This is a genomic window from Neisseria sicca (assembly GCF_014054945.1).
Taxonomy (GTDB): Bacteria; Pseudomonadota; Gammaproteobacteria; order Burkholderiales; family Neisseriaceae; genus Neisseria; species Neisseria sicca.
This window is the reverse complement of sequence record NZ_CP059566.1, coordinates 573,107-1,034,479: the sequence shown is the minus strand read 5'-3', so window position 1 is coordinate 1,034,479 and position 461,373 is coordinate 573,107. Positions and strand designations below refer to the sequence as shown.

425 protein-coding genes, 4 tRNA genes, 1 other RNA gene, 16 pseudogenes and 1 CRISPR repeat array (2 of these 447 only partly in view) are annotated in these 461,373 nt (G+C 49.1%); of the genes and pseudogenes, 216 read left to right on the top strand and 230 right to left on the bottom strand.

The window, feature by feature from the left end; genetic code table 11:
- The 31 genes and pseudogenes from H3L95_RS05060 to tagF all read right to left on the bottom strand — a co-directional run.
- On the bottom strand, positions 1-154 hold the beginning of the coding sequence (locus H3L95_RS05060; RefSeq protein ID WP_003761267.1) for a hypothetical protein. Its footprint begins 170 nt before the window's first position; only the first 154 of its 324 coding nucleotides appear in the window; its start codon is at positions 152-154; the stop codon falls past the left edge of the window.
- Between the two features lie 169 nt (positions 155-323).
- Entirely contained in the window at positions 324-815 is a 492-nt protein-coding gene (locus tag H3L95_RS05055) for a tetratricopeptide repeat protein (RefSeq protein WP_182096224.1), read from the bottom strand.
- 258 nt (positions 816-1,073) lie between these two features.
- Positions 1,074-1,211, bottom strand: a complete 138-nt coding sequence (locus tag H3L95_RS13815; RefSeq protein WP_259345832.1) for a hypothetical protein — start codon at positions 1,209-1,211, stop codon at positions 1,074-1,076.
- Positions 1,212-1,294: 83 nt separating this feature from the next.
- The gene (locus H3L95_RS05045) at positions 1,295-1,690 is read right to left on the bottom strand and encodes a hypothetical protein (protein WP_003761258.1); all 396 of its coding nucleotides are present in this window, start codon (positions 1,688-1,690) and stop codon (positions 1,295-1,297) included.
- Positions 1,691-3,156: 1,466 nt separating this feature from the next.
- A pseudogene (locus tag H3L95_RS14305) lies at positions 3,157-3,314 on the bottom strand (IS481 family transposase); the annotation flags it as partial.
- A 91-nt stretch (positions 3,315-3,405) separates the two neighbouring features.
- Positions 3,406-3,936, bottom strand: coding sequence for a hypothetical protein (locus tag H3L95_RS05040; protein WP_003761253.1), 531 nt, complete (start codon positions 3,934-3,936; stop codon positions 3,406-3,408).
- A 126-nt stretch (positions 3,937-4,062) separates the two neighbouring features.
- Positions 4,063-4,461, bottom strand: coding sequence for a hypothetical protein (locus H3L95_RS05035; protein ID WP_003761250.1), 399 nt, complete (start codon positions 4,459-4,461; stop codon positions 4,063-4,065).
- A 206-nt stretch (positions 4,462-4,667) separates the two neighbouring features.
- Positions 4,668-5,084 (bottom strand): hypothetical protein, encoded by a 417-nt coding sequence (locus H3L95_RS05030; protein WP_003761248.1) that lies wholly within the window; start codon positions 5,082-5,084, stop codon positions 4,668-4,670.
- 360 nt (positions 5,085-5,444) lie between these two features.
- Positions 5,445-5,819, bottom strand: a complete 375-nt coding sequence (locus tag H3L95_RS05025; RefSeq protein WP_003761246.1) for a hypothetical protein — start codon at positions 5,817-5,819, stop codon at positions 5,445-5,447.
- Between the two features lie 114 nt (positions 5,820-5,933).
- Positions 5,934-6,725, bottom strand: coding sequence for an RHS repeat domain-containing protein (locus H3L95_RS05020; RefSeq protein WP_445641291.1), 792 nt, complete (start codon positions 6,723-6,725; stop codon positions 5,934-5,936).
- A 376-nt stretch (positions 6,726-7,101) separates the two neighbouring features.
- Entirely contained in the window at positions 7,102-7,632 is a 531-nt protein-coding gene (locus H3L95_RS05015; protein ID WP_040669028.1) for a hypothetical protein, read from the bottom strand.
- A 390-nt stretch (positions 7,633-8,022) separates the two neighbouring features.
- Positions 8,023-8,322 (bottom strand): DUF6968 family protein, encoded by a 300-nt coding sequence (locus H3L95_RS05010; RefSeq protein ID WP_003761235.1) that lies wholly within the window; start codon positions 8,320-8,322, stop codon positions 8,023-8,025.
- 315 nt (positions 8,323-8,637) lie between these two features.
- Positions 8,638-9,972, bottom strand: a pseudogene (locus H3L95_RS14045) (RHS repeat domain-containing protein); the annotation flags it as partial.
- A gap of 1,260 nt (positions 9,973-11,232) precedes the next feature.
- Positions 11,233-12,000: pseudogene (locus H3L95_RS14195) on the bottom strand (RHS repeat domain-containing protein); the annotation flags it as partial.
- A gap of 372 nt (positions 12,001-12,372) precedes the next feature.
- The gene (locus tag H3L95_RS13805; RefSeq protein ID WP_182096223.1) at positions 12,373-16,467 is read right to left on the bottom strand and encodes an RHS repeat-associated core domain-containing protein; all 4,095 of its coding nucleotides are present in this window, start codon (positions 16,465-16,467) and stop codon (positions 12,373-12,375) included.
- 83 nt (positions 16,468-16,550) lie between these two features.
- The gene (locus H3L95_RS04975) at positions 16,551-17,687 is read right to left on the bottom strand and encodes a DUF2169 family type VI secretion system accessory protein (protein ID WP_182096222.1); all 1,137 of its coding nucleotides are present in this window, start codon (positions 17,685-17,687) and stop codon (positions 16,551-16,553) included.
- 12 nt (positions 17,688-17,699) lie between these two features.
- Complete coding sequence (locus H3L95_RS04970; protein ID WP_003761753.1) at positions 17,700-20,042, bottom strand: type VI secretion system Vgr family protein; 2,343 nt, start codon at positions 20,040-20,042, stop codon at positions 17,700-17,702.
- 72 nt (positions 20,043-20,114) lie between these two features.
- Positions 20,115-23,672 (bottom strand): type VI secretion system membrane subunit TssM, encoded by a 3,558-nt coding sequence (gene tssM / locus H3L95_RS04965; protein WP_003761751.1) that lies wholly within the window; start codon positions 23,670-23,672, stop codon positions 20,115-20,117.
- Between the two features lie 31 nt (positions 23,673-23,703).
- Positions 23,704-24,969 carry a type VI secretion system protein TssL, long form gene (gene tssL / locus H3L95_RS04960; protein WP_003761748.1) on the bottom strand — a complete coding sequence of 422 codons (1,266 nt, stop codon included), beginning with the start codon at positions 24,967-24,969 and terminating at the stop codon, positions 23,704-23,706.
- A 24-nt stretch (positions 24,970-24,993) separates the two neighbouring features.
- On the bottom strand, positions 24,994-26,337 hold the full coding sequence (gene tssK, locus H3L95_RS04955; protein ID WP_003761746.1) for a type VI secretion system baseplate subunit TssK: 1,344 nt from the start codon (positions 26,335-26,337) through the stop codon (positions 24,994-24,996).
- A 26-nt stretch (positions 26,338-26,363) separates the two neighbouring features.
- Positions 26,364-26,990 carry a type VI secretion system lipoprotein TssJ gene (tssJ, locus tag H3L95_RS04950; RefSeq protein ID WP_003761742.1) on the bottom strand — a complete coding sequence of 209 codons (627 nt, stop codon included), beginning with the start codon at positions 26,988-26,990 and terminating at the stop codon, positions 26,364-26,366.
- A 144-nt stretch (positions 26,991-27,134) separates the two neighbouring features.
- Positions 27,135-29,786 (bottom strand): type VI secretion system ATPase TssH, encoded by a 2,652-nt coding sequence (gene tssH / locus H3L95_RS04945; RefSeq protein ID WP_003761740.1) that lies wholly within the window; start codon positions 29,784-29,786, stop codon positions 27,135-27,137.
- A gap of 89 nt (positions 29,787-29,875) precedes the next feature.
- Positions 29,876-30,916: a type VI secretion system baseplate subunit TssG gene (gene tssG, locus H3L95_RS04940; RefSeq protein WP_003761738.1), complete on the bottom strand. Its 1,041-nt coding sequence runs from the start codon at positions 30,914-30,916 to the stop codon at positions 29,876-29,878.
- Complete coding sequence (locus H3L95_RS04935; RefSeq protein ID WP_003761736.1) at positions 30,913-32,889, bottom strand: type VI secretion system baseplate subunit TssF; 1,977 nt, start codon at positions 32,887-32,889, stop codon at positions 30,913-30,915. Before H3L95_RS04935 ends, tssG begins: the two co-directional genes overlap by 4 nt.
- Positions 32,886-33,398 carry a type VI secretion system baseplate subunit TssE gene (gene tssE / locus H3L95_RS04930; RefSeq protein ID WP_003761733.1) on the bottom strand — a complete coding sequence of 171 codons (513 nt, stop codon included), beginning with the start codon at positions 33,396-33,398 and terminating at the stop codon, positions 32,886-32,888. The genes H3L95_RS04935 and tssE overlap by 4 nt, the downstream gene beginning before the upstream one ends.
- A 33-nt stretch (positions 33,399-33,431) precedes the next feature.
- Positions 33,432-34,247 (bottom strand): type VI secretion system accessory protein TagJ, encoded by an 816-nt coding sequence (locus tag H3L95_RS04925; RefSeq protein WP_003761732.1) that lies wholly within the window; start codon positions 34,245-34,247, stop codon positions 33,432-33,434.
- 159 nt (positions 34,248-34,406) lie between these two features.
- Positions 34,407-34,889, bottom strand: a complete 483-nt coding sequence (locus H3L95_RS04920; protein ID WP_003761730.1) for an Hcp family type VI secretion system effector — start codon at positions 34,887-34,889, stop codon at positions 34,407-34,409.
- A gap of 88 nt (positions 34,890-34,977) precedes the next feature.
- Positions 34,978-36,477 (bottom strand): type VI secretion system contractile sheath large subunit, encoded by a 1,500-nt coding sequence (gene tssC / locus H3L95_RS04915; protein WP_003761727.1) that lies wholly within the window; start codon positions 36,475-36,477, stop codon positions 34,978-34,980.
- A 33-nt stretch (positions 36,478-36,510) separates the two neighbouring features.
- Positions 36,511-37,029, bottom strand: a complete 519-nt coding sequence (tssB, locus tag H3L95_RS04910; protein ID WP_003761725.1) for a type VI secretion system contractile sheath small subunit — start codon at positions 37,027-37,029, stop codon at positions 36,511-36,513.
- A gap of 68 nt (positions 37,030-37,097) precedes the next feature.
- A complete protein-coding gene (gene tssA, locus H3L95_RS04905) occupies positions 37,098-38,165 on the bottom strand; it encodes a type VI secretion system protein TssA (RefSeq protein ID WP_003761723.1) in 1,068 nt (355 codons plus the stop codon).
- A gap of 7 nt (positions 38,166-38,172) precedes the next feature.
- Positions 38,173-38,721 carry a type VI secretion system-associated protein TagF gene (gene tagF / locus H3L95_RS04900; protein ID WP_003761721.1) on the bottom strand — a complete coding sequence of 183 codons (549 nt, stop codon included), beginning with the start codon at positions 38,719-38,721 and terminating at the stop codon, positions 38,173-38,175.
- Positions 38,722-39,259: 538 nt separating this feature from the next.
- Here tagF and H3L95_RS04895 point away from each other — a divergent pair.
- From H3L95_RS04895 to H3L95_RS04870, 6 genes and pseudogenes are all read left to right on the top strand, one after another.
- Positions 39,260-43,495: an RHS repeat-associated core domain-containing protein gene (locus tag H3L95_RS04895; RefSeq protein ID WP_182096221.1), complete on the top strand. Its 4,236-nt coding sequence runs from the start codon at positions 39,260-39,262 to the stop codon at positions 43,493-43,495.
- Positions 43,492-44,058 (top strand): hypothetical protein, encoded by a 567-nt coding sequence (locus tag H3L95_RS04890; protein WP_003762387.1) that lies wholly within the window; start codon positions 43,492-43,494, stop codon positions 44,056-44,058. Before H3L95_RS04895 ends, H3L95_RS04890 begins: the two co-directional genes overlap by 4 nt.
- Positions 44,059-44,352: 294 nt before the next feature.
- Positions 44,353-47,157 (top strand): annotated as a pseudogene (locus tag H3L95_RS04885) (RHS repeat-associated core domain-containing protein); the annotation flags it as partial.
- Complete coding sequence (locus H3L95_RS04880; protein WP_510370978.1) at positions 47,070-47,414, top strand: hypothetical protein; 345 nt, start codon at positions 47,070-47,072, stop codon at positions 47,412-47,414. The pseudogene H3L95_RS04885 and the gene H3L95_RS04880, both read left to right, overlap by 88 nt.
- Positions 47,415-47,427: 13 nt before the next feature.
- Positions 47,428-47,925: a hypothetical protein gene (locus H3L95_RS04875; protein WP_003761204.1), complete on the top strand. Its 498-nt coding sequence runs from the start codon at positions 47,428-47,430 to the stop codon at positions 47,923-47,925.
- Positions 47,926-48,145: 220 nt separating this feature from the next.
- Positions 48,146-48,379 (top strand): type IV secretion protein Rhs, encoded by a 234-nt coding sequence (locus H3L95_RS04870; RefSeq protein ID WP_003761201.1) that lies wholly within the window; start codon positions 48,146-48,148, stop codon positions 48,377-48,379.
- An 89-nt stretch (positions 48,380-48,468) separates the two neighbouring features.
- Here the strand turns inward: H3L95_RS04870 and H3L95_RS04865 are convergent, their stop codons facing one another.
- Positions 48,469-48,828: an REP-associated tyrosine transposase gene (locus H3L95_RS04865; RefSeq protein WP_094105991.1), complete on the bottom strand. Its 360-nt coding sequence runs from the start codon at positions 48,826-48,828 to the stop codon at positions 48,469-48,471.
- A 22-nt stretch (positions 48,829-48,850) separates the two neighbouring features.
- Here H3L95_RS04865 and H3L95_RS04860 point away from each other — a divergent pair, with 22 nt between their 5' ends.
- Positions 48,851-49,147: a hypothetical protein gene (locus H3L95_RS04860; protein ID WP_094105990.1), complete on the top strand. Its 297-nt coding sequence runs from the start codon at positions 48,851-48,853 to the stop codon at positions 49,145-49,147.
- Positions 49,148-49,276: 129 nt separating this feature from the next.
- Here the strand turns inward: H3L95_RS04860 and H3L95_RS04855 are convergent, their stop codons facing one another.
- Together H3L95_RS04855 and uvrA are read right to left on the bottom strand one after the other, a co-directional pair.
- The gene (locus H3L95_RS04855) at positions 49,277-50,902 is read right to left on the bottom strand and encodes an RNA-directed DNA polymerase (RefSeq protein WP_003761195.1); all 1,626 of its coding nucleotides are present in this window, start codon (positions 50,900-50,902) and stop codon (positions 49,277-49,279) included.
- Between the two features lie 21 nt (positions 50,903-50,923).
- Entirely contained in the window at positions 50,924-53,803 is a 2,880-nt protein-coding gene (gene uvrA / locus H3L95_RS04850; protein ID WP_003761193.1) for an excinuclease ABC subunit UvrA, read from the bottom strand.
- 447 nt (positions 53,804-54,250) lie between these two features.
- Here uvrA and nrdG point away from each other — a divergent pair, with 447 nt between their 5' ends.
- Both nrdG and nrdD read left to right on the top strand, forming a co-directional pair.
- Positions 54,251-54,787 (top strand): anaerobic ribonucleoside-triphosphate reductase activating protein, encoded by a 537-nt coding sequence (nrdG, locus tag H3L95_RS04845; protein WP_003761192.1) that lies wholly within the window; start codon positions 54,251-54,253, stop codon positions 54,785-54,787.
- A gap of 34 nt (positions 54,788-54,821) precedes the next feature.
- Entirely contained in the window at positions 54,822-56,603 is a 1,782-nt protein-coding gene (gene nrdD / locus H3L95_RS04840; protein WP_003761190.1) for an anaerobic ribonucleoside-triphosphate reductase, read from the top strand.
- Positions 56,604-56,810: 207 nt separating this feature from the next.
- Here the strand turns inward: nrdD and H3L95_RS04835 are convergent, their stop codons facing one another.
- Entirely contained in the window at positions 56,811-57,140 is a 330-nt protein-coding gene (locus tag H3L95_RS04835) for an NGK_0946 family protein (protein ID WP_003761187.1), read from the bottom strand.
- Positions 57,141-57,198: 58 nt separating this feature from the next.
- Positions 57,199-57,444, bottom strand: a complete 246-nt coding sequence (locus H3L95_RS04830) for a hypothetical protein (RefSeq protein WP_003761186.1) — start codon at positions 57,442-57,444, stop codon at positions 57,199-57,201.
- Positions 57,445-57,958: 514 nt separating this feature from the next.
- Between H3L95_RS04830 and glgB the strand changes: the two genes are divergently transcribed.
- The 5 genes from glgB to H3L95_RS04800 all read left to right on the top strand — a co-directional run bounded on the left by glgB (position 57,959) and on the right by H3L95_RS04800 (position 69,750).
- Positions 57,959-62,269, top strand: coding sequence for a 1,4-alpha-glucan branching protein GlgB (glgB, locus tag H3L95_RS04825; protein WP_003761180.1), 4,311 nt, complete (start codon positions 57,959-57,961; stop codon positions 62,267-62,269).
- 709 nt (positions 62,270-62,978) lie between these two features.
- Positions 62,979-63,650, top strand: a complete 672-nt coding sequence (locus tag H3L95_RS04820; RefSeq protein WP_003761174.1) for a TetR/AcrR family transcriptional regulator — start codon at positions 62,979-62,981, stop codon at positions 63,648-63,650.
- Between the two features lie 20 nt (positions 63,651-63,670).
- Positions 63,671-64,726 (top strand): HlyD family secretion protein, encoded by a 1,056-nt coding sequence (locus H3L95_RS04815; RefSeq protein WP_003761172.1) that lies wholly within the window; start codon positions 63,671-63,673, stop codon positions 64,724-64,726.
- Positions 64,727-65,059: 333 nt separating this feature from the next.
- Complete coding sequence (gene glgX, locus H3L95_RS04805) at positions 65,060-67,060, top strand: glycogen debranching protein GlgX (RefSeq protein ID WP_003761167.1); 2,001 nt, start codon at positions 65,060-65,062, stop codon at positions 67,058-67,060.
- A gap of 203 nt (positions 67,061-67,263) precedes the next feature.
- On the top strand, positions 67,264-69,750 hold the full coding sequence (locus tag H3L95_RS04800) for a glycogen/starch/alpha-glucan phosphorylase (protein ID WP_003761165.1): 2,487 nt from the start codon (positions 67,264-67,266) through the stop codon (positions 69,748-69,750).
- A 165-nt stretch (positions 69,751-69,915) separates the two neighbouring features.
- Here H3L95_RS04800 and greA read toward each other — a convergent pair whose 3' ends face one another.
- Positions 69,916-70,392: a transcription elongation factor GreA gene (gene greA, locus H3L95_RS04795; RefSeq protein WP_003742680.1), complete on the bottom strand. Its 477-nt coding sequence runs from the start codon at positions 70,390-70,392 to the stop codon at positions 69,916-69,918.
- Between the two features lie 198 nt (positions 70,393-70,590).
- Positions 70,591-73,743, bottom strand: coding sequence for a DNA translocase FtsK (locus tag H3L95_RS04790; RefSeq protein WP_003761161.1), 3,153 nt, complete (start codon positions 73,741-73,743; stop codon positions 70,591-70,593).
- A 138-nt stretch (positions 73,744-73,881) separates the two neighbouring features.
- On the opposite strand from H3L95_RS04790, the gene H3L95_RS04785 reads away from it, so the two are divergent.
- From H3L95_RS04785 to H3L95_RS04760, 5 genes are all read left to right on the top strand, one after another.
- Positions 73,882-74,562 (top strand): energy-coupling factor ABC transporter permease, encoded by a 681-nt coding sequence (locus H3L95_RS04785; protein ID WP_003761160.1) that lies wholly within the window; start codon positions 73,882-73,884, stop codon positions 74,560-74,562.
- Entirely contained in the window at positions 74,556-75,074 is a 519-nt protein-coding gene (locus H3L95_RS04780) for a hypothetical protein (protein WP_003761158.1), read from the top strand. Before H3L95_RS04785 ends, H3L95_RS04780 begins: the two co-directional genes overlap by 7 nt.
- Before the next feature lie 57 nt (positions 75,075-75,131).
- Entirely contained in the window at positions 75,132-75,479 is a 348-nt protein-coding gene (locus H3L95_RS04775) for a hypothetical protein (protein ID WP_003761156.1), read from the top strand.
- Positions 75,480-75,733: 254 nt separating this feature from the next.
- Positions 75,734-77,275 (top strand): L-lactate MFS transporter, encoded by a 1,542-nt coding sequence (locus tag H3L95_RS04770; protein WP_003761153.1) that lies wholly within the window; start codon positions 75,734-75,736, stop codon positions 77,273-77,275.
- A 438-nt stretch (positions 77,276-77,713) separates the two neighbouring features.
- Positions 77,714-77,914 carry a hypothetical protein gene (locus H3L95_RS04760; RefSeq protein ID WP_003765401.1) on the top strand — a complete coding sequence of 67 codons (201 nt, stop codon included), beginning with the start codon at positions 77,714-77,716 and terminating at the stop codon, positions 77,912-77,914.
- Between the two features lie 131 nt (positions 77,915-78,045).
- Here the strand turns inward: H3L95_RS04760 and cah are convergent, their stop codons facing one another.
- The 3 genes from cah to dinB all read right to left on the bottom strand — a co-directional run bounded on the left by cah (position 78,046) and on the right by dinB (position 81,040).
- Positions 78,046-78,804: a carbonic anhydrase gene (gene cah, locus H3L95_RS04755; RefSeq protein ID WP_003761145.1), complete on the bottom strand. Its 759-nt coding sequence runs from the start codon at positions 78,802-78,804 to the stop codon at positions 78,046-78,048.
- 316 nt (positions 78,805-79,120) lie between these two features.
- On the bottom strand, positions 79,121-79,852 hold the full coding sequence (locus H3L95_RS04750) for a phosphoadenylyl-sulfate reductase (protein WP_003761143.1): 732 nt from the start codon (positions 79,850-79,852) through the stop codon (positions 79,121-79,123).
- 129 nt (positions 79,853-79,981) lie between these two features.
- Positions 79,982-81,040 (bottom strand): DNA polymerase IV, encoded by a 1,059-nt coding sequence (gene dinB, locus H3L95_RS04745; RefSeq protein ID WP_003761139.1) that lies wholly within the window; start codon positions 81,038-81,040, stop codon positions 79,982-79,984.
- A 139-nt stretch (positions 81,041-81,179) separates the two neighbouring features.
- Here dinB and H3L95_RS04740 point away from each other — a divergent pair, with 139 nt between their 5' ends.
- Together H3L95_RS04740 and H3L95_RS04735 are read left to right on the top strand one after the other, a co-directional pair.
- On the top strand, positions 81,180-81,530 hold the full coding sequence (locus H3L95_RS04740) for a helix-turn-helix domain-containing protein (protein WP_003756443.1): 351 nt from the start codon (positions 81,180-81,182) through the stop codon (positions 81,528-81,530).
- Positions 81,434-82,330: an IS3 family transposase gene (locus tag H3L95_RS04735; RefSeq protein WP_040667995.1), complete on the top strand. Its 897-nt coding sequence runs from the start codon at positions 81,434-81,436 to the stop codon at positions 82,328-82,330. The genes H3L95_RS04740 and H3L95_RS04735 overlap by 97 nt, the downstream gene beginning before the upstream one ends.
- A 105-nt stretch (positions 82,331-82,435) precedes the next feature.
- On the opposite strand, the gene H3L95_RS04730 is transcribed toward H3L95_RS04735, so the two are convergent.
- On the bottom strand, positions 82,436-82,930 hold the full coding sequence (locus tag H3L95_RS04730; protein WP_003756439.1) for a hypothetical protein: 495 nt from the start codon (positions 82,928-82,930) through the stop codon (positions 82,436-82,438).
- Positions 82,931-83,143: 213 nt separating this feature from the next.
- On the opposite strand from H3L95_RS04730, the gene H3L95_RS04725 reads away from it, so the two are divergent.
- The 4 genes from H3L95_RS04725 to ubiT all read left to right on the top strand — a co-directional run bounded on the left by H3L95_RS04725 (position 83,144) and on the right by ubiT (position 86,256).
- Positions 83,144-83,548: a hypothetical protein gene (locus H3L95_RS04725; RefSeq protein ID WP_003756435.1), complete on the top strand. Its 405-nt coding sequence runs from the start codon at positions 83,144-83,146 to the stop codon at positions 83,546-83,548.
- Positions 83,549-83,891: 343 nt separating this feature from the next.
- On the top strand, positions 83,892-84,899 hold the full coding sequence (ubiU, locus tag H3L95_RS04720) for a ubiquinone anaerobic biosynthesis protein UbiU (protein ID WP_003756433.1): 1,008 nt from the start codon (positions 83,892-83,894) through the stop codon (positions 84,897-84,899).
- 12 nt (positions 84,900-84,911) lie between these two features.
- On the top strand, positions 84,912-85,829 hold the full coding sequence (locus H3L95_RS04715) for a U32 family peptidase (RefSeq protein ID WP_003756430.1): 918 nt from the start codon (positions 84,912-84,914) through the stop codon (positions 85,827-85,829).
- On the top strand, positions 85,816-86,256 hold the full coding sequence (gene ubiT / locus H3L95_RS04710; protein ID WP_003756427.1) for a ubiquinone anaerobic biosynthesis accessory factor UbiT: 441 nt from the start codon (positions 85,816-85,818) through the stop codon (positions 86,254-86,256). The genes H3L95_RS04715 and ubiT overlap by 14 nt, the downstream gene beginning before the upstream one ends.
- Positions 86,257-86,578: 322 nt before the next feature.
- Here the strand turns inward: ubiT and H3L95_RS04705 are convergent, their stop codons facing one another.
- The 7 genes from H3L95_RS04705 to H3L95_RS04675 form a co-directional block, all read right to left on the bottom strand.
- On the bottom strand, positions 86,579-88,030 hold the full coding sequence (locus H3L95_RS04705; protein ID WP_003756422.1) for an alanine/glycine:cation symporter family protein: 1,452 nt from the start codon (positions 88,028-88,030) through the stop codon (positions 86,579-86,581).
- Between the two features lie 104 nt (positions 88,031-88,134).
- Positions 88,135-89,604, bottom strand: a complete 1,470-nt coding sequence (locus H3L95_RS04700; RefSeq protein WP_003756420.1) for an aldehyde dehydrogenase — start codon at positions 89,602-89,604, stop codon at positions 88,135-88,137.
- A gap of 12 nt (positions 89,605-89,616) precedes the next feature.
- The gene (dapA, locus tag H3L95_RS04695) at positions 89,617-90,480 is read right to left on the bottom strand and encodes a 4-hydroxy-tetrahydrodipicolinate synthase (protein WP_040667988.1); all 864 of its coding nucleotides are present in this window, start codon (positions 90,478-90,480) and stop codon (positions 89,617-89,619) included.
- A gap of 85 nt (positions 90,481-90,565) precedes the next feature.
- Positions 90,566-91,819, bottom strand: coding sequence for an NAD(P)/FAD-dependent oxidoreductase (locus H3L95_RS04690; protein ID WP_003756416.1), 1,254 nt, complete (start codon positions 91,817-91,819; stop codon positions 90,566-90,568).
- Positions 91,816-92,781, bottom strand: coding sequence for a proline racemase family protein (locus H3L95_RS04685; RefSeq protein ID WP_003756414.1), 966 nt, complete (start codon positions 92,779-92,781; stop codon positions 91,816-91,818). Before H3L95_RS04685 ends, H3L95_RS04690 begins: the two co-directional genes overlap by 4 nt.
- 170 nt (positions 92,782-92,951) lie before the next feature.
- Positions 92,952-93,635 carry an AraC family transcriptional regulator gene (locus H3L95_RS04680; RefSeq protein ID WP_003756412.1) on the bottom strand — a complete coding sequence of 228 codons (684 nt, stop codon included), beginning with the start codon at positions 93,633-93,635 and terminating at the stop codon, positions 92,952-92,954.
- Between the two features lie 374 nt (positions 93,636-94,009).
- On the bottom strand, positions 94,010-95,722 hold the full coding sequence (locus H3L95_RS04675) for a proline--tRNA ligase (RefSeq protein WP_003756408.1): 1,713 nt from the start codon (positions 95,720-95,722) through the stop codon (positions 94,010-94,012).
- A 449-nt stretch (positions 95,723-96,171) separates the two neighbouring features.
- On the opposite strand from H3L95_RS04675, the gene fghA (H3L95_RS04670) reads away from it, so the two are divergent.
- A complete protein-coding gene (gene fghA, locus H3L95_RS04670; protein WP_003756403.1) occupies positions 96,172-97,020 on the top strand; it encodes an S-formylglutathione hydrolase in 849 nt (282 codons plus the stop codon).
- Positions 97,021-97,103: 83 nt separating this feature from the next.
- On the opposite strand, the gene H3L95_RS04665 is transcribed toward fghA (H3L95_RS04670), so the two are convergent.
- From H3L95_RS04665 to H3L95_RS13800, 10 genes are all read right to left on the bottom strand, one after another.
- On the bottom strand, positions 97,104-97,940 hold the full coding sequence (locus H3L95_RS04665; RefSeq protein WP_003756398.1) for a DUF4198 domain-containing protein: 837 nt from the start codon (positions 97,938-97,940) through the stop codon (positions 97,104-97,106).
- 219 nt (positions 97,941-98,159) lie between these two features.
- Positions 98,160-98,711 (bottom strand): hypothetical protein, encoded by a 552-nt coding sequence (locus tag H3L95_RS04660; protein WP_009312874.1) that lies wholly within the window; start codon positions 98,709-98,711, stop codon positions 98,160-98,162.
- Positions 98,712-98,927: 216 nt separating this feature from the next.
- Positions 98,928-99,770 (bottom strand): 3-deoxy-8-phosphooctulonate synthase, encoded by an 843-nt coding sequence (gene kdsA, locus H3L95_RS04655; protein WP_003756394.1) that lies wholly within the window; start codon positions 99,768-99,770, stop codon positions 98,928-98,930.
- Positions 99,771-99,857: 87 nt separating this feature from the next.
- Entirely contained in the window at positions 99,858-100,241 is a 384-nt protein-coding gene (gene panD, locus H3L95_RS04650) for an aspartate 1-decarboxylase (protein ID WP_003767516.1), read from the bottom strand.
- A 132-nt stretch (positions 100,242-100,373) separates the two neighbouring features.
- The gene (gene cutA, locus H3L95_RS04645; RefSeq protein ID WP_003756391.1) at positions 100,374-100,694 is read right to left on the bottom strand and encodes a divalent-cation tolerance protein CutA; all 321 of its coding nucleotides are present in this window, start codon (positions 100,692-100,694) and stop codon (positions 100,374-100,376) included.
- 10 nt (positions 100,695-100,704) lie between these two features.
- Positions 100,705-101,004, bottom strand: coding sequence for a TonB family protein (locus H3L95_RS04640; RefSeq protein WP_003756389.1), 300 nt, complete (start codon positions 101,002-101,004; stop codon positions 100,705-100,707).
- 9 nt (positions 101,005-101,013) lie between these two features.
- Positions 101,014-101,661: a hypothetical protein gene (locus tag H3L95_RS04635; RefSeq protein WP_003756387.1), complete on the bottom strand. Its 648-nt coding sequence runs from the start codon at positions 101,659-101,661 to the stop codon at positions 101,014-101,016.
- 79 nt (positions 101,662-101,740) lie between these two features.
- Positions 101,741-102,409, bottom strand: a complete 669-nt coding sequence (locus H3L95_RS04630) for a histidinol-phosphatase (RefSeq protein WP_003756384.1) — start codon at positions 102,407-102,409, stop codon at positions 101,741-101,743.
- Complete coding sequence (gene hda, locus H3L95_RS04625; protein ID WP_003756382.1) at positions 102,406-103,074, bottom strand: DnaA regulatory inactivator Hda; 669 nt, start codon at positions 103,072-103,074, stop codon at positions 102,406-102,408. The genes H3L95_RS04630 and hda overlap by 4 nt, the downstream gene beginning before the upstream one ends.
- A complete protein-coding gene (locus tag H3L95_RS13800) occupies positions 103,071-103,196 on the bottom strand; it encodes a hypothetical protein (protein ID WP_259345830.1) in 126 nt (41 codons plus the stop codon). Before H3L95_RS13800 ends, hda begins: the two co-directional genes overlap by 4 nt.
- 56 nt (positions 103,197-103,252) lie before the next feature.
- On the opposite strand from H3L95_RS13800, the gene H3L95_RS04620 reads away from it, so the two are divergent.
- Positions 103,253-103,891, top strand: coding sequence for a DedA family protein (locus H3L95_RS04620; protein ID WP_003756379.1), 639 nt, complete (start codon positions 103,253-103,255; stop codon positions 103,889-103,891).
- A 56-nt stretch (positions 103,892-103,947) separates the two neighbouring features.
- Positions 103,948-104,079: pseudogene (locus tag H3L95_RS14300) on the top strand (IS5/IS1182 family transposase); the annotation flags it as partial.
- Here H3L95_RS14300 and H3L95_RS04610 read toward each other — a convergent pair.
- Positions 104,071-104,490 (bottom strand): YidB family protein, encoded by a 420-nt coding sequence (locus H3L95_RS04610; RefSeq protein WP_003756377.1) that lies wholly within the window; start codon positions 104,488-104,490, stop codon positions 104,071-104,073. The pseudogene H3L95_RS14300 and the gene H3L95_RS04610 overlap by 9 nt on opposite strands.
- A 495-nt stretch (positions 104,491-104,985) precedes the next feature.
- Here H3L95_RS04610 and H3L95_RS04605 point away from each other — a divergent pair, with 495 nt between their 5' ends.
- From H3L95_RS04605 to H3L95_RS04590, 4 genes are all read left to right on the top strand, one after another.
- Complete coding sequence (locus H3L95_RS04605) at positions 104,986-107,166, top strand: TonB-dependent siderophore receptor (protein ID WP_182096219.1); 2,181 nt, start codon at positions 104,986-104,988, stop codon at positions 107,164-107,166.
- Positions 107,167-107,585: 419 nt separating this feature from the next.
- Positions 107,586-107,861 carry a hypothetical protein gene (locus H3L95_RS04600; protein WP_003756365.1) on the top strand — a complete coding sequence of 92 codons (276 nt, stop codon included), beginning with the start codon at positions 107,586-107,588 and terminating at the stop codon, positions 107,859-107,861.
- Positions 107,854-109,359, top strand: coding sequence for a PepSY-associated TM helix domain-containing protein (locus tag H3L95_RS04595; RefSeq protein WP_003756363.1), 1,506 nt, complete (start codon positions 107,854-107,856; stop codon positions 109,357-109,359). Before H3L95_RS04600 ends, H3L95_RS04595 begins: the two co-directional genes overlap by 8 nt.
- A gap of 2 nt (positions 109,360-109,361) precedes the next feature.
- On the top strand, positions 109,362-109,640 hold the full coding sequence (locus tag H3L95_RS04590; RefSeq protein WP_241429702.1) for a DUF3325 family protein: 279 nt from the start codon (positions 109,362-109,364) through the stop codon (positions 109,638-109,640).
- A gap of 416 nt (positions 109,641-110,056) precedes the next feature.
- Here the strand turns inward: H3L95_RS04590 and H3L95_RS04585 are convergent, their stop codons facing one another.
- Complete coding sequence (locus H3L95_RS04585) at positions 110,057-111,214, bottom strand: sugar transporter (protein ID WP_003756355.1); 1,158 nt, start codon at positions 111,212-111,214, stop codon at positions 110,057-110,059.
- Positions 111,215-111,349: 135 nt separating this feature from the next.
- On the opposite strand from H3L95_RS04585, the gene H3L95_RS04580 reads away from it, so the two are divergent.
- From H3L95_RS04580 to H3L95_RS04565, 4 genes are all read left to right on the top strand, one after another.
- Positions 111,350-111,727, top strand: a complete 378-nt coding sequence (locus H3L95_RS04580) for a hypothetical protein (protein ID WP_003756353.1) — start codon at positions 111,350-111,352, stop codon at positions 111,725-111,727.
- A 132-nt stretch (positions 111,728-111,859) separates the two neighbouring features.
- Entirely contained in the window at positions 111,860-113,110 is a 1,251-nt protein-coding gene (gene glyA / locus H3L95_RS04575) for a serine hydroxymethyltransferase (RefSeq protein WP_003756352.1), read from the top strand.
- A gap of 198 nt (positions 113,111-113,308) precedes the next feature.
- Positions 113,309-114,523, top strand: a complete 1,215-nt coding sequence (locus tag H3L95_RS04570; RefSeq protein WP_003756346.1) for a pyridoxal phosphate-dependent aminotransferase — start codon at positions 113,309-113,311, stop codon at positions 114,521-114,523.
- 14 nt (positions 114,524-114,537) lie between these two features.
- Positions 114,538-115,218: an SIR2 family NAD-dependent protein deacylase gene (locus H3L95_RS04565; protein ID WP_003756345.1), complete on the top strand. Its 681-nt coding sequence runs from the start codon at positions 114,538-114,540 to the stop codon at positions 115,216-115,218.
- A gap of 409 nt (positions 115,219-115,627) precedes the next feature.
- Here H3L95_RS04565 and H3L95_RS04560 read toward each other — a convergent pair whose 3' ends face one another.
- From H3L95_RS04560 to H3L95_RS04550, 3 genes are all read right to left on the bottom strand, one after another.
- Positions 115,628-115,774, bottom strand: coding sequence for a hypothetical protein (locus H3L95_RS04560; RefSeq protein WP_003767024.1), 147 nt, complete (start codon positions 115,772-115,774; stop codon positions 115,628-115,630).
- A 191-nt stretch (positions 115,775-115,965) separates the two neighbouring features.
- Positions 115,966-116,820, bottom strand: a complete 855-nt coding sequence (lgt, locus tag H3L95_RS04555) for a prolipoprotein diacylglyceryl transferase (RefSeq protein WP_003756340.1) — start codon at positions 116,818-116,820, stop codon at positions 115,966-115,968.
- A 110-nt stretch (positions 116,821-116,930) separates the two neighbouring features.
- The gene (locus tag H3L95_RS04550; RefSeq protein WP_003756336.1) at positions 116,931-118,061 is read right to left on the bottom strand and encodes a M14 family metallopeptidase; all 1,131 of its coding nucleotides are present in this window, start codon (positions 118,059-118,061) and stop codon (positions 116,931-116,933) included.
- Between the two features lie 92 nt (positions 118,062-118,153).
- On the opposite strand from H3L95_RS04550, the gene H3L95_RS04545 reads away from it, so the two are divergent.
- On the top strand, positions 118,154-118,318 hold the full coding sequence (locus H3L95_RS04545) for a hypothetical protein (protein WP_003756334.1): 165 nt from the start codon (positions 118,154-118,156) through the stop codon (positions 118,316-118,318).
- A 51-nt stretch (positions 118,319-118,369) separates the two neighbouring features.
- Positions 118,370-119,260 carry an acetylglutamate kinase gene (gene argB, locus H3L95_RS04540; RefSeq protein WP_003756333.1) on the top strand — a complete coding sequence of 297 codons (891 nt, stop codon included), beginning with the start codon at positions 118,370-118,372 and terminating at the stop codon, positions 119,258-119,260.
- 165 nt (positions 119,261-119,425) lie between these two features.
- Here argB and H3L95_RS04535 read toward each other — a convergent pair whose 3' ends face one another.
- From H3L95_RS04535 to H3L95_RS04520, 4 genes are all read right to left on the bottom strand, one after another.
- The gene (locus H3L95_RS04535) at positions 119,426-120,400 is read right to left on the bottom strand and encodes a class 1 fructose-bisphosphatase (protein ID WP_003756331.1); all 975 of its coding nucleotides are present in this window, start codon (positions 120,398-120,400) and stop codon (positions 119,426-119,428) included.
- Between the two features lie 69 nt (positions 120,401-120,469).
- Positions 120,470-120,841: a hypothetical protein gene (locus tag H3L95_RS04530; RefSeq protein ID WP_128887890.1), complete on the bottom strand. Its 372-nt coding sequence runs from the start codon at positions 120,839-120,841 to the stop codon at positions 120,470-120,472.
- A gap of 101 nt (positions 120,842-120,942) precedes the next feature.
- Complete coding sequence (locus H3L95_RS04525; RefSeq protein WP_003756325.1) at positions 120,943-121,788, bottom strand: 23S rRNA (adenine(2030)-N(6))-methyltransferase RlmJ; 846 nt, start codon at positions 121,786-121,788, stop codon at positions 120,943-120,945.
- Between the two features lie 121 nt (positions 121,789-121,909).
- On the bottom strand, positions 121,910-122,869 hold the full coding sequence (locus H3L95_RS04520) for a helix-turn-helix domain-containing protein (protein WP_003756323.1): 960 nt from the start codon (positions 122,867-122,869) through the stop codon (positions 121,910-121,912).
- Positions 122,870-122,998: 129 nt separating this feature from the next.
- Here H3L95_RS04520 and H3L95_RS04515 point away from each other — a divergent pair, with 129 nt between their 5' ends.
- From H3L95_RS04515 to H3L95_RS04505, 3 genes are all read left to right on the top strand, one after another.
- A complete protein-coding gene (locus H3L95_RS04515) occupies positions 122,999-123,334 on the top strand; it encodes a carboxymuconolactone decarboxylase family protein (protein ID WP_003756322.1) in 336 nt (111 codons plus the stop codon).
- 125 nt (positions 123,335-123,459) lie between these two features.
- Entirely contained in the window at positions 123,460-123,825 is a 366-nt protein-coding gene (locus H3L95_RS04510; protein WP_182096218.1) for a rhodanese-like domain-containing protein, read from the top strand.
- Between the two features lie 54 nt (positions 123,826-123,879).
- Entirely contained in the window at positions 123,880-124,374 is a 495-nt protein-coding gene (locus H3L95_RS04505) for a DUF302 domain-containing protein (RefSeq protein ID WP_003756319.1), read from the top strand.
- A 298-nt stretch (positions 124,375-124,672) separates the two neighbouring features.
- On the opposite strand, the gene H3L95_RS04500 is transcribed toward H3L95_RS04505, so the two are convergent.
- The 11 genes from H3L95_RS04500 to gatC all read right to left on the bottom strand — a co-directional run bounded on the left by H3L95_RS04500 (position 124,673) and on the right by gatC (position 134,051).
- Positions 124,673-125,680 carry a 2Fe-2S iron-sulfur cluster-binding protein gene (locus tag H3L95_RS04500; protein ID WP_003756317.1) on the bottom strand — a complete coding sequence of 336 codons (1,008 nt, stop codon included), beginning with the start codon at positions 125,678-125,680 and terminating at the stop codon, positions 124,673-124,675.
- Positions 125,681-125,763: 83 nt separating this feature from the next.
- Complete coding sequence (locus tag H3L95_RS04495; protein WP_003756315.1) at positions 125,764-126,393, bottom strand: hypothetical protein; 630 nt, start codon at positions 126,391-126,393, stop codon at positions 125,764-125,766.
- Between the two features lie 509 nt (positions 126,394-126,902).
- The gene (locus tag H3L95_RS04485) at positions 126,903-127,472 is read right to left on the bottom strand and encodes a DJ-1/PfpI family protein (RefSeq protein WP_003756310.1); all 570 of its coding nucleotides are present in this window, start codon (positions 127,470-127,472) and stop codon (positions 126,903-126,905) included.
- 82 nt (positions 127,473-127,554) lie between these two features.
- Positions 127,555-128,985 (bottom strand): Asp-tRNA(Asn)/Glu-tRNA(Gln) amidotransferase subunit GatB, encoded by a 1,431-nt coding sequence (gatB, locus tag H3L95_RS04480; RefSeq protein WP_003756307.1) that lies wholly within the window; start codon positions 128,983-128,985, stop codon positions 127,555-127,557.
- 100 nt (positions 128,986-129,085) lie between these two features.
- On the bottom strand, positions 129,086-129,958 hold the full coding sequence (locus H3L95_RS04475; protein WP_003756306.1) for a VirK/YbjX family protein: 873 nt from the start codon (positions 129,956-129,958) through the stop codon (positions 129,086-129,088).
- Complete coding sequence (locus tag H3L95_RS13635) at positions 129,958-130,089, bottom strand: hypothetical protein (RefSeq protein ID WP_003756304.1); 132 nt, start codon at positions 130,087-130,089, stop codon at positions 129,958-129,960. Before H3L95_RS13635 ends, H3L95_RS04475 begins: the two co-directional genes overlap by 1 nt.
- 38 nt (positions 130,090-130,127) lie before the next feature.
- The gene (locus H3L95_RS04470) at positions 130,128-130,580 is read right to left on the bottom strand and encodes a hypothetical protein (protein WP_003756303.1); all 453 of its coding nucleotides are present in this window, start codon (positions 130,578-130,580) and stop codon (positions 130,128-130,130) included.
- 251 nt (positions 130,581-130,831) lie between these two features.
- Positions 130,832-131,686, bottom strand: a complete 855-nt coding sequence (locus H3L95_RS04465) for a hypothetical protein (RefSeq protein ID WP_182096217.1) — start codon at positions 131,684-131,686, stop codon at positions 130,832-130,834.
- A 78-nt stretch (positions 131,687-131,764) separates the two neighbouring features.
- The gene (locus tag H3L95_RS04460; protein WP_003756295.1) at positions 131,765-132,037 is read right to left on the bottom strand and encodes a hypothetical protein; all 273 of its coding nucleotides are present in this window, start codon (positions 132,035-132,037) and stop codon (positions 131,765-131,767) included.
- Positions 132,038-132,141: 104 nt separating this feature from the next.
- On the bottom strand, positions 132,142-133,590 hold the full coding sequence (gene gatA / locus H3L95_RS04455) for an Asp-tRNA(Asn)/Glu-tRNA(Gln) amidotransferase subunit GatA (protein WP_003756293.1): 1,449 nt from the start codon (positions 133,588-133,590) through the stop codon (positions 132,142-132,144).
- A gap of 170 nt (positions 133,591-133,760) precedes the next feature.
- Positions 133,761-134,051, bottom strand: coding sequence for an Asp-tRNA(Asn)/Glu-tRNA(Gln) amidotransferase subunit GatC (gene gatC / locus H3L95_RS04450; protein WP_003741352.1), 291 nt, complete (start codon positions 134,049-134,051; stop codon positions 133,761-133,763).
- Positions 134,052-134,277: 226 nt separating this feature from the next.
- Between gatC and H3L95_RS04445 the strand changes: the two genes are divergently transcribed.
- Genes H3L95_RS04445 through H3L95_RS04420 form a run of 6 tightly spaced genes read left to right on the top strand, consistent with a single transcriptional unit; the run spans position 134,278 to position 140,550 of the window.
- Positions 134,278-135,315 (top strand): rod shape-determining protein, encoded by a 1,038-nt coding sequence (locus H3L95_RS04445; protein ID WP_009312924.1) that lies wholly within the window; start codon positions 134,278-134,280, stop codon positions 135,313-135,315.
- 11 nt (positions 135,316-135,326) lie between these two features.
- Positions 135,327-136,166, top strand: coding sequence for a rod shape-determining protein MreC (mreC, locus tag H3L95_RS04440; RefSeq protein ID WP_003756288.1), 840 nt, complete (start codon positions 135,327-135,329; stop codon positions 136,164-136,166).
- Positions 136,167-136,173: 7 nt separating this feature from the next.
- Positions 136,174-136,677: a rod shape-determining protein MreD gene (mreD, locus tag H3L95_RS04435; protein ID WP_003756286.1), complete on the top strand. Its 504-nt coding sequence runs from the start codon at positions 136,174-136,176 to the stop codon at positions 136,675-136,677.
- Between the two features lie 27 nt (positions 136,678-136,704).
- Positions 136,705-138,726: a penicillin-binding protein 2 gene (gene mrdA, locus H3L95_RS04430; RefSeq protein WP_040668040.1), complete on the top strand. Its 2,022-nt coding sequence runs from the start codon at positions 136,705-136,707 to the stop codon at positions 138,724-138,726.
- The gene (gene rodA, locus H3L95_RS04425; RefSeq protein ID WP_003756282.1) at positions 138,719-139,882 is read left to right on the top strand and encodes a rod shape-determining protein RodA; all 1,164 of its coding nucleotides are present in this window, start codon (positions 138,719-138,721) and stop codon (positions 139,880-139,882) included. The genes mrdA and rodA overlap by 8 nt, the downstream gene beginning before the upstream one ends.
- An 11-nt stretch (positions 139,883-139,893) precedes the next feature.
- Positions 139,894-140,550, top strand: a complete 657-nt coding sequence (locus tag H3L95_RS04420) for a MarC family protein (protein ID WP_003756281.1) — start codon at positions 139,894-139,896, stop codon at positions 140,548-140,550.
- A 193-nt stretch (positions 140,551-140,743) separates the two neighbouring features.
- On the opposite strand, the gene H3L95_RS04415 is transcribed toward H3L95_RS04420, so the two are convergent.
- A complete protein-coding gene (locus tag H3L95_RS04415) occupies positions 140,744-141,193 on the bottom strand; it encodes a hypothetical protein (protein WP_003756279.1) in 450 nt (149 codons plus the stop codon).
- A gap of 481 nt (positions 141,194-141,674) precedes the next feature.
- Here H3L95_RS04415 and bioB point away from each other — a divergent pair, with 481 nt between their 5' ends.
- Entirely contained in the window at positions 141,675-142,727 is a 1,053-nt protein-coding gene (gene bioB, locus H3L95_RS04410) for a biotin synthase BioB (RefSeq protein WP_040667979.1), read from the top strand.
- Positions 142,728-143,047: 320 nt separating this feature from the next.
- On the opposite strand, the gene H3L95_RS04405 is transcribed toward bioB, so the two are convergent.
- The 9 genes from H3L95_RS04405 to H3L95_RS04365 form a co-directional block, all read right to left on the bottom strand.
- The gene (locus H3L95_RS04405) at positions 143,048-144,055 is read right to left on the bottom strand and encodes an IS5 family transposase (RefSeq protein ID WP_003756271.1); all 1,008 of its coding nucleotides are present in this window, start codon (positions 144,053-144,055) and stop codon (positions 143,048-143,050) included.
- A 219-nt stretch (positions 144,056-144,274) separates the two neighbouring features.
- Positions 144,275-145,729 carry a LutB/LldF family L-lactate oxidation iron-sulfur protein gene (locus H3L95_RS04400; protein WP_003756269.1) on the bottom strand — a complete coding sequence of 485 codons (1,455 nt, stop codon included), beginning with the start codon at positions 145,727-145,729 and terminating at the stop codon, positions 144,275-144,277.
- Positions 145,726-146,427 (bottom strand): LutC/YkgG family protein, encoded by a 702-nt coding sequence (locus H3L95_RS04395; RefSeq protein ID WP_003756267.1) that lies wholly within the window; start codon positions 146,425-146,427, stop codon positions 145,726-145,728. The genes H3L95_RS04400 and H3L95_RS04395 overlap by 4 nt, the downstream gene beginning before the upstream one ends.
- Positions 146,424-147,203 carry a (Fe-S)-binding protein gene (locus tag H3L95_RS04390; protein WP_003756265.1) on the bottom strand — a complete coding sequence of 260 codons (780 nt, stop codon included), beginning with the start codon at positions 147,201-147,203 and terminating at the stop codon, positions 146,424-146,426. The genes H3L95_RS04395 and H3L95_RS04390 overlap by 4 nt, the downstream gene beginning before the upstream one ends.
- A gap of 296 nt (positions 147,204-147,499) precedes the next feature.
- Positions 147,500-147,886, bottom strand: coding sequence for a VanZ family protein (locus H3L95_RS04385; RefSeq protein ID WP_003756262.1), 387 nt, complete (start codon positions 147,884-147,886; stop codon positions 147,500-147,502).
- The gene (locus tag H3L95_RS04380) at positions 147,883-148,089 is read right to left on the bottom strand and encodes a hypothetical protein (RefSeq protein WP_003756259.1); all 207 of its coding nucleotides are present in this window, start codon (positions 148,087-148,089) and stop codon (positions 147,883-147,885) included. The genes H3L95_RS04385 and H3L95_RS04380 overlap by 4 nt, the downstream gene beginning before the upstream one ends.
- A gap of 53 nt (positions 148,090-148,142) precedes the next feature.
- On the bottom strand, positions 148,143-148,721 hold the full coding sequence (gene pth / locus H3L95_RS04375; protein ID WP_003756257.1) for an aminoacyl-tRNA hydrolase: 579 nt from the start codon (positions 148,719-148,721) through the stop codon (positions 148,143-148,145).
- A gap of 84 nt (positions 148,722-148,805) precedes the next feature.
- Positions 148,806-149,081: an RnfH family protein gene (locus tag H3L95_RS04370; RefSeq protein WP_003756256.1), complete on the bottom strand. Its 276-nt coding sequence runs from the start codon at positions 149,079-149,081 to the stop codon at positions 148,806-148,808.
- Positions 149,074-149,505 (bottom strand): type II toxin-antitoxin system RatA family toxin, encoded by a 432-nt coding sequence (locus H3L95_RS04365; protein ID WP_003756250.1) that lies wholly within the window; start codon positions 149,503-149,505, stop codon positions 149,074-149,076. Before H3L95_RS04365 ends, H3L95_RS04370 begins: the two co-directional genes overlap by 8 nt.
- Positions 149,506-149,664: 159 nt before the next feature.
- Between H3L95_RS04365 and ssrA the strand changes: the two genes are divergently transcribed.
- Positions 149,665-150,027, top strand: a transfer-messenger RNA (tmRNA) gene (ssrA, locus tag H3L95_RS04360).
- A gap of 190 nt (positions 150,028-150,217) precedes the next feature.
- On the opposite strand, the pseudogene H3L95_RS14185 reads toward ssrA, so the two are convergent.
- From H3L95_RS14185 to H3L95_RS04335, 4 genes and pseudogenes are all read right to left on the bottom strand, one after another.
- Positions 150,218-151,150: pseudogene (locus H3L95_RS14185) on the bottom strand (tyrosine-type recombinase/integrase); the annotation flags it as partial.
- 32 nt (positions 151,151-151,182) lie between these two features.
- Positions 151,183-151,371: an excisionase family protein gene (gene xisR, locus H3L95_RS04345; RefSeq protein WP_003743139.1), complete on the bottom strand. Its 189-nt coding sequence runs from the start codon at positions 151,369-151,371 to the stop codon at positions 151,183-151,185.
- A 1,259-nt stretch (positions 151,372-152,630) separates the two neighbouring features.
- Positions 152,631-153,638 (bottom strand): IS5 family transposase, encoded by a 1,008-nt coding sequence (locus H3L95_RS04340; RefSeq protein WP_182096216.1) that lies wholly within the window; start codon positions 153,636-153,638, stop codon positions 152,631-152,633.
- Between the two features lie 198 nt (positions 153,639-153,836).
- A complete protein-coding gene (locus H3L95_RS04335) occupies positions 153,837-154,244 on the bottom strand; it encodes a hypothetical protein (RefSeq protein WP_003762306.1) in 408 nt (135 codons plus the stop codon).
- Between the two features lie 266 nt (positions 154,245-154,510).
- On the opposite strand from H3L95_RS04335, the gene cmr1 reads away from it, so the two are divergent.
- Genes cmr1 through H3L95_RS04305 form a run of 6 tightly spaced genes read left to right on the top strand, consistent with a single transcriptional unit; the run spans position 154,511 to position 161,249 of the window.
- Entirely contained in the window at positions 154,511-155,764 is a 1,254-nt protein-coding gene (gene cmr1 / locus H3L95_RS04330; RefSeq protein WP_182096215.1) for a type III-B CRISPR module RAMP protein Cmr1, read from the top strand.
- 17 nt (positions 155,765-155,781) lie between these two features.
- The gene (gene cas10 / locus H3L95_RS04325; RefSeq protein ID WP_040669270.1) at positions 155,782-157,638 is read left to right on the top strand and encodes a type III-B CRISPR-associated protein Cas10/Cmr2; all 1,857 of its coding nucleotides are present in this window, start codon (positions 155,782-155,784) and stop codon (positions 157,636-157,638) included.
- Complete coding sequence (locus tag H3L95_RS04320; RefSeq protein WP_003762299.1) at positions 157,635-158,798, top strand: type III-B CRISPR module-associated protein Cmr3; 1,164 nt, start codon at positions 157,635-157,637, stop codon at positions 158,796-158,798. The genes cas10 and H3L95_RS04320 overlap by 4 nt, the downstream gene beginning before the upstream one ends.
- A 51-nt stretch (positions 158,799-158,849) precedes the next feature.
- Entirely contained in the window at positions 158,850-159,755 is a 906-nt protein-coding gene (gene cmr4 / locus H3L95_RS04315; protein WP_003762296.1) for a type III-B CRISPR module RAMP protein Cmr4, read from the top strand.
- A 1-nt stretch (position 159,756) separates the two neighbouring features.
- Positions 159,757-160,131, top strand: coding sequence for a type III-B CRISPR module-associated protein Cmr5 (gene cmr5, locus H3L95_RS04310; protein WP_003762295.1), 375 nt, complete (start codon positions 159,757-159,759; stop codon positions 160,129-160,131).
- On the top strand, positions 160,128-161,249 hold the full coding sequence (locus H3L95_RS04305) for an RAMP superfamily CRISPR-associated protein (protein ID WP_003762293.1): 1,122 nt from the start codon (positions 160,128-160,130) through the stop codon (positions 161,247-161,249). The genes cmr5 and H3L95_RS04305 overlap by 4 nt, the downstream gene beginning before the upstream one ends.
- 524 nt (positions 161,250-161,773) lie before the next feature.
- On the opposite strand, the gene H3L95_RS04300 is transcribed toward H3L95_RS04305, so the two are convergent.
- The 3 genes from H3L95_RS04300 to H3L95_RS04290 all read right to left on the bottom strand — a co-directional run bounded on the left by H3L95_RS04300 (position 161,774) and on the right by H3L95_RS04290 (position 163,208).
- Positions 161,774-162,055 (bottom strand): hypothetical protein, encoded by a 282-nt coding sequence (locus H3L95_RS04300; RefSeq protein ID WP_003762290.1) that lies wholly within the window; start codon positions 162,053-162,055, stop codon positions 161,774-161,776.
- A 3-nt stretch (positions 162,056-162,058) separates the two neighbouring features.
- Positions 162,059-162,280 (bottom strand): hypothetical protein, encoded by a 222-nt coding sequence (locus H3L95_RS04295; protein ID WP_182096214.1) that lies wholly within the window; start codon positions 162,278-162,280, stop codon positions 162,059-162,061.
- A gap of 694 nt (positions 162,281-162,974) precedes the next feature.
- On the bottom strand, positions 162,975-163,208 hold the full coding sequence (locus H3L95_RS04290) for a hypothetical protein (RefSeq protein ID WP_003762283.1): 234 nt from the start codon (positions 163,206-163,208) through the stop codon (positions 162,975-162,977).
- Between H3L95_RS04290 and cas6 the strand changes: the two genes are divergently transcribed.
- Positions 163,207-164,142, top strand: coding sequence for a CRISPR system precrRNA processing endoribonuclease RAMP protein Cas6 (cas6, locus tag H3L95_RS04285; protein WP_003762285.1), 936 nt, complete (start codon positions 163,207-163,209; stop codon positions 164,140-164,142). The two genes, H3L95_RS04290 and cas6, sit on opposite strands and share 2 nt — an antisense overlap.
- A gap of 94 nt (positions 164,143-164,236) precedes the next feature.
- Here the strand turns inward: cas6 and H3L95_RS13795 are convergent, their stop codons facing one another.
- The 5 genes from H3L95_RS13795 to csx16 all read right to left on the bottom strand — a co-directional run bounded on the left by H3L95_RS13795 (position 164,237) and on the right by csx16 (position 170,607).
- A complete protein-coding gene (locus H3L95_RS13795) occupies positions 164,237-164,368 on the bottom strand; it encodes a hypothetical protein (protein WP_259345829.1) in 132 nt (43 codons plus the stop codon).
- A 705-nt stretch (positions 164,369-165,073) separates the two neighbouring features.
- Entirely contained in the window at positions 165,074-166,339 is a 1,266-nt protein-coding gene (locus H3L95_RS04280; protein ID WP_003756232.1) for a PDDEXK family nuclease, read from the bottom strand.
- 67 nt (positions 166,340-166,406) lie between these two features.
- Complete coding sequence (locus H3L95_RS04275) at positions 166,407-169,037, bottom strand: tetratricopeptide repeat protein (protein WP_241429700.1); 2,631 nt, start codon at positions 169,035-169,037, stop codon at positions 166,407-166,409.
- Positions 169,038-169,094: 57 nt separating this feature from the next.
- Positions 169,095-170,384, bottom strand: a complete 1,290-nt coding sequence (gene csm6 / locus H3L95_RS04270) for a CRISPR-associated ring nuclease Csm6 (protein ID WP_241429701.1) — start codon at positions 170,382-170,384, stop codon at positions 169,095-169,097.
- The gene (csx16, locus tag H3L95_RS04265) at positions 170,308-170,607 is read right to left on the bottom strand and encodes a CRISPR-associated protein Csx16 (RefSeq protein ID WP_003756238.1); all 300 of its coding nucleotides are present in this window, start codon (positions 170,605-170,607) and stop codon (positions 170,308-170,310) included. Before csx16 ends, csm6 begins: the two co-directional genes overlap by 77 nt.
- A 122-nt stretch (positions 170,608-170,729) precedes the next feature.
- Here csx16 and H3L95_RS04260 point away from each other — a divergent pair, with 122 nt between their 5' ends.
- Entirely contained in the window at positions 170,730-171,737 is a 1,008-nt protein-coding gene (locus H3L95_RS04260; RefSeq protein ID WP_182096213.1) for an IS5 family transposase, read from the top strand.
- A 243-nt stretch (positions 171,738-171,980) separates the two neighbouring features.
- On the opposite strand, the gene H3L95_RS04255 is transcribed toward H3L95_RS04260, so the two are convergent.
- Together H3L95_RS04255 and H3L95_RS04250 are read right to left on the bottom strand one after the other, a co-directional pair.
- A complete protein-coding gene (locus tag H3L95_RS04255; protein WP_040667824.1) occupies positions 171,981-173,669 on the bottom strand; it encodes a cation acetate symporter in 1,689 nt (562 codons plus the stop codon).
- A 110-nt stretch (positions 173,670-173,779) separates the two neighbouring features.
- A complete protein-coding gene (locus H3L95_RS04250; RefSeq protein ID WP_003755165.1) occupies positions 173,780-174,142 on the bottom strand; it encodes a DUF485 domain-containing protein in 363 nt (120 codons plus the stop codon).
- A gap of 356 nt (positions 174,143-174,498) precedes the next feature.
- Here H3L95_RS04250 and H3L95_RS04245 point away from each other — a divergent pair, with 356 nt between their 5' ends.
- Positions 174,499-175,395, top strand: coding sequence for a LysR family transcriptional regulator (locus H3L95_RS04245; protein WP_003755169.1), 897 nt, complete (start codon positions 174,499-174,501; stop codon positions 175,393-175,395).
- Positions 175,396-175,434: 39 nt separating this feature from the next.
- Here H3L95_RS04245 and H3L95_RS04240 read toward each other — a convergent pair whose 3' ends face one another.
- Positions 175,435-176,142, bottom strand: coding sequence for a 7-cyano-7-deazaguanine/7-aminomethyl-7-deazaguanine transporter (locus H3L95_RS04240; protein WP_003755171.1), 708 nt, complete (start codon positions 176,140-176,142; stop codon positions 175,435-175,437).
- 48 nt (positions 176,143-176,190) lie between these two features.
- Between H3L95_RS04240 and H3L95_RS04235 the strand changes: the two are divergent.
- Positions 176,191-176,604: pseudogene (locus H3L95_RS04235) on the top strand (EamA family transporter); the annotation flags it as partial.
- 147 nt (positions 176,605-176,751) lie between these two features.
- Here the strand turns inward: H3L95_RS04235 and H3L95_RS04230 are convergent.
- Positions 176,752-176,907: pseudogene (locus tag H3L95_RS04230) on the bottom strand (IS5/IS1182 family transposase); the annotation flags it as partial.
- 1,577 nt (positions 176,908-178,484) lie between these two features.
- On the opposite strand from H3L95_RS04230, the gene H3L95_RS04225 reads away from it, so the two are divergent.
- From H3L95_RS04225 to H3L95_RS04215, 3 genes are all read left to right on the top strand, one after another.
- Entirely contained in the window at positions 178,485-179,714 is a 1,230-nt protein-coding gene (locus H3L95_RS04225) for an ATP-binding protein (protein ID WP_003755178.1), read from the top strand.
- A 33-nt stretch (positions 179,715-179,747) separates the two neighbouring features.
- On the top strand, positions 179,748-180,596 hold the full coding sequence (locus H3L95_RS04220) for a hypothetical protein (protein ID WP_003755181.1): 849 nt from the start codon (positions 179,748-179,750) through the stop codon (positions 180,594-180,596).
- A gap of 113 nt (positions 180,597-180,709) precedes the next feature.
- The gene (locus H3L95_RS04215; RefSeq protein ID WP_003756627.1) at positions 180,710-181,369 is read left to right on the top strand and encodes a phosphoesterase; all 660 of its coding nucleotides are present in this window, start codon (positions 180,710-180,712) and stop codon (positions 181,367-181,369) included.
- 209 nt (positions 181,370-181,578) lie between these two features.
- Here H3L95_RS04215 and H3L95_RS04210 read toward each other — a convergent pair whose 3' ends face one another.
- The 5 genes from H3L95_RS04210 to H3L95_RS04200 all read right to left on the bottom strand — a co-directional run bounded on the left by H3L95_RS04210 (position 181,579) and on the right by H3L95_RS04200 (position 187,464).
- Complete coding sequence (locus H3L95_RS04210; RefSeq protein ID WP_003756626.1) at positions 181,579-184,281, bottom strand: DUF6531 domain-containing protein; 2,703 nt, start codon at positions 184,279-184,281, stop codon at positions 181,579-181,581.
- An 82-nt stretch (positions 184,282-184,363) separates the two neighbouring features.
- The gene (locus H3L95_RS04205) at positions 184,364-185,032 is read right to left on the bottom strand and encodes a DUF2169 domain-containing protein (protein ID WP_259345828.1); all 669 of its coding nucleotides are present in this window, start codon (positions 185,030-185,032) and stop codon (positions 184,364-184,366) included.
- The gene (locus tag H3L95_RS13790) at positions 184,953-185,129 is read right to left on the bottom strand and encodes a DUF2169 domain-containing protein (RefSeq protein WP_259345839.1); all 177 of its coding nucleotides are present in this window, start codon (positions 185,127-185,129) and stop codon (positions 184,953-184,955) included. The genes H3L95_RS04205 and H3L95_RS13790 overlap by 80 nt, the downstream gene beginning before the upstream one ends.
- Positions 185,062-185,376: a hypothetical protein gene (locus H3L95_RS13785; RefSeq protein WP_003761755.1), complete on the bottom strand. Its 315-nt coding sequence runs from the start codon at positions 185,374-185,376 to the stop codon at positions 185,062-185,064. Before H3L95_RS13785 ends, H3L95_RS13790 begins: the two co-directional genes overlap by 68 nt.
- Before the next feature lie 12 nt (positions 185,377-185,388).
- Positions 185,389-187,464 carry a type VI secretion system Vgr family protein gene (locus H3L95_RS04200; RefSeq protein WP_259345827.1) on the bottom strand — a complete coding sequence of 692 codons (2,076 nt, stop codon included), beginning with the start codon at positions 187,462-187,464 and terminating at the stop codon, positions 185,389-185,391.
- A gap of 17 nt (positions 187,465-187,481) precedes the next feature.
- On the opposite strand from H3L95_RS04200, the gene H3L95_RS04195 reads away from it, so the two are divergent.
- The 4 genes from H3L95_RS04195 (at position 187,482) to H3L95_RS13775 (ending at position 189,394) form a co-directional block, all read left to right on the top strand.
- The gene (locus H3L95_RS04195) at positions 187,482-187,856 is read left to right on the top strand and encodes an HNH endonuclease (protein ID WP_197067774.1); all 375 of its coding nucleotides are present in this window, start codon (positions 187,482-187,484) and stop codon (positions 187,854-187,856) included.
- Positions 187,857-187,879: 23 nt separating this feature from the next.
- On the top strand, positions 187,880-188,248 hold the full coding sequence (locus H3L95_RS04190) for a DUF7716 domain-containing protein (RefSeq protein ID WP_003762094.1): 369 nt from the start codon (positions 187,880-187,882) through the stop codon (positions 188,246-188,248).
- Positions 188,249-188,597: 349 nt separating this feature from the next.
- Entirely contained in the window at positions 188,598-188,849 is a 252-nt protein-coding gene (locus H3L95_RS13780) for a type IV secretion protein Rhs (RefSeq protein WP_241429777.1), read from the top strand.
- Positions 188,765-189,394: an RHS repeat protein gene (locus tag H3L95_RS13775; RefSeq protein WP_003762090.1), complete on the top strand. Its 630-nt coding sequence runs from the start codon at positions 188,765-188,767 to the stop codon at positions 189,392-189,394. The genes H3L95_RS13780 and H3L95_RS13775 overlap by 85 nt, the downstream gene beginning before the upstream one ends.
- Here the strand turns inward: H3L95_RS13775 and H3L95_RS13770 are convergent.
- The 5 genes from H3L95_RS13770 to H3L95_RS04165 all read right to left on the bottom strand — a co-directional run bounded on the left by H3L95_RS13770 (position 189,373) and on the right by H3L95_RS04165 (position 192,719).
- Positions 189,373-189,525, bottom strand: coding sequence for a hypothetical protein (locus H3L95_RS13770; protein WP_003762087.1), 153 nt, complete (start codon positions 189,523-189,525; stop codon positions 189,373-189,375). The genes H3L95_RS13775 and H3L95_RS13770 overlap by 22 nt on opposite strands.
- 315 nt (positions 189,526-189,840) lie before the next feature.
- On the bottom strand, positions 189,841-191,751 hold the full coding sequence (locus H3L95_RS04180) for an ATP-binding cassette domain-containing protein (RefSeq protein WP_003762083.1): 1,911 nt from the start codon (positions 191,749-191,751) through the stop codon (positions 189,841-189,843).
- A 159-nt stretch (positions 191,752-191,910) separates the two neighbouring features.
- A complete protein-coding gene (locus H3L95_RS04175; RefSeq protein ID WP_003762049.1) occupies positions 191,911-192,261 on the bottom strand; it encodes a helix-turn-helix domain-containing protein in 351 nt (116 codons plus the stop codon).
- A 51-nt stretch (positions 192,262-192,312) separates the two neighbouring features.
- Positions 192,313-192,528, bottom strand: a complete 216-nt coding sequence (locus H3L95_RS04170; protein ID WP_003762080.1) for a hypothetical protein — start codon at positions 192,526-192,528, stop codon at positions 192,313-192,315.
- Entirely contained in the window at positions 192,528-192,719 is a 192-nt protein-coding gene (locus H3L95_RS04165) for a hypothetical protein (protein ID WP_003762077.1), read from the bottom strand. The genes H3L95_RS04170 and H3L95_RS04165 overlap by 1 nt, the downstream gene beginning before the upstream one ends.
- Positions 192,720-192,874: 155 nt before the next feature.
- On the opposite strand from H3L95_RS04165, the gene H3L95_RS04160 reads away from it, so the two are divergent.
- The 9 genes from H3L95_RS04160 (at position 192,875) to H3L95_RS04120 (ending at position 199,002) form a co-directional block, all read left to right on the top strand.
- On the top strand, positions 192,875-193,087 hold the full coding sequence (locus H3L95_RS04160; protein ID WP_003762075.1) for a hypothetical protein: 213 nt from the start codon (positions 192,875-192,877) through the stop codon (positions 193,085-193,087).
- A 51-nt stretch (positions 193,088-193,138) separates the two neighbouring features.
- A complete protein-coding gene (locus H3L95_RS04155; protein WP_003762073.1) occupies positions 193,139-194,332 on the top strand; it encodes a replication initiation factor domain-containing protein in 1,194 nt (397 codons plus the stop codon).
- Between the two features lie 40 nt (positions 194,333-194,372).
- Entirely contained in the window at positions 194,373-194,591 is a 219-nt protein-coding gene (locus tag H3L95_RS04150) for a hypothetical protein (protein ID WP_182096212.1), read from the top strand.
- Positions 194,592-194,613: 22 nt separating this feature from the next.
- Positions 194,614-194,931 (top strand): hypothetical protein, encoded by a 318-nt coding sequence (locus H3L95_RS04145; protein ID WP_003762070.1) that lies wholly within the window; start codon positions 194,614-194,616, stop codon positions 194,929-194,931.
- 61 nt (positions 194,932-194,992) lie between these two features.
- Positions 194,993-195,208, top strand: a complete 216-nt coding sequence (locus H3L95_RS04140; RefSeq protein WP_003762068.1) for a major capsid protein — start codon at positions 194,993-194,995, stop codon at positions 195,206-195,208.
- A 15-nt stretch (positions 195,209-195,223) separates the two neighbouring features.
- A complete protein-coding gene (locus tag H3L95_RS04135; RefSeq protein WP_003762066.1) occupies positions 195,224-195,526 on the top strand; it encodes a hypothetical protein in 303 nt (100 codons plus the stop codon).
- 63 nt (positions 195,527-195,589) lie between these two features.
- Positions 195,590-197,470: a virulence factor TspB C-terminal domain-related protein gene (locus H3L95_RS14035; RefSeq protein WP_182096211.1), complete on the top strand. Its 1,881-nt coding sequence runs from the start codon at positions 195,590-195,592 to the stop codon at positions 197,468-197,470.
- 2 nt (positions 197,471-197,472) lie between these two features.
- Positions 197,473-197,805 carry a DUF2523 family protein gene (locus H3L95_RS04125; protein WP_003762059.1) on the top strand — a complete coding sequence of 111 codons (333 nt, stop codon included), beginning with the start codon at positions 197,473-197,475 and terminating at the stop codon, positions 197,803-197,805.
- Positions 197,806-197,814: 9 nt separating this feature from the next.
- The gene (locus H3L95_RS04120) at positions 197,815-199,002 is read left to right on the top strand and encodes a zonular occludens toxin domain-containing protein (protein WP_003762058.1); all 1,188 of its coding nucleotides are present in this window, start codon (positions 197,815-197,817) and stop codon (positions 199,000-199,002) included.
- Positions 199,003-199,109: 107 nt separating this feature from the next.
- Here the strand turns inward: H3L95_RS04120 and H3L95_RS04115 are convergent, their stop codons facing one another.
- From H3L95_RS04115 to H3L95_RS04095, 5 genes are all read right to left on the bottom strand, one after another.
- Entirely contained in the window at positions 199,110-199,355 is a 246-nt protein-coding gene (locus H3L95_RS04115; protein ID WP_003762056.1) for a hypothetical protein, read from the bottom strand.
- Position 199,356: 1 nt separating this feature from the next.
- Positions 199,357-199,515, bottom strand: a complete 159-nt coding sequence (locus H3L95_RS04110) for a hypothetical protein (protein ID WP_164907894.1) — start codon at positions 199,513-199,515, stop codon at positions 199,357-199,359.
- Positions 199,516-199,862: 347 nt separating this feature from the next.
- Positions 199,863-200,213: a helix-turn-helix domain-containing protein gene (locus H3L95_RS04105; protein WP_003762049.1), complete on the bottom strand. Its 351-nt coding sequence runs from the start codon at positions 200,211-200,213 to the stop codon at positions 199,863-199,865.
- A 51-nt stretch (positions 200,214-200,264) separates the two neighbouring features.
- A complete protein-coding gene (locus tag H3L95_RS04100; protein WP_003762080.1) occupies positions 200,265-200,480 on the bottom strand; it encodes a hypothetical protein in 216 nt (71 codons plus the stop codon).
- Positions 200,480-200,671 carry a hypothetical protein gene (locus H3L95_RS04095; RefSeq protein WP_003762077.1) on the bottom strand — a complete coding sequence of 64 codons (192 nt, stop codon included), beginning with the start codon at positions 200,669-200,671 and terminating at the stop codon, positions 200,480-200,482. The genes H3L95_RS04100 and H3L95_RS04095 overlap by 1 nt, the downstream gene beginning before the upstream one ends.
- A gap of 155 nt (positions 200,672-200,826) precedes the next feature.
- Between H3L95_RS04095 and H3L95_RS04090 the strand changes: the two genes are divergently transcribed.
- The 9 genes from H3L95_RS04090 to H3L95_RS04050 all read left to right on the top strand — a co-directional run bounded on the left by H3L95_RS04090 (position 200,827) and on the right by H3L95_RS04050 (position 206,954).
- Complete coding sequence (locus tag H3L95_RS04090; RefSeq protein WP_003762075.1) at positions 200,827-201,039, top strand: hypothetical protein; 213 nt, start codon at positions 200,827-200,829, stop codon at positions 201,037-201,039.
- A 51-nt stretch (positions 201,040-201,090) separates the two neighbouring features.
- Complete coding sequence (locus H3L95_RS04085) at positions 201,091-202,284, top strand: replication initiation factor domain-containing protein (RefSeq protein WP_003762073.1); 1,194 nt, start codon at positions 201,091-201,093, stop codon at positions 202,282-202,284.
- A 40-nt stretch (positions 202,285-202,324) separates the two neighbouring features.
- Positions 202,325-202,543: a hypothetical protein gene (locus H3L95_RS04080; RefSeq protein WP_182096212.1), complete on the top strand. Its 219-nt coding sequence runs from the start codon at positions 202,325-202,327 to the stop codon at positions 202,541-202,543.
- 22 nt (positions 202,544-202,565) lie between these two features.
- Positions 202,566-202,883, top strand: a complete 318-nt coding sequence (locus tag H3L95_RS04075; protein WP_003762070.1) for a hypothetical protein — start codon at positions 202,566-202,568, stop codon at positions 202,881-202,883.
- A gap of 61 nt (positions 202,884-202,944) precedes the next feature.
- Positions 202,945-203,160, top strand: a complete 216-nt coding sequence (locus tag H3L95_RS04070) for a major capsid protein (protein WP_003762068.1) — start codon at positions 202,945-202,947, stop codon at positions 203,158-203,160.
- 15 nt (positions 203,161-203,175) lie between these two features.
- Entirely contained in the window at positions 203,176-203,478 is a 303-nt protein-coding gene (locus tag H3L95_RS04065; protein ID WP_003762066.1) for a hypothetical protein, read from the top strand.
- Positions 203,479-203,541: 63 nt separating this feature from the next.
- On the top strand, positions 203,542-205,422 hold the full coding sequence (locus H3L95_RS14030) for a virulence factor TspB C-terminal domain-related protein (RefSeq protein ID WP_182096211.1): 1,881 nt from the start codon (positions 203,542-203,544) through the stop codon (positions 205,420-205,422).
- Positions 205,423-205,424: 2 nt separating this feature from the next.
- Complete coding sequence (locus H3L95_RS04055) at positions 205,425-205,757, top strand: DUF2523 family protein (protein WP_003762059.1); 333 nt, start codon at positions 205,425-205,427, stop codon at positions 205,755-205,757.
- Between the two features lie 9 nt (positions 205,758-205,766).
- Positions 205,767-206,954 (top strand): zonular occludens toxin domain-containing protein, encoded by a 1,188-nt coding sequence (locus H3L95_RS04050; RefSeq protein ID WP_003762058.1) that lies wholly within the window; start codon positions 205,767-205,769, stop codon positions 206,952-206,954.
- A 107-nt stretch (positions 206,955-207,061) separates the two neighbouring features.
- Here the strand turns inward: H3L95_RS04050 and H3L95_RS04045 are convergent, their stop codons facing one another.
- From H3L95_RS04045 to rep, 7 genes are all read right to left on the bottom strand, one after another.
- The gene (locus H3L95_RS04045) at positions 207,062-207,307 is read right to left on the bottom strand and encodes a hypothetical protein (RefSeq protein ID WP_003762056.1); all 246 of its coding nucleotides are present in this window, start codon (positions 207,305-207,307) and stop codon (positions 207,062-207,064) included.
- A 1-nt stretch (position 207,308) separates the two neighbouring features.
- Positions 207,309-207,467, bottom strand: coding sequence for a hypothetical protein (locus tag H3L95_RS04040; RefSeq protein ID WP_164907894.1), 159 nt, complete (start codon positions 207,465-207,467; stop codon positions 207,309-207,311).
- A 418-nt stretch (positions 207,468-207,885) separates the two neighbouring features.
- Entirely contained in the window at positions 207,886-208,200 is a 315-nt protein-coding gene (locus H3L95_RS04035) for a hypothetical protein (protein WP_003759160.1), read from the bottom strand.
- Positions 208,201-208,250: 50 nt separating this feature from the next.
- Positions 208,251-208,820 (bottom strand): RNA 2'-phosphotransferase, encoded by a 570-nt coding sequence (locus tag H3L95_RS04030; protein ID WP_003759162.1) that lies wholly within the window; start codon positions 208,818-208,820, stop codon positions 208,251-208,253.
- 61 nt (positions 208,821-208,881) lie between these two features.
- The gene (trpE, locus tag H3L95_RS04025) at positions 208,882-210,357 is read right to left on the bottom strand and encodes an anthranilate synthase component I (protein ID WP_003759164.1); all 1,476 of its coding nucleotides are present in this window, start codon (positions 210,355-210,357) and stop codon (positions 208,882-208,884) included.
- Between the two features lie 162 nt (positions 210,358-210,519).
- Positions 210,520-210,933: a hypothetical protein gene (locus H3L95_RS04020; protein ID WP_003759169.1), complete on the bottom strand. Its 414-nt coding sequence runs from the start codon at positions 210,931-210,933 to the stop codon at positions 210,520-210,522.
- A 413-nt stretch (positions 210,934-211,346) separates the two neighbouring features.
- Positions 211,347-211,673: direct repeats of the CRISPR family, unit length 37 nt; unit sequence GTCTTAATCCCCGATTCGTGGGGCAAGTCTTCCGACG.
- Positions 211,674-212,001: 328 nt separating this feature from the next.
- Positions 212,002-214,002: a DNA helicase Rep gene (gene rep, locus H3L95_RS04015; protein ID WP_003759174.1), complete on the bottom strand. Its 2,001-nt coding sequence runs from the start codon at positions 214,000-214,002 to the stop codon at positions 212,002-212,004.
- A 175-nt stretch (positions 214,003-214,177) separates the two neighbouring features.
- Between rep and cysT the strand changes: the two genes are divergently transcribed.
- The 3 genes from cysT to H3L95_RS04000 all read left to right on the top strand — a co-directional run bounded on the left by cysT (position 214,178) and on the right by H3L95_RS04000 (position 217,213).
- Complete coding sequence (gene cysT, locus H3L95_RS04010; RefSeq protein ID WP_003759178.1) at positions 214,178-215,014, top strand: sulfate ABC transporter permease subunit CysT; 837 nt, start codon at positions 214,178-214,180, stop codon at positions 215,012-215,014.
- Positions 215,015-215,282: 268 nt separating this feature from the next.
- Complete coding sequence (cysW, locus tag H3L95_RS04005) at positions 215,283-216,143, top strand: sulfate ABC transporter permease subunit CysW (RefSeq protein WP_003743550.1); 861 nt, start codon at positions 215,283-215,285, stop codon at positions 216,141-216,143.
- Positions 216,140-217,213: a sulfate/molybdate ABC transporter ATP-binding protein gene (locus H3L95_RS04000; protein WP_003759183.1), complete on the top strand. Its 1,074-nt coding sequence runs from the start codon at positions 216,140-216,142 to the stop codon at positions 217,211-217,213. Before cysW ends, H3L95_RS04000 begins: the two co-directional genes overlap by 4 nt.
- Positions 217,214-217,281: 68 nt before the next feature.
- Here H3L95_RS04000 and H3L95_RS03995 read toward each other — a convergent pair whose 3' ends face one another.
- From H3L95_RS03995 to H3L95_RS03970, 6 genes are all read right to left on the bottom strand, one after another.
- Entirely contained in the window at positions 217,282-218,400 is a 1,119-nt protein-coding gene (locus tag H3L95_RS03995) for a hypothetical protein (protein WP_003759185.1), read from the bottom strand.
- A 244-nt stretch (positions 218,401-218,644) separates the two neighbouring features.
- On the bottom strand, positions 218,645-220,402 hold the full coding sequence (recD, locus tag H3L95_RS03990; RefSeq protein ID WP_003759187.1) for an exodeoxyribonuclease V subunit alpha: 1,758 nt from the start codon (positions 220,400-220,402) through the stop codon (positions 218,645-218,647).
- 68 nt (positions 220,403-220,470) lie between these two features.
- A complete protein-coding gene (locus H3L95_RS03985; RefSeq protein WP_003759190.1) occupies positions 220,471-220,764 on the bottom strand; it encodes a chaperone modulator CbpM in 294 nt (97 codons plus the stop codon).
- Between the two features lie 11 nt (positions 220,765-220,775).
- A complete protein-coding gene (locus H3L95_RS03980) occupies positions 220,776-221,720 on the bottom strand; it encodes a DnaJ C-terminal domain-containing protein (RefSeq protein WP_003759191.1) in 945 nt (314 codons plus the stop codon).
- Positions 221,721-222,044: 324 nt separating this feature from the next.
- Positions 222,045-222,620, bottom strand: coding sequence for a hypothetical protein (locus H3L95_RS03975; RefSeq protein WP_003759193.1), 576 nt, complete (start codon positions 222,618-222,620; stop codon positions 222,045-222,047).
- Positions 222,621-222,963: 343 nt separating this feature from the next.
- Positions 222,964-224,178: a uracil-xanthine permease family protein gene (locus tag H3L95_RS03970; RefSeq protein ID WP_003759194.1), complete on the bottom strand. Its 1,215-nt coding sequence runs from the start codon at positions 224,176-224,178 to the stop codon at positions 222,964-222,966.
- Positions 224,179-224,514: 336 nt separating this feature from the next.
- Here H3L95_RS03970 and cmk point away from each other — a divergent pair, with 336 nt between their 5' ends.
- From cmk to ispG, 9 genes are all read left to right on the top strand, one after another.
- On the top strand, positions 224,515-225,174 hold the full coding sequence (gene cmk / locus H3L95_RS03965; RefSeq protein WP_003759198.1) for a (d)CMP kinase: 660 nt from the start codon (positions 224,515-224,517) through the stop codon (positions 225,172-225,174).
- A gap of 155 nt (positions 225,175-225,329) precedes the next feature.
- Positions 225,330-227,015, top strand: a complete 1,686-nt coding sequence (gene rpsA / locus H3L95_RS03960; RefSeq protein WP_003759201.1) for a 30S ribosomal protein S1 — start codon at positions 225,330-225,332, stop codon at positions 227,013-227,015.
- Positions 227,016-227,025: 10 nt separating this feature from the next.
- Positions 227,026-227,340, top strand: coding sequence for an integration host factor subunit beta (locus tag H3L95_RS03955; protein WP_003744632.1), 315 nt, complete (start codon positions 227,026-227,028; stop codon positions 227,338-227,340).
- 354 nt (positions 227,341-227,694) lie between these two features.
- Entirely contained in the window at positions 227,695-228,831 is a 1,137-nt protein-coding gene (gene zapE, locus H3L95_RS03945) for a cell division protein ZapE (protein WP_003759206.1), read from the top strand.
- Between the two features lie 118 nt (positions 228,832-228,949).
- Positions 228,950-229,375 (top strand): nucleoside-diphosphate kinase, encoded by a 426-nt coding sequence (ndk, locus tag H3L95_RS03940; protein WP_003759208.1) that lies wholly within the window; start codon positions 228,950-228,952, stop codon positions 229,373-229,375.
- Positions 229,376-229,635: 260 nt separating this feature from the next.
- Entirely contained in the window at positions 229,636-230,730 is a 1,095-nt protein-coding gene (gene rlmN, locus H3L95_RS03935; RefSeq protein WP_003759212.1) for a dual-specificity RNA methyltransferase RlmN, read from the top strand.
- Positions 230,731-230,732: 2 nt separating this feature from the next.
- The gene (pilW, locus tag H3L95_RS03930) at positions 230,733-231,488 is read left to right on the top strand and encodes a type IV pilus biogenesis/stability protein PilW (protein WP_003759214.1); all 756 of its coding nucleotides are present in this window, start codon (positions 230,733-230,735) and stop codon (positions 231,486-231,488) included.
- A gap of 4 nt (positions 231,489-231,492) precedes the next feature.
- Positions 231,493-232,365: a helix-turn-helix domain-containing protein gene (locus H3L95_RS03925; RefSeq protein ID WP_003759215.1), complete on the top strand. Its 873-nt coding sequence runs from the start codon at positions 231,493-231,495 to the stop codon at positions 232,363-232,365.
- Positions 232,366-232,367: 2 nt separating this feature from the next.
- Positions 232,368-233,633 carry a flavodoxin-dependent (E)-4-hydroxy-3-methylbut-2-enyl-diphosphate synthase gene (gene ispG, locus H3L95_RS03920; protein ID WP_003759216.1) on the top strand — a complete coding sequence of 422 codons (1,266 nt, stop codon included), beginning with the start codon at positions 232,368-232,370 and terminating at the stop codon, positions 233,631-233,633.
- Between the two features lie 93 nt (positions 233,634-233,726).
- Here ispG and H3L95_RS14180 read toward each other — a convergent pair whose 3' ends face one another.
- The 3 genes from H3L95_RS14180 to H3L95_RS03905 form a co-directional block, all read right to left on the bottom strand.
- Positions 233,727-233,840: an IS3 family transposase gene (locus H3L95_RS14180; protein WP_374968199.1), complete on the bottom strand. Its 114-nt coding sequence runs from the start codon at positions 233,838-233,840 to the stop codon at positions 233,727-233,729.
- Positions 233,841-234,033: 193 nt separating this feature from the next.
- On the bottom strand, positions 234,034-234,930 hold the full coding sequence (locus H3L95_RS03910) for an IS3 family transposase (protein WP_040668650.1): 897 nt from the start codon (positions 234,928-234,930) through the stop codon (positions 234,034-234,036).
- Complete coding sequence (locus H3L95_RS03905; RefSeq protein WP_003756620.1) at positions 234,834-235,184, bottom strand: helix-turn-helix domain-containing protein; 351 nt, start codon at positions 235,182-235,184, stop codon at positions 234,834-234,836. Before H3L95_RS03905 ends, H3L95_RS03910 begins: the two co-directional genes overlap by 97 nt.
- A 212-nt stretch (positions 235,185-235,396) precedes the next feature.
- Here H3L95_RS03905 and H3L95_RS03900 point away from each other — a divergent pair.
- Both H3L95_RS03900 and H3L95_RS03895 read left to right on the top strand, forming a co-directional pair.
- Positions 235,397-236,404: pseudogene (locus H3L95_RS03900) on the top strand (IS5 family transposase).
- Between the two features lie 294 nt (positions 236,405-236,698).
- The gene (locus H3L95_RS03895; RefSeq protein WP_003755220.1) at positions 236,699-237,004 is read left to right on the top strand and encodes a hypothetical protein; all 306 of its coding nucleotides are present in this window, start codon (positions 236,699-236,701) and stop codon (positions 237,002-237,004) included.
- A 150-nt stretch (positions 237,005-237,154) separates the two neighbouring features.
- On the opposite strand, the gene H3L95_RS03890 is transcribed toward H3L95_RS03895, so the two are convergent.
- Positions 237,155-238,002 (bottom strand): IS630 family transposase gene (locus H3L95_RS03890; RefSeq protein ID WP_182096210.1). Its coding sequence is split into 2 segments (ribosomal slippage): positions 237,155-237,687 and positions 237,687-238,002, totalling 849 coding nucleotides; the frame shifts between segments, so codons are not numbered across the junction.
- 172 nt (positions 238,003-238,174) lie between these two features.
- Positions 238,175-240,748: an ATP-dependent chaperone ClpB gene (gene clpB / locus H3L95_RS03885; RefSeq protein WP_182096209.1), complete on the bottom strand. Its 2,574-nt coding sequence runs from the start codon at positions 240,746-240,748 to the stop codon at positions 238,175-238,177.
- A gap of 249 nt (positions 240,749-240,997) precedes the next feature.
- Between clpB and H3L95_RS03880 the strand changes: the two are divergent.
- Positions 240,998-241,129: pseudogene (locus H3L95_RS03880) on the top strand (IS5/IS1182 family transposase); the annotation flags it as partial.
- Positions 241,130-241,184: 55 nt separating this feature from the next.
- On the opposite strand, the gene radC reads toward H3L95_RS03880, so the two are convergent.
- Positions 241,185-241,865, bottom strand: a complete 681-nt coding sequence (radC, locus tag H3L95_RS03875; RefSeq protein WP_003759908.1) for a RadC family protein — start codon at positions 241,863-241,865, stop codon at positions 241,185-241,187.
- A gap of 539 nt (positions 241,866-242,404) precedes the next feature.
- Between radC and H3L95_RS03870 the strand changes: the two genes are divergently transcribed.
- The 4 genes from H3L95_RS03870 (at position 242,405) to H3L95_RS03855 (ending at position 246,979) form a co-directional block, all read left to right on the top strand.
- A complete protein-coding gene (locus H3L95_RS03870) occupies positions 242,405-243,529 on the top strand; it encodes an ABC transporter ATP-binding protein (RefSeq protein ID WP_009312960.1) in 1,125 nt (374 codons plus the stop codon).
- Between the two features lie 15 nt (positions 243,530-243,544).
- Positions 243,545-244,510: an ABC transporter permease subunit gene (locus H3L95_RS03865; protein WP_003759903.1), complete on the top strand. Its 966-nt coding sequence runs from the start codon at positions 243,545-243,547 to the stop codon at positions 244,508-244,510.
- Positions 244,510-245,397 carry an ABC transporter permease subunit gene (locus tag H3L95_RS03860; protein WP_003759901.1) on the top strand — a complete coding sequence of 296 codons (888 nt, stop codon included), beginning with the start codon at positions 244,510-244,512 and terminating at the stop codon, positions 245,395-245,397. The genes H3L95_RS03865 and H3L95_RS03860 overlap by 1 nt, the downstream gene beginning before the upstream one ends.
- A gap of 286 nt (positions 245,398-245,683) precedes the next feature.
- Positions 245,684-246,979: an NAD(P)/FAD-dependent oxidoreductase gene (locus H3L95_RS03855; RefSeq protein ID WP_182096208.1), complete on the top strand. Its 1,296-nt coding sequence runs from the start codon at positions 245,684-245,686 to the stop codon at positions 246,977-246,979.
- Positions 246,980-247,155: 176 nt separating this feature from the next.
- Here the strand turns inward: H3L95_RS03855 and H3L95_RS03850 are convergent, their stop codons facing one another.
- The 3 genes from H3L95_RS03850 to metX form a co-directional block, all read right to left on the bottom strand.
- Positions 247,156-247,992 carry an NMB0938 family lipoprotein gene (locus tag H3L95_RS03850; protein ID WP_374968197.1) on the bottom strand — a complete coding sequence of 279 codons (837 nt, stop codon included), beginning with the start codon at positions 247,990-247,992 and terminating at the stop codon, positions 247,156-247,158.
- 116 nt (positions 247,993-248,108) lie between these two features.
- The gene (gene metW, locus H3L95_RS03845) at positions 248,109-248,690 is read right to left on the bottom strand and encodes a methionine biosynthesis protein MetW (protein WP_003743445.1); all 582 of its coding nucleotides are present in this window, start codon (positions 248,688-248,690) and stop codon (positions 248,109-248,111) included.
- The gene (gene metX, locus H3L95_RS03840; protein WP_003759892.1) at positions 248,687-249,826 is read right to left on the bottom strand and encodes a homoserine O-succinyltransferase MetX; all 1,140 of its coding nucleotides are present in this window, start codon (positions 249,824-249,826) and stop codon (positions 248,687-248,689) included. Before metX ends, metW begins: the two co-directional genes overlap by 4 nt.
- A 158-nt stretch (positions 249,827-249,984) precedes the next feature.
- Here metX and H3L95_RS03835 point away from each other — a divergent pair, with 158 nt between their 5' ends.
- Positions 249,985-250,185: a protein MIGRI gene (locus H3L95_RS03835; RefSeq protein ID WP_003675061.1), complete on the top strand. Its 201-nt coding sequence runs from the start codon at positions 249,985-249,987 to the stop codon at positions 250,183-250,185.
- A gap of 120 nt (positions 250,186-250,305) precedes the next feature.
- Here the strand turns inward: H3L95_RS03835 and prfH are convergent, their stop codons facing one another.
- Positions 250,306-250,950, bottom strand: coding sequence for a peptide chain release factor H (gene prfH / locus H3L95_RS03830; RefSeq protein ID WP_040668810.1), 645 nt, complete (start codon positions 250,948-250,950; stop codon positions 250,306-250,308).
- A 2-nt stretch (positions 250,951-250,952) separates the two neighbouring features.
- Complete coding sequence (locus tag H3L95_RS03825) at positions 250,953-252,092, bottom strand: RNA ligase RtcB family protein (RefSeq protein ID WP_003759885.1); 1,140 nt, start codon at positions 252,090-252,092, stop codon at positions 250,953-250,955.
- Between the two features lie 765 nt (positions 252,093-252,857).
- Between H3L95_RS03825 and H3L95_RS03820 the strand changes: the two genes are divergently transcribed.
- Positions 252,858-253,664, top strand: a complete 807-nt coding sequence (locus tag H3L95_RS03820; protein ID WP_003759878.1) for a tetratricopeptide repeat protein — start codon at positions 252,858-252,860, stop codon at positions 253,662-253,664.
- A gap of 45 nt (positions 253,665-253,709) precedes the next feature.
- Here the strand turns inward: H3L95_RS03820 and H3L95_RS03815 are convergent, their stop codons facing one another.
- Positions 253,710-254,213, bottom strand: coding sequence for a MarR family winged helix-turn-helix transcriptional regulator (locus tag H3L95_RS03815; protein WP_003759877.1), 504 nt, complete (start codon positions 254,211-254,213; stop codon positions 253,710-253,712).
- A 104-nt stretch (positions 254,214-254,317) separates the two neighbouring features.
- On the opposite strand from H3L95_RS03815, the gene H3L95_RS13750 reads away from it, so the two are divergent.
- Positions 254,318-254,500 (top strand): nitroreductase family protein, encoded by a 183-nt coding sequence (locus H3L95_RS13750; RefSeq protein ID WP_003759875.1) that lies wholly within the window; start codon positions 254,318-254,320, stop codon positions 254,498-254,500.
- Entirely contained in the window at positions 254,490-254,834 is a 345-nt protein-coding gene (locus tag H3L95_RS13745) for a nitroreductase family protein (RefSeq protein ID WP_003759872.1), read from the top strand. The genes H3L95_RS13750 and H3L95_RS13745 overlap by 11 nt, the downstream gene beginning before the upstream one ends.
- A gap of 270 nt (positions 254,835-255,104) precedes the next feature.
- Here H3L95_RS13745 and H3L95_RS03805 read toward each other — a convergent pair whose 3' ends face one another.
- A complete protein-coding gene (locus H3L95_RS03805; protein WP_182096158.1) occupies positions 255,105-256,112 on the bottom strand; it encodes an IS5 family transposase in 1,008 nt (335 codons plus the stop codon).
- Here H3L95_RS03805 and H3L95_RS13740 point away from each other — a divergent pair.
- The 3 genes from H3L95_RS13740 (at position 256,065) to H3L95_RS03790 (ending at position 259,251) form a co-directional block, all read left to right on the top strand.
- Positions 256,065-256,289, top strand: a complete 225-nt coding sequence (locus H3L95_RS13740) for a nitroreductase family protein (RefSeq protein ID WP_003760612.1) — start codon at positions 256,065-256,067, stop codon at positions 256,287-256,289. The genes H3L95_RS03805 and H3L95_RS13740 overlap by 48 nt on opposite strands.
- A 144-nt stretch (positions 256,290-256,433) precedes the next feature.
- Entirely contained in the window at positions 256,434-257,309 is an 876-nt protein-coding gene (locus H3L95_RS03795) for an SIR2 family protein (protein ID WP_003760616.1), read from the top strand.
- Positions 257,302-259,251: a hypothetical protein gene (locus tag H3L95_RS03790; RefSeq protein WP_128887950.1), complete on the top strand. Its 1,950-nt coding sequence runs from the start codon at positions 257,302-257,304 to the stop codon at positions 259,249-259,251. Before H3L95_RS03795 ends, H3L95_RS03790 begins: the two co-directional genes overlap by 8 nt.
- Positions 259,252-259,342: 91 nt before the next feature.
- Here H3L95_RS03790 and H3L95_RS03785 read toward each other — a convergent pair whose 3' ends face one another.
- Both H3L95_RS03785 and H3L95_RS03780 read right to left on the bottom strand, forming a co-directional pair.
- Positions 259,343-260,332, bottom strand: coding sequence for an MFS transporter (locus tag H3L95_RS03785; RefSeq protein ID WP_259345836.1), 990 nt, complete (start codon positions 260,330-260,332; stop codon positions 259,343-259,345).
- 258 nt (positions 260,333-260,590) lie between these two features.
- On the bottom strand, positions 260,591-261,466 hold the full coding sequence (locus tag H3L95_RS03780; RefSeq protein WP_040668927.1) for a LysR family transcriptional regulator: 876 nt from the start codon (positions 261,464-261,466) through the stop codon (positions 260,591-260,593).
- A gap of 210 nt (positions 261,467-261,676) precedes the next feature.
- On the opposite strand from H3L95_RS03780, the gene H3L95_RS03775 reads away from it, so the two are divergent.
- Entirely contained in the window at positions 261,677-262,522 is an 846-nt protein-coding gene (locus H3L95_RS03775; RefSeq protein WP_003760627.1) for an EamA family transporter, read from the top strand.
- A gap of 70 nt (positions 262,523-262,592) precedes the next feature.
- On the opposite strand, the gene hpnC is transcribed toward H3L95_RS03775, so the two are convergent.
- A complete protein-coding gene (gene hpnC, locus H3L95_RS03770) occupies positions 262,593-263,408 on the bottom strand; it encodes a squalene synthase HpnC (protein WP_040668930.1) in 816 nt (271 codons plus the stop codon).
- 392 nt (positions 263,409-263,800) lie between these two features.
- Between hpnC and H3L95_RS03765 the strand changes: the two genes are divergently transcribed.
- The 9 genes from H3L95_RS03765 to H3L95_RS03725 all read left to right on the top strand — a co-directional run bounded on the left by H3L95_RS03765 (position 263,801) and on the right by H3L95_RS03725 (position 270,801).
- Positions 263,801-264,061, top strand: coding sequence for a hypothetical protein (locus tag H3L95_RS03765; protein WP_003760631.1), 261 nt, complete (start codon positions 263,801-263,803; stop codon positions 264,059-264,061).
- A gap of 130 nt (positions 264,062-264,191) precedes the next feature.
- On the top strand, positions 264,192-264,710 hold the full coding sequence (locus H3L95_RS03760) for a GbsR/MarR family transcriptional regulator (protein WP_003760633.1): 519 nt from the start codon (positions 264,192-264,194) through the stop codon (positions 264,708-264,710).
- 63 nt (positions 264,711-264,773) lie between these two features.
- Complete coding sequence (locus H3L95_RS03755; protein WP_003760637.1) at positions 264,774-265,133, top strand: hypothetical protein; 360 nt, start codon at positions 264,774-264,776, stop codon at positions 265,131-265,133.
- Between the two features lie 91 nt (positions 265,134-265,224).
- A complete protein-coding gene (locus tag H3L95_RS03750) occupies positions 265,225-265,614 on the top strand; it encodes a DoxX-like family protein (protein ID WP_040668932.1) in 390 nt (129 codons plus the stop codon).
- Positions 265,611-266,093 (top strand): DUF2269 family protein, encoded by a 483-nt coding sequence (locus H3L95_RS03745; RefSeq protein WP_003760641.1) that lies wholly within the window; start codon positions 265,611-265,613, stop codon positions 266,091-266,093. Before H3L95_RS03750 ends, H3L95_RS03745 begins: the two co-directional genes overlap by 4 nt.
- A gap of 40 nt (positions 266,094-266,133) precedes the next feature.
- Positions 266,134-266,973, top strand: coding sequence for an NAD-dependent epimerase/dehydratase family protein (locus tag H3L95_RS03740; protein WP_003760644.1), 840 nt, complete (start codon positions 266,134-266,136; stop codon positions 266,971-266,973).
- Between the two features lie 195 nt (positions 266,974-267,168).
- Positions 267,169-267,900, top strand: coding sequence for a DUF6973 domain-containing protein (locus H3L95_RS03735; RefSeq protein WP_003760647.1), 732 nt, complete (start codon positions 267,169-267,171; stop codon positions 267,898-267,900).
- A gap of 151 nt (positions 267,901-268,051) precedes the next feature.
- Entirely contained in the window at positions 268,052-269,053 is a 1,002-nt protein-coding gene (gene hemB / locus H3L95_RS03730) for a porphobilinogen synthase (RefSeq protein WP_040668933.1), read from the top strand.
- Between the two features lie 335 nt (positions 269,054-269,388).
- Positions 269,389-270,801: a tetratricopeptide repeat protein gene (locus tag H3L95_RS03725; protein WP_003760652.1), complete on the top strand. Its 1,413-nt coding sequence runs from the start codon at positions 269,389-269,391 to the stop codon at positions 270,799-270,801.
- 210 nt (positions 270,802-271,011) lie between these two features.
- Here the strand turns inward: H3L95_RS03725 and H3L95_RS03720 are convergent, their stop codons facing one another.
- Positions 271,012-273,234: a TonB-dependent receptor gene (locus H3L95_RS03720; RefSeq protein WP_040668934.1), complete on the bottom strand. Its 2,223-nt coding sequence runs from the start codon at positions 273,232-273,234 to the stop codon at positions 271,012-271,014.
- A gap of 250 nt (positions 273,235-273,484) precedes the next feature.
- Here H3L95_RS03720 and H3L95_RS03715 point away from each other — a divergent pair, with 250 nt between their 5' ends.
- From H3L95_RS03715 to H3L95_RS03670, 10 genes and pseudogenes are all read left to right on the top strand, one after another.
- On the top strand, positions 273,485-275,254 hold the full coding sequence (locus H3L95_RS03715; RefSeq protein WP_003760659.1) for an ABC transporter ATP-binding protein/permease: 1,770 nt from the start codon (positions 273,485-273,487) through the stop codon (positions 275,252-275,254).
- 130 nt (positions 275,255-275,384) lie between these two features.
- Positions 275,385-276,695, top strand: a complete 1,311-nt coding sequence (locus H3L95_RS03710; protein WP_003760661.1) for a DUF2130 domain-containing protein — start codon at positions 275,385-275,387, stop codon at positions 276,693-276,695.
- 454 nt (positions 276,696-277,149) lie between these two features.
- Complete coding sequence (locus H3L95_RS03705) at positions 277,150-277,695, top strand: hypothetical protein (protein WP_241429744.1); 546 nt, start codon at positions 277,150-277,152, stop codon at positions 277,693-277,695.
- A gap of 125 nt (positions 277,696-277,820) precedes the next feature.
- Positions 277,821-278,045, top strand: a complete 225-nt coding sequence (locus H3L95_RS03700; protein WP_003760669.1) for a hypothetical protein — start codon at positions 277,821-277,823, stop codon at positions 278,043-278,045.
- Positions 278,046-278,138: 93 nt separating this feature from the next.
- Positions 278,139-278,255 (top strand): annotated as a pseudogene (locus H3L95_RS03695) (IS5/IS1182 family transposase); the annotation flags it as partial.
- A 460-nt stretch (positions 278,256-278,715) separates the two neighbouring features.
- Positions 278,716-279,885: an NAD(P)H-dependent flavin oxidoreductase gene (locus H3L95_RS03690; RefSeq protein WP_003760677.1), complete on the top strand. Its 1,170-nt coding sequence runs from the start codon at positions 278,716-278,718 to the stop codon at positions 279,883-279,885.
- A 278-nt stretch (positions 279,886-280,163) separates the two neighbouring features.
- A complete protein-coding gene (gene dapC, locus H3L95_RS03685) occupies positions 280,164-281,351 on the top strand; it encodes a succinyldiaminopimelate transaminase (protein ID WP_003760682.1) in 1,188 nt (395 codons plus the stop codon).
- 177 nt (positions 281,352-281,528) lie between these two features.
- Complete coding sequence (gene yaaA, locus H3L95_RS03680; RefSeq protein WP_003760683.1) at positions 281,529-282,308, top strand: peroxide stress protein YaaA; 780 nt, start codon at positions 281,529-281,531, stop codon at positions 282,306-282,308.
- An 80-nt stretch (positions 282,309-282,388) separates the two neighbouring features.
- Positions 282,389-282,479, top strand: a tRNA-Ser gene (locus H3L95_RS03675).
- Between the two features lie 81 nt (positions 282,480-282,560).
- Positions 282,561-282,650: transfer RNA gene (locus H3L95_RS03670), tRNA-Ser, on the top strand.
- A gap of 362 nt (positions 282,651-283,012) precedes the next feature.
- Here H3L95_RS03670 and lolD read toward each other — a convergent pair.
- Together lolD and H3L95_RS03660 are read right to left on the bottom strand one after the other, a co-directional pair.
- Positions 283,013-283,693, bottom strand: coding sequence for a lipoprotein-releasing ABC transporter ATP-binding protein LolD (gene lolD, locus H3L95_RS03665; protein WP_003760685.1), 681 nt, complete (start codon positions 283,691-283,693; stop codon positions 283,013-283,015).
- Complete coding sequence (locus H3L95_RS03660) at positions 283,686-284,936, bottom strand: lipoprotein-releasing ABC transporter permease subunit (protein WP_182096207.1); 1,251 nt, start codon at positions 284,934-284,936, stop codon at positions 283,686-283,688. The genes lolD and H3L95_RS03660 overlap by 8 nt, the downstream gene beginning before the upstream one ends.
- A 224-nt stretch (positions 284,937-285,160) precedes the next feature.
- Between H3L95_RS03660 and H3L95_RS03655 the strand changes: the two genes are divergently transcribed.
- Positions 285,161-285,448 (top strand): hypothetical protein, encoded by a 288-nt coding sequence (locus H3L95_RS03655; protein WP_003760695.1) that lies wholly within the window; start codon positions 285,161-285,163, stop codon positions 285,446-285,448.
- Positions 285,449-285,504: 56 nt separating this feature from the next.
- On the opposite strand, the gene recR is transcribed toward H3L95_RS03655, so the two are convergent.
- From recR to H3L95_RS03640, 3 genes are all read right to left on the bottom strand, one after another.
- Positions 285,505-286,110, bottom strand: a complete 606-nt coding sequence (recR, locus tag H3L95_RS03650) for a recombination mediator RecR (protein WP_003760697.1) — start codon at positions 286,108-286,110, stop codon at positions 285,505-285,507.
- Between the two features lie 349 nt (positions 286,111-286,459).
- Positions 286,460-288,310: a SurA N-terminal domain-containing protein gene (locus tag H3L95_RS03645; protein WP_003760701.1), complete on the bottom strand. Its 1,851-nt coding sequence runs from the start codon at positions 288,308-288,310 to the stop codon at positions 286,460-286,462.
- 125 nt (positions 288,311-288,435) lie between these two features.
- A complete protein-coding gene (locus H3L95_RS03640; RefSeq protein ID WP_003760703.1) occupies positions 288,436-288,786 on the bottom strand; it encodes an ArsC family reductase in 351 nt (116 codons plus the stop codon).
- 196 nt (positions 288,787-288,982) lie between these two features.
- Between H3L95_RS03640 and ygfZ the strand changes: the two genes are divergently transcribed.
- A complete protein-coding gene (ygfZ, locus tag H3L95_RS03635; RefSeq protein ID WP_003760705.1) occupies positions 288,983-289,837 on the top strand; it encodes a CAF17-like 4Fe-4S cluster assembly/insertion protein YgfZ in 855 nt (284 codons plus the stop codon).
- Between the two features lie 124 nt (positions 289,838-289,961).
- On the opposite strand, the gene H3L95_RS03630 is transcribed toward ygfZ, so the two are convergent.
- The 3 genes and pseudogenes from H3L95_RS03630 to yddG all read right to left on the bottom strand — a co-directional run bounded on the left by H3L95_RS03630 (position 289,962) and on the right by yddG (position 293,455).
- The gene (locus tag H3L95_RS03630; RefSeq protein WP_003760712.1) at positions 289,962-291,305 is read right to left on the bottom strand and encodes an aldehyde dehydrogenase family protein; all 1,344 of its coding nucleotides are present in this window, start codon (positions 291,303-291,305) and stop codon (positions 289,962-289,964) included.
- A 198-nt stretch (positions 291,306-291,503) separates the two neighbouring features.
- Positions 291,504-292,349, bottom strand: coding sequence for an RTX iron-regulated FrpC family protein (locus tag H3L95_RS03625; protein ID WP_241429745.1), 846 nt, complete (start codon positions 292,347-292,349; stop codon positions 291,504-291,506).
- A 181-nt stretch (positions 292,350-292,530) separates the two neighbouring features.
- A pseudogene (gene yddG, locus H3L95_RS03620) lies at positions 292,531-293,455 on the bottom strand (aromatic amino acid DMT transporter YddG).
- A gap of 292 nt (positions 293,456-293,747) precedes the next feature.
- Between yddG and H3L95_RS03615 the strand changes: the two are divergent.
- From H3L95_RS03615 to hemW, 21 genes and pseudogenes are all read left to right on the top strand, one after another.
- Positions 293,748-295,523 carry an assimilatory sulfite reductase (NADPH) flavoprotein subunit gene (locus H3L95_RS03615; RefSeq protein WP_003762374.1) on the top strand — a complete coding sequence of 592 codons (1,776 nt, stop codon included), beginning with the start codon at positions 293,748-293,750 and terminating at the stop codon, positions 295,521-295,523.
- 294 nt (positions 295,524-295,817) lie between these two features.
- Positions 295,818-296,627 (top strand): hypothetical protein, encoded by an 810-nt coding sequence (locus tag H3L95_RS03610; RefSeq protein ID WP_259345826.1) that lies wholly within the window; start codon positions 295,818-295,820, stop codon positions 296,625-296,627.
- 174 nt (positions 296,628-296,801) lie between these two features.
- Complete coding sequence (gene nadE / locus H3L95_RS03605) at positions 296,802-297,593, top strand: NAD(+) synthase (protein WP_040669277.1); 792 nt, start codon at positions 296,802-296,804, stop codon at positions 297,591-297,593.
- A 156-nt stretch (positions 297,594-297,749) separates the two neighbouring features.
- A complete protein-coding gene (locus tag H3L95_RS03600) occupies positions 297,750-299,759 on the top strand; it encodes a site-specific recombinase (RefSeq protein ID WP_182096206.1) in 2,010 nt (669 codons plus the stop codon).
- Positions 299,760-299,814: 55 nt separating this feature from the next.
- Entirely contained in the window at positions 299,815-301,446 is a 1,632-nt protein-coding gene (gene mnmC1 / locus H3L95_RS03595) for an FAD-dependent 5-carboxymethylaminomethyl-2-thiouridine(34) oxidoreductase MnmC1 (protein ID WP_182096205.1), read from the top strand.
- A 157-nt stretch (positions 301,447-301,603) separates the two neighbouring features.
- Positions 301,604-302,983 carry a multidrug efflux MATE transporter NorM gene (norM, locus tag H3L95_RS03590; RefSeq protein ID WP_003756994.1) on the top strand — a complete coding sequence of 460 codons (1,380 nt, stop codon included), beginning with the start codon at positions 301,604-301,606 and terminating at the stop codon, positions 302,981-302,983.
- A 63-nt stretch (positions 302,984-303,046) separates the two neighbouring features.
- Entirely contained in the window at positions 303,047-303,820 is a 774-nt protein-coding gene (locus tag H3L95_RS03585; RefSeq protein WP_003756991.1) for an LEM-3-like GIY-YIG domain-containing protein, read from the top strand.
- Between the two features lie 46 nt (positions 303,821-303,866).
- The gene (murB, locus tag H3L95_RS03580; protein ID WP_003756989.1) at positions 303,867-304,907 is read left to right on the top strand and encodes a UDP-N-acetylmuramate dehydrogenase; all 1,041 of its coding nucleotides are present in this window, start codon (positions 303,867-303,869) and stop codon (positions 304,905-304,907) included.
- Between the two features lie 11 nt (positions 304,908-304,918).
- Positions 304,919-305,569, top strand: a complete 651-nt coding sequence (locus H3L95_RS03575) for a TetR/AcrR family transcriptional regulator (protein ID WP_003751497.1) — start codon at positions 304,919-304,921, stop codon at positions 305,567-305,569.
- Positions 305,570-305,616: 47 nt separating this feature from the next.
- Entirely contained in the window at positions 305,617-306,426 is an 810-nt protein-coding gene (locus H3L95_RS03570; RefSeq protein WP_003756988.1) for an SDR family oxidoreductase, read from the top strand.
- A gap of 110 nt (positions 306,427-306,536) precedes the next feature.
- A complete protein-coding gene (locus tag H3L95_RS03565; RefSeq protein WP_003756986.1) occupies positions 306,537-307,109 on the top strand; it encodes a ubiquinone biosynthesis accessory factor UbiJ in 573 nt (190 codons plus the stop codon).
- A gap of 20 nt (positions 307,110-307,129) precedes the next feature.
- The gene (locus tag H3L95_RS03560) at positions 307,130-308,020 is read left to right on the top strand and encodes an NAD(+) kinase (RefSeq protein ID WP_003756985.1); all 891 of its coding nucleotides are present in this window, start codon (positions 307,130-307,132) and stop codon (positions 308,018-308,020) included.
- A gap of 156 nt (positions 308,021-308,176) precedes the next feature.
- Positions 308,177-308,407 carry an NGO_0222 family membrane protein gene (locus H3L95_RS03555; protein ID WP_019270290.1) on the top strand — a complete coding sequence of 77 codons (231 nt, stop codon included), beginning with the start codon at positions 308,177-308,179 and terminating at the stop codon, positions 308,405-308,407.
- Between the two features lie 154 nt (positions 308,408-308,561).
- Positions 308,562-309,182: a DUF1269 domain-containing protein gene (locus tag H3L95_RS03550; protein WP_003741838.1), complete on the top strand. Its 621-nt coding sequence runs from the start codon at positions 308,562-308,564 to the stop codon at positions 309,180-309,182.
- 130 nt (positions 309,183-309,312) lie between these two features.
- Positions 309,313-309,526 (top strand): annotated as a pseudogene (locus H3L95_RS03545) (HI_0552 family protein); the annotation flags it as partial.
- A gap of 139 nt (positions 309,527-309,665) precedes the next feature.
- Positions 309,666-309,896 carry an NGO_0222 family membrane protein gene (locus H3L95_RS03540; RefSeq protein ID WP_003741840.1) on the top strand — a complete coding sequence of 77 codons (231 nt, stop codon included), beginning with the start codon at positions 309,666-309,668 and terminating at the stop codon, positions 309,894-309,896.
- A gap of 9 nt (positions 309,897-309,905) precedes the next feature.
- Positions 309,906-310,499 (top strand): RdgB/HAM1 family non-canonical purine NTP pyrophosphatase, encoded by a 594-nt coding sequence (gene rdgB / locus H3L95_RS03535; RefSeq protein WP_003756980.1) that lies wholly within the window; start codon positions 309,906-309,908, stop codon positions 310,497-310,499.
- A 266-nt stretch (positions 310,500-310,765) separates the two neighbouring features.
- On the top strand, positions 310,766-314,077 hold the full coding sequence (locus tag H3L95_RS03530; RefSeq protein WP_003756978.1) for a TonB-dependent receptor domain-containing protein: 3,312 nt from the start codon (positions 310,766-310,768) through the stop codon (positions 314,075-314,077).
- 247 nt (positions 314,078-314,324) lie between these two features.
- Positions 314,325-314,834, top strand: a complete 510-nt coding sequence (locus H3L95_RS03525; RefSeq protein ID WP_003756975.1) for a hypothetical protein — start codon at positions 314,325-314,327, stop codon at positions 314,832-314,834.
- Between the two features lie 78 nt (positions 314,835-314,912).
- Complete coding sequence (locus H3L95_RS03520; RefSeq protein WP_241429708.1) at positions 314,913-315,680, top strand: DUF6630 family protein; 768 nt, start codon at positions 314,913-314,915, stop codon at positions 315,678-315,680.
- Positions 315,681-315,905: 225 nt separating this feature from the next.
- A complete protein-coding gene (gene hemW / locus H3L95_RS03515) occupies positions 315,906-317,081 on the top strand; it encodes a radical SAM family heme chaperone HemW (RefSeq protein WP_003756969.1) in 1,176 nt (391 codons plus the stop codon).
- Positions 317,082-317,132: 51 nt separating this feature from the next.
- Here hemW and H3L95_RS03510 read toward each other — a convergent pair whose 3' ends face one another.
- Entirely contained in the window at positions 317,133-317,339 is a 207-nt protein-coding gene (locus H3L95_RS03510) for a hypothetical protein (RefSeq protein WP_003756968.1), read from the bottom strand.
- A 306-nt stretch (positions 317,340-317,645) separates the two neighbouring features.
- Here H3L95_RS03510 and H3L95_RS03505 point away from each other — a divergent pair, with 306 nt between their 5' ends.
- The 8 genes from H3L95_RS03505 to H3L95_RS03470 all read left to right on the top strand — a co-directional run bounded on the left by H3L95_RS03505 (position 317,646) and on the right by H3L95_RS03470 (position 326,464).
- The gene (locus H3L95_RS03505; protein WP_003756965.1) at positions 317,646-319,001 is read left to right on the top strand and encodes a tetratricopeptide repeat protein; all 1,356 of its coding nucleotides are present in this window, start codon (positions 317,646-317,648) and stop codon (positions 318,999-319,001) included.
- A 182-nt stretch (positions 319,002-319,183) separates the two neighbouring features.
- The gene (locus H3L95_RS03500; RefSeq protein WP_003756963.1) at positions 319,184-319,573 is read left to right on the top strand and encodes a RidA family protein; all 390 of its coding nucleotides are present in this window, start codon (positions 319,184-319,186) and stop codon (positions 319,571-319,573) included.
- 80 nt (positions 319,574-319,653) lie between these two features.
- Entirely contained in the window at positions 319,654-320,484 is an 831-nt protein-coding gene (locus H3L95_RS03495; protein WP_003756961.1) for a symmetrical bis(5'-nucleosyl)-tetraphosphatase, read from the top strand.
- A gap of 123 nt (positions 320,485-320,607) precedes the next feature.
- Positions 320,608-321,426: a YwqG family protein gene (locus H3L95_RS03490; RefSeq protein WP_003756959.1), complete on the top strand. Its 819-nt coding sequence runs from the start codon at positions 320,608-320,610 to the stop codon at positions 321,424-321,426.
- Between the two features lie 280 nt (positions 321,427-321,706).
- Positions 321,707-323,566 (top strand): dihydroxy-acid dehydratase, encoded by a 1,860-nt coding sequence (gene ilvD / locus H3L95_RS03485; RefSeq protein ID WP_009173430.1) that lies wholly within the window; start codon positions 321,707-321,709, stop codon positions 323,564-323,566.
- 184 nt (positions 323,567-323,750) lie between these two features.
- Positions 323,751-324,527, top strand: coding sequence for a hypothetical protein (locus H3L95_RS03480; RefSeq protein WP_003756953.1), 777 nt, complete (start codon positions 323,751-323,753; stop codon positions 324,525-324,527).
- A gap of 101 nt (positions 324,528-324,628) precedes the next feature.
- Entirely contained in the window at positions 324,629-325,531 is a 903-nt protein-coding gene (locus tag H3L95_RS03475) for a DUF4299 family protein (RefSeq protein WP_003756951.1), read from the top strand.
- A gap of 39 nt (positions 325,532-325,570) precedes the next feature.
- Positions 325,571-326,464, top strand: a complete 894-nt coding sequence (locus H3L95_RS03470; RefSeq protein WP_003756948.1) for a hypothetical protein — start codon at positions 325,571-325,573, stop codon at positions 326,462-326,464.
- A gap of 115 nt (positions 326,465-326,579) precedes the next feature.
- Here H3L95_RS03470 and H3L95_RS03465 read toward each other — a convergent pair whose 3' ends face one another.
- Positions 326,580-327,059 (bottom strand): FKBP-type peptidyl-prolyl cis-trans isomerase, encoded by a 480-nt coding sequence (locus tag H3L95_RS03465; RefSeq protein ID WP_003756947.1) that lies wholly within the window; start codon positions 327,057-327,059, stop codon positions 326,580-326,582.
- A gap of 566 nt (positions 327,060-327,625) precedes the next feature.
- Here H3L95_RS03465 and H3L95_RS03460 point away from each other — a divergent pair.
- Positions 327,626-327,928 carry a hypothetical protein gene (locus H3L95_RS03460; protein ID WP_049224223.1) on the top strand — a complete coding sequence of 101 codons (303 nt, stop codon included), beginning with the start codon at positions 327,626-327,628 and terminating at the stop codon, positions 327,926-327,928.
- Positions 327,929-328,062: 134 nt separating this feature from the next.
- Positions 328,063-329,430 carry an FAD-binding oxidoreductase gene (locus H3L95_RS03455; protein WP_003756943.1) on the top strand — a complete coding sequence of 456 codons (1,368 nt, stop codon included), beginning with the start codon at positions 328,063-328,065 and terminating at the stop codon, positions 329,428-329,430.
- A gap of 283 nt (positions 329,431-329,713) precedes the next feature.
- Here H3L95_RS03455 and H3L95_RS03450 read toward each other — a convergent pair whose 3' ends face one another.
- The 4 genes from H3L95_RS03450 to H3L95_RS03435 form a co-directional block, all read right to left on the bottom strand.
- Positions 329,714-330,331: a Smr/MutS family protein gene (locus H3L95_RS03450; RefSeq protein ID WP_182096246.1), complete on the bottom strand. Its 618-nt coding sequence runs from the start codon at positions 330,329-330,331 to the stop codon at positions 329,714-329,716.
- Positions 330,332-330,414: 83 nt separating this feature from the next.
- Positions 330,415-330,897 (bottom strand): GNAT family N-acetyltransferase, encoded by a 483-nt coding sequence (locus H3L95_RS03445; RefSeq protein ID WP_003756935.1) that lies wholly within the window; start codon positions 330,895-330,897, stop codon positions 330,415-330,417.
- A 106-nt stretch (positions 330,898-331,003) separates the two neighbouring features.
- Positions 331,004-332,140, bottom strand: coding sequence for a 5-(carboxyamino)imidazole ribonucleotide synthase (locus tag H3L95_RS03440; protein ID WP_040668122.1), 1,137 nt, complete (start codon positions 332,138-332,140; stop codon positions 331,004-331,006).
- 403 nt (positions 332,141-332,543) lie between these two features.
- Positions 332,544-333,479 (bottom strand): dihydroorotate oxidase, encoded by a 936-nt coding sequence (locus H3L95_RS03435; RefSeq protein WP_003756931.1) that lies wholly within the window; start codon positions 333,477-333,479, stop codon positions 332,544-332,546.
- 337 nt (positions 333,480-333,816) lie between these two features.
- On the opposite strand from H3L95_RS03435, the gene crcB reads away from it, so the two are divergent.
- Positions 333,817-334,179: a fluoride efflux transporter CrcB gene (crcB, locus tag H3L95_RS03430; RefSeq protein WP_003756927.1), complete on the top strand. Its 363-nt coding sequence runs from the start codon at positions 333,817-333,819 to the stop codon at positions 334,177-334,179.
- Positions 334,180-334,210: 31 nt separating this feature from the next.
- Here the strand turns inward: crcB and H3L95_RS03425 are convergent, their stop codons facing one another.
- Positions 334,211-334,837, bottom strand: coding sequence for an NAD(P)H-hydrate epimerase (locus tag H3L95_RS03425; protein ID WP_164907880.1), 627 nt, complete (start codon positions 334,835-334,837; stop codon positions 334,211-334,213).
- Positions 334,838-335,155: 318 nt separating this feature from the next.
- On the opposite strand from H3L95_RS03425, the gene H3L95_RS03420 reads away from it, so the two are divergent.
- The 3 genes from H3L95_RS03420 to H3L95_RS03410 all read left to right on the top strand — a co-directional run bounded on the left by H3L95_RS03420 (position 335,156) and on the right by H3L95_RS03410 (position 337,587).
- Positions 335,156-335,422: a FeoA family protein gene (locus tag H3L95_RS03420; RefSeq protein ID WP_003756921.1), complete on the top strand. Its 267-nt coding sequence runs from the start codon at positions 335,156-335,158 to the stop codon at positions 335,420-335,422.
- A 171-nt stretch (positions 335,423-335,593) separates the two neighbouring features.
- A complete protein-coding gene (gene feoB / locus H3L95_RS03415) occupies positions 335,594-337,462 on the top strand; it encodes a ferrous iron transporter B (protein ID WP_003756920.1) in 1,869 nt (622 codons plus the stop codon).
- Positions 337,459-337,587 (top strand): FeoB-associated Cys-rich membrane protein, encoded by a 129-nt coding sequence (locus tag H3L95_RS03410; protein ID WP_003756918.1) that lies wholly within the window; start codon positions 337,459-337,461, stop codon positions 337,585-337,587. The genes feoB and H3L95_RS03410 overlap by 4 nt, the downstream gene beginning before the upstream one ends.
- Positions 337,588-337,857: 270 nt before the next feature.
- Here H3L95_RS03410 and mpl read toward each other — a convergent pair whose 3' ends face one another.
- Positions 337,858-339,234, bottom strand: a complete 1,377-nt coding sequence (mpl, locus tag H3L95_RS03405) for a UDP-N-acetylmuramate:L-alanyl-gamma-D-glutamyl-meso-diaminopimelate ligase (protein ID WP_040668095.1) — start codon at positions 339,232-339,234, stop codon at positions 337,858-337,860.
- Between the two features lie 134 nt (positions 339,235-339,368).
- Between mpl and H3L95_RS03400 the strand changes: the two genes are divergently transcribed.
- Positions 339,369-340,091, top strand: coding sequence for an O-methyltransferase (locus tag H3L95_RS03400; protein ID WP_003756913.1), 723 nt, complete (start codon positions 339,369-339,371; stop codon positions 340,089-340,091).
- A gap of 59 nt (positions 340,092-340,150) precedes the next feature.
- On the opposite strand, the gene H3L95_RS03395 is transcribed toward H3L95_RS03400, so the two are convergent.
- On the bottom strand, positions 340,151-340,612 hold the full coding sequence (locus H3L95_RS03395) for a DUF4124 domain-containing protein (RefSeq protein ID WP_040668092.1): 462 nt from the start codon (positions 340,610-340,612) through the stop codon (positions 340,151-340,153).
- A gap of 22 nt (positions 340,613-340,634) precedes the next feature.
- Positions 340,635-340,829 carry a hypothetical protein gene (locus H3L95_RS03390; protein WP_003742028.1) on the bottom strand — a complete coding sequence of 65 codons (195 nt, stop codon included), beginning with the start codon at positions 340,827-340,829 and terminating at the stop codon, positions 340,635-340,637.
- Between the two features lie 98 nt (positions 340,830-340,927).
- Here H3L95_RS03390 and H3L95_RS03385 point away from each other — a divergent pair, with 98 nt between their 5' ends.
- From H3L95_RS03385 to H3L95_RS03375, 3 genes are all read left to right on the top strand, one after another.
- The gene (locus tag H3L95_RS03385) at positions 340,928-342,556 is read left to right on the top strand and encodes an ABC-F family ATPase (RefSeq protein WP_003768011.1); all 1,629 of its coding nucleotides are present in this window, start codon (positions 340,928-340,930) and stop codon (positions 342,554-342,556) included.
- A gap of 6 nt (positions 342,557-342,562) precedes the next feature.
- Complete coding sequence (locus tag H3L95_RS03380; RefSeq protein WP_003756905.1) at positions 342,563-342,811, top strand: hypothetical protein; 249 nt, start codon at positions 342,563-342,565, stop codon at positions 342,809-342,811.
- 685 nt (positions 342,812-343,496) lie between these two features.
- Entirely contained in the window at positions 343,497-343,874 is a 378-nt protein-coding gene (locus H3L95_RS03375; RefSeq protein WP_003756902.1) for a DUF5339 family protein, read from the top strand.
- A 273-nt stretch (positions 343,875-344,147) separates the two neighbouring features.
- Here the strand turns inward: H3L95_RS03375 and H3L95_RS03370 are convergent, their stop codons facing one another.
- The 3 genes from H3L95_RS03370 to alaS all read right to left on the bottom strand — a co-directional run bounded on the left by H3L95_RS03370 (position 344,148) and on the right by alaS (position 349,319).
- Positions 344,148-344,969, bottom strand: coding sequence for a CPBP family intramembrane glutamic endopeptidase (locus H3L95_RS03370; RefSeq protein WP_003756900.1), 822 nt, complete (start codon positions 344,967-344,969; stop codon positions 344,148-344,150).
- A gap of 254 nt (positions 344,970-345,223) precedes the next feature.
- Positions 345,224-346,606, bottom strand: coding sequence for an SIR2 family protein (locus H3L95_RS03365; RefSeq protein WP_003756897.1), 1,383 nt, complete (start codon positions 346,604-346,606; stop codon positions 345,224-345,226).
- A gap of 88 nt (positions 346,607-346,694) precedes the next feature.
- Positions 346,695-349,319: an alanine--tRNA ligase gene (gene alaS, locus H3L95_RS03360; protein ID WP_003756894.1), complete on the bottom strand. Its 2,625-nt coding sequence runs from the start codon at positions 349,317-349,319 to the stop codon at positions 346,695-346,697.
- Positions 349,320-349,547: 228 nt separating this feature from the next.
- Here alaS and H3L95_RS03355 point away from each other — a divergent pair, with 228 nt between their 5' ends.
- Both H3L95_RS03355 and H3L95_RS03350 read left to right on the top strand, forming a co-directional pair.
- Positions 349,548-350,678: a polyamine ABC transporter substrate-binding protein gene (locus H3L95_RS03355; protein ID WP_128887899.1), complete on the top strand. Its 1,131-nt coding sequence runs from the start codon at positions 349,548-349,550 to the stop codon at positions 350,676-350,678.
- Between the two features lie 528 nt (positions 350,679-351,206).
- Complete coding sequence (locus H3L95_RS03350) at positions 351,207-352,088, top strand: YicC/YloC family endoribonuclease (RefSeq protein WP_003756887.1); 882 nt, start codon at positions 351,207-351,209, stop codon at positions 352,086-352,088.
- Positions 352,089-352,163: 75 nt separating this feature from the next.
- On the opposite strand, the gene rpiA is transcribed toward H3L95_RS03350, so the two are convergent.
- The 4 genes from rpiA to dnaQ form a co-directional block, all read right to left on the bottom strand.
- Positions 352,164-352,835 carry a ribose-5-phosphate isomerase RpiA gene (gene rpiA / locus H3L95_RS03345; protein ID WP_003756885.1) on the bottom strand — a complete coding sequence of 224 codons (672 nt, stop codon included), beginning with the start codon at positions 352,833-352,835 and terminating at the stop codon, positions 352,164-352,166.
- Between the two features lie 70 nt (positions 352,836-352,905).
- Positions 352,906-353,385, bottom strand: coding sequence for a 2-C-methyl-D-erythritol 2,4-cyclodiphosphate synthase (ispF, locus tag H3L95_RS03340; RefSeq protein ID WP_003756883.1), 480 nt, complete (start codon positions 353,383-353,385; stop codon positions 352,906-352,908).
- Between the two features lie 43 nt (positions 353,386-353,428).
- Positions 353,429-354,115 carry a 2-C-methyl-D-erythritol 4-phosphate cytidylyltransferase gene (gene ispD / locus H3L95_RS03335; protein ID WP_003756880.1) on the bottom strand — a complete coding sequence of 229 codons (687 nt, stop codon included), beginning with the start codon at positions 354,113-354,115 and terminating at the stop codon, positions 353,429-353,431.
- The gene (dnaQ, locus tag H3L95_RS03330; protein ID WP_040668088.1) at positions 354,112-354,834 is read right to left on the bottom strand and encodes a DNA polymerase III subunit epsilon; all 723 of its coding nucleotides are present in this window, start codon (positions 354,832-354,834) and stop codon (positions 354,112-354,114) included. The genes ispD and dnaQ overlap by 4 nt, the downstream gene beginning before the upstream one ends.
- A gap of 381 nt (positions 354,835-355,215) precedes the next feature.
- Between dnaQ and H3L95_RS03325 the strand changes: the two genes are divergently transcribed.
- Complete coding sequence (locus tag H3L95_RS03325) at positions 355,216-355,698, top strand: NGO0322 family iron-responsive protein (RefSeq protein WP_009311747.1); 483 nt, start codon at positions 355,216-355,218, stop codon at positions 355,696-355,698.
- Positions 355,699-355,863: 165 nt separating this feature from the next.
- On the opposite strand, the gene H3L95_RS03320 is transcribed toward H3L95_RS03325, so the two are convergent.
- Positions 355,864-357,471 carry a YdgA family protein gene (locus H3L95_RS03320; protein WP_003756871.1) on the bottom strand — a complete coding sequence of 536 codons (1,608 nt, stop codon included), beginning with the start codon at positions 357,469-357,471 and terminating at the stop codon, positions 355,864-355,866.
- Positions 357,472-357,629: 158 nt separating this feature from the next.
- On the opposite strand from H3L95_RS03320, the gene uvrC reads away from it, so the two are divergent.
- Complete coding sequence (gene uvrC / locus H3L95_RS03315) at positions 357,630-359,465, top strand: excinuclease ABC subunit UvrC (RefSeq protein ID WP_040668081.1); 1,836 nt, start codon at positions 357,630-357,632, stop codon at positions 359,463-359,465.
- Between the two features lie 74 nt (positions 359,466-359,539).
- On the opposite strand, the gene H3L95_RS03310 is transcribed toward uvrC, so the two are convergent.
- The 4 genes from H3L95_RS03310 to nrdA form a co-directional block, all read right to left on the bottom strand.
- Complete coding sequence (locus H3L95_RS03310) at positions 359,540-359,965, bottom strand: hypothetical protein (protein WP_049224762.1); 426 nt, start codon at positions 359,963-359,965, stop codon at positions 359,540-359,542.
- A 75-nt stretch (positions 359,966-360,040) separates the two neighbouring features.
- A complete protein-coding gene (yfaE, locus tag H3L95_RS03305; RefSeq protein ID WP_003756861.1) occupies positions 360,041-360,343 on the bottom strand; it encodes a class I ribonucleotide reductase maintenance protein YfaE in 303 nt (100 codons plus the stop codon).
- Positions 360,344-360,462: 119 nt separating this feature from the next.
- Entirely contained in the window at positions 360,463-361,596 is a 1,134-nt protein-coding gene (gene nrdB / locus H3L95_RS03300) for a class Ia ribonucleoside-diphosphate reductase subunit beta (RefSeq protein WP_003756859.1), read from the bottom strand.
- A gap of 312 nt (positions 361,597-361,908) precedes the next feature.
- Complete coding sequence (gene nrdA, locus H3L95_RS03295) at positions 361,909-364,188, bottom strand: class 1a ribonucleoside-diphosphate reductase subunit alpha (protein WP_003756856.1); 2,280 nt, start codon at positions 364,186-364,188, stop codon at positions 361,909-361,911.
- A gap of 488 nt (positions 364,189-364,676) precedes the next feature.
- Here nrdA and H3L95_RS03290 point away from each other — a divergent pair, with 488 nt between their 5' ends.
- Entirely contained in the window at positions 364,677-365,006 is a 330-nt protein-coding gene (locus tag H3L95_RS03290) for a hypothetical protein (protein ID WP_040668078.1), read from the top strand.
- 401 nt (positions 365,007-365,407) lie between these two features.
- Here the strand turns inward: H3L95_RS03290 and H3L95_RS03285 are convergent, their stop codons facing one another.
- The 4 genes from H3L95_RS03285 to H3L95_RS03270 form a co-directional block, all read right to left on the bottom strand.
- Complete coding sequence (locus tag H3L95_RS03285) at positions 365,408-366,634, bottom strand: HlyD family type I secretion periplasmic adaptor subunit (protein WP_003756845.1); 1,227 nt, start codon at positions 366,632-366,634, stop codon at positions 365,408-365,410.
- Positions 366,635-366,726: 92 nt separating this feature from the next.
- Positions 366,727-368,910 carry a type I secretion system permease/ATPase gene (locus H3L95_RS03280; protein WP_003756844.1) on the bottom strand — a complete coding sequence of 728 codons (2,184 nt, stop codon included), beginning with the start codon at positions 368,908-368,910 and terminating at the stop codon, positions 366,727-366,729.
- Between the two features lie 39 nt (positions 368,911-368,949).
- Positions 368,950-370,251, bottom strand: a complete 1,302-nt coding sequence (locus H3L95_RS03275; protein ID WP_003756840.1) for a TolC family protein — start codon at positions 370,249-370,251, stop codon at positions 368,950-368,952.
- A 198-nt stretch (positions 370,252-370,449) separates the two neighbouring features.
- A complete protein-coding gene (locus H3L95_RS03270; protein WP_003756839.1) occupies positions 370,450-371,235 on the bottom strand; it encodes an inositol monophosphatase family protein in 786 nt (261 codons plus the stop codon).
- 183 nt (positions 371,236-371,418) lie between these two features.
- Here H3L95_RS03270 and H3L95_RS03265 point away from each other — a divergent pair, with 183 nt between their 5' ends.
- Positions 371,419-372,234, top strand: a complete 816-nt coding sequence (locus tag H3L95_RS03265; RefSeq protein ID WP_003756835.1) for an RNA methyltransferase — start codon at positions 371,419-371,421, stop codon at positions 372,232-372,234.
- Positions 372,235-372,315: 81 nt separating this feature from the next.
- Positions 372,316-372,378: pseudogene (locus H3L95_RS14175) on the top strand (transposase); the annotation flags it as partial.
- Between the two features lie 140 nt (positions 372,379-372,518).
- On the opposite strand, the gene thrB reads toward H3L95_RS14175, so the two are convergent.
- The 4 genes from thrB to lon all read right to left on the bottom strand — a co-directional run bounded on the left by thrB (position 372,519) and on the right by lon (position 377,317).
- Positions 372,519-373,436: a homoserine kinase gene (thrB, locus tag H3L95_RS03260; protein WP_003756832.1), complete on the bottom strand. Its 918-nt coding sequence runs from the start codon at positions 373,434-373,436 to the stop codon at positions 372,519-372,521.
- A 151-nt stretch (positions 373,437-373,587) separates the two neighbouring features.
- Complete coding sequence (locus tag H3L95_RS03255) at positions 373,588-374,121, bottom strand: inorganic diphosphatase (protein ID WP_003756829.1); 534 nt, start codon at positions 374,119-374,121, stop codon at positions 373,588-373,590.
- A 279-nt stretch (positions 374,122-374,400) separates the two neighbouring features.
- Complete coding sequence (locus H3L95_RS03250) at positions 374,401-374,670, bottom strand: HU family DNA-binding protein (protein ID WP_003677477.1); 270 nt, start codon at positions 374,668-374,670, stop codon at positions 374,401-374,403.
- A 184-nt stretch (positions 374,671-374,854) separates the two neighbouring features.
- On the bottom strand, positions 374,855-377,317 hold the full coding sequence (lon, locus tag H3L95_RS03245) for an endopeptidase La (RefSeq protein WP_003756828.1): 2,463 nt from the start codon (positions 377,315-377,317) through the stop codon (positions 374,855-374,857).
- 200 nt (positions 377,318-377,517) lie between these two features.
- Between lon and H3L95_RS03240 the strand changes: the two genes are divergently transcribed.
- From H3L95_RS03240 to lipA, 3 genes are read left to right on the top strand one after another with little or no spacing between them, the layout of a single operon-like run.
- A complete protein-coding gene (locus H3L95_RS03240) occupies positions 377,518-377,784 on the top strand; it encodes an HP0495 family protein (RefSeq protein WP_003756826.1) in 267 nt (88 codons plus the stop codon).
- Position 377,785: 1 nt separating this feature from the next.
- Positions 377,786-378,403 carry a lipoyl(octanoyl) transferase LipB gene (gene lipB / locus H3L95_RS03235; RefSeq protein ID WP_003756820.1) on the top strand — a complete coding sequence of 206 codons (618 nt, stop codon included), beginning with the start codon at positions 377,786-377,788 and terminating at the stop codon, positions 378,401-378,403.
- Positions 378,403-379,389, top strand: coding sequence for a lipoyl synthase (gene lipA, locus H3L95_RS03230; RefSeq protein ID WP_003756818.1), 987 nt, complete (start codon positions 378,403-378,405; stop codon positions 379,387-379,389). Before lipB ends, lipA begins: the two co-directional genes overlap by 1 nt.
- Positions 379,390-379,447: 58 nt before the next feature.
- Here lipA and H3L95_RS03225 read toward each other — a convergent pair whose 3' ends face one another.
- Both H3L95_RS03225 and ung read right to left on the bottom strand, forming a co-directional pair.
- The gene (locus H3L95_RS03225; protein ID WP_003756816.1) at positions 379,448-379,945 is read right to left on the bottom strand and encodes a YbhB/YbcL family Raf kinase inhibitor-like protein; all 498 of its coding nucleotides are present in this window, start codon (positions 379,943-379,945) and stop codon (positions 379,448-379,450) included.
- A 107-nt stretch (positions 379,946-380,052) separates the two neighbouring features.
- Positions 380,053-380,712 carry a uracil-DNA glycosylase gene (gene ung / locus H3L95_RS03220; protein ID WP_003756815.1) on the bottom strand — a complete coding sequence of 220 codons (660 nt, stop codon included), beginning with the start codon at positions 380,710-380,712 and terminating at the stop codon, positions 380,053-380,055.
- A gap of 285 nt (positions 380,713-380,997) precedes the next feature.
- On the opposite strand from ung, the gene H3L95_RS03210 reads away from it, so the two are divergent.
- From H3L95_RS03210 to ruvB, 7 genes and pseudogenes are all read left to right on the top strand, one after another.
- Complete coding sequence (locus tag H3L95_RS03210) at positions 380,998-381,405, top strand: NfeD family protein (protein WP_003756811.1); 408 nt, start codon at positions 380,998-381,000, stop codon at positions 381,403-381,405.
- Between the two features lie 102 nt (positions 381,406-381,507).
- Entirely contained in the window at positions 381,508-382,467 is a 960-nt protein-coding gene (locus H3L95_RS03205; RefSeq protein WP_003756809.1) for an SPFH domain-containing protein, read from the top strand.
- Between the two features lie 131 nt (positions 382,468-382,598).
- Positions 382,599-382,721, top strand: a pseudogene (locus H3L95_RS03200) (IS5/IS1182 family transposase); the annotation flags it as partial.
- Positions 382,722-382,764: 43 nt separating this feature from the next.
- Positions 382,765-384,000 carry a multifunctional CCA addition/repair protein gene (locus H3L95_RS03195; protein WP_040668116.1) on the top strand — a complete coding sequence of 412 codons (1,236 nt, stop codon included), beginning with the start codon at positions 382,765-382,767 and terminating at the stop codon, positions 383,998-384,000.
- A 10-nt stretch (positions 384,001-384,010) separates the two neighbouring features.
- Positions 384,011-384,649, top strand: coding sequence for a hypothetical protein (locus H3L95_RS03190; protein ID WP_003756804.1), 639 nt, complete (start codon positions 384,011-384,013; stop codon positions 384,647-384,649).
- Positions 384,650-384,712: 63 nt separating this feature from the next.
- Positions 384,713-385,021 carry a hypothetical protein gene (locus H3L95_RS03185; protein WP_003756802.1) on the top strand — a complete coding sequence of 103 codons (309 nt, stop codon included), beginning with the start codon at positions 384,713-384,715 and terminating at the stop codon, positions 385,019-385,021.
- Between the two features lie 71 nt (positions 385,022-385,092).
- Complete coding sequence (ruvB, locus tag H3L95_RS03180) at positions 385,093-386,124, top strand: Holliday junction branch migration DNA helicase RuvB (RefSeq protein WP_003756801.1); 1,032 nt, start codon at positions 385,093-385,095, stop codon at positions 386,122-386,124.
- 318 nt (positions 386,125-386,442) lie between these two features.
- Here ruvB and rpe read toward each other — a convergent pair whose 3' ends face one another.
- Complete coding sequence (rpe, locus tag H3L95_RS03175) at positions 386,443-387,126, bottom strand: ribulose-phosphate 3-epimerase (protein WP_003756799.1); 684 nt, start codon at positions 387,124-387,126, stop codon at positions 386,443-386,445.
- A gap of 255 nt (positions 387,127-387,381) precedes the next feature.
- Between rpe and H3L95_RS03170 the strand changes: the two genes are divergently transcribed.
- Entirely contained in the window at positions 387,382-387,810 is a 429-nt protein-coding gene (locus H3L95_RS03170) for a Spy/CpxP family protein refolding chaperone (RefSeq protein ID WP_003756797.1), read from the top strand.
- 179 nt (positions 387,811-387,989) lie between these two features.
- Here H3L95_RS03170 and H3L95_RS03165 read toward each other — a convergent pair whose 3' ends face one another.
- The 9 genes from H3L95_RS03165 to hpnD form a co-directional block, all read right to left on the bottom strand.
- Complete coding sequence (locus H3L95_RS03165) at positions 387,990-388,856, bottom strand: ATP-binding protein (protein ID WP_182096204.1); 867 nt, start codon at positions 388,854-388,856, stop codon at positions 387,990-387,992.
- An 8-nt stretch (positions 388,857-388,864) separates the two neighbouring features.
- The gene (locus tag H3L95_RS03160; protein ID WP_003756790.1) at positions 388,865-389,494 is read right to left on the bottom strand and encodes a riboflavin synthase; all 630 of its coding nucleotides are present in this window, start codon (positions 389,492-389,494) and stop codon (positions 388,865-388,867) included.
- A gap of 19 nt (positions 389,495-389,513) precedes the next feature.
- Positions 389,514-390,221 carry a tRNA (guanosine(46)-N7)-methyltransferase TrmB gene (gene trmB, locus H3L95_RS03155; protein ID WP_003756788.1) on the bottom strand — a complete coding sequence of 236 codons (708 nt, stop codon included), beginning with the start codon at positions 390,219-390,221 and terminating at the stop codon, positions 389,514-389,516.
- 341 nt (positions 390,222-390,562) lie between these two features.
- On the bottom strand, positions 390,563-392,350 hold the full coding sequence (gene lpdA / locus H3L95_RS03150; RefSeq protein WP_003756785.1) for a dihydrolipoyl dehydrogenase: 1,788 nt from the start codon (positions 392,348-392,350) through the stop codon (positions 390,563-390,565).
- Between the two features lie 87 nt (positions 392,351-392,437).
- Positions 392,438-394,051, bottom strand: a complete 1,614-nt coding sequence (gene aceF / locus H3L95_RS03145; protein ID WP_182096203.1) for a dihydrolipoyllysine-residue acetyltransferase — start codon at positions 394,049-394,051, stop codon at positions 392,438-392,440.
- A gap of 240 nt (positions 394,052-394,291) precedes the next feature.
- Positions 394,292-396,955, bottom strand: coding sequence for a pyruvate dehydrogenase (acetyl-transferring), homodimeric type (aceE, locus tag H3L95_RS03140; RefSeq protein WP_003756777.1), 2,664 nt, complete (start codon positions 396,953-396,955; stop codon positions 394,292-394,294).
- 432 nt (positions 396,956-397,387) lie between these two features.
- Positions 397,388-398,569 carry an aspartate aminotransferase family protein gene (locus tag H3L95_RS03135; RefSeq protein WP_003756774.1) on the bottom strand — a complete coding sequence of 394 codons (1,182 nt, stop codon included), beginning with the start codon at positions 398,567-398,569 and terminating at the stop codon, positions 397,388-397,390.
- Positions 398,570-399,042: 473 nt separating this feature from the next.
- Positions 399,043-400,386: a hydroxysqualene dehydroxylase HpnE gene (hpnE, locus tag H3L95_RS03130; RefSeq protein ID WP_003756768.1), complete on the bottom strand. Its 1,344-nt coding sequence runs from the start codon at positions 400,384-400,386 to the stop codon at positions 399,043-399,045.
- Positions 400,383-401,231, bottom strand: a complete 849-nt coding sequence (gene hpnD / locus H3L95_RS03125) for a presqualene diphosphate synthase HpnD (RefSeq protein WP_003756766.1) — start codon at positions 401,229-401,231, stop codon at positions 400,383-400,385. Before hpnD ends, hpnE begins: the two co-directional genes overlap by 4 nt.
- Positions 401,232-401,410: 179 nt before the next feature.
- On the opposite strand from hpnD, the gene H3L95_RS03120 reads away from it, so the two are divergent.
- Entirely contained in the window at positions 401,411-402,271 is an 861-nt protein-coding gene (locus tag H3L95_RS03120; RefSeq protein WP_003756765.1) for a tetratricopeptide repeat protein, read from the top strand.
- A 143-nt stretch (positions 402,272-402,414) separates the two neighbouring features.
- On the opposite strand, the gene H3L95_RS03115 is transcribed toward H3L95_RS03120, so the two are convergent.
- Entirely contained in the window at positions 402,415-402,852 is a 438-nt protein-coding gene (locus H3L95_RS03115; RefSeq protein ID WP_003756761.1) for a DUF4124 domain-containing protein, read from the bottom strand.
- Between the two features lie 196 nt (positions 402,853-403,048).
- On the opposite strand from H3L95_RS03115, the gene guaB reads away from it, so the two are divergent.
- Entirely contained in the window at positions 403,049-404,512 is a 1,464-nt protein-coding gene (gene guaB, locus H3L95_RS03110) for an IMP dehydrogenase (protein ID WP_003756759.1), read from the top strand.
- Positions 404,513-404,580: 68 nt separating this feature from the next.
- On the opposite strand, the gene H3L95_RS03105 is transcribed toward guaB, so the two are convergent.
- Positions 404,581-405,573, bottom strand: a complete 993-nt coding sequence (locus tag H3L95_RS03105; RefSeq protein WP_003756757.1) for a WG repeat-containing protein — start codon at positions 405,571-405,573, stop codon at positions 404,581-404,583.
- A gap of 261 nt (positions 405,574-405,834) precedes the next feature.
- Positions 405,835-406,170, bottom strand: coding sequence for an RNA polymerase subunit sigma (locus H3L95_RS03100; RefSeq protein ID WP_070774344.1), 336 nt, complete (start codon positions 406,168-406,170; stop codon positions 405,835-405,837).
- 502 nt (positions 406,171-406,672) lie between these two features.
- On the opposite strand from H3L95_RS03100, the gene eno reads away from it, so the two are divergent.
- The 3 genes from eno to ttcA all read left to right on the top strand — a co-directional run bounded on the left by eno (position 406,673) and on the right by ttcA (position 409,603).
- The gene (gene eno / locus H3L95_RS03095) at positions 406,673-407,959 is read left to right on the top strand and encodes a phosphopyruvate hydratase (protein ID WP_003756747.1); all 1,287 of its coding nucleotides are present in this window, start codon (positions 406,673-406,675) and stop codon (positions 407,957-407,959) included.
- 16 nt (positions 407,960-407,975) lie between these two features.
- The gene (ftsB, locus tag H3L95_RS03090) at positions 407,976-408,254 is read left to right on the top strand and encodes a cell division protein FtsB (protein ID WP_003743241.1); all 279 of its coding nucleotides are present in this window, start codon (positions 407,976-407,978) and stop codon (positions 408,252-408,254) included.
- 389 nt (positions 408,255-408,643) lie between these two features.
- On the top strand, positions 408,644-409,603 hold the full coding sequence (gene ttcA, locus H3L95_RS03085) for a tRNA 2-thiocytidine(32) synthetase TtcA (protein WP_003756745.1): 960 nt from the start codon (positions 408,644-408,646) through the stop codon (positions 409,601-409,603).
- 500 nt (positions 409,604-410,103) lie between these two features.
- Here the strand turns inward: ttcA and fghA (H3L95_RS03080) are convergent, their stop codons facing one another.
- Together fghA (H3L95_RS03080) and H3L95_RS03075 are read right to left on the bottom strand one after the other, a co-directional pair.
- Positions 410,104-410,931: an S-formylglutathione hydrolase gene (fghA, locus tag H3L95_RS03080; protein ID WP_003756743.1), complete on the bottom strand. Its 828-nt coding sequence runs from the start codon at positions 410,929-410,931 to the stop codon at positions 410,104-410,106.
- 8 nt (positions 410,932-410,939) lie between these two features.
- Positions 410,940-412,076 (bottom strand): S-(hydroxymethyl)glutathione dehydrogenase/class III alcohol dehydrogenase, encoded by a 1,137-nt coding sequence (locus H3L95_RS03075; RefSeq protein ID WP_003756741.1) that lies wholly within the window; start codon positions 412,074-412,076, stop codon positions 410,940-410,942.
- A 333-nt stretch (positions 412,077-412,409) separates the two neighbouring features.
- Here H3L95_RS03075 and H3L95_RS03070 point away from each other — a divergent pair, with 333 nt between their 5' ends.
- On the top strand, positions 412,410-414,422 hold the full coding sequence (locus H3L95_RS03070; protein WP_182096202.1) for a calcium-binding protein: 2,013 nt from the start codon (positions 412,410-412,412) through the stop codon (positions 414,420-414,422).
- Between the two features lie 594 nt (positions 414,423-415,016).
- Here the strand turns inward: H3L95_RS03070 and H3L95_RS03065 are convergent.
- The 6 genes from H3L95_RS03065 to dnaB all read right to left on the bottom strand — a co-directional run bounded on the left by H3L95_RS03065 (position 415,017) and on the right by dnaB (position 420,090).
- Positions 415,017-415,508 carry a PilX family type IV pilin gene (locus tag H3L95_RS03065; RefSeq protein ID WP_003756733.1) on the bottom strand — a complete coding sequence of 164 codons (492 nt, stop codon included), beginning with the start codon at positions 415,506-415,508 and terminating at the stop codon, positions 415,017-415,019.
- Positions 415,509-415,520: 12 nt separating this feature from the next.
- Complete coding sequence (locus H3L95_RS03060; RefSeq protein WP_003756730.1) at positions 415,521-416,135, bottom strand: pilus assembly PilX family protein; 615 nt, start codon at positions 416,133-416,135, stop codon at positions 415,521-415,523.
- Positions 416,114-417,091 (bottom strand): PilW family protein, encoded by a 978-nt coding sequence (locus H3L95_RS03055; RefSeq protein ID WP_003756728.1) that lies wholly within the window; start codon positions 417,089-417,091, stop codon positions 416,114-416,116. Before H3L95_RS03055 ends, H3L95_RS03060 begins: the two co-directional genes overlap by 22 nt.
- Entirely contained in the window at positions 417,091-417,819 is a 729-nt protein-coding gene (gene pilV, locus H3L95_RS03050) for a type IV pilus modification protein PilV (RefSeq protein WP_052296540.1), read from the bottom strand. Before pilV ends, H3L95_RS03055 begins: the two co-directional genes overlap by 1 nt.
- Before the next feature lie 11 nt (positions 417,820-417,830).
- Positions 417,831-418,526, bottom strand: a complete 696-nt coding sequence (locus H3L95_RS03045; RefSeq protein ID WP_003756725.1) for a pilus assembly FimT family protein — start codon at positions 418,524-418,526, stop codon at positions 417,831-417,833.
- A 157-nt stretch (positions 418,527-418,683) separates the two neighbouring features.
- On the bottom strand, positions 418,684-420,090 hold the full coding sequence (gene dnaB, locus H3L95_RS03040; protein WP_003764236.1) for a replicative DNA helicase: 1,407 nt from the start codon (positions 420,088-420,090) through the stop codon (positions 418,684-418,686).
- 176 nt (positions 420,091-420,266) lie between these two features.
- Between dnaB and uvrB the strand changes: the two genes are divergently transcribed.
- The 3 genes from uvrB (at position 420,267) to H3L95_RS03025 (ending at position 424,424) form a co-directional block, all read left to right on the top strand.
- Positions 420,267-422,294: an excinuclease ABC subunit UvrB gene (uvrB, locus tag H3L95_RS03035; protein WP_003756720.1), complete on the top strand. Its 2,028-nt coding sequence runs from the start codon at positions 420,267-420,269 to the stop codon at positions 422,292-422,294.
- Between the two features lie 27 nt (positions 422,295-422,321).
- Entirely contained in the window at positions 422,322-423,329 is a 1,008-nt protein-coding gene (locus tag H3L95_RS03030) for a putative phage abortive infection protein (RefSeq protein WP_003756717.1), read from the top strand.
- A 657-nt stretch (positions 423,330-423,986) separates the two neighbouring features.
- The gene (locus H3L95_RS03025; protein WP_003756715.1) at positions 423,987-424,424 is read left to right on the top strand and encodes a hypothetical protein; all 438 of its coding nucleotides are present in this window, start codon (positions 423,987-423,989) and stop codon (positions 424,422-424,424) included.
- A 190-nt stretch (positions 424,425-424,614) separates the two neighbouring features.
- Here the strand turns inward: H3L95_RS03025 and H3L95_RS03020 are convergent, their stop codons facing one another.
- The 5 genes from H3L95_RS03020 to H3L95_RS03000 form a co-directional block, all read right to left on the bottom strand.
- Positions 424,615-424,983 carry a hypothetical protein gene (locus H3L95_RS03020; RefSeq protein WP_003756713.1) on the bottom strand — a complete coding sequence of 123 codons (369 nt, stop codon included), beginning with the start codon at positions 424,981-424,983 and terminating at the stop codon, positions 424,615-424,617.
- Positions 424,984-425,335: 352 nt separating this feature from the next.
- On the bottom strand, positions 425,336-425,827 hold the full coding sequence (locus H3L95_RS03015; protein ID WP_003756712.1) for a DUF1841 family protein: 492 nt from the start codon (positions 425,825-425,827) through the stop codon (positions 425,336-425,338).
- Between the two features lie 146 nt (positions 425,828-425,973).
- A complete protein-coding gene (locus H3L95_RS03010) occupies positions 425,974-426,750 on the bottom strand; it encodes a ferredoxin--NADP reductase (protein WP_003756710.1) in 777 nt (258 codons plus the stop codon).
- A gap of 208 nt (positions 426,751-426,958) precedes the next feature.
- Complete coding sequence (thrC, locus tag H3L95_RS03005) at positions 426,959-428,371, bottom strand: threonine synthase (RefSeq protein ID WP_003756709.1); 1,413 nt, start codon at positions 428,369-428,371, stop codon at positions 426,959-426,961.
- A 143-nt stretch (positions 428,372-428,514) separates the two neighbouring features.
- Positions 428,515-428,892, bottom strand: coding sequence for a hypothetical protein (locus tag H3L95_RS03000; protein ID WP_080614307.1), 378 nt, complete (start codon positions 428,890-428,892; stop codon positions 428,515-428,517).
- A gap of 157 nt (positions 428,893-429,049) precedes the next feature.
- On the opposite strand from H3L95_RS03000, the gene H3L95_RS13730 reads away from it, so the two are divergent.
- From H3L95_RS13730 to aroA, 5 genes are all read left to right on the top strand, one after another.
- A complete protein-coding gene (locus tag H3L95_RS13730) occupies positions 429,050-430,450 on the top strand; it encodes a hypothetical protein (protein WP_240593946.1) in 1,401 nt (466 codons plus the stop codon).
- A 64-nt stretch (positions 430,451-430,514) separates the two neighbouring features.
- On the top strand, positions 430,515-431,828 hold the full coding sequence (locus H3L95_RS02990) for a replication-associated recombination protein A (protein ID WP_003756699.1): 1,314 nt from the start codon (positions 430,515-430,517) through the stop codon (positions 431,826-431,828).
- Positions 431,829-431,996: 168 nt separating this feature from the next.
- A complete protein-coding gene (locus H3L95_RS02985; protein ID WP_040668071.1) occupies positions 431,997-432,212 on the top strand; it encodes a hypothetical protein in 216 nt (71 codons plus the stop codon).
- Positions 432,213-432,283: 71 nt separating this feature from the next.
- The gene (locus H3L95_RS02980) at positions 432,284-432,610 is read left to right on the top strand and encodes a low molecular weight protein tyrosine phosphatase family protein (protein ID WP_003756693.1); all 327 of its coding nucleotides are present in this window, start codon (positions 432,284-432,286) and stop codon (positions 432,608-432,610) included.
- A gap of 412 nt (positions 432,611-433,022) precedes the next feature.
- Complete coding sequence (aroA, locus tag H3L95_RS02975) at positions 433,023-434,321, top strand: 3-phosphoshikimate 1-carboxyvinyltransferase (protein WP_040668065.1); 1,299 nt, start codon at positions 433,023-433,025, stop codon at positions 434,319-434,321.
- Positions 434,322-434,406: 85 nt separating this feature from the next.
- Here the strand turns inward: aroA and H3L95_RS02970 are convergent, their stop codons facing one another.
- From H3L95_RS02970 to H3L95_RS02960, 3 genes are all read right to left on the bottom strand, one after another.
- A complete protein-coding gene (locus tag H3L95_RS02970) occupies positions 434,407-435,687 on the bottom strand; it encodes a malic enzyme-like NAD(P)-binding protein (protein ID WP_003756682.1) in 1,281 nt (426 codons plus the stop codon).
- A 221-nt stretch (positions 435,688-435,908) separates the two neighbouring features.
- Entirely contained in the window at positions 435,909-436,535 is a 627-nt protein-coding gene (gene tmk, locus H3L95_RS02965) for a dTMP kinase (protein WP_003756680.1), read from the bottom strand.
- 206 nt (positions 436,536-436,741) lie between these two features.
- A complete protein-coding gene (locus H3L95_RS02960; RefSeq protein WP_003756678.1) occupies positions 436,742-437,065 on the bottom strand; it encodes a hypothetical protein in 324 nt (107 codons plus the stop codon).
- A 509-nt stretch (positions 437,066-437,574) separates the two neighbouring features.
- On the opposite strand from H3L95_RS02960, the gene H3L95_RS02955 reads away from it, so the two are divergent.
- The 3 genes from H3L95_RS02955 to H3L95_RS02945 are packed head-to-tail and all read left to right on the top strand — an operon-like array spanning position 437,575 to position 439,104.
- Positions 437,575-438,306, top strand: coding sequence for a hypothetical protein (locus H3L95_RS02955; RefSeq protein WP_040668061.1), 732 nt, complete (start codon positions 437,575-437,577; stop codon positions 438,304-438,306).
- A 22-nt stretch (positions 438,307-438,328) separates the two neighbouring features.
- Positions 438,329-438,574, top strand: a complete 246-nt coding sequence (locus H3L95_RS02950; RefSeq protein WP_040668059.1) for a hypothetical protein — start codon at positions 438,329-438,331, stop codon at positions 438,572-438,574.
- A 56-nt stretch (positions 438,575-438,630) separates the two neighbouring features.
- Positions 438,631-439,104 carry a hypothetical protein gene (locus H3L95_RS02945; protein ID WP_003756669.1) on the top strand — a complete coding sequence of 158 codons (474 nt, stop codon included), beginning with the start codon at positions 438,631-438,633 and terminating at the stop codon, positions 439,102-439,104.
- Between the two features lie 347 nt (positions 439,105-439,451).
- Here H3L95_RS02945 and H3L95_RS02940 read toward each other — a convergent pair whose 3' ends face one another.
- The 7 genes from H3L95_RS02940 to ppx all read right to left on the bottom strand — a co-directional run bounded on the left by H3L95_RS02940 (position 439,452) and on the right by ppx (position 446,125).
- Positions 439,452-441,437: a slipin family protein gene (locus tag H3L95_RS02940; protein ID WP_003756666.1), complete on the bottom strand. Its 1,986-nt coding sequence runs from the start codon at positions 441,435-441,437 to the stop codon at positions 439,452-439,454.
- A gap of 238 nt (positions 441,438-441,675) precedes the next feature.
- Positions 441,676-441,861, bottom strand: a complete 186-nt coding sequence (locus H3L95_RS02935; protein WP_040668056.1) for a hypothetical protein — start codon at positions 441,859-441,861, stop codon at positions 441,676-441,678.
- 44 nt (positions 441,862-441,905) lie between these two features.
- Positions 441,906-441,981: transfer RNA gene (locus tag H3L95_RS02930), tRNA-Met, on the bottom strand.
- A gap of 5 nt (positions 441,982-441,986) precedes the next feature.
- Positions 441,987-442,056 (bottom strand) — tRNA-Glu (locus H3L95_RS02925).
- 431 nt (positions 442,057-442,487) lie between these two features.
- Entirely contained in the window at positions 442,488-443,360 is an 873-nt protein-coding gene (locus H3L95_RS02920) for a metallophosphoesterase family protein (protein WP_003756659.1), read from the bottom strand.
- A gap of 77 nt (positions 443,361-443,437) precedes the next feature.
- Positions 443,438-444,285, bottom strand: a protein-coding gene (locus tag H3L95_RS02915) for an IS630 family transposase (protein WP_128887897.1) whose coding sequence is annotated in 2 segments (ribosomal slippage) — positions 443,438-443,970 and positions 443,970-444,285 — 849 coding nt in all. Because the reading frame shifts where the segments join, the coding sequence is not laid out codon by codon here.
- 331 nt (positions 444,286-444,616) lie between these two features.
- A complete protein-coding gene (gene ppx / locus H3L95_RS02910) occupies positions 444,617-446,125 on the bottom strand; it encodes an exopolyphosphatase (protein ID WP_003756652.1) in 1,509 nt (502 codons plus the stop codon).
- A 280-nt stretch (positions 446,126-446,405) separates the two neighbouring features.
- Between ppx and H3L95_RS02905 the strand changes: the two genes are divergently transcribed.
- From H3L95_RS02905 to H3L95_RS02865, 9 genes are all read left to right on the top strand, one after another.
- The gene (locus tag H3L95_RS02905) at positions 446,406-447,035 is read left to right on the top strand and encodes a lytic transglycosylase domain-containing protein (RefSeq protein ID WP_003756649.1); all 630 of its coding nucleotides are present in this window, start codon (positions 446,406-446,408) and stop codon (positions 447,033-447,035) included.
- Between the two features lie 128 nt (positions 447,036-447,163).
- Positions 447,164-448,546, top strand: coding sequence for an MFS transporter (locus H3L95_RS02900; protein WP_003756647.1), 1,383 nt, complete (start codon positions 447,164-447,166; stop codon positions 448,544-448,546).
- Between the two features lie 3 nt (positions 448,547-448,549).
- Entirely contained in the window at positions 448,550-449,065 is a 516-nt protein-coding gene (locus tag H3L95_RS02895; protein WP_040668050.1) for a single-stranded DNA-binding protein, read from the top strand.
- 149 nt (positions 449,066-449,214) lie between these two features.
- The gene (locus tag H3L95_RS02890) at positions 449,215-450,492 is read left to right on the top strand and encodes a site-specific integrase (protein ID WP_003756643.1); all 1,278 of its coding nucleotides are present in this window, start codon (positions 449,215-449,217) and stop codon (positions 450,490-450,492) included.
- Entirely contained in the window at positions 450,482-452,002 is a 1,521-nt protein-coding gene (locus H3L95_RS02885; RefSeq protein WP_182096201.1) for a site-specific integrase, read from the top strand. Before H3L95_RS02890 ends, H3L95_RS02885 begins: the two co-directional genes overlap by 11 nt.
- Positions 452,003-452,004: 2 nt before the next feature.
- Positions 452,005-454,047: an integrase gene (locus tag H3L95_RS02880; protein ID WP_070495264.1), complete on the top strand. Its 2,043-nt coding sequence runs from the start codon at positions 452,005-452,007 to the stop codon at positions 454,045-454,047.
- Position 454,048: 1 nt separating this feature from the next.
- Complete coding sequence (locus H3L95_RS02875) at positions 454,049-454,459, top strand: hypothetical protein (protein ID WP_003756631.1); 411 nt, start codon at positions 454,049-454,051, stop codon at positions 454,457-454,459.
- A gap of 552 nt (positions 454,460-455,011) precedes the next feature.
- A complete protein-coding gene (locus H3L95_RS02870; protein WP_182096245.1) occupies positions 455,012-455,794 on the top strand; it encodes a hypothetical protein in 783 nt (260 codons plus the stop codon).
- 113 nt (positions 455,795-455,907) lie between these two features.
- The gene (locus H3L95_RS02865) at positions 455,908-456,567 is read left to right on the top strand and encodes a phosphoesterase (RefSeq protein ID WP_040667825.1); all 660 of its coding nucleotides are present in this window, start codon (positions 455,908-455,910) and stop codon (positions 456,565-456,567) included.
- A gap of 214 nt (positions 456,568-456,781) precedes the next feature.
- Here the strand turns inward: H3L95_RS02865 and H3L95_RS02860 are convergent, their stop codons facing one another.
- Both H3L95_RS02860 and H3L95_RS02855 read right to left on the bottom strand, forming a co-directional pair.
- The gene (locus H3L95_RS02860) at positions 456,782-457,588 is read right to left on the bottom strand and encodes an IS481 family transposase (protein WP_003755186.1); all 807 of its coding nucleotides are present in this window, start codon (positions 457,586-457,588) and stop codon (positions 456,782-456,784) included.
- A 72-nt stretch (positions 457,589-457,660) separates the two neighbouring features.
- A pseudogene (locus H3L95_RS02855) lies at positions 457,661-458,470 on the bottom strand (IS5 family transposase); the annotation flags it as partial.
- Positions 458,471-458,592: 122 nt separating this feature from the next.
- Between H3L95_RS02855 and H3L95_RS02850 the strand changes: the two are divergent.
- The gene (locus tag H3L95_RS02850) at positions 458,593-458,817 is read left to right on the top strand and encodes a hypothetical protein (RefSeq protein WP_033002664.1); all 225 of its coding nucleotides are present in this window, start codon (positions 458,593-458,595) and stop codon (positions 458,815-458,817) included.
- A 71-nt stretch (positions 458,818-458,888) separates the two neighbouring features.
- Here the strand turns inward: H3L95_RS02850 and H3L95_RS02845 are convergent, their stop codons facing one another.
- Complete coding sequence (locus tag H3L95_RS02845) at positions 458,889-460,583, bottom strand: monovalent cation:proton antiporter-2 (CPA2) family protein (RefSeq protein WP_241429690.1); 1,695 nt, start codon at positions 460,581-460,583, stop codon at positions 458,889-458,891.
- 199 nt (positions 460,584-460,782) lie between these two features.
- Positions 460,783-461,373: the 3' portion of a TIGR03571 family LLM class oxidoreductase gene (locus tag H3L95_RS02840; RefSeq protein ID WP_003755193.1), read on the bottom strand. 375 nt of this gene lie beyond the right edge of the window; 591 of the gene's 966 nt are visible here — the last part of the coding sequence; the start codon falls outside the window, past its right edge; it ends in the stop codon at positions 460,783-460,785.

The following is a 461,373-nucleotide window of genomic DNA, read 5'->3' as shown; positions in this document are numbered from 1 at the left end:
CTTCCAGAGTATGAATTTCTTCATCCGAAATCCAATAAGTACTACCCGTTGATATGGAGTCAGCTATTTTTTCATTTCTTTTCGGATATTGTTTACATGATAGTATAGAAATTGATAACACCAATAAAATTAAGAAATTTTTAAATATTTCCATGGTCAGCACCTTTCACATTGGTCTTTTTTATTTGAGGAATGAAACCATTCATAATGCATTTATATTTAAGGTCTCCTTTAACTTGTAATCTTAATTTGGAAAAGGGTCGTCCGAAATTAATTTCAGACGACCTTACTGTATGGTTTGATCTTTATATGGTTTACTAAGTTTATGTGCTTTCTAGATTTTTCAATAATTGACCAGCTTCTTCCTTAGAGATTTCAGTAATATAATCGCTCTTGATAGCAAACTTAAGTAATTCTATTATCTTATGATAATCCCTCTTGTTTTCCCTATTAATTAAGAATTTTGCATAATCAAGAGCTGCATCTCCATCATTTAATTCTAATATTGCTTTATTCCACCAAAATTTAGCCTGCCTTATATTACCTAAACCGGCATAAAGTGATGCAATATTAGAACATACCCCACCACTTTTCCCTTCATATTGCCAACTTTTTCTATACCATTTAAGCGCCAAAAGTGGATTTTTTTCAATCCCATATCCAAGATCATATAAAACTGCTAAATTATTATAACAATTAGCATCTTTTTCCAAAGCTCCTTTCTTCAAAAAATAAAAAGCTCTCTGATAATCTTCATTTTCAAGAAAATAACTAGCTTGTAAAAAATTATCAGTATGATAAGCGTCATTACACATAGAACCCATCCTTAACATTTTATTTTTAGGGGCAGCATTATAAGAAAGAGCCCATTATCGCGTTCGATGTCAGCGATGACCTCGTTGTCACTGTTCATCGCACCAATTGGTTTTGGGCAGGCCGTTTCAGGCGTTCTCTTCTTTGAACAGCACCTTCCATTGGTGTTGGGCGATGAGTCAGCCGTTTTCGTTGTAGTCGAATCAGGTGATGCTTTGGCTGTTGGCTGGCGGCTTGGACGATTATGCCTTCAAGTCGTATCAGTAAACGGTTTCCTGGACTTTGTCGCCGCCGTCGCGGGCGAGGGTGTGGATTAAGCGTTCCAATATATCGCGTTTGAATTCGGTAATCCTAGTGAGGTTTGAGCTTCGAGGTCGTCTGAAAAGCAGAAAACGCATCTGCGCGTACAGCACTCATTCTACGTCGGGATTGGGGACATACGGACCACTAATTACCCTATATTTATATTTTTCATTATTTATTAATATACTGTAACTGATTCGACTTTGTTATTTTCAAACCAAAATATCGCTCTAATATCATCACAATCTACACTATCATATTTATCTAAAACTAAAGAATCATAACCAAAAATTTTTTTTATTTCTTCAATATCCTTGCCAATTAAATTTATATCTTTGTAAAAAAGATTATTCTTTAGTTCCATTCCTGCAAATTGGCCATTTTTTTCAAAGTAAATTAATGAGTTAATTCCATTTTCTTCAAAAATAAAAGAGTCATAAATATCTTCATTTTCTGAAAAAATATTTGCATTTAACTCATCTAATATCTTCTTATAATCAGGATAAATTTTATCAAAATGCAGTTCATTAATTTTAATTGTAGGGATCCAATTCCATTTTTTTGTTTTCATCATCTTCTATTATCTTTCATGTGATATAATTCACCTGTTTCATTTATTTTCTTTGGGTGTTTTAAAAATTTTCTTGAATTTGCAGATAAAATTATATAAAATAAATATATTTATAAAAAGGCTAATTGATCCGTAAGTAAAGTGTATTATTCTTCGATAAAAGATATTATCAACAGTAGGATTCAGGTTTAGTCCAAAATAAGTAATAATATCTTCTTCAATAATGGACCATGGAAGCGTTATGGTAATATTAATTAATTCTAAAATCCAAGGATTTATTATGAATAATATTATATATATAAATAAATATAATAAAAAATATTTAAAGATTTTCATAAAATTACCAGTTTGTAGGTGTTTTTTAATGGTTTTATTAGTAGATAGTGGATTTTGGCAAGTTCAGGTCCCAACGCTTTATAGAAAAATCAGGATGAAGAATTAGGATCATGTTGGATATTTTTAGATGTATTCATAAGAGTGTCATCGCACCTTACCATACAGTTATATTTTTCTAATTCTGAATATGAGAATTGTTCCCTACATTTAGCATAGCAAATATCATGTTGTCTACAATCTATATCCAATACTTCCATTGGTTCGACATAATATCCATTATTTTCTCGAAGTTTACAGTATTTTTCTTCCATCTTTGTCCAGTCTGGTCCACATCAATTCCCATAATATCTAAACCAATCTAATGTATCTATCTATTTCGTAGTATCCGGTACAAAAGCATAAAAATTAATATCTCAAAATAACCCAATCGGATACTGACCCCAAGCCGGTCTGCATCAGGTTCGTAATACCTGAAGAAGCTGTAATATAGCCCTGATTCACGGTCGGCATACTGGTTTTGCAGGCGGAAGGGTTGATAAGTGATATCCGTTACCTTTGCTGCCTTGCTCAGGGGGGGGATAATTCAACCTAAAGAATCAAGTTCGTAGTGGCTGACGAGTTTAGCTTGAATACGATAGATTTAGCGATGCAGTTTATCTCGTTCGGTGTCGGTGATAACGGGTGATTTGATTGTTTTCGTTGTAGTTGAAGTAGGAGGCGGCATGGGGAAAGGTCGTCAGGCAATTTATTTCAGACGACCTTGGTGCTTATTGGGTCTCGACCCAATTTACGGCCACTATTAGGTTATAAAGAAGATTCTAAATATAAATAAGCACGCTATTATATCTAAAAACAAGCAAATTATAACGAATAATAATAATTGAATAGTTTGACTTTTTACTATCAATGATGCTAAGTATTTTGATAAAAAAATAATACTTAAACTTAAAAAGGAATAGAATAAAATCTCTACTATTCCTAAAATATAATTGCTTATATTTCCATTACAAATGTTTAGAATGAAGCTAATAAGTCCTTTCAGTTCTCTGGTTAAGTACAAAATAAATAATAGGTTTAAAAATGATGAGATAAATAATTTCAACATATTATTTTATAAGGAAACACAACGTTGTTTACACAACAGGTTGAGAAAAATAAGCCTGTAAGACCTCAAAAGGTGCAAACTCTTCTGTAGCTTTACCGTATTATAAAAATTCATAAAGCGGCACAACTCCTTTTTCCAATGTTCCGAATCTCTAAAGGGAAATTTATCATGCCAAATTTCCATCAAGATGAGAGCACTCGATCTAACCTATAGCTTAAATCAATATTTGCAACTTTTGAGATTAACTCAAGCGACAATATCTACGCTTACTTGGTGGTTACCCATCCTTGCGAATATTACCGTAATTGCTTAATAAGATATTTATAAACTCCTCTCCAAACTCTCTTGTTAATACCTTTTCCATAGCCTTAAATCTTTCAATGTCTACAAACCAATCTCGATCCATCATATGGAATAATCTTATAGATTCTTTCTTTGAGCTTCGAAATGCAAAAACGCCCCAATTAATAGGTATATCCTGAACCGCAACCCAATTTAAATCAGTATCTGCCATAATAACTCCACCGTCACCATAATCATTCGTACAGCTTATTATTCTTTGTATATTTTTTAGTGAATTATCATGTTCAAGAATCCAGTTTTCCAACATAATATTAAAATCACAATCTAAAACATTAACTTGCTTATTAAAGCCACCTAAATCTAACAAGTCAGAAAATTCCCCAAGAAACTTTAAATCCATTCCAAGCACAAAATCAAAGAACAAAAAAGTATCATAATTTGGTATTAAAAAATTGTTGGGTAAAGAAAAATTCTGCCCAATAAAAATATCATTTATTTTTTTCATAAATATTTCCTCTTGTGGGATAGGGTCGTCTGAAAGATGAATTTGGATTTTTTCAGACGACCTTTCTGGATTGTTAGGTATTGACCAAACCTAAGCGTTTCAATACATATGTTACAAAATATGGCATCAATCATTATCATAATAATAAACACTTATTGGTAGGCTAACTTTATATTTTGTTAACTCTGCCAATAATTCATTATTGAAAATTTCGAAATTACATTGATCTGAATAGAAAGCTTCAATAAAAATTCTAAAATCATCAGCATTATTTAATCTTAATAATTGATAATTTTTTCTAAAAAAATCTACGAATTCCTGTTCATATTCACTGTCACAATATTCTTTTGAAAATTCATTTTTGTGGTTTAACTCCAGACATCCATAATCATTTATTTTACCAATGTCATCTTTTTCTCCAGTATCAAAATAGCTAGTAACTTTAAGAGAAGTATCAAGTTTATTAACTATTTTACTAGGATTAAAATTATTACCAAAAATCGTAATTGTAAATCTTAAATTCATAAAAATACTCCTTGCTATTTTGTAAATTTAAATTTAATTCGCTGTCTTACCCCCATTGTGGAAAACCATTGCTGATGGCTGTTCGACTTTCCCATCGACATCTCTTCCGATATTTTTTGGATGAAAATTATAAGGAGAGGTCATCTAAAAATTAATTTCAGACGACCTTGATGTGTTTTGTCGGGGCTTGACATAATCTGCGCAGGCTAATCATCTTCTATATATGGACTTGCTATAATAGTAACAATCCTGCTATTTTTCTCCCAAACTTGCAACCCTATTGTTTCAAATTCATAAACAAATTGTGGTATGCCATCATCTTCAAAATCCAATTCATCTATTTTACCTATAAAATTACTCTCAGTAATTATTTTAAATTGCTCAATAGTTAATCCAATTAAATTAGTGTCTTTATAAAATAGTTCTTTATAGCAAAATATAGAATCAATTTTATTTTCTCTCACAGTAATAAAAAAACTACTATCTTGAGATTCATACTCACATACTCCAAATTCATCCGGTGAGCTATATTTAAAAAATTGTAGGATAGAAATATATTTATCAACATTTTCTCCAAACTTAAATGGACCTACAGATTTAAACGGGGATAGGTTTAATTTCATCGTTTTGCTCCTCTACTATGTTCTACACCTTTTGCTTTTTGTTCCGCAGTTTTCTTAATATTACTTATTTTTTTCTCTCAACTAAGCTTATCTCTTCTAGGCATTCTAGGTTTAATCTGCTCTTGTAATTCCTTAATCCGTTTTTCAGCTGCTTTAAATGATCTACACCATCTCCATGTTTCTCATTTTTAGAACTATCAGAATTTCTAGAACCTTTTTTCTGTTTCCTATTATCTTGCTACGCTTTATATTTTTTACACTTTATAAATAATTTGGAGTAAGAAACCGCGTATGAGCCTTGGGACACGCAGCCTACATATGGGCTACGGTTTACTAGGGGTTTAATTCACTTAAGGTTTGTTATTCATACCAAATACCATTTCCATCACTTCCATAGTCAGGATTGAGAAGCAAGAAATTAACAATATCCGATATTAGTAATGGAGAGGATAAGTCATCATATTTTTTTATTATATGTGTTGCTTTTCCATTGGAATAATCACAAATAACTCCTCCCTTTTTTACGATGTTAGTCATTACATCCTTTAATATTTCAATAATCTCGCAATTTGATAATTCAGGAAAATCATCTTGTATTCCGGCCTTGGTTCTCCATAGCCAAACTTCATCATCTAATATTTCGTTACTCCTTTTATCAATATAATCGTTTAAATCGCGGTATCCTTTAGCTTTTAACTTTTTATCAATATATATATGTTCTCTAGTATTATGCATAATAAAAATCTCCTAATGTTATATCATTTTTGATGGATTTTAAAATCTCGTGGAAGCCCTTTGACATTGAAATCCAGTGTTTCACCATGTCTTGACGAGTGCCTAATACCAAATTTATCTCCATTTGGTAATCCTGCCCAGTTTGTCGTACTCGAACTTGGTCGTGCCCGTCCGCTGGTCGGTGCTGTGGGTCAGGTTGCCGGTACGGTCGTAGCCGTAGCTGCGTTTGACGGCGGTTTGGCCATAGCCCGCCGCTACTTTGGTTTTGCCTTTACCGCCTTCCGTCAAATCATTGAGGGTGGCGATTTGCCTTTTCAGACGACCTAGGGGATCGAGTTCGTAGCGGCTGGCGAGCTTACCCTGTGTGCGGAAGATTTCGCGGTGCAGCTGATCGCGTTCGATGTCGGTGATGACTTCGTCGTCGAGGCTGATTTGGTGCAGGTGGCCGCTGCCGTAATACAGGCAGTTGATCTGTCTGCCGTCGGGCAGGACGGTGGCGGTACGGTTGCCGTTGAAGTCGTAGTGGTAGCGGACGGTTTCGGTAACGGGCAGGTACAGTATATCGTACTGCGCATCGCGCCAGTCGGTTTCGGGCAGGCCGTTTCGAGCGTTCTCTTCTTTGCTCGGCACCTTCCATTGGTGCTGGGCGATGAGTTGGCCGTTTTCGTTGTAATCGAAGCAGGTGATGCTGTGGCGGTTGGCGGCGCGGACGAGGTTGCCGTCCAAGTCGTATTGGTAAGCGGTTTCCTGAACTCGGTCGCCGCCGTCGCGGGCGAGGGTATGGATCAGTCGTCCCAATATATCGCGTTTGAACTCGGTAATCCGCAGCGGGGTTTGACTGTCGAGGTCGTCTGAAAGCGGGGATGCGTCTTTTTTGGGGACGGGCTGTCCGCCCAGTTGCGCCATCAGTTTGGCGGCAAGGGAGGCGTCGTCGCCGAATTCGCGCTGCTCGACCAGTTCGTTGCCGGCGTTGTAGCGGTAGCCGGTCAGTTTATGGTCGAAGCCGCTTTCGGCAATCAGGCGGTCGAGGACGTCGTAGGCAAAGCGGTAGCGCGCACCGTTTTCATTGGTGAGGCCGACTAAGCGGCGGGCTTTGTCGTAGTGGTAGCCGAAGGTATGGCCCAAGGCATTGGTGCGTTGGGTCGGCAGACCGTCTTGGCCGTATTCGTAGGCGCTTTGGGCTAAGATTGTTAAAGAATAAATGGTTCAGACGACCTCGAAAAAGGATTGAGGTCGTCTGAAAGGCAGAAACTGCGTACCAGATACAAGCAGCCTACGCAGGCTACGGCTTGCTACGAATATTACCGTAATTGCTTAATAAGACATTTATAAACTCCTCTCCAAACTCTCTTATTAATGATTTATCCATAGCCTTAAATCTTTCAATGTCTACGAACCAATCTCGATCCATCATATGGAATAACCTTATAGATTCTTTTTTTGAACTTTGAAATGCAAAAACACCCCAATTAATAGGTATATCTTGAACCGCAACCCAATTTAAATCAGTATCTGCCATAATAATCCCATTGTCATCATTAATGTCCACATAACCTATTATTCTTTTTATATATTTTAATAAATTATCATGCTTAAGAGTCCAGTTCTCTACAATAATATTAAAATCATAATCAAAAACATTAACTTGCTTATTAAAGCCACCTAAATCTAACAAGTCAGAAAAATATTCAAGAAACTCTGACTCCATTCCAAGCCCAAAATCAAAGAACAAAAAAGTATCATAATTTGGTATTAAAAAATTGTTAGGTAAACACAAATTCCGTCCAATAAAAATATTATTTATTTTTTTCATAAACATTTCCTTTGTAACTAATTTTAATTCGCTGTCTTAATCCATTGCGGAAAACCATTGCTGATGACCGACCACTTTCCATCCATACCTCTTCATGTATTTTGGGGATAAGAATTGTAGGCAAGGTCGTCTGAAAATTGATTTCAGACGACCTTGCTGAGACCTTTGCAATAACATAGGTTACTAAAATTTTATGCTCAATCTCATTTTCAAAATTCAAAACCTTTCTGATTTTTCCTGCTTTTTGCTCAATATTAGGAAGGTTTTAGTCAATTGAAATTTTTTGGCGCATTTTTATGCGTCAAATTTCGTTAACAGACTATTTTTGCAAAGGTCTCTTGCTGTTTTTGTTGGGTCTAGACCTAACCTACGCTTACTGAACGACGACGACTAGTTTAAATTGTCAAGTAAAGGAAACCCAAGATTTTTATCTCCATTCCAAGATAAATTTTCTTTTTTCCAATAATCAGAGTGAGACAGAATAACACCAAGTTTAATCATTGCTAAATAAATGGCTTGTAACATATCTTCACCAATTACTCTACCCTCATCTAAATAATCATACTTGCTTATTTTGTATCGACAAATATATGCTTTGTATTCGTCAGAAAAAAAAGGTTGATATATGGTAATTTCGACAGACTCCCCATTTTCTGTATGTAATTTTCTGTATCCTATGATTCCATGCATAATTTCATCCTTTTATTGTGTCGCAAATGTTCCGCCTATGGCGCTTAATGCACATACTCCCTCACCTCCTAAAACACAAAAAGCAACTACTCCTGTTCCAATTAAAATTGGAACAATATATTCATTCCAATGACTTTCTTTATATGTGGCTAATGGAGGCATAGGTCTATTTGATATACAAGCCCCGTAACGTTCTTGAACACTTGCCCAGCATCTACTTCTTCGGGCTTTATCCTTTTCAGGTATTTGTCTACACGTTGCCTCATCTATTTCAGCTTGCTTATCGCATTCAGCCCGTTTTGCATCTGAACATTTTGGTAATAGTCCCCAAGTATCAGTCCATTTTAGAGTATTAGGTGCAAACTGGTACGAATTGCTTCCGCCCCACAACCCAATCGGATCCTGATTCACAAACCGCCCCGCATCAGACTCATAATACCTGAAGAAGTTGTAATGTAGTCCCGTCTCGGGGTCAGCGTACTGGTTTTGCAGGCGGAAGGGTTGGTATGCACTATCCGTTACCTTGATTTCCTCTTTCAGACGACCCCAGCCGGTGTAGTTGCCGAACCATAAGAGGTTGCCGTCTTTATCGGTCATCTCACGCGGGATACCGATTTGGTCGCAGTGGAAGTAGCGGGTTTGTTGGCAGTTTTCGCCGTCTGCGGTTGTCCAATCGCGGACTTGCGCCAGCGGCTCGTAGGAATCCGGGGCTGTGTAGATATAGGTATATCTGCCGTCCGAGTGGATTTCCTGCAGCAGATGGCTGCCGTCCCAAACGAAGCGGGTTTCCTCTTCGAGGCTACCTGAAACTTATTCGTTTTTCAGACGACCTTTGCCTATCCTTCTGCCCAAGGCGTCGTAGGTGTAGGACCAAGTTTCTTTCGTGCCGTCTTTTTTGAAGATTTCGGCTTTAACCAGTTGGTCGTGCAGGTCGTAGAAATAGTTCTGCACCTCGCCATCGGCGAGTTCGCGGTGGATCAGGTTGCCGAGCTCGTCGTAGTAATAGGTCGTGCCGTTGTAGGTTTTCAGGCGGTTGTCGGTGATGACTTCGTCGTCGAGGCTGATTTGGTGCAGGTGGCCGCTGCCGTAATACAGGTAGTTGATCTGTCTGCCGTCGGGCAGGACGGTGGCGGTGCGGTTGCCGTTGAAGTCGTAGTGGTAGCGGACGGTTTCGGTAACGGGCAGGTACAGCATGTCGTACTGCGCATCGCGCCAGTCGGTTTCGGGCAAGCCGTTTCGGGCGTTCTCTTCTTTGGACGGCACCTTCCATTGGTGTTGGGCGATGAGTCGGCCGTTTTCGTTGTAGTCGAAGCAGGTGATGCTGTGGCGGTTGGCGGCGCGGACGAGGTTGCCGTCCAAGTCGTATTGGTAAGCGGTTTCCTGAACCTTGTCGTTGTCGCGGGCGAGGGTGTGGATTAAGCGTCCCAATATATCGCGTTTGAACTCGGTAATCCGCAGCGGGGTTTGACTGTCGAGGTCGTCTGAAAGCGGGGATGCGTCTTTTTTGGGGACGGGCTGTCCGCCCAGTTGCGCCATCAGTTTGGCGGCAAGGGAGGCGTCGTCGCCGAATTCGCGCTGCTCGACCAGTTCGTTGCCGGCGTTGTAGCGGTAGCCGGTCAGTTTATGGTCGAAGCCGCTTTCGGCAATCAGGCGGTCGAGGACGTCGTAGGCAAAACGGTAGCGCGCACCGTTTTCATTGGTGAGGCCGACTAAGCGGCGGGCTTTGTCATAATGGTAGCCGAAGGTATGGCCCAAGGCATTGGTGCGTCGGGTCGGCAGGCCGTCTTGGCCGTATTCGTAGGCGGTTTTGGCTTAGATTGTTAAAGAAAAAATATTTCAGACGACCTCGAAAAAGGCTCGAGGTCGTCTGAAAAGCAGAAACAGCATGATTACCGTACCCAAGCTACGGCGGAATTTGAGGTTTCATGCGGGCTACGACTTGTTGTTGGGTCTCGACCCAACCGACTACTGTTTGATTCAAAGAGGTTCAGTTATTTTTTAGCTTTAATCACGCGTGCTATGGTTTGCTTTCTTTTTTTAAGGGTCCTACCCAACCTATGGCTACTATTTTTTATAGTATTTTGAAAAAATAAAAATATCCAAGTACATAATGCCACCATAAGAATTAAATTAAATAATGAATACATTATTCTACCTAATCCAAATGAAGGAAAATACATATCTCTCTTCCAGCCACAATTCCCATTGAATAAGCAATCATATAAATCATATAAATCCCAAATTAATACACAAAATACACAAAGCAAATCTTTATTTTTAAGAAAGAAATTATACATATGAGAATTACCTATTTTGCATATTCAAACTATAGTCGGTTAAAATAAAAATGAGACAAGGCGGCGAGCCGCAAGGCGTACAGGTAGTACGTCAAGGCGAGCCAACGCCGTATCATTGCGATTTTAATCCACTATAAATTTAAATCAGGACAAGGCGACGAGCTGCAGACAGTACAGATATTACGGCAAGACGAGGCAACGCTGTACTGGTTTAAATTTGATTCACTATATTCTCAACAATTTTACTTTTAATTTTTTCAGTTATAAATCCTTTGGTTTCCTGCCATAACACACTTCTTAAATTAGCTTTAGCCTTTGTAACTCGCTTCGCTCTTGTCCGTTTTGCTGTACGAGAAATTTTTTTCATCTCACACTTCCAAAGTTTTGCACGTTTAAGTCCTTTATATGCGGCGTTAACTTTTTTTGCGGGGTTAATAAGTCCAGGTATTTCACCTAGCCAATCGCCTGTCTTATAAGCAGTTGATTCTGTGACTCCGCCGCTTATACCAAGTAATTGTCGAGCTTTTTTAGTAATTCCCATTGAAATGTTGTCTCCAAACCCAGCAGCACCATCAACAAGCCATTGTGGCAAGGGATCGCCAAAACTCCATAAACCAAAAATATCTACCCAATTTTGCGCATTAGGAGCAAACTTGTATAAATTTTCTCCACCTTCCAACCCAATTGGATCCTGATTCACAAACCGCCCCGCATCAGGCTCATAATACCTGAAGAAGTTGTAATGCAGCCCCGTCTCACGGTCGGCATACTGGTTTTGCAGGCGGAAGGGTTGGTATGCGCTATCCGTTACCTTGGTTTCCTCTTTCAGACGACCCCAGCCGGTGTAATTGCCGAACCATAAGAGGTTGCCGTCTTTATCGGTCATTTCTCTCGGGATGCCGATTTGGTCGCAGTGGAAGTAGTGGATTTGTTGTCGGCTTTCGCCGTCTTCGGTTGCCCAATCGCGGACTTGTGCTAAAGGCTCGTAGGAATCTTGATCGGCGTAGATATAGGTATATCTGCCGTCCGGGTGGATTTCTTGCAGTAAATGGCTGCCGTCCCAAACGAAACGGGTTTGGTTTTCGAGGTCGTTCCCGCTTAAATCATGCGGGAATGACGTTTCTGAAACTTCCTGACTGGTTTTCAGACGACTTTTGCCTATCCTTCTGCCTAGGGCGTCGTAGGTGTAGGACCAAGTCTCTTTCGTGCCGTCTTTTTTGAAGATTTCGGCTTTAACCAGTTGGTCGTGCAGGTCGTAGAAATAGTTCTGCATTTCGCCGTCGGCGAGTTCGCGGTGGATCAGGTTGCCGAGGTCATCGTAGTAATAGGTCGTGCCGTTGTAGGTTTTCAGGCGGTTGTCGGTGACGGCGGAGCGGGCATCTGGCAGGTAAAGGTCACTTATAGGGAAAGATCGTCTGAAGATTGATTTCAGACGATCTTGCGGTTTTATTGGATCTCGAGCCAACCTACAGTTAATAAAATCAGATGAATGTATCAGAACACTTATGTAGTTTATATTTTCCCCAATGAAAATTACTAATATCGTCTTCTGAAGCATTCACTATCTTTGACTTAATAGAATATTCCATAAATTTTTTTCTTTGTTGAGTTAAGTCATCCTCATTTTCCCAGCAACTCATACATTCATCGCAACAGAGAAATAATTTATTAGAGTCAATATTTTTTTTTATAATTAATCTACCCTGCCCATCGCATATGGGGCATTCTCTAAACCAAAAATAATCAGTGTTTATCATGATGGGTATCCTGTAATAATTTTATTGGTGCCTTTCATTACAATAATTTTGACTTTTGTAAGAATTGCTCCTGTATCTCTGTCATAGCCGATTGGCTGATTCATTTCTACGTTATATGTATCTGTATCGTTATCTGAACTGTCAGGACAACGATTCTTTTTCATTCTTTTTTTCCATGCCTTATTAACTGTTGGAACAGGTTTTTGTTTGAAGATACTTTGTTTGGGCTTGTTGGGATTAACCGAACCATGATTATCTATAACATGAGCTTGTCTGTCTCCAACTCCCTTCCAGTTCCAATTAAGACCACCAGATTGAGAAGATTTCACTAGCCCAAGAGGATCAATCCACTCTGTGATATTCGATGCAAATTGATAGGGGTTCGCCCCGCCCAACAACCCAATTGGGTCCTGATTCACAAACCGTCCAGCATCAGGCTCATAATACCTGAAGAAGTTGTAATGCAACCCCGTTTCACGGTCGGCGTACTGGTTTTGCAGGCGGAACGGTTGGTAGGCGCTATCCGTTACTCGGGTTTCCTCTTTCAGACGACCCCAGCCGGTGTAGTTGCCGAACCATAAAAGATTGCCGTCTTTATCGGTCATCTCACGCGGGATGCCGATTTGGTCGCAGTGGAAGTAGTGGGTTTGTTGTCGGTTTTCGCCGTCTTCGGTTGTCCAGTCGCGGACTTGGGCTAAAGGCTCGTAGGAATCCGGGTCGGTGTAGATATAGGTATACCTGCCGTCCGGGTGGATTTCCTGCAGCAGATGGCTGCCGTCCCAAACGAAGCGGGTGTGGTTTTCGAGGCTACCTGAAACTTCTTCATTTTTCAGACGACCTTTGCCTATCCTTCTGCCCAAGGCGTCGTAGGTGTAGAACCAAGTTTCTTTTGTACCGTCTTTTTTGAAGATTTCGGCCTTAACCAGTTGGTCGTGCAGATCGTAGAAATAGTTCTGCACTTCACCGTCGGCGAGTTCCCGATGGATGAGGTTGCCGAGGTCGTCGTAGTAATAGGTCGTGCCGTTGTAGGTTTTCAGGCGGTTGTCGGGGATGGCATTGAGGCCATCTGAAAGGATATTGTGCGCGGGGTCGAAGGCGAATAGTTCGCTGCCGGCTTTGGTGATTCGACCGAGTTTGTCGTACTCGAAATGCGTCGTTCCCGTCCGCTGGTCGGTGCTGTGGGTCAGGTTGCCGGTACGGTCGTAGCCGTAGCTGCGTTTGACGGCGGTTTGGCCATAACCCGCCGCTACTTTGGTTTTGCCTTTTCCGCCTTCCGTCAAATCATTGAGGGTGGCGATTTGCCTTTTCAGACGACCTAAAGGGTCGAGTTCGTAACGGCTGGCGAGTTTACCCTGTGTGCGGTAGATTTCGCGGTGCAGTTTGTCGCGTTCGATATCGGTGATGACTTCGTCGTCGAGGCTGATTTGGTGCAGGTGGCCGCTGCCGTAGTACAGGTAGTTGATCTGTCTGCCGTCGGGCAGGACGGTGGCGGTGCGGTTGCCGTTGAAGTCGTAGTGGTAGCGGACGGTTTCGGTAACGGGCAGGTACAGCATATCGTACTGCGCATCGCGCCAGTCGGTGTCGGGCAATCCGTTTCGGGCGTTCTCTTCTTTGCTCGGCACCTTCCATTGGTGCTGGGCGATGAGTTGGCCGTTTTCGTTGTAGTCGAAGCAGGTGATGCTGTGGCAGTTGGCGGCGCGGACGAGGTTACCGTCCAAGTCGTATTGGTAAGCGGTTTCCTGAACCTTGTCGTTATCGCGGGCGAGGGTGTGGATTAGGCGTCCCAATATATCGCGTTTGAACTCGGTAATCCGCAGCGGGGTTTGGCTGTCGAGGTCGTCTGAAAGCGGGGCGGCGTCTTTTTTGGGGACGGGCTGTCCGCACAGTTGCGCCATCAGTTTGGCGGCGAGGGAGGCGTCGTCGCCGAATTCGCGTTGCTCGACCAGCTCGTTGCCGGCGTTGTAGCGGTAGCCGGTCAGCTTATGGTCGAAACCGCTTTCGGCAATCAGACGGTCGAGGACGTCGTAGGCAAAGCGGTAGCGCGCACCGTTTTCATTGGTGAGGCCGACCAGGCGGCGGGCTTTGTCGTAATGGTAGCCGAAGGTATGGCCCAGCGCATTGGTGCGTCGGGTCGGCAGACCGTCTTGGCCGTATTCGTAGGAAGTGGTATGGCCTTCGCCGTCGGTATGGGTTTTCAGACGACCTGCGGTATCGTAGCCGAAGGTTTCTTTGCTGCCGTCGGGATAGAGGGCGAGGGTGAGGTTTTGGTCGGCGTCGTAGTGGTATTCGGTGTGCTGTCCCAGCGCATCGGTAATGCGCGCCAACTGTCCTTCGGGGGTGTAGGCCAGACGGGTTTCGTAACCGGAGCAGTCGGTAATGAGGTCGGGCTGGCGGTTTTCATTATAGTGATAGGCGGTACTGCTGCCGTTCGGATCGGTTACCGACAGCAACAGGCCGTTGTCGTCGTATTCGAAACGGGTGGTATGCTTCAGCGGGTCGGTATGGGTCAGCAGGTTGCCCGCTTCGTCGTAGGTATAGCCGTCATAACGGCCTTCCGCATCGCTTTTGCGGATCAGGCGGTAGCAGTCGTCATAGTCGAAATGCAGGATGGCGCCGTCGGGGCGGACGATGGCCTCTACCTGCCCTTCGTTGCTGTACTGATAACGGGTAACGCGCCCCATCGCATCGGTGTGGCTGAGCAGACGGCCCAAACCGTCGCGTTCCATCAATACGGTGCTGCCGTCGGCAAATACCCGTTTGGTCAACTCGTTGTTGTAATCGTAATGATATTGCTCGGTACGGCCCAACACGTCGGTTACCTCGGTATAACCGTCGTGATAGGTAAAGCGCCATTCCTCGCCCAAAGACGTCCAGTTGCGCAACACCTTGCCGGTCGGGGTGTAATGGTCGTATTCGTATTCCGATACCAATCCGGCCGCATCCGTGTGCGACACCATTAGGTTGTTTTTATAGCCGAAGCTGCGTTTGACGTTGCCGTCGCGGCCGATGACGCGCAGCAGGTCGCCGCTGCCGTTGTATTCGTAGCGGACCAGCGGACTGCCGACCCGGACCGTTTCGCCGAAGGCGGGCAAACCCTCCAGCAGCGACACCGACAGCAGCCGCATTTTGGGCGACTGTTCATCCGCCACATTGCCGAAGTTCAGCGAGAACACCCGGCCGTTGCCGTCGATGACGTATTGCGGCAGACCGGTCAGCGGATGATAGACGAAACGCTGATGGTTGCCGTTGGCGTCTTCCACCGCCACCAGCGGGAAGAGGGTGGAATCTTCGTCCGAACCGTCTTCCGCCACCACCAAAGGCGCAAAACGCAGCGCTATCGAACCGTCCAGCGACGCAATGACATAATGCCCGTCCGGATTTTTACTGAACCAGATCTGTTCGCTCTCGAACAATACCGGTTCCTCATCGTCTTCATCGACTTCCGGCAGCGGGAACAGACGGCCCTGATCGTCGATATAGGCCAATCCCGCCGCATCGCGGATAATGCGTTGGCAGCCGGGCACGCTCCAGCCCTCGCCGAGCCAGCCGGTACCGTCTTGGTCGGAATAATAGCTGCGGCTCCAGACCAGCGGCAGGATGCCCTCAAAGGCAAAATCGGTTTCACCCTCCAAAAACTTCAGCCCGTGTATCGGATTGACCGGGCGGCCGGCACCTGCGGCAGCTTTGCAGGAAATACAGGGTTTGGGCGGCAGTTTCTTCTTGAACTTGTTGTTCATGTGGAACATATCGCCGGCGCGTATGATGTGGCGCTTACGGATTTTAACCGAAGAGGAGTGCATCATCGGCCAGGCGGGTTTGGTGGCGGTACGGGAAAGTATGCCCTTGCGGCCCGGAAGGGCGGGTTCGTCACCGGTAGTGCGGTTGGTTTTACTGGCCTTGAAGACGAAGGCGGGCTTGCGGTTGAGGCGGACGTCTTTGGCGACGGTTTTGGCGCCGCCCAGGTCGGCGAAGAGCGGGAAAGGGATGGGCGGTGTGACAGGAGGAGCAGGAGGGGGCGCCCAACAGAAATCGGGGAGGGTACAGATTACATAGAAGTCGCTGTCTTTACGGGCGATTTTATTGAATGCCATGGCGGCTTGCTCCTGTTGGGGGATGGGGTCGTCTGAAAGCTGGATGAATGAGGACTTAGGGTTTCAGACGACCTATGTGTGGTTTATACGTGTGCTGCCAAAGATGGCGGAATTGGGATAAATTCATCCTGCGAATCCCGGCAAGCTTGGGCGGCCGCGATTTGATCTGCCCGTTCGTGTCGGGCGATGAATCTGAGCTGGCATGCCGCAATTTCCAGTTCCTCCGGAAAAGATGTGCGGTAGCTGCAATCTATGCGGCGTTGTTCTACATCGACGAGGATGGTGTCCAATACCATATCTTTGCACAATGACGAGTTGGTTGCCGTATGGGCGTGGACGAACACGGTTTCTACCGGCAAATCAACGGTAAATCGTTGGTTGGGGGCTTGGAAGGAATGCACCATACCGGTAAAAGTCAGTTCGTAAATATGGTTGGGTTTCAGATGGGGAAGCTGCAGCGAGGGATGGGCGCCGTTCCAATAAGCCATAGAAAAATCTTCAGGCAGTAGCGGGGCACGGTTGGCTATCCATTGCGCATCGGCAGTGCCGGTATGTTTGGCTCGCAGTGCGAAATAACGGGGCATAAAGCCGAAGCCTTCGGGCGCGGCCTTATAGGACGGATCTCGCACGGGGTGTGCGGGGTCGTAGATTTGATGCGCTTTCAGTGTCCGCTTGAACCCGTTTTTTTTGAGTTCGGCCTTCGGATAGTAGCCGATACCGATGGCGTTTTGTTGATAGCCTGTGTGGTCATCTTCGACTGCGCTGCCGCCAAAGGCAAACTCATAGCGGATAGGCAGGGAAAGGATAGGGTCGGGTTCGCTCAAAGACCATCCTGCCGCCTCCCGCACCCAGTAACGTTCCCCGGTAAGCGCCAGGCTTTTTTGGTAATCGCCGATTCTTACGGATACGGTGAATTGCCGAGAGGGGACATCGTCGGGTGCATAGGCGGTGGCATTGACAACCAAGTCGGTTTTGGGTTTGTAGAGGCTGAAGTCGCTTTCAAACTGAGTCGAGGTTTGCGAAGGATCGCCGTAATAGGTATCGGCAAACGTGAGCGGCGTTTGCTTACGGGCAAACGCAAGCTCCGTTTTTCCTGTTTCCGGGTCAATTTCAAACTCGTAGCTGACTTTGGCGACGACTACATCATAAGCCCGATCTGTTTGGTCGATGTTTTTAAACTGCTGCGTATGAAAGCAGGTAAAGTTCTGCAACTCAAACATGGCATATCTTCTCTAGTTGATATCGACTTTTTTGCCGTCGATGTCCACTACTTTGGTGCCGACGATCTTGATCGTTTTGCTGACGATGCTGATTTTGTTTTTATCAATCAAAATCATGGAACTACCGACTTGTATGGTAATTTTCTTGCCTGCGGACAGGGTGATGTTTCGACCTGCGTTGAGGCCGATGTTCATACCGGCGTTGAGCCCCATCACTAAGCCGACGCTATGCATTTCTGCACCGACGACATTGGTCATCCAGCCTGCACCGACGTTCAGCATATAGCCGGCACCGATGTTGGTCATCTGTCCGATGCCGACATTGTTCATGCCGTTCAGGCTGACGGTTTCCTGTTTGTTGCCGCCGATACTGCTGACTTCGTTGGCAACAACGGTCTTGTTGCGGTTGGCACCGACGGTCAGTGCTTGGTTTTTGCCGACAGCAACGTTCTGATCTTGTCCGACAGTCAACGCTTGACTCTGACCTATGCCTACTTTTTCGTTCAAGCCAACAGAACGGCTGCGGTTTTTACCCACATTGACGCTTTGGTCTTTACCTACGCTGGTACTTTGGTTGTCACCCACACTAATGCTTTGGTTTTGGGTAATGCTGGAGGTCTCGTTTTGACCCACCGATTTTGTGCGGTTTTGGGTAATCGAAGCCGTTTCGTTTTTTTGGACGGTTTTCGCCCGATCGCCTACTACCGTAACCGTTTCGTTGTTACCGATAGTGGTGGTGCGGTCGTTGTTGACGTTACGGGTTTCGTTATTTTTAACCAGCGAGGTCAGGTCTTTTTGCGCTTGGAAATTGACCATCTCGGAACCGGCAGTATCGTTGAACATCAATTCGTTGAAGTTGGACAATGGCGAATTGAAACTCTTGCTTTTGATACCGGACTGCTTGGCCGCGGCAGGAAAGCCCCATGGCGGCGACATTGCGCTGTTGTACAGACGACCCAATACAATCGGTCGGTCGGCATCGCCGTTGATGAAGTCAACCAGCACTTCTTCACCGATACGCGGTGTGTTGATAGAGCCGTATCCTGCTCCGGCAGAACCTTGCGTTACCCGAACCCAGTTGGAGCTGTTTTCATCCATTTTGCCGTAGCGGTCCCAATGGAATTGGACTTTAATATCGCCATACTCGTTGGTATAAACCTCTTCTCCGGCAGGACCTGTTACCGTAGCCGCCTGTGTACCCAATACTTTGGGTTTCGGCGTTTTAAGGGGAGGGCGGTATGGGTAGGATTTGGGTAATACGCGGAACGAAATTCTGAATTTGCCGATACGGTCGCCGGTAGTATAGCCGGCTTCTTCAAAATCATAATCTGCTTTCAGAATGGTGTATTCGGTATTGGATGACGAGTGCGGGTGCTTACTCAGGATAAACGTATAACCCGGAGCCACCGTCAATGCAGTACCCGAACCGGTAATGATCTTGGTTTGGCTTTTCAGATCTTCACTGCGCACCTGACTGTAATTTTGTGCTTCGGATACATCGCTAAAGCCGGTATAAAAATCATAATGTTCCATAGGAACAGAACTGAAATCGTGAACCGAATCAGAAGATTTCATTGGGACTTTGGCGTTTTTATAGTTGTATTCTTGAGTCACGAACTGACTGGATTTCAAGGCATCACGTTCCTCCCAAACATCGATATAGGCGATGTTGGGTGCGCCGGGCGCAGTATTTTTGGAATGGTAAGGAATGTTGGGAGAAGGGATGGCTTCTAGAGTACCGACATCATCAGCGATAACCAGCTCGTGCGAACCGTTGCTGTGGGTAAAATAATAGTAGATGCCTTCCTGTTCAAACAGGCGGTTTAGGAAATTAAAACTGTTTTCCTGATATTGGACACAAAATCCTCTGGTACGATAGCCTTTTTGGCATTTTACCTGGAAGGGGAAGCCGAACGGCGACAAGACTTCATTGGCAATATCCAGAACGGACTTGTCGACAAATACCCTGCTGTCCGTATTTTGGGTGAGATACCACATAAACGGACGGGCTGTACAGGTGTAGGCATGATAGTCTTCTTCGTCTTCATCTTCGCCGATATAGCCGAAGTCAGTCACCAAACCGTTCAAATAGCGCGGACTGCCTGCTTCTGTGTCAATTTCCAATGTTATAGGCTGACCGATAATATCCTTGCCTTGTAAATTGGAATCTTTGGAAACCAAAGTAATATTAAATTCAAAAAGGTTGGAAACAAATTCTGTTCCAAGCATTTTTTTGAATAAAAGTTGTGATCCCAAAGGTGTATGAGCAACGACTGTTCTATTCATTTCGGGAAATTCCTTGTTGACATTAAAAACCAATTTCGCTTGAGTGTCGGTTTTTCTATTTTCAATCATGCATAGGGTTGCGGCAGAAGCATGTTGGAATGAGTGGTTTCAGACGACCTGCTTACATTCTCATTATGACCATCAAACGCACTGAAAATTCCTTAATTTGTTTAAATTAAAGGGATTGAAGGCTGTGGAAGTAGTAAATTCAAGTACAACGTTTTTGCCTTGGATGTTGTATTCGACAACGGTAGTGTTTCCTGTCTGGCGAATGATTTTCCCTTTTTCAATCAGGCGGAATATTGACCATGGTCCGGTTGAACTGATACCCGCACTATTGATTTGAGGAGAGGAAATATCTATTTTTGCCAAGGCGTTTTCTTCTTTTGAAGGCCAAGTAAAGGTTGCAGGATTGACTGGACCGTGACTGTATACATAGCTTTTCCCTGCATAAGAAACATTCACACTTTCCAAGCTGGAGTCAAGAATCAAGACTTTGACTGTAAAGTCAAAAGTGGGTGTTTCCGAGCCTTTGTCAAAATATCCTTGTCGGATTGCCGCTATGTCGTTCAGCCTGGAAAAACGGTCTTTAAATGCGCTGTTTTTAGCAGTCAAGGTTTCCAGTTTTTCTGAACGTGCCAATACGGCGGCTTCACCTGATAAATTGGTAAACTTGCTGTACATGCCGTTTGGACCAAATATGTTGGTGAAGCTTTCTAAGGCAACATTGTTTTCAGAACCTCTGTCAAAAGGGTAACCCTGTTCGTGTATTTCTTGGCAACTGTTTGTTACGGTTGCCAACTGTTTTTCCAAGGTGGACATGAGCTTTTCATCAACAATTTTGTCGGTGTTTTTCAAAATAATCTCAGAAAAGCTGTCTAACATTGGGCGGAAGGGCATAGGAAGACGGTTTACTTCAGCTTTGTATTTCACAAACGGATCATCAGGAGGCAAATCTACCCCTTTTTCGACTGCGACATTAACGGCAACCAAATAAACGTACAAATCATTAATGGCTTCAGTAACGCTGTTAATAGCCGGAGGTTGATCATTTGTGGTTTCAGTTAAACTATGGAAATCCGCAAAAGCATCATCAACAGGAGTGGCCAGTTTTAAAGCAGACAATTCATTTTTTACATTAGCCTCTCCTTCAGCATCTAGGAGCTTTGACAGTCCTGCTCTATTTAACCAGTCGGCAATTTTACTGTCTGCTTTATCCGTTATCTTTTTATCAATGGTAAGCGTCGTATTGTCGCTGATACCTTTGATAATATTGACTAAAGGAGAATTTTTCTCTGATAAAAGCTTGGCAATCTGAATACTTTCTCGAGATGACTTGGGCGTAACCAATGACAAATCAGACAAATAGTTATTCCATGCCTTGATGTAATTGCCGAAATAAAGCTTTTGAGCATCTGAAAGAACAGAAGCTTTGCTTTGGCTTTGTGATGCATAACTACCCAATACCCAGTTGTCTTCATTAAAAAACTGTTCTGCCGACTTGACCATAGTAGGCAAGACTTTGGTAATGTAAGCCTCTTTGGTATAAATGAAGTTAATCGGTTCTTTTAAAGCTCCGCCGGTTTTGCGACGAAACAATAAGTGGCTTTGTACGCCGCCCATGCTTGAAAAAGAAACAGGTGTGATTCCTTCTTTGCCTGAGAGAGCAACTGTGTTGATGGTATCTTCCAGTACCATAGTGGCAATATCTCTTTGTGCAATTTCCTGCCTGCGGCGTTCTACCAATTCTTCATCATAGGGTACGCTGGGAGTAATGCTTTGTTTGGAAAGTATTTGGTTTAAAGCTTTCTCAAGAGATTTTTTCTGTTGCTCACTCATGCCTGAAGATTCTGCTTTAGACAAATTAGTCATCAGCCAGTTTTGCATAAAAGCGGCATCAAAATGCTCTTTGTCGTACATCATTAGATAAGCTTTTAAAGCATTGTAACCATTGATGCCGTCTGAGCCGCTGGTTGTACGCAGAAGTTCATCTAATTTGAAACTGATTAACGGCATCACATTGTCTTGAAGGATTCTTCGGTAGGCAGATTCCCCAACGTCTTCCATTTGCCCGCCTTGATAAAGGCCCATACGATAGCTGAGGGGAGGAGAAGACAGATCGGGAATCTCTCTACTGCTGGTTGTATCTTTGACATGTTCTGCAAATGTTACTGCTTTAAGCAGGTCGGGAGCTTCAGTGTATTTCTTCGCCTCTTGACCCAGTTTGGTTGCTTTATCGCCAACCTGCTCAAGATATGAGCGATTATTCGAATAACTGTTCAGCATCATGGCTAAGCAGGCAGCGACTATGGTGACAATAGCTCCAATGCCTAACCAATAGAGCATTTGTTTTTTGACAAACCAAGATTTATTTTCTCCCGCCAGGTTTGCTTCACTAAGGATGACATCAGAGAACAGTCTGTGCAGGAAAAAGCTTCGCTCGTTATTTTGAGTTTTGGTTCGATCCGAATCCAAGTATTTTTTCGATAATTGGAAATCGTTTTGCAAGCCATCCAAGATGGGATTGAAATGTTGTCCCGTTTGGGTGCCACTTGAGAAATAAACACCTCTCCACGAGATAGGTTGCTCAAATTTTGAAGATTTAGATAATTCTTTAAATAGAGAAAGTACCGCCTGATTAAGACGTTCAAATTCTTCAGGGAAAGCAAAAGCCGCTGCTTTATCTTCAGAAGATTCCAATTGATGGATGGTGCCCAACATAGAAGAGCGCAGTTTATCAACAACTTCCGATAAAGCATTGGAAGCAGTGGCAATTGGAGTTTCCATCCCTTCTGTATCAGAAAGAGAAATACCCAAATATTGGTTTCTTTGTTCTTCCGTCAGATGATTGAAGAATTTGTCAAAACCATGCAGCAAATCCAGTTTGGTTATCATAAGATAAACAGGGAAATGTATACCTAATTTGGTATGCATTTCGTGGATTCTTTTGCGAAGTTCTGCAGAAATTTCGGTAATATTGGTTTTACCGCCTAAAAGGTCGTCCACGCCTACGGTAACTACTACACCGTTGATAGGTTGTTTGGGGCGGTAGCGCTTCAGCAGGGATACAAATTCCTCCCAGTCGCTGGAGTCTTTATTGCTGTGGTTGTCATGTAAAGACAATCTGCCTGCAGTATCGAGAAGTACGATTTCATCGGATAAAAACCAATCACAATCGCGTGTCCCTGCCAAGCCGCTTACAGATGTTCCTAAAGTGCTTTCTAGAGGGAAATTGAGACCAGAGCGTTTTAATGCTGTTGTTTTACCAGAACCGGCAGCACCTAAAACAACGTACCACGGCATTTGATAAAGATATTGCCCCTCTTCCAATCTTGCCAATAAACTATTTTTAGATCTGGAAAATTTTGCGTTTTTCAGTACTTTATCCATTTCGGCAAACTGACGGCTCATTGAGCTGACATCGCTTGCATTTTTTAAAATGGGTTCTTGTGCTGCACGAATTTCCTTCAGTAAGGCAGCGTTTCGACGTGATTCACGATATTGGCGAAATATGGCTTTAGCCAACCAAATGCCGATAATGGCTGCACACACGGCAAGGCGAATAGTCTTGTTTGCTAAAGGACGGATTTCACCTATGGAAATCAGTGGGCCGATAAACCATACCAATATAATCAGACCGGCGATACCCAGCATTACCCATAAAGAACGGGAGCCTAGAAAATAAAGAATTTTTTTCATATTTGTTTTTCCGTATCAATCCAATTTCAGATTATTGATGTGTACTTACATCACTGCTTGGCTGAGTAGTGGAAGTATTGGTTTTTACTTCTACTTCACTACCCAGTTTGGGGCCGGTTCCAGTTGTGAATAGGGTAATTTCAACCCTTCGGTTTTTGGCTCTATTTTCCAAAGTATCATTTGGAGCAACAGGATCGGTCGAACCACGTCCCTCTGAACGAATACGAACTCCGCCATTTTTGATGTAATTCAATAAAATTTCTTTTACTGCATCTGCACGAGCTTGAGAGAGATGCCAGTTAGATGGGAAGTTCAAGCTCTGAATGGGCTGATTGTCAGTATATCCCGTCACTACGATTTGCCCTTCTACGCTATCCAAAGCTTGGCTGACTCTTGCCAAAACAGGGTAATATTGGTCTTGAATTTGTGCAGAACCAGACTCAAAGAGACCGTCACCCAAAATAGTGACTGTACTTCTATCTTGAAAGTCTTCTACAGAGACTAGCTTTCTAGCAATTTCATTTTCCAATAAAGGACGTAGTCGGACAGTACTTTGTGTTTCTTGCTGTTTAGCCGTAACAGAAGGGAGTTTGAGATTGTTAACTTTTGTACTGGCAACATCAAAGTCATCACCTAAAGACCATTGCATTGCAAAATAGCCCACCCCCAAGACGACTGCCCCTAAAACACCTACAACCCATAAAGGAATAGAAAGCCTTTGTTTTCGTTGGATAGTATTTGTGATTATTGGATTGTGTTTGAAAAGATCGGCAGTTTGATCCGGTCGTTTACTATGAATTAAGGCGAGCAAATCTCTTTTAATTTTGTCGATTTCGAGTTCGCCGCTATTTAACACTTGATATTTGCCTTTGTAGCCAAACTGCAAACACAAGTACATAAACTCTAATAAATCAATATTCTTATCCGGATCCTGTTTCAAATTTTGAATAATCTCAAAAAAACGTTCCCCGCCCCATGTTTCGTCATAAAAAGATACCAACAGACTGTTTTTTGACCAGGTTTCATCTGCCCAGCCTGCACGAACAGCCAATTCATCTACGAATGTACATAGACAGTATTTTGCAGCTTGGATAGCGTCGTATCTTGCTCCATTTTTTTCAGCATTTTCTTCAAAATTATTGATTAAGAGAGAAAATTTGTTGATCAAACTGTCCGTAGACAATTGACTGGTAGTCTGCTGCATCGCATTGACTAAGATAAAAACCGGTTTGGCCGCCTCAATCAATGGGTTATAAATATTTGCGGTGCTGTGAGCAGCATTATTCTGGTTATCCATAATGAAATTCCAAATTGAACCAAATTAACTTAAAGACTTGATTGCCCAAAATTCAACATCTAAATTCGGAAAATTACCGGCTAAATGGAAGGCCATGCCTGATGAAGTATCAAACATGTCCCACAGCTCGTGCTTTTTGTCCAATTCAAAATAGACATAACCGCTGTGGTATGGCAATTCTCGGGGTGCTACAGACAAAGCATGAACCCTGATTCCAGGCAGATGGTAAGCAACCAATTCTTTTACTTTCTCCACAGTACCTATTTTTACTACGCTCGGAATTTTTTGGCGCAATGCTTCGTTCGGCATATCGGCTTTGATAGCAAGGACAAATGAGGCTTTATCCAATAGGCTTTGATCTGGTGTTTGAGCAACGCGAGTGGCTTCATCACGCATATCCAGCGGAATCCTAATCGCACGTTGTTCAAGAACGATGGATAATGATTTACGCAGATTGAAAAATAATTTGCCAAAGCATGAGGCTAGGTCATTATGCTCATAGACAGGGATATCGCCTACTTTGCGAGAAGGCAGGAAGGTCATTAAATCAGCACATAGTTTGGATAAATTAATGAATAATTGTTCAGGGTGCGTTTGTCGTGCCCCTTCATTTTCATGATGCAAATATGCCAAATAACGATTAATGGTTTGAAGCATCATGAAATCCATAACTTCAACAGAGCCGCCAGTATTAGGATCGTTCACTGCATTGGCCAGACTATTGCTTTTTTGCATCAATAAACCATAAATTTCTGAAATATAAGCTTTCAGGTGTGGTTGTTTTTGGCTTCCGAGGCAAGGCGGGATATATGATTCATCTAAAATAATTTCAAAGTCTGCAGAGCTGGATCGGATAAGCGCAATGGGCAGGGCAGTTTGTCCACTGGTTAAGTCATTTTCTAAAACCAACATCGGATTAAGATCTGCCAGTGTTACTTGGCGACCATCTAATTCAGTATTTGTAGTGTCTGCTAGAGTTTTATTAAAGGCTTTGTAGCGACATGAGTCTGAAGAATCCTGATCTGGGAAATAAATTTCATTATTTACAGAAGAAGGCAGGGTAACGGCAAGGCAGATTTTGGTGTCTTTAATATTTGCAGGGACTTTTAAACTCAAATTTTCAAGCTGTTTTTGAGAGAATAAAAATACAGAACCATCAGGAAAAACACCTTCTGCTTCATTAATACCGATTACCCCCCGTTTGAGGCCGTCTGAATTTAATACCAGCGAAGAGAATCCCCAAAAATGACCCTCTTGAGAAACGGCTAATTGGCGTAGACCGGATTCAAGGTAACGTTCAAATTGTTGGAAATGTTGAGGGGTAATAAAGATACCCTCCGACCAAACTACTTTTGCTTCTATTGCCATGCCTTTTATCCTTAATCTTTTAGTTATTATTTTTCTTCACGGAAAACGCCTTTACTAAGGTCATTGCCGTATTTACGAGTTTTTCCATTTTCTTTAATTTTTTTATCGTCAGGGTGTCGTTCTTTATATTCTTTCAACAAGTCCTTCATTTCTGACTTTGATAACTGGGTTAATTTATTTTTGCCGACATTTACATAGAAATAATGTTTGCCAAACTGATACCATTTTTTCTTCTGCTTCAATAATACCAATTGCCATTGACTGTTATCCAAATCTCGATAACTTGCGACTACACCCAGATATTTCAGGTGGGAATCCATTTTAATCGGCAATATGGTAACTGTATCAGGATGCAGCATGAATTGGTTTTGCTGGATTAACTTCTCACCTAAATTTTCTTTGGCGTTGTTGGTAAGTTCAAAATAGTTTGATTTTTTGAACTCCCCGTCAGAAGACAACTGATATAAATCCAATCTGATGGGAGAAGGTTGGCCAACTATATTAGGATTCGCATCAGGGGAAACTATGATTTGTACATCAATTTTTTCTCCGCTCTCATCAGATTCTTTAGGCGGTTTATGGTCGGAAGCACATGAGCTTACCATTAAGGATATCATTAAGAATGATATATATTTTATTAGTTGTTTATGCATCTTAAATTGCCTTCAAGTCCATCAGTATTGATTACGTTTGACAACAAATACTTCAATCAGTCATGCAATATATGACTACTGGAGAAATAAATAGGTTCGTTATAATTAATTAGAAAGACTAAATTTTTTTAATATTTTCTAAAATTATAAAGTATTTTTCTTGCGAGGTTTATATTTATATTGATAAGTAAAGTCATGGTTACTTGCATCAATATTTACACTTAAGACTTGTTTGCCTTGAGTTGCACAAGTAAGCAGTTCACGACTGATTTGCGGTAAAACTGTATTGGTCAGAATCGCATCAATCATGCGGCCACCTGACTCAACTTCTGTGCAGCGCGAAGTAATCAGCTTGAGCACTTCTGGCGTGTAGTGAAGGTCAATACAGTGGTTATCTTTAATTCGGTCTACGATACGACCTAATTGCAATTCCACAATTTTTGAGAGCATATCGTCGGATAACGGATAGTAGGGAATTACCTGCATGCGGCCTAGTAGTGCGGCAGGGAAAGTTTTCAACATGGGGGCACGCAAGGCTTTGGTTAAACCTTCCGGAGTAGGCAGCATTTCAGGGTCATCACACATATCCATAATCAAATCCGTACCTACATTAGTAGTTAGGATAATGATGGTATTTTTGAAATCGATATAACGGCCTTCACCATCTTCCATCCAGCCTTTGTCGAATACTTGGAAAAAGATTTCATGCACGTCTGGATGTGCTTTCTCCACTTCATCAAGCAAGATGACGCTATAAGGTTTGCGTCGAACGGCTTCGGTCAGTACACCGCCTTCACCATAACCGACATAGCCCGGAGGCGCGCCTTTTAGGGTGGATACGGTATGAGCTTCCTGATATTCGCTCATATTGATGGTAATTACGTTTTGTTCACCGCCGTACAATGTATCGGCCAGAGCCAATGCTGTTTCGGTTTTACCCACGCCTGAAGGGCCTGCCAACATGAAAACACCGATAGGTTTGTTGGGGTTATCCAGATTCGCGCGTGATGTTTGGATACGACGGGCGATTGCATCCAAGCCGTGACGTTGGCCAATGATGCGTTTGTTTAAAGTATCGGCAAGTTGCAAGACCGCTTCAACTTCGTCTTTCATCATTTTACCGACGGGAATACCTGTCCAGTCAGCTACAACGTCAGCAACGGTACGGCTATCCACTAAAGGCATAACCAGCGGTTGGATACCTTGCAGTTTTTTCAGTTTGTTAACCAACTCTTTTTGGCGGGTATGCAGCTGCTTGGTTTCTTTCTCAGCCGTTCCTTCTTCCGCTTGCATGATTTGTTCACGTACTTCTAACAGCTCAGTAACCAAGTCTGCTTCAGATTTCCATCTGTCTTCTAATTTTTTCAGACGACCTTCGACTTCAGTTAATTCTTTGCCAATATTGGTTATCCGTGTTTCAGAATCGAAACTGAGTTTTTTCTCACGTTCCAAATTTGCTTGTTCAAGTTTTAATGCCTCGGATTTCTTCCGCAAAAATTCAATACTGCCGGGAACAGCATGCTGGCTGACAGCAACACGCGCGCAAGCGGTATCAATCAAACCGACAGCTTTATCAGGAAGTTGGCGTGCAGGTATGTAGCGGTGGGAAAGTTTTACGGCTGCCTGAATTGCTTCATCAAGAATAATCACGTTATGGTGTTTTTCCAAAGAAGCGTTTAATGCTCTAAGCATATTGATGGCTTTGTTTTCGTCGGGCTCATCCACTTGCACCACTTGGAAACGGCGGGTCAGGGCAGGGTCTTTCTCAAAGTATTTTTTGTATTCTGCCCATGTTGTCGCGCCAATGGTACGGAGTTTGCCTCGGGCGAGCGCAGGTTTGAGCAGGTTGGCTGCATCGCCCGTACCGGCTGCCCCGCCTGCACCAATCAAGGTATGGATTTCGTCGATAAAGAGCACAATTGGGGTCGGACTGGATTCCACTTCGTCCATAACCGCTCTAAGGCGTGATTCAAATTCTCCGCTGACGCTGGCCCCGGCTTTGAGCAAACCGATATCCAGCAGGATTAATTGAACGTCTTTCAATCCGGGCGGAACATCTCCGGCCGCCAGACGCAATGCCAATGCTTCGACGACGGCTGTCTTACCGACACCGGCCTCACCTGTCAGAATCGGATTGTTTTGACGGCGGCGCATCAGGATGTCAATCATTTGTCTGATTTCGGTATCGCGACCTGTCAGGGGATCTATTTCGCCATTTTTGGCTTTTTCAGTGAGATTGCTGCCATATTTGGCCAAGGCACTTTCTTTGTGGGTAGCGTTAGGCTCCGAAGATAAGGCATTTTGGGTAACTTCAAGATTTTCTTCAGAGTTTGCAGTAATCGCGATAATATTGTTCGCCAATGTTTCAGGTTTGATTTTGAGGAACTCGGATGAAATATTGGCCAAAATGCTCTGCAAAGTCTTATTTTCAAGCATGGTGTAGAAAATATGAGCAGTACGGATTTTGTCGGTACCGAATTTGAGCGAGCTGTATGTCCAAGTTTGCTCGACAAGGGTTTGGATATGTTCGGAAAAATCGATAACGGCAGTAGAACCGGCAGGAAGTTTTTCAACCGCTGTCAATACATCTTTTCGGACTCTGGATTCGTCTAAATTAAAACTGTTGATCAGGCAGAAGATATCGGTTTTCTCGGTTTGCAGCAGTGAATGAAGCCAGTGAACCAACTCAACGTAGCTGTTTTCACGAAGACGGCAGAAGGTGTAGGCATTTTCCAGAGTTTTATACAAGGTGGTATTCAACTTGCCAAATAATACGCTGCGGCTGATGTTTGACATGATGTGTCCTTAATTAAGTTATTCCAAGTATGTCTAAAAATAGTTTGAAAGAAGCTTTTCTCACCAAAGGGGTCGTCTGAAAAAGCTGTTTAATGGTTGCTGACGATCAAATCTTCGGCATCACGGGAAACATTCCCCAGCCAAGTTGTTAAGCCGAGTTGTGTTTGTCCGCCTAAGTCCATGAGCGGTACTTCTTTTTGCATTAAAACAGGCTGTATATCCCATTCATATTCATCTGCGGCAAACAGCCTTACCCACTCCCGTAGGCGGGCGGTATTGATACCGTCTTTGAAGAATGATCGGTAAGCGGGTAGGGTAAGCGGACCGATGATAATGCGGAATTTGCTTTGAACATTGTAAAGCTTGTCGCCCAGCAGCAGGCCATCTCCCAGCGTATAGTTACCCATGATGCCGATTTGCGTTTTTTCTTCCGCAACCTCAACCCAATACCCAACATTGGTTTGAATGGTAACGGGGACTTTGAAATAACGGTTGAGTAATTGCTGAAGATTGGCTGCCGAACGACTTTGCTTCATCAGTAGGCCGGCAAAATAACGCTTGGCAAATTCGTGGATTAAGCCTTTGTTATGTATGGCCGGTGTATCCAGCCCATTAAAGCTGGCGATATATTTCCCAAAACGGTCTTCAGCATTTTTATCTAAAGAAATGATGCTCTGAGCGTTGGCCCATGCCCGATAGAACAAGACAGCCAGACGGTGTTGCAACATATTGGCAAAACCGGTCCATGTCCGGTCGCCGTGTTGGTGTTGACGCTCATAGGCATATTCGGTCAAATGCAGGGGCAGGGGGCCGGATGGGCCAAACAAACCGAATCCATTAATGGAAATTTCCACATAACGTGGCGATAAGGCAACCGATTGGACGTTGCGGGGAGCAAAAATAAGCGATGGCTCTTGGCGAATCCTTATTTTTTCCATTTTCGGGCTGACGGCCTTACCCAATAATTTCCTGCCGGTGACAAATTTGACAGACTCAAGCTGGCGCAAGAGTGAAAAATAATCGTATTTATAGGGCTGAGAGGCAACTTTGTTTAAAAAGCCCGTCAGTTTTTCATCCCATGTATCGTCCAATGCGTCGCCAAAATCTGTTTGAGCGTTAACCGGACTCATACGATTACCCTCTCTCCAACAGCATTCGGCCAAGTAGCCATATGTCCTTGTTGGAGCGTGTCAATTTGAAGCTGTATGAATGAGTTAATCGACACCAAACGTTGGAAGTAATGGTTCAAAACTGAGCCAAACAGGAAGGGATGGATACCGCCCAATTGCGCTTCATCCAGCGTAACCGTGATTTTGATGCCTCGAACAGGTGCTGCAACTCCGTAATGACGGACTACCTTGTTCACAATGGAGGTCTCAATGCGTGTGATCGACTCAATCTGTTTTTTCAGCAAATCATTTTCAGAAGAAACAAACACCATTAAAAGCTCTTTTAAGGTGACGGGTGCATCTTCTTGGTCGATGTTTAACAATGACAGATAGTTTAAACTTAATTGGTTTAAAAACGACCAAAGTGTCCGATCCTCACTCACAGCCGCTTGAGGACGTGTCAATTTAGAAATCAGCTTAATAGAGTTAACCGGCAGGAAACCCTCAATCAGGAAATCGGACTCTCCGTCACGCGGCATCATCAGCGGTAAATCCCTACTGGTACACCAGGCATCTACGGAAAGATGCTGTATGCCGGAATTGAAAGCGTAATCCCGATTGTCGGCCAGAGACAAAAACACTTCGCTGCCCAAGTAGGAAGAACGGAAGCCATTTTTGACAGAATTTTCCGATGGGACTCTGTCTGCACGCCGTGCTGAAAAATAAGCATGCTGAGTTTGGGCTTCGGGGAAGAGCCCCATATCCGGCGCTTTGTACATCGGTGAAAATGCAACGGTTTGACGGTTGTTGGTGTCAAAACCTTTTACTTGTTCGATGGCGTAGATTTCATAATTTAAAGGTTGTGTACGGTCGATGATGACGTGGTGTTCCTGGTCTTGGATGTTTACAGGGAAGCGGGAGCTTTTTTTTCTGAAAAGGTTTACCACAGGCACCGCATTGACGGAAAAATCCTCTACACCGATCAATTCTGTCAATTCAGGTATTTTGTTGCTGAATAAAAATGAAAGGCTGAAATAACGTTTGCGATAGGTAATGATTTTTTTATTGACACCCTTATCGTTTACGATTTCTTCCAAATGTTCGGGTACTTTGGGCAAATGTCCGTCATTCTCAGCCTGATGGACAGCCTGTTTGATATCTTTTTGAGCGACAAACAGGAATTTTTCCGGCAGGCGCGCGTATTCCTGCATAATCCGGAATGCGCTGACGGATTTGTCCAAATTAAACGATAAGGCTTCATCTTCCCGAAATCCCCGATGTTCCGGTTTGGAGGACAACGGGTAATACCATTGTTTGGGGTTCTCATAACTGTGGCAAACGACGCCCACGCATTCGGAGGCCAGTAAAAACAGCAGTGCAGATGACTTAGAAAGTTCCGTACCTAAAAACACAGACAATTCATCCGGCAACATTTCCGAACATGCGCCAGGTACGCTGAGTGAGAAGTCCAAACGCAAGGCAGATTGCACTTTTTTCCCGGCAGATGCCTTGAGCGCGGGAAGCGTACTTGGTAAATAGCCGAGCGAATCGGTATATTTGGCTTTTTCTATGCGTAAAGGTAGGATTTCAGTGGTTTTGGTTACGGAAAACGGGCAACTTACTTTGAATTCGTCGATGGGTAATGAGCGCAATACTCTGCCACGTTCCAGTAGATTGATCACGTCGGCGTTGTATTGACCGGTAGGTTCCAAATTGACAATAGCTGCTGCCGGTTGCTGATTGATGAAGTCTGGGTAAACGACTTCCAAGATTCTTTGTACGAAACGGGGATATTCCGCATCCAGCTTGAGTTGGGTGCGGGCAGTGAGAAAGCTTACACCTTCCAATAGCCTTTCGACATAAGGGTCGGGGATGTCGGTTGTATCCAGTGCCAATCGGGAGGCGATTTTGGGATATTGCTGTGCAAATTCCCTGCCCATTTCCTTCAGGAAGGTCAGTTCTTTATTGTAGTAAGACAATAATTTGTTATTCAAGACCTATTTCCCCCATCTAACAAGTCAAACAACCCGGTCTCAACATCCATACTGGTTCGTAGCAGGAACTCTTTGGGATAAGGATTGAGTTTCAGGTAACCTTTGACTTCAATAATAAGTTTGTTGTGTAAAGCATCGTCATCATCGTCTACGGTATTCACGATAACTTGCAGGGTTTTGCTTTCAAGGCGTGGTTCGAAATCGATGATGGCTTGTTTGATGTTTTGTTCTACATCTTGCCATTCTATGTCGGAGAAATTCACTCCCGACAGGGGTGGAATGCCGTAATTGAGTGTGGACGAGCGCACGTTAACAGGCAGATCTTTCTCCATGGTTTCCGCTTGCATGTTGCAGGTATTCAGCAGGTAAAGAATATCGCGCAGCACTGCCTGCCGATATTGGTCAAGATTGATGACCTGATCGGGGCGTGCCTCTTTTTTTTTGCGCGGCTCTTCATCTGTCAGTCTGTCAAACAAAGAAGGCAGCAGTTGGTTTCTGAATTGCGACATGATTGATTGCGGTAGTCGGAGGATGGATAAGGTTTAACGCTGTTGTCCGAATTTAATATTGCGAATATCCAAGAGACCAAAATCATGGCTGTCGGTATACAGGTTTTTTTGACCCATGCCTGTAAAGAGCTGTTCGGCTACTTCTATCCAGTTTGTTTGCGAGCAGTTCATCAACATATCCGACCATTCGGTTTCTGCATCCGGCAAAACAGCATAGCGGGCAGGACTGGTACATTGGATACATTCGCCGTCGGTAAATTTGATTTCAGACGACCTCCAGATGATGTCGAGCAACGAGCTTGGTGCTTTGAAAGCTATACTTTCAATAGAGTCCCAAGTTTGCCAATAGTAGTGGCCTTGATAGAAGAATTCATAAACAAAAGCAGTACGTACGTCGCCGTCCATAATCCAGTTGCTGTCGGTTTCGGCAACTGATTTATCTGCCAGAAGATAAGTGATGTGCGCTGGTGTACCGTCGATACAGTCGGATAAGGCTTCGTAGTCGGCAGTGAGGGCAGAGTTTTTTTTCTCTGCAACATGAGCAACTAAAGAGAGTTGTTTTTGAAGAATATCGAGTTTGCTTGCGTGCTGTTCCAGAGTTTTGGGTTTTTGCTGTGTTTCCAAGACTGCTTGACGACGCATTTCGGCAGAAATGTTTTCAATAAGGTAGAGCATCAGAGGCTTTTGAGTATCGGGAAACAGTTTTTGGTATTGCCCGATTTGCTTTAAAGCCTGTTCCCATTTGGCACTCAGACAGAGGTATTGAATCAATGCCAAACGATGTTCCTGATTGTCAGGATTTGAACGTACAAGCTCAATCATGTCCGTTAATTTAGTCTTCAAATCCATCCCAGCAACTCCTTATTTATTTGTATAAAGTGTGTAATAGTTGAAACCCGATTAACTTTTCAGGAGGACGGAGGTCGTCTGAAAAGTAAATTTATTGTAATAAAGCCTGACTTAAAACGCCTTTTAAGCCAGGCTTCTGCAGTTAAATGCGCATAGTGGTTATGCGGATTTGTTTTCTTTGATGTTGAAGGCCATTTGAACTTCAGCGCCTTTAGAACCTTTATCGGTTTGTTCCCAATATTGGTTTTTCACTTTGGCAGCTTGGAATGAATAACGCATTTTCAGTGCATCGTTGTCTTGTACACCGATGAATTTCACGCCGGTTACCAAGACATCTTCCAAAGTAGTGCGCGAATATTCGATCTGTTCGCCACCGGCTTTGCATACAGAAATTTCTACTTTGCTCAAGTGTTGACCGGTAGCACAGTTTTTCAGAATGGTCGGAGCGGCTTTGTCAATAGCGGCAACTACGGTCAAGTCATTGAAATTGACTTTACCGGCACCACCGCCACCACCGCTGGTCATCGAACCGGGTTGCTCGGCACCCCAGTCAAAACTTTCGATGTTGGTCCAGTCTTTGTGGTTGGAATCTTTTGATTCGCCGTTAACACCTTCAACTTTCATGAACATATCAATAGCCATGTTTTTACTCTCCTTGTTAAAAGGTTAAAAAAATTAAGGGATTTAACAACAGGGCATGAGCATGCCCACCTAAATAAACCAAACCCGACTATTCCTGTTTAGCCGAAGGCAGTTTGGAAACCAAGCGCAATGAAACGGTAAGGCCTTCGAGTTGGTAGTGCGGACGCAGGAAGAATTTGGAAGTGTAATATCCGGGATTGTCTTCAACTTCTTCCACAACCACTTCAGCAGCGGCCAACGGTTTACGGGCTTTTGTTTCTTGAGTGGAGTTAATCGGGTCTCCATCTACATAATTCATAATCCATTCGTTTAGCCAACGTTCCATGTCTTCACGCTCGCGGAACGAACCGACTTTGTCGCGTACGATACATTTCAGATAGTGCGCGAAACGACAGCACGCAAACAGGTAAGGCAGACGCGCAGACAAGCGGGCGTTGGCGGTAGCATCCGGATCATAATATTCAGACGGTTTATGCAGTGATTGAGCACCAATAAACGCGGCCAAGTCGGTATTTTTACGGTGAATCAACGGCATAAATCCCAATGCTGCCAATTCGGCCTCGCGGCGGTCGCTGATGGCGATTTCGGTTGGACATTTCATATCCACGCCGCCGTCATCCGTCGGAAATGTGTGGCAGGGAAGGTTTTCAACGATACCGCCGGATTCCACGCCACGGATTGAGGTACACCAACCATAATATTTGAATGAACGGTTAATATTTACCGCCATTGCATAAGCCGCATTGGCCCATGTGTATTTGTTGTGATCCGCGCCTTCAGTTTCTTCTTCAAAGTCAAACTCATCGACAGGATTCGTTGTGGCACCGTAAGGCAGACGGGATAAGAAACGTGGCAGAGCCAAACCGATATAACGCGAATCTTCGGAATCACGCAGGCTGCGCCATGGGGCATATTCGGCATTTTGGAAAATTTTGCTCAAATCACGAGGATTGGCCAACTCTTGCCAAGATTCCATCTGCATCAGTTTGGGGGATGCGCCGGCGATGAACGGACAGTGTGCAGCGGCGGCAATTTTTTCAAGACTATTGAGCATTTCCACATCGGGTGCAGAGTGATCAAAATAGTAGTCGCCAATCAAACAGCCGAAAGGCTCGCCACCAAACTGGCCGTATTCTTCTTCATAAATACGTTTGAATAGGGGGCTTTGATCCCAAGCGGTGCCTTTGAAGCGTTTTAAGTTGCGGGCAACTTCTTTTTTGGAGATAGGCAATACTTTGATTTTCAACAAAGTATCGGTTTCGGTATTGGTAACCAAATGATGTAGGCCGCGCCATTCGCCTTCCAGCTTTTGGAAATCTTCATGATGCAGAATCAAATTGATCTGTTCGGAAAGTTTTCTGTCGATCTCTGCAATAATCGCTTCTATGGTTTGATAAGTGTCGTCTGAAATAGTAATGGCGTTTTGCAAAGCTTGCTGTGCCAGTGTCGCTACGGCATTATTGACAGCACTTTTGGCTTCTTCAGTTTTGGGTTTGAATTCTTTTTGCAGCAGCTGTTCAAATTCATTTGCAGCAAACACACTTTTCGCGCCGCTGTCCCCTTGGATGTCTAATTGCTTTTCAGTCATGATTCACGCTCACTTTATTGATTTCATCTGAAATTACTGCTCGTCTTTGGTTGTTGCTTTAGGTGCGGCTGCAAGGCTTTTCAGCAGCTCACTGTCTCCCAAGACTTTTCCGATTAATTCTTCAGCACCGCTCTTACCATCCATATATGAAAGCAGGTTGGCAAGCTCTGTACGCGCTTGTAGGAGTTCGTTTAAAGGACCTACTTTTTTGGCTATTGCTGCCGGAGAGAAATCATCCATGCTTTCCAATTCAAGCTCTACATTCAAGTTGCCTTCCCCGGTAAGCGTGTTTTTGACATTAAATGCGACACGCGGTTTGAGGGCTTTCATGCGTTCATCGAAATTATCTACATCAATTTCCAAAAATTTACGTTCGGCCAATTCAGGTAGCGGCTCTACGGGTTTACCGACCAAATCTGCCATCACACCCATAACGAATGGAAGCTCAATTTTTTTCTCAGAACCGTAAAGTTCTACATCGTACTCAATCTGTACGCGAGGCGCCCGGTTGCGGGCAATAAATTTTTGTCCGGATGATTTGTTTCGTGACATATTCAATGACCTTTAAATGATAAAAGTTGTTTATTTAAACGAACTTTAAATATTGCGGATAGACTAGCTTATTCGCTGGAAGTTCCCGTTTCTTCGTCCTGCTTCCCGATCAAAACTTCCAGATTGGCAATGCTTTCAGGACTGATATCTTTCATGATGTCGTAGAAGTTCATATTCATTTGCCGCTGTACCCTGCGGATAAATAACGGGGCAGGGTGGCTGGGTTCCAGCGTTTCAAAGTAAATGCAGATTTTTTCCAAAGCCAAATCGACATCAGCCCGATTTTTGATATTCAGACGACGCCATGCATCCGCTTCTTGAAGGGTCGATTGCTCTTGAGCAACGGTTGAAACGGGCGTTTCAGCGGGTTGTTCTGTTTGTTCAGCCTGTTGCAGCTGCGGGGTATTCCCATCGTTGTAATTGATGGCTTTGTGGATCAGGGTAAGCGGTTTTTGAATCACTTCAAAATTGAGTGAGTGTTCGTCTTGCAGCTGGGTCGAGAAAGTGTTTTGAATATCTTTCAGATGGTCTAATGCTTGGATTAAGGCAATCAATTCCGGTTTGCCGGTATCGGCACTTACCCTGATATCGAGCATCAAACGTTCTTTGCCGCCCGGATAGCTTTGCGGGTCATTACCTTGCAAGACAGAAACTGCTTCTTTAACGGTAATAGGCTGTTGGGTCAGTCCGTTTACTAATAATTTGGCTGAAAATACTTCTTTGGCGATGCCGTCATGCGTAGTGAATGCACTTAGCGCATTGATTCGATAAAACGGATCGGGTTCGCCGTCTTCATCTTCGAGCTTGGGATATAGGGATTTCCAATACAAATCCACATTGGTTTTGATGGCTTCACAACCGGCGCAAAAGCCAACCAGGCCATGTTTTGCAGTGAGCGCCTGTGTGTAATAGGACAAAACATGAAGGTCTTTCGATTCAGCCAGCAATTGATTGCACAGCTTCTCTACTGTTGCCCAATCAGGCTCTTCAGCAGGGATGATGGTGTCGCCATATTGCCTTTCCGGTTTCCCTTCGGCAGCGCTTTGAAGCTCTAAAAAGCGGCTGTCGTATTCAATATTTACCCCTTCGGGGGTGTCAGCGGAAATAGGTTCTGCCCATAAGGGAAATGTATTCATCTATTTATCATCCAAATATTTTATTGAATAGAGAGCAGGTGGGTTCTCCGTCTCTTTCTATATGATAACCGCTTTCGCACTCCAGCCAAAAGCTGCCAAGGTTATCTGATTTAGATAAAAAATTAAGGAAAGACTCGGGTAACGGATAGTCAGACTTATAAAGTGTACCTAAACAATCTGTTATAATACATTTACCATTTATTAATGTTTGGTTAAAAAAATCTATGTTTTGAGAGAAAAAATTAATAGATTTTAACTGTTCTGGAAGGGGATAAGGTTTTTGGAACAGTACAAAAGGATATTGTCGACCTGTTTGGTCTGAACTGAGTGCCGTTAGCCCAATATAGGTAATGCTATCAGGCAGTTTAATGCAAAACAGCCAAATCCGCGATACAGAAAGCGTCTTTCGGGTAAACGGAATGAGTTTGTCTTGGTTGTTGCAACGATCAAACCATCCATCCCAAAAGTTTTTATCATTAGTTTGGAGATTTTCAGAAACAATAAAATCACGAGACTGATTTAGTTTTCCGAAAAAGTAGATTTCGCTTTGCTGCATAAATAACAATCACATAATGTAAAATTAACAAATGATAAAGTTACTTAAGGTATCGATTATGCTTTGGTTATGAGTTATGTCCGCCATAGCCACTGTATATATACTTTACCATAATTTCGGTTTATGTATTAATATATTTTTTTCCTTATTAAAAGAATAACTAAAGTAATATTTTTATGATAAAGAAGTATTTGTGGAACATTTTTTATTATTTTAGTGTCTTACTTTACAATTTATTTGCAGTTTGTTGTTTGTTATAATCTTCGCGTTGTGTCATGCTATTTTCAAAATATAGTGGATTAAATTTAAACCAGTACGGCGTTGCCTTAGCTCAAAGAGAACGATTCTCTAAGGTGCTGAAGCACCAAGTGAATCGGTTCCGTACTATCTGTACTGTCTGCGGCTTCGTCGCCTTGTCCTGATTTAAATTTAATCCACTATATATTCAAAAGCGATTTTGATTCAAACTTGTAAATCTGTAAGCAACTTAGGTTTTCCATTTCAATATCAATAGAATCTCGACGGAGGGAGTAAACCCATGGCCTCTTTCGGTAATACTTTCGGTATTCTCATCCCCAAACCTGAAGCACCAGCCATGGTGTCTCAAGGCTCTGCCAATCCACCTGAGCCGCTGACCAATGCAGCCGGCCCGGTTGATGTGATAGAGATGGTTGCCGATGTTGCTTCCACTGCCCTTTCCATAGTTGCGCCTGATTCTGCTGCAGCCGATGCAGTGGATGCTATATCCGAACTGGTTTCCCTTGCGTCCATGATACCCGGTCAGCCTGGCCCCAAACCGCCTTCCCGTAAAATGGTCAGTGGTTTTAGCGGCGGCATGGGTATGGGCTTCGATGGTGGGGTGGTTACCTCGGGTCATGGCCACTGTATTCCTTGTAAGGTAGCTGCTGCTATCGGTAACCCCGTAAATGCAGTGCTCGGTATCAAAGTCCTATTTGACGATACCGAGACCGACTTTGCCTTTGATTCCCCGCTTCCCCTTGTTTGGCAGCGCAGCTACTATTCCGACCAAATAGGCAACGGCTGGCTGGGACAAGGTTGGTCGCTGCCGTTCTCCATGCGTCTTGTTCGGACTGCCGATGGTTTCCTTTATATTGATGAGCAGGGCAGGGAAATTTCGTTGCCGGATATCAGCGACGAAGCGGACGAGCCTTATTCCGCGGCCGACGAAGATGAAGACGATTTATATGAAGAAGAGGCTGCACCAAGACCTGCTTCCGCCGAAGAAGATCCCTACGGTCTGGATGACGCCTATTTCGATCCTTACGAACAAATCTTCTTTTCACAGATTTCAGACGACCTCTACCAAATCGCCTCCCCCGACGGCGGCGCACGGCTGCTGTTTGCCGAAGTCGATTCCGGCTGCGGCATTTACCAACTGGTCGCCCAACTCGACCGCAACGGCCGCCATATCCGCCTCTGCTACGACGACAACGGACTGCCGCACAGCATTTACGACGGCAGCGGCCGACACTTCCAACCCGTATTCTCCTCCATCCAACTGAACGACAACGATCCCGACTTCGACCCGGCTGGAGAGCGGGACGTCTTCGTTTCCGAAGACGAACGTTTCTACGTCAACCGCCTCACCTCCGTTACCTTCAACGGCAAGGAACTGGTGCGCTACGACTACGACGGCTACGGCGATTTGACCGCCGTTTACGGACGCGGCGGCAAAAAACTGCGCGGTTTCGCCTACCGCAACCACATCATGGTCGAACACAACCAGCCCGACGGACTGGTGTCCCGCTACGAATACGACCGTTACGACACCGACGGCAAAGTGCTCAAAAGCAGCAACAACCTCGGCGAAGAATGGACGTTTGACTACCGCAAAGACCATACCGTCGTTACCGACGCATTGGGGCGGACAGAAGTGTACGGTTTCGACGAAAACCGCGAACTTATCTACCGCATCGATGCCGACGGACAACGCAGCGACAGCGAACGCGACAGCTACGGCCGCATTACCGTAGAACGCGACCCCCTCGGACGCGAAACCCGCTATCTCTACGATACCGAAGGCAACGTCATCGCCATCACCGCGCCGGACGGCAGCAGCACCCAAATCGACTACCACGAAACCCTCAATCTGCCGGTTGCCGTCAACGATCCCGCAGGCAGGATTACCGCCTACGATTACGACGGACGCGGCAACCTCATCAGCATCACCGATCCCGCCGGTTACACCACAAGCTACGGCTACAACGCCAGATGGCTGCCCGAAACCATTACCGACGCCTTAGGTAAAACCCGACGCCTACACTACGACACCCTCGACCAACTCGTCAGCTTTACCGACTGTACCGGCGAAACCACCCGCTTCGGTTACACCGAATACGGCGATCTCGAAACCGTTACCGATGCGCTGGGCCATACCACCCGCCACCATTACGACGCAGCGGGCAACCCCGTCCGTACCGACTACCCCGACGGCAGTCACGAAACCTTCGAATACGACCGCCTTAACCGGCTGACCGCCCACATCGACGGACTCGGTGCCAAAACCGCCTACGAACTCGCAGTGGACGGACTGCCGCTCAAACGCACCAACGCGCTGGGCCATACCTTCGCCTACGCCTACGACAAAGCCCGCCGTCTGACCGTCCTCACCAACGAAAACGGCGAAACCTACCGTCTCGATTACGACCAAACCGACAACTTGATCCAAGAAACCGGCTGGGACGGCAAAATCACCGCCTACGGCTATGATGCCGCCGGACAACTGGTCCAACAGACCGAATACGGCCAAAGCAATAATGAAGGTCGTCTGAAAGAGCGTACCGAAACTTGGCACATCCACCGGTTCAAACGCAACATCCTCGGCCAACTGATCGAAAAACAAAGCCGCAAAGTCTCCGGCCGCAACGGACAAAGCAAAGACGAAGGCATCAGCCGCACCCGATTCGAATACGACCCGATTACCGGCAACCTGACCAAAGCCCGCAACCAACACAGCAGCGTCGAACTCGCCTACGACGAACTCGACCGACTCATCGGCGAAACCACCGTCCACAACGGCCAAAGCGCCACCGTAGGCTACCAATACGACCCGTTGGGCAACCGCATCCGCACCATCCTGCCCGACGGCCGCCATATCGATTACCTGTACTACGGCAGCGGACACCTGCACCAAATCAGCCTCGACGGTGAAGTCATCACCGACATCGAACGCGACAAACTGCACCGCGAAATCCAAAGGACCCAGGGCAGCATCAGCAGCCTGTACGACTACGACCCCATGGGTCGTCTGAAAAGCCAGCGTACCGTCTGGAGCGGCACGCAAACACCCCGCAGCAAACAAAACCCGCTGGCCGGCGGCGCCGTCAACCGCCGCTACGCCTACGACAAAGCCGGCAACCTGATTCAAAGCGCCGACCAAAGAAGCGGCGTCCTCCATTACGTTTACGACAAAATCGGACGCATTCAAGAAGCCCGCAACAGCCAAAGCGGCCGCAGCGAAACCTTCGCCTTCGACCCCGCCCACAACATCCTCGACATCCCAACATCTACTCCCTCTCCCGTGGGAGAGGGCAAAACGACCGCTCCGATTTCAGACGACCCCAAAACTCAAGGTCGTCTGAAATCACCTGCCCACCCTAACCCGGTCAGCGGCAACCGCCTCAAAGAATACAACGGCATCGAATACACCTACGATGCATTGGGCAACCTGATCTACCGCCAGCTACCTAATGGTGAAAACCAATATTACCAATACGATTTAGAAAACCAGCTCGTCCGCGCCGAAATCAAAAAGCCCGCCGGCAATACCGAGATTTGGACATACGCCTACGACCCGTTCGGCAGACGGCTTTCCAAAGAACGCCAAGACAAACTCGCCTGGACGAGTACCGAACCGAAACGCACCCACTTCGTCTGGGACGGAACACGATTGCTTCAGGAGTACACCTACAAAGGCAGCTATACCTATATCTACACCGACCAAGACAGCTACGAACCGCTGGCGCAAGTCTTTGACAACGCCAAAGACGGCAAACAATACCTCAGCTATTTCCATACCGACCAAATCGGCATCCCGCGCGAGATGACCGATATCCACGGCAATCTGTTGTGGTACGGCGAATACACCGCCTGGGGTCGTCTGAAAAAAGATGAGCGGGTCTACAAGAACGCGCATCAGCCGTTCAGATTGCAAAACCAATACTTTGATGAAGAAACCGGACTGCATTACAACCTGATGCGCTATTACGAGCCCGAGGCCGGGCGGTTTGTGAATCAGGACCCGATTGGGTTGACAGGTGGTAGTAACCTGTATCAGTTTTCGTTAAACTCATTAACTTGGATTGACCCATTAGGATTAAAAGTTAAAATGGGTAAGCACGACCGTCTTCGTAAGATTCGAGATGGGAAACAATCACATCATCTTAATCAAGATAATGCCTTTGGTTCTATTATTCCACGTGGAGATGCAGCGGCCATAAAATTATTAGGAAATGCCCTACGCGACATTGGTTCAGACCATTATCAAATCCATTACGTGATGGAAAGGTTTTGGGATCAATTCCGTAAAACAGGAGTTAAGCGTAAAAGTGGCAAAAAATATTTAGCCGGTATTACTCGGCCAACTGTAGGGCAATACAACAAAATGTTAAAAAATGCATTAGCTGCCACTTCTCTTTCTCCTAAAGAACAATGCAAAGCATTGTCTTCTGCTAAGCGAAGTCAAGCTAAACATGGTATAAAAGAAGATGATTTAGTCCCCAATATTCCTCGTACATTAGGTCAAAAAAAATGAATAAAGAAACAATAACTTCTATTCTTAACGAATTTCAAGGTAACCTTTATTTTGATAATTGGTTAAGGAAAGTAGGAGATTTTCCAGAAGAGCAAAGAAAACAACCTTATCCATTTTCTTGTAAAAAAATAGTAACCTTAAAAGATGCAAAAAAATGGATTGCTAATGATGAGTTATGGGAAGGAGTACAAAGGGCTTCTAATAACTATTTATTCAACTTATTTCAAAATGCAACTGGTAAAGGGACTATGGTAAATGAATTTGGGCAATATATCGCAAAATTTTTTCATTCACATGAATCTATTCTAAAAGAAAAAATAAAAGAAAGTAAATTGAAAACAGATGATACATATATTGCATTATATAGTATTACGTTGGGAGCTTTTTTAGAATATTCAATTAATAAGGTGGATGAAAATATAAAAGTTGACTTAAATTTGAATCTTCTTAAAATCATTAATGATGGATATATGCCTTGTGGTTGGAGTTTTAAATCTGAAGACATAATCGATTTCAGTGAGAGGCCTTTTGATTATTCAGCAGGATATTTATACATCTATTGAGTATTTCCCATAATAATTTAACTCCGAACTTCTTAAACAAGCTGTAGTTTGTATGAAATTTCTATTTTGATGCAGCAAGCCATAGCCTGCACAAAACCTTCAGTCTTGACGTAGGGTACGTGCGGTACGTACGCACGCGGTTTCTGTTTTTCAGACGACCTCACTATCTTCTTTGAGGTCGTCTGAACCATTTGTTTTTTAACAATCTCATTGGCAGTTAACATAGAGGTCGTCTGAAAACCAACTTTCAGACGACCTCTAACAAATTGCTACGACTACGACGGCTACGGCGATTTGACCGCCGTTTACGGACGCGGCGGCAAAAAACTGCGCGGTTTCGCCTACCGCAACCACATCATGGTCGAACACAACCAGCCCGACGGACTGGTGTCCCGCTACGAATACGACCGTTACGACACCGACGGCAAAGTGCTCAAAAGCAGCAACAACCTCGGCGAAGAATGGACGTTTGACTACCGCAAAGACCATACCGTCGTTACCGACGCATTGGGGCGGACAGAAGTGTACGGTTTCGACGAAAACCGCGAACTTATCTACCGCATCGATGCCGACGGACAACGCAGCGACAGCGAACGCGACAGCTACGGCCGCATTACCGTAGAACGCGACCCCCTCGGACGCGAAACCCGCTATCTCTACGATACCGAAGGCAACGTCATCGCCATCACCGCGCCGGACGGCAGCAGCACCCAAATCGACTACCACGAAACCCTCAATCTGCCGGTTGCCGTCAACGATCCCGCAGGCAGGATTACCGCCTACGATTACGACGGACGCGGCAACCTCATCAGCATCACCGATCCCGCCGGTTACACCACAAGCTACGGCTACAACGCCAGATGGCTGCCCGAAACCATTACCGACGCCTTAGGTAAAACCCGACGCCTACACTACGACACCCTCGACCAACTCGTCAGCTTTACCGACTGTACCGGCGAAACCACCCGCTTCGGTTACACCGAATACGGCGATCTCGAAACCGTTACCGATGCGCTGGGCCATACCACCCGCCACCATTACGACGCAGCGGGCAACCCCGTCCGTACCGACTACCCCGACGGCAGTCACGAAACCTTCGAATACGACCGCCTTAACCGGCTGACCGCCCACATCGACGGACTCGGTGCCAAAACCGCCTACGAACTCGCAGTGGACGGACTGCCGCTCAAACGCACCAACGCGCTGGGCCATACCTTCGCCTACGCCTACGACAAAGCCCGCCGTCTGACCGTCCTCACCAACGAAAACGGCGAAACCTACCGTCTCGATTACGACCAAACCGACAACTTGATCCAAGAAACCGGCTGGGACGGCAAAATCACCGCCTACGGCTATGATGCCGCCGGACAACTGGTCCAACAGACCGAATACGGCCAAAGCAATAATGAAGGTCGTCTGAAAGAGCGTACCGAAACTTGGCACATCCACCGGTTCAAACGCAACATCCTCGGCCAACTGATCGAAAAACAAAGCCGCAAAGTCTCCGGCCGCAACGGACAAAGCAAAGACGAAGGCATCAGCCGCACCCGATTCGAATACGACCCGATTACCGGCAACCTGACCAAAGCCCGCAACCAACACAGCAGCGTCGAACTCGCCTACGACGAACTCGACCGACTCATCGGCGAAACCACCGTCCACAACGGCCAAAGCGCCACCGTAGGCTACCAATACGACCCGTTGGGCAACCGCATCCGCACCATCCTGCCCGACGGCCGCCATATCGATTACCTGTACTACGGCAGCGGACACCTGCACCAAATCAGCCTCGACGGTGAAGTCATCACCGACATCGAACGCGACAAACTGCACCGCGAAATCCAAAGGACCCAGGGCAGCATCAGCAGCCTGTACGACTACGACCCCATGGGTCGTCTGAAAAGCCAGCGTACCGTCTGGAGCGGCACGCAAACACCCCGCAGCAAACAAAACCCGCTGGCCGGCGGCGCCGTCAACCGCCGCTACGCCTACGACAAAGCCGGCAACCTGATTCAAAGCGCCGACCAAAGAAGCGGCGTCCTCCATTACGTTTACGACAAAATCGGACGCATTCAAGAAGCCCGCAACAGCCAAAGCGGCCGCAGCGAAACCTTCGCCTTCGACCCCGCCCACAACATCCTCGACATCCCAACATCTACTCCCTCTCCCGTGGGAGAGGGCAAAACGACCGCTCCGATTTCAGACGACCCCAAAACTCAAGGTCGTCTGAAATCACCTGCCCACCCTAACCCGGTCAGCGGCAACCGCCTCAAAGAATACAACGGCATCGAATACACCTACGATGCATTGGGCAACCTGATCTACCGCCAGCTACCTAATGGTGAAAACCAATATTACCAATACGATTTAGAAAACCAGCTCGTCCGCGCCGAAATCAAAAAGCCCGCCGGCAATACCGAGATTTGGACATACGCCTACGACCCGTTCGGCAGACGGCTTTCCAAAGAACGCCAAGACAAACTCGCCTGGACGAGTACCGAACCGAAACGCACCCACTTCGTCTGGGACGGAACACGATTGCTTCAGGAGTACACCTACAAAGGCAGCTATACCTATATCTACACCGACCAAGACAGCTACGAACCGCTGGCGCAAGTCTTTGACAACGCCAAAGACGGCAAACAATACCTCAGCTATTTCCATACCGACCAAATCGGCATCCCGCGCGAGATGACCGATATCCACGGCAATCTGTTGTGGTACGGCGAATACACCGCCTGGGGTCGTCTGAAAAAAGATGAGCGGGTCTACAAGAACGCGCATCAGCCGTTCAGATTGCAAAACCAATACTTTGATGAAGAAACCGGACTGCATTACAACCTGATGCGCTATTACGAGCCCGAGGCCGGGCGGTTTGTGAATCAAGATCCGATTGGGTTGCTGGGTGGGGAGAATCTTTATTGGTTTGCGCCAAACAGCCAGATATGGATTGATCCATTAGGGTGGGTATATGTAGTTTATCGTACAATGTCAAAAAGACATTTTAAAAAATTAAAAATACAGATCGTCTTAAAGCTACGGGAGAAACATTCATTTCTACTAAGCATGCATATTCATCTAAATATCGTGGTGTTTTAATTAGATTTGAAATGCAGGATGATTTTATAGATAAATTATCAAAAATTGGGGTGAGAGATACATCGAAAGTTACTAAAAAGAAATGTCCAGATATGCCTGTTATATCTGATGCTTCAGGCGATTGGACTAAATCATCAGCCTACTTCAAAGGAGAGAAAGGAGTACTTAATATTGGTTTAAGGAAAGGAAAAGGATTGGATATTTTCAATCAAAATATTGTTTCATTTAAACAAGTAGGTAAAAATGTAAAGAGATAAGGAAAAGTACTATATGATTTTTGAAAAAATTGACACCCTAGTGGACTCGTTTCTTGCAGGAGGCTCCAGTGTGCAAGAAATTCAATATACTATTGATCAATATGTTCACGATAAAGATATTGATGTTCCAAAATTTTTTCGTAATTATATAAATGATGGTATCGAGCATAAGAATGGAGATAGAGTTGAATTCTCTCTAATTATTTCGGATATATTCAAGCAAGATAAGATTTTATTGGATATATATGAAAAATTATTATTTGAAACTTGGCATGATAGACATGAAGATATTGTTGATGTTATTAGCCAACATGGGAATGCTTCATCAATACCAAGTTTAATAAAATGTCTTGATATGAATTTGGATTGTATGAAATATAATAATTCTTATTCTTTTCATAAAAAAATTATACATGCAATACAAAATTTAGATGGTAAAAACTATAAAAATCACTTGAAATTAATCTTTCAAAAGTTATCTCCCAAGCTTAGAGCAGAACTTAAGAAGTAAGTAAACCGCGGCATCCATGAAATCATCTAATTTCGATGAAGGATACGTTTGTAACGAAAGCACGCGATTTCTGTTTTTCAGACGACCTCAATATTTTATTAAGGTCGTCTGAATCATTTGTTCTTTAACAATCTCATTGGCAGTTAACATAGAGGTCGTCTGAAAACCAACTTTCAGACGACCTCTAACAAATTGCTACGACTACAACGGCTACGGCGATTTGACCGCCGTTTACGGACGCGACGGCAAAAAACTGCGCGGTTTCGCCTACCGCAACCACATCATGGTCGAACACAACCAGCCTGACGGACTGGTATCCCGCTACGAATACGACCGTTACGACACCGACGGCAAAGTGCTCAAGAGCAGCAACAACCTCGGCGAAGAATGGACGTTCGACTACCGCAAAGACCATACCGTCGTTACCGACGCATTGGGGCGGACGGAAGTGTAGGGTTTCGACGAAAACCGGGAATTTAGATGATGTAAATATAGATCGTGAAAGCGTATCTTGTAATTTAAGTGCTGGTAGTAGTGGATATGTTAAAGAACGTCCCGAACATAACGGTGAAACGACGAAAATGCCCAATCGCGAACATTGCCGCACAACCCATGTTTGACGGGATTGAAATGGATATAGTCTGTGCAACGCTGCAAATCGATTTCGTCGCGCACGGTGTGTTCGTAAAAACGCCGTTGCCAAATACCGCGTTCGTGCCGCCGCTGTTTGCTGGCGGACAGGTTTTCGGCATGAGGGAAATGTGCAGAGAATTTGGTTTTAATCAGCCGCCAGCGTAGGGAATAATCTGCATCGTCAAGCGGTAGCGTCCAAATGGCGTGAATATGGTTCGGCAGTACGCATACGGCGACGGTTTCAAAGGGATATTGTTTTTGCACATCCATATAGGCTGTACGCGAAGCCGATATGTTCGACAAGCAGGCGCGATTTCGGGTCGGCGAGTTTGACGGTGAAAAAGAATGTGCCGCCGGCAATGAAGTTTCTGCGATAACGCGCCATAGGATTTTTGTTTTTGGTTTGAGCGTTGGAGAAGGAATGGCTTGTTGTTTAAGGTTTTTAACTTCGTTGAAGCTGATGTTTTCAGACGACATTGGAGGCCGTCTGAAAACATCAGCTTCAACGAAGTTAAAAGTTGAAACGGCAAACTGTCAATCAAGCAACCGCGTGCGTGCGTACCGCACACACCCTACGCGTTGGTTTTGAAGTTTCGTGTGATTCATCGGTAGGGTGTATGGCTAAACCATGAACGCAGTCGGTCGGATATACAGGCTACGGCTTGCTAAACCCAACAAAACGGGGAAATTTTACGGTTTTGTTGGGTCTAGACCCAACCTATGCTTGCTGCGGTTGCGGCATTGTTTGAAAATCAGCAAATCCATTTTCAATAAAAGAAATGTTATTTTGCTTCATTTCTCTCCAATCCGAGCCATTAGGAAATTTTTCATGTGTAAATATTTCATATATAAACAACCAAAATTTATCCATGCCATCACCTTTATCATACAGTTTATCTGCAAGTTTTTTATATTTTTTCATTTTACTATCAGTTATTTTTCTACACGCACGTTTATCATGCAAGAAAGACAATAAAATAACTATGCAATCATTACTTTTTTCTGCGTAATCATAAAGATTTTCTGATAAGGAAAAACCATAACGAATAGAAAAATATATAGAATAGCTTACAAGCTCATTTAGGTTTCTATTGATTCCGTATTCATAGATACTATTAGATATTTTCTTAATTTCATCAGTGGAAATTTTGTAAATATCAAATAACTGTTTTTCCAGTAGTTGAACTAGGTATGGATAGATTAAAACAAGATGATGAATTATATCAACATAATATTTTAGTGCAGATTTAGAAATTTTTTTCTTAGATAGAATTTTCATTGCATAGTTCATAATAGCTGCATTGTCATGGTTATCAGCCATTAGCTCTATTGTTGCATCTATAAATTGCTGAATAGATATGAAGTTAATGAATTTATGAGTTTTAATTAGTGATAATTTTCTAATCCAATGCGCACTAACTGCTAATGGTAAGTTATCTATTTTAGTTTTTTTGTGATTTAAACTAAGTCCAAACTCCTTTAATTCACTAGATAAGTCAATTAGAAATTGTTCGGATTTTTCAAATGTTTCAGCATAGCATGTATAATCATCAATATTTCTAATATATTGATAGCCTAAGCTCCTCATTTTTTCATCTACAACAACCAATATTATCTCAGAAAGCAAATTAGAAGCATGGCAACCAATTAGAATTCCATGTGTCTCTCCATTATTTATATTCATGGTATATTTATCAATGTCATTATGCCAATATCCGTTTCGTTCTTTTTTAGCAATATCCTTACCTACTAATGCCCATGATAGTGCATGAGTATAAATACTGCCAAAACAATTAGATATATCAGCATTTACAACAAATCTTTTCCCTATCAGTATCTTGGGAATAGGACTATCATCTTCCTCATGGTTTTTAAATGACATCTCAAAAAGTTCTTTTTTATCAAATGACTCTATTTTTCTTGGAGTGGATTTGTGATACTCACCCATTTCAAAAATAATTCTTTTCCCTATTATTTTTCTAATATGAATACGGCTAATTTTAAAATTTTCATACTCGGTATTAGCTTTAAAATGGGCTTTTAATTTATCCCAATTATCTGCTAAACATTTACATAAATTAAAATAAGAAATAGGATTAGGTATGGCAAGCCCTCTTGGAATATTAATATTTCTAATGCTCTCATACGCAATAAAATCAGTAACAAAATCTTGTTTTTGAAATTTGCTATTTCCCCCATGTTGATTATTTTGGGCAAAATTAAAAAAATTTTCTGCTGTTAAAAATGGTGGTATTTTGTCGGCAAATAAACCATAACCAGCCAATCCCTCTAGTAATTCATCATTACTAATTCTATCCATTTGGTCAATATAAGAAAAAGACATAGTATTTCCTTTATTATGTTCCTATGAGTTTTTTAAAACTAGTTTCAAATATCTTCCAGTATAACTTCCTCTCATTTTCACAACCTCCTCCGGCGTCCCCTCTGCCACAATCCTCCCCCCACCATCGCCGCCTTCCGGCCCTAAGTCGACAATCCAATCCGCAGTTTTAATCACATCCAGATTATGCTCGATAATCACTATTGAGTTGCCTTTGCCTTTCAGACGACCTATGACCTCCAGCAGCAGGGCGATGTCGGCGAAGTGCAGGCCGGTGGTGGGTTCGTCTAGGATGTAGAGCGTTCTGCCGGTGTCGCGTTTGGATAGCTCCAAGGCAAGTTTGACGCGCTGGGCTTCGCCGCCGGAGAGGGTGGTGGCGGACTGGCCGAGGCGGATGTAGCCGAGGCCTACGTCCATGAGGGTTTGCAGTTTGCGCGATACGGTGGGGACGGCGTCGAAAAATTCGCGGGCTTCTTCGACGGTCATGTCGAGGACTTGGCTGATGTTTTTGCCTTTATATTGGATTTCGAGGGTTTCGCGGTTGTAGCGTTTGCCGTGGCAGACTTCGCAGGGGACGTACACGTCGGGCAGGAAGTGCATTTCGACTTTAATCACGCCGTCGCCTTGGCAGGCTTCGCAGCGGCCGCCTTTGACGTTGAAGGAGAATCTGCCGACGTTGTAGCCGCGTTCGCGCGAGAGGGGGACGCCGGCGAAGAGTTCGCGGATGGGGGTGAACAGGCCGGTGTAGGTGGCGGGGTTGGAGCGCGGGGTGCGGCCGATGGGGGATTGGTCGACGTTGATGACTTTGTCGAGGTGTTCGAGGCCGTGGATGTCGTCGTATGGGGCGGGCTCTTCTTGGGCGCGGTTGAGTTCGCGGGCGGTGATTTTGGCGAGGGTGTCGTTAATCAGGGTGGACTTGCCGCTGCCGGATACGCCGGTGATGCAGGTAATCAAACCGAGCGGCAGTTCGAGGGTGACGTTTTTGAGGTTGTTGCCGCGCGCGCCTTTGAGGACGAGCATTCTGTCGGGATTGACGGGCGTGCGTTCAGACGGCACGGCAATGGTTTTTTTGCCGCTGAGGTATTGTCCGGTAACGGATTTTTCGCATTTGGCGACGTTTTCGGGCGTATCGGCAATCAGTACGTTGCCGCCGTGTTCGCCCGCGCCTGGGCCCATATCGACGACGAAATCGGCTTCGCGGATGGCGTCTTCGTCGTGTTCGACCACAATCACGCTGTTGCCCAAATCGCGCAGGCGTTTGAGAGTGGCGAGCAGGCGGTCGTTGTCGCGTTGGTGCAGGCCGATGGAGGGTTCGTCCAACACATACATCACGCCGGTCAGGCCGCTGCCGATTTGGCTGGCGAGGCGGATGCGCTGGGCTTCGCCGCCGGAGAGGGTTTCGGCGGAGCGGCTTAAATTCAGGTAATCCAGCCCGACGTTAATCAGGAAGCCGAGGCGCTCGGTGATTTCTTTGAGGATTTTTTCGGCGATTTGTTTTTTGTTGCCGTCCAAATCCAGCGTTTCGAAAAATTGGTGGGTTTTGGTCAGCGGCCAAGCGGAGACTTCGTGTAAAGGTTCGCCACTGACGTAAACGTAGCGGGCTTCTTTGCGCAAACGTGCGCCGCCGCAGCTTGGGCAGGCGCGGTGGTTTTGGTATTCGCGCAGTTTTTCTCGCACGGTTTCGCTGTCGGTTTCGCGGTAGCGGCGTTCGAGATTGGGGATGATGCCTTCGAAGGCGTGGCTGCGGTTGAAGGTGGTGCCGCGTTCGGATAGGTATGTGAAATCAATGACTTCCTTGCCCGAGCCGTGTAATACGACTTTTTTGACTTTTTCAGGTAGCGTTTCCCAAGCAGCCTGCACATCGAAATCATAATGCCGCGCCAGCGACTGAATCATTTGGAAATAGAACTGGTTGCGCTTGTCCCAGCCGTCAATCGCCCCCGTTGCCAGCGACAATTCGGGATGCGCGACCACTTTTTCGGGGTCGAAGAAATTGGTGTTGCCCAAGCCGTCGCAAGTCGGGCAGGAACCCATCGGGTTGTTGAACGAAAAGAGGCGCGGCTCTAGTTCGGGCAGGCTGTACGAACACACGGGGCAGGCGAAACGCGCGGAAAACCAATGCTCTTCGCCGCTGTCCATCTCCATCGCCAGCGCGCGCTCGTTGCCGTGACGCAGCGCGGTTTCAAAACTTTCCGCCAGCCGCTGCTTGATGTCCGCCTTCACTTTCACGCGGTCGATGACCACGTCGATATTGTGCTTGATGTTTTTTTCCAGCTTCGGCACTTCGTCAAGCTGATAGACTTCGCCGTCCACGCGCACCCGCGCAAAACCCTGCGCCTGCAAATCGGCAAAGAAATCGACAAACTCGCCCTTACGCTCGCGCACCGCCGGCGCCAGAATCATCACGCGCGTGTCTTCCGGCAGCTTCAACACGGCATCGACCATCTGCGATACGGTCTGGCTCGACAGCGGCAGCTTGTGTTCGGGGCAATACGGCGTGCCGACGCGGGCGTACAAAAGACGCAGGTAATCATGGATTTCCGTTACCGTGCCGACGGTGGAACGCGGGTTGTGGCTGGTGGATTTCTGCTCGATGGAAATCGCGGGCGACAGACCTTCGATCAAATCGACGTCGGGTTTGTCCATCATCTGCAAAAACTGCCGCGCATAGGCGGACAGGCTCTCGACATAGCGCCGCTGCCCTTCGGCATATAGCGTGTCAAACGCCAGCGACGACTTGCCGCTGCCCGACAGTCCCGTGACTACCACCAGCTTGTGGCGCGGAATGTCCAAATCGACGTTTTTCAAATTATGCGTGCGCGCGCCGCGGATGCGGATAGTGTCGTTGTCGCGGGCTTCTGAGTGGGGAGTTTTACTGTCGTTTTGATGATGGTGGTTGCACATGGTCGGACTGTCTTAAGCGGCTAAAATAAAACGGCTATTGTAACACTTTTCGCTTGGGTTTCAGATTGCGGGAGGTCGTCTGAAAAGCTGGTAAGGGTATTTTCAGACGACCTTTGGTCATTGGAGGGAATGGATTGTTAATGGCTTTTGTTATTACGGAGTTTGCTTATCGTTTTGGGGTTTCGCTATCCGGGCAAGGCTGTACTGTAAGAAAAGGAGGTAAATTTTAATAAAAGCGTGATGGCGTAACAGCCATATTGGGAAATGCGAAGCATATTTCCCGAGTACGGCTTTTTTATATTTAAACTGCTTTTTGATTTGGATTTTTAATATAGTGAATTATTAAAAACTATCATATCGGTTTATTGCATTGTTAAATAAAAATACCATATCTTGTGTTCTTATGATTTAATTCGCACCATATATTGTATTTATGAGTAGCAAGTCATGGCGGCATTGAAATTCACAATCGAGCAAATCGTATGGCAGGAAGTGCCGGGCGAAGTGTCGCTGGCGTTTCTGTTTTCAGGCTGCCCGCTGCGCTGCAAGAGCTGCCACAGTGCCGATGCGTGGAAAGAAGGTATCGGCACGGAATTGACCGAGGATTATTTGAGAGGCCGTCTGAAACGCTATCGCGGGCTGATTAGCTGCGTGTTGTTTATGGGCGGGGAATGGCAGCCGGAAGCCTTGCAGAAAATGTTGGGCATCGTGACGCAGGCGGGTTTGAAAGCCTGTTTGTACACCGGTTTGGAGCGTGAGGAGCTGGAGGCGGTTTCAGACGGCATCCTGCCTTATCTGACGTATCTGAAAACCGGCCGCTGGCAGATGGAGCTGGGCGGCTTGGACAGCCCGACAACCAATCAGAAGTTTATCGATTTGCGCACGGGCGAGGTGTTGAACCGCTTGTTTATCCAAGACAAACCCGCGCCCAAAATCATCCCGATTACAACCCAGCCGCAGGCGGCCGCTTTTCAGACGGCCTGAGGCTTTTTATCCAACCCACACAGGAGGACTTAACATGATTCGGCTGCATCCCGAACAGTTAAACGGCAAACTGCAATTCATGCACGACTACATCAGTGCGCAAAACGCGGCGGACGGCTCGAAAATGGACGCCAATGCCAACGTTACCCAGAAAAACATCGCCACGATGGAAGCGGAAATCATGAAAGACTTTTTCGTGCAGATTAACCGCGCCCAAGTGTCGCGCAAAATCGCCGAAATTTTCGACCAATCCGTTGCCGACGAATACATCCGCCAGATTGAGGCACACGAGATTTATGTGCACGACGAAACCAGCCTCAAGCCTTATTGCGTGTCGGTTACGCTGTATCCTTTCCTACTCGACGGGTTAAGTAAACTCGGCGGCGAATCCAAGGCGCCGCAACATTTGGCATCATTTTGCGGTTCGTTTATCAACCTGGTGTTTGCCATCAGCGCGCAGTTTGCCGGCGCGGTGGCGACGGTGGAATTTCTGACTTATTTCGACTACTTCGCCCGCAAAGACTACGGCGACAACTATTTGGAAACCCACGGCAAAGAAATCGCCAACCATATGCAGCAGGTGGTGTACAGCATCAACCAGCCCGCCGCCGCACGCGGCTATCAGAGCGTGTTTTGGAATATTTCCGTTTACGATCAATATTATTTCGACGCGATGTTCGGCGATTTCGTCTTCCCCGATTTCAGCAAACCGGTGTGGGCGAGCGTGGCGAAGCTGCAAAACTTCTTCCTCAAATGGTTCAATCAGGAACGCACCAAAGCCGTTTTGACTTTCCCCGTCGTGACCGCTGCGATGCTGACTGATGGCGGCAAATGCAAAGACACCGTGTTCGCCGACGCAATGGCGAAAGAGTTGGCGGAGGGCAATTCCTTCTTCGTCTATCTTTCCGACAATCCCGACTCGTTGGCTTCCTGCTGCCGCCTGCGTAACGCCATCGAAGACCGCACTTTCAGCTATACCCTCGGCGCAGGCGGCGTGGCGACTGGTTCCATTAACGTCATCACCATCAATATGAACCGGCTGGAGCAAGACGGGCGCGACCTTGCCGCCGAAGTCGCCAAAATCCACAAATACCAATACGCCTACCGCAAACTGATGGAAGAATACCAAGCCGCCGGAATGCTGCCCGTTTACGATGCAGGCTTCATCACGCTGGACAAACAGTTCCTCACCATCGGCATCAACGGCATGGCGGAAGCCGCCGAATCGCAAGGCATCAAAGTCGGCTACAACGACGACTACATCAACTTCGTCCAAGGCCGTCTGAAAACCATATTTGAAGCCAACCAAGCCGCCAGCAAACACTACGGCGTGAAGTTCAACACCGAGTTTGTCCCCGCCGAAAACCTCGGCGTGAAAAACGCCAAATGGGACAAAGCCGACGGCTACCAAGTCAGCCGCGAATGCTACAACTCCTATTTCTACGTCGTCGAAGACGAAGAAATCAACGCGCTCGACAAATTCCTGCTGCACGGCAAAGAACTGGTGGACTGGCTCGACGGCGGCTCCGCGCTGCACCTGAATCTCGACGAAGCCCTGCCCGAATCCGGCTACCGCTCGCTCTTGGACATTGCCGCACAAACCGGCTGCAACTACTTCTGCGTGAACGTGCGCATTACCATCTGCAACGAATGCGGCCACATCGATAAACGCACCTTGCACGCCTGTTCCGCCTGCGGCAGCCACGACATCGACTACGGCACCCGCGTCATCGGCTACTTGAAACGCGTATCCGCATTCAGTAGCGGTCGTCGCAAAGAACACGCACTACGGCATTACCACCGCAAAGCGGCTTGATGGTATTGAATAGATAAAGGTCGTCTGAAAACCGGTTTTGGGTTTTCAGACGACCTTTTGGGTTTTGTTTATGACTTTATCTTTATAAAGGATGAATGAGTTTTAAATTGCGGTATTTAGAAAGTTTAAACTCAATTAGCCTTTGAAGCCGAGAATAAGAAAAACGACCGATACGCTGTACCGGTCGTTTTTACGAATCCTGCTGAATTAGAACCAAGCTTTGATCAAAGCGGCAGTACCTGCGATACCGCCAATCAAGCCGACTGCATTGGCTGCGGTACCCATTGCGCCGTTGACTTGGTCACGTTTGTCTTGACGTTTTTCGCGTTCCAGTGCCAACTCTTCTGAAACATTGGTACGTTGACGGCGGTGTTGTTCCAGCTCGGCACGGGAGAGTTGTGCAGATTCGCGGTTGCGGCCAGCTTTGATGGCTGCGGAATCGCTACCGATAGCCAAATCGCCTACGGAGCCTCCGGGGGCAGAGCAACCGGTGATAACGAAAGAAGTCAGGAGCAGGGCTGCGATTTTATTTTTCATGATGTTACCTGTTTGAAATATAAGTATTAGGAATCCAATAATCCGTAAGGACCGGTGATCAGTGAAGGATGTAGATGCGGTTGTTGCGGTTGGCGCGGTTGATAGCGTCGGCTTCATCCATCATTTCTTGACGGCGCTCGCGGCGGCGCTCTGCACGTTCTGCGCGTTCGTCAGCTTGAACGCGGCGGGAGTCGGCACGCATGGTAGCTTCTTGTTCATAGGATGGTGAGTAGTGCATATGGCCGTAAGTACAGCCGGTAAGCGCACCAATCAGGGCAGTCAGTAAAATAGCTTGTTTTAACATAGGTAATAATCTCAGATGAAAAGAAGGGCTGGTGAAAAATTTTCTGTATATTATTTTAATCTTATGGAATTTACAAGTTAAAACTTCTGTCGTAATTCAAAAAAGTATGTTAACGAATGTTTTGGAATTTATTTCATATATGAAAGAAACAAATCAAATCGTTTTTTGCAATGAACTGTATGACAATATTGGATTTTATGGAAGTTCCTCGATAAATTATTACTTGGAAAACTTATTTAAATCTTACGAAAAACGAATTTCAGAGATTAAATGAGAAATACTTAGGTTTGCTGCTGAAACAATGAAAAAGATGGCTGCTATTTAGAATATTATGATAATAGAAATTTTCCCGCCGATTTGTCAGCATGTCTTTAGAGTCATCAATCAAAATTTTGGGATAAGTCAAACTAAGCAGGAAAATCTTGGTCTGAACGGTTGTTTTCTCTGAATTATTAGGAACGCGCAATCTTATTTATATTAAGATTCGGTTTATTGTAAACAGGCGAATTGTGTCATGAGCGAACATTTGGAAGAGCAGGCTGCGGGCTTGGGTATTGATTTGGGTTTTCACGACATCGGTGGAATTTATCATGCGACCAAGCCCGAGGTTTTGGAAGGGATTATTAAGGCTTTGCAGCAGGACGGTTTTTCAGACGACCTTTATGCGGATACTTTGGTCGCGCATGAAAATGGTCGGGAATCTTTACAACTGCCTGCTGAGTTTCATAGCGCAGCTGAAGTTTGCTTGGAAGACGAAGCGGGCGGACGGCAGGTTTTGCCATTGAACCATGGCGAAGACGGCGCGCTTTGGGTGGCGCTGCCGGCTTTGGCTTGCGGCTATTACACTTTGTCTGCGGAAGCGGAAGGCGGCGTCCGCAAGGTGCGGCTGGTGGTTGCGCCGCAGTCGGTTTATCAGCCGAAAACGCTGGAACACGGTTTGCGCATGAACGGACTGACAACGCATCTGTACAGCCTGCGTTCGCAACGGAACTGGGGCATCGGGGATTTTACCGATTTGCTGGATTTGATGGCGTTTGCGGCGGATAAGCAACTGGATTTCGTCGGCATCAATCCGCTGCATGCGCTTTTCAGTGCCAAGCCTGCTTTTGCCAGCCCGTACAGCCCGTCTTCGCGCGAATGGCTCAATCCGATTTATCTGGATGTGGAAAAGGTCGGCGCGTTTACTTACAACGAAAAGCTGAAAAACTGGCTCAAGCAGCCGAATATCTGCCAGCGCATTGCGGCGTTGCGGATTACGGAAACCGTCGCTTATACGGCGGTTTGGGCGTTCAAGCGCGATGCTTTGCAGAGGGCGTTTGACGCGTTTGAAAACGACGGATGCGAAGCCGCCGAACAAGAGCGGGCGGCATTTGACGCCTTTGTCGAAGAACGCGGCTGGGCTTTGGAAGGCTTCGGTTTGTTTGAGGCGTTGGATCAGTATTACAACCGCTCCGGTGAAGTGGGTTGGCTGTCTTGGCCGGCGGAGTTTCATGATCCGCATGGTGAGGCAGTTCAAAGATTTGCACAGGGCCATCGCCGCGAAATCCGTTTTTATATGTGGCTGCAATGGCTTTGCGCGGAGCAGTTGCGCGAAGTGAACGAGGCGGCTGCGGCGCGCAGCGTGAAGCTGGGGATTTACGGCGATTTGGCGGTCGGCGTAGCACGCGGCAGCGCGGACACTTGGCTTAACCGCGCCGATTACTGCATGGATATGGCGGTCGGCGCGCCGCCCGATCCGTTCAGCCCGACGGGGCAAAACTGGGATTTGCCGCCGCTCAATCCGATGATGTTGAAGCACACGGGTTATGAGAAGTTCGTCCGCCTTTTGCGTGAAAATATGCGGCTTTACGGCATCTTGCGCATCGATCATGTGATGGCTTTGTGCCGTCTGTGGTGGGTTGCGGGCAAGACGGCGGACTTTGGCGCGTATGTGCATTACGACGCGGATGTGATGTTTGCCATCCTGGCTTTGGAAAGCCGGCGGAATCGATGCGTGGTCATCGGCGAGGATTTGGGAACGGTACCCGACCAAGCGCGTTATTTGCTGAACCGCTATCAGGTGTTTTCTTATAAGGTCGTGTATTTCAGCAAAGGCTGGCACGGCTTTGAGTTGCCCGAAGAATATCCCGAACAGGCGATTACGGTGGTCAGTACGCACGATGTCGCGCCCTTGGCGGGCTATTGGACGGGCAAGGATTTGGATTTGATGTTCCGCTTGGGTACGATTCCCGATGCGGAAACTTTTCAGACGACCTTAGAAGCGCGCGAACACGATAAGGCGGATTTGTTCGATAAGTTGAAACACGCAGGCTGCCTGCCTGCCGACGCCGAGATGTCGTCTGAAATTGACGAAACGCTGTTAACCGCCTTGCACCGGTATGCCGCCATGAGCCGCAGCAAACTGTATGCGGTGCAGCTGGAAAACCTGCTGGGCATGAGCGACAACCTGAATGTGCCGGGCGTTTCCGAGGGTTATCCCAACTGGGCGCGCAAAATGCCCGCTGCGCTTGAAGATTTTCCCCACAACCGCCTGATGGGCGGCCAACTTGCCATGATTGGAGAGGTACGCATGAAGAAAAACAGCCGGATGAAGCCTTATCACGAGCTTGACCAAGTCGAACGCGACACGGTCGAAAGCCTGTTTCTTGCCACCCACAGCGATTTGTTCGCCTATTTGGGACGACACCGCCTTGCCGAAGGCGACGAGGTCGTGCGGACCCTGATTCCGAACGCTTGGGGCGTGGATATTGTCAACCGTGAAACTGGCGAACTGATTACGTCGTCTGAAAAAGTCGATGAACACGGATTCTTTGTTGCCGTGTTGCCCGAAGGCGCGCCCAATTATGCGTTGAACGTCCGTTATGCCGAAGATGCCGAGCCTGTTCGCGAAGAAGACCCTTACCGCTTCGGCTCTGCCTTAAAAGATATGGATTCTTGGTTGCTGGCGGAAGGCAAACACCTGCGTCCTTATGAAGCCTTGGGCGCGCATTTTGCCGAAGTGGACGGCGTGAAAGGCGTGAGCTTTGCCGTATGGGCGCCGAACGCGCAGCGCGTTTCTGTCATCGGCGAATTCAACCACTGGGACGGCCGCCGCCACGTCATGCGTTTCCACCGCGACAACGGCATTTGGGACATCTTCATCCCCGCCGTCAAACTCAACGCCCTCTACAAATTTGAAATCCGCGATGCCAACGGCAATGTACGGCAAAAAACCGACCCGTATGCCTTCGGCGCGGAGTTGCGTCCGAATACCGCGTCTGTCGTGCGCGGTTTGCCGGAAAAAGTCGAAACACCCGACTTCCGCGCCCGCGCCAACGCCATTGACGCGCCTATCAGCATTTATGAGGTGCATTTGGGTTCATGGAAACGCAATCCCGAAAACAACTTCTGGCTGACTTACGAACAGCTCGCCAAAGAATTGGTCGCATACGTCAAAGACATGGGCTTCACCCATATCGAATTCCTGCCCGTTTCCGAATACCCGTTTGACGGCTCGTGGGGCTATCAGGCGACCGGATTGTATGCGCCGACCAGCCGTTTCGGTTCGCCCGACGAATTGCGCGCCCTGATTAAAGCCGCCCACGACGAAGGCATCGGCGTCATCCTCGACTGGGTGGTCGGACACTTCCCGACCGACGACCACGGGCTTGCCAAGTTTGACGGCACCGCGCTGTACGAACACGCCGACCCGCGCGAAGGCTACCACCAAGACTGGAACACCCTGATTTACAACTTCGGCAGGAACGAAGTCAAAAACTTCCTGCAAGGCAATGCCCTGTATTGGATAGAGCGTTTCGGTTTCGACGGTATCCGCGTGGACGCCGTCGCCTCCATGATTTACCGCAACTATTCGCGCAAAGACGGCGAATGGATACCCAACCAATACGGCGGCCATGAAAACCTCGAGGCCATTGCCTTCCTGCGCGATACCAACACCATGCTGAAAGAAGTCGTCCCCTCCGCCACCGAAATCGCCGAAGAATCGACCTCGTTCGCCAACGTAACCCGTCAAGAAGGCTTGAACTTCAGCTACAAATGGAACATGGGCTGGATGAACGACACCTTGCGCTACATGATGGAAGACCCCATCAACCGCAAATACCACCACAACAAAATGACCTTCGGCATGATGTACCAATACAGCGAAAACTTCGTCCTGCCGCTCTCGCACGACGAAGTCGTACACGGCAAACGCTCGCTGCTCGGACGGATGCCCGGCGACTGCTGGCAGCAATTCGCCAACCTGCGCGCCTACTACGGCTTCATGTACGGCTTCCCCGGCAAAAAACTCCTGTTTATGGGCAACGAGTTCGCGCAAGGCAGAGAGTGGAACTACAACGAAGGACTGGATTGGTTCCTGCTCGACCAAGAAGGCGGCTGGCACAAAGGCGTACAAAACTTCGTGCGCGATTTGAACCGCGTCTATAAAGACACCGCGCCGCTTTACCAGCTCGACCAATGGCCGGAAGGCTTCGAATGGCTGGTTGCCGACGACGGCAACAATTCCGTCTTCGTCTTCGAACGCCGCAACCGCGAAGGCAACCGCGTCATCGTCATCAGCAACTTCACGCCCGTCGTCCACGACAGCTACCGCTTCGGCGTGAACGAAGCCGGCGAATACCGCGAAATCCTCAATTCAGACGACCCCGGCTACAACGGCAGCGGCGTATCCGCCGGACAAATCCTGCAGACCGAAGAAATCTGGTCGCACGGCAGACCCAACTCGCTCGCCGTCAAAGTACCGCCGCTGGCAACGGTTTACCTCTACAAAGCCGCCGAACCCAGGGCAACGGAGGCAGCCGAGCAGGCAGAAGGCGAAGCGTAAGCTTGAACTGAACTTGTTTTTGAACGCAGAAAGACAGCTTCAAACCAACCGCTTTGTCTGTTTCAGACGACCTTTTGAGATGAAGGGGTCGTCTGAAATTTTTTTGGGGGAACGAATAAGGTTTCATCCTGATATAGTGGATTAAATTTAAATCAGGACAAGGCGACGAAGCTGCAGACAGTACAGATAGTACGGAACCGATTCACTTGGTGCTTCAGCACCTTAGAGAATCGTTCTCTTTGAGCTAAGGCGAGGCAACGCCGTATTGGTTTAAATTTAATCCACTATATTTTCATTTATGTTTGCTCAGCCGTTGTTACTCGGGCAAGAATGGCGGCAAACCGTCAGGCTTGCAGTTCAACGATGCAGGGTTTTAAGGGTATTGGTTTATGTTAGTGCCTCCTTCAAATCGTCTGAAACCGTTTTTTCAGACGACCCATATCCTCTTAAAACAAATTTAACTATCGGATTTTAATGATGATTGGAAGATGGCTTGCATTGAAGGCGGGGGCGGTTTGTTATATAGTGAAATAAAAAAACAGACCGGATGACGGAATCGGGGCGTTTTGCGTGCTTGATAAAATAACGGTTGGTTGGCATTTGTATCGGCTCGGCTTGGGATGAGACGTTGGTTTGCGACGGCAGCGTCCGCAGGCGGTCTGATATTTCAGAAGATTTTTGTTTCATTTGAGTCTTGGATATTTGTCCTATGACAACAATACAGGCAGATGAGGTGAAGATAATGAACGGTGTAACCAGTGCGCAATTTATTTCCGCAGGCATTCATTTTTATCCCAGATGCGGCTACAAGCAGCTGTCCGAGCAGGCGATCGCGGAGCATTTGAATTCGAATTTGGAAACGTTCAACAGGATGTTTGCCGATAAAGACGAATTTGTGAAGGCGATGTTGATTGAGTACAGCAATCGGGCTTTGGGGCGGGTGTCGTTCGATTTTGCCCAAAACATCGAAGATACGGAGCGGCTGTATCAGATTGTCTGGCGGCTGGCGGTGACGATACGCGAGCATTTGGCTTGGATACACAGGATGCTGCTGGACAGCGAAGAAGGCGTGGATTTGATTACCAAAGCGTTGAAAAAGCAGCATAAGATGCTTGCCTGCGGGATGATTCAGCATATTAAGGCGTGCAACGGCAGGGAGAATGTGCCGGAATTGGCTCTGTTTAATCAGTTTGAGTTTCTCAACGGTGCGGTCATCTCGCCGATGATTATGAACACGCGTTACCGTATGTTGGGGATACTGACCGATGAGATGAACGGGCGGCATGAGGATTTGCTGACCGATTCGTCCATCCACCAAAGGATAGATTGGGCGTTTGCCGCGCTGTTTCCGCATTACCGCTCTAAGGCGCGTCCGTTTTGACGATTAAGGTGTAACGCAACATGAAAAAAGCTGTTATTGCTTCTCTTGCCGTCGCGCTGGCTGCGGGCGGCGTGTGGTATGTCCTTCAAAACCAAAAAGAAACCCTACCGGCATGGATTGCGCAATCCAACGGGCGGTTGGAACTGAACCGCATCGATGTCGCCAGCCTGTATCCGGGGCGGGTGAAGGCGGTATTGGTGGAAGAGGGCGCAGATGTGAAAGAGGGCGATATTCTGGCGGAACTGTCGTCTGAAACCAGCAACAGCCGTTTGGAAGAAGCGCGGGCGGCGGAATTGCGGCAAGAAGAGGCGGTCGGTCGCGCCAAAGCTGCCGAAGCGCAGATGAAACAGACGGTTGCGCGCGCGCAGGCGAATGTGGACGCGAACAGGCAGCAGCTTCGTGTGGCGAAAATGGAGCTGGACAATGCGCGCAAATTGCTTGCCGACCAGCTGGTGTCTCAGTCGGAAGTCACCAAACGTCAGGCGGATTATGAGCGCGCTGTTGCGGCGATCAAAGCAGCCGAAGCTGCGCGGGACGAAGCGCGGGCGACGGTAGCGCAAAGTGCCGCCGCGCAAGCGGAAGCGCGCGCCGGTGTGGAACAGGCGAGGGCGGCAGTCAAAGCGGCCACGTCTGCCAACGATGATATGAATATCCGCGCGCCGATAGCGGGCAGGGTGGAATACACCATCGCGGAAGCGGGCAACGTGGTCGCGGCGGGTTCGAAGGTGGTCAGCCTGCTGGATCCTGCCGATGTTTCGATGAATATTTTTCTGCCGACCGACAGCATGAGTCGTCTGAAAGTCAATGATGATGCGCGTATCCGTTTGGACGGCATTGACGCGGTGTTCCCCGCCAAAATCAAATTTATCGCGACGGACGCGCAGTTTACGCCCAAGTCGGTGGAAACGGTCGATGAACGCGCGAAGCTGATGTTTAAAGTGAAATTGCAAGTGCCGCGCGAAACGGCGGTGAAATACAACCGCCTGCTGAAAGGCGGGCTGACGGGCAATGGTTTTGTAAAAACCGACGCTAAGGCGGCTTGGCCTGCCGAGTTGGCGGTGAGGTTGCCGAATTAATAGCGCTCAAATTCGGACGGCCTCAAGTTAAAACAAAGGGTTATGGCTAGAAGAGGTCGTCTGAAAACGGGATTTTGCTTTTCAGACGACCTCTTTCCATTCAAGCATCACCACTATATAGTGGATTAAATTTAAATCAGGACAAGGCGACGAAGCCGCAGACAGTACAGATAGTACGGAACCGATTCACTTGGTGCTTCAGCACCTTAGAGAATCGTTCTCTTTGAGCTAAGGCGAGGCAACGCCGTACTGGTTTAAAGTTAATCCACTATAAAAAGAACATCTATCCGGAAGCGCAGCCCGAAGCGTCTCCATCAAATCAGGACAAACAAAATGAAAACCAAAACATGGCGCATTGAAGAAGGTGCGCCTTATCCGATGGGCGTGTCGCTGACTGAGGAAGGGGCGAATTTTGCGCTGTTTTCCATCCATGCCGAAAAAGTCGAGCTGTGCCTCTTTGACAAGGGAAAGGAAACCCGGTTGGAAATGCCTTCGCGGCGCGGGTCGGTGTTTTACGGCTTTGTGCCGGAGGTCGGGGCAGGGCAGCAGTATGGTTTTCGTGTTTACGGACGTGCTGATGCGCCGGGCGGCTCGTGTTTCAACCCGAATAAATTGTTGATTGACCCATATTCCAAAAAAATCGACGGCAAACCAAGTTACAAGGATGATGAGGAAATGGCGTGGTTCCGTCCGGAAGACGGGCGGGACAATGCGGCGGTGGCACCCAAAAGCGTGGTAGTGGGCGACGATGATTTTGATTGGGGCGACGACCGCCGTCCGAACCATCCGTGGGGCAGGACGATAGTGTATGAAGCCCATGTGAAGGGATTTACCAAGCAGTTCCCCGATTTGGAACACGCGGGAACGTATCAAGCGCTGACCGATCCGCGCGTGGTTGATTATTTGAAAACTTTGGGCGTTACCGCCGTCGAGCTGCTGCCGGTACACCAGCATTTGGACGAATACCACCTGCAAAAAATGGGCTTGAGCAATTATTGGGGCTACAACACTTATTCCCATTTTGCCATCGAGCCGTCTTATGCCGCCGATGCCGAATGCGCAGCGGAAGAGTTGAAGCAGGCGGTCAAAGCCTTGCATCAAGCAGGTTTGGAAGTGATTTTGGATGTTGTGTACAACCATACCGCCGAGCAGGACGAAAAAGGCCCGATGCTTTGCCAGCGCGGCATAGACAATGCTTTGTGGTATTGGTTGAAGCCCGACGGCAGCTATGAAAACTGGTCGGGTTGCGGCAATACGTTGAACATCGTCCGCCGCGACGTAACCCGCTGGGCGGCGGACAGCCTGCGTTATTGGGCGGAAACATTTCATGTGGACGGTTTCCGTTTCGACTTGGGAACGGTATTGGGGCGGGAACCCGATTTTCAGGCTTACGGACGTTTTTTTCAGGTGGTGTACCAAGACCCCGTGTTGGCACGCTGCAAACTGATTGTCGAGGCGTGGGACATCGGCGAAGGCGGCTATCACTTGGGCAATTTCCCGCAGCCTTTTGCCGAGTGGAACGGACGTTTCCGCGACGATATGCGCGCGTTTTGGGTGTGGGAAAGCGGCAATTTGGGCGCGTTTGCCGAACGTCTGGCGGGGTCGTCTGATATTTTCAACCACAGCGGCCGTCATCCTTCCGCCAGCATCAATTTCATCACCGCACACGATGGTTTTACGCTGCGCGATTTGGTCAGCTACAACGAAAAACACAACCATGCCAACGGCGAAGACAACCGCGACGGGCATAACGAAAACATCAGCTACAACCACGGTATTGAAGGCGAAACCCAAGATGCGGCGATTTTGGAAGACCGTTCCTACACCGTCAAAGCTTTGCTTGCCTCGCTGTTCCTTGCCAACGGCACACCCATGCTGCTGGCGGGTGACGAGTTCGGCAACAGCCAACAGGGGAACAACAACAGCTATTGTCAGGACAACCCGATTACTTGGCTGGATTGGCAGCAGGCGGACGAAGCGTTGCAAGGCTATACGCGCGATTTAATCCGCCTGCGTCAAGAAATCAAATTATTGGGCGATGATGTCTGGTGGAAACAAGAGCGCGTCCGCTGGCTCAATATTCAAGGCGAACCGATGAGCGAGCTTTGTTGGCACAATCGCGGCGCAAAAGCCATGCAGATCGTTTTGGACGATGAATGGCTGCTGTTGATCAATGCCAAGCGTAGTCAACAAATATTTAACCTGCCTCAAGGAAGTTGGCAGATTTCTTGCGTACCATCCGAGAAGTTTAATTACAATGCAGACGGCAAGCTGACAGTCGAACATATGGGTATTTGGATTTTACAGCGTAAGAATACATCGCCGAATATATGACATATGTCATTAATAGGGTGTTTTTAAAAGAAACCCTATTATTTACACTGCCTCAGTTATAATGTCGAAGATGAGTAATAAATTTACCTGATTGACTTTGCTTGACGGAACATAAAGGCATTTGGTTTTTCAGACGACCTCAGACCGCCAAAAGATACAAATTCCCCGCTTCATCATCCCATCCCCAACAGAGAAAGGCTATCATGGCTAAGAAAAAACAACCCATTTCAGGTTTTGATTACGTCATGCCGAAACCGGATGCCGAAACCATCCGCAAGTCCATCGTCTATAAATTGATTTTCATTTTGGGCGTTGATCCGAAAGAGGCGACCGAACACCAATGGCTCAACGCCGCCATGCTCGCCGCGCGCGACCTGATCGCCGAAGACTTCCTGCAAACCCGCCGCGCCCACATCGACAACGGCAAACGCATGGTTTACTACCTTTCCATGGAATTCTTGTTGGGACGCGCCTTCGTCAACGCGTTGATTAACGAAGGCGTGTATGCCGAATTTGAAGAGGCGTTCAAACAACTGGGCAAAGAGTTCGCCGACATTTGCGAACAAGAACAAGATCCCGGTTTGGGCAACGGCGGTTTGGGCCGCTTGGCCGCCTGCTTCCTCGACTCGCTCGCCACCTTGCGCATTCCCGCCATGGGCTACGGCATCCGCTATCAATACGGTATGTTCAAACAAGAAATCGTGGACGGCCAGCAGGTCGAAAAACCCGATTTGTGGCTCGACCAAGATTTGGCATGGCAAATCGGCCGCCCGAACAAACAATACGCCGTCAGTTTCGGCGGACAGGTCATCAATATGGGTGACAAAAAAGAATGGCATCCGAGCGAAGAAATTTCCGCGATGGCATACGATGAAATCATCCCCGGCTACGGCGGCGACGTCGCCAACCCGTTGCGCCTGTGGACGGCTCACGCCGGTAACCGCTTCGATTTGGCAGACTTCAACCGCGGCGATTACGCTTCCGCCGTCCGCGCGCAAAACAGCGATGAAAACATCTCGCGCGTCCTCTATCCGAATGACTCCACCGACAGCGGCCGCGAACTGCGCCTGAAACAGGAATATTTCCTGGTTTCCGCATCCGTACAAGACATCGTGGCGCGCCACAAATGCCGTTTCCCCAGCATCAAAAACCTTGCCGATAAAGCCGCCATCCACCTGAACGATACCCACCCCGTGCTGGCGATTCCCGAGCTGATGCGCATCCTGATTGACGAAGAAGGCATTGCATGGACCGAAGCATGGAATATGTGTTGTAAGATTTTCTCTTACACCAACCACACCCTGATGAGCGAAGCCTTGGAAACTTGGCCGGTCGATTTGATGGGGCGCCTGCTGCCACGCCATTTGGACATCATCTTTGAAATCAACGCCTACTTCTTGAACGCCCTGCGCGCCATCGGCAACTTCGACGACGACTTCGTCCGCCGCGTATCCATCATCGATGAGAACAACGGCCGCCGCGTCCGCATGGCATGGCTGGCGGTCATCGGTTCACACAAAGTCAACGGCGTGGCGAAAATCCACTCCGACCTGATGACTACTTCCATCTTCGCCGACTTTGCCAAAGTGTTCCCCGAACGCTTCACCAACGTGACCAACGGCGTAACCCCGCGTCGCTGGATCAACATCGCCAACCCCGAGCTGACCCGTTTCCTCGACAAACACTTGGGCGAACAAGACTGGCGCCTGCATTTGGACAATCTGACCAAGCTCAACGAAAAAGTTGACGATGCAAGCGTGCAGGCAGAATTCGGCGCAGTGAAAAAAGCCGCCAAAGAACGCCTCGCCAAATACATCGAAACCGAATTGGGCATCAAGGTCAACACAGACGCGCTGTTTGACATTCAAATCAAACGCATCCACGAATACAAACGCCAAGCGTTGAACGTGATGCACATCGTCGACCGCTACAACAAAATTTTGGAAAACCCGGATTTCGACTGGCAGCCGCGCGTCTTCATCTTTGCCGGTAAAGCCGCATCCGCCTACTACATGGCGAAAAAAATCATCCGCCTGATTAATGACGTAGCGAAAACCATCAACAACGACGAACGCATCCGCGACCTGATTAAAGTCGTCTATATCCCGAATTACAGCGTCAGCCTCGCCCAAATCATCATCCCCGCCGCCGATTTGCACGAACAAATCTCATTGGCAGGCACAGAGGCATCCGGCACCAGCAACATGAAGTTCGCCCTCAACGGCGCGCTCTGCATGGGTACGCTGGACGGCGCGAACGTCGAAATTCTGGAAAAAGTCGGCGCGGACAACTGCTTTATCTTCGGCAACACCGTTGAACAAGTGGAAGAACTCCGCCGCAACGGCTACGACCCGCTGGGCTACATCGAACGCGATCACGACCTGCGCCGCGTCGTCAACCAAATCAGCAGCGGCACGTTCTCCCCCGAAGAGCCGAACCGCTACAATGACGTCCTGCAACCTTACGGCGATTTCTATCAACTGATGGCGGATTTCCGCAGCTACATCGACACGCAATACAAAGCGGACGAACACTACCGCAATGTTGCCGCATGGCGAAAATCCGCGTTGATCAACATCGCCAATATGGGCTTCTTCTCGTCCGACCGATCCATCGCCGACTACTGCCGCGATATTTGGTACATCAAGCCGCTGACTTTGAAAGAGCTGCCTAAGCACCAATTAGTTTGATATGAATGAAGCAGTAAACGAAACAGCCGATACGGGAAAGTATCGGCTGTTTTTGCTTGTATGGCTTAGTTCAAGGAGAATACTGTAAGAAGGGTCGTCTGAAAACCATTTTTCTTGGTTTTCAGACGATCTCTGTTCTCTTTATATCAAGGCAATTCGGGGCAATCAGATATATTGAACCGAAATAATGTCGTATTCGCGTACGCCGCCGGGGGCTTGTACTTCGGCGACATCGCCTTCCTCTTTGCCGATTAGGGCGCGGGCAATGGGGGAGCCGACGTAGATTTTGCCTTCTTTGATGTCTGCTTCGTCTTCGCCGACGATTTGATAGGTAACGTGTTCTTCGGTTTCCAAATCTTCCAGCGTTACGGTCGTACCGAAGACGATTTTGCCTTCTGCGTGGATTTCAGCGGGATTGATGATGTGCGCCATGGACAATTTGTGTTCCAACTCGGAAATACGTCCTTCGATAAAGCCTTGTTTTTCTTTGGCGGCCTCGTATTCGGCGTTTTCGGACAAGTCGCCGTGCGAACGGGCTTCGGCGATGGCTTCGATGATTTCGGGACGGGCGACGCTTTTGAGGCGTTGCAATTCTTGTTTAAGCAGTTCTGCGCCGCGTACGGTCAATGGAATTTTTTGCATGGTTTGTCGTCTCCGCAAAAGCGTTTGGACTGCTTTTGCCTAGTAAAAAATGCGGTAAATATAATCCGCAAAATGAAAATAAAAATACAAGCCGCCTAAATCTCGGCGGCTTGTCTGTGTAAGAATGAATGGCGGTATTGTACCAAAATCAGGGGAAACTGCAACGGCAATCGGCTTTTTCCCTGCTCTGGTGTGGCTTTAGTCCAAATGTTCGCTGCTTTGCGCCAAAACGGTACGGTTGCCGTTGGTTTCGGCAGGCGAAACGATGCCGTCTGCTTCCATTTGGTCAATCAGGCGGGCGGCGCGGTTGTAGCCGATCCGTAATTGGCGTTGGATGCCCGAGATGCTGGCTTTGCGCGTTTTCAGAACGACAGAGACGGCTTCGTCATACATCGGATCAACTTCGCTGTCGCTGCTGCGGCTGATACCCGGCAGATCGTCGGTTGTGCCGCTCATCAGAATATCGTCAATGTAATCAGGCTCGCCGAATTGTTTCAGATATTCGACTACGCGGTGTACTTCGTCGTCTGAAGCGAATGCGCCGTGGACACGTTGCGGATAACCTATACCGGGCGGCAGGAACAGCATATCGCCTTGTCCGAGCAGGTTTTCTGCGCCCATTTGGTCGAGAATTGTACGGCTGTCGATTTTGCTGGACACTTGGAAAGCGATGCGTGTCGGGATGTTGGCTTTAATCAGACCTGTGATGACATCGACGCTGGGGCGTTGCGTGGCAAGGATCAAATGGATGCCTGCCGCGCGGGCTTTTTGGGCAAGGCGGGCAATCAGTTCTTCGATTTTCTTGCCTGCGGTCATCATCAGGTCGGCAAATTCGTCAACCACGACGACGATAAACGGCAGTTTTTCCAAAGGTTCGGGATTGTCGGGCGTCAGGCTGAACGGGTTGGCGATTTTCATACCTTGTGCCGCGGCTTCCATGATTTTTTGGTTGAAGCCCGCAAGGTTGCGCACGCCTACATGGCTCATCAGACGATAGCGTTTTTCCATTTCGTTGACGCACCAGTTGAGCGCGTTGGCCGCCAGTTTCATATCGGTAACGACAGGCGCGAGCAGGTGCGGAATGCCTTCGTAAATGCTCAATTCCAGCATTTTCGGGTCAATCATAATCATGCGCACGTCTTCAGGCGTCGCCTTGAAAAGCATGGACAGGATCATGGCATTAACGCCGACCGATTTACCCGAACCGGTCGTACCGGCAACCAGCAAATGCGGTGCTTTGCCCAAGTCGGTAACGACGGGCTGACCGGTAATGTCCTGACCGAGCGCGAGCGTCAGCTTGGATTTGGATTCGGCAAACGCGGGCGAATTGAAGATTTCGCTCAGGCGTATCATTTGCCGTTTCGGGTTCGGCAGCTCCAAGCCCATGCAGGTTTTGCCGGGTATGGTTTCGACGACGCGGATAGAGGCAACACCGAGCGAACGGGCAAGGTCTTTTTCGAGGTTTATGACCGAATTGCCGCGCACGCCGACATCAGGTTCGATTTCGTAACGCGTAATCACCGGACCGGAATAGGAATCCACGACTTTGACTTTGACCTTAAATTCCGCCAGCTTTTCTTCGATAGTGATGCTGTTGTTTAACAATTCTTCTTCGGTCTGCGTGGCGGCAGGGTCGAATTGGGGCGGTAGGAGCAAGTCTGTGGTTGGCAGTGGGTACTTCAGGTCGTCTGAAAAATTGTGAAACGCCCCGGTCTCTTCTTCTGAATCTGCATCAGCATCATCGGCAGCATAACCCGTCGCAAGATCGGCATGATGTATCGGCTGATGATGTTCAAAAGCAGAAATTTCCGCATCTTCCGTATGGGCGGATTCGGTTTCAGCATTTCTCTGTACATTTCCGCCTGCGACTTCATCCTCCGTTTCGGATTCACTGATTAAGTAATCATGAATCGAGCGGACAGGATTGTCGCTGACATGCGCATTGACTTCAGAATGGAAAGCAGGGATTTCCCAAGCGGGGCGCGCTACCGGAGGATCGACGATTTCCGGCGCAACAGGTGGCGGCGTAAAGCTCGGCGGCGTCGGGATATCGATTGGCGTCGGGGTAACGGTCGGTACTTCGGGCGGCTCGACTACGGTTGCGGTAGGGGCGGGCTGTCTTGAAATATAGACTGCTTTTTCTTTTGGCGGAGCGACAGGTTCGGTGCGAAGCGTTTTAGGCGGGAAGAGCGGTTTGCGTGTGACGGAACGCTCAACCGTTTGCTCAGGTCGCAGATCAGCTTCTTCCGACAATTTCACCTGCGCGGCAGCAGATTGCTGCTTGCGCGCCAGTTTTTCCGCCGCCGCTTCAGCGTGGCGGACCGTCCGTCTGCGGCTTGCAGGAATCAGGTTTGCCAAAATTTCGTCGTTTTGAATGATTTGCGGCTGGAAATCGCGCACAGGCGCAACAGCGGCGGCAAGGCGCTGGCGTGCTGCCGTACTTCGAGCCAATGTGTTCCGAATGTCCGTCACATCAATCTCTGCACGGCTATCCAGATTGTCAACGACAGGCAAAATGGCTTCGCGCTCGGCTGTGCGCAATGCGGTTTGCACGGTTTCGATATGCGGAGCACTGGCTTTGGGGATTTGGATGCCATTGACGCCCGCCATGACGCGCTCGCGGGTCCGGCGCAGTACGGGATCGTTGAAATCGATAATCTGCAAACCTTTCATCGGTGTTACCGATGCGCGGATGAGTTGGATTTCCCCGTCATCGTTATTCCGGTCGCCTGCAGGATGGTGGTTGACGGTCTGCTGCTCTTCCCATTCCTGTAACGCCGCTTCATTGAGCGAACGGGTTGCCTCTTCCAAAGTGATTTCTTCAAAGCCTTCGTCTTTAACGATACGGGGAATATATTCAGGCTCTTCGGTTTCGACAAAAGGAACGATATACGGCGTATCTTTCCTTTCGGCTGCGTGTTGTTGAGGCGGCTCGGCTTGGGGGACTTGTTCTGCCGACGGATTTTCAGACGACCTTTCAATATCGGCATCTTGATGATATTCGTGTTTTGCTTCTTGGCTTTCGAAGAAATCCGCTATGTCTTCCATACTGGTTTCAGATTCTTCGTTTTCAGTGTTTGCCGGTTGCTCGGATAATTGCTCTTGCTGCGGAGTGTAACGCGCCGCCATCAAGCGCAGGCGTGCGATGGTTTTTCCGTATGCCGCTTTGGCATCTTCTGAAAATTGATGTGGAGAATCAGCATCCTGACCGTTAGGAATATATTTGCCCTCTTGCATGCCGCGCTCTAAGCGCGCCAATTCGTGCTGCCACTCACGTTCTTGTTTTCTGTGCAGCCAAAATACGCCGCAAATGGCACACAATAAAATGATAATCAGCACTGTCCAAAACATTCGCTGTTTCCCTTGAAATAAACGGCAAAGGTCGTTATTTTAGCGTGTTTCAGCACTAAACAAAACAAGTCCGCAGCGAATTTCGTCTGCGGGGTATAATGCAGGTCGTCTGAATATTTACCCTCGGTCTGGTTTCGTATGAATTTTCAAGCCGCATGGTTTTCCAGTTCGATTTTAATCGCCGCTTGGCTGCTGTTGTCCATTCTGCTTCTCGCTTGCGCGCGTCCGGCATGGCGATCCATGCAGAAGCACCATTCTGCCTTCATCCTCTCCGCCCTGATACTGACGACCGCATGGTGCCTGAATGCAATGACTGACGAAGGGCAGCTCGCGCAAATGAGCTACCACCTGCTTGCCATGAATTTGGTTGCCTTAATGATTGGCGCACCCGCCGCATTATGGCTGGGTTCGGCTTTGTTTCTTCCTTATCTTTTATTGTTCAACGGCGGCGACGGATACGCCTATCCCGTCAACGCCCTCGCCTTGCTCTTACCGCCGCTTATCATCAATCAGCTCTCTTGCCGCTTGGTCAACCGTCTTCCCGCGAATATTTTTATCTTCATTTTTGTCAACGGCTTCATTGCGTCCGCCGTAGGCATGATGCTGACCGGACTGGTACTGGTCAGCGTTTTGGATATCAGCCATGCCTTCCCAGCCTCCGTACTTTGGACCACCGCCTTTCCTATTTTCATCCTGATCGCCTGGGCGGAAGCCTTTCTCAGCGGCATCACTACCGCCATTTTTATCGCACTGAGACCGCAATGGATTAATACTTTTGACGACAACCGATATTTGAAATCCAGCAATAAAATTTGGTAAACGGTAAAGGGTCGGTAGTACATGAGGAATTGATATTTCAAGTTATAGACCGCAATGAGGTCATGATGATGGATATAACATCTTTCTTAAAAACGGGTAGATTTAAAGGTTTATTTGTTGGTATGTCGTATAGTGACTTTCACAAACATAAACGGTTTAAAAAGCTGACTAAATGGTTATACGAAGACAGTAACGTAGAAGGTGGTTTTTCCATTTTTTGGAAAGGATTGGAGGTTGGGGTTACGGATGATATCGTTTATTCATTGTCAATAGACCCTTGTTTTAAAGGCGTTACCATTGCAAAGAAATATAAAATTAATAGAAAATTAACTATTGAGAAATTTATAAAATATTTGTTTCTTGCTGATATTGGATGGCAGTTTGTATCTAGAGACGAGTGGGAACATGAGTGTGAAATAAAAACCGAAGGTGGCGTTTCTATTGTCTTTTCATTTGATTTGAGTGGGGTAAAAATTTCTAAATTTTCTATTTCATGGGAAGACGGAATATAAGGCTATACGCCAAAATTGCCCTCTATTTAAAATTAAAAAACAAACAGTGAGTAAGTTATGGAAACCTTTTTTAATTATGTTATATCTCTAGCAGTGTCATCATCCAGTTTGCCTTATATTTCAAACTATTATTACGACTCGCAATATGAATGGTTAAAAATATCCATATCTAAAAACAATACTACAAAAGTGTGCGGAAATATCGATATAAGCAAAACCAATCTGCAATATAAACTGCTTTGCGGAAAAGAAAATGGAAAGGGGCTGATTCCATTGGATAAAATAAAATTTCATTACGAAAAGAGCATCTTTTCTGCACAAAGTATCACAAGTGGAAAAGTGCTTTTTTCAGTTTCCTGCACGCAAGAACAATGTAGAGATATAGAAAAATATATTGAGAAGTAATAAGGTTTGAATACATTTTCAAACTCTTTAGGTCGTCTGAAAACCAATTTTCAGACGACCTTTTATCTGAGATACGGATATCATCAAACCATCTTCAAATATCGTCGTTTATGAATGATTTTTCTCTTTCTTACTCAAAAAACTCATGTTAAGCGGAGTAAAGCCCAAGCGGAAGCGTGGTACAATATTGTCAACAATTTAAGGCGTTTTCCTCGCGGAGAACGCTGTTTTTCATTAGACATCAAGAGGCTTTTATGAAATTTTTAGACCGTGAGGCGACGATTGCCAAGCCGGGTTTCAACCGTTGGCTGGTGCCGCCTGCCGCTTTGGCGGTGCATCTTGCCATCGGGCAGATTTATGCGTATTCCGTGTTTAACGCGCCGCTGACCAAGCTTATCGGCATTACCGGATCGGCAGCCGGAGATTGGAAGCTGACGACTGTGGGCTGGATTTTCAGTATCGCGCTGGCTATGTTGGGCGCGTCTGCCGCTTTGTTCGGCACTTGGATGGAGCGTGTCGGCCCGCGCAAGGCGATGTTTGTCGCGGCATGCTGTTTCAGCTTGGGCTTTTTTGTGTCGGCACTCGGCGTCAGCACGCATAATCTGTTTCTCCTCTATTTGGGCAACGGCGTGATCGGCGGCATCGGCTTGGGGTTAGGCTATATCGGCCCTGTGTCCACTTTGATGAAGTGGTTTCCCGACAAACCGGGCATGGCGACGGGTTTGGCGATTATGGGGTTCGGCGGCGGTGCGATGCTTGCTTCGCCGTTGTCCGTATCGTTGATGAATGCGTTTTCAGACGACGTTTCGGTCGGTGTCGCGCCGACTTTTGTCGTGTTGGGGCTGTTTTACCTTGTGTTGATGATGTTCGGCGCATTCACCATCCGCGTGCCGGCGGAGGGTTGGAAGCCTGAAGGCTATGTCGCGCCTAAAACTAAAAACAAGTTGGTCAGCAGTAATCATGTCAATGTTTCCCAAGCGATGAAAACGCCGCAATTTTGGCTGTTGTTTTGGGTGTTGTGCCTGAATGTCACTGCCGGTATCGGCGTTTTAGGGCAGGCTTCGGTCATGATTCAGGAGTTGTTTTCAGAGGCTTCGGTCGGCAAACAAGCGGCAGTCAGCACGGGTGCGGCGGCAGGTTTCGTCAGTCTTTTGAGTCTGTTCAATATGGGCGGGCGGTTTTTGTGGTCCAGCGTTTCCGACAGAATCGGACGTAAAAATACCTACACCATCTTTTTCGTACTCGGTTCGCTGCTGTATTTTGCCGTTCCATCCATTGGCGAGAGTGGAAACAAGGCTTTGTTTATTATTGGATTCTGCGTCATCATTTCCATGTATGGCGGCGGTTTTGCCGCGATTCCGGCTTATTTGAAAGACTTGTTCGGCACTTATCAGGTCGGCGCGATTCACGGACGTATTTTGCTGGCGTGGTCAACTGCTGCCGTGATCGGTCCGGTCTTGGTGAACTACATCCGCCAAAGCCAAATCGACAGCGGTGTTCCCGCCGCGCAGGCATACGGCGTTACCATGTATATCATGGCGGGATTGTTGATTGTCGGATTGCTGTGCAACCTTGCCGTCAGATCGGTTCATGAAAAACACCATGAAACCGACATCAAAACAGCGGCGCACAGCGGCAATCCCGATGACGAAACCGCCGTTTCTGATGCCTACTTGTTGCAGGAAAAAGTTGCGGCAGGCGGTTTTTCGGTTTGGTGGCGTTGGACGTTGGTCGGCGTCCCGCTGGCTTACGGCGTGGTGATGGTGTTCGTCAAGGCATTGGATTTGTTCCGTTAGGCTTTCGGATGCCGACGTTAGGTCGTCTGAAATGCAGATATGGATTTTCAGACGACCTTTGAGCGGAAAGACCGGCTTTTGTTTGTATAGTGGATTAACTTTAAACCAGTACGGCGTTGCCTCGCCTTAGCTCAAAGAGAACGATTCTCTAAGGTGCTGAAGCACCAAGTGAATCGGTTCCGTACTATCTGTACTGTCTGCGGCTTCGTCGCCTTGTCCTGATTTAAATTTAATCCACTATATAACCGTCTGATTGGTAAAAGCATTAGTGTGCAATGCCGATTGAGATAAGGTTTGCACGAAGTATGGAGGGGCAAATCGGCAATTTATACCGGACCGGATTTGTGATACATTTTTGCCTTCACAAACCGCAGCAAGCTGCCGGTCAAACGGGAAATCTGTCTTCTTCCCGTTTGTTGACCCATGATAGGAAAAGAAATGTTTTGGTATATCGTAGGATTTTTTGCTTTCGTAGTTGCCGTCCTTGCGCTTTGGGTAAATGCCAGCGCATTTGGTATGCAGGAGGACGGCACGCCGCAATCGGAATATGAAAAACGCTTGGGTTTGGGGGCAAAATTGAAGGATAAGGAAACTGCTATGAAAGAACGCGAAGCGGCAAGGTTTCATCCTGATGATTGATGCTGCATTGCGATTCTTCCTTCGGATATACGCCGGACTCGGTGTTCTGAAACCTTAGATCATCATGTAAAAAGGTCGTCTGAAACCTAAATTTGGTTTTCAGACGACCTTTTCGTTTACGGCTTTACCGTTTATTCGATGACAACGCGCGCGTTAAGCGGCTGGACGGGGCGGCTGTTGTGCGAGCCGATGGCGCGGGTGAATTTTTCTGCCTGCGCCTGGTCGATGTGGTCGTAGGTTTTCAATACCAGCCACGATACGCCTTCGCTGCACGGCGGCGTGGTCAGCGAACCGGCAAAGCGGTAGTAATTCAGCCGTTTCGGCAGCAGGGTGGCGGCGTCGAAGGCTTTGTCGAGATTTACCTTTCCTTCTTTCATCGGCATCACGTTCCATATAGGTGCAAGGCGGTCGTTGGTTTTGCCAGGTTCGTACAATACTGCCAATACCAAAGGCTGGCGGTTTTCGTCTAAGTGGACGAAGTGGGCTTCCATCGGGAAGGTGCGGCCTTTGATTTGGTTTTCACTGGGGACGTGAAAATGGAATTGTTTCAGGGTGTAGGTGCGGCTGTTCACGGTCAGGGTGTTGCCGCCTTCGGGATAGTTGACTTGGATGGTGTGGCCGTTGTTTTCCACGTCAACCGCGCTCGGTTTGTAATTGACTTTGATGGCGGGCAGTCTGCCTGAGACGGTTTCGGTAATGTTGACGGGGGATTGGTTTTTGCCTGTGGAACACAAACGGAACTCTTCAGACAGGCTGCCCCAGCTTTCGGGGGAATCGTGTCCGGTGTAGCCCCAATGGGTGTGGTTTCCGTGTGCGGCGGCGGAGAATGCTGCGAAGGTGGACAGCAGGAAAACAGTCAGGCGAGGCAGCGTGAGGTTCAAGCAGGGCATTGCAATATCCTTTCTGTAAGGAGGAGGGAAAAAAGCATTGCGGTGCGTATGTAGATTATTGTTATTTTTTATTTAACCATAGCCATATTAAATCATTAGGTCAAGCCTTCTTGGGTTAATTCTGTTAAGGCTATGAAGTTAAGGCGAATTCATTTTTTAAAAAACGATATTGTCGTTTTGAAAATTGATAATAATTTGAAATAGAAAATGCCTATTTTTCATCCCTTAAAAATTTAAGGAAAGCCGACTTATGAAAAAGGTCGTCTGAAAACCTGAATTTGGGTTTCAGACGACCTTTTGCCTTGCCTGACAAGGGTTATTTGTGCAGCCCGCATTCTTTGCTGTCTTTGCTTTCCCACCACCAGCGTCCGGCGCGGATGTCTTCGTCTGCTTTGACGGGGCGGGTGCAGGGTTCGCAGCCTATGCTCGGGTAGCCTTGGAAATACAGGGCATTGAGCGGGACGTCGTAGGCTTGCGCGTATGCCCAGACGTCGTTTTCTTCCCAGTCGAAAATGGGGTTGAACTTGGCGATGTTGCGGCTGTGGTCGGTTTCTTCAAAATCCAATTCGCTGCGGGTTGCCGATTGGCTGCGGCGTTGTCCGGTCAGCCAGGCGGGGGCGTTTTTCAGGGCGCGGTTGAGCGGCTCGATTTTGCGGATGTGGCAGCAACGGCGGCGCAGCTCGACGCTGTCGTACATGGCGGTTGCGCCGAATTCCTGCTCAAACTGTCGCGCGCTTTTGGGGTCGGGGTGGAAAACTTCCAGCTCGGTTTGGTAGCGGACGTTGACGGCGGTAATCAGGGCGGCGGTTTCGGGATTGAGCTTGCCTGTGTCGAGGGTGATGATGCGCAGGGGGAGTTTCAGGCGGCAGATGGCGTCGGTAATGATCATGTCTTCGACGGCAAGGCTGGAGGCGAAAACGGCTTTCGGATAGCGGCGGGCGATGTGTTTGAGACGGGTTTCGAGCGTGGCGGTCAACTCGGGCAGCCGGCGCCGTTCGGCTTCGCCTGTCGTCGGGATGCGCCAAAGCTGGGGACGGAAGAGGGACATGGTTGGCTTGTTCCTTGGTTTTTGTTTTCAGACGACCCCTCTTGCAGTAAAGGGGTCGTCTGAAAGTTTGTACGGAACATTATTGTCGGGCGGTCTCGCGCGAAGGGGAAAGAATGCTTTTCTATTTCTTTATAACCAAAGCGATTGCTGCTGGTCTTTCGGCACGAGGTGGTTCACGCCTATGCCGATCAGGCGGAAAGCGTCTTCGCGCTGGGGCGGCACGCGCTGCATCAGGGTTTGCGCGGCGCAAAGCAGGGCGTCGGTGTCGGGCAGGACGGAAGAGTAGGTCAGGGAGCGGGTGATGATGCGGAAATCATGGGTTTTCAGCTTGAGGGTTACGCCTTTGGCTTCGACGTTTTTGCGTGCGATTTGCCTCCACAGGTCTTCGGCAAGGTGGGGCAAGTGTCCTGCCGCCTGTTCGAGCGACAGGTCTTCGGGCAGGGTGATTTCGGTGGAGATTTGGAGGCGTTCGCGTTCGGCTTTGACGGGGCGTTCGTCCGTACCGCGCGCCAAATCATAGAGGCGGTAGCCGTAGCGTCCGAAATGGTTTAAGAGTTCGCCGCGCTCGAAACGGCGCAAATCGCCTGCCGTCTGCATACCCAGCGACTGCATTTTTTTCAGCGTGACCTTGCCCACGCCGGGGATTTTGCCCAAGGGCAGGGTTTCCAAAAAAGCCATGACTTTGTGCGGCGGCAGGACGAATTGCCCGTTCGGCTTGCGCCAGTCCGACGCGATTTTCGCTAGAAATTTGTTCGGCGCAATGCCTGCGGAGGCAGTCAGACCGGTTTCCGCAAAAATGGCGGCGCGGATTTCTTTGGCAACTTCGCTGGCGTAAGGGATATTTTTGAAATTATGGGTAACGTCAAGATAGGCTTCGTCTAGCGACAAGGGTTCGATTAAATCAGTATAGCGCCTGAATACGGCATGAATCTGCGCGGAAACCTGACGGTACAAATCGAAATGCGGCGGCACATACACCGCTTGCGGACACAGCCTTTTCGCCGTCGCCACCGACATCGCGGAATGCAGCCCGAACTGCCGCGCCTCATACGATGCGGCGCAAATCACCGAACGCGCGCCCTCCCATGCGACGACCACGGGCAGCCCTTTCAAATGCGGCTGCTCGCGCAGTTCTACCGATGCGTAGAACGCGTCCATGTCGATATGGATGATTTTGCGCTGGGACATTGAAGACGGTCAGGAAGGAAAAAGAGACGGGTATTTTAGCGGAAAACGATAGGGGAAGGTCGTCTGAAAACTGTTTTCCAGTTTGAACTGCACCCCAAAAGTTGGACATCCCCTCCAACTCACAAGGTGCAGTTTTTTTATGAGCAAATATACATTACACTTCAAATACCAAGCCGTACTCCACTACCTGCATATACGCAGCCAACAGCGTACCGCAGACCACTACGGCATTTCCCGAACCCACCTGAGACGATGGATACGCGCCTATCAAGAAGGCGGTATCGGCGCACTCGAACATCCCCAATCCAAAACCATGCCCCAACACCGCAAAAACCCCTTCATCGCAGATAAACCCGACCAAGAAAAAACACAGGCAGAGCTTATCGAAGAGTTGTGCTATATGCGCGCAGAGGTCGCCTACCTAAAGGAGTTAAAAGCCCTCAGCCAAAAGCAGACCGAAAAGGACAAAGCCAAACCGTCCAAGCACTGAGGGCGCAACACCCGCTCAAATACCTGCTGCACATCGCAAACCTGCCCAAAAGCAGCTTTTACTACCACCATCAAAACCGGCCTGACCCCGACACAGCTGACAAAGCCCTCCTTGTCGAAACCTACCGGCGGCATAAAGGACGCTACGGACAAAGGCGCATTGCCGCAGCATTGGGTTGGAACCGCAAAAAAGCGGCGCGGTTGATGAAGCAGTTGGAACTGAAAGCCCTCATACGGGCGAAAAAAGCCTACCGCCATCCCGCCATGGGCGAAATATCGGAACACCTCCTCAAACGCCGGTTCAAAGCCCGAAAGCCCAACGAAAAATGGCTGACCGACGTTACCGAACTCAAAGGGAAGGACGGCAAACTGTACCTCTCGCCAATCTTGGACTTGTTCAACCGCGAGATCGTCGCCTACGCCATGAGCCGCAGAGCCGACAGCGAAATGGTGAAGGAAATGCTCGAAAAAGCCGCACCCCGTCTGACTGCTAAAGGAACGATGCTTCATTCGGACCAAGGTGTGCTGTACCGTACGGCGGGGTATAGGGAATTGCTTGCGGAGCATTCCATGGTTCAAAGCATGTCGCGAAAGGCGAACTGTTGGGACAATGCGCCGATGGAAAGCTTCTTTGCGGTGTTAAAGACGGAGTGTTTCTATAACGCAGGTGAATTGACGGTAGATGAATTGATGAAGCAGATAGATGACTATATGGATTACTACAACCGGGAGCGTTGCAGTTTGAAATTGAAAAAGCTGAGTCCTGTCGCATACAGAACCCAGCTTGCACAGAGCGCCTGAATAGGCTTTTATGAGTGTCCAAGATTTGGGGGCCAGTTCAGTTTTCAGACGACCTTTTATCAGAGAAAGCAAACAGACTTCGCAGATTTGCCCGATGGCTTGAACCTACGCCGTTTCATGCGCCCATTGGGGCAGGGTGGTTTTTTGTTTGCAAAAGGCGAACAAACGCTGCCCATTGCACTTTTCAAACATCAGCTCTACGCCGCTTTGCAAACGCAAAATCAGGGCGGAAGGCGTATCGATTTTGATGAAGTCGATATGGTGTTGCACAAGTTTGGCAATGGCGGAATACAAATCAAGCTTGTCCGCGTGCCTGAAAAACCAAGGATTTAAGCTCAACCACCGCCCACCGTTCAGCGAGGTGCCGGGTTGGAAGTCCGCCCGGATTTGAGTCAGGCGGTCGTCTGAAAAATGCAATTCGATATCGCCGTATAGCCAAATGTTCCACCCCTTTTTTACCAAAAGCCCTTTGGGTACGCATTCGGGCGCAGGGAACATTTGCAGGATCATCTCCGCCGTCTGTCCGATCTCCAGATAATCAAATCGGCCTGTGGTCAAAAAGTCGTACATATCGACGGAAATCGGGAAATGGTAGCGCATGGTCGTTTCAGACGAGGTGTGAAATATGGGCTATCTTAGTTCAAAATATAAATGCAATCAATTCTTATTTTTATTTATTTGCTCATTAAAAGAAATTTGTCGGCAAGGCTGATCACTCAAGACAATATTAAGATATTGATAATGAGTTTTCCAATACGCAAATTTGCCATATGATTATCCGCGTTCCATCATCATTTATTCAGTTTATCAGCTATGGCATACATTTTTATATTTTTAGTCGGATGCTTCATTTTCATCCTGATTGCCCGCAGAGTACGGCCAGCGCCTGAAATCATTTGGGAAAACGAACCGCTCATCTGCATCAGTCTCGGTAATTTATTGGATAACGAACGGATTTATTTTGGCAAAAACGAGATTTTCATTTGTGAAGGCAGTGAAATCAAAGCACGTCATCCTCTTCAAGATTTGATTTATTTGAGTAGGACGATGATGGCCCTTTTCGGTACTCATGTTTGGCGGCTGGAGTTTAGAGCGGATGGAAGTCAAGTTGCTTATCATTTTTATCCCAAAGCCGGAGGATTCGCTATTTTTTATAAACAACTGGTTCAAAATCATCCGCGTACCATTATGGACTGTTGGAGTGAATGGAGGAGATAGGCAGTTTGGGGCTGCGAATGAATAATTTTAGCCCTAGGTGCGATTATTCGCGTTGAGTACATAAAAGGTCGTCTGAAACAGGTTTCAGACGACCTTTTATTGTAAAAATCTATAAATTTAATAGATAATAACTAATCTCATATTATCAAGCTAGAAAATCTAACCCGCTGATTAACTTGATATTTAACATAGTTAAATTATGTTAACTAAAACATACGCTATCCAAACCTGATTTCACAATTGATTTAAATCATAATATCTTGTGTCCAAATCTCTAAAATACCCGAAATCATACTAGATATTGATTTTCGAATAACAAGCTACAAGAGTCGAGGAACGCAAAATGCTGAAAATCCCTGAGTTGGTTTGTCCCGCCGGTAATCTGCCCGCTTTGAAGACGGCGGTGGACAATGGCGCGGACACGGTGTATATGGGGCTGAAAGATGCGACAAATGCGCGCAATTTTCCGGGGCTGAATTTCGATATGAAATCGGCGCAGGAAGGGGTAGCTTACGCCCATGCGCGCGGCCGCAATGTGTTGATGGCAATCAATACTTTTGCCCAGGCGGGGCAAATCGAGCGGTGGCATCGGGCTGTCGATACGGCGGTGCAGCTGGGGGCGGACGCGATAATCGTCGCCGACCCTGCGATTATGGCTTATGCCGCCGAGCGTCATCCTGATTTGAGGCTGCACATGTCGGTGCAGGGTTCGGCGACCAATTATGAAGCCATCAATATGATGAAGGAGCTGTTTGGCATCCGCCGCGCCGTGCTACCGCGCGTTTTGACGGTCGATCAGGTCAAGCATGTGATTGACAATACGGATGTGGAAATCGAAGTGTTCGGCTTCGGCAGTTTGTGCGTGATGGTGGAAGGGCGCTGCATTTTGTCGAGCTATGCGACGGGCGAATCGCCGAATATGCAGGGCGTGTGTTCGCCTGCCAAAGCCGTACGCTGGGAGCAGTTGCCCGACCGCATGAATGTGCGGCTGAACCAAGTGTTAATCGACCAATACAAACCGAACGAACCGGCAGGCTATCCGACCTTGTGCAAAGGCCGTTTCGAGGTAAACGACGAAACCTATTACGCGCTGGAAGAGCCGACCAGCCTGAACGTTTTGGAAATGCTGCCCGAACTCATCAAAATCGGTGTTTCCGCCATCAAAATCGAAGGCCGCCAGCGCAGCCCGATGTACACGGCGCAAGTAACCAAATCGCTGCGTCAGGCCTTGGATGCGGCCGCCGCCAATCCGGAACATTTCAAAGTCAATCCGCTATGGAACAATGCTTTGAGTAAGGTTTCGGAAGGGCATCAGACGACCTTGGGCGCATACAGCCGTCCGTGGAAATAAGGGGGAGGGAAAATGAATCCGATGAAACTATCGCTGGGGCCGGTTTTGTTTTTCTGGCAGAAGGAAGCCCTGCTGGAATTTTACGCCGCCATGCTGGATGCGCCGGTGGATACCATTTATTTGGGCGAAGTGGTGTGTTCGCGCCGCCAGAAAATGCGTTTTGCCGACTGGGTCAGTCTGGCGGAAGATTTGGCGGAAAGCGGCAAGGAAATTATTTTGTCGTCGCAGGTGCTGCTGGAAAGCGAATCCGATTTGAAACGCCTGCGCAAAATCATGGGGCAGGACAAATTCAAAGTCGAAGCTAACGACATGGGCGCGGTCAAACTGGCGCGCGAACACGGCATTCCCTTTGTCGCCGGCGCCAGCCTGAACATTTACAACGAAAGCACGCTGGCGCTGTTTCAAAAACTGGGCGCATACCGCTGGATTGCGCCGTCCGAGTTGAGCCGCGACAAAGTTGCCGAAATCATCAAGGCTTCAGACGACATCGAAACGGAATTGTTTGCTTGGGGCAAAATGCCGCTTGCCTACTCATCGCGCTGCTTTACCGCGCGGCATTACAACCTGAACAAAGACGGCTGCGAATTCCGCTGCTTGGATTACGAACAAGGCATGGACATGAATACCCGCGAGGGCAAACCGTTTTTAACCATCAACGGCATCCAAACCATGTCTTACGGCTGCCAAAACCTGCTGCCGCACCATGAGGATTTGCGGCAAATCGGCGTGAACATGCTGCGCCTGTCGCCGCAAATGCACGGCATGGCGGAAATCGTCCGTATCCACCGCGATGTATTGGACGGCAAAACCGCCCTGGCGGACGCGCTGCCCGAATTGGAAAGACTGACCACCGGCACGCTGGTGGACGGCTATTGGCACGGCCGGCCGGGTATCGAAGCCGTGAAGGAGGAATATTATGGCGTTGCCTGAAATCGTATTGCCCGCATGGGCGGGAAAAATCGGCGGCAAACTGCCGGGCAGGCCGCCGCGCTTCGCTTTGGTTTTTGCCCTCAACACCATGCTTAAACGCGGATTGCTGCCCGCCGACATGAGCCTGTTTGACGGCCGCACTTTTGAAATTGACGTATTGGACGCAGGCATCAAGGTGCGTTTCACCGCCAATGCCGAAAAATTTATTGATGCAGATTTTTTCGGCACGCCCGATTTGCGCCTTGCCGCCAACGGCATCGACTTTATGCGCATGATGATGCGCGAGGAAGACCCCGATACTTTGTTTTTCAACCGCAAACTGCAAATCGAAGGCGATACCGAACTGGGGCTGATTACCAAAAATCTGCTCGACAGCGTGGACTGGCCGTTCGGCGATTGGTTTTTGAAACGGCAGTTGTCCGATTGAACGCAGAGTTCACACATTTGGATTTGAAGTGCAAAGATTTTCCAAGCAGGAAGTCTAGTGCACATTAGTGGGATCAGGAATCGAATGAAAATACTAATGAGCCGCTTTGACAGTATTTTTTGAAAGGGAAGGATTTCAGGCAAATTTAGACATGTCCTGGTACACCATATGCAGTAGTGCCGAACAACACACCTACATAACTGTTGTGTTATTCGGCACCAAATGAGGTACTTATTAAACGGGTTTGCTCAATTAAATCAGATGTTGCACTTAAAACCTAGATCCTCCAACTACTTTGCTCATCTATCGTAACGGAGCAAACTTAGCGCCTATCATGTTGTTGCATATGTTCTATCCAGAATTCGGCATTCTCAATCCCGGCTACACGCGGGTCGAACGCCGGATCAAGGCCGGCTTTTTTCTGGCGGTCGTAATCATGCAGCGCACGTAAGGCGGGTTTACTGAGAAATACGATAGCAATCAGGTTGAGATAACACATGCTGCCGAAGCCTATATCACCCAAGCCCCACATCAGGCTGGCGGACTGTACGCTGCCGGTAAACACCACCGCTAAAAACACCAACCGCAGAATCATACTGAGTATCGGGTATTTCAGCTTTTGGTCGAGATAGAGCAGCGCAGTTTCGGCGATGTAGTAATAAGCCAGCAGGCAGGTAAAGGCAAAGAAGAAGATGCCTACCGCCACAAATGCGCCACCGAAATTACCGAACACAGTACCCAATGCAGCCTGCGTGTAAGCAGAGCCGGCTTCCACGCCGGGAATATTTTCCACAAGCGGCGTTTTCATGCCGACCGGATGTACGTTATACATACCGGTAATCAGAATCATGATAGCGGTGGAGGTGCAGACAATCACGGTATCGATATACACCGAAAAGCCTTGCACCAAACCTTGTTTCACAGGATGGCTTACTTCAGCGGCAGCCGAGCTGAACGTTGCTTCGCCTGCCCCGGCTACGTTTGAGAACACGGCGCGACGCACCCCCCAGGAAATCGCGCTACCGACAATTCCGCCGAATACCGCGTCCGTACCGAATGCGCTACCGATGATCAGGCTTAAGGTTTCGGGGATTTTAGATGCGTGGTTTATCAACACAATCAGCATCAAGCCTACATAACCTAACGCCATTAGGGGGATAATGCGGTCAGCAGCACGGGCGATGCGTTTGGTGCCGCCGAAAATCAGAAACGCCAATATCATGGAAACTGCAGCACCGGTGCTCCATGCAGGCAGTGCGAAGGCGTTCTCAAACGATGTAGCAATGGTATTGGCCTGAATGCCCGGCACTAACACGCCGTAGCTCAGGAAAATCACTACGGCTACCAGCACTGCAAAGGCTTTCATCTTTAAGCCGCGCTCGATGTAATAAGGAGAGCCGCCGCGGTATTCCGTACCGACTTTGGTTTTATAAATCTGCGCCAAAGTGGATTCTACAAACGCGCTGGCACCACCCAACAGAGCCATCACAATCATCCAAAATACAGAGCCCGGACCGCCTGCGGCAATAGCGGTCGCTACGCCGGCGATGTTGCCGACACCAATGCGTCCCGACAGCGACATGCAGAATGCCTGAAACGAAGAAATACCCGCACCGGACTCCTGCTTTTCATTCAGTAGGCGGATCATTTCAGGCAAATAGCGGAACTGCACTCCTCTAGTAATAACGGTGAAATATAAACCAACGGCCAAAGCCAGATAAACCAGGCCGTTTCCCCAGATATAGTCCACCAGTGTACTGACTATCTTTTCCATCTCTTCTCCTTTGTGTCTTTGTGTAGTTATTAGAAGTCGTCTGGAAAAAGGTTTGTGTTTGTTACAAGCCTGTCGGTTTCAGACGACCTGAGCTTTATTTTGTGTTATTCCAGAAACCAAATGGTTTTTGTTTGCGTATATTGCTCAAACGCTTCCACACCTTTGTCGCGTCCACCGAAACCGGATTGTTTGTAACCGCCGAACGGCGTGGCGATGCTGCCTTCTGAAAAGCCGTTTACCGATACCGTACCTGCCTGAATTTTGCGGGCAACACGGTGGGCGCGGCTTACATTGGATGTGTAGAACGAAGCGGCCAGTCCGTAATCCGATTGGTTTGCCAAACGGACTGCTTCTTCTTCGCTACTGAATGTGGTTACCGCCAGCACCGGGCCGAATATTTCTTCCTTAAACACTGTCATGTCCGCAGTTACACCGTCGATAATCGCCGGATCGAAATACCAGCCTTCGCCGGTTTGACCGCCGGTGATCAGTTTGCCGCCCTCTTTCAGCGCGGTATCGAAATAACGGCACACCTTATCAAAATGAGCTTCTTCCACCATCGGACCGAGGTTGGTTTCAGGCAGGCGTGGATCGCCGACTTTCCAGCCCTGTTTGAGGTCGTCTGAAAGTTTGGCCAACAAGGTATCTTTGATGCTTGCATCTACAATCAGGCGCGAACCGCAGCTGCAGTTTTCGCCCATATTCCAAAACGCGGCGGCTAAAATCGACGGTACCGCTTTGTCTATATCCGCATCTGCAAACACGATTTGCGGGCTTTTACCGCCACATTCCAAGACGATTTCTTTCAGGTTGCTTTGCGCCGAATATTCCAAGAAATAGCGGCCGACTTCGGTAGAGCCGGTAAAGGCCACCATGTCCACATCTTGATGCATGCCCAAAGCTTTGCCGACCGTTTCGCCCAAGCCGCACACCAGTGTCAGCGCTGCTTCGGGCACGCCCGCTTCATGTGCCAGCTGCACCATGCGGTAGGCGCTCAGCGAAGTCAGTTCGGCAGGTTTCACAATCACCGAATTGCCCGCCGCCAAAGCAGGTGCCACTTTCCATGCAAACATCTGCGCGGGGAAGTTCCACGGCAACACTACGCCGACCACGCCGACCGGCTCATGCATAATCAAACCCAGCGCGTCGTTGCCGGTGGGGGCGACGCGGCCAAAGGCTTTATCTACATATTCTGCGTAGAAATAAAAGGTCTCAATGGTGGCGGGCATATCGGTGTTGATACACTCGCTGATGGGCTTGCCCGCGTCGATACAGTCCAACGCTGCCAGCTCTTCGGCGTGTTCTTCAATCAACTGCGCCCAACGCAGCAGTACGGCACGTTTTTCAGATGGGCTTTTGCCTGCCCAAAGGTCGTCTGAAAACGCAGAACGCGCGGCGCGTACGGCGGCATCTATATCCTGTTCGCTCCCGTCGGCGATGTAGCCGATGAGGGAATTATCGATGGGTGTACGGTTTTCCAGCTTTTTGCCTGAATCGGCATGGTTAGGAATTAAATGTCTTGCCCACAGGCTGCCTGCTTTGGCGGCCTCGAAGATTTGTTCAACGGTTTTCATACTGCGGCTCCTTTATTTCAACAATGCCGTAAATTCAGCGGCTTCCTGCGCGGTCAGGTTATGCAGCGGCAAGCGCACTTTGCCGGCGGGCTTGGTGCCGTTTAAGCAACCGATTTTGGCTTTTTGGTTGTAGTCGCCCGACTCCATCGAATGCAGGGCGGGATAGAGGTCAGTCAGAATCTGGCGTGCTTTGTCCCAATCTTGGGCTTGGGCTGCGTTAAACAGGGCAACCTGCTCGCCGGGGAAAACGTTGGCCGCGCCGGCAATCCAGCTTTTCACCCCCCAGAAGAAGAAATCCAAAGGTTGGTCGTCGCAGCCGCACACGACTTGGAAATTGTCGAATTTCGCCTGGATCATACGCAACGCGTTAGAGAAATTACCGGTGCTTTCTTTGATACCGACGATGTTGGGATGTTTCGACAAATGCGCCACAGTTTCAAATTCGAGTTCTACGCCGATACGCGCGGGAAAGTTGTAGAGAATAATCGGCAAGTCGGTTTTAGATGCCACATATTCAAAATGTTCGATGATGCCTTGTTGCGATGGCAGGCTGTATGGCGGTGCCGACAGCATCAGACCGTCGTAGCCTAATTCTTTAGCGCGGATGGCGCGTTGCGCAGCCACTTCGCTCGACATATCGCTGACACCGGCAATCAGCGTACAGCGGCCGGCAGCGGCCTTTACGATGGTGTTCAATACGGTTTCGCGCTCGGCTTCCGACAAAGCGTAATACTCGCCTGTGGTACCGCAGGCTACAATGCCGCGCACGCCTTTGGCAATAAACGCGTCCACCAACTCGGCAAGCAATGCGGTGTCTGCTTGATTGTCGGCGGTAAACGGGGTAACGATAGGAACCAAAATACCTTCGATATTCATATGTTTCTCCTCTTGAGATGAATAGTGAATCATTTTTAAAAACTACATCCGTCAATATTCGGACTTGATCCGAATATGACACGCCCTAGCTGGCGAAACGGTTAAAACGGTAAGGACTTAAATCGATTGCAGGCTGTTCGCCGAAATACAGGGCTTTCACCAGTTTTGCGGTCAACGGCGCTTGAGTCAGTCCCAAATGCTGGTGCCCGAACGCCAGCAAAATGTTTTCTTTGCGGTCGATTACAGGCAAAGAATCAGCAACCGAAGGACGGAACCCCATCCACGACACGGCGTCTTGCCGGTTCAGACGACCTTTGAACATAGGTTCTGCCAAGCGGAAGAGCTGCTCCGCCCGTTCCATATTCGGCGGCGCATCCAGCCCGGCAAACTCCACTGTACCGGCCAGGCGCAAGCCTGCGTTCATGGGCGTCATGATGAATTTACGCTCGAAGCTGCTCACAGGCACGTTCAAAATATTTTGGCTCTGAGGCAGCATCAGGTGGTAACCGCGTTCCGTATCAAGCGGAATGTCGCTGCCGCACAGCTTTTTCAGCCACGGCTTGGAAAACGCACCGGCAGCAATCACCACATGTTTGGCTTCAAACGCCTTACTACCGCCTATGATGCGGAACAGGTCGTCTGAAAATAATTGGATATCGGAAACGTCGGTATGTTCACTGATCGTACCTCCCGCCTGTATGAAAGCGTGCTGTAAATCAGCCGCCATACCTGCCAAATCGACCACATGACCGGTATGAGGGTAAAACAGCGCACCGCGTTGCGTATCGGCCAGCGCAGGTTCGCGTTCATGCAGACCGGCATAGTCAAGCCATTCGTTGACCACACCTAATTCATTCAACACCCTGCCGTGTTTCTGTAACGCTGATTGCCCGTTTTCGGTTTCGCACACCAACAGCGAACCGTCGATACGGATATGTTGTTCCACTCTCCATTCTTGTGCAAACTTCCTCCATGCAGCCAAAGCAAGACTGTTTAGTGCCATCAGGGCGCGGTGGCTGTGCTGGAAGCGTTTGGGCGTAAGGTTGTACAGCAGGCTGAACAGCCACGGCGTGATTTTAGGCAGGTATTTCCAGTCCAGCCGCAACGGTCCAAGCGGGTCGAGCAGCATTTTCGGCAGTTGCTTGAGCACGTCCGGCGATGCAATCGGAAACACCTGCTCGGTGGCGATATGTCCGGCATTGCCATAAGATGCGCCTCCGCATACAGTGTCCCGCTCTAACAACAGTACGCTTTCGCCGCAACGCTGCAATTCCAGCGCGATGCTCAATCCGACGATGCCGCCGCCAACCACGGCTGCAGAAAAAATTTGGCTGCTCATGATGTTTCAATTCCGTAGCGGAACGGATCATCCGCGTTTACAAAAATTTCCGATGCCGCATGAATATGTGCCTCTCCCTTGATGGTGGGGATTATCAGACCTTCCGAATGAAGGTCGTCTGAAAGTGTTTCATAAGAAGCAGCAAAGCGGCTGCCAATTATGCTTTCCTGCACCCACTCTTTTTCAGATGGCCACACGCCGTCTGCAGCCAAACAGGCCATCTTCGCGCTGGTGCCCGTGCCACAAGGCGAGCGGTCGTAAGCTTTGCCGGGACAGAGCACAAAGCTGCGGCTGTCTGCATTATCGGTTTTCCCGAACAGCTCGATGTGGTCTATTTCCTGCCCATCTTTGCCGGTAATGCCCTGCGCATTCAGCGCGGTGCGGATGCGCCATGAAATATCAGTCAATTGCTCCAGATTGTCGGGCGCGATGGTGCAGCCGTGGTCATTCACCAAGAAAAACCAGTTACCGCCCCAAGCAATATCGCCGGTGATGCTGCCAATGCCCTCAACGTCAAGCGACACATCTTTACGGTAGCGGTAAGACGGCACGTTGCGCACGCTGACCGAGCCGTCTTCATGCAGCGTACAGCGCACATCGCCCACCGGCGTTTCGATGGTATGCGTGCCGATATCAATGCGTTTGAGGTGTTGCAGCGTTTTAATCAAACCGATGGTGCCGTGGCCGCACATACCCAAATAACCGCTGTTGTTAAAGAAAATTACACCGGCGCTAGAGGCGGGGGATTTCGGCTTGCACAACAACGCCCCTACCAAAACCTCCGAACCACGCGGCTCCAAAATCAGCGCACGACGCAAATGGTCGAAACGTTTGGCAAAATCTGCGCACTGCTCTTGCGGGCTGTTGCCGGAAAGCTCGGGAAATCCGTCATACACTACACGGGTCGGCTCACCGCCGGTATGGGAGTCAATCACGGAAAAAGTATATTCGGTATGCGGCATAGCAAAATCCTATCGCTAAAAAACTTCCGTTAACCTTACAAAATCGCTGCTGCTGCCGTCTTGATGAATTTCCCGTTTTTTATGCGGAAATGTGCACACTCAGACACACTTAAAACAAAAAATGCCTGTCTGAAAACTATTTTCAGACAGGCATTTCCGTACGGTTACTGTTATCTTGATTTCTTAAATTCAGATGGTACCAATCCTACCAATGCCTTAAACTGACGCGTAAATGCACTGTGATCTGAATAGCCGCAGCGGGCAGAAATTTCCGTTACCGACAAGCCTGTTTCCAACATCGCCATGGCTGCTTCGATGCGTATTTTTTGAATATATTGCGAAGGTGTGATGTGGAAAATCTTTTTGAAATAACGCTCGATTTGGGCGGTGGAAAGACGTGAAACGGCTTCCAAGTCTTTCATTTTTATGTTTTGGTCGAAGTGGCCGGCAATGTATTTTTCAATCAGCGCGACTTTTTTATTCAGCTCAGGGCGGTTGCTGTCATTGGTTTCCACATCCACAGACACACCAAGCATGGCAATAATTTCACCCAAAGGATTGCGCACCGGCATTTTATGCGTGATACACCAGCCCAGTTCTCCCGAAGCATAAGTATGCAGCTCCAGCTTATTGTTGATGATTTTGCCGTCGTTCAAAACTTCCCTGTCCTGCTGTGTATAACGTTGTCCCCATTCCGACTGAAACAGGTCTTCCGATGTTTTCCCAATCAAAGCCGCCATATCTGACAATTGTAAGCGGTGCAACAGCGTATCGTTGGCATAGACATACTCCGCCCGCATGTTTTTTACAAAAAACACCGTACTGGGCAATACCTGCAAGACAGGTGCAAACATGTTCAGACTGCGGATAAGGTCATTCACATTTTCCGGACAAACTGAAAGAGGAAAAGGGCTGGAAGGCATGGTTGTTGGTATCCGTGAAAGTTACGATAATAAAATATCTCGAATCATTGCAGCTATACATCTAAATACACTTTGAACATACGCGAAGCCAAAGTTGCCGTCCAGCTTGAATTTTCAGATTCATTAGTAGCGCCGCCCATCTTTTTCATAAAAATAGCAGAGGTGGTAAAAACATACTTGACTAAATAATCATGTGTTTTCCTGATTTTTACTGCTGATTTTGATTTCAAAATAAAGAAGGTCGTCTGAAACCTGTTTCCAGTTTCAGACGACCTTCTTTTATCTGCATTCGTTTTAATCCGTCATTAGTCTTTCAATGCAGCCAATACTTTGCCGGCGATTTCATTCAGGCTTACGGTTTGCGCCTGATTGTCGCGGCGTTCGGCGTATTCGACATTGCCTTCTTTCAAGGCGCGGTCGCCGATGACGATGCGGTGCGGGATGCCCAGAAGCTCGGAATCGTTGAGCAATACGCCTGCGCGTTCGTCGCGGTCGTCGAGGAGGACGTCTGCGCCTGCCGCCAACAGTTCGGCGTAGATTTTGTCGGCAGCGTCGCGCACGGCGTCTGATTTTTTGTAGTTCATCGGCACGATAACGACTTCAAACGGCGCCATTGCTTTTGTCCAGATGATGCCTTTTTCGTCGTTGTTCTGCTCGATGGCGGCGGCAACAACGCGGGTGATGCCGATACCGTAGCAGCCCATTTCCATGATTTGCGATTTGCCGTTGTTGTCGAGGAAGCTTACGTTCATGGCTTTGGTGTATTTGTCGCGCAACTGGAAGACGTGTCCGACTTCGATGCCGCGCGCCAGTTTCAGACGACCTTGTCCGTCAGGGCTTTCGTCGCCTTCGACGACGTTGCGCAAATCGACGAATTCAGGCTCGGCGGCGTCGCGGCCGAAGTTGAAACCGGTATAGTGGTAATCGTCTTCGTTCGCGCCGATAACCCAGTCCACGCCTTTTTCAGTGGCGAAATCGGCATAGACTTTGCCTGTGAAGCCGACGGGGCCGAGCGAGCCGCCGTTTGCACCGAACTGCGCACGGATGGCGGCAGGGTCTGCCATGGTCAGCGGCGATTTCACGCCTGCGAGTTTTTCGGCTTTGATGTCGTTGAACTCATGGTCGCCGCGCAACAGCAATAAGACGATTTCGCCTTCGTTTTCGCCTTCGACCACGATGGATTTCAGCGTTTTTTCAATCGGAATGCTGAGGAAATCAACCAATGAATCAATGGTTTTGACATTCGGCGTGTGTACTTTGGCCAGCTCTGCCTGAGCAGCCGCGCGTTCGCCTTTGAGCGGCAAGGTCGGTGCCAGCTCGATATTGGCGGCGTAATCGGAAGTGTCGCTGTACGCAATCACATCTTCGCCGCTTTCCGCCAACACTTGAAACTCGTGCGAACCGGTACCGCCGATGCTGCCGGTGTCGGCGGCAACGGGACGGAATTCCAAGCCCAGACGGGTGAAGATGCGGCAGTAAGCGTCATACATGGCATCATAGGTCGTCTGAAGCGAGGCGTAGTCGGCATGGAAAGAATAAGCGTCTTTCATGACGAACTCGCGCGCGCGCATCACGCCGAAGCGCGGACGCACTTCGTCGCGGAATTTGGTTTGGATGTGGTAAAAGTTTTTCGGCAGCTGTTTGTAGCTGTTGATTTCTTTGCGCACGATGTCGGCGATGACTTCCTCGCAGGTCGGGCCCATGCAGAAATCGCGGTCATGGCGGTCTTTCAGGCGCAGCAGTTCTTTACCGTAAAATTCCCAGCGGCCGGATTCCTGCCACAGCTCGGCAGGCTGCACCACCGGCATCAGCAACTCCACGCTGCCCGCGCGCGCCATTTCTTCGCGCACGACGTTTTCAACTTTGCGCAACACGCGCAGCCCCATCGGCATCCAAGTATAAAGGCCGGACGCGTTGGCTTTAATCAAACCGGCGCGAATCATCAGCTTGTGGCTGGCAAGCGCGGCTTCGGCAGGGGCTTCTTTCAGGGTGGAAATGAAAAATTGGCTGGCTTTCATGGTGTGTTTTTCTGTGTAAAAAAGTAAGCGCGTATTGTAACGCGAAAGGCAGGGGGATTGAAGTTTTTCCCCATAGGGCGACAGCCGATGCCTTGCTTGTTCGGTCAACTCATTTGACATTTATCGGGCGTGTCAATCACTTTTTATACACAATCCCGCATTGGCTTGTTTTGCTTATAAATTTTTCCCATAAAGGCTTTGAAATTTTTTATTTTTATAACCAATTGATTTTATTGTATTTTATTTGACTATTTTTTAAGCACTGAAAGGCTTGGGTTGTTCCAAAAGCAAAAATTCCGATTACCCAAAGCTTATCAACAAACTTATCCACAGAGTTTGTGTATAGATTGATGTCGTCTGAAACCATACCGTTCGATAGGTTTTTAAAAGCCCGTAACGAGGTCTTTCTGTTAAGATGATGCCTTCACTATTTTCACGTCATTCCATCTATGTCCGCACACGAATTACACCTGCTTTCCCGCGCCAAAATGTTCAACGGTCATCAAGAGCAATACCGCTGCTTTTCCGAAACCTGTCAAACCGATATGACTTTCGGCATCTACCTGCCGCCGCAGGTATTGAAAGGCTATCCCGCGCCGGTCTTGTATTTCTTGTCGGGATTGCACGGCGACGGCTCGGAACTGATACGCCAAACCGGCATCCAGCGTTTTGCCGCGCAATGGAACATCATCGTCGTTTTTCCCGACACTTCGCCGCGCGTCAGCCATATCAGCGACAGCACGGACGAGTTTATCGGGCAAGGCGCGGGATTTTACGTCGATGCGGCCGAACAGCCGTGGGCGGCGCATTATCAGATGTACAGCCATATCAGCCGCGAACTGCCCGACTGGGTGGAACGGCATTTCCCCGCCACCCAAGAACGCAGCATCGCAGGTTTCAGCATGGGCGGACACGGCGCGCTTTCCATCGCCCTGAAAAATCCGGGACGCTATGCCGCCGTTTCTGCGTTCGCCCCCTTGTGCCATCCGACCGCCAGCCGGGGCGGAAAGCAGGCGTTTGCCGCCTATCTGGGAGCGGAATCGGAGGCTTGGCAGGCTTACGACAGCACATCGCTTGTTCAGACGACCTCACGCAAGCTGCCGATACTCATCGATCAAGGCGGCGCCGACCCGCTGTTCCCCGACGAACTGCAACCCGAAGCCTTCGTCAATGCCGCCCGCGCCAACGGCTTCAACGTGCAATACAAAGTCCGCCCCGACTACGGACACGATTATTTCTTCATCGCCAGCTTTATCGACTCGCATATCGAGTTTCATGCTGAGGCATTGGGTTTGTAAATCCACTATAAATTTAATCCACTATATAAAGAAAGGTCGTCTGAAAACCTTTTCAGACGACCTTTTTGATCTTTCACACTCAATTAGTGTTGATGATGGTGTTCATGCCGTTCAGCCGCGCGTTTCGTTCCGACGGGCATAATCAGCGTTGCATACGACTTGTCCTCTTGGCAAACGCTTTTATCGGCATAATCCGCCTGATGGACGGCTTTGATTTTCCACAAACCTTCAATCAAAGGAATCACATTGACGACGCCGTCTTTATCCGTTTTCCCTGAGAAACCTTGCGGCTCGCGGTGGTCGTGTGTCGCCGCCAAGTCCATTTCCGCCAGCGTATCCGAGCTTGCCGTTACCGTCGCTTTTGCCAACGGTTTGCCTTTATAAAGCACTTTAACCGGCAACAGACCGCCTACCTTGACCTCATTCGGATTTTTCAGCGGCACCAGCTCCAATTCATGACCGACCGGACGGGTCAACACGCTTTCATCCACGCCTGCGCTGCCCACTTGCAAAAACGCTTTGCCGAACATCTGGGCCTGTTCGCAATAAGTCGCGCCGGGCAGGTCTTTCAAGGTTTTCTGTTTCCAGCCTTCGCTGTTTTGCGACCAGAACGTCGGTTTGTACACCGCGCCGACCCAATAAGAGCCGTCTTTCAGGCGGAATTTGGAAACATATTGGTAATTTTCGCCTTTATTCGTCAAATCGACCGTTTTTCCGGATTTGTCCGTCAATTGCAGCGGTTTGAAAATGTGCACGCGGTCGTCGGCGATTTTTTCGACATTCGGGAAATCATGGCTGTAACCCAAATCCGCTTTCAACGTACTGCCCGAATCCAAACGCACCGGAGCCGACACCCACAAATCATGCGCCTGCGCCGCCATGCTCAATCCCAATGCGCCAAGTATCCATAATTTTTTCATGTTTCTTCCTCAAATTTGATTGTTTACGGTTCAAAAGCCAACGGAAAGCCCGAAAAGCAAGGCAACCTTACTCTTTTTATTTCGAAATGTAAATATTATTGATGATTGTTTTTAGTTACAAAGAACTATAAATCTTTAAGGGGTAACAGAAAACAGAAAGGTCGTCTGAAAACCTTGAAATTAGGTTTTCAGACGACCTTTCTGTATTGGGAAGATGGATTATTGCGCTTCCAGTTTTTTCAGCAGATCAGGCATGGCTTCTTCGTTGTAGCGGTAATAGCGGACGCTGTCCGTACCTTCTTTATTGGTCATTTCCAATACGTTGGGTTTGCCTTCCAGCTTCAGCAGCAGCGGAACCTTGAATTTGACGGTTTTGCCGATTTCGTCAGGTTTTTGTTCGGGCGCGCCATCGTTGTGGCTGACGGTGTAGTTGGTTATGGTTTGACGGAATTCTTGTCTCCAACGGCTGAATTTCCATTTGAAGTCTTGGGTAATGGTGGTCGTATCGCCGGAATTTGCTTGGAAATGGATTAGGTCGCGGCCGGTACCGTCGGGGCGCATCAGGCTGGCGTTGAGCAGGGAGCCGTCAGCGTTTTTACTGGTGTTGCCCCACATGCCGAACAAGTCTTTGCGTTTGACTTTTTTGGCGGTAACGAGCTGGTTGGGTTCGGTAACGTGCAGACCCGGTACATAAGCCGTCTCCGCCACGGCGGCAGAAGTCAGGGTCAAGGTGAACGCGGCGGCGCCAAGTAGGGTTTTCCATGTTTTCATATTGTTTTCCTTATATGTAATGAGCAGTTGAAGAATCGGGCGCAGGCGGCGAATCCGTTTTTTGGGGTTTTCGCGTTTGCCCACAATGTTGATGGTTTGTGTATTTACTGTTTTATATCGAAAAATCGATTGAAATACAAAATCGCCTGACCGTCAGTTTACACAAGGTAAACCGACGATTCAATTTTCAGACGACCTTTCGTTTGCCATGCTGCGTTAACGGATGTCCATAGGCGCGAAGGATTTGACGGTTTCGTCCACGGCTTTGACGCGGGTCAGGAAGTCTTCCAACTGGGCGAGCGGCAGGGCGCTGGGGCCGTCGCATTTGGCTTGGTCGGGGTTGGGGTGGGATTCGAGGAAGAGGCCTGCGAGGCGGGTTGCCATGCCGGCGAGCGCCAAGTCCAGCACTTGCGCGCGCCGTCCGCCGGATGCGGCTGCACCGGATTCGCGGGTTTGCAGGGAGTGGGTGACGTCGAAGATGACGGGCAGGCCGCCGCAGGTTTGCTTCATGACGCCGAAGCCGAGCATATCGACGACGAGGTTGTCGTAGCCGAAGTTGGCACCGCGTTCGCACAGGATGATTTGTCCGTTGCCTGCTTCTTGGAATTTTTCGACGATGTTTTTCATCTGCGAGGGGCTGAGGAACTGGGGTTTTTTGATGTTGATGACGTTGCCGGTTTTTGCCATGGCGACGACGAGGTCGGTTTGGCGGGCGAGGAAGGCGGGCAGTTGGATGACATCGCAGACTTCGGCGACGGGGGCGCATTGGTAGGGTTCGTGGACGTCGGTGATGACGGGTACGTCAAACTCGCGTTTGACGGCTTGGAAGATTTTCATGCCTTCGTCCAAGCCGACGCCGCGGAAGGAGTGGATGGAGGAGCGGTTGGCTTTGTCGAAGGAGGCTTTGAAGACGTAGGGGATGCCGAGTTTGTCGGTCACTTTGACGTATTGTTCGCAGGCTTTGAGGGTGGAGTCTAGGTCTTCCAAGACGTTGATTCCGCCGAACAGGGTAAAGGGGAGGTCGTTGCCGACGTTGAGGTTGTTGATGCGGATGTTCATGATGATGGGGCTTTCTCGAAGGTCGTCTGAAAATGGCTGAAAGGTCGTCTGAAAGCGGATTTTTCGGTTTCAGACGACCTTTGTGTTTTATAGGACGGTGTGCGGCGGCTCGTAGGAGAGGATGTCGCGGATTTTGTTGTGTTCGTCCACGAGGACGACTTTGGGTTCGTGCGCGGCGATTTCGGGTTCGGACAGCATGACGTAGGACATGATGATGACGATGTCGCCTTTTTGGACGAGCCGTGCGGCGGCACCGTTGAGGCAGACGACGCCGCTGCCGCGTTCGCCGGGGATGGTGTAGGTTTCGAAGCGTTCGCCGTTGTTGTTGTTGACGATGGCGACTTTTTCATTGACGAGGATGCCTGCGGCGTCGAGCAGGTCTTGGTCTATGGTGATGCTGCCGACGTAGTTGAGGTCGGCTTCGGTAACGGTGGCGCGGTGTATCTTGCCGCCGAGCATGGTGCGGAACATGGGTTTCCTTTTGGTTTGGGATTGCGGATGCAGACGTAAGGCCGTCTGAAAATCAAAAGCCGTCATTATAGTGGACTTCCCTGTAAATTCATAATGATGCTTGAGCGTTTTTCAGACGACGCGGCTGTTTTATCAACCTAAACTCTGCTTCAGCCAGCGCAAATAGGGGGTGTATCCGCGCGAGACGTTTTGCATCAGGATTTGCGGGCATTCGTAGCTGTGGTTGGCGATGATGGTTTTTTGGATTTCGCGGTAGCAGTGGCGCGAGGTTTTGATGGTGATGCGGATTTCGTCGTCGCTGCAGATTTCGCCGTTCCAAAGGTATTGGCTGGTGATGGCTTCGTATTGCACGCAGGCGGCGAGTTGCTTTTCCAAAAGCAGGCTGCCGATTTTTTCGGCTTCTTCGCGGGTCGGGGCGGTGGTGGTAACGATGACGGGTTTGAACGCGGACATTTCAGACGACCTATTGGTTTTTAAACTCGATGGTTCCTTTATATTTCACCCAGTATCCGGCGGCTTTGTATTTGTCTTTTTTGGCGGTTGCCACGGCTGTTTCGTCGAGCCCTTCATATCCGCTGGATTCGAGGATGCTGACTTCTACGGCTTTGCCTTCGGGGGAAACCAAGATGGACAGTTTGACGGGTTTGATGGGTTGTGCGGGATTTTGGGATGCGGGGGCGTATTCTGCCGGGTTGACGGTTTGCGCGGTTGCGGGTAGGGCGAAGGCAAGCAGCAGGGCGGGGATGATGGAGCGGATGGACATAAATTTCTCTTATGTTTGTTGGGAAACATTACAAATGATGAAAAGAATCCCTAAAATTAACGAAAGGAAGAAAGCAACAGTTTGAAGAAAAACGAAAATCCCTTGATTATGCACTAGTTTCATTAACACTACATCGTAGTTTTTATTCTTTTCTAAACTTCGTAAAATAAGCCATTTTCCTAATTTGGGGAATAACTCTGTGAAATCTCCAATAATTTTATTAAAATCTAAATCAGTATAGATTTTAATATTTGACTGTGTTGCGTATTGCTGTACAGATTCCTCCTTGGCAGAATAATCTTGAAAAATCGGATTTAATTTTTCTTTTAAATATTGGGCAATATAAATTTGGCTTTTTATTATTGTCATCAGATACTTACTAATTAATCCACATATAATAGAGACTATGAGGCAAACATTGCACCAAAAGAAACCTCTTAATTGCATATATCCAATAATTTTATCGGCATTTAAGATTTCGAAAGAAAGAGTAACTCCTGATACAGTAAGTAACCATAGATTAAAACTCTCAAAATGTTCATAAGCTGCTTTAGCAGTTCCCTCAACCATAACTGCTAAAACTTGTGTTTTTACCACGTCTTGATTTATTTGATTCAGTTCATGTAGAGCATCATTTTGCTCATCGTTGTTTTCCATTTTCAGACGACCTTTGTTTTTCGTGGGTGAAGCCCACGTTACGGTATTGCATCCGTTTGGGCGGCGGGTGCGGTTTTGCTTATTTGAAATTCAATATCGGCCAACCTTTTGCTTTGGCTTCCTGTTCCAGCTCGGCATCGGGGTTGACGGCAACGGGTTCGTTGACGAGGCGCAGCAGCGGCAGGTCGTTTTTGGAGTCGCTGTAAAAATAGGTTTTGCCATAGCTTTCGAGCGTTTCGCCGCGTTCGGCAAGCCATTGGTTCAGGCGGGTGATTTTGCCTTCTTTGAGGCTGGGCGTGCCGATGTAGTTGCCGGTGTAGCGGCCGTCGGCACCGGTTTCGAGTTGGGTGCCGATGATGTTGGTAATGCCGAAAAGGTGGCAGATGGGGGTGATGATGAACTCGTTGGTCGAGGAAATCACGAGGGTTTCGTCGCCGGCCATTTGGTGGCTCTGCACCAGCATACGCTGCATGGGTGAGATGTGGGGCGTGATGAACTCCGCCATAAATTCGCGGTGAAATTCCGCCAGCTCTTCTTTGCTGTAACGGGCGAGCGGGGCGAGGTGGAATTTGAGGAAGGCGTCGATGTCGAGGCAGCCGTTTTGGTAGTCGCGGTAGAATTTTTCGTTTTGCGCTTCGGTTTCGGCAGCGTCAACCAGCCCTTTTTTGATGAGGTATTGCGGCCATGAATGGTCAGAATCGGTGTTGATGAGGGTGTTGTCAAGGTCGAAGATGGCGAGGTTTTTCATTGGGTTTCCTGTTGTTTCAGAAGCTGGCGCAGAAGCGGCAGGGTGATGCGTTTGCCCATGGTGACGGCGTAGTTGTCCAGCGTGTCGAGCATCTGCATCAGACTGTCCATGTCGCGCCGCCAGTGGTTGAGCAGGTATTCGAAGATTTCGGGGTCTATGGTCACTTGGCGCGCCGCCGCCATACTGACGAGCGCGTCGATTTTTTCTCGGTCGGTCAGGGGTTTGACTTCGTAAACGAGGCAGTACGCCATGCGGGTGCGCAAGTCTTCGCGGATGACGAGCTGTTGGGGGGTGTGTTCGGAGCTTAACAGCAGAAAGCCTTTGCCGCTGTTGCGGAAGCGGTTGAATACGGCAAACAGGAGGGCTTGTTCTTCGTTGCCCAGTTTTTCGATTTGGTCGATGGCGAGGTATTCGGCTTCAAAGGCGGCTTCGGTCAGGGGCGTGGCGGCAGCGTCGATATAGACGGCTTTTTTCCCTGCGTCGAGCGCTTGGGCGACCCATGCGCGCAGCAGGTGGCTTTTGCCCGCGCCTTCTTCGCCCCAGACGTAGATAAACGGGTCGTGTTTATGCTGTAACACATAGACCAGTTCGGCATTTTCCGTTCCGAGGAATTTGTCGAAACCGGGATAGCCGCGTTCGGCGAAGTCGAAAATAAGCTGGTTCACAAAGGCATACCGGATGGGTTGGAATCGGGTTTATTGTACGTTGTTTTGTCAGCGCGTATCAAGGCGCGGGGTCGTCTGAAAAAGGGGCGCGCGTCATGGGTTTCATATACAATGGCGGACATTTGGCAACGCGTCTGTTTTCAGACGACCTCTGTCTTTTTTATTTCAGGAAAATCTCGTGATTTCGACCCTTATTGATTTTATCCTCCACATCGACCAGCATTTGGTCGAGATTTCCGCGCAATACGGCGTATGGATTTACGCGGTGTTGTTTTTGATTATTTTCTGCGAAACCGGCTTGGTGGTTACGCCGTTTCTACCGGGTGATTCGCTGCTGTTTGCCGCGGGCGGGATTGCCGCGGTCGGCAGCATGAATATTCATGTTATGATTGCGCTGCTTTTGGCCGCCGCGATTTTGGGCGATGCCGCCAACTTCATGATCGGCAAGTTTTTCGGGCGCAAACTCTTTGCCAACCCCGATTCCAAAATCTTCCGCCAGTCCTATTTGGAGAAAACCCACGCGTTCTATGAAAAACACGGCGGTAAAACCATCATCATCGCCCGCTTCGTCCCGATTGTGCGGACGTTCGCCCCGTTTGTCGCAGGCATGGGCAGTATGCACTACGGCACCTTCATCCGCTACAACATCATCGGCGCGGTATTGTGGGTCTTGTCGTTTTCCTATGCCGGCTATTTCTTCGCCAATATTCCGGTTGTCAAAAACAATCTGGCGTTGGTGATGGTTGCGATTATCGTGATTTCCATCCTGCCGGGCGTGGTCGAAGTCATCCGCGCGAGAAGGGCGGCGAAGAAATAAGAGATAATTTGAACCATATAAAAAGGTCGTCTGAAAACGTTTTTCAGACGACCTTTTTGTATAGTGGATTAAATTTAAATCAGGACAAGGCGACGAAGCCGCAGACAGTACAGATAGTACGGCAAGGCGAGGCAACGTCGTACTGGTTTAAAGTTAATCCACTATATTTTTCGTACTGCTTATTTGGTGAAGTTCTTCAATATCGCCGAAGCAATATCGTCCAAACCGAATCCGTCCGCATCTTGCGCCGAACCGTTCGGCGTGGCTTTGTCCACCAGATTGGGCAGAATCTGCGCCAGCATATCGCCGGCTTGCTGGCTGTCGAGACCGAATTTTTGCGCCACTTGGCTGATGGCATCGCTGCCCAAAGCGTTTTGCAAATCGCTGCCGGATACGGGCAGGTTGCTTTGTTGGTTGGAAACCCAGCTATTTAATACATCGCCCAACCCGCCTTGTTGCAACTGATTAATCAGATTACCCACGCCGCCTTGTTGTTGTACCAAATTCATCGCCATGTCGGTCAGCGAGCTTTGTCCGTTTTCATCTTTGCCGCCCAAGGCTTGCGCCGCCGCGTTCAACAAACTGTCCATTAATGCCATAAAGCCTCCTTATGTGATGTGTGAGTGTGAAGTGTAAAGAAACCAGAGTGTAACAAAATTCCGACGCTTGTTTGCCAATTTAACCCAATTCAACAGCGAATTGACGAGCTGGTACAAAAGTAAAGGTCGTCTGAAATTTACAACCCATCATTTCCGTGTAAGTGGGAATCCGAAGGGCCCTTTGGGCTGCAGTAATTTTTCAGGGATTCCAGAAATCCAAAGTGTTGGATTCTCGTCTCAGCCTGTCTTCGCGTAGACTGGGGTGGAAATGACGGTATTCAATATCCCCTTTCCAAACTTTTACAAACCCTCTGTCATTTCTTTTTCCTATGCCTGTTCACCGCATCATAGCGTCCTGCCCGTTTCGCATTTTTCTACCCCGTCTTCCGCATAAAACAAAATGAAACAAAATTACCAGTTTTTATACAAAAATTATTATCAATCCTATCAATCTATTGTTCTATTGTTTGAACTTGAAAAGGAGAATTTGTAGCAATGAAGTTTTACCATTTGAGCGCGCCGCTGTTACTTATCCTGCCTGTCTGCACGCAGGCGGCGGACACATACGTTCCCGCCGATGCCGAACCGGCAGCAGTTACCCTTTCCACTGTTACCGTGCGCGGCAAGAGGCAGAAGTCGTTGAACAAGGGCTATACCGCTTCGGGCACTTACGCCGCGACGGGGATGCCGCTGACGCTGCGCGAGGTGCCGCAGAGCGTGAGCGTGGTAACCGACAAACAGATGAAGGACCAAGGCAAGCGCAGCGTTTACGACGCGCTCTCATGGGTCAACGGTATCAGCGGCAATCCGGCAAGTTCGCGCTATGCGGTAACCAACATGTATGCGCGCGGCGAGAAGGTCAACGATTACCAGATAGACGGCATGACCACCGAAATCGACGGCAACCAACTGCTGAACTCGGGCGCGTACGAGCGGGTGGAAGTCGTGCGCGGCACTTCCGCCTTGCAGGGCGGCGTGGGCGACCCGAGCGCGACGGTGAACCTGGTACGCAAGCGTCCGACCAAAGAGCGGCAGGCTGAAATTTCCGTCGGTATCGGCAGATGGCGGCGTTGGAATGCCGAGGCCGACGTTTCCGGACTGCTCAACCCAAGCGGCAGCCTGCGCGGTCGCGCCGTGGTCAACGCCGAGGGCGGGCGGCATTGGACCGAGGGTTCGCGCGACCGCTCCGACATGGTTTACGGCATTGCCGAATACGATTTCTCGCCGCAAACCACCGCCTACGCCGGCATCAACCACCAGCGCGCACGAGAAAAAGAATTTTACGGCGGGGACCTGCCCGTTTACGACAGCGCAGGTTACCCCACCCGCTTCGGCATCCGTGACAACAACAAAATCAAAGGCAGCAGCTATAGCGAACGCTCGACGGAACTCTTTACCGGACTGGAACACCGCTTTGAAAACAACTGGAAAGCCAAGCTGGAATACCGCTACAACCGTGAGAAAACCCTCAATCCCGGCATGGGTGACGCCCCATACAACTATCTCAGGCACGATGACAACTCAGCCGGAGCCAATTTTTATAAAATGGCCGACAATATCGTCAGCCATGCCTTCAGCTTCAAGCTCAACGGGCAATACGATTTATGGGGGCGCAAACACGAAGCCGTATTCGGCATCGGAGGCTACCGCACGCGGGACAAACGCGCCTGGGCAAACCAAGAAAGCAACTATTCCATAGACGACATCTACGATTTCATACGCCGCCGCGACTATCCCGCCATCGCTTCCGTCAACGACTGGAAATGGGAGGGAGACACCATCGCAACACGCCAAATCAGCGGCTATGCCGCCACCCGCCTGCACGCCACCGACAAACTCTCGCTGCTTTTGGGCGCCAACTACGCCCGCTACCATTACCAAGCCATACCGGTTGGCGGCAGCCCGAATACGGAAGCCAAAGAAGGCCGCTTCGCCCCCTACGCCGGCATCACCTACGACCTCACCGACAACCTCTCCGCCTACGCCTCCTACAGCCGCCTGTTTATGCCGCACGAAAACGGCGAAACAGACATCAACCGCCGCCCCATCGATCCGATTACCGGCCGCACCGTCGAGGCTGGACTGAAAGGCGAATGGCTCGAAGGCCGTCTGAACGCCTCGCTGTCGGTGTTCCAATCCAAACGGCGCAACGTCGCCGTCGAAGCGGGCAAACTTGACAACGACGACACCTACTACCGCGCAGCGAATACCAAAGCCCACGGCTGGGAAGCCGAAATCAGCGGCTCGCCCGCCGAAGGCTGGGACATCAGCGCGGGCGTGCAGTCGCACCTGACCCGCGAAGAAAACGGCAACCGGCCCAACAGCCAATACGACCCGCGCCACAGCTTCAAACTCTTCACCACCTACCGCCTGCCCAAAACCCGTTGGACCCTCGGCGGCGGCGTGCGCTGGCAGAGCAAGACCTTTGTGGACAAATACAGTGACCTCAGCAATATCGAGTTTGACGACGATGAAGCCAAAGAACGCGCCCGCGTCCTCTCCCGCCAAAAATCCTTCGCCGTGGTCGACCTGAACGCGCAGTACCAAGTTTCGAAAAACGCCGAACTGACGCTGAATTTCGACAACGTATTCGACAAACGCTACCGCATGGATACGGCGTACCACGACTACGGCCAGCCGAGGAGTTTGTCGGGGACGCTTAGGTATAAGTTTTGACGGGGTTTGGGGTTGCTGTAATTCTTGAAGGTCGTCTGAAACCTATAGTGGATTAACAAAAATCAGGACAAGGCGACGAAGCCGCAGACAGTACAGATAGTACGGAACCGATTCACTTGGTGCTTCAGCACCTTAGAGAATCGTTCTCTTTGAGCTAAGGCGAGGCAACGCCGTACTGGTTTAAAGTTAATCCACTATATAATCCGTCATTCCCGCGCAGGCGGAAATCTAGGAATCTTTGGGATTCGGCGATTTTTAGAGATTCCTGAAACTCCAAAGGTCTGGATTCCCGTTTTCACGGGAATGACGGTCGTGAGGTTGCCGTACTCTGCAAAGGCTGTCTGAAACCTGTCATTTCTAAAGGTCGTCTGAAAAACACCCAATCGAATAAAAGTAACAAATATCCCAAGGAAAACCATATGAGTCCCATCCTGCCACGCCCGCTGCACATCGCGGCGCGGATTGTGCTGGCTTCGGCCGGAAGCTACTGGGTATCCGCGCTGGCGGCGGGTACGGTTCCGCTTTATGCGGGCGGGTCGAACAATGCCGTTTACGGCGGCACCTTCCTAGGTATCACGCTGCTGCCGCTGGTATTTCTGTGGGCGTTGGCGGCGCGGCGGCTGCGAACGGTGTTTTGCGTGCTGTCGCTGTCGGTGTTGCTGCTTTCGGCGGCAGGGGGGCTGCCGCATGGCTAAGGAGGCGGGGCTGCGCAAGGTAATGGCAGAAATCCACACATGGACGGGACTGGTCTGTTCGTGGGTTTTGTTCGTAATATTCCTTGCGGGAAGTATTGCGTTTTTCCGTGCCGAACTGGATGTATGGATGCAGCCGGAGCTGCCGTTTTCAGACGGCCTGCCGGACGAACGGGTTTCGCTGGCGACCGCCCTGGACTATCTGCGCCGCCATGCGCCGAATGCGGCAGAATGGTCGGTTTCTCTGCCGACCGAACGTTCGCCGTACTTGGATTTGGGCTGGACGGAGCGCGGGGCCGAAGAGGCGTCCTATACCACCATCAGCCCTTATCCTAACGCGCCGCAGTCCAAACCGCGCGAAACGGCGGGGGCGGGTTATCTGGTTTCCATCCACAGCAACCTCGCGGCGGCGGAATACGGCGGTTACTGGCTGACGGCTGCGGCCGCGGTGGTCGCGCTGGCGGAGGTAATCAGCGGCGTGATTGTGCATAAAAAGATTCTGGCGGAGTTTTTCACTTTCCGCGCAGGCAAAAAGCTCAGAAGCTGGCTGGACGCGCACAACCTGCTGGGCGTACTGCCGCTGCCGTTTCATGTGATGATTGTTTACAGCGGCCTCTTGCTGACTTCGCATACGGTGATGACCTACAGCCAAACGGCGGCGGAGTTGTCGGGTGAAGAATTCGAGGCGAGCGCCGCCTATGTGCCGAGGCCGTCTGAAAACGCGGGAGAGCGGAGGGAGATGGCGGATTGGTATCCGACGGTGCAGAGGCTGCGCCCGAACGGGACGGACAAGGAAATCAACTTGACCATCACCGACCCCGACCGCAAAGAAGCGGTGTTGTCGGCAGATTATTTCGACAAAAGAAGCGTCGACTCGAACCCTGATTTGTCGGTGGCGGTACGTTTGCGCGACGGGGCGCAGGTGTACCGCAAAGATGCCTACGGCGGCTTCGAACAGGCCTACTCTTCGCTCTACAGCCTGCATACGGCGGGCTTTGCCGACTATCCGACGCTCTGGCTTTATTTCTTCAGCGGCATGGCGGGCTGCGGTATGATTGCGACGGGTGCGGTAATGTGGCCGATGAAGCGGCGCAACCGCAAACAGCCGCCCCTGCGCGGGATTGCGTGGGCGGAACGCATCAACATCGCCGTGTTCGCCGGTTTCCCGCTTGCCTGCGCCGCCTTTTTCTGCACCAACCGCCTGCTGCCCGCAGACTGGGACGGGCGCGAAATTTGGGAAGCGCAAAGCCTCTTTGCCGTCTGGGCCGCCGCTGTGGTTGCCGCCTTCTTCCCCTGCCCCGCGCATATCAAATGGCGCGGCCTGTTTTACGCCGCCGCCGCACTGTGCGCCCTGATCCCGCTCTTGGACATTTATGTCGGACGGCCTCTCTGGCTGTCGATTCAGTCGGGGGACACGCTCTATTGGACGGTGGAACTGTGTTTCCTGACATTTGCGGCAATATTCTTCCTCATCGCCCGCCGCATCGCAAAGGCGCAATGACCATGCTGTATTTCCTGATGTTTTCCCTCTGCTCCGGCGGCTTTTTCTGCCTCATGCTCTCGCAAACGCCCCACGCCAAAACCATGCTCGGACGACCCGTCCAACACCCCGCCCGCCTGCGCCTCGCCGGCGTAACCCTCCTCGCCGCCGCCCTTGTCTCCGCACTCGCTTCGCCCCATCCTGCTGCCGCCAGCACAAGCTGGTTCGGCTGCCTGAGCGCAGGCGCAGCCTTGTGCGCGGTTGCGGTTTATTTTCGGGGAAAGGGAGCCCGCAGGAAGTAAAATTTATCGGATTAAAATCAAAAGTCGTCTGAAACAAAACAACGTTTTCAGACGACCTTATTTATATAGTGGATCAAATTTAAATCAGGACAAGGCGACGAAGCCGCAGACAGTACAGATAGTACGGAACCGATTCACTTGGTGCTTCAGCGCCTTAGAGAATCGTTCTCTTTGAGCTAAGGCGAGGCAACGCCGTACTGGTTTAAAGTTAATCCACTATAATGTTTTGAATAAACGAAGGTAAAGAGCATGGATAAGGTTTCAGACGACCCAAAACGTCGTCTGAAAATCCAATCATCTAAAACAAACTTAGAAATTCATTCTCACGCCTACGCGGACGGAGCGTACCGGCAGCGGGGCGATGTATTTAAATAAAAAAGAAACGTTTTCAGACGACCTCTTTTTATACAACCCTCTTATTTCCGCATTTCAACCAACATCCGGCACACGCCCAATCCTGCCGCCGCTAAGATTGCGGCGGCAAAGCCGATGTTGGAAATGCCTGCCCACACGGTAACGTAATGTCCCAAAAGCGCGCCGCCGCCGATGCCGACGTTGTAGAGGCCTGAGTAAATCGAGTTGGCTACATCCGTCGCATCCGAGGCAAAGTCCAATACTTTGGAGACCATGCCGAGGCTCAAGACGACGATGGCGATACCCCAGACAAACACCAGCGCGTAAACGGCTATCGGGTAAGCGGCAAGGGGAAGCAGGCAGAGCGTTGAAGCCATGATGACGGATACCGAGGTCATCAGGAATGCGCGCTGGTGTTTGGCAAACCATTTGCCGAACAAATACGACGCGGCAAATCCCGCCAGCCCGTACAGGCTCAAGACGATGGTCACTTGTTCGGGCGCGAAGCCGCCGGCTTGCAGGACGAAGGGTTCGATATAGCTGTATGCCGTAAAGTGGGCGGTAATCAGGAGGACGGTCAGCGCGTAGAGCAGCATGAGGTTTTTGCGCTTGAGCAATCCGGGCAGGCTTTTGAGCGAACCTGTGTTTACGCTGGGCAGCAGCGGCAGGTTTTTCGCCAATATGCCCATGACCGCCGCCGCGCACAGTCCGATAAGCAAAAAGCTGAACTGCCAGCTTGAGTGTTGCCCGATAACGCGCCCCAGTGGGATGCCCGCCACCATCGCCATGACCGTCCCCGTACTGAGCAGCCCCAAAGCCTGATTGCCTTTACCCTGCGGCGCGACACGTACCGCCAGCGAGGCGGTAATCGACCAAAACACGGCGTGCGTCAGGGCGATGCCGATACGGCTGACGAGCAGGATTTCGAAACTTCGGGCGAAATAGGAAACGATGTGGCTGAGGGTAAAGAACGCGAAGAGGATGAGCAGCAGCTTTCGGCGTTCGATGTTTTTCGTTACCAGCATCAGCGGCAGCGACAATAGTGCGACAATCCACGCATACACGGTAATCATGATGCCAACCTCGGTTGGCGGCATATTGAAGGTTGCGCCGATGTCGCTCAATAGGGCAATCGGGATATATTCGGTGGTGTTGAAAATGAATGCGCCGACTGCCAGAGCGATGACGCTTAGCCATTGTTTGTTTGTGTTTGCTGACATTGGGGTTTCCCTTTTTATATTTGTCTTCAAAAATTTATCGATTTTGTAATTATACTACTTTCAGACGACCTTCCTACTGCGACGACACAAAATTCCGCCCTAGACGCTCCCGCATCATCGGCATACAATCTTTGCATGAACACCAAACGCCCCAAGCTTTCCCGTTTCGCCCACATTTACGGCATGAACGGGCAATTCGTCCTGTTGGAACAGCATTCCGAGTGGATGCCGGTCAACGATGCCGACTACGACAACGCGCCCGCATTGCCGGCGGGGTTTGTGTTTGCGGATGAAGCGTTCTATACGACCGACGGCAGCGTGCCGCCGCTTATCCTGCCCGACAACATCAAAATCTTCAACGAAGAAGCGCGCAAACTCGAACGCCGCAGGCTCGATACGCTGGCTTTGGAAGAGTTGGGCAAAAACCTCGCCGCCGCCCAAGCCGAGACCGACCTCGAAGCCCTGCTCGAAAAAATCGAATTTCATTTGAAACAAGACAATCTGTTCAAATAAAACTTTTCAGACGCCCCTCCAAGCAGCAAAGGGCGCGTCTGAAAGATAAAATCGTTGACAATCCAAACCGATTTGGTACATTGTTCAACACTTATCAATCCCCGTTTCCCAACCGACAAAGGAGTCGAGAAGATGTTTTCAAAAAGCGTCAACCTAGCCCAATATGATCCGGAGCTGGCAGCCGCCATCGCCCAAGAAGACCAACGCCAGCAAGACCACGTCGAACTGATTGCTTCCGAAAACTACGTCAGTTGCGCCGTGATGGAGGCACAAGGTTCGCAATTGACCAACAAATACGCCGAAGGCTACCCCGGCAAACGCTACTACGGCGGTTGCGAATACGTCGATATCGTCGAACAGCTGGCAATCGACCGCGTCAAAGAACTCTTCGGTGCGGAATACGCCAACGTCCAACCCCATTCCGGCTCCCAAGCCAACCAAGCCGTGTACGCCTCCGTCCTCAAACCCGGCGACACCATCCTCGGCATGAGCCTCGCACACGGCGGACACCTGACTCACGGCGCGAGCGTTAACATTTCCGGCAAACTCTACAATGCCATTACCTACGGTTTGGATGAAAACGAAGTCCTCGATTACGCCGAAGTCGAACGCCTCGCGCTCGAACACAAACCCAAAATGATCGTTGCCGGCGCATCTGCCTACGCCCTGCAAATCGACTGGGCGAAATTCCGCGAAATCGCCGACAAAGTCGGTGCCTACCTCTTTGTCGATATGGCGCACTACGCAGGTCTGATTGCCGGCGGCGAATACCCCAACCCCGTCCCATTCTGCGACTTTGTGACCACCACCACCCACAAAACCCTGCGCGGCCCGCGCGGCGGCGTGATTTTGTGCCGCGACAACACACATGAAAAAGCGTTGAACTCTTCCATCTTCCCAAGCCTGCAAGGCGGTCCGCTGATGCACGTCATTGCCGCCAAAGCCGTTGCGTTCAAAGAAGCCCTGCAACCCGAGTTCAAACAATACGCGAAACAGGTGAAAATCAATGCCGCAGCGATGGCGGAAGAATTGGTCAAACGCGGTTTGCGCATCGTTTCGGGCCGCACCGAAAGTCACGTTTTCCTCGTTGACCTGCAACCGATGAAAATCACCGGCAAAGCCGCCGAAGCCGCATTGGGTAAAGCAAACATCACCGTCAACAAAAACGCCATTCCGAATGACCCGGAAAAACCGTTCGTTACCTCCGGTATCCGCATCGGCTCCGCCGCCATGACCACGCGCGGCTTTAACGAAGCCGACGCCCGAGTCCTCGCCAACCTCGTTGCCGACGTTTTGGCAAACCCTGAAGACGAAGCGAATCTGGCAAACGTCCGCAAACAAATCACCGCGCTTTGCGACAAATACCCCGTTTACGGCGCGTAACCGGCTTGCCCGTTTAAGCATTTTGCAACACGGAAAGGTCGTCTGAAAATCCTGAAAAAGGGTTTTCAGACGACCTTATTTGTTTTTGACGCTTGATTCTTGCAGCGGCGGGCAAAAATCCCGCATTTGCCCCTTTCTTTCCGCCTGCAAACGGAGTACATTTACCCCCATTGTTAACAATTTTACGGAACACACATCATGGAGAAATTTCCCAAATCGTCCAAGCTGGACCATGTTTGCTACGACATCCGCGGCCCGGTACACAAAAAGGCCCTGCAACTCGAAGAAGAAGGTCATAAAATCCTCAAGCTCAATATCGGCAACCCTGCGCCGTTCGGCTTTGAAGCGCCCGATGAAATTTTGGTGGACGTGATCCGCAACCTGCCGACCGCGCAGGGCTATTGCGATTCCAAAGGGCTGTATTCCGCCCGTAAGGCCATCGTTCATTACTATCAAACCAAAGGTCTGCGCGACATTTCGGTCAACGACGTTTATATCGGCAACGGCGTGTCCGAGCTGATTACCATGTCCATGCAGGCGCTTTTGAACGACGGCGACGAAATCCTGATTCCCGCGCCCGACTATCCGCTGTGGACGGCTGCCGCCACTTTGGCGGGCGGTACGGTGCGCCATTATTTGTGTGACGAAGAAAACGACTGGTTTCCCAACCTTGCCGATATGGAAGCCAAAATCACGCCCAAAACCAAAGCCATCGTTGTCATCAATCCCAACAATCCTACCGGCGCGGTGTACAGCAAAGAAATCCTGCTCGAAATCGCCGAGTTGGCGCGCAAACACGGTCTGATTATCTTCGCCGACGAAATCTACGACAAAATCCTCTACGACGGCGCGGTTCACCACCACATCGCCGCACTCGCGCCCGACTTGCTGACCATTACCTTCAACGGACTCTCCAAAGCCTACCGCGTTGCCGGATTCCGTCAAGGCTGGATGGTGCTCAACGGTCCGAAAGAACATGCCAAAGGCTATATCGAAGGCCTCGATATGCTCGCCTCCATGCGCCTATGCGCCAACACGCCCATGCAACACGCCATCCAAACCGCTTTGGGCGGCTATCAAAGCATCAACGAATTCATCCTGCCCGGCGGCCGCCTGCTGGAGCAGCGCAATAAAGCGTGGGAACTTGTCAACCAAATTCCCGGCATATCCTGCGTCAAGCCGATGGGGGCACTTTATATGTTCCCGAAAATCGACACCGAAATGTACGGTATCCATGACGACATGAAATTCATCTACGACCTGCTCGTGCGCGAAAAAGTCTTGTTTGTCCAAGGAACAGGGTTCAACTGGATACGTCCCGACCATTTCCGCATCGTTACCCTGCCGTACACCCACCAAATCGAAGAAGCCATGAGCAAACTCGAGCGCTTCTTGCAGACTTACCGGCAATAAGGCAGGGCAACGGTATGAAAAAATGCGTTGTCCTGACCGGCGCGGGAATCAGCGCCGACAGCGGGTTGCTGACTTTCCGCGACGCGGGCGGTTTATGGGAAGGGCATAAGGTGACGGATGTCTGCACGCCCGAAGCCTTGGCGCGCAATCCTAAGCTTGTGATTGATTTTTATAACCAGCGCAGGCTTCAGGCAAATGCCGCCGAGCCGAACGCCGCGCATCTGGCGTTGGTCAAGCTGGCGCAATATTACGATGTGCACATCATCACGCAGAATGTGGACGCGCTGCACGAGAAGGCGGGCAGCAGCAAAGTATTGCACCTGCACGGCGAGCTGAACAAACTACGCAGCACCGTCGATGAAGACGAAATCATCGAATTTACTGGCGAACAGACTGACGATGTGCGCGACAGTCAAGGCAATCCGATGCGCCCGCATATCGTGTTTTTCGGCGAACAAGTACCGATGTTTGACGCGGCGGTCGGGGAAATGCGCGATGCGGATGTGGTCGTCATTGTCGGCACGTCGATGCAGGTTTATCCGGCGGCTTCACTGATTCATTACGCGCCGCCCGCTGCGGAACGCTATCTGGTCGATCCGAACCCGCAAGGCGTGGGCGCAGATGTCGAAGTGATTCCCAAACGCGCGGCGGAAGGCGTGCCGGCATTGGTCGAGTATTTGATTAGTCGGGCTTAAGACGGTTTGGAAAATGCGGAAACGTCGTCTGAAAACCGGCAATGCTTGTTTTCAGACGACGTTTTGTTTTTGCAATGGTTATTTTGTGACAAGACAGTTTCCGCGAACGGACTTCGTGTTGCGTTTGGGCAACTTGGTAGGGCAAAGAGCATATAGTGGATAAACTTTAAATCAGGACAAGGCGACGAAGCTGCAGACAGTGCAGATAGTACGGAACCGATTCACTTGGTGCTTCAGCACCTTAGAGAATCGTTCTCTTTGAGCTAAGGCGAGGCAACGCCGTACTGATTTGAAGTTAATCCACTATAGCGTCCATTTGGACAGAATCCGCTATGTCCCTCCACGATAAAAAGGTCGTCTGAAAACCATGTTTCAGGTTTTCAGACGACCTTTGTTTTTCAAAACGGAATCAACCGCCGCATGCGCCGCAGCAACCGCCTTCGCTGTGGCCGCCGCGTTTTTCTTCGTTGTTGACTACGGGCAGCTCGACTTCTTCAGACTGTTCTTTTTTGTCTTCGGGCAGGTCGTTGACTTTGATTTTGTTTTCTTCTGACATTTTGGGCTCTCTTTAAAAAAGATGGAAAGGTGTGCCACGATACTATCGGGCGGCGGATAAACCAAGTCGGATTTAAGATTTTTTGCGATGCGGTTTGATGAATCGCAAATTGTGCCGGTTTGGAATAGCTGACGTGATAACGGGACGCTGGTTATCGCGTCCCGTTTGGGTTTTCAGACGACCTTTGGGCATCAGTTCAGGCGGTTTTTCTTACCAAACCAGACGAAACCGATCGCGCCCAAAACAATCATCGGCACGCTCAACCATTGTCCCATCGACAAGCCCAAGGTGAGCAGGCCGAGATAGTCGTCGGGCTGGCGGGCGTATTCGGCGATGAAGCGGAAGAAGCCGTAGCCGCCGAGGAAGAGGGAGGCGACTTGTCCGGTCGGGCGCGGTTTTTTGGAGAAAATCCATACGACGATGAAGAGGCAGATGCCTTCAAGGGCGAATTGGTAGAGTTGCGAAGGGTGGCGCGGCAGGACGTGGTATTGCTGCATCCATTCCGCCCAAAGCGGGTTACGCACGGCGGCGTTGAGGTCTTCTGCGCGCGCTTGCGGGAAGCCCATTGCCCAAAAGGCGTTGATGTCGGTAATGCGGCCCCAGAGTTCGCCGTTGATGAAGTTGCCGATACGGCCGGAAGCCAAACCCAGCGGAACGAGCGGCGCGACAAAATCCATGGTTTTTAAGGTGCTGATTTTGTGTTGGCGGCTGAAGATCCACATGGCGATGACGACGCCCAAGAAGCCGCCGTGAAACGACATGCCGCCTTCCCAGACTTTGATCATGTCAAGCGGATGTTCGAGGTAGTATGAGAATTTGTAAAACAGGATATAGCCAAGTCGTCCGCCGAGTATGACGCCTATTGCCCCCCAACCTAGGAAGTCGTCGAGCATTTCTTTCGTAAAAGCGGTGTTGCCTTGCTTAATACGGCGGCGACCCAGCCATAGGAAAAGTATAAAGCCGACGATATAGCTGAGGGCATACCAGCGGATGGCGATAGGTCCGAAACTGATTAATGCGGGGTCGAACTGCGGATGTATCATCATGATGTGTGTTCCTTATGGGAAGGGCGGTTTATGTGTTTTTAGCCCGACAAAGGTCGTCTGAAAATGCCGATTGGGATTTTCAGACGACCTTTTGTGTGATGGGAAAAGAATTATCGTAAATCATCGACAACGTTCAAGACAGCCGACAACATGGCTTCGCCCAAACGCAGGGAGCGTTGGCCGTTCCAGCCGAAGTCATCGTCGGGCAGGTTGGCGTTGTCTTTAAACGGCATTTCGAGCGTATAGGCGAGGCAGTCGAAATGATTGCCCACCCAGTTGGTCGCGAGCGTCATGTTTGCCTGACCGGGCGCGTCTTTTTCATAGCCGTATTCGTCTTGGAAGTCGGGGCTGGCGGAGAGTAGGGCGGTTTTGAACTGCGTTTCCAGCGCGGCGATGCGCGGATTGTAGTTCGGCACGCCTTCCGTACCGGCGACAAAGACAAACGGCAATGCTTCGTCGCCGTGAATGTCTAGGAACAAATCCACGCCGGTTTCCAGCATTTTTTCGCGTACAAGGAAGACTTCCGGGCTTTTTTCCAAAGTCGGGCTTTCCCATTCGCGGTTGAGGTTTGCGCCAGCAGCATTGGTGCGCAGATTGCCCAATACCGAGCCGTCGGGGTTCATGTTCGGCACGATGTAGAACGTGGCGCGGTCGAGCAGGGTGCGCGCGGTCGGGTCTTGCGGATCGAGCAGGCGGCCGAGCAGGCCTTCGATAAACCATTCCGCCATCGTTTCGCCCGGGTGTTGGCGGGCGATAATCCAGATTTTCATGTCGCTTTCGACTTGGTTGCCGATGGTCAGCAGGTTGATGTCGCGGCCTTGTATGGTGCTGCCCAAGTCGTCGATGCGGCAAAGCCCGCTGCCTTGCGCGTCGCCCAAGAGGTTTAAATGCTGTTCGTGGGAATAAGGCTCGAAATAGGCGTAGTAAACGCTGTTAGACAAAGGCGTATGGTTGATGGTCAGCACGCCGTTTTCGTATTCTGTCGGGACGCGGAACCAATTTTGGCGGTCGTAAGAGGCGCACGCCTGATAATCTTCCCAGCCTTGCGGATAAGCCGAATCCGCCGCATTTTCAAAGTGCATCACGCAATTCTGATACGCCGCACCTTGCAGGCGGAAGTAAAACCATTGGGCAAAATCGGAAGCGTTGTCCGGACGCAGGGCGAGGCGGATATTGGCAGGGTCGGTCAGGTCTTTGACGACGACGGAGCCGGCATCAAATTGAGTGCTGATTTTAATCATGGGAAAGTCCTCGGTATATCGGGCGAACCGGATAACCGTTGTTTGAGAAAATGTGTGGGCGATACCGCATCCGTCGGCGACGGCAAACCGATATGCCCGAATCCGTTGATTCTACCATTCTGACGGGCGCGTCCTCAACCGATAAGGGGCGGGGAATGTTGTTTCAGACGACCTTTGACGTTAAGATAGGGCAGATTCACTTTAAATCAGGACAAGACGGCGAAGCTGCAAACAGTTGCGAAGCTGATTTTTACTGATTCAAAGGTAATCCGCTATAATGATTAAATTGTTAATAATGAGACACGATTATGAGCGAATCCCACCCCATTTCCGCAGCCGACAAAGCGCGCATTTTGGCCGAAGCCCTGCCGTATATCCGCCGTTTTTCCGGTTCTGTCATCGTCATCAAATACGGCGGTAACGCCATGACCGAGCCCGCTTTGAAAGAAGGTTTCGCCCGCGATGTCGTTTTGCTCAAACTGGTGGGCATCCACCCCGTCATCGTCCACGGCGGCGGCCCGCAAATTAATGAAATGTTGGAAAAAATCGGTAAAAAAGGCGAATTCGTGCAAGGCATGCGCGTGACCGACGGCGAAACGATGGACATCGTCGAAATGGTGTTGGGCGGCCATGTGAATAAAGAAATCGTCTCGCTGATTAATTTGCAAGGAGGACGCGCGGTCGGCGTCACCGGGCGCGATAACCACTTCATCAAAGCGAAAAAACTGCTGGTCGATACGCCCGAACAGGCAGGCGTGGACATCGGACAAGTCGGCACGGTCGAAAGCATAGACGTTCGCCTGATTGAAGGCTTGATCGAACGCGGCTGCATCCCCGTCGTCGCGCCCATCGGCGTCGGCGCAAAAGGCGAAGCGTTCAACATCAACGCGGATTTGGTCGCAGGCAAACTGGCGGAAGAGTTGAACGCGGAAAAACTGCTGATGATGACCAATATCGCCGGCGTGATGGACAAAGAAGGCAACCTGCTGACCAACCTCACGCCAAGCCGTATCGGCGAATTAATCGCAGACGGCACGCTCTACGGCGGTATGTTGCCCAAAATCAGTTCCGCCGTCGAAGCGGCAAGCAACGGCGTCAAAGCCACACACATCATTGACGGCCGCCTGCCCAACGCGCTTTTGCTGGAAATTTTCACCGATGCGGGCATAGGCTCGATGATTTTGGGCGAAAGGTCATAATGGCCCGTAGATGAGTCAAGGCTTGCCGAACAGCAGACCTTGTAAATGCCCGAATACTAAATACACAAAAGGTCGTCTGAAAACCTGTTTCAACGTTCATAGAGAATGCTGAAACGGATTTTCAGACGACCTTTTTATGGCAGGATAGCCTACAAACTCAACATCTTATTTTTGATGCAGCTTGCCGACATATTCGACTTCCTCGCGGCTGCCCATGACGACGGCTACGCGTTGGTGCAGACCCGTGGGAATAATGTCGAGCATGTTTTCCAAAGCATTGCTTGCAGCCGCGCCTGCCTGTTCCAAAATCAGGCTCATCGGGTTGGCTTCGTACATCAGGCGCAGCTTGCCGGGTTTGGACGGATCGCGTTTGTCTTGAGGATACATGAAGACGCCGCCGCGCATCAGGATGCGGTGGATTTCTGCGACCATGCTCGCCACCCAGCGCATATTGTAATTTTTACCGCGAACGCCCGTATCGCCTGCCAGCAGCTCGTTAATATATTGCTGCATAGGGGCTTGCCAGTGGCGGGTGTTGGACATATTGATGGCAAACTCTTTGGTCGATGCAGGAACTTGCGGGTTTTCTTTGGTTAGGACGAATTCGTTGTTTTCGTTGAGCGTGAACACGAAAACGCCGTGTTTCAAAGTGAACACCAATTGGGTTTGCGGGCCGTACAAAACATAACCTGCCGCCACTTGGTCACGGCCTTTTTGCAGGAAGGACTCGGTATTCAGACGACCTTCGGGCTTGGCGAGTACGGAAAAAATCGTACCGACGGAAATATTGACGTCGATATTGGACGAGCCGTCCAGAGGGTCGAACAGGACAAGATAGCCGCCGTTTTCGTTGGCTGCCACAAAAGTATCCTCTTCCTCGCTTGCCAAACCGGCGACATGGGCGTTGTTTTTCAAGACGTCAATCAGGATATCGTTGGCAATCACATCCAGCTTTTTCTGATCTTCGCCCTGAATATTGCCCGTACCCGCCATGCCCAACACGCCGGCGAGTGCGCCCAAGCGGACTTTGCCGCTGATGTCGGAGCAGGCGGCGACAATGGATTCGAGGACGCTGCCCAATTCGGCAGGAATGTTGTTTTGCTGTAAATGCTGCGGTAGGAATTGCGCTAATGTTTTCATATCGGACTCGGTTTCTGGCTATAAAAAAGAAAAGGTCGTCTGAAAAAGGTTTTCAGACGAGGTCGGTATTTATTTTTTGCTGGAAGGGGCGGAGGCGGCGCCTATCATTTCTTTGGCGCATTCGACCGCGCTTTGCTTGATTTTGGTTTTCAACTCGCCGCCGACTTCGCCGCCGATCAGTTTCGACATATCGTCGATGGATATCTGGTCTGCGGTTTTTTCCGAAGCGCACGAACAGATTTGCTGTACGGTATCAGACGGTATCGCGCTGCTTTTCGGCGCTTTTTCCACGCAGATGGCTGTCGCGCTGCTGATGAAATGGCCGCGCAATTCTTCGCCGAAGGTTTCTTGTACCGTATCTTGAACCGAACGTTCGCAGGAGCATAGAAAAAGCGTGCAAAGGGAAGCCAAAAGCAATGAAGCGGGATGTCTGATCGTCATGATTTGAAAGCGTGAAAACAATGTAGTGAATTGTAGTTTAAATCGGAAGCCCATGCCACAGGATTTCCCGCCGGTGTCTTGGTTCGACGGGATAATATCGATTATTTTATGCAACTGTTTAAGACGAAGCGCGCGCCGTTGTCTTGTGCCAGTATGTCGGTCAACGCGGGAAGGTTGCTTTTCAGCAGTTCCGGCAGCAGGTAGGGCGGGTTGATGATAAACATGCCGCTGCCGTGCATCCCGAATCCGTCCGGACGCGGGGTGTGGACGTGCAGCTCGGCGTGCAGGTAGCTGTCGGGCATCAGCTTTTGCAGTTGCTCGGGCAGCTTGCGGCTTTCTTCGCGGCTCAAACAGGGATACCAAACCATATAACAACCCTGCTCAAAGCGTTTGAGCGCGTCTTTTAAAGTTTGGACAACGCGCTGATAGTCTTGTTTTTCTTCATACGGAGGGTCTATCAGGACAACAGCGCGGCGCAGCGGCGGGGGCAACAGCGAAATCAGACCGCGAAAACCGTCTGCCTGCATTATTTGCCCGCGCCTGCCCAAACGTGCTTCTTCCATATTGTTTTTCAGATGTTGGAAATCGGCAGGGTGCAGCTCAAACAAACGCAGTTTGTCGCTGTCGCGCGTCAGGGCTTGGGCAAGCCACGGCGAACCGCAATAGAGTTGCTCTTGCGGGAGTATGGCATTCAGACGGGCGATGAAGGCGGACAGCTCGGGCGGCAGATGTTCCGCCTCTTGGAGCAACCGGATGCCTTGTTTGTATTCGCCGACTTTTTGCGCTTCGCTGCCGCTCAAGTCATATAAGCCTGCGCCGCTGTGGGTATCGATATACCAATAGGGCTTGTCTTTCTGATTGAAGTAATCAAGCGTTAGGAAAAGGATGAAATGCTTGATCATATCGGCATGGTTGCCGGCATGGAAGGCGTGGCGGTAGCTGAGCATAAGAGGTCGTCTGAAAAGGGAAAAATGGATTATATAGGCAAATAAACAGTGTATCCAAACAGGCTTTCCCGCAGTATCCCAATGGCTGAACGATAAATCAAAAGTTTATGACGCTTTTGACTTAGCCGTTTTCAGACGACCTTTCGGGTTCAAATGCCCTGGTATCATTATCTGCCGTTTCATTTTTCCGATATTGCCCCGGCGAAATCCCGTATTGTTTTTTAAACGCTTTGCCGAAGTGGGTTTCGGATTGGAAACCGACGTTCAGTGCGACGGATAAGACGGAATCGGCGGTTTGCCGCAGCAATACGGCGGCTTGGCGCAGGCGGATGAGGTTGACGAAGGCGTGAGGGCTGATGCCGGTTTGCTGTTTGAACAGGCGCATCAGTTGGGCGCGGGAAAGGTTGGCAAGCGCGGTCATTTTTTCGATGTTCCATTCGTCTTCGGGGCGGCTGACGACGGTTTGGATGAGTTGGCGCAGGCGTTTGTCGCGCAGGCCGTTGAGTATGCCACCCAAAGGCGCTTCTCCGCCTTGTTCGAGATGGGCGCGGACGATGAGGACGAGGAGGACGGAGGAGAGGGCATTGACGATGGCGCGCGAGCCGGAAAGCGTGTGCGCGCTTTCGTATTGCAACATGGAGATAAGGCATTGTAGCGAGGGATGGTCCATCTTGATGAGGACGGTTTCGGGCAGGTCGTGCATGATGTCGGCGTGTTCGTCGTATTCGAAGCGGGCGCAGAACAAATCGAGGCTTTTTTCGCCGCCGCTGCCTGAAGATTCGATGGTAAACGCGCCATCGTTGCTGATATGAATGGTATCGCCGCAGTTGTTGCAGTCCGCTTCGCTGCTGATGATGTGTTCCGCGCTGCGCGGGAAAAAGATAAGGTCGCCGGTTTGTAAGAGACGTGCTTCGGGTTCGCCTTCGATTTTGATGTAGCTTTCTCCGGCGACGACAAGGTGCGCGATGCCGTGCGCGCGCCTGCGTTCGTGCGGGGCGTACCATTTGTCGCGGAACAGGCATTGTATGTCCACACTGCCGGTGATTTGCGCCAGTTCGATGAGTTTGTCCAAAGTGTCCATAAGTGTTTTTTGCAAGTGAATGAGATGATTTGACGATTATGATAGTCAAATTATTGCAATAATGCCATTCATCGGATGTAAAAAAGTGCAACATCCTTCACTTGCAAACACATTAGAAAGGAAATCAAAATGTTTCAAAATTGGCCCGAACACACCGCACACGTTAAAAAATCATTCGGCGAGCTGGGTAAAAACCACCCGAAAATGCTGCAAGCCTACGGCGCGCTGGAACAAGCTGCCGCAGCCGAAGCCTTGGATGCGAAAACCCGCGAGCTGATTGCCCTCGCCGTCGCCATCACTACCCGTTGCGAAAGCTGCATCAGCGTACACGCCGCCGCAGCCGCCAAAGCGGGCGCGACTGAAAGCGAAATCGCCGGCGCGCTGGCAACCGCCATTTCCTTGAACGCAGGCGCAGCCTACACTTATGCCCTGCGTGCTTTGGAAGCGGTTGACGCGCAGCGTTGATTTTGTCTCAAAGGGTCGTCTGAAAAAACTCCCGTTTCAGACGACCCTTCTGTTGACGGAGCATTGCTTTTTGCCGCCGAACCGTTTAGATTGATGTTTTTGTTCAACCGTTTGGAGAAACAACCATGAAAAAATTGCTGACTGCCGCGCTGACTGCCGCCGCACTCGTCCTGCCTGCCGCCGTATCCTTTGCCGCGCCTGCCTCCAAAGCCGCTAGCGCGCAACCTGCCAAAGCAAAAGGCGTATGGATTGACGTACGTTCCGAAGAAGAATTCAAATCCGGCCACCTGCAAGGCGCGGTCAATATTCCGCACGACCAAATCGTCGAACGCATCAAAAGCGTCAGCCCCGACAAAAACGCGCCCGTCAACCTCTATTGCCGCAGCGGCCGCCGTGCCGAAGCCGCGCTTACCGAGTTGAAAAAAGCAGGCTACACCAACGTAACCAACCACGGCGGTTACGAAGACTTGGTGAAAAAAGGTTTGAAATAACCAGCAACAAGGTCGTCTGAAACGTTTCAGACGACCTTTTATCCAAGGAAAAATATGAAACCGATACGCACCTTCGCCGCAGCCGCCATCCTCGCCGCCCTGACCGCCTGCGCCTCACACGGCGGCGATGCCGCCCGACAACCCGATTCCCGACAAAGTTCAGCCATGAATCAAACCCATACCGCCATCAGCAAATACAGTTTCGACGATACCGTCCGCCGTTTGGAAACCGCCGTCAAAGAAAAAGGCATGACCGTGTTCGCCGTCATCGACCACCAAGCCGCCGCGCGTCAAAGCGGTTTGGACATGCAGCCCGCCAAAGTCATCGTCTTCGGTACGCCCAAAGCAGGCACGCCGCTGATGCAAAAAGACCCTGCCTTCGCCCTGCAACTGCCGTTGCGCGTCCTCGTTACCGAAACTGACGGCGCAGTCCAAGTCGTATTCAACGACACGCGCGCGCTGGTGTCGGGCAGCAAAATCGAGTTTGCCGAAGTGGAAAACACGCTCGCCAATGCTGAAAAGCTTATTCGCAAAACGGTAGCGGAATAAGGTTCGCCCAAATCCGAAGGTCGTCTGAAAACCTGAGTAATCCCACTAAATTCGTTTTCAGACGACCTTTTACAAAATAATGTGCCGAGGTCGTCTGAAAAATTGTTCGACGACATCGGCACATTATTTTTTAAGACAACTCATTTCCCAAGCCTTTTTCGGTTGCGGCAGGATTAGATTTGCGCGGATATAGTGGATTAACTTTAAACCAGTACGGCGTTGCCTCGCCTTGCCGTACTATCTGTACTGTCTGCGGCTTCGTCGCCTTGTCCTGATTTAAATTTAATCCACTATATTTCTACTGCGCAGGCGAAAACGCATCCGAATAGAAGGTTGTCTCAGGCAGGTTGCATTGTGCGGTCAACACGGATTTCGCGCTTTCGGTCATGGCGACGGAACCGCAGGCATAAACTTCGTAACCGCTCAAGTCGGGATAATCTTTTGCGGCGGCGGTTTGGACGTATCCTTTTTCGCCTTGCCAACCCTCAGCGGTTTTTGATAGGACGGGAGTGAAGCGGGCGTTTTTCAGACGACCTGTCAGTTCTTGAGCTTCTTCGAGTGCGTACAAATCATCTTGGTGACGCGCGCCCCAGTAGAAATGGACGGCGCGGCTGCTGTCTTGGCGGATAAGGTTGAGCAGGATGCTGCGGATGGGGGCATAGCCTGTACCGGTTGCCAAAAGGATGATGGGTTTGCCGCTGTCTTCTTGCAAGGTAAACGAACCGAGCGGGCCTTTGATGCGGACGATGCCTTTTTCTTTGACTTTGGGTTCGCTACCGAAAATCATTTCCGAGCAGACGCCGTTTTCGCGCCTGCGGATGTGCAGTTCCAAAATGCCTTCTTGGTCGGGCGAATTGGCGATAGAGTAGCTGCGGCTGACGTTGCCCGGCAGCAGTAAATCAATGTATTGCCCGGCGTAGAAAGCAAACGGCGGGGCTTTGGGCAGGGCAAGTTTCAGGAGGGCGACATCGTGTTTGAAAACCATGCTTTCAATACGGGCGGGCAGGGTGCGGACGGGTAGCGCATTGGCGTTGTAGCCGGGGATGTTGATGCTGATGTCGCTTTGCGCGGTGGTGCAGCACATCAAAATCTTGCCTTGGCTTTTTGCTGCTTCGGATAAAGCCTGTTCCGAGTGTTCGCCCATTTGAATATCGCCGCTCACCAGTTCGGCTTTGCATTGCCCGCAGGCACCACTTTTGCAGGAATGGGGCAGATTGAGGTTTTGACGGGCGGCAGCGGCTAAAACCGTTTCGCCGTCGTTGGCGGTAAAGGTGGTTTGGTCGGGTAGGGTAATGGTATGGGTCATGGTTTGGTGTGGTTTGAATAGATTAAGTTAAAAGGTCGTCTGAAAAATCAGCTTTCAGACGACCTCCGTTTTCGGAAGACAGTCTACAACGGATAACGGCAGCCGATATAGCCCTTATCTGAATCACCCCTCAGTACATCTGCTTTAAAGGCAGCAGCAAAGCCAAAATATTTCCATATCTTAGATTTTTTATTGGGATCTGTTATCGATTTTTCGACAGTAGGCACATCATAGCCCAATGTATCCAGTTTTTTAGGTGTCGTTTTGGATGTGATATTTTGTCCCTTTAGCTGTTGCGTCAGCTCTTGAAGGTTTTCCTGATATTTCTGACGGTATAGTGAATGCAATTTGGGATATCGTGTCCAATCAATTTCCAAATAGACAGCATTGTTGCGAATAGCGACATACTGCCCTTCTACTTCTTTTCCATCTAAGGGATTGGCAAGATGCACCTTAAACGGCAAGCGGTAACGGTAAGTAATATTATCGATTTCATTGACAAAACGTCCTACATTTTCTCCGACACGTTCATTTGGATCAAGATAACCAGTGAAATTTTCCGGAATCCAAAACGAAAAATCCAACGATGACACCTTGCAATGCAATACATCCTGCACTGCTTGAGGAGTAAAAGGCTGAGGCTGATTGTCGTGATTCTTTGAAAACGAAGAAGCCGTTGCCAGCAATAGCACTGCAGATAATATTATTTTCATCTTAATTTGTTATGGCTTGAAGGTCGTCTGAAAACCAAGCTTTAATAGAATTAAAACCTATACCTTGCTTTCAGCCGGTCTGGCAAGATTGACTTATAGTGGATTAACTTTAAATCAGGACAAGGCGACGAAGCCGCAGACAGTACAGATAGTACGGCAAGGCGAGGCAACGCCGTACTGGTTTAAAGTTAATCCACTATAAAACAGATAAATGATTTTCAGGTTCATCGGTTGCTGTTCTTTGTTCAGCGGTACACAGTCACCCGCATCATCCTCGTTCAATTCAGCCGCCCATGCTCTTCCAAACAAAGCCGCCTACAAAGCCATTATTTTGGCAGTTTTCATAAAGTTCTCTGAGAACAAAACTGCTGTTTGCTTGTCCGCATGTGGGCTTCCGTTGACAAAAAATGCAGGCTGATTTTGGGCAAGCAGAAGTTACCTCAGTGTGAATATTTATGACTTTGAGGTTTTAGGCTGCCTGAAAAAGACGCGTGCTAACCCTGCTTCAACTACTGCCACATTTCCCTGCATCGGGCGATAAGGTCTTCGGGAATATCACCCAAGGCAGACAAAATTTGGAGAGCAAAATCGACAAAAGCCGTGCCGTTGGCGGTAATAACGTTGCCGTCCCGCACGGCTTCGCGTTTGGTTTCCACATAAGCCTGCCGGTTAGTGTATTCGGGTAAATCGGCAATGGCAGCCAAGCTGTTGGCGGTGTGGCGGCAGTCGTTCAACAGACCGTTGGCGGCAAGAAAATAGGTACCTTCACAAATACCGCCCACAATCTTGCCCTGCTGCTTAAACGTGCGAACCAAGTCGGCAATTTTTAGGCGGTTTTCATCGGATAAATCGCGCCACGATTGGGTTGCGCCGTTTAGAATCAAAGCGGCGGTGTCGGGCGGCAGTTCGTCTAAGGTTAAATCGGGCTGAACGCGCAGATTACCCATGGATGTTTTCGGATTTCGGTCGGTGGAAACGTAGCGGACGGTATAGCCTGCAAATTGTTGTAAAACAGGAGTCAGCAAAGTGGATTCCCAGTCGGCAAACTGTTCCAAGATAATAACGACGACGGTTTTCATTGCATTTTCCTTTTCCGGTTTAAAAACGGTTTCAGGCTGCCTGAAAACCCTTTTATCGTTTTTCAGGCAGCCTGCACCTTGTTTACCCCAACTTCGCTTTAATCAGTTCCTGCACCTGCGCGGGATTGGCTTTGCCTTTGCTGGCCTTCATCACTTGTCCCACAATCGCATTCAGGGCTTTTTCGTTGCCGGATTTAAATTGTTCCACGGCTTTGGCGTTGTTTGCCAGCACTTCGTCCACCATGGCTTCAATCGCGCCGGTATCGGTCATTTGCTGCAAGCCGTGTTTTTCAATGATTTCGGTAATGGAAGCTTCGGGTTCCGCCCACATGGCTTCAAAGGCTTTTTTCGCCAATTTGCTGCTTAAAGTACCGTCGGCGATTTTGCCTACCAGCGCGGCGAGGCGCGGAGCGGTAATCGGGCTGTCGGCAAGTTCCATGCCTTCTTTGTTCAGCGTGGCGGCGAGTTCGCCGTTCATCCAGTTGGCAGTCAGCTTGCCTTGTCCGCTGGCTTTGGCGGCTTCTTCAAAATAGGCAGCCTGCACGCGGCTGGCGGTGAGCAGGCGCGCGTCGTAGTCGGACACGCCGCAGTCCGCCACGAAACGTACCGCCATTTCTTTCGGCAGCTCAGGCATTTCTGCTTTTGCTTTTTGCAACTGGTCGTCTGAAATGATGACGGGCAGCAAATCAGGGTCGGGGAAGTAACGGTAGTCGTGTGCATCTTCTTTCAAACGCATCACGCGGGTTTCGCCTTTTTCCGGGTCGAACAGCATAGTTGCCTGCTGTACTTTGCCGCCGTCTTCCAAAATCTCGATTTGCGCTTCCACTTCGTAATTAATCGCCTGCTCCAAGAAGCGGAAAGAATTGAGGTTTTTAATCTCGCGGCGCGTGCCGAATTCCGCTTGGCCTTTCGGGCGCACGGATACGTTGGCATCGACGCGGAACGAGCCTTCCGCCATATTGCCGTCGCAGATGTCTAGCCATGTTACCAAGCTGTGTAAGGCTTTGGCGTAGGCAACGGCTTCGGCGGCGGAGCGCATTTCGGGCTCGGATACCACTTCCAACAGCGGCGTGCCGGCACGGTTCAGGTCGATACCGGTCGCGCCGTTCAAGCCTTCATGCACGGATTTGCCCGCATCTTCTTCCATGTGCGCGCGGGTTACATTGATGGTTTTTACATCGTCGCCGACCACGATTTCCAGTTTGCCGTGTTCGACAATCGGTAAATCCAACTGGCTGATTTGATAGCCTTTGGGCAAGTCGGGGTAGAAGTAGTTTTTGCGGTCGAACACGTTTTTCTGGTTGATTTTCGCATCCAAAGCTAAGCCTAATTTGATGGCTTTTTCAACGACTTCGCGGTTCATTACCGGCAGCACGCCCGGCAGCGCGCATTCCACCACGCTGGCGTGCGCATTAGGTTCTGCACCGAACGCAGTCGATGCGCCGCTGAAGATTTTGGATTGGGTGTTGAGCTGGACGTGAATTTCCAAGCCGATTACTGTTTCCCAGGTCATAAGGGGTTCTTTCTTTTGATGTCGATAATATAAAGTGGTCAGCCGTTTTCAGACGATCTGTTTGTTTTTCAAATGGCAAAGGTCGTCTGAAAACGCAAAATCAAGTTTTCTGAAAGCAAGCCTGCATCTCAGCCGCCATGTTATCCAGCATTTGGTAACGTTTGCGGTACATCGAACGCTTTTTGCTTTCAATTTCCACCAAGTCTTTTCGCGGCGGGATTTGCGGCAGATGCCAGTAGCCGTCGTCGCCGAGCGTTGCGCCGTTCTCCTGCCAAAACAGGTCGTAATTCATTTTGACCCGTTTCTTCAGCCGCCAGCGCAGTTTGACCTGATGCTCTTGGGCAATGCCGACAACGCCGCCCAAATTGAGCGATGTCGAAAAATATTGCAGGGCGGTTACCATCAGCTGCTGCGGGCGCAGACCGTGGAGTTGTTTGGTTAGGCTGCGGACAAGGTCTTTAGCTTCTTCCCCTGCGGGGCCTTGGATAGAAGCGGCCAGCAATTTGCTGTCAACTAAGGCGAAGGTTGTCATGTAGAGACGTTTTCCTTCGTTGTCGCGTAAGGATAGCGACCACATTCCTTCATCCACGCAATTATCGTTTCGGTTCAGCCATAAAGTCAGGTCGTCTGAAAGATGCGCCAGAACGACATGGAATTTGCGCGTCGTCATATTGGCGAGCGTTTCTTGCCCGAACAGTTTTTCGGCTGTCAGCAGGTCTTCTTTCATGACTTGCAGCCTGCGCCGTCTGTTGAAGCGTTGGTCAACAAAGGCGTGTATCAACGGATAGGCATCTTGGGGCCGCCTTTGGAAAAAGGTACGGTGTGGCGCGGAGGCGTTGACAAAGTTTTCAAAATCTTTGACTTGTCGCCGTGTAAACAACCTGCGTAAGGAGAATTTCAAATGCTGGATTTGAAATTTCGGCGCATCCTTATATACGGTTTTGAAATCTGGAAAAACAAACTGCTCCGGCATTATACCTTTCCCTCTACGCAGGTATACACATCAGATTCCGTACCAAATTCGGTCGGGGCGTCGATGAAGATTTTGGATTGGGGGTTGAACTGGACATAAATTCTTAAGCCGATTACTGTTTCCCAAGGCATAGTTTAAGTTTCCTTAATACATAGAAACCTGCTTGTATTCAGGATGGCGATGATTGTTTAAAAAGCTTTTTACGCCAAATAGCCAGTAGCAATACATTCACAGCAGCCACAGCAGATACGAGGAACAGCCATTCGTAAGAATAAATAACATTAAATAATGTAACAAATGTTTGTTCCAGAGGATGCAACGTCAACTGTCCGTAATATGCCGCTTGATTGCGAGCCGGCATAATAAAACGGATGACTGTGTAACCAAGGTTGATAAACAAACTCAAAGGTAGGCAGATAATGCTATTGAGTAATAAATGTTTTCGCCAAAAATGCGGCGTTTTTGGACGTTTACGCCACAAAATGTACATAACAAGTACAGAAAGGATGAGCCAGTACAGCAGAAATAACGCAATGCTTGTAGATATTTCCAGCCCCGCTGTCTGCCATAAGCCCCATAAGAATTGCCAAAATTTTGGGGAAAAGTAATCGTAATATTCCATTATTTTAGTAATTTTGTTAGTTTCAGACTGCTGGAAAATTGCCGTCTAATTATGCCCAATTAAATAAGTTAAAAAAATCTTCTAATGAATTAGCAATAATGCGCTATGTCAGATAACCAGAATCCCAGTAAATCACGCGGTGTGTTTCTTCGATTTCTGTGAAGTTCATGCAAAACGGACAATCGCTGCAATCAACGCCGAATACGAGGATTTGCGAGAAATTGGTGATTATTATATTGAATTAATTGGATTTAAAAATATCGGTTGTCTTGTAGAACTGTAGCCTTGAATTGTAATTTATTTTTCTTAAATTCTGTAAAAATTCCAATTAAAATAAGCTTAATTTTTGGACCGTCTTCTGTTTTCTTAATATAAAACTGAAATACAGGAGAACCACTCATTCCTGTCGGAATAAAATTTTTTACACTTGGAGAGTATGCACTGTTAGATTCAACTTTATTATCTTTTTTATCTCCAAAAAAGTAAATAGTATTTAATTTTTGCTCATACTGAGCACCATGAAAGATAAGGTTTACTGCATTGAATACTGGTTCTTTATCTCTATTTTTATGAAATTGATTTTTATTTGATGGGAATCCAGAAATCATGAATGAGGAGGTTGGTTCTAACATTCCATCTTTATTCAAATCTGAAAAGTATACATAGGGGATGGCTGAGTTGTTTTTAACTTTATTTTTTGAAACTATTTCTTCATTAGTTGGTATAAAGATGGTATCACCATCTTTATCGATTTTCACCCTGGTGTAATTTGCATTTTCTTGTATTTTCAATATTTTTTTAAACTCAAAAATATTTTTATTTTCTAAAATTCCTGGAATATATACATAAAATGGATTATTTTTTTTTTCTATAATCTGTTTAAAGACATGATAAGCTGTCATTAAGTATAACTCTTCATCTAATACACATATAAATCCAGTTCCAATTGATTCAAATTGTGTATTCGAATTTGGCTTCATTTTAAAAAATGATACTAATGAGTTATTAGAAATAGATGCTAATAGATTTCCATAATTGCTATCAACAAAATCCTCAAAATAATTAAATATTGTAGGCAATCCATTTTTATAATTAATATCAATCATCTTATATCTCTTTTTGTTCCTGATAATGTTTAAATAATTACTTAAAGAATATTTAAAATAAAAGTGAAAATTTTGGTATTAAAAAGTACGAAGAATGTAACTATTTATAATATAAAATCTAATGGTTATTTTGATTATATTTTGTTGTTTTTTTATATATGTATTTCCAAATTTTTTGTAGTTAAGAAATCTTTTTGGTGTTCTCGGATTTTGTCTGAGTTGTAAAAAAATATGGGGGTTGGTGAATAACTCGTAGCCAAATTGGTCTTGCTCCTGTTTGAGTTTGCCATCCAGACCTTCATATTTTTTGAGTAGTTTGCCGTAGTTTTCTGGAATTTTGGGTTGGGACATTACTTCAGGCTACCTGAAAAAGATGATTCAAAACAATAATGCTACGAATTCCACTATTTACAGGTAGCCTTTTTCAGACGGCCTCAAAGGCTATCCTGTAAATCTCATGCTGGTGCTTTTATATGCCAATCGCTCGCCAGCTGTACTTGATGCGCTGCGCCAAGGATTTTGGCTTCGGAGAAGTGGTTGCCGATAAATTGCACGCCGATGGGCAGTCCGCTGCTGCTGAAACCTGCGGGCAAGGTCAGGGCGGGCAAACCTGCCAAATTTACAGCGATGGTGTAGATGTCGGAAAGGTACATCTGCACGGGATCGTGGATGTCGCTGCCGAGTTTGGGGGCGGCGGTGGGCGCAGTCGGGGCAAGGATGAAATCACATTGCGCGAAGGCCGTCTGAAAATCGTTGGCAACGAGGCGGCGCAGTTTTTGGGCTTTTAAGTAATAGGCATCGTAGTAGCCGTGCGACAACACATAAGTGCCAATCATGATGCGGCGTTTGACTTCGCTGCCGAAACCTTCGGCGCGGGTGTTGCTGTACATTTCTTCTAGGTCGCTGAATTGGGCGGCGCGGTGGCCGTAGCGTACGCCGTCGTAGCGGGAAAGATTGGTGCTGGCTTCGGCGGAAGCGAGAACGTAGTAAGCAGGGATGGATAGGGCAGTTTGCGGCAGGGAAACTTCAATGGTTTCCGCACCTTGTGCTTTTAAAAGGTTGATGACGCTTTGCAAAGCAGCCTGCACATCGGCATCCACGCCTTCGCCGAAATATTCTTTAGGCAGGCCGATTTTCATGCCTTTGAGCGGTTTGTCCAAATCGCGGGTGTAGTCTTCCTTGCTGCGTTCCAAACTGGTGGAATCGCGCTCGTCAAAGCCCGCCATTGCATTGAGCAAAATCGCGCAGTCTTCGGCGGTTTGTGCCATCGGACCAGCCTGGTCAAAACTGGAGGCGTAGGCGACCATGCCGAAGCGGGAAACGGTACCGTAGGTAGGTTTAATGCCTGTAATACCGCAGTGTGAAGCAGGCTGGCGGATGGATCCGCCGGTGTCTGAACCGAGCGCGGCAGGGGCAAGGCGTGCGGCAACGACGGCTGCGGAACCGCCGGACGAACCGCCTGGAACATGTTCGGGATTCCACGGATTTTTGGTTGCGCCGTAGAACGAGGTTTCATTGGTCGAGCCCATAGCGAACTCGTCCATATTGGTACGACCGAGCGTTACTATGCCTTCATTGAGCAGGTTTTGTACGACGGTGGCAGTGTAGGGCGAAACGAAATTGTCCAACATTTTGGAGCTGCACGCACTGCGCCAGCCTGTTTGGCAGAAAATGTCTTTGTAGGCGATGGGTACGCCGGTAAGCGCGGTGGCGTTGCCTTGAGCGATACGAGCATCGGCGGCACGGGCTTCGGCGAGGGTTTTGTCTTGGTCGAGAGTAATGTAACCGTTGATTGCCGGGTTCTGCGCATCAATGGCGGCGAGGTATTCGGTTGCCAGTTCGACGGCGGAGATTTGCTTGGATTGCAGCAGTTGGCTGGCTTGTTTGAGGGTGTATTGGGTCATTGCGCCATGATTCCTAATTTGAGACGGTTTCTGTTTTCAGGCAAATATTCGGAAAAGTGTTGCCGAAAACGTAGGCTGAACAGTGATTGAAATTTCGAAGGAAAAAAACGAGTTTCAGACGACCCAAGTTTAGATTTCATATTTCAATATAATGAGGTCGTCTGAAAAAATTATTCTTCAATTACCTGAGGCACGATATACAGGCGGTTGCGCACTTCCGGCGCGACGGCTTGATACTCGGCAGCATGGTCGGTTTCGGTAACTTTATCTTCGCGCAGGCGCAGGGCGGCTTCGTGGGGGTGTGCCATCGGCTCGATACCATCGGTATTCACGCTCTGCATCTTTTCGACCATGGCGAAAATGTCGTTCAATTCTGAGAGGGTTTTGCCTTTTTCTTCCTCGGTCAGCGAAAGGCGTGAGAGTTTGGCGATTTTTTCCACATCGGTTAAGCTTAAAGCCATAAAAAATCCTTGTCTGATAGCAAACGCCCCTTTATTGGGGTATCATTGCGTTCTTCTTCGATGAAACGAGGAATTATAACCGAAAACTACTCAAACGGCGTGTGATTTCGCCATGCGTTTCATACGGGGAGTGGGGAGGTCGTCTGAAAAGGCGTTGTTTCCATGTTTTTAATATTTTGAATAACAATTAAATAAAATCGGTGCTGGGCCGATATTCAGGTATTTTATGTTTCGTTTTTTATCCCGTTTTTTCTCAAACGATATCGCCATTGACTTGGGTACGGCGAACACGTTGATTTATGTGCGTGGTAAAGGCATTGTTTTGGACGAGCCGTCTGTGGTGGCGGTTCAATCGGGTACGGGCGGTAAAAGCAAGATTGTCGCCGTGGGTACGGAAGCCAAGAAAATGCAGGGGCGCGCGCCGCGCAATATTGAAATCGTCCGTCCTATGCGGGACGGGGTGATTGCTGATTTTACGATTGCCGAGCGTATGCTGGGTATGTTGATTAAAAAAGCAATACAAGGCAATTCGGTTGTGCCGCCGCGCGTAGTGATCTGCGTGCCTGGCGGGGCAACCCAAGTGGAACGCAAGGCAATTTTGGATTCTGCGTTTGCCGCAGGTGCATCTTCCGTACATTTGATTGAGGAGCCGATGGCGGCTGCTTTGGGTGCGGGTTTGCCGATTGAGGATACTGCCGGTTCGATGGTGGTGGATATCGGCGGCGGCACAACGGAAATCGGCATTTTGTCGTTGGGCGGTATGGCTTATTCCGCCTCCGTCCGTGCGGCAGGCGATGAGTTTGATAAGAGCATCGTGCATTATCTGCGCCGTCATCGCGGTGTGTTGATTGGTGAAGCAACGGCTGAAGAATTGAAGAAAACAATCGGTTCAGCCTCAGGTTTTGCAACCGAAACCGCCATGAGGATTAAAGGACGTGATTTGGCGGAAGGTACGCCCAAATCGATTGCCATTACTTCGGAAGAGGTGCGCGAGGCTTTGAGCGAAACGGTTAATCAGATTATCCGCGCCGTACGCCTTGCATTGGAACAGGCTCCGCCTGAGTTGGCTGGTGATATTGCCGACAGGGGTATTATGCTTACAGGCGGCGGCGCACTGTTGCACGGTATGGATACGGTTTTGGCGGATGCGACGGGGCTGCCTGTCGGCATTGCCGACCAGCCTTTGAACTGTGTGGCTTATGGTGCGGGCAAAGCATTGGATTATATCGGCAAATGGAATGCCGTCTTTGTGGATAACCCGTAAGGCAGGCTGAAATGGAACATTCTTCTTTACGGTTTGACGAGGCAAAGGGCCAAAAGCTGTTGCCTCGTTTTATTGCGTATCTTTTGCTGGGTGCCGGCATTATGGTGGCGGACGGCCGTTTCAACCTGATGCAGCCCGTGCGCACTGCGGCGGCAGAGATTCTTTATCCGGTGCAATGGCTGGCAAACCAGCCGGTCCGTCTCTATCAATATTTTTCCAACCAATCTCAATCACAAACCGAGCTGTTGGAACAAAACCGTCTCCTTTTGGAGGAAAACGGTCGTCTGAAAATCCAGCTTCAACGCGATAAGGTCAACCTGAGCGAATTGCAGGAGCTGAAAAAGCTATACGGCATGCAGCAAAAAGGCATCAGCAATGTCATCGGTGCTGAAGTATTGTCCAGTGGCAAAGACCCGCTGTCCGAGCGTTTGATTATCAATAAAGGCAGTGGCGAAGGGGTAGCGGCAGGCGATGCCGTTATCGACCAAAACGGCTTAATCGGGCGGATTACCTTAGTTCACGCAAACAGTGCGGAAGTCGAGCTGATGGCGGCTGCGCAAAGTATCGTCCCTGTTGCCGTTGAGCGTACGGGCGAACGCAATCTCGCCTACGGCAATGGCGTGGGTTTGGATTTGCGCTATTTCCCGACGGGTTCGGATTTAAAGCCGCAGGATGTTTTGATTACCTCCGGCTTGGACGGCATTTATCCGGCAGGCATTCCCGTAGCCCGCGTGGATAAAGTCGTCCGCGCTTCCGGTACGCCTTATTACGACACAGAACTGACCCCGTTTGCCGCCTTGCGCCGCAGCCGCTTTGTTTTGGTTCTGTCTTCTTCCCATTCTTCCCAATAAATCATTCATGAACGATTTTGACGATTCCTACCGTGCCATGCCCGTCGGCGTGATTGCGGCAAGTTTTGCCGTAACCATGCTTGTCGATTTCATGCCTTTTCCCTTTGATGTATTTTTTTGGCTGCCCGAACTGACTGCGCTGATGCTGCTTTATTGGTCTATGCATCATCCCCAACGCGTCGGCATGGGCATTGCGTTTTTGCTCGGCTTGATAGTCGATGCCGCAACGGCAGCAACTTTGGGGCTGCACGCATTGTCTTATACGGTCATGGTGTATTTCGTCTTGAACACGCGCCGTCAAATCATGCTCTACGGCCACATCATGCAGATAGGGGCGGTATTGGCAGCATTGTTCTGCCATCAGGCGGTTTTGGTGGCGGCGCGCCTGTTCCTCAACAACCAAATCATTACTTGGCAAAGTTTCATCGCGCCTTTGGCAGGCGCGCTGCTTTGGCCTTTCTTGAGCCAGTTGATGCTGGTGCTGACCAATTTTTATCGCGCCAACAGATAACGTGAAACCATGTCCATACTGAATACTATGAAACGTCGTCTGAAAAATGGCGGTAGCGGTAAAACACAGACTGCAAAGGCAGCGCAAGCCGATTCTTTATTGCGTCTGCTGGTGGCGTTTATCTTGATTGTGGTTTTGTTTGCCGCATTGGTGGCGCGGTTTGTCTATTTGCAAGTGTTCCGGCATGACGATTTTTCCGGGCAGGCATCCAGCAACCGCATCACATTAATTCCGACTCCGCCCGTCCGCGGCGAAATCGTAGATGTCAACGGCGTACCGTTGGCAAAAAACTATCCTGTATTTTCGTTGGAAGTCATCCCCAGCCGCATTGAGGGTAAGATGGAGGATGTTATCGAAGCCCTGCGGAAGTATGTCGATATTACGCCTACTGATTTGAAGCGTTTCCACAAATACCGCGAAAGCTACCGCAAATTTGAAAACATCCCGCTCAAGCTGCGCCTGACAGATGAAGAAGCGGCGAAATTGTCCGTGCATCTTAATGAATTTAAAGGTGTAGAAGTCAATTCGCGCACTTTCCGCGAGTATCCTTATGGCAAGCTGACTTCACACTTTTTAGGCTACATCGGCCGCATCAGCGACAAAGATCAGGAAATTTTGGAAGAAGAGGGCTTGACTGCACTCTATCGCGGCAGCACGCACATCGGCAAATCGGGGCTGGAAAAATATTACGAACCGCAGCTTCATGGCGCGCCCGGCTATCAAGAAGTGGAAAAAGACGCTTACGGCAATATTGTTCGCGTCTTGAAAAATGTGCCGTCGCGCATGGGGCAAACTTTGCGTTTGGGCATGGACATCCGCATGCAGCAAGAGGCAGATAAAATATTGGGAGACAGGCGCGGGGCGATTGTTGCCATCAATCCGCAAGACGGTACGGTATTGGCTTTTGTTTCCAAACCATCTTTCGATCCCAACCTCTTCATCGACGGTATCGACAGCGAAACTTGGAAAGCCTTGAATGATGACTGGAAAAAGCCGTTGGTCAACCGCGTAACGCAAGGTCTGTATCCGCCGGGCTCGACGTTTAAGCCGTTTATGGGCATGGCTTTGCTGGAAAGCGGTAAAATTACCCAAACGACGGTCGTTCCCGCGCCCGGCGCATGGAGCATTCCCGGCAGCCGCCACATTTTCCGAGATTCCGTACGCAGCGGACACGGCTCGGCGAATTTGAGCAAGGCGATACAGGTGTCGTCCGATACCTTTTTCTACCGCTTGGGCTACGAAATGGGCATAGACAAAGCGTCGCCGTATTTAGCGCAATTCGGTTTCGGCAAAAAAACCGGCATCGACCTGCCCAGCGAATATACGGGTGTTTTGCCCAGCCGCGAATGGAAGGCGAAACGCTTTGCCAAATCGTCCGATCCTACCACTAAAGAATGGCGCGCAGGCGAGATGGTCTCGGTCAGCATCGGGCAGGGTTACAACGCTTACACCCCGCTGCAAATGGCACACGCCACCGCTTCGCTCGCCAATAACGGCGTGGTTTATCAGCCGCATTTGGTGAAAGAATTGTTGGATTTCGACAAACGAAAAATCACGCGTATCAATCCCAATCCTGAATACAAAATCCCGTTCAAACAAGATAACTTCGAATACGTCAAACAGGCGATGGAGAAAGTCTTGAAACCGGGCGGTACGGCACACCGCATCGGCGGCGGTTTGGCTTACAGCATGGGCGGCAAAACGGGCACGGCACAGGTTGTGCAAATCAAGCAGGGCGGTCGTTACAACGCCGCAGCCTTGCGCGAGCAACACCGCGACCATGCGTGGTTTATCTCGTTCGCCCCCTTGGAAAAACCTGAAATCGCCATTGCCGTGATTCTGGAAAACGGCGGCTGGGGTGCCTACGCCGCACCGCTTGCCCGCAGCCTGACCGATTTTTATATGCTCAACGTCAAGCCGCAGCAGTTTTCAGACGACCCCGACGCAGGCGGAATGCCCGAACCGCAACAACACCGCACACAACCCCAACCGCCGACCATATTCCAAAAAGCCTACGGTCTGAAACAGGAGGAAGCAAATCATGAATGAAACGGTTGGAATGTGGGCGAAAATTAAGCGCACCGTATCTGCTCCGATAGACCCGTGGCTGTTTTTCCCCATGCTCGCCATCTACATCATGAGCCTGTTTTTGCTCTATTCGGCGGACGGGCAGGATTTCGGCCAGCTTGAACACAAAACCCTGCATACGGTTGTCGGCTTCGCCCTGCTATGGTTTGTCGCCTCGTTCAAGCCGCGTGATGCCGCAAAGGTTGCGCTGCCGATGTACCTGATTGGCGTGTTGCTGCTTGTCGCCGTCGAAGTCGCAGGCGTGACCGTCAATGGCTCTACACGCTGGTTGGAACTGGGGTTCACGCGCATCCAGCCGTCCGAAATCATGAAAATCGTCCTGCCCATGACCGTCGCTTGGTACTTCCAACGGCACGAAGGTCGTCTGAAATGGTTTCACTACATCATCGCCATGCTTTTAATCCTCATCCCCGTTGCGCTGATTTTGAAACAGCCCGACTTGGGTACGGCAGTTTTGATTATGGCATCGGGTATTTTCATCGTCTTTTTCGCAGGCCTGCCGTGGAAAGTCATCTTTGCCGCCATCATTGCCTTTGTTGCCGCATTGCCGCTTTTGTGGAACTACGGGATGCACGACTATCAGAAAACCCGCGTCCTGACGCTGTTTGACCCGACGCAGGACCCTTTGGGCGCAGGCTACCACATCATCCAATCCATGATTGCCATCGGTTCGGGCGGCGTTTGGGGGAAAGGCTGGCTCAACGGCACACAAACGCATTTGGATTACATTCCAGAGTCCACGACCGACTTCATTTTTGCCGTATATGGCGAAGAATTCGGTTTGATCGGCAACATCTTGCTGCTGTTGGTTTACCTCATTATCCTGACGCGCGGACTGCTGATTGCCGCCAAAGCCCAATCGCTTTACAGCCGCACGCTTGCTGGCGCATTGACCATGACCTTTTTCTGCTACGCCTTTGTGAATATGGGCATGGTGAGCGGCATTTTGCCCGTTGTCGGCGTCCCCCTGCCGTTGGTCAGCTACGGCGGCACTGCAACACTCTCCATCATGACCGTACTTGCGCTGCTGATGGGTATTTCCAGCGAACACAAAACCAAACGCCGCTACGAATTCAATGACAAAGCGGACGTAAACGTCTCTACAAAAAACCAATAAGGGAATAAAAAATGGAATTAGGTGTAGAAATCGGCAAACTTTTGGTTGCCTTCCTTGTACTGATCAACCCGTTCAGCGCGCTCTCGATTTACCTTGATTTGACGCAGGATCACAGCACCAAAGAAAAACGCCGCATCGCCCGCACCGCCGCGCTCGCCGTCTTTATCGTCATTGCCGTCTTCACCTTGACGGGCGGGATGTTGTTGAAAATATTGGGCATCAGCGTCGGCTCTTTCCAAGTCGGCGGCGGTATTTTGGTATTGCTTATCGCCATCTCCATGATGAACGGCAACGATAACCCCGCCAAACAAAATATCGGTGGCGACAAGGAAGAGGGCGTTGTACCACACATCCAGAAAAACGCCAAAGCCATCGCCGTCGTTCCCGTCGCTATTCCCATCACCATCGGTCCGGGCGGTATCTCTACCGTCATCATCTACGCCTCAGCCGCCAAAAATTACAGTGATATTGCTTTGATCCTTACCGCAGGCTTCCTCGTCAGCCTGATTTGCTACGCCATCCTCATCGTCGCCGGGCGAATCAGCAAAAAACTGGGCACGACAGGGTTGACCATCCTCAACCGCATCATGGGCATGATGCTTGCCGCCGTCTCCGTAGAAATCATCGTTGCAGGATTGAAATCCATTTTTCCGCAACTGGCAGGCTAGTTCATCGGTTTGTATAGAAGGCAAACTGTCTATCTTTCTCAAGGGAAAAGGTCGTCTGAAACAAGGTTTCAGACGACCTTTAGTATATTGCGCCAATATCTATCCAAAATACAATTGTCAAAGCTATGTCACTATTTATAGTGGATTAACTTTAAACCAGTACGGCGTTACCTCGCCTTGTCCTGATTTAAATTTAATCCACTATATTGAGGGATTTGCTTTCATACGACCTTGGCAACAGCAAAGAAGCAATCGCGCCTGCAATTGCCCCCATTATTCCAACTCCGGTGTACATTTGCCAATCCAATGTCGTTGAACGCTGATATATCAGCATCAATATCTTTTCAGATGCCGCAATCGTGATTACCACACCTGCCGCTGAAAGCAATGCAAACAACAGCGTTCCTACTACGCTGCGCCGCAAGCACAAACGTTTCGCGACAAGGGTGCATAGCAGCATGGCGGGTAGTGCATGGGAAGCGAAAATCAAAACACTGCCCGATATCTCTAAAACGGACGGATTTCCTTTATCTAAAACATACATGTAAAGCAATAATAAAAACAAGAGTGCTTGTACGCCAAATGCAACCAGCAGCATAGCGGCAGATTTCCAATATGCTTTAATTTTAGGCTGATTCATCATATTCCTTTTTTAATTTATAGTCATAGTGCAATGTGATTAATTTATCGATTCTAGTTTGAATCGGGGCGAGCGCCATGTATTCGGCGGGGTTGGCGAGTGCAATGTGATTAATTTATCGATTCTAGTTTGAATCTGCTTATTCGCCAATATCGCACATGGATAAATTTGTTCCGCTTATTGGAGGTCGTCTGAAAATTTGGTTTCCATCAATGGAAATAGGAAATTCAGTTTATTTCTTGAATGAGAAGCTAAAAAATTTTGCCCTGAGTTTTCAAAAGCGTTACACTCCATGCGGCATCGAGAGTAGGGTGGCAGTCTTATGATTTTATGGGCTGCCAAAATTGTTCAAGTATTTGAATGATTTCATCCTTTGAGGCAAATAATATCGATGTCAACTTATCTAACCACGCCGCTGCCGTCATTGCGCCGGCAGTCAGGCAGTCAGCGTCATTGCGCCGCTGTAAACACGAAAGAACACACTATGACCATCTCTCCCGTCGCCTTGCGCCGTAAGACCGAGCGCAAGCCGCATCCGACCGCGCGTTATTGGAAAAAATGCGATGTCGAAGCCCTGTTCGGGCTGCCTTTCCTTGACCTCGTTTACCAAGCTGCCGAAATCCACCGCCAGAATTTCAACCCGCGCGAAATCCAGCTTTCCACCCTGTTGTCCATCAAAACCGGCGGCTGCCCCGAAGACTGCGCCTACTGCCCGCAATCGGCGCACCACAACACCAATCTGGGCAAAGAGCAGATGATGGATGTGGATGAAATCGTCGAAAAAGCCAAAATCGCCAAATCGCGCGGCGCAAGCCGTTTCTGCATGGGCGCGGCATGGCGCGGCCCCAAACCCAAAGACGTGGAGACGGTTTCCGCAATCATCAAAGCCGTGAAGGGATTGGGCATGGAAACCTGCGGCACCTTTGGTATGCTCGAAGACGGTATGGCGGAAGACTTCAAAAAAGCAGGTTTGGACTACTACAACCACAACCTTGACACCGACCCCGAGCGCTACAACGACATCATCCATACCCGCAAACACGAAGATCGCATGGATACCTTAGGCAAAGTCCGCAATGCCGGTTTGAAAGTCTGCTGCGGTGGCATCGTCGGTATGAACGAGACCCGCGCCGAACGCGCCGGACTGATTGCCAGCCTCGCCAACCTCGACCCGCAGCCCGAAAGTGTGCCGATCAACCAGTTGGTCAAAGTGGAAGGTACGCCGCTGGCCGATGCCGAAGATTTGGACTGGACTGAGTTCGTCCGTACCATCGCCGTAGCGCGGATTACCATGCCGCACAGCTACGTCCGCCTGTCGGCAGGGCGCAGCAATATGCCCGAATCCATGCAAGCAATGTGTTTCATGGCGGGCGCGAACTCGATTTTCTACGGCGACAAGCTCTTAACCACCGAAAACCCCGACGAAGACGGCGACCGCCTGTTGATGGAAAAACTGGATTTGTATCCGCTGCGGTTTGAGCTGGAAGAAGAATACGAAGCGGCGCAGGAAACGCCCAAGATTAAAGTGGATTATTAATCGTTCTTGCCTAAATTTCCGATAAACAAGGTCGTCTGAAAACCGTGTTTACAAAGCCAATGCTTCAAACACGGTTTCAGACGACCTTTACCTTGAAAACCCTTTTTATAGTGGATTAATTTTAAATCAGGACAAGGTGAGGCAACGCCGTACTGGTTTAAAGTTAATCCACTGAGACCTTTGCAAAAAAGCCCTTCCTCCGACAACCGAAACCCCAACACAGGTTTTCGGCTGTTTTCGTTTCAAATATCCACTGATTCTACCCAAACACCCCCTTAATCCTCCCCGGACGCCCCATAATCAGGCATCCGGGCCGCCTTTTAGGCGGCAACAGGCACACTTAGCCTGTTGGCCGCTTTCAACAGGTTCAAACACATCGCCTTCAGATGGCTTTGCGCACTCACTTTGAGCAGACCAAAATAGGCTGCCCGGGCGTAGCGGAATTTACGGTGCAGCGTACCGAAGCTTTGTTCGACCACATAACGGGTCTTCGACAAATATCGGTTGCGTTTGGTTTGCGCTTCCGTCAGCGGACGGTTGCGGTGGGCTTTGCGCATAATGCCGTCTAACAACTGATGCTCTTTCAGATGTTGCCGGTTTTCCTTACTGTCGTAGCCTTTGTCGGCATAGACGGTCGTACCTTCGGCAATGCCTTCCAACAAAGGGAACAGATGGTTGCACTCATGGGTATTGGCGGGAGTGATGTGCAGTTTCTCGATATAGCCTTCCTCATCGGTACGGGTATGTTGTTTGTAACCGAGTTTGTAGAGGCCGTTTTTCTTTGTCCGGCGGGCATCTTTGTCCTTACTCGGTGCGGTTTGGCCGCTGACTTGTCCTTCTTCATCAACTTCTATGGCCTGACACTGTTTGCTGCCGGCAGTCTGAATAATGGTGGCGTCAATGACGGCGGCGGATGCCTTCTCTAATTTTAGGTTTTTTTCGGCCAGTTGTCGGTTAATCAGTTCCGGCAATTCGGACAGGGTGTCGTCTTGCGCCAGCCAGTTGCGGTAGCGGCATAAGGTGCTGTAATCGGGGATGCCCAGTTCGTCAAAACGGCAAAACAGGTTGAAATCGATGCGGGTGATGAGGCTGTGTTCGAGTTCGGGATCGGAGAGGCTGTGCCATTGTCCGAGCAGGACGGCTTTGAACATGGACAACAGGGGATAGGCGGGACGCCCTCGGTGGTCTCTAAGGTAACGGGTTCTTTGACGATTCAGGTATTGTTCGATCGGCTGCCAATCAATCACCTGATCCAACTTCAATAGTGGGAAGCGGTCGATGTGTTTGGCAATCATGGCTTGTGCGGTTTGCTGGAAGAAGGTGCTCATGAGAAATCCCCTAAATGTCTTGGTGGGAATTTAGGGGATTTTGGGGAATTTTGCAAAGGTCTCCCACTATATATATCCTAGATATGCCTATATTAAGCTATAAAAAACTGCACATTAGTAAGCTGGATTTGGTCTCCGGCTTACTAATGTGCAGTTTACGATTTTCAGGCGACCGTTGCTGTTTAGATGGCAAATATACGTCTTTATTGATTTTCAGCTTTACGCTTTTTCTTTTTGGCGCATTTTTTCCGCCATCATTTCATGCAGCGTTTTCTTGGCAGGTTTCATCGGAACGCGGTTGTCCGTCCAGCCCATTTGCTTGCTCGGCGTCAATGCACGGAATTTGGTGGCCGCCCAACCGAAGGCGCGGTAGGTTTTGCTGCCGCTGAAAATGCCGTTGAATGTACGCCATGCCATTTGTTCGCCGAAGGTATGCGATGCGCCTTGTCCGCGGATGGGATGCGGTACGACTTCGGTCGGTGAGCGTTGTGCCTCGACACGCAGGCGCTGCATTTGCTCGGTAATCGGGATGCGCACCGGACAAACTTCTACGCACGCGCCGCACATGGTACAGGCGGTTGGCAGGTCGCGGGTGGCATCCAAGCCCAATAGATGCGGAGAAATAATCTCGCCGATAGGGCCGGGATAGGTTGTGCCGTATGCCGCGCCACCGATACGGGTATAAACCGGACAATGGTTCATACACGCGCCACAACGGATACATTGCAAGGTACGGCGCATTTGGTCTTCGGCATAGGCTTGGCTGCGTCCATTGTCGAGCAGAACCAAGTGCATTTCCTGCGGACCGTCCAGCTCTTCGCTGCGGCGCGGACCGGTAATCATATTGAAATAGGTGGTAATGTTCTGACCGATGGCAGAACGTGGCAGCAGGCTGTACAAGGGAGGAATGTCGGACAATTTTGCCACAACTTTTTCAATACCGGTAATGGCGATATGCACGGGCGGTACGGTAGTGCTCAAGCGACCGTTGCCTTCGTTTTCAACCAGACACAGTGTGCCTGTTTCAGCAACAGCGAAGTTTACGCCGCTCAAGCCGACATCGGCAGTGCTGTAAATATCGCGCAGCGCTTTACGGGCGAAGCCGGTCAGTTGGTCTACGTCGTCTGTCAATGGTGTGCCAAGGTTTTGGTGGAAAAGTTCGCTAACCTGTTCTTTGGTTTTGTGAATGGCAGGCATCACGATATGGGTCGGTTTTTCGCCTGCCATTTGGACGATAAACTCGCCCAAGTCGCTTTCCACCGCTTTAATGCCTTTTGCTTCAAGATAATGGTTCAGCTCGATTTCTTCGCTGACCATAGATTTACCTTTGACCATCAGCTTGCCATTTTTGGCAGTAATGATGTCGTGGATAATTTCGCAGGCCTCGGCCGGAGTTTCCGCCCAGTGTACTTTCACGCCCAGCTTAGTCAGGTTTTCTTCCAACTGCTCCAGCAGGGCAGGCAATTTAGACAATGAGCGCTGACGGACGTGTTCGCACAAATCGCGCAGGCTTTGCAGCTCTTCTTCGTCGGTCAAAACGGCTTTGCGTTTGGTCATCAGCATATCCATCGCGGTACGCAGGCTTTTACGCAAAGGCTTGTCTTGAAGGGAAATTGCGGCGTTTTGTTTGAAAGTTTCCGGCTTCATGTGGAACTTGATGGTTTGCGTAGTCATGCGTTTTCCTCCAAATCAGCAGGGGAAATGTGGTCAGGCAGGATGGCGAGGATGACCAAATCACGCGGACCGTGCGCGCCATAAGCAAGCGTCAGTTGGATGTCTGCGGTTTTGGACGGGCCGGAAATCAGAAAAACATTAGTCGGCATACCGTTTTCCACCAGTTTTTCACCTTCGACAGCGTTGTGAAATTCGTTATACATTTTCGCCGTATCAAACAGGCAGAAATGCACGGGCGGAACAAGGCTCAACGTACGCGGCTCTTCGGGGCTGGAAAACAGCATCAGCGTACCGGTACGGGCGATGCCGCATTGCGAGCCGCTAAAGCCTGCATCGATGTTCGTGAAGAACTCGGTTTTCCAAGTATCGATTTCGCGTTCGAAAGCAATCGATTCGATATTGCTGTCCACCAGCGCGGCACGAGCGATTTGTCCGTGTTCGGTCGCCAACGGCAGCAGGATGTTTTTTAAACCTTTGCCTTCGGCTGCTTGACGGAATACTTGCGGCCAGCCGGTTTTGGTCACCCAATAAATTTCGGTTTTGACGGCGCGCATAGCGGCAGCCCAATGTTTCAGACGCTCAACTTCACTGTCCCAAGAAACACCCATTTCACGGTAATAATCAAAAACCGCAGGCTCTTCCATCGGCAATGCGTCGGCTTTTTTCAGTTTTGCCAAAATATTTTCGCGCGCGCTCATGCTTTGCCTCCGGTGCGTTCCAACAAGAAGGATGCGATGTGTTTCGGACGCGGCATATTCGGCTCGTCCTTAGCGATTTTGCCGCCGATGTTCATCATGCAGCCGCAGTCCGCGCTGATGATTTCGGTCGCACCGGTTTCTTTCAGCGCGGCAACTTTGTCGGTTACCATCGCGCCGGAAATATCGGCTTGTTTGACGGAGAATGTACCGCCGAAGCCGCAGCATTCGCTTTCATGGTCGTGAACGATACGTTCAACGTTTTCCATGCCGTCAATCAACTGCCAGCCTGAAATATGGACATTCATTTCGCGGCGGGCGGCGCAGGAAGTGTGGACGGCGACTTTGACCGGCTCGCCTTTGTCTTCAGGCTTGTAGCCGATGGCAAGCAAGAAATGAGTAAACTCAATGATGCGGCTGGCACAATCCACCGCTTTGGATTCGTATTCTGTATTTTTAAACAGGGTAGGCCAGTGATGTTTCATCATGCCGCCGCACGAGCCGGACGGTACGACGATCGGCCAGTTTTCAGGGAAAAGGTCGAGTTGCGCTTTGGCGACATCAAACGCCTCGGTCGGATGACCGGAAGAGTAGGCGGGTTGGCCGCAACAGCTTTGCGCCATCGGGTAATGAACCCGTATGCCTTGCTGCTCGATTAAAGTAATAGCATCCATACCTGCTTCGGGCATGAAAAGATCGAGGACGCAGGTGCCGAAGAAATAAACATCGGTCGGCTTGCTGTCGAATGTAGTGATTTTGGGTGGGGTGATTGCGCTCATTTTTTCGTTAACGGGAGTACCCGTTTTTCTTTGTATAAATAGACGGCTACTTTAAGTAATTGCATGTAGGCGGTCAAGTATAATTTTAAAAAATAATATTGGAAACGATTGATGAGTCGTCTGAAATACTGATTCCACAAATGTAAATAGTTATATGCGAATAAATATCATTATATTTAAAAGCTAACTCATTTATTAATGAATAAATGAATCAATCCATATGAATGCCCGGGTGTTCAACAAATACGATTGCACCCGGGTTTCAAATAGTTTTATAGAAAAATAGGGGAGGGTAGTTAATGGGACTGGGAAGAAGAAGGGTTTTTGGATGTATTAATTTTTGCTGCAACCCATAACGCGACACCTGAGCCCAACATATCCGCAATGCCGTCACCAATAGAGCCTTCGCGTGTTGTGGTAAACGTAGCTTGTGCCCATTCACTTCCAACAGCAAACAGAAGTGCGAATATCAACAAACCGAGATACGGAATTTTTGCTTTTTCGTGAATATAAGATTTTGCCAATAACCAAATCTGGGCAAAAAACAAAGCGAAGTGGGCTACTTTGTCGAAATTGGGAAACGGTGGCGGCGTATTGCCAGATTCCTTGAAAATCAAAGAATAGATACCGGCCACAAACCAAACGATAGCCAACAGGCTGAATTTATTGATGTAAAACTTCATTTTTGTTCCTCATCCAACCAAGTTTGGCAGATAGCTGCAAGGCGGATGAATTTGTTGCCGCGTCCGTTCAATATATCGCGCCATTGTTCAACTTCCTCTGTTGTCGGTGCATCATCTATACTGCATTCGTACAGCAGGAAATCAAGGGTTTCTTCCACTACGCCGACGGGTTCATTCTGGATTAATTCTAAAATCTGAGACATATAGGGGATTTTTCAAAAGAGGAGGGCGGATAATGGACGGATAAACTCAGAATTTATTTGCTATGCAGGAAACGTGTAACTTCTTCCCATTCGCCCGCCATTATTTTCGGTATGGCTTTTAATGATTTGGCAATTGCTTCATCAATTTGTTGGCGGTGTTCTGCACTTGGCTTGTTCAATACATAAGCGACAACGAGGTTACGGTCACCCGGATGATCTATACCCAAACGCAAACGGTAATAGTTAGGTGTACCAAGACGGGCTTGGATATCTTTCAAGCCGTTGTGTCCACCATTTCCGCCGCCAAGTTTAAATTTGATACGGCCGCAAGGAATGTCCAATTCGTCATGCACAACTAGTATCTCTTCGGGCTTGATTTTGTAAAACTGCGCGAGTGCGGCAACAGACTGGCCGGAACGATTCATAAAAGTCATGGGTTTAAGCAGCCACACATCGCCACCAGGCAGATTCGCCCGCGCCACCTCACCAAAAAATTTTTTCTCTTCTTTAAATGATACTTTCCACTGCCACGCAAGTTCGTCTAAGAACCAAAATCCTGCATTATGGCGGGTTTGTTCGTATTCGCCCCCGGGATTTCCCAGTCCGACGATCATTTTGATTTTATTCGACATAATTATTTCTCAATACCTCAGAAAATATGGCAATTTTCAATAAAAGGTCGTCTGAACATGGTTTCAGACGACCCTGGTTAACTTTCAATCCTGATTCTGTACACGTTTGCGGCGTGCCTCTTTAGGATCAATCAATAATGGGCGATAAATTTCAATCCGATCTTTATCGCGAAGAAGCGTCTCATCTTTAACTGATTTGCCAAAAATTCCCAGCGGAGCAGTTTGTAAGTCCAATTCAGAAAATATTTCATCCAGCCCGCTTTGGCATACCGCTTCACGCGCCGTGCAGCCATTTTGCACATTCATTTTTTTCAACACTTGCTTGCCGGGCAAACCGTAAACGACTTCAATCTCAAGCATAACGGCGATCCGCTTCTTTAACGAACGCATCAACCAATGCTCCGGACAAATGGCTGAAAACAGGCGAAATCATGGCAGATAAGACAGAGTTGGAAAATTCATATTCCAATTTAAATTCAACTTTGCACATATCGTCGCCCAAATCTAAGAATTTCCATGTTCCCCGCAAGATTTTAAAAGGTCCTTCCAACAAATCCATTCGGATTTCCTTACCGGGAATATTGTGATTGTGCGTAGCAAATGATTGGCGGACACGCATATAGTCCATAAAAAGACGCGCTTTCAACTCATTGTTTTTTCGTTCGATAACTTCAGTTTTACTGTACCAGGGCAAAAATTTCGGATAGTCTTCAACCTTATCGACCAACTCAAACATTTGCTCCGCGCTGTGCAAAACCAAGATATTCTTCTCAACCTTTTTCATGCTCAAACAGGCTCAAAATCGGAAAGCGGTATTATAAACGAATTCACTGTATTTTTCAGACGACCTCGAATCTCTGCAACCATCCCAATCCAACTCATCATCAAGGCAGTCCTGCTTGGCAAAGTATAACGATATGCGTATAATCGACCTTTCCCATCTGGGGGCGATCTTGGTTTCGACGGGGGTTGCAAAGCAGATGCGGGCATACCGGGGTCTCAGATTTCCCGTAAAACACTGAATCTAAATAGTCGCAAACGACGAAACTTACGCACTGGCCGCTTAAGGCCTGCCGTTGCAGCAGTTGGTCAATGGGCTGTGTAGCGCAAGCTACCGCAACGTCATTCTACATTGACTGGTTTTCCGTCGGGTTACTTGGCGGGAAATAAGATTTAAGGTAACTGGTTCCTAGAAGGCCTGTCGGTCGGCATGATAGGAACGAGATTTTAAATAGACACGACTAAGTATGTAGAACGCTTTGTAGAGGACTTCCGGACGGGGGTTCGATTCCCCCCGCCTCCACCAAGATATCCGATAAATATCCTATACTTATCTTCATTTCTGTGTTTTTTGGCACACTATTGGCACATTTCCCATCAAAAAGCTGCTCGATTTTAGACTTTTCACGCTGCTTGTCGGCCAAGTCAATCCAGCGGGAATAGTTTTCAAGTAGCATCTTCATGGTGCTGTGTCCCATCTGCCGGGCTACCCACATGGGGTTGGCTCCGGCCATGAGGTTGAGTGTGGCAAATGTATGGCGGGTGTTGTAGGGTTTCCTGTACCTTACCCCCGCTATTTTTATGGCGTGCTGCCACGGTCTCCAAGGTACTTTGTCGTTCTCAAACGGGCTGCCAGTTTTTGGATTGATGAAAACGTATCCGCTTGCTAGTCCTCCTGTTCTTTGCCATTGCCTGCGTAAGGCTTCCAAGGCGCGGCTATTGAGTTCGATGTCTCGGTAGCTGTGGGTTTTAGTACTTTTCAGCTTGCCAGCCACGGATGCGTTGTTTACGCGCACGCACTGCCTCTGGAAGTCGATGTCCTGCCAAGTGAGGGCGATGAGCTCGCTGGTACGCATACCGCTGAAAAAGGCCAGTTCGAAGTAATTGTGAAACACAGGTTTGTTTTTCAGGCAGTCTAGGATGGATTCGGCCTCTTCGAGTGTGAACGGGTCGGGCGGCTCTTTCTGCACTTTGGCGTTGGCTAGATGCTGGGCGGGGTTGTCTTTTATCCTACCGTCGCGGAGCGCAAGAACAAACGGCTGCCGAATAACGGTGGCGACGTTATTGCGAGTTTTTGCGCTACAGTCTAAGGTAGTCAGCAGCCCGGCTAGGGTACTGTACTGGATACGGTCTATCGGCATGTCGCCAATTTTAGGCAGGACGTGGCTGTTGAGCATGCCGCGATAGCGGGATAGTGTGGAGTGGGATAGCTGGTTAACGGTGGCTAGCCAGGCTTCGGCCATCTCACGGAAGGAGGGGCTGCGCTCCGTTTCTTCAGCCCGTTTGGAATCGGGGAAGAATTCGGCGTAGTCGAATACGCCGATGGCGATTCGGGTACATACTTCTTCCCAGAGTTTAGTAGCGTGCCGGATGTTAGCGGTGGTGGGCTTGAGCGGCAGGCTTTCCCAACATCGTTTACCTCGATACATGAACCATATTTTGATACTACGATCGCGGATAACTACACCGGTTGGTATTCGTTTCGTTGCCATTTTTCTACCTCTTTTACGTTGATTAAGATGTGGCGGTCGGGCGCACGGTAGTAGTGGAGTCCCTCTACCCAAACACCGGTGCTGATTTTGTCCCTTAAAGCCTTTTCTGTATAGCCTGACAATTCGGCGTAACGTTTCAACTGGATTTGGTTCAGCATATTCAATCCTCCATATGAGTAATTAGGACTTGCAGTAAGTGGTCGTAGTGCCGTAGCCAACCATGTGGCGGACATCAGGTAACCTGAGTCGTCTTTCTGTTTGCATTTTTTCTCCAAATTTAAAGTTCGCCTTTAAGCGGCTTAGTCAATCCATTGCCCACGGCAGATTGTGTTCCACACAGCGTCGTGGCGGGTGATTTACCGTTGGGATAAGCAACAGTGTCAGGTGCGCATCCATTGCCTATGTCGGTACCTGCTATATTAGCAGCAAAAAGCCCTAAAATTTTTTTCAGCCCATTCTCAAAGAAGGATGAATATTGGCAGACCATATGGCGGTTTGAAACGTAGAAAAGCCCTTGTTCACTGAGTGAATAACAGGTTACTTTGGATTGGCGTAGCTGGTTATCACTATAAAAAGTACGATGGTCACAAGTGTATTCATGTAATGGAACTAGGTTCTGTTAATGCTGAGTGCCGCATGGTTTTTAATATAAAGTAGAAATAATATTAAATATCAATGGATTGATATTTTTGAAATGGTTTCTACCTGAGTCCTTGGCAAAACTCACTAACCGGAGAACTTGGTCAGGCACACTTCCCCATCTGTTGAGCCTAATCAAGCACCGATTGAGCGGACAAGGTTCCGATATCCTGTGCGCCGATGTAGGTATCGCTAGCGTTATCCGGACCTGGTTTATCGGCGGCTGACAAAATCAGATCAGCGTATTAGTACAAATGGAATCCGTACAGCAGTCACTACCGGCAACTACTGTGATGCATGCCGGGTTAAAGGCACTTTAAGGCTTGCTCACAGCATATCCGCACTGATGCAGAAAGTCATACCGACGGGCAATGGGCAGATTGCCGAGACCAAGTCCGCAATCAAAAGGGGGATTGAGGCAGACAGCTTTGCTTGGCTGAAAGATGATTGCAAGAACCTGGTTCTTTCACTCAGTGAAAAGTGAAACCTAATAAAGCAGTGATGATGTATACCGACGACCGGCATCTATCTCCCCTAATGTCCGGAGGAGTACCTAGGTTCGTGGTCAATCGTTTCATTGTTGATACTGTTTTCGTTACCCGCAGTATTCGTTTTGATTCAATGATATAGAGATCTTTGCAAAATTCCTTCCTCCCCCGACAGCCGAAACCCCAAACACAGGTTTTCGGCTGTTTTCGTTTCAAATATCCACCGATTCTACCCAAACACCCCCTTAATCCTCCCCGGATACCCGATAATCAGGCATCCGGGCCGCCTTTTAGGCGGCAACAGGCACACTTAGCCTGTTAGCCGCTTTCAACAGGTTTAAACACATCGCCTTTAGATGGCTTTGCGCACTCACTTTGAGCAGACCAAAATAGGCTGCCCGGGCGTAGCGGAATTTACGGTGCAGCGTACCGAAGCTTTGTTCGACCACATAACGGGTCTTCGACAAATATCGGTTGCGTTTGGTTTGCACTTCCGTCAGCGGACGATTGCGGCAGGCTTTGCGCATAATGCCGTCTAACAACTGATGCTCTTTCAGATGTTGCCGGTTTTCCTTACTGTCGTAGCCTTTGTCGGCATAGACGGTCGTACCTTCGGCAATGCCTTCCAACAAAGGGGACAGATGGTTGCACTCATGGGTATTGGCAGGAGTGATGTGCAGTTTCTCGATATAGCCTTCCTCATCGGTACGGGTATGTTGTTTGTAACCGAGTTTGTAGAGGCCGTTTTTCTTTGTCCGGCGGGCATCGCTGTCTTTACTCGGTGTGGTTTGTCCGCTGACTTGTCCTTCTTCATCAACTTCTATGGCCTGACGCTGTTTGCTGCCGGCGGTCTGAATAATGGTGGCGTCAACGACGGCGGCGGATGCCTTCTCTACTTTTAGGTTTTTTTCGGCCAGTTGGCAGTTAATTAGTTTGAGCAATTCGGACAGGGTGTCGTCTTGCGCCAGCCAGTTGCGGTAGCGGCATAAGGTGCTGTAATCGGGGATGTTCAGTTCGTCAAAACGGCAAAACAGGTTGAAATCGATGCGGGTGATGAGGCTGTGTTCGAGTTCGGGATCGGAGAGGCTGTGCCATTGTCCGAGCAGGACGGCTTTGAACATGGACAACAGGGGATAGGCAGGACGCCCTCGGTGGTCTCTAAGGTAACGGGTTCTTTGACGATTCAGGTATTGTTCGATCGGCTGCCAATCAATCACCTGATCCAACTTCAATAGTGGGAAGCGGTCGATGTGTTTGGCGATCATGGCTTGTGCGGTTTGCTGGAAGAAGGTGCTCATGAGAAATCCCCTAAATGCCTTGGTGGGAATTTAGGGGATTTTGGGGAATTTTGCAAAGGTCTCTGGCTGTTTTCATGCAGCCATTAAAGAATTTCGGCTTTTTTGAAAAACTGATTGCAATGAATGGCATAAAAAATCGTAAGCAAAAATCCGTGCCTTCTGCGCAAATTCAGATATTACGCGTGTTAGGGTTCTTTTTCAGATTAAACCAATTAATTCACCCATAGGTTCGCATTCTATTGAATTTTCTAAATATCCAGGCTGCCAAATTTTTTCATAACAAAATACTATAAATTTAGGAAAATCAAGTAATTCTTCAAAGATACTTAACCAATTATAGATAAAATCATCCGTATCCAGTATCCAAGGTTGATGTGATGGCGAGTAGTAAATTACCACGTTCTTCCCTTGGCAAGCTTTAAATCTTTTAAAAGTATCATAATGAATTGATGCTGTCGTTATTTCTCCAAATAAGGAAATACGCAGCTTCTCGCCTTTAATCTTATCCCAATCTATGCTCGATCCAGTCCAAGGCAGTTGATTTAAAGCTGAATCGATTCTCTCAGCATCAGTAATAGATAAAAAGTTCTTAATTTTTAATGGCATAATCCAGTTGTTTTCGTGATGTGGCTGTGTGTCACTTTAAAATCAGGTTTTGATCGGATTCTATTAACGTAACGTTTAGTCTTAACTAAATCTGCGATTTACTAATATCGCCTATTACTATTAGAAGTCTATTATCAGTTATAGTAATTTTGTTCTCAAGTCTCATTTTTATGAGTTATGAATGCTAAACAAATTTGTGTATAATGCAAAATTTGATTAGTTTCGTTATAAAGTAACTTGCTGGTTAAATAACAAAGGATAAGAAAATGGCTTTATTAATACCCGATTTTGGGCCGATGGAAAAACTGCCTGAAAGCAAGGAGGCTTGGCAGGAAATTTACTGTGAGCTTGTGACGCCTATTTATGGCGGTGGTGTTCAGGCAGCCATGCCTGATGTCTTGATGCCCATTCGTGCTACAGCGATTCGTGGTCAGTTACGTTTTTGGTGGCGGCTGTTAGCTCAGCAAAAATGGAATTTGAAAGAAAAAAGTTTGCGTGAAGCGGAATTTCGTTTGTGGGGCGGTATCGGTGAAGAAGCTGCTGCGAGTTTGGTGTTTTTGCGTGTGCTTGATGTATTAAATGTTAAACAGATTTCTTATTTTCAAGGCAGCTTGGATTCGTCTCTACCTTCAGATAAAAAAGTACGTTCGAAGAGTAAGAGTAATGATTTAAAACCTTATGCTTATGTTTTGTTTCCGATGGATAGTGAGGAAAAACGTGAAAAAACGTTATTGATTAAAGAGGGTTTGACTTGGACCTTGCAATGGCGTTTGAGTGAAAAGGCAAACGAAACAGATAGGGAACAGGTTTTGGAAACTTTACGCTGGTGGGTAAATTTTGGAGGGATTGGTGCGCGTACCCGGCGCGGATGTGGTGCGTTTGTGGTTAAGGACAGTTCTAATCCTGTTTTCAAACAGCCTTTGAGTATTGATGAAGTAATGAAGGCAGGTTGCAAATTGGTGCTGCGCACAAGTACTAATCATGCTTTATTAGCTTGGAAAGAAGCAGTCCAACGATTACGCGATTTTCGGCAAGGTGTAGGTATTGGACGCAATCATCCCTCATCTGATACGACGAAACCTGCCGGTCGCAGCCGTTGGTCGGAACCTGATGAAATTCGCCGTATAACGCGAACACATTCTGATCGGCATAAACCGGAACATCCTGCCGGAGATTTATTTGCGCGCGGTGTATTCGGTATGCCGATTATTTTTCATTTTGTTGGTGGTGATGAGCCAGCAGATACAACGTTACAGCCTAAACGTAAGGAACGTATGGCCAGCCCTTTAATTATTCGCCCTGTTTGGGATGGCAAGGGAGGCTTTCAGGCTGCCGCATTGAGCCTGCCTTTGGATAAGGTTTTAAATGTTTCTGCCGAGTTATTAGAAAAAAAACAAAATAAGGTAACTGTACACTCAGTAACGCTGTGGGATGAAGGCAAGGCACAGAAGGTTAAGCCGTTAAGTGAAAACAGAGGTGGTAATCCAATTGATGCGTTTTTGAATTATTTTACGAAATAAAAAAGAGGAAAGCTGAAATGACTCAATACGTTTTAACCCTATCCATCGGTCCTGTACAGGGATTCATTGCTTCGGCACGGCGGAGTCGGGATTTATGGAGCGGTTCTTGGCTGTTGTCGGAAATGGCGAAGGCTGCTGCAAAGAGTTTGTTTGAAGCCGGAGCGCAGATGGTGTTTCCGTTTGTGGATGAGACGACCAAAGACCGTTTAGAGCCTTGTGACCGGATGGATAATAATTTTTCAGTCGGCAACAAAATTCAAGTGCAGGTTGAGGCGGCTGATGATGCCGCCGTGCGCGATTTGGTCGAACAGGCGAAAGCGGCGGCACAGTCACGGTTTGAAACCATAGCACGGCAGGCGCGGCAGGATTTGAACGCAGCTTTGCGCGATGAAATCTGGCAGATGCAACTTAATGATTATTTGGAAATCCAGGCTGCATGGGCGCGGATAACCGAAAAAGGTTATTCAGATGCAAGCCAACGTGCCGCATCGGCTTTGGCGGCACGTAAGGCAACACGCGATTTTACGCCGGCACATGCGGCTGATGCTTGGGACAATCGGTTTATGTTGCCTAAATCTTCACTGGATGGCGCACGTGAAACCGTATTGTTGGAAAAAGCAAACGGCGATGCCGACTTGTCTGATGTGGCAAGACGCAAGCTGGGTTTGAGTCGATCGGAGCAGTTGGATTGCGCAGGAATTGTGAAGCGTTTGGGCGGCAATAGCGAACAGTTTACGCCCGTTACCCGTGTAGCCGCAGATGCTTGGCTGCAAGGTTTGCCTGAAAATGAGTTAAGCAAACTTTGCGATGCTTACGAACCTTTAATTGCGCTGAATTTAGCGACTCGTGTAAAGGGCAATCAAGGCATTTACTCAGATTTTCCGTTTGATGGGCAGTTGCTGTACCGCAATCGGTTGGATGCTGCTTTGTCAGACAATAAAAACAGTGCGGATGCATCAGAAAAATTATCAAAGTTGAAAAATGTTTTAAAAACGATTTGGCACAAATATGGCGAACCATGCAGCTACTGGGCGATGTTGCTGGCAGACGGCGACCGCATGGGCGAGTTGCTGGATCGTGCGAAAACGATTGAAGAGCATCAAGCGATTACCGAAGTATTATCTACATTTGCCGAAAGTGTACCTGCGAAAATGCGCGATTTCCGGGCGCAATGCGTTTATGCGGGTGGCGATGATGTATTGGGCTTTGTCGCGCTGGATAAGGCGGTTGGTTGCGCGGATGCGTTGCGACAAGCATTTTCAGACAGCTTGAAAAAAGTGTCAGATGTTTTGAAAGCAGAAAAAACGCCCACATTGTCCGTCGGTTTGGCGATTTGCCACATCAGCACGCCGCTCGGCAATGTACGCCGTTTGGCAAAACACGCGGAGAAAGTGGCAAAAGGCGACAATTATCCTGCCGATCAACAGCGCAATGGATTGGGGATTACCTTGTCCGTGCGTTCAGGCTCGGACAGCGATTGGCGTGTGCAATGGAGTGATGAAGCAGGTTTGGCAGCATTTAAAAAATGGCAAAACCGGTATCAGAAGAAAGAAATCAGCAGCCGTATTGCCTACGACAGCCGCGATATCTTTATGCGCACGGATTTTCCGAAATCCGCCGATTTATCCTTCGAGCTGCACCAAAATATCCGCCAAGCCGAGTTTACCCGAATGCTCGATAGGGCGCGAAATATGTCGGGCGGTGAATTGAAAGACGATGTGAAGAAAGAGCTGAAAGCCCGACTGGATGCCTTGCAACGTCAGCTTGGCAGCGAACACACCGGCGCACTCAATATCTTCGCCACCGAGTTAATCATTGCCCGCTGGCTCGCAGCCAAAACACAAAACGATTTAGGACAGGAGGCGCAATCATGAACAGCTATTTTTTAGACGCACTTGCGCCGTTGGTGTTCCGCAGCGGCAAACCGTTTGGATCGCAGTCGGATACCGATGATATTCAATTTCCGCCACCCTCCGCGGCAGCAGGTTTGGTACGCACGCAAATCATGGGGCAGAGCGGCTGTGATTGGGACAGTAAAACCCAAGGCAATCGAGCCAAGTTGTCGGACGCACAAGTCGATGAATTACGCCAAATTGCCGTACAGGGCGCGTTTTTAGCGAAACAGGATATTTCAGACGACCTGAGAATCCTATTGCCCAAACCTGCCAACGCCCTGTATTTAAAAAACAAAGAGACAGATAAAACCGAGCTCGTCCGTCTCGCGCCGCAAGCCTTTGGCAGCGATACGGCAGCGGATTTCCCCCAAGCCGATTTATTGCCCGTACAAATCCAATCGTCCATCAAAGGCAAGCCTCAAAGTGGCGCAACGTATTGGGATTTGGCAGATCTGCTGGCTTGGCAAAACGGCGGGAAGTTGGTGTTTGAAGACATCAATAAACGCGGCGCACAATCGCTGCCGATTGAAACGCGTACCCATGTCGGCATAGACCGAAAAACACTTGCAGCCGAAGACGGGCGTTTGTTTCAAACAGCCGCTTACGATTTTGCCGAATCTGCGCGGAAGCATCATCAGGGCTGGGAAAGCCACCGCTATGGTTTCGTGATACGCACGGCAGCCGATTTGCAAGATAACAGCGTAGTGCGTTTTGGCGGAGAAGGAAGGCTGTCGCGGCTGAATAAAATTTCAGACGACGTATTCAAACAGCCCGAATACGCATATACAAACGGATTGATGCTCACCTTGCTGACGCCTGCCTTGTTTGACAAAGGCTGGCTGCCCGGCTGGTTGGACAGCCAAACCTTAACAGGCAAACTCCCGCATACCAACCTGCAAGTCAAACTCCGCGCCGCCGCCATAGACCGTTGGCTGCCCGTTTCAGGTTGGGATTTGCAGCAGCATGCACCAAAAGCCATGCGAAAAGCCGTTTCGGCAGGCGCAGTGTATTGGTTTGAAATACAAAGCGGCAACCCGGCCGAACTTACCCAAGCCCAATGGCAGGCATTCAGCGACAGCGAACAAGACCGACGCGACGGCTTCGGCATCGGATTGATCGGCCCGTGGCAGAGCATTTAATTTTCAGACGACCTGACAACCTATTTCACATTTAAAAACAAGGAAACCAAAATGAACACCCGAATTTTTCACCTACATGCCTTATCCGCCCTCCACGTCGGCACAGGTCAAGGCATCGGCGCAGTAGACTTGCCCATCGCCCGCAGCCGCGCCACCAATCTGCCGCTCGTCCCCGGCAGCGCGCTCAAAGGCGTATTGCGTGATGAAGCCAAAGAAAAATGGCATGTCAGCGAAGACGACATTCAAGCCCTGTTTGGCGCAGACAGCCAAGCCGATAAAGAAAATATTCATGCCGGTGCCGCCGCCTTTGGCGATGCACATCTATTGCTGCTTCCGATCCGCTCGTTTGCCGGAACAGTCGCCTTTGCCACTTGCCCCTTTATCCTGCAACGTTATGCACGCGATGTACGCGGGATACTGCCGGAAAGCCCCAAAGTACCCGCTTTAAAAGATAGCGCATCCGTACCGGAAAATACCGTGTTGCGCGTTTCAGGCAGCCAAATCGCGCTGGAAGATTTGGATATCGGCAGCGAAACCAGTACCGAAGCCAAACAATGGGCAGAACACATTGCCGCCGCCGTTTACCCCGAAAACACGGCAAACAGCGAAGCATGGCGCGAACAGCTCTGCCAACGCTTCATTATCCTGCCCGACAGCACATTCTCCTTCTTAGCCGATACCGCAACCGAAATCCGCATGCGCATCAGAATCGACCGCGAAACACGCATCGTCAAAGAAGGCGCGCTCTGGTCGGAAGAAAACCTGCCTGCCGAAAGCGTGTTGTACGGCATTTTAGCCATCGACAAATCGCGCCACAGCCGCAACGCCAAAAGCGCAGACGAACTCTCCGCATTGATTCCCGCAGGCGAGACCCAAATCCAAATCGGCGGCAAGCATACAGTCGGACGCGGCCTCTGTCGTCTCGTACTTTCAGACGACCTGACAAAAGGGGAATAACATGCCACACATCCGCTCGCAAAAATACGCCCAACGCGCATTAGGCTTGATTCAAAGAGTCAAAGAGAAAAACGAAAAAGTCAAAGAATACCGCACGCTTGCGCTGAATTTCCCCACCATGATCCTGCAATCCGGGCTTGCCCAAGCCATCGGCTTTTTACAAGCCAAAGGCAAAGAAGAGCACCTGCTCCTACTGGCGCACATTGCCGAATTGTTGGAAGAAAACGAAAACAGCCTGCACAAGAAAATCTTAGAAGCAGACTTACCGCATTACCAACTCCTCACGCGCCAAGCCATAGAAGCCGCCTCCAGCCTCAAACGCTACACCCAAGCCCTGCTGCCCAAACCCAAAGACGAACAAGGGGGACAATCATGACCATATCACTCATGCGGGAAAGCCTGAAAAAACTCATTTCAGACGACCTAAAAGATGCGCATGCCGGTTTGCTCATGCAGCGCGGCCTGACCAAATGGGACAAAGACGACAAACAAGCCAAAGCAGAGCTGATTCAAAAAATCGTCAAAATTCCCACTCCCAAAAAAGACAGCCTGTACGCACTTGCCTTCACACGCTGGGTGCGGGCCACTTCCGATACCGACCGCTTCGCCACACTTGCCGCCGGCATTTCAGGCAGGCTCTATACAGGCCTCAACAGCGCAGGCGCACTGGAAACAGGCATCAGCACCAGCCACACCTACGGCATGCCCCTCATCGCAGGCTCCTCCGTCAAAGGCATCGCCCGCAGCCATGCCGAAAGCCTTGGGCTGGATAAAGCCCACCTGACCGTATTGTTCGGCGACGACAGCGACTCAGGCAGCCTGAAATCAGGCGCACTCGTTTGGCACGACGCATGGTTCATCCCCGCCAACACCCCGCCCTTTGCCGCAGAAATCATCACCACCCACCACCAAGATTACTACAACGGCAAACAGCTCGAAGCCGACGAAATGGAATCCCCCATCCCCAATCAGCAAATCGCCACACAAGGCAGCTTCTATTTCGTCATCGAAAGCGCACCGGGCGCGCAGGCATGGGCGGCATACGCCCAAAACCTACTGTTTCAAGCCTTGCAGACACAAGGCGCAGGCAGCAAAACCGCATCCGGCTACGGCTATTTTACAGTTGCAGATGACGATGCCCTTGGGAAAATCAAGCACATCCAAGAAGAGCAGCAACAAGCCCTGGCCGCGCAACAAAAAGCCGCCGAGCTTGCCGCCATGCCAGCGCATCAACAGTTTATCCAAACATGGCAAGAACGAATGGAGGAGCAACCAAACAAGATCATAGGCAACCAAGCACACGACAAACTCTATCAAGAATGGAAGGCAGCCCTGCAAACCGCCGCAGAAAGCCCCGATTTCAACGCGGCAGAGAAAAAAGAAATTGCTGACGTGTTTGCCGTCAAAAAGATGATGGCAAAATACGCGAAATGGCTGACCGACAAGCGCGGCAAAGAGCTGAAACCCATCCTGGCGAAGCTGCGCGGCGAATAGATTTTCATCTTTATCGAAGCCCGAGCTTTTCAGACGACCTAAAGCCGCAAAACAGTTAAAAAGCGTTGTCCAATGCAAAGCAGACGGCTATAATCCGTATCACAAGTTTTCCGACGGATAGCGAAAAGTCTGTCTTTCGGCTGCTCTTTTCAGTTAAGGTTTTATTAAATAATGTCTTTGTTGGTTAAGGAAAAATGCTAACTTTTCTTAACTATATAGAAGATTGAAAATAATGAAATTTTTTGACTGAGTGCAGTCGGAAGACTTGCCCCACGCATCGGGGATTAAGACCTTCCTGTCTGTATCCAGAGCAAAAGTGATTTTGCGTCGGAAGACTTGCCCCACTAATCGGGGATTAAGACACCACCACCCAGCATTTTCATTTCGTTGACGATGAGTCGGAAGACTTGCCCCACGAATCGGGGATTAAGACTCGTCATTTTTGGTCGAGAACAAGCCCAGTTTAGTCGGAAGACTTGCCCCACTCATCGGGGATTAAGACAAACCCGCCAGCAGCGAACGGCTCAAGTCTTCGAGTCAGAAGACTTGCCCCACGCATCGGGGGTTTCAATCTTTTCAGACGACCTCAAGTCAGGGTCGTCTGAAAACGTAGGTCGGATTCTTGAATCCGACAAATATTCCGACGTTTCTACATAGCAAAACAGCCTTGATAGTGCATCAAGGCTGTTTTTGTTGGCGGAGGGTTTGTGTGAGTTCGGGGTCGTCTGAAAGGCGGCTTCGCGCTTACAGTTTGCCCACACCGCCCAAGATGATGCCTTCGGGCAAGGCGGGTTTGCCCAGGGCATGGATTATGCTGCTGTTGGGCAGGGGGTAGCGGCGTAAATTGCCCAGCCGCCGCAGAAAGCCCCGATTTCAGCGCAGAGCAGAAAGCCGAAATCGCCGTCGCGTTTACCGTCAAAAATATGGAGCAGGCGTATAAAAACTGGCTGACCGGCAAACGCCCCAAAGAGCTGAAACCCATCCTGGCGAAGCTGCGCGGCGAATAGATTTTCATCTTTATCGAAGCCCAAGCTTTTCAGACGACCTAAAGCCGCAAAGCGGTTAAAAAGCGTTGTCCAATGCAAAGCAGGCGGCTATAATCCGAAACACAAGTTTTCCGACGGATAGCGAAAAGTCTGTCTTTCGGCTGCTCTTTTCAGTTAAGGTTTTATTAAATAATGTCTTTATTGGTTAAGGAAAAATGCTAACCTTTCTTAACTATATAGAAGACTGAAAATAATGAAATTTTTTAACCGAGCGCAGTCGGAAGACTTGCCCCACGAATCGGGGATTAAGACAGATTTGAAATTGGATTAGAACCTTTAGATTCAGTCGGAAGACTTGCCCCACGTGTCGGGGATTAAGACATAGGAACTTCTTTGTAAGTGTCGGTTTCAGGGTGTCGGAAGACTTGCCCCACGAATCGGGGATTAAGACTGCGGCATCGGACTCATACTCACATAGCCGTTGTGTCGGAAGACTTGCCCCTCGCATCGGTCTTTCAATCTTTTCAGACGACCTCGAGCTTGGGTCGTCTGAAAATGTCTGAAGGGTTTGTTGATGACCGATAGCAAAACAGCCTTGATATTGCATCAAGGCTGTTTTTGTTTGCGGGCTGCTTTTTTATAGTGGATTAACTTTAAACCAGTACGGCGTTTATCTGTACTGTACTGTCTGCGGCTTCGTCGCCTTGTCCTGATTTAAAGTTAATCCACTATATTGTGTTCAACGGGGCGGCTGGCGGGCGCTGTTTGAGGTCGTCTGAAAACGGCGGGCTTCGGTGGGTTGGATTCGGATATCGGTCGGCTGCTGATGTTTCTTTGGTTCGCCGTTTGCCCATGCGCCGACCTCCGTCTGAAAGGCGGCTTTGCGCTTACAGTTTGCGGATACGCCGCATTTCGCATTTTCAGGTCGTCTGAAACGCCGTATCATGCCATTTTTTATTTGTCTGTCTGCCATGAATCCGCTTAATCTTCCTTCGGAATTGCCCATAGCCCGCTATCGTTTGCATTTCACGCTGACGCATGATTTGCAGCTTCCGCCCTATGCAGCTTCGACCTTGCGCGGGGTGTTCGGGCATGCGCTTTTGGCTGCCGCGTGTACCTGCGACACGCCTCAAACGCCGCATCTTCCCGATTGCCCCTACGCGCAGATTTTCGAGCCGGCGCCTTGTGCCGACTTGCCCAGCAGCGTCCGCCAAAGTCCGCCGCCGCCTTATCTGATCGAAACGCCGCTGATTGCACCCACGCATTTTCCGGCGGGGGCGGATTATGCGTTTGATTTGGTGTTGTTTGGCAGGGCGCGGCACAGCCTGCCTTTGATTGCCGCCGTCTTTACCCAAGCCTTTGCCAGAGGGCTGGGGGCAAACAATGCGGGCAAGGGCGAATTGAGCGGCATTGCGGTACAGCAGGCGGACGGCAGTTTTCTGACGATCAGCGAACGCGGCAGCCCGATCGCGCTGCACGACAACCATATCAGGCTGCCCGAACGCTACCCCACCCAAGCGTGTATCCAGCTGCTTACGCCTCTGCGTATCCAACAGAAAGGCAGGATTTTGCGCGAAACCGAGCTGACGCAGGCGGTTTTCCTGCGCCAGCTTATGCGCCGCTATCTGACGCTTGCCCATCTGAATTGGGGCAATCATGCCAACGCTGCCGAGCTGTCCGCCCAAATCGGCGGACAAGGTGTCCCGCCCCGGCTTTCATGGCACGAACACCGCCGTTTTTCCAACCGCCAAAAGCAGATTACGCCCCTTAGCGGCGCAATCGGTACATGGGAGCTGACCGGCCTTACGCCCGCCTTCTCGCAAATGCTGTATATCGGGCAATGGCTGCACTTGGGCAAAGAAACGGTATTCGGCAACGGGCAATACCGCATTATCCAAGCCGCTTGAACATACGCCCGACGCAAAAACAGCCTTGATGCAATATCAAGGCTGTTTTGCTATGTAGAAACGTCGGAATATTTGTCGGATTCAAGAATCCGACCTACGTTTTCTGTATATCGGGCAATGGCTGCACTTGGGCAAGGAAACCGTATTCGGCAACGGGCAATACCGCATTATCCAAGCCGCTTGAACACACGCCCGACGCAAAAACAGCCTTGATGGAACGAATCATCAAGGCTGTTTGATTTGTATCCCCGATACGTGGGGTAAGTCTTCCAACGTAAAGCAACAGTCACTATGGCTGATGTTGATCCGTCTTAATCCCCGATAAGTGGGGCAAGTCTTCCGACTACAACACACCTTCAAAAGAGCGCAGACAATGGTGTCTTAATCCCCGATTCGTGGGGCAAGTCTCCCGACAGCTCAAAGACCTCAAAAATAAGAACTACGATCTCGTCTTAATCCCCGATACGTGGGGCAAGTCTTCCGACATCGGCGACTTGTGGAAAGTCAACGAGGCTCAGTCTTAATCCCCGATACCTGGGGCAGGTCTTTCGACTAACTAATACTCAAATAGAGTTTTACCGTTGGCGGTCTTAATCCCCGATACGTGGGGCAAGTCTTCCAACCCTGTTGGCGACCACAATCACTGGGCAATGGAGTCTTAATCCCCGATACGTGGGGCAAGTCTTCCGACTGCGCTCGGTTAAAAAATTCCATTATTTTCAGTATTTTATATAGTTAAGAAAGTTTAGCATTTTTCCTTAACCAACAAAAACATTATTTAATAAAATCTTAACTGAAAAGAGCAGCCGAAAGACAGACTTTTTGCTATCCGTCGGAAAACTTGTGATACGGATTATAGCCGTCTGCTTTGCATTTCACAATGTTTTTTAACATTTTCAGACGACGTTTCCATGGTCAAGAGACTTCGATGTCAGCTTGTCAGGGCTTTCAGCGCTTCTTTATCGTGGGCAATGATGATTTGGATATTTTTGGCGGCGCAGTTGCGCTCGAATGCCGTCCATTTTTGTTTTTTACTTTCGTCTTTTTGGTGATCATTCTGGATTTTGGGCGACAAAATCAGGACGCGGCGCACTTTGCCCATGTTGAGGCTTTGGTCAATCACTTGCCTTAGCGGGTCTGCCAGCTTGCTTTTGGAGCTTAAATCGGATTTGAGTTCGCAAAAAATCAGTTGGTTTTTACGGAACAGCAAAATGTCGGTTTCGTTGCCCTGACTTTCTCCTCGTATCAGTTGCAAACCTGTCTCCAGTTCTTCGTCTTTCACGCCGTTTTCTTTAAACCATGTGTAAATGAGTTGTTCAAACCAGCCACCGCTTATCCATTTTCTCCAGTAGTTGAGCGTTTTTTTATTGTATTTGACGGGTAAGATCAGTCCTTTTTCGTCCAGGCGGATCTGACCTTGCAGGTCAATCAGGTTGATCAGCTTTTCAAGAAAGGGTTTGAGTTCGTCGGGTTGTGCAAGCCCGAACGCTTGCCATTCAAGCAGGATTTCTTTTTGGTCTTGGTGATCCTCTTGTGTCCATACGTTTTCCAATACGGGCATAACGGCGGGGAACAGGTTGCCGTTTTCAGGCTGCTGCATGCTTTGGGCGGCAAAACGCATTTGGGCAAGGGGCAGGCTGTCGGGATGTTTGGCAATGGGGTTGGGGCTGTGCTTTTTGATTTCGTCGGCGTAGAGTTTCAAGCTGTCGCGCAGGGAGAATCGGTCGGATAGGACGATTTCGCCCAGAAATGCCAAGTTGTCGGGATTGAGGCGGTCTATGTGGATTTGGTTGCTGTCGCGTTGGAAGGCTTGGTAGTGCAGCTCCTGCCATATGCCGGTTTGGGCGGCAAGCAGCTGGGACAGGATTTTTGTGCCGCCTGTGATGTTGAGTATGGCGTTGTTTGCAATGTGGTGTTCGGCGCAGTAGGCTTTGAAGACGGTATCCAGCCACATTTGGATTTCTTCGGTTCGTTCGCCGATGAGTTGGCTGTCGCTTTGAAAGCCGATTTCGTGGATTTTGCCGTTAAATTGTTCGCTTTGCTCGAGCGTGTTTTTGAAACGGGTGTGTGCGTTTTTACCGGCTATCCAGCCGGTGACGATGAGATGGACGTTTTGGGGCTGTAAATCGAGGCAGGCGCGGTATTCGGCGATGTTGTGTTCGGAAAGGATGATGAAGTAGTGTGGAATTGGGTGCATGATGCTCTCGCTTTGTTTGGTGGATTGGGGTCGTCTGAAAAGGTGTGTTGTGTCGGGGTGCGCTTTTTTATTTGAAGTTAAAAGGCAGGCAGGCTTTCAGCGCGGCAAGCAGTTTTTCGGGTTTTGCTTCGCTTTTCTGCAAGGTCTGTAAGGCTGCGTGCGGCGCTTGGGGGAACTCGGTTTTCAGACGAGCAGCTTCGGCGGCAATGGGGTCGGGGCTGGATTTGCTCAGTCCGAGCCGTTCTGCCAATACGGCAGTCGTCAGCGCAATCCATTGCAGGGTCAGGCCGTCTGCTTCTTCGTCTAGGGCATGGTTAAAGGCTTCGGCGGCAATGATGTCGTTGCCTGCAAAATGCGCCAACCAGCCGCGCCACAGGTGGATAAGCTGCCATGGGTGTCCTGCTTCGCTTTGCCAGTGGGCTTGATTGTACAAATAGGTTTTTTGCGCGGATGAGGTTTGCTGCGGATAGGCGGCAAGCAGGCGCAATAAGGCATGATGGGTAAAGCGGTCGTCCGGGCTGATTGAAAATTTGTTGGCGGCTTTGTCTAAGTCGTTTCCGAAAACAGATGTGGCGAGCGGCTGTATGTTTTCCCATGTTTCGCCTGCGTCCAGGGCGTTGTGCAGCCGGTATAGGCGGGTTTGACGGATGTCTTTTTGTGCTGCGGCAGGGTCGGATAGTTTTTCAAATGTTTCAAGTGCTTGGGTAAAAAATGATGCGGCAGTTTGGTGTTCTCCCGAGAAGGCGTGTATCTGTCCCATGCCTGATAGAAGCCTGCCGTATTGCTGCCGACCGACGGCGATTTCAGGCAGTTTGAGCGCGTGTTCCAAAATTTGTTTGGCGTAGTCGAATTCGTATATGTTGGTGGTGGCTACCGCCAGGCGGTTGTATACCTGCGCGACTTCGGGTGCGGCTTCGTATTTCAGTTGGTTGCCTAAATCAAGCAGGTTTTGTATGGCTTCCAGACGCATTCTGCCCTGATGGTTGTCAGCGGCAAGCCGGGCTGCTTGAAAACGCAGTTGTAATAGTGGCGGCAGTTTGTTTTCTGCCGGGGCGTAGGTTTGCAGCCAGCCTAAGATTTCATCTAGGGCTTGGGGGTGGTAGTCTTTTTCGTTTAGGCGATGGCGGACTGTCTGTAGGTAGTTTTGCCAGATTTCGGGCTGTGTTTGGCAGCGTTCGCCCAATTGCTGCATGGCTTCGCGTAAGAGGCTGTGTTCGGGTTCGCCGGAAAGGGCGCAGACTGCTTGAAACCAGTCGTGCGACGACAGGGCGGTTTTGCCGTCGAGTGCGGCATAAATGCGTTCTAAATCGCCGCTTTCCGGGGTAAGGAAACAATGTCCTTTAAATTTGGCTCTTATCAAACGTTGTTTGGCAGACGAACCGCCCCAGCAGTGCGCCAGTGCATCAACATGGGCGAGATAGGGGTGTTTGCCTTTGGGGGCGATTTCCAGTGACAGGTGCAGCTGGCTGAAACGGGCTTCGTCTATGCTTTGCAATTCGCTTAACAGCAGTTGTTTTAAAACCTGCAAGTCGGTGTCGGCATTAAAGCCGCCGCGTTGTTCGATAAATACGCGAACTTGCTTGCTGCCTTCGTTGGGTAACGGCAGCAGGCGTAAGACAAGCTGCAGTAAACGGTAAACACCGCTAAACCAGCGCGGGCGGTTGAATGAAAGCGGGTCTTTGGCAGTAATACCCAATACGCCTACTGACTGAGAGAGAATGTTGTTGATGACTTTGTCCAGCAGCTCGGGCTTTTCTTCAGCGGCGTGGAATGTTTCGGGCAGTTTGTCCAATTTGGCTCTGCCTTGCGGAATGGCAAGCGCGACATAGCGGCCTAAGCTGTAGTCGTCGATGGATAAATCCTCCGCCTGCTCAAATTCCATGCCTGTTTCGTCAATGACGATTTCCCAGTTGGAATGTGCTGGCAGGTGGCGCAGGCTGTTGGGATGATGTTGGGTAAATTGGGGTGGTCGTACCAGGCAGCCTTGTGTGGGCGTGAAGGATTTTCTCTTGTCTTTTTTCTCGTTGAGCTTGCCCAGTTTGATGGCTAAGTGTTTTTTGATGCGTTGGCTTAGTTCGGGACGGGCTTGCTGCTCATTAAACCAAGCGTTTAGAGCTGTTGAATCGCCTTTTCTGAATAAGATTTCTAATTCTTGCGTCAGCTGATGGGCGCATTCGCCCTGTTTCTTGTTTTTTTGAGCGGAGTTTGACAATTCAGTACCACGCTGTGCCGCAAGGTAAAGCAGTTCGTTTACTTTTTCTTGATAGTCTTTGTTGTCTAAGCCCCAGGCGGCGAATTTGAATATTTCAAACAATAGTGTGTTGTCTGTCATGTTACCAGGCGGATTACTGGACTGTTTGATTTGTATTTGTTGGGGAGGGGTTGTTACTGCCTGTTGTTCTTTTTTAGGCTGTTCGCGGGTAGATAACAGCTGATTGAAATCTACAGATTGCCGTGTTTGTCCGTCCAACCATTGCTGTCTGCCCTGTGAGATGAAAAAGCGGCTTTGGGAAAAACGCTGCCATGCCGCACTTAATAATGGAACGGGCGTCTCTGGCAAGCACAAAATGCAATCGGCTGCTTGGAAGCGGTTTAGGCGCTCTGATGTGTTTGCAAATTGAATGCCGTATCGTTGCCAATCGGGAATGGCGGAGGCCAGTTGCTCGGCAGTGCAGAGGGCAATGATGGTTTGGGACATGTAAGACTCCATGTAAAAGTGGAAATAGGGCTGGCAGCTTAAAAAAATGATTTTTTGTTACCCTACAATTTCAATTTTTTCGACCGGCATTTTTAAATAATATGTAGGCGTTGTTTTGCGCGTACCTGTGCTAAATACGCCGTATTGTTCTGCAACGTATTCTGAAAAGTTCTCCATTAAGATGAGACGGAGTTTGGAAGGTAGTTCGCGCAAACTTTGCAATGCGCTATTGCGCGCCTGCTCTGACAACTCTTGACGATTCGGAGCATTTTTGAGAGACGGTTCGTTGATTTGCATGATGTCCCAATAGCATGTTTGAAAATCATCCAGTTCGGGATATACGCCAAGCTGCCATTTGTTGTTTTTAATGTTGTCATAGCATGCTGCTTGGTTTATCAGCTTGATGCTTTTATTTTGCAAATGAAACCGCGCTAATGCGGCATAGGCAAAAAAGTAGCGTTTGTCGGCTATTTTAATGGGTTTGTCCTGCCCAAGTTGAATGGTGCAATTTTTGATATTTAAAATGATGCGGTCAGCTTTTAAATTGTTTTGTAGGAGTTGTACTGCTTCAGAGTAGCTCACATTATTCTGCGCCAAATTTGGCAAACCGTAACTCATGCGTACAAACGGAATTTCTGCCTGCATTACTTTGGCTTCACGCGTATTAATGGTTTCTGTGCAATTGGGGTCGTACGGCTTTTTGGAAATATAGTTGTCGTAATGGGTCGGATAGAAAAAAAGCGGGTTGTTTTCAAATCCTTCGGTAACCAGGACGTGCGACAGCTTATCCTGCGGACGACCAAACAAAGATAGTGCATAACCAATATAAAATCCCATGGATTTTCGTCCGCCTGCGATGGAAACGTGTAGCTCGGTCTTATCATCGGTGCATTGTTGGCGGATAAAATTCACAATCATATCCGCTGCCAAATTGTTTTCTTCAGGTGTGCGGATATCACTCAGTTTTTCACCGTCGGCATCGTGGATAACATGGATATTCCGTTCGCCGAACTGAATTTCAGGCAGATTGTAATCTTTGCAAAGGCGCGTGAAAAAGCCGTCTTCCCCAAGCAAATTACGAACGATATTGTTGTAGCCGGTTTGTGTGGTCAGTACAAAAATTTCATCAGGCAGCCAATTTTGCTGCGTATACAGGGCATAGACGGTTTCGGTCAAAATTTGCGGTGACATGCCTGTAACGGCGATTAAGATTTTGCGTTTTTGTCTCATTGCATTTTCTGGATCAATGTTTTTCAGGAAGCTTGAAGTTTTATTCGGAGATTTTTTTGACTTCAAACCGCTGTAAAGTTGCGCCTGCGGCAGACATGGCTGCGACAGTATGTTCATTGCCGCGTTCGGCAAATTGTTGGGGCAACATTAAAAAATAAAACTTGGCGCCACGACTGCACACTTCCGCAGCCAAGTGCAAAGGCAGTGTTCCTAAAACCACATCACCCGCTTGAATTCTTGTTGCGTCCAGGTGTGGGGTAAATTCATCTATCTGCCATTGAGGTTGCTGCTTTATCCATTCAATTGTGCCTAGATGTCGCGAGACGAAGTAGGTAGTCATGTATTCTCCTTTTGAGCAATATACTATTCTAATGCAGAGAATTTGAGGTTGGGTAGAGGGAGACCTTTGCAAAATTCCCCCAAATCCCCTAAATTCCCACCAAGACATTTAGGGGATTTCCCATGAGCACCTTCTTCCAACAAACCGCACAAGCCATGATTGCCAAACACATCGACCGCTTCCCGCTATTGAAGTTGGATCAGGTGATTGATTGGCAGCCGATCGAACAATACCTGAATCGTCAAAGAACCCGTTACCTTAGAGACCACCGAGGGCGTCCTGCCTATCCCCTGTTGTCCATGTTCAAAGCCGTCCTGCTCGGACAATGGCACAGCCTCTCCGATCCCGAACTCGAACACAGCCTCATCACCCGCATCGATTTCAACCTGTTTTGCCGTTTTGACGAACTGAACATCCCCGATTACAGCACCTTATGCCGCTACCGCAACTGGCTGGCGCAAGACGACACCCTGTCCGAATTGCTCAAACTAATTAACTGCCAACTGGCCGAAAAAAACCTAAAAGTAGAGAAGGCATCCGCCGCCGTCGTTGACGCCACCATTATTCAGACCGCCGGCAGCAAACAGCGTCAGGCCATAGAAGTTGATGAAGAAGGACAAGTCAGCGGACAAACCACACCGAGTAAAGACAGCGATGCCCGCCGGACAAAGAAAAACGGCCTCTACAAACTCGGTTACAAACAACATACCCGTACCGATGAGGAAGGCTATATCGAGAAACTGCACATCACTCCTGCCAATACCCATGAGTGCAACCATCTGTCCCCTTTGTTGGAAGGCATTGCCGAAGGTACGACCGTCTATGCCGACAAAGGCTACGACAGTAAGGAAAACCGGCAACATCTGAAAGAGCATCAGTTGTCAGACGGCATTATGCGCAAAGCCTGCCGCAATCGTCCGCTGACGGAAGTGCAAACCAAACGCAACCGATATTTGTCGAAGACCCGTTATGTGGTCGAACAAAGCTTCGGTACGCTGCACCGTAAATTCCGCTACGCCCGGGCAGCCTATTTTGGTCTGCTCAAAGTGAGTGCGCAAAGCCATCTGAAGGCGATGTGTTTAAACCTGTTGAAAGCGGCCAACAGGCTAAGTGTGCCTGTTGCCGCCTAAAAGGCGGCCCGGATGCCTTATGTATGAGGTATCCGGGGAGGATTAAGGGGGTATTTGGGTAAAATTAGGAGTGATTTGGGGCGAAAACAGCCGAAAACCTGTGTTTGGGTTTTGGCTGTTGGGGGAAAAGGAATTTTGCAAAGGTCTCTATATCATTAATACAGCCAAAAACCGACATAGGTCAAACAACAAGATGAAAAACCGATACAGGCCGTCTGAAAAAACAGCCTGCAAAAACGGAAATCAATGATCGCTTGCTTCGGCTGCGCCCATACCCGTCATCGAACGGACATACTGAGCGTTAAAACCCGCCTTGTCGCAGCCGGCCTGTTCCGATTTGTCGGCCAGCGACACCAGCCAGGCCACGATAAAGGCCAGCGGGATGGTAAACAGCGCGGGATTACCGTAGGGGAAGACGGGTTTGTCGTGATGCAGCACACTCACCCACACGGTCGGGCCCAGCAAAATCAGCACCAAGGCGCCGAGCAGCCCCGCGAAACCGCCCGCAATCGCCCCGCGCGTGGTCAGTCCCTTCCAAAACATACTGAGCATCAGCACGGGGAAATTGGCCGATGCCGCCAACGCGAAAGCCAACCCGACCATAAAGGCAACATTCTGATTCTCAAAGGCTGCCCCGAACAAAATAGCCACGATGCCCAAAGTCAGCGTGGCCGCCTTGGAAACCCGCATCTCCTCGTGCTGCGTGGCCTTACCTTTGCGGATGACTGAAGCATACAGATCATGGCTTACAGCCGATGCGCCCGAAAGCGTCAGCCCCGCCACCACCGCCAAAATTGTGGCAAAGGCGACGGCCGAAATGAAGCCCAGCAGCAAATCGCCACCCGTGGCTCCCGCCAAGTGCACCGCCGCCATATTTGTGCCGCCCACCATTTCGTACACGCTTTTGCCTTCTTTGACAACCTGCGTGAAAAACTGCAGGTTATCGCGGCTCAGGAAAATAATCGCGCCAAAGCCGATGATAATCGTCAGCAGGTAGAAATAACCGATAAGCCCCGTAGCCACCACCACCGACTTGCGTGCTTCTCGCGCATCAGGCACGGTGAAAAAGCGCATCAGAATGTGCGGCAGCCCGGCCGTGCCGAACATCAGTGCGAAACCGAGCGACAGCGCGTCCACCGGGTTTTTGACCAGCCCGCCGGGCGACATGATTGCCTCGCCCTTTTCATGCGCCGATACGGCTTGGCCGAACATGGTTTCCAGATTGAACCCCGCATGTTGCAACACAAAAAACGCCATCAGCGTCGCCCCGCCCAGCAGCAACACCGCCTTAATCATCTGAACCCATGTCGTTGCCAGCATCCCGCCGAACAGTACATAGGCCACCATCAGCACGCCCACCAGTATCACGGCGGAAAGGTAGCTCATGCCGAACAAAAGCTGAATCAGCTTGCCCGCACCCACCACCTGCGCGATTAAATAAAGAATCACCACCAAAAGCGAACCTGCGGCAGAAAACACCCTCACCGGCGTTTGTTTCAGGCGGTAGGCGGCCACATCCGAAAACGTGTACCGTCCCAGATTACGCAGCCGCTCAGCCACCAAAAACAGCACAACAGGCCAGCCGACCAAAAAGCCCGTGGAATAAATCAGCCCGTCGTAGCCGCTGGTAAACACCATTGCCGAAATGCCGAGAAAAGACGCGGCGGACATATAGTCGCCCGCAATCGCCAGCCCGTTCTGCGTGCCGGAAATCCCGCCGCCGCCCGTATAGAAATCCTTGGCCGAACGGTTTTGCCGTGCCGCCCACTTGGTAATCAGCAGCGTGCTGCCGACAAAGACGAAAAACATCACGATGGCCGTCCAATTGGTCGCCTGCCGCTGCACGTCGCCCGTCAGCGCGTCCGCATACGCCGCATTCGCAAATATCGGCGAAATGAAATATAATATTGTTTTTATGTATATTTTTTTCATCGGAATTTCCTTAATGGTTGAAACTGAGCCCTTTGGGGCAGTAGAATCTGGATTTTTTGTAACAACAGGCGTTATCCCTTTCCAATCGGACAGGTACATGAAGCTGTGCCTTATGCATGTTCCTGTACGTTAGTACAGGATGCCTCCCCCTGAACTTCACGTACCACCTCCCGCGTGGTTTTTTCGAAATAGCCGTTGGCCAACCACACATACGCCAGTGTAATAAGGAAGGAAAATACAATAACGGCGATGCCGGCGTAGATGCCCCAAGTGGTAACGCCTCCTTCGGAAACTTTGCGTCCCAAAAGGTCGGGGCGCGTGCCGATGATCCAGATGAAGGCCGTGTAAACGGAAAACATTACTGCCGAAAACGACCAGCCCAGCAACGACTTCTGCCGCGCCATTTTTTGGAATTTCGGATTATTCAGGATTTCAGCCGTTAATCTGGCCTCTTCCGTAGATGATTTGCCCATCGGTTTGCTCCTTATGTAGGGGTTATTTAATTGCGAAGCGGCAGCCCGCCGAGATATTAAATGTCCAAGCCGCACCCGATGCCAATCGCAAATTCTGATTAAGCCTATCCGGACTACCTATGGCTTGATTCAATTTAATGAATATAAAAGAAAAAATTTTAAAAACGATATTTTTGGCGCGGTAATTGCAAATTTGGATAAGGATTATGAAAAAGGTTGATACCTAATAAGGCCGAAGTAATTCGGTTTTTGAGTAGTTAATTGATTTTAAATAAGAAAATTCAAACAAATGCACAGATAAACATGGGCAAAACAGACAGAACGCTGCCCTCTATCTGTAGAAAAAAGAAGAATATATGGATATCAATCAATTGCGCGCCTTTATCACTGTGGCGCATACGCAAAATCTGACACAGGCCGCCGAAAGGCTGTTTTTGTCGCAACCGGCCGTTTCCGCCCAAATCAAGGCCATAGAAAGCGACGTCGGTACGCCGCTTTTCATCCGCACCAGCAACGGTATGCAGCTTACTCGCGCAGGCGAAGTGCTGCTGCCCGAAGCCGAAGCCCTGATGCAGCACAAGCACCGTTTGGAAAAGTTTGCCGAAACGCTGTCGGAACACTTCGTCTCCCATGCGCAGCTCGGCCTGATCCACCCCATAGCATCACACAAGGTAACCGAACTGACCCGCCTGATCCAACAGCGCAGTCCCGATGTGCAACTTCACATCCAATACGGTATGAGCGGCGAAATTTTGGAACGCCTGACCGCAAAGCGGCTGCACGGCGGTTTTTTCCTCGGCAACATAGAAGGACGCAGCCTGCAATGCCGTTTCCTGCAAAACATCGCCTACGCCTTGATTTGCCCGGATGGGGAAGAAGATAAGTTGCGGCGCGGTTTGCCCAAAAGCCTGAATGACTACACTTGGATAGAGATGTCCGGCATATCCGGCAGCCACAAAAACCTACAGCAGTTCTGGCACCGCCACAAGCTGTCGCCCAAAAAGCAGATCATCTGCGATTATCCTCAAACCATTATCGACTTGGTCGCCGATGGTGCGGGACTGGCCATGGTGCCCAAACATACCGCCAAAGCCGCCCGCACACAAGGCAAACCCGTCGCCCTGATAGACGAATTCGAACAAAGCCTGCCGCTGCATTTCGTTTATCTGGACGAATATGGCACCGACCACGCCCTATTGTTGCTGCTGGATTGTGTGTTGGAAGTTTGGCAGGCCGAAATCGGCAAAGCCTGACCAACCCCTTTATCCATCCCGTCAGAAACACCCGCCCCTTCACAAATGTTCTTCTGCAAGGGCGGCGGTCTGCCTTATGTCTTCCTCCGGCAATGTGGTTAGTCTGCCGGTTAGAATTTTCAACAATACCCCATAGGCGGGCAGGAAAAACAGGGTGCAAACAGCCAGTTTGAACAGATAATCAACAAAGGCGATATGCGGCCAATTGGCAGCCATAAATTTGTCGCCGCTGCCGGCAAAGGCTATGCCGAAAAAAAGTAAAGTGTCGATTGCATTGCCAGCAAACATTGATGAAAAAGGGGCAATCCACCACGATTTCAGGCGGCGCAGCCGGTTGAACACGAAAATATCCAATATCTGTCCGACCGCATAAGCCGAAAAACTGGCGACGGCGATACGGAACACAGACGGTATGAATACGGCCAAAGAGGCAAAACCGACCCATGTGCCGTTTTGGAACAAGACGGATAATGCGTAAGACAGCGCCAGAGCGGGAAACATGACGAAAAATACTATCCTCCGCGCCAGCCGCTGCCCGAAAATCCGAACGGTCAAATCGGTAGCCAAAAAGATAAACGGAAAGGTCAGCGCGCCCCAAGTGGAATGTACTTCAAATCCGTTGGGCAGGGTTACGGTGAAGGGGAATTGCACCAAATAATTGCTTGAGGCAATAATGAGCATATGGAACAATACCAGCCAAAACAGCGCATGCCGTTGCTGGGCATAAGAGAAGCCGTTGTCTTGCATAGGAATCCTTGATTTTTGTTTAAATATTTGAAATTAGAAGGCGGTAAAATGGAAAATACTTGGTTTTATTGGGCATTGGCTTCTGCTTTCTTTGCCGCTTTGACGGCTGTTTTTGCCAAAGCCGGCTTGCAGGACATCGATTCGGATTTTGCCACCTTTATCCGCACATTGGTTATTTTGGCTGCCTTGGCGGCATTTTTGAGTTATGCGGGCAAATGGCAGGGCGTGACCGATTTTTCCGCGCGCAATCGGACGTTCCTGATATTGTCGGGTTTGGCCACAGGCGCATCTTGGCTGGCTTATTTTAAGGCCTTGCAGATGGGCGAGGCCTCAAAGGTCGCACCTGTGGATAAATTCAGTATCGTGCTGGTGGCGTTATTCGCAGTGGTGTTGAAGGAATGGCCGTCTTCCCAGGAATGGCTGGGCATTGGGCTGATTGCCGCCGGCGTGCTGACTTTGGCCGAGACCTTTGCAAAAAAGCACTTCCCCCGACAGCTGAAACCCAAACACAGGTTTTCGGCTGTTTTCGCCCCAAATCACTCCTAATTTTACCCAAATACCCCCTTAATCCTCCCCGGATACCTCATAATAAGGCATCCGGACCGCCTTTTAGGCGGCAACAGGCACACTTAGCCTGTTGGCGGCTTTCAACAGGTTCAAACACATCACCTTCAGATGGCTTTGCGCACTCACTTTAATCAGACCAAAATAGGCTGCCCGGGCATAGCGGAATTTACGGTGCAACGTACCAAAGCTTTGTTCGATTGCTGTCATTTGAAGAGAAAAAGTAGCAAGGTAAACAAAACTTGGTAGCCGGTACAGAAAAATTCCAGCCATGGTTTGCCAGGCCGGTGTACTAGGGTTCGTGTTGGAAAAATTTTTACTCAAGTTTGGGCCACATTTATTTTTTTCACGAAGTGTTCTACTACGGTCTGCATAAAAATAAAAAGATGAAGGACTGGTCTGCAAAGAATTATTTATCATTGGAGGAAGAGACTCTGAAAAATATGAGCGATATATGAAGATTTCGGAAAAATTTTTCTTGGGAGGTAAAACTTTTATTGTTTTGCCTCCCGAATTTTTTGAAATTATAGATTTGGGAAAAGTGGAGCTATGATACGTCCTAGAGATTGCTTTTTTTGTTTAAAGCGCATACTTATATTTATATATACTATATAAGTACCTATTATAAGAATATATATATCATATATAGTATATATACATCGGTGATTTTGGAAATTTTGGCTGACTTTCCCCATAGGGTTTGACACGATGGTCATCGGATTGTCGAGACGGAATTCGGTAAGACGCCCGTCGGCATACTCCGAGTTCGGTCGTCAACCGAACGAGGGCGAAGCTGATTTTATGTTATCGGGTTCGGCTCGACAGCCTTCGGGTTGGTAGGTGGGTTGATGACAAAAAGGGAAATAGTCGAGTATGCCAATATGGAGATGTATGCAAACTGGCGGATGGAGCGTTAGTTATGTCTGCCGAAGCAATAAATTCATCCTACGCTGTACCAATGACCAATGGGGTTAACCAAACCAACCCAAGAGCAGATTCGCGAGATGTATCTGTCCACCCAATAATAAAAAGGCCACCCAATCAGGGTGGCTTGTTTATTGGCTGGCGATTTGGTTAATATTGGTTCCACCAATAATTATCAGGATTGTAGTTGGGATTCTAGGATACCGATGATGTTTTAGAAGGGCGGGGCTGAATATCTCTGGTTGAATGTAGATAGATTATGGAAAGGATGTTTGATGCCTTGCACCTCCTTCATGAGCGCATTGATATCACTACGGGTAGAACACAGTATCCGTTGCTGTTCTGTTGAGCGTACTTGAAGTAGGGAGGCCTGCGTACTGTGCTCCATGAGCTCACCCCCCTTAGTGCCATCTGAACCCCGTCAAAAACCCTCTGCAGCTGCGAAAGAGCATGTTCTGGTTTCAGCAGTGGTTCGGATGTGCCTTTGTCGGTCAGCTTGCCTAACTGGAAAGAGTGGTTCTTTTTTTAGTCGGGTTAGCGTATCTGTAAGCATCATCAGCTACTTCCTGTTATGCTCGCTGATCGCTTAATGCTGTTAACTCTTCACGCATCTTTTGTACCGCCGGAGAATCTACCGTGTTATCTAGCCCGGTCTCTATTGTTGATTACCTGCCTAACAGCCAGAATGAGCGGCGCATCACGCCCGAGGAATATGTACGCCAGTATAACAAGGAGTGTATATAGCGGCTGTTTCGCGGTGTGGCCTACGGCATCATTACCATACAAAATAAGACGTATTGCGCAAAAATACAGTTTAAATTAAGATTCTGTCTTAAGTTAAACTGGATTTTGTTATGTATTACCCACGTCACCTGCAATCCGTCCTGCAAAAGCTGTCCGCCCAATTTCCCGCCGTATTGCTGACTGGTGCGCGGCAGGTCGGTAAATCTACGCTGCTTCAGCACATTGCGCCCGAATACGGATACCTTACCTTAGACGATCCCTTGCTGCTCGACCAAGCCAAAAACGAGCCGCAACTGTTTTTATTGAACCACACGCCGCCGCTGATTGTGGACGAAGTCCAATATGCCCCCGAGCTGTTCCCCCTGCTGAAAATGGATATAGACCGGCGCAAGCAGAACGGCCTGTACCTGCTGTCCGGTTCTCAGGCTTTTGAGTTGATGCAAAATGTCAGCGAAAGTCTGGCCGGGCGCATTGCGGTATTGAAATTAAACGGATTGTCGTGGCGCGAAATGCGCGGCGATGATTTTCAGACGGCCTTTGTGCCGGACGAAGGCTATTTGGCTGACCGGAAACCGGTATTCAGTTTGCCCGAACACGAAAATATCTGGCAGATTATCCACCGCGGCGATATGCCGCGCTTATACGAGCAACCCGCAACCAACTGGCAGGTTTACTATGCCTCGTATGTCGCCACCTATATCGAACGCGACGTGCGCCAATTGGTCAATGTAGGCAGCAGCGGCGATTTCACTCGGTTCATGATTGCTATTGCCGCCCGCAGCGGGGATTTATTGAATTACAGCAGCGTGGCCCAGGAAATCGGTGTATCGGTGGATACCGTCAAGCGTTGGCTCACCGTGCTGCAAACATCGGGCATCGTCTATCTGCTGCAACCCTATGGCAACAACCACCTTAAACGCGCCATCAAAACCCCGAAAGTCTATATGCTGAACACCGGCCTGATGGCCTACCTGACCAAATGGCTGACGCCGGAAACCATTCAAAACGGAGCCAAGAGCGGGCAGTTTTTTGAAACTTTTGTCGTGGGCGAAATCATCAAATCCTTCCACAACCAAGGCCAAGAACCGCCGATTTATTTTTACCGCGACACCAATCAAAAAGAAATCGACCTACTGATCGAACACCAGCAGATGCTGTACCCCGTTGAAATCAAAGCCACCGCCAATCCCAATAAAAAAATGGCCGCCGCTTTCAACCTGCTGCGCAACACGCTGCCGGCAAACGAATTGGGCATCGCCCACGGCACGATCATCAACCAGTACCCGCAAAAAATCTGGTTGGCGGAGAATTTGGTTGCCGTGCCTGCGGCCTATGTTTGAGGCTACCTGAAACCGCCCTTCAAGGAATGAACCATGCCCAACACCCCCGCCAACCCCATCCCATCCGAACATTTCCACGACGGCGCCCTTATCTCCTGCAAGCTCACCGACTGGACCTTCACGCGCTACCACACGCCCGGTGAATCCGAGTATGCCGTGGTGTACGGCACGGTCGCCCAAGATGGGTCGAGGCACTTTGCCGCAGGCAGCCGAATCCGCACCTCGCCCGTTACCCGATGGGCGGCACCGCTGGTCCATACGCACAACTCGGTGTACTTCCTGCCGGAAGGTGCAGGCTGCTTTTGCGACCTGCCCGCAACCGTGCAGCCTGCCATAGACAGTTTGGGTATCGACCCTGCCGAAGCGGCCGTTATCCTGCAAAACGCCTTCATGCAGCCTGCACATGCCTTGCCTGAAACCGCCTGTTTCGGCGTTCCGGTGATGCGGCCGGTAGGGCAGAGAGATTTTCCGGTCGTCATGGAACATCACATCGCTGCATTACCGTTCTACCCGTTTTGGCGGGACAGCAGCATCGGTTCCGCCCAAAGCCTGATAGACGGACAAGCCGCCATTTTCTTGCACGATTGGAACGCATTCTGCCGCCTGTTTGTCCGTACCGGTAAACACCGCGGCCAAACCGGCCATACCAGTAAACAAGCTGCAAACGGCCAATATAGCTATTTTGGCCTGCCGATTGTGCATACACTAGGACAAGACAATGCCCCTGCCGTATCGGAAGCCGACATCGCCAAACTGCCGTTTTACGCCTATTGGCACACTGCCTGCGTTTCCGATATACATCCGTTAGCAGACGGCTCACATGCCGTGAACCTTGCCGATTGGGAAGCCTTCTGCCAACGGTTGGTATTGACCGGCAGATAGGCGGGCAAAAAAAGTGCAGGCTGCTTTTTATCGCCCCAACTCCGTTTCAGACGACCTCTAAAGCAGCCTGCACCTTATTTTTCATTGTCAGATGACCAGAAACCGAGTATCCCATGCCTCAAACCTATTTCACAGCCGACTGGCACTTCTCCCATCCCAACATCGCCCGATACTGCCCGCAATTTCGCCTGCAAAGCGATAACGCCGACGAGTTGAACGAATACCTGATCGACTGCTGGAACCGCGTCGTTACCCCGCAAGACACTGTGTACAACCTCGGCGATGTCTGCTTTGCCAAAAAGCCCGCACACATCGAAGCCGTGCTGCAACGGCTTAACGGGCAACACCATTTGATTTACGGCAACCACGACTACCTGATTCGGCAAAACGAAGCACATTTCCTCAACACGCGCAAAGCCGACGGCCATCCGTTGCTCTCGTCCGCCAGCCATTACCTGCGGCTCAAACTGCCCGAAATCGGCAATACCGCGATTTTGTGCCACTATCCCTTATACGAATGGGACGGCATCCACCACGGCCTATACCACCTCTACGGCCATCTGCACGACCGCATGGCCGCCGTCAAAGGGCGTGCCCTCAATGTCGGCTGGGATATGCACGGCCGTTTCCTGACCGCACAGGATATTGACAGCTTCCTGCGCGACCTCCCAGCCGTGCAGTATTTCGACGACAAGCAAAACGTTATCGTTGGTAACAGTACGGAAGATGCAGCTGCAAAAATTCGGGCGAGATTGGCGGCATTGAATGAATGAGCTTTTATTTTTAGAAATGAATTTTCAGGTAGCCTTGAATGGTGCAGGCTGCCTGAAAAACAGTCGGCAAAACAAAAGGACGGGTTTTCAATCCGTCCTTTTGCATCAGCAATACCGCCAAGTGTCCCGCATAAAATGAATGATCTCGTTTAGCGGCACGGGCGAAAGCGTAAACTGCTTGCCCCCTTCCTGCTGCTCCACTTCCAAAATCAACATACAGCCTTCCGACAACTTGCCCTGTCCATCAAATTCCAATTCCCGGATTTTGACCGACCGGGTGATGCCGTTATCCGCCAAGTTCTGCCCGTATGCCTCGCCCGTGTGCCCGTAAAAATGGTAGGTAAACGCCAGCTGGTCCAACACATCGGCAATCTCTTCCGCGCCGTAACCTCTTTGGCTGTCGGCAAAACGTTTCGGGTGTTCTCTTCTTTGCTCGGCACCTTCCATTGGTGCTGGGCGATGAGTTGGCCGTTTTCGTCGTAGTCGAAGCAGGTGATGCTGTGGCGGTTGGCGGCGCGGACGAGGTTGCCGTCCAAGTCGTATTGGTAAGCGGTTTCCTGAACTCGGTCGCCGCCGTCGCGGGCGAGGGTGTGGATTAGGCGTCCCAATATATCGCGTTTGAACTCGGTAATCCGCAGCGGGGTTTGGTTGTCGAGGTCGTCTGAAAGCGGGGCGGCGTCTTTTTTGGGGAGGGGCTGTCCGCCCAGCTGCGCCATCAGTTTGGCGGCGAGGGAGGCGTCGTCGCCGAATTCGCGCTGCTCGACCAGCTCGTTGCCGGCGTTGTAGCGGTAGCCGGTCAGCTTATGGTCGAAACCGCTTTCGGCAATCAGGCGGTCGAGGACGTCGTAGGCAAAGCGGTAGCGCGCACCGTTTTCATTGGTGAGGCCGACCAGGCGGCGGGCTTTGTCGTAATGGTAGCCGAAGGTATGGCCCAGCGCATTGGTGCGTCGGGTCGGCAGACCGTCTTGGCCGTATTCGTAGGAAGTGGTATGGCCTTCGCCGTCGGTATGGGTTTTCAGACGACCTGCGGTATCGTAGCCGAAGGTTTCTTTGCTGCCGTCGGGATAGAGGGCGAGGGTGAGGTTTTGGTCGGCGTCGTAGTGGTATTCGGTGTGCTGTCCCAGCGCATCGGTAATGCGCGCCAACTGTCCTTCGGGGGTGTAGGCCAGACGGGTTTCGTAACCGGAGCAGTCGGTAATGAGGTCGGGCTGGCGGTTTTCATTATAGTGATAGGCGGTACTGCTGCCGTTCGGATCGGTTACCGACAGCAACAGGCCGTTGTCGTCGTATTCGAAACGGGTGGTATGCTTCAGCGGGTCGGTATGGGTCAGCAGGTTGCCCGCTTCGTCGTAGGTATAGCCGTCATAACGGCCTTCCGCATCGCTTTTGCGGATCAGGCGGTAGCAGTCGTCATAGTCGAAATGCAGGATGGCGCCGTCGGGGCGGACGATGGCCTCTACCTGCCCTTCGTTGCTGTACTGATAACGGGTAACGCGCCCCATCGCATCGGTGTGGCTGAGCAGACGGCCCAAACCGTCGCGTTCCATCAATACGGTGCTGCCGTCGGCAAATACCCGTTTGGTCAACTCGTTGTTGTAATCGTAATGATATTGCTCGGTACGGCCCAACACGTCGGTTACCTCGGTATAACCGTCGTGATAGGTAAAGCGCCATTCCTCGCCCAAAGACGTCCAGTTGCGCAACACCTTGCCGGTCGGGGTGTAATGGTCGTATTCGTATTCCGATACCAATCCGGCCGCATCCGTGTGCGACACCATTAGGTTGTTTTTATAGCCGAAGCTGCGTTTGACGTTGCCGTCGCGGCCGATGACGCGCAGCAGGTCGCCGCTGCCGTTGTATTCGTAGCGGACCAGCGGACTGCCGACCCGGACCGTTTCGCCGAAGGCGGGCAAACCCTCCAGCAGCGACACCGACAGCAGCCGCATTTTGGGCGACTGTTCATCCGCCACATTGCCGAAGTTCAGCGAGAACACCCGGCCGTTGCCGTCGATGACGTATTGCGGCAGACCGGTCAGCGGATGATAGACGAAACGCTGATGGTTGCCGTTGGCGTCTTCCACCGCCACCAGCGGGAAGAGGGTGGAATCTTCGTCCGAACCGTCTTCCGCCACCACCAAAGGCGCAAAACGCAGCGCTATCGAACCGTCCAGCGACGCAATGACATAATGCCCGTCCGGATTTTTACTGAACCAGATCTGTTCGCTCTCGAACAATACCGGTTCCTCATCGTCTTCATCGACTTCCGGCAGCGGGAACAGACGGCCCTGATCGTCGATATAGGCCAATCCCGCCGCATCGCGGATAATGCGTTGGCAGCCGGGCACGCTCCAGCCCTCGCCGAGCCAGCCGGTACCGTCTTGGTCGGAATAATAGCTGCGGCTCCAGACCAGCGGCAGGATGCCCTCAAAGGCAAAATCGGTTTCACCCTCCAAAAACTTCAGCCCGTGTATCGGATTGACCGGGCGGCCGGCACCTGCGGCAGCTTTGCAGGAAATACAGGGTTTGGGCGGCAGTTTCTTCTTGAACTTGTTGTTCATGTGGAACATATCGCCGGCGCGTATGATGTGGCGCTTACGGATTTTAACCGAAGAGGAGTGCATCATCGGCCAGGCGGGTTTGGTGGCGGTACGGGAAAGTATGCCCTTGCGGCCCGGAAGGGCGGGTTCGTCACCGGTAGTGCGGTTGGTTTTACTGGCCTTGAAGACGAAGGCGGGCTTGCGGTTGAGGCGGACGTCTTTGGCGACGGTTTTGGCGCCGCCCAGGTCGGCGAAGAGCGGGAAAGGGATGGGCGGTGTGACAGGAGGAGCAGGAGGGGGCGCCCAACAGAAATCGGGGAGGGTACAGATTACATAGAAGTCGCTGTCTTTACGGGCGATTTTATTGAATGCCATGGCGGCTTGCTCCTGTTGGGGATGGGGTCGTCTGAAAGGGGGATGAATGAGGACTTAGGGTTTCAGACGACCTATGTGTGGTTTATACGTGTGCTGCCAAAGATGGCGGAATTGGGATAAATTCATCCTGCGAATCCCGGCAAGCTTGGGCGGCCGCGATTTGATCTGCCCGTTCGTGTCGGGCGATGAATCTGAGCTGGCATGCCGCAATTTCCAGTTCCTCCGGAAAAGATGTGCGGTAGCTGCAATCTATGCGGCGTTGTTCTACATCGACGAGGATGGTGTCCAATACCATATCTTTGCACAATGACGAGTTGGTTGCCGTATGGGCGTGGACGAACACGGTTTCTACCGGCAAATCAACGGTAAAGTGTTGGTTGGGTGCTTGGAAGGAATGCACCATGCCGGTAAAGGTCAGTTCGTAAATATGGTTGGGTTTCAGATGGGGAAGCTGCAGCGAGGGATGGGCGCCGTTCCAATAAGCCATAGAAAAATCTTCAGGCAGTAGTGGGGCACGGTTGGCTATCCATTGCGCATCGGCAGTGCCGGTATGTTTGGCTCGCAGTGCGAAATAACGGGGCATAAAGCCAAAGCCTTCGGGCGCGGCTTTATCGGACGGATCTCGCACGGGGTGTGCGGGGTCGTAGATTTGATGCGCTTTCAGCGTCCGCTTAAACCCGTTTTTTTTTGAGTTCGGCCTTTGGATAGTAGCCGATACCGATGGCGTTTTGTTGATAGCCTGTGTGGTCATCTTCGACTGCGCTGCCGCCAAAGGCAAACTCATAGCGGATAGGCAGGGAAAGGATAGGGTCGGGTTTGCTCAAAGACCATCCTGCCGCCTCCCGCACCCAGTAACGTTCCCCGGTAGTCGCTTTCAAACTGAGTTGAGGTTTGCGAGGGATCGCCGTAATAGGTATCGGCAAACGTGAGCGGCGTTTGCTTACGGGCAAACGCAAGCTCCGTTTTTCCTGTTTCCGGGTCAATTTCAAACTCGTAGCTGACTTTGGCGACGACTACATCATAAGCCCGATCTGTTTGGTCGATGTTTTTAAACTGCTGCGTATGAAAGCAGGTAAAGTTCTGCAACTCAAACATGGCGTATCTTCTCTAGTTGATATCGACTTTTTTGCCGTCGATGTCCACTACTTTGGTGCCGACGATCTTGATCGTTTTGCTGACGATGCTGATTTTGTTTTTATCAATCAAAATCATGGAACTACCGACTTGTATGGTAATTTTCTTGCCTGCGGACAGGGTGATGTTTCGACCTGCGTTGAGGCCGATGTTCATACCGGCGTTGAGCCCCATCACTAAGCCGACGCTATGCATTTCTGCACCGACGACATTGGTCATCCAGCCTGCACCGACGTTCAGCATATAGCCGGCACCGATGTTGGTCATCTGTCCGATGCCGACATTGTTCATGCCGTTCAGGCTGACGGTTTCCTGTTTGTTGCCGCCGATACTGCTGACTTCGTTGGCAACAACGGTCTTGTTGCGGTTGGCACCGACGGTCAGAGCTTGGTTTTTGCCGACAGCAACGTTCTGATCTTGTCCGACAGTCAACGCTTGACTCTGACCTATGCCTACTTTTTCGTTCAAGCCAACAGAACGGCTGCGGTTTTTACCCACATTGACGCTTTGGTCTTTACCTACGCTGGTACTTTGGTTGTCACCCACACTAATGCTTTGGTTTTGGGTAATGCTGGAGGTCTCGTTTTGACCCACCGATTTTGTGCGGTTTTGGGTAATCGAAGCCGTTTCGTTTTTTTGGACGGTTTTCGCCCGATCGCCTACTACCGTAACCGTTTCGTTGTTACCGATAGTGGTGGTGCGGTCGTTGTTGACGTTACGGGTTTCGTTATTTTTAACCAGCGAGGTCAGGTCTTTTTGCGCTTGGAAATTGACCATCTCGGAACCGGCAGTATCGTTGAACATCAATTCGTTGAAGTTGGACAATGGCGAATTGAAACTCTTGCTTTTGATACCGGACTGCTTGGCCGCGGCAGGAAAGCCCCATGGCGGCGACATTGCGCTGTTGTACAGACGACCCAATACAATCGGTCGGTCGGCATCGCCGTTGATGAAGTCAACCAGCACTTCTTCACCGATACGCGGTGTGTTGATAGAGCCGTATCCTGCTCCGGCAGAACCTTGCGTTACCCGAACCCAGTTGGAGCTGTTTTCATCCATTTTGCCGTAGCGGTCCCAATGGAATTGGACTTTAATATCGCCATACTCGTTGGTATAAACCTCTTCTCCGGCAGGACCTGTTACCGTAGCCGCCTGTGTACCCAATACTTTGGGTTTCGGCGTTTTAAGGGGAGGGCGGTATGGGTAGGATTTGGGTAATACGCGGAACGAAATTCTGAATTTGCCGATACGGTCGCCGGTAGTATAGCCGGCTTCTTCAAAATCATAATCTGCTTTCAGAATGGTGTATTCGGTATTGGATGACGAGTGCGGGTGCTTACTCAGGATAAACGTATAACCCGGAGCCACCGTCAATGCAGTACCCGAACCGGTAATGATCTTGGTTTGGCTTTTCAGATCTTCACTGCGCACCTGACTGTAATTTTGTGCTTCGGATACATCGCTAAAGCCGGTATAAAAATCATAATGTTCCATAGGAACAGAACTGAAATCGTGAACCGAATCAGAAGATTTCATTGGGACTTTGGCGTTTTTATAGTTGTATTCTTGAGTCACGAACTGACTGGATTTCAAGGCATCACGTTCCTCCCAAACATCGATATAGGCGATGTTGGGTGCGCCGGGCGCAGTATTTTTGGAATGGTAAGGAATGTTGGGAGAAGGGATGGCTTCTAGAGTACCGACATCATCAGCGATAACCAGCTCGTGCGAACCGTTGCTGTGGGTAAAATAATAGTAGATGCCTTCCTGTTCAAACAGGCGGTTTAGGAAATTAAAACTGTTTTCCTGATATTGGACACAAAATCCTCTGGTACGATAGCCTTTTTGGCATTTTACCTGGAAGGGGAAGCCGAACGGCGACAAGACTTCATTGGCAATATCCAGAACGGACTTGTCGACAAATACCCTGCTGTCCGTATTTTGGGTGAGATACCACATAAACGGACGGGCTGTACAGGTGTAGGCATGATAGTCTTCTTCGTCTTCATCTTCGCCGATATAGCCGAAGTCAGTCACCAAACCGTTCAAATAGCGCGGACTGCCTATTGGAAAAACGGTCTTTAAATGCGCTGTTTTTGGCCGTTAATGTTTCCAGTTTCTCTGAACGCGCCAATACGGCGGCCTCCCCTGACAAATTGGTAAACTTGCTGTATCGTTATCCTGAATTAAAAGAATGGATGAAATCTGGAGATATGAGTTCAAGTCCCAATTGGGGAAAAGGTAAAAATAAACAGGGATTAACGTGGCATCATCATGAGGATACAAAAAGGTTGGTACTGGTTGATTATAATGACCATAGAAGAAATCATGGTCTATATCACCCACAAAGAAAAGGCGGAAGAAGTATATGGGGAGGTGGTAGACCAGGTCGACGAGGAAAATTAAACGGTCGCACTGGTAAACCATTAGGTAAATGTTAATTTAATCATAGAAGGAACAAAAAATGAATTTAGATAAATTTTATAGAAGAAAAATTAGTATATCAGAAGTTATTGATTGTGCTAGATTATTCAATGATGATGATACTGATAAATTTGCCAAATTTCCATACATATATATTTCTTCTGATGAAGATGAGAGTATTCTTGATTTAGAGACGGTTTGTTATTTGGATAACGGCCCAAAAATAATGGATGGAAAAGAAGTTTTTCCTGATTTTGTAAACGAAAATGGATTAGATATTTTATGTAGTGGGAATGTGTTTATGGATGTTTACGATGACTTAGATGAACGGTATCCAAATTTTACAAAAGATCAATTTATTGATGCTCTAAATTATTACATGGATAATGATGATTACATTGAATTTTAAAATCTATATTTAGGTATTATTTTAGATTTCCTCTCTACGATTACGGATATATTAGTGTAAGGAAACTAGGAGACTTATCTACATTACAACTTGATACGTTACTACGAACCTCAAACTTGGCAGTTTGTTTAATCAGGAATCGATTGGGTTGTTGAGTAGAGATAACCTTTTTTCAGACGACTTCAATATTTTATTAAGGTCGTCTGAATCATTTGTTCTTTAACAATCTCATTAGCAGTTAACATAGAGGTCGTCTGAAAACCAACTTTCAGACGACCTCTACCAAATCGCCTCCCCCGACGGCGGCGCACGGCTGCTGTTTGCTGAAGTTGATTTTGGCTACGGCGATTTGACCGCCGTTTACGGACGTGACGGCAAAAAACTGCGCGGTTTCGCCTACCGCAACCACATCATGGTCGAACACAACCAGCCCGACGGACTGGTATCCCGCTACGAATACGACCGTTACGACACCGACGGCAAAGTGCTCAAGAGCAGCAACAACCTCGGCGAAGAATGGACGTTCGACTACCGCAAAGACCATACCGTCGTTACCAGCGCAGCGACAGCGAACGCGACAGCTACGGCCGCATTACCGTAGAACGCGATCCCCTCGGACGCGAAACCCGCTATCTCTACGATACCGAAGGCAACGTCATCGCCATCACCGCGCCGGACGGCAGCAGCACCCAAATCGACTACCACGAAACCCTCAATCTGCCGGTTGCCGTCAACGATCCCGCAGGCAGGATTACCGCCTACGATTACGACGGACGCGGCAACCTCATCAGCATCACCGACCCTGCCGGTTACACCGAATACGGCGATCTCGAAACCGTTACCGATGCGCTGGGCCATACCACCCGCCACCATTACGACGCAGCGGGCAACCCCGTCCGTACCGACTATCCCGACGGCAGTCACGAAACCTTCGAATACGACCGCCTCAACCGTCTGACCGCCCACATCGACGGACTCGGTACCAAAACCGCCTACGAACTCGCAGTGGACGGACTGCCGCTCAAACGCACCAACGCACTGGGCCATACCTTCGCCTACGCCTACGACAAAGCCCGCCGTCTGACCGTCCTCACCAACGAAAACGGCGAAACCTACCGTCTCGATTACAGCCAAACCGACACCTGATCCAAGAAACCGGCTGGGACGGCAAAATCACCGCCTACGGCTACGATGCCGCCGGACAACTGGTCCAACAGACCGAATACGGCCAAAGCAATAATGAAGGTCGTCTGAAAGAGCGTACCGAAACTTGGCACCGAGCGGTTTGTTTTTTTGTATTGGTTGGTTTGAGTATTAATGGGAATACCCTCGTTGGGTTTGGCACAAATTGTGGCACAAATGACCGCAGCCAGTAGTGTATGAACAGATAAAAAACGCCCTAAATCAAGGGCGTTTGTCTATACACATACTACTGGTTACGGGCTAGGTGGGTTCGATTCCCCCCGCCTCCACCAAGTCTAATTTTCAGTTTTATTTTATAACGTATAAAAGCCTTGAAATATAACAATTTCAAGGCTTTTTGTTATCTCATTGCTGATGTTTAAAGCAAATAGGAATCTACTATCGGCAAATCAAACTGCTTCACCGTTCTGCTTCGCCTCCAAAAGCTCCCAGCGTTCCAATTTTTCCAAAAGCAGCGTTTCGATTTCTTCGGCGCGGTTTTGCAATGCGCCGGCTTTCTCATAATCTTTGAAGATTTCAGGATCAGAAAGCTGCGCGTTGATTTCCGCCTGTTCGGTTTCCAAGGCGGCGATTTCGTCGGGCAGGGCGTCGAGTTCGCGTTGTTCTTTGTAGGAAAGTTTGACCGTGCGGTTGGCTTTGGGTTTGGCTTTTTCCGGTTCTGCGGTGGCTGTTTTGGGTGCGGGGGCCGTCTGAATTTTCTCTTCGCGTGATTTTGCGTCGATATAGTCCTGATAGCCGCCGATGTATTCTTTCAGACGGCCTTGTCCTTCGAAAACAATGCCTTGGGTAATTACATTGTCGAGGAACATACGGTCGTGCGAGACGAGGAATACCGTGCCTTGGTAATCGCGCAGCAGGTCTTCGAGCAGCTCTTGGGTGTCGATGTCTAGGTCGTTGGTCGGTTCGTCCAAGACCAGGATATTCGCGGGGCGGGTGAAGAGTTTTGCCAGCAGGAGGCGGTTGCGTTCGCCGCCGGAGAGCGATGAGACGGGGCTTTGCGCGCGAGCAGGGTGGAACAGGAAATCTTCCAGATAGCTCATGACGTGTTTTTTCTTGCCGCCGACTTCGACGTAATCGTTGCCTTGGCCGAGCGTGTAAAACACGGTGTCGTTTTCGTTCAGTGCGCTGCGAAACTGGTCGAAATAGGCGACTTCCTGCTTGCTGCCGATGCGGATTCTGCCGTAAGTCGGCTGCAATTCGCCCAAAATCAGCTTGAGAAAGGTGGTTTTGCCGATGCCGTTGGGGCCGATTAAGCCGATTTTGTCGCCGCGCTGCAAGATGGCGGAGAATTTGTCCATGATGACTTTGTCGCCATAGGCAAACGAGGCGTGTTCCAGCTCGGCGATGATTTTGCCGCTTTTCTCGCCACTGTCGAGTTTGAAGTTGACCTGTCCCTGCACGTTGCGGCGTTCGGCGCGCTGGCGGCGCAGTTCTTCCAAACGGCGCACGCGGCCTTCGTTGCGGGTGCGGCGCGCTTCGATGCCTTTGCGTATCCACGCTTCTTCTTGAGCATGAAATTTGTCGAAAAGGCGGTTGTGTTCCGCTTCAACCGCCAATTCCTGCGCTTTTTTCTCGCTGTATTTGGAGAACGAGCCGGGATAGGAGCGCAGAATGCCGCGGTCGAGTTCGACGATGCGCGTAGCAATGTTGTCCAGAAAACGGCGGTCGTGGGTAATCACGACCAGGCTGCCTTCAAACGCTTTCAGCAGGTTTTCCAGCCAGATAATCGCGTCAATGTCCAAATGGTTGGTCGGTTCGTCCAGCAGCAATACGTCGGGCTTCTGCACCCAAGCCTGCGCCAAGGCGACGCGCTTTTTCTGCCCGCCGGAGAGGTTGCTGATTTTTTCATTTTCCGGCAAACCAAGTTCGCCCAAAGTCTGCTTTACTGCCGCATCCAGCTTCCAGCCGTCCTTCGCTTCGATTTCAAGCTGCAATTCGTTGAGTTCTTTTAATAAAACGTCGTCTGAATTGTGTTCCAAATCATGGCTGACGCGGTGGTAACGGCCCAGCAGATCACGGATTTCGCCCAAGCCTTCGGCGACGGTGTCGAATACGGTGGCTTCCTTATCAAAAAACGATTCCTGCGGCACATAAACGATTTTGAGGTTGTTTTGAACGATAATCTGCCCGTCGTCGAGCTTTTGCACGCCGGCGAGGATTTTCAGAAACGAAGACTTACCCGCGCCGTTGCGGCCGATTAAGCCGATTTTTTCGCCGCTGTCGAGTTGGAAGGAAGTTTTGTCGAGCAGGGCGACATGGCCGACGGCAAAGGAAGCGTTTTCTACGGATAAGATGTTCATAAGGAAATAGGGAAAAATAAAATCAAGTCGTGTATTTTAACTGATTTTAAAAAGCTCTGTGATAGGTACGAAGAGAGATGGGTAGAACTGTAGAAAGAATGTTGGGAAACTTGAATCAATCCATATTATTTAACATAATATACATTATACGAATTGGGACTATCGTCCGCCTTTGTATGGCAAATTTCCTGCATTTTTAAAGTACCAATTAGATTTAGTCATTAGCCTGAAATGTTCTGATTTTATCCGCTCCCTGTCTCGCTCCCTGCATCTTCGGTATTCAAGTCCGGTAATGATTTCCATCGGGTCGCATCGCATGACTTCGGCGATGTCCAGTATCACGGCAAGAGGCAAACGCAGTCTGTCGCGTCTGTATTGAGATACTTCAGACGCTGAAACGTCCCATCTTTTTGCAAGCGCATAATCAGATCTGATGTGTAAGCGACCTTTTGCCAAGTCTAACCAGTCTTTTTGAGCAAACATAATAAAATCAAAGCCTTGTTTAATCATGTAATTTAAATACTACTATGATTAGACAAGGCTCGCTATTTGAGCATAGGCTCACTGTGTTTTTTCGTCAGTTTCAAGGTCAATGATTTCAAATTCTCCAAGTTCTCCAAGGTTTTTTCCCGTGAAGGCTTCGCACATTCTTGGATGAGAAGATATGATGTCTTCATAGCAATTATGTTCAGCTTGCATTCCGTATCCGTATCCAGCAATCCAGCTTATTAGTAAGCAAAGGGCGAAAATTAGGATTTTTAATGCCTTTTTGAACATTATTTGTCCTTTATATCTATTTCGCCGTCGTCGTTTATGAATGCCCTTTTTAAGGCTTCGTTTAGCAGCATATGCGCTAGCTCGCTGTCTCTGAGTGGCTCTCTTCCTAGTTGTATCAGTTTTTTATTTGCTGCTACAGCTAGCTGTCTGATTTTTTCTTCCTGATCGTCTTTGATTCTTAGTGCTTTCATTTTTCATATTCCTCAAATCTTTTATGCAATATAAAACAATGCTTTGTGTGTTAACAAGTAATTTGTTGTTGACTTAACGTGTTAACGCGTTAACATATTGGAAATTTGTTAACGCGTTAACGCGTTAATTTAACGTGTTGTAAAAAGGTCAAAACATGAAAAACCAACGTAGCGCAAAAGTAATACAGGAAAAGGCGGGCTGGCGGGTTGAGTGTCGTGAACATGATATTTTGCTCCATACGCTTTATTTTGATATCCGATCTGAAGTTTTAGCGTTGTCTCGCGCTGAAATGTGGGTGGCTGCGGGTGTAGCTCTGTCTGTTTCATATGGTGCGCCTAAGAAAGATTTGGGGTGTATCGATGAGTAATTTGGGGGCTTGGGATAATCCCCCCCCCTATCTAACAGGGGGGGTCGAGATTTGAAGACGACAGGAAAACAAACGGTCGAACCTTCGGAAACCGTTGTTTTAAATCAGGAATACGAAAGATACGAAACAGCCGTTATTGATTTTGACGGGAATTTGAAAGTCATACCGCTCCGTCGGGGGCTTGGAAACACTGCTTTCATCGATACCCTGAGCTTCACATTCAAGGAAAAATCGGTTGTCGGCTTCGCGCCTGAATTGCTTGCGATGGGTATTACCTCTCCGGTAACTGACTTAGATGTGATGAAAAACTGGTCTGAGATTGCTGAATGGATTTTTGGGTTTGGCATTAGCTCCCCTGCTCCCGTCGGCAAAGGTCGTTTTTATGATGAAAGATGGGAAATGTCGGTTGAAGGTGTTTTGTACGGTCAGGCATACATTGGCGGTCAGAATGGCACGATATTGATTGAATTGACTGGTAAGGGATGTACGGCTGCTAAGGATGGATGGGAACAGCGGTTATATCGTTTTTTGAACGGTCACGCATATAGTCCAAGAATCACGCGTTGCGACGTAGCAAAAGATTTTTATAGCGAAGAAATAAGCCCTGATACCGCATGGGCAGCTTATCAGAATGGCGAATTTGACAAGCGGGGTAAGCGTCCGCTGGTGACACAAATTGGATCTGATTGGCTGAATGGAACGGATAACGGCAAGACGCTCGGTGTTGGCTCTAAAAATTCTTCTTGCTATTGCCGAATTTATGATAAGGCAAAGGAACAGGGGGATACATCGGGGATGTTTTGGACGCGTTTTGAACTTCAGTTCATGGGAAAAAATTGTCTGATTCCGCTAGATATATTGCTTAATCCGGGTCAATTTTGGGGCGGTGCTTTTCCAATTTGTGAGCGTTTGCAGAATTTTGGTTCATCAAATCGTTATTTGTCGTCTGAAAAAAGAATGCAAGTGTCGATAGACAGGGTTCAGGAAGTTGCAGCAAACCAAGCTGGTCGCGCTGTGAATATGATGCTTCAGCTGGGTATGACGGCGGATGAAATTGTTGAGCGGTTAAGGCGTAAAGATGGTGCATTGCCTGAGCGTGTGAATCCTGCTTCTTATTCGGTTGAGTACGCATTGAGTGCAAGACGTCATTATATGCAGTTTATTCATGACGAATACGAAGGTTCTATCGAATTGGAGTTGATGGATGAATACGGAATGATTCTTCAGGGGTTTGATAATGATTAAAGGGGTCGAGTGCAATAGGAAGATTTATCCATGTGTTTTGGTGGATGATGAAAAGTATAGTTCTTATGCTTTAAGGCGTGTTTTGATTTGTTTATCAGTGAGCCAATTTGCTGAATTTAAAGGTGTATCTGACAAAGATAAAGATGAATTTGACTATATGGTTCATTTGGGAATTAAGCACGCACTTAATTTAAATTGTTTTGCATATCATTGTGATAAAGATGGTCGCTTGATGTGTATTTTTAGTCCAAAAGCCTAAGAAGGCAGGAAGGTAATTTGATATGAAAATGTTCGCAAAAGTACAAGGCTTAAAACGTTCTAAAGGTGTTATGAATGATACGGGTAAGGCATACGATTCTACGACGGTCTATGTCGAATTTCCGTTTGCCCGAAATAATCCCGACATGCGCGGCTCTGCTACTGAGCCGATGAAGTTTGGAACGTCGGAAAATTTTGAAAAATTTAATGGTATCCCGCTCCCTTTTGATGCGGAAATTGATATTGAAGTCGAAACAAACGGTAACCGTGTCCAAAACGTGATTGTCGATATTCAGCCGGTTCGTTCGGAAATTAAAGCTCCTGAAAAGGTACTTAAATAGTTTTTGGGCTGCCCGTTTGCCTTTGAAAACGGGGTTTTACTTACTAAAAAGGTGTTTTTCTATGAAAAATTTGAAACAAAAAATTGGCGTTGGTGCCGCTCTGGTGGGTCTGTCCGCTGCTGCTGCTGCTGACGGCATTGGCGATATCGGTACAACAATGGCAACGGAAATTGCTAAAGCTGTTCCTGTTGTAACCTCTGTAGGCATGGCTTTGCTGTCCGTCTATGTAGTGATGAAGGCTTTCCGCCTCGTTTCCAGCTTTATGGGCGGTAAATAATTAACGGGGTGCGGTATGGGGTATCGTGTAGGTTTACAGTGTTTCGAGAATATCGAAGTCGCTAACGACTTTGTTTTATCTCAAACCGCGCCCGTTATTAATGGTGAAGGGAAACTAATTTTTCCTCAAAAAATGGGAAAAGATTGGTTTATGAATGGGGAAAAGATAGTTCTTTCATTGCCTGAATGCTCTGTCGTTGATCAGATGTCGGGTGGTGCAAAAGTTGCTGTTCCCTTTATAACGATTTTTGTATTGATGTTTTGTTTTAAGTTGATTGCTAAATTTATATCAGGAATGGGGGTGCATGATGGTAGTTGATTTTCCTTTTCTGATGGGGTTTTTCGCGGTTTTATCGCTGATTTACTTGTTTAAGGGTTAATTATGAAAATGAATTTGTCGGCGGTCGTTTTATCAGCGGTCGCTTTTTTTGCGCCTGTTGCGGCGTATGCGGATGAAGTAACGGATTTAAAGCCGGGTGAAAGTGAAACAGGTTTTATAGATCCTATTTATGGCTTTGACCAAAGAACTGAGTTTTGGAATACCAAAGAGTTGGTTATTAGACATAAAGGCGTTTTGAAAAGATTGAACGTTACTAAATATTTTTGTGTACCTAAATGTTATTACAAAATCGAATATGTAGGAAATATTGAGCCTAAACAACAAATTAACTACTACGATATGAATCAGCTTTTAAGATCTAATTCATCTGGACAGAATGTCCCTGATTCTGAAGTCGAAAAAAAAGCGAAAGAAATGGGGGTCGAAAAGGAACGCTTAAAAAAGGCATTGGCCGATAAAAATGAAATGGCGCGTTTGATACGTGAAATTGAAGTAAAGCGCGCTGAACAGAAAAAAAAGGAAAAGGACGACCAAGAAAAACAAGGTAAAGGCGGTGGCGGTGGTTCGTCAGGCGGCGGTGGCGGTGGTTCGTCAGGCGGCGGTGGCGGTGGTTCGTCAGGCGGTGGCGGCGGTGGTTCGTCAGGCGGTGGCGGCGGTGGTTCGTCAGGCGGCGGCGGTGGTTCGTCAGGCGGTGGCGGCGGTTCGTCAGGCGGTGGCGGCGGTGGTTCGTCAGGCGGTGGCGGCGGTGGTTCGTCAGGCGGCGGCGGTGGTTCGTCAGGCGGTGGCGGCGGTTCGTCAGGCGGTAATGGTAGTGGTTCCAATGGTCATGGCTCTGGTTCGCCTTTGCCATCATCTCCTAAAGATGGTCCTACTGATTATTCCATGAGTTATTCTGTTTATATGCGTGAACATGGTTATGGATCTAAACGTGTTTATGTAGGTTCGGGTTATGCAGATGGAAGATGTTCAACAATTTCATCTATTGGATCTAAGGGTTTGTCTCAGATTACTGGTGGTTCATATAAGGATTTGACGAATACTGGGGGTTATTATGAATTTTTTTGTAGTTACTTAAATCCAAGTGACTCTAAGAAAACTAATTCTGAGTTGAATAATAGGGCTATTAAAGAGTCTAGGTGTTCTGAAAATTCTGTTAAACAGTTGTCAAATTCAAAGGGTAAATTTTCCGTTGTTTGTACCGAAAAGGCTAAAGATACAAATTTTGGCGGTGCGTCTGTTGGTTCTTTAGGTGGGAATTCATCAACATCATCGAATAGTTCCAATTCTTCAAGTTCATCCGGTTCGGGCGCGGGTGGTGGCGGATCAGTTGGGGGTGGCGCGTCAAGCAATAAAGGAAATGGAGCGGGTGCAACCGCCGGCGGGAATGGCGCAAACGACGGAGGTCGTGCGCCATCCGCGGGCGGTGGCACTGCGCAAAATTCATCTGATTCAAATTCGAATAAAACCGATTCGTCAAATTCCGGTCAGGGTAATTCTAAGATGGGTGGTTTGGAAGGTAATGGTAAGAAATCAGATTCTTCATCGGGTGAATCGAACGGTTCAAAAAAGGCTGATTCTGATGGAAATTCGGGTGGTAATGCTGATGGTAATGGGGATGGTTCAGGCGGTGAGCAATATGGGCTTCCTGATGTTCCTGATGTGCCTGATGGCGGTGGTGAACCTGATTGGAATGGAATTAAGTCAGATGGAAATTTTGGGACATTTTCACCCTCTTCTGCTTTTGCTATTGGCGGTCAGTGTCCTCAAGATATTTTGCTTGATTTTGGGCAGTTCGGTCGTCATTCATTCTCGTGGTCGCCTATATGTGAAGCTGCCCAAAGGTTGAGATATGTATTTATAACGCTCGCCTATTTTATGGCGGCAATGATGGTTTATAAGACGGTCAATTCAATGAGGGGTTAAAAATGCCAGCTCTTGCAGCTTTTTTAGGTGGTTTGTTTAGGGTGCTTTTTCAGTATTTGGGACGCCTGTTTTTGGCGTTTCTGCCAAGCCTGAAAAACCTATTTTTTCAGCTTCTTCTCGGGCTTGGTGTAACGCTCGTTTCATATGAAGGTCTTTCGATAGCTACTGAAGGCATCTTGAACTACGTCGCCGATAATTATTTCAGAATGCCCGCCGATTTGATTGGCTTGCTCGGATTGGCTGGCATACCTGAAGCCATGAATATTATTTTCGGCGGTTTCGCCTTTTCGTTTGGTATTTGGTCGTCTTACCGTGCTTTTAAATTTATAAAATAAGGATTAATCATGATTACTTTGATTACAGGTGTTCCGGGTTCGGGCAAAACTTTGTCTGTCGTTTCAGATTTGGCAAAAAAGGTCAAAAAAGAATGGGTGGGTCGTAAAATTTTCACGCATGGCATACCCGATCTGGTAATTCCTACTGAGAAAATTCCTGAAGGGCATACTATAAATGACATGAATGTTTGGCTTCAGTATCCTGAAAATAACGGCTCTGTCGTTATTATTGATGAAGCGCAAAATATTTTCCCGCCGCGTTCTTCGGGTTCTAAAACGCCTGAGCTTGTCGAATGGCTCCATGTTCATAGGCATTCGGGTGTAGATATTATTCTAATCACGCAAATGCCGGGTCGTATTGATAAGCAGGTTCGCGATTTGGTAGGCGCGCACTACCATATTCATAAAACGCCTTTGGGTGTGCGTATGCGTTATTTTTGGGACTATTGTGAAAACAGTCCAAAATCAGGCATGAAAAACGCCCGTCCTGAAGTCTATAAGTTCGATAAAAAAGCGTTCGGTCTTTATAAGTCTGCGGAGATACATACCAAAGTAAAAACGCCTAAGAGTCGTGTTTTATGGGTTATTCCGGTTGCCTTGATTGTATTTGGTTTCACTGCCTATATGGGTTATTCTCTTTTGTCGGGTTTGGGGTCGTCTGAAAAAGCTGATTCTGAAAATTCATCTGTATCGTCTGTTGTTGGCGTTTCGTCTGATGATTTGAAAAAAAGCGTGAAAGATAAATCTGCTATGGCAGGTCAGGAAATTGGCGGGCAGATAGCACCTAGTCAAAATAAAAATCTGACTGAAGAGATGTTAAAGCCTAAGATTGATGGTTTGGTTGAATCAAAGCCGTTGTATGATTCGATTAGACAGGTAAAGCAGCTTGAGTATCCTGTTGCGTGTATATCTGGGGGAAAATCGGGTTGCTCCTGTTATTCATCTCAAGGAACGATAATCAAAGAGATAGATAAAAAGACGTGTAATGACTATGCAAAAAACGGCATGCCGTTCAATCCATACAAGGAAAATAGTAGGGATGTTGTTCAAAATTCAAATGTTCACCCAATAAATGATGATTCCGGTCAGGTTGTCAGTCTTGGCGGCAAAAGTCCTCAAAATTTGATGTATGATGGCTATGCCGAAGCGGGTCAACAGTTTGCAGCGCGTGTCGGTGTGGTTGGTTCGAGTAATTGATTAAAATTGAATGGTGTATTTTTTCATTATTATCATCTTGTTAAATTTTGCCTGGCTAAATTTTCGTTAATATATAAGGTCGTCTGAAATTCAGACGACCTTTGTTTTTATCGAATTATGATTTTTTCGTATTGATCAGGATCTATAAATTGGCTTTCAAGTTCTATTAAATACGGATTTTCCCAATCACAGCAATCTGATTCGTCTTCGGCTTCGGGATTTATGTTTTCCCACCATATTGTGCAAGGTAGCCCGTTTACAGTTCCTTTTGCGACATATGCAATATCCTTCCAAGTTCCTGTTGCTGAGTTATTAAAATATGCTTGTTCATTTAAGATTAAATTAAGTTCCATTTTAAATTTCCTTTATTTTGGATTTTACCCATTTTGAAAAGTCCTGTATTTTTTCGGCTTTTTCCAATAGGTCTTTTTCTGTTTCGGTGTTGAAGGAAACGCGTTTTGCGATTCTCTTTGCTTCGTATTTCGTGTTTGCTTTTTTCTTTGGGTCTGGCATTTTGTCCTTCTTTTTGTGTTTTGATGTTGTTATTATATCGTAGCTACGATATAAGTCAATAAAAAAGATTATTTAATAATCAGTAACTTATAATTTTTAAGGAATTGAAATTTTGGGTGTCAAGGGGGAAGGTTTGTAAAGATTGGGCGCGCCTTTTGCCCAATCTTTATGAATACCCCCTTGATTCCCAAAAGTTCAAGAAACACGCTTGTGGTAGGTGGGCATGAAGGGTTTTTATTTCATGCCCGCCTGCCACGTGGCGAACGTCCCCGAAGGGTCGCCGAAGGCAATCTATGGGGTGTGTAATTTAATAAACTGGACAAAATAGTACATTATACGAATTGGGACTATCGTCCGCCTTTGTATGGCAAATTTCCTGCATTTTTAAAGTACCAATTAGATTTAGTCATTAGCCTGAAATGTTCTGATTTTATCCGCTCCCTGTCTCGCTCCCTGCATCTTCGGTATTCAAGTCCGGTAATGATTTCCATCGGGTCGCATCGCATGACTTCGGCGATGTCCAGTATCACGGCAAGAGGCAAACGCAGTCTGTCGCGTCTGTATTGAGATACTTCAGACGCTGAAACGTCCCATCTTTTTGCAAGCGCATAATCAGATCTGATGTGTAAGCGACCTTTTGCCAAGTCTAACCAGTCTTTTTGAGCAAACATAATAAAATCAAAGCCTTGTTTAATCATGTAATTTAAATACTACTATGATTAGACAAGGCTCGCTATTTGAGCATAGGCTCACTGTGTTTTTTCGTCAGTTTCAAGGTCAATGATTTCAAATTCTCCAAGTTCTCCAAGGTTTTTTCCCGTGAAGGCTTCGCACATTCTTGGATGAGAAGATATGATGTCTTCATAGCAATTATGTTCAGCTTGCATTCCGTATCCGTATCCAGCAATCCAGCTTATTAGTAAGCAAAGGGCGAAAATTAGGATTTTTAATGCCTTTTTGAACATTATTTGTCCTTTATATCTATTTCGCCGTCGTCGTTTATGAATGCCCTTTTTAAGGCTTCGTTTAGCAGCATATGCGCTAGCTCGCTGTCTCTGAGTGGCTCTCTTCCTAGTTGTATCAGTTTTTTATTTGCTGCTACAGCTAGCTGTCTGATTTTTTCTTCCTGATCGTCTTTGATTCTTAGTGCTTTCATTTTTCATATTCCTCAAATCTTTTATGCAATATAAAACAATGCTTTGTGTGTTAACAAGTAATTTGTTGTTGACTTAACGTGTTAACGCGTTAACATATTGGAAATTTGTTAACGCGTTAACGCGTTAATTTAACGTGTTGTAAAAAGGTCAAAACATGAAAAACCAACGTAGCGCAAAAGTAATACAGGAAAAGGCGGGCTGGCGGGTTGAGTGTCGTGAACATGATATTTTGCTCCATACGCTTTATTTTGATATCCGATCTGAAGTTTTAGCGTTGTCTCGCGCTGAAATGTGGGTGGCTGCGGGTGTAGCTCTGTCTGTTTCATATGGTGCGCCTAAGAAAGATTTGGGGTGTATCGATGAGTAATTTGGGGGCTTGGGATAATCCCCCCCCCTATCTAACAGGGGGGGTCGAGATTTGAAGACGACAGGAAAACAAACGGTCGAACCTTCGGAAACCGTTGTTTTAAATCAGGAATACGAAAGATACGAAACAGCCGTTATTGATTTTGACGGGAATTTGAAAGTCATACCGCTCCGTCGGGGGCTTGGAAACACTGCTTTCATCGATACCCTGAGCTTCACATTCAAGGAAAAATCGGTTGTCGGCTTCGCGCCTGAATTGCTTGCGATGGGTATTACCTCTCCGGTAACTGACTTAGATGTGATGAAAAACTGGTCTGAGATTGCTGAATGGATTTTTGGGTTTGGCATTAGCTCCCCTGCTCCCGTCGGCAAAGGTCGTTTTTATGATGAAAGATGGGAAATGTCGGTTGAAGGTGTTTTGTACGGTCAGGCATACATTGGCGGTCAGAATGGCACGATATTGATTGAATTGACTGGTAAGGGATGTACGGCTGCTAAGGATGGATGGGAACAGCGGTTATATCGTTTTTTGAACGGTCACGCATATAGTCCAAGAATCACGCGTTGCGACGTAGCAAAAGATTTTTATAGCGAAGAAATAAGCCCTGATACCGCATGGGCAGCTTATCAGAATGGCGAATTTGACAAGCGGGGTAAGCGTCCGCTGGTGACACAAATTGGATCTGATTGGCTGAATGGAACGGATAACGGCAAGACGCTCGGTGTTGGCTCTAAAAATTCTTCTTGCTATTGCCGAATTTATGATAAGGCAAAGGAACAGGGGGATACATCGGGGATGTTTTGGACGCGTTTTGAACTTCAGTTCATGGGAAAAAATTGTCTGATTCCGCTAGATATATTGCTTAATCCGGGTCAATTTTGGGGCGGTGCTTTTCCAATTTGTGAGCGTTTGCAGAATTTTGGTTCATCAAATCGTTATTTGTCGTCTGAAAAAAGAATGCAAGTGTCGATAGACAGGGTTCAGGAAGTTGCAGCAAACCAAGCTGGTCGCGCTGTGAATATGATGCTTCAGCTGGGTATGACGGCGGATGAAATTGTTGAGCGGTTAAGGCGTAAAGATGGTGCATTGCCTGAGCGTGTGAATCCTGCTTCTTATTCGGTTGAGTACGCATTGAGTGCAAGACGTCATTATATGCAGTTTATTCATGACGAATACGAAGGTTCTATCGAATTGGAGTTGATGGATGAATACGGAATGATTCTTCAGGGGTTTGATAATGATTAAAGGGGTCGAGTGCAATAGGAAGATTTATCCATGTGTTTTGGTGGATGATGAAAAGTATAGTTCTTATGCTTTAAGGCGTGTTTTGATTTGTTTATCAGTGAGCCAATTTGCTGAATTTAAAGGTGTATCTGACAAAGATAAAGATGAATTTGACTATATGGTTCATTTGGGAATTAAGCACGCACTTAATTTAAATTGTTTTGCATATCATTGTGATAAAGATGGTCGCTTGATGTGTATTTTTAGTCCAAAAGCCTAAGAAGGCAGGAAGGTAATTTGATATGAAAATGTTCGCAAAAGTACAAGGCTTAAAACGTTCTAAAGGTGTTATGAATGATACGGGTAAGGCATACGATTCTACGACGGTCTATGTCGAATTTCCGTTTGCCCGAAATAATCCCGACATGCGCGGCTCTGCTACTGAGCCGATGAAGTTTGGAACGTCGGAAAATTTTGAAAAATTTAATGGTATCCCGCTCCCTTTTGATGCGGAAATTGATATTGAAGTCGAAACAAACGGTAACCGTGTCCAAAACGTGATTGTCGATATTCAGCCGGTTCGTTCGGAAATTAAAGCTCCTGAAAAGGTACTTAAATAGTTTTTGGGCTGCCCGTTTGCCTTTGAAAACGGGGTTTTACTTACTAAAAAGGTGTTTTTCTATGAAAAATTTGAAACAAAAAATTGGCGTTGGTGCCGCTCTGGTGGGTCTGTCCGCTGCTGCTGCTGCTGACGGCATTGGCGATATCGGTACAACAATGGCAACGGAAATTGCTAAAGCTGTTCCTGTTGTAACCTCTGTAGGCATGGCTTTGCTGTCCGTCTATGTAGTGATGAAGGCTTTCCGCCTCGTTTCCAGCTTTATGGGCGGTAAATAATTAACGGGGTGCGGTATGGGGTATCGTGTAGGTTTACAGTGTTTCGAGAATATCGAAGTCGCTAACGACTTTGTTTTATCTCAAACCGCGCCCGTTATTAATGGTGAAGGGAAACTAATTTTTCCTCAAAAAATGGGAAAAGATTGGTTTATGAATGGGGAAAAGATAGTTCTTTCATTGCCTGAATGCTCTGTCGTTGATCAGATGTCGGGTGGTGCAAAAGTTGCTGTTCCCTTTATAACGATTTTTGTATTGATGTTTTGTTTTAAGTTGATTGCTAAATTTATATCAGGAATGGGGGTGCATGATGGTAGTTGATTTTCCTTTTCTGATGGGGTTTTTCGCGGTTTTATCGCTGATTTACTTGTTTAAGGGTTAATTATGAAAATGAATTTGTCGGCGGTCGTTTTATCAGCGGTCGCTTTTTTTGCGCCTGTTGCGGCGTATGCGGATGAAGTAACGGATTTAAAGCCGGGTGAAAGTGAAACAGGTTTTATAGATCCTATTTATGGCTTTGACCAAAGAACTGAGTTTTGGAATACCAAAGAGTTGGTTATTAGACATAAAGGCGTTTTGAAAAGATTGAACGTTACTAAATATTTTTGTGTACCTAAATGTTATTACAAAATCGAATATGTAGGAAATATTGAGCCTAAACAACAAATTAACTACTACGATATGAATCAGCTTTTAAGATCTAATTCATCTGGACAGAATGTCCCTGATTCTGAAGTCGAAAAAAAAGCGAAAGAAATGGGGGTCGAAAAGGAACGCTTAAAAAAGGCATTGGCCGATAAAAATGAAATGGCGCGTTTGATACGTGAAATTGAAGTAAAGCGCGCTGAACAGAAAAAAAAGGAAAAGGACGACCAAGAAAAACAAGGTAAAGGCGGTGGCGGTGGTTCGTCAGGCGGCGGTGGCGGTGGTTCGTCAGGCGGCGGTGGCGGTGGTTCGTCAGGCGGTGGCGGCGGTGGTTCGTCAGGCGGTGGCGGCGGTGGTTCGTCAGGCGGCGGCGGTGGTTCGTCAGGCGGTGGCGGCGGTTCGTCAGGCGGTGGCGGCGGTGGTTCGTCAGGCGGTGGCGGCGGTGGTTCGTCAGGCGGCGGCGGTGGTTCGTCAGGCGGTGGCGGCGGTTCGTCAGGCGGTAATGGTAGTGGTTCCAATGGTCATGGCTCTGGTTCGCCTTTGCCATCATCTCCTAAAGATGGTCCTACTGATTATTCCATGAGTTATTCTGTTTATATGCGTGAACATGGTTATGGATCTAAACGTGTTTATGTAGGTTCGGGTTATGCAGATGGAAGATGTTCAACAATTTCATCTATTGGATCTAAGGGTTTGTCTCAGATTACTGGTGGTTCATATAAGGATTTGACGAATACTGGGGGTTATTATGAATTTTTTTGTAGTTACTTAAATCCAAGTGACTCTAAGAAAACTAATTCTGAGTTGAATAATAGGGCTATTAAAGAGTCTAGGTGTTCTGAAAATTCTGTTAAACAGTTGTCAAATTCAAAGGGTAAATTTTCCGTTGTTTGTACCGAAAAGGCTAAAGATACAAATTTTGGCGGTGCGTCTGTTGGTTCTTTAGGTGGGAATTCATCAACATCATCGAATAGTTCCAATTCTTCAAGTTCATCCGGTTCGGGCGCGGGTGGTGGCGGATCAGTTGGGGGTGGCGCGTCAAGCAATAAAGGAAATGGAGCGGGTGCAACCGCCGGCGGGAATGGCGCAAACGACGGAGGTCGTGCGCCATCCGCGGGCGGTGGCACTGCGCAAAATTCATCTGATTCAAATTCGAATAAAACCGATTCGTCAAATTCCGGTCAGGGTAATTCTAAGATGGGTGGTTTGGAAGGTAATGGTAAGAAATCAGATTCTTCATCGGGTGAATCGAACGGTTCAAAAAAGGCTGATTCTGATGGAAATTCGGGTGGTAATGCTGATGGTAATGGGGATGGTTCAGGCGGTGAGCAATATGGGCTTCCTGATGTTCCTGATGTGCCTGATGGCGGTGGTGAACCTGATTGGAATGGAATTAAGTCAGATGGAAATTTTGGGACATTTTCACCCTCTTCTGCTTTTGCTATTGGCGGTCAGTGTCCTCAAGATATTTTGCTTGATTTTGGGCAGTTCGGTCGTCATTCATTCTCGTGGTCGCCTATATGTGAAGCTGCCCAAAGGTTGAGATATGTATTTATAACGCTCGCCTATTTTATGGCGGCAATGATGGTTTATAAGACGGTCAATTCAATGAGGGGTTAAAAATGCCAGCTCTTGCAGCTTTTTTAGGTGGTTTGTTTAGGGTGCTTTTTCAGTATTTGGGACGCCTGTTTTTGGCGTTTCTGCCAAGCCTGAAAAACCTATTTTTTCAGCTTCTTCTCGGGCTTGGTGTAACGCTCGTTTCATATGAAGGTCTTTCGATAGCTACTGAAGGCATCTTGAACTACGTCGCCGATAATTATTTCAGAATGCCCGCCGATTTGATTGGCTTGCTCGGATTGGCTGGCATACCTGAAGCCATGAATATTATTTTCGGCGGTTTCGCCTTTTCGTTTGGTATTTGGTCGTCTTACCGTGCTTTTAAATTTATAAAATAAGGATTAATCATGATTACTTTGATTACAGGTGTTCCGGGTTCGGGCAAAACTTTGTCTGTCGTTTCAGATTTGGCAAAAAAGGTCAAAAAAGAATGGGTGGGTCGTAAAATTTTCACGCATGGCATACCCGATCTGGTAATTCCTACTGAGAAAATTCCTGAAGGGCATACTATAAATGACATGAATGTTTGGCTTCAGTATCCTGAAAATAACGGCTCTGTCGTTATTATTGATGAAGCGCAAAATATTTTCCCGCCGCGTTCTTCGGGTTCTAAAACGCCTGAGCTTGTCGAATGGCTCCATGTTCATAGGCATTCGGGTGTAGATATTATTCTAATCACGCAAATGCCGGGTCGTATTGATAAGCAGGTTCGCGATTTGGTAGGCGCGCACTACCATATTCATAAAACGCCTTTGGGTGTGCGTATGCGTTATTTTTGGGACTATTGTGAAAACAGTCCAAAATCAGGCATGAAAAACGCCCGTCCTGAAGTCTATAAGTTCGATAAAAAAGCGTTCGGTCTTTATAAGTCTGCGGAGATACATACCAAAGTAAAAACGCCTAAGAGTCGTGTTTTATGGGTTATTCCGGTTGCCTTGATTGTATTTGGTTTCACTGCCTATATGGGTTATTCTCTTTTGTCGGGTTTGGGGTCGTCTGAAAAAGCTGATTCTGAAAATTCATCTGTATCGTCTGTTGTTGGCGTTTCGTCTGATGATTTGAAAAAAAGCGTGAAAGATAAATCTGCTATGGCAGGTCAGGAAATTGGCGGGCAGATAGCACCTAGTCAAAATAAAAATCTGACTGAAGAGATGTTAAAGCCTAAGATTGATGGTTTGGTTGAATCAAAGCCGTTGTATGATTCGATTAGACAGGTAAAGCAGCTTGAGTATCCTGTTGCGTGTATATCTGGGGGAAAATCGGGTTGCTCCTGTTATTCATCTCAAGGAACGATAATCAAAGAGATAGATAAAAAGACGTGTAATGACTATGCAAAAAACGGCATGCCGTTCAATCCATACAAGGAAAATAGTAGGGATGTTGTTCAAAATTCAAATGTTCACCCAATAAATGATGATTCCGGTCAGGTTGTCAGTCTTGGCGGCAAAAGTCCTCAAAATTTGATGTATGATGGCTATGCCGAAGCGGGTCAACAGTTTGCAGCGCGTGTCGGTGTGGTTGGTTCGAGTAATTGATTAAAATTGAATGGTGTATTTTTTCATTATTATCATCTTGTTAAATTTTGCCTGGCTAAATTTTCGTTAATATATAAGGTCGTCTGAAATTCAGACGACCTTTGTTTTTATCGAATTATGATTTTTTCGTATTGATCAGGATCTATAAATTGGCTTTCAAGTTCTATTAAATACGGATTTTCCCAATCACAGCAATCTGATTCGTCTTCGGCTTCGGGATTTATGTTTTCCCACCATATTGTGCAAGGTAGCCCGTTTACAGTTCCTTTTGCGACATATGCAATATCCTTCCAAGTTCCTGTTGCTGAGTTATTAAAATATGCTTGTTCATTTAAGATTAAATTAAGTTCCATTTTAAATTTCCTTTATTTTGGATTTTACCCATTTTGAAAAGTCCTGTATTTTTTCGGCTTTTTCCAATAGGTCTTTTTCTGTTTCGGTGTTGAAGGAAACGCGTTTTGCGATTCTCTTTGCTTCGTATTTCGTGTTTGCTTTTTTCTTTGGGTCTGGCATTTTGTCCTTCTTTTTGTGTTTTGATGTTGTTATTATATCGTAGCTACGATATAAGTCAATAAAAAAGATTATTTAATAATCAGTAACTTATAATTTTTAAGGAATTGAAATTTTGGGTGTCAAGGGGGAAGGTTTGTAAAGATTGGGCGCGCCTTTTGCCCAATCTTTATGAATACCCCCTTGATTCCCAAAAGTTCAAGAAACACGCTTGTGGTAGGTGGGCATGAAGGGTTTTTATTTCATGCCCGCCTGCCACGTGGCGAACGTCCCCGAAGGGTCGCCGAAGGCAATCTATGGGGTGTGTAATTTAATAAACTGGACAAAATAGTACATTATGCGAACTAATGTAACAGATAATAAGTTACTCACAAACAAAATCCGCCCCTTATTTTTATAGGCGGATTTTTCCAAATGTGAACTATTTAATTTTATGCATGCGTTTGTCTGTATAGACACACAGTACACCGCTATTGTTGTAGATGACTTGATGATTGGTATCGCAGAAAAATGCTGACAATTCGATAGGAACTTTTTCACTACCCCATGTTTGTGGTGAAAGGAATATAAGTTTGCCCGGCGTACATTTTTGAATTTCATCTTTATTGATTTTGCTCACCACACAAACATCACTTTGATCGATATTTGTATCAGAATTTGTATCCGACTTCATTTTGTCACAACCAACAACCAGTACAGTCAAAGCCGTCAAAATTAGAATCGAAGATTTTCTCATATCTATTTACTCCTCAATTATCTGGATTTATAAAAAAACTCAAACTAAATTCACAACTTGGCAATAAACTTCGCCGGAACGTTTTCAGTCAGCCAAACGCCGTTATCTGCGAGGTAAAACTGATGACCGTCAGCGAGCATGGCGGCGGTGTCGATGGTCAATACGACGGGTTTACCATGTCGGGAACCGACTTTGATTGCAGTTTCAATATCTGCCGAAAGATGGACGAAATGGCGTGAACCTGCATGCAATCCCTGACCAAATATCGACTGCACCGATTTTTCCGCTGTACCGTGATATAGGATATCAGGCGGTGTCGTTGCGCAATACTGGATTTCAACCTGTTTTGTGGAATGCCCTTGCGCGGCACGAATACGCTTACCATCTTCTGATACGGTAAATCGTTTTTTATCATTGTTTTCAACGATTTCCATTAAAGTGTCGTATGTCAATGTAATGCCGGTAAAGTTGTGCTTGGGGTGATTTGCTTGTGCCAGCAGGATATCAATATCCACCCAGCCGTTTTTGTCCAGAGTAATTCCGATTTGCTCGGGTCTGTGACGCAAGATCAGGCTAAGGAATTTGCTGACGGATTTTTGTTGTTTTTCATTTAATCTCATGGGTGTTTTTCTTTCTTTTAAGTATTTTCAGACGACCTTCTCTACAAAGGTCGTCTGAAATTTATTTATCCAGCCCTTCCTGCACCATCTGTGCAGCGCGTACCACTGCTCGGGCTTTGTTTTGCGTTTCCTGCCATTCGGAGGTCGGGTCGGAGTCGGCAACGATGCCTGCGCCGCTTTGGACGTATAGCGTGTTGTTTTTCACTACGGCGGTGCGGATGGCAATCGCCAAATCCATGTCGTTGTTAAAACCCCATACGCCGACGGCGCCGCCGTAGATGCCGCGTTTGCTCGGTTCGACTTCTTCGATGATTTCCATGGCGCGGACTTTGGGTGCGCCGGAGAGTGTGCCGGCGGGGAAAGTGGCGGCAAGGATGTCCATGTTGGTAACGCCCTCTTTCAGACGGCCTTCGACGTTGGAAACGATGTGCATCACATGGGAGTATTTTTCAATCACCATTTTGTCGGTTACTTTGACTTCGCCCGTTTTGCTAATGCGGCCGACGTCGTTGCGCCCTAAATCGATAAGCATGACGTGTTCGGCGATTTCTTTGGCGTCGCTTAATAAATCCTGCTCGTTGGCAAAGTCTTCGGCGGGGGTTTTGCCGCGCAGGCGCGTGCCGGCGATGGGGCGGACGATGACGTCGTCGCGTTCGCGGCGGACGAGGATTTCGGGCGAGGAACCGACGATGTGAAAATCGCCGAAATCGTAGTAAAAGAGATAAGGCGAAGGGTTGAGCGTGCGCAGGGCGCGGTAGAGGGCGAGCGGGCTGTCGGTGAATTCCATGCTCATGCGCTGGCTGGGGACGACCTGCATACAGTCGCCTGCGAAGATGTAGTCTTTGATTTTGTCGACGCAGGCTTTGAACGGCTCTTCGCCGAATTCGCTGACGGCTTCGGTGTGTTTGCTGCCGAGCGAGAGCGGGATGGCGCAGCTTTGGCGCAACTGGGTGCGGATGTCTTCGAGGCGTTCGCGGGCGCGTTCGTAGCCGTCTGGCTGCGCCGGATCGGCGTAAACGATGAGGTGGATTTTACCGCTCAAATTGTCAATAACCGCCAACTCTTGCGACAACATCAGCAAGATGTCGGGCGTGCCGAGCGGGTCGGCTTTGGCGGTGTTTTTCAGGCGGTGGGCGAAGTGTTCGAAATTGTAGATGGTTTCGTAACCGAAGTAGCCTACCAATCCGCCGGTAAAGCGTGGCAAGCTTGGGATTTCGGGCGTTTTGAAGCGGTTGTGGAAGGCTTCGATAAAGGGCAGCGGATTGCCGTCGTGTTGCTCGACGATTTCGCCGTTTTGGTAAACATCGACATGTTTGCCGCTGGCTTTGAGATAGTGGCTGCAAGGTAGGCCGATAAAGGAATAGCGGCCGAAACGTTCGCCGCCGACAACGGATTCGAGCAGGTAGGTATAGGGGCGGTTGGCGAGTTTGAGATAGAGGGAAAGCGGCGTATCCAAGTCGGCAAGGAGTTCTTGAACGAGCGGGATGCGGTTGTAGCCTTGGGCGGCTTGGGCTTGGTATTCTTGTTTGCTGATCATTTCTTTTCCGTTTGTCGGGTACTTTTCAGACGACCTTATCCGAGTAAAAACCGGTTGAATTATCCGAAAAGTATAGCAGTTTATCGATAGCGTTGACAGTATGCGGGTCGTCTGAAAAAGCAAAACGCCGTTTGCTATCAACGGCGTTTTAGGCTGGGGATATCAGGCGTTTGGCGTAGCGGTATGGCGTTTTTTAGCCTGCTTCCATTTGTATGTGTAGCCGAGTACGACCGGAATCAGCGACAGGATGAATTTGAAGGTCCAGCTTGCATACCATGGTCTGTTCAGGATAATCGCCTCCCCTCCGGAAGCGGGAACGACGATGTCTTTGATGGCGAACCAATCCAAATATGGCCACCAACACATCACCAAGCTGCCTAAAAACAGCGGCCAGATATTACGGCTCAAATTAATCTGCCACAGACGGAAGCATACGCCTGCCCATACCAGCGTCAGGCCGGTAATCAGGAAGATGGTGTAAGTATCGGCGCCGAGAAAGGCGGCGATGAAATAAGTCAGCACCACCCAAATGACGGCAAGGACAAGGACGATGATTTCTTCAGGACGTTTGAACATTTCAGCGCTTCTCCAAAGCAATGTCGCATCATACGGTTTAGGGCGGGCTGACGATTGGCGGCGCGGGAATCTTTAGGGATAACATATAAAACGTCGCTTCCGCACCGGTCAGCCTGCCTGAAAGTCTGTTCAGGCGATACTATACCCGAAACGAAATAGTTTGAATATGCTACTTATTGCTAGGACGGGCGTTTCAGACGACCCTCAAATCGTTGAAAAAGGTCGTCTGAAAACCGATATCCTGAGATGCCCTTAAAGCCATTTTCAGACGACCTCTTTAAGACCTTGAAAATACGCATGACGCAAAAACGGCCTTGATGGGATGAATCATCAAGGCCGTTTGAGTTTTATCCCCGACTAGTGGGGTAAGTCTTCCGACTTAGATGATGCGTGGGATATTGAAATCAGAAATAGTCTTAATCCCCGATTAGTGGGGCAAGTCTTCCGACCTCAATACTGTCCCTGATGCCCGTGTGTGGATCCTGTCTTAATCCCCGATTCGTGGGGCAAGTCTTCCGACGCAAAGTCTTTTGTCTTCCTGCAAATTTGGCTGGAGTCTTAATCCCCGATTCGTGGGGCAAGTCTTCCGACGATACATTCCAAGAGTAAAACTATTTAAAACAGAATGGGTTGGTCTTAATCCCCGATTAGTGGGGCAAGTCTTCCGACTGTTCAATGCTGCTAATCTGTGGCTTGAGGTTTTGTCTTAATCCCCGATTAGTGGGGCAAGTCTTCCGACTGCACTCGGTCAAAAAATTTCATTATTTTCAATCTTCTATACAGTTAAGAAAGGTTAGTATTTTTCCTTAACCAACAAAGACATTATTTAATAAAATCTTAACTGAAAAGAGCAGCCGAAAGACAGACTTTTCGCTATCCGTCGGAAAACTTGTAATGCGGATTATAGCCATGTATTTTACATTCGACAACGCTGCTTTTGAATTATTGAGGCTGACACAGATTTGTTGTCCTTTCAGGCTGACAGGAGGAATCCGGAACACTTCAAATTAAAGAAGAGTACCATGTGCAACCTATTTCAGACGACCTTTTGCTGGTCCATCTCTCGTTTCAGCCTTTCCCTTTCGCCGCCAACATATCCAGCATCCCCGCCAGATGGCTTCTGCCCTCTTCCTTGCTCACAATCGGCTCGCCGCCTTTGCGCCCTAAAATCTTGATGTCTTCCTGCGGCATTTCGTCTATGAAGCGGCTGGGTTCGGGGAACTGCCATGTGCCTTGTTTTTTGCGTTTGACGCAGTGGGTCAGCGTAAGCTGGCGTTTGGCGCGGGTGATGCCGACGTACATCAGGCGGCGTTCTTCTTCGACGTTGTCTTCTTCGATACTGTCGTTGTGCGGCAGGATGCCCTCTTCGCAGCCGACAAGGAAGACGTAGGGGTATTCCAAGCCTTTGGAGGCGTGCAGGGTCGAGAGTTTGACGGCATCGACTTCTTCTTCGCTTTTGCCTTCCAAGAGCGTCATTAGGGCAACGGTTTGGGCGAGTTCGATGATGTTTTTGCCGTCTTGCTCGCCTTTGCGCTCTAGCCAGCCGGTCAGGTCGCTGACGTTGCGCCATTTGATTTCGCCGGCTTTGCCTTCTTCGCTGGCAAGCAGGTGGTTTTCGTAGTCGATTTCTTTGAGCAGGCTGTTGATGAGTTCGCCCGCTTCGCTGGTTTCGGCTTTGGCGCGGTAGCTGCCGAACATATCCATAAAGGCTTGCAGGTGTTGGCGGTTGGTATTGTTCAACAGGGCGAGTGCTTCTTCGTTTTGCGCGGCTTCATACAGGCTGCATTCGTGTTCGTGCGCGTAGGTGTTTAGTTTACCCAGCGTTACATCGCCGATGCCGCGTTTGGGCGTGGTGACGGCGCGCAGGAAGGCGGGATCGTCGTTGGGGTTGGCAAGCAGGCGCAAATAGGACAAAACGTCTTTAATTTCGGCTTTGTCAAAAAAACTCTGCCCGCCGGAGAGTTGGTAGGGAACGCGCGCGCTGCGCAAGGCTTCTTCAAAAATCCGCGCCTGATGGTTGCCGCGGTATAACACGGCGAAATCGGCGTATTGGGTTTTGTCGCCGCCGACCAGCTTCTGCTTGACGATTTGGCTGACGACCCAGTCGGCTTCGTGTTGCTCGTTTTGGCAGGCAACGACTTTGACGATTTCGCCTTCGCCGAACTGCGACCAAAGTTTTTTGGTGAACAGCTTGGGGTTGTTTTCAATCACTTTGTTGGCGATTTTGAGAATCCGCGCGGTGGAACGGTAGTTTTGCTCCAATTTGATGACTTTCATCTGCGGATAGTCTTCCTGCATTTTGCGCAGGTTTTCCATGTTTGCGCCGCGCCAGGCGTAGATGGACTGGTCGTCGTCGCCGACGGCGGTAAACATGCCTTCCGCGCCGGTCAAGAGTTTCATCAGGGTGAATTGGCAGGTGTTGGTGTCCTGACATTCGTCAACCAACAGATAACGCAGCCGCCGCTGCCATTTGTTGCGTACTTCGCTGTTTTGCTGCAACAGCACGGCGGGCAGGCGGATTAAGTCGTCGAAGTCCACCGCCTGATAGCTTTGCAAGGTTTCCTGATAGCTCGCATACACGCGCGCGATTTGTTCTTCCCAAGCGTTGGAGGTCGTCTGAAGCATGTCTTCGGGCGTTTTCAAATCGTTTTTCCACAGGGAAATTTGATGCTGCGCTTTGAATAAGGCTTCTTTTCCTGTGCCGCCCAAAAGTTCGCCGATGATTTTCGCGCTGTCGGTGGAATCAAGGATGGAGAAGTTTTTTTTGTAACCGATATGGTTCGCCTCTTCGCGCAAAATCTTCATACCCAAAGAGTGGAACGTGCAAATCGTCAGCCCGCGCGTTTGCGACTTGGGCAGCATTTTGGCGACGCGCTCCTGCATTTCCGTGGCGGCTTTATTGGTAAAGGTAATCGCGGCGACGGTATGCGGCAGATAACCGACGTTGACAATCAAATGCTTGATTTTTTGCGTAATCACGCCGGTTTTGCCGCTGCCGGCGCCGGCAAGCACGAGCAGAGGCCCGCCGAGGTATTTGACGGCGGCTTGCTGTTGGGGGTTGAGTTTCATGGGGAATGCAGACGAACCAAAAAGAGGCGCAGATTATAACAGGTCGTCTGAAAGCCCCAAACGGCAATCCGGCATATATAACAAAATCATCTTTGCAACAAACAAACCATTCTTTCCTTTTTTCAGACGGCCTCAGTAAAGTAACACCTGCTTTCAATCATTCAAAATCCCGATTATGTTACTGCTCAAAACGCCCAGCGTACTGCCCGGCTTCAAAATCAGCCTCGGCCTGACCGTATTGTGCCTGTCGCTTCTGGTGGTTTTGCCGTTTGCGATGATGGCGGCGAAGGCGGCGGAAATCGGCTGGGGCGGCTTTTGGAACACGATTGCCGAGCCGAACGTGTTGGCGGCAGTGTGGCTGAGTTTGCGGATGTCGTTTTATGCGATGCTGACCAATGTCGTGTTCGGCACGCTGGTGGCGTGGGTGTTGGTGCGCTATGAATTTCCGCTCAAGGGGCTGGTGAACGCGCTGGTCGATTTGCCGTTTGCGCTGCCGACGGCGGTTACGGGCATCGCGTTGGCGACCCTGTATGCGCCCAACGGTTGGATAGGCCGTTTTTTTGAGCCTTTGGGCATCAAAATTGCGTTTACGCCCGTCGGCATTTGGATTGCGCTGGTTGTTGTCAGCCTGCCTTTTATCGTCCGCGCCGTGCAGCCGGTATTGGAGGAATTGTCGGGCGAATATGAGGAAGCGGCGGCAACTTTGGGGGCAAACCGCTTCACGACGTTCCGCCGCGTGCTGCTGCCGGAAATCACGCCGGCGCTCTTAACCGGCGCGGGCATGATGTTCGCGCGGGCAACGGGGGAATACGGCTCGGTGATTTTCATCGCGGGCAACATTCCGATGGTTTCCGAAATCCTGCCGCTGATTATTACGGGCAAGCTGGAACAGTTCGACGTACAGGGCGCGTCGGCGGTGGCGTTATTTATGCTGCTGGTTTCGTTTGTGATTCTGTTTGCGCTGAACGTGATGCAGTGGGCGTTGAGCAGGCGTTCGGGAGCGAAGGGTTGAGGGGTCGTCTGAAAACCTGAACTACGCTGTTGCCGTGCGGTGGATTCCCGCGCAGGCGGGAATCCACCGCACGGCAACAGAAAAACCAAAAATAAATAAGGCAGCTGAACTTTACCGATGGATTCCCGCCTGCGCGGGAATGACGGCAGCTAGACGTTTTTTATTCCCTTAATCAATAAAAGGTCGTCTGAAAACGAATCCGACCCACAAAAACAGTTTTTCAGACGACCTCCAAACATCTTAAAACCAACCAGAGAACACCACCGCCATGAAACCCTATTCCGCCAACCCGAACCTGACCGAACCGCGCTGGCTGCGCGTGCTGCTGACCGCCGTTGCGCTCGGGTTCCTGCTGCTGATGCTGGTCGTACCGCTTGTCGCCGTGTTTTACGAAGCGCTGAAAGGCGGTTGGGATTTGTACCTGCAATCCCTTACCGATCCCGAAGCGTGGGCGGCGATTAAGCTCACCCTGATTACCGCCGCGGTGGTCGTTCCCGTCAATGCCGTATTGGGCGTGGCGATGGCGTGGCTGCTGACCCGTTTCGACTTCCGCGGCAAGCAGTTGCTGACCACCCTGCTCGATTTGCCGTTTTCCGTATCACCCGTGGTGGCCGGTTTAATGTTCGTCTTATTGTTCGGCGCGCACACGGCATTGGGCGGCTGGCTGGAAGCGCAAGGCATACAGATTATCTTCGCCATCCCCGGCATTATTCTGGCGACACTGTTCGTTACCTTCCCCTTTGTCGCGCGCGAAATCATCCCACTGATGCAGGCGCAGGGCGACAGCGAAGAACAGGCCGCGCTGATACTCGGCGCCAGCGGCTGGCAGATGTTTTGGCGCGTTACCCTGCCCAACATCAAATGGGCGCTGCTCTACGGCATCATCCTCACCAACGCCCGCGCGATGGGCGAATTCGGTGCGGTCAGCGTAGTATCGGGACACATACGCGGCGAAACCAACACCATCCCGCTTTTGGTCGAAATCTTCTACAACGAATACAACTTCACCGGCGCATTCGCCCTCTCCGGCGTATTGGCACTTTTAGCACTGGCGACGCTGGCGGTGCAGAACATCATCACAAAATTACAAGACAAAAAACTCGCCGCCGCCGAAAGGAACGCAGCATGAGCATCACCATCCAAAACTTAAACAAACACTTCGGAGCGTTCCACGCGCTGAAAAACATCAACCTCAACGTCCCCACCGGCAAACTCGTTTCCCTGCTCGGCCCTTCCGGCTGCGGCAAAACCACGCTCCTGCGCATCATCGCCGGACTGGAAAACGCCGACGGCGGCAATATTCTCTTTGACGGGCAAGACGTAACCGCCAAGCATGTGCGCGAGCGCAAAGTCGGTTTCGTGTTCCAACACTACGCCCTCTTCCGCCACATGAACGTGTTTGACAACGTCGCCTTCGGTTTGACCGTATTGCCCAAGTCCGAACGCCCGTCCAAAGAACAAATCCGCACCAAAGTCGAAGAATTGCTCAAACTCGTGCAGCTCTCCCACCTCGCCAAATCCTATCCGCACCAGCTCTCCGGCGGCCAACGCCAACGCATCGCACTCGCCCGCGCCCTCGCCGTCGAACCCAAACTCCTGCTTCTAGACGAACCCTTCGGCGCGCTGGATGCCAAAGTACGCAAAGAATTGCGTACCTGGCTGCGCGACATCCATCACAACCTAGGCGTAACCAGCATTCTGGTCACGCACGACCAAGAAGAAGCCCTCGAAGTTTCCGACGAAATCGTCGTCATGAACCACGGCAAAATCGAACAAACCGGCAGCGCCGAAGCCATTTACCGCAAACCCGAAAACGCCTTCGTTACCGAATTTCTCGGCGAAACCGACGCATTTGAAGGACGCATCGAAAAAGGCATTTGGCATTACAACGGCTTCGCGTGGAAATTGGACGCGCAATACAAATGGCAGGAACAAACCGCCACCGGCTACATCCGCCCGCACGAATGGCAGCTCGCCGCCGAACACGAAACCCCGATGATCCGCGCCGAAATCGAAAAAATCCACGCCGTCGGCGCACTGACGCACGTTTTGGTGAAACACGGCAAACAGGACGTGCATATCACGCTGGCAGGCAGCGACGCTTCTCGGCTGGATTTGTCCGCAGGGCGGGAATTGGCATTGGTGCCGAAACAGGTTTATGTGTTCTCGCAGAACGAGTTGATTGAATATTCGATTTGATGAAGGAGAAAAGCCAAAGGTCGTCTGAAAACAGGTTTTCAGACGACCTTTGGCTTTATCCGAACGGCTTAGAATTTGTATTCCACCTGACCGCGCAAGACGTTGACGTCTTGTCTGCTTGAGCCGGCAGTCGGGGTAACTTGTTTACCCGCCAAGTAAAAGCCTGACACTTTCCAGTTTTTCCAAGGAACGTAGGTCGCACCGACTTGTACGCCTTGTACGTTTTTGCTGTAGTCTTGTACGGAAGATACGCCCGAAAGCGCGCCGACGCGGCGGTAATTCAGGAAGACGTCGTAGGAATTGCGGACTTTCCAGTCGGCGAGTTTGTAGCGGACTTCGGTGAACACGCCGTCGTTTTTGATTTTTTGTCCTGCGTCGTTATAGGCTTTGATGTTGGACTTGCTGACTGCCGCCATCCAACGCCAATCGTCGTTGAATTTGATATCTGCGCCGATTTCGCCGAAGACGGCGTTTTTCTTCGCGCCACGCACGTCTATGTCTTTCATGTAGCTGACGGTTGCGCCGACGTTGATGTTTTCATTAATCGGCAGGCTGCTTTGAATGGCGGCGAAGTGTTTGCGGCGGCCGCCTATGCCCCATACGTTGTCGTTGAGGCTGCCGGTACGGCGGCCAGCGTAAATTTTGGTGGGCAGGGTTTTGTTGTCAAAGAAGATTTCGCCGCCGGTTACTTCGGTATCCCAGACGCGTCCGTAGGAGGAGAATGCGCCGAATTTACCGACGCGGGCTTTGACACCTTCGGTAATCGAGCCTTCGGCATAGAGTTTGTTCACGGGAACATCGTGGTCGCCGTTGAATTTGCCGGTTTTCAAGTCGATGTTGGGTTCGATTTGGGTCACCAGTTTCCAGTCTTTATAAAGTTTGGCGCGCAACCAGAATTCGGCGTTGAAATTGGTATTGGAAGCGTCGGGCGTGGGATTGGTGCTGCTGTTGTTGGCATTGATGTCTTTGGTGTCGGCACGGACGCGGAATGTTCCGTTTACGGTTAGCAAGTCGTTGAAAATGCTGATTTTATCTTCGTCTTTGCGGATGACGCTGCCCGAATTGACGTAATCGCTCGTCGTTGCCAATGCGGCGGCATCGCGCTCTACGCTAGCGGTTTCTGCAAATGCGGTGGGTAATACCGCCAAGGCAGCGCATACAACGGCAAAGTTTTTTTGGATGTTCATGCCAATCTCCGATTGAAGGGTAAAAGGTATTTTTAACAAAAATTCCTAATCAATATTTGTTAGAAATTTACTAATTTTTGTAATCGAACGGCTGTAATCCTATGAAAGACGGCACAAACCGTCAAGAAGATTTAGAGTATTATGCTTATTTCCAAACTGATTTTGACGCATATCAATAGAGAAAGGTCGTCTGAAAACTCTCGGCAGCATCCGTTCCGTTTTCAGACGACCTTTAGGGTTTGATTCAAGCTTTCGGCACGAACATCGCGTCCAAGATTTCGCCCAATGCCGTGCGGCGGGTTTTGCGGGTCTCCACCGCCAGCCGCCATTGTTCTTCATTTCCCCAAAAGACGAAGCGTTCCCGCGCGCGGGTGATGGCGGTGTAGAGCAGCGCATTGTTCAAGCCCGACAGCGCGTCATCCCCGCCCTGCTCTATTTTCCCCGACGGCGGCAACAGCCAGACTTCCCGATATTCCGAACCCTGGCTTTTATGCACAGTCATGGCGAACGCGGAGTCAAACTGCGGCAGGCGGCTGATGGCGATTTTTTTGAAACCGTCCGCATTCGGGAAATACGCCGCCAAGCCGTTCGCCGATTCCGCGTCGGGCATAATCAGCCCGATGTCGCCGTTGAACACTTCCAGCGTATAGTCGTTGCGCGCAATCATGATGATTTGTCCCGCGAACCACGGCGTATCCGCGCCTGCCCGATGTTTGCGTTGCAGATAACGGCAATACTCTTCGTTGAACGCCTCCGCGTCCTGCCGCCATGCCGCCAAAACGACCACATCCGCCGCGTGTCCGAACGCCAGCGCCACATCGTTTTTATCGACTGCCTGCCAGTATTTTTCGTGTTTTCGGTAAAGCAGCTCCGCCTGCTGTTTCAGACGACCTTCGCGGATTTCCAGCTCGTTGGGGAACAAGGCAAACTGCGCCCAACCTTCCCCGCTCTTGCCCGATACAACCGCCCTAGCCAAGCAACCGATGCCGCTGTCTGCACCGAAACGGTGGCTGATCTTCAGTTGCGCGACGTTTTGCGACAAAGCCGGCGGATTTTCCTCCACGGGGAAACCGTGTTCCGGCAGATAAATACTCAGTTGCTCCGCCGTCTCTTTATTCAAAACCGTCCGTCTCGACAACGCCGCCAATACCGCGCCGACGCCGACCGAGGGCAGTTGGAACTCGTCGCCCAAAAAAATCACGCGGCAGCCCGACGGAATCGCACGCAGCAAGTGAAGCAGCAGGGAAACATCCAACATCGAAGCCTCATCCACCACCAACACATCCAAAGGCAGCGGACGGTTGCCGTCAAACGCAGGCAGCATTTGCGGCGGGCGCAGTTTCAAAAGGCGGTGGACCGTCTGCCCTTCCAGTACGGACAAATGATTGCGTACCGCCTCCGGCATCTCGAAACCGTCCACCGCCCGATGCAGCGCGCGCGCCATATGCGCCGCCGCCTTGCCCGTCGGCGCGGCAAGCGCGATACGCGGCAGGCGCGTAGCAGAGTTGGTGCAAATCAGCCCCAAAAGTTTCGCCACAGTCGTCGTCTTGCCCGTACCCGGCCCGCCCGTAATCAGCATAAACGCTTGAAGCAGGGCAAGCCCCGCCGCATCCCGCTGCCCTGCGCTGCCTTTGTCGGCAAACCAACCGGACAAGTTTTGCGACGCGCTCATCCAATCCACAGGCTCGACTTCCGCTTCTGCCAAACGCTTGATTTCAGCCGCCAAATCATGCTCAAGCTGCCACATCCGCCCCAAAAACAGCTTTCTGCCCTGCAACACCAACGGCGACGCGCCCTGCCCGACTGACGGCGCCAATCCCGCCAATTCCTCCGCCTCGCCCTCATCCAGCCAAACAAACGAATGCCCGTTCTGCAAAGCCGCAAACAGCCGCAACACATACGGCGTCAGCACCGCAGCATGCTCCGGTACGCAACGCTCCAGCAAATGCCCGGCCGCTTGAGCGGCGGCAAGGTTCAAATTATCGGCGGTATTCTCAGCCATTTTCGTTTCCCGTATTGAAAAAAGGTCGTCTGAAAACTGTTTTTCAGACGGCCTTCTTTTATTGACCGCTATTTGCCTTCATCCAGCAGGGATAAGGGTTGCTGCGCCTTGCGCAATTCTTCCACTTCGTCCAGCAGGCGCATAATCAGGCCGAGCGCGGGAATGCCGGCATCAAAGTCTCGGCTCAAGCGCTGGGCGCGGCGGATACGGGCGAGTTGGAAGCCGCTGTACAAAGTTTGTTCCGGCCTGCCGTTTACGCTGATGATTTCTTCATCTATCAGCTCCAGCAGCCAATCGCGGCGGCAGCGGCTGGCAGCGAGGATTTCTTCGAAAGTCAGGGTAATGTCGGTGTGTTGCGTCATGGTTTGTCCTTTCAATTTGATGCGCTTTTGCCGTCAAAGTGGGCGGCAAGCTGCGCCCATGCGGCGTGGTCGGCTTCGCTTTCGGCCTTGGGAACGCTGATGCAGATGTTGAGGTACAAATCGCCCGCTTCTTTGGCCGGAATGCCTTTGCCTTTCAGGCGTATGCTTTTACCGTTTTGGCTGTTGGCGGGCAGGTTGACCTGCAAGCGTCCGGCTGCGGTGGGAACAATGATTTTGCCGCCCAATACGGCCTCCCAAGGCTTGACGTCTATGGTCTGGTATACGTCTTTTTTGTTTTTGACGTATAAATCGGGTTTGTCGTGGAACTTGATTTTCAGATACAAATCGCCGTTTGCGCCGCCGTTGTAGCCGGGCAGGCCCTGTCCCGCCAAACGGATTTGCTGGCCTTCGGTAATGCCTTTGGGAATTTTGACGTTTAAGGTTTTGGTCTGATAACCGACGCGGCCGTATTCGTCCACGGTCGGTACGTTCAGGCTTAATGAGCGCTCCGCGCCGACATAAGCGGCGTAAATATCGATACTCAGTTCGGCGTGCTGGTCTTCGCCTTTAATCGGACCGTCCGGCCTTGCGTGCGCCTGTCTCTGACTGCGGCCGAAGCCGGCAAACAAATCTTCAAAATTGAAATCGCCCGCACCGAAAGGTTCGCCTCCGCGGTATTCGTAGTGAAAACCGCCGGATTGCGCGCCGCCGAACGGATTGCCGCCTGCACTGCGGCCGTAGGGGTTGGCCAGCAATTCGTCGTATTCGGCACGCTTTTCACGGTCGGATAAGGTTTCGTAGGCTGTGTTGATTTCGGCGGTGCGCTCGGCGGCGTCAGGTTCTTTGCTGACGTCGGGATGGTATTTGCGTACCAGTTTGCGGTAGGCCTTTTTAATGGTGTCGGCGTCGGCGGTTTTGTCCACGCCGAGAATTTCGTAATAGGTTTTTTCTGCCATATCGTTCTTCCGTCTTTATCATGTTAATCATTATGCCGTATTTGCTATTTATAAGGGCGGAAGGCATAGATTCAATACTCTAGGCGCACAAATAAACGGTTAAGGCAGGTAAGCATCAAAAAGGTCGTCTGAAAACGGAAATCCGGTTTTCAGACGACCTGCATTATATAGTGAAATCAATCGGCAACAGTGACAAGGCGGCGGTTGTTCAAATCCCATAGCCGTTTGGACAGTTTTCAGGGATTTTAAAAGCCAGCTGGAACATACAGGAGCGTTTCTATTCCGTAGTCGGTTTTTTAAGCTTTTTGCCTAATGCCCTGCTCTTCAGTTATCAAAACCTCCGTATTTAGATACAGAAATTTCTAAAATACTGCTCCCTTTACGGTAACGCCGAGTTTGATTCGGCGCTTCACCTTTACCCGGATAAATTCCTGTTCCCATTTCCATTCTAAATTCGAAATGTTTCGGGTGGCGGGTAAATATTGCGTATTCACGCGCTTCGATTTCCGACATTATGATTTTTTTGACTTTGCCCAGCTTGGCTTCTGCATCTTTGATCTTCATGCCCGGGTGTACCCCCGAAGCCGTGTGACAGGCGGGAGAGTAGGTCTCCAAAGAATCAATTTTTTTATGGAGTTTTATAGGAGCATCAGGATCGTCGTCTCCATCTTGATGGGTGATAACCATGACGTCTTTAGACAGTGTAATGGCAACATACGCCACACCTTCGGGATCGCTTTCTCTCTCCATTTTCGCCTTCGGGAATTTATGTTTTACCTGCTTTAAGTTCTGCCCTAATTTAATTCCTGCGATACTGTCTTTTTCAATCAAACATTCGGCAGCGGCCGGCATGGCAAGACCTAAAATCAACGCGCTCATGATCCCGATTTTGTGCAACATGGTTACTATTCCTGTTTAATAAAAATAGGATATTAACATATCAATATATCTATATGGCAAGAATATCGTTTTAGACGACCTATTATAGTGGATTAACTTTAAATCAGGACAAGGCGACGAAGCCGCAGACAGTACAGATAGTACGGAACCGATTCACTTGGTGCTTCAGCACCTTAGAGAATCGTTCTCTTTGAGCTAAGGCGAGGCAACGCCGTACTGGTTTAAAGTTAATCCACTATATTATTTTTTCCAACATCAAATCTTTTTGCTAAAAAAGGTCGTCTGAAATCAAGGCATTCCCCATTTCAGACGACCTTTTTACCTTATCGGCGGCAATGCCAAATCAACTTTCCGTCTTCGGATCCGGTAGCAAGAAGTTCAATACGATTGCCAAAATGGCGCACAAACCGACGCCGGCAAAACTCAACGTACCGACATGAACCGCCATGCCGCCGACGCCAACCGTCAGAACCGAGCTAACAATCACCAGATTTTTCGGCTGCATCAAATCCACTTTTGCATCTACCAGCGTTTTAATGCCCAAAGAAGCAATCGTGCCGAACAAAAGCAGCATGATACCGCCCATTACGGGCAGAGGGATGGAAGCGAGGAAAGCATTGAATTTGCCGAAAAACGCCATGGCGATAGCGAAAATTGCCGCCCAAGTCATAATGACCGGATTGCTGTTTTTCGTAATCATCACCGCGCCCGTTACCTCGCCATAAGTCGTTACCGGTGGACCACCGATCAAACCTGCCACGCATACGCCCAATCCGTCGCCAGCCAGCGTTTTATCCAAACCCGGGTCTTTGGTGTAGTTGTTGCCCGTTACATTGCCGATGGCCATGATGCCGCCGATGTGTTCGATGGCGGGCGCGATGGCGACGGGCAGCATAAACAGCGCTGCCTGCCAGTTGACTTGCGGTGTTTCAAAATGTGGTACGGCAAACCACGGCGCAGCCGCGATGGTGGCAGTATCCACCAAGCCCATCACCAAAGCCAAAATATAGCCTGCAGCCACGCCGATTAAAATCGGAACCAGTTTCATCATACGGCTGCCGAAAACCGATACAACCACCGTAACGGCAAACGTAAAGCCCGACAAAATCAGCGCATCCGCATAGTCTATTACTTGCTTTCCGCTGGATTTGCCCATTGCCATTTCACTTGCGGCTGCAGCGACAGACAAGCCGATGACCATAATCACAGGCCCGATAACCACAGGCGGCAGCAGCCGGTTGACCGTAGCCAGCCCGCGCCATCTGATCAATCCGGCAAACACGAAATACATAAAACCCGCCGCAAACAGCCCGAACATGGTCGAAGGCAGGCCCCATGTTTTAAGGGAGTAGATAATCGGCGCGATAAAGGCAAAAGAAGAGCCGAGGAAAATCGGCACTTTACGCTTGGTGACTATTTGAAAGAGCAGCGTACCGATGCCCGCCCCTAAAAGTGCCAAGGAAGGATTCAGTTTGGTCAAAAGCGGAACAAGCACCATCGCTCCGAACGCCACAAACAAAATCTGCGCGCCGGAAACCGCTAATTTAAGCTGGTTCATCAAAAAGCCTCGTCAAATCAATTCAAACGGCGGGAATTATACAGTTTCACCCCATAAATGAACATTAATTTACAAACAACCCATTAAATATACCAAGCCCCTGAAAACAAAACTGAACTGCCCTACTCCTAACCTGCCAAATCTTCATCTGAATTACCCAAACGAAAACAATAACAAATAAAGTCAGGTTTATATCCAAGCTCCAATTGACACCAGAGGTCGTCTGAAACGCTTTTTCAGACGACCTCGGTTCTCATTATTAAACAATTATCTATATAATGCCTGCCTGATACGTCCTTTCAGACGACCTCCTACATTATTTCAGAAAGCCAAAATATGAATACCAAACAAAAAGTCATCGCCATAGACGGACCCAGTGCATCGGGAAAAGGTACGGTCGCCTCCCGTGTCGCTCAGGCTTTAGGGTTCGATTATCTGGACTCCGGCGCGTTATACCGCCTGACCGCGCTGTATGCGAAGAAACGGGATGTGGAATGGAACGATGAAGAGGCGGTTGCCGCGTTGGCGGAAAATCTGCCCGCCCGCTTTGAAGGCACTCAGGTCTTTTTGGATGACGAAGACGTTTCGGGACAAATCCGCAGCGAAGCCATCGGCATGGGCGCTTCTGCAGTGGCGCAGTTGCCGAAAGTGCGTGCCGCTCTTTTGCAGCGGCAGCGTGATTTTCTGACGGGAAAAGGTTTGGTCGCCGACGGGCGCGATATGGGTTCGGTTGTATTCCCCGATGCGGCATTAAAGGTTTTCCTGACCGCAGGTGCGAAAATACGGGCGGAACGCCGCGCCAAACAAATCGGCATTCCGTGCGAAGGCTTGGAATTTGAACGGATTTTATCGGACATCGAGGCACGCGACGAAGCGGACCGCCGCCGCAGCGTCGCGCCCTTAAAGCAGCTTCCCGACGCGGAGCTTTTGGATACGGGCGGGCTGAGTATCGAAGAAGCTGTAAAAAAAGTGCTTGATTGGTATCATAAAGTTTGAAATTTAGGGTATAATCCCTTCGTTTTGTTTCAGACGACCTTTGGAGCATCCGAAGGTCGTCTGAAATATTTATTTTCAAAGCCTGCCGTGCCAAGGGCGGCAGGCATTCTCCAACCTACCCCGCACCCCTTGGCGGTGTACCGAAAAGAGTATATATGACTATGGAAAATTTTGCCCAGTTGCTTGAAGAAAGCTTTACCCTGCAAGAAATGAACCCGGGTGAGGTGATTACTGCCGAAGTCGTGGCAATCGATCAAAACTTCGTTACCGTTAATGCAGGTCTGAAATCAGAATCTCTGATTGACGTTGCTGAATTCAAAAACGCTCAGGGCGAGATTGAAGTTAAAGTTGGCGATTTCGTTACCGTTACCATCGAATCCGTTGAAAACGGCTTCGGCGAAACCAAACTGTCCCGCGAAAAAGCCAAACGCGCTGCCGACTGGATCGCTTTGGAAGAAGCGATGGAAAACGGCGACATCCTGTCCGGCGTTATCAATGGCAAAGTCAAAGGCGGCCTGACCGTTATGATCAACAGCATCCGCGCATTCCTGCCGGGTTCTTTGGTTGACGTACGTCCCGTTAAAGACACTTCCCACTTTGAAGGCAAAGAAATCGAATTCAAAGTCATCAAACTGGACAAAAAACGCAACAACGTCGTAGTTTCCCGCCGTGCCGTTCTGGAAGCTACTTTGGGTGAAGAGCGCAAAGCCCTGCTGGAAAACCTGCAAGAAGGCTCTATCATCAAAGGTATCGTTAAAAACATCACCGACTACGGTGCATTCGTTGACTTGGGCGGCATCGACGGCCTGTTGCACATCACCGACCTGGCATGGCGCCGTGTGAAACACCCGAGCGAAGTTCTGGAAGTCGGTCAAGAAGTTGAAGCCAAAGTCCTGAAATTCGACCAAGACAAACAACGCGTTTCTCTGGGTATGAAACAATTGGGCGAAGATCCTTGGAGCGGCCTGACCCGTCGTTACCCACAAGGCACCCGCCTGTTCGGTAAAGTGTCCAACCTGACCGACTACGGTGCGTTCGTTGAAATCGAACAAGGTATCGAAGGTTTGGTACACGTTTCCGAAATGGACTGGACCAACAAAAACGTACACCCAAGCAAAGTCGTACAATTGGGCGACGAAGTCGAAGTCATGATTCTGGAAATCGACGAAGACCGCCGCCGTATCTCTTTGGGTATGAAACAATGCCAAGCCAATCCTTGGGAAGAATTTGCCGCCAACCACAACAAAGGCGACAAAATCTCCGGTGCGGTTAAATCCATCACTGACTTCGGCGTATTTGTAGGCCTGCCCGGCGGTATCGACGGTCTGGTTCACCTGTCCGACCTGTCTTGGACTGAAGCCGGCGAAGAAGCTGTACGCAAATACAAAAAAGGCGAAGAAGTTGAAGCCGTTGTATTGGCAATCGACGTTGACAAAGAGCGCATCTCTTTGGGCATCAAACAACTGGAAGGCGATCCTTTCGGTAACTTCATCAGCGTAAACGACAAAGGTTCTTTGGTTAAAGGTTCTGTGAAATCTGTTGACGCCAAAGGTGCCGTTGTTGCCCTGTCTGACGAAGTGGAAGGCTACCTGCCTGCTTCCGAATTCGCAGCCGACCGCGTTGAAGACCTGACCACCAAACTGAAAGAAGGTGACGAGGTTGAAGCCGTTATCGTAACCGTCGACCGCAAAAACCGCAGCATCCGCCTGTCTGTTAAAGCCAAAGACGCTAAAGAAAACCGCGAAGCCCTGAATTCAGTCAACGCTGCTGCAACCGCCAGCGCAGGTACTACCAGCCTCGGCGACTTGCTGAAAGCCAAACTGTCCGGCGACCAAGAATAAGGTTGCAGACATGACGAAGTCTGAATTAATGGTTCGTTTGGCAGAAGTTTTTGCCGAGAAAAACGGTAACCAATTGCTGGCAAAAGACGTCGAATACAGCGTAAAGGTTTTGGTTGATACCATGACCCGCTCGCTGGCTCGCGGTCAGCGTATTGAAATCCGTGGTTTCGGCAGCTTCGATTTGAACCATCGCCCGGCCCGTATCGGCCGCAACCCCAAAACCGGCGAACGTGTGGAAGTGCCTGAAAAACACGTCCCCCACTTCAAGCCCGGTAAGGAATTGCGTGAACGTGTGGACTTGGCTTTACAAGAAAATGCCAACTAAACCTGAGTAAACGAACGCCGCAAAAATGCGGCGTTTTTGTTGTCTGAAAATATGGTTCTCTATTGTTTTCGTAATTTGGGCGGAATTTGTAATGGAAAATTCATAGGGTCGTCTGAAATCATCTATAATACGTTTCTTTTAATGATTGCCCGTTGATAAAACGTATAGTGGATTAACTTTAAATTAGGACAAGGCGACGAAGCCGCAGACCGTACAGATAGTACGGAACCGATTCACTTGGTGCTTCAGCACCTTAGAGAATCGTTCTCTTTGAGCTAAGGCGAGGCAACGCCGTACTGGTTTAAAGTTAATCCACTATAATTATCAAACCCAAGAACATAATAAAGGTCAGATATGAGTGATAGAGGTCAACTGTTTGTCGCCCCTCCGTTTGAAAACCACAGCCCGCTGACTTGGTATCAGGCGGCAGCTGAACAACCGAATTTCATCCGCGATGAAGCACAGGCACGGGCGATTGAATATTTGGATCGTTTGTGGACGGAACTGATGATGTTCAAACGCAAACGCAATCGTTTCCTAGGGCGCAGCCTGCGCTCTCCCCAAGTACCGAAAGGTCTGTATTTTTATGGCGGCGTGGGTCGCGGCAAAAGTTTCTTGATGGACGCTTTTTTCGGCTGCTTGCCATACCGCCGCAAACGCCGTGTCCACTTTCATGCTTTTATGGCGGAAATCCATAAGCGTTTGAAAGACTTGAAAAGTGAAGCCAATCCTTTAAAAGCAGTTGCTGCTGAGATTGCCAAAGAGACCCGCGTATTGTGTTTTGACGAATTCCACGTCAGCGACATTGCGGATGCGATGATTCTGGGTCGCCTGCTGGAAAACTTGTTGAGCGAAGGTGTGGTTTTGGTGGCAACTTCCAACTATGCCCCGTCCGAGCTTTATCCCCAAGGTCAAAACAGAAGCAGTTTTCTGCCGACCATCGCGCTGATTGAATCCAGCCTGACCGTCTTAAATGTTGACGGGGGGGAAGACTACCGCCTGCGCACTTTACGTCCTGCCGAAATTTTCTTCGTTCCCAATAATGAAGAAAACGAGCAGAAATTGGCTGATTTGTTTAAAGAAATGGCGGGAATTTCCGAACTGAATCCCGGTGTCAGCGTAATACACGGGCGTGAAATTCCGCACAAAGCCCAATCCGACCGCGCCATTTGGTTCGATTTCCGCGCTTTATGTTTTGGACCGCGTTCGCAAGCCGATTACCTCTATTTGGCCGAACATTATGAAATGGTGTTCGTATCAGGATTGGAACGCCTGACGCCGCAGGAAAAAGCCGAAGCGCGCCGCCTTACATGGCTGATTGACGTATTGTACGATTTCCGAGTAAAACTCTGTGCCACCAGCGCGGTAAGCGTAAACGATATTTATGTCGAAGGCGATTTCGCCGAAGAATTTACCCGTACTGCCAGCCGTATGGTGGAAATGCAATCGGAAGTTTATTTGGAGCAACCGCATCTGACGTTAAAAAAATAAGATTCAGGAGAAGAAAAAAGAGTGGCTTTCCCCAAAGTATACTGAAATTTGATAAAATAACACTTCATTTTCCCCAACCTCAGACTATTGCACAACGCAATAAAAACAAGGACATAATATGGCTATTGAGCGCACGATCTCCATCGTTAAACCCGATGCTGTAGGTAAAAATGTAATCGGCAAAATTTACAGCCGTTTTGAAGAAAACGGACTGCGTATTGTCGCAGCCAAAATGAAGCATCTCAGCGTACGCGAAGCCCAAGAGTTTTATGCTGTCCATAAAGAGCGTCCTTTTTACGACAGCTTAGTTGCCTTTATGACCAGCGGCCCTGTCATGATTCAGGTGTTGGAAGGTGAAAATGCCGTTGCAAAAAACCGTGAACTGATGGGCGCGACCAACCCTGCGGAAGCCGCTCCCGGTACGATACGTGCCGATTTTGCCGAATCTCTCAGCGTAAATGCCGTACATGGTTCTGACAGTCTGGAAAACGCAGCAATCGAGATTGCCTACTTCTTCAGCCAAAGCGAAATCTGCCCGCGTTAACGACGAATGCCGTTCGAGCGTCCGACCGGTTCGGGCGTTTGGACGGTTTTGTCGATATTGTTTGTCTAAATCTGTTTTCAGACGACCTTTCTAAAATAGAGGTCGTCTGAAAATATGATAGAAGGAGCTTGGAAATAAAAGCTGTTTGCTCAACAAGATTCAGGACATGTTCAAACCCACTATGCAACGTCCTAATCCGCCGGATTCACAAGATTTATCGCGACAGCCTTTATTAAAAGCTTTACCAAGAAATAAACCACATGAAAACCAATCTGCTGAATTACGATTTAAACGGACTGACCCATCATTTTGCCGAGATGGGCGAAAAACCGTTCCGCGCCAAACAAGTCATGCGCTGGATCCACCAAGCCGGTGCGCAAAGTTTCGATGAAATGACCGATTTGGCAAAATCCCTGCGCCTGAAACTCAACGAACAGGCAAGCGTGGATGTGCCTAAACTGATGATGGCGCAAGAATCCACCGACGGTACGCGCAAATGGCTGTTGGATGTAGGAACGGGCAACGGCGTGGAAACGGTGTTTATTCCCGAAGCAGAACGCGGTACGTTATGTATTTCCTCTCAAGTCGGCTGCGCATTGGAATGCACCTTCTGTTCTACCGGCCGCCAAGGTTTCAACCGTAATCTGACCGCTGCCGAAATCATTGGGCAACTGTGGTGGGCAAATAAAGCAATGGGCGTTACGCCGAAAAACGAACGCGTGATTTCCAATGTAGTCATGATGGGCATGGGTGAGCCAATGGCGAACTTTGAAAATGTCGTTACTGCGCTGAGCATCATGCTGGACGATCATGGCTACGGCCTCAGCCGCCGCCGCGTTACCGTTTCCACATCGGGTATGGTGCCGCAAATGGACAGGCTGCGCGATGCGATGCCTGTTGCGCTGGCAGTATCCCTTCATGCTTCCAACGACGAAGTGCGCGACCAAATCGTTCCGCTGAATAAAAAATATCCGTTGAAAGAATTGATGGCGGCATGTCAACGCTATTTGGTCAAAGCACCAAGAGATTTCATTACTTTTGAATACGTTATGTTGGACGGAGTCAACGACAAGGCGCAGCATGCGCGCGAACTGATTGAGCTGGTAAAAGACGTACCGTGCAAATTCAATCTGATTCCGTTCAATCCTTTCCCCAATTCCGGCTACGAACGATCTACCAATGAAAATATCCGCGTTTTCCGCGATATTTTGCAGCAGGCAGGATTCGTGGTAACCGTCCGCAAAACGCGTGGCGACGATATTGACGCAGCTTGCGGTCAATTGGCAGGACAAGTACAAGATAAAACACGCCGCCAACAAAAATGGCAGCAGATTTTGGTTGAACAACAGAGCTGATTATGAAACTGAACATTTGGCAACCCATTATTTTAACTTTGGTTTTGGGCGCATGTGCCGGCCCGAAAGGCCCAAGCAGAGCGGAACGCGCGACACAGGTCGCCAATATCAAAACCCAGTTGGCTATCGAATACATGCGCGGGGGCGATTACCGTCAAGCAACGGTAAGCATTGAAGAGGCATTGAAAGCGGACAGCAGCAATGAAGATGCATGGCTGGTTCGCGCGCAAATCTATCAATATCTCAAAGTGCGCGAAAAGGCGCAGGAAAGCTTCCAAAAAGCCCTATCTTTGAAACCTGACAATGCGGAAATCAACAATAACTACGGCTGGTTCTTGTGCAGCGAGATGAATAATCCTGCCCAGTCCATCAGTTATTTTGACAAAGCCCTGGCCGATCCGACTTATCCTTCTCCGTTTATCGCCAACCTCAACAAGGGCATTTGCAGCGCGAAGATGGGCCAATATTCGCTGGCAGAAGCTTATCTTGAACGCTCTTTGGCTGCGCAACCTCAATTCCCGCCTGCGTTTAAAGAATTGGCAAGAACCAAAATGCTGGCAGGCAATTTAAACGAAGCGGACTATTATTTCCGCCAATACCAAAGCAAAGTCGATGTTTTGCAGGCAGATGATTTGCTGCTGGGTTGGAAATTGGCAACCGCTTTGGGCAATAGCCAGGCAGCCTACGAATACGAAGCCCAGTTAAGGGCAAACTTCCCCTATTCGGAACAATTACAGGCAGTAACCACAGGTAAGTAACTACATGGAAAATCAAAAGAAAAACGAATACGACATTCAAGCTGCCAAATCATTGGGTGATGAGCTGGGACAACTCAGACACAAATCAGGTTGGGATATTGACGAAGTAGCACGACGGTTGAAACTGTCTGCCGAACAAATTGAAGCACTTGAAAAAGGAGACTATTCTTTCTTTTCAGGATTGGTCTTCGTTATGGGCTATCTGCGTTCTTATGCCCGTCTGTTGAAAATCGATGAAGCAACCATTACAGGTCGTCTGAAAGCCATTTCCGCGCCGGAAGAAGACCATGTCTATCTGGTAGACCGCAAACAAAATACCGGCTTAAACTACCAAGATGGTGAAAAAGTCGGCTTTCCCAAATGGGTTTTGGGCGTAGCAGCGTTCATCCTGCTTGGTGGCGGTATTTATGTTTGGCAAAGCAAGTCCAATCATGAAAACGAACAACAAGTCGCGCAAAACAGCGATGCAGTACGCAACAGTATGCAGACGCCGGATTTGAAAAAAGAAAATGTTGCCGTTTCCAATATGGCAGAAAACGGCAAACAAGAAATATCCAATGCCGAAAAAGCAGCTTCAAGTGTCGCCGCATCCGAAGCAGCGGCATCCGCACCTGAAGTCAAAGTCGATTCAGACGAGCTTTGGATTAAAGTCCAATACCGAAGCAATCTGATTATCACCGACAAGAAAGGTACCATGATTTTCAGCCGGATCATTCCCGCAGGAAGCGAAAGGCGTTTTAAAGGCGGTGCACCCTACAATGTCTGGATCGGTATTGCCACAGGCGCACAAGCCAATTACGGCGGGACAACCATCAATCTGGCAGAATACCGGGTTGCCGGTGAAAAATCAGCTTCCTTTGTAGCAGGAAAAAAATAAAGATGAACACACCCAAACGCCGCCAAACCCATCAAGTACAAATCGATCATCTCATCGTCGGTTCGGATGCACCCGTTGTCGTGCAATCGATGACCAATACCGACACCGCAGATGCTAAAGCAACCGCCCTGCAAGTCAAAGAATTGAGCGATGCAGGCTCAGAAATGGTGCGCATTACCGTCAATAGCCCGGAAGCCGCCTCCAAAGTTGCCGAAATCCGCCAACGTTTGGACGACATGGGTTACACCACCCCGCTGATTGGCGACTTCCATTTCAATGGCGAACGTCTGTTGGCAGAATTTCCCGAGTGCGGCAAAGCCTTGTCCAAATACCGCATCAACCCCGGCAATGTCGGCAAAGGCGCAAAAGGCGATGAAAAATTTGCCTATATGATTCGGACTGCCGCCGAAAACGACAAAGCCGTCCGTATCGGCGTCAACTGGGGCTCGCTTGACCAAAGCCTCGCCAAGCGCATGATGGATGCCAATCTGGCGTCCTCATCGCCCAAACCGCCCGAAGAAATCATGAAAGAAGCCTTGATTATTTCGGCGTTGGAATCTGCTGAAAAAGCCGTCCGATTAGGTTTGCCTGAAAACAAAATCATCTTGTCGTGCAAGGTCAGCTCCGTTCAAGATTTGATTCAGGTTTACCGCGAGCTGGGCAGCCGCTGCCAATATCCGCTCCACTTAGGCTTGACGGAAGCAGGCATGGGCAGCAAAGGCATTGTCGCTTCGACTGCCGCCTTGGCCGTACTGCTTCAAGAAGGCATCGGCGACACTATCCGCATTTCCCTGACCCCCGAACCCGGCAGTTCACGCACGCAGGAAGTCATCGTCGGTCAGGAAATTCTACAAACCATGGGACTGCGCTCGTTTACCCCCATGGTTACCGCCTGCCCGGGCTGCGGACGCACCACCAGCACAGTCTTCCAAGAGCTTGCCCAAGACGTACAAAATTACCTTCGCCAAAAAATGACCGTATGGCGCACCCTTTACCCCGGTGTGGAATCTTTAAACGTTGCCGTCATGGGCTGTGTCGTTAACGGACCGGGCGAAAGCAAACTGGCAGACATCGGCATCAGCCTGCCCGGAACCGGCGAAACCCCTGTTGCACCGGTTTATGTTGACGGAGAACGCAAAGTGACTTTAAAAGGCGACAACATCGCAGCCGAATTCTTGGAAATTGTCGAAGAATACGTCAAAACCAACTATTGCGAAGGCGGTGCCAAACGCAGTCAAAACCGTATCATCCCGATACAGTCTGCTTGATAAACATAGATAAAAGGTCGTCTGAAAAACGTTCGGGCAAAAACTGAACTGCTCCGAAGGTCTTGGACATTCATAAAAGCCTATTCAATCGCTCTATAATAAGCCGGGTTCTATATGTGACAGGACCCGGCTTTTCAATTTCGAACTGCAACGTTCCTGATTATAGGAATCCATATAATCCTCTATCTGTTTCATCAATTCGTCCATCATCAATTCCCCCTGCACGGCAAAACAATCTGTCTTCATTACCGCAAAGAAGCCCTGCATCGGCGCATTATTCCCAAAGTTCCCTTTGAGCTGCATCCCTTGGATAGAGGCTTAAGTACGAACCCCAATCAAGCATTAAGGTCGTCTGAAAATTGAACTGGCCCCCAAATCTTGGACACTCATAAAAGCCTATTCAGGCACTCTGTGCAAGCTGGGTTCTGTATGCGACAGGACTCAGCTTTTTCAATTTCAAACTGCAACGCTCCCGGTTGTAGTAGTCTATATAATCGTCTACCTGTTTCATCAATCCGTCCACCGTCAATTCACCTGCGTTATAGAAACACTCCGTCTTCAACACCGCAAAGAAGCTTTCCATCGGCGCATTGTCCCAACAGTTCGCCTTTCGCGACATGCTTTGAACCATGGAATGTTTTGCAATCAATTTCCTATACCCCGCCGTACGGTACAGCACACCTTGGTCCGAATGAAGCATCGTTCCTTTATCAGTCAGACGGGGTGCGGCTTTTTCGAGCATTTCCTTCACCATTTCGCTGTCGGCTCTGCGGCTCATGGCGTAGGCGACGATCTCGCGGTTGAACAAGTCCAAGATTGGTGAGAGGTACAGTTTGCCGTCCTTCCCTTTGAGTTCGGTAACGTCGGTCAGCCATTTTTCGTTGGGCTTTTCAGCTTTGAATAGGCGTTTGAGGAGGTTTTCCGATATTTCGCCCATAGCGGGATGGCGGTAGGCTTTTTTCGCCCGTATGAGGGCTTTCAGTTCCAACTGCTTCATCAATCGCGCCGCTTTTTTGCGGTTCCAACCCAATGCTGCGGCAATGCGCCTTTGTCCGTAGCGTCCTTTATGCCGCCGGTAGGTTTCGACAAGGAGGGCTTTGTCGGCTTCGTCGGGGTCGGGTCGGTTTTGGTGGTGGTAGTAAAAGCTGCTTTTAGGCAGGTTTGCGATGTGCAGCAGGTATTTGAGCGGGTGTTGCGCCCTCAGTGTTTGGACGGTTTGGCTTTGTCCTTTGCGGTCTGCTTTTGGCTGAGGGCTTTTAACTCCTTTAGGTAGGCGACCTCTGCGCGCATATAGCACAACTCTTCAATAAGCTCTGCCTGCGTTTTTTCTTGGTCGGGTTTATCTGCGATGAAGGGGTTTTTTCGATGTTGGGGCATGGTTTTGGATTGGGGATGTTCGAGTGCGCCGATGCCGCCTTCTTGATAGGCGCGTATCCATCGTCTCAGGTGGGTTCGGGAAATGCCGTAGTGATCTGCGGTACGCTGTTGGCTGCGTATATGCAGGTAGTGGAGTACGGCTTGGTATTTGAAGTGTAATGTATATTTGCTCATAAAAAAACTGCACCTTGTGAGTTGGAGGGGATGTCCAACTTTTGGGGTGCAGTTCACGTTTTTCAGACGACCTTAATGACGTAACCACACTGTATAGTGGATTAAATTTAAATCAGGACAAGACGACGAAGCCGCAGACAGTACAGATAGAGACCTTTGCAAAATTCCCCAAAATCCCCTAAATTCCCACCAAGACATTTAGGGGATTTCTCATGAGCACCTTCTTCCAGCAAACCGCACAAGCCATGATTGCCAAACACATCGACCGCTTCCCACTATTGAAGTTGGATCAGGTGATTGATTGGCAACCGATCGAACAATACCTGAATCGTCAAAGAACCCGTTACCTTAGAGACCACCGCGGCCGTCCCGCCTATCCCCTGTTGTCCATGTTCAAAGCCGTCCTGCTCGGACAATGGCACAGCCTCTCCGATCCCGAACTCGAACACAGCCTCATCACCCGCATCGACTTCAACCTGTTTTGCCGTTTTGACGAACTGAGCATCCCCGATTACAGCACCTTATGCCGCTACCGCAACTGGCTGGCGCAAGACGACACCTTGTCCGAATTGCTGGAACTGATTAACCGACAACTGGCCGAAAAAAACCTAAAAGTAGAGAAGGCATCCGCCGCCGTCATTGATGCCACCATTATTCAGACCGCCGGCAGCAAACAGCGTCAGGCCATAGAAGTCGATGAAGAAGGGCAAGTCAGCGGCCAAACCACACCGAGCAAAGATAAAGATGCCCGTTAGACAAAGAAAAACGGTTTATACAGACTCGGTTACAAACAACATACCCGTACCGATGAGGAAGGCTATATCGGGAAACTGCAGATTACCCCCGCCAATGTCCATGAGTGCAACCATCTGTCGTCTTTGTTGGAAGGCATTGCCGAAGGTACGACCGTCTATGCCGACAAAGGCTACGACAGCAAGGAAAACCGGCAACATCTGAAAGAGCATCAGTTGTTAGACGGCATTATGCGCAAAGCCCACCGCAACCGTCCGCTGACGGAGGCGCAAACCAAACGCAACCGATATTTGTCGAAGACCCGTTATGTGGTCGAACAAAGCTTCGGTACGCTGCACCGTAAATTCCGCTACGCCCGGGCAGCCTATTTTGGTCTGCTCAAAGTGAGTGCGCAAAGCCATCTGAAGGCGATGTGTTTGAACCTGTTTAAAGCGGCTAACAGGCTAAGTGTGCCTGTTGCCACCTAAAAGGCGGCCCGGATGCCTGATTATGGGGCGTCCGGGGAGGATTAAGGGGGTGTTTGGGTAGAATCAGTGGATATTTGAAACGAAAACAGCCGAAAACCTGTGTTGGGGTTTCGGTTGTCGGAGGAAGGGCTTTTTTGCAAAGGTCTCAGATAGTACGGCAAGGCGAGGCAACGCCGTACTGGTTTAAAGTTAATCCACTATAAAACTTACCGGAAGCTATCAATGCAGGTAAGATTGGTTAGGTAATTAGAAGCAATTGTTCATCTTAAATCATTTGTTTAATAAGGAGACATCATGAAACCTTCCTCAGATGAAGAGCTTAAATCAGCAGTCGAATTAGATTTGTTATTAGATGATTTTGTTTTAGAAAAAAAGAACGATTATTTAAAAAGATTATTTGAATTTCCTTGCGGAAAATGGGTTGAAATTAAATATTTTTTTGATTCTGATTATTACGACTCAAATTATCAGAATTCACATATTTCCGTATGCTGGTTGCCGGATACTGATGGAGATTATGATAACAATCGGATAATTGTATTTTTTGATAACAACGATTTGGTATCACAAGTAATATCTTTTAATATGAAAACCTTATGATATAGTGGATTAACTTTAAACCAGTACGGCGTTGCCTCGCCTTAGCTCAAAGAGAACGATTCTCTAAGGTGCTGAAGCACCAAGTGAATCGGTTCCGTACTATCTGTACTGTCTGCGGCTTCGTCGCCTTGTCCTGATTTAAATTTATAGTCAATTAAAATCAAAATAGGACAGTAGCGCATCGTCAAATCGGGCGTAATCAGACAATACGGTTCGCAGATACCGCTTAATATTCGCCCACACCTTCTCAATCGGGTTGAGCTCAGGTGAATAAGGTGCAAGAGGCAATACCTTATGTCCCCATTTTTCCGCCATTTCCCGTAAGACACCCATACGGTGAAATCGTGCATTATCTAAAATAATCACCGATTTTTGAGTCAATGCGGGCAGTAGGCATTGCTGAAACCACGCTTCAAAAAAAACTCCGGTCATCGTATCTTGATAAACCATCGGAGCAATCAGCCGGTTGCCGACTTGTGCGGACACCAGAGATAAGCGTCGGTATCTTTTTCCACTTATCTGCGCTTTCACTATTTGCCCTTTCGGGCTGCGGGCATAGGGACGGAACAGGTAGCGGTCAAATCCTGTTTCATCCAAATAAACACGTTGGTAGTCGGAAAATTCGGCCAGCTGTGTCAAATAATGCGTTACTTTGGCCGGATCTTGTTCTTTGTAAGTGGTGGTCTTTTTTTGCGCGTCATCCCCATCTGTTTGAGTGCATAGCAAACGGCGGCTGCCGTACAATCAAAATGTTTGGCGATTTCATGCAGATAGGCATCCGGGTGTTGCCCAACATATTGAGCCAGTTTTTGCCTATCCAATTTGACGGCATTTAGACCGGTAACTTGATGTTTTAGGCTGCCTGTTTGCTTTTTAAGGCGAATCCACAGGTAAAGCGTGTTTCTTGACAAGTTAAACGTTGCTGCGGTTTGGCTGATGTTTTTGCATTGTTCGTAATAGTTTAAAGCTTTGTTTCTTAAGTCCGCAGAGTATGCCATGGTTAGACCTTCAAAGTTGAGTATTGTACTATTTTGTTTTTAATTGACTATAATCCACTATACAAAACGTATAAATTGAACAATAACCTAATAGGTCGTCTGAAATCAGTGGACTTCGCGCCAACAGTTTTCAGACGACCTTTTCATCACTTTATCTCAATCTACACTCAAATCAGGCAAACACCAGCTTGCCGCCCTCTTCTTTCACATGAATCGTGCTGTCGGGCGCGTATTTGCCTTCGAGCAGGGCTTTGGCCAGCGGGTTTTCGATTTCCGACTGGATGGCGCGTTTGAGCGGGCGGGCGCCGTACACGGGGTCGAAACCGGCTTTGGCAATCAAATCCAAGGCGGCATCGTCCACTTTCAGGTGCAGGTGCTGCGCTTCCAAACGTTTTTCCAAGCCTTTGAGCTGGATTTTCGCGATGTTGCGGATATTCTCCTGATTCAGTCCGTGGAACACAACCACTTCGTCGATACGGTTGATCATTTCGGGGCGGAAGTAGGCTTTCACTTCTTCCATCACCGCTTCTTTCACGGCTTCGTAGTCCTGCGTACCCATTTGTTGAATGTGCTGGCTGCCGATGTTGGAAGTCATGACGATAACAGTGTTTTTGAAATCCACGGTGCGGCCTTGTCCGTCGGTCAAACGACCGTCATCCAATACTTGCAACAGGATGTTGAACACGTCGGGATGGGCTTTTTCCACTTCGTCCAAAAGAATCACGCTGTACGGTTTGCGGCGCACTTGTTCGGTCAGGTAGCCGCCCTCTTCGTAGCCGACATAGCCCGGAGGCGCGCCAATTAAGCGGGCAACGGCATGTTTTTCCATGTATTCAGACATGTCGATACGGATGAGGTGGTCTTCGCTGTCAAACAGGAAGCCTGCCAAGGCTTTGCACAACTCGGTTTTGCCCACGCCGGTCGGGCCTAGGAACAGGAAGCTGCCGTAGGGTTTATTCGGATCGGCAAGGCCGGAACGGCTGCGGCGGATGGCGTCGGACACGGCACGCACGGCTTCGTCCTGTCCGACCACGCGGCGGTGCAATACTTCTTCCATTTTCAGCAGCTTGTCGCGTTCACCTTCCATCATTTTGGACACGGGGATACCGGTCATACGCGATACGATTTCGGCTACTTCGTCCGCGCCGACTTCGGTGCGGAAGAGTTTGTTTTGTTTTTTACCGTCGGGGTTGCTTTCCGCCGCCTGCAACTGTGCGCCTAATTTCGGCAACTCGCCGTATTCGAGCTCGGACGCGCGGGCGAAGTCGCCTTGGCGTTTGGCCTGCTCTATTTTGACTTTGATGTCGTCCATCTGTTTCTTGATGTCGGCGGTGCTGGAAGAGGCGGCTTTTTCGGCTTTCCAGATTTCGTCCAAATCGGCGTATTCTTTTTGCAGACCGTCGATTTCTTCGTCTATCAGTTCCAAACGTTTTTTGCTGGCGTCATCGCTCTCTTTGGCAACGTGCATTTTTTCCATTTTGAGCTGGATGATACGACGGTCGAGTTTGTCCATCTGCTCGGGTTTGCTGTCCAGCTCCATTTTGATGCGGCTGGCAGCTTCGTCAATCAAATCAATCGCTTTGTCGGGCAGGAAGCGGTCGGTAATGTAGCGGTCGCTCAATTCTGCGGCGGCAACGATGGCAGGGTCGGTGATGTCGATGCCGTGGTGGATTTCATAGCGTTCCTGCAAGCCGCGCAGGATGGCGATGGTGTCTTCCACGCTGGGCTCGCCGACCAATACTTTTTGGAAGCGGCGTTCGAGTGCCGCGTCTTTTTCGATGTATTGGCGGTATTCGTCCAAAGTGGTCGCGCCGATGCAGTGCAGTTCGCCGCGGGCCAAAGCCGGTTTCAGCATATTGCCCGCGTCCATCGCGCCGTCGGTTTTGCCCGCACCGACCAAAGTATGGATTTCATCGATGAAAATCAGGGTATTGCCGTCGTCTTTCGCCAAATCATTCAACACGCCTTTCAAGCGTTCTTCAAATTCGCCACGGTATTTCGCACCGGCAATCAATGCCGCCAAGTCCAAAACCAGCAGGCGTTTGTTGCGCAGGGATTCGGGCACTTCGCCGTTAACTATGCGTTGCGCCAAACCTTCGACAATGGCGGTTTTACCCACACCCGGTTCACCAATCAGCACGGGGTTGTTTTTAGTGCGGCGTTGCAGCACCTGAATCGCGCGGCGGATTTCGTCGTCGCGGCCGATAACGGGGTCAAGTTTGCCGTCGCGGGCGCGCTGGGTCAGGTCGAGCGTGTATTTTTTCAGAGCGTCGCGTTGGTCTTCAGCATTGGCATCGTTCACGTTTTGTCCTCCTCGTACCGCGTCAATCGCGGCATTGATGTTTTGTTCGGTCGCGCCGGCTTCTTTCAAGATTTTGCCGGTCGCATCGTTCTGCTGCACTAAGGCGAGCAGGAAAAGTTCGCTGGCGATATAGGCATCGCCGCGTTTGGTTGCGGCTTTGTCCATCAGGTTCAACACCGCCTGCAATTCGCGGCTGGGCAGAATGTCGCCACCCTGGCCGGACACTTTAGGCAGGCTGTTTAAATGCTGCTGCAAACGCTGTTTCACCTGCGGCACATTCACGCCCGCATGAGCCAAGATCGCGGCAGCTCCGCTGTTTTGGTCATCAAGCAGGGCTTTCAGCACGAAGCCCGCTTCCAGATAGCTGCTGTCCGCAGCCAATGCCAAACTCTGAGCTTCTGCAAGGGCTTGTTGGAATTTGGCGGTCAATTTGTCGAATCTCATCTTTTTGGTTTCCTTTGGTTAGAATTTCGTTACACCCAATATAGACCCAAATGTGGATAACTCAATAGCAAAATTTTATTAGGATAGAAAATTTTTAATATCTATATGTTTTATATTGAAATTATTATTATAAAATCTGTGCATAACTTTTATTGTTCAAGTTCATAACAGATTGCTGACATAAAAAATAAAGACTTTCAAATTAGCAAAAAGGTCGTCTGAAAACATTTTCAGACGACCTTTTGGGCGACCAAATATAGTGGATTAAATTTAAATCAGGACAAGGCGACGAAGCCGCAGACAGTACAGATAGTACGGCAAGGCGAGGCAACGCCGTACTGGTTTAAAGTTAATCCACTATACTATCTAAACAATCTGTTCGCATAATATCAAAACAAGACAAACCGCTATCATCAGGCTCCGACAAAACGCCTTTTTACCCTTCCATATACCCCCGCTCCCGCATCGAGCAGACTTCTTTCGCCGTGACAATAAAATGATCCAAAAGCGAGACATCAACCAATGCCAAAGCCTGTTTCAGACGACCTGTGAACGCAATATCGGATTGCGAAGGCGTTGCCGAACCGCCGGGATGATTATGCGCGATAATCAGGCTGTCGGCGTATTCGTCCAATGCGAGCTTGACGATTTCCCTGATATAGACGGTATTTTCTGCCACCGTTCCGCGCGAGAGTTCGCGCATGGCAATCAGCCTGTTTTGGCGGTTGAGCAAAAGCGCGGTGCTGACTTCTATCTTTTCGTGCCCTAAATGCAGGCGCAGATAGTCGGCAACGGCTTTCGGACTGGAAAGCGTGATGTTCTCCTGTAAATCCTCGCCCAAAATCCGCCTGCCGATTTCTTTGACGACGGCAAATTGGGTAAAACTCGCCAAACCCATGCCCTTGTATGCGGAAAGCGTTTTAGCGTCGGCGCTCATCAGCTTGCCCAAGCTGCCAAACTCGTTCAGCAGATAACGCGCCAAATCCACCGCGCTCATCCCGCGCGTCCCGACCCGCAGCAAAATCGCCAGCAACTCAGCATCGCTCAACGCACCCGCTCCGCGTGCCAACAATTTCTCGCGCGGCCGCTCGCCTTCAGGCCATTGTTTGATACTCATGTTTACCCCTTGCGTGAAAATTCACGGAAAAATCCATTTGAAAATCTGCTTGTTATTGCACTTGCTGCAACGAAATGCTTATCAAGCAATTAATGTAAATATTTCATATTTTATTATATTTTGAATGAATATTTAAAATATAAGCATAATATCCATATAAATTAATTGCATAAAAACAACGCGCTCAACTTCGCTTGTGAAAGCGATTGCCTTTCCTTATTCTCCCGTATGGATTGACCGCAGATTCAATCTGACAGGTTTCAAAATGTCCCGTTTAAATCAAATCCGCGGGAAATCAGCCCCTTCGGGCAATTTCGTATTGCCCCTGCGTGCCATAGGCTAATATAATAGCGAGTTCGGCGGAGGCGGTTTATCCTTGGATTTCCACCCGTTTCCCATCCATGCTGCCCGTGCGCTTCACAAGAGTTTCAGACGACGTTTCGACGTTGCGACTCCCGCCAGCAATCAAACAGCTTTTTATCACCCTTTCGAAAATCCGTTTTGCCGGTACTCGTCATTTTTATTGGAGTATTGCCATTATGACCGCAACCACTGCGTCTTCAGCCAAACCTTATCTTAAAATCCAAGGCTTGGTGAAAAAGTTTGGTGACAATTACGCTGTCGATAACATCGACTTGGATATTTATCAACATGAAATCTTTGCCCTTTTGGGCAGCTCCGGCAGCGGCAAATCCACGCTGCTGCGTATGCTGGCGGGCATGGAAAGCCCCAATCAGGGCAAAATCATTCTGGACGGTCAAGACATTACCAAACTTGCCCCCTACGAGCGCCCCATCAATATGATGTTTCAAAGCTATGCCCTGTTCCCGCACATGACTGTGGAGCAGAACATTGCCTTCGGTCTGAAACAAGACAAAATGCCCAAAGATGAAATCGCTGCGCGCGTGGAAGAAATGCTGCGTCTGGTTCAGATGACCAAATACGCCAAGCGCAAACCGCATCAATTATCCGGCGGTCAGCAACAGCGTATCGCTTTGGCACGCAGCTTGGCAAAACGTCCGAAAATCCTGCTGCTTGACGAACCTCTCGGTGCATTGGACAAAAAATTGCGCCAACAAACCCAGCTCGAATTGGTCAATACGCTGGAACAAGTCGGCGTAACCTGCATCATGGTCACGCACGACCAAGAAGAAGCGATGACGATGGCGACCCGCATCGCCATCATGTCTGACGGTCAGTTGCAACAGGTCGGTACACCCAGCGATGTGTACGACTACCCCAACAGCCGCTTTACCGCCGAATTCATCGGCGAGACCAATATTTTTGGCGGCGTCGTGATTGACGACCATGCCGATTATGCCGTTATCGAATGCGAAGGCTTGGAAAACCACGTCCGCATCGACCACGGTCTGGGCGGCCCGAGCGAACAAGACATTTGGGTCAGCATCCGTCCCGAAGACATTGATTTATACAAAGAAAAACCCGACCACTTGGGCAGCTTCAACTGGGCAAAAGGCACGGTAGAAGAAATCGCCTACTTGGGCAGCTTCGCCATCTACCATATCAAACTCGCCAACGGCCGCGTCGTCAAAAGCCAAGTTCCCGCACCTTATTGGTATGTCCGCAACATCACGCCGCCGACTTGGGACGAAACCGTCTATATCAGCTGGCCGGAAAACCAACCGACTCCGTTGTTCCGTTGATTTAAGGGGAATGAGATGAACCTTAAAAAACTGAAAAACAAACTGTTCCGCCGCCCCGGTCAGCGCGCGGTCATCGCCGTGCCGTATATTTGGCTTTTGGTACTGTTTCTGATTCCGTTCGCCATCGTGCTGAAAATCAGCTTTGCCGAACAAGAAATCGCCATTCCGCCATTTACTCCGCTGACCAGCGTCGATGAAGATTTAGGTCGTCTGAACATCGCCATCAGTTATCAAAACTATGCCGATATCTTCCAAAATTTTTGGAATACCCTGAATCCGTTTGGCGACAGCGAAAACAGCAATATCTATCTGATGACCTACTGGTCTTCGATTAAGACTGCGCTGACGACGACCATCATTTGTCTGCTGATTGGTTATCCGACTGCCTATGCGATTTCACGCGCCAATCCCGCCATGCGCAACGGTCTGCTGCTTGCCATCATGCTGCCTTTCTGGACCTCTTTCCTGTTGCGTGTTTACGCATGGATGGGCCTGCTGGGACACAACGGCATCATCAACAATTTCCTGCTCAAAATGCAGATTATCGAAGAGCCTTTAGACCTGTTTTACAACGCGTTCTCGTTGAACTTGGTCATGGTTTATGCCTATCTGCCGTTTATGATTCTGCCGCTTTACACGCAACTGGTGAAACTCGACAACCGCCTGCTCGAAGCCGCTTCTGATTTGGGTGCAGGACCAGTCAAATCGTTCTTCACCATTACCCTACCCCTGTCCAAAACAGGCATCATCGCAGGCTCTATGCTGGTTTTCGTTCCCGCAGTCGGTGAATTTGTGATTCCCGAACTGGTCGGCGGTTCGGAAAACCTGATGATCGGTAAAGTCTTGTGGCAGGCGTTCTTCGATCAAAACAACTGGCCGCTGGCTTCCGCCGTCGCCGTCGTCATGGTCGCACTGCTGGTCGTGCCGATTGCATTGTTCCAGCATTATGAAAACCGCGAATTGGAAGAAGGAGCCAAATAATGCAAAAATCCCGATTATCTTGGTTCCTGAAACTGATGCTGATGCTGTCGCTGGCGTTTCTATACATTCCGCTGGTCGTCTTGGTCATCTATTCGTTCAACGAATCCAAGCTGGTTACCGTTTGGGGCGGCTTTTCGACCAAGTGGTACGGCGCATTGCTGGAAAACGACACCATCTTGGAAGCCGCTTGGCTGTCGCTGCGCATTGCCGCCGCATCCTCGCTTGCAGCCGTCGTTTTGGGCACGCTGGCAGGCTACGCGATGGCGCGCATCAAACGCTTCCGCGGCAGCACCTTGTTCGCCGGTATGATTTCCGCGCCTATGGTTATGCCTGACGTGATTACCGGTCTGTCCATGCTGCTCCTGATTATTCAGGTGCAAATGTTCCTGCAAGGCAGCGAATTGCTCCAAAACCTGTACTTCGACCGCGGTTTCTTCACCATTTTCCTCGGACATACGACGCTTTGTATGGCATACATTACCGTCGTTATCCGTTCGCGCCTGGTGGAGCTTGACCAATCGCTCGAAGAAGCCGCAATGGACTTGGGTGCGCGTCCGCTGAAAATCTTTTTCGTCATCACCCTGCCCTTGATTGCCCCTGCCATCGCTTCAGGCTTCCTGCTCGGCATTACCCTGTCGCTGGATGATTTGGTGATTACCTCCTTCCTGTCCGGCCCCGGTTCTTCCACATTGCCGCAGGTGATTTTCTCCAAAATCAAGCTGGGTCTCGACCCGCAGATGAATGTGTTGGCAACCATCCTGATCGGCATCATCGGTACGCTGGTCATCGTCATCAATTATTGGATGATGCGCCAAGCAACCAAACGCGATCGGGAAGCCGCCGAAGCCTACCGTCAGGAAAAGCTTGCCGCAGAAAAAACAAATTGACCCAATCAGACAGGCTGACCGCATCAATGCAAGGTCAGCCTGTTTTCTTCACACAACCCGTTTAACCCACTTTTCAGACAACCCTCAACTATAGCGGATTAAATTTAAATCAGGATAAGGCGACGAAGCCGCAGACAGTACAGATAGTACGGAACCGATTCACTTGGTGCTTCAGCACCTTAGAGAATCGTTCTCTTTGAGCTAAGGCGAGGCAACGCCGTACTGGTTTAAAGTTAATCCACTATACCCTCCAAAGGTCGTCTGAAACCACACAAAGCATTACCCTATGATTCATCCCAATTTCAAAGAATACCTTCCCTCCTATTATTTCAGCACCATCAATCCCCACGCCGCTTATCCCAAGCTTGAAGGTCGTCTGAAAACCGAGACCTGTGTTATCGGCGGAGGATTGACAGGACTTTGCACCGCCCTTCCCCTTGCCGAAAACGGACGCGAAGTTACCGTACTCGAAGCCGCCCGTATCGGCTTCGGCGCATCAGGGCGCAGCGGCGGGCAAGTCATCAGCGATTACGCCTGCGGTATGGAAGAAATCGAAAAACAAGTCGGCTTGGAACAAGCCCGCTGGTTTTGGCAGCAATCCCTGCAAGCCGTCGAACTCGTTGACGAACGAGTTAAAAAACATCAAATCTCCTGCGACTGGCAGCGCGGCTATGCTACCGTCGCCATCCGCCCGCAGCATTGGGAAGAATTGCAACAATGGCATGAACACGCCCGACAACATTACGGCGCTACCCATTACCAACTCTGGGATAAAGCCACACTCAAGCAACAACTTGCCAGCGATATGTACTTGGGCGCACAGTTCGATCCTCATTCCGGCCATCTCCATCCGCTCAACTATACCCTGGGCATCGCCCGCGCCGCCGCCGAAGCAGGCGCGCAGATTTTCGAACAGTCCCCGATGACCCGCATCGAACCCTATCAAGGCGGCTGGCTCGTCCATACCCCGGACGGCAGCATCGAATGTCAAAACCTCGTGTATGCCGTCAACACCTACGCCGGTTTGCATCAAAAATTCAAGCCGTTGGAAAAAAAAGCCATCGCCGTCAGCACCTTCATCATCGCCACCGAACCGCTGGGCGAACGTGCAAAAGAACTCATCCGCAACAACATGGCCGTCTGCGACAACCGCCATGTCCTCGACTACTACCGCCTCAGCGCCGACGGCCGCCTGCTCTTCGGCGGTAAAGACAACGAGTTCATCGACGACCCCGACCGCATGACCGAGCTTGTCCGCCAAGACATGCTCAAAGTCTTCCCCCAGCTTGCCGATGTCAAAATCGAACATTCATGGGGCGGCGAATGCGACATTACCGCCAACCTCGCCCCCCACTTCGGCAGACTCGCGCCCAATGTTTACTATGCCCAAGGCTACTCGGGACACGGCATGGCGATTACCGGCATAGCAGGCCTTGCCATCGCCGAAGCCATCATGGGTGACGATGGTCGTCTGAAACCGTTTGAGAAACTCAAACACCCGAGCATCATCACCCAACCTTTCCTGCGCAAACTCGGCTCCTTCCTCGGCTCGAAATATTACCAATGGAAAGACAGCCGTTAAGAATTTGGTTAAGCTCGAACACATCAACAAAAGGTCGTCTGAAACCCGATTCAGGTTTCAGACGACCTTTTCGATATTGAATTGAAGGCTTCCAATCAAACTGCTATCGCATCAAATGCTCAATGAACACTCAATAAGTCCAGATTTTCCCCCTCTCCGTTTGTGCTCCAAACCCATTACATCAAATGAATCCCGCTTGCCGGATTGGAAACATTTTCATATACGGTAATCGAAACGATTTTTCCACTTTCGTCAAACACAATTTCCAGATAGGGCTTATCAGGGCTGCGGTCGTGGTTGAAAAGGCGGAATACCCTTTGCGCCTCAAAAATCTTTCCGTGTGCTTTCAAATATTCGGGCAACTGGCTGATGTTTTGAAAACTACCGCCAAACCCGCCGCCATGTTTCTTGAGATATTCCGGCGTTCCTTCTATGTCGAAATTGTGCGTTACCCTCAGCGGCTGATCCGAACCTTGGCTTGTCTGTTTGCCTGTTGATAAAACCAAAGTATCCCGACGCCTGAGTGCTTTCATTTCTTGTACCACCGGTTCAACCGTCTGCTGATTATAGCTCCGCTCCCCTTTTCCCATCTGATCAATAGCCTCTATCACTTTATCAACGTTTTTAGGATCATTCGGATCAATATCAGGGAACAGTGCCTGCTCCAGCGGATTGTCTCCGCCGGGAATGCCCCAAATCGCCGCCAATTCTTTAGGGCTGCGTTCAAACAAACAACTGGAATCGATATTTTCGGCAACCTGACGGACAAAATCATCAATGCCGCCAATCTGATGCAGGTTGGTGCAATTTGAAGAAGGTGCGCCTTCTACTTGCTTGACGCTATTAGAGTTGGACGCGATTGGATTCAAATCGGGTTGGGAAGAAGCAGATGACGCGGAGGATGGAACAGCGGATGCGCCGACTTCTTTTGTTTTATCTTCTTTGCTTGGAGAACACGCAGTCAGCATGATTGCAGTAAGCCATAAGAGAAGTGATGACGTTTCGTTTTTCATTATTTTGTTTTCAACATAAAGAGGTCGTCTGAAAATCTGCCATTTCATTTTTCAGACGACCTGTTATTCATAGAACTCAAGAACCTTGTTATTGCCAGCAAGGTGCTCAACCCATCTTACCCGACGCGGTAAAACGCCAAGCTGCCCAACAGGTTGGGGAAATGTTTGACCTGTTTGTTGCCCGTCATGACCGCGCGCTCGAGGACGCGGATTTTGTTTTTGGCGCACAATAAATCAAAGTCTTTGAGCGTACACCAATGGATGTTCGGCGTGTCGTACCAATGGTAGGGCATACGCTCGGAAACCGGCATATGCCCGCCGATAGCGATTTGGAAGCGGTTGCGCCAGTAGCCGAAATTCGGGAAGCTGACAATCGCCTGTTTCGCCACGCGCATGAGGCAGCGCAGGATTTTTTCGGTGTTTTGCATGGCTTGGATGGTTTGGCTCAAGACGATAACGTCAAACGTCTGGTCGCCAAATTCTGCCAAACCCTGCTCCAAATCGGCTTGAATAACGTTCACGCCGCGCGACATGGCGGCGATGACGCTGTCGGTGTCAATTTCGATGCCGTAGCCGCTGCATTTTTTGTGTTCCACCAAAGCCGCCAGTAATTCGCCGTCGCCGCAGCCCAAGTCCAAGACGCGGCTGCCTTCGGGAATCCAGTCGTAAATCAACTGCAAATCGTCGCGCAAATTCATGATCGGCAATCCTTGTCAACATTGTTCATATAAACCGCTACGGCGCGCATATAGGCCTCGTCTTCCATCAAAAAGGCGTCATGGCCGTGGTTGGATTTGACTTCGATATACTGCACCGGCTTGTGCGCGGCAATCAGCGCTTTGACCAGCTCTTTGGAACGCGCGGGCGAGAAACGCCAGTCGGTGCTGAAGCTGGCGACAAAAAATTTCGCTTTCACATTTTGCAAGGCGCGGGTCAGGCTGTCGCCGAAATCCGCCGCCGGATCGAAATAGTCCAAAGCCTTGGTCATAAGCAGGTAAGTGTTGGCGTCGAACCGCCCGACGAATTTGTCGCCCTGATAGCGCAGATAGGATTCCACTTCAAATTCAACGCCGTAGCCGTATTGATAGCCGTTTGAACGCAAATCGCGTCCGAATTTTTTGCCCAAACCGTCTTCGGCAAGATAAGTGATGTGCCCCATCATGCGGGCAATCCGTAAGCCCCGTGCGGGAACGGTATTGCGGCTGCGGTAATGTCCTTCGTTGAAATCAGGGTCGGTCAAAATCGCCTGACGTGCTACATCATTAAACGCGATATTTTGCGTGGACAGTTTCGGCGCAGATGCAATCACTAAGGCATGGCGCACGCGCTCGGGATAGGAAATCGTCCACTGCAAAGCCTGCATACCGCCCAAGCTGCCGCCGACAACCGCCGCCCATTGTTCGATGCCGAGATAATCGGCAAGCGCGGCTTGGGATTTTACCCAGTCCTTCACCGTAACCACCGGAAAATCCGCACCGTATTCCCTGCCCGTTTCAGGATTGATCGACAAAGGCCCGCTGCTGCCGTCGCAGCCGCCCAGATTGTTCAAACCGACCACGAAAAAACGTTCCGTATCAATCGGTTTGCCGGGACCGACCATATTGTCCCACCAGCCCGCATATTTATCCTCCGCCGAATGCCTGCCCGCAACATGATGGTTGCCCGACAGCGCATGGCAGATTAAAACCGCATTGTTTTTTTCGGCATTCAGCTCGCCGTAGGTTTCAATCATCAGATCGAAACGCGGCAAAGTTTTACCGTTTTCCAAAACCAGCGGCATCTCAAACGGAATTTTTTGGGGCGTTACAATGCCCACCGAGGCACTTTGACTCATATCCTGTTCCAACAAATGCGGCGAAAAGCGTTATTATATAGCAAACGGCATGACTTTTTGACACGGTCGGACAAGCAGCCCGACGCGCTCAAACATCCGTCCCCATGCCGCCACGCCCGAACCATACTTTTTTCAGACGACCTCCCCCGCTTCCCGATATGATAGGCAGACTTTTCCGTATTTTTTTCTTTTTCGCACTTGCCGCGCTGATCATCAACCGCCTCTTCAGCCGCAAGCAAAAACGTGCCCTGCGCGATGTCGCCAAAATCAGCGCATGGGTGCTGCTTGGTGCAGCTGCAGCGACGTTGTTTTGGTATCTGGTCATGCTGTATTTCAAACACATTCCAGATTCTTATTGACCGGATGTTGATAGCCAGATAAAAGGTCGTCTGAAAACCCAAATTCAGGTTTTCAGACGACCTTTTCCCGTATATTAAAAACACGGGGGATGACGACGTTGCCAAAGCGGCAGCCTCAGCTCAAGATTTAGCATCCGGCTTCTCCTTAAACTCCGTTCCGGCGAACGTCCGTTTCGGATTGCCGCGTTCCACCTGATAAAGCCGGCTGTGCTGTGCGCGGGCGTAATTGTCGGTCTGTCCGGCATGATGTTCCGCCAGCTTTTGCGTCAGCAGGGTCAAAGCCAATTTTTTGTTGGCATGCTGACTGCGTTCGCTTTCGACGCGCACGGAAATACCGCTCGCTTTATGAGTGGCACGGACGGCACTTTCAGTTTTATTTACATGCTGCCCGCCTTTACCGCCCGAACGACAGGATTGAAACTCAATTTCGCTTTCAGACGGCATATCAGGCATATCAGGCATGCGGAAAACGCCGATATACCAGTTTTTACGCGGATGCTTCGGGCGGACGGGGCTGGCGCATATCCATTGGAGCGACCCTTGCCAACGCTGTGCCAAAGTTTCGGCATGCTTGCCGTCCAATTTAAGCACCGCCGACATCATGCCGTGTTTATCGGCGGTTTCGGAGATGATTTCCGCCTCAACACTTTCCGCCTTCGCCTCGGCAAGCAGCCTGCCCAATACGAAACGGGCAAAGATGCGGCATTCGGCAGGCCCTTGGGCGGTAGAAATTTGCAGATAAATCGTTTGTAAATTTTGCTTCATTTTTATTCTCCACATCCGCCGCTGGTTTTATAAGTCAAAACAGGTTTGAAGCGGGCGACCAATTCAATCAGACCTGCGTTTTTCATGGCTGAAATGACGCTGTCTATGCTTTTATAAGCCTGCGGAGCTTCTTCAAAAATCAAAGCCTTATCCTGACAAACGACTACGCTGCCGAATGCGGTTTGGCGCAGGCTGTCGGCGGAATATTTGTGCGACAGGCGACCTTTGCATTCGCCGCGCTGCCATTTCCGTCCTGCGCCGTGTGCCAATGTGTTCAGCGAAATCTGACAATCTTGGGTCGGCAGAACCAGATAGCTGTAATCGCCGCGCGAGCCGGGTATCATGACTAGACCTTTATCGGCGGGCGTTGCGCCTTTGCGATGCAGCCAGCCGGTTTGCCCCGCGATTTCGGCTTGTTCGAGGAAATTGTGATGCACGTCAAGCAGGCATTCGCCTTCCGTGCGCCAGCGGTCGAGCATTCTGGCGGCAATCAGACGGCGGTTTAAACGGGCGAACTCAAGGGCTACCTGATGTTCGGCAAGATAGTCCGCCGCAGCCTCGCTGCCTTCCGCCAAACCTCGATGTCCGTAGGCTTCGATGTGGCGTTGCAAAATTTGCTGCCCCAAGCCGCGCGAACCGCTGTGTACCAACAACTGCAAACGGTTTGAATCAAAGGCAGCGGGAAGCAAATCGTTGCGGTAAACGGTTTCAACGGTTTGCAACTCGGCAAAGTGATTGCCGCCGCCGATGGTGCCGACTGCGAGGTCGTCTGAAAACGGATAATCGGATGCGGATTCTTCGAGTAAGGCTTCTTGCTCGTCTTGGCTCAAAGGCGTATCGATGTTGCCAAGCTGCTTGGCGAGTTTAGCGGGTTTGAGCTTGGCGGCGGACAAACCGGTTTGCCAAAACGCCATGCCGCAGCCGATATCATTGCCGATGAGCGCGGGGTAAAAATGACGGTCGCTGAAAAACGCTGCGCCAACGGGATAACCGCGTCCCGCGTGCAAATCAGGCATACCGGCTACGCGCAGCATGTGCGGCAGCTTGGCGGTGGTTTCGAGTTGAGCGACGGCGTTGCCTTCAATCCAGGTTTCTGAATCAGCGATGATGTGAATATGATGGGGATTTTGATAATTGCCCATGTGTATGCTTTCTTTAAAACGGACAGATGGCAAAACGAGCCCAAACCGACAAAACAAAAAAAAATGTCCGGTTTGAAAATATACCGACTGCCGTCTGACGTTTTCAGACGACCTCTGTCCGATTGATGGGAAAGCAGCCCGAAGCGGGCGATAGGGAAATGCGGAAACGCGTTGTCCGAAAATCAGACCGACGCTTGGGCTGCAAAGAATGTGATTGAGCGGATTGAAGTATTGCGTGTCATGGCTGCTCCTTTCTTTGCATGTGAAAATTGAAAACAGGCGGATTATAGGGGAAATGTTTGAAACGTTACAATCAAACTGTGTTTTTTTGTGAATAGGTGTTGCAATACCGTCATGACGTAATAGGAACAAAAAAGCAGCCTGCACCTTTAAAAATCAAAGCGTTGGATGCTTTTTACGTTTTCAGACGACCTCAATCCTTCACCGAATCAGATACCATCTCGTTCTCAGCAAAAAATCCATACCGCACAATTTAAACCGTTTATAAAAACACGAAAATAAGATAAATTGGTCCCACCCGAACTATCGTTTCATGTTGCCAGACCGCCGCTTGGTTTATCGTCCGTTCAAACCTGTTCCGACAAGCTTTCAGACGACCTTTGGGGTCGTCTGAAAATCAAAAAACACAAAAATTAAAACCTTACCAACCGCCCATACGCATCAACCGCAGCACGCCCAACTGCTGTCGGGAAAAATTCCAAAAAAGCCATTCAAGTCGTCTGAAACCAACAGAAAGGCAGAAACATGAATCCTAAATCCCTCTACCGCGCCGCCCTGCTCGAATGCCTCAGTTATGTCTGTTCTGACGAAGCCTACGCCGCCTACCGCAAACTCGCCAAAAAAGGCTGCCCAGACGGCTGGTTCGGTCTCGGCAATGCCCGCCAGTACGGCGAAGGCGCCAAACCAAACCTCACCAAAGCCGAAAAATATTACCGCCGTGCCGCCAAACTCGGTCACCCAAAAGCAAAGGAATCCCTCGGCCGCCTGTACGAATTTGCAGAAAAGCCCGACTACCGCCGCGCCCGCAAATGGTATACACGTGCCTTTAAGCAACACAGTATTACAAACCCCGATATAGCCTATGCAGCCTACCGCCTCGGCTGGCTGAACGAGCGCGGCCTCGGCTGCAAAAAAGACATTAAGACAGCCTGCCTGCTTTACCGCAAAGCAGCCAAAGCAGGTTGCGCCGAAGCTCAACGCGCTCTCGGCTACCTATACGATAAAGACCTCGGTCTGCCCCGAAACTACACCAAAGCCTACAAATGGTACGCCCGCGCTGCCCTACAAGCGGATGAAACCGCCTGCAACAACATAGGCTTCCTCTACTACAACGGCAACGGCGTGCGCCGCAGCAAAAAACAGGCGAAAAAATGGTACAAACTCGCCGCCCGCGCGGGCAGCATCATCGCATTATCCAACCTCGGTATCCTCTATGAAGATGCAGGTCGTCTGAAAAAAGCCGCCCGCTACTACCGCCGTGCCGCCGAGGCAGGCAACAAATATGCCGCCAAGCAATTGAAGCGGCTGGAGAAGAAAAAGTCTGCACAATAAACTGAGGTCGTCTGAAAACGGAATGTCGCGTTTTCAGACGACCTTTTACCTACTTCCCTCCAAAACCTCCAGCCATGTCTCCAGTCCGTATTCAAGCGATGTTTTGGTTTTTAAATCTAATTTTTTCATCAGCCGCTTTTCGTTCTCCACATGCGGAAACAAAGCTTTCTCAATCAATTCTTTGCCTTTATCGGTCAAACGCACCAGCATACTTCGCGCATCGTCGGGGTTGGGCAGGCGGTCAATTAGCCCTTGGTTTTCCAAGTTTTTCAGGCGCGTAGTCATGGTACCTGATGTTACCATCAGCGAGGAGAACAGTTCGGTCGGGGTGAGAGTGTAGGGGGCGCCGCTACGGCGCAGGGTGGCGAGTACGTCAAAGGAGCCTTCGGCGAGTCCGTATTGTGCGTAAACTTTGTCCAGCTCGCGGGAAATCAGGGCGGCGGTGCGTTTCAGACGACCTATTAAAAGCATATTTTCGGCTGCCAATTCGGGCATTTCGCGTTTCCATTGAGCTACGGCAAGGGCGGGGGCATCGGCGTGTGCGGTCATGTTTTTCCTTTTAGGCAGTGGGTTTGCCGTTATTTTATCTTGATTTCAAGCCAATTTCCATTTGATATTTAGCTTGATTTCAAGACAATTTAACGAGGATAACCATGGTCGCCGACAAACAAGCCGTAATCCCAGCACTGCGCGCCGAACTCAAACCTTTGGCATGGGGCGTGGCGGAAAAGATTGCCGATTGCAGCCATTTTGTGATTTTGTTGGCGCGCACGCAGGCTGCCATGCAGGCGGTTATCAGGAGAAAATCTGGGGGGCGTGCATGGGATGTCGTCTGAAACCGTCGCCATGATGCAGGGCTTTTTCAGGCAGTTTGCCGAATCGGATTTCGCCATTGCGGGTAATGCGCACGCTTTTGGTGACTGGGCGGCAAAGCAGACCTATATCGCCCTTGCCAATATGATGACCACCGCCGCGCTTATCGGCATCGATTCCACGCCGATTGAGGGTTTTCAAAAGGCAAATGTGGAAAAACTGCTTGCCGACAAAGGCTTAATCGGCCCGCGCGAATACGGCGTCAGCGTGATGGCGGCATTCGGCTACCGTGCGGACGAACCTAAGCGCGCCAAAACGCGTCAGGCGGTGGGGGATGTTGTTCAGTGGGTGGAATAATCGGCGGTGGTTTGGGGGCTTTCAGACGAGGTTTGGAGGCTGTTTGAAAAACCGTAGGGTGGGCATTCTTGCCCACCTTTTTCATTTTAAGCGATAAAGAGTATGCTAAAATAATTAAAATTTGAGACCTTTGCAAAAAAGCCCTTCCTCCGACAACCGAAACCCCAACACAGGTTTTCGGCTGTTTTCGTTTCAAATATCCACTGATTCTACCCAAACACCCCCTTAATCCTCCCCGGACGCCCCATAATCAGGCATCCGGGCCGCCTTTTAGGCGGCAACAGGCACACTTAGCCTGTTAGCCGCTTTCAACAGGTTCAAACACATCGCCTTTAGATGGCTTTGCGCACTCACTTTGAGCAGACCAAAATAGGCTGCCCGGGCGTAGCGGAATTTACGGTGCAGCGTACCGAAGCTTTGTTCGACCACATAACGGGTCTTCGACAAATATCGGTTGCGTTTGGTTTGCACTTCCGTCAGCGGACGATTGCGGTGGGCTTTGCGCATAATGCCGTCTAACAACTGATGCTCTTCCAGATGTTGCCGGTTTTCCTTACTGTCGTAGCCTTTATCGGCATAGACGGTCGTACCTTCGGCAATGCCTTCCAGCAAAGGCAACAGGTGGTTGCACTCATGGGTATTGGCGGGGGTAATCTGCAGTTTCTCGATATAGCCTTCCTCATCGGTGCGGGTATGTTGTTTGTAACCGAGTCTGTATAAACCGTTTTTCTTTGTCCAACGGGCATCTTTGTCCTTACTCGGTGTGGTTTGTCCGCTGACTTGTCCTTCTTCATCGACTTCTATGGCCTGACGCTGTTTGCTGCCGGCGGTCTGAATAATGGTGGCGTCAACGACGGCGGCGGATGCCTTCTCTACTTTTAGGTTTTTTTCGGCCAGTTGTCGGTTAATCAGTTCCAGCAATTCGGACAGGGTGTCGTCTTGCGCCAGCCGGTTGCGGTAGCGGCATAAGGTGCTGTAATCGGGGATGTTCAGTTCGTCAAAACGGCAAAACAGGTTGAAATCGATGCGGGTGATGAGGCTGTGTTCGAGTTCGGGATCGGAGAGGCTGTGCCATTGTCCGAGCAGGACGGCTTTGAACATGGACAACAGGGGATAGGCAGGACGCCCTCGGTGGTCTCTAAGGTAACGGGTTCTTTGACGATTCAGGTATTGTTCGATCGGCTGCCAATCAATCACCTGATCCAACTTCAATAGCGGGAAGCGGTCGATGTGTTTGGCAATCATGGCTTGTGCGGTTTGCTGGAAGAAGGTGCTCATGGAAAATCCCCTAAATGTCTTGGTGGGAATTTAGGGGATTTTGGGGAATTTTGCAAAGGTCTCGGCCCGCGCGAATACGGCGTCAGCGTGATGGCGGCATTCGGCTACCGTGCGGACGAACCTAAGCGCGCCAAAACGCGTCAGGCGGTGGGGGATGTTGTTCAGTGGGTGGAATAATCGGCGGTGGTTTGGGGGCTTTCAGACGAGGTTTGGAGGCTGTTTGAAAAACCGTAGGGTGGGCATTCTTGCCCACCTTTTTCATTTTAAGCGATAAAGAGTATGCTAAAATAATTAAAATTTGCTTATTGAACAAAGAATAAAATGAAATTTACTCAAGCCGACATTGATTCCATCATAACCGCTCAAGAAAACGATAACCTGACTGTTTTTATCGGGGCGGGATTTTCCAAATTTTCTGAAACGGCAACAATCAAATTTCCCTCTTGGGGAGAGTTGATGATTGCTTTAAAGAATGATTTAAATACCCAAGAAACAGATTTTCTCAAAATAGCAGAGCTATACTATCTTGAATTTGGTGAGTACAAGCTATATCAAAAATTGAGAGAATTTGTACCTTTGCATGCAGAACCATCAGATCTTCACCTTCAAGTATTTCAATTATTAAAACCCAAATATGTTATCACCACCAATTGGGACAACCTGCTGGAAAAAACAGTTTCCAATAATGGATTATTTTATGATGTTATTAAGACAGAATCTGATTTAATAAAATCTAACCTGCCAAAAAAACTAATTAAAGTTCATGGTAGTTTTGATACCCATAATATTGTCTTTAAAGAAGATGATTATTTAAATTACAGTATCAACAATCCCATCTTTGATAACTTTTTAAAGCATATATTATCTACTACTACAGTCTTGTTTTTAGGCTATTCATACAGTGATAGCAACTTGAAGCAAATCATTAAATGGATTGAAAAAAATTCAGAAGTTTCCCCTCCGAGATTTTTGTTGCAAAAAGAAAATTATTCTTCACAAAGAAAATATCTTGAAAATCATGGTATAAAGGTGCTTGCCCCTGTATCTTCTTCTAAAAATCATGAGTACAAGTACTTATATGAACATTTCTTTTCCGCTATAAAAAACACGAAAGGTGGAATCATATTAGATAATAATGAAGTGTCAGATACGGATGTAATAAACTATTTTTATAAAAAATTTAGTTGGATTGGCTGAATTAAATTGTTTATTACCGGAACAAATTACATATTTATTCTCAAATTGTACAGTTGAGTATCATCAAAATTGCTTTGGGCTATATTTTCATAGCAACCTTCTAACAACAGATTATGATCCAGATGTGAGAAAAATATACAGCAAATTTTTTGATATAATTAAAATCCCTGAAAAATTAGAACAATATTCAGATAAGCTAAATACTATTTTTAGTTGTTTCCTTTCTGCCAGGGTATTGTTTATAAAAAATTCTGAGATGCCAATTAATATTTATGATTTAATTAAAGATAAAAGCAGTGAATCAGAAGATTCGAATTGCTTCTATGAATTTATATCATTTTCTAAGTCTATGCCTAGAACCTTATTTTCTTTGCTCACATATAGTGCCAACTCTATAAATAAAGACATGCTCAAAGAGCCTGGGATATCAAATGAAAATATAGCATTGTTCAAGCATTTATCATTAGCTATAACAGTTAACTTAGCAAAGAAACAATATTTGTCTGCGATAATTTCTAAATTCAACAAATCAATAGTAAAAAGAAAGTTAGAATTAGAAAATAACTCAAATTTAGATAGTCAAAATAGACTTATAAAAGAAGATGACTATGATATTACAAGTGAACTGATTGATAATGACTATCCACCAATGTACAGAGAATACATTCAACCATTAGTCGATTTATTAGGGTTTAAGTCTATATATAAATTCTATTATTATTCAATTGTTGATAATGAAGAACATCTAAATTTGGAAGAAAATAAAAAGAATGGCGGTTTTGGGTTTACTGATAAAGAGCAACGCTCTAATGATATATTAATTCAACTGCTAAATTTTTGTGCCTATAATGATGTTGCTTTGGATGCTTATACAGAATTTCAAAAGCTGATGCAATCGTATGTTTTGGGAAAAATTAAAATTCATGAAGTAAGAGAAAAATTTGAATTAACAAAAGTCGATCTATTTATTCTTATTAAATATTTTAAGTTCAAAGACCTTTGGCCGGTTATCGTTAAACGTGTTTTAGGTTTTGTTAAAGATGAACCCCAAGAGGGAAATGGTGATAAATTTTTATCATTTTCTCAGGATGAAAAAGATTATCTAGCAGATGCTTTTAAGAATTTATCAGATTTATTTATCATATATGGTCATTACTTTTATTCAAATACGATTTCTAATTCGTTTTTAAATTTAATTATGATTATAGGGTTGGTCAAATGGGAAAGTACGGAGCTAGATAAGTTTTTAGAATCTATAAATTCTATATTCTTAAAAGGAAGCATTCCTATTGATTACGCTAGTTCAGTGAATTATTTTATCTTACTCCAGTATAAACTATATAAAACAAACAGCCCTAAAATTTTAGAGTTGGTTGATGTTATATTAGAAGGCTTTATCTCAGGTAAATTTAGAAAACATTTTTACCAAAGTATAAACAATGATCTCTCATCTGTTTATCGATATGCCTATGTAACTTCTATGCAATATACAAATGTAAAACTAGTAGAAAAAGCATTATTTTCTCTTGATAATGATTTTGAGAAAAATCTGGAGATGCAACGATATTTTTTGGAAAAAATTTTTCTACCTATTTATCAAATATCAAATACCGACATTAAAGAACTGTTCACACCGTATTTTGATAAAGTACGAATTTCAGATTGGAATCAAGTCAGTAAAGGCCAGTTGTACGAAGAAATACTCTGTGAATTAGACTTTTTGCAATATGGTTTTGAAGTGAAACAAGAATTTATAGATTTTATGACTCATTGGATAAAAAATGATTTAAACAAGGTAGGTGGAGCAGAAAAACTTCTTAAGTTTATTGACTTTTTGATTACTTCCAGAAATATTTCTCAGTTGGAGGAATTGAGAGGGTTATTAAAAGAAAAAATACAGTCTATTATTGACAGTGCTGAGAACACCCAACAAACCACATAATCCATTAAAGGGTGTATGGAGATAAAGGTTGTCTGAAAACGAACGAAGTGAGTTTCGCTAAAAAACTAATCCGTTTTCAGGCGACCTTCCATTAACCCTTTCTACCCAACCACACAAACACGCCCAAGCCAATGAATGAGAGTACCGCGCCTGCGGTGCCGACGTAAGCCAAGCCGAAGTGGTTGATGACGAGGCTGCCTGCGAACGATCCGAAGGCGATGGCGAGGTTGAAGCCTGCGATGTTTAAGCCTGCGGCGACGCTGTCGGAGGTGTTGTGCTGGTGTGCGGTCTGCAATAAAAAGGCTTGCAAGGACGGCACGATGGCGAAGGTGAAGAAGCCCAATACCGCGACCAAAATTTTCATCAGAATCGGCGAGCCACCAAGCCAAGAAATCAGCAATGAAGAGAGGGCAAGCATTGAGATTAAGACGATGTTGGCACGGCGGATGTCGAATCTGTCGGTGAGTTTGCCGTCTGCAAGGTTGCCGATTGCCGCGAAAATGCCGAACAGCAACATATACACGCCGACCATGCTGTTTTCTTCGCCTGTGATTTGGGCGATGAACGGGGCGATGTAGGTGTAGGTGGCGAACGCGCCCGCGTAGGCAAACAGGGTTACGCTTGCGGCTTTTAATAAGGCTTTGTCAAACAAAATTTTAATGCTGGAAAGTGGATGAACGGGCTGTTCGGTTTTGAGCGGATCTTTCATGCCGAACAGCAAACCGACAAAGCCGAGGAAGCCGAAGAAGGCAATCACCATCAAGACCCAACGCCAATTCATCACGCCCCCCCCCCCAAAAAAATAGGTGCTGAGCGGTACGCCGAACGCCATGGCAAGGGTGAAGCCGCTGAATACAATCGCCACGGCGGTTGCCGCTCTTGCCTTGCCCACCAAACGGGCGGCGGTGCTGGACTCAACGGCGAGGAACAGGCCGTGTCCCAATCCTGCGGCGAATCGGACGAGGTTCATCAGTGCCAATTCGCTGAATAAAGCGGTCATCAGACTGCCGAGCGAAAAAATCACCGCCGTTGCCAGCATCACGCTTTTGCGGCTGAAACCGTTGGAAAGTGCGGTTAGAATCGGGGCGGAAACCGTCGCCCCAAGGCATATAGCTGCTCACAATCATACCGATGTCGGCGGCAGGCACGTTCAAGCCCTGCGACATCACGTCCACCAAGCCGATCGGCACAAATTCCGCAACCCGAGGGCGAAAGAAGAAATCGTAAAAATATAAATGACAAAAGGCATATCAAACTCCGTTAATTAAGATTTTTATGAAGTGTAATGCCTTTTAACCAATAAGAAAAATAATGAGAAAAATAGCAGATATAAACTGATTTATACTAAACCTTCCAACAGCCGCTGTTTCACATACTGCATATTTCGCGGCAACACGCGGTGTTTGTGCCAAACCAGATAGAGCGGCGACGGGGCGGTGTCGTCCGCATTATTCAGCACCAAAAGCCTGCCCGCCTGAATTTCCTGCGTGCAATGGTAATCGGACAGCACGCTCCAGCCCATGCCTTCCACCACCATCTGTTTGACAATGCGTAAATCCGGCACGGTCAAGGCAGCCTGAAATGGCGGCGGCTCGCGAAAAAGCGTCTGCCACAACGGTGTCAAACCCGATAATTCCTCGTCGAAACTGATAAAAGGCAGTTGCGACAGCCGCTCTTTATTCGGCGTTTTACCGATTTTATGGGTAAGTGCGGGGGCATACACCAGCAGCGGCTTTTCCGCAAACACCGTTTCATAAGCGTAATGCTGCTCATCGGGCTTGCTTGCCGTAATCGCAAAATCAATTTGGCGGCTTTCCAGCAACTGATAAAGCTTGCTACGGTTGCCCATTTGCAGGCGGACGGAAAAGCCGTCCGAAAGCAGCCCTTGCAGCACCTTCACCATCTGATAATGCACAAAGTCTGCAGGCGCCGCAAGATGCACCACCTCGCCGCTGACCGCTCCAAAACGAAAGCCCGACAGCTTCTGTTCCAAGGTATCCAAACTCGCCGCCACCGAATTCGCCAGATTGTCCGCCACCTCCGTCGCCGCCACACCGCGCGCCAAACGGACAAACAAAGGCTTACCGATAAAACTTTCCAAAGACTGAATCTGCTGCGACACTGCAGGCTGCGTAATACTGATTTGCGCCGCCTTGGGAAAAGACTGCTGGCGGTACATTTCCAAAAACGTGCGACGATGGTTGATGTAAGACATAAATAAATTTATTGGATTAGATGGATTGAAAAGGTAATTTATCAGAAATGCGTAGGATTGGCTATTTGCAAGAGGGCGGGTGGTCGAAAAGGTCGTCTGAAAACGCACTTCCCAAACCTGCGGACTAAGCTATCTTGATTTCAAGCTAATTATATTTTATTATTTATCTTGATTTCAAGTTAAATAACCCAAGCCTTCAGGAACAACGCCATGACAAGCCGCGCCGCCATTCTTCTTTCCACCGCGCTTGCACCCGTGATTTGGGGCAGCACTTATCTGGTTACCACCGAATTTCTGCCGACCGATCGCCCATTTACCGCCGCGCTGATACGCGTGTTGCCCGCTGGGCTCTTGCTGTTGGCGTGGACGCGGCGCATACCCAAACGCGATGAATGGGCGACGGTTGTCTTGCTCGGTTTTTTGAACATCGGCTTTTTCCAAGCTATGTTGTTTGTGGCGGCGTATCGCTTGCCGGGTGGACTGGCAGCGGTGTTGAGTTCGACGCAGACGCTGATGGTGCTGGTGTTCACTTGGTTAATCGGCAAAACCATGCCGCCGAAAGCGGCTTGGGCTTGGTCGGCGGCAGGGGTTTTGGGGATTGCGCTTTTGGTTTTGTCGCCGCAGGCGCGCTATGACGGGACGGGTATTTTGGCGGCATTGGCGGGCGCGGCGGCGATGGCATTGGGCGTGTATTTGTCGAAACACCGCCGCACTTCGCTGCCCGTGTTGGCGTTTACCGGCTGGCAGCTTTTCATCGGCGGCTTGTTTTTACTACCCGTCGCCCTGCTTGCCGAACCGCGGCTCGAATCTTTAAGCCCCGCCAATATCGGCGGCTATCTGTATTTGAGCCTGTTTGGTGCCGTATTGGCTTATGTGTTGTTTTTCAGAGGAATCGCCAAACTTTCGCCTGCTGCGGTTTCGTCGCTGGGATTGCTCAGCCCTGTCTCGGCATTTATCTTGGGCTGGCTGTTTTTAGGGCAAGGGATGGACGCGAAGTCGCTGGCGGGATTTACGTTGGTGTTGGTATCGATATTCGGCTGCAGCGGGCAGTCATGAAAAAGGTCATCTGAAAACAGCCTTGAAGCCTTCAAGCTGCGTTTTCAGACGACCTTTTGCGCTGGTCGGTTTATTTCTTCAAGAATGCCCGTTTCAGAATAATCAGCCAATCTTTTTTATCCAAAACAGGACGTTGTGTAAACATATCGTATTTGCTGCCGTCCAGTTTCTGCAAAATCAGTTGTCCGCCGACAATAATCATCCGCAATTCAAATCCCAAACGGCCTTTCAGCGTTTTACCCAAGGGCGAGCCGCCCTTGAGCATTTGGAACGCGCGGTTGCACTCATACGCCATCAGTCTTTGGAACGCAAAATCCGCTTTGCCTTCGGCAATTTGCGTTTCGCTGACATTAAATTTTTGCAAGTCGTCCTGCGGGATATAGACGCGGCCTTTCTGCCAATCGACGGCAACGTCCTGCCAAAAGTTGATGAGTTGCAGCGCAGTGCAGATACCGTCGCTTTGGGCGATGCTGACTTCGTCGGTTTGTCCGTACAGGTGCAGCATAATGCGCCCGACCGGACTGGCAGAACGGCGGCAGTAGTCAATCAGGTCGCCAAAATCCTGATAACGGGTTTTGACAACATCCTGACTGAATGCGGACAAAAGATCGTAAAACGGCTGCAGCGGCAGCTTGAAAGGCACGATGGCTTCACGTTGCAAACGTTGCATTAGCGGGGTCAGCGGCGTTTCGCCACGCTGTATGCGGTCGAGTTCGGATTTGAGTTCGTCCAAAGCGCGCAAACGTTCATCGGCTTCGGCATTGCCTTCATCAGCGAGGTCATCCGCAGTGCGCGCAAAAGCGTAAACGGCATGGGTAGGCTTGCGCAGGCGGCGCGGCATGACAAGCGAGCCGACGGGGAAATTTTCGTAATGGTTGACGGACATAGATATTTGAAATTCGGTATTGGGGTCGTCTGAAAGTATGAGCTGCATTGCTCAAATGGCTTGCCGACGGCACGGAGCACTTCCAAACCTGTATTAACAACTCGACAAGATTCTAACACAACGCATTATTTTATTAATGATTTAACTGTATACTCGCATAGAAATCCAAACTTAAAACCACAAAATTACCCTGTTTTCCCAATTCAGACGACCCTTTCCACAAAACGGATTTTAGCTACGGCAAAAACTATATTGAGATAACAAACCACCATCCGGAAATAGGCTGTCCCATCCAAACTTAACCCGAAACCATGCCTCCCTCGTTCCTCAATATATCCGTAAACACTTGATTCGCTTATAATCCCCATACTTCCAAGTAAGCGGAGACTACGATGGACATGATGACTTTCACGAATATTTTCTTAATCGTGCTATGTATTTTCACCATGCTGCTGGTGTGGTCGCGAAATTGGAAGCGCAAGCAGGCGTATTTTGAAAAAATCAAAAGCAATCCGGACAATCTGAAATGGCTCGAACAAAATCTGACCGGAAAAGAAACAGCAGACCTCAAAAACATCAACGAGCATTTCGGGCTGCCTTTGCTGCAAGCGAAGCAATTACTTGAATACTACAAGCAGCAGTCGGAAAAATAATCTATCGTAAAAAATAATCTATGGTTTAAAACAGGTGGGCTGAATTCAGTCCGCCTTTTTTACCCGTTTCAAAAAAATCTTTTATTTCTGTATTGACAGAAATAAAAGATAAAAATAAAATACCCTCACTATGAAACTGAATCCAACCACTGAAAAATTTATCCTCCACTGGGGCGAAATGGGCACCAAATGGGGCGTCAACCGTACCGTTGCGCAAATCCATGCCCTGCTCTACATCTTAGGCAGACCGATGAATGCCGAAGAAATTACCGAAACGCTCGGCGTAGCGCGCTCCAATGTCAGCAACAGCATCAAAGAGCTGCAAAATCTGAGGCTGGTGCATACCGTGCATATCTTGGGCGACAGGCGCGATCATTTTGAAACTTCAGACGACGTCTGGACTTTGTTCCGCACTATCGCAGAAATGCGCATGCAGCGTGAAATCGAACCGACGCGGCAATTTTTGCAAAGCCTGATCGACAGCCCTGAATTTAGTCAGGAAAATGAAACCGCCAAACAGCGAATCCGGCAAACCCATGATTTCATCAATACGCTGACCATATGGGCAAATGAAATGTTGAAGCTTTCCACCTCAACCATGGTAAAAATTTTAAAAATAGGCGCCGGAATACAAAAATTTTTCCGATGATGTCGCCCCAATTGGTTTACAAGACACAACCCCCGGTTTCTCTTACTCAATCATAGGTGTGTTATGGCACATTCAATAGAAGATTATTTCGACTATCCGAGAGGCAGAGTCATCATCGTTTATACTGTATCTACGGTATTTTTTGCATTTAGTATCGGCTACTATGCTTTATTCTTTACCGTACCGGCCCTAATTTGCGGTTTGATCTTAAGCTTGACGTCTACATACAGGGACTTACGCGGCCTTATCCGGGCAATCATAACCGGATCATTATGCGGTTGTCTGTATCTTTTACTGTTTGGTGCAGATTTTGTCACCAACCTCCTAGCCGGCGTGGTAATAGGCGGTACTTATTCTTTGATTGTTGGCGTTTTGAGCTTGCCCAATCCTCCGGGGGAGGATGATATTCAGGAACCTGCCTAATTTTTTTACCCCTATATTTCTATTTTGACAGAAATTTTAGAAATTACAGGCTAAATATATAAACAAATCGAAATGAAATTAGGAAACCAATATGCCCTACAGCACTACACACACTCTCCCTGCCTACCTGTCTTACTCGATGGGGTTGTTATGGCTGTGGAGCGGTACCCAACCTCTGTTTTTCATGCCCGAAATGTCATTGGATTTGCTGCATTCGGTCGGCATTCCCGATCCGTTGCAATGGCCGACATTAATCGCCGCTTCACTATTGGACATCGGTTTTGCCTTTTTATGCTTCAGCCGCCTTCGCGCCCGTCCCGAAATATGGCTGCTGCAATTGCTGACCGTCGCGGCATACAGCCTGATTATTGCTTTCAGGCTGCCCGAAATGTGGGCGCACCCTTTTGCGCCTTTGGTAAAAAACCTGCCGATTATGGCTACTTTATTTTTCCTGTATCAATCCGTAGGAGATAAAAAATGAACACTTATTTAATCGTTAAAACCCTGCACATCATCTCAGCTACCTTAATGGTCGGCACCGGTTTTGGTACGGCGTTTTACCTCTTTTGGGCAAACCGCAGCGGTTCGGTCGCCGCGCAGTCGGTCGTATCACATTGGGTCATCAAAGCAGATTGGTGGTTTACGACCCCCGCCGTCATTTTCCAACCCTTGTCCGGTTTATGGATGCTGTACGAACGCGGCTATACCGTTTCCACCATGCTGGAACAAAATTGGGTATGGATGACGCTCGGTTTATACATCCTTGCAGGCATTTGCTGGCTGCCCGTTGTCTGGCTGCAAATCCGTATGGCAAAGATTGCCGAACAAGCGCATAAAGAAAACGCAGACACCATTCCGGAACCCTATTGGCGTTATGCCAGACGCTGGGAATTGCTGGGCTATCCCGCCTTTTGCGCCACTATCGTGATTTACTTCCTGATGGTGATGAAACCGATTTAAAGATTTTCAGACGACCTCAGCAACACCATAAAGAAAAACCATGAACATCATCATTTTCGGAGGCAGCGGCTTCATCGGCAGCCGTACCGCCCAAATCTTAAAAGAACAAGGTCACCAAGTTTGGACGCCCGACCGCCGCGCCTTCGATTTTCTTCATCCTGACGAAACCGCCGCACGCCGTTTATTAGAGGGGCAAGACGTCCTCATCAACTGCATCGGCATCATGAGCCGTCATGCCGAAATACTCGAAACCGTACACCACCGCACGCCCAAACAACTCGCCGCATGGGCAAAAGCAACAAGCATAAAACACTGGGTGCAACTATCCGCACTGGGTGCCGACCCATCTCAACCCATCAACTTTGTCGGCAGTAAAGGACGTGGAGATGATGCCGTCGCCCAAAGCGGCATCCCGATTGCCATAGCCCGACCATCCGTCGTTTACGGGCGAGGGGGAACCAGCTGCGAACTGTTCATCAAATTAGCCCGCCTCCCTTTGCTTCCCCTACCGGAAGGCGGACGCTTTTACTTACAGCCCGTACATCTTGCCGATGTTGCCGAAGGTTTGGCAAAACTGGCCGTCCAAACCGACACCGACCATAGCATCATCAATATGACCGGCAGCCAAACGCTGACCTTGGCGGAATACCTGACCACGCTCCGCCAAACCCTGCACCACAAACCGCCGCAACATATCCTGCCCATCCCCCTGCGCCTGATTGACCCTGCGCTGCCGTTGGCAAACACCCTCAGCAACGGCATCATCAGCCGTGACAGCTTTGCCCTGCTCAAACAAGGCTCATGCGCCGATTATTCTGATTTTGCAGCTTTATTGGGGAGAGCGCCATTAGCTGCGGAAAACTTTTTCCGTCAAGGCTGAATCAGCCATACACACAAAAAGGTCGTCTGAAACCGCCCCGCCTAAAGCCGGTTTCAGACGACCTTTTGCCCTAATACAAGAGACCGCTGATACAATAAAGCGCCCGTATGAAAAATATTTTGCTACAATATGTAATTGTATGTTACATAAGCAGTATATCATCAATAAAATAATATTTTCATCACGGCTCATATCATGGCTCAGATTAAATTTAAAACACATCTTAAATGCATCCTACTTGCTTCCATCTTGCTCTCCGGCTGTCAAACCGCCTTTGAAGAAGATCAAACCCGGCGCAGCAAAATTACCCAATTCGCCCTCAATCACCCCGTAGCGGCGCAAGCCATCGGCATGGAAGACACAGGCTCCTTCAATATCAGCAGCAATGCCACACGCTTTGCCTACCGCAGCGGCTTAGACGATACTGCCAACGGAGATGGCAAAGGCACACAGGTCAATGCCGTGCGCCAAGCCCTGTGGCAAGCCGCCATTACCTCCCAATTCGACAACGTAATCGCCGAAGAAGCAGGTAATGCCTACCTTGCCGACATCAAAATCCGCGAAGGGAAAATCAACTATTTCAGCCGTTACCTCGCGGATCAGGCAGTTGACCAACGCAACAACCGTATCGGCCGCAGCATCGGCAGCGGCAGACCCAATACCGACATGAAGGCCCTTGCCGAAAGTGTTTTGCTCTATTACCACAAAATCGGCTTGTGGACCGCATCGGAAACGCGTACCAACGGCCGCAAAGTATGGCGCATCACGCAAGAGAAACTCAGCCCTACCGCCTACCGCGAAGCCATGAAAAATATCGAACCGTTGGATGCCGAAGGCTTGCGCGAGGAAGAGCGCAATATGCCCAAACCCGACAAAATCGACTCGATTTCCAAAACGGTTAAAGCCATCAGAAAAGTAAAAGACTGATTTTTCGACACTCTGTGCAAATTTTGAGTAATTCATCAAAACGGCGTAAACTGCAACAAACCCATTTTCAGACGACCCCTGCTTGCAAAGAGGTCGTCTGAAAACATTTCTCCTGCCGATTCAGCCGTTTCCAGAAGGACAAAGGACGATTATGAACTTCCCACCGCGTTACGTTTCCGCCACCCGTATGCGCCGCATGCGCAAAGACGACTTTTCCCGCCGCCTGATGCGCGAACACACCCTGACCGCAGACGATTTGATTTACCCCGTCTTCGTACTCGAAGGCAGCAATCAGGAAGAAGCCGTCCCCTCCATGCCCGGCGTGAAGCGGCAAAGCCTGGACAAATTATTGTTCACCGCCGAAGAAGCCCTCAAGCTCGGCATCCCCATGCTGGCACTCTTCCCCGTCGTTACCCGAAATAAAACCGACTTGGCGGAAGAAGCCTACAACCCCGAAGGACTCGTTCCTACCGTCGTGCGCACCCTGCGCGAGAAATTCCCCGAACTCGGCATCATGACCGACGTCGCCCTCGACCCCTACACCATCCACGGGCAAGACGGACTGACCGATGCAAACGGCTACGTCCTCAACGACGAAACCATCGAAGTTTTGGTGAAACAAGCCTTGTGCCACGCCGACGCTGGTGCGCAGGTCGTCGCCCCGTCCGACATGATGGACGGCCGCATCCTCGCCATCCGCGAAGCCCTTGAAGACGCAGGACACATCCACACCCGCATCATGGCGTATTCCGCCAAATATGCCTCCGCTTTTTACGGCCCGTTCCGCGATGCGGTCGGCAGTTCTGGCAATTTGGGTAAAGCCGACAAGAAAACCTACCAAATGGACCCCGCCAACACCGACGAAGCCCTGCATGAAGTCGCCCTCGACATTCAGGAAGGTGCGGATATGGTGATGGTCAAACCCGGCCTGCCCTATCTTGACGTTGTCCGCCGCGTCAAAGACGAGTTCGGCGTACCAACCTACGCCTACCAGGTTTCCGGCGAATACGCCATGCTTCAAGCCGCGATTCAAAACGGCTGGCTGGACGGCGAAAAAGTCATACTCGAAAGCCTGCTCGCCTTCAAACGCGCCGGCGCCGACGGCATCCTGACGTATTACGCCGTCGAAGCGGCAAAGATGTTGAAAAAATAAAACGACAGCAAAATGCCGCCGGTTTGCACAGAATGCCCGGCGGCATTTACATTAAGGCATTTGCCTGACAAAATTTATTACAACGGAATGAATAATCAGGTAATTTCTGGTAAAATACTGCAACTCTCAAGCAAACACTTACAGCATCCGTTTTATATAGTGGATTAAATTTAAATCAGGACAAGGCGACGAAGCCGCAGACAGTACAGATAGTACGGAACCGATTCACTTGGTGCTTCAGCACCTTAGAGAATCGTTCTCTTTGAGCTAAGGCGAGGCAACGCCGTACTGGTTTAAAGTTAATCCGCTATAAAATTCAAAACATATACAATAAAATGAATACAACAACCGCCGATACACTATTCCGGGAAGCTCACTCATTCATGACCCAAAATCCGCCCGATTTTGCCGCCGCAGTCCCACTATTGCAAAAAGCGGCAGACGAAGGGCATACGGAAGCAGAATTCCATCTTGCAGGCTGCCTGCTGCAAGGGCAAGGCATCCCTGCCAACCGAGAAGCCGGCATACGCCTGATGCAGCAAGCGGCGCGTGACGGTCATCCCTACGCCAGCTACAACCTTCTTCAAATCCAAGAAGCACAAGGCATGCCGCTCAATACCCTGCTTCCCTCCTATCGGGAATTGGCAGAAGCAGGCATTATCGAAGCACAGCTCAAGCTGATGCGCGCTTATCATGACGCAGGTCAACACAAAGAAGCCGTCGATTGGGCCATACTCGCCGCGCGTCAGCAAAATCCCCAAGCCCTATATTTCTTAGGCCAGCATTGCCAATACACCTCGCCGCCCGATTATCCCCAATCACACCAGCTCTACCAACTTGCCGCCAAACAAGGATTTACGCCTGCCAATTGGCAGCTCGGATTGCAATACAAGCTCGGTCAAGGCGTGGCACCGGACCTTGAACAAGCCGCCCAACACCTGTACATCGCGGCAAGTGACAACATCGCGCCTGCACAAGTTGCCCTTGCGGAAATTCTGCTCCCGACCCACCCCGATAAAGCCATCCAATGGCTGGAAACCGCCGCCAGACAAAACAGCAGCGATGCTTACGCCAAGCTCGCAGAAATCCATCTGCTGGGCAAAGACATCCCGAAAGACACGGATAAAGCACGCCGCTACGCCAAAGCAGCCGCCCGCCGCAATCATCCCGAAGCGCTGCGTTTGCTCGGCGATATCTACCGCTACGGACTGGGCATCCTTCCCGAACCCTCCAAAGCGCGCCATTACTATCAGCTTGCCGCTGATTTGGGCAATCTTGCCGCACACCAAAAACTACTCGCGGACATTGCCCTGAACAATAAGCAAAACTATCCCCAAGCCAAAGAACACGCGCTGCAACGCCAACAGGCGGAGCAATTCTATCAGCTGGCTTTTGCCGCCCATTACGGTCTGAACCGCGCTCCCGACCATGCCGAAGCACTGACGCTCTATCAGCAGGCCGCAGATTTGGGACACAGCAAAGCGCAAACCAATCTCGGCATGATGTACTACAACGGTCATGGAACAGAGACCGACTATACCCAAGCCGCCAAATGGTTCGCGCAGGCAGCGCAGCAAAAAGACACAATGGCGCAATACAACCTCGCCTGCCTCTATTTCCACGGAACAGGCGTCCGCCGCAACACAGCCTTAGCCTGCCGTTGGCTTGAAACTGCCATTAACGACGGTCACGAGCAGTCTGAAATCCTCAAGCAACTGCTGGCGCATTGGAAACAACAACTTCCATAACATTGCCCGCGTGGCAACATTTCTCCGAAGAAGCTGCCAACGTTTGGGAATCCCTCTAAACCATTGTCTCTGCGTTGCGATTAATGGGGTGCCGTTCTACGATAAGTCATATCACTTGCCCCATTCAAACAACAATATAAAAGGTCGTCTGAAAACCCTGATTGAGGATTTTCAGACGACCTTTGTCTTTACTAATTGCCTGTTTGGATATTAGAAATCCAATTCCGCTTTCAGCCAGTAAGTACGCGGCATGCCGACGACGGCGAAGCTGCGGTCGTATTGGCCGCGCTGTACCTGCCAGTAGTTTTTGTTGAACAGGTTTTCTACCGAGCTGCTGACGGTCAGGGTGTTTTTACCCAGTTTGGTTTTGTAGCGCGCGCCTACGTCAACCAAGGTATAGGATGGGAAGGCGTATTGCTTTTGAGTGTCTTGGTAAGACTTGCCGAAGTACGAAACGTTGCCGTTCAAGGTCAAGCCTTTGGCAAACGGGGTGTCCCATTCCACGCCCGCTTTGGCAATCACGCGCGGGTTGGCGACTTGCACGCCGTTAACAAGATTGTCGGCGAAATTCGGGTAATCTTTTACGGTCGATTGCAGATACATCAAACCAAAGCTCGGACGCAGGGTTTTGTTCAACAAATTGGCATAGGTATTGAACTCGATACCGCGGCTGCGTTCTATGCCTTGCTCCGAACCGCTATAAGCCAAGCCTGCATTTTTGCGCGCTGCGAAATCAGTTCCTGAAGTCGTGTTGCCGCGCCAGTAGCCCGGGCGTTTGATTTGGAACGCGTTTAAAGTGGTGACAAAGTCGCCCCAGTTTTTGCGTACGCCGACTTCAAATTGGCGGCTGACGCGCGGATCTGCCATCGTTACATGACCGTCGTCATCGGTACGGATGTCGGACGGCTCCAAATCTTCCATATAGTTTCCGTAAACCACCAAATCAGGCTGCGGAACCCATGCCGCCATCAACATCGGGCTGAAACGGCTTGCATCCGCTTTGCGGCCGTTTAATTTGTTTTTCTGCTCGACGGCTTGGAAACGCCCGCCCAAAGTGAGTCGGTATTTGTTGTCGGCAAAACCAAGCGTGTCAGATACCGCCAAACTGTTTACTTTGATTACGGTATCCAATGAAGGCGTTGCACTCCACGCGCTTCCTAAGTTGGAATCCAATTTTGCCAATTGGGTCGGAATATCAAGGCTTGGATCGATAACGCTGCTTCTTGTTTGACGTGCTCCTTGATAAGTAGTACGTTTGCGGTCGATTCGGTCAAATGCGGCACTCCAGTTGTGGCTCACCGGACCGGTTTCAAATTCGCCGCGTGCAGTCAGATTCATACTGAGCGTTTTGAAACGCTGGTCGGTCAAACGCGCGCGACCCGAATTGTAGGTCAAACCGCTGCTCGTAACGGTAGGAGAGGCGAAATTACCGTAATAGCGCGCATTGTTGTAGCCGATACCGCCTGTAATTTGGGCATTTTCAAACGCATCCCATTCGAAGGTCAGCATATTCGTTTGACCGCGCGTGTTTTGAGCCTGCCAGCTCGGCGCCAAATTCACTTTGCCTTCAGGTGCGGCAAACAAGCGTCCGTTGGCGTTTTGAATGTCCTGCATACGTGCGCGACCGCCGTTGGTTTTGCGTTTGGCGTAGATGGAGTCGAACGCCACGCGCAGTGTTTCGCCGCGGTAGTCGGCATTTAAAGCAAATTCTTTATTGTCTTCGCTGTAACCATGGCGCGGGGTGTCGCCGTGGCGCAGTTTGCCGTTGGCGCGTACGCCGAATTCTTTGTTTTCGCCGAAACGTTGACCCAAGTCGAATGTGCCTTGTGCGCGGTTGTTGCTGAACCAGCCCAGACCGATTTTGCGGTTGCCTTCATCGGCGGCTTTTTTGGTTTCGATATTGACGGAGCCGGATACCGCGCCTTCGGGGTCCATGCCGTTTACGGCGGTGGACGCGCCTTTAATCAATTGCGCGGAGCCGACATGTACGCTGGCTGTGCCTTGCGTGCCGTACATACCTGCCAAACCGTTGACGCTGAATTGGCGCGCATCAAGCTGATAACCGCGGAAATACAGGCCGGTCAGCGTGTTGCTTTCTCCGCCAAACTGCCAAACGGAAGCGTCTTTTTTTGCTACGGCATCCACCAAAGTACGCGCTTCGGTGTTGTTAAGGGCTTGTTCGTCGTAGTTGACGACGGTAATCGGCGCGGTAAAAGCGTTGGCTTTGCCCAATACGCCCAAATTTACGCGGTCGCGCAAGTCGCCGTCGCTGGCGATGGAGTAAGAGCGGGCGGCTTTGACGCGTTTGGCGTCGGCGCGGACATGGACTTCCTGCAACTGCTGTTGCACAGGGGTTTCAGGTGTCGCTTCATCGGCGGCATAAGAAAACGCGCTCATAATCAAAAGCGGCATCAGGGCTAATTTGCTGTTCATAGATTCCTTCTGTCTCTGAGGTGGGTTATTTTTATTGCAATAAGCGTTAAAAATCACAAAGTAATTTTGCTGCGGAATTATATTTGATAACATTCTGCTTTTCTATAAAAAGTGATGATAACCATTTGTAAAAACAAAAATACAACATAAATCAAAACTTTTTCCATAGTAATTGTAAATTATTTTATTAAGCAGAGAATCCAGGTTTCAGACGACCCCTGCCCGCTGCCTGCCTCAAGAGACAACGCACATGCAAAAATGGCAAATCGAGCTTTATTCCACGCCGTCTTGGCTGTTACAAACCTTATTGATGGTCGCCGCCGCCTCGGCGGTGATTCTGTTTTTGGCACGCGAAACGCGCTTTGGGCGCGAGTTTGCCTATATCCTGCGGCTGTGCCTGACGCCGAAAAGTGCGGTCAAAGTCTTGCTGGCGATTACCGCGATGATTGTGCTGTTGCTGACCGAAGTGCGGCTGAATGTATTGAGTACCTTTATGTCCAAAGGGCTTTACGACTCGATGCAGGATTTGAACGCCTCCGCGTTTTGGATGTTTGCAGCGATGAACGCGGGCGTGGTGTTGGTGCGGGCGTTTAACAACGTCGTCAACGACTTTCTCGATCAAGGCTTGGCGATTAAATGGTCGGAGCGGCTCAATGAAGTGCTGACAACGCGCTGGCTTGCCGACAAAAACTACTACCGCCTGCAAATGCGCCGCCATGCGCCGGACAACATCGACCAGCGTATCCAGCAGGACGCGCAGGATTTCATCGCCTCGACCATAGAATTTGTGCGCGGCATGGTCAATTCGGTCGTTACCTCGCTGGAATTTGCCGTTGTTTTATGGGGTTTGGCGGGCATCCTGACCGTGTTCGGCTTCGACATTCCGCACGGCATCGTTTGGTTTGTCTATATGTTTGTGATTTTGGCGACCTTTATCGCCATGTGGATAGGCAACCCGTTGATTCGTTACAACTATGAAAACGAAAAACTCAACGGCGACTACCGTTACTCCCTCATCCGCGTGCGCGACCACGCCGAAAGCGTGGCGTTTTACAGCGGCGAACAACACGAACACGACCAGCTTGCCGACCGCTTCAAGGCCATCATCCGCAACCGTTGGCGCATCGCCCGCCAAAGCGTCTGCTTGAGCGGCTTTAACGATATGTTTACCAACGGAATCAAGCTCTTCCCCATTATTTTGCAAGCCCCGCGCCTGTTTGCCGGACAAATCAAAATCGGCGACATCCAGCAGACCGTCCAAGCCTTCGCCCGACTGCAAAACGCCCTCTCCTTTTTTCGAATGTTCTACAACAAATTCACCGCCTACCGAGCCCGACTGGAGCGTCTGTACGGCTTTTTGCTGAGTACGGAAGAACAACACAGCGCGCAGCAACCCGACATTACCGAAGTTTCAGACGACCTCTCGCTGGAAAACGTCGTCCTGTTCCACCACAACGGCGAAATCCTGTTGAGCGGCATCAACGTCAACCTAAAAAGCGGCGATTCCCTGCTGATACGCGGCCCGAGCGGTTGTGGCAAAACCTCGCTGCTGCGCGCGCTGGCGGGGCTTTGGCCGTTCGGCAGCAGCGGCAAAGTCAGCCGTCCGCCGCATCAAGACATCCTCTTCCTGCCGCAACGCCCGTACACGGCACAAGGCAGCCTGCGCGACGCGATTTGTTACCCCGACATCGACAAACAGCATCCCGAACTAGCCGACGCCATGAACACCTGCCGCTTAGGTTATCTCGTTGATAAATTGGACAAACCCGACGACTGGCAACACAAACTCTCCCCGGGCGAACTGCAACGCATCGCCTTCGTCCGCGCCCTGCTCTCGCAGCCCAAAGTCATCCTGCTCGACGAAGCTACCGCCGCCTTGGACGAACCGACCGAAGCCCTGCTCTACCGCGCCTTGAAACGCGAACTGCCGCAGAGCATCATCATCAGCATCGGCCACCGCAGCACGCTCAACGAGTTTCACGATTTCAGTCTTGATGTCGGCAACGTAGCTTGCGATTGAATTTAAAGCAACGAGGTCGTCTGAAAACCCGTAAGGGTTTCGCTAAAACGAGCGCAGCGAGTTTCGCTAAAACTTTTTCAGACGACCTTTCTGCTAAAATGACACGCTTCAAATACAAGGGAAACCCGCCATGCACGAAATCAAATGCCCGCACTGCCACACCGCGTTTACCGTCAACGAAGCCAGTTACGCCGATATCCTGAACCAAGTCCGCACCCAAGAATTTCAAACCGAAATCCACGAGCGTCTGCAACAGGCGCAGATGCAGTTTCAAAGCGATATGCAGCTTGCCCAAGCGCAGGCGCAAAATCAGTTCGACAAAATCCTAGCCGACAAAAACCACGAAATCGCCGCCCTGTCCAACCAAATCAACGCCTACGAAAAAGACAGCAAACTCGCCGCCGCCGAAATCGAAGGTCGTCTGAAAGCGCAAATCGCCGAACAGGACAAATTGATTGCCGAGCTGAAAGCGCAGGCAAAATCGCTGGAAACGGCGAAAAACATGGAAAAAGAGCTGGAAATCACCAAAGCCGTTGCCGAAAAAGAGCGCGAATTGGGCAATTTGAACACGCAGCTCATGCTGCAATCCAAAGAAAACCAGTTGGAAAAACAAAGCCTGCGCGAAAAATACGAGGCCGAACTCAAACAAAAAGACGAAACCATCGCCTTCTACAAAGACTTCAAAGCCAGACAGTCCACCAAAATGATAGGCGAAAGCCTCGAGCAGCACTGCGAAACCGAATTCAACCGCATCCGCACCACCGCCTTTCCCCAAGCCGTATTCGGCAAGGACAACGACGCCAAAACCGGCAGCAAAGGCGACTACATCTACCGCGAAACCGACGAAGAAGGCAACGAAATCATCTCCATCATGTTCGAGATGAAAAACGAAAACGACGAAACCGCCACCAAAAAGAAAAACGAACACTTTTTTAAAGAGTTGGACAAAGACCGCAGAGAAAAAAACTGCGAATACGCCGTACTCGTCTCACTCTTGGAAGCCGACAGCGACCTCTACAACAACGGCATCGTCGACGTGTCCTACGCCTACCCGAAAATGTATGTCGTGCGCCCGCAGTTCTTCATCCCCATCGTCTCCCTGCTGCGCAACGCCGCTCTCAATTCATTGAAATACAAACAAGAATTGGCACAAATGCGCGCGCAAAACATCGACATCACGCACTTTGAAGAAGACCTAGACAAGTTCAAAACCGACTTCGCCCGCAATTACGAACTCGCCAGCCGCAAGTTCCAAACCGCCATCGACGAAATCGACAAAACCATCAGCCACCTGCAAAAAACCAAAGAAGCCCTGCTCTCTTCGGAAAACAACCTGCGCCTTGCCAACAACAAAGCAACCGATTTGACCGTCAAAAAATTAGTACGCAAAAATCCGACCATGAAGGCTGCCTTTGCCGCGTTGGAGAAAAAAGAGGATTGAGATTTGCTTCGAGAATGAAAATAGAAACGCCAGCCGGCCGTTACGCCTGCGCAAGCAGGAGTGACGGAGAACAGGTATCTCGTTTTCTATCAGTTCTTGAACAAACTCATTTATCCACATCTATAGTGGATTAACTTTAAACCAGTACGGCGTTGCCTCGCCTTGCCGTACTATCTGTACTGTCTGCGGCTTCGTCGCCTTGTCCTGATTTAAATTTAATCCACTATACAAAAAGGTCGTCTGAAAAATGAACCGCCACAAATCTTAGACAGATAAAAGACTATCCAGATACTCGGTGCAAGCCAGGTTCTACATCAGGAGGAGCGAGAAATGAAGGGATATGAAACATTATCGTTTACGACAACGTTTCGGATGACGGGGAATACAATTTTTTAGCAACACTGTCATGATGTTCTTGAATATCAAATCTACAACAGACTCTATAAAGGAGTATATGATGAAACCAAGCTGTATTTTGACGGTCTTATTACTCGTTCCATTCACTGCTGTTGCAGGTCCGGAGCTGACCATGACCAAAGCCCAGTTCGAACGCGCTCAAAAGCAAAAAATTTACCGCTTCGACGGCTATCCGACAAAAAATACCTTCAACGGCAAAACTGCCAAACTTAACATGAAAGACCATTACGCCCGTACGTTCCGCACCCGGCTCCGTGAGGTTTTAGCAGAAAACCGTCCCAACGCCGCCGGCAAATATTCCACTTTCGGTTTCGGTTGCGGCACGTCAGGCTGTATCGAAGCGGGTGCAATTGACAATACCACGGGAACGCCGATTCAATTGGGCGATCTGCTGTTAGGCTGCGGAGATATTGATGAGGACGGCGACTTCCGTTCCGATCCGAAGAGTAACCTAGTCATCGCCTCCGGTTGTCTTGAGGGGCACTTACAAGATAAGGACGGTTCAGAACAATTCGGCCATCATTACTTCCTGCTCGACAAAGGCAAATTCAAGCACTTGCGCTCGGTCAGAGTGAAAAGGTAAGCCATAGAGTTTGATGAATTCGGGAAATGAGAAACCGAACGGGAATTGGCTGAACTAAAACAGAAATACAATCTGTAATCCGGTTTCAGACGACCTGCCAAATACAATTTCAAAAGGAGTTACTTATGGACGATGATGATATGATGCACAATCCGTCGTATAGCTGGCATCCTGCAAATATCTGGAATGATGATCTTCGAAAAAAACGGAAAGCCTATAATGAGGCTCTTCTCCGTGGAGAGCGAGTCCGTTCATCTGCTGCCGGCACCCCAATCCTTCGTGCTGTTCTCGGCGCCGCCTTCATCGGCTGGATACTTTTATGCATCTATCTTTGGTTCTGGCGGCCTTAGTGCGTTATTCTGCTTTTCAGACGACCCTTTCGGGTCGTTTTTCTCTTTTCTTCCCTCTATCCTATTACGTCATAAATCAGAAAAGCCTGCTTGAGGACTTTTTATAGTGGATTCAATTTAAATCAGGACAAGGCGACGAAGCCGCAGACAGTACAGGTAGTACGGCAAGGCGAGGCAACGCCGTACTGGTTTAAAGTTAATTTACTATACAAACTCTGCAAGTCCAAAGCATTAAGCGTCATGTTCAGGCTATTTTGATTGGTTACGCCGCTACTGATTGTCCGGCTTTCCTATTTTTCGCTGCCGGTATAGGTATAGATATGCCCAGTATCGGAAGTACAGGCTTCTAACATAATATGAACACCTCTGCTTACCGTCTCCGTACCTGAGTGAACCTTCGATAAATCAATCTTTCAGACGACCTAACCCGAAAAAATATTTCTTAGTTAACAATACTTTTCAAATTTAATTTGCAAAAACTGTATTGATACTCTAATTTTTGTCCACATTTAGAGTATAATTACTAAAACCTAAGATACAAGCAGCCCAATATCATCAGGCTCAGTAAAAAACCAAACCTTACCCATTGATTAAAAATAAATTTTCAAAAATCCAGCAAAGCCGGTCTGCCAATATCAGTCCGCTCCCGCAACCATCAAGGAACCCATACATGCAAAACAACTTCGACCCATTGCACATCCGAGGCAAATCATTGATTCCCGTCGTCCAAGGCGGGATGGGCGTGGGCGTTTCCGCATCGAAACTCTCCAGCGCGGTCGCCCGTGAAAACGGTGTCGGCACGATTGCCAGCGTTGATTTGCGCCACCTGCATGACGACCTGCTCGCCGAATCCAAAATCAATCCGAGCGAAGAAAAATACACCCGACTCAACTGCACCGCGCTTGACCGCGAAATCCAAAAAGCCAAAGCCGACGCAAACGGCAAAGGCATGATCGCCGTCAACGTCATGAAAGCCGTCAAAGACCACGCCGCTTACGTCCGCCAAGCCTGCGAATCGGGAGCGGACGCGATTGTGATGGGCGCGGGATTGCCGCTGGATTTGCCCGAAATGACCGAGGGTTATCACAAAGATGTCGCCCTGTTCCCGATTTTGTCCGAATCGCGCGGTATCGGCATCGTATTGAAACGCTGGATAAAAAAAGGTGTTTTGCCCGATGCCATCGTTATCGAACATCCCGCACACGCTGCCGGACACTTGGGCGCGGCAAGCGTGGCAGGTGTGAACGATGCCAAGTTTGAATTCAAACGCGTCATCGAAGAAACTTTCGAAGTATTCAAGAACTTAGGTCTTGAAAGCGAAAAAATCCCGCTCATCCTCGCCGGAGGCATGGCGAACTTTGAAAAAGTCAAAACCGCGCTGAAAAACTGGGGCGCATCCGCCGTCCAAATCGGCACGGCGTTTGCGGTTACCGAAGAAGGCGATGCCCACATCAACTTCAAAAAAACGCTGGCAGGCGCAGAAACCGAGCATGTTGTCGAATTTATGTCCGTCGCCGGACTGCCCGCACGCGGTGTGCGCACCAAATTCCTAGACAGCTACATCAAGCGCGAATCCAAGCTGCAAGCCAATGCCAAAGCCGACCCGCGCCGCTGTACGCAAGGCTTGAACTGTCTGACCAGCTGCGGCCTGCGCGACGGTTTGGCAAAAGCCGGACAATTCTGCATTGACATCCAACTCTCCGCCGCCTTCCGTGGCGAAGTCGATAAAGGCTTGTTTTTCCGAGGTAAAGACCCGCTGCCGTTTGGCAACGCCATCCGCACGGTGCAAGAAACCATCCAATATCTGCTCAACGGCGCTCTTCCCGCAGCAGCCAAATAATTCATACCCACAGATGAACGCTAAAAAAGGGCATATTTCAATGTGCCCTTTTTTAGTGGATTAACTTTAAATCAGGACAAGGCGAGGCAACGCCGTACTGGTTTAAAGTTAATCCACTATATTTTGCCTGCAAATCGCGTGATGCTTAAAAAGGTCGTCTGAAACCGATATTCAGACGACCTTTTCTCAACGCTGCCTCCCTTTTCCTGCACACATTGTCAACAAAATCCGCATAAAAAATGCTAAGATGACCGTCTCGATAGACATTTGGAACACCCATGAACCCACTACTCAACCAGCTCCAACCCTATCCGTTTGCCCGCCTACGCGAAGCCATGCAGGGCGTTAACCCTCCCGAAGGCGTCGCCCCCGTCCACCTGCACATCGGCGAACCGAAACACCCTACCCCCGAAGTCATCACCAATGCGCTGACCGCCTCGCTGCACGAACTGGAAAAATACCCTCTGACCGCAGGTCTGCCCGAGCTGCGTCAAGCCTGTGCCGACTGGATGCGCCGCCGTTACGATGGACTGACCGTCAACCCCGATACAGAAGTCCTGCCCGTACTCGGCAGCCGCGAAGCCTTGTTTTCCTTCGTTCAAACCGTCTTAAACCCCGTTTCAGACGACCTCAAACCCGTCGTCCTCAGCCCCAACCCGTTCTACCAAATCTACGAAGGCGCAGCCATTCTCGGCGGCGGCGAAATCCGTTTTGCCAACTGCCCTGCCCCGTCCTTCAAGCCCGATTGGAAAAGCATTACCGAAGACGTATGGCAACGCACCAAAGTCATGTTCGTCTGCTCGCCCAACAACCCCAGCGGCAGCGTCCTGCAACTGGAAGACTGGCAAGAAATCTTTGATCTGCAAGACAAATACGGTTTCATCATTGCTTCCGACGAATGCTATTCCGAAATCTATTTCGACGGCAACAAACCCATAGGCGGCTTACAGGCAGCAGCGCAATTAGGGCGCAGCAACCGCAATATCGTCATGTTCACCAGCCTCTCCAAACGCTCCAACGTCCCCGGACTGCGCTCCGGTTTTGTCGCAGGCGATGCCGAATTGCTTAAAAACTTCCTGCTCTACCGCACCTACCACGGCAGCGCAATGAGCATCCCCGTCCAACGCGCCAGCATCGCCGCGTGGAACGACGAAGAACACGTCATTGCCAACCGCCGCCTATACCAGGAAAAATTCGACCGCGTCATCCCCATTTTGCAGAAGGCATTCGATGTCAAACTGCCCGACGCATCATTCTACATCTGGCTGAAAGTCCCCGATGGCGACGATTTGGCATTTGCCAAAAACCTATGGCAAAAAGCTGCCATCCAAGTCCTCCCCGGCCGCTTCCTCGCCCGCGATACCGAATGGGGCAACCCCGGTGAAGGCTACGTCCGCATCGCCTTGGTCGCCGATGTCGACAGCTGCGTCAAAGCCGCCGAAACCATCGTTTCCCTATATCGCTGAATAAAGTGGCAGTTCAATAAAAGGTCGTCTGAAAACCTCAAATCCGAGTTTTCAGACGACCTTTTTAATTTCATTCAAACAGCCTTTGCTATAACGGCATTTACTTCACTTATCAAACTTGCCCATAAAACATTTTAAACCTACAATGCCGCTGTTTATCATATCTCCGAGTCCATCATGTTCTTCGTCCTTTCCCCCGCCAAAAACCTCAATGAAAAAGACCCTGCGCCCGTCAAAGAATTCACCCAACCCGACCTCTTGGCAGAAGCCGAAATCCTGATGCGCCAATTGCGTGAACTCGCCCCGCAGCAAATCGCCGAGCTGATGCACGTTTCCGACAAAATCGCCCTCTTAAACGCCGAGCGCAACGCCGAATGGCATACGCCATTTACCCCCGACAACGCCAAACAGGCAGTCTTTATGTTCAACGGCGACGTTTACGAAGGCATCGCCGCAGACACCCTCAAACCCGAACAAATCCAATATCTGCAACAACACGTCCGCCTGCTTTCCGGCCTCTACGGTATCCTGCGCCCGCTGGATTTGATGCAGCCCTACCGTTTGGAAATGGGAACGGCGTTTGCCAACACACGCGGTAAGAACCTGTATGAATTTTGGGGCGACATCATCACAGACCTGTTAAACGACACCCTTGCCCAAGCAGGCAGCGACATATTGGTTAACCTCGCTTCGCAAGAATATTTCAAATCCGTCAACACTAAAAAACTTAAAGCCCGTCTGATTACCCCCGTTTTCAAAGATGAAAAAAACGGCAAATACAAAATCATCAGCTTCTACGCCAAACGCGCGCGCGGACTGATGGTACGCTACGCAGCGGAACACAATATCACCGACCCTGAAATGCTGAAAAATTTCGATTACGAAGGTTACGCATTTAACGCAGCAGCGTCAAATGAGTCCGAATGGGTGTTCATGCGTAAAGAACAAACCAAGTAAAAACAAAAAACTAAATATTCGCCTGAAAATTTCGCTTGGCAAACCCGACAAATTTCATTATTATTTCGGCTTCAAGAAACGGAAGCGTGGCAGAGCGGTTTAATGCAACGGTCTTGAAAACCGTCGAGGGTTGATAGCCCTCCGTGAGTTCGAATCTCACCGCTTCCGCCATTTCTTGAAAATAGAAAAACCAAATAAAAATGAAGTGAAGCCCAGCCATCAACATTTTTATTTGGTTTTACTTTATTCTACGGAAACGTGGCAGAGAGGCTGAATGCAGCGGACTCGAAATCCGCTGAGGGTGCAAATCCTCCGTGGGTTCGAATCCCACCGTTTCCGCCAAACCGGACAAAAGCTGCTCTTTCCAAAGCAGCTTTTTTTGAATCTTCCTCCCAAGTATTGGGTATGTACAGTGGATGAATTCAACTTCAAGGGGCATTCAGTATTCAGACGACCTTGGATTCAGATTTCAAGTGCATCAGTGGTTGGAACAGATTCAAGAATAAAACACTTGGCGGTTTCGTAACCAAGTGTTTTTATTTGGCGGATAAGGATATTAATGTGTTGCATTGCAGGAAAGGCCAGTATGCTACCGCATACCGGCCTTTTTCTGTTATGGAAAGTTGTACTTCAAATGCGAATCCGCCGTCGTCTGAAAAGCATCAATTGCTTTTTCAGACGACCTTTGCGTATTTGCCGGATAGTTACTGCTCTTCCAAGCGTCCGTCGTGCATCAGCATGACCCGCTCAAAGCGGACTGCCAACTCATCATCATGCGTGACCACAATCAGGCTGGTATTCAACTCGGATTTCAGATCCAGCATCATATCCAGTACATTTTGCGCATTTTTACGGTCAAGATTGCCTGTCGGCTCGTCAGCGAGCAAACATTTCGGACGTGTCACCAGCGCGCGCGCAATGGCGGCACGTTGGCGTTCGCCACCGGAAAGCTCGCTGGGACGGTGTTGTATGCGCTTTTTCAAACCCGCTTTTTCCAACATTTCAACCGCACGCTGTTCTGCTTCGGCTTTTTTCATCTTGCCGATTAAAAGCGGCATCATGACGTTTTCCAAAGCGGAAAATTCAGGCAGCAAATGGTGGAACTGGTACACAAAACCCAAATACTGATTGCGCAGCAGACCCAGTTGTTTCTGTCCCAACTGACTCAAATCCTGCCCCATCAGTACCACGCTGCCGGAAGTCGGTTTATCCAAGCCGCCCAAAATGTGCATCAACGTCGATTTGCCGCTACCAGACGAACCGATAATACTGACGCTTTGACCTTCGAGCACTTCTAGCCTCAACTGATTCAAAACATTGACATTCAATTGACCGTCTTTGTAGCTTTTGCTGACATTATCGCATTTCAAAACTACTTTATTCATAGCGCAAAGCCTCCGCCGGTTGGGTTCTTGCAGCACGCCAGCTTGGATAGAGCGTAGCGATAAACGACAAAATCAGGGAAATGCAGGCTATCAGCACAACATCATGAACACTGACATCACTCGGGATATAATCGATGAAATAAACTTGTGATTTGATGAATTGGAAACCAAACCAATTCTCTAACTGTTTGACAATACTGCCCACGTTCAAAGCCAGCGTGACACCGGTAATCACACCGGTCAAGGTACCGAAAAAGCCGGCAAATACGCCCTGCACCATAAAAATTTTCATAATGCTGCCCGGGGAGACACCCAAAGTCCTCAAAATGGCAATATCGGCTTGTTTTTCCGTAACCGCCATGACCAAAGAAGAAACCAAGTTAAAGGTGGCTACAGCAACAATCAGCAGCAGAATGATGAACATCACCCTTTTCTCCATTTCTACGGCCTCGAAATAACTGCGGTTGGTGTACGTCCAATCGCGCAACCATACTTCTTCTTGCAGATTTTTCGGCAGCAGTGTTTCGGTGAACGACGGCGCGTTGATCGGATCGGCAAGTTTCAATCTCAAGCCTGCCGCATTTTCATCTAGGCGGTACAAGACCTGGGCGTCTTTCATGTGTGTCAATGCCAGAGAATTGTTCAATTCATGGATTTTGGTTTTGACCAAGCCGACAACTTTAAATTGTTTCAGACGAGGTACGACACCGGCAGGCGTCACGTTGCCTTCAGGCGTAACGACAGTGATTTTTTCACCAACCTTTACATCCAAAGTCTCAGCCAAATCCTGCCCCAAAATAATATCGAATTCGCCCGGCTTCAAATCATCAAAACTGCCTACAGGCATTTCTTTACTGTATTCAACGATCTTTTTTTCTTCATCAGGCAAAATCCCGCGGATTTGAACGCCTTGAACCTCACCCGCATTTGCCAGCAATGCCTGTCCCGAAACATAAGGTGCCGACTGAAGCACCTCTTTGCGTCCTTTAATAATCTCGCGCAGGCTCTCCCAGCTTTTACCGTTACCGTTATCGTAATAACCCATTTCGGCATGAGGAGCCACTTTCAAAAGCTGCCCCCGTATGTCTCTCTGAAAGCCCGCCATGACAGACAATACGACAATCAAAGCCATCACACCGAGTGCAATACCCACAATAGAAATGACGGTGATAAACGACATGAAGCCATTGCGTTTTTTTGCCCGCAAATAGCGCAGTCCTATCCAAGTCTCTAAAGAAGCCATTTATATGCCTCATCCGTTTGTCAAAAAACGCCTATTGTACCGTAAAACCGACAGGTCGTCTGAATACGCCGAAACGACCGAGAATAGAGACATCGCAATTTGTAAACCAAAGTCTTCTTATTCAGGGCTACCGTAAAATCGGTCGAAAAACTTGCACAATCATCTATTCGGCCTTATTCTGAAATCGCGGTAAAGTTTACCGCCATCAAAAAGGAAAACCATTAATGAACATCACAAAATTCTTAGCATTATCCGTTGCCGCTGCCGGATTGGCATTCAGTGCAAATGCGTATGCGGCTAAGGAGATTAAAATCAGTTCAAACAATACGTCCTATTCCGCTGCCGACGTGCAAAAACTTGCCGCAACCGCAGTCGGCATGGGTGTTAAAGAACCGGTCAGCCTGACCGCAGGCAGCGGTGTCGTCACCGTGTCCGGCAGCAGCGCCACCAAATGTGCCTTCAAAGTAGGCAGCGGCGACACTCCGCAAATTCAAGGCGTAAGCTGCAAATAAACCGGCTTTGTTTGAAATAAGGTCGTCTGAAACGCGTTTTCAGACGACCTTATTGTTTATTCCTTGATTGCGCGCCTTTCATAAACGGCCTGCGCCAAAGTTCCAGCATCGACATATTCCAGCTCCCCACCCAAAGGGATGCCTCTGGCAAGACGGCTGACTTTGTATGGAAGGTTTTTAAACAATTCTGCCAACACATACGCCGTCGCATCTCCTTCGGCAGTAAAGTTTGTTGCAATGATGATTTCTTCGACATCGGCGTTCTGCAACCTTGCCACCAGTTTGTCCAATGCGATGGCGCTCACATCCATCCCTTGCGCGGGACTGATTTGCCCCATCAGCACAAAATACAAACCGTCATGGCAATTGGCAGTTTCCATATTGGAAACATCTGCCGGCATATGGACGATCATCAGGCGGTGTTTGTCGCGCGATTCGTCAGAACAGATATCACACAAACTCCCTTCGCAAAATGTGTTGCACATCCTGCAATGCTGGACTTGCTTTAATGCATATTGCAAAGCATCAACCAACTCCTGCGCCTGCTCCCGCTTGCTTTGCAGCAATTGATGCGCCATGCGCTGCGCGGATTTGGGACCGACATTGGGTAAAATTTTCAAGGCATTAATCAGCCGCGTAAAAGCATCGGGAGCTTTGCTCATGGTATTCAGACGACCTCTAACCGAAAAACAAGGAAAATCGGGATGTGTATGGTAGTGAAATCACTATATATAGTGGATTAACTAAATCAGGACAAGGCGACGAAGCCGCAGACAGTACAGATAGTACGGAACCGATTCACTTGGTGCTTCAGCACCTTAGAGAATCGTTCTCTTTGAGCTAAGGCGAGGCAACGCCGTACTGGTTTAAAGTTAATCCACTATATTGATGGGGCAAGAAAGGCTGATTATATAATGAAAACGGTCGGATTTTCTCCGACCGTTTGATTCTGTTTAAGGCAGACGGGCAATCATGTTTGCCATCATTGCCGCCTACCTGTTCATCACCAGCTTACTCTGCTGAATTATCAACTTTTTGCGCACCTTGCTCGCGCTTGATTTCCTTGCTGAAATAACGCAGCAATGCGTCAAAAATGTTGGCAGACTGCTGTTGCGCCAGCATTTGTTTGGCAGCAGGCACTTGGGAAGCGATATTTTCCGGCGCGGCAATATTCTGTACTTCAACAATTACAGGAGCCGGCATGCCTTCCAGCAGCATGGCGTATGCAGGTTTGCCATTTTGCGGACGGGCTTTAATCAGTTCGTTATACGCTTCGGGTGCCATGGTCCGGCGTGCATCTTGCGCACTCAATTTCGATACTTCCGACCATTTCAAGTCAACTGCCTTGCCTGCCTTCAAAGCCTCGATGGCTTCTTTGGCTTTTTTATCGGCCAGTTTTGCGGCTTCGCTGCGCAGATAAGCCAAACGCACTTCTTCTTGAACGTCAGCGAAAGGTGCGGTTTTTTCTTCCCTGACTTCCTTGACACGAATGACCCAAACCGTATCTTTGTCCATGGAAATCAAATCGGAATTGTGTTTTTTCTTCAACACATCTTCACTGAACGCAGCATTAATCAATGCATCGGGCAAACCTGCTGCTTTACCATTGGCTTGAGTCAACCAATCTTGATCCAGACTTTCCAGTTTCAGATTTGTTTTTTTAGCGACATCCGCCAGGGAAGTCGGCGTATTAAATGCTTCTTCAGAAAGCTTTTCTTTGACCGAATTAAATTCGGAAGCAGCTTTTTTCAGCTTCAAATCGGCTTCGATACGGGCTTTTTCATGTTCTAAAGACACTTTGTCTTCGATATTCAAAACTTGGACGATATCGTAGCCGACCGGTGTTTGAACCACATCGCTGATTCCGCCTTTAGGCAGCGAGAACGCCACGTTTTCCAAATCCGTCCCCAAGCCGCCGTCTTTAGACAGATAGCCCAAGTTGCCGCCTTTGGAAGCAGATGCGGTGTCTTTTGAATATTTCTTCGCCAGATCAGCAAAATCGGCCGGCTTGGCTTTCAGCTCTGCCGCAACTTTGTCTGCTTCGGCTTTGATTGCCGCGCGTACCGTTTCATCGGCATCTTGAGGAACTGGGAAGAAAATGTGGGCAATTTCACGGCGGGGCGAAAGATGGGGCGCCTGCTCGTCAAATGCTTTTTTCACTTCGTCTTCGCTGACGGCCTGTTTGTCCGCCAAATCTTTGGCACTCAGGGCGATGTATTCCAATTTCACGCCTTGCGGAATCAGATAATCTTTTTTGTGCGCCTCATAATATGCCTTCAATGCGGCATCATCAACTTTTACTTGAGAAACAAAGGCTTCAGGATTGAATGTTACCGAACGGATATCGCGGGTCGCCTGAGTCAGCTTAATCAGCTGTTCTGCTTGCGCATCACTGATAATCGCACCGTTTTGCACCAAATTGATCAAACTTTGCAACGCATACCGTTCGCGGATGTCGGCGACAAACTGGTCTTCCGTCATATGGCGTTGGCTCAGGAAGTTTGAAAAGATCTGTTGGCTGAATTTACCGTTTTGATCGTGAAAATTAGGATCGTCCACGATCAGTTGTTTAAGCTGCTCTTGGGAAACTTCCACACCCATCAGCTTGGCACCTTCCTTTAAATAGGCGCGTTGAACCAAAGATTGGAATACTGCTCCCCGCGACGGGCTTTGACCTTGAAGCTGCTCACCTTGCAACTCATTATTCAAAGAATACTCACTGATTTTTTCATCCCCTATTTTGACGATAAAATCAGAGCCGGGCACAGCAACCGTGCTGACACCGAAGCCGACGAAGGTCAGCGCAATCAGACCCAACAAAATCTGGGCCGGAGTTTTATATTTTTCAACGGTATGGAACATATTATCTGAAGACGTAATGGTTAAAATAGCAAACGCGCATTGTAGCGCGTTTTGCCTTGTTATGCACTCTTGGCAGAACGCCGGTCCGACTTATTTTTCAGACGACCCCATCCCGCCGTATCGTGTTATTTTGAAAAAATTTCTTGATAGTTTTCTTCGGAAAAGCCGACGAAAAACCGCCCTTCCTTTTCCAAAACCGGACGCTTGATGATGCTGGGCTGTTCCGCCATCAATCGAACCGCGCCATCGACAGTAGCCGCAGCAGCTTGGGCTTGCCCATCCAGTTTGCGCCACGTCGTACTGCGTTTGTTCAATAAAACCTCCAGCGGTATCTGCTCCAACCATTTGCTTATCGTGTCAACTTGCGGCGGGCTCTTTTTAAAATCCACAAATTGAAAATCAACGCCATGTTCTTCCAACCATTTGCGGGCTTTTTTCACCGTATCGCAATTGGGAATGCCGTATAACTGAATCATCTTGAAATCACTCTCTACCCTAAAGAAAAAGCGCCGTCATTTTAGCCGATTTTCCTTTTAATCAGAATAAAATGGGTCGTCTGAAAACTTTTCAGACGACCTCTGTATGCTTTTCCTATACTCAACGGCTTTTTTCATCAAGCGTTTGTTCTTATAATATCGAACTATTCCATTGCTACCCGACAAAGGATTCCACATGCAAACCCGCCTGCCATTTTTTGGTGTCGTCCGAGTCAGCGGGGAGGACAGAGCCTCCTTTCTTCACGGCCAATTATCCAACGACATCAACCATCTGAACGAAAATACCGCATGTTATGCCACTTACAACACCCCGAAAGGGCGCGTGCTGGCAAACATGATCGTCCTCAACCGAGGAGAAGACTTGCTGCTGATTATGGCGCAGGATTTGATCGAAGCCATTGTCAAACGGTTGCGCATGTTTGTCCTGAGAGCCAAAGTCATCTTTGAACCGCTGCCCGATTTTGCCGTTGCAGGCGAGCTGGACGAAACTGCCTCACCCTCTCCCGCAGCCGAACCTGCCCTATCCTTTCCTGCCCAAGCAGACAACGGGGTATACACCATTACCCTGCCCCATTCAGGTCGTCTGAAAATCGGCGAGGCCGGGCTTCTGCCCGAATATGACGCGGCAGCCGAAAACGCTTGGAACCTGCACGAAATCCGCAGCGGCTACGCTTGGATTTCGACGGTAACCAAAGAAACTGCCGTTGCCCAAATGCTCAACCAACACATCATCGGCGGCGTACATTTCAAAAAAGGCTGCTATCCTGGACAGGAAATCATCGCCCGCGCCCAATATCGCGGACAAGTCAAACGCGGGCTGGCGGTTTTGCGGGGCGATTCGTTGGAAGCCGCAGGCGTTACCGTTCAAAACGGAGGCGAAGAAGCCGGACAAATCATCAATACCGCGCTGACCGATATCGGCAGCCTGAGTCTTGCGGTTATCAAATTTTCCGCAGCACACGCCGATTTGACCGATGCCGACGGCAATGCTTTAAAACAAGAAACCTTGTTCTTTACAGTGGATGCTTGACGCGCAGCGATAGCGTAATAAGTGTTAAGTCAGTCCGCTATCTCTCTGCACACGATAAAAAGGTCGTCTGAAAACGCAACATAGACAATCCCGGCGTTTTCAGACGACCTTTTTCAATCCATCCTTATTTCTGCCAATACGTTTTCACGTTCACAAATTCATACAACCCGAATTCAGACAATTCCCGTCCGTAACCGGAAGCCTTGACGCCGCCAAAGGGAAGGCGCAGGTCGCTGCTGGTGTGGCGGTTGATAAACACCGAGCCTGCTTGGATTTTTTCGGCAAACGCCCAAGCGCGGCGGGTATCGGCGGTATAAATGCTGGCGCCCAATCCGTAGGGCGTATCGTTGGCAAGGGCGACGGCGTGTTCCTCGTCCTTCGCCCGCAAAATCATGGCAACCGGCCCGAAAACCTCTTCATTCCAAACGCGGCAGTCAGGATTCACTTTGTCCAATACGGTGGCGGGGTAAAACCAGCCCTTTCCTTCGGGAATGAAACCGCCCGTCAGAACCTGCGCACCGTGTGCGACTGCGTCCTGTACCTGAGCGTGTACGTTTGCGCGCAAGTCTTCGCGGTGCAGCGGGGCGAGTGTGGTCGCAGGGTCTTTGGGATCGCCTGTTTGCAATTTGGCGCATTCGGCAAGGAACAGGGGGATGAAGCGCTCGGCAACGGCTTCGGTTACGACGATTCGTTTGGCTGCGTTGCAAGACTGACCCGCGTCACGGAAACGCGAATAACAAGCTTCGACGGCGGCGCGTTCGAGATCCGCATCGGGCATGACAATGAAGGGGTTGCTGCCGCCGAGTTCGAGGACGGTTTTCTTGAGGTGCATTCCCGCATGGGCGGCGAGCAGGCGGCCGGTCCGCGTCGAGCCGGTAAACGCCATCGCATCGGTGTCTTCAATGGCTTTCAACGTATCGTCGTTGTCCAGCCATGCGCCAATCAACGGAAGGTCGTCTGAAACCAGTTCCAACAGCGCAGCGCTGACCCGCGCAACACTGGGCGCAGGCTTGACGGCACAAGCGTTTCCCGCGCACAGGGCTGGAATGGCAAAACGCAAAACCTGCCAGACAGGATAGTTCCACGGCATGACGGCAAGCACAACGCCCAACGGCTCAAAACGCACCTGACTGAGGCTCGCCTGCGTAGCAATGGTCTTATGCGCCAGCAACTCGGGGGCAAGGCGGACGTAATATCGGATGAGCTCGACGGATTTATCCAGTTCGGCACGGCATTCATGCAGGCAGCGTCCGACTTCTTCGCAAACCATTTCCGCAAGCCGCTCCTTGTTTTGCGCCAAACGCTCGGCAAAAGCTTGCAGCAAAGCAGTCCGCCCGGTTACACCCAACCGCGCAAACGCCTGCTGGTGCACCTTCAACACTGCCAATTCTTGTGCAAACTCTGCATAACTCTGCGCAGGATGGCGGCAAAGGGTTTCGCCGGTATAGGCGTTGATGCTGTGAAACATGGTTCGGCTCCTTTGTATGTCGGTTTTATTTTAGGTCGTCTGAAAATTAAGACGTTCTTTCAGACGATGTTTGTTCATCAAAGATGGCGCGATTATATAGCAAACTCGGATAGAACATCTCCACACAGTTCTTCTCCTTTTAATTCAGCCTGTTGTTATCCATTTAAAATAATCATAAGTTAGGATCCTAAAATAAAATTACTTGATAAAACTTTTAATTAATTTCTCTATTTTTAGATGATATTCAATCAACTCTTGTTGAGAAGGCTGCTTAGAAAAATTTCCATATTCATGTACACTGATACTAGGATAATAATCTACTGACAAACCATTTATGCATGAGTCAACTGCGATTGAAAAATGCGGTTCATTAAGTCTTTTTCCATTTTTTCTACCATCATCCCTTACTTGTATTCTTACTGGATTTTCATCATCCCTAATATAATTAAATTCATGATAGAATGGTTCTTCATTAAATCTTTCATATGCTTTATAGTCTTTAGAAGAAATTATTTCTTTTGAACCGTACCTCAAAATCATTTTTTTAAGATACTTAGGATCTAAAAGGCATTCAGAATTTTTCTGAATCGAAATAGTGTCTATCATCGGCAGACCATCCTTCAATGCCTTAACAAATTTATCTTTATTCTTCCGATTAAAAGGCTCTAAAATCCAAGAATCTCCTTTGCGTTTGGCATGGACGTAAATATCAAACCTACCGCCCTTATAGATTTTTTCCTCATCCGACATCCATCTTGTTGCCGAATTTCGGGACGAACCTGCCAAATAACCGTAAGGTACGCTCAGCAACGTCCCATCCAAATCAATTTTAATATTTCTTTCAAAGCCTGTTATGGGTATCTGATTGTCCATTTCTACTTCTTCCTTATTTTCTGAAGATGGATAACAAGCTGCCAAAGCGAATGAACCCAAAACTGCTATTAGAGCTGATAGCTTCTTCAATACCCTATCTTTTCCACATTCCACTTTTACTCTTCCTGTAACAGATTTCTGATTAATCAGACCAGCTGAAATACAATCCATTATCAATTTCTGATTCCTGTGGAAATACCATATTCTCATAAACCAGCAATTTATTTCAGATAAATGGTATTTAACTTAAGCAAACGTATCATTACAACTGAAAATACAACAAAAGGTCGTCTGAAAATATTTAGACGACCTTTTGTTGTATTTTCAAAAACCCTGATGTAAGGACCGAGAACTACTCAATTCGTCTGAAACTGAAGTTCTGCGTCGCAAGCCAGCACACACCTGAGCCGATGCAGACCATAATCGCGCCCTGCCAAAACTGTACAGACAGGGGCGCATTGAGCAGGACGGAGGAAATGAGAGCAGAAAAAATGGGAATGAAATAGGAAGCGCCTGCCAAGACGGTCATATTGCCGCATGAAATGCCGATGTTCCAAACCGCATAGCCCAAGCCCATGCAGGCTGCGGCGGCAACGGCATAAAGTATGGCGCCGGTATCGAAATGAAGGCTGCCGTAGCCGCCTGCGAAATATTTTGCCCACAGGATGCAGGAGACGAGGAGGAAGAAAAAACCGACGGCATTGCCCTGCGCTTTGGTTCTGGCGGTCAGGGTGCAGTATGCCGCCCAAAACAGCGCGTCCAACAATGCCATGATGTAACTGAGCGGATTGGTTCGGACGTTGCCGATAATCTCGGGCAAAGAAAATCCACCGTCACCGCCTAAAACGATCGCGATACCTATAAACGAAAGGGCAAAGCCTATGCCTATCCACCATTTTGCCGGCTGCTTGTTAAACCAAACTGCGCCGATGATGGTAAACGTCGGCCAAAGATAATTGACCATGCCGACTTCGACCGCTTGGCGTGCGTTGTCGGCAAAACCGATGGAAAGAGACAGGCACAATTCGCAGCCGACGAAAAAAAATGCTTGCCCAGAAAAGGTAGCTGCGGCTGAACTGCCGCAGATTCGGCAATCCGAAAATAGCCAAGAGCAACAAAGTGGAAAGGCTGTACATCACCGCCGCGCCGCCGACCGCACCCATGTGCAGACTCAAGGCGCGTATCAATCCGACGACGGAACTCCAAAAGGCTACGGCAAGCAGACCTATTGATGTGGCTTGATTGGGGGTAAATGCGTGTTGGAGCAGACGGTTCATGATGTGTTGTGTTGGGATTTGTTTTATTGTGTAATTTTTTGATATTTTACGCCTCCTGTTTGCATAATCAAGAGGAAGGGTCGCCTGAAAACCGATATCAACCCTCTCCCCCTCTCCCAATCCAGAATATAACGAAATCGCATTAAATTAAAACCAAGCATTCTTTCCGTTTTTCAGACGACCTGTTTACAGTATCGCCACTGTTTTCAGAAAAATCACCATTCAACCAAACAATTAAAGCCGCGCAGGCAAACGCTCTGCCTCAAGCAGCCGTCCGCACAAAGGAACCGACATGACTCCAGCCAACCCGCTTCCCAACGAACTTTCCGCACAACTCGCCGCCCTCTCGCCTACACAGCTCGCTTGGCTTTCCGGCTACTGCTGGGCGCAAAGTCAAGGGGCGGCAGGCAGTTTGGGGGTTTCCGCAGCCCCTGCCGTTGCAGCCCCCGCGCGACGCGTGTTGGTCTTATCCGCCTCGCAAACGGGCAATGCGCGCGGCGTTGCCGAATCTTTACACGCCAAACTCAAAAACGCCGGCGTAGAAGCCGTATTGAGCAGCGCGGGTGACTTCAAAAGCAAAACCCTGCCCGATGAAGACATCGTGTTATTGGTAACATCCACGCAAGGCGAGGGCGAACCGCCCGAAGAAGCCCTGCCGCTGTATAAATTCGTCTTCGGCAAAAAAGCCCCCGATTTGGGCAAACTCACTTTTGCCGTTTTAGGTTTGGGCGATTCTTCCTATCCCAATTTCTGCCAAGCGGGCAAAGACTTTGACGCCAAATTCGCCGAACTGGGCGCACGTCGTCTGAACGACTTGGGCATCTGCGATTTAGAGTTCCAAAGTGCCGCCGACGCGTGGATAGAAGCCGTCGTCCCCCTAGTTGCTGAGTTTGCCGCGCAAACCGCCGCAGCATCCGTTGCAACACCTGCCGCCCTTCAAACCACAGGCACTGTCTATACCAAAGACAAACCCTATACCGCCACCCTGTCCGTCCGCCAAAAAATCACGTCCCGCTCCGCCGAAAAAGACGTGGAGCACATCGAAATCGACCTGTCCGGCTCCGGACTGCACTATCAGGCAGGCGACGCATTGGGCGTACTCCCGCTCAACGCTCCCGCTTTGGTTCAAGAAATCCTTGATTTGCACCAATTAAGCGGCGAAGAAAAAATCCGCCTTTCAGACGACCTCGAAACCGACATCCGCACCGCCCTGACCGAGTCCGCCGACATCACGCAAAACACGCCGGCACTCGTGCAGCAATATGCCGAGTTGTCCGGCAGCGAAGAACTCAAAACCACAGCCGCCGACAAAGCCCGATTGGACGCCTACCTCGCCGCCACCCCGCCCGTCGGCGTCTTCGCCGCCCACCCCCATCCGCTGGACGCGCAAACCTTGTTCCAACTGTTCCGCCCCCAAACCCCACGCCTTTACTCCATCGCCTCCGCGCAAGACGAAGTCGGCGAAGAAGTCCACCTGACCGTCGGCGTCGTCCGCTTCGAACACCACGGCAACACCTACACCGGCGCAGCCTCAGGCTATCTGGGCGAACGCCTTGAAGAAGGCGGCGAAGTACGCGTCTTCGTCGAACCCAACCCCAATTTCCGCCTGCCCGCCAACGGCGACACCCCCGTCATCATGATAGGCGCAGGCACAGGCATCGCCCCCTTCCGCGCCTTCATGCAGCAACGCGCCGCCAATGGCGACAACGGCAAAAACTGGCTCATCTTCGGCAACCAACGCCTCGCCGACGACTTCCTGTACCAGCTTGAATGGAGCGATTACCGCAAAGACGGCATACTCACCCGTGCCGACTTGGCATGGAGCAGACAAGGCGAACACAAAGTCTATGTCCAACACAAAATCGCCGAACACGCCGCCGAAGTTTGGAACTGGCTGCAACAAGGCGCACACCTCTACGTCTGCGGCGACGCCACCCGCATGGCACGCGACGTAGAAACCGCCCTGATCGACGTCATCGAAACCCAAGGCAAACTCAGCCGCGACGATGCCGAAGACTATCTCAACGAAATGCGCGAAGACAAACGCTACCAACGCGACGTTTATTGATACCGCCCCAAACAAAAGGTCGTCTGAAAAGCCCAAATCGGGTTTTCAGACGACCTTTCGCATCATCAAGCCATTTATAGTGGATTAAATTTAAATCAGGACAAGGCGAGGTAACGCCGTCCTGGTTTAAAGTTACCACTATATCTCGCTAAACAAAGCAAACCATTCAGACACACCTTCCACCGCTTATCCCATTTTCTTTACCCATTATCTCAACCCAGCTAACATACAAAATTCATCGTCATTTCCACCCAACATAAAACCCGATTTATTTGTTACAAACCGCATCAGGAGATGATGAACATCGAAAAAGTACAAAGAAGGTTATCAATAATGAAGACATTCAATAAAAAGCTGATGGTATTGGCAGGTTTGCTGGTTATGGCGGCATGTAGTAATCAACCAAACTTGGCTCAAGATGGAAAGCAGGATGCAGAAGCCGTTAAAACCGCAGCAACCCCGCATTTTGAATGTCACCCTTTCGAATATAGATTTAATACACTTCCCCCACTCCCGTCTGCAGACCCTGCGGCATACCCGCGATATGAGCCTACGCATTTCGAGGTAGTTAAACGCCTGCCTATCCCCGTGAACAAAGAACTGATTGTTCCTAAATTGCAAGAGTTAGGCTTTATGGAAAACAGCAATAATGAAATCTTTGAAAAAAATTTCGGGAAGAAAAACATGTATAGCGCCGCTGACTATCTTGCAAATCTTTTTTCTGTAACAATAGTTTTAAAAGACTTTGCCAATCCGGAATGTCCGTACGGTGTTGATATATATCATGTCAATAATAAGGTAGACGGTGTAGATGCTTTGATTGGGTATAACGGTCTAATCTTTAAAGACACTACTATTCCCGATTTAATCATTTCCACCATCGACCATAAAAACAAACCGGACAACCTGTTTGAAAACCTATTGGACAAACATATCCAAAACATCGAAGCCTTTAAACAGAAACAGCCGCTTAATGAGGAGCTGATCAGCACGCGCGCCGTGTATGATGGCATTACCTATGAAATCAATTCTTTCAAAGGCGGCAGGTCAACCAATCTGCAAATCTATCGATATAAAGACAAGTCAAACAAAAAATCTCATTAAAACACAGGAGTCAACCGCTCATGACACAGGTCGTCTGAAAACCTCAAACCGACAATATTGCAAACACGGCAATCGGTTTCGCAATGCCAAACCTGTGTTTTCAGACGACCCGTCCATATGCCGCTGCCTTTCAAAATCGGGTATGATTCCCCCTTTCAAATCAGGAGCCTGACTATGCAGACCCAAGCCGTTATCCGCCATATTGCCGACTGGCTGAAAAACTATGTCGCCACCGCACACGCCAAGGGGTTTGTCGTCGGGGTTTCCGGCGGTATCGATTCCGCGGTCGTTTCCGCCATCGCGGCACGGACGGGGTTGAAAGTCCTTCTGCTTGAAATGCCCATCCGCCAAAAAGCCGACCAAGTCAGCCGCGCGCAGGAGCATATCCGCCGATTGGAGCAGGCATTTCCCAACGTCAGCGGAATGAGTGTGGATTTGACGCCGACTTTCGATACCTTTGCCGCCGATGTCGAAGTCGATGAAACCGAGTTCCCCGCCAAACAGCTTGCGCTTGCCAACGCCCGCAGCCGCCTGCGGATGCTGACGCTTTATTATTACGGACAAATCAACGGTTTGCTGGTTACCGGTACGGGCAACAAAATCGAAGATTTCGGCGTGGGCTTCTTCACCAAATACGGCGACGGCGGCGTGGACATCAGCCCGATTGCCGATTTGACCAAAACGCAGATTTATCAAATTGCCGCCGAACTGGACATCGCCGAGTCCATCCAAAAAGCCGCGCCGACCGACGGGCTTTGGGATACGGAGCGCACGGACGAAGAACAGATGGGCGCGAGCTATCCCGAACTCGAATGGGCGATGAGCGTTTACGGTACGCGCCGCCCCGAAGATTTTGAAGGTAGGCAGCGGGAAGTCTTGGAAATCTACACCCGCCTGCACAAAGCCATGCAACACAAAGTCAATCCGATTCCCGTCTGCAAAATTCCCGAAGAGATGCTGAAATAAGCGAAAGGTCGTCTGAAACCGGTTTTCAGACGACCTTTTCAAAGCAAAGAGGGTTGAAATCGTCAAACATTGCTCCAAAATATCGAATGTGCTTACAGCAGGTTGCATAAATTACCCGAACTTATCAAACCCGCCGTTTTGTGTAAAAATACCGCAATGGAAAAAATTACTCACCAAAATCTACATCCTCTACTTTCCAAAAGCCTGACCGATACCGATTTCGTCCTTATTCTCAATGCCTTAATCAAATTCCTGCGGCGCGGCGGCAAAAAACAGGCGGCAGAACGCTTCGACCTGATTATCGCCACGCTCAAACAAGACGAAGAACTCGCAAAAAATTTCAGCGGACGCTTCTACCACTGGCTCTCGCAAGTCCACATCTATCCCGCGCTGATCAAACTCGGTATCTTCTCGCGCCACAGCTTTACCCGCGAGATGGGCATACGCATCTACGAACGTTTCAGCCCGTCCTATAAGGACTTTGCCAACCTGCGCGAAGTGTTCCTCTACCTGTTCCACTCCGAAAACGACGACAAATGGCTGCAAACCCTCAGCATCCGCCAATGGTTGAGCCTGTACGACCTGATCCGCACCAGCGCCGATCCCGCCTTGCTGCAAAACGCCTGCCGCCAGTTGGTTGACGCCCGCCTGCGTGCCATCGAAATGCTGGCCATTTGGATTGCCTCCGAAGCCATCGAACCCGACCTCATCCGCATCGCCCCGCGCCTGCTCGAAGCCGATTCGCCCTTCGTCGCCCTTCAGCGCGAAACCGCCAAACTGGTCGAACACTACCGCAACGACACCACCCCTTACGACACCGCCCACCTTGAAGTCATGTTCGACCAATGTTGCAGCCAGATCGACTATCTGCGCCGAAAAGGGACGGGCGCAGGTTCAGGCTCGTCCGTCAAAGTCGCCCACCTGCTCGAACGGCTCCAGCAGACCGTAGATCGCCTGAAACTGCTCACCGACATCCAAACCGATGCCGGCAACCGCAACCGCCTGACCATTACCCTGATGAACTCCCTCATCTACGCCGCGGTCGAGCAATACAGTACCCGCCACCTGCGCCGCAGCAGCATACGCATGCTCGCCCGCAGCATTACCGAAAACAAAAGCCACCACGGCGAGCATTACATCACCCGCAACCGCAAAGAATATTTCAAAATGTTCTACTCCGCGGCAGGCGGCGGCGTCATCATCGCCCTGATGGCACTGCACAAAATCCACATCGGCACACTCGGCTTCAGCCCCTTCGTTACCTCCTTGCTGTCAGGGCTCAACTACGGCCTAGGCTTCATGCTCATCCATATGCTGCACTGCACCGTCGCCACCAAGCAGCCCGCCATGACCGCCGCCAGCTTCGCCGAACAGGTCGATCTCAACGAAGGTGGCAAAGCGGTGGACAACAAGCTCGCCAAGCTCCTTATCGACGTATGCCGCTCCCAAAGCGTCGCCGTCTTCGGCAACGTTTCCATCGCCATACTCTTGGCGTGCGCCATATCGTTCGGCTATGCCCATCTGCACCAACAGCCCATACTCGATGTCCACACCACCGCCTACCAGTTCAAATCCATAGACATCATCAATCATCCGACCCTATGGTATGCCGCTATTGCAGGCTTGTGGCTGTTCTGTTCTGGTATCATCGCAGGTTTCTTCGACAACCGCGCCGACTACCTCAACCTGCGCCAACGCCTGCCCTTCAACCCCTTGCTGCGCAAAATCATGCGCCCCAAACCCCGCCGCGTCCTCGCCGCCTACATTCACAAACACTACGGCTCGCTGGTCGGCAACTTCATCTTCGGTATGCTCTTGGGCATGACCGGCTACTTCGGACACCTCCTCGGCCTGCCGCTGGACATCCGCCATGTCGCCTTCTCCTCCGCCAACCTCGGCTATGCCGCCGTCAGCGGCAACGTCGGCTTTGGTACATTCATGCTCGGCATTTGCAGCGTCCTCGCCATCGGTTTGGTCAACCTCATCGTCAGCTTCACCCTCGCCCTCTTCGTCGCCCTGCGCTCGCGCGGCACGAAAATCGGCAGTGTCGGCAATTTGTGCAAAAGTTTCTGGCAGCAGATTAAAGCCAACCCGCTGATCTTGTTTTTCCCGGTTACGCCGGTTCAGACCAAAGAGCCGGTTAAAGAGCAGGGAGAAAAGCATTAAGGCAAGCCGACAGACGGCGCTTCAGTAATCAACCTCTTTTTCAGACGACCCCGCTATGCCCATCCTCGCTTGGAACACCCCGCCCGCCCCCGCCGAACTTGCCCGCGTGATCGAAACTCATCCCGCGCCGCTGCATCTGGTTGCCTGCCTGACCGAAAACCGCATTCCCGATTTTCCTTTTTCCGATGCCCCAACCGAGTTGGAAGGTCGTCTGAAAACCCGCCTCGACCAAGCCGTAAAATGCCTTCAGTTCAACGGCGTCAACTTTCTGGAAAGCCTGCTGCCCGACGTGCATATCTGGCTTGTCCCGCCACACTGCGCCGACAGCCTGCACGAACATTTCGACCCTATCGAATGGCAGACCGAAACCGTACCGCAAGCCGCGCCCAAGCCTGTCAAACCTTGGTTCAGACGACCCCAAGCCACCACTCCGCCCGAACACGCGGTGGTTATCGGCGCGGGCATTGCCGGCGCCGCAACCGCGCGCAAGCTGGCGGAACACGGCATGCGCGTTACCGTTTTGGAAGCGGGCAAAGCGGCTCAAGGCGGCAGCGGCAACCGCCAAGGGCTGCTCTACGCCAAAATCTCGCCGCACGACACCGAGCAAACCGAACTGCTGCTGGCCGGCTACGGCTACACCCGCCGCCTGCTGCAAGACCTTCTGCCCGATTCCGACGCATGGGGCGGCGACGGCGTGTTGCACCTCAATTTTGATGAAGCCGAACGCAAACGCAATCAGGCATTGGGTTTGCAGCAGCATCATGCCCACCTTTACCGCAGCGTGTCCACCGACGAAGCCGCGCAAATCGCAGGCATAGACGTCTTTTCAGACGGCCTCTACTGGCCGCAGGGCGTATGGCTGAACCCGCCCGCCGTCGTCCGTGCCTTACTGAATCATCCGCTGATTGCGTTGCACGAAGACACGCCCCTATCCTCCGCCGAATACGACGGCGCAAACTGGACGGCGAACACGCCGCGCGGCAGCTTCAGCGCAAGCCACATCATTTACTGCATGGGCGCGCACAGCCCAGACGCCGCCGATGCCAACGTCTCCACTCTGCCTTTCCGCCAAATCCGCGGACAAACCGGCGTAGCGGCGGCAAGCGGTTTTTCCAAACGCCTGCGCTGCGCCCTATCCGGCGAAAGCTACATCAGCCCGAGCTGGCAAGGGCAACACTGCTACGGCGCAACCTTCGTTCTCAACAGCAACGACGACGCTTGGTACCCGCACGAAGAAACTGCCAATCGCGCCGCCCTGCAACAACTCAACCCGCCATTGGCGCAATCATTGTTTGAGCAAAACTCGTTTGAGCAAAACTCTCTTTACTCGTTTTCAGACGACCTCTCTGACCCGCCGCAAGGACACGTCGCCCTGCGCTGCGACAGCCCTGACCACTTGCCCGTCGTCGGCGCACTCGGCGACATCGCCGCCATGCAGACCGTCTACGCCAAACTCTCGCTGGATAAAAACTACCGACTCGACAACATCCCCTGCCCCTACCTGCCGAACGCCTACATCAACACCGCCCACGGCACGCGCGGCCTTGCCACCGCCCCCGTCTGCGCCGCCGCCATTGCCGCCGACATCCTCGGCCTGCCTCAGCCCCTGTCCCAACGCCTGCGCACCGCCCTAAATCCAAACCGCGCCGTCATCCGCGCCATCGTGCGGCAGCAGCCTTTGCTTTGATGCGCAGGAGGTCGTCTGAAAAGCTGCCTGAGCACGCTGTCAATCGACCTCCATTTCCACTATAATGTCGCATCCCATGCCCATACGGAACAGGCCGTCTGTTTTCAGACGACCTGTTTCTTTATTTCCGCTTTTTTTTAAAATCCTACAAACACTTATGCTGCTCGACCTCAACCGCTTTTCCTTTTCCGTCTTCCTGAAAGAAGTCCGCCTGCTGACCGCCCTTGCCCTGCCCATGCTGCTGGCGCAGGTCGCGCAGGTGGGCATTGGTTTTGTCGATACCGTGATGGCGGGCGGTGCGGGTAAGGAGGATTTGGCGGCGGTGGCTTTGGGCAGCAGCGCATTTGCCACGGTTTACATTACCTTTATGGGCATTATGGCGGCGCTGAACCCGATGATTGCCCAGCTTTACGGCGCAGGTAAAACCGGTGAAGTGGGCGAAACGGGGCGGCAGGGGATTTGGTTCGGGCTGTTTTTGGGGATTTTCGGCATGGTATTGATGTGGGCGGCGATTACGCCGTTCCGCAACTGGCTGACCTTGAGCGATTATGTCGAAGGCACGATGGCGCAGTATATGTTGTTCACCAGTCTGGCGATGCCGGCGGCAATGGTGCACCGCGCCCTGCACGCCTACGCTTCCAGCCTGAACCGCCCGCGCCTGATTATGTTGGTCAGCTTCGCGGCGTTTGTGTTGAACGTGCCGCTGAACTATATTTTCGTTTACGGCAAATTCGGTATGCCCGCTTTGGGCGGCGCGGGCTGCGGACTGGCGACGATGGCGGTGTTTTGGTTCAGCGCGCTGGCGTTGTGGATTTATATCGCTAAGGAAAAATTCTTCCGCCCGTTCGGACTGTCGGCAAAATTCGGCAAACCGGATTGGGCGGTGTTCAAACAGGTTTGGAAAATCGGCGCACCCATCGGGCTGTCTTATTTTTTGGAAGCCAGCGCGTTTTCGTTTATCGTGTTTTTGATTGCGCCTTTCGGCGAGGATTATGTGGCGGCGCAGCAGGTCGGCATCAGTTTGTCGGGGATTCTCTATATGATTCCGCAAAGCGTCGGCTCGGCGGGGACGGTACGCATCGGCTTTTCATTAGGACGGCGCGAATTTTCGCGGGCGCGTTATATTTCCGGCGTGTCGCTGGTGTCGGGCTGGGTGCTCGCCGTGATTACCGTGTTTTCCTTGGTATTATTCCGTTCTCCGCTGGCAAGCATGTACAACGATGATCCGACGGTTTTAAGCATCGCCGCCACCGTCCTGCTGTTCGCCGGCTTGTTCCAACCGGCAGACTTCACCCAATGTATCGCGTCCTACGCCCTGCGCGGTTATAAAGTCACCAAGGTGCCGATGTTCATCCACGCCGCCGCCTTCTGGGGCTGCGGCCTGCTGCCGGGCTATCTGCTCGCCTACCGTTTCGATATGGGCATTTACGGCTTCTGGACAGCATTGATTGCCTCGCTCACCATCGCCGCCGTCGCCTTGGTGTGGTGCTTGGAATTGTGCAGCAGGGAGATGGTCAGATCGCATAAGGTCGTCTGAAATTTCTTTCAGACGGCCTCCATTGATATTTCATTTACGGTTTATTCACTTTTAAGGAAAAAAATGTTTTCAACTTCCATTATAGAAAAACTTGCTTACTATATTTATTGCTTGATTGACCCTAGAGACGGCAATATTTTCTATGTAGGTAAAGGCGTAGGCAATCGCGTTTTCCATCATGCCCAAGCCTCATTACAAGAAACAGAAAAGCCAAGTGATAAAATTGCCTTGATTAGGGAAATACATAAAAGCGGAAACCAACCTGTGTATTACATTCTGCGACACAACATTCAAACAGACGAACAGGCTTTTGAATATGAAGCGATGGCAATAGACCTACTCTCTTTGGTCAAGCCGAGCCAGCAGCCGCTGACTAATATTCAAGGGGGCACACATTCTTCAAAAGTAGGATTAATGGACTTTTCGGAATTAAAGCGACAATATGATGCTCAGGAATTAAAAACTGGTGAACCCATTGTTTTAATTACAATTAATAAAGAATACGAGAAACTGAAAAAAGACATTAGATCCGGAAATATTCCTGAAGCCAATAGGGATAAGGAAATTTATGAGCGCACACGGAAATATTGGAAAATCGGAAGCCGACGTGAAAAAGCAAAATATGCAGTTGCAGTCTATCGCGGCTGGACATTGGCAGTATATGAAATCGAAAGATGGATTTCTGCCGACGATATTATTCAAGGTCGTTGGATGTTTGAAGGCAAGCCGTTACCAGAAGGCTCCGACATTTATGAAGAAATCGTGAATAAGCTGACCTATTCTTCCCAAGAAAATTATAAAGCGCCCCAAAACCCCATTACCTATCGTAATTGTTAAATAGTTAGTTTTCAGACGACCTGAATCCACAAAATCACAAATCATCATGCAACCCATCCAATACCAAACCGACCTCACACCCTACAACACCTTCGGTCTTCGCGCCCAAGCCCAAGCCTTTATCGCGCTCGAACACGCCGAAGAATTGCGAGACATCGTCCGATTGCCCGAGTTCGACCGCGATACCGTTTTATGGTTAGGCGGCGGCAGCAACATCCTCTTGATGCAGGATTACGCCGGACTGGTCGTCCATATGGAAAACAAAGGCATACGCGAGATTGCGCGTTCAGACGGCCTCGTTTACATCGAAGCGCAGGCGGGCGAAATTTGGCACGATTTTGTCCTGCATACCGTCGCGCTGGGTTTGAGCGGTCTGGAAAACCTGAGCCTGATTCCGGGCACGGTCGGCGCGTCGCCCGTGCAGAACATCGGTGCATACGGCGTGGAGGCGAAAGACGTGATTCACAGCGTGCGCTGCTTCGATTTGGATACGGAAACCTTTGTCGAGCTTTCCAATGCCGACTGCCGCTTTGCCTACCGCGAAAGCCTGTTCAAGCAGGAAGGCAAAGGGCGTTATGTGATTGTTTCGGTCGTGTTCGCCCTGAAAGAGCGTTTCGAACCGAATTTGGGTTACGGCGATTTGGCAGCCGCCGTTGCCGAACTGAGCGCGGGCAGAATGCCGACGGCGAAAGACGTTTCCGATGCAGTGTGTGCAATCCGCAACAGTAAACTGCCTAATCCTAACGTACTTGGTAATGTCGGTAGTTTCTTTAAAAACCCCGTCGTCAGCGCGGAAAAAGCCGCTTCCCTGTTGCAGCAGCATCCGGATATGCCGCGCTATCCGCAGCCCGACGGCTCGGTCAAACTCGCCGCCGGCTGGCTGATCGATCAATGCCGTCTGAAAGGCTTCCAAATCGGCGGCGCGGCGGTACACGACAGGCAGGCTTTGGTTTTGGTGAACAAAAACAATGCTTCTTCAGACGACGTCCGGCAACTGGCGCAACATGTCTGCGATACAGTATTTACTCGATTTCAGGTAGAATTACACGCCGAACCCAATTGGCTGCCCGCTTCGTACAGCCTGTAAATCCAAGGAGTATGCCCGTGACCCGCATTGCAAAAACCAATACTTACACCCGCATCATCGACGCCAGCCTGACGCTCTTCAACGAGGAAGGCGAGCGCAACATCAGCACCAACCATATCGCGGCGCATTTGGGCATCAGTCCGGGCAATCTTTATTACCACTTCCGCAACAAAGACGAAATCATCGTCCAACTGTTCAAACGTTACAGCGAAGCCCTGCTGGCATACCTGAATGAAGCCGTGTTGCCGTCCGATGTGGAAGACTCCATCAACTATATGGCGGGCATTTACGACGTTATGTGGGAATACCGCTTCCTCTTCAGCGACGTGAACACCCTGCTTGCGCGCAGTGCCGAACTATTGGGCGAGCACAACACCTTCACCCAAGCCAAAGTCTCTCCGCTCTTGGTCAACCTGCTCACCCAGCTCAACGGTCTGAACATCATCCAAGCCGACCAAACCGCCATGAACGACCTCGCCGTCAATATGTGGATGGTCACGAAATACTGGTTTGACTTCGACAGCTCCCTGCGCGGGCGAACCAAGTTGACCGAAGACTCCAAAGCACGCGGCATCCGCCGTACCTTAAGTCTCCTGCGTCCCTACCTCTTGCCGGAACACCGCGAGGAATACGACCGGAAAATAGGCGGTGCGCAGTCATAATTTCCATGCCGTCTGAGCCTATTTCCAGACGGCATTCATCTATAAACATGATACATACCCCTCCTTCCGCCTCCCCCGACGTATCTATCTTAGGCCTAGGCTATCTCGGCCGTCCTTTGGCGCAAAAACTCTACGAACACGGCAGCAGCGTTGCCGCCGTCAAGCGCAGCCTGACTTCGGACGATATTAATCTGCCCATACACCTCGACACCCACGACCTCAATCAAGACGACATGTTTCAAAGCGCGAACCTTGCCCACGATACAAGCTTTTGGCGGCAACACGCCGACAAACCCGTTTGGTTCTGCCTCTTGCCGCCATCCTCGCTGACGCATTACGCCGACACCGTCAAACAATGGGCAGAACTTGCCCGAGCGTGCAACGTGCAACATCTGATTTTCACGAGCAGCACCAGTGTTTACGGCGATAAAGCGCGCGAATGCGACGAAACTTCCGCACCCGATCCGCAAACCGAGTCCGCCCGCCAAATCCTTGCTGCCGAACAATACCTGCTCGACAGCGGCGTGCCAAACATCGACATCCTGCGTCTGGGCGGGCTTTATTGCGCCGAACGCCACCCCGTCAGCCGCCTCGTTCAAAAACAAAACATCCAAGGCGGCAACCGGCCCGTCAATATCGTCCACCGCGACATCGCCGTCGAAACCCTGTTTCAGACGACCCTCCATCCAAACGGCAGACGCATCCGCAACATCGTCGAACCGCGCCACCCGACCCGCCGCGATTTCTACACCGCCGAAGCCGCCAAACTCGGTCTCCCGCCGCCCGATTTCGCACCCGACGGCACTGGCGGCGGCAAAATTGTAAATACCGTTTCCGCCGACGGATTAAGCCTGTAAAATTGGCGCTCCGCGACCGTTTCAGACAACCTTTCGGCAGCGGCAAAACCAAAACCAAAAAACACAGTCTTACTTAACAACCCCAAGCCCGAAAGTATCGAGAACACCCTATGTCCGCCCTATTTCCCGTTATCAACCACCTGATACAGCAAAATCCAGAACATCAACAAGACCTGTCCCGCCTGTCAGGCAAAACCCTGAGCCTCAACCTCGCCGGATTCGGACTGACCGGACGCATCAATCACGACGGCTTCCTCGAAACCGCCGACCAACCCGCCGACACCCTCATCACCTTCCACCAAAGCGCCATCCGCAAAATCCTGACCGGACAAGAACCCGGTGTCGGCGACATCAGCCTCGAAGGCGACCTCATGCTCGGCATGACCGTCCTGCCCATACTCGGCAGCCTGCGCTACTACGCTTCAGACGACCTCGCCCGCATCTTCGGCGACTCTCTCGCAGGCAGCATCAGCGAACGCGCCGCAAACATCGGGCAAACCGTCAAAAAAATCGGACAAAGCATAGCCGAGCAAATCAGCGACTTTTCCCGCGAACCCGAATCCCCCGTTATCGACGCCGCCACCCTGTCCGCCTGGATGGAAGAAGTGGACAAACTGCGCGACGACGTCGCCCGCCTCAACGAACGCCTCGACCGGCTCGAACGCGACATCTGGATAGACTAATTTTCAGACGACCCATGCCTATGAACAGCCCGTTTCACAACATCGGTATCGTAACCCGCCCCAATACCCCCGAAATCCAAAACACCGCCCACACCCTCATCCACTTCCTGCAGGGACACGGCCTCACCGTCTATCTGGACGAAATCGGAATAGAAGAACGCTGCATCTATGTTCAAGATACCGTCGGCTGCCACATCGTCAGCAAATCCGACTTGGGCAAACACTGCGACCTCGTCATCGTCCTCGGCGGCGACGGCACCTTCCTCTCCGTCGCCCGCGAAATCGCCCCCCGTACCGTGCCCGTTATCGGCATCAACCAAGGGCATTTAGGCTTCCTCACCCAAATCCCCCGCGAAAACATGACCGAAGAGCTGCTGCCCGTCCTCGAAGGCAAATACCTGCCCGAAGAGCGCATCCTCATCGAAGCCACACTCGTCCGCGACGGCGAAACCATCCACCGTGCCCTCGCCCTCAACGATGCCGTCATCTCACGCGGCGGCGCCGGACAAATGATCGAGTTCGAAGTCTTCATCAACCAAGAATTCGTCTATACCCAACGCTCCGACGGCCTCATCGTCTCCACCCCCACCGGCTCCACCGCCTACTCGCTTGCCGCCGGCGGCCCCATCATGCAAGCAGGATTGCACGCCTTCACCCTCGTGCCCATCTGCCCCCAATCCATGACCAACCGCCCCATCGCCATCCCCGATACTTCCGAAATCGAAATCCTCGTTACCCAAAGCGGCGACGCCCGCGTCCATTTCGACGGACAATCCTTTATCGACGTACAAAACCTCGACCGCATCATCATCCGCCGCTACCACAACCCCCTGCGCATCCTCCATCCCGCCGACTACCAATACTTCCGAACCCTGCGGCAAAAGCTGCACTGGGGCGAACAGCTCGTATAAAAACAAAAGGTCGTCTGAAACCCGATTGCCCAGTTTTCAGACGACCTCATCAACCCACAAACCCTTCCCCCATTCCCAAACCAACGCCATCCCTATCTAACAACAAACGGACAACCTAAACCCCACGTCCGCCCTTTATCAAAAACGTCCCCAATCATGAACCGACAAAAAACCTACCTCCTGCTGACCGCCCTGTTCACCCTGATTTTCATCGCACTCATCATGCTCGGCGGCTACCTGCTTTCCATCCAAAGCAAACAGTTCGCCGTCGCCGCCTTCCTGTTCGCCTTCGGCGCCGTCTTCGCCCAAATCGGCAGCCTCGCCCTCTACATCCGCCACAAAGCCCGCGCACAAATCATGCGTGAGCAACAAACCGAATCCCATTAAGGCTGGGTATTGTTCGTTATCCGTTTGCCGGTTCTACAGGCTTTACATAGGTAAAGTTTTGTTTGCCGCATTGCTCCCCCCCCCCTTGCAATTTACACTGACACCGCATACAACTTGTATGTTCTTAAATCTTTCAACCCACGGGAGTAGACTTATGAAACAAAACATCATCGTTGTCTTATTCAACATCTCCAGCGAAGCTTATCAAGCCTTTTCTGAATTGAAAGCTTACTCGCAGACAACAGATGCTTTGGTGGCACAAGCCGTTTTGATTAAAAAGGAAAATGGTCTGATTATCCCAGCAGAAAGCACCGACTTTACCGCCAATACGGTCGAAGGCACATGGACGGGCGGCCTCATTGGTTCACTGGTCGGCATTCTCGGCGGTCCTATCGGTGTTCTGTTGGGTGGAGCTACTGGCGCACTCATCGGCAGTGATGCAGGCACTGCCCAAACATTGGGAGAGGGGTTGTTGCTGGAAAATACAGCCAAAAAACTGGATAACGGCAGTACTGCAATCATTATTTTGGCGCAAGAATCCGACGAAGCTGTATTGGATGCCTTCTTCCACCGTTTCAAAACCGTTATTCTCCGGCAAGATGCAGCCGTTGCCCAACAGGACGTATTGGCAGCAATAGAAGCGCAGGAAGAAGTGGCACGTCAGGCACACGAAGCGTGGAAAAAACAGCGCAAAGCCGAGCGCAAAGAGAAAGTGGAAGCCTTCAAGGCCGACATCAAACAAAAATTCGACAAATTGGCAGCCAAGTTGAAATAACACTGCCACCAACCCAAGGTATGTAACCGCTCAAATTTTCCGTTTCGGATGCATGCCAAACCGGTTTGAGGCTACCTGAAAATCTATTTTTCAGGTAGCCTCTCCCTTTTTCATGCCCCGCCAAACCATCATGCTCACCCCGCAAAGCTGCGACCTATTCCAACGCCCATTTTTCCAGTTCGCCCAAATCCGCCAATACCAGCCCGAAACCGAAGCGCAAACCAAGCAAGGCCGACTACAAAGCCGCGTGGCAAGTGTGGCGCACGTTGGTTTTACAGGTAGCCTCACAACTGGGCGCGGGCTTTGCCCCGCCGCATATCGAACGCTGGTGCAACGGCTGGCAGCGCGACCTGGCTAGTCGAAACCCTGCACCGCCTGCTGCCAGTGTACGAAGCCTGCCACAATGTGCGGCTGTGAGCGGAAGCAAGCTTCCCCCATCTGCCGTTAAGGCTACCTGAAATCTAAAAGAAACAAACAAAACCAATGACCAAACGCCGAACCTTCCTCATTCTGACCATCCTCTTCACCCTGCTCTTCATCGCATTGGTAACGTTGGGCGCCTACCTGCTTTCCATCCAAAGCAAACAATTCGCCGTCGCCGCCTTCCTATTCGCCTTCGGCGCCGTCTTCGCCCAAATCGGCAGCCTCGCCCTCTACATCCGCCATAAAGCCCGCGCACAAATCATGCGCTCGCAACAAACCGAACCCCATTAAGGAAAACCCATGTTCGACAAAATCGTCCTCGCCAGTGGTAATGCAGGCAAACTCAAAGAATTTTCACGCCTTTTCGCCGATTTGAACATCGAAGTCCTGCCGCAATCCCAGTTCGACACGCCCGAATGCCCCGAGCCGTACCACACCTTCGTTGAAAACGCTCTCGCCAAAGCCCGCCACGCCGCCAAACACAGCGGCTTGCCCGCCCTCGCCGATGACTCCGGCATCTGCACCGCCGCATTAAACGGCGCACCCGGCGTCCTCTCCGCCCGCTATGCCGGAGCAAACCCCAAATCCGATGCAGCCAACAACAAGCGTCTTTCAGACGACCTCGCCGACCAAGCCGACAAAAGCTGCCACTACGTCTGCGTCCTCGTCCTCGTCCGCCACGAAAACGACCCGCAGCCCATTATCGCCGAAGGCATCTGGCGCGGACAATGGCAGGCAGAAGCCGCAGGGACCCACGGCTTCGGCTACGACCCGCATTTTTACCTGCCCGAACACAACTGCACCGCCGCCGAGCTTGACCCCGAAATCAAAAACGCCGAAAGCCACAGGGGGCAAGCATTGCGGGAATTATTGAAAAAAATCGAAGCCCTCTGAACAACAAAAACGTCGTCTGAAAACCCGCCACGCCGTTTTCAGACGACGTTTTTCATCCCGTTTATCCGTAAAACGCACCACCAAAGGAACAAAACTTATAAAATTTTTTCAAAAACTTATAATATCCAAAAAAACAGCAAATATCCTTACTCAAAAATCCCCATCATAAAAACATAAAACACATTCTACAAACCACTCCTTGAAGATTGATTACCGTCCGCACCCGACGGAGCGCCTGTTATAAAGACAATACAAGGAGTCATCACATGAGAAACTACCCCTTCAAAACCATCGTCGCCTGCCTCAGTATTTTGTGGCACAGCCCGCACCTGTGGGCAGCAGATGCGGCTACCCCCGACACCGCCGTCCTCGACACTATCGAAGTCCGCGGCAAACGCCTGACCAAAAACCAGAAAGGCGAAGCGCAGCAATACAGCAAAAACGTCTCCAACGCCTACCTCGGCAAAGAATACCTTGAACGCTACCGCCCCGATGCCGCCGGCGACATCCTCAAGGGGCTCAACGGCGTATACAACATGAATACGCGCAATGCGGGCAGCGCGATTACGCCCAGCATCCGCGGCATCGCCGGAAAAGGCCGCATCCCCGTTACCATTGACGGAACGGAACAGACCGTCGACGTATGGATGAACAATTACGGCGTTGCCGACAGAAACTATGTCGATCCCGCCCTGTTCCGCAGTATTGCGGTAGAAAAAGGGCCGTCGATGACCCGAGGTGTCAAATCGGGAGTAGGCGGTTCGGTCGCCATTCAAACCATCGAGCCGGAAGACATTGTTCCCGAAGGGAAAAAATGGGGTATTCAGATAAAAGGCAGTTTTTCGGGCAATACGGCCAAGCCCCGCGTTGATAATTTGCAATACCTCGGTGTTGAAGATTACCGCACCATTCCGGGCAGGCCGACGGCAGACGGGGCGGCGGGCGCAGTCGCCGGAACGTTGGAGCCTTATCAGGCACTCGATTTCCAAGAGAAAAAACCGCCGCGCAGCCGCAGCAGCAAAATCGGCAATTTCAAAGACGACCGTTCGGGCATGGTTTCGGCGGCGTTTAAAACCGATATTTCAGACGGCCTGATTGCTTACAGCGACCGCAAAAAAGGCAATTACTTCAGCGGCAAACGCGGGGCGGGCGGCTATCTGAACAATCCGGAATACGACCCGGACAATGCGGATTTCGGTAATACGGGCGCGACCATGATACCGAACATGGCGAAGCTCTACCGCCCCGGCGAAGAAGTGTTCAACAGCAATGTGGCAAGCAAAAGCCTGCTGCTGAAAAACAACTGGTATCTGCCCAATAATCAGAAAATCAGCCTCGGCCATATGCGCACCCGCGTCCGTTTCGGCGAAAACAACCCCTTTTACAACGCCATACTGCTGGGCTTCAGCAACGAGTTCAACTTCACCGGCAGGCCGCCGCTGGTCATACCCGTGCAGACGCTCAATTCCACCATCGATACCAAAAGCCACAAAATCGGCTACGAATGGAAACCCGAAGGCAGCCGCTGGATAGACTTGCAGGCCAATATTTGGCGCACAAAAACCACCAGCTCGCGCCACCAGAGCGGCGGGCCGGATTTGGCCGTTACCTACGGCGATCAGGAATACGACAAATGGGCCAACTGCTTTGTCCACAATAAAATTCCCAACGAATTTATCGGCAGACATATCAGCGAAGGCATAGGCTGCCGCGAGCTGGTTGCCGAAGGGTTGGTTCCTGCCGAAGAGCCGAAAGATCCGCCTCCTGTTCCCGGCGCATACCGCGTCAAATCAGGCGTGGAACAGCGCACCCGCGCCACCCGTACCGGCGCCGACATCAGCAACCGCATGCGCCTGACTGACAAGCTCGCCATGACCCTCTCCGCCAACGTCCAATATGAAAAACTGGACGAATCCAACCGAATCACCAACAACGACAAAGATATCTTCGACATCATCGGTGCCGCCACAGCCGCCACAGCCGTTGCCGGTCCGAGGGCGGGACGCCGCCACGAATGGGGCGCGGGAGTTGCTTTCGATTGGCAGGCAACCGACCGCCTGAACATTCAGGCAGGCATACGCTACGACAAATTCTGGGCTTACGACGATGCCTTGGCAAAAGCAAGGCGGGCGAGAAAAGATCCGTTTTATTCCGTCGATTTACAAGGAGGGAAAAGCTCGGACGGATATATACTCGGCAGCTATATCCCCTATTACGAACTGATTGCAAATAAAGAAGAAGCGGACGATGTGCGGAAAATCCTGAGAACAGAAGATGTTGACGAGTCAAATCGTCTAATAAACGAATTCCGCAACAAATACGGTTATGACTATAACGATAAAGGATATTCGATTAACGGAGAAAGGCAGACCGGCGAAGTCATCTATGCCAACGCAAACGGCGACAATCCACAGGTAGATAACCCGTCCTTCAACCACGACGAAGCCGTTTACCGGCAGAAAGAAGTCTATACACCCTATATCGACGGCAAACATCAAGGGCCGGTTTTCGCGCAAGGGCAATTTAACGAAAAAGTAAACAATCCGCAGGGATTGCAAGGCAGCTATTTTAAATATTTAACCAATGCTGCAATAGATGATGTTCAAACACCCTATCTGCAAAAAAAAGAGCGGGCGACTACGATGGGCAGTACCGGCGGCCACCGCCTCTATAAAAAACCCGCCAACGAAGACGAAGTATGGCCCTTGCCCAAACATCTGAAAGCCGGTGCATGGTCGCCCGTTATCGCTGTCAGCTACGATTTGACCGACAACAGCCGCCTGTTCGCCCGTTTCGCGCAGGCGACCCGCTTCCCCAGCATTTACGAAGCAACCACCACCAACGTCAACCTGCTGGAAGCCTACAATACCGAATTCAACCTGAAACCCGAACGCAGCACCAACTGGGAGGCAGGCTATTCATTCAATTTCACACCCTACTGGCAACGGCTGAAACACGGCAACATCCGCCTGACCTACTACAACAACACCATCAAAAACGCCATCGACATTACCGAAAACAAAAACCTGACCCAATACGACAAGAAACAGACCAGCGGCATCGAGCTGCAAAGCCGCATCGACAGCGGCAAATGGTTTGCCTCATTCGGCGCGAACTACCGCTTAAAGCAGCGCACCTGTGACAAATCGACCGCCTTCAACTACGACGTCTATAACAACCGCATCCCCGAATGTATCGACGGCGGTTTCGGCGCCACCCGTTTCTATCAAACCATGCAGCCGAAATACTCGCTCAACCTCGATGTCGGCACCCGCCGCTTCAATAACAGGCTGGAACTAGGTATGCGCGGCATCTACCACAGCACCGTCGATACCGACCAACAGGACAAACTGGCACGTCAGGGCTTGGCGCGGATTATGCAGGCATCGGGCAGACCCTACCACTGGCGTTCCGCCTTGGTATGGGACGCTTACGGACGCTACAACTTCAGCAAAAACCTGAGCATGAACTTCAGCGTCAGCAACCTCACCAACCGCTATTACCTCGACCCGATGTCCAACGTCCCCATCCCCGCACCGGGACGGGCGGTTACCGTCGGGTTTACAGGCAAATTCTGACGGGGCAATGCTTGAAAGGTCGTCTGAAAATTTCAGACGACCTCTCCAACAAAAGCTGCTATGATGCCTGCGTTTCTGCCTGCCACGAAAACGACCCGCAACCCATGATTCCCAAAAGCCTCAGGTGGAGTAAGCGTTACGGGAATTATTAAAAAAAATCAAAGCCTTATAAATCGATGATAGGTCGTCTGAAAACCCGAAATGCTTTTTCAGACGACCCAAACCCACCACATCACGAAAGAAACTCATGTCCCCCAAACAAATCCTGATCGTCGCCGTCCGTTTAATCGTTTTAATCGGTATCGTACAAACGCTCAGCAGCATCGTTACCATATTTGCCCAGTCTGGAAGCGAATATAACAGCGCACAACTCCTGTTGCCGCTATCCATCTACGGCTTTTATTTGGCCGCATGGCTGCTTGTATGGTGTTTCCCTGCCACCATTGCCAACCGCCTGCTGCCCGAACATCTGCAAACCGCACAAGAAACCCCAAAACACCCCGCTCCATGGATGACGACAGGTATTGTCTTGATCGGCATATACACTCTTTCCCAAGCCATACCCGAACTGATTTACTTGTTCTCTATTTATCGTTTTACACAATCTATCTCTACCGACACGCAGACATCCATTTGGGCGAATCTCGGCACGCAAAACCAAGCCGGTATATTCGCCAGCACCGCCCAATTCCTTATCGGGATTTTCCTACTGTTCGGTGCGCCCAAACTCTCGTCTTGGATTCGCAAAAGACTTTAACGGCATAAAGACAACAGGTCGTCTGAAAAAATTTCAGACGACCTGAGATTGTCCTTGTGCCGAAATAAAACCGAATTTATGGCCCATTCCCGTCATCAACCTTTGAAACTACTCTTGCTGCCCTTTATTCCGCTGATGAAAACCATTCGTTTGATATTGTCGTCTATAGTAGCTTTATCATTAATCCTGTTACTGTTTATTTCTAAAACTTTGTTGTTTGTCTCAAAGCCTTTTCTGCCCGTCATTGTCGTTTTGTGGCGTTTATTGATGTGGCTGATGTTCCCTTTATTTTTTATCTGTTTGTTTATTTACACAATGTTCCGCCCATTAAAAAATCATGAAACACTTTTCCGGCATTGGCTGGATGTCATTTACCGCGACCGGCCGGAAACCGTTGGCATCATTATCGAAAATATCCATCAAGACTTAATAGAGGAAGATGAAGATGGGGAAAATAACACGCAGGAAGAAAATAACGAAACCGCCGTATTTAAAAACCTCTTAACCGAAGGCTTCATCCTACACAATAATCTCGAAGACTACGCACATCTGTTTTCCGTTGATTGGAAAGACGGGGAAGGTTTTATTGACTGCATCGCAGAAATGGCGGAACGTTTTAATGTCGTCCTGAATTGGACCGAACAGCAGCTTGAAGAAGATCTGCCCGATGAGCTGGCAAGGGCCGTATATCCCTTATTTGAAGCCGCCGGAGCGGTACTTTACAGTGCAGACACGGGAAGCGACTACTACACCTTTATCATCATCCCGCAACAAGACACAGCCGATTTTGAAAAAGTATCGAAACAATATGGTGTATCCTTGCAGCGGGCCAATAAAACCATCTGACACGAAACTCATAGTGGATTAACTTTAAACCAGTACGGCGTTGCCTCGCCTTAGCTCAAAGAGAACGATTCTCTAAGGTGCTGAAGCACCAAGTGAATCGGTTCCGTACTATCTGTACTGTCTGCGGCTTCGTCGCCTTGTCCTGATTTAAAGTTAATCCACTATATAATACCGCAACTGTCGTCTGAAAAAATTTCAGACGACCTCAATCCCAAAAAACACACCATGACCCAAATCACTTTCCAACGCCCCGGACAACTCACCGCCCTGCCGCCCCTGTCACTCTACATCCACATCCCGTGGTGCATCAAAAAATGCCCGTATTGCGACTTCAATTCCCACAGTCTGAAAAACGGATTGCCCGAAGCCGCCTATATCGACGCGCTGCTGACCGATTTGCAGCTCGAATTGCCCAATATTTGGGGCAGGCCGGTGGAAACGATATTTTTCGGCGGCGGTACGCCCAGCCTGTTTCAGGCGGAGTCGATTGACCGTTTGTTGAGCGGCGTGCGTTCGCTGTTGCGCTTGCAGCCGGAAGCGGAAATTACGTTGGAAGCCAATCCGGGTACGTTTGAAATTGAGAAATTTCAAGGATTTAAAGATGCGGGTATCACGCGGCTTTCTATTGGCGTGCAGAGTTTCAACGACGATATGCTTGCGCGGCTGGGGCGCGTCCACAACGGCAAAGAAGCCCTAACCGCCATCGACACCGCCTTGAAATTATTTGATAAAGTCAATATCGACTTGATGTACGCACTGCCGAACCAGACTGTTCAGACGGCATTGGATGACGTGCAAACCGCCATCGCTACGGGCGCGACCCACATCAGCGCGTATCATCTGACAATGGAGCCGAACACGCCGTTCGGTCATATGCCGCCGAAAGGTTTGCTGCAAGACGAAGCCGCCCTCGACATCGAAGACGCGGTACACGGCGCGCTGGAAGGCGCGGGCTTTATCCACTACGAAACATCGGCTTTTGCAAAACCTGCCATGCAGTGCCGCCACAATTTGAACTACTGGCAGTTCGGTGATTATTTGGGCATAGGTGCGGGCGCGCACGGCAAAATTTCCTACCCCGACCGCATTGAGCGCACCGTCCGCCGCCGCCACCCCAACGACTACCTCGCCTTAATGCAAAGTCAGCCAAGTGCTGCCGTCGAACGCAAAACCGTTGCCGCCGAAGATTTGCCGTTCGAATTCATGATGAACGCCCTGCGCCTGACCGACGGCGTACCCGCCGCGATGTTGCAGGAACGCACAGGCGTACCCGCCGCCAAAATCATGGCGCAAATCGAAACGGCAAGACAAAAAGGTTTGTTGGCAACCGATCCGACCGTGTTCCGCCCGACCGAACGGGGACGGTTGTTTTTAAACGATTTGTTGCAATGCTTTTTATGAGTTTATCCAAGATGAAAGAAAACTATCCAAAGAATTTCAAACCGCATGAAATTAAGAATGACAAAGCATAAGTTGTTTGACTTGAAGACGAAAACTATAAAAAGCTTTGCAATCACTTGGTGTTATGGGGATTGCAATTCTACGGTTATTAGGAGCAATTAATGCTGGATGTTTTTTACCAAATTTCACTTTCCAGCCTTCTTTGATTTTGGTCTTGACCAATTTATCTATTTTGGTATCTGTACTGAATTTGTTCATTTATATATTCCTTCTTGAGTTTTTAGAAACCGTTACCGAACTTTGAATCAATAACGGTTCAGGTTTATATTAGTATGGGGTATTATTTACCTTTTGCAGGATTATTACCACGACCACCTCCTGAAGGGTTACCTGTTCGGCTTGGCCAGTTGGGATTTGTATTACCAGTATTATTGGTTGCCATAATTGTTTCCTTTTAAAATTGATAAGAAGATTATCCGCTAATGGATATTTAGCGAATATGGTCATGATAAATTCGGCACTCGGACAAACAGCGACAAAATTAGGGACAAATAGGAGTTTATAATGGAAAATAAAGAAATATTTTCTAACTTTATGAATCTAAAGAACTTTAAAAACTGGTCGGATAATGACCTAGCTAAAGAGGTTTTCAATATTTTACATGATGACGAAATTCGGCATCTATCCAGCGCTGAAGAGGAAGAAGAGATAAGGTTATTCTGTGAAAGATTTTCTCAAGGGCTAGGGCGATTAAAAACTAATGATAAAAGAGAACCTCGTTTTAAACTATATGAAGATAAAAGTAGAAGAATTACTTGGAAGCAATGCTGGGAAGCAGTATCTAAAGAATACCCTAATGTGCAAAATCAAAGTGAAGTATTAGATAATATCGATAATGATAAAGAACTAGAAATAAAAAGAATTATTGACAAAACAATAGAAACTCAAGAAATACTTTCTTGGGATAGTGATTTGCAAATTTACTTCAATGCCGCAACCTTATTTTATAACAACAAACCTAAATTCATTCTAGATGCTTGGGAGAACTTAGATAAAAATTACAATGAACAGAATAGATTAGAAGACTTAGCAGAAAAACATAACTTAGGGAGTTTACAGACTTATTTAGGTAATTTTTATTTTTACAAAAAACAAAAATACTCTAAATCCTTGGAATTCTATAAATCAGCAGCCCAAAATTATGATGAGTTGGCTCTCTATCAACTAGGGCAAATCTATGAAATTGGCGTAAATGGGCATATTGAAAAAGATATTGATAAAGCAATGGAATATTATAAAGAAGCTACTGAATATGACTTTCCTTTTGCATTGAATAAATTAGCATATTTATCTTATTGCACACGAAAATATCAACAATTTTTTGAATACGCGAGGAAATCGGCAGAAATTAGCGGATTTAATCCATTACCTATTGTAGAAGGACCGATGATGCTTGATACAGATGAGAATGGTTACTCTTATATTAAAAGGTCAAATAAACAGCAACAATTTCCAAATTATCTTGGAGTGTTATATTTAGGTTTCGCATATCAAGAAGGGCTTGGGATTAATAAAAATTTGTCAAAAGCAATTCAACAATACGAGCATTTTTTAGAATTTCCATTTAACCATTGGACTCAAACTGTTTTAACAAGGTTATTTCTTTTACTCAAAGAATGTGCCCAAAACGAAGAAGATATAACCAAAGCTAAAAATGCTTTTAATAAATTGAAAGAATTAATAATTAAAAGTTTGGATACGGCTTGGGAAACCACGGATTCAAGTATATTGAAATTTGAAGATAATTTATTAGGATTACATCCTGATTTTATTAATGAAATCGAAAATGCAAAATATTTTTCCCATGGTCATGGAGACTCTATTCTCTTAAAATCAATAGCTAAACGATTTACATCATAAAAAATGCGGTTGTATAGCATATAAATCCAAGATTCATCTTTAAGACATTTCCTTTAATACGCTTTTAGAATATTAAAAATGCCGCCTGGGCACATTTAATCTCCTTTGACCAAACTCCCTAATTAGCAAAAAATTTTGTATTATTGCAATTTCGTTCTGCCCACTCTTTCTAGGAGAAAATCATGTCCAAAACCATCATCCACACTGACAAAGCCCCCGCCGCCATCGGCGCATACAGCCAAGCCGTGCGCGCAGGCGACACCGTTTACATGAGCGGTCAAATCCCCCTCGATCCCGCCACCATGACCGTTGTCGGCAACGGCGACTTCCGCGCCGAAGCCCGCCAGGTCTTTAAAAACCTGCAAGCCGTTGCCGAAGCCGCAGGCGGCACGCTGGGCGACATCGTCAAACTCAACGCCTACCTGACCGACCTCGCCAACTTCGCCGTCTTCAACGAAGTCATGGCAGAGTTCATCCAAGAACCCTTCCCCGCCCGCGCCGCCGTCGGTGTCGCCTCCCTGCCCAAAGGCGTGCAGGTCGAAGCCGAAGCCGTGCTGGTACTGAACGCATAAGACACGCAACCCGTTTTCAGACGACCTCCCACAAGCCAAAGGTCGTCTGAAACACCACACACTATCGGACAATAACAACAATGGCACACTACGCAATCGGCGATATTCAAGGCTGCTTCGACGAACTCACCCTTTTGCTCGACAAAATCAACTTCAACCACGGTACAGACACCCTCTGGCTCGTCGGCGACATCGTCAACCGCGGCCCCAAATCCCTCGAAGTCCTCCAATTCTGTATGGAACACGAAAGCAGCGTCCGCATGGTTCTCGGCAACCACGACCTGCACCTGCTCGCCGTCGGTTACGGCGAAGGCACGGTCAAGCGCAGCGACACCATCACCCCCATCCTCCAACATCCCGATAGCAAAAAAATGCTCGAATGGCTGCGTTTCCAGCCCCTGCTGATCAAAGGCGTGCGCCATGTTATGGTTCACGCCGGCATCCTGCCCCAGTGGACCATCGCCCGCGCCGAACTGCTTGCCAGCGAAACCGAAGCCGAACTGCGCGGCAAAAAATACAAAAAGTTTTTCTCCAAAATGTACGGCAACAAACCCGCCGAATGGCGCGACGATCTGACCGGCTACGACCGCCTGCGCATGATTCTCAACGTCTTCACCCGAATGCGCGCGCTGACACTGAAAAACGAACTCGACTACGACTACAAATCCACCCTCAAAAAAATGCCCCCGAACCTGCGCCCTTGGTTCAAAGCCCCCGACAGGCAAAACCTCAGCCACACCATCGTCTTCGGACACTGGTCTTCGCTGGGTTTTATGAACACCGACAACATCCTCTCCCTCGACACCGGCGCGCTTTGGGGCGGCGAACTGACCGCCATCAACCTTGCCGACCACAGTATCACCCAAGTCCCCTCCCTTGGCGGTTTGGACTGGAAAACGGCTTTGAAATGAGCCATGAAAACCAGAAAAGTATAAGTTTTTAGGTCGTCTGAAAATTGATTTCGGTTTGACAATAATGTGGTTTCAGACAACCTTTATATCGTTAATTCACTGAAAAATTAAAAGGAAAATGAAATGATAAACTGGGAAAATCCGCTCATCACCCCCTACCGGCAGCAGCTTTTGTCTACTGAAAAACCCGTTGTCCGCATCAAGCTGTCACCTGCAGACAAAAGCAGCCTGCGCCGCTGGGACAGCAAAGTCGGAGGCGCTCCCTATTTGCCGCTCGGTGCCGAATATCCACACACGGCAAATGGTGATCCGCTCACGCTGTTGGCACAAATCAACTTCGCCCAAACACCACCGCTGGAGAATTTTCCCCGACAAGGTCTGTTGCAGTTTTTCATCCACAGTGACGATTTATACGGCTGCGATCTGGATAATCTGCTCAACAATGACGGCTTCCGCGTAATTTATCATGCCGACGTATTGGAAGACGACAGCCTCCAGCAGTCGGATTATCCGCATTACTACGGCGAAGAATTCGGCCTGCCGCATAATCCCGAACAGTCCTTTGCCATGTCGTTCGAACAGGGAACGCAGCTTGTCAGTTGCAGCGACTACCGTTTCGCACAAATTTTGGAAAGGTATGAAGGCGGTAAGAACGAAAATTTCTGGCAGATTCACAGCAATGAAGATTTGGAATATGAAGTCATGGAAAGCTTCAGTGGTGGCCACCAGATAGGCGGTTACCCTGATTTCACCCAAAATGACCCACGCGAAGAGCACGATGAATTGAAAGACTATATCCTGCTGTTCCAACTGCAAAGTGAATGGGAGGACGGGATAGAAATCATATGGGGAGACCTAGGTGTGGGCGGTTTCTTCATTCACCCCGACGATTTAGCCAAACTAGATTTTTCCAAAGTAGCATATAGCTGGGATTGTGGTTAACCACCCGCTAGCTGCAAGCCGCGTGGGGATGAATTGTACGAACCGGATAAGTTCGATTAATAAATCCCCCACCTGCCATCAAGGTCGTCTGAAAAACAGTTTTCGTAAAGTCGAAACCTTGTTTCAGACGACCTTTCGTTTGCCTTAAAGCATTTCTTATTATGCGGTATTTCATATAAAATACCGGTCTAAAGGCCGTCTGAAACAAAGGTTGCTCATGTCGATACCTTTATTTCAGACGGCTCGTCTTTCAAAATACCACCCCTCTGAGGAATACCCCATGCCAGAATACCGCTCCAAAACCTCCACCCACGGCCGCAACATGGCGGGCGCACGCGCATTGTGGCGCGCCACCGGCGTGATGGAAACCGACTTCGGCAAGCCCATCATCGCCGTTGCCAACTCGTTCACCCAATTCGTTCCCGGCCATGTCCATCTGCACAACATGGGTCAACTGGTTGCCCGCGAAATTGAAAAAGCGGGCGCAATCGCCAAAGAATTCAACACCATCGCCATCGACGACGGCATCGCCATGGGACACAGCGGCATGCTGTACTCCCTGCCCAGCCGCGATTTGATTGCCGACTCCATCGAATACATGGTCAACGCCCACTGCGCCGACGCGCTGGTGTGCATTTCCAACTGCGACAAAATCACCCCCGGAATGCTGATTGCCGCCATGCGCCTGAACATCCCGACCATCTTTGTTTCCGGCGGTCCGATGGAAGCGGGCAAGGTCATCGGTGTGGCCAACATCCAGCCCGAACGCCGCTTGGACTTGATTGACGCCATGATTGAATCGGCGGACGACAATGTCAGCAACCAACAGGTCGAAGAAGTCGAACAAAACGCCTGCCCGACCTGCGGCTCCTGCTCCGGCATGTTCACCGCCAACTCCATGAACTGCCTGACCGAAGCGCTCGGCCTGTCCCTGCCCGGCAACGGTTCCTACCTCGCCACCCATGCCGGCCGCAAAGAATTATTCCTCGAAGCCGGCCGCATGATTGTCGAAATCACCAAACGCTATTACGAGCAAGACGACGAAACCGTGCTGCCGCGCAGCATCGCCACCAAAAAAGCGTTTGAAAACGCCATGACTATGGACATCGCCATGGGCGGCTCCACCAACACCATCCTGCACTTGCTCGCCGTCGCCAACGAAGCGGGCGTGGATTTCAAAATGGCCGACATCGACCGCTTAAGCCGCGTCGTCCCCTGCATCTGCAAAACCGCACCCAACAACCACGACTACTACATGGAAGACGTGCACCGCGCCGGCGGCATCTTCGCCATTCTGAAAGAACTGGACAAAGCGGGCAAACTGCACACCGACGTGTACACCATCCACGCGCCGACGCTGAAAGACGCGATTGAAAAATGGGACGTGACCAATCCCGAAAACACCCACGCCATCGAACGCTTCAAAGCCGCGCCCGGCGGCGTGCGCACCACCCAAGCGTTCTCGCAAAACCGTATGTGGAAAACCCTCGACCTCGACCGCGAAAAAGGCTGTATCCGCAACGTCGAACACGCCTACTCGCAAGACGGCGGTTTGGCGGTCTTGTTCGGTAACATCGCCGAACGCGGCTGCGTGGTGAAAACCGCAGGCGTGGACGAGAGCATCCTCAAATTCACCGGCCGCGCCCGCGTGTTTGAAAGCCAAGAAGCCGCCGTCGAAGGCATTTTGGGCAACCAAATCGTCGCCGGCGACATCGTCATCATCCGCTACGAAGGCCCCAAAGGCGGCCCGGGTATGCAGGAAATGCTGTATCCGACTTCCTACCTGAAATCCAAAGGCCTCGGCAAAGCCTGCGCCTTGCTGACCGACGGACGCTTCTCTGGCGGCACATCAGGCCTCTCCATCGGCCACGCTTCGCCCGAAGCGGCGGAAGGCGGCGCCATCGGTTTGGTACACGAAGGCGATACGATTGAAATCGACATCCCCAACCGCAGCATCAACCTGAAAGTGTCCGACGAAGAACTAGCCGCCCGCCGCGCCGAAATGGAAGCACGCGGCAGCAAAGCATGGAAACCGGAAAACCGCGACCGCTACGTCTCCGCCGCCTTGCGTGCCTACGGTGCCATGGCGACTTCCGCCGACAAAGGCGCGGTGCGCGACGTATCGCAAATCGAACGGTAAAACAGTACGGCAATAAAGGTTTCAGACGACCATACGGTATCGTAGGTCGTCTGAAAACCGAAAAGCAGCCTGCACACCGCCTTCCCGAATCCAATCCACGCAAATAAATATTCAGGCAGCTTTAAAACGCGGATTCTCTTAAACCCCAATACCCGATTTTTTACCTTGAAACGGAAACCGCCCCATGCACAAAACGATTTTACCTATCCTGTTGGCATTCTTCGAATTGGTGGCAAGCCGATTCGTGGTGGCCGACGTAAACATACTGCGCCAACAGCACGCACAGGAAATGAACCGTATAGGGTACTGCATGCAGGTATATGGCAACGCTACGTGTACCAACTATTCGCCAAGCAGCTCGTCATACGGTAGACCGTCATACGACAGCCCGTCAGACAGCAGCTCATACACACCCCTCTCACCCGAAGAACTCGCTAAAATCAACAACTGGCTTCGTTTGAACGAAGCACGCACTCCCAAACACTGCACCCCTGTTGCAGACCGCATGCAACGCTGCTGGGAAGGCAATTACCACCCGATGCCGACCGACTCGAAGCACCCCACGATCAGACCACTAGTCAAACTTTACACCCTTGATGCCAACGGCAACATACAGGGACACGAACTGGAATATTCCAGACAGACCAACAAACTGCTATGGACGACCTTTTATCGGGACGGCAAACCCAACCCCAAAGACTCGGCCGCATACAACTTCTACGACGCGCCCGCAGGCCAAGTCAGCATTACCAAAATAAGTCGCTCCGGCGGATGGTCGGGAAAGCAACGGATAACTGAAACGGCTGCGTCCCAAGTGCAAGGCCTAAGCGAACTCGGCCTGAAAAGCATGAACCTGCGCGATACGATGCACCCCGACGATTACAGACAGCTCCTCAAAGCGGAACAGCATATCCGGCAGTTGGAGGATGAATTTAAACGCAAAGGAATAGACATCCACTGATGAGGCCGTCTGAAAACTCAAAACAGCCTGAATCAATTTCATTGTGCAGGCTGCCTACAAATAACGGCTAAATACCGCCAAAATTTGGAAAGGATATTCCGATGAGCATTTCTTTCTACATCAAAAATCCCAAAAAGCTATTTAGCCGCATGCCCGTATTAACCGTGCAGGAATGTTTCCAGCTTTCATCGCAGCCGCTGGCACAATTTTCATTTGATGAACACGATGAAGATTTTGATTTAAAGCGATTTCAAACACTGCCGTTATCCGACTTCGAATGTCTGCTGCTTGGCGTGAACGAAAAAAGCGGTAGGGGATTTGAATTATCCTTTGATGAAGACACACAGGAATACGCTGTGCGGCAATTCACGCCCAGCACTTTGGAAGACTGGCAAATCGCCCTGCAATATCTCGCCGATTTAGCCCGCGCGCTCAAACAACCGATTACCTGCGAAACCGATGAAACCTTCACTGCCGACACCATCCAAACCTTCGATTTCAAACCAGACATACAGGCCGGTATATCCATGGTGCCTTTTGAAGATGAAGACGAAATACAAAACTATAAATTCTACGGCGTTACCCGCCCTGTGGCACTGAACAAAGAGATTCGCGACAAAATTCTAACCGACAACGACCCACTCGCAGCCTTCAGCCGCCTGATGCGTGAAACCCAATGGCTGGATGCCTATTCCGCTCATCAAATGATTGGGAAAAATAGTGACACGGGAGAGCTCGTCGGCTTTTATGTCTTAAACCCTGAACTGCCGACCATTCTGCCCTATCGACCAGAAATAGAATACGGCGCAGATCCGGATATATCCAACAACGATATCAGCAGCTGGAGATTGATTTTTACCAACGATGACGATTCACCTACCGAGCTGCCCTACGAAACCTTTATCGCACGGCTGCCTGAAGAAAAATACCGCTTTATTGACGCAGCGTATATTCTGCTGGAAGCATTCACGAAAGACGAATTGGCTCAGCTTGCCATCGAATAATGCTCAGACAGCCACCATTTATAAAATGAGGCAATCAAAATGACGGTCAACAAGTTTCAGATTATCCCTTTTAAAGGCGTGGATTTAGGCGACATATTTTTTGAGCTTGGTAACACCAATGAACAAATCATCGCCGAATTTGGAGAGGCCAGCGAAGTGGTGCAAGACAACCTTTTGAATATTACTACCGAATACAGATTTGCTTGTGAATTAAAATATAGAGCAGATAAACTTGTTGCCATCATTTGCAACAAACATACCAACCCCATGCTTGGCGGCGTAAACGTCTTTACAGCCGAAGACCTAGAAGAAATCAAGCAGCAGAATGATTTTATTGAAGAAAAATCGTATATTACCTTTCCTGAACTCGGTATCTGCATTGGTGGCATGAGTCAAAAACGCATACCGGAGGGCAAAGCCGTTATCGTTTTTTCCAAGGAAGAAACCAAGTTGACAGATTTTTGGCAAAATAAAGTCAAAAAGAAACCTTCGGAAGCAGAACCTCATGAAGTAAAAATCTCATCCTTTGAAGGCGTAGAAACAAACGGTAAATTTTTCAAACTCGGCAATACCATGCAACAAATCATTGCCGAATTCGGCAAAGCAGAAAGAGTTTTGCAACACAATATTTTAGGGAGCACTTTTGAAACACGAGGTTCGTACGAATTGCAATATAAGGAAAACAGGCTGGTTGCCGTCACTTGCAATCAATACACATATCCTATTTTCAACGGCTTGAATCTCTTTGAAACTGAGAGCATAGAAAAACTAAAAAACGAACATCATTTTCTCGAAGGAAAACATTACCTCACCTTTCCAAGCCTAGGAATCTGCATCGGCGGCATGTCCCAAAAAAGAATACCTGAAGGTAAATTGGCCCTGGTTTTTACCCGGAGTGAAACCGACATATATGAATTTTATGCCGAAGATTAATCCATTAAGTGATGTCATACCACAGCAATATTCTTAACAAAATACAAAAAGGTCGTCTGAAAACAGAAACCCAATCCTGTTTTCAGACGACCTTTTGCATTGCAAATCAACTTAATTAGTGATGATGACCGTGCGGGCCGTGAACGTGGCCGTGTGCGATTTCTTCTTCAGTCGCATCGCGTACGCCGTCAACTGTCGCTTTGAACAAGATTTTCATGCCTGCAAGCGGATGGTTGCCGTCTACTACGGCTTTGCCGTCCGCTACATCGGTTACGCGGTAAATCAAGACATCGCCGGTTTCAGGATCATCGGCTTCAAACATCATGCCGACTTCCACTTCAACCGGAAACACGCTGACATCTTCGATACGCACCAGGCTGGGATCTTGCTCGCCAAAAGCATCATCGGGAGACAGCGCGACTTCAACGGTATCGCCGACGTTTTTCTCGTGCAAAGCTTCTTCCACCAAAGGGAAAATGCCGTCATATCCGCCATGCAGATAGACGATGGGTTCTTCGGTTTTGTCCAGCAGTTGGTTGTCCACATCGTACATTTCATAGTGAAGCGAAACCACAGAATTTTTTTCAATAGCCATTTTTTATCCTTTATCATGACCGTTTATCAAAACAGGTTTTCTTTATTGACAACCCTCTGCCAACAAATCTAAAGCATTCTAACACACCGCCGTCATGCACGGAGATTTATCGCAAAATTATCAAAACTAACAATTATAAATTTATATGCACAATATTTAACATATTGCGCGTAAAAGCGTAAATTTTGATAATCTTTATATTTGTGTAACTTTTTTACAACTTTTTGCTTTTATGCGCAACAACTGCCCGCATTTCATTTAAACCGATTGAAAACAAAGGCCCATAGCGCATTCTTCAAATGTAAACGCATGAAATAAATAAATTTTACTATACAATTTATTTCAAATGTACATTGAATAACAGCCAATGCGGACTAGTTTTACCCCCGTCTTTCGTCCATTTCAGATTGATTAAAAATTACTAATTCGTCCGTATCGTTGCACCGAAGCACCCTGTGGGGCATAATGCAGGAAATTCAGCAATGAATTTTTACTCTAAATGAAACGACTTATATGTCGTTTTGTTGTTTTGTTCTACTTAAATCGATTTAAAGAAGGTTCTCAAAATGAAAAAATCTCTGATTGCTGCTGCTCTGTTATCTTTGGCTTTGGCTGCTTGTAACAAAGGCGCTGATACTGCTGCTCCTACCGCTTCCGGTGCTTCTGAAACTGCTGCTTCTGCCGCTTCTTCTGCAACTGGTGCCGCTTCTGCCGCTTCCTCTGCAACTGAAGCCGCTTCTGCAGCTAACACCGCTGCTTCTGCTGCCAACACTGCCGCTTCTGCAGCTAATACCGCTGCTTCTGCTGCAACCGGTGCTGCCTCTGCTGCCAGCTCAGCTGCTGCTTCTGCCGCTTCTGCTGCAAAATAATATTTTTACAGTTAAAAAAGCAGGATACGGATTGTATCCTGCTTTTTTGTTTTTCAGACGACCTTTACCGTTTTTCGCTTCCCTTATCCGCTATATAATCTTCCGTACACACACAAACCATCCTGCTGCCCGTTATGCCCAATCTGTACGACCGTTTTCTTGAATTCCTTTCCCCCGCCGAAATCCTCGAAGCCACTCCGGCCTTGTTAAACGACCAGCGCCGCCGCTTTGTTTCCGAACCGGACATCATCTTGCAACCGCATTCCATAGAAAATGTACAAGAAATCATGCGGTTTTGTTTTGAACACCGTATCCCCGTTACCCCACAGGGCGGCAATACCGGTTTGTGCGGCGCAGCAGTAGCTTCCGGCGGCGTACTGCTCAACCTTTCCAAAATCAACCGCATCCGCGAAATCAACCTTGCCGACAACAGCATCACCGTCGAAGCGGGCGTAATCCTGCAAAACGTCCAAAAAGCGGCAGCCGAAGCAGGCAGACTGTTCCCCCTCAGTCTTGCCAGCGAAGGCTCGTGCGAAATCGGCGGCAATATCGCCTGCAACGCCGGCGGATTAAACGTTTTACGCTACGGCAGTATGCGCGACTTGGTATTAGGCTTGGAAGTCGTCTTGCCCAATGGCGAACTTGTTTCCCATCTCCAACCGCTACACAAAAATACCACCGGCTACGACCTGCGCCACCTCTTTATCGGCAGCGAAGGTACGCTCGGCATCATCACCGCCGCCACGCTCAAACTCTTCGCCCGCCCGCAAACCACAGCCACCGCATGGGTAGGTTTGGATGACATCGAATCTGCCGTAGAGCTTTTAACTGCGGTACAAGGGCATTTTGCCGAACGTCTAACCAGTTTCGAGCTGATCAGCCGCTACGCTTTGGCATTGTCTTCCGAGTTTAGCCGTCTTAAACAGCCGACCGATGCAAACTGGCACGTTCTGCTCGAACTGACCGACTCCGTTCCCGATGCCGCGCTCGATGAAAAACTTGCCGAGTTTCTCTATCAAAACGGCCAAGAAAACAGCATCATCGCGCAATCCGAACAAGAGCGCCTCGATCTGTGGACGCTGCGTGAAAACATTTCCGCCTCCCAGCGCAAGCTCGGCACCAGCATCAAACACGACATCGCCGTCCCGATAGCCCAAGTCGCCACCTTTGTCCGTCAATGCGCCCCCGCCTTGGAAACCCGTTTTCCGGGTATACAAATTGTCTGCTTCGGACATTTGGGCGACGGCAGCCTGCATTACAACACCTTCCTGCCCGACGTCTTGAGCAACGAAGCCTACCGTTACGAAGATGCCGTCAACACCATCGTCTATGAACACATCCTCGCTTGCCACGGTACCATCGCGGCGGAACACGGTATCGGCACCATCAAAAAACACTGGCTCCCCAGCGTCCGCACACCATCCGAAATCGCTCTGATGCGCGCCATCAAAGCCCAGCTTGATCCGCACGACATCATGAATCCGGGCAAACTCCTGCCGTAAGCAATTCAGTATAGTGGATTAACTTTAAACCAGGACGGCGTTACCTCGCCTTAGCTCAAAGAGAACGATTCTCTAAGGTGCTGAAGCACCAAGTGAATCGGTTCCGTACTATCTGTACTGTCTGCGGCTTCGTCGCCTTGTCCTGATTTAAATTTAATCCACTATATTTGCCAAAATCGAAAAGGTCGTCTGAAAACCTAATCCCAGTTTCAGACGACCTTTGACATGGTTCGCAGATTGCACTCAAGGCAATATTGCCTCAGCCCAATCAACCCAGCACAAACTATTCTTCTTCCCTGCGCCTGCGCTTCAACAAAATGCGTACAGCGCCGTCATTGCCTTCCCTCGGCTCGATATAAGCCAATACATCAGGGTGCTGCATCAGCCAGCGGCGCGTCATGTTTTTTAAAACGGGTTTGTAGCCTGACGAGCCCAAACCGCTGCCGTGAATGATTTCGGCGCATACACCCCGCTTTTGGGTAAATTCGATAAATTCGTTTAAAACCTGTTGCGCCTCTTCCTGCGTGTAGCCGTGCAAATCGACATCGGCGACTACGGGATAATGCCCGTTACGCAGACGCTGCAAGTCGTTTTTCCCTTGTCCGTTTTTACTAAACGAAGCGGGCGGTTCATCCCAAGAAGCGCCGCTGCCGACATAAAAATAATCTTCGGCTGCCAAACTTTCCTGCTCTTTCGAGCGGGGTTTGATGGGCGTTTTATCACGCGGCGCTTCATAGCGCGGTGCGGTTTTCAGCGGCGTTACTGCACCTACGGCTTTGGCGAAATCGATATTCTCTTCCTCGCGCTTCTTCGCCAAGGCTTGCTCCTGCGCCCGCGCTTCGGCTTCTTTTTTGGCTTGCTTGCCTAATGCTTTCAAGGCGGATTGGAAATCTGTTTTCATCATGGGGATATTTCGAGGTTTAACATGGAAAACACATTTTCAGACAACCTCTGCGCTCCGTATACAGGTCGTCTGAAAACGGCTTATAAATATTTGCGCATCAGTTCGCACTTGACCTTGACGTCTTTGTTCAACTGCAATACGGCGGAACCCAAAGATTCGTAGTGGTTCAAGCGGTAGAAAGGAACGGAATTGAGCGAGGCGTACAGTTTCAAAAAGCTCAAACCCGCCTGATGGGCAAGTTCTTCGGCACGGCGCAGCAAGGCTGTACCCAAGCCGTGATTATGAACGAAGGGATGGACATACAACGCATCCAATTGGGCTTCTTTGAAGTCCACTTGGAAAAAACCCTGTATGGTCCCCCTGTATTCCACCACCCAAAAGGCTTTGCCGGGATCGGAAATGGTTTCGAGGTAGCTGTCGATATCGAGCAGGGCTTCCCACGCATGCAATACTTTATCGTCGTAACTGCGGATGCAGGTATATTGGACGGCGTGCAGATGGGCATTGTGTATGGCTTGGCAGTCTTGCGCGACTGCGGGACGGAGTATGGTCAGAAGGCTCATGGCAAGATGTGTTGTAAGATGTATTGTAATGCGTGTTCAGACGACGTTTTCTTCATAAACAGACAGGGGGTCGTCTGAACGCTGTTTCCGATATTATATTTTATATTCAAAGGCTTTGATGTAATTTCCCCGCTGCTTCAAATGCAGTGTCGGCATCGGCGGACAAAACGGTGAAATGCCCCATTTTGCGGCCTTTCCGCGCGGCTTTTTTGCCGTACAGGTGCAGGTGTGCATTCGGATGGCTTTGCAACGGCAGCCAATTCGGTTCGCCACCGTCTTCCTGCCAGACGTCACCCAAAATATTCGCCATGCAACATGAAGAAAGCAGCTTGGTGTCGGCGGGCGGCAGATTGCACATAATGCGTACCTGCTGCTGGAACTGGTCTGCGGCGCAGGCATCGATGGTGTGGTGGCCGGAATTGTGCGGGCGTGGGGCGATTTCGTTGACGACCAATTCATGCGCGTCGCCGACGACGAACATTTCCACCGCCAATACGCCGACATAATCCAATTCGTCCGCCAAGCGTTGCGCCATCTGCCGCGCCTGTTGTTGCACGTCGGCACTCAGCCGCGCAGGAACGATGGAGTAAGCAAGGATGCCGTTTTCGTGGATGTTTTCGGCGGGGTCGAAGGTTTGCACGTTTTCATTGTTCAGACGACATACGATAACGGAAATTTCGCCGCGCAAATCCACCATTTTTTCCAAAACGCAATCCACACCGCCGTGTTCGGCAAACGCGGCTTTGAGTTCGTCCACCGTTTTGACGCGGATTTGACCCTTGCCGTCGTAGCCCAAAGTGGCCGTTTTCAGGATGCCGGGCAGGAATTGCGCGCTTGCTCCGCTGATGTCGTCTGAACGGCAAACCGCTTGATACGGCGCGGTTTGTAGCCCCGCTTTGCGTATCCAAGCTTTTTCCTGAATACGGTTTTGCGCGATAGCAACGCAGTCGCCACTGGGGGAAACGTTGGTATGTTTTGCCAAAAAGCGCATCGCGTCGGCATTGACATTTTCAAATTCAGTAGTAACCGCCGCGCATTTTGCCAACTCGTCCAAGGCGGCTTGGGCGTCAAACGGCGTGCACAAATGGCGGTCGGCAAATTCCGCCGCCGGCGCGTTCGGATCGGGGTCGAGTACGGTTACTTTGTAACCCATGGTTTTGGCGGCAACGGTAAACATTCTGCCTAATTGTCCACCGCCGAGGATGCCGAGCATGGCGGGCGGGAGGATGGCGGATGAGTTCATCAGCATTTTGCGGTTCCACTAAAATTTTCCCGAAATTGTAACAAACCTGCTTATAGAGATAAATGTTAAAACGCCTTTTATAGTGGATTAACTTTAAACCAGTACGGCGTTGCCTCGCCTTAGCTCAAAGAGAACGATTCTCTAAGGTGCTGAAGCACCAAGTGAATCGGTTCCGTACTATCTGTACTGTCTGCGGCTTCGTCGCCTTGTCCTGATTTAAAGTTAATCCACTATACACGCTATTTCGATGCCTACCGTATGAGCAAAATGACAACAATCAAAACGTCCTCCCCCGATATCCGAATTTTCCAAAGAAACCTATCGGCAGCCGTTTTGTAATAAAAGGTCGTCTGAAACCGTATGATGGTTTTCAGACGACCTTTTCCCCTTCATCTGAGCAGACTTACCCCAGATATTTCAGTTTGCCTTTGAAATCTTCCAGCTTCTCATAGCCTTTTTTCGCCATGATGGCTTTCAAGCCAAGCGAAACACGTTCGAAAACTTCGACACCTTGCTGATGCAGCGCCGTGCCGATTTGCACCATGCTCGCGCCGCACAAGATATGTTCAAACGCATCGCGACCGGTATAAACGCCGCCTGTGCCGATGATTTGGATGGACGGATTCAATCTTTGGTAGAACGCGTGGACGTTGGCGAGCGCGGTCGGTTTGATGTATTCGCCACCTATGCCGCCGAAGCCGTTTTTAGGGCGGATCACGACGGATTCGTCTTCGATATACATGCCGTTGCCGATGGAATTGACGCAGTTGACGAATTTCAGCGGATGGCGGTTGAACACTTCCGCCGCTTGGTCGAAATGGACGATGTCGAAATACGGCGGCAGTTTGATGCCCAAAGGCTTGTCGAAGTAGCCGAAGGCTTCGCCCAAAATCCGCTCGGTCGTTTCAAAGTCGTAGGCGATTTGCGGCTTGCCGGGGACGTTCGGACAGGAAAGGTTGAGTTCGGTAATGCCTTTAAATCCGCTGTTTTGCACTTTTTTCAACAGCGTATGCGTTTCATCGGGCGACATACCGACCAGCGAGAGGAAAAATGTCCGTTCGGGCTGCGATTCTTGAAGGCTCAGCAAATAATCCAGATAGTAATCAATGCCTTGATTCGGCAAACCCATGGAATTGATACTGCCCAGCGGTACATCGCGGTAACGCGGCTCGGGATTGCCCGCCCGCGCTTCCAGCGTCGCCGTTTTGGTGACGAAGCTGCCCGCAGCGGATTGTCTGACTTCTTCCAATTCTTCCACGGTCATACACGCCACACCAGCGGCGTTCATCAGACAGTTGTCAAAAGAAAAACCGGCGATTTGCGTTCTCAATGACGGCATATCCTGCTCCTTTCCCTTGGAAAATCAATTTGTTTGCGAAGCGTAACACGAATAGGCGGCAAAATTTTTAACAAACATCAAATGACAGACAATGTAGGGAAATGTTGTTTTATAGTGGATTAACTTTAAACCAGTACGGCGTTGCCTCACCTTGTCCTGATTTAAATTTAATCTGCTATATATGATGAAGGAAAGGCGAAAAAAGGTCGTCTGAAAGCATGGTTTCAACAAAGTGAAAACCTAAAATGCTTTTCAGACGACCTTTGTTTGCCTGTTCAAAATACGGTTAAAATCCCCAACCCCACCCTTTTGATTTTTCTTGTCTCCGGATTTCAATATGTTTCAAAACGTCATGGCGATTGCGTTTGGCGCGGCTTTGGGCGCATTGTCCCGCTGGTTGCTCGTTCTCGCCTTTGCCGCACTCTCCGTCCCGTTTTCGGCAGGCACGCTTGCCGCCAACTGGATCGGCGCGTTCTTAATCGGCATCTGCGCCGAATGGCTGGATAATCCGCAATGGAAGCTTTTACTGATTACCGGTTTTCTCGGCAGCCTGACGACATTTTCCAGTTTTTCATTGGAAATGGTCACCCTGATGCAGGCGCAACGCTGGGCGACGGCGTTTTCAGCGGTCTGCCTGCATGTTTTCGGCTCGTTCCTGCTGACGGCGTTGGGTATTTACTTGGCGCAAAGCTGGAAATAGCCGCGAACATCGTCATCTCAATAAAATATTCTCACTCTATCCCAATATCCAAACACACGGTCTCTCCGCAATATGCCTTGCCTGCGTCGGTCATATGCGCGGGCTTGTAGGCGGCAAAGGCGTAGGTCAGTTCGGCGCGGAAGGTATCTTTGTCTGCTTCGCCTGTGTCGCAGTTCAGCCCGGTCGGGATGTCCAGCGCGATTTTGAAGCCGTCGGCTTGATTCAGCAGGCGGCAAACGGCGGCGGCTGTTTCGGGTAATGCGCCGCTGAAACCTGTTCCAAAAATGCCTTCGATAATGAGGCCGTAACCTGTTTTCAGCCGGCCTTCAAGCTCATCGGATCGGATAAAGCTGACGCCGTCCGAATGATTCAAACGCTCGCGGTTCAACTGCGCCAGCGGCGAAAGTTTGTCTCCCAATACGAAAACGACATCTACCTGCCAATCCCGCTCCGACAACGCGCGCGCGATGACCAAACCGTCGCCGCCGTTGTTGCCCTTGCCGCAAACGATTAACGCGCGTCCTGCTTTGGGGAAACGGCGCAGCAAATCCGCCGCCGCGGCTTGCCCCGCGTTTTCCATCAGTTGCTCGAAAGTCGTGCCTTTATCGACTGCCATTTGTTCGTGTGCGCGCATTTCTGCGGCGGTGTAGATTTTCATCATTCGCTCCTTTGCTCTTCAGTCCTTCATAAAACATCCAAACGAAAACCTTATCAATAGCCCTGCCCGACTTTCCCGTCAAATCATTCGCTTTTTTTGATTTGCCGCAAGAGGTCGTCTGAAAACCAAGTTTGGGGCGGTTTTGAATTTGATTTTTATGTTAACAAGATTTATTATCATAATAAAACAAAGTGATAAACAATCAAAACTACTTCTTTTGCGGGAACAGGCAATGGGATGCGTCTCTGCCCTACCCTGTGTCAAATTCGTCTTTACTGGCTGTCTCTTTTTCAATCGACAACGAAAGTAAAACACCCTATGTCTGCCATACCATTGTCAAAACTCAGTAAAGGCGCGGTCGCGCACATCGATTCCATCGTCCCCAATCCGACTTTCGGCGAACTCGACCCGCTGGTTACGCGCCGCCTTGCCGACTTGGGCTTTTCAAGTGGAATGCCGTTGCAAGTGATTGCCGTCGGCGGATTCGGACGCGGCCCGTTTGCCGTACGTTTGGGCAACCAGTCGCAATTCTCGTTACGGCAGGAAGAGGCGGGAAAAATTATGTGCCATGTGATTGACGGCTGACCGCCGTACACGCAGGCAGGCTTCTATTTTGAAAATGCGGCATAGGCGGATTTAATCTGACCGCCCCATCCTTTTCAGACGACCTAGGTCGTCTGAAAACACAATTTCAAAACCTTTCCCCCAAATCCCACTCCAAACTTATCAAACAATCAAAAAAGGAGAGTTCAATTCATGGAACTAAGCTATTTTGCCTTGATTGGCGCGCCAAACTGCGGCAAAACCGTTTTATTCAACGGTTTGACCGGCGCACATGCCAAGGTTGCCAATTATCCGGGCGTAACGGTCGATAAGCGCGAGGGTGCCTTCCTCGACGATGCGGCCGTCCGCATTATCGACCTGCCGGGCACATACAGCTTACGCACGACCAGCCCCGACGAAGCGGTGGCGAAAGATGTCGCCGTAGGCAAGCTGGGCATTCCGCCCGACGCCATCATCGCCGTTGCCGACGCGACCAACCTGCGTATGACCCTGCGCATGATTTTGGAACTGAAAACGCTGGGACTGCCTATGGTGGTGTCGCTGAACATGAGCGACGTTGCCCGCAGAAGGGGTTTGAATATTGATGCCGCCAAACTGAGCGAGTTGTTGGATGCACCTGTTTTGGAAACAGTCGCAGTGAGCGCGTCGGGCGTACAGGCGGTACGCGAAGCCGTGGCGAAGCTGCCGCGCAAACGCTCTTTCCCCGCCAACCCCGCTTCTGCCGAACGCACGCTCGAGGCGCTGGAGAGCGACAAACTTTATCAAGAAGTCGAATCGATTTTGGCACAAGTGGTACGCACCCAGATGACGCTGCCCGCATGGCACAAAAAACTCGACGACATCGTGCTGCACCCCGTCTGGGGCATAATTATGCTGCTGGTCATCCTGTTTATGGTGTTCCAAGCGGTTTACACATGGGCGGCGCCGATTATGGACGCCATCGAAGGCGGCTTTACCGCGCTGGGCGAATGGATAGGCGCCAACATGGAGCCGGGCATCCTCAGCGACTTGCTCGTCAACGGCGTCATTGCCGGTATGGGCAGCGTGTTGGTGTTCGTGCCGCAGATTACGATTTTGTTCGCCTTCATCCTGCTTTTGGAAGACTCAGGCTACCTGCCGCGTGCGGCTTTCCTGCTGGATAACGTGATGGCGAAAAGCGGCCTGTCCGGACGCTCATTCATCCCGCTCCTGTCGAGTTTCGCCTGTGCCGTTCCCGCCGTTATGTCAGCGCGTACGATTAATGACCCGCGCGAACGCCTCGTTACCATCGCCGTCGCCCCGCTGCTGACCTGCTCCGCGCGGCTGCCCGTTTACGCGCTGATTATCGCCGCCGTCATTCCTAATCGCACCGTAGGCGGGATTTTCAACCTGCAAGGACTGACGCTGTTCATCCTCTATCTCGCAGGCATCCTGTCTGCCGCCTTGGCAGCGTATATCATGAAACGCTTGGCGCGTATGAAAGGCAACGTGCAGCAATTCCCGCTCTTGATGGAGCTGCCGACTTTCCGCACGCCCAACTTCAAACACATCATGACCAGCCTGTGGGACAGGGTAAAAGCCTTCCTCAAACGCGCCGGTACGATTATCTTCGCCCTTGCCGTAGTTTTGTGGGGCTTGGTAAGCTGGCCGCAACCGCCCGCAGGTGCAACAGGCGCGGCAATCGACTACAGCTTGGCGGGTATGCTCGGCCACGCTATCCAACCATTGTTCGCCCCGCTGGGCTTCACTTGGGAAATGTGTATCGCCATGATTCCAGGCATTGCCGCGCGTGAAGTCGTTGTTGCCGCACTGGGTACGGTCTATGCCGTCAGCGCGTCGTCTGAAGACGCCGTACAAAACGCGCTGATTCCGATCGTACACAACAACTGGGGTTTGCCAACCGCCTTTGCCTTCTTGGCTTGGTATGTGTATGCTCCGATGTGTGCCGCGACTTTAACCGTAATTAAACGCGAAACCAAATCCACGAAAAATATGCTTATGATTACAGGCTATTTGTTCCTGATGGCTTATTTTGCCGCATTTGTGGTTTACCAAATTTCTTCAAGGATACTATCGTCATGACTCAATATATTATCGTCGGCTTGATTATGCTCACTTGCATATTCTTCCTCTTGCGAAAATTCGTATTCAAACCGAAAAAACGCGATTGCAGCAGCGGCTGCGGCAAATGCGGCGGTTGCGGTTAAATATGGATAGCTAGAAAGAAAAAAGGTCGTCTGAAATGGTTTCAGACGACCTTTTGTATATTTTTGGACGATAGTCTAAACAGAAAAATATTGCATATCATATATTGATGTCAGATATAAATAGTTGAGTCTAGAGCTTTTCAGACGAACCCTAAAAGCGAACTTTAACAACCCAAACCTGCATCTCATTGATTCACAGAAACAAAGGTCGTCTGAAAACCAAACTCCGGTTTTCAGACGACCTCAATCATTCCAAAATTTCAACCAACCTTATTTCAACGCTTCCAGCAGCTTCCCGTGTATCCCGCCGAAACCGCCGTTGCTCATGACCAAAATATGGTCGCCTGCTTCGGCGTTTTTCACGATTTCGGCGACGAAGGCATCGAAGTCTTTGCCGACGTGCAGCTTGCTACCCAAAGGCTCAAGGGCTTCAGCGACGTTCCAGTCCACGCCGCCGGCGTAGCAGAACACTTGGTCGGCATCTCTGAGGCTTTCGGGCAGCGCGGCTTTCATCGTGCCGAGTTTCATGGTGTTTGAACGCGGCTCGAGGACGGCGAGGATGCGGGCGTTTCCAATGCGCTGGCGCAGGCCTTCGATGGTGGTTTCGATGGCGGTCGGATGGTGGGCGAAGTCGTCGTAAACGGTGATGCCGTTCACCGTGCCTTTGATTTCCATGCGGCGTTTGACGTTTTTAAACGCGCTCAAGGCTGCGCAGGCGGTCTGAATATCGACGCCGGCATGGCGCGCGGCGGCGATGACGGCGAGCGCGTTCATGCGGTTGTGTCCGCCCATCAAATCCCATGCGACGTGTCCGGCTTTTTTGCCGTCAAGTAACACGTCGAACGAGCCGTCGGCATTGACTTCGCCGACCTGCCAGCCGTGTTCGGTACCGAATTTTTCTACCGGTGTCCAGCAGCCTTTGTCCAAAGTGTCTTGCAGGCTTTGTTGTTGTCCGTTGCAGACGATTAGACCTTCAGACGGCACGGTGCGCACGAGGTGGTGGAACTGGGTCTGTATCGCGCCTAAGTCGGCGAAGATGTCGGCGTGGTCGAATTCCAGATTGTTCAACACGGCGGTACGCGGACGGTAATGTACGAATTTGGAGCGTTTGTCGAAAAAGGCAGTGTCGTATTCGTCGGCTTCGATAACGAAAAACGGCGATTTGCTGTTCGGGTCTTGACGCGGCGTTTGCGGCAGGCGGGCGGAAACGCTGAAGTTTTCCGGTACGCCGCCGATGAGGAAGCCCGGCGCGAGTCCGGCATATTCTAAGACCCATGCGAGCATGGACGCAGTGGTGGTTTTGCCGTGCGTCCCCGCCACGCCGAGTACCCAATGATGATGCAACACGTTTTCCGACAGCCATTGCGGGCCGGAAATATAAGGCAGGCCGCGGTTCAAAATCGCTTCAACCACATCCATTCCGCGCTTGGCGACATTGCCGATAACGTAAACGTCGGCTTTAAATTCGTCCAACTGCGCGGCATCGAAGCCTTCGTGTACGTCTATGCCCAAGGCTTCAAGCTGGGTGCTCATCGGCGGATACATCTTCGCGTCGCAACCGCTGACTTTAAACCCCGCTTCTTTGGCAATGGCGGCCACCCCGCCCATAAACGTGCCGCCGATACCGATAATGTGGATGTGTTTCATGATAAGACCGTCTTTTGAATGAAATAATGGGAAAGCCGCCATTATAACGGAGTTTGGACGGAGGGGTCGTCTGAAAAGCGAAGCTGTGGCAAGATGGACAATATAGAAGATTTGAACTGAAAAGGAGAAAGCCCATGCCCAAGCTGACACCCCAAATGTTCGCTTTTCTGCAAGCGCCTCAAGTCGAAACCGTCTTACTGCGGCTCTACACCCAAGCCTTAAAGCAAAACAGACAGATGTTTTTTCATTTTCTGCCCAAGATTTTCAAGCTGTTGGGCAAAGGGCTGGATTGGACGGGGGAAAACGAAAGTTTTTACGAAGACAAATACATCCCCATCGCACCGCAACAAGGCAAGTTTTTGTATATGCAGGCTTTGGCATCAGGAGCAAAAAACATTGTCGAATTCGGGACTTCCTACGGCATTTCGACGCTGTATCTTGCCGCAGCCGCCAAGCGCAACGGCGGGCGCGTCATCACTTGCGAATATCTGCCGCACAAAGCCGCAGCAGCGAGAAAACATTTCCAAGAAGCCGGTTTGGCAGACTATATTGAGCTTCGCGAAGGTGATGCGCTGGAAACCTTAAAAGACTTAGCCATCTGCCCCGATTTCGTCTTACTCGACGGCTGGCCGGATTTGGTATTCCCCGTATTCAAGCTGCTTGAACCTAATCTTGCCGACCGCGCGGTCATCGCCGTGGATGATGTGGAAGGCTTCTCACCTGCCATGCAGGATTATCTCGATTACGTCCGCCATCCTGAAAACGGTTATATTTCAAGCACATTAAAACCTTATAAAGCGCTGGAATATACGATCAAGACAGATAAACCGAAAAGGTCGTCTGAAAACTCGGTTTAGGCAAAATAGAATTGCCTGACCGGTTTTCAGACGACCTTTTATTGCTATCTTTGCAACCATCACTGCTCGGGCATCATCTCACCTTCACCACCCATACTGTTTGCCGCATTAACCCGTTCCTGCGCGGCTTTCACTTGATTTTCCAAACCCTTAATCCGTTCTTGATAACGGGCGTAGTTGCGCTCGTTGCCATAACGGACCTGTTTGCCCTCTTCCAGATTTTTCTGTGCCTGAGCCAATTCGTCTTGCGCCGAAGATGAACCGGGCATTGCGCCGGCTGGCGGAGGCGGCATTTGTTCGGAAGGAGCGTTTCTTGAAGCAGCGTTTGCTGATGCCGAGTGTGCAGACGGTGCGGCGGAGGTATAAACCGAAGGTCTGCCGATATTGCCCGGTTTGCAGTTTTTGCCGCCGGTCTGCGTATAGGTTTTACGCCCTGATGTGTCGATACATTCAAATACGGGGGATGCCGTTGCTACGAAGGAAAATGCGAGCAGTAATGTGCTTAAAATCAATTTATTCATTCTTATACCTTTCATCAAATCATCAAAACCATATCCACCATACCACCAAAGCAATGATCATCACCAAATTCGCAATAATAATCGGCTTCCATTGCCGAGGTGCGTGGCGTAATTCTGCGCCTGAACGTGTGCGGCGGATGTAGAAAAACGGACTGAGCAGCATGGATGCGGCGCACAACAGAATAATCACGGCGTAATAGATTTTTTCGGTTTCCATTTCCTCCGCCCCGTTTCAGACGACCTATACAAAATATGCTACAATCGCCGGCGATTATAACACCCTGTTTATCTATATTTATAAAGGTTTTACCAATAATGATTTCTACCAACGGCATTACCATGCAGTTCGGCGCGAAGCCGCTGTTTGAAAACGTATCCGTCAAGTTCGGCGAAGGCAACCGCTACGGCCTGATCGGTGCGAACGGTTCGGGCAAATCCACCTTCATGAAAATCCTCGGCGGCGATTTGGAACAGACTGCGGGCGAAGTCGCGATTGAAAACGGCGTGCGCTTGGGTAAGCTGCGCCAAGACCAGTTTGCCTACGAAGACATGCGCGTGCTGGACGTGGTGATGATGGGGCATACCGAAATGTGGGCGGCGATGACCGAACGCGACGCGATTTACGCCAACCCTGAAGCCACCGAAGACGACTACATGAAAGCCGCCGAACTGGAAGCCAAGTTCGCCGAATACGACGGCTACACCGCCGAAGCGCGCGCCGCCGAACTGTTGAGCGGCGTGGGCATTTCCGAAGACTTGCACAATGCGACCATGGCGGAAGTCGCCCCTGGCTTCAAACTGCGCGTATTGCTGGCGCAAGCCCTGTTCTCCAAACCTGATGTTCTCTTGCTTGACGAGCCGACCAACAACTTGGACATCAACACCATCCGCTGGCTGGAAGGCGTGTTGAACCAATACGACTCCACCATGATTATCATCTCGCACGACCGTCACTTCTTGAACGAAGTCTGCACCCACATGGCGGATTTGGACTACAACACCATCACCATCTACCCGGGCAACTACGACGACTACATGCTCGCCTCCGCCCAATCGCGCGAACGCGCCCTGAAAGACAACGCCAAGGCAAAAGAGAAACTGCAAGAGCTGCAAGAGTTCGTCGCCCGCTTCTCCGCCAACAAATCCAAAGCCCGTCAGGCAACCAGTCGGCTGAAACAGGCAGACAAAATCAAAGCCGAGATGGTCGAAGTCAAACCTTCCACCCGTCAAAACCCGTATATCCGCTTTGAAGCCGATGAAAAGGCCAAGCTGCACCGTCAGGCGGTGGAAGTCGAAAATCTGGCCAAACGCTTTGAAACCCAGTTGTTCAAAAACCTGAGCTTCATCCTCGAAGCCGGCCAGCGCCTCGCCATCATCGGCCCCAACGGCGCGGGTAAATCCACCCTGCTGAAACTCCTTGCCGGCGCGTTCAACCCCGAATATTCAGACGGCCTCACCCCCGATGCAGGCACCATCAAATGGGCGGAAAAAGCCAACGTCGGCTATTATCCGCAAGACCATGAAAACGACTTCGATGTCGATATGAACCTGAGCGAATGGATGCGCCAATGGGGGCAGGAAGGCGACGACGAACAGGTCATCCGCGGCACTTTGGGGCGTTTGCTCTTCGGCAGCAACGACGTGGTGAAAAAAGTGCAGGTTCTCTCCGGCGGCGAAAAAGGCCGTATGCTCTACGGCAAACTCCTGTTGCTGAAACCCAATGTGCTGATTATGGACGAACCGACCAACCACATGGACATGGAAAGCATCGAATCGCTGAACATGGCGCTGGAGAAATACAACGGCACGCTGATTTTCGTATCGCACGACCGCCAGTTCGTCTCTTCACTCGCCACCCAAATTATCGAGCTGGACGGCAAGGGCGGCTATGAACACTATCTGGGCGATTACGAAAGCTATCTGGAGAAAAAAGGGATTGTGTAAAAAAACATGAACGCCAATCTGCGAAAACCGCTGCAAAACCCGCTTGCGCTCATCGTATTGCCCGCATTGAGCCAGTATCTTACGCAAGACGGTAAAGTACACTTGGTTGATGCCGAACATGCTTATCGCAAAGGTCATGCAGCCGCCTGGCTATTTAACGAGTTCGGCGTAGCAGACGCAGGGCTTTCTAGGCTTTATATAGATTATCTGCCTGTTTTTAGCCATTCGTTCATATCGGGCGTGGCAGCAAGATAAGTAGCAGTAAACAAAAAGCTCAGGCAGTCTGAAAAATGTCTTTCAGACTGCCTGAGCTTTTTAGTCAATAAAGGAAGACAACAAATAAAAAACAAACAGCATAACTATAGTGGATTAACTTTAAACCAGTACGGCGTTGCCTCGCCTTGCCGTACTATCTGTACTGTCTGCGGCTTCGTCGCCTTGTCCTGATTTAAATTTAATCCACTATATATAGCAAGTTATATCACTAATGCTATAGTTTATAGATAATTCAATATAGTTTAATTACCCTTACTCCTCAAAAATAATTAACTAAATTGTCTATATTCAAAATACATTTAATATGACATATAAAATTTAATTGCACCCCATCCAAAAACAGCTTGAATTACCGTGATTTAACCGATTTTGAAGTTATTTTACTAAGTTAAATATCATGGTTTAAACCCCTCTATGCCGCATTAATTCAAACAACAGCAAAAATGAATTAACCCTTTAAAATAAAAGGGAATTAGCCTTCCTATCCATAAAAAAATATTCCTTAGTCACGGTATTCATTACTTAACTTTTTTCTTCCAAACCATCCTAATTTCGCTTAATCCCATGATTTAAGTCAGGGAAATAAAATGACTATGCTTGACACTCCACAGGAATGGTTTAACATACAATTTCTTTTTTAACCAAGATTCAAAAAGAGAGACTCATGAAAAAATCAGCTTTATTGGCAACTTTGTTGGCCGCTCTGACCTTGTCCGCATGTGGTGGTGGTTCTTCTGCTGTTTGTGATGAATATGAAAAAGCTTTTGCTGACGCTACTAAAAACGTCGATGCAGCTACAAAAGATATGATGCAAAAATCATTCGAACAAACCAAAGAAGCTTTGAAAAACTTGCCTGCTGACCAACGTGATGCTACTTGTAAAACATCGTTGGATGCGTTGAAAGGCAACGCTCCGGCTGCATCTCCTGAAGATAAAGCAGAAGAAGCTAAAGAAGCAGCAGAAGAAGCTAAAGAAGCAGCTGCCGATGCTAAAGAAGAAGCAAAAGATGCTGCTGAAGCAGCTAAAGAAGAAGCCAAATAATACGATACCTTTGGCAGAAAAACGGATTCTGATTACTCAGAGTCCGTTTTTGTTTATGCCTTTACTGATTAGTTATGTATTAAGTGATTTAATTAATATGAAATATGTATGAAAATTAACTTTCAATATAGTTTATCGAGAAACAAATTTTCGTTCTTATATACAAAACCATCCCTGTGAAGCCATCAGGGTATTGAAATCAAAACACGAGGTCGTCTGAAAATAGTTTTCAAACGACCTTTGATACTAAGTTTCGTTGGGATATGACTCAAGCTACACTTGATTGCTATCAGGTAAACACATCGCCTTACGCCTAAAAATCATCACAATTACCGCCGCAATGATGATGATTCCGTATGGAATCATGCCGTCTCCGTTCTCATATGCCGACCGCCCGCCTGGGAAGCCCGTGCGCGCGGTATTGGCAACCGTGTGGCACGCAATCAATACAAATACCGAGCCGCCGCTGCCGTTGTACAGCCATACATAGATAATCCTCACGGCAACCGTCCCTGCCAGCCCCCATGCAATCAGTTCGGCAGACTGCCCCACGGCAATCATGGACGGCAAATGCCACAACGCCCACGGCACCCCGATAATCAGCGCTGTAACAAGCGGGGTAAAACGCCGTTGCAGACTTTCCGTAGCGTAGACGGCATAGCCCAATTCCTCGGCAACTGCTGCGATAAAGAACATGACGAATGCCCCGGCAAGCGGCGCAAACGATACGGATAAGGCAGGTATGGTTTGTCCTGTTTGGCGTATCGCGACATAAGTGAGCAGATAAAGCAGGGGGAAAATCAGTATTGCCGTCCAAAAATAGGCAGAATGCTTGATCCGCCCGTAATCAAACACACGGCCAAACAGGCTGTGCACCGCCGCCATTCCGCCCTCGCGGTAACGCAGCAACGCGGCGGCAACCGTCGGGGTGAGCGCCGCGCCGATGTCGGTCAGCGGCAGATTATCAGGCAGAGGACTGTTTTTGAGGAGCAAAGACAGCAGCCAAAACGGCGCGCTCAAAGCGTACACCAGCAGAAAGTATTGCCACGGATGCGAATAACCGGCTGTCGGTTTTTCTGAAGGAAGCTTCTGCATGTTATTCCTGTTCGTTCAGTAAATAAGTTGGCAGGGGAGCAGGTACGACTTGCTACATGATGTACAGTATAAAAATATTGCGCGTTTTTTTCTAATTTTTATGAAAAGCAGCCTGCATTTCAATTTTTGAAAGTGCAGGCTGCTTTTGATAGAGAAAGGTCGTCTGAAAATTATTTTTCAGACGACCTTTGATATTACAGGCGATATGAAGATTTTGTTGGAACATGATCAAAGCTACGTTCACTATGACTTGTTTAATCTAATTCTAATTCATACGGAAGCTCATCTCTTACTTTAATAAGTAATTGATAAGCCGCTTCTGAATAGAAATGGAACTTTACTGAATCTCCCGAAGATACACAAATATGATAAATATTATCAGAGGATTTAATAGAAATACCTTTATCACTCGTAATTTTCTCAATAAGATCATTTGCTTTATGCCAGCTTTTATATCCTAGTCGGTTTGCTAACTTAGTAAGCGTAAATGGGAAATTCGCACTCATCGCAGCAACTGTAGCTGCATCAGCAATACCATATAGCTTAACAAGAGTCTCCCCATCTGCATCAGCATATTGGCTTAAATGTTCGTAATTGACTTGAATCCTACTTTTAGGGATGTCTTCTCTTACTAATTTATATTGTCTTGATATCAATGAGCGTAAAATTCTTGGATTGAAATTTTCTATTACATGTGAATTTTTAAAAGAATTGAATACCCATTTGTAATTATTAACCGAAATGTTATTCATTCGAAAATTTTTTCCATTTGATAAAAGGACGGAATATTCCCTAGGATATGATTTGCTGTCGCAAAATTCTCTTTCCCATTTTACAAAAAACATATTTGGCATTAATTCATTATTACCACCTAAAACCAAATCTATGTCTGCCAATATATTTTTAATATTTTCATCATTAACACCATACCCAATAAAAATAATAGGATGCTCTAGGAAAAATGTTAGAAGTTTTGCAATCAAATATTTTGACTTACTATTAAAATTTTCGTAATCTTCTTTAGTCAGAACAATACTTGAAAAGTCACGAGCACATCCATGAATTTTATAAATTTCTCCTATATCTGAGATAACATTTGTAATAATTTTTTGACCAACTATAGGTGTATGTTCAACAAATACTTTATCTTCCAGAAAAGTATCATAGTTAGTAGTAATAATTGCTTGAGGACATATGGCTTTTAATGCTTCTAACTCTTCTGAATAACTTGGTGGGAGAGAATCGAAAAAGCTTTGGTCGTCAACTAATTCTTCAAATAGTTTACAGACTTGGTATTTTAAATATGAATCTTCTGTAGTATCAGCAGAAAATAAATCATTAGGAAATTCTTCTCGTCCTTTTTTGGTCCATGCCCAGGTTCTGTAGTATCCTACAAATTGAGAAGCAACTGCTGCTAAATCATTATTTTTTCCTTGTATGTAATATGCTAAATCTTTTTTTATGTTTGGACACTTCTCTTTCACTTTCTCTAAGAGCTCTACCCAATTAGGTCCTCCTAAATATCTTTTGGAAAAGCCAGAACCAATAAAGAGAATAGGCTGGTACGCAAAATTGGATTTACACTGTTCAATCTTTTCTAACATCTCACTTTGATACTGTTCATATGGTGTTCTCATTTTCAAACTTCCAAATTTGATTTATAACCAAAGGTCGTCTGAAAAATTTTTCAGACGACCTTCTCTACTTAACTTAATACATCAATCATCAACCCAGTTTGCTGTTTACCCAGCCTTCCACGCTTCCCAGCATTTCAGGCAGTTTCGCAGCATCTGTTCCACCGGCTTGTGCCAAATCCGGTCGGCCGCCGCCTTTGCCGCCGACTTGTTCGGCTGCGAATTTGACCAAATCGCCTGCTTTCACTTTGCCGGTCAGGGCTTTGGATACGCCGGCGCACAGGGAGACTTTGCCGTCGTTTACTGCCGCCAAAAGAATCACGGCGTTGTCGGATTTGCCGGTTAAATCGGTAACGATTTCGCGCAGGGCGGCTGCGTCGGCTTCGATTTGGGCGGCGACGAGTTTGGCTGCGCCCAAGTCTTTGGCGTTATCCAAGAGTTTGGCGCCTGCGTGGACGGCGAGTTCGGCTTTGGCTTTTGCCAACTCTTTTTCCAAGGCTTTGGCGTTGGCGGCGTTGGCTTGGATTTTGGCGAGTACGTCTTTTTCGGTTTGGGCTTTGACTTCGGCGATGATGTTTTTCACCAAACTTTCTTGGTTTTGCGCCCATGCCAGCGCGGCAAGGCCGGTGATGGCTTCTACGCGGCGGATGCCTGCGGCGATGCCGCCTTCGCTGATGATTTTGAAGAAGCCGATGTCGCCGGTGCGGGCGACGTGGGTACCGCCGCACAGTTCGGTGGAGTAGTCGCCCATGGTGATGACGCGGACGAAGTCGCCGTATTTTTCGCCGAAGAGCATCATGGCGCCGGATTTTTGCGCGTCTTCAATGGACATGGTTTCGACTTTGACGGGCACGTTGGCGATAATCGCGGCGTTGACGCGGCGTTCGACTTCGGCGATTTCTTCCGCGCTGATGCCTTGCGGGTGGGAGATGTCGAAGCGGGTCAGCTCGGCGTTTTGCAGGCTGCCTTTTTGTTCGACGTGCGTGCCCAAAACATCGCGCAGGGCTTTGTGCATCAGGTGGGTAACGCTGTGGTTGCGCATGATGCTGTCGCGGATGTCATTGTCGATTTCGGCGGATACGGCATCACCGACTTTCAGACGGCCTGAAACGACTGCGCCGAATTGTCCGTGTACCGCGGCTTTGATTTTCTGCGTGTCTTCGACGCGGAAGCAGTTTTCGCCTGCGAAGATAAAGCCTACGTCGCCGACTTGGCCGCCGCTTTCGGCGTAGAACGGGGTTTGTTCCAGAACAACCACGCCTGCTTCGCCTGCTTGGAGTTCGTCCACGGCTTCGCTGGCTTTGTATAAGGCGATGATTTTGGTGTCTTGGCTGCGTTTTTCGTAGCCGGTGAACTCGGTGTCCGCGCCTGCGTAGTCTAGTTGCGCGTTGGCTTTGAAGTTTTGCGCGGCGCGGGCGCGGGCGCGTTGGGCTTCCATTTCGCGGTTGAAGCCTTCCTCGTCCAAATCGATATTGCGTTCGCGGCAGATGTCGGCGGTTAGATCGTATGGGAAGCCGTAGGTGTCGTAGAGTTTGAAGATGATTTCACCGTCCAGTTTGTTGCTGCCTTTGGTCAATGCGTTCTCCAGCAAAGCCATACCGGTTTCCAAAGTTTGAGCAAAGCGGCTTTCTTCGTTTTTCAGGGCTTCTTCGATTTGCGCTTGTTTTTCTTTCAACTCAGGATACGCGTCGCCCATCGCTTTCACCAAATCGGGCACGAGTTTGTAGAAAAATGCCTGTTTCTGACCGAGTTTGTAACCGTGGCGCACGGCGCGGCGGATGATGCGGCGCAGTACATAGCCGCGGCCTTCGTTGGAAGGCATTACGCCGTCGGCAATCAGGAAGGAGCAGGAGCGGATGTGGTCGGCAACGACTTTCAGGCTCGGTTCGTCCATGCTGAACGGCGCGCCGGTTTCGCGGGCAACGGCTTTGAGCAGGTCTTGGAACAGGTCGATTTCGTAGTTGCTGTGGACGTGCTGCATCACAGCCGCCATGCGCTCCAAGCCCATGCCGGTATCGACGGACGGTTTGGGCAGCGGGTTCATATTGCCTTGCTCGTCGCGGTTGAACTGCATGAACACGCAGTTCCAAATTTCAATCCAGCGGTCGCCGTCTTCTTCGGGGCTGCCGGGAATGCCGCCCCAGATTTCTTCGCCGTGGTCGTAGAAAATTTCTGAACACGGGCCGCAGGGGCCGGTGTCGCCCATCTGCCAGAAGTTGTCGGACGCGTATTTCGCGCCTTTGTTGTCGCCGATGCGGACGATGCGCTCGGCAGGCATACCGATTTCGTTCAACCAAATGTTGTAGGCTTCGTCGTCTTCGGCATATACGGTCGCCAGGAGTTTTTCTTTGGGGATGTTCAGCCATTCGGGGGAAGTGAGGAATTCCCAAGCGAAGTGGATGGCATCGCGTTTGAAGTAGTCGCCGAAGGAGAAGTTGCCCATCATTTCAAAAAAGGTGTGGTGGCGGGCGGTGTAGCCGACGTTTTCCAAGTCGTTGTGTTTACCGCCGGCGCGCACGCATTTTTGCGCGGTGGTAGCGCGGTTGTAGGCGCGTTTATCAAAGCCGAGGAACACGTCTTTAAACTGGTTCATACCGGCGTTGGTAAACAGCAGCGTCGGGTCGTCGTGCGGCACGAGCGAAGAGGATCGGACGATGGTGTGGCCTTTGGATTCGAAGAATTTTAGGAATTTTTGGCGTAGTTCGGAGGTTTTCATGATGTTTCGTTGTCTCTATTGAAAAGGTTTCAGACGACCTTCCCGGCCGTATGTAATTGTGAAAAGAAAATGGCTGCTATATTACCGCAAAACCTTGTTTCTAGCTATTGAATCAGGGACTTTCAGACGACCTTCGTACTATCAATATAATGGAAATTGCTATCAGATAGTGCGTGCCTGATTTATAATCCCTTACTTTCCCTTCCGCCCGATATGCAAGGAATGATAATGACCAAACATCTGCCACTCATCGCCCTAGCCGCCGTCATGCTCGCCGCCTGCGGAGGTTCGGATAAAAATACCTCCGATAAAGCGGAGCAGGCGGGAAACCAAAATGTATTGAGGATTTACAACTGGTCGGAATACGTCGATCCCGAAACCGTCGCCGATTTTGAAAAGAAAAACGGTATCAAGGTAACTTACGACGTGTACGACAGCGATGAGACGCTGGAAAGTAAAGTATTGACCGGAAAATCGGGCTACGACATCGTCGGCCCGTCCAATACCTTCGTCGGCAGGCAGATTAAGGCGGGGGCTTATCAAAAAATCGACAAATCCCTGATTCCCAACTATAAAAACCTCAATCCTGAATTGATGAAGCTGATGGAAGGCGTTGATCCGAGCCACGAATATGCCGTTCCGTTTTATTGGGGAACCAATACCTTCGCCATCAATACCGAGCGCGTGAAAAAAGCCTTGGGCACGGACAAACTGCCGGACAACCAATGGGATTTGGTGTTCAACCCCGAATATACATCCAAGCTCAAACAATGCGGCATCAGCTACTTGGACAGCGCGGCGGAAATTTATCCTATGGTGTTGAACTACATGGGTAAAAACCCCAACAGCAACGATACCGAAGATATCAAAGCAGCAACCGAGCTGCTCAAGAAAAACCGCCCCAACATCAAACGCTTTACCTCGTCCGGTTTCATCGACGACTTGGCGCGCGGCGACACTTGCGTCACCATCGGCTTCGGCGGCGACTTGAACATCGCCAGACGGCGTGCCGAAGAAGCGGGCGGCAAAGAAAAAATCCGCGTCATGATGCCCAAAGAAGGCGTGGGGATTTGGGTGGACTCCTTCGTCATCCCGAAAGATGCGAAGAACGTCGCCAACGCCCACAAATACATCAACGACTTCCTCGACCCCGAAGTCGCCGCGAGAAACGGCAATTTCGTTACCTACGCCCCTTCCAGCAAACCCGCACGCGAATTGATGGAAGCCGAGTTCAGGGACGACCGCACCATCTTCCCGAGCGAAGAAGATTTGAAAAACAGCTTCATCATGGTTCCCATCCAACCCACCATTTTAAAATTCATGGTTCGCCAATGGCAGGGCGTGAAAGCCGGCAAATAATTCGATACGGATAAGCAATAGGTCGTCTGAAAACTTGAATTACAGGTTTTCAGACGACCTTTTTGTATAAACATCAAACAGGTTTCTTGCGGCTGTCTTTTATAGTGGATTAACTTGAAACCAGTACGGCGTTGCCTCGCCTTAGCTCAAAGAGAACGATTCTCTAAGGTGCTGAAGCACCAAGTGAATCGGTTCCGTACTATCTGTACTGTCTGCGGCTTCATCGCCTTGTCCTGATTTAAATTTAATCCACTGAGACCTTTGCAAAAATAGTTTGTTAACGAAATTTGACGCATAAAAATGCGCCAAAAAATTTCAATTGACTAAAACCTTCCTAATATTGAGCAAAAAGTAGGAAAAATCAGAAAGGTTTTGCATTTTGAAAATGAGATTGAGCATAAAATTTTAGTAACCTATGTTATTGCAAAGGTCTCCCACTATATCTTTTCAACCCAATCCACCATACTTGCAGTCCAGATATGATATAGTCCCTCCACTTTCACTCGTATTTTGAAACGGAGTAAAACCATGACTCAATCCATCCTTATCCACAGTATGACCGGCTTTGCCAATGCCGCAGGCGAATGCGGCGGCAAGCGTGTGAACTTGGAAATCCGAGCGGTGAACCACCGTTATCTGGATGTCCAATTCCGTATGCCTGAAGAATTGCGCTATCTGGAAGGCGCGTTGCGCGAGAAAATTGCGGCTTCAGCCGCACGCGGCAAACTGGAATGCCGCATTCAGTTGCAGGACGCGGCGGTCGGCGGACAAAGTTTGGAAACCAATGAAGAATTGGTGAAACAGTTGTCCGATTTGAACAAAACTTGGCGCAAGGAACACGGTTTTGGCAAGCTGACGGTCGCTGAAGTGTTGCGCTTTCCTGGGGTATTGGCAGGTCAAAGCGAAGACCCCGAAGCTTTGGCAAAAACCGTGCAAGAGTTGCTGGATGAGGCTTTGAAAGAATTTGCCGCCGCCCGCAAACGCGAAGGTAAAAAACTCGGCGAACATTTGTTGCAACGTTTGGCCAGCATGGAAGAAATCGTGGATGCCTTGAGCGAACTGTTCCCCAGCCTGCTTCAGGCGCATATGGACAAGGTGAACGCGCGTTTGGCGGAAGCGGTCGGCAATATCGACAACGACCGTTTGCAGCAGGAATTTGCGCTGTTTATCCAAAAATCCGATGTTGACGAAGAATTCAGCCGCCTGCGCACGCACATCGCCGAAGTCCGCCGCATCGTTACGGAAAATAAAGGCAGCGCGGGCAAACGCTTGGACTTCCTGATGCAGGAATTGAACCGCGAGGCAAACACGCTGGGCAGCAAAGCGATCGCGGCGGAATGCACGCAGGCTTCGGTTGAGCTGAAAGTCTTAATCGAACAAATGCGCGAGCAGGTTCAAAATATCGAATAAGCCTTCAAAAATAAAGCAAAGGTCGTCTGAAAAGCCATTTTCCGCTTTTCAGACGACCTTTTGCTTAATGGATGCCTAGTTTTGTCCGGGTTTGATGACTTTGACGCCCTGCTCTGTACCCAAAATCAACACATCCGCGGCGTTGCGGGCGAAGATGCCGTTTTCGAGAACGCCGGTGATGCGGTTGATTTCATCTTCCATAGTCAGCGGACGGTCGATATGCAAGTCATAGACATCAATGATTTGGTTGCCGTGGAAGGTGGTGTAGTTCAGGCGTAACTCAGGCTGTCCGCCCATTGCCAAAAGTTTGCGCGACACCAGCGAACGCGCGCCGGGCAACACTTCTACGGGCAGCGGGAATTTGCCCAAACGCGAAACATATTTGCTCTCGTCGGCGATACAGATGAATTTGTCGGACGCGCTGGCGACAACTTTTTCGTTTAAATGCGCGCCGCCGCCGCCTTTAATCATTTGCAGCATATGGTTCACTTCGTCCGCACCGTCAACATAGACAGCCAGCCCCATCACATCATTCAGCGATACTTCGGGAATGTCGTATTGCGCCATCAGTTCGCTGGACTTTTTAGAAGTCGAAACCGCGCCTTTGATTTTTTTGCCGCTTTTGCCCAACGCTTCGATAAACATATTGACGGTCGAGCCGGAGCCGATACCGATGTATTCGTTTTCAGGTACGAATTCCACCGCTTTCTCGGCGGCAATGCGTTTCAATTCGTCTTGAGTAGCCATGATTTCTCCTTAATGGGATGTCGGTTGATGGGCATATGTTAACATTTTCATGCCATTTGTGCTTGCCTGCTTACGCTTTTTCCAGCAACACCGCCGCCTGCGCCTCGATGGCTTCCATGCGCCCCAGATAGCCGAGTTTTTCGTTGGTTTTGCCTTTAATGTTCACACAGGTCGTCTGAATCCCCAAATCGGCGGCAATGTTGGCGCGCATGGCGGGAATGTGCGGCGCGAGTTTGGGCTTTTGGGCGATGATGGTCGTGTCCACATTCACAACGCGCCAGCCCAATGTCTGCACGCTTTGATACGCTTCGCGCAACAATACGCGGCTGTCGGCATCTTTAAACTCGGCAGCGGTATCGGGGAAATGACTGCCGATGTCGCCCAGACCCGCCGCGCCAAGTAAAGCGTCGGTAATCGCGTGCAAAAGCGCGTCGGCATCGGAATGGCCGAGCAGGCCTTTTTCAAACGGAATGTTTACACCGCCGAGAATCAAATCGCGGCCTTCGACGAGTTGGTGGACATCGTAGCCTTGTCCGATGCGGATATTCATGTTTTGTCCTTTTTTCAATGTCAGGTCGTCTGAAAAACGGGTTTCAGACGACCTGCAACAACAGCCTCACAATATATTCATCCTGCGGCAGCGTCAGCTTCAAATTGCGCGTATCGCCCTGCACCAGCAGCGGCTGCACGCCCAGCTTTTCCACTGCCGACGCTTCGTCTGTAATATCGCTCAAATCCTCTGCCGACAAAGCTCGGTGCAATAAGGTCGTCTGAAAAAGCTGCGGGGTTTGCGCCTGCCACAATCCGGCGCGGGAAACGGTTTCGCCGATATGGTTTTTACCGTCGGCGCGTTTGAGCGTATCGGCAACGGGTATTGCCAAAATACCGCCCTGCTCTTTCCCGCCCGCTTCTTCAATCAGACGGGTCAACGCCTCGGGCGGCAGGCAGCAACGGGCGGCATCGTGAACAAGAATGTTGTCCTGCTCCGCCGCCAAACCTTGCGCCAACAATGCGGATACGCCGTTGCGCACCGTTTCGGCACGGCTTGCTCCGCCTACGCGAAATACGCGTGTTTTGCTGGAAGGGGTCGTCTGAAACGTTTGGTCTTCGGGCGATACGATAACAGCAATCAAATCGATGGCAGGATGGTTTTCAAAAATGTCTATCGTATGCTGCAACACGGTTTTACCGTTGATTTCAACGTATTGCTTGGGCTTTCCCGCCCCAAAACGCGTTCCGGTACCGGCGGCGGGAATCAGGGCGATATTGCGGCGCGTCATGCTTCGGCTCCGGCTGTTTCGGCTTTGCGCCATAAACAGGCTTCGCCCAAACCGTCCAGATATTGTTCGTGTGCGGCGAGTTCCTCTGCGTTGGCTTTGATGACTTTCAGATGCGCCGGACGCTTGGTTTCGGCAATAATGACCGGTTTGACTTCCTCGTCTTCTTCTTTTTCGCCGCCCATTAAATCAAACTGCTGGCGCGTCATGGCGAGATAAACCTCACCCAAAAGCTCGCAGTCAATCAACGCACCGTGCAGCACGCGCTTGCTGCGGTCGACAGAAAGGCGGTTACACAAAGCATCCAGACTGGCTTTCTGACCGGGGAACATTTCCCGCGCCATCGCCAGCGTGTCGGTTACGGTACAGCCAAGCTCCTCGATGGAAGGCAGCCCCATACGGCGGAATTCCATGTTCAGGAAACCGACGTCAAACTTGGCATTGTGGATAATCAACTCGGCATCGCGTATAAAATCGGCAATCTGCCGCCCTACTTCGGCAAACGGTGGCGCGTTTTTCTCTTCCAAAACCTCAATGGTCAAGCCGTGCACCTTTGCTGCTTCTTCAGGCATGTCGCGCTCGGGATGAACGTATAAATGAAGGTTGTTGCCGGTTATTTGGCGATTGATCATTTCCAGACCGGCAAACTCGACCAAGCGGTCGCCGCCTTCGGCATAAAGGCCCGTGGTTTCGGTATCAAGGATAATCTGGCGTTTGCTCATAGGAATCTTCTGTATAGCGCTCATTGATAAAATGCCTTGAATCATACGCAAGGCTGCTACAAATGTATAGTCGGTAAAGCTCAGGGCCTATGTATTTGAATACAATATTTCTTAGGGCATGAATACTGCCCCGACAAGAGATTTTGCTGACAATTTTTCAAACGTATTGATCTTTACATTCCCGCTAAGGCTCATTTTCTCTAAATTCCGAGTAAATCACTCAAGTTTTATCAATTTCAAAAAATTAATTTCTATAAAAATCATTATCTTATTTCCTATTCTCATAATAATAACAATTATCATTTGCAAATTTTGAAATTATCCGTATAATGCAATTCATCGAAACGAAATCAACGCGCCACAGAACGAAAGGAGAAGAAAATGCCTGAAAATATTTTCCAGCAAGTCTCTCTCGACATTCTGAGACTGCACCAACATACCATCCGCTCTCTTTTGGCAACCCAGTGTTGCGATGATTGCGAAGTACATGATGCCGTATATGTTACGCTCGATGGTCGTTATTATGTTTGGCTTCCCTGCATGGGTAAATCGGAGCAGCCGCAAACCGGCATCCTCCTGATTGAAGATGAAGACAGCCATTCCCGTTTAAGCTGGGTTGCCAGCACTCGGGAGGTCAAACAAAAAGACAGTTTGTACAGCCGCGTCGTTTCCGTTTTACAACGCAAAATGCAGAAGGCAAAAGAAAAGTTTATTCATGCGTCTGATGCCCGTTTGCTTGAACTGACACCGCAGCAAGGTCGTTTGACGACCAAAAGCAAAGATTTATCGCTTTCACCCTATGATTTGATGAAGGCACTTTATCCGGCAACCCATCAACGTCAATTAGAGGAGTTCGCCCTGTAACAGTTTTGGTAGTGGTTTGTGTTCCTTTTGCGCCCCTTAAAATTAAAGGGGCGATTTTTTTGCCTGCAACTCAACATGGCTTCCATCAAACCAATCAAAAAAGGTCGTCTGAAATCGGATTCAAACTTCAAATCCGGTTTCAGACGACCTTTTGTCTATTGTCGTTTACTTGCCTGCTTCAGATGAAGACAGGTTTTCCGGCAACATGTCCTGCTCGTCAAAATCAGGCTCAGGATCGTTTTGCAACACCTTGCCATTCAATTTCAATTCGTTGTTTTGCAGGGTCAGATGGGTTTTGATGTTGTTTTCTTCCAAAGTCAGGTATTGCTCCTGCGCCATACTTTTCACAGTGCTATCCACCATCAGACGCAGCGTTTCATTGATGTCCTCAATTCCTGCACGTCCGGCTTCTTCATCTTCGGCATTGACGCTAAACAGGCTGCGCGCTTGGTTGATTGCCATCTGCTCCAACAGTTTTTTCGGAACGCTCACATTGAAATCAGCATGGGTTTTTTTCAACATTTCGCTGAGGCTGTTCAAATCTTTTGCCGCCAAGCCTTTAAAGGCGAGTTTACCGCTGACATCCACTTGACCTTGCGGCATGATGAATTTGAATGTTTTGACATTCAGCACCGGATCATTGGTAAATAAACCCGAAGCTTCGTTTTTGGCGGTTTGGAGCAAGGCGTTTTGGATCTCTTCCTCGCTCATTTTCTTATTGGCGACTTCGGCAAGCTTGGATTTCAAAGCCTGCAAGCCTTTGCCGTCCAAATGCTCTGCTGCCACATTGATATCCAACGGACCATATTTATCTTCGCCATAGACCAGCTCTTCAAATTGGAACCGTCCTTCGCTATTGATAAACTTATCAACTTCGTTGGTATTGGTATCGAATTTCAGTTTGCTGACTTCGATTTTGGAAGGCGCGATACTGCCGGTCGGATTGACAAATGCCCCGATCTGCAGATTGGTCACAAGGTTGATCAGCTCGTTCAGCTTGACGTTGTAATCAATATTTTCTTTCCATTGCAGCAGGAATTTATCCAAAGTAATGCTGCTTTTGCCCAAGGAAAGCTTGTTGAGTCCGTCTGAAGTCTCAGATTGGAAATGTAGGTTTTCCATCGAAACATCACCCTTGTCCGCCAGCTTGAGCTGCAAAGACGGAGCGGTATAATCATGACGGTAGCTTTGGAAATCTTTTTCGTAATCGGTGTTGCCGCTCAAGCCTTTCCAGCTGAGCTTGATGCCGGACAACTCTTCATAGTCGAAAGCCGGAACGCTGAGTTGAAGCTTGCCGCTTCCGCCGAAATAAATCGTATTGCTCATGGTCAACGGAGCTTGTTGGCCAAAGAAGCGAGACAATACTTTTTCGGTTTCCGGATGGTATTTAAACTCTGTTTCCACATGAGCCTGAGTACCGAAACCGCCGGCAAACGGGCCATGGCTGATATGGTTCACAACCGTAATCGGCTCTTGCAAGACGGTTTTCAGATTATCGGGCAGATATTGCTGGGTATTTTGAAGCAATGTCGGTTTCAGGCGTATGACCGTAGTTTCGGTCGCACCGAACCAGCCCCGATCATATTGGTGGGATTCTACGGTTAAAAAACCTGATTCCTGCAACAGCTTTTGTTGTGCAGTCAGGGTTTCTTCTGCTTTGATGCCGAAGTAGTAAGGCGCACCGAGACCCGCGGCGATGGCTACGGCTACGGTCGAAATAAGATACTTTTTCATTGCTACAAACAGATAGGTTGAAAGCGATAAGAATAGCATTTTTTGGCCGATTTGTCTTTTGGGTAGCTTAGACGGTACAAATTAGTCCATATTTGGTACTTTTCCATCCTCATGAACCAGCTGCTTATGTTCCATTATCCCAAGCGTTCTGATTTATAATCGGGTCGTCTGAAAACCTGCCCACTACCACCCGCCCCATGACCACGGACTTCGACATCCCCCTCTTCCTCAAAAACCTGCCCAACTTGCCCGGCGTGTACCGTTTTTTCGACGAAGGCGGCAACGTCTTATACGTCGGCAAAGCGGTCAACCTCAAGCGGCGCGTGTCCGGCTATTTCCAGAAAAACGACCATTCCCCGCGCATCGCACTGATGGTGAAACAGGTTCATCACATTGAAACCACCATCACCCGCTCCGAAGCCGAAGCCCTGATTCTCGAAAACAACTTCATCAAAGCCCTGTCGCCCAAATACAATATCCTCTTCCGCGATGACAAAAGCTATCCCTACCTCATGCTCAGCGGGCATCAATATCCGCAGATGGCGTATTACCGCGGCACGTTGAAAAAGCCGAACCAATACTTCGGCCCCTATCCCAACAGCAACGCCGTGCGCGACAGCATTCAAGTCCTGCAAAAAGTCTTCATGCTGCGCACCTGCGAAGACAGCGTGTTCGAACACCGCGACCGCCCTTGCCTGCTGTATCAAATCAAACGCTGCACCGCGCCCTGCGTCGGACACATCAGCGAAGAAGACTACCGCGACAGCGTGCGCCAAGCCGCCACCTTCCTCAACGGCAAAACCGACGAACTGACCCGCACCCTGCAACACAAAATGCAGACCGCCGCCGTCAACCTGCAATTTGAAGAAGCCGCCCGCTACCGCGACCAAATCCAAGCGCTCGGCATCATGCAGAGCAACCAGTTCATCGACAGCAAAAACCCCAACAACCCCAACGACATCGACCTGCTCGCGCTCGCCGTTTCAGACGGCCTCGTCTGCGTACACTGGGTCAGCATCCGCGGCGGGCGGCACGTCGGCGACAAAAGCTTCTTCCCCGACACCAAAAACGACCCCGAACCAAACGGACAAGACTATGCCGAAGCCTTCGTCGCCCAACACTATCTGGGCAAAAGCAAACCCGACATCATCATCAGCAACTTCCCCGTCCCTGACGCATTGAAAGAAGCCCTAGAGGGCGAACACGGCAAACAAATGCAGTTCGTAACCAAAACCATAGGCGAACGCAAAGTCTGGCTGAAAATGGCGGAACAAAACGCACAAATGGCAATAGCCCAACGCCGCCTGCAACAAAGCAGCCAGCAACACCGCATCGACGAGTTGGCAAAAATCCTGAACATGAATTCAGACGACCTCAACCGCCTCGAATGTTTCGACATCAGCCACACCCAAGGCGAAGCCACCATCGCCTCCTGCGTCGTGTACGACGAACAAAACATCCAACCCTCGCAATACCGCCGCTACAACATCACCACCGCCAAACCCGGCGACGACTACGCCGCCATGCGCGAAGTCCTCACCCGCCGCTACGGCAAAATGCAGGAAGCCGAAGCCAACGGCGAGGCCGTCAAATGGCCCGATGTCGTATTGATTGACGGCGGCAAAGGACAAATCGGCGTCGCCGTATCCGTATGGGAAGAACTCGGGCTGCACATCCCCTTGGTCGGCATCGCCAAAGGCCCCGAACGCAAAGCCGGCATGGAAGAACTCATCCTCCCGTTCACCGGCGAAACCTTCCGCCTGCCGCACAACAGCCCTGCCCTACACCTCCTGCAAACCGTGCGCGACGAATCACACCGCTTCGCCATCACGGGGCACCGCAAAAAACGCGACAAAGCCCGCGTTACCTCTTCCCTCAGCGACATCCCCGGCGTAGGCAGCAAACGCCGCCAGGCCCTGCTCACCCGCTTCGGTGGCCTGCGCGGCGTCGTTGCCGCCAGCAAAGAAGATTTGGAACAAGTCGAAGGCATCAGCAAGGCATTGGCGGAAACCATTTACGAGCATCTGCATTAAACGATAGGGTAAATAAAGCAAGAGGTCGTCTGAAAAGTTTTCAGACGACCTCTTGCTTTATTTGCCATGCCATATCAAAAACAATATTTTTTTAAAACCTTATTAGGAACGTATTGATAAATATCCCGAAATTCTTTCTTTACCGCGCCTGAAGCAGGATTCAGCTTCTCATTTCGTACCAATTTTATTTTATCTTTGGTGACTTCCGACAACGATGCAGCGGTATAGCGGTATTCCCGATGCGAACCTGCCGTCAAACGGTCTCGGGTAAATTCATACTGGTATTTATCCTGTCCCGTTTCCCCATAAAAATCAACATCCATCCTGCAACGTCCTTGCGGTTGGGCAAGCAATACCAACCCGCTTCCCTCCGGACTCAATTCAAAATCCGTCAAATTCCTTTCATAAACTTTTTTCCATTGGGAATGATGATTTTGAGCAGCAAGCAAACCCGAGCTCAAACATAAAACTGAAACCAATAAACCCTTAGCGACATTCATATGATTACACCTAGATTTGAAGAGCCTATTATTAAAGCAAAGAACTAAAAATAATACAATTGGGTTTCAATCAACTCAATCCCGCTCATCAAACAAGCCGACATCAAACAAATCCGGCTCACTCATCCGAGTACGGCAATCAACCTTAATGTCCTCGTGAACCCGACAGCAACACGGCAGAATCTCACCGAGCGCGACAAAGGCCAGCGGGAAATCGTCGTAGGACACCCTGCCGTCCAATATTTTGACGCGACAGGAACCGCAATAGCCGCTGCGGCACTGGTATTCGACCTCGTGGCCGGTGCGCTCCAAGCCCTCCAATAAGGTTTCTCCCTCTTGAAGCTCGAAGGTTTTGTCGTGTGTGCTGATAAGTGCCATTATTATCTGTTTAAGCGGGAAAGGTCGTCTGCACAGTGTAACCGAAATCTTTGATTTCGTTTCTACACCTGTTCAGACGACCCCTGATAATGGAAATGCGGAAAAACCGCTGAGTTTGATTATAGTTCGAAATCGCCCAAATCGTCCGCGCTGACTTCCGAATCGATCTGACCGATTAAGTAAGAAGAAATTTCCACTTCCTGCGGCGCGACTTGTACGTTGTCGGACGACAGCCACGCGTTAATCCACGGAATCGGGTTTTGGGTCGCACCTTCGAATCCGGCAGGCAGACCGACCGCCTGCATACGCAGGTTGGTGATGTATTCGACGTATTGCGCCAGAATTTCCTTGTTCAGACCAATCATGGAACCGTCTTTAAACAGATAGGCCGCCCATTCTTTTTCCTGCTCCGCCGCTTTTTTGAAGAGTTTGAAACATTCGTCCTGCAATTCGACGGCGATTTCCGCCATTTCAGGGTCGTCTGAACCTGCACGCATCAGGTTGAGCATATGCTGGGTGCTGGTCAGGTGCAGGGCTTCGTCGCGGGCAATCAGTTTGATGATTTTGGCGTTGCCTTCCATCAACTCGCGCTCGGCAAAGGCAAACGAGCAGGCGAATGAAACGTAGAAACGGATGGCCTCCAACACGTTGACGCACATCAGGCAGAGATAGAGTTTTTTCTTCAACTCGCGCAAAGACACGGTAACGAGCTTGCCGCCGACATTATGCGTCCCTTCTCCCAACAGGTTGTAATACTGGGTGTATTCGATCAAATCATCGTAATAACAGGCGATGTCTTCGGCGCGGGCGATGATGTATTCGTTCTGCACGATGTCGTCGAACACGACCGACGGATCATTCACGATATTGCGGATAATGTGAGTGTAACTGCGCGAGTGGATGGTTTCGCTGAAGCTCCACGTTTCAATCCAAGTTTCCAACTCGGGAATCGACACCAAAGGCAGTAAGGCAACGTTCGGACTGCGGCCTTGAATGGAATCGAGCAAGGTTTGGTATTTCAGATTGCTGATGAAAATGTGTTTTTCGTGTTCGGGCAGGTTCGCGTAGTCGATACGGTCGCGCGACACGTCGATTTCTTCCGGCCGCCAGAAAAACGACAGTTGTTTTTCAATCAGTTTTTCAAATACTTCGTATTTCTGCTGGTCATAACGGGCGACATTTACCGGCTGACCGAAAAACATCGGCTCTTTCAGCGCGTCGTTTTTGGTTTTGGAAAAGGTGCTGTATGACATGACTAGGTGTTCGCAGGACATAACGTCTCTCTTTTTAAAAATTAGTCAACTTTTCTATTAATTTTTAATTCACCATATGAAACATGTTGAATTTTATCAATAAAGTGCCATCCTAAAATGGTGATGACTAAAAGAACACTAATAAATATATAAAATTTATATTCAGCTAAGAATGACCGAATGGCATCCATACTTTTCCTTTTCTGGAAAATAACAACTTAGCTTCATATAGTAGTAGGTGCTAATTTAAGAAAATCCTTAAAGCCTTCTACTATCTAGAAGCCTTGGATATATTTCAAAAATTAACCTGTTTTAAATCTTACAAGCCCCGCCCGCGCAGCCGTCATCCTGAATATCGGTCTGCGTATCGTCCGCTCCGTCGCGGGTGTTGTGGTAGTACAGGGTTTTGACGCCGTATTTGTAGGCGGTCAGCAGGTCTTTGAGCATTTGTTTCATGGAAACTTTGTTGCCTTCAAATTTGCCCGGGTCGTAGGCAGTGTTGGCGGAAATCGCCTGATCGACGAATTTTTGCATCACGCCGACAAGTTTCAGATAACCTTCGTTACCCGGAAGCTGCCACAGGGTTTCGTAGGCGTCTTTCAGGGTTTCAAACTCCGGCACGACCTGTTTCAGGATGCCGTCTTTCGATGCTTTGACCGTTACCAGTCCGCGCGGCGGCTCGATGCCGTTGGTGGCGTTGGCGATTTGCGAGCTGGTTTCAGACGGCATGAGTGCGGTCAGGGTGGAGTTGCGCAGACCGTATTTGACGATGTCGGCGCGCAGGCTTTCCCAGTCGCACAATAGCGGTTCGCTGCATACGGCATCCAAGTCTTTTTTGTAGGTGTCGATGGGCAGTTTGCCTTGCGAATAAACGGTTTGGTTGAACAGCGGGCATGCGCCGTATTCTTTGGCAAGGTTTACCGATGCTTTGAGCAGGTAATACTGCATGGCTTCAAAGGTTCGGTGGGTCAGGCCGAGTGCGGAATCGTCGCTGTAACGGACACCGTTTTTCGCCAAATAATAGGCGTAGTTGATGACACCAATACCGAGCGTGCGGCGGTTCATGGTCGCGGTACGGGCGGCTTCGACCGGATAGTCTTGATAATCCAGCAAGGCATCAAGTGCGCGCACGGTCAAATCGGCAAGCCCTTCCAGCTCGTCCAAGCTGTTTAATGCACCCAAGTTGAAGGCAGACAGGGTACACAGGGCAATTTCGCCGTTCGGGTCGTTGATGTTGTCCAGCGGTTTGGTCGGCAGGGCGATTTCCATGCACAGGTTGGACTGGTGCACGGGCGCGACGCGCGGGTCAAACGGGCTGTGCGTGTTGCAGTGGTCAACGTTTTGGATGTAGATGCGTCCCGTTCCGGCGCGTTCCTGCATCAGCGTGGAGAACAAATCGGTAGCCGACAAGGTGCGTTTGCGGATATTCGGGTCTTGCTCGTATTTCGTGTAGAGACGCTCGAATTCGTCTTGGTCGGCAAAAAATGCGTCGTACAGACCGGGGACTTCGTTGGGCGAGAACAGCGTGATGTTGCCGCCTTTAATTAGGCGGGTGTACAGCAGGCGGTTGATTTGCACGCCATAGTCCAACTGGCGGATGCGGTTGTCTTCCACGCCGCGGTTGTTTTTCAACACCAACAGGCTTTCGGCTTCGATGTGCCACAAGGGGTAGAACAAGGTTGCCGCGCCGCCGCGCACGCCGCCTTGCGAGCAGGATTTAACCGCCGCTTGGAACATTTTAAAAAACGGAATGCAGCCGGTATGTTGCGCTTCGCCACCGCGGATTTCGCTACCCAATCCGCGGATACGTCCGGCGTTGATGCCGATGCCCGCACGTTGGGAAACGTATTTCACAATCGCGCTAGTGGTGGCGTTGATGGAATCCAGACTGTCGTCGCATTCAATCAATACGCAGCTTGAGAATTGGCGCGTAGGCGTGCGCACGCCGCTCATAATCGGAGTAGGTAACGATACTTTAAATGTGGAAACGGCGTCGTAAAAGCGTTTGACGTAATCCAAGCGCGTCTCTTGCGGGTATTTGCTGAAGAGACACATTGCCACCAAAATGTATAAGAACTGCGGTGTTTCATAAATCTGGCGGGTAACTCGGTTCTGCACCAGATATTTGCCTTCGAGCTGCTTCACAGCAGCGTAGGAAAAGGTCATGTCGCGGCTGTGGTCGATATAGGCATTCAGCTCGTCAAACTCTTCGCGGCTGTAATCTTCGATGATGTGGCGGTCGTATTTGCCCGCATCGGTGAGTTTTTTAACGTGGTCAAAGAGATGCGGCGGTTCGAACTCGCCGTAAGCGATTTTGCGCAGGTGGAAAATCGCCAGACGCGCGGCGAGATATTGATAATCGGGCGTATCCTGCGAAATCAGGTCGGCAGCCGCCTTGATGATGGTTTCGTGGATGTCGTCGGTGCGGATGCCGTTGTAAAACTGGATGTGCGATTTGAGCTCGACTTGCGATACGGAAACGTTTTTCAAGCCTTCCGCCGCCCAAGTAACGACGCGGTGGATTTTGTCTAAGTCGAGATTTTCCAAGCGTCCGTCGCGCTTGGTTACTTTCAAATCAGTCGGTGCATTCATCGTGAGCTTTCTCCATCCTGAAACACAAGATACAGTATGTATTAATATCGAGTGGCACAATATAGTGTATTTTTCGTCGCTTATCCAGTCTTGACAAGCCCGTTGTTTTGAAATCGGGCTTTTCCCAATTTTCTTTCAGACGACCTCTTTCCCTATGATTCAAGCCTTACCGCAAAAATGTGTTTTTTAGCATCAAAACCCTCATTCGGCTATGCACTTATGAAATAAGGCAAATTCGGATTTGTGTTAAATTTTGAAAATAAACAACATGACATTGAATGACATATGCAACATAAGGTCGTCTGAAACGTGATAATTCATGCAGTTTATTATTTTCTCTGTTTGATAATATGTAATGGAAGATGGGTTTCGTCAAAATGCTTTAAATACCCCGCTTGCTTTTTCAGACGACCCATTCTGCCAAATTTCCTTTTTACAAAAGCCATGAATATAATGAAATGCACCCTTTAAATAAACAGGAGTCCGCCATGTTACTGAGAAAAAGCCTTATTCCCGCCCTGTCTGCAGCACTGATACTGGGTTTTGCAACCCAACCTGCCGATGCAGCCGTCCACAAACACCATAAGCCCCACCACACTCAAACCAAAGCCAAACAAAGCAAACTACATCTTGTCTGCAAAAAATATCTTGACCGTCGCGCTGCATGGTATAAATCCAAAGGCAACAAAGCCGAGCTGAAAGAAAACGTCAAAGCCCGGAAAGCCTTCCGCCAACTGCCCTATAAAGAACAACGCATCCAATGCCAAGCGGCTTATGAAGCATTTGATGATTTCGACCACAGCAAATTCCGTCGCTAAAACGGATAAAGGTCGTCTGAAAAAACCAAACTGCACCCAAAAGTTGGATATTCCATCCAAACATACGGGTGCAGTTTTTATGACCAAAGTTACGCTTCAAATAACAAACCACATCCCATTATTTATACAGTCGCATAAGGCAACGCAGATGGAGGGCTTCTTTGCGGTATTAAACGAAATGCTCCTACCGTTCAGGAGAATTGACGGTGGACGAATATAATTGTATGGATTACTGCATCTGGGAGCGTTACAGTTTGAAAGTGAAAAAAGCTGGGCCCTGTCGTATACAGAACCCAGCTTATATAGAACGCCTAAATAGGGTTTTATTAGTGCCCAAGATTTGGACGCAGCCCGGTTTTTCAGACGACCTTTTGACTGTTACGCAAGTTTGATTCGGAAAATTAACGCTCGCTCAATGCCTGTTTCATACGGGTAATCGGTTTGATCAGGTATTGGAAGATGGTTTTTTCTCCGGTTTTAATGTCCACTGTGGCAACCATGCCCGGAATAATCGGCATGTCTTTACCATTTTTGTCTTTCAGGGCGTTGTTCTCAGTTTGGACGATGACTCGGTAGTAAACTTGGTTGGGGTCGAGCTTCAGATCGTTGGCACGGCTTTGCATGGAGTTGCTGACGGTATCTGCGCCGACAAGGGTAACTTTGCCTTCCAATCCGCCATAGATGGAGTAGTCATATGCGCTGACTTTGACCAGTGCGGGCTGTCCTGCGCGGACGAAGGCGATGTCTTGCGGACGGATATAGGCTTCGACAAGGAGTTTGTCGTCAACGGGGACGATTTGCATGATTTCTTCGCCCGGGTTGACTACGCCGCCGATGGTATTGATTTTGATGTTTTTGACGATGCCGCGCATGGGGGAGCGGATTTGGGAGCGGTCAACCGGGTCGGCGCGCATGGCCATGTTTTCTTTGGATTGCGCCAACTCGGATTCGGATTGCACGAGTTCGTTGTTGGCATCTGTTCTGTAACGGTTGCGGCGTTCGGCAATTTGCAGGGTCAGATCGCTGGATTCGCGGCGCATTTTGAGGAGTTCGACTTCGGACATAACGCCTTGTGCCACCATAGGCGCAGTAATGGCGATTTCGCGATCAAGCGCCGCTTTGCTTTGTACCAGACTTTGTACGGCATCGGTCATGGCTTGGCGGCGGGCGTTATATGCGGCGGTTTCGCGGCGGCGGAGTTCGGGGCTGACGCTGTTGGGGAACGTGAGTTTGCCGCCGTAAGCTTCGGCTTTCAGGCGGGCGATAGTGGCCTCGAGGTTTTGGACTTTGGCCTCGCTCTCGCGCAATACGGCAAGACTGCGCGTATCGTCGAGCTTCAGCAGGATTTGGTCTTTTTCGACCAAATCGCCTTCTTTAACCATCATTTGGGTAATGACACCGGCGTCCAGGCTTTGGATGACTTGTTCACGGCTGCTGGGGATAACGTTGCCGTTGCCGCGGGTTACTTCTTCAACGGTGCTGTTGTATGCCCATACGACAAAGACGACGAGCAGCAGGAAGAACAGGATGATGACCCAAAATTGGCCGCTGTGTTTTTCTTTTTGCAAGGCTGCATTCAAATCGTTAATGAGATGCAGGTCTTTGGATTTAACGTTGTTTTCGCTCATAATGATGAATCTTCGGTATCTGTTTGTTGTTTTCAAAGAGGTCGTCTGAAACGCTTTCTGCTTGTGTTTTCAGACGACCTTTTCCCTTTTCGTCATGCTTGCGCCGCTTCGCCGGGACGTTGGTTTTCCTGCGTTTGTTGTGCTGCTTTGACTTTGTTTTGCTCGTTTTGCATCAGTTTTTGCAAGACTAAATCGCGCGGGCCGTCCATAACGACTTTGCCGTTTTCCATTACGATGATGCGGTTAACGATTTGCAGCACTTGCGGACGGTGGGTGACCAAGAGCATGGTGCGGTTGCGTCCCCAGTGGGCGATCGCGTTCAATGCCATGCGTTCGGTACCTTGGTCGAGGCTGGTTGTCGGCTCGTCCAAAAGAACCACTTTGGGATCGCGCAGCGTCATGCGTGCGAGGGCGATGATTTGTTTTTGACCGCCGGACAGACCCAGGCCGTCTTCACCCAAAGGCATATCCAAGCCTCTGGGGTGGTTGCGGATGATTTGATCCAGACCGAAACGTTTGAGTGCAGTCAGCAGGTCTTGGTCGGTCGAATAACTGTCGGTACGCGCCAAATCCATGTTTTCGCGCAATGTTCCCAAGAAAAGGCGTGGAGATTGGCTGAACAGGAGGACTTGGTTACGCAGGAAATTCGGATCAAGTTGGCGCATATCGACGCCGTCGAGGGTTACGTTGCCTTTTTCGGTGTCGTACAGACCGCTCGCCAGCTTCAGCATGGTACTTTTACCGCTGCCGATACGTCCGAGGATACCGACTTTTTCACCGGGTCGGATGTTGATGCGCAACTCGTCAACTGCGTTGTTGCTTTCGTTTTTGTATTTGAACGTTACGTTTTCAAAGGCGATATTGCCTTGAACGTTATCCAATGTAATGTATTTGCGTTCGGGACTGCGTTCGATCGGACGGGAAACAATGTCGTTCACGCCTCTTAACGCCAGCTTCGCTTGTTGGAAGCGGGTAGCAAGGCCGGCAACTTGAGCCAACGGCGCCAATGCGCGACCGGACAGGATGACGGAGGCAATCAACGCACCCATGGTAATCCGTTCCGCATGGTTGTCGGCATGAATCAGATAGGTACCGACAACGACCAAAAAGACAGTATTGAGCTGCTGCATGGCAACGGCGAAGTTGACCATGAAGTTGCTGGTATCTTTAACTTTAATGGATGAAGCGGAGGTTTTAGCGGTGTATTCGTCCCAACGTTGTTGCGCCCATGAAGTCGCATTGTTGGTTTTCAGGGTTTCGATGCCTTCAATGGCTTCTACGGCAAGGCCTGAACGTTGCGAACTTTCTTTCATGGATTCGTTAATGTGGCGCGACAAGGGGCGCTGGACGATGAAGCCGACAATGACGACAATCGGAATAATCGCCAAAGGAACCAAAGCCAATTTGCCGCCGACTATAGAAATAACAAAGATAAACAGCAACAGGAAAGGTAAGTCTACCAAAGTCAACAGGCTCGCACTGGTCATGAATTCGCGTACGGATTCAAATTCGCGCAGGTTGTTGGCGTATGAGCCGGACGAAGCGGGACGGTCGGCGAGACGCAATGCCATCACGCGGCGGAACAAGGCAGAGCTGATAATCAGGTCGGCCTTTTTACCGGCGATGTCGGTCAAATGGCCGCGTATCATCTTGGCGGCAAATTCGAACAAAATGGCGAGGACAACGCCAATACTCAAAACCCACAGGGTTTCATAGGCTTGGTTGGGAATGACGCGGTCGTACACATTCATGACATACAACGAGCTGACCAAGGCGAGGAAGTTGATGATGACAGTCGCCAAAATCACTTGATAGTAATAGCTGCGAAAACGCCAAATGACTTTCCAAAACCATGCTTTGGGGAGGTGGTATTCGGGCAGTTCGGAACGCGTGTCCGCCGCCATTTTGGGCTTGATAAACCAGCAGTAACCCAGATACAGACCGGAAAGCTGGTCATGATCAAGCTGCTGCTCCAAGCCATCTACCTGACGGATATGATATTTCCTGTTCCGACCCGAACCTTCGATATTGGTAATGACGGCAGCCTCTTCATTGTGAAGAATGATCATCACAGGAACGGCAAGCGATGGAATGTCTTCCAGATTGCGCTTGGACAATGTGTTTTCGAAGCCGTGGCTGCGCAAGACTTCGACGAGGGAATGATAGTTGACATTGAGTTTTTTATCCCGCACCACCTCTGCCGTCAGCGCGGCTTCTGACACAGGCGCCCCTAAGAGACGGGTAACCAACACAATATGTTCAATGATTGCTTTCATGATAATTCGCGTAATGAGTAATGATGTTAAGATTTTATGTTATTGCTTCAAGCCTGCCCAATTCGCCATTTGCGCCTGCGCAGCCAGATAATCCAACGCGGCATCGCGGAAGTCGTTGCGCGCCGAAATGTTTTCCTGCTCAATGCTGGACAATTCGTTGTATGCGCCCAAAACGTCGGTCAGCGTGCGGCGGGCGATTTTGAATTGCAGCTCGTAAGTTTTAACCACGTCTTTTTGAGCGGCAATATGTTGCGCGGCAATATCAGCACGGCGTTCGCTCTCGCGCATGTCGATTTCGGCGGTTTGGGTTTTTTCGGTGATGTCGCGCATAATTTGCTCGGATTTCGATTCGGCGGCAATCAGGGCATCGGCATTTTTCTGCACATTATGGCGCGCGGCAACGTCTAAGACATTCCATGCCACATTTAAATAAAGCTGTCTGTTGTCGCGGTTCGCATTACCTTCCAGATTCACGGCGGGCAGGCGTTCTGCTTTGGAAACGTCCAAATCTGCCTTCACGCTGTCGCGTTCTGCCACCTGCGCCCGATAGGAAGGATTGGTATTGTTATCGGCTGTTTTGAAACGGCGGACCAATGATTCCGCGCTGTCGTTGGCAAACGGATCTTCCAAATCCTCTGCCGTCAACTGCCGTCCGGTGTAGCGGGACAAACGGCTCAACGCCAATTCCATCGTGCGTTGTTGTTGCGCGATGGATGATTCGACCTGCAACAGGCGCGCACGCGCTTCAATGAGTTCGGAACGGCGGCCGCTATCGTATTTCACGATAATATTCAAATCTTTCAGAAGATTATTGTGTCGGACCAAGCTCTGACGGTTGATACGCAGGATTTCTTTCGCGCGCAATGCGGTCAAATAGAGTTTGCCGATGTCACTACCCAGACGTTCCTGATTTTCGAAATAACGATGATGGTAGTATTGCTCTCTGTTTTTATCGCGCCGCACCGCCGCATTGATGGCGCCCCATGAATATACATTCAAAGTTCCGCGTATGCCGACACCGTCATTCATATCGTTGCTGGAATATTTGTTTTTCTGCGCCAAAACTTTGGTACCCGTCAGCGTCAACACGGGATAATGGCGCGCACGGGTCGCCTTCGTCGTACTTTTGGCCGAATCTTCGGTTGCTTTTGCTTCCTTCACAATCGGGTCGGACACCATGGCATCCCTTAAAATAGCCTGCAAAGGGTAGGCTTGCGCCGTTGCCGCGCATACTGCCGCGCACACTGCGGCAGCAATTTGCCCGGTGCGGAAAACGGATGTCTTGGGACGATTCAAAAAAGTTTTTTTCTTCATATTATTCACAACAATACGGTTCGTCATTTATCAGATTGGCAGAGGGGTTGCCTGTTGCAAATCAATTCTTTGAGCATATTATCATTAATCGGAATCCCTGTTTTCAGATTGCGATAAAAGGTAGTTATCTGCTCCTGAAAGTAACATGGATGATATTCCTACTATTGCTAAATCACGACACCGTATTAAAAACGAGCAAAAGGTCGTCTGAAAACGACCTCCTGTTTACAGATGGACGCTAATGATTTGCAACATTTGCGCCAGCACTTTCGGATTGGCTGCCACAATATCGCCGCTTTCCAGCCAGCCTTCATTGCCGGACATATCGGTAACGATACCGCCCGCCTCCTGCACAATCAGCGCGCCTGCGGCAATATCCCAAGGTTTGAGGTTGAACTCGAAGAAACCGTCCAAACGGCCGGCCGCCACGGCGCACAAATCCAACGAAGCCGCGCCTTCTCTGCGACCTCCGGCCGTTTTTGCCAAAAAGTCTTTCAAAATAGCCAGATACTTGTCCATCATGCTTTGATCAACGACAGGGAAGCCTGTACCGATCAAGCAGCGGTTCAACTCAATGCGTGAAGAAACGCGGATACGGCGGTCGTTGAGCAACGCGCCCTTGCCGCGCGAAGCCATGTAAACATCGTTGCGTTCAGGTGCGTACACCAAAGCTTCCTGCAACACGCCTTTGTGCAGCAGCGCCATAGAAATCGCGTATTGGGGATGGCCGTGTAAGAAGTTGGTCGTGCCGTCGAGCGGATCGATAATCCATTCGTATTCCGCAGAGGCTTTGCCGTGAGAACCGCCTTCTTCGCAAGTGATTTTGTGATGCGGATAGGCTTCTTTAAGCGCTTCCACCAAAATCATCTCGGAATTACGGTCAACGTCGGAAACAAAATCGTTGAATGCCTTGCTGTCAACTTTGACGGCATCCAGATTGCCGCTTGCGCGGATCATCATCTGCCCGGCTTTACGGGCGGCTTTGAAAGCGGTATTTAAAAACGGATTCATGGGTTTTCTTTCTAAATCAGGTAAAATACCGTCCGGCGCACCTGCACCGGACGCAACGTTTGTACGTTTCCGACGTTGTTAAAGAACATTTCAGACGACCTCTCAAGCGCAAAGGCGAAAGGTCGTCTGAAAACAAAAAGATGGCGCATTATACCCGATTCCCGAACAAACCGAAAACAAAACATGACTTCAGCCAAGCCCGAATTGCCCGACTATCTCGGCAACATCCGCATCATCCTCACCCGCACCAGCCATCCTGCCAATATCGGCTCTGCCGCCCGCGCCATGAAAACCATGGGGCTGCACAAACTCACCATCGTCGCCCCGAATTTGATGTCCACGCCGATGACCGGGCAGCCGCCCGTTTTCAACCCCGAAAACCCGCAAGATTTCCAACTGCCGGAGGAAAGTTTCATCCTTGCTTCCGGCGCGGCAGACGTCTTGCACAACGCCGTGATTGCTGCCACGCTCGACGAAGCCCTCGCAGACACCACACTTGCCTGCGCCCTTACCAGCCGCCGCCGCGAAATCACCGCGCCGCTGCAAACCCCGCGCGAACTGGTTCCCGAATTATTGCAGGCGGCACAACGCGGCGAAAAGGTTGCCCTCGTCTTCGGCAACGAAACCTTCGGCTTGAGCATCGAAGAAGTGCAGGCATGCAACCGTCTGATGACCATCAACGGCAACCCCGACTATTTCTCGCTCAACCTCGCCCAAGCCGTTCAGGTCGTGTGTTACGAAATCTTCAGCCAGACCGATATGCCCATGACCCACCTGCAACAGGAAGACCACGCCGCCACCCACGAGCAAATCAAAGGCATGGTCGCCCACATGGAAAGCGTCATGGACGATATCGGCTTCTTCAACCGCCGCAACAGCGAACGCCTGATGCGCCGTATGCAAAGCCTGTTCGGCCGCGCTAACACGCAAACCGAAGACATCGACATCCTGCGCGGCTTTTTCAATACCGTCAGCCATCGCTTGAAGAAGAAAGACTGAAAAAGGTCGTCTGAAAAATAAAACTGCACCCTAAAAGTCGGACATCCCATCCAACTTCGGGTGCAGTTTTAAGACCAAATATATAGTGGATTAAATTTAAATCAGGACAAGGCGACGAAGCCGCAGACAGTACAGATAGTACGGAATCGATTCACTTGGTGCTTCAGCACCTTAGAGAATCGTTCTCTTTGAGCTAAGGCGAGGCAACGCCGTACTGATTTAAAGTTAATCCACTATACATTACATTTCAAATACCAAGTATTAATTCGCTACCTGCATATGCATCAATTCAAACTCAGCAACAAATCTCTAAAAGCATTGGGATCTTTAATAAACGTCATTTCACCGGTTTGCGGAAAGTGAAAGTCTAAAAGACGCGACACCCAAAACCGGATACAACCCGCTCTTTGTGCAATCGGGAAATATTCGCGTTCTTCATCTGACAATGGCCTGATGCTTTCGTACCCCCTGATAAAAGCATCTTGCAAGGAACTATCCAGCTTGTTCTCCGCTGTTCTTGCCCAGTCATTGACAGCAATAGCCAGGTCATACATAAAATTTCCGTTGCAGGCATAGTAAAAATCGATAAAGCCCGCCACCTTCTCCCCATCCAATAAAACATTATCCTTAAACAAATCGGCATGGATAATGCCTGAAGGCAGATGATTACCCAGATTACCATCTAAATCAGCAATCTCCTTTTGCAGTAAAGCCGCGTCATCTTCGCTCAATACCGGCAAAAGCTGACTGCAAGCATCATGCCACCAACGGTCGTAACGCGGATTAGCCATTTTTTGCGGGAAACTCTGTCCGGCAATATGCATTTTTGCCAACATGGCCCCTGTATTGAAACATTGCATTTCCGTTGCCCAGCCGGTATCCGAGCCATTCAGGCAAGTAACTAGACAGGCAGGTTTGCCCACCAAGACAGAATCCAGCTTACCATCCTTGCGTACAATCGGAGCAGGACAAGCTACGCCATTGCTACTCAGATGCCGGCTCAATTCCAGAAAAAACGGCAATTCCTCTTGCTTCAATACCTCGAATACCGTTAAAACGTAACGCCCCGTCGTGGTGGTCAAAAAATAATTGCTGTTTGTAATCCCCTGCGCAATTCCCTGCAACGATACAAAACCGCCCAAATCGTATTGGGTCAAAAACGCCCGCATTTCTTCATCAGAAACACTTGTATAGACAGACATAGTGCAAACCTATCAATAGAAAATATAAGGGGCAATCATACCAAAAAATTCTCCTGCCAAACAGGCAAATGCCAAGCTCGCGCCATAGTCATAAAAAACAAAAAGGTCGTCTGAAAATATTTTCAGACGACCTTTTGCTTGTTGTTCTCAATTAAGCTTGTTTATTCCAACGCTCAATCGATTCTTTAATGACTTGTTTCGCTTCTTCAACATCACCCCAGGATTCGACTTTGGTCGTACCTGCTTTTTTCAAGTCTTTGTAGTGGTTGAAATGGAATTCGATTTGCTTGATTAATTGTTGCGGCAAATCAGACAATGTTTTGTACGCATTGCCATTGTTGCGGTCATCGGCAGGAACGCAAACGATTTTATCGTCAACCTCGCCGTCATCAATAAATTTCATCACGCCGATGACGCGCGCTTCCAGAAAAATGCCGGTTGCCAATGGCTGCTCTGTCACCAGCAAAACATCCAATTCATCGCCATCTTCGTCTAAAGTCTGAGGGATAAAACCGTAGTTTGTAGGTTTGGAAAAAATTGCAGGTTCAACACGGTCGAGTTGGAAAGCCGCTAATTTTCGGTTCCATTCGATTTTATGATTGCTGCCTGCAGGAATTTCGTTCACAACATTAATAATGCCGCCATCGACATCGCCCGGCGTCAAGATTTTATTAAAATCTGCCATTTTGCGCTCCTTATAAACAATTGCAAAAGTTAAACGCCGAAAGTATAACAAACAAAAGACATTTCTGGAAATGTATCGCTTTACGCCTAATTTATGACGTCAAAATTCTTCCGAACATCTCAAAACCATGAACATAACGGCACAAGGCAGCATTGCTCACAAATTTTATTCGATTTATTTCTAGATTTATTTCTATGTTAAATGTACAAAAACAGCACAAAATAAAAATCGACTCCTATATCAGAGTCGATTTTTATCAGGCTTAATGCCTATCTATGCTTACAGGGCATCTTTCAATGCTTTACCGGCACGGAATTTAGGAGTTTTAGCAGCAGCGATGGTCAGAGGCTCGCCGGTTTTAGGGTTGCGGCCTTGACGTTCTGCGCGTTCGCCAACGTAGAAAGTACCGAAACCGACCAGAGTTACGGTGTCGCCTTTTTTCAGAGCGTTGGTTACAGCATTGGTAGTGGCATCCAGAGCTTTTTGGGCGGCAGCTTTAGAAATGCCGGCTTCTTGAGCAATTGCTTCGATCAATTCAGACTTATTCACAATCAGTCCCTTCCTATCGTTGAAAATAATGAAATGCCCGAATACTCGGGGCTTCGTACTTTTGAGTACCTTTGCGCTTTATAGCAATTCTGAAAATACCGTGTCAAGCAAAAAATGCGGAATTGCCCTATTTTACAGGCTTTCAAGGCAAACCCGCATCTTTTGCAACACATTTTTTACAAAATCAGTGTTTGGTCGCTTTCGCCCTTGACTTAGGCTTGGCGGCTTCAACCTGCGCCTCTTCGGTACTTAAAGGCGCAACCCAAGGTGTCGGCTGACTTTCCAGGCCCAAAGCGAGGACTTCGTCTATCCATTTGACCGGATGGATGGTCAGGCCGGTTTTCACGTTTTCAGGAATTTCTTCCAAGTCTTTGACGTTGTCTTTCGGAATCAGGACGTGTTTGATGCCGCCGCGCAAGGCAGCCAACAGTTTTTCCTTCAAACCGCCGATTGGCAAAACTTCGCCGCGCAAGGTGATTTCGCCCGTCATCGCCACATCGGCGCGCACCGGAATTTTGGTGAAGGCAGACACCATCGCCAAGGTCATGGCGATACCTGCGCTCGGGCCGTCTTTCGGCGTTGCACCTTCGGGAACGTGAACATGGATGTCTTTTTTCTCGTAAAAATCAGGAGCCAAACCCACTGATTCTGCACGGGAACGGACAACGGACCATGCCGCGGACACGGATTCCTTCATCACGTCGCCCAACTGGCCGGTACACTGAATCACGCCCTTGCCCGGCAATGCTACGGCCTCGACAGTCAGCAATTCGCCGCCGACTTCCGTCCACGCCAAACCGGTAACCTGTCCGATACGGTTTTCACTTTCGGCAACGCCGTAATCGAAGCGGCGCACGCCCAAGTAGTCATGCAGGTTTTTCTCATTGACTTTAACCGCCTTAGGCTTGGCTTTGCTGGTTTTCTTGGTTTCAGACGACCTCTTCTTATCTTCGTTCAAGGTAATCTGCATCACCACCTTACGGCAGATTTTGGCAATCTCGCGATCAAGCGAACGTACACCGGCTTCACGGGTGTAATAACGGATGATATCGCGTACCGCGCTTTCTTCGACCACCAATTCGCCTTCTTTCACGCCGTTGCGTTTCATTTGCTTCGGCACGAGATACTGCATGGCGATATTGATTTTCTCGTCTTCGGTATAGCCGGACAAACGGATGATTTCCATGCGGTCGAGCAACGGGGTCGGAATGTTCAAACTATTAGATGTGGCGATAAACATCACATCACTCAAATCGTAATCCACTTCCGCATAATGATCGGCAAACTTGTTGTTTTGCTCAGGATCAAGCACCTCAAGCAACGCGCTGGCGGGATCGCCTCGGAAGTCGCTGCCCAATTTGTCGATTTCGTCGAGCAGGAACAGCGGATTCTTCACGCCTGCCTTAGCCATGTTTTGCAGGATTTTGCCGGGCATAGAGCCGATATAGGTGCGGCGGTGGCCGCGGATTTCGCTTTCGTCACGCACGCCGCCCAAAGCCATACGGACGTATTGGCGGCCTGTTGCTTTGGCAATGGATTCGCCCAAAGAGGTTTTACCCACCCCCGGAGGACCGACCAAACACAGAATCGGACCTTTGAGTTTGTCCATACGTTTTTGAACGGCAAGGTATTCCAAAATCCGCTCTTTGACTTTTTCCAAACCATAGTGGTCGGCGTTCAACACCAAATCGGCTTTGGCAATATCTTTGCTGACACGGGATTTTTTCTTCCACGGCAGCTCAAGCAAAGTATCGATGTAGTTGCGTACCACGGTGGATTCCGCAGACATAGGCGGCATCATTTTGAGCTTTTTCAGTTCGGACAGGCATTTCTCTTCGGCTTCTTTGGTCATGCCCGCTTCTTTGATTTTTGCTTCCAACGCATCCAGTTCGCCGCGTTCGTCTTCTTCGCCCAATTCTTTCTGAATCGCTTTCACTTGCTCGTTCAGATAATACTCGCGCTGGGATTTTTCCATCTGGCGTTTGACACGGCCGCGGATGCGTTTTTCGACCTGCATGATGTCCAGTTCGGATTCCAACTGGGCAAGCAGAAACTCCATACGGCCAATAATGCCGAAGGTTTCCAAAATCTGTTGGCGCTGCTCCAGTTTCAACTGCAAATGCGCCGCAATCGTGTCCACCAAACGGCTGTTATCATCGATGCCGTTGATGGTATTGATGATTTCTGCAGGGATTTTTTTATTTAACTTGGCGTATTGGTCAAACTGGGTAAGCAGCGTGCGGCGAATGGCTTCAATATCGGGATTGTCCGCATCCGCATACTCATCGACAGCTTCGACATGTGACAGGAACAGTCCGCCGCTCTCTTCAATGGTCAACACCCTGCCGCGCCGGATACCTTCGACCAACACTTTTACCGTGCCGTCAGGCAGCTTCAACACCTGCAAAACCTGCGCGACCGTACCCGTACGGTGCAAATCGGACGCAGTCGGATCTTCGGTGTTCGGGTCGATTTGCGCCAGCAAAAACACCGGATCGTCATTCGCCATTGCCGCTTCCAATGCCGCAATGGATTTCGGGCGGCCTACAAACAGCGGCAACACCATGTGCGGATAAACGACCACATCGCGTAAAGGCAGGGTTGCCAGTGCGCTGTATTCCTCAAAATGTTTTTCTTTTGTCGGCATATTGTTCTCTACTTGGTAATAAATTCGGAATGTGGCTTAAATTGGGATGGAAAAGCGTATTTCAAGACTTGAAAAAGCCGATGTACGCTTCTATTTTTATCGGCAACTTTTTGCGATAAAATACACGCCGTTCGAGGTCGTCTGAAAGGCTGGAAACTTTTCAGACGACCTCTCGGCATACAGCACATCAGGAGTCAGCCATGACCGACCAAACCTCACTCATCGAATTCCCCTGCCAATTCCCCATCAAAGTCATGGGCAACGCGCATCCCGAATTTGAAAAAAATATCTTAGAAACCGTCCGCCAACACGCGCCCGATACCGAACCCCACCACATCACCACCCGTCAAAGCAGCAAGGGCAACTATACCGGTGCAACCGTTAAAGTAAACGTCGAAAGCAAAGAGCAACTGGACAAAATCTACCGCGCCCTGACCGATCACGAAATGGTGAAAGTGGTGTACTGATATGAAAATCGTGCAGAAAGGCATGGTCGAGTACCAACCGACTTTCGAAGCCATGAAAGCGTTCAACGCAGCCCGCGACGAACATACCGAAGACGAATTATGGGTGATCGAGCATCCGCCCGTCTTCACACAAGGGCTGGCAGGCAAACCGGAACACCTTCTGATCCGCGACGACATACCCGTCGTCCAAATCGACCGGGGCGGGCAAATCACTTATCACGGTCCCGGTCAGTTGGTCATCTACACCATGATCAACTTCAAACGCCGCAAAACCAGCGTCCGCAACATCGTTTCCGCGCTTGAAAACAGTATCATCGCCACTTTGGCGGAATACGGCATTGAAGCGGCGGCAGACCCAAAACGCCCCGGCGTTTATGTCGGCGAGCGCAAAATCGCCTCACTCGGCTTGCGCATCAAAGACGGTTCCGTCTATCACGGCCTGGCATTAAACGTAAACATGGACTTAAGCCCGTTTACCCACATCAACCCCTGCGGCTATGCCGGCATGGAAATGACACAAATCGCGGATTTTGTCCAACCCTGTCCCACCTTGGACGAGGTTGCACAAAAACTGACCGCACACCTCGAGACACAACTCACACCGAAAGCGAACAATTAATGAGCGAAATCAAAGTTGACGATCCCAAACGCGGCGTCAAACTCAAAGGCGCGGATAAAACCGCCCGCATCCCCATCAAAGTCGTCCCCCTTCAGGAAAAACTGAAAAAGCCCGAATGGATACGCGCCAAGCTGCCGTCACGTAAATTCTTTGAAATCAAAGACATTTTGCGCGAACAAAAAATGCACACCGTTTGCGAAGAAGCCTCCTGCCCGAACATCGGCGAATGCTTCAGCAAAGGCACAGCGACCTTCATGATTATGGGCGACATTTGTACCCGTCGCTGTCCGTTCTGCGACGTAGGACACGGCCGCCCGAATATGCTCGACCCCGACGAACCAAAAAACCTCGCAGAATCCGTCAAAGCCATGAACCTGCGTTACGTCGTCATCACCTCCGTTGACCGCGACGATCTGCGCGACGGCGGCGCACAGCATTTCGCCGACTGCATCAAAGCCATCCGCCAAACCAGTCCGAACACCAAAATCGAAATCCTCGTTCCCGACTTCCGCGGCCGCTTGGACATCGCGCTGAAAATCCTTGCCGAAACCCCGCCCGACGTGATGAACCACAACTTGGAAACCCATCCGAGCCTGTACAAAAAAGCCCGTCCGGGTGCCAACTATCAACACTCCCTCGACCTGCTGCGCCGCTACAAAGAAATGATGCCGCACATCCCGACCAAATCCGGCATCATGGTCGGCTTGGGCGAGACAGACGAAGACGTACGCGAAATCATGCGCGATATGCGGGCGCACAATATCGAGATGATTACCATCGGCCAGTACCTTCAACCTTCAGACGGACACCTGCCCGTCTTGCGCTATGTCACGCCCGACCAGTTCAAAATCTTTGAAAAAGAAGCATACGAACTGGGCTTCACCAACGCCGCCATCGGCGCCATGGTCCGCTCAAGCTACCATGCCGACGAGCAGGCTGCCGAAGCATTACGCGAAAGTCATGGCGGCGGTTGCGGCCATCATTGATAACAAAAGGTCGTCTGAAAATTTTCAGACGACCTTTTTTCAAACAAGCGGTTTGGGCTTATACGTCATACGTTCCCATTACGCTTGCGCTGTCCAAGATATGTCCCTGCATGGCGAAATGCAGGTCGTTGAAGCGGAAGCCGCGCGGCAGGTTTAATACGGTGTCGAGTGCGTAAACGATGAGTTCGTAGCGGTGGCGGCAGTTGGGCGGATACATACCGCCGTAGCCTGTGGCTTCTTCGATGTCCAACTTGCCCAACAGGCTCGCCCAACTGTTTGCGCCTTGCGTGTAGTCAGTGGCGGTCAGGCTTTCGTTTTCGGCGACGGAGGTGCGCTTGAGGTCGGCAATCAACCAGTGTGTCCACACAAATCCGCTGGCGGTAATGGCGTCTTTGTCTTCTAAAACGACGGCGAAGGATTTCGTGCCTTCGGGCGCGCCGCTGATTTCAAAGGGGATGGAGTAAGTCGGCATGTTGTTCGGACTGAACTGGTTGCCGCGCTTGCCGTATTTGTCTTCAAATTCACCGTTGACAATGGCTGAAGTCGTTACCTGCATAGTGTTCTCCTATGGGTTGGGGAAGGGGTCGTCTGAAAAAGGAAGGCTTGTTCAGACGGAGGGTGGATTGTTCGGTTTGCCAGGCTGCCGTTTTCAGACGACCTGTTTTATACCTGCCAATCTATCGGCGTTATCCCGTTTTCCTGCAAATAGGCATTGGCTCGGGAAAAGTGTTTGCAGCCGAAAAAACCGCGATAGGCTGACAGCGGCGAGGGGTGCGGCGCGCTGAGGACGAGATGGCGGCTGCGGTCGATAAACGCGCCTTTTTTCTGCGCGTGGCTGCCCCAAAGCATGAAGACGACGTGTTCGCGGTTTTGGTTGATTTGGTTGACCACTTCGTCGGTAAAGCGTTCCCAGCCCAATGTCGCATGGGAATGCGCCTGCCCAGCGCGGACGGTCAGGACGGTATTGAGCAGTAAAACGCCCTGCTCCGCCCAATGTTGCAGATAGCCGTGTTGCGGGATACGGAAGCCTTCGATGTCGTCCGCCAGCTCTTTGTAAATATTGGCCAACGAGGGAGGGACGGCGACGCCTTCGCGGACGGAAAACGCCAGCCCGTGCGCCTGTCCTGCACCGTGATACGGGTCTTGCCCCAAAATCACGACTTTGACGTTACCGAATTCGGTTGCTTTAAAGGCGTTGAACACGTCTTCGGCAGGCGGATAGATAATCCGCCCCATGCCGCGCTCTTTCTTGACGGTTTCGATGATGTGTTGGAAATAGGATTCGGACTTTTCCGAGCCGATTGCTTCGTGCCAAGTTTGCATATTGATGCCTTCATGATCGTGAAAAATGATTATAACGCAGCAAAATGGAGATGACGCCTTTTCTGCCGACCTTCCATTTCTTCCGGACGCATAAAATATAGTGGATTAAATTTAAATCAGGACAAGGCGACGAAGCCGCAGACAGTACAGATAGTACGGCAAGGCGAGGCAACGCCGTACTGGTTTAAAGTTAATCCACTGTAAAATATTGTCATGATTGAATTGTCAGTCAGCCTTTGTGCCGTTATGATTGAGCCTGTCCCACCCGAATCTTAAGGAATCTATATGACTACTTGGTTTATCGTTGCCGCCGCCGTCCTGATTGTCGAGCTGTTTGTCGGTACTGTATATCTCTTGGTTGTCAGCGCGGCTTTGTTCGGCGCGGGATTGGTGTATTGGCTGACCGGTAATAATTCGATTGCCGTTGCTGCGGCAGCCGTTTTATCCGCCGTCGGTATCTGGGTGGTACACAGTAAATTCAAAAAAACTGCGCCCCGCCAAGAATTGAACGATGATTTGGACATCGGACAGACCGTTCAAATCCTCCGCCGCCTTCACGGCGATTGCTATGAAGTTTCGTATCGGGGAACGTACTGGCAGGCGCAGGCTGAAAATGCCGATGCCGTTCAGACGACCTCTACCGCCGTTATTACCGGTAAAAACGGTAATGTTTTACTCATTCGTTTCAATTGATTGATAAAATCGAAAGGAGCATCATGGGCGAATTAATTACCCTTCCTGAAAATATTCACCTATTAATATTAATTTTTGCTCTCACCGCATAAGGAAAAAACAATGGAATTTTTATACAGTTTCCCCGTCATCCTGTTGCTTGTCGTTGTAATTTTCGGCTTCAAAGCCTTTATCGTCGTGCCACAGCAGGAAGTTTACGTCGTTGAACGCCTCGGCAGATTTCACAACGCGCTGACCGCCGGTCTGAACATCCTGATTCCTTTCGTTGACCGCGTCGCCTACCGCCACTCGCTGAAAGAAGTGCCTTTGGACGTTCCCAGCCAAGTTTGTATCACCCGAGACAATACACAGCTTACCGTTGACGGCATCATTTATTTCCAAGTAACCGATCCGAAACTCGCTTCCTACGGCTCCAGCAACTACATCATGGCAATCACCCAGCTTGCCCAAACCACGCTGCGTTCGGTTATCGGCCGCATGGAGTTGGACAAAACGTTTGAAGAACGCGACGAAATCAACAGCATCGTCGTTTCCGCGCTCGATGAAGCGGCAGGCGCATGGGGTGTGAAAGTATTGCGTTACGAAATCAAAGACTTGGTTCCGCCGCAAGAAATCCTGCGTTCTATGCAGGCGCAAATTACCGCCGAGCGTGAAAAACGCGCCCGCATCGCCGAATCCGAAGGCCGCAAAATCGAGCAAATCAACCTTGCCAGCGGTCAGCGCGAAGCGGAAATCCAACAGTCTGAAGGTGAAGCGCAAGCCGCCATCAACGCGTCAAACGGTGAAAAAATCGCCCGCATCAACCGCGCACAAGGTGAAGCCGAAGCCCTGCGTCTGGTTGCCGAAGCCAACGCCGACGCCATCCGCAAAATCGCCGAGGCAGTCCGCTCAGAGGGCGGCTCAGAAGCCGTCAACCTGAAAGTTGCCGAGCAATATGTCGCCGCCTTCAGCAATCTGGCAAAAGAAAGCAACACGCTGATTATGCCTGCCAACGTCGCCGACATCGGCAGCCTGGTTTCAGCCGGACTGAAGATTATCGACGGCAACAAAGCGGCAAAATAAACCTTACGTTTTGCCACAAGGTCGTCTGAAAACGGGTGCAAGCGTTTCGCTACCATAAACAGCGGATTTCGCCAAACCGTTTTTCAGACGACCTTTATTCACATGATTGCAGACAGAATGCCCATCTGACCAAGCTTCAATATAGTGGATTAAATTTAAATCAGGACAAGGCGACGAAGCCGCAGACAGTACAGATAGTACGGCAAGGCGAGGCAACGCCGTACTGGTTTAAAATTAATCCACTATACATTCTGATTGTTACCAAAGACCAATTCAATGACTCAGAAAACACACGCCATCAAAACCTACCTCGTCGGCGGCGCCGTCCGCGATTATCTTTTAGGTTTGCCCGTCAAAGACCACGACTGGGTGGTCGTCGGTGCCAACGCACAAACCATGCTGGCGCAAGGCTTCCAGCCGGTCGGCAAAGATTTTCCCGTGTTCCTCCATCCCGAAACCCACGAAGAATACGCCCTCGCCCGCACCGAACGCAAAACCGCCAAGGGCTATGCCGGTTTCAGTTTCCACGCCGACAAAGACGTTACGCTGGAGCAAGACTTGATGCGCCGCGACCTGACCATCAACGCGATGGCGCAGGATTCAGACGACCTCATCATCGACCCCTTCGGCGGACAACAGGATTTGGCAGCGGGCATTTTGCGCCACGTCTCGCCCGCCTTTGCCGAAGACCCCGTCCGCATCCTGCGCACCGCCCGCTTTGCCGCGCGCTACGGTTTTGAAATCGCGGAAGAAACCATGAGACTGATGCGGCAGATGGTGGAAAACGGCGAAGTGGACGCTTTGGTTGCCGAACGTGTCTGGCAGGAGTTGGCGAAAGGTTTGATGGAAAAAAATTCGCGCAGGATGATTGAAGTGTTGCGCGAATGCGGCGCACTCAAAGTCTTGCTGCCCGAAGTCGATGCCCTCTTCGGCGTGCCGCAACGCGCCGACTATCACCCCGAAATCGACAGCGGCATCCATACCCTGATGACGCTGCAACGCGCCGCCGATATGGGGCTGAGCCTGCCCGAGCGCTACGCTGCCCTGCTGCACGATTTGGGCAAAGCCAAAACCCCGCCTGACATCCTGCCCAAACATCACGGACACGACCTCGCAGGCGTCGAACCCGTGCGCGAAGTCAATCAGCGGCTGCGCGCGCCGAGACACTGCGCCGAGCTTGCCGAACTTGTCTGCCGCTGGCACATTATGTTCCACCAAGTCGGGCAATTCAAAAACAAAACCATCTTAACCGTTTTGAAAAAAACCGACGCTTTCAGACGACCCGAACGCTTCGCCGCCGCCCTGAACGTCTGCATTGCCGACAAACAAGGTCGTCTGAACCGCGAAAACGCCCCCTACCCGCAACGCGCGCACTGGCTCGCCCTGCTCGAAGCCGCCAACCAAGTGGATTCGGGCAAAATCGCCGCCGAATGCCGCGCGCAGGAAAAAGCCCACCTCATTGCCGAAGAAATCGACCGGGCGCGGTTGGCGCAAATCGCTCCGTTGCAAAAAGCGTATCAGACAGAAAAATAGGAAGCTATTGATGACATCTTCACGTTATAAAATCGAACGCGCGCCCGACGGCATTACTGTGTCTGCTCGTGTTGTACATGACTCTCAGGAAATCGGTTTTACCGCTCTATTTCTTATATTTTCCTTTGCTATTACATGCGTCGCGCCGTTTTACCTTGAAGAGCATTATTTCACTGATCCAATAATAATTCTTATCCATATACTTTTTACTTTCTACCTAGTCGGCTCACTGGTTTACAGCCTTCTCTGGCAACTTTTCGTACGTGAAAACATCAAGATCCGTAACCATACCCTGTCTCATGGATACACCTTGTTCTCCATTGGACGTTGGCGTAGTTTTCCGCTATCAGAAATTTCCGAATGGCAGTTTCGTGACAATATTCCCAAAGCTCCTGTTGCAAGAGGAAGGGAAGCTGAGTACCCAAACAAAAACTACTACCAAAATGGTATAAAACAACCAAAAAACGATATCCCCAATATCTTACATATCCAAAAATGCAAACAAGGCGCATGGTCTTTCGATTATCAGGAAAAAACCATACTTATCGGCGATTTTTTTGACAGCCGTGATGCTCAGATAATCAATACTGAATTGAACAGGTTTATCCCAGCATCCGCTAAAGCCCGTCAACTTTCAGACGACCTTTGAAACAGCCGCTGCCATATCCGCTATAATCTGCCTCTCAGCCATTCCGTTCCAACCATAAAAATCATGACCATTCAGACCGATTTATTGCCCAAAATCAACAACGAAGATTACCAACGCCTCATCCTCAAACACAGCGTAGAATTCAGCGAAGGCGAAATCCGCCTGCTGAACGAAATCCTCGAAAAATTCACCTTCGACGTCGTTCAGGCGCAGGCATTGGCGCAGGCGGTGATGCAGCAGGTGCGCTTTGACCCCAACGCCTACCACATCGACAGCGACGACGAAGACACCACAGGCATCTGCCCCCACTGCATCAACCCGCCCATGCCGCCCCTGCGCGATTACCTCGTTTGGCGCGAAACACGCGGCTAAACCCCTTTCAAAAAGGTCGTCTGAAAGCGGCAAACCGATTTTCAGACGACCCCAAACCCACCGGAAAACCCATGCTGCAAACCGACAACCTGACCGCCGCCCAACCCCAGCGCATCATCACCGCCCAAAGCATCTCCTCGCAGGAAGAGTTGCTCGAGCGCGCCCTGCGCCCTAAAACGCTGGACGACTATATCGGGCAAGACAAAGCCAAAGAACAGCTCGCCATCTTCATCCAAGCCGCCAAAAAACGCGGCGAAGCCCTAGACCACACCCTGCTCTTCGGCCCGCCCGGACTGGGCAAAACCACGCTGGCGCACATCATCGCCAAAGAGCTGGGCGTCAACCTACGCCAAACCAGCGGCCCCGTCCTCGAACGCGCCGGCGACCTTGCCGCCCTTCTGACCAACCTCGAACCGCACGACGTATTGTTCATCGACGAAATCCACCGCCTCAGCCCCGTCGTCGAAGAAATCCTCTACCCCGCGCTCGAAGACTACCAACTCGACATCATGATAGGCGAAGGCCCTGCCGCCCGTTCCGTCAAAATCGACCTACCGCCCTTCACGCTCGTCGGTGCAACGACTCGCGCAGGTATGCTGACCAACCCTCTGCGCGACCGCTTCGGCATCGTTGCCCGCTTGGAGTTTTATCAAAATCAAGACCTTGCCACCATCGTCAGCCGTTCCGCGCAATTACTGCAACTCGACATGGGCGAAGAAGGCGCGATGGAAGTCGCCAAACGCAGCCGCGGCACGCCCCGCATCGCCAACCGCCTGCTGCGCCGCGTCCGCGATTTTGCCGATGTGAAAAACAACGGCGTAATTGATGCCGCCATTGCCGATGCCGCTTTAAGTATGCTGGATGTGGATGCGCAAGGTTTGGACGTCATGGACAGAAAATTCCTCGAAGCCATCCTGCACAAATTCAGCGGCGGTCCCGTCGGCCTTGATAATGTTGCCGCCGCCATCGGCGAATCCACGGACACCATCGAGGACGTTATCGAACCCTACCTCATCCAACAAGGCTTCCTGCAACGTACCCCCCGCGGCAGAATGGCCACCGAACGCACCTACCTGCACTTCGGCTTGAAAATGGAAAAATAAGCGTATTGAAATGAAGAAAGGTCGTCTGAAACCGGATTTTTGGTTTTCAGACGACCTTTTGTTATCAGCGTAGTTGGTGCGGATAGGCTTTAAAGCAGAGCAAGGCAATCAAGCCCGAAATGGTATATAGTGGATTAAATTTAAATCAGGACAAGGCGACGAAGCCGCAGACAGTACAGATAGTACGGAACCGATTCACTTGGTGCTTCAGCACCTTAGAGAATCGTTCTCTTTGAGCTAAGGCGAGGCAACGCCGTACTGGTTTAAATTTAATCCACTATAAAAATTGGGAAACGATTTGCCAAGCAGTTCAGCACATTAGGCCACAGAAGCCAATTCTTTCCTCATGGCATCAATCACCGCCTTATAGTCCGGCTTGCCAAAGATGGCGGAACCTGCCACAAAAGTATCGGCACCCGCTGCCGCGACGGCGGCGATATTGTCGGTTTTGATGCCGCCGTCTACTTCGATGGCGATGTGCCGCCCGCTTTGCGCTTCGTACCGATCCAACATCGCCCGCACTTGACGGATTTTTTCAAGGGTATGCGGAATGAAGCTTTGTCCGCCGAAACCGGGGTTGACCGACATCAACAATACCATGTCCAGCCTGTCCAATACGTTTTCCAAAACGTAGGCGGGAGTTGCCGGATTCAACACCAATCCTGCCTGACAGCCCGCATCTTTAATCAGGCTGAGGCTGCGGTCGATATGGCGGCTGGCTTCGGGATGAAACGTGATAATCGACGCCCCTGCTTTGGCAAATGCCTGAATCAGATCATCAACAGGTTCGACCATCAGATGCACATCAATCGGCACGGTGGCATAAGGCTTCAACGCTGCGCAGACCATAGGGCCGAAAGTCAGGTTCGGCACATAATGATTGTCCATCACGTCGAAATGAATCAAATCGGCTCCCGCTTCGATAACTTTCGTTACTTCCTCACCCAAACGGGCAAAATCGGCGGATAAGATGCTGGGCGCAATACGGAAATTGTGGTTCATAGAAATCCAGTCGGATGGTGTGGTTTGATAAACGGATAATTTTTCATATTCTACCACCAACGCCTCACGCAACACTAACTATGCATTGTTAATATTTAACAAAAGTAAGCATATGCATAAATAATTATAGGTTAAGGATATGTTTTGTCAGAAATAAAATAAAGATATGAAGTTAACAAAAGTTAACTGGAGGGATACTGCCTTTCACACGCTAATCGGGTATATTTGCGCGGTTACGGAAACTAGGAAAACGCTGTGTCTGTCGGATTCAAATCTTATTTACCCCTCTGTGCATTATCGGTTGCGCTACTGACGGCTGTCAGTCAAGCACACGCCGGCCCCCAATATATCAAGCTGGACGATTTTCAAGCCAATTGCGACATCCGCTCCCTTAATCTGACGCAAGACCAACACAATGCTTTGCGCCGTATCCGTAATGATTACAAACAGGCATCGGACAAAGCATACCGCAAACTCGTCCGCACAGACCGTAACCGCCGCCAAGTCATTATGAAAATCCTTGCGGCAGATAATTTCGATCAAAACAACGCCCGCGATTATGTCGAAACCCGCTACTTGTCGAGCATGGACTTCGCCGTGGAAGAATTGGAAATCCAACACCGCTTCTACCACCTGCTCAATCCGCGCCAACGCCAGATTTGGCTCTCTTCCTGCCTTCGCTGACATATCGCTTTCCTGATTGGTCCGTACAAAAAGGTCGTCTGAAATCCTGTTTCAGACGACCTTTTGAACGATATGGCGATTCAAAGCGATGCGGCCGGAAGCAATTGAACCGGAAAAGGCTTTCCCTACCCTTATCCTCCCGCAGATTTCAGTACGGCAGATCTATTTCCCAAAAAAACTCAATCCAAAACCCGTTGTTCCGGCAAACGTCCCGCCCAATCGCACGCAAACTGCCAAGCCGAACGTCCCGAGCGGTTGCCGCGCATTTGCGCCCATTGCAACGCCGCCTTGCGCGCCGTTTCATCAAAATCCACGCCGAAGTCGCCCAGCCAATTTTCAACCGCTTGAAGGTAGTCGTTTTGATCAAACGGATAAAAACTCAACCACAAACCGAAACGGTCGGACAGGGAAATTTTTTCCTCAACAGCTTCTTTTTGATGAATTTCGCCGCGTATGCCCGTTGTCCCGATATTTTCATCCATATATTCAGGCATCAAGTGGCGCCGGTTGGACGTCGCGTACACCAACACGTTGCTGCATCTTTGCGACAAACCGCCGTCCAATGCGGTTTTTAGGGCTTTGTAGGTTTCATCACCGGTTTCAAACGATAGGTCATCGCAGAATACGATGAATTTTTCGGGACGGTCTTTCAGCAAAAAAAGCAGCGCGGGCAGGCTGACCAAATCGCTCTTATCTACTTCAATCAGACGCAGCCCTTGTTTGGCATATTCGTGCAACAGGGCTTTGACCAGCGAGGATTTGCCCGTTCCGCGCGAACCGCTCATCAAAACATTATTCGCAGAGCGGCCTGCCAAAAACTGCTCGGTATTGCGTTTGAGTCTTTCGGTTTGCGTCCCGACGGCAGCCAGACGGTCAAGCGGGAATGTATGCGGGTTTGGCAGGCTCTCCAAAATCCCTTTTTTACCGACGCTGTGCCAACGGTAAGCCAAAGCGTTCCAGTCGGTTTTGCCGGGTTTTTCGGGCAGTACCAAATCAAGACGGTCCAAAACGGAATAGGCTTTTTGCAAAAAGGCGGCAAGTTTCATATGTGCTCCTATTGTCCTGATATAGCAGGATTTTGTTGCGCCATCACGCGCATCACGGTATCGACAACGGCTTGGGTTTGCGGATCGATTTCGATATTGATGACGTCGCCCTCTTTCCGGCTGCCAAACAAAGTGCGCGTCAAAGTTTCCGGAATCAGGTGGACATTGAATTCCGTTTCGGTAACGTCGCCTATGGTCAGGCTGCAACCGTCCAAGCCGACAAAGCCTTTGCTCAAAATATAAGGTTTGAGCTCGGGTGGCAGTGCAAACCATACCGTGCGGTTAAACTCGCTGCGTTCTATCCGAGTAATCCACGTAGTCGTCATGATATGCCCGCTCATGACGTGTCCGCCGATTTCATCGCCGAAACGGGCGGCACGTTCGAGATTGACGGCATCTCCCGTTTTCAGACGACCTAAATTGGTCTTTTCCAAGGTTTCTTTCATCAAATCAAAGCTGACCGTATCGCCGTCGATTTGGGTAATGGTCAGGCAGCAGCCGTTGTTGGCGACGGATGCGCCGATTTGCAGATGCTCGGTCATCCCATCGGGCAGCTTGACGACATGGGTACGGAAATCGGCGGACGGTTCGCGGATGGCGATGATCTCACCGACACCTTGGACGATACCTGTAAACATGGGAGATTCTCCAATCGGTTTATTTGATGCGTTTGAAAACCAAATCCCAAACGCCGTGCCCCAAACGTTTGCCGCGGGCTTCAAATTTCGTTTCGGGACGGTAGTCGGGCGTAGGCGCGTAATCGGCGGCGGTATTTTGCAAATTGTCAAAACCGCTCAACACTTCCAGCATCTGCTGCGCGTATTCTTCCCAGTCGGTCGCCAAATGGATATAACCACCGACTTTCAGCTTGGGCAGCAGTTTCTGCACAAATGGCGTTTGCACCAAGCGGCGTTTGTTATGGCGTTTTTTGTGCCAAGGGTCGGGAAAGAAAATGTGGATGCCGTCGAGCACGTCGTCTGAAAGCATATTTTCGACCACTTCGACCGCATCGTGCCGCATCACGCGGATATTGCCGATGTGTTCTTCTTCAATCAATTTCAAAATGTTGCCGACGCCGGGACCGTGCACATCAATCGCCAAAAAGTCGGTATCAGGCAGGCGCTTGGCAATTTCAACAGTTGCCACGCCCATGCCGAAACCGATTTCCAACACCTTGGGACGGTCGCTGCCGAAACGCTGATTCAAGTCCAACACGGAATCTTGGTAATCGATGCCGAATTGCGGCCACATCGTATCAATGGCACGCTGCTGCGCCGCAGTCATATGCCCTTGACGCAACACAAAGCTGCGGATGGAGCGTTTGTGCGCTTCAGGAACGGTGGAATCCGGGATTATTTCGTTCATAAATTATTTCTTGTATCTGATAAAACTGGGGAAAGGTCGTCTGAAAATCTGCGATATGGTTTCAGACGACCTCTGAATGTATGGGGTCAACCGTTAAACGGTTTGTTTTTATTGTTGATAGATAAGCATGAAACAAGCCGCTGACAGTATCAATCCTGCCGAACTCGTTTGCTTGCTGTTTTAAAGCATGACTAAATGGCTCACTTGGAGCTTAGACACGCATTCTTGTTCATCCACTATAATCCACTATTCTGTTTGACGAAAAGGTCGTCTGAAAGATTCAGACGACCTTTGACTGATAAATGCAATATCAGCAGTTTAATTCAACTGACTGAATACACTTATTTTTTCTTTTGAGCCGGCAGGTCGGTACAAGTACCCAGCGCCACTTCGGCAGCCATACCGATAGATTCGCCCAAGGTCGGGTGCGGATGGATGGTTTTGCCGATGTCTTCAGCGTCGCAGCCCATTTCGATGGCCAAGCAGATTTCGCCAATCATATCGCCGCCGTTCGGACCGACGATACCGCCGCCGATGATACGGCCGGTTTCGGCATCAAAAATCAGCTTGGTGAAGCCGTTATCGCAACCGTTGGCAATCGCACGGCCGGAAGCCGCCCACGGGAAGTTGGCTTTGGTAATTTTGCGGCCGGATGCTTTGGCAGACAATTCGGTTTCGCCAACCCATGCCACTTCGGGAGCGGTGTAAGCCACGCCCGGAATCACGCGTGCGTCGAAGTAAGCTTTGTGTCCGGCGCAGTTTTCAGCGGCAACGTGGCCTTCATGAACGGCTTTGTGCGCCAGCATAGGCTGACCGACGATGTCGCCGATGGCGTAGATGTGCGGCACATTGGTACGCATTTGTTTGTCGACTTCGATGAAGCCTCGGTCGGTTACGGCAACGCCTGCTTTTTCGGCGCTGATGAGTTTGCCGTTAGGCGCACGGCCGGCGGCAACCAATACGGCATCGTAGCGTTGCGGCTCTTTCGGCGCGTTTGCACCTTCGAAGGTAACGTAAACGCCGTCTTCTTTCGGCTCGACTGCGACGGTTTTGGTGTTGATCATGATGTTGTCAAAACGGTATTCGTTTTGTTTCTGCCATACTTTCACCAAATCGCGGTCTGCACCTTGCATCAGGCCGTCCATCATTTCAACGACGTCAAGACGTGAACCCAGCGTGCTGTAAACCGTACCCATTTCAAGGCCGATGATACCGCCGCCGATAATCAACAGCTTGCCCGGTACTTCTTTCAGAGCCAATGCGCCGCTGGAATCGATGATGCGCGGATCTTCAGGGATAAACGGCAGCTTGGTTACGCGGCTGCCCGCTGCGATGATACAGTTTTTGAACGCAACGATTTTTTTCTCGCCGGTAAGCGTAGCTTGCTCGTACACATCGCCGGTAGTCAGAGACACTTCCAAGTGGTGCGGATCTAAGAATTGACCGTCGCCTTGGATAACGTCCACTTTGCGGCCTTTTGCCATGCCTGCCAAACCGGTAGTCAGGCGGGAAACCACGCCGTCTTTGTAGCCGCGCAGCATGTCGATGTCGAGTTCGGGCTCAGGGTATTTGATGCCGTTTGCAGCCAAGTGGCGCACTTCGTCGATAACGGCAGCGTTGTGCAACAAGGCTTTGGAAGGGATACAGCCGACGTTCAAGCAAACGCCGCCCAAGGTTTTGTAACGCTCGACGATGGCAACTTTCAGACCTTCGTCAGCAGCGGCAAATGCAGCGGAGTAACCGCCGGGGCCGCCACCCAATACGACCACGTCGTACTCTGCATCGGCAGAACCGCCGAATTGCGCCGCTTGCGGTGCAGGTGCGGCAGCTTTAGGGGCTTCTTGCGCAGGGGCAGCAGCAGGTGCTTCAGCTTTAGGAGCGGCAGCCGCGCCTTCGGCTTCAACGACTACGATCAAGCCGCCTTCGGAGATTTTGTCGCCGACTTTGACTTTGACTTCTTTGACCACGCCAGCAACTTCGGCAGGTACGTCCATCGTCGCTTTGTCGGTTTCCAAGGTAATCAGGGTATCGTCAACGGCGATGGTGTCGCCTACGTTCACTTCAACCGCGATAATATCTACATTTTCGTGTCCGCCAATGTCGGGCACTTTCAATTCAACTAAGCTCATGTCTAATCTTTCTGAATGATATTCGGACTTCTGTTTTCAGACGACCTGTCAGGTTGTTTGCCGAAGGTCGTCTGAAATACGCTCGGATTACAGGGTAATGCGGCGGAAGTCTTTCAACAGGTTCGCCAGGAATACGGTGAAGCGCATACCGGCAGCACCGTCGATAACGCGGTGGTCGAAGGACAGGCTCAACGGACACATCAGGCGAGGAGCGAACTCTTTGCCGTTCCAAACCGGTTTGATTTGGGATTTGCACACGCCCAAGATAGCAACTTCAGGTGCGTTCACAATCGGAGTAAAGCCTGTACCGCCAATGCCGCCCAAGCTGGAAATGGTAAAGCATGCACCTTGCATTTCTTGCGGTTTGAGCTTGCCTTCGCGGGCTTTTTTAGACAATTCGGTCAGCTCTTGGCTGATTTCTTTCAGACCTTTTTGATCTACGTCTTTGATGACGGGAACAACCAAGCCGTTCGGCGTATCGGCTGCGAAACCGATATTGAAGTAGTTTTTCAGAACCAGATTGTCGCCGTCCAAAGAAGCGTTGAATTCAGGGAAGGCTTTCAGCGCAGAAACGGAGGCTTTGATGATGAACGCCAACGGGGACAGTTTCACGCCTTCGCGTTCCCATTCTTTGTTCAACTGTTTGCGGAATTCTTCCAATTCGGTCATGTCCGCTTCTTCGTGAACGGTAACGTGCGGAATCACAACCCAGTTGCGGGACAGGTTTTGACCGGAAATTTTCTTAATGCGGGACAATTCTTTAACTTCGACATTACCGAATTTGGAGAAGTCCACTTTAGGCCACGGCAGCAAGTCCAGACCGCCGCCCAAAGATGCGCCGGCAGCAGCAGGTTTCGCCGCACCGCCTTGCATCACGGATTTCACAAAGGCTTTAATGTCGTCGCCCATGATACGGCCTTTCAAGCCGGTACCTTTGACTTGACCCAAATCTACGCCCAATTCGCGCGCCAGTTTGCGTGCGGAAGGACCCGCGTGTGCTTTGGCGAAAGCGGCTTCGTCGATTTTGGCTGCGGCAGGTGCAGGAGCGGCAACAGGAGCCGGAGCGGCGGCAAGCGCAGCAGCCGGAGCGGGTGCTGCTGCCGGTGCAGCGGCTTGAGCAGGAGCGGGAGCGGCGGCAGAACCGGCGGTTTCCACTTCGATAATGGCAGTACCTTCGGATACTTTGTCGCCGACTTTCAGGAATACGGCTTTAACGACACCGGCAGCAGTACAAGGTACATCCATGGTCGCTTTGTCGGTTTCCAAAGTAATCAGCGTGTCATCTTCGGCAACGGTGTCGCCAACTTTAACTTCAACGGCGATTACATCTACATCAGTATGACCGCCAATATCAGGAACGGCTACTTGAACGGTTGCACCGCCTGCGGGAGCGGCAGCGGGTGCAGCGGCAGGCGCAGGTTGTGCTTCAGCGACAGGAGCCGGAGCGGCTTCAGCAGCGGCAGCACCGGTTTCAACGGTCAGAATCACGCCGCCTTCGGAGATTTTGTCGCCAACTTTGACTTTCACTTCTTTCACAACGCCTGCTGCATCGGCAGGTACGTCCATAGTGGCTTTGTCGGTTTCCAGAGTAATCAGGGTGTCGTCAACGGCGATGGTGTCGCCCGCTTTGACTTCTACTGCGATGATATCGACGTTTTCATGACCGCCGATATCGGGTACTTTGATTTCTACGATACTCATTTGAGTTCCTTTGATGATTTCGGTTTGAGGTCGTCTGAAAAACAGTTTCAGACGACATCACTTATGTTTTCCGGCACGGATAACCATTTCCAGAGCAGCCTTTCTGCACTTCGAGCTTTTTGCACGACTTGCGCCCGCTGCTTGTTAACTGGAGGTTTATCCGTTATACAAATCGTCAACGTATTCTTGATTCAGACGACCCCGCAAGCAAATTGACTTTGAGGTCGTCTGAAAACAGGATTAGCGTTTCCAGCTTGGAGCCACGTCGGCATTGATGCCGTATTTTTCGATGGCTTGCTGAACGGTTTCTTTGCTGACTTTGCCTTGTTCTGCTAATGCGCTCAATGCTGCCACGGCAACGTTGTAGCGGTCCACTTCAAAGAAGCGGCGCAGGTTGGCACGGCTGTCGGAACGGCCGAAACCATCGGTACCCAAGACATGGTAGTCGTTCGGGATGTACGCGCGGATACGGTCGGCATAGCTGCGGATATAGTCGGTAGCGGCGATAACCGGACCATCATGACCTTGCAGTTGAGAGGTCACGAAAGGCACTTTTTCAGCTTCCAGCGGATGCAGGCGGTTGAAACGTTCTGCTTCGATGGCATCGCGGTGCAACAGGTTGAAGGACGGGCAAGACCAAATATCTGCTTCTACGCCGAAGTCGGCTTTCAACAATTCGGCACCGGCAATCACTTCTTGCAGGATGGTACCGGAACCCATCAATTGAACTTTCTTGTCGCCTTTACCGCCGGCTTTCAACAAGTACATACCTTTCAGGATGTCTTGTTCCACGCCTTCGGGCATGTCCGGATGAGTGTAGTTCTCGTTCATCAGGGTGATGTAGTAGAACACGTCTTCATGGTTGACGTACATACGGCGCAGGCCATCATGTACGATAACGGCTACTTCGTATTGGAAGGTCGGATCGTATGTTACACAGTTCGGGATCAAATCGGCTTGAATATGGCTGTGGCCGTCTTCGTGTTGCAGGCCTTCGCCGTTCAAGGTTGTACGACCGGCAGTACCGCCCAACAGGAAGCCGCGCGCGTGCATATCGCCGGCAGCCCATGCCAAGTCGCCGACACGTTGGAAACCGAACATAGAATAGTAAATGTAGAACGGAATCATCGCGAAGTCGCTGTTGGCATAGCTGGTCGCTGCAGCAATCCAGTCAGCCATCGCGCCAGGCTCGTTAATACCTTCTTGCAGGATTTGACCGTCAACAGACTCTTTATAGAACATCAGTTGGTCTTTGTCTTGCGGGGTATATTGTTGGCCTTTCGGATTCCAAATACCGTATTGGCGGAACATACCTTCCATACCGAAGGTACGGCTTTCGTCAGGAACGATAGGTACGACGCGTTTGCCGATTTTTTTGTCTTTCAACAGAGTAGACAGAATGCGGACAAATGCCATAGTGGTCGAGAATTCACGGTCGCCACTGGATTTCAGTTGAGTCTCAAATGCAGACAACTCAGGCACTTCCAGAACTTCTTGGGTAGGCTTGCGTTGAGGCAGGTAGCCGCCCAAAGCTTCGCGACGTGCGTGCAGGTATTTGTACTCTTCGCTGTCGGGAGCGAAAGTCAGGTAAGGCAGATCGCCGCTGTCGATTTGCTCGTCGGTAACCGGAATGTCAAAGCGGTCGCGGAATTGTTTCAGAGACGCCTTGTCCATTTTTTTGGCTTGGTGGGCAACGTTTTGACCTTCACCGGATGCACCCATACCATAACCTTTAATGGTTTTCGCCAAAATTACGGTAGGTTTGCCGTCTGCATGGTTAGCTGCGCGGTCATAAGCGTTGTACACTTTTTGAGGGTCGTGACCGCCGCGGTTCAATGCCCAAATTTCGTCATCGGTCATATCGGCAACCAATGCTTTCAATTCAGGAGTATTGAAGAAGTGTTCGCGGACGTACGCGCCGTCTTTGGATTTGTAAGTTTGGTAGTCGCCGTCCAAACATTCTTCCATGCGTTTGCGCAGGATGCCGTCTTTGTCTTTTGCCAAGAGGCGGTCCCAACGGCGGCCCCAAATGACTTTGACAACATTCCAGCCGGCGCCGGCAAAGTTGCCTTCCAATTCTTGGATGATTTTGCCGTTACCGCGGACAGGACCGTCCAAACGTTGCAGGTTACAGTTGATGACGAAAATCAGGTTGTCCAAACCTTCGCGTGCAGCCAATGCGATGGCGCCTTGTGATTCGGGTTCGTCCATTTCGCCGTCGCCGCAGAAACACCATACTTTACGGCCTTTGGTTTTTGCCAGACCGCGGGATTCCAAGTATTTCAGGAAACGGGCTTGGTAAATCGCCATGATCGGACCCAAACCCATAGATACGGTCGGGAATTGCCAGAAATCAGGCAGCAAGTGCGGATGCGGGTAAGAAGGCAGACCATGTCCGTCCACTTCCTGACGGAAATTGTTCAGTTGGTCTTCAGTCAGACGGCCTTCAACGAAAGCGCGGGCATAGATACCTGGAGAAACGTGGCCTTGGAAGAATATCAAATCACCTTCTTCACCTTCGCCTTTAGCTTTCCAGAAGTGGTTGAAACCCACTTCGTACATGGTTGCGGCAGATTGGAAAGATGCGATATGACCACCCAGCTCCAAATCTTTTTTACCGGCGCGCAATACGATGGCGGCAGCGTTCCAGCGCACGAATGCACGGATGCGGTGTTCGATGTTTTGATCGCCCGGAATGCCTTTTTCGTCTTCAACCGAAACGGTATTCAAATACGGGGTGGTTGTGCCGTGAGGCATACGGACGCCTTTGTCGCGGCTGTATTTAACCAGATGTTCCAACAAGTATTGTGCGCGTTCGCTGCCTTCGTATTCTAGAACTGAGCTTAACGCGTCCAACCACTCTTGGGTTTCAATCGGGTCAACATCGTGTAATTGGGTGGACATAGTATCTATCCTTATGTTGAGTGTTATTCAATGACAGAGGGTTATACCCCTAATGTTTTCGTTTGCGAAAATTGATATACAAAAACGAAAATTCCTAAAATTAAATCAAACGCAAAACCACAATTACCCTAATATTATCAATTAATTAAAAATAAAATTGAAAATAAAGGGCGCAATGAGTCATTTATTTGAATTTATTCCGCCGCAAATCGTATCAGTAATTGGAATAACTGGCAAATTACAATTTATAACATCGGTTTTATTCTGAACAATGGGTATATGGATTTGATTAAATTCTGCTCGCTTTTAAACAAAAAAGAAAATTTTTAGATTAATTATTTTCCAAAACCAACAAAGGGTCGTATTTTCCATTATCAGCCGAATAGAAATACTTCATCAAATTTGTTAACAGTTAAATAAAATCAATCAAATTCAGACGAGCCATTCCGTTAATGCAGCCTCCAAGCGTTCCAGCCCTTCCGCCATATCCTCATCGTTTAACAGCAGGCTGGGGGCGAAACGCACGACATCGGCTCCGGCAACCAATACCATCAGGCCGTGTTTCAGCGCAGCGGCGGTAATTTCTGAAGCGCGGCCTTGGTATTGGTCCGCCAGCACGCAGCCGATGAGCAGCCCCATGCCGCGGACTTCTTTAAATACGCCGGTTTTCTCGCCTAATCCCCGCAAGGTCGTCTGAAATTTTTGTCCTTGTTTTTCCACGTGCACCAAGGTTTCGGGTGCGTTGATGATGTCGAACGCGCGGCTGCCGACGGCGCACGCCATCGGATTACCGCCGAAAGTCGAGCCGTGCGTACCCGGCCCGAAGGTCGGGGCGATTTTATCGGTGGTCAGAATTGCGCCGATGGGGAAGCCGCCACCTAAGGCTTTGGCGGAACTGAGAATATCGGGCGTAATGCCGTAATGCTCGTAGGCGAACAGTTTGCCCGTGTGCCCCATGCCGGTTTGCACTTCGTCCAAAATCAGTAATGCGCCGTGTTCGTCGCACAAACGGCGCGCGGCTTGCAGATATTCCTGCGTGGCAGGCAGGATGCCGCTTTCGCCTTGAATCGGCTCGATGATTACGGCGCAAGTGTTTTCGTTGATGGCAGCTTCCAATGCGGCAATATCGTTGAACGGAACATGGGTAATGCCTTGCGGCAGCGGCGCATAGTCTTTGCTGTATTTGGGCTGACCGCCGACTGAGACGGTAAACAGCGTGCGGCCGTGGAAGCTATTTAGGCAGGAGATGATTTCGGTTTTGTGTCCGCCAAAATGATCGCGCCCGTATTTTCGCGCCAGTTTCAGCGCGGCTTCGTTGGCTTCCGCGCCGGAATTGCAAAAGAATACTTTGTCGGCGAAGGTATGTTCTACCAGCTTTTGCGCCAATTCCTGTGCGGGTTTGGTGGTGTAGATATTGGAAATGTGCCACAATTTTTGCGACTGCTCCGCCAGCGCGGCAATCAAATCGGGATGGCAATGTCCCAACGCGTTGACCGCAATACCGCCCGACAAGTCGATGTATTCACGGCCTTCGGTATCCCAGACGCGGCTGCCGAGGGCGCGTTCGGGAATCATGGGGGCGAATGAAAAATTTGGGGTCAGGTAGTTTTGCATCCGATTTCCTTTGCGGTTTTAAGTCTGGTGTATATTCAATGAATGGCGTTGCTTCGTATGGTCTCGTCCGACAGGGTATGAGACATTTCCTATCCAGATTGTCTTTGAACCGAATACAACAACGCCGTTGCAGATATAGTGGATTAACTAAATCAGGACAAGGCGACGAAGCTGCAGACAGTACAGATAGTACGGAACCGATTCACTTGGTGCTTCAGCACCTTAGAGAATCGTTCTCTTTGAGCTAAGGCGAGGCAACGCCGTCCTAGTTTAAAGTTAAGCCACTATATTGAGTCAATTCGGCGATTATGCGCCGATTGAGACAATGTGTCATCCGTAGTCGGATCCAAATATTTAGATCATGCAACCACCATCAACAAAGGTCGTCTGAAAACACAGATTTAATCTGCCAAACGTTTTCAGACGACCTTTTTGCGTAACATTCACGCCAAGCTTTAGCTTTAATAGCTCAGTCAAAGCAAGGACTGAGCATCTCTATCCCTTTGTTTCAGATTGATTTCTGCCAAACACATTTCCGCAGCCGTCAAACCCGACTGTACCGCCGCTTCCAGCGTAGCCGGATAGCGCGGGTGCAGGTAGTCGCCTGCCGGATAGATGCGCCGCTGGTGCAACCAAGCAAAATCGGGAGTGGCGGAATCAGGCGTGCAGGCTGTGGTCGCGCGTTTTTCAGTGATGACGCGGACGGCTTCGGGTTCGTCCAAATAAGGGCAGATGCGTTTTACGTCGGCATGGACTTTCTCTGCCCACTCTTGGCTTTTAAACGCGCCGACATGGTCGGAAACGCTGATGACGGCAGCGACTTCGTTTGCCGGCAAACCAAGTGCACCACGATACACCAGCCATTGTGCCGTACCATCGGCAAATCCGGTCAGCGGCGCGGGCAGATGGACAGGAACGGCATAGCGAAGATAGATGGTAGTAATCGAGTGGTATTGGAGGTTTTGATAGGTCGTCTGAATATAGCCCGGGGTATCTTCAGGGAAAAGATGAACGGCATGATACGGCGCAGTCGCAACAATAACGGCATCAAAAGCCTCATCATTCACAACGACCCGTCCGTCAAGAAGGTTTTTCAGACGACCCACACGGGTTTCAAGACGAATATCCGTACCGAATTGCTTGAGTTTTGCCAGCGCAGGTTCGGCGATGATTGCGCCCAAATCGCGCTTGGGTAAAAGGTAGTCGCTGCCGGATTTATCCGCCCATACGCCGTCGGACAACACATTGCACAATACCCGCAAACTTGCGTGTTCCAAGGGCGTATTGAGCGCGCCCCACACCAGCGGCTGCCAAAACTCTGTAACCAGCCTGCGCGGGACATTGCGCTGCCGCAGCCATTGGGCAACAGCCAAATCAGCGCGCTTGCCGCGTGCGTAATGCTGCAACGCGGACATATCAGATAACAGCTTGGTTTTCAGTGAAAACGAAACGTTTTTAGCACGCAATATGCCGGTCAAAATATGCAGCGGCGAAGGAAGGTTCGTACTTTGAAACTGCAAACCTTCATACATATGCCATTGCAGCGGCAAACGGCAAAAAGCGGCTTCAGGGTCAGCACCGATGTGCTCCATCAGCGTCAATACGCCGTGATAGGCACCGAGCAAAATATGCTGCCCATTGTCCAAAAAACTGAATCCGTCAGCGCTCCCAGCCAAAGTACGCGCCCGTCCGCCCGCCTGCCGGCCGGCTTCAAACACAGTAACATCGGCACGGCGCGCCAACGACACTGCGGCAGACAAACCTGCCCAGCCTGCGCCGACGACGGCAATTTTCGGGCGAAGATGCAGAGTGTTCATGGCTTAAATCCGAATAACCAGGTTTTCAGAGCAATACGCTTTTTGCGAGGTGAAGGAATGGCAATTTTATAAGTCAGAACGTTTTGCGCGCCGTCGCGGTCGATTTCGTTCAGCAACGCGTAATAAATCGCCACCATGACCAATCCGACTTTTTGAGATTTTTTATCGGCGGCGGGCAAGAGCGACATCGCCTCACGATAAGTCTCACGGGCGCGTGAAACTTGAAAGCGCATCAGTTCGGTAAAATTATCCGTCGGCTTACACTGCATAATCACGCTTGCAGGCACGTCAAACCGCTGCATTTCCTCCATCGGCAGGTAAATCCGACCGTTGCGTGCATCCTCGCCGACATCGCGGATAATGTTCGTCAGTTGCAGCGCAAGGCCCATTTTATCGGCGTATTCCAGCGTTCGGTCGTCTGAAAATCCCAAAATCCGAGCAATCAGGCAGCCGACTACGCCGGCGACGCGGTGGCAATACAGTTTCAACTCTTCAAAACTGCCGTAACGCGCCTGAACCAAATCCATCTGCATCCCGTCGATTAAGGCTTCCAGTTCATATTTCGGAAGCTTGAAGGTTTCCTTGACCTGCCGCAAAGCCTGATTAACCGGATGCTCCGGCATCACGCCGCCGAATACCTTGTCCAAATCGCCGCGCCACCAGTTCAACGTTGCCTGCGCCACATTCGGATCGGAACAGTCATCGACCACATCGTCCAATTCGCGGCAAAAAGCATACAAAACCGTTATCGCATCCCGCTTTTCCTGCGGCAGGAAACGGAAGCCCGACAAAAAACTGGAGCGGCTTTCCTCTGCCTTCTGACGGCAATAATTAAGTCCTTGCACGGCGTGTCCTAAAAATATGGTTATGAAGGACGATTTTATCGGGATTTGGGGAATTGTGGCAATTTCAGACGACCTTTCATCCCTATATTGTTCAAATCGTCCATATTTGATTTACTTCATTTTTAAGACAAGTTAATATAGACAATCGACTCTCTTAATACCAATTATATTTTATAGTCATGAACATTACGTCTAAAACACTTATCCTAACCATCCTGCTTTCCATCTCAGGAATGCAGGCTTATGCGGCAAAACCACATTACACCCCGCGTCACAATATCTCTCAAAACAGTGAAAACCAAGCCTTCCGATTGATTCAAGAAATGGCGAAACAGGGGGACACCCGCTCTCAACTTGACTTAGGCACTATGTATGCAAAAGGCATAGGCACAACGCAGGATTACGAGCAGGCTAAATACTGGTTTGAAAAAGCAGCGCACAACGACAACGCCGAAGCGCAATTCAATCTTGGAATCATTTATTACGAAGGTCAAGGAACGGCACAAGACTATCGCCAAGCCAAATTTTGGTGGGAAAAGGCAGCCGAACAGGGCAATGCAGAAGCAGCGTTTGATTTAGGCATCATTCACTATGCCGGTATAGGCGTTCCACAAGACTATATACAGGCAAAAACTTGGTTTCACAAAGCAGCAGACCAAGGGGAAGACAGTGCGCAATTTTACTTGGGTTTGATGTATTACTCAGGTGAAGGCGTAGGCCAAGATTATAAACTTGCCAAGTCATGGTTTGAAAAAGCCGCCAAGAAAGGCAATGCCAAAGCGCAATATAATTTAGGCATCATGTATGCAGAGGGACAAGGCGTTACCCAAAATTATCCCAAGGCAAAATATTGGTACAAAAAAGCGGCAGAACAAGGCAATGCCAACGCCCAAAACAACTTAGGCGTTTTATACGAAAACGGACAAGGGGTAACCCAAAACTTTACCCAGGCAAAATCTTGGTTTGAAAAAGCCGCCGCCCAAGGCAATACGCTCGCGCAACATGCTTTGGAATACATTGTGCAGCAAAATCAAAACTGAACCCTGGATTTTTCCAATACACCATTATCAATGGGTGAACCCTGTTGAATGCTCAGAGGGCAACTTTGCAAAGAAAGCTAAAAACAATAAGGCATACGGTTATAGTTATAACTGTATGCCTTATTTGCTGTTTCAATCCAATTTCAATTGCAATATTTATTGATATCGCTTTGATAATGTTTAATCAAATCATCACGATTTGCAGTGCGCGCACTTTCCGCAAACTGACGGTTTACGCGGGCAATCCGACAGTTGTCTTCTTTATTTTTGCGGTTTTCTTCTTCAACCTTCTTATTCTGCTCCTCAACCTGCTTATTCTGCGCCAAAATCTTCTCGTTCAGCTTAGCCTGCTGTTCTGACAGCGTCCCTTCTTGGGCATTTTCCGGTTTGGCAACCGCAGGCGTCACGTTACGGGTTCGAATGTTCACAATATTCGAACGTTCCGGCTGCAAACGATTAGGCGTATCGGAGTAGCTGGTACTGCCACTGCCGCTTTTCCATGTATAAACATTATTTCCGGCCATTGCTCCGGCAGCATACAAAACGCCAAGCAAAAATAAGGATAAAGATGATTTGTTCATTTTGTTTTCATCGTAAACGTGTTTTCAGACGACCCTATTCTACTTGATTTTTAAAAATATGTCATATTAATTCAAAAATATGCATCGTAATGGTGTCGTAAAAAAATAATCTCAAATTGCAAACAATCCGCTGTCAACAAATCTTAGCGGGTGTTATAATGCCGTGCATCTTGCACAAACTGAAAGACTGAGCATCATGCGTATCGTAGAAAAAGCCTATACTTTCGACGATGTTTTGTTGGTTCCTGCACATTCAACCGTGCTGCCACGAGACGTTAAACTTCAAACCAAGCTCACCCGCGAAATCACGCTCAACCTCCCCTTACTTTCCGCCGCGATGGACACCGTTACCGAAGCACGCCTCGCCATTTCTATGGCGCAAGAAGGCGGTATCGGCATTATCCATAAAAACATGACACCCGAAATGCAGGCGCGTGCCGTTTCCAAAGTGAAACGCCATGAGAGCGGCGTGGTGAAAGACCCGGTAACGGTTGCCCCGACGACACTCATCCGCGAAGTATTGGAAATGCGCGCGCAACGCAAACGCAAAATGTCCGGCCTGCCCGTCGTTGAAAACGGCAAAGTAGTAGGTATCGTTACCAACCGCGACCTGCGTTTTGAAAACCGCCTCGACCTGCCCGTTTCCGCCATCATGACCCCGCGCGAACGCTTGGTTACCGTTCCCGAAGGCACAAGCATCGACGAAGCGCGCGAACTGATGCACGAACATAAAGTCGAGCGCGTTTTGGTCTTGAACGAAAAAGACGAGCTTAAAGGCTTGATTACCGTAAAAGATATTTTGAAAACCACCGAGTTTCCAAATGCCAACAAAGACTCCGAAGGCCGTTTGCGCGTAGGCGCGGCAGTCGGCACCGGCGGTGACACCGAAGAGCGCGTAAAAGCCTTGGTCGGAGCAGGAGTCGACGTCATCGTCGTCGATACTGCACACGGCCATAGCCAAGGCGTTATCGAGCGCGTGAAATGGGTGAAAGAAACCTATCCGCACATCCAAGTCATCGGCGGCAATATCGCAACCGCCAAAGCCGCTTTGGATTTGGTCGCAGCAGGTGCAGATGCTGTCAAAGTCGGTATCGGACCGGGTTCGATTTGCACCACCCGTATCGTTGCAGGCGTAGGCGTGCCGCAACTGACCGCCATTCACAACGTTGCCGAAGCCCTCAAAGGCACCGGCGTTCCACTGATTGCCGACGGCGGCATCCGCTTCTCCGGCGACATCGCCAAAGCCTTGGCAGCGGGCGCATACAGCGTCATGCTCGGCGGTATGTTTGCCGGTACGGAAGAAGCACCGGGCGAAATCGAACTCTACCAAGGCCGCTCGTACAAATCCTACCGCGGCATGGGTTCTCTGGGTGCAATGAGCCAAGGCTCCGCCGACCGCTACTTCCAAGATAAAACCGACAGCACCGACAAATATGTCCCCGAAGGTATCGAAGGCCGCGTTCCCTACAAAGGTCCGATTGTGAACATTATTCACCAACTGACCGGTGGCCTGCGTTCCAGCATGGGCTATTTGGGCTGCGCCAATATCGCAGAAATGCACGAAAAAGCGGAATTTGTAGAAATCACCTCTGCGGGCATGAGCGAATCACACGTTCACGATGTTCAAATTACCAAAGAAGCACCAAACTATCACCGCTAAGGTAAAGTGAAAAAAGGTCGTCTGAAAAGCTTTTCAGACGACCTTACTTACAAAAAAATTACAAATCGTTATTCCACTTCAACTGGCTTGCCTTGCTTATCAATATAAAAGAATTCATCTTCACTAAAATCTTCGTCTTTAAACATATTCTTCATATTAACAAGTGCTACACCATTTTGGAAATCATTGAAAGTACCAAATTTGAACGGGATAACCACTTTGCCAGTTTTATCTAAATAGCCGAATTTGCCGTTTAATTCCGCACCAATCAAACCCTCACTCAATGAACCTAAATATTCATATTTAAAGGGGATAACTACCTTTCCCTTTTTATCGATATAACCGTATTTATCATTTTGTGAAACCCTTGCCATACCATCTTCAAAATTAGAAGCGCTTTTATATCGCGCAGGAATTACCCACTGATTTCTTTTATCGATATAACCCCATTTATCAAGAATCTGAACAGCGGCTACACCTTCATTAAAATAAAAAGCCTCTTCATATTTTGGTGGAATAACCATCTCACCTTTTGTATTGATATAGCCATATTTATTTGTATCAGCAGTGACAACTGCAGCCAGTCCTTCACTGAATGAATCGGCTTTAACATATTGAAACGGAATGACAACTTTGCCATTTTTGTCAATAAAGCCCCATCTGCCTTTTTGTTTGACAGGAGCAATACCTTGTTCAAAATCACCAGGCAAGTCTTGAAATTTTAAAGGAATAACTTCTTTACCACTGGCATTGATATAACCGCATAAAATCTGATCTGATTTTCCTACTATTTTACAAACTGCTGCCAATCCTTCAGAAAAATCGCGGGCAACGTAATATTTGAGCGGAACAATAACTTTCCCTTGTCGATTGACAAAACCATACAAAAAAGGAATCTTCTCGTTACCCGGCTTAGTAACCATAGACAAGCCTTCTTCATTCAGACAATAAACCGTGTCATAACCTTCTCTGCCGGATAATTTTGGTTTTTCGCAGGTATCAGCCAGTGCAATAGGCATATACACTGATGCAATGAAAGCGCCTAATAATATTTTCTTCATACATTAACCTTGTTGAAAATGATGCGCGAATTTTATAAAAATTCATAAGGCATGTCCATATTCAAAACCGGCAAGATTACTGAAAATATTTTCAGACGACCTCTTATTCACAATATAGTGGATTAAATTTAAATCAGGACAAGGCGAGGTAACGCCGTACTGGTTTAAAGTTAATCTACTATACAAGCACTGGTTTTATCTATAAGCCTTTAATCATCATATTTTACCTTGCAACTATTTCTTAAAAATATAGAAAATCAGCTACACTTCCTTAGCCATAAAAATATTTTCCAGTGTTTTCCTAAATGCCATCATATTAATGCTTTCGTCTATATCAATTTCGATGTGTTTTTTAATTTTCAGAGATTCCTGAATATCTTCCCCAAAATCAAAAGATAAAACGTGATCAATTAAATTATAAGCAACATCATTACTCTCAATTGAAAAAGTTTGCTCATTAAACTCAAAATAGATTTTATCGTCTTCGTTTTGATTGAAGGTTAAAGTGAAGTAATGAAAATCTCCCAAATCAAAATAGATATAAGATAAACCTTCATCATCAGACTCTTCAAACAAGATCTCTATTGGCTTCCACATAACTGATGTCCATATAAATTTTATATAAATCCCTATTTTCCAGCTTATTATTTTTTTATTTTATTCTTTATTCCTTATTCCAACCTTAACTCATCGGCATCATAGCATCTCTTTCTATGTGAACTTAAATAAAAATTCAATTTTTTTTTTGAAAATCAGAACGCTCAATTAAATTCCAGCCTAAATAACTATTATGCCATCAATTAGAAACCTGACAATTGAAACAAATTTCGTTTTTTCAGACGACCTTCCAAACCAAGCCTTTACAGCAAGTTACCCTGCCCTAAAATCTCAAAAACTGTTAGAATACGGGGCTGTTTGAGCATATATTGCTCCCTGTGCAAACCGATGTTGACGTGAAACAAACTTACAGTCGGTTTCATAGCAGTTTTGGCGCCACCATCGGTATAATCGCCGTTGATGTGCTTTCAGCGATACTCACAGGTCGTCTGAAATGTAACAAAGCTACTTTTCTTTTTTCATCCTCATTTGGAGAATATTCATGAGCGCAATCGTTGATATTTTTGCCCGCGAGATTTTGGATTCACGCGGCAACCCCACCGTAGAATGCGATGTATTGCTGGAGTCCGGCGTAATGGGCCGTGCCGCCGTACCGAGCGGTGCGTCTACCGGTCAAAAAGAGGCTTTGGAACTTCGCGACGGCGACAAATCCCGCTACTCGGGCAAAGGCGTATTGAAAGCAGTTGAACACGTCAACAACCAAATTGCCCAAGCCCTGATCGGCATCGATGCCAACGAACAGTCCTACATCGACAAAATCATGATCGAGCTGGACGGCACTGAAAACAAAGGCAATTTGGGTGCGAATGCTACTTTGGCAGTTTCTATGGCTGTTGCCCGCGCGGCTGCCGAAGATTCAGGTCTGCCGCTGTACCGTTACTTGGGCGGCGCCGGTCCTATGGCTTTGCCTGTTCCGATGATGAACGTTATCAACGGCGGCGAACATGCCAATAACAGCCTGAACATTCAAGAATTTATGATTATGCCTGTCGGCGCAAAATCCTTCCGCGAAGCCCTGCGCTGCGGCGCCGAAATTTTCCACGCGCTGAAAAAACTGTGCGACGGTAAAGGCTTCCCGACTACTGTCGGAGATGAAGGCGGTTTCGCACCTAACCTGAACAGCCACAAAGAAGCCCTGCAACTGATGGTTGAAGCAACCGAAGCCGCTGGTTACAAAGCAGGCGATGATGTCTTGTTTGCTTTGGACTGCGCATCCAGCGAGTTCTACAAAGACGGCAAATACCACTTGGAAGCCGAAGGCCGTTCTTACACCAGCGCAGAATTTGCCGAATACCTCGAGGGCTTGGTTAACGAATTCCCGATTATCTCCATCGAAGACGGTATGGATGAAAACGACTGGGAAGGCTGGAAACTCCTTACCGAAAAACTCGGCAGCAAAGTACAACTGGTCGGCGATGACTTGTTCGTAACCAATCCGAAAATCCTTGCCGAAGGCATCGAAAAAGGCGTGGCAAACGCATTGCTGGTCAAAGTCAACCAAATCGGTACTTTGAGCGAAACCTTGCAAGCGGTTGACTTGGCAAAACGCAGCCGTTACGCCAGTGTAATGAGCCACCGTTCGGGCGAAACCGAAGACAGCACCATTGCCGACTTGGCAGTCGCTACCAACTGTATGCAGATCAAAACCGGCTCATTGAGCCGCTCCGACCGCATGGCGAAATACAACCAACTGCTGCGCATCGAGGAAGAATTGGCAGAAGCTGCCTACTACCCCGGCAAAGCCGCATTCTATCAACTGGGCAAATAAGAAAAGGTATTGATGTATGAAGTGGGTAACTGTTGTTTTATCCATCGCGCTTGCTTACTGCCAATACAGCCTTTGGTTTGGAAAAGGCAGTATCGGGCATACGGAAGAATTGCAGGAACAACTTTCCGTGCAGGAGGAAAAAAACCAGACGCTCACTTTGCGCAATCAGTTCCTTGCTGCGGAAGTCGATGATTTAGCGAACGGTCAAGAAGCGATTTCTGAAATTGCCCGTGTGGAATTGGGTTACGTCCAAGACGGCGAAACCTATTACCGTTTTATCGAACGCAGCCGTTAATTGCCCTGATGGGAATAAAAGGTCGTCTGAAAAAGCGTTATTCCTAAATTTTAGATATCTATAGACACCTGTTCAGACGTTTCGTACAAGCCGGTTTCTGTATACCACAGAAACCGGCTTCTATAATTTCAAAACAATATCACTCCCATCATTTCCCAAACATATGCAATCATCTATCTGTTATCAATTCATACCCGATTCCGATTCAGATATCCCATTCTCAACACGACAAAGAAATCCATCCTAGACACAAATCTTTCTATTGAGAAAAATATTGTACTTCAAATCTAAATCCGCCCCCTATTCTTTTTCTAATATGCGGTTTCCAAACGCTTTTTGCGGTACAATACCGCCCTTAAATTTTTCCTTATTTCAAAGTACAAACTGCCATGTCCAAAAAAACCAAGCAAGAATTAGAAAACAACAAACTCAACAAACGCCTGCGCCACGCCGTCGGCGACGCGATTAACGATTTCAACATGATAGAGCCGGGCGACAAAATCATGGTCTGCCTCTCCGGCGGCAAAGACAGCTACGCCCTATTAGACATCCTGCGCCAGCTCCAAGCCAGCGCGCCGATTGATTTCGAGCTGGTTGCCGTCAATCTCGACCAAAAGCAGCCGGGCTTCCCCGAAGAAGTGCTGCCGACCTATCTCGAAAGCATAGGTGTGCCGTATAAAATCGTTGAAGAAGACACCTACTCCACCGTCAAACGCGTGTTGGACGAAGGCAAAACGACTTGTTCGCTGTGCAGCCGCCTGCGCCGCGGCATCCTCTACCGTACCGCAAAAGAATTGGGCTGCACCAAAATCGCCTTGGGACACCACCGCGACGACATCCTCGCCACCATGTTTTTAAATATGTTTTACGGCGGCAAACTCAAAGCCATGCCGCCCAAACTGGTCAGCGACAACGGCGAACACATCGTCATCCGCCCGCTGGCGTATGTAAAAGAAAAAGATTTGATTAAATACGCCGAACTGAAGCAGTTCCCAATCATCCCGTGCAACCTCTGCGGCTCTCAGCCCAACCTGCAACGCCAAGTCATAGGCGATATGCTACGCGATTGGGACAAGCGCTTCCCCGGACGTATCGAGTCCATGTTCTCCGCCCTGCAAAACGTCGTCCCCTCCCATCTCGCCGACCCAGAGCTTTTCGACTTCGTCGGTTTGGAGCGCGGTCAAACCTTAAAACACGGTGGCGACTTGGCGTTTGACAGCGAAAAAATGCCTGAACGCTATTCCGACGGCAGCGAAGAAGACGAAAGTGAAATCAAAATCACCCCATCCAAACCTGAACGAAAGATCATCAACATTCTGGCAAACAAGCCGAAAACTTGCGGTTTATAGCGGAATTTGTATTTTCAGACGACCTTTGAAACGCCCTCAAGGTCGTCTGAATTTTTATATCTAAAATTCAACGTATTTGCCCGTTTGCATCAACCTAACCGTTTTCTAGAAATCCAGCATTATTCTTCCTTTTCCTGACAAGACATACAGAAACAATCCCAGCATATTTTTGCGGTTGCTTTTGCTGCGAAACAACATAAAGCACGATCCGTTATAGATAACAACAAAAGGCCGTCTGAAAACAGGTTTTCAGACGACCTTTTCGTTTTTTACCTCTCAACAACGGGTTGGATTGGAATGGGGGGATATTTAAGTAGAATGAGTGAGGAAATTTTGTAAAGGTCTCCTCATGCTGATTCTAGGAGGTAGCTGATTTTAATAGCACTTTTTTATCATTTATAAAAACAAAAGGCATCAATCCGATGCCTTTTTAATTCATTAACATGAAAAAATTAACGTTCACTTCAACGTTTAATCGATTCACGAATCACTTCTTTGGCTTACTTCAAAAATGCCGCATGATACGCAATATGCTCACCAATAAAACTGGCGATGAAGTAATAGCTATGATCGTAGCCTTTATGGAAGCGCACATCGATCGGCTGGTTTGCCGCACGACAGGTTTCGATAAAATCTTCGGTACGCAATTGTGTTGGCAAAAACTCATCTTCTAAGCCCTGATCAATGCGCATACCTTGCACTTTATAGCCTTGTTGAATGAGCGAGTTGGCATCATATTGCTGCCATTTTTCGCGATCTTTTCCTAAATAAGCAGAAAAGGCTTTCTCTCCCCAAGGCACGAGACTTGGAGACAAAATAGGCGAAAAGGCAGAAACACTTTGATAACGTTCTTGGTTTCGCAATGCCAATACCAATGCGCCGTGTCCGCCCATTGAATGTCCCATAATGGAACATTTGCCGTTGGTAGGAAAATTTTCCTCAATCAGACGGGGCAACTCGTTCAAAATATAATCATACATTTGATAATTCGTCGCCCAAGGCTGCTCGGTCGCATTAAGATAAAAGCCCGCACCTTGCCCTAAATCATAAGCAGCATCGTTCGGCACTTGCTCTCCGCGAGGGCTGGTATCGGGGGCAACCACAATCACTTGATGTTCAGCCGCATAACGCTGAAAGCCTGATTTAGTAATGAAATTTTGTTCAGTACAAGTCAAACCGGAAAGCCAATAAATCACACCAAGTGGTCGATTCTCCTGATTATCCGGCAAATAGACGGCAAATTTCATTTCGCATTGCAGCGTTTGGGCATGATGTGCCCAAACTTGTTGCGAACCGCCGAAAATTTGATGTTGTTCAATCAGTTTCATCGCGGGCCTTAGTAATGAATAACAGCGCGGATCGATTTACCTTCGTGCATTAAATCAAAGGCTTCATTGATTTGATCGAGTGTCAGTGTGTGGGTTACAAACGGTTCTAACTCGATGTCGCCTTTCATTGAATCTTCGACCATTTTCGGAAGTTCAGAGCGACCTTTCACGCCACCAAATGCCGAGCCTTTCCAAACACGACCTGTTACCAACTGGAACGGACGAGTTGAAATTTCTTGTCCTACACCTGCTACGCCGATGATAATGGATTGTCCCCAACCACGGTGTGCACTTTCTAATGCCTGACGCATTACGTTTACGTTGCCGATACATTCAAAAGTGTGGTCAATGCCCCATTTATTGATGTCTAACAACACATCTTTGATCGGTTTATCGTAATCGTTCGGGTTTAAACAATCAGTTGCACCGAAGTGTTTTGCCAACTCGAATTTTGCGGGATTGGTATCAATGGCGATAATGCGACCCGCTTTGGCTTGACGTGCACCTTGCACCACAGCCAAACCAATCGCCCCCAAGCCAAACACCGCCACAGAGTCGCCTTCTTGCACTTTTGCCGTATTATGTACCGCGCCAATACCTGTGGTAACGCCACAGCCGAGCAAACATACTTGTTCGTGGTTGGCTTCCGGGTTGATTTTCGCCAATGAAACTTCCGCAACAACAGAATATTCACTGAAAGTCGAACAGCCCATATAGTGATAGATCGGCTGACCTTGATAAGAAAAACGCGTCGTGCCGTCCGGCATTAAGCCTTTACCTTGCGTCTCACGTACCGCAACGCATAAGTTGGTTTTACCTGAACGGCAAAACTCACATTCGCCACATTCAGCGGTATAAAGAGGAATGACGTGATCACCCGGTTTTACGCTTGACACACCTTCGCCCACAGCAACGACCACACCCGCACCTTCGTGTCCAAGCACCGCAGGGAATACGCCTTCAGGATCGCTTCCTGATAATGTAAATGCATCAGTATGGCACACCCCCGTGTGGGTATTGCGGATTAACACTTCGCCTTTGCGAGGCATTTCTACATCGATTTCCACAATTTGTAAGGGTTGATTTGGGGCGAATGCTACCGCTGCACGAGATTTGATAGTTGAATTGGTTTGTTTGATTTCCATTATTTTTTCTCTTTAACTCATTAACAAAATGACTAGATGACAGCAGTTTATACTTTGGATTTCAGTCTAAAGCAAGCGTTTTTTGTAATTCTGCTCCGGCAGTAGCATGATCGACTGAAGAGCCACCATGCAATCGGCAGTTAATTAGAATGCTATCAAATATCATTTCATATTTTAAATTAATATAAAAAACAATAATATAAATTATTATATCTTTTGCATCATTTTATTTCTCGATACAATCAGCATCAAACATACAAGAAAAAACCTATAAATGTCAAATAGATATTTATGTCTATTTTTCCTAGCAACTTGTTCACAAGGAGAGCCATTATGGCCAATACATTGCATCCTTTATACTATAACGTAGCAAACAATGAATCCGTCGTCATTAAAGGCACGACCCGCGATGACGTTTTATATGGCAGTCTCGGGCATACCGTATTCTACGGCGGCTTAGGCAACGATGTTTACCACAGTAAAAATGCAGGTGACACCATCGTTGAATATGAATATGAAGGCAACGATACCGTTTACGCCGATACAAACTTTACCTTACCGACACACGTCGAAAACCTGACACTGACCGGCTACGGCAACAATTACGGTTTCGGCAACAACTCAAATAACACCCTGATAGGCAACAGTGGCAACAACCGCTTAAGCGGTGGTCGTGGTAATGACACACTACACGGCATGGATGGTAACGACCTGCTGATGGGCGGCGATGATCGCGACTATCTTTACGGAGGTAGTGGAAATGACGTGCTACAAGGAGGCGAAGGAAACGACCTGCTCGATGGTGGATACGGCAACGACACTTTAGACGGTGGCAGCGGTGCAGACAGCATGAGCGGAGGATACGGAGATGATATTTACTATGTAGATAATGTGAACGATACGGTTACTGAATGGTGGGGAGAAGGTACCGATACCATTTACAGCAGCGTTTCTTACACAGCCCCAACCAACGTCGAAAACCTGACACTGACAGGCTACGGCAACAATTACGGTTTCGGTAACAACTCCGACAATACCCTGATAGGCAACAGCGGCAACAATCGTTTGAGCGGTGGTCGTGGAAACGACACGCTGCACGGCATGGACGGCAACGACCTGCTGATGGGCGGCGATGACCGTGACTATCTTTACGGAGATAGCGGAGATGACGTGCTACAAGGAGGCGAAGGAAACGACCTGCTTGATGGTGGATACGGCAACGATACTTTAGACGGTGGCAGCGGCGCAGACAGCATGAGCGGCGGATATGGAAATGATACCTATCATGTGGACAATATAAATGATACTGTCACCGAGCGGTGGTTCGAGGGTACTGATACTATTTACAGCAGCGTTTCCTACACCGCTCCAACCAACGTCGAAAACCTGACTTTGACAGGCTACGGCAACAATTACGGTTTCGGTAACAACTCCGACAATACCCTGATAGGCAACAGTGGCAACAACCACTTAAGCGGTGGTCGTGGAAACGACACGCTACACGGCATGGACGGTAACGACCTGCTGATGGGCGGCGATGATCGCGACTATCTTTACGGAGATAACGGAGATGACGTGCTACAAGGAGGCGAAGGAAACGACCTGCTCGATGGTGGATACGGTAACGATACTTTAGACGGTGGCAGCGGCGCAGACAGCATGAGTGGTGGATATGGAAATGATATCTATCATGTGGACAATATAAATGATACTGTCACCGAGCGGTGGTTCGAGGGTACTGATACCATTTACAGCAGCGTTTCCTATACCGCTCCAACCAACGTCGAAAACCTGACTTTGACAGGTAGCAATAACATCTTCGGCATTGGCAATTATGGCGACAATACTCTGACAGGCAACAGCGGGCATAATCGCTTGAGTGGCGAAGAAGGCAATGATACCTTGTATGGCATGAGCGGTGACGACACACTGTCAGGCGGCAATGGATATGACTATCTCAACGGTGGGGACGGTGATGACTATCTTGCAGGCGGTTTAGGCAGCGACACCATCGTCACAGGTGCAGGCAAAGACACCGTCGCCTTTACTGCAGCAGATATCCGTGAAGGCAGTATCGATCGTTTAACCGACTTTAACTCTGATATGGACAAACTCGACCTATCTGCTATGCGTTCTCTGCTGAGTGGCAACAGCGCAAATTTGAGCTGGTCAGAGATGTTTGTTAGAAACCCTGCTTATTACGATGCCGACCGTTCTTATCTCGTGTTCGATTCATATCAACAAACTCTTGCTTATCGTGCGGCAGGTGCAAGCAGTAATACCGTATTTGCAAAATTCGATAGCGACCAGGCAGTATGGTTGAACGCTTCCAATATCATCGGCTAAAGATTCGCTAAAAAGAACTGACAGTTTGAAACGAATCTCCCCAAAAGAACAGATTCAAGACCAAACGCTATTGTTAACAAATTGCCCGTTCTTTCTAAGCTGATTCAATATAAAACGTCGTCTGAAAACTCAATTACAGGTTTCAGACGACGTTTTGGTTTCTAAGATCCGTGTTGTTGACATCTATAAGATCTTTCGTCGAATCAGAAGCTCTCCCTCAAACTCAAGTTTCAAATCCTAAATTGACATGGAAGAAAATTGATTTAAGCAGTTGCTTGAAACTATAGTGGATTAAATTTAAACCAGTACGGCGTTGCCTCGCCTTGCCGTACTATTTGTACTGTCTGCGGCTTCATCGCCTTGTCCTGATTTAAATTTAATCCACTATATGTTTACCAATCAATTTAAAAGGTCGTCTGAAAACCTAAGTTTCAGAGTAAAGTACATTGCGCCTATAAAAACTGCACCTTAGCGAATCTACTAAGGTGCGGTTTAATCCATTCTAAAGCGTAAAACATCATTTCAGACGACCTTCTGAGTAATGATTTCTTGAATAATCAAACAAAGTCTCAGGAAAGTATCAACTATTTTTTCCTACTTTTTATTTGAAACAGGTTCGCAACCTGTATTACCGTTTTTAGTGGTTAACTTGGCTTTGGCTGATTCAGCATCGGTACATTTGTAGGCATTGCCCAAACTGTCCATCCAGACGGAAAGTTTGTAATTCGTCCCGCTTTTCGGGGTCGCAAAAAGATAATAAGCCCTGCTGTGTTTAGCGTCCTTATCTTTCATTGCGCCGCTGAAATCATACTTAGCAGCAACTTCTGATGTAGCCTGATAGGTCTTAAAAAAACCCGCATCTCCCTCAATTTCATCTTTCATTTTGAGGGCAGGGTTTTTAACCAGTTTGGTTTTCAAGGAATTATTGATGATAACCAATTCAGCATGCGCCTGAGATTGATAGCCGCGTTCAATGTAATGGATATAGGAAGGGTAAGCGATAGTGCTGAGGATGCCGATAATAGCAATGACAATCAGCATCTCAACCAGCGTAAACCCTTGAAATTTAGTGATAGACGTATTCATGATTTTATCTATTTATTCGTTGGCTACATAAGATTGCAGCATAACTACCGTATTTTCGTTTTTTCCCCATGCTTTAGCAGTGACACGATAAATGGTACGGTTGTCGGTAGAATTGGTGCTTAGGTATTCGATGATATAGCGGGGAGGCTTTTTGGCCCCACTATTTTTATCAATCGGGTATTCTCTACCATTAACATTGATACATTCTGTTTCTTTCTTAGAATGTGAATCAAGACATTCTGCATGCTTTCTTTTCCAAGCTTCTTCAACTTTGCTCAGATCTGCCTCGCCTTTAACATCAATAATACCAGTTGGGGTAGTGTATTCTTTAATACTGAGCTGTTTGGCTCTGCAAAGCCCCTCGGAACATTGATCATTAAAAATCTGCCTGCCTTCTTCAATAGAATAAATATCGTTTTCACCTTGACGCAATGCTGCTTCCGCAAGCGTAGTAGCAAATTTATGGTCGGCATCATTAGTACTGATTCGCTGCTCAGTATTGTAGGACTGAGTTGCTGTAACAACGAGCAAGGCGATGACGATCATGATCATCAGGACGATGAATAATGCGAAGCCTTTTTGTGCAGAGGCTTTAGCAGGATGGTTTAGAGTAATCGGTCTGCGCATTTGTTTCCTCCGCGTACAGTTGCATTGATTTGATAGAGTTGAACTTTGTTTTCATCATTGCTTCCGCCTGCATTAATACTGCCGCTATTCAGCAGGAGTTCGATAGAGGCTGGGGCTTCATCACCAGACAGTGTCGAAGTATATTTAAATGTCTCATCTTTTGACTTATCCTCACCCTGCTTCTGAGCATTTCCGTCAGGAGTTGGGGCAGGGGCAGACGCAGATGCTACTTCACTTTCCTCAAATGTTTCAGGGCAGCCTTCGGTATAAAAATAATGAATACTCATACTTTCAATTCCCTTAATCAGCAACTGCGGATTACTCCACTCACCTTTGTCTGTCAGTTGGAAACGGTAAAGACCCTTTTGCCCTCCCGCAGTACCGACGACATAGGCATTCACCTCATGTTTCATGATGGAGATATTGCCTGCTTGGGAACCATCTGTCTTTAAAGCTGCTTTGCTATCAGTAATTTTCTTTCCTGGTTTGGTAATGTTTGTGCAGCTGCTGGCCACTACTGTTGCCGCGTTTGGTGATGCGGTATCTATGCCGTATTGGAAAATCAGCGCCTTACCGCTCTGTTCAAAGTCAGTCACACCTAAAGAACCTGTTTCTCTGACAGCAGGAAGCATTTTTCCACTACCTTTAAGCTTGAGAAAGTCTTTGGAGCCAGAATCAGCGATAACGGCTTGAGCATCATATGCTGACATATTGAAACAGCCGAAATTCCCAGCCATACGGGCATCACGTACGATCTGATTAGACGCGTTGCGCAAATCTTGCTGAACATTTAAGCGTGCAGTGGCAGCAGTGTTCAAACTGCGTGCAGTAAAATAACTGGAGCTGACAGCCAGCAGGACTATCATGCTCAATGCGCTTGCCACAAGGAATTCAATCAGACTGAAGCCTTGCATACCTGCTTTTACCGGAATGTGTGGGCGGTTTTTATTATTCATTATTTTTCCCTTACGCGTACTTGGTAGGTGTAAATGATAGAATCTTCATATGTTTTGACGTCACTTGCGGCTTTACCGCCTTCTAAATCTTTAAGCCATAACACCTTGATAACTGTATCATATTCCTTATTAGCTTCTATTTTTTTGACGCAATTGTCGTGAAAAGTCCCGTCATAAGTTGGTTCAGTAGAATCTTTAGGATCCTTAGTCAAACTATCCTGACATACTGAATAGTAGAACGTAGAGTCAGGAAGAGCTGCTTTCAATTCATCATGAAATTTACCAAGCTGCGCTTTAGCCAACTCTTCTTTTGTCATACTCTCTTTCAACGGCCCTTTTTTCAATGGTTCAGTAGAGGAATCACCGTATGTAGTGTAATAATCCTTATAATTCTTGCACCACCCTCTGCCATTCCTGCTATTGGTTGCCCCCTGTTTAGGGGTTGGGCATTCTACAAGCCTCGGATTAATCAGCATCCCCTCAACCAAATTTTGGGTAAGTTGCGATACGATAGTCTGTCCTTCCGCTTCGCGTACGCTGGAAACGGTACGCAGTTGGATGGCAAGCAGAGCGAGAACGCCGATTGCAAGGACAAACATGGCAACCAAAACTTCAATTAAAGTCATGCCTGATTGATATGGCTTAGAAAAACTTACCGATCTCGTTTTGGCGAATCTCGATTCGCTCGTTTTCAGACGACCTTTTGTACGTAATGTCATGGGTTTCATAGAGCTATATTTTATTGTTGGGGTTGTTTGTTGGATTTTGCTTTAGATTCTGCATATTTACAGAGATCGCGTGAATCTGACTTGGCGCAGATTTCTACTCGTCCGCTACTGTCGACCAACACAATGCTGGCACGAGACTTTTTGGTGCTTTCTGTGGTTGCGGCGGAATCGGTCATGCTGATTTTGATATAGCCGTCCGAGTAGGTAAAATCAGTTTTTTTACTGGGTTTATTGACAGAATAGCCAAAAGTACCGTTCGGTTGAAATGCCCAAAAAACAGGCTGTGAATCAGAGTCTTTGCCACCGAATTTGACATGATCAAATTGGTAGGTGACTTTATTCGCATCCTTAGCGTTTAAGACGATAGTGCGCAGGAAAATGTCCGCCCTATCATCATTGTAGTTAACATCACCACTCTTATCAGCATAGGCCAAGATGCCACTTTGATTGTATTTGGTATCACATTTATTGTCTGGAACCCCGTTTTTTCTGATTTGCACGGGACAGACATAGACAGGGAGATTGAGGCGGACTGCTTCGGCTCGTGCGAAACGCAAGAGATTTGCCACCTGTTCTGCCTGACTGGCAGCGCGGCGGGAGGCAATCCATTCGCTCATATTGGGAAGGGCGATAGTGGCCATGATGGCGGTAATAGCGATCACGACCAACAATTCGATTAAGGTAAAACCTTTTTGTTGTGCGTACATGAGTAGTAAAAACGTCTAGAGTTAAGTAATGTGTTTTATCATCCGGCTTAGAATGTTTTTATCGCCGGTAATTATGCGGTTTGGCTCATTCTAAACGATATTGGGATGAATTGCCTAATAAAATATGAAATTTGCTTGGTTTTTAGGCTGATTTGTCTCAATCTTCCATCAATGCGGATTCGGGAATGTAGGCTGCATTGTCGAATTTGGTAAATTGCCCCATCCAAGTGAGGAATACTTTCCCGACAGGACCGTTACGGTGTTTACCGATAATACATTCCGCGAGACCTTTCATGGGCGATTCTTGGTTATAGTATTCGTCGCGGTACATAAACATAATCAGGTCCGCATCCTGCTCGATGGCACCGGATTCCCGCAAGTCGGACATCATTGGGCGCTTGTCGGTGCGCTGTTCTACGGTACGGCTCAACTGCGACAAGGCAATGACGGGCACTTGCAGCTCCTTCGCCAAGGCTTTGAGGGAGCGCGAAATTTCGCCGAGTTCTGAGGCGCGGTTGTCCGAACGTCCTGATCCTGCCATTAATTGCAGGTAGTCGATCACGATCAAGCCCAACTTTCCGTTGAACTGACGCGCAAGACGACGGGCGCGGGCGCGCAATTCGAGCGCGGTCAAACCCGGTGTTTCATCGATATACATAGGCGCATCGGAAAGCTTGACCACAGCTTCATTCAGACGACCCCAATGTTCATCTTCCAACCTGCCTGTTTTCAAGACGCTCTGATCAAGCCTGCCCACGGAACCCAGCATACGCATCACCAATTGCGCGCCGCCCATCTCCATAGAGAATACGGCGACAGGCAGTTTGCCCTCTACGGCAACGTGTTCCGCAATATTGATCGAAAAGGCAGTTTTACCCATAGACGGACGACCTGCCACAATAATCAAATCGCCCGGCTGGAGACCTGAGGTTTTTTTATCCAAGTCGATAAACCCTGTCGACACGCCGGTAACTTCATCGGGATTATCGCGGGAATAAAGCATGTCGATGCGTTCGACCACTTCTTTCAAAAGCGCAGGCATTTCGAGAAAGCCCTGTTTGGATTTAGCCGTACTTTCCGCAATTTGGAATACTTTGTTTTCCGCTTCATCCAAAAGCTGCCCCGCATCCCTGCCTTGCGGATTGTAGGCGCTACGGGCGATTTCGGTACCGACTTCGGCAAGTTGGCGCATGATAGAACGCTCGCGCACGATTTCGGCATAGCGGCGGATATTCGCAGCGGACGGCGTGTTTTGCGCCAAGGTAATCAGATAATTGAATCCGCCCGCCGCCTCTAGTTCCTCATTGCGCTCCAAACTCTCTTGAACGGTAATTACGTCAGCAGGACGGCTTTCGTTAATCAGATTGGCGATGGCGCGGAAAATCAGGCGGTGTTCGTGTCGGTAGAAGTCTTCACCGGTAACCACATCGGCGATTCTGTCCCAAGCCGAATTCTCGAGCAAAAGTCCACCCAAAACAGATTGCTCCGCCTCCATCGAATGCGGCGGCAGCGACAACGCGCTGACTTCACGGTCTTCAGACGATGTATCGGGATAATCGTTCATGGCAGTTGCTCCTAGGCTAAAATGGGAATCCGCTATTATAGCGTAGTGGAAATCGGGTTGGCATTACCTTTGTTCCGACTTGCCTACCATCAAGAAATAGATAGGTCGTCTGAAAATTTTCAGACGACCTTTTTGCTATAATTCTCCATTTCCCCGAACCAAAAACAGGCGGCAATATGGAAGTCATCCAATACCCCAATTCCCCCTTCAAACTCCACCAACCCTTCCCGCCTGCAGGCGACCAGCCCACCGCCATTGCCGGCCTGCTCGAAGGGCTTTCAGACGGCCTGGCCTATCAAACCCTGCTCGGCGTAACCGGTTCGGGCAAAACCTACACCATGGCGAACGTCATCGCCCAAAGCGGCCGACCCGCCATCATCATGGCGCACAACAAAACCCTTGCCGCCCAGCTTTATGCCGAAATGCGCGAGTTTTTCCCCGAAAACGCGGTGGAATATTTCGTCTCCTACTACGACTATTATCAACCCGAAGCCTATGTGCCCAGCCGCGATTTGTTCATCGAAAAAGACAGCGCGATCAACGAACACATCGAGCAGATGCGCCTTTCCGCCACCAAAAACCTGATGACGCGCGACGACGTGATTATCGTCGCCACCGTGTCCGCCATTTACGGTATCGGCGACCCGACCGAATATCAACAAATGGTGTTGTCCGTCAAAGAAGGCGACACCATCGAGCAGCGTGACATCATCGCCACACTCGTTTCCATGCAATACGAACGCGGCGATTTGGACTTCAAACGCGGCAGCTTCCGCGTGCGCGGCGACGTAATTGACGTGTATCCCGCCGAAAGCTCCGAAAACGCCTTACGCATCAGCCTGTTCGACGACGAAATCGACCGCCTCGATATGTTCGACCCACTTTCAGGCAGCCTGCACCAGCGCGTCGGCCGCTACACCGTCTTCCCGTCCAGCCACTACGTTACCCCGCGCGACACCGTCTTGCGCGCTTGCGAATCCATCAAAGAAGAATTGCGCGAACGCATCGAATTTTTCGCCCGCGAACAACGCCCCGTCGAACAACAGCGCATCGAACAGCGCACCCGCTTCGACCTCGAAATGCTCTACGAAATGGGCTTCTGCAAAGGCATCGAAAACTACTCCCGCCACTTCTCCGGCAAAAAAGAAGGCGAACCGCCGCCCACACTGATGGACTACCTGCCCGACAATGCCATCATGTTCATCGACGAAAGCCACGTTACCGTTACCCAAATCGGCGGCATGTACAAAGGGGACGCATCGCGCAAGCAAAACCTCGTGGACTACGGCTTCCGCCTGCCTTCCGCCCGCGACAACCGCCCGCTCAAATTCCACGAATTTGAAAAAGTCATGCCGCAAACCGTCTTCGTTTCCGCCACCCCCGCCAAATACGAAGAAGAACACGCCGGACAAGTGGTCGAACAAGTCGTCCGCCCCACAGGGCTGGTCGACCCCCAAATCATCATCCGCCCCGTCGCCACCCAAGTCGACGATTTAATGAGCGAAATCAACGACCGCATCCAAAAAGGCGAACGCGTACTCGTTACCACCCTCACCAAACGCATGGCGGAGCAACTCACCGACTATTACAGCGAACTCGGCATCAAAGTGCGCTATTTACACAGCGACATTGACACCGTAGAGCGCGTTGAAATCATTAGAGATTTACGGCTCGGCCTGTTTGACGTACTCGTCGGCATCAACCTGTTGCGCGAAGGCTTGGACATCCCCGAAGTCTCCCTCGTCGCCATCCTCGACGCCGACAAAGAAGGCTTCCTGCGCTCCCACCGCAGCCTGATTCAAACCATAGGCCGCGCCGCGCGCAACGTGAACGGCGTCGCCATCCTATACGCCGACAAAATCACCGACTCCATGAAAGCCGCCATCGACGAAACCGAACGTCGTCGTGAAAAACAGATGAAATTCAACGAAGAACACGGCATCGTGCCGCAACAGATTAAAAAACAAGTCAAAGACATCATCGACGGCGTGTACCACGAAGAAGACAGCGGCAAAGGTCGTCTGAAAAGCAAAAACAAGGTCAAAGTCGGCGAAATTCACAATGAAGAAGATGCGATTAAAGAAATTGCCAAACTGGAAAAAGCCATGCAGCAGGCGGCTCGGGATTTGCAGTTTGAAGAGGCGGCTGTGTTACGGGATAGGATTCGTGGGATTAAGGAGAATTTGTTGTTTGGAGCGGAATAGTTTTGGAGTTAATTTTAGGAGTAAGTTATGATGAACAAGGAACAAGAAAAGATATATGAAATTAAATGGTATGAGGGATTAATTGGTTTGGTTGGCATATCAATTTTACTCGTACTTTTATTATATTATTTTACATTTGGAAATAGAAAGTTAAGTACATCTCCTGAGCAATGGGGGCAATTTGGAGATTATATTGGAGGTGTATTAAATCCAATTTTTGCCTGTGCTACTTTTATTGCTTTGTTATATACCATCAAATTGCAACTTGATACGATTAAATTACAAAAAGATAGTATCAAGTTGCAAGTTGAGGAATTAAAAGCAACAAGAGAAGAATTATCAAGAAGTGCAAAGGCACAGGAGGAGTCCGAAAAATTGTTAGCTGAACAATCAAAGATATTTAAGCAGCAACAGTTTGAAACAACCTTCTTTTCAATGCTCAACCAGCTCAATCAGTTATGTTCAAAAATATTAAATAAAGAAGTGGTGGTATTTGATAAATCTTTAGGAAAAGATGTAAAAAAAGGATTTGTTGATAATATTATAGATAATTTAATGAATAATATCGGGTATCATTTTGATAGTACTGATGATTTAATTTATTATTATGAGGAAGGTGATATAAATTTTCCTAAATTTGAATATATTCAAAAGAGAGTGGATAAAGATTTTATTGAATTTAATCAATTTTCTTTATATCTATATCAAGTTTTAAAATTTGTTAATTCGTTATCATATGGTAAAGGAAATTTAGATGATGAGGAAAAAAAATATAGTAATATTGTTAGAGCATCGATTGATTTTAGATTATTACAATTACTGGCAATAACTGCGTATAGAGAAGATACAGAATCATATCAACCATATATAAAACTTCTTGAAAGATATTCTTTTTTGGAACATATGCCTCTAAAATTGTTGGCTAATAGGAACTTCAATAGGTTGCTTATTAAGTGTCATCGATTATATGATCCGAATATATTTGGTAAGAGTGATTATATAAAAGATATAGAGAAGTTGATAAAGCGAACGTAGCAAGCCGTAGCCTGCATCTCCACCAACCGCGTGCGTGGCTGCACCACACCCTCCTCCTGCGGGTGGCACAAATTTTAAAACCGATGTGTGGGATGTACGTGGTACGTACGCACGCGTTTTTTGCCGTTCTCAAACCATTGTTTTAAACTTTCAGCAAGCAAGCGTAGGTCGGATACTTGTATCCGACAAAACCTTTAACACTCCCATCATTGCAATTCATTGCAGCAATGCCCAAAATGTCGGATTCGAGAATCCGACCTACGCCTGAGGTCGTTGCAATAATAAGTTGAGGCCTTTTTGCATTCTCAGCGGAGGAGTTTTGGAGACGGCGATACGTTGAGTTAACCGTAGCGTGGGCTCTGCCCACGGGTTGTTTTTGTAAAGCTGAGGTCGTCTGAAAGCCTGCGTACAGGTTTCAGACGACCTTTCGTATTTTCGTGGGCATAGCCCACGCTACAAATTGAAAATTGCTGGAAATATCGTTCTTTTCGATTGTGCTTCCATTGATATAGCCCAAAATGTCGGATTCGAGAATCCGACCTACACCAAGCTTATTGAGTGCAGCCTATATGGATGTGTGAAAACAATATCCATGCCGTTTGAACGCTGCTGCCTGATGATGCGGATTATTTCCGGTGTTCCAAAGGAGTAACTATAATGATTGATTATCTGAATATAAATCTAGATTCGAATTTCAGAAAGATTAAAATAAAAAAAGATAAGCCTATCGTGGCTTTAATCAGTCAAAACTTCCTAAAAACAATAAATTGCAATAATTTATTTGAATCGATTAAACAATATCCTTTATTTTGGATAATTCTTATCGGAGAGAATTCTAGTCTTTTAGAAGATGAATTTGATAATCTTTTGGAACTGGAATCAATCAAAAATAACAATATGTTAAATGTGGTAACAACTAATTTTCAATTTAGTGATTTAACAATAACAGATATAGAAGATATTGCTTATGAATTTTTATTTTTGCCCTGTCCGAATGGCAACTGCCAATATTTATCATTCTTAGATTTGAATCATGTTGCTGACAGGAAAATTTTTGATTTCATTAAAACACAGCTTAATAATAAAGTAACTTAGTAATCATAGGACGCCTTCCTCATAATACGATCGCAGAAAATTCATTGCCGGTGGTACATTCTTTTTCATCGTCAAACCCGCCGACCCAAAATCGCGCCTGTTTCTCGGACATATCGGCTTATTTCGTGCGGCTTATATGGCTACAGTTCATTTTTCAGACGACCTGAAAAGAAAGGAAGGTCGTCTGAAATCAACGAATCAACACTAAATCACCATCAACAAATCCTGCTGCGATGTGAGGTACTCGAAAAACGGCGAGGTCTGGCAATTCAACTGTCAGTTTCCGCACGATTTTAATGACTGTTTCCAATACAATTTCCCAGTTTTGACCATACAACACAGATAAGTCGGGCGCAGCAGCCATAGGATGAAAATTATCGTCATCCGGACATGCCCAATCATTATCGTTCTCGTCGAAATAGGTTGAACCGACTAGAGTGATTTGGTAAGGCTCGGCCAACTCGAACGACCAGGCCGCAAGATCATGCGGGATATCCTCCCGACTTACAGCCATCAACCAGTCCCTAAAGTTAGTTTCTAGTTTAATCTCGAAATCCATGTGTATGCCTTTGTTTGTAAAATAATTAATTGCCTTTGCTGCTTAACTTTTTAGGTAGCAACCAGCTACTTATCATACAATAGAATCAGAACATATGATTATATATTTACAAGGAGTAGGCATAATAATGAAACCCATACTATTTTCCATTGGACTAAGTTCTATACTCTTATTACTGTCTGAAGATGGAAAACTAGAAATGGGAAGTTTTTATCGTACTTTTCATTAAAAAAAGCAATATCTACATAAAAAATTTCAGGTTAAATCAAAAAACTACAAAACTGTAAGGTCGTCTGAAAACAACGTTTCAACGACCTCAAAATCATTATCTTCCATCACATAGAAAACTTTTTCATTCGTCAAATTTAGCATTCACTTCATGCGGATTGATACGGGCGTTTTCCTCCTGCCCTAAACCGACTAATTTACGCAACCGGGTCATATAGGCATTGACATCCAAACCGCGTCCGTATCGTTGCGCTTCCCAAATGGTTTCCGCCAGCGCATCCATCATGTCATGCTCGGCGCGCACCCAGTCGTTGTTATAACGTGCGCAAAGTTGCCCGTGAATCGCCCGTATGCCCGGTGGCTGGTCGATGGCTGCCTGCTCTTGAAGGGAAAGATGCAGCGACATGTGTAAAAAAGGATTGCTCTCCCCATCTTCCGGCAGCCAGTTTTTATCTAAATAATCTTCAATGTTTTCAAGATAATGGGCGTATTCGGGATGAGATTCGATGATACGGAGGGCGTTAAGCTGAAGTGCATCCAGTTGCATCGGGGTCAGGCGATGTTTCCAAACGTGTGCGAAAAATCGGCGGACATCGTGGGTGTTGACATCGTACATGATAAGAATGGGAAGTCTGTTGAACCGTCTGAGGGGATATTTTAGAGATTGAGCGAAACTTGAATTTTGGTAAATAATGGATTTATAGCGAGGCAGAACCTGATGACAAGTTCTGCCTCGCTATATTTCCATTACTGCTAAAACCCTTATTGATCCACAAACGCGCGCTCAATCAGGTAGTCGCCGCGTACACCGGTTTTCGGAGAGACAGTCAGACCGAAATCGTCCAGAACTTTGCAGGTGTCTTTCAGCATGGCCGGGCTGCCGCACAGCATGGCGCGGTCGTCTTGCGGGTTGATTTTGGGCAGACCGATGTCTTCAAACAGTTTGCCGCTTACCATCAGGTCGGTCAGGCGGCCGTGGTGTTCGTAGTCTTCGCGGGAAACGATGGGGTAGTAAATCAGTTTTTCTTTAACCAAGTCGCCGAGGTATTCGTGTTCGGGCAATTCTTTGGTGAAGCGGTCGTAGTACGCCAAATCTTTTTTGTAGCGCACGCCGTGTACGAGGATGATTTTTTCAAATTGCTCGTAAATTTCGGGGTCTTTGGTGATGCTCAAGAAAGGGGCGATGCCGGTACCGGTACTCAGCAGGTAAAGGTGTTTGCCGGGATTCAGGTCGCCGGCAACCAAAGTTCCGGTCGGTTTTTTGCTGATTAACACGTCGTCGCCGACTTTAAGGTGTTGCAGGCGGCTGGTCAGAGGGCCGTCTTGAACTTTAATGCTGAAAAATTCGAGGTGTTCTTCCCAGTTGGCGGAGGCGACGCTGTATGCGCGCATCAGCGGCTTGCCGTCCACCATCAATCCGACCATGACGAATTGGCCGTTTTCGAAGCGCAACGATTCGTCGCGGGTGCAGGTAAAGGTGAAATACGCATCCGTCCAGTGGTGTACGGACAATACTTTTTGGGTATTGAATGCTGCCATTTGAGTTTCCTGTCGGTAAATCCGTCTGATCGCGCGGGTCGGGCGGATGATGGTTTAAAAGGGTTTTCAGACGACCTCTCTCGCCTGTGAATAGATAATGCCGAATTAGAGCAAACGCGCAATTTTAAACGAAAATATTTATCATCACAATGCTTGCTGTCTGGCAGAGGTCGTCTGAAACTTTTCAGACGACCTCTCGGTCAACGCATTACTTGTCTAACGTTTCGCGGATGATTTCTTTGACGGCGGCTGCATTGTTCGGCACGACTCGGACGCGTTGCGGCAATTTTTCCAAACCTTCCAGCGCGGCGGGGCGCGGAATGGCGACATCGCCGACGGCTTCGTGTATGGTCGCATCGAATTTCGCTGCCAACGCGGTTTCCAAACAAACAACCGTTTCCCCTTCTTCGCGCACTTCGCGGGCGACTTTTACGCCGTCGGCAGTGTGCGGGTCGATGAGTTCTTTGTCTTGCTCGTAAACCTGTTTGATGGTGGCGAGGCGGTCGGCGTGGGTAGATTTGCCTGAAGTAAAGCCATATTTGCCGCCGACTTTTTCCAAGGCAAACTGCAAATCAAAGCCCTTGCCCGCCGCGACTTCCGCCCACAGCGTATTGATTTCCTGAGGATCGCGATCCATCAGGTCGAACACGAAACGCTCGAAGTTGGACGCTTTGGAAATGTCCATAGACGGGCTGGAGGTAACATAAGTATGCTCGCTGTTGCGCGGGCGGTATGCGCCGGTTTTGAAAAACTCGTCCAACACATCGTTTTCATTGGTCGCAACAATCAGGCGGCGGATAGGCAGGCCCATCTGTTTGGCAATGTGTCCCGCGCAAACGTTGCCGAAGTTGCCGCTCGGCACGCAGAAGCTGACCTGCTCGTCATTGCTTTGCGTCGCCTTGAAATAGCCCGCAAAATAATAAACCACTTGCGCGACGATGCGTCCCCAGTTGATCGAATTGACCGTACCGATATGGTATTTTTCCTTGAACGCGGCATCGTTCTGCACCGCCTTCACAATGTCCTGACAATCGTCAAACATCCCCTTCACGGCGATATTGTGGATATTCTCGTCTTGCAGACTGTACATCTGCGCACGTTGGAACGCGCTCATTTTGCCGTCGGGTGACAGCATAAATACATTCACGCCCTTTTTACCGCGCAACGCATATTCCGCAGCCGAACCCGTATCGCCGCTGGTTGCGCCCAAGATATTGAGTTCCCTGCCCTTTTTGTTCAACACATATTCAAACGCATTGCCCAAAAACTGCATCGCCATATCCTTGAACGCCAGCGTCGGGCCGTTGGACAGGGCTTGGATTTTGATACCGTCGGACAAAGTACGCACAGGCGTGATTTCCTTAGAGCCGAACGCCGCTTCCGTATAAGTACGGTTCACAATATCGCGCAAATCGTCCGCCGGAATATCCGTTACAAACAGGCTCATCACCTCAAACGCCAGCTCCGGATAGCTCAAACCGCGCCACTTGTCCAAAGTCTCGCGGCTGACCTGCGGATAACGCTCCGGCAGCATCAAACCGCCGTCGGGCGCAAGCCCCATCAACAAAACCTCGCTAAATGGTTTATGCGCCGTCTCGCCGCGCGTACTGATATATTTCATGATTTCTTCTCTATAAAAACAAAAATATTGCCAATCAAAACAGGAAACCTGCCAGCGAACAATCCCGCAAGCCACCCTATCCCGACCTTAATCCACTATAAACTTTCAGACGACCCCGATACACAGAGGTCGTCTGAAAAACATTATCTATACAAACGCTTGAAACAAGCATTGACGGTTTTCACCGTTACCGACGCAATCGCACGATCGCGCGAAGAAGGATTCAAAACATCCATCAACTCTTGCGCGGACACCTGATTCGGCGCCTCCTCGCTCGCGCAGCCGCAGATTTTGTCTTCCCACTCGCGCTGTTTGTCCGCGCTCATCGTCAGCGCAATCAAACGCCACTCATTACGCTTGTTCAACTCCGAACGGCATTGATGATCAACCGCCATTTTCACCACGCTGCCGCCAATCCCCGTACCGCCGCCCAAACCGCCGAACGCCGAGTCAGCATCATAAGCGCAACCGCCCAACAACACCGCCACAGAAGCAACGGCGACCATCTTTTTCATATTCATAACCATCCCTTGCCGCAAGGTCGTCTGAAACGCCCCGCAAAGTCTTTAAACAAACGCGTATTATACCGTAAGCAGTGTGAGATGGGGGATTGGGAGACGTGGGGTATAATTTGGAAAATATTGAATGATCTTATAGAAATAAGGAGTGGTATTCAAAATGTACAAACCAAAGAAAAAATCTTCATTTGTTGAAGTCTTGGAAATAATCGGCAAATCGATAACAATTTTAGCTTCAGCAGGAGTGATATTAGGCGGCTTTCTTTCCTACAGCTACTTATCTTTCATCCGGCAGCCAAGTGTTTTTACCGATGCAATATCAAATCCTTCTAGTCTAGCATCTATTTTAATCACATTTGTATTAACAATAATAGCCCTTATTAGCCCATATATTTTCCCTCACATACTTATCCCTTTATCGAAAGATGTTAAACAGGAAAAAATAGCTATTAAAAATCTGCTACCATGCTTATCCATAGCTCCTTTAACATTTATAGCAATAATTACATATATATATTTATCCAATGATCTTCCTAAAATCATATTAGAATATATTTCATATATCGCTATTTTTCTCCCTGTGAGTGTATATTTAATTCAAATAACAATAAAAAACAGGAAAGATATTGAAATTTTTATATTAAAATTTATTTTCTATGCAATATACTACCTAGTATCAGCATTGATCTTGTTTCCTATAATCATTATTTTTACTATTCCAGCTTTAATTTATTTAATAATATTTTCAAATAATGATATAAAAAATATATATATAATTAAAATTATTGATTTTTTAAAAAAATTAAAAAATTATTTTTCTAAAAATAAGAATAAAAAAAGAAAAAATAAGATAACAGAGGAAATTACTACATTAATACTCTTTATAATGATAATTATACTCTCATCTGCTACAACATTTTTATACTCCTTAGTTTTTATAATAATGACTAACGATTGGTTGCCTGGAGAAGAAACTCAATACTTATACTTACTTTTTCTCGGCATAATGATGCTATTGAATGTCTTCTTAGTCTCTCGCTTCATTCGCCACCAAAAAAACAATAAAAATGATCATAAGAAAGTTCTTATATTTCCTTGTATGATTGCTTTTTTTTCATTACTCTTGATAGTAATACTATCTGAAAATTTTTCTGTGCGTATGCTTTATCCAGTTCGTTTTACAGAAATACCACAAAACTCTTCATGGTATTTATTACACAATAATTTTCAACAAAACAATGGCTTGCAAGAAACTAGTGGGATTGATAAAAATGACTTATTCAAGTTAAAACAGAAATTTAAATGCTCTGTGCTCTCAGAAAAAGAAAAAGTAGAAAAAGACATTACCTGTTCTTCAATCCCCGAACAACGCAACAACGCCCTATACGGCTACATGGCTTGGAACTTAGGCGACACTAAGGTCTTCTGCCCACCAACTGTTGAAAACAACAAAGGAAAAAAGGAAGCCGCAAAATTAGCAACAGAATGTATCGTTATCAGTGGGAAATTCCTGCAAATTTTGAATGAAAACTATATTGATATTATGCCCAAAGAGCGTTAATCCTCCTTTCAGACGACCTGCTATAATCCACGTCGTCTGAAAACCCTCTTTCACGGAAACCGCCATGTCCGACCTTTTCACCCGCCAACCCGATGCGCCGCTTGCCGAACGCCTGCGCCCGCATACGCTTGATGACGTTATCGGGCAGCAGCATTTAATCGGCGAAGGCAAGCCGCTGCGTGTGGCGGTGGAAGGCGGGAAACCGCATTCTATGTTGCTGTGGGGGCCGCCGGGCGTGGGCAAGACGACGTTGGCGCGGATTTTGGCGCAGAGTTTCAATGCCCAGTTTCTGCCTGTTTCCGCCGTATTCTCCGGCGTGAAGGACATACGCGAGGCAATCGACAAGGCAGAAATCGCCTTGCAGCAGGGACGCGCGACGATTTTGTTTGTCGATGAAGTCCACCGCTTCAACAAGGCGCAGCAGGACGCGTTTTTGCCCCATGTCGAAAGCGGTTTGCTGACCTTTATCGGCGCGACTACGGAAAATCCGTCGTTTGAAGTCAATCCCGCGCTGTTGAGCCGCGCGCAGGTGTATGTTTTGCAATCCTTGTCTTCAGACGACCTCAAGAAACTGATTGCCAAAGTATTGGCATTGCCCGAATACCGGGATTTCACGATTGAAGCCGATGCGCAGGAGCTGCTCGTCAATACCGCCGACGGCGATGCGCGCAGATTGTTGAATTTATTGGAGCAACTTTTACGCGCCGCCGACACACGTCGTCTGAAAACCCTGACCGCCGAATTTCTCGCCGACAGCCTCGGCGCGCAAATCCGCCGTTTCGACAAAGGCGGCGAGAGTTTCTACAACCAAATCTCCGCCCTGCATAAATCAGTACGCGGTTCGCATCCGAATGCCGCGCTGTATTGGTTCTGCCGTATGCTCGACGGCGGCACCGACCCGCGCTACCTTGCCCGCCGCATCGTGCGCATGGCGTGGGAGGACATCGGGCTTGCCGACCCGCGCGCCTTCCAAATCGCCAATGATGCCGCCGCCACCTTTGAACGCTTAGGCTCGCCCGAAGGCGAACTCGCGCTGGCGCAAGCCGTGTTGTACCTTGCCGCCGCCGCGAAATCCAACGCGGGCTACAAGGCATACAACCAAATGCGCCGCTTCGTCAAAGAAAACGCCAGCGACGAAGTGCCCGTCCACCTGCGCAACGCCCCGACCAAGTTGATGAAAGAATTGGGCTACGGACGCGAATACCGCTACGCCCACGACGAACCGAACGCCTACGCCGCCGGCGAAAGCTATATGCCCGACGGCTTGGACGAACCGGATTTCTACCAACCCGTCCCGCGCGGGCTGGAAATCAAAATCGGCGAAAAGCTGGAATGGTTGAAATCGCTGGATGAGGAAGCGTTGGATAAGCAGAAGTAAATGGCGTCTCGCATTTCAGACGACCTGTTCCACAACGACGGTCAAATGCTTGTATCGTCAAGCTAATTTGGCTACAATCCGATTTTCCTTTTTCTTGCTGAATAATCGAACACAGAAAAAATCGCGGCTGCTGAACCCGATTTCCGAAACGAAGTTAGAAAGCAGATAATGGACAATTTAGACCACAGTCGCAGCCGTGCATGGCGGCGGCATCAAGCAAAACGACCCAGCCATCGCGTACACGGCAAAAACCCTTCTGAGGGTAAGCTCGAGAAAAAGTGGGATTTGATGTATTTCCGCAGGAATAAAGTCAAACGCGCGCAAAAACTGGGCTTTGTTTACCCCTTCAGGCAGCATGAATTTGAAGCCGAATGGTTTGATTAACTTAAAACACATTTCGACTCAATCGAGATGATTTTCACAAGGCGGATATTTCTCCGCCTTTTTTAATTTCTATGAACGCACTTTTTATTTGCAGCCGCAACCAATGGCGCAGCCCCACTGCTGAAGCGGTATTCCGACGCTATCCGAACGTACAGACCCGTTCCGCAGGCACAAGCCCTAACGCACGGCACACCGTTTCCATCAACGACATCGCATGGTCGGATAAGATTTTTGTGATGGAACAAAAGCATAAAAACCGCCTGTCGGCGCAGTTTCCCCGCGCTTTGCAGCATAAGGAAATCATTGTTTTGGACATTCCTGACGATTACCGCTATATGGACGAAGAATTGATCGAGATATTGAAGGAAAGCGTCGAGCCGTATTTGTCTGACAGCTAGCATATAAGGCTCTGAATAAAAGAAGGTAAAGGGCATAAATAAGGTTTCAGACGACCCCAAAGGTCGTCTGAAAATCCAATCATCGAAAAGAAAAACCGGATTCCCATCAAAGGAATCCGGTTTATTTTATTCCAAACTTAGAAATTCATTCTGACGCCTACGCGGACGGAGCGGCCCGGCAGCGGTGCGATATATTTCAACATGGAGTTTTGCGGACGTGCGGTGCGGTTGGCAAGGTTGCGCGCATCGACAAACCATTCGGATGTTACCTTGCCTTGTTTGAACGTTTTAAGATACCGAAACCATTCAAAAACAAACTCTGCGGTTATCGAATTGCAGCAGCCATGTTTTTCAGACGACCCCTCCCTGCCGTATAATGCCGTTTTCTGTTTCCGCTTCCCAAACGACCATCATGACCGAATCCATCCGCCTCCCCGCCGCCTCGCTCAAACCCGCCACCGTCGCCCTGCCCGGTTCCAAAAGCATCAGCAACCGCACCCTGCTGCTTGCCGCCTTGTCCGACAACACTTGCGAAATCCATTCCCTGCTCAAATCCGACGATACCGACCGTATGTTAGAAGCGCTCGATAAACTCGGCGTTGAAATCGAATATCTTGCCGAAGGTCGTCTGAAAGTTCACGGCACAGGCGGACAATTTCCAAACCGCACTGCCGATTTGTTTTTAGGCAACGCGGGAACGGCGTTCCGTCCGCTGACTGCCGCACTTGCCGTTTTGGGCGGCGATTATCATCTGCACGGCGTTGCGCGTATGCACGAACGCCCTATCGGCGATTTGGTCGATGCGCTGCGGATTGCCGGCGCCGATGTCGAATATCTCGGCAACGAACACTATCCACCGCTTCATATCGGCGAGCGCCAAGACCGCGGCGAGCGTGTGATTCCGATTAAAGGCAATGTGTCCAGCCAGTTTCTGACCGCCCTCTTGATGGCGTTACCGCTGACCGGGCAGGCATTTGAAATCCGTATGGTCGGCGAGTTGATTTCCAAGCCTTACATCGACATCACTTTGAAACTGATGGCGCAATTCGGCGTACAGGTTGCCAATGAAGACTACCGCGTCTTCAAAATCCCCGCAGATACCCGCTACCACGCGCCCGAACACCTGCACGTCGAAGGCGATGCCTCCAGCGCGTCCTATTTCCTCGCTGCCGGCTTGATTGCCGCTACGCCCGTCCGCGTTACCGGCATTGGCGCAAACAGCATACAGGGCGATGTCGCCTTTGCCCGCGAGCTGGAAAAAATCGGTGCGGATGTGGTTTGGGGCGAAAACTTCGTCGAAGTCTCGCGTCCGAAAGAACGTGCCGTCCAAGCCTTTGATTTGGATGCGAACCATATCCCCGATGCCGCCATGACCCTCGCCATCGTCGCGCTTGCCACAGGACAAACCTGTACGCTGCGCAACATCGGGTCATGGCGCGTCAAGGAAACCGACCGCATCGCCGCGATGGCAAACGAGTTGCGCAAACTTGGTGCGAAAGTCGTCGAAGAAGCCGAAGCGATTCACATCACCCCGCCTGAAACACTGACGCCCGACGCCGTCATCGACACTTACGACGACCACCGCATGGCGATGTGTTTCTCGCTGGTTTCCCTGTTGGGCGTACCCGTCGTCATCAACGACCCGAAATGCACCCATAAAACCTTCCCGACTTATTTTGAAGTGTTCTCATCGCTGACCGACGCGGTTTAAAGTAGGAAGACATTTACCCAAACAAAAAGGTCGTCTGAAAATTTTCAGACGACCTTTTCTACACCACATTCAAATTAAAACCGGATTACAGTTTCCATTCGCTCAGTTTGGCAGCGTAGGCTTCCAAGTCTGCAATCGGACGGGTTGCCACGCCGCTTTCCATCGCAGCTTTGGCGGCAGCCGAAGCAACGCGCGGCAGCAGGCGTGAGTCGAACGGGGTCGGAATCAGGTATTCCGCGCCGAATTCGAATTTTTTACCGTAAGCGGCAACCACTTCTTCAGTTACTTCTTCTTTCGCCAAATCCGCCAAGGCATAGACGCAGGCGCGTTTCATTTCTTCGTTGATGGTCGTCGCGCCGACGTCCAACGCGCCGCGGAAGATGAACGGGAAGCACAATACGTTGTTCACTTGATTCGGGAAGTCGGAACGGCCGGTACCGATGACCACGTCAGGACGGGTTTCTTTTGCCAGCGGCGGCAGGATTTCCGGGTTCGGGTTTGCCATGGCGAACACGATAGGCTTGGCGTTCATGGTGTTCAGCATTTCAGGCGTCAGCAGGTTCGCGCCGGAGAGGCCCAAGAAGATGTCTTTGCCTTTGACGGCATCGGCAAGCACGCGTTGACCGTTGTCTTCAATGGCGTAGAACTGTTTGGACTCGTCCATACGGTCTTTGTCTTCGCGGGTTTTGTAAATCACGCCTTTGGAGTCGCAAACGGTAACGTTTTCGCGTTTCAAACCCAAATCGAGCAGTTGGTTCAAGCAGGCAATCGCAGCCGCACCCGCGCCGGAGCAAACCAAGGTCGCTTCCTCGATTTTGCGGCCGGTATAGCGCAGGGCATTCAATACGGCGGCGGCGGTAATGATGGCGGTACCGTGTTGGTCGTCGTGGAATACGGGGATTTTGCAGCGTTTGCGCAATTCGCGTTCGATGTAGAAGCATTCAGGCGCTTTAATGTCTTCGAGGTTGATGCCGCCGAAAGTCGGTTCCAACGCGGCGATGATGTCCACCAGTTTTTGCGGGTCTTTTTCATCGATTTCGATGTCGAATACGTCCACACCGGCGAATTTTTTAAACAATACGCCTTTGCCTTCCATCACAGGTTTGCCCGCCAACGCGCCGATGTTGCCCAAGCCCAAAACGGCGGTACCGTTGGAAATCACGGCAACCAAGTTGCCTTTGGCGGTATATTTGTACGCATTTTGCGGATCGGCATGGATTTCCATACAAGGAGCCGCAACGCCCGGCGAGTACGCCAAAGCCAAGTCTTTGGACGTGGCCAGCGATTTGGTGGGGGTAACGGAGACTTTACCCGGCACGGGGAATTCGTGAAATTTCAGTGCGGCTTCTTTTAATGAGTTTTCCATTTTTCGATCCTGTTGCGAGAGAGATGTTGAGACGAGGTCGTCTGAAACGTTGGTTTCGGGACGTTTGGCATTACAAAGCGGCTTATTTATTAACAAATAAACCTATTTTGTAATAGCGTGTAATTTTACCATGTTCCCAATGCGGCGCATACCGCTATTTTCATCTGAAACAAACAACCTCAAAGCAAAAACGTATCCTTTCAGACGACCTTCATTCGGTTTTAAACATCCATACCGAAACTGCGCGCCAACGCATGTTCGATATCCGCCCTCACCTCTTCCAAACTCCGGTTGCCGTCGATAAGCGCGTAGCGTTCGGGATGCGCGGCGGCGCGTTCGAGATAAACAGCACGCACGCGGGTGAAAAAATCCGCCTGCTCCTGCTCGAAACGGTCTTTCTCGCGCGTCTGCCCGATACGCGCCATCGACACTTCCAGCGGCACGTCCAGCAGCAACGTCAAATCAGGACCAAACCCGCCCTGCACCCAATTTTCCAACATTTCAATATCTTGCAGGGGTACGCCGCGCCCGCCACCCTGATACGCGAAAGTCGCATCGGTAAAACGGTCGGAAACGACATGAATGCCGTCTGCCAGCGCAGGCAGGATAACGTCTTCCAGATGCTGCTGCCGCGCGGCAAACATCATCAACGTCTCCGCGCGCAATCCCGCCTTGGTTTCAGGGTTCAACAAAATTTCGCGCAAAGCCTCGCCGACAGGCGTACCGCCCGGCTCGCGGGTGAACAATACGGGAAGGTCGTGGGATTCGAACCATCGGCGGATAACGGCAAGATTGGTCGATTTGCCCGCGCCGTCTATGCCGTCCAGAGTGATGAATTTGGGTTTCATAAGGTCAATTTTATTGAGAGAACGGATGTTCAAAAGGTCGTCTGAAAAGCAGGATTATAAATGCTTGATGGGGTTCGAAGTAGATTTTCAGACGACTTTGGATTCGGTTTTCAGACGACCTCTATGTTAACTGCTAGTAATATTGTTAAAGAACAAATAGTTCAGACGACCTCAAAGAAAGTATTGAGATCGTCTGAACTATAAAATTACTTTTTCGCAGCCCGAATTTTTTTCAAGCCATTCTCCAAAATAGTAACTTTCTCAGGAGGAGTTCCCCTATCCAAAGCATTCCACCAATTATTTACTGGTTTAACAAATAATTGGAATCCTTCATCAGTTACATTGGATTTTCGAATGATCAAATCTTCTTTGATAGAGCCATCCTCATTAAAGGGTTCAATATCAATAAGTAAACTATTCTTTTTAAGAAATGTCATAAGTGCAATAGACATTCTGATAATATCTTCACGATAGTCTTCATCAGCGTTTGCCTCCCAAAATGTCTGAAAATTAAATAATGTCACATCCATGATAATCTCCTAAGGTAATCTAATAATTTCGAATATTCCTTCAACATAAACCAAGCTTTTGCTGTCTCTAACATATACTCCACTGACACCTCTAATTCTTTCTTCTTTTGCTGCTGACTACTTTTTGAAATAGTCTTGCTAGTAACCTCTTAGGTGTATGTCTAAATCTTGGTATGGCCCGGCGGGCTTTTTGATTTCGGTGCGGACGAGCTGGTTTTCTAGGCCATATTGGTTTTCGCCGTCGGGTAGCTGCGGTAGATCAGGTTGTCTAATGCGTCGTAGGTGTTACGACGGCTGAACACATTACAATAAAGGTTGTCTGAAAGTTGTGTTTCAGGCAACCTCCATGTTGACCAGTAATAAGGTGTTGTTAAAAAGCAAATATTTCATATACCCTCAAAGAAAGTATTGAGGTCATCTTAACAGAATAAACCGCGTGCGTACCGCCCCCCCTACGCCAAACTAATTTAAACACACCTGGCTACGACAAAAACCACCCAACCATTCTAATGAAAACCAAACAACCGCCCTGCTTCCTCCGTCCAAAAGAAAAGATCGTCCGCATTAACCGCGTACGTCAACTCAACCCTGCTTATTGCGGTAATATTGCCCATCTGATCCGCCTGTACCTAAGGATTTGCCGCAATCCCTATCTGCATCTGCCGCGCGTACGCGCCAACCGCGCACCATGGCATTTTATCGAACTGGACGGTCATTTTTATTTGGATCTGGGACTGGGTTTGCCTACAGGCCGCAGCGAATGTGACTTTACCCTTCAAACCTGCCAACTTCCCGCTTGTCTGCAGCAGGGCGATGACGAGGCTGAAGAGCATTTCTGCGACATTCTGAAGGCAATGTTAATGATGTTTTACCTGCCCGTTTTTGCGCTCAATCAGTCTCAGTCCTGCATATGCAACAAAACCGTGTTGCTTCCTGAGACCGCTAAACCTCCACAAAATGATGAACAACGCACCAATCTGATTCAAAATCTATTTTTTAACAGTCATATAATGGATGCCCGCCGCAGGTTGATACAAGACGGGGGAATTCTGTATTTTATATTGGACGAAGCCAATCCCACCAAACGCCGCCCGTTGCGCGAATTGATAGATGAAATAAACATTCGACCTCAAACAAGCGAACCGGAACGGCAAAACATGAAAACCGTTATGACGTTTTATCGCGAAATGTCCGATTTCCTGCAATCCGGCCTACCGAAACAAATAAACGAAACAACCTAGAACATTAAGGTCGTCCGAAACCATGTATTACGAACTCCACCTTACTGCCACGCCACAACCTTCCTCTGTCCTTCCCCGTTTTCAGACGACATGTGCCGACTTGGAAGGCAAAGCCGTGCTAATCGAACTGCCCGAGGGCGAGCATCCTCAGCAACCGATGTTTTCCGCTGTGATACAGTCGGACGATTATCAAACCGTGTTTGAGCAATACATACAAAGCTTGCGCGATGCGGATCTGACGTTAGACAATCTTGTCTTGCCGCAATAAAGTTCAGGTCGTCTGAAAATGATTTTTCAGACGACCTCTCAGAAAGGAGCATTATTATGGGAATCCTCATTTTTAAAACCGACAAAACGAAATGGCAGAAAATGCTCATAGCTCTGTTAGGTTTATTTTTCTTAACTACGGCAATAGCCGGAGGAAATATGAATTTTCGTTCAGGTAAAAATGATAGTGATGTTTCAAGATTAGCCCATGCCAAAGCATTGGAAAGTAAATTAATTGGAGAAGAAGGGTCGAAATCCACGCAAAGCAATAGCTTTGAAAGATTGAATAAAGAAGGAAATAGAGATAAATTTAGAAAGTTATATCATGAATCAAAAAATATTCATGGGAAGATATATGCTTTAGTTTGGTTTTTCGATAATGATAAAAATTTGTACAGAAGATATAAGAATGAATTAAACCAAAATGAACACGTAATGATTCATCACGCAGATGTTAAATTGATTTCCCCGCTGTCTGATGTTTTCCCACTGATTGAATCAGGCTATTTAAAGAAACATATTTTGTATTGAATGTTCAATAAATCCTACTTCGCAATCTATTACTGCAATGTCAGAAAAGCTCATATTTGAGAAAGCCACTTACAGAGACCTTTGCAAAAATGGTCTATTAACGAAATTTGGCACCTAAGAGTACGCCAAAAAATTTTCAATTAACTAAAACCTTTCTGATATTGAGTAAAAAGTAGGAAAAATCAGAAAGGTTTTTCATTTTGGAAATGATATTGAGCATAAAAATTTAGTAACTTATATTATTGCAAAGACCTCATACACTTTATCCAAAAAAGCAGCCTGCACTTCCAAATTTCCAAGTACAGGCTGCTTTTCTGCCGTGCGGCGTGTTCAGGCGGCCAAAAATCCTATTTCGGCTGCTGAATATTAATCAAGCCCTTCAACACGCCGTCCAATCCGCCGTACACGGAAATCTTGTCGATTTTCTCGGTAACTTTTTCCAATGTTTCCAATTCTTTCAGCCGCAGGGCAGTCGGGTTTTCCTCCATCACGCGCGCGGTGTTCAGCAGCGAGCGTGTGGCGGCGGTTTCCTCGCGGCGGCGGATGTTGTTGGCTTGGGCGGATTTTTCGGCTTCCACTACGCGCGTTAAGATGCTGCGGATTTCGCCCGGTAGGATAATGTCTTTCACACCTGCACTGTCGATTTCCGCGCCCAGCGGCACTTTGGCGCGGATGAGCGCGGTCAGCTCCGTATCCAAGCCCTGTTTGTCCGCCAACAGTGTGTCCATACTTTTACTGCCGATGAGCGCGCGGATGGCGAACTGCAATTCGCGGTAGAGATATTCTTCGGGCGATTGATGCTGGGCAAACCATTTGGGCGCGTCCGTAATCCGGTAGTTGCACACCACATTGGCGCGTACGGTAACCTTATCTTCAGTCAGCAGCTCCTGTCCCGATACTTCGCAAGTCTGCAAACGCAAATCCGCCACTTGGCTGCCGACCGTCTGGTTTACCAGCCAATAGTGGTAACGCCCCTGCGTCAGAGGCGGTTGCTGCACGTTGTCGATATAGACCAATCCCTGATGGTGTTCGGGTACGTTTACCGTGTGCACTGCATTTTTAAACACAGGATGGCCGCCGAAATTGATGTTCTGCAACTGCTTCACTGTATCCGCATCGATTGCTAAACCTTGGGATAAATCAATACGTTGGATTTCATACGGCTGAGCCGCTTCGCGCCAGAACCACGCTGTTTCTTTGGGGCGGATCAGGTTTTGCAGCTTGCCGTTTTGCGACCACAGCAGCAATTCGTTTTCGCCGGCTTCCACGCGCTGCCAATGCGCCGCTGCGAGTTCGGGATTTTGCGCCGCCCATTGCGCCAGTTGCGCCGTATTTTCATACACGGGTATGCCTGTATCGGCAAACAGGGCTTTATGTTCCTCGCCCAACAGCAGCACATAATCGCCTTCGCCCAGCACGCGCATCAGGCGGTTGCGCTCGGTAATCAGCAGGCATTCGTTGGCTTTAACGGTATATTTTTGCAGGGGTTTGTCCAACGTGATGTGTGCCAGCAAAGCAGCCTGCACATTTTCGGGCAGCCAGTATTCGGTTTTCGGCTGCGTGTGCGTTTCGATTTCGCCATTTTCCGGCAACCAAAACGCTGCGTGTTCGCCGCTTGCCACGACCTTTGCGCCAAAATCCTGATGCCACGCCAACGTGTTTTGCCCCACAGGGCTTTCCAGCACCAGCCATTGCGGATTTTCAGGCTGCTCTTTCGCCCATTTCTGCGCGTCTTCCCATTGATGATACATTGCGTTGGCGGTGTGTTGCCGTTCGATTTCAATTTCGTTATTTTTCGCTCTCGCCTTGCTTTGCAGCAGATACCGCCCTTCGCCCAGCACGCGCTGCAAACGCCCGTTGATGCGGATAAGCAGGCGTTCGTGTTGCTCCACAACAAATTTCTCGCAGTTTGACGGCACTTGGTTGCGCAACAGCAGCGTTTCCTGCACGTTTTCAGGCAGCCAGTATTCGTTGTGCGCCAGCGTGAGCGTGTTCAATTCGCCTTTTTCAGGACGGAAAAACGCCCAATAGTCCGTATTGTCGGTTATGGTGAATACGGGCATTTCATCGTGCCATACCAGTGTATTGTGTCCGGCAGGGTTATGGACAATTTGCAGGAATTTTTCTGCCTTTTTGCGTTCCGAAGCGATTTTCAACAAACTGCCGATGCCGTTCCACTGCACATGCAGCACGGTCGCGTCCTGTTTGTGTGTTTCAATTTCCTTGCCCCAATGCCAAATAGTGTGTTTCCCCGCATTGAGAACGGTGTGCAGGCTGCCATCCAGCAGAACGATAAGGTGTTCGGTGGGTTTGACGACGAAATTTTTGAACATGACGTTTCCTTTTTAAAATGGATTGGACTTGGGCATTTCCGTTGCCCCAAATCCCGTTTCAGGCCGCCTGAAAACGGCAACCCGAAGAAATAGGGGCAACCTGCCGCTGCCGCTTGTGCAACAGCCAGAGGCGGCGCGCCCGTGTGTGTATCGGGGAGCATGAAAGCAGCGCAGGGCTTAAGTTTCACATCTTGCCTAAACCGTTTTGCCGTGCGCCGGTAACATGCCCGCCTTTGCGTCAGCCGGGCCGCAAGCCTTGCCCGTTGTCCTTGCGGTGTGGCGGCGGATAGGTTTCAGACGACCCCAATGGTGCAGGCTGCCTGAAACGCCGTCCGACACCGCGCCGCGCAGAAAGCGGCAGCAGCAGGTTGCGGTACTGCGTTTTTGGTTTTTGAGACCAATAAATGTCGGTTTTACAAACCATTTTCTATCGTGACAGGATAGTGTCGGATAAAGCCCCGACAGGCTTGGTTTTGAATACAGGAATCGAACCTGTTACACAAGGATTATGAGTCCTTTGCTCTACCCAATGAGCTAATTCAAATGCTTGTGTTGCGGGAATCGAACCCGCTACCGTCAGAATGAAATTCTGATGCTCTACCGAGTGAGCTAAACACTTCCATCAGCTTTGTGCTATGGGATTCGAACCCACGTTTGCGGACCCGTTGCCCGCCGTCTTATCCACTAGACGAAACACGCTTTTGCTTTTGGTTTTCTGCTTTCCGCCACTTTCGTAGCGCAGGATGCGGAATCGGCACGCCGCCCGCACAGTTCTGCCTGCCGCTAAACACGCAGAGCCGCTGCTAATCGCTTTGAAAAGCATGGACAGATTGTATTAAAAAGACAGCCTGAAAACAAATATTGATTTAGTAAGTTGTTTGCCATTCATTCCGAGCACTATTAAGCAGCCCATTAGCCGATAATGCCTCTACTACCTTTGCCGTTACCATTTCTTACAGCGGTTCCAAATCAAATATCATTAAGGGTTCGAACTATCTAAAACAATCAACCAAAATAAAAGGACGGATTTCCTTATCCGCCCCTTTTACATCAGTAATATCGCCAAGTATCCCGCATAAAATGGATAATCTCGTTTAATGGTACAGGTGAAAGCGTAAAATGCTTGTCACCCTTCTGCTGCTCTACTTCCAAAATCAACATACACCCCTCCGACAACTTACCCTCTCCGTCAAATTCCAATTCTTTAATTTTTACCGACTGTGTAATGCCGTTGTCTGCCAAATTTTGCTGATATGCTTCTCCAGTATGTCCGTAAAAATGGTAGGCAAAAGCAAGCTTATCCATCACTTCTGCAATTTCAACAGAGCCATAACCGCGCTGGCTGTCACCAAACTTATCATGCGTAATCAGCACATCGGGGTCATGTTTGCTTTTCAGGCAATCTTTAACCAAACGGCGCAGATTCTGACGTTCATATTCTTGGATAAATTCGCCATGAGGTCGTTGTTTTCTATCGCCAATACGGCCGATGCCGATTATTTCCAGCGATTCTCCTCCTTTTTGAAACACAAACGAATCCCCCGTTTTGAGTACCCAAACGCGCTCATAAGCATCAATGGTAAAAGCAGCCTGCTCGCTTTGCCGTTCTAATTCGTCTAAAAAACCATGATCTTCATGATTGCCACGTACGCAAAGCATATCGATATTAAGTTTATCGAGAAATCGGGCGATTTGAGGATTCGGTTGCACAAAATCGTCCATAAATCCCAATTCATTGCGATCTTTTGCAGCATGACGCAAGGTGGCTTTATCCATACAATCTTTACTGGGGAAAGCACCCATATCACCACATTGGAGAATCAAATCTATGCTTTTGCCTGTAATTTGCTGGTAGTGATGTACCAGCTTAAAAGGAAGTAAGAATTTGCCATGTATATCGGCGAATAGAGCGAAACGGAGCATGGGAGAAATTTCAATCAAATGAATGGAAATGAGGAGGCGGACATACCGACACCTTAAATATAAGACACATTTTATAGTCAATTAAAATCAAAATAGGACAGTAACGCATCGTCAAATCGGGCGTAATCAGACAATACGGTTCGCAGATACCGCTTAATATTCGCCCACACCTTCTCAATCGGGTTGAGCTCAGGTGAATAAGGTGCAAGAGGCAATACCTTATGTCCCAATTTTTCCGCCATTTCCCGTAAGACACCCATACGGTGAAATCGTGCATTATCTAAAATAATCACCGATTTTTGAGTCAATGCGGGCAGTAGGCATTGCTGAAACCACGCTTCAAAAAAGACTCCGGTCATCGTATTTTGATAAACCATCGGAGCAATCAGCCGGTTGCCGACTTGTGCGGACACCAGAGATAAGCGTCGGTATCTTTTTCCACTTATCTGCGCTTTCACTATTTGCCCTCTCAGGCTACGGGCATAGGGACGGAACAGGTAGCGGTCAAATCCTGTTTCATCCAAATAAACACGTTGGTAGTCGGAAAATTCGGCCAGTTGTGTCAAATAATGCGTTACTTTGGCCGGGTCTTGTTCTTTGTAAGTGGTGGTCTTTTTTTGCGCGTCATCCCCATCTGTTTGAGTGCATAGCAAACGGCGGCTGGCGTACAATCAAAATGTTTGGCGATTTCATGCAGATAGGCATCCTGGTGTTGCTCAACATATTGAGCCAGTTTTTGCCTATCCAATTTGACGGCATTTAGACCGGTAACTTGATGTTTTAGGCTGCCTGTTTGTTTTTTAAGGCGAATCCACAGGTAAAGCGTGTTTCTTGACAAGTTAAACGTTGCTGCGGTTTGGCTGATGTTTTTGCATTGTTCGTAATAGTTTAAAGCTTTGTTTCTTAAGTCCGCAGAGTATGCCATGGTTAAACCTTCAAAGTTGAGTATTGTACTATTTTGTTTTTAATTTACTATAGCAGCAAACGATAAACGTTTTTTACTTGCTTAATCTTAAATAGGAAACACTATCGATGTGTTAGAACATTATGTTTGAGTGATTTATTGAGGAAAGCCCATGCTTCATCCCAAACCATACCCATTGATAAAATATCTGATGGGTCAGCCCTTATCGACCTGTTTCAAATACTAAAAAATATTGGATTCAAAATCCTTATCTCAAATCACGACATCCCTGCAAATAACAAAAAGGTCGTCTGAATCTAATTTTCAGACGACCTTTTTACTATTTTCAGCCCTATTGAGGCTGCACGTTGAAAGGCATATCGATCTTTTGCCATTGCGCGCTTTCGTAGTCGAGCGCGGCGGCGATTAGGGGGTGTTGTTCGAGCCAGTTTTGGCTGATGCGCAGGATGAAGCCTTTGCCGGTTTCGTCGGCGCGCAGTTGGGTTTGCGGCGGCAGATCCAAAGGCAGGCGGGCGCGGCAGAAAAGTGCGGCGAGGCGCAGGGAAAGGACGGCGTACCAAAGCATTTCGCTGCTACCGACGATGTCCGCCATTTTTTTCATGTCGCCGCGGTGTCCGATGACCAGTTGCGCGAGTATGGTTTGTTCTTTGCGGGAGAAGCCGGGCATATCGGCGTTTTCGAGGATGTAGGCGGAGTGTTTGTGGTAGCCGGTGTGGGCGATGTCGAGTCCGATTTCGTGCAGTCTGCCTGCCCAGCCGAGGTATTGTTGCCATTGGGCAAGGTCTTGGACGGTTACGTTTTTGGCGTGGCACAGGCTGTCCATAAAGGCTTGCGCGGTTTCGGCGACGCGTTTGGCTTGGTTGAGGCTGACGTGGTAGCGGTTTTGGAACTCAGCGGTCGTCTGATCGCGCATGTCTTCGTTCAAACCTCGCCCAATCAGATCGTAGAATACGCCGTCGCGCAGGGCGGCTTCGGTAACGGTCATTTTGGTGAGTTCGAGTTCTTCAAACGCTGCCATCATGACGGCCAGTCCGCCGGCGAACACTTCCACGCGTTCGGGCTTGAGGCTTTCGAATTTGGCTTTTTTGACGGAACCGGCTTCAATGATGCGGTCGGCGAGGTAGCGCATGCCTTTGTAGGTGATGTCGGCTTCTTGGGGCAGCTCGGCGGCGATGAGGTCGCGGATGGATTTGGCGGAGCCGGATGTGCCGATGGCGAAATCCCAACCTGTACGCTTCATGAGTTTGCTGATGCGCTGGATTTCGTTACGTGCGGCAGAGATGGCGGCTTGGAAGTCTTTGGCGGTGATTTTGTTTTGGAAGAAACGCAGGCTGTAAGTGACGCAGCCTAAGGGCAGGCTTTCGGTAGCGAGCGGCTGGAGGTCGGAGCCGATGACGAATTCGGTCGAGCCGCCGCCGATGTCGATGACGAGCATCTTGTCGCCGTTGGGCGGTAGGGTGTGGACGACGCCGGTGTAAATGAGGCGGGCTTCTTCACGGCCTGCGATGATTTCGATGGGGAAGCCCAGTGCGGCTTCGGCTTTGGGTAGGAATTGGGCGATATTTTTTGCTACGCGGAAGGTATTGGTCGCCACAACGCGCACTTGTTCGGGTTTGAACCCGCGCAGCCGTTCGCCGAATTTTGCCAAACAGTCCAAGGCGCGCTCTTGTGATGCTTCGTCGAGGTTTTTATGTTCGTCCAAACCGGCGGCAAAACGCACCATTTGTTTGAAGGAATCGATGACTTTCAGTTGTCCGTTGTTGTTTTCGCAAACTTGGAGGCGGAAGCTGTTGGAACCTAAATCGACGGATGCCAGGACGTTGGTGGGCGTAGTGGTCATGAAGAAATACCGGTGGATAAACGAAGCTCTAATGTTACTCTGTCCCGCCGTTGATTGACAATATCGCAGATCAACTTTAAACCGCCGCAATATTGCACCGTATTGATGTATCACGCATTGTCTGTTTCAAGTCAATCTGCTCATCAATGATGTACGCCACCTTTGATTCTGCACGGAGATATTCTTATAATACCCGTTTTGCAAACGTCAAAAGGTCGTCTGAAAACAAAAATAGGGTTTTCAGACGACCTTTAAACCGACTAAACGAATGACAGTACACATGAAAACGGAAAACCTTATCCTCACGCCCGAATCCCCGTCCCGCCGCCGCTTTTTACTGGCTGGCGGCGCATTGCTGCTCAGCCCGGCAGCCGCACTCGCCGGTGCGCAACGCGAAGAAACGCTTGCCGACGATGTCGCTTCAGTGATGCGCAGCTCCATCAACAATGTCAATCCGCCGCGCCTCGTGTTCGCCGATCCAAACGAAGGCGAACGCTGGCTGGCGGCAATGTCTTCCCGCCTTGCCCGCTACGTTCCCGATGCCGCCGAACGCCGCCGCCTGCTGGTCAACATCCAATACGAAAGCAGCCGCGCGGGGTTGAATACCCAAGTGATTTTGGGCTTGATCGAAGTCGAGAGCGCGTTCCGCCAATACGCCATCAGCGGCGTGGGCGCGCGCGGGCTGATGCAGGTCATGCCGTTTTGGAAAAACTATATCGGCAAACCTTCGCACAACCTGTTCGACATCCGCACCAACCTGCGCTACGGCTGCACCATCCTGCGCCACTACAACAATATCGAAAAAGGCAACATCGTCCGCGCTTTGGCGCGATTCAACGGCAGCCTGGGCAGCAACAAATACCCCAACGCCGTCTTGGGCGCATGGCGCAACCGCTGGCAATGGGGCTGACCGCGGGGTATAAACGGCTGCGCCCGTGCAAATGCAAACCCTTTTGAATCCTGTATAATCCGCACATCTGATAATTTTAAAATTTCAGACGACCTCAAAATTCTACCGGGTCGTCTGAAAAACCGTTTATGGCAAAAGACACCCGCATCCAAATGTTCCCGCACGAATGGCGTGCCAGCACCACCCTCTCCGGCGTTTACGCACTGCGTATGTTGGGGATGTTCTTGGTTCTCCCCGTTTTGTCCTTATATGCCGCCTCGTTGCCCGGCGCGGAAAACAACAAAACCTTGGTCGGTCTGGCAATGGGTATCTACGGACTGACGCAGGCTTTGCTGCAACTGCCTTTGGGCATCGCCTCCGATAAATTCGGACGCAAAAAAACCATTTATGTCGGACTGATTGTCTTTGCCGCCGGTAGTTTTCTTGCCGCCGCCGCCAACTCATTGCCTATGCTGGTTGCCGCGCGCGCCATTCAAGGGGCGGGCGCAGTCAGCGCCGCAGTGACCGCGCTGCTTGCCGACTTGACCCGAGACGGCGTGCGTACCCGCGCAATGGCGATGATAGGTTTGAGCATAGGCTTGACCTTTTCCGTCAGCCTTGTGGTCGCCCCGATGATTGCCGACATTATCGGCGTTCCCGGATTGTTTATGCTGACCGGCATCCTGACCGTCATCAGCATAGGCGTTGTCGCTTGGATGACTCCTGATCCCGAAGTGTCCAAGCTGCACGAAGACACACAGGCGCAGCCCTCTCGCATGGGCGAAGTCCTCCGAGACCGCCAGCTTCTCAACTTGGATTTCGGCATTTTCGCGCTGCACGCCGCACAAATGGCGTTATTCACCGCCCTGCCTTTTGCCATGACGCAGCTCGGTTTGGAAAAAATCCAGCATTGGAAAGTCTATCTGCCCTCGACTATTGCAGGGCTGGTGATTATGATCCCCCTCATCATCATCGGCGAAACCCGCAACAAGCTCAAGCAAGTCTTCATCCTCGGCATCGCCTGCATCGCAGCGGCGCAAATCGGCTTATTGTTCGGCATGCACTCGATTTGGCTGATTACCGCCTATCTGGTCGTTTACTTTATCGGCTTCAACGTATTGGAAGCCAGCCTGCCGTCCATGGTATCTAAGATTGCGCCGGCCGATTTGAAAGGCACAGCGATGGGCGTTTACAATACCATGCAGTCCGTCGGGCTGTTTGTAGGCGGCGCAAGCGGCGGATGGCTGTTTCAACAATACGGCTTTGCAGGCGTTTTCACCTTTTGCAGCGTGTTGATGCTGCTATGGCTGGTCATCGCCGTGCTCGCGCCCGCGCCCAAACCCGTCAAAAACCTCAGCTATCCCGTCAGCCCCGCATGGCAGGAAAAACACGATTCGCTCTACCAAGCATTGTCCCAAGTCGAAGGCGTCGAAAGCATTACCTTCAGCGCAGACAAACAAACTATTTACATCAAGGCGTTGCAAAAAGGATTTGACCAAGAGGCCGCCGAAAACATCATCACAGGAGTTTAAAAAATGTCATTGAACAAAGTCATCCTTATCGGCCGTCTCGGTCGCGACCCCGAAGTCCGCTATATGCCCAACGGCGAAGCCGTCTGCAATTTCAGCGTCGCCACCAGCGAAACCTGGAACGACCGCAACGGCCAGCGCGTGGAACGCACCGAGTGGCACAACATCACTATGTACCGCCGCCTCGCCGAAATCGCTGGGCAATACCTGAAAAAAGGCAGCCAAGTTTATCTGGAAGGCCGCATCCAAAGCCGTAAATACCAAGGCAAAGACGGCATCGAACGTACCGCATACGACATTATCGCCAATGAAATGAAAATGCTCGGCGGCCGCAACGACAACAGCGGCGGCGCACCTTACGACGACGGCGGTTACAGCCAAGGCAGCTACCAACAACAAGCGCCACAACAACAATACCAAGCCGCCCCGCAAAACCAAGAACCCCCTGCCGCCCCCCGCCGCCAAGCTCCCGCCGCACCGGCAGCCCCTGTCGAGGACATCGACGACGATATTCCGTTCTGAATTCTGTATACTTGAATTTTGTAAAAAATAAATCATTAAAACCCAGAGAAACCTTATATAGCAAGGTTTCTCTTTTTTTACACATATTTTGACTTTTGTTATCTTCTTTGTTAGTATTTATATATATTAACTCTGTAAATTTAGTAGATATGTATAGACTAGAAACAATCCTGTTTTCAAATGGAGAACGCTTTTCCCTGTTAGTTAATGAGAAAACTGGTATACCTGATTTTTATTCAACCCTATGGGTAACAGTAGAACTACGTAATCAATCCGCAGTAAATACCATTAGAAATAAACTAGGAACCATACAATGGCTAATGAACTGGGAAAAAGAGAATAATCTTGTTATTAGTGATCTGATTCATAAAGAGATACTCTTAACAGAAAATCAATTAGAATCTCTTATTCAACATATGAGAATAAATGTAAAAAAGCAAAAAAATGTAATTAGTACAAAAAAAAGTGTGTCAATGAAAGGTCGAACTCAATTTATTGATATTTACTCGTCTGTATCCCTTAGTCACCAATATAATAGGCTAACAACACTTTCAGAATACATATTATTTCTATCTAAAGTAATAAGTGTATCTAACGAATATATCAAAAAATTAACAAAATTACTTACGCTAATTAAAGGAGTAAGACCTAAGAATCATAAAGCATTATCTATAAAACCAGAAAGTGAGTTACCCGATGGATTGTTAGATGAGTTTATGTCTATTGCGAACTTTTCAAACCCTAATAATCCGTTTCAAGATATCGGAATAAGAAAAAGAAACCATTTAATGTTTATCTTACTGAAAGAATTAGGAATTAGAAGAGGAGAACTATTATCACTTCAAATACCATTTATCGATATAGGGACTGCTAAACCATCGGTTACAATAAAGCGAACGCATGATGATAAATTTGACACAAGAAAAATTCAGGCAGTTAGTAAAACTAAAGAAAGGCGCTTGCCAATATCACAAAAGATAGCTCAACTACTTAATGATTATATTATGAATTATCGTTCTAAAGTTCCCAATGCGAATACACATCCATATTTGTTTGTAACTCATCGAAAAGGAAAAACTCAAGGGAGTCCAATTAGTACAAGTTCTTTTGACAACGTTATTGTACCAACGATGAAAAAGGTAGATCCAAGATTCTCTATTATTCATCCGCATATTTTTCGTCATGAATGGAACTTATATTTTTCACGAAAAGTAGATAAGAATAATAAAAATTTAAATCATGATTCTTCCCATAAAGATTTTATCTCCCCTGAAAAAGAGGCAAAAATAAGACAGCATCTCATGGGGCATACGTCAGAAAAATCAGGTAATTTCTATAATCAACGTTATATTAGAGAAAAAGCTAACAAGATATTATTAGAACTTCAAATTGAGTTTCAAAAAAAGGTTGATGATTATGAATCATAATAAAATTATTAGACAATCTAGAGATGGATATGTATTTGATGAAAACGAAAATTCTTGGCATATAAGCAAAGAAATAAAGATTAATTTTTCTAAACACATATTAGGAATTAATAAAAAAACATTAGAAGGGTTCAGAAAGACATTAGCAATATATGCCGAAAAATATTCAAGTTATCACGTATCTCACATGTACCAACAGTTCCAACGATTAGTAATTTCAACTAGATTAGAAAATATTAACGTGCCAATAATCTTGGATTGGAAAAATAAATTAGGAAAAGATCATGAATGGTATTTAGGTGCACTAAAAGGTTTTTTGCTCTCATGGCATGAGTATGGTTATTATGGAGTTGATGAATCAGTTGCATTGCTGCTAGAAAGCTTTACCTTGAGTGGAAACAACAAAGGTAAAGCGGTATTAATGAGATGCCCTTATACAGGTGCATTTACTGAAAATGAAATTTTGGCTTTAATGACGGAGCTGGCTAGACTTTGGAAAGAAGATCTTATTCCATTTGAAACATATACATATATTCACTTACTTCAAGCTACCGCGAGAAGACCTATTCAAATCCGCCATTTAAAATTTGAAGACTTGAAAAAGGAAATTTCTCAAGGAACATGGAATTATTTCCTAAATATCCCTAGGGCTAAAAAGAGAGGAGGGTTATTTAGAGGAACATTTAAAAAGCTTGCCATCACAGAGGATTTGTATTTAATTCTCTTAAACTTCATAGAATATCAATACAAAAAATTACTTAGTTTGGTTGATGAAGCATTTATATCAGATTATAAAATGAGATTACCAATGTTTATCGATTGGTATACTTTGAAAAGGAATATACAAAATAGGTGTTTTGATCTTTCATTATTAGATAAAGATATTTTTCATTACTCAACATCTTCATTAGAGAAAAACACATTACGAAAATTCTGTATTCATCAAAAAGCTGTTTCAGAGCGGACAGGTGAAATCATTCATGTTAATGCAAGACGTTTTCGTCATACAAGGGGAACTAACCTAGGGAGAAAAGGAGTTGGTGCAGCGATTATAGCAGAACTATTAGATCACTCAGATACACAAAATGTGAAAGTCTATACTGAAAATACAGCGGATACAGTGCAATATATTGATCGCGTTATGGGTGCTGAAATGGGAAAACTAGCCCAAGCATTTGTTGGCAGAATTATTTCTAATTTGAATGAAAGTGAGAGAGGATTTGATCCAACATCTTTAATAACTAATAACGGAGTAGATACTATAGGCGCATGTGGGACGAATGATTTTTGTATAACTGGTTATGAGACTTGTTATTTATGTCCTAAATTTAGACCTTTGGTTGATGGTCCACATCAACAAATATTAAATAAACTGTATAAAGAGAAAGAAGAACGTTTAAGAAGAACTAAAAGTATAGATTATGCATCTTCTAAGGATCGTATTATATTGGCTGTTGAATATGTTGTTCAAGCGTGTAATGAAATGAAAAAAAATATGGAGGCTCATTAATTATGAATAATACAATTTTTTTCCAAGTACATGAGAATCCAAAATCCAGTTTAGAAAATTTTATCACTTTCTGTAGAAACAAACTTACAGCTTTCGGAAGTGATTGTTGGGACAATAATCAATGGAGAGATACCTTTAATCTTCACAACATTCAAGTTCGTTTTTCCACAGATAGGGTTAAATCTACATCCTATCAATATGAGCCGTTATCTGAACCATTTATTGATTTTGCTAAAGCATACATTCGTTATGTTTACTCTCAGCAACCAGTTCGTCAATTATCACGGCATCTTGAGTCATTACGTATGGTTGAAATGGCTTTATACAATGTAAAAGACAATTGCGATATATTACAACTCGATAATTTAGTCATTAATGAAGTTGAAACCCTTGTATTGAAAAAATATAAAAAAGATACTGAATCAGTCAATAAATTAGGATATCAACTTGAGAAGTTATTTGATTTTTGTCGTGAAAATGGTATTACTCCAAATTTGTCTTTATGGAATAACCCATATAAACGTCCTAGAGATTTAACGATATTGCTTGATGAAAGAGGAAAAGAATACCGTTCAAGTAAAATGCCAACAGATGAAGAAATGATGTTGGTAGCCAAACTCTTTCATGATGCACCAAATTTAGATAAAGAAACTGAGTATTATACAGCAGTTATGGCTCTACTTATGGTTGCTCCATCTCGTTGTTCTGAGTTGATGTCTTTATCTGTTAATTGCTTAGAATGGGAAGAAGATAGCCTAGGAAATAAGCAATTAGGTATTCGATGGATACCTGCAAAAAATGGAAAAGAGGGTTTGAAATGGGTTCCTAGTAGCATGCAAGATGTGATTATTGAAGCAGTCAAACGTTTAACAGATATAGGAGCTTTAGCAAGAAAAGCAGCAAAGTTTGCGGAAGAAAATCCGAACACGGTAATGATATCACCAGATCAAGGTATGCAAGTATCCCATTATTTACCTCAAAAACCTTTAACTGAAATAGAAATAGGTAAGGTTTTAGAAATTAATGGAAAGCATGGGATTAAAACTAAGTGGTTTGAAAAGTTAATGAAAGAAAATAGTGGTGTTATAACTCCCAATGTTTTAGGGAAATACTTATACGAAAAATATACCTCAAAATTCAATTACTGGCCATATATTGATAAAAATAAAAACGTTAAAGCTTCTGAAGCCTTATTATTATTCAGAGAAAATGAATTTCATGATAATTTTCTCCCTAAAAAATTTTCTTTTATATTACCAACAGTAAATCTTATTAATGATAGATTCTGCTATTCTGATACACGCCCTAAAACATCATTATGGGAAAAGCATTGTATAACTACTTCGAAAGGAGAGTTTGTTAGATTGCTATCACACAATGCAAGGCATTGGTTAAGTACAAAAGCTGAGAGAGGTGGAATGGATGAATTAACTTTAGCGAACTGGGCAGGGAGGGCTAGAATTGCAGATAATAAGGCTTATGATCACAGGACAGAAGAAGAAAAAAGTGAAGCAGTTCGGAATTTACTTATTCCCGAGTATGCTTCACTTTTAGATAAAATTCATTTAAATCTTCCAGTAACCTATGAAGACTTAGGAAAAAATAGAATTGGAATTGCAACTATAACGGAAATAGGCATTTGTGAACATGATTATGCAATGTCGCCATGCTCTCGCCATGGGGATTGTGAAACATGTAAAGAACTCGTTTGTATTAAAGGATTAGAATCATCTTTAGAAATATTAAAGCTTAGAGAAATTCAACTTACAGAACAATTTAATAAAGCGAGAGAGCACCATAAATTAGGTGTTTTTGGTGCAGATCGGTGGATAAGTAATTTGGGATGGAGATTAACACATATAAAAACCAAAATTGCATTTTTAGAAAATCGGGAAATTCCAAATGGATCATTATTACGAATTCCTGATGAGTATGACCCTTCCCCAGTTAAATTAGCTTTACAGGAAAAAGGAATGGATATAGACATTCTAGAACCAGATACAGCTAAATTAGACAATGATTTGTATAGACTAATGGAGTTATAATATGCCCAAAATTCTTGTTACAGAAGAACGTTTAGAAGACATTATCATGTTAATTAAGACCTGGGAAGGTAAATTAACTTGGGAATTACTTTGCCACAAAGTTTCAGAATTATTAAATGTTAAAAGTATTGAAAGACAATCCCTAGCTAATTATTCAGATATACAAGGGGCATTTAGCAAACAAAAACATATACTTAAAGAAAAAGCAAAAGCTAACCCAGAACCGAATGTAACAATGGATTATCTGCAAAAGCAAGTTAAGAATTTAAAAGCTCAGGTACAACGTTTGGAAGAAATTAATGAGCGATATAAACAGCAATTTATTGTATGGCAATATAATGCATATATGCATGGTATGACCCAAGTTACTTTAAATAAGCCTCTTATTGCTGTTAACCGTCAACGTAGGTAATTTATAGGATGTAAGGTAAATTATTTTTACTATAGTAGTCTCTACAAAAGATCGTCTGAAAATCAATTTTCAGACAATCTCTTCACACCTATTAAACTTCTTGATGGGTAGAGTAGAAGACAATTTTCGTCAACATCTACTTCTTCCGGGCAGAGAGATACAGCAGTTTAATGGCGCGTCAAACACTATTATACTGAACTACTTTCCGCTCAAGCCCGCACCGCAGCTTGCAGCAGCCTCCACTAAATCTTAATTTTGTTAACAATATGGATTCGCTCAGCTTCGCTCACGTCTTGCCGGAGACAAGCACGCGGCCATGTATGCAAAAATTTAAGACTGCTGCATGATCATTAATCCCAAAGGTATTCCAAAAATAATTGTCCAAACTGGTTATCGGAACAGGAGCGCGATTGAAGTGTAACGCGAAATTTCAGGCAATCTGCATACCTCGCAATGACTGTGGCTGTCTAAACCCCGCCATTTCAGGAATGAACCATGCCCAACACCCCCATCTCATCCGAACATCCCCACGACAGCACCCTATCCCCCTGCATGCTCACCGACTGGACATTCACGTGCTACCACACGCCCGGTAAATCCGAGTATGCCGTGGTGTACGGCACAGTCGTCCAAGATGGTTCGGGACGTTTTACCGCAGGCAGCCGAATCCGCACCTCGCCCGTTACCCTATGGGCGGCACCGCTGGCTCATACGCACAACTCGGTATATTGCCTGCCGGAAGGTGCAGGTTGCTTTTGCGACCTGCCTGCAACCTTGCAGCCTGCCATAGACAGTTTGGGTATCGACCCTGCCGAAGCGGCCGTTATCCTGCAAAACGCCTTCATGCAGCCTGCACATACCTTGCCTGAAACCGCCTGTTTCGGCGTTCCGGTGATGCAGCCGGCAGGACAGGGCGATTGTCCGGTCGTCATGGAACGCCACATCGCCGAATTGCCGTTCTACCTGTTTTGGCGGGACAGCAGCATCGGTTCGGCCCAAAGCCTGATAGACGGACAAGCCGCCGTGTTTCTGCACGATTGGAACGCATTCTGCCGACGGTTTGTTCGTACCGGCAGACACCGCGGCCAAACCGGCCACACAGGCGACAAAGCCGCAGATGGCCAATACAGCTATTTCGGCCTGCCGATTGTGCATACGCCAGGACAAGACAATGCCCCTGCCGTACCGGAAGCCGACATCGCCAAACTACCGTTTTACACCTATTGGCACACCGCCTGCGCTTCCGATGTGCACCGGTTAGCAGACGGCAAACGCGTTGTGCCCCTTGCCGATTGGGAAGCCTTCTGCCAACGGTTGGTATTGACCGGCAGATAGGCGGGCAAAAAAAGTGCAGGCTGCTTTTTATCGCCCCAACTCCGTTTCAGACGACCTCTAAAGCAGCCTGCACCTTATTTTTCATTGTCAGATGACCAGAAACCGAGTATCCCATGCCTCAAACCTATTTCACAGCCGACTGGCACTTCTCCCATCCCAACATCGCCCGATACTGCCCGCAATTTCGCCTGCAAAGCGATAACGCCGACGAGTTGAACGAATACCTGATCGACTGCTGGAACCGCGTCGTTACCCCGCAAGACACTGTGTACAACCTCGGCGATGTCTGCTTTGCCAAAAAGCCCGCACACATCGAAGCCGTGCTGCAACGGCTTAACGGGCAACACCATTTGATTTACGGCAACCACGACTACCTGATTCGGCAAAACGAAGCACATTTCCTCAACACGCGCAAAGCCGACGGCCATCCGTTGCTCTCGTCCGCCAGCCATTACCTGCGGCTCAAACTGCCCGAAATCGGCAATACCGCGATTTTGTGCCACTATCCCTTATACGAATGGGACGGCATCCACCACGGCCTATACCACCTCTACGGCCATCTGCACGACCGCATGGCCGCCGTCAAAGGGCGTGCCCTCAATGTCGGCTGGGATATGCACGGCCGTTTCCTGACCGCACAGGATATTGACAGCTTCCTGCGCGACCTCCCTGCCGTTCAGTATTTCGACGACAAGCAAAACGTTATTGTCGGCAACAGCACGGAAGATGCGGCTGCAAAAGTTCGGGCGAGATTGACAGCATTGAATGAATGAGCTTTTATTTTAGAGATGAATTTTCAGGTAGCCTTGAATAGTGCAGGCTGCCTGAAAAACAGTCGGCAAAACAAAAGGACGGGTTTTCAATCCGTCCTTTTTGCATCAGCAATACCGCCAAGTGTCCCGCATGAAATGAATGATCTCGTTTAACGGCACAGGCGTAAGCGTAAACTGCTTGTCCCTCCTGTTGTGTAGGAAAACGTTGCGTTGTTTACACCACAGGTTGAGAAAAATAAGCCTGCAAGACCTCAAACGGCGTATCGCCGTTCAAACTGCGGTGCGGCTTCACAGTGTTATAGAAATTAACAAAGCGGCACAACTCCTTTCGCCGGTGTTCCGGACTGTCAAACAACTGTTTCTCATGCCACATCTCCATCAGGGTGCGGATAACCCGTTCCGCCTTACCGTTGGTCTGCGGACGGGCAACCCGGGTAAACTTTTGACCAATCCCGTTCTCATAACAAGCTACACCGAAAGCATGGTTGGCCGAGCCTTTATATTCCGTACCGTTGTCGGAGTAAACGCACTCAATCAGGTATGGGCAGGGATCAATCAGGTGTTCAGTCAGAAATTTGGCGGCACTGTCTGCAGTTTTGTCCGGCAAAATGGCGGCGTATAGCTCCCTTGAGAAATCGTTGATGGCAACAAACAGGTAATCCCGCTTATCGGTGGCTTTCTGCCCTTTGAGCAGCGGCAGCCGTTTGGTATCGAGATGTACCAGCTCTCCGGGGTAGGATTTATTGTAGCGTTTGGCCTGCCTTTTGAGTTTTTCCTGAATGCCGCGTTCTACCTTGGCCAGGCGTTTCATTCCGTACTTTGCCTGTTTGAAACGGTTGTTGGTACTGGTTTGGGGTTTGAGCAGTCTGCCTCTTGCGGCTTTAAGTGCGCGGTAAATAGTGATGCGGCTGACTTGGTAGTGGCGTGCCGGGGAGGTGACGCTTTCCTTCCCCTGCGTGTAGGCCAGCCAAATGGCTTGGCGGTGGTGCGGGGTGAGACGGGTGTTTTTGTGCATGTTCATGTTTCAGTATTCTCCTGGAAATACTGTAAACAACGCTACTAGTTTCTACAAATAAGGGATCCGGGCCGCCTTTTAGGCGGCAACAGGCACACTTAGCCTGTTAGCCGCTTTCAACAGGTTTAAACACATCGCCTTTAGATGGCTTTGTGCACTCACTTTAACCAGACCAAAATAGGCTGCCCGGGCATAGCGGAATTTACGGTGCAGCGTACCGAAGCTTTGTTCCACCACATAACGGGTTTTCGACAAATATCGGTTGCGTTTGGTTTGCGCTTCCGTCAGCGGACGGTTGCGGTGGGCTTTGCGCATAATGCCGTCCAGCAACTGATGTTCTTTCAGATGTTGCCGGTTTTCCGCACTGTCGTAGCCTTTGTCGGCATAGACGGTCGTATCTTTGGCTATACCTTCCAGCAAAGGCAACAGGTGGTTGCACTCATGGGTATTGGCGGGGGTAATGTGCAGTTTCTCGATATAGCCTTCCTCATCGGTACGGGTATGTTGTTTGTAACCGAGTCTGTAGAGGCCGTTTTTCTTTGTCCAACGGGCATCTTTGTCCTTACTCGGTGTGGTTTGGCCGCTGACTTGTCCTTCTTCATCGACTTCTATAGCCTGACGCTGTTTGCTGCCGGCAGTTTGAATAATGGTGGCGTCAATGACGGCGGCGGATGCTTTCTCTATTTTTAGGCCTTTTTCGGTCAGTTGGCGGTTAATCAGTTCCAGCAATTCGGACAGGGTGTCGTCTTGCGCCAGCCAGTTGCGGTAGCGGCATAAGGTGCTGTAATCGGGGATGCTCAACTCGTCAAAACGGCAAAACAGGTTGAAATCGATGCGGGTGATGAGGCTGTGTTCGAGTTCGGGATCGGAGAGGCTGTGCCATTGTCCGTAGAAGCGCAAGAGCGACGCGAACGAATGAAAAAACAGTTCGCCGACTAAAATATAGATGTAGAAACCTTAAAAGGCCGTCTGAAATACTATTTGCACTCATTCCCGATTTGCCGCAACGGATGTTATCGGGCGGATTGGCAAAAGCGGAATTGCCCGCCGTCCGCACAGGCTTGGGATTCATCGATCGCAAGCTCGGCGGCTTTCTCGAACTGGGCTGGTATGCTTATCAAATGAAGCTCATCGGCACAGGCAACACCCCGCAGCCGAAACGCTCCGCGTGGGCGGAACTGTTCCGCCTGCTGAAAAACATCCGCCAACACCGCCTGCGTTCCGAACGGGCGTAAAAAGTGCGGTGGAATTTTTGCAATTTTTCGCTTAAATTCCATCGCTTGCAGCTACAAAAGTGCGGTCTATTTTACGAATTTTTCTTTATATTCCCCAATAGTAATCTGCGCCCTTCAAATTCCTTGCCGGCAATTTCCAAAGCGAAGCGTTCTTTGTCGGCGTCGCGTACTTTGTCGTGTATGGCACGTAATTCCTGCACGCTAGCACCCAATGCCTTGACGATTTCATCGCCCATTTTCATGGAAGAATAGAAGGTTTCGCGCACTACGAAATCCGCTTCCGCTTTCACTAGGGCCAGCGCATTGCGTCTGTCCCAGGCGCGCACGAACACCTTGGCGTTCGGGTTGATATGATGAATATTTTCCACAATTCTGACCGCACTTTCTCCGTCGTCCACGCATACCGCTACGATGTCGGTGTGTTCTACGCCGCAGGCATGCAGCACGTCGGCGCGGGTGGCTTCGCCGTAATAGACTTTGAAACCGTATTCGCGTGCGACGTTGATGGTGTCGGGATCGTTGTCCAGAATGGAAATGGTGGCACCGTAGGCTAGCGGCATTTGGCTGACCACCTGCCCCATGCGCCCGAATCCGATAATCAGCACGTTGCCGTTGAGTTCGCCCGCATGTTCTTCCACATCATCCACTGCCACAGCTGCGCGGGGTTCTTTGAAATAGCGGTCGAACAGCATAACGCTGAAGGGTGTCATAATCATGGAGAGCACCACGATTGCCGTCATATTCGCTAGCACTTCCGCATTAATCGCCCGTTGTACGGCAGCGGAGGCGAGTAATACGAAGGCGAATTCACCGCCCTGCGACATCAGTACGGCGCGGTGTATCGCGGTGCGATGGCTTGCTTTGGCAAAACGCGCCACTCCATAAATGGCAAGGCATTTCAAGATAATCATCAGTACAGTGGCGGAAAGAATTACCTTCCAGTTATTGAGCACCGTTGCCACATCCAGCGACATCCCGACAGCTAAGAAAAACAGCCCGAGCAAAAGGCCTCGGAACGGTTCGATATCCGCTTCAAGCTGATGACGGAAGTCGGATTCCGACAGCAGCACTCCCGCCAGAAACGCACCCATCGCCATAGACAGACCGCCCAGCTCCATTAAATAAGCCGCACCGAGTACCACCAGCAGCGCGGCGGCAGTCATCACCTCGCGTGCTTTGGATTTTGCCAGAATTTTAAACAGCGGATTGAGCAGCCAAATACCTGTCGCAATCAACGCTGCCAAAGAAAGCGCGGCAACACCGATTTTCTGCCATAGCGGTACGGCATCGGCAACGGCATTGGGATTATCGGGTGCTAGAAATGCTACAATCGCCAGCATGGGCACAATCAGCAAATCTTCAAACAGCAAAATGGAGACAATGCGCTGACCTTGCGGTGTGCTGATTTCATGACGTTCGTCCATAATCTGCATGACCATTGCGGTGGAGGTGAGTGTAAAACCTACCGCCGAAATAAACGACATCACTAAAGGAAAACCGTAAGCCAGCCCGATTTGGGTAAGGAACAGACTGGAAAACGTCACCTGCAGGGTACCCAAGCCGAAAATCTGATTACGCAATTTCCATAAATGCGACGGCTTCATTTCCAGCCCGATCAAAAACAGAAACATCACCACGCCGAATTCCGCAATATGCAAAATAGCGTGGGAATCGGTAACGAGCTTTAATCCGAAGGGTCCGATAACCAGCCCCGCAGCCAAATAACCCAGAATTGAGCCTAGACCTAAACGTTTAAATAACGGCACGGCAACTACCGCCGCCCCCAATAACTCCACCACGTGCAATAAATCGCCGTTAGCTGCTTCTACTGCCATAATTCCAGCCTTTGTTAATTCATAAAAATTTTTCGTATTATAAAGAAAAATCGCCGTAACACAAAAAAGCCGTCTGAAAAATGGATTCAGACGGCGTTTAGCATTTCAGGCAGCCTGAAACCCCCAAATCTCACACCGCAAAATGCGGTATCACGTTTTCGGCGAAATCCTGAATGGTTTCCAGCGCGCCGCGCCGTGTGGGTTTTAAGTTCACGGTAATGTGTGCCACGCCGTCGGCCTGCTGTTTCTGCCAAAACTCGACGATGCCTTTGGCGCCGCCGCGCAGGTAGATGTTATTGTAGAACTCGGCGGGCGCGTTCGGGTCTTCCAAGAGTTCGACGAAATTCGCCACGCCAAAGGGTTTCCAGGTTTCGCCGTCGCCCAATTCTTTGAGCGTGTTGACGATGTCGCCCAGTTTTTCGGGGGCGATGCCGTACCAAATCCATGCGTCGCTTTCGCGGGCAATCCATTCCAGCTCTTGGCGGGCGCGGCCAATGGCGAGCATCGGCAAACCGTGTGCGGGTTTGGGCACCAAGTCCAAATTGCCGCTGAATCTGCCGTAGTGTTCGCTATTGAATGCGGGGAATTTTTCCTGCGTCAGGCGGCGGATGATTTGCCACGCTTCGCGGTAGCGTTCGGCGCGGTTGTTGAAATCGGAGGCAAAGGCGGGGTATTCGGTGGGACGGTCGCCGCTGGCCAAGCCGAGCAGGAAGCGGCCGCC

Coding starts and splice junctions, on each gene's coding strand:
- dapC (WP_003760682.1), top strand. CDS start 280,164: ATGAACCCACTACTCAACCAGCTCCAACCCTATCCGTTTGCCCGCCTA.
- H3L95_RS04595 (WP_003756363.1), top strand. CDS start 107,854: ATGGCTAAGGAGGCGGGGCTGCGCAAGGTAATGGCAGAAATCCACACA.
- H3L95_RS03310 (WP_049224762.1), bottom strand. CDS start 359,965: ATGAATGTCGCTAAGGGTTTATTGGTTTCAGTTTTATGTTTGAGCTCG.
- H3L95_RS03775 (WP_003760627.1), top strand. CDS start 261,677: ATGACAAGCCGCGCCGCCATTCTTCTTTCCACCGCGCTTGCACCCGTG.
- H3L95_RS14180 (WP_374968199.1), bottom strand. CDS start 233,840: ATGGACGAATTGATGAAACAGATAGAGGATTATATGGATTCCTATAAT.
- H3L95_RS03355 (WP_128887899.1), top strand. CDS start 349,548: ATGACCAAACATCTGCCACTCATCGCCCTAGCCGCCGTCATGCTCGCC.
- H3L95_RS03970 (WP_003759194.1), bottom strand. CDS start 224,178: ATGAACCAGCTTAAATTAGCGGTTTCCGGCGCGCAGATTTTGTTTGTG.
- gatB (WP_003756307.1), bottom strand. CDS start 128,985: ATGACCTGGGAAACAGTAATCGGCTTGGAAATTCACGTCCAGCTCAAC.
- H3L95_RS02860 (WP_003755186.1), bottom strand. CDS start 457,588: ATGAACATGCACAAAAACACCCGTCTCACCCCGCACCACCGCCAAGCC.
- H3L95_RS04705 (WP_003756422.1), bottom strand. CDS start 88,030: ATGGAAAAGATAGTCAGTACACTGGTGGACTATATCTGGGGAAACGGC.
- H3L95_RS03115 (WP_003756761.1), bottom strand. CDS start 402,852: ATGAACAAATCATCTTTATCCTTATTTTTGCTTGGCGTTTTGTATGCT.
- H3L95_RS03505 (WP_003756965.1), top strand. CDS start 317,646: ATGGAAAATAAAGAAATATTTTCTAACTTTATGAATCTAAAGAACTTT.
- pth (WP_003756257.1), bottom strand. CDS start 148,721: ATGTCGAATAAAATCAAAATGATCGTCGGACTGGGAAATCCCGGGGGC.
- H3L95_RS04740 (WP_003756443.1), top strand. CDS start 81,180: ATGAGCAAATATACATTACACTTCAAATACCAAGCCGTACTCCACTAC.
- H3L95_RS03640 (WP_003760703.1), bottom strand. CDS start 288,786: ATGATTCAGTTATACGGCATTCCCAATTGCGATACGGTGAAAAAAGCC.
- tssH (WP_003761740.1), bottom strand. CDS start 29,786: ATGTCAAACATCAGCCGCAGCGTATTATTTGGCAAGTTGAATACCACC.
- H3L95_RS04970 (WP_003761753.1), bottom strand. CDS start 20,042: ATGATTGAAAATAGAAAAACCGACACTCAAGCGAAATTGGTTTTTAAT.
- H3L95_RS05040 (WP_003761253.1), bottom strand. CDS start 3,936: ATGAAAAAAATAAATGATATTTTTATTGGGCAGAATTTTTCTTTACCC.
- H3L95_RS14030 (WP_182096211.1), top strand. CDS start 203,542: ATGAAAATGAATTTGTCGGCGGTCGTTTTATCAGCGGTCGCTTTTTTT.
- cas10 (WP_040669270.1), top strand. CDS start 155,782: ATGACTCAATACGTTTTAACCCTATCCATCGGTCCTGTACAGGGATTC.
- H3L95_RS02940 (WP_003756666.1), bottom strand. CDS start 441,437: ATGTTCAAAAATTTCGTCGTCAAACCCACCGAACACCTTATCGTTCTG.
- H3L95_RS03560 (WP_003756985.1), top strand. CDS start 307,130: ATGAACAGCCCGTTTCACAACATCGGTATCGTAACCCGCCCCAATACC.
- H3L95_RS13750 (WP_003759875.1), top strand. CDS start 254,318: ATGGTCGCCGACAAACAAGCCGTAATCCCAGCACTGCGCGCCGAACTC.
- H3L95_RS03520 (WP_241429708.1), top strand. CDS start 314,913: ATGGCCCATTCCCGTCATCAACCTTTGAAACTACTCTTGCTGCCCTTT.
- H3L95_RS03575 (WP_003751497.1), top strand. CDS start 304,919: ATGCCCGTGACCCGCATTGCAAAAACCAATACTTACACCCGCATCATC.
- H3L95_RS04465 (WP_182096217.1), bottom strand. CDS start 131,686: ATGATTGATATTAATTATAAAAATGGATTGCCTACAATATTTAATTAT.
- aroA (WP_040668065.1), top strand. CDS start 433,023: ATGACCGAATCCATCCGCCTCCCCGCCGCCTCGCTCAAACCCGCCACC.
- dapA (WP_040667988.1), bottom strand. CDS start 90,480: ATGAATATCGAAGGTATTTTGGTTCCTATCGTTACCCCGTTTACCGCC.
- H3L95_RS04820 (WP_003761174.1), top strand. CDS start 62,979: ATGACAACAATACAGGCAGATGAGGTGAAGATAATGAACGGTGTAACC.
- dnaQ (WP_040668088.1), bottom strand. CDS start 354,834: ATGAGCAAACGCCAGATTATCCTTGATACCGAAACCACGGGCCTTTAT.
- H3L95_RS04220 (WP_003755181.1), top strand. CDS start 179,748: ATGCCCAACACCCCCGCCAACCCCATCCCATCCGAACATTTCCACGAC.
- H3L95_RS03745 (WP_003760641.1), top strand. CDS start 265,611: ATGAACACTTATTTAATCGTTAAAACCCTGCACATCATCTCAGCTACC.
- kdsA (WP_003756394.1), bottom strand. CDS start 99,770: ATGAACATCCGCATCAACAACCTCAACGTCGGCAACGACCTCCCCTTT.
- H3L95_RS04830 (WP_003761186.1), bottom strand. CDS start 57,444: ATGTTAAAACAAGCTATTTTACTGACTGCCCTGATTGGTGCGCTTACC.
- H3L95_RS04675 (WP_003756408.1), bottom strand. CDS start 95,722: ATGAAAGCCAGCCAATTTTTCATTTCCACCCTGAAAGAAGCCCCTGCC.
- H3L95_RS04785 (WP_003761160.1), top strand. CDS start 73,882: ATGAATTTTCAAGCCGCATGGTTTTCCAGTTCGATTTTAATCGCCGCT.
- H3L95_RS03425 (WP_164907880.1), bottom strand. CDS start 334,837: ATGAAAATCTACACCGCCGCAGAAATGCGCGCACACGAACAAATGGCA.
- H3L95_RS03860 (WP_003759901.1), top strand. CDS start 244,510: ATGCAAAAATCCCGATTATCTTGGTTCCTGAAACTGATGCTGATGCTG.
- H3L95_RS03825 (WP_003759885.1), bottom strand. CDS start 252,092: ATGGGCAATTATCAAAATCCCCATCATATTCACATCATCGCTGATTCA.
- rep (WP_003759174.1), bottom strand. CDS start 214,002: ATGAAACTCAACCCCCAACAGCAAGCCGCCGTCAAATACCTCGGCGGG.
- H3L95_RS05055 (WP_182096224.1), bottom strand. CDS start 815: ATGTGTAATGACGCTTATCATACTGATAATTTTTTACAAGCTAGTTAT.
- H3L95_RS03760 (WP_003760633.1), top strand. CDS start 264,192: ATGAAACTGAATCCAACCACTGAAAAATTTATCCTCCACTGGGGCGAA.
- lipB (WP_003756820.1), top strand. CDS start 377,786: ATGAAAATCGTGCAGAAAGGCATGGTCGAGTACCAACCGACTTTCGAA.
- H3L95_RS03325 (WP_009311747.1), top strand. CDS start 355,216: ATGCCTGAAAATATTTTCCAGCAAGTCTCTCTCGACATTCTGAGACTG.
- H3L95_RS04090 (WP_003762075.1), top strand. CDS start 200,827: ATGAAAAACCAACGTAGCGCAAAAGTAATACAGGAAAAGGCGGGCTGG.
- H3L95_RS02920 (WP_003756659.1), bottom strand. CDS start 443,360: ATGCTCCGTTTCGCTCTATTCGCCGATATACATGGCAAATTCTTACTT.
- H3L95_RS02900 (WP_003756647.1), top strand. CDS start 447,164: ATGGCAAAAGACACCCGCATCCAAATGTTCCCGCACGAATGGCGTGCC.
- H3L95_RS13815 (WP_259345832.1), bottom strand. CDS start 1,211: ATGCGTTTTCTGCTTTTCAGACGACCTCGAAGCTCAAACCTCACTAGG.
- H3L95_RS03565 (WP_003756986.1), top strand. CDS start 306,537: ATGTCCGCCCTATTTCCCGTTATCAACCACCTGATACAGCAAAATCCA.
- H3L95_RS03895 (WP_003755220.1), top strand. CDS start 236,699: ATGAAACCTTCCTCAGATGAAGAGCTTAAATCAGCAGTCGAATTAGAT.
- H3L95_RS03010 (WP_003756710.1), bottom strand. CDS start 426,750: ATGGCAGCATTCAATACCCAAAAAGTATTGTCCGTACACCACTGGACG.
- H3L95_RS03440 (WP_040668122.1), bottom strand. CDS start 332,140: ATGAACTCATCCGCCATCCTCCCGCCCGCCATGCTCGGCATCCTCGGC.
- H3L95_RS03500 (WP_003756963.1), top strand. CDS start 319,184: ATGTCCAAAACCATCATCCACACTGACAAAGCCCCCGCCGCCATCGGC.
- H3L95_RS04135 (WP_003762066.1), top strand. CDS start 195,224: ATGGGGTATCGTGTAGGTTTACAGTGTTTCGAGAATATCGAAGTCGCT.
- H3L95_RS02870 (WP_182096245.1), top strand. CDS start 455,012: ATGCTCACCGACTGGACATTCACGTGCTACCACACGCCCGGTAAATCC.
- cutA (WP_003756391.1), bottom strand. CDS start 100,694: ATGTCCGCGTTCAAACCCGTCATCGTTACCACCACCGCCCCGACCCGC.
- H3L95_RS04210 (WP_003756626.1), bottom strand. CDS start 184,281: ATGGCATTCAATAAAATCGCCCGTAAAGACAGCGACTTCTATGTAATC.
- H3L95_RS03870 (WP_009312960.1), top strand. CDS start 242,405: ATGACCGCAACCACTGCGTCTTCAGCCAAACCTTATCTTAAAATCCAA.
- H3L95_RS05020 (WP_445641291.1), bottom strand. CDS start 6,725: ATGGCGCAACTGGGCGGACAGCCCGTCCCCAAAAAAGACGCATCCCCG.
- H3L95_RS05025 (WP_003761246.1), bottom strand. CDS start 5,819: ATGCATAATACTAGAGAACATATATATATTGATAAAAAGTTAAAAGCT.
- cmr5 (WP_003762295.1), top strand. CDS start 159,757: ATGCCACACATCCGCTCGCAAAAATACGCCCAACGCGCATTAGGCTTG.
- H3L95_RS02935 (WP_040668056.1), bottom strand. CDS start 441,861: ATGGTTTGTAAAACCGACATTTATTGGTCTCAAAAACCAAAAACGCAG.
- H3L95_RS03995 (WP_003759185.1), bottom strand. CDS start 218,400: ATGAACATCCAAAAAAACTTTGCCGTTGTATGCGCTGCCTTGGCGGTA.
- ygfZ (WP_003760705.1), top strand. CDS start 288,983: ATGCAAACCCGCCTGCCATTTTTTGGTGTCGTCCGAGTCAGCGGGGAG.
- bioB (WP_040667979.1), top strand. CDS start 141,675: ATGACCATCTCTCCCGTCGCCTTGCGCCGTAAGACCGAGCGCAAGCCG.
- aceE (WP_003756777.1), bottom strand. CDS start 396,955: ATGTCCACCCAATTACACGATGTTGACCCGATTGAAACCCAAGAGTGG.
- rpiA (WP_003756885.1), bottom strand. CDS start 352,835: ATGGCTACTCAAGACGAATTGAAACGCATTGCCGCCGAGAAAGCGGTG.
- H3L95_RS03905 (WP_003756620.1), bottom strand. CDS start 235,184: ATGAGCAAATATACATTACACTTCAAATACCAAGCCGTACTCCACTAC.
- H3L95_RS04445 (WP_009312924.1), top strand. CDS start 134,278: ATGTTTCGTTTTTTATCCCGTTTTTTCTCAAACGATATCGCCATTGAC.
- H3L95_RS04545 (WP_003756334.1), top strand. CDS start 118,154: ATGCCCGAATCCGTTGATTCTACCATTCTGACGGGCGCGTCCTCAACC.
- H3L95_RS03660 (WP_182096207.1), bottom strand. CDS start 284,936: ATGGCTTCTTTAGAGACTTGGATAGGACTGCGCTATTTGCGGGCAAAA.
- recR (WP_003760697.1), bottom strand. CDS start 286,110: ATGAGCAAAGCTCCCGATGCTTTTACGCGGCTGATTAATGCCTTGAAA.
- H3L95_RS03185 (WP_003756802.1), top strand. CDS start 384,713: ATGACCATTCAGACCGATTTATTGCCCAAAATCAACAACGAAGATTAC.
- H3L95_RS04510 (WP_182096218.1), top strand. CDS start 123,460: ATGAAAAAATTGCTGACTGCCGCGCTGACTGCCGCCGCACTCGTCCTG.
- tagF (WP_003761721.1), bottom strand. CDS start 38,721: ATGCAGCAAAGCGAAATCTACTTTTTCGGAAAACTAAATCAGTCTCGT.
- H3L95_RS03475 (WP_003756951.1), top strand. CDS start 324,629: ATGAGCATTTCTTTCTACATCAAAAATCCCAAAAAGCTATTTAGCCGC.
- fghA (WP_003756743.1), bottom strand. CDS start 410,931: ATGAAACTGATTGAACAACATCAAATTTTCGGCGGTTCGCAACAAGTT.
- H3L95_RS05030 (WP_003761248.1), bottom strand. CDS start 5,084: ATGAAATTAAACCTATCCCCGTTTAAATCTGTAGGTCCATTTAAGTTT.
- H3L95_RS03795 (WP_003760616.1), top strand. CDS start 256,434: ATGAAATTTACTCAAGCCGACATTGATTCCATCATAACCGCTCAAGAA.
- H3L95_RS02950 (WP_040668059.1), top strand. CDS start 438,329: ATGTATTACGAACTCCACCTTACTGCCACGCCACAACCTTCCTCTGTC.
- H3L95_RS05015 (WP_040669028.1), bottom strand. CDS start 7,632: ATGAAAAAAATAAATAATATTTTTATTGGACGGAATTTGTGTTTACCT.
- H3L95_RS04495 (WP_003756315.1), bottom strand. CDS start 126,393: ATGAAAATAATATTATCTGCAGTGCTATTGCTGGCAACGGCTTCTTCG.
- H3L95_RS03720 (WP_040668934.1), bottom strand. CDS start 273,234: ATGAACAGCAAATTAGCCCTGATGCCGCTTTTGATTATGAGCGCGTTT.
- H3L95_RS03075 (WP_003756741.1), bottom strand. CDS start 412,076: ATGGAAATCAAACAAACCAATTCAACTATCAAATCTCGTGCAGCGGTA.
- tssM (WP_003761751.1), bottom strand. CDS start 23,672: ATGAAAAAAATTCTTTATTTTCTAGGCTCCCGTTCTTTATGGGTAATG.
- H3L95_RS04775 (WP_003761156.1), top strand. CDS start 75,132: ATGGAAACCTTTTTTAATTATGTTATATCTCTAGCAGTGTCATCATCC.
- H3L95_RS04520 (WP_003756323.1), bottom strand. CDS start 122,869: ATGGACACTTTGGACAAACTCATCGAACTGGCGCAAATCACCGGCAGT.
- H3L95_RS04550 (WP_003756336.1), bottom strand. CDS start 118,061: ATGATTAAAATCAGCACTCAATTTGATGCCGGCTCCGTCGTCGTCAAA.
- H3L95_RS04570 (WP_003756346.1), top strand. CDS start 113,309: ATGGAGAAATTTCCCAAATCGTCCAAGCTGGACCATGTTTGCTACGAC.
- H3L95_RS03835 (WP_003675061.1), top strand. CDS start 249,985: ATGATAGGCAGACTTTTCCGTATTTTTTTCTTTTTCGCACTTGCCGCG.
- H3L95_RS03815 (WP_003759877.1), bottom strand. CDS start 254,213: ATGACCGCACACGCCGATGCCCCCGCCCTTGCCGTAGCTCAATGGAAA.
- H3L95_RS03740 (WP_003760644.1), top strand. CDS start 266,134: ATGAACATCATCATTTTCGGAGGCAGCGGCTTCATCGGCAGCCGTACC.
- H3L95_RS02905 (WP_003756649.1), top strand. CDS start 446,406: ATGAAAACGGAAAACCTTATCCTCACGCCCGAATCCCCGTCCCGCCGC.
- xisR (WP_003743139.1), bottom strand. CDS start 151,371: ATGCTGAACCAAATCCAGTTGAAACGTTACGCCGAATTGTCAGGCTAT.
- H3L95_RS04250 (WP_003755165.1), bottom strand. CDS start 174,142: ATGGGCAAATCATCTACGGAAGAGGCCAGATTAACGGCTGAAATCCTG.
- H3L95_RS03100 (WP_070774344.1), bottom strand. CDS start 406,170: ATGTGGAAGCCAATAGAGATCTTGTTTGAAGAGTCTGATGATGAAGGT.
- H3L95_RS03510 (WP_003756968.1), bottom strand. CDS start 317,339: ATGAACAAATTCAGTACAGATACCAAAATAGATAAATTGGTCAAGACC.
- cmk (WP_003759198.1), top strand. CDS start 224,515: ATGAATACCAAACAAAAAGTCATCGCCATAGACGGACCCAGTGCATCG.
- mnmC1 (WP_182096205.1), top strand. CDS start 299,815: ATGCCCATCCTCGCTTGGAACACCCCGCCCGCCCCCGCCGAACTTGCC.
- H3L95_RS04035 (WP_003759160.1), bottom strand. CDS start 208,200: ATGAGAAAATCTTCGATTCTAATTTTGACGGCTTTGACTGTACTGGTT.
- H3L95_RS03370 (WP_003756900.1), bottom strand. CDS start 344,969: ATGCAGAAGCTTCCTTCAGAAAAACCGACAGCCGGTTATTCGCATCCG.
- ftsB (WP_003743241.1), top strand. CDS start 407,976: ATGAAGTGGGTAACTGTTGTTTTATCCATCGCGCTTGCTTACTGCCAA.
- H3L95_RS03350 (WP_003756887.1), top strand. CDS start 351,207: ATGACTCAATCCATCCTTATCCACAGTATGACCGGCTTTGCCAATGCC.
- H3L95_RS03445 (WP_003756935.1), bottom strand. CDS start 330,897: ATGAGCCTTCTGACCATACTCCGTCCCGCAGTCGCGCAAGACTGCCAA.
- H3L95_RS02970 (WP_003756682.1), bottom strand. CDS start 435,687: ATGGAAAACTCATTAAAAGAAGCCGCACTGAAATTTCACGAATTCCCC.
- H3L95_RS13805 (WP_182096223.1), bottom strand. CDS start 16,467: ATGGCATTCAATAAAATCGCCCGTAAAGACAGCGACTTCTATGTAATC.
- H3L95_RS03135 (WP_003756774.1), bottom strand. CDS start 398,569: ATGCAAAACTACCTGACCCCAAATTTTTCATTCGCCCCCATGATTCCC.
- H3L95_RS04370 (WP_003756256.1), bottom strand. CDS start 149,081: ATGCTTGAGATTGAAGTCGTTTACGGTTTGCCCGGCAAGCAAGTGTTG.
- H3L95_RS03025 (WP_003756715.1), top strand. CDS start 423,987: ATGATTGATTATCTGAATATAAATCTAGATTCGAATTTCAGAAAGATT.
- tssC (WP_003761727.1), bottom strand. CDS start 36,477: ATGACTGAAAAGCAATTAGACATCCAAGGGGACAGCGGCGCGAAAAGT.
- cmr4 (WP_003762296.1), top strand. CDS start 158,850: ATGAACACCCGAATTTTTCACCTACATGCCTTATCCGCCCTCCACGTC.
- H3L95_RS03030 (WP_003756717.1), top strand. CDS start 422,322: ATGATGAACAAGGAACAAGAAAAGATATATGAAATTAAATGGTATGAG.
- ruvB (WP_003756801.1), top strand. CDS start 385,093: ATGCTGCAAACCGACAACCTGACCGCCGCCCAACCCCAGCGCATCATC.
- H3L95_RS03455 (WP_003756943.1), top strand. CDS start 328,063: ATGCCCAATCTGTACGACCGTTTTCTTGAATTCCTTTCCCCCGCCGAA.
- H3L95_RS04525 (WP_003756325.1), bottom strand. CDS start 121,788: ATGCTCAGCTACCGCCACGCCTTCCATGCCGGCAACCATGCCGATATG.
- yaaA (WP_003760683.1), top strand. CDS start 281,529: ATGTTCTTCGTCCTTTCCCCCGCCAAAAACCTCAATGAAAAAGACCCT.
- H3L95_RS04280 (WP_003756232.1), bottom strand. CDS start 166,339: ATGCACCCAATTCCACACTACTTCATCATCCTTTCCGAACACAACATC.
- H3L95_RS04070 (WP_003762068.1), top strand. CDS start 202,945: ATGAAAAATTTGAAACAAAAAATTGGCGTTGGTGCCGCTCTGGTGGGT.
- dinB (WP_003761139.1), bottom strand. CDS start 81,040: ATGTCCCAGCGCAAAATCATCCATATCGACATGGACGCGTTCTACGCA.
- H3L95_RS02990 (WP_003756699.1), top strand. CDS start 430,515: ATGTCCGACCTTTTCACCCGCCAACCCGATGCGCCGCTTGCCGAACGC.
- H3L95_RS04630 (WP_003756384.1), bottom strand. CDS start 102,409: ATGAAAAACCTCGCCATCTTCGACCTTGACAACACCCTCATCAACACC.
- recD (WP_003759187.1), bottom strand. CDS start 220,402: ATGGCTGAGAATACCGCCGATAATTTGAACCTTGCCGCCGCTCAAGCG.
- H3L95_RS03070 (WP_182096202.1), top strand. CDS start 412,410: ATGGCCAATACATTGCATCCTTTATACTATAACGTAGCAAACAATGAA.
- H3L95_RS04240 (WP_003755171.1), bottom strand. CDS start 176,142: ATGCAAGACAACGGCTTCTCTTATGCCCAGCAACGGCATGCGCTGTTT.
- H3L95_RS04415 (WP_003756279.1), bottom strand. CDS start 141,193: ATGATGAATCAGCCTAAAATTAAAGCATATTGGAAATCTGCCGCTATG.
- argB (WP_003756333.1), top strand. CDS start 118,370: ATGAGCGAATCCCACCCCATTTCCGCAGCCGACAAAGCGCGCATTTTG.
- H3L95_RS04400 (WP_003756269.1), bottom strand. CDS start 145,729: ATGACTACGCAAACCATCAAGTTCCACATGAAGCCGGAAACTTTCAAA.
- csx16 (WP_003756238.1), bottom strand. CDS start 170,607: ATGACTACCTACTTCGTCTCGCGACATCTAGGCACAATTGAATGGATA.
- H3L95_RS03550 (WP_003741838.1), top strand. CDS start 308,562: ATGAAACAAAACATCATCGTTGTCTTATTCAACATCTCCAGCGAAGCT.
- panD (WP_003767516.1), bottom strand. CDS start 100,241: ATGTTCCGCACCATGCTCGGCGGCAAGATACACCGCGCCACCGTTACC.
- H3L95_RS04515 (WP_003756322.1), top strand. CDS start 122,999: ATGTTTCAAAATTGGCCCGAACACACCGCACACGTTAAAAAATCATTC.
- H3L95_RS04245 (WP_003755169.1), top strand. CDS start 174,499: ATGGATATCAATCAATTGCGCGCCTTTATCACTGTGGCGCATACGCAA.
- H3L95_RS04790 (WP_003761161.1), bottom strand. CDS start 73,743: ATGTTTTGGACAGTGCTGATTATCATTTTATTGTGTGCCATTTGCGGC.
- H3L95_RS03540 (WP_003741840.1), top strand. CDS start 309,666: ATGACCAAACGCCGAACCTTCCTCATTCTGACCATCCTCTTCACCCTG.
- H3L95_RS04065 (WP_003762066.1), top strand. CDS start 203,176: ATGGGGTATCGTGTAGGTTTACAGTGTTTCGAGAATATCGAAGTCGCT.
- H3L95_RS03750 (WP_040668932.1), top strand. CDS start 265,225: ATGCCCTACAGCACTACACACACTCTCCCTGCCTACCTGTCTTACTCG.
- H3L95_RS04170 (WP_003762080.1), bottom strand. CDS start 192,528: ATGTTCAAAAAGGCATTAAAAATCCTAATTTTCGCCCTTTGCTTACTA.
- H3L95_RS04165 (WP_003762077.1), bottom strand. CDS start 192,719: ATGAAAGCACTAAGAATCAAAGACGATCAGGAAGAAAAAATCAGACAG.
- lolD (WP_003760685.1), bottom strand. CDS start 283,693: ATGAATAAAGTAGTTTTGAAATGCGATAATGTCAGCAAAAGCTACAAA.
- uvrB (WP_003756720.1), top strand. CDS start 420,267: ATGGAAGTCATCCAATACCCCAATTCCCCCTTCAAACTCCACCAACCC.
- H3L95_RS03525 (WP_003756975.1), top strand. CDS start 314,325: ATGTCCCCCAAACAAATCCTGATCGTCGCCGTCCGTTTAATCGTTTTA.
- tssL (WP_003761748.1), bottom strand. CDS start 24,969: ATGGATAACCAGAATAATGCTGCTCACAGCACCGCAAATATTTATAAC.
- mrdA (WP_040668040.1), top strand. CDS start 136,705: ATGAAACGTCGTCTGAAAAATGGCGGTAGCGGTAAAACACAGACTGCA.
- H3L95_RS03410 (WP_003756918.1), top strand. CDS start 337,459: ATGACTCAATATATTATCGTCGGCTTGATTATGCTCACTTGCATATTC.
- gatC (WP_003741352.1), bottom strand. CDS start 134,051: ATGGCTTTAAGCTTAACCGATGTGGAAAAAATCGCCAAACTCTCACGC.
- H3L95_RS04730 (WP_003756439.1), bottom strand. CDS start 82,930: ATGCGCTACCATTTCCCGATTTCCGTCGATATGTACGACTTTTTGACC.
- H3L95_RS03385 (WP_003768011.1), top strand. CDS start 340,928: ATGATTTCTACCAACGGCATTACCATGCAGTTCGGCGCGAAGCCGCTG.
- H3L95_RS03625 (WP_241429745.1), bottom strand. CDS start 292,349: ATGGATTGTATTTCAGCTGGTCTGATTAATCAGAAATCTGTTACAGGA.
- nrdG (WP_003761192.1), top strand. CDS start 54,251: ATGGCGGCATTGAAATTCACAATCGAGCAAATCGTATGGCAGGAAGTG.
- trmB (WP_003756788.1), bottom strand. CDS start 390,221: ATGAACGAAATAATCCCGGATTCCACCGTTCCTGAAGCGCACAAACGC.
- yfaE (WP_003756861.1), bottom strand. CDS start 360,343: ATGGCACTTATCAGCACACACGACAAAACCTTCGAGCTTCAAGAGGGA.
- H3L95_RS04460 (WP_003756295.1), bottom strand. CDS start 132,037: ATGTCCCAACCCAAAATTCCAGAAAACTACGGCAAACTACTCAAAAAA.
- H3L95_RS03980 (WP_003759191.1), bottom strand. CDS start 221,720: ATGGCAGAAAAAACCTATTACGAAATTCTCGGCGTGGACAAAACCGCC.
- H3L95_RS04760 (WP_003765401.1), top strand. CDS start 77,714: ATGTTTTGGTATATCGTAGGATTTTTTGCTTTCGTAGTTGCCGTCCTT.
- nrdA (WP_003756856.1), bottom strand. CDS start 364,188: ATGAATGCACCGACTGATTTGAAAGTAACCAAGCGCGACGGACGCTTG.
- glgB (WP_003761180.1), top strand. CDS start 57,959: ATGAGCGAACATTTGGAAGAGCAGGCTGCGGGCTTGGGTATTGATTTG.
- H3L95_RS02985 (WP_040668071.1), top strand. CDS start 431,997: ATGGACAATTTAGACCACAGTCGCAGCCGTGCATGGCGGCGGCATCAA.
- H3L95_RS04030 (WP_003759162.1), bottom strand. CDS start 208,820: ATGAGATTAAATGAAAAACAACAAAAATCCGTCAGCAAATTCCTTAGC.
- hpnE (WP_003756768.1), bottom strand. CDS start 400,386: ATGAACACTCTGCATCTTCGCCCGAAAATTGCCGTCGTCGGCGCAGGC.
- fghA (WP_003756403.1), top strand. CDS start 96,172: ATGTCCGCACACGAATTACACCTGCTTTCCCGCGCCAAAATGTTCAAC.
- nrdD (WP_003761190.1), top strand. CDS start 54,822: ATGATTCGGCTGCATCCCGAACAGTTAAACGGCAAACTGCAATTCATG.
- H3L95_RS03470 (WP_003756948.1), top strand. CDS start 325,571: ATGACGGTCAACAAGTTTCAGATTATCCCTTTTAAAGGCGTGGATTTA.
- H3L95_RS03280 (WP_003756844.1), bottom strand. CDS start 368,910: ATGAAAGCAATCATTGAACATATTGTGTTGGTTACCCGTCTCTTAGGG.
- guaB (WP_003756759.1), top strand. CDS start 403,049: ATGCGTATCGTAGAAAAAGCCTATACTTTCGACGATGTTTTGTTGGTT.
- H3L95_RS03320 (WP_003756871.1), bottom strand. CDS start 357,471: ATGCTATTCTTATCGCTTTCAACCTATCTGTTTGTAGCAATGAAAAAG.
- hemW (WP_003756969.1), top strand. CDS start 315,906: ATGACCCAAATCACTTTCCAACGCCCCGGACAACTCACCGCCCTGCCG.
- H3L95_RS03530 (WP_003756978.1), top strand. CDS start 310,766: ATGAGAAACTACCCCTTCAAAACCATCGTCGCCTGCCTCAGTATTTTG.
- H3L95_RS03160 (WP_003756790.1), bottom strand. CDS start 389,494: ATGTTTACAGGTATCGTCCAAGGTGTCGGTGAGATCATCGCCATCCGC.
- ubiT (WP_003756427.1), top strand. CDS start 85,816: ATGGCGTTGCCTGAAATCGTATTGCCCGCATGGGCGGGAAAAATCGGC.
- ubiU (WP_003756433.1), top strand. CDS start 83,892: ATGCTGAAAATCCCTGAGTTGGTTTGTCCCGCCGGTAATCTGCCCGCT.
- H3L95_RS03225 (WP_003756816.1), bottom strand. CDS start 379,945: ATGCAGGTAACGACTTCAGCCATTGTCAACGGTGAATTTGAAGACAAA.
- H3L95_RS04390 (WP_003756265.1), bottom strand. CDS start 147,203: ATGAGCGCAATCACCCCACCCAAAATCACTACATTCGACAGCAAGCCG.
- H3L95_RS03390 (WP_003742028.1), bottom strand. CDS start 340,829: ATGGAAACCGAAAAAATCTATTACGCCGTGATTATTCTGTTGTGCGCC.
- H3L95_RS04530 (WP_128887890.1), bottom strand. CDS start 120,841: ATGACGATCAGACATCCCGCTTCATTGCTTTTGGCTTCCCTTTGCACG.
- H3L95_RS03735 (WP_003760647.1), top strand. CDS start 267,169: ATGGCTCAGATTAAATTTAAAACACATCTTAAATGCATCCTACTTGCT.
- H3L95_RS03850 (WP_374968197.1), bottom strand. CDS start 247,992: ATGAAAAACGAAACGTCATCACTTCTCTTATGGCTTACTGCAATCATG.
- H3L95_RS04190 (WP_003762094.1), top strand. CDS start 187,880: ATGAATTTAGATAAATTTTATAGAAGAAAAATTAGTATATCAGAAGTT.
- H3L95_RS04020 (WP_003759169.1), bottom strand. CDS start 210,933: ATGTTCAAACGTCCTGAAGAAATCATCGTCCTTGTCCTTGCCGTCATT.
- H3L95_RS03120 (WP_003756765.1), top strand. CDS start 401,411: ATGAACATTACGTCTAAAACACTTATCCTAACCATCCTGCTTTCCATC.
- H3L95_RS04110 (WP_164907894.1), bottom strand. CDS start 199,515: ATGCCAGACCCAAAGAAAAAAGCAAACACGAAATACGAAGCAAAGAGA.
- H3L95_RS04680 (WP_003756412.1), bottom strand. CDS start 93,635: ATGTTTGCACCTGTCTTGCAGGTATTGCCCAGTACGGTGTTTTTTGTA.
- H3L95_RS04505 (WP_003756319.1), top strand. CDS start 123,880: ATGAAACCGATACGCACCTTCGCCGCAGCCGCCATCCTCGCCGCCCTG.
- H3L95_RS04125 (WP_003762059.1), top strand. CDS start 197,473: ATGCCAGCTCTTGCAGCTTTTTTAGGTGGTTTGTTTAGGGTGCTTTTT.
- glgX (WP_003761167.1), top strand. CDS start 65,060: ATGAAAACCAAAACATGGCGCATTGAAGAAGGTGCGCCTTATCCGATG.
- tssA (WP_003761723.1), bottom strand. CDS start 38,165: ATGAATACATTTCCCTTATGGGCAGAACCTATTTCCGCTGACACCCCC.
- zapE (WP_003759206.1), top strand. CDS start 227,695: ATGAGTGATAGAGGTCAACTGTTTGTCGCCCCTCCGTTTGAAAACCAC.
- H3L95_RS02890 (WP_003756643.1), top strand. CDS start 449,215: ATGTATAGACTAGAAACAATCCTGTTTTCAAATGGAGAACGCTTTTCC.
- dnaB (WP_003764236.1), bottom strand. CDS start 420,090: ATGAACGATTATCCCGATACATCGTCTGAAGACCGTGAAGTCAGCGCG.
- H3L95_RS03630 (WP_003760712.1), bottom strand. CDS start 291,305: ATGTTTCACAGCATCAACGCCTATACCGGCGAAACCCTTTGCCGCCAT.
- hpnC (WP_040668930.1), bottom strand. CDS start 263,408: ATGTCCGTCAACCATTACGAAAATTTCCCCGTCGGCTCGCTTGTCATG.
- H3L95_RS03420 (WP_003756921.1), top strand. CDS start 335,156: ATGTCTGCCATACCATTGTCAAAACTCAGTAAAGGCGCGGTCGCGCAC.
- cas6 (WP_003762285.1), top strand. CDS start 163,207: ATGAATCCGCTTAATCTTCCTTCGGAATTGCCCATAGCCCGCTATCGT.
- tssJ (WP_003761742.1), bottom strand. CDS start 26,990: ATGCATAAACAACTAATAAAATATATATCATTCTTAATGATATCCTTA.
- H3L95_RS04665 (WP_003756398.1), bottom strand. CDS start 97,940: ATGAAAAAATTATGGATACTTGGCGCATTGGGATTGAGCATGGCGGCG.
- H3L95_RS04475 (WP_003756306.1), bottom strand. CDS start 129,958: ATGCCGGAGCAGTTTGTTTTTCCAGATTTCAAAACCGTATATAAGGAT.
- H3L95_RS04610 (WP_003756377.1), bottom strand. CDS start 104,490: ATGGCATTAATGGACAGTTTGTTGAACGCGGCGGCGCAAGCCTTGGGC.
- H3L95_RS04535 (WP_003756331.1), bottom strand. CDS start 120,400: ATGAAAACATTAGCGCAATTCCTACCGCAGCATTTACAGCAAAACAAC.
- H3L95_RS04835 (WP_003761187.1), bottom strand. CDS start 57,140: ATGAAAAATAAAATCGCAGCCCTGCTCCTGACTTCTTTCGTTATCACC.
- H3L95_RS04920 (WP_003761730.1), bottom strand. CDS start 34,889: ATGGCTATTGATATGTTCATGAAAGTTGAAGGTGTTAACGGCGAATCA.
- cmr1 (WP_182096215.1), top strand. CDS start 154,511: ATGGCTTTATTAATACCCGATTTTGGGCCGATGGAAAAACTGCCTGAA.
- H3L95_RS03765 (WP_003760631.1), top strand. CDS start 263,801: ATGGACATGATGACTTTCACGAATATTTTCTTAATCGTGCTATGTATT.
- H3L95_RS03805 (WP_182096158.1), bottom strand. CDS start 256,112: ATGAGCACCTTCTTCCAGCAAACCGCACAAGCCATGATTGCCAAACAC.
- H3L95_RS04260 (WP_182096213.1), top strand. CDS start 170,730: ATGAGCACCTTCTTCCAACAAACCGCACAAGCCATGATTGCCAAACAC.
- H3L95_RS04290 (WP_003762283.1), bottom strand. CDS start 163,208: ATGGCAGACAGACAAATAAAAAATGGCATGATACGGCGTTTCAGACGA.
- H3L95_RS03450 (WP_182096246.1), bottom strand. CDS start 330,331: ATGAAAACAGATTTCCAATCCGCCTTGAAAGCATTAGGCAAGCAAGCC.
- H3L95_RS03105 (WP_003756757.1), bottom strand. CDS start 405,573: ATGAAGAAAATATTATTAGGCGCTTTCATTGCATCAGTGTATATGCCT.
- H3L95_RS03465 (WP_003756947.1), bottom strand. CDS start 327,059: ATGGCTATTGAAAAAAATTCTGTGGTTTCGCTTCACTATGAAATGTAC.
- ndk (WP_003759208.1), top strand. CDS start 228,950: ATGGCTATTGAGCGCACGATCTCCATCGTTAAACCCGATGCTGTAGGT.
- H3L95_RS04160 (WP_003762075.1), top strand. CDS start 192,875: ATGAAAAACCAACGTAGCGCAAAAGTAATACAGGAAAAGGCGGGCTGG.
- H3L95_RS04105 (WP_003762049.1), bottom strand. CDS start 200,213: ATGATTAAACAAGGCTTTGATTTTATTATGTTTGCTCAAAAAGACTGG.
- H3L95_RS03365 (WP_003756897.1), bottom strand. CDS start 346,606: ATGAGAACACCATATGAACAGTATCAAAGTGAGATGTTAGAAAAGATT.
- H3L95_RS04040 (WP_164907894.1), bottom strand. CDS start 207,467: ATGCCAGACCCAAAGAAAAAAGCAAACACGAAATACGAAGCAAAGAGA.
- H3L95_RS03715 (WP_003760659.1), top strand. CDS start 273,485: ATGCAAAAATGGCAAATCGAGCTTTATTCCACGCCGTCTTGGCTGTTA.
- H3L95_RS04275 (WP_241429700.1), bottom strand. CDS start 169,037: ATGTCCCAAACCATCATTGCCCTCTGCACTGCCGAGCAACTGGCCTCC.
- H3L95_RS03600 (WP_182096206.1), top strand. CDS start 297,750: ATGGAAAAAATTACTCACCAAAATCTACATCCTCTACTTTCCAAAAGC.
- H3L95_RS03000 (WP_080614307.1), bottom strand. CDS start 428,892: ATGAATATGAAAAAGATGGTCGCCGTTGCTTCTGTGGCGGTGTTGTTG.
- pilV (WP_052296540.1), bottom strand. CDS start 417,819: ATGAAACCCATGACATTACGTACAAAAGGTCGTCTGAAAACGAGCGAA.
- H3L95_RS04815 (WP_003761172.1), top strand. CDS start 63,671: ATGAAAAAAGCTGTTATTGCTTCTCTTGCCGTCGCGCTGGCTGCGGGC.
- H3L95_RS04145 (WP_003762070.1), top strand. CDS start 194,614: ATGAAAATGTTCGCAAAAGTACAAGGCTTAAAACGTTCTAAAGGTGTT.
- H3L95_RS03065 (WP_003756733.1), bottom strand. CDS start 415,508: ATGAATACGTCTATCACTAAATTTCAAGGGTTTACGCTGGTTGAGATG.
- aceF (WP_182096203.1), bottom strand. CDS start 394,051: ATGAGTATCGTAGAAATCAAAGTACCCGATATCGGCGGTCATGAAAAC.
- H3L95_RS04605 (WP_182096219.1), top strand. CDS start 104,986: ATGAAGTTTTACCATTTGAGCGCGCCGCTGTTACTTATCCTGCCTGTC.
- ppx (WP_003756652.1), bottom strand. CDS start 446,125: ATGACCACTACGCCCACCAACGTCCTGGCATCCGTCGATTTAGGTTCC.
- H3L95_RS04395 (WP_003756267.1), bottom strand. CDS start 146,427: ATGAGCGCGCGCGAAAATATTTTGGCAAAACTGAAAAAAGCCGACGCA.
- H3L95_RS04050 (WP_003762058.1), top strand. CDS start 205,767: ATGATTACTTTGATTACAGGTGTTCCGGGTTCGGGCAAAACTTTGTCT.
- ispF (WP_003756883.1), bottom strand. CDS start 353,385: ATGAATATCCGCATCGGACAAGGCTACGATGTCCACCAACTCGTCGAA.
- H3L95_RS04700 (WP_003756420.1), bottom strand. CDS start 89,604: ATGAAAACCGTTGAACAAATCTTCGAGGCCGCCAAAGCAGGCAGCCTG.
- H3L95_RS03255 (WP_003756829.1), bottom strand. CDS start 374,121: ATGGCAGATTTTAATAAAATCTTGACGCCGGGCGATGTCGATGGCGGC.
- clpB (WP_182096209.1), bottom strand. CDS start 240,748: ATGAGATTCGACAAATTGACCGCCAAATTCCAACAAGCCCTTGCAGAA.
- H3L95_RS03380 (WP_003756905.1), top strand. CDS start 342,563: ATGAACGCCAATCTGCGAAAACCGCTGCAAAACCCGCTTGCGCTCATC.
- radC (WP_003759908.1), bottom strand. CDS start 241,865: ATGAGTATCAAACAATGGCCTGAAGGCGAGCGGCCGCGCGAGAAATTG.
- alaS (WP_003756894.1), bottom strand. CDS start 349,319: ATGAAAACCTCCGAACTACGCCAAAAATTCCTAAAATTCTTCGAATCC.
- H3L95_RS03395 (WP_040668092.1), bottom strand. CDS start 340,612: ATGAATAAATTGATTTTAAGCACATTACTGCTCGCATTTTCCTTCGTA.
- H3L95_RS04225 (WP_003755178.1), top strand. CDS start 178,485: ATGTATTACCCACGTCACCTGCAATCCGTCCTGCAAAAGCTGTCCGCC.
- H3L95_RS03585 (WP_003756991.1), top strand. CDS start 303,047: ATGTTTTCAACTTCCATTATAGAAAAACTTGCTTACTATATTTATTGC.
- tssK (WP_003761746.1), bottom strand. CDS start 26,337: ATGGCAATAGAAGCAAAAGTAGTTTGGTCGGAGGGTATCTTTATTACC.
- H3L95_RS03615 (WP_003762374.1), top strand. CDS start 293,748: ATGACTCCAGCCAACCCGCTTCCCAACGAACTTTCCGCACAACTCGCC.
- H3L95_RS04580 (WP_003756353.1), top strand. CDS start 111,350: ATGAACACCAAACGCCCCAAGCTTTCCCGTTTCGCCCACATTTACGGC.
- rpsA (WP_003759201.1), top strand. CDS start 225,330: ATGACTATGGAAAATTTTGCCCAGTTGCTTGAAGAAAGCTTTACCCTG.
- H3L95_RS03375 (WP_003756902.1), top strand. CDS start 343,497: ATGAAAAAATCAGCTTTATTGGCAACTTTGTTGGCCGCTCTGACCTTG.
- ispD (WP_003756880.1), bottom strand. CDS start 354,115: ATGACGCGCCGCAATATCGCCCTGATTCCCGCCGCCGGTACCGGAACG.
- gatA (WP_003756293.1), bottom strand. CDS start 133,590: ATGACCCAATACACCCTCAAACAAGCCAGCCAACTGCTGCAATCCAAG.
- H3L95_RS04585 (WP_003756355.1), bottom strand. CDS start 111,214: ATGTCAGCAAACACAAACAAACAATGGCTAAGCGTCATCGCTCTGGCA.
- H3L95_RS04560 (WP_003767024.1), bottom strand. CDS start 115,774: ATGTCAGAAGAAAACAAAATCAAAGTCAACGACCTGCCCGAAGACAAA.
- H3L95_RS13795 (WP_259345829.1), bottom strand. CDS start 164,368: ATGATTCGTTCCATCAAGGCTGTTTTTGCGTCGGGCGTGTGTTCAAGC.
- H3L95_RS04215 (WP_003756627.1), top strand. CDS start 180,710: ATGCCTCAAACCTATTTCACAGCCGACTGGCACTTCTCCCATCCCAAC.
- H3L95_RS13745 (WP_003759872.1), top strand. CDS start 254,490: ATGTCGTCTGAAACCGTCGCCATGATGCAGGGCTTTTTCAGGCAGTTT.
- H3L95_RS04500 (WP_003756317.1), bottom strand. CDS start 125,680: ATGACCCATACCATTACCCTACCCGACCAAACCACCTTTACCGCCAAC.
- H3L95_RS04600 (WP_003756365.1), top strand. CDS start 107,586: ATGAGTCCCATCCTGCCACGCCCGCTGCACATCGCGGCGCGGATTGTG.
- thrC (WP_003756709.1), bottom strand. CDS start 428,371: ATGAAATATATCAGTACGCGCGGCGAGACGGCGCATAAACCATTTAGC.
- ispG (WP_003759216.1), top strand. CDS start 232,368: ATGAACACACCCAAACGCCGCCAAACCCATCAAGTACAAATCGATCAT.
- feoB (WP_003756920.1), top strand. CDS start 335,594: ATGGAACTAAGCTATTTTGCCTTGATTGGCGCGCCAAACTGCGGCAAA.
- H3L95_RS04180 (WP_003762083.1), bottom strand. CDS start 191,751: ATGAACATCTTATCCGTAGAAAACGCTTCCTTTGCCGTCGGCCATGTC.
- H3L95_RS03400 (WP_003756913.1), top strand. CDS start 339,369: ATGCCCAAGCTGACACCCCAAATGTTCGCTTTTCTGCAAGCGCCTCAA.
- H3L95_RS04420 (WP_003756281.1), top strand. CDS start 139,894: ATGGAATTAGGTGTAGAAATCGGCAAACTTTTGGTTGCCTTCCTTGTA.
- H3L95_RS04865 (WP_094105991.1), bottom strand. CDS start 48,828: ATGGATGTGCAAAAACAATATCCCTTTGAAACCGTCGCCGTATGCGTA.
- H3L95_RS03700 (WP_003760669.1), top strand. CDS start 277,821: ATGGACGATGATGATATGATGCACAATCCGTCGTATAGCTGGCATCCT.
- H3L95_RS02880 (WP_070495264.1), top strand. CDS start 452,005: ATGAATAATACAATTTTTTTCCAAGTACATGAGAATCCAAAATCCAGT.
- greA (WP_003742680.1), bottom strand. CDS start 70,392: ATGCAAAAAATTCCATTGACCGTACGCGGCGCAGAACTGCTTAAACAA.
- H3L95_RS04690 (WP_003756416.1), bottom strand. CDS start 91,819: ATGAGCAGCCAAATTTTTTCTGCAGCCGTGGTTGGCGGCGGCATCGTC.
- H3L95_RS03780 (WP_040668927.1), bottom strand. CDS start 261,466: ATGTCTTACATCAACCATCGTCGCACGTTTTTGGAAATGTACCGCCAG.
- H3L95_RS03240 (WP_003756826.1), top strand. CDS start 377,518: ATGACCGACCAAACCTCACTCATCGAATTCCCCTGCCAATTCCCCATC.
- lon (WP_003756828.1), bottom strand. CDS start 377,317: ATGCCGACAAAAGAAAAACATTTTGAGGAATACAGCGCACTGGCAACC.
- H3L95_RS05010 (WP_003761235.1), bottom strand. CDS start 8,322: ATGCATGGAATCATAGGATACAGAAAATTACATACAGAAAATGGGGAG.
- H3L95_RS04975 (WP_182096222.1), bottom strand. CDS start 17,687: ATGTTTGAGTTGCAGAACTTTACCTGCTTTCATACGCAGCAGTTTAAA.
- lgt (WP_003756340.1), bottom strand. CDS start 116,820: ATGATGATACATCCGCAGTTCGACCCCGCATTAATCAGTTTCGGACCT.
- H3L95_RS13775 (WP_003762090.1), top strand. CDS start 188,765: ATGGACGTTCGACTACCGCAAAGACCATACCGTCGTTACCAGCGCAGC.
- rodA (WP_003756282.1), top strand. CDS start 138,719: ATGAATGAAACGGTTGGAATGTGGGCGAAAATTAAGCGCACCGTATCT.
- H3L95_RS04470 (WP_003756303.1), bottom strand. CDS start 130,580: ATGGAATATTACGATTACTTTTCCCCAAAATTTTGGCAATTCTTATGG.
- H3L95_RS02875 (WP_003756631.1), top strand. CDS start 454,049: ATGCCCAAAATTCTTGTTACAGAAGAACGTTTAGAAGACATTATCATG.
- H3L95_RS03275 (WP_003756840.1), bottom strand. CDS start 370,251: ATGACGAACCGTATTGTTGTGAATAATATGAAGAAAAAAACTTTTTTG.
- nrdB (WP_003756859.1), bottom strand. CDS start 361,596: ATGTCATACAGCACCTTTTCCAAAACCAAAAACGACGCGCTGAAAGAG.
- H3L95_RS03570 (WP_003756988.1), top strand. CDS start 305,617: ATGATACATACCCCTCCTTCCGCCTCCCCCGACGTATCTATCTTAGGC.
- H3L95_RS02895 (WP_040668050.1), top strand. CDS start 448,550: ATGTCATTGAACAAAGTCATCCTTATCGGCCGTCTCGGTCGCGACCCC.
- crcB (WP_003756927.1), top strand. CDS start 333,817: ATGTTTCAAAACGTCATGGCGATTGCGTTTGGCGCGGCTTTGGGCGCA.
- H3L95_RS03015 (WP_003756712.1), bottom strand. CDS start 425,827: ATGTACGATGTCAACACCCACGATGTCCGCCGATTTTTCGCACACGTT.
- H3L95_RS04365 (WP_003756250.1), bottom strand. CDS start 149,505: ATGAAAAAGGTTGAGAAGAATATCTTGGTTTTGCACAGCGCGGAGCAA.
- H3L95_RS13730 (WP_240593946.1), top strand. CDS start 429,050: ATGTACAAACCAAAGAAAAAATCTTCATTTGTTGAAGTCTTGGAAATA.
- pilW (WP_003759214.1), top strand. CDS start 230,733: ATGAAACTGAACATTTGGCAACCCATTATTTTAACTTTGGTTTTGGGC.
- H3L95_RS03655 (WP_003760695.1), top strand. CDS start 285,161: ATGAACATCACAAAATTCTTAGCATTATCCGTTGCCGCTGCCGGATTG.
- H3L95_RS04800 (WP_003761165.1), top strand. CDS start 67,264: ATGGCTAAGAAAAAACAACCCATTTCAGGTTTTGATTACGTCATGCCG.
- H3L95_RS03435 (WP_003756931.1), bottom strand. CDS start 333,479: ATGCCGTCATTGAGAACGCAAATCGCCGGTTTTTCTTTTGACAACTGT.
- H3L95_RS03060 (WP_003756730.1), bottom strand. CDS start 416,135: ATGCGCAGACCGATTACTCTAAACCATCCTGCTAAAGCCTCTGCACAA.
- H3L95_RS04075 (WP_003762070.1), top strand. CDS start 202,566: ATGAAAATGTTCGCAAAAGTACAAGGCTTAAAACGTTCTAAAGGTGTT.
- cysW (WP_003743550.1), top strand. CDS start 215,283: ATGAAACCCTATTCCGCCAACCCGAACCTGACCGAACCGCGCTGGCTG.
- H3L95_RS04055 (WP_003762059.1), top strand. CDS start 205,425: ATGCCAGCTCTTGCAGCTTTTTTAGGTGGTTTGTTTAGGGTGCTTTTT.
- H3L95_RS03855 (WP_182096208.1), top strand. CDS start 245,684: ATGATTCATCCCAATTTCAAAGAATACCTTCCCTCCTATTATTTCAGC.
- H3L95_RS13785 (WP_003761755.1), bottom strand. CDS start 185,376: ATGTTTGAGTTGCAGAACTTTACCTGCTTTCATACGCAGCAGTTTAAA.
- tssB (WP_003761725.1), bottom strand. CDS start 37,029: ATGTCACGAAACAAATCATCCGGACAAAAATTTATTGCCCGCAACCGG.
- H3L95_RS04100 (WP_003762080.1), bottom strand. CDS start 200,480: ATGTTCAAAAAGGCATTAAAAATCCTAATTTTCGCCCTTTGCTTACTA.
- mpl (WP_040668095.1), bottom strand. CDS start 339,234: ATGAAACACATCCACATTATCGGTATCGGCGGCACGTTTATGGGCGGG.
- H3L95_RS04725 (WP_003756435.1), top strand. CDS start 83,144: ATGGCATACATTTTTATATTTTTAGTCGGATGCTTCATTTTCATCCTG.
- H3L95_RS03210 (WP_003756811.1), top strand. CDS start 380,998: ATGACTACTTGGTTTATCGTTGCCGCCGCCGTCCTGATTGTCGAGCTG.
- lipA (WP_003756818.1), top strand. CDS start 378,403: ATGAGCGAAATCAAAGTTGACGATCCCAAACGCGGCGTCAAACTCAAA.
- H3L95_RS04095 (WP_003762077.1), bottom strand. CDS start 200,671: ATGAAAGCACTAAGAATCAAAGACGATCAGGAAGAAAAAATCAGACAG.
- H3L95_RS02955 (WP_040668061.1), top strand. CDS start 437,575: ATGAAAACCAAACAACCGCCCTGCTTCCTCCGTCCAAAAGAAAAGATC.
- H3L95_RS04045 (WP_003762056.1), bottom strand. CDS start 207,307: ATGGAACTTAATTTAATCTTAAATGAACAAGCATATTTTAATAACTCA.
- H3L95_RS03925 (WP_003759215.1), top strand. CDS start 231,493: ATGGAAAATCAAAAGAAAAACGAATACGACATTCAAGCTGCCAAATCA.
- H3L95_RS02865 (WP_040667825.1), top strand. CDS start 455,908: ATGCCTCAAACCTATTTCACAGCCGACTGGCACTTCTCCCATCCCAAC.
- H3L95_RS04895 (WP_182096221.1), top strand. CDS start 39,260: ATGGCCTCTTTCGGTAATACTTTCGGTATTCTCATCCCCAAACCTGAA.
- H3L95_RS02980 (WP_003756693.1), top strand. CDS start 432,284: ATGAACGCACTTTTTATTTGCAGCCGCAACCAATGGCGCAGCCCCACT.
- H3L95_RS03480 (WP_003756953.1), top strand. CDS start 323,751: ATGCACAAAACGATTTTACCTATCCTGTTGGCATTCTTCGAATTGGTG.
- H3L95_RS03865 (WP_003759903.1), top strand. CDS start 243,545: ATGAACCTTAAAAAACTGAAAAACAAACTGTTCCGCCGCCCCGGTCAG.
- H3L95_RS04660 (WP_009312874.1), bottom strand. CDS start 98,711: ATGAAAACATGGAAAACCCTACTTGGCGCCGCCGCGTTCACCTTGACC.
- tmk (WP_003756680.1), bottom strand. CDS start 436,535: ATGAAACCCAAATTCATCACTCTGGACGGCATAGACGGCGCGGGCAAA.
- H3L95_RS02885 (WP_182096201.1), top strand. CDS start 450,482: ATGAATCATAATAAAATTATTAGACAATCTAGAGATGGATATGTATTT.
- H3L95_RS03495 (WP_003756961.1), top strand. CDS start 319,654: ATGGCACACTACGCAATCGGCGATATTCAAGGCTGCTTCGACGAACTC.
- norM (WP_003756994.1), top strand. CDS start 301,604: ATGCTGCTCGACCTCAACCGCTTTTCCTTTTCCGTCTTCCTGAAAGAA.
- H3L95_RS04875 (WP_003761204.1), top strand. CDS start 47,428: ATGATTTTTGAAAAAATTGACACCCTAGTGGACTCGTTTCTTGCAGGA.
- H3L95_RS03270 (WP_003756839.1), bottom strand. CDS start 371,235: ATGAATCCGTTTTTAAATACCGCTTTCAAAGCCGCCCGTAAAGCCGGG.
- rdgB (WP_003756980.1), top strand. CDS start 309,906: ATGTTCGACAAAATCGTCCTCGCCAGTGGTAATGCAGGCAAACTCAAA.
- H3L95_RS03975 (WP_003759193.1), bottom strand. CDS start 222,620: ATGTTGCACAAAATCGGGATCATGAGCGCGTTGATTTTAGGTCTTGCC.
- H3L95_RS03055 (WP_003756728.1), bottom strand. CDS start 417,091: ATGAATAATAAAAACCGCCCACACATTCCGGTAAAAGCAGGTATGCAA.
- metX (WP_003759892.1), bottom strand. CDS start 249,826: ATGAGTCAAAGTGCCTCGGTGGGCATTGTAACGCCCCAAAAAATTCCG.
- H3L95_RS02960 (WP_003756678.1), bottom strand. CDS start 437,065: ATGGATGTGACATTATTTAATTTTCAGACATTTTGGGAGGCAAACGCT.
- H3L95_RS03690 (WP_003760677.1), top strand. CDS start 278,716: ATGCAAAACAACTTCGACCCATTGCACATCCGAGGCAAATCATTGATT.
- H3L95_RS03265 (WP_003756835.1), top strand. CDS start 371,419: ATGACTTCAGCCAAGCCCGAATTGCCCGACTATCTCGGCAACATCCGC.
- H3L95_RS03985 (WP_003759190.1), bottom strand. CDS start 220,764: ATGACGCAACACACCGACATTACCCTGACTTTCGAAGAAATCCTCGCT.
- H3L95_RS04300 (WP_003762290.1), bottom strand. CDS start 162,055: ATGCCCTGGGCAAACCCGCCTTGCCCGAAGGCATCATCTTGGGCGGTG.
- H3L95_RS04860 (WP_094105990.1), top strand. CDS start 48,851: ATGTTCGACAAGCAGGCGCGATTTCGGGTCGGCGAGTTTGACGGTGAA.
- H3L95_RS03645 (WP_003760701.1), bottom strand. CDS start 288,310: ATGTTCCATACCGTTGAAAAATATAAAACTCCGGCCCAGATTTTGTTG.
- H3L95_RS03755 (WP_003760637.1), top strand. CDS start 264,774: ATGGCACATTCAATAGAAGATTATTTCGACTATCCGAGAGGCAGAGTC.
- H3L95_RS04405 (WP_003756271.1), bottom strand. CDS start 144,055: ATGAGCACCTTCTTCCAGCAAACCGCACAAGCCATGATTGCCAAACAC.
- H3L95_RS04750 (WP_003761143.1), bottom strand. CDS start 79,852: ATGTCCCTCTTCCGTCCCCAGCTTTGGCGCATCCCGACGACAGGCGAA.
- H3L95_RS14035 (WP_182096211.1), top strand. CDS start 195,590: ATGAAAATGAATTTGTCGGCGGTCGTTTTATCAGCGGTCGCTTTTTTT.
- H3L95_RS02945 (WP_003756669.1), top strand. CDS start 438,631: ATGGGAATCCTCATTTTTAAAACCGACAAAACGAAATGGCAGAAAATG.
- H3L95_RS03285 (WP_003756845.1), bottom strand. CDS start 366,634: ATGAGCGAAAACAACGTTAAATCCAAAGACCTGCATCTCATTAACGAT.
- H3L95_RS04385 (WP_003756262.1), bottom strand. CDS start 147,886: ATGAAGTTTTACATCAATAAATTCAGCCTGTTGGCTATCGTTTGGTTT.
- uvrC (WP_040668081.1), top strand. CDS start 357,630: ATGACCACGGACTTCGACATCCCCCTCTTCCTCAAAAACCTGCCCAAC.
- H3L95_RS03190 (WP_003756804.1), top strand. CDS start 384,011: ATGACATCTTCACGTTATAAAATCGAACGCGCGCCCGACGGCATTACT.
- H3L95_RS03705 (WP_241429744.1), top strand. CDS start 277,150: ATGATGAAACCAAGCTGTATTTTGACGGTCTTATTACTCGTTCCATTC.
- H3L95_RS04685 (WP_003756414.1), bottom strand. CDS start 92,781: ATGCCGCATACCGAATATACTTTTTCCGTGATTGACTCCCATACCGGC.
- thrB (WP_003756832.1), bottom strand. CDS start 373,436: ATGTCTGTCTATACAAGTGTTTCTGATGAAGAAATGCGGGCGTTTTTG.
- H3L95_RS04115 (WP_003762056.1), bottom strand. CDS start 199,355: ATGGAACTTAATTTAATCTTAAATGAACAAGCATATTTTAATAACTCA.
- H3L95_RS04635 (WP_003756387.1), bottom strand. CDS start 101,661: ATGGAAAACAACGATGAGCAAAATGATGCTCTACATGAACTGAATCAA.
- rlmN (WP_003759212.1), top strand. CDS start 229,636: ATGAAAACCAATCTGCTGAATTACGATTTAAACGGACTGACCCATCAT.
- mreC (WP_003756288.1), top strand. CDS start 135,327: ATGGAACATTCTTCTTTACGGTTTGACGAGGCAAAGGGCCAAAAGCTG.
- H3L95_RS04890 (WP_003762387.1), top strand. CDS start 43,492: ATGAATAAAGAAACAATAACTTCTATTCTTAACGAATTTCAAGGTAAC.
- H3L95_RS04565 (WP_003756345.1), top strand. CDS start 114,538: ATGAAAAAATGCGTTGTCCTGACCGGCGCGGGAATCAGCGCCGACAGC.
- H3L95_RS04485 (WP_003756310.1), bottom strand. CDS start 127,472: ATGAAAACCGTCGTCGTTATTATCTTGGAACAGTTTGCCGACTGGGAA.
- H3L95_RS03205 (WP_003756809.1), top strand. CDS start 381,508: ATGGAATTTTTATACAGTTTCCCCGTCATCCTGTTGCTTGTCGTTGTA.
- H3L95_RS03045 (WP_003756725.1), bottom strand. CDS start 418,526: ATGTACGCACAACAAAAAGGTTTTACCTTAATCGAATTGTTGGTCGTG.
- metW (WP_003743445.1), bottom strand. CDS start 248,690: ATGAATTTGCGCGACGATTTGCAGTTGATTTACGACTGGATTCCCGAA.
- H3L95_RS04335 (WP_003762306.1), bottom strand. CDS start 154,244: ATGCCATTAAAAATTAAGAACTTTTTATCTATTACTGATGCTGAGAGA.
- H3L95_RS03490 (WP_003756959.1), top strand. CDS start 320,608: ATGATAAACTGGGAAAATCCGCTCATCACCCCCTACCGGCAGCAGCTT.
- H3L95_RS04120 (WP_003762058.1), top strand. CDS start 197,815: ATGATTACTTTGATTACAGGTGTTCCGGGTTCGGGCAAAACTTTGTCT.
- H3L95_RS04000 (WP_003759183.1), top strand. CDS start 216,140: ATGAGCATCACCATCCAAAACTTAAACAAACACTTCGGAGCGTTCCAC.
- H3L95_RS05045 (WP_003761258.1), bottom strand. CDS start 1,690: ATGATGAAAACAAAAAAATGGAATTGGATCCCTACAATTAAAATTAAT.
- H3L95_RS02850 (WP_033002664.1), top strand. CDS start 458,593: ATGTTATCGGGCGGATTGGCAAAAGCGGAATTGCCCGCCGTCCGCACA.
- H3L95_RS04715 (WP_003756430.1), top strand. CDS start 84,912: ATGAATCCGATGAAACTATCGCTGGGGCCGGTTTTGTTTTTCTGGCAG.
- H3L95_RS03020 (WP_003756713.1), bottom strand. CDS start 424,983: ATGGATTTCGAGATTAAACTAGAAACTAACTTTAGGGACTGGTTGATG.
- H3L95_RS04925 (WP_003761732.1), bottom strand. CDS start 34,247: ATGGATTTGAAGACTAAATTAACGGACATGATTGAGCTTGTACGTTCA.
- trpE (WP_003759164.1), bottom strand. CDS start 210,357: ATGATCAGCAAACAAGAATACCAAGCCCAAGCCGCCCAAGGCTACAAC.
- prfH (WP_040668810.1), bottom strand. CDS start 250,950: ATGAAGCAAAATTTACAAACGATTTATCTGCAAATTTCTACCGCCCAA.
- ung (WP_003756815.1), bottom strand. CDS start 380,712: ATGCAAACTTGGCACGAAGCAATCGGCTCGGAAAAGTCCGAATCCTAT.
- mreD (WP_003756286.1), top strand. CDS start 136,174: ATGAACGATTTTGACGATTCCTACCGTGCCATGCCCGTCGGCGTGATT.
- murB (WP_003756989.1), top strand. CDS start 303,867: ATGCAACCCATCCAATACCAAACCGACCTCACACCCTACAACACCTTC.
- H3L95_RS04305 (WP_003762293.1), top strand. CDS start 160,128: ATGACCATATCACTCATGCGGGAAAGCCTGAAAAAACTCATTTCAGAC.
- H3L95_RS04340 (WP_182096216.1), bottom strand. CDS start 153,638: ATGAGCACCTTCTTCCAGCAAACCGCACAAGCCATGATCGCCAAACAC.
- H3L95_RS04770 (WP_003761153.1), top strand. CDS start 75,734: ATGAAATTTTTAGACCGTGAGGCGACGATTGCCAAGCCGGGTTTCAAC.
- H3L95_RS05035 (WP_003761250.1), bottom strand. CDS start 4,461: ATGAATTTAAGATTTACAATTACGATTTTTGGTAATAATTTTAATCCT.
- hemB (WP_040668933.1), top strand. CDS start 268,052: ATGAACTTCCCACCGCGTTACGTTTCCGCCACCCGTATGCGCCGCATG.
- H3L95_RS04380 (WP_003756259.1), bottom strand. CDS start 148,089: ATGTCTCAGATTTTAGAATTAATCCAGAATGAACCCGTCGGCGTAGTG.
- lpdA (WP_003756785.1), bottom strand. CDS start 392,350: ATGAGCTTAGTTGAATTGAAAGTGCCCGACATTGGCGGACACGAAAAT.
- H3L95_RS03725 (WP_003760652.1), top strand. CDS start 269,389: ATGAATACAACAACCGCCGATACACTATTCCGGGAAGCTCACTCATTC.
- H3L95_RS04320 (WP_003762299.1), top strand. CDS start 157,635: ATGAACAGCTATTTTTTAGACGCACTTGCGCCGTTGGTGTTCCGCAGC.
- cah (WP_003761145.1), bottom strand. CDS start 78,804: ATGCCCTGCTTGAACCTCACGCTGCCTCGCCTGACTGTTTTCCTGCTG.
- H3L95_RS13635 (WP_003756304.1), bottom strand. CDS start 130,089: ATGCCTTGGGAAACAGTAATCGGCTTAAGAATTTATGTCCAGTTCAAC.
- H3L95_RS04855 (WP_003761195.1), bottom strand. CDS start 50,902: ATGTCTTTTTCTTATATTGACCAAATGGATAGAATTAGTAATGATGAA.
- H3L95_RS04590 (WP_241429702.1), top strand. CDS start 109,362: ATGCTGTATTTCCTGATGTTTTCCCTCTGCTCCGGCGGCTTTTTCTGC.
- H3L95_RS03710 (WP_003760661.1), top strand. CDS start 275,385: ATGCACGAAATCAAATGCCCGCACTGCCACACCGCGTTTACCGTCAAC.
- tssE (WP_003761733.1), bottom strand. CDS start 33,398: ATGTCGCAATTCAGAAACCAACTGCTGCCTTCTTTGTTTGACAGACTG.
- csm6 (WP_241429701.1), bottom strand. CDS start 170,384: ATGAACATACTGTCGCAGCCATGTCTGCCGCAGGCGCAACTTTACAGC.
- nadE (WP_040669277.1), top strand. CDS start 296,802: ATGCAGACCCAAGCCGTTATCCGCCATATTGCCGACTGGCTGAAAAAC.
- H3L95_RS03460 (WP_049224223.1), top strand. CDS start 327,626: ATGAAAAAATCTCTGATTGCTGCTGCTCTGTTATCTTTGGCTTTGGCT.
- eno (WP_003756747.1), top strand. CDS start 406,673: ATGAGCGCAATCGTTGATATTTTTGCCCGCGAGATTTTGGATTCACGC.
- H3L95_RS03820 (WP_003759878.1), top strand. CDS start 252,858: ATGAATCCTAAATCCCTCTACCGCGCCGCCCTGCTCGAATGCCTCAGT.
- uvrA (WP_003761193.1), bottom strand. CDS start 53,803: ATGTGCAACCACCATCATCAAAACGACAGTAAAACTCCCCACTCAGAA.
- H3L95_RS04205 (WP_259345828.1), bottom strand. CDS start 185,032: ATGACCACACAGGCTATCAACAAAACGCCATCGGTATCGGCTACTATC.
- H3L95_RS03165 (WP_182096204.1), bottom strand. CDS start 388,856: ATGAAACTTGCCGCCTTTTTGCAAAAAGCCTATTCCGTTTTGGACCGT.
- H3L95_RS03290 (WP_040668078.1), top strand. CDS start 364,677: ATGTTACTGAGAAAAAGCCTTATTCCCGCCCTGTCTGCAGCACTGATA.
- rpe (WP_003756799.1), bottom strand. CDS start 387,126: ATGAACCACAATTTCCGTATTGCGCCCAGCATCTTATCCGCCGATTTT.
- H3L95_RS03955 (WP_003744632.1), top strand. CDS start 227,026: ATGACGAAGTCTGAATTAATGGTTCGTTTGGCAGAAGTTTTTGCCGAG.
- H3L95_RS04175 (WP_003762049.1), bottom strand. CDS start 192,261: ATGATTAAACAAGGCTTTGATTTTATTATGTTTGCTCAAAAAGACTGG.
- ilvD (WP_009173430.1), top strand. CDS start 321,707: ATGCCAGAATACCGCTCCAAAACCTCCACCCACGGCCGCAACATGGCG.
- tssG (WP_003761738.1), bottom strand. CDS start 30,916: ATGAGTCCGGTTAACGCTCAAACAGATTTTGGCGACGCATTGGACGAT.
- H3L95_RS04255 (WP_040667824.1), bottom strand. CDS start 173,669: ATGAAAAAAATATACATAAAAACAATATTATATTTCATTTCGCCGATA.
- glyA (WP_003756352.1), top strand. CDS start 111,860: ATGTTTTCAAAAAGCGTCAACCTAGCCCAATATGATCCGGAGCTGGCA.
- H3L95_RS04140 (WP_003762068.1), top strand. CDS start 194,993: ATGAAAAATTTGAAACAAAAAATTGGCGTTGGTGCCGCTCTGGTGGGT.
- H3L95_RS04640 (WP_003756389.1), bottom strand. CDS start 101,004: ATGTCCATCCGCTCCATCATCCCCGCCCTGCTGCTTGCCTTCGCCCTA.
- ttcA (WP_003756745.1), top strand. CDS start 408,644: ATGTCCAAAAAAACCAAGCAAGAATTAGAAAACAACAAACTCAACAAA.
- cysT (WP_003759178.1), top strand. CDS start 214,178: ATGTTACTGCTCAAAACGCCCAGCGTACTGCCCGGCTTCAAAATCAGC.
- H3L95_RS03610 (WP_259345826.1), top strand. CDS start 295,818: ATGATGAACATCGAAAAAGTACAAAGAAGGTTATCAATAATGAAGACA.
- H3L95_RS03555 (WP_019270290.1), top strand. CDS start 308,177: ATGAACCGACAAAAAACCTACCTCCTGCTGACCGCCCTGTTCACCCTG.
- H3L95_RS13800 (WP_259345830.1), bottom strand. CDS start 103,196: ATGTCCGCCATTGTATATGAAACCCATGACGCGCGCCCCTTTTTCAGA.